Here is a 461,373-nt window from a genome sequence, read left to right on the forward strand (position 1 = left end):
TACTTTTTGGCGTTCTTCTTTTTCTTTAAGTGCGGGCGTCGCTTTTTCGGCTCCGCTTCCGTTTCCGTTTGCCCCGGCGCGTCGACGTGGATGAAGGTGACCAGTTCGCTGCGTTCGTTGTCGGCATCCGTCTTCGGGTCGTTTTGGACCATGATATCAACACTGTCGCGGTGCCGGTCGTTGATCCGCGCCTCGGCAACCGTTCCCAGCTGGAACTCGGTCTGCTGAGCCAGGAAGCCGCACTCCAGGCCGAAGGAGGTCTGCTCCTTGTCACGCTGGATCCGCTCGTTTACGATCGGCCCCGCTAGCCGCCATACCTGGCTGACCTTATCGTGGCGCTGCAGGGTCAGGTCACCCAGCCCCAACTGGTGAGTCAAAATGACCAGGTCGTCATGCGTTGCCACCGGATACTGGCGGGCGAGGTCCTTGCCAATCCAGTAAAGCATGTCGTCAGTCTCCTTGCCGAGGATGGCCGGCAGAATGACGTCGCGAAGGGTCCCGTTGACCAGGCCCTGGTGACTGTGCAGCAATTGATCATAGCGTTCTTGACTCATTTTATTTAATCGCTCCTCTTTGTAACAATCATTCTTATTATACTTAAAATTGCCAGATATAATAGTAAAAGTTTCTTAAAACTTGCAAATTTTGCCGGCGAAAACGATAATATAGTTTCAGGTATTTTTCTACGGAAATAAAGTTAAAGTTTTATGAGGTGAACGACATGGATAATCGTCCGATTGGTTTAATGGATTCAGGACTTGGGGGCCTATCGGTAATGCGGGTGCTTCACAAGCAGCTGCCCACGGAGTCACTAATCTTCGTCGGCGACCAGGGTCACTTTCCCTACGGCACGAAGAGTCAGGAAGAATTGCAGCGCTTGGTGATGAATATCGGCGACTTCCTCCTGGACCACGACGTCAAGATGATGATCGTGGCTTGCAACACGGCCACGGCGGCCGCCCTGCCGCTCCTGCAGGAAAAGCTGCCGATTCCGGTAATCGGGGTGATCGAACCGGGCGCCCAGGCGGCGGTCGCCCACCATCCCCAAACCGTGGGGGTGATCGGCACCGAGTCGACGATCAAGAAGGGGGCCTATGATCAGGCCCTGCACCGGTTGGACAAGCGGCTGACGGTATACAGCCATGCCGCCCAACCACTCGTCCCAATTGTCGAGCACGGTCAGACGGGGACCCCGGCAGCCCAGGCGGCGGTCGCCCGCGAACTGGCCTACTTCGACACTCATCCGGTCCAGGCTCTGATTCTGGGCTGTACCCACTTCCCGTTTTTGGCGCCGGAGATCCAGCAGAAGATGGGCCAAGACGTGCTGCTGATTGATCCGGCCTTTGAAACCATCAAGCAGGCGGCTGCCACGCTGACCAAGCAGAATTTGCTGGCTGACCAGGAAACGGGCACGATTAAACTCTATACCACTGGTGACCGGGCCGACCTGGTCGCCGGGGCTCAGCAGTGGCTGGCGGGTCAGTTCGATAGTTGCGAACACACGGATTTATAAGACGAAGGGATGATAGGATGACCACCTTAGTAATTGCCACCAAGAATGCCGGAAAGGCGCGCGAGTACCAGAAGATGCTGGCCCCGCACGGGATCGAGGTCAAGACGCTCGCGGATTTTCCGCCAATTTCGATCAACGAGAACGGGCGCAGCTTTGAAGAAAATGCGACCATCAAGGCCCAGACGGTGATGAAAGCCCTGAACCTGCCCGTGATGGCCGACGATTCCGGCCTGGTTGTCGATGCCTTAAACGGTGAGCCGGGGATTCACTCGGCTCGCTACGCCGGTGACCACGACGATGCCGCCAACAATGCCAAGCTCCTGGCCGCCCTAAAGGATATTCCGGATGAAGAGCGGACGGCTCACTTCCACACGACGATCGTGGCCCTCAAGCCGGACGGCGCCAAGCTGGTTGCCAACGGCCGGGTGGACGGTCAGATCCTGCGGGAACGCCGCGGGGAAAATGGCTTCGGCTACGACCCGCTTTTTTACCTCCCGTCTTATGAGAAGACGATGGCCCAGCTGACGGCGGACCAAAAGAACGCGGTCAGCCACCGCGGCCGGGCGCTGCGTGAATTCATGCAGGACTTTCCGGAATGGTGGCGAGCATAGTGAAGGCCTTAATCATCAGTGATAACCATCGGGAAGAAGACATCCTGACGCAAATCGGTCAGCGCTGGGCCAACCAGGTCGACGTCATGATCCACTGTGGCGATTCGGAACTGGCACCCACGCAGCCGGCCATGAAGCAGTTTGACCTGGCGGTAGCGGGCAATAATGACTGGGGCCTGGACTATCCAAATGACGGCTTGCTGATCGCAAACGGGGTGCGAATTTTTGCCACCCACGGGCACCGTTACGGAGTCAACTCCTCCTTGACCCGTTTGATGCTCAAGGGAGAGGAAGAACGGGCGGACATCGTCTGTTACGGCCACACCCACCAGTTGGCGGTGACTGTTGAAAAGGGGATGTTGATGATCAACCCCGGCAGCATTTCTCTGCCGCGGGGACAGTTTGCCCGAATCGGTGGCACCTTCGCCGTGGTGGACGCGCAGACGAATAAGTTTGTCGTGGACTACTACGATCGCCAGTCGCAACCGGTCGAGCAACTGCACTTTGAATTCAAGAGATAAGAATGAAAAATGAGCTCCGGACTTGGGGCTCATTTTTTGTCTCTTCACATAAACTTCTCGATTGCCTGGGCGATCCCGTCGTGGTTGTTGTCCGCGGTGATGTAGTCGGCCGCATCCAGCAGACCCTGCTCCGAATTGCCCATGGCGACCCCGACGCCGGCGTACTTAATCATTCCAATGTCGTTTAAGCCGTTGCCGAAGCTCATCACCTCGGCCGGCTTGAGGTTCAGGGCCGAGGTGAGGTGGGCCAGTGCCAGCTCCTTGGAGGCCTGCTTGGAGATGAATTCCAGGTAGTCGACCTCACTGCGCAGAATCGTGAAGCGGTCCTTGAAGTCTTCCGGCAGCTCCCGCTCGATTCGGTCGAGAATCGTCGGGGAATCCAGCATCATTCCCTTGACGACCACCAACTGATCCTTGAGACGCTCCAGTTCGTCCATGGTCCGGAACTTCAGCGGGATGTGGACCTTCCAGGACTCGTGAATCATCACGGGCGAGAGGTCCTCATTGGCGGTGTACATGCAGTCCGGGGTCGACAGGCAGATCCGGACGCCGTGCTTGCGGGCGAAGAGCTCCAGGTCCAGGTAGTCGTTGAAATCAAAGGATTCCTTCCTGAGGACCTGGCCGTTGGTGGTTTGGATCAGCGAGCCGTTGTAACAGATCACGTACTGGTCGTCCTGGTGGTTGACACCCAGCTGGTCGAGGTAGTTTTGGAAACCGCACAGGGGCCGGCCGGTGGTGATCACGACCTTGGCCCCTTGAGCACTGGCGCTTTTCAGTGCCGCAACCGTTTTCGGCGTGATCGCCAACTGGTCGTTTATCAGGGTGCCATCGATGTCGATTGCCAGTAATTTAATTCCCATGATAATCCCTCCTGTTTATCAAGTGACCGATTAATTGATGAATAATATTCAATAATAAGACATATTTTTCTGAATATTACATTTACTCCTCACTATTAATGGTACAATAAAAATATAGTAATAAATAGTCTTTTTATTGACAAAAGACTATAAGAAATTCGATATCGGACGTTTCTGACAAATTGTATTTTTATTCGCTGCCCATTTTAGCTTTCAGAAGGGAAGATGAGTCATATGTTAAGCTGGCTAAAACCTAGTCCGCCAGCTCAAGAGTTGGTGGCAGTTGAAGATCGTCCGCACCGTTATCACGTTTATCGGACGCGACTAATGTTTGCATCGATTTTTGCTTATTCTTCATACTACATTGTTCGGTCAAACTTTACCGTGGCCTCCCAGTACCTGACCCGTTACCGGGACTTTACAACTAATGACATCGGGCTGGTCTTATCGGCCCTGGCCATTTCCTACGGCTGTGCCAAGTTCTTCATGGGACTCTTGGCCGACCGGCTGAATCCCCGGTACTTTGTTGGGGTGGGGCTGATTATCTCGGCCCTCTTTAACCTCTGCTTTGGCTTTACCGCCAACAAGTGGGTCATGATGGCCCTGATGATTGGGGTCGGGGTGACCCAGGGGATCGGGGCGCCTTGTTGCCAGAAGATGCTGGCGGCCTGGTTTGACTCCCAGCACTTGGGGCTTGCAACCTCGACCTGGAACATTTCACACAACGTTGGGCCGGGGACCACGTCGCTGATCGTGGCGGCCACCGTGGCGGTCTTTGGGGCCAGCAACCTGAACAGCATTTTCCTGATCCCATCCTTGGTTTCAATCATCATGGCGATCATCGTGATGTGCCTCGGGGTGGAAGAGCCCCAGGTTGAGGGCCTGCCACCGGTTAACAAGTCCAAGAAGAAGAACATCCACCACAGTTCCGGCTGGGTGGCCTTCCGGGATAACATCCTGCACAACAAGCTGGTTTGGATTATCTGCATCATGAACGCCTTCGCCTACATCATTCGGTACGGGATTGAAAATTGGATTCCCGTCTACCTGTCCCAGGCACGGGGCTTCAGCAGCGTTTTGACCAACACCGGCTACTCGGTCTTCGAGTACACGGCGATCCCGGGGACGATCCTGCTCGGCTACATCTCCGATAAGTACCTGAAGGGTCGGCGGATGCCAATCATGGTCTGGACCTCGATTGCCATCTTCGTGATGGTTCCGATCTACGCGCTGTGCAAGCAGGTTGCGACCGTCTACATCATCCTGGCCCTGCTCGGTGTCTGCATCTTCGGCCAACAGGTCCTGATGGGGATCATCATCATGGACGCCCTGCCGGTAGAGAGTGTGGCCAGTGGGAGCGGCTTGGCCGGCTTCTTCGGCTATGCCTTCGGGCAGGTCATGGCGGCCTCCGGAATTGGTTACATCGTCGCCAAGACGAACTGGTACGCCAGCTTCGTCATCGTGGAGATTGCTGCCGTCATCTGCATTGCCTGCTTCGTTTACCTCAATAAAGTTTACAAGCACAAGATTTAAATATAAAAAAGCGAGCTCCGTGGCTAGATGCCGGGAGCTCGTTTTTTGCATTATTCTGATTTGCTTAGCGACTGTTTTTCAAAAGCTGTTCGATCGTCTTGAGGACGCCGTCGTGATTGTTGTCGAGTGCGGTGACGTGACCGGCCTGGAGCTTGATCACCGGATTGGCGTTTTGCATGGCGTAGCTCTGGGAAGTCATCGCCAGCATGCCGAGGTCGTTTTCATTATCGCCAAATGTAACGATCTCGTCGTCGAGCAGGCCAAACCGGTCCTGAAGACGGGCGAGGGCGTTGCGCTTGGTGGCCTTGGCATTGCCGATCTGGTCGGTGTTGAAGCCGGAATTTTCAATGATCAAAGACGGCGGCAGGTAGCCATCCATGACCGCAGCCACCTTGTTGAGGTCGATGTGGGGTGCAAAGTTGATCGAAATCTTGGTGAACTGCTCATCCGGAAATTGGCTGAAGACCCGGCGAATGTCGGGCACCCGGGTGACGTCCTCGTAGAAGATCTTAATGACGTTGAAATTGTGTTCGTCCATCTTTTGGTCGACGTAGGACTTAGTCGGCCCGGAGACCACCAGCTGGTTGATGTCTTCGGGTCCGTAGAAACGGTCCAGGATGTGCATAACCCGTTGGAGGGCCGTCACCTGGATGGGGTAGGCCTGGACAATTTCGTGTCCCCGGTGGATGACTGAGCCGTTTTGGGAGATGAAGTCCATCGAATCGACGTAGGGGGCAAACTCGCGGGCCAGGCGCGGAAAGCTGGAGCCACTGGCCGCCACGAAGCGGATTCCGCGACGCTGCAGCTGGCGAAAGACGCGCTTGAAGAGGTGCTGATTATAGGAATGGTCGTCGCGTAAAAAGGTGCCATCCATGTCGGTGGCGATTAGTTTAATGCTCATGGTGATTGGTTCCCTCCCAGGATAGTGGAATGTTTTTGGCATGCAGGGCCTGCAGGTAGGCGGCCAGAAACTGGCTGCTCAGGCGCGACTGGCTGCCGTTGGCGACGGTGATCGTCACCCGAAAGACCAGCTGGCTGCCGACCGTGACCGGGCCGACGATGACCGGATCTTCCCGCAGCTCCGGCGTCTTGGCGATCAGCTGCTTATTGACCTCCTCGACGACGGCGCGGACCTCGGACAAGACCGCGTTGGGTGCGATGTGAATGTCGACGTTAGCGACCATGTTGTTGCGTGAAAAGTTGCGGACAACGGTGATGTTGCGGTTGGGGATGTAGTTGAGGGTCCCGTCGGCACTGGTGATCTGGGTTGTCCGAATCCCCAGCGCGGTGACGGTTCCCTTGATCTGGTTGACCTCGACCACGTCCCCGACGTCCAGCTGCTGCTCTAGGAGGATGAAGAAGCCGTTAACCACGTCGCTGACGAAGCCCTGGGCCCCCAGCCCGAGGGCGATGCTGAAGATTCCGGCCCCGGCGATCAGGGTCCCAACCGGAACGCCGATTTCCGAAAGCAGGGCGTAGAGGAAGAAGAAGTAACAAGTGTAGCGATAGATGTTCAGGGTCAGGGCGCGGATCGTGGCGACCCGGTTGCTGCCCTTGAGGAATTTGTACTTATTCGATTCCTGAAAGAGGTGGTTGATGATCAGCCGCCCCAGCCACAGGATGAGGACGAAGAGCAGGGCGGTGATGACGATCAGCAGCAGCTTGTTTAAGAACTGCTGGAGGATCTGGTGCCAGGAAAGGTCGGTAAAGGCCCGGCGTACCTGTTCGATTTGTTTGTTGAGTTGGGCATTGCTTGCCGCGATGACCATGGGGATGCCTCCTTGATTAAATGCTGAATTAATTGTAACCACGAACCGCGGAAATTGTCGATAGGTCAATTGTTGTTTTCACCCAAACTGTGCTATCCTTGTTCTGAGTATAGATAAAATTAATCGTTAAAAGGAGGGAATCTTGATGACTTATGGACAATTAGCGGGCCTGATCGCGGCAATTGCCTTTTTGATTCTCGTTGTTTTTGCCTGCGTCGTACTGAATCAAGTAACCAAAACAATGAAGGAAACCAACAAGAGCATTACGACCCTGACCCGTGACGTAGATAACCTCAGCAAGGAAGTCGAGGACGTGCTCAGCAACACCAACGCGCTGTTGACTGACATTAATAAGAAGTCCAGCCAGCTCGATCCGGCCGTTAAGGCGGTCGCCGACGTCAGCCAAAGCGTGATCGACATTAACGACCACGTCCACGACCTGACGGCGAAGGTCAGCGCCGGGCGGGAGAAGAGTCAGTTCGGCCTGGGACTGTTGAAGACTGCCGGCAAGGCCGCGGTGGTCAATTCATTTACCAAGCTTAGAAAGCGGCGTGCAGAACGGAAAGGGGCAAGTGATTATGAGTAAAAAATTATTTTTCGGTGCACTGTTAGGGAGCGCAATGACGGGGGCGGCCTGGCTGTCACTGTCCGACAAGAAGAAGGAAGACTTGAAGAAGCAGCTCCGCCAGCGGACCAGCGCGGCCATGGATGCGGCCACCGACTACGCCTTGGACGCCTTGGACATTGTTGATGCCAAGCTGGCGGAGAGTGAGGTCGATGACAAGCTCAACCGCTTCACCGACGGGGCCAAGAAGGTCAAGAAGGCCGCAACGGAAACCGCCGGCAAGGTCGCCGATCACCTGACTAACGACGACTTCGATGAACAGACCGCCGACATTCGGGCCGAGCTGGCCGCCGCCAACCACCCGGACGACAACGATGATCCGGTGGTGGACGACGACATTGTCATCGACACCACTGATGACGATTCCGAAGATCAGCGTTCGGACGAAAAATAAACTAACTCAAAGTAAAACGAAAAATGGCAAAATGGCGTTCGACGCGATTTTGCCATTTTTTTAGCTGAAAACGTTTGCCATTTGACCCACGATCTGCTATATTAGTTAAGTTATGAAAACCAATGAAAACGGTCAATACCAAGAATGAAAGGGCTATCTTTATGGAAAAGCAATCAGTAACAATTTACACCGTTGCGCGTGAAGCACGGGTCTCGATGGCAACCGTTTCCCGGGTTGTCAACGGCAATCCCAACGTCAAGCCGGCAACCCGGCAGAAGGTCTTAGACGTTATCAAGCGCCTCAACTACCGTCCAAACGCGGTTGCCCGGGGCCTGGCCTCCAAGAAGACGACCACGGTCGGCGTGATCATCCCGCGGGTCACCAACCCCTACTTTGCCGACCTGGCACTGGGGATTGACGACATCGCTACGATGTACAAGTACAACATCATCTTGACGAACTCGGACAACGAGGACGACCGCATCCTGACGGTGGTCCGCAACCTCCTGGCCAAGCAGGTCGACGGGGTCATCTTCATGGGCTACAACCTGCCGGATGCCGTTAAGGACGAGCTGAAGGGGAGCAACACCCCAGTGGTCGTTGCCGGTTCCGTCGTTGAGGATCCCGAGATCGCCACGGTCCGGATCGACTACGAGGAAGCAGCCAAGGAAGCTACGGCCAAGCTGCTGGAGAGCGTCCACGACCACGTTGCCTTTGTCACTGGTCCCCTGGAATACGCCATCAACGGGACCACTCGGCTGGCGGGCTACCGGGCGGCATTAAAGGCTGCCGGCGTGGACTACGACAAGTCACTGGTCTTTGAAACTGACGGCAGCTACCAGGCCAGTTATGACCAGGCCAAGTCGCTGCTCGACAAGGGTGTCAAGGCGGCCTACGTCAGCGACGATACCCTGGCGGTCGGCCTGCTGAACGCCTTAACTGATGCCGGTGTCAAGGTGCCGGACGACTTTGCGATCATTTCGTCCAACGACACCACCTACACCAAGATTGCCCGGCCAACGATTTCGTCCATTACCCAGCCACTCTACGACCTCGGTGCCGTGGCCATGCGGCTGCTGACCAAGCTGATGGACGGCGAAGAGGCTCGGCCGGAAGAAAAGGACGTCATCTTAGAGCACGGCTTTGCCCAGCGTCAATCCACGAAGCAATAAGATGACCACCCGTAGTGAATTGCGGGCTCAGCAGCGGGCGGCGGAGGAAGAGGCTGCCCAGAAAAAGGAAGAAAAGCCGGTGGCCGCTCCCAAGCGGCGTCACCACTTCTTCAACTTCTGGAGCGTTATCTCGCTGGCGCTCCTGCTGCTCAGCCTGATCGTCAACGCAACCTTCTTGAACCGCAGCTTCATCCTTCATGAAATCAAGGGCTCGGTGGTCGAAACGACCATCACCGATCAGGTCAACGCCGGCCTGGAGCAGTACGGAATTTCCGGCTCGGTACTGACCGACAAGGAGACCGACCAGCTGCTCACCCAGGCGGTCGACCAGGTTTACGCCGGCAAAAAGATCAGCCTCGACCTGTCAAAGGTGACCGCCAAGGTGGGTTCCAGCGTCGACAGCGAATTGTCCCAGTACGGCTTGTCGGGCGTTGGCAGCACGGCCACGGCCGCAATCAGCCAGAACGTCAACGCGGCGGTTAATTCCCAAGTCAACAACTCCACGGTAGCCAAATTTACCCGGGGCGTTCAGGTGGCCCGGGCGGTAACCAACGCGATCATGATTGGTTCCGGCCTTGTCGTGGCGGCCCTGCTCGTCTTGGCCCTCCTGCGGCGTCACCTGCTGGAGAGCGCGAGCCATGCCTGCATCGGCGCGGCCGTCATTGACGGGCTGGTGGTGTGGGCCGTTGCCAAGCTGGGACCGCAGCTGGCGGCCGATTCACCAGACTACGTTTCCTTCGTGGCCCAGCTGGCGACGGACTTTAGCCACCGGGCATTTGGCATCTTGAGTTTGGCCCTGATCATCGGGCTCGGCCTCTTAGCGGTTCGAATCGTCAGGTGGGGTTGGGGAAGTCGGCGTTGACCTTGAATTAATCCCCAAACTTTGCTAAAATTTATCTGTTTATCACATTAATTAAGAAAAGAGGAGTCAGTAATGTCAGGACATTCAAAATGGCATAACATTCAAGGGCGGAAGAACGCCCAGGATGCTAAGCGTGGTAAGATTTTCCAAAAGATCTCACGTGATTTGTACCAAGCAGCTAAAGCAGGTGATCCTGATCCAGCGAACAACGCCCAATTACGTCTGGTAATTGACAAGGCGCACGCGGCGAACATGCCAAAGAAGAACATCGACCGTGCCATTGCTAAGGCTTCTGGTGCTGGCGGTGCCAAGTTCGAAGAAGTTACCTACGAAGGTTACGCACCAGGTGGTGTGGCCGTGATGGTCATGGCCCTGACTGATAACAAGAACCGGACCGCTTCTGCTGTTCGTTCTGCCTTCAGTCATTCCGGTGGTTCCCTGGGTGCCAGCGGTTCCGTTTCCTACATGTTTGATCGCAAGGGTCTGATCGAAATCCTGCGTGACGGTCTCGACAAGAGCGAAGACGACATGCTGATGGATGCGCTGGATGCCGGTGCCGATGATATGCAGGCCACCGACGAGAAGTTCCAGATCTTCACCGACCCAAGCAGCATGACGAGTGTTCGTGATGCACTGCAGGACAAGGGCTACGAGCTGGACACGGCTGAAGTTACCATGATCCCACAAAACCGGACCGCGGTTCCAGCCGACAAGGCTAAGCAATACCGTCACCTGATCGACGAATTGACTGCCAACGACGACGTTGCCGACATCTACGAAACCGGGATTCTGCCCGACGACGCTGATGACGACGAAGAATAATTAACCAAGAAAGTCACCGAGAAAAAATTCTCGGTGACTTTTTTAGTTTAAAATCGATTTTTTTACGTCTTATTTAAGTAGGGGGGATAAGCATGGAAAATTTTGAAAAGGAATTAGCCGTTGTAATCAATCGTCGGGTTGCCGACCTCTACATTCTGCCGTACAAACGCTATTACCGCCTGCTGGTGGCTGACCGGGGTCAATTAGAGCTCTTAAAGGAAATCTCCAAGGACTACGGGCAGCGTTTCATTGCCTACCTCAAGTACCGGGCCGACATGGCGGTCAGCGAGCACCGTCGTCCGCAGTTGGGAGCGATGAGCTGGCAGTTCGGTCCCGAGAAGATCAACCTGCGTCTGTCGAGTGTCGGTGACTACCAGGGGCGGGAGTCGCTCGTGGTCCGCTTCATCTATAAGCTGACCTCGGATAGTTATCACCTGCTCTTTCCACAGCAGTGGCAGGAGCTAAAGGATCTCTTGCACCGGCGCGGTCTGATTCTCTTTGCGGGGCCGATGGGGTCGGGGAAGACCACCACCATGTATCAGCTGGCCCGGGAGCTGGCCGATAAGCAGGTGGTGATGACCATCGAGGACCCGGTCGAAATTGAGGAGCCGCGATTTGTCCAGCTGCAGGTCAACACCCTGGCCGGGATGGACTACCAGCAGCTCTTGCGGCTCGGCCTGCGCCACCGCCCCAACGTCTTCATCGTCGGGGAGATTCGCGACCCGCAGACGGCCCAGATGACCGTTCAGGCGGCACTCTCTGGCCACCTCGTCTTGGGAACCGTTCACGCCAAAAACGTTTACGGGGTGATCGCTAGGTTAGAGCAGCTGGGGGTAGCACCCTACTACCTGGACCAGGTGCTGACGGGGATCTGTTACCAGCGCCTCTTGCTCCAGCTGAACAAGTCCCCGGCGGTCTTGTTCGACCTCTTAGGGGGAAAGAAGCTGCAAGACGAACTGGAAACACGAAGCGGGAGGGGAATGACGGATGAATGGCAGAATTACCTTAACCAAGCGGTTGCCGAAGGGCAAATCGAAACGCGGGTGGCGACGGCGGTCCAGGACGGCTAAGTTCTCGCTGACCCAACAGGCCCAGTGGTTTCTCCTGGTCCACGACCTGCTGGCGGTTGGCTTTTCGCTGCGCCACGCGATTCAGTTTACCGCGACCATGAAGCCCCGCCTCTCCCCGATCCTCAATCGGGTTGACAAGGAACTGGCGGCCGGGGAGAGCTTTTCCACCGGCTTGCGCCCCTTTATCAACGCCGACCTCTACTACCAGCTTTTACTGGCCGAACGCCACGGCAATTTGGGGACGACCCTAGGGGAGATCGGCACGCTTTTGACGGCCACGGAGGAACAGCGTCGCAAGCTGCGCGGCCTGCTGCGCTATCCCTTGCTCCTGCTTGGCCTCCTGGCGCTGGTGGTGGCCGGATTAGCAGCCTTTGTCTATCCGGAGCTAGCCACCTGGCAGGTCGGCCAGGAAGAGAGCGGGCTGAAGACGATTGGCATCGAACTGGCACTGTATCTGGCGGTGGCTATCCTGGTGGCGAGCGGCTTTCAGCTCTGGCACTGGCACCACCTGACGCCGCGTCAGCGCTTGATTGCCCGTTGTCACTGGCCGGTCGTCGGGCCCTGCTACAAGCTGTACTACCGCTACTATCTGACGTCAAACCTGGCGGTGATGCTCTGCCATGGCCTTTCGCTAAAGGAGATCATTGCCGTCACTAGGCGGTTCGATTCAAGTTCGCTGCTCTACCAGTTCAGTCAGGTTGCCGGGACGACATTGGCCCGCGGGGACCGACTGGAAAGCGTCGTTCGGGACTACCCCTTTATTCCCAGCGAGCTGGCGATCTTTATCAACAAGGGCGCCACCATGGCCACCCTCGGGGATGAGCTGGCCGCCTTTGCCAGGGTTCAGTTCAAACGGCTAACACGGCAGATCGAAGGACTCCTGGTCTGGGTCCAGCCACTGGCGTTTGGCCTGATCGCCCTGGTGATCGTGGCCCTGTACCTCAGTATATTATTGCCAATCTATCACTCGATGCAGGGGGTCGTATAATGAAAAAACTAATTAAGAAACGCAGGGGCTTCACCCTGCTGGAAATGTCCATTGTCCTCTTTATTATCAGTCTCTTGGTGCTGATCGTCCTGCCCAACCTGGCGCAGCAGCGCAAGAACGCCAACCGGATCCACCGGCACGCAATGGTGGCGGTGGTTCAAACCCAGGTCGATGCCTATGAAAACGAGACGGGCACCGACCGGGTCACCCTCGAGGGACTCAGGCGCCATGACTACCTGACCAGCGCCCAGGTTCAAAAGGCCAAGAAGGAGCACATTTCAATCGTCAACGGAAAGGCGGTTGCACCATGAGCCGGCGCCCGGCCTTCACGGTGATCGAGATGGTGGTCGTCCTCATCATGGTGACCCTGCTCTTTACCCTGATGATGCCGCAACTGAGTCCGACCAGGGCCCAGCTAGCCGAGCAGGAGTTTTGGCATTCAATGCGCCAAAACTGGCAGCGCGCCCAGGCGACGGCCCAGATCCAACACCGGGAGACAAACATTATCTACAAGCGGGATAATCAGCAGATCCTTTTTTTCACTTCCGGACGTACTACGATCGTCGATATTCCCGCCTCCATGCGGGTGGTCAAATTCGGCGATGTCAGGATGCATAGTGACGGCTACGTGCGGCCACGGACCTTTGTTATTGATTCGCCCAGTCGCCACCGTCGCTACCTGATGAAGATTCAGCTGGCCTGGGGAGGATATCATCTTGAAGAAGAGAAGCATTAGGGGCTTTGTTTTAGCCGATAGCCTGGTGGCCCTGCTGGTGGTCGCCCTGGGGATTGCGACGCTCTTGATGGGGCAAAAGCAGTTAGCCCATCAGGAGCGCCAGCACCGCATCCGTCTCTGTGCGGCCCGGCTAGCCAAGGAGGCGACCGATCAGCAGGTTGCCACCAAGCGCCCGGCTACCATTCGCCGGGGAGATTTTCGGGCATTGGCCCAGCGACGGCAGGTTACGGTCTGGTATCGACAGAAAATGGTGGTGACTTTGCGATGAAAAAGCAAGCAGGATTTACGATTGCGGAGAGCCTGGCGGCACTTTTGGTCACCGCCCTGGTGATGGTGCTGATCAATTTTGCCCTGACCGCGGTTCGGCAGGTCAACCGGCCAGGATTGGACAAGACAACGGACTGGTATATTTTCTTGCGGGAAATGGAGAGCCCGGACCACCACTTCGTCCTCGAGAAGATGGTCGGTCACCACATGCTGGTCGTCAGGGATGCCCAAAGCGGCCTGAAGTACCAGCTGCAGGGTCAAGACGCCTTCTACCTGACGGCGGTGGGGCGGGGTGGCTACCTGCGGGTGTTAGACGACATCAAGGGGGCAACCTATTCCTTTACCCGGCTGCCGGGATCACGGGTGCTGGTGGAGGTGGAACGAACGAATGGTGAACAAGATGCGGGAATTATCCAGTTTTATAAAGAGTAGCCGGGGTGGTTATGCCCTGCTGACGAGCATCCTTTTGCTGGGCCTGATCTGCCTGGCGGTGGTGTGGCAGTATCGCTACTATACCGCCCAGTGGCAGTTGGAGGACCAACTGGCCCGGGAATTTCTGCGGGCGGCGAGTCACAATTTGACAATTAAAAAATAAGTGTCTGGGGAAAGCGGATTCTTGAATTTATTCCGTATTATCGGTAAACTATGTAATGGAATGATTGTAATTTAATGGAGGTGACCAACACTGGCACAACAAACACCACAACAATTATTTCAATTGTTTGACCGCGGAACCGAGGTACTGCAAGCGGCCCTGCGCTCTTCCTACCTTGACGCGCTGTTGGAGAATATCGAAAACGTAATCAACCACGAGATCCAGGTTGAAGACGGGGTCCCGGACCAGGCAACGGTCGATCAGCTCTCGCAGCTGTATGACCAGCTGGACCTGGACCACGCCGACGCCGAGACGCTGCGGCAGCTTGTTCAGCTGAGCTTTTTGAAGGTGATTCGCAAGGACGCCATCCAGGCCAACCACCAGATGACGCCGGATACGATTGGCTTTTTGATGGCCTTTTTGATCGAAAAGGTCACCAAACTGAACCGGCCCTACACGATCTTTGATCCGGCGGTCGGGACCGCCAACCTTTTGACGACGGTGATCAACGCCCTGCAAAAGGTTAGCCAGGAACCGGTCCACGGTTACGGCATCGATAATGATCCATCAATGCTGGAGGTAGCGAGCGCGAGTGTTGCCTTGCAAAAACTGAACGTTGACCTTTATCATCAGGACGCCATTGATGCGCTGGACATCCCCCAGTGTGACTTGGCCGTATCGGATTTGCCGATTGGCTATTACCCGTTGGACCAGAATACGGGCAACTACCAAACCCGGGCCAAGAAGGGGCATTCCTACGTGCACCATCTGCTGATTGAGCAGTCAATGAACTATCTGCGGCCAGGTGGTTTCGGGGTCTTTTTGGTACCAAGCAATCTATTTCAGACTAAGGAGTCACAGTCATTCGTCAAGTGGATTCAGTCGGTTGCTTACTTACAGGGGTTGATCAACCTGCCCGCCGAGCTGTTTGCCAACCCGGCCGCGCAAAAGTCCATCTTGCTGCTGCAGCGGCACGGTGGCGACAGCAAGCAAGCGGTCAAGGTCCTGTTGGGAGAATTCCCGTCCTTTAAGAAAACCAAGGAATTCGCCGACTTTGTTGCAGAAATCGACCACTGGGTGGCCACGAATCTAAATCAATAAAAGGAGACAGTCAATAATGTCAAAAACTATTGCCGTTAATGCCGGTAGTTCAACGCTGAAGTTTAAGTTATTCGATATGCCAAGCGAAGACGTCGTCGCAGAAGGGACGATCGAGCGGATTGGTGAAAAGATGGGTCACGCCAAGATCAAGTACGGCGACGGCCAGAAGCACGAAGAAGAAATTCCGTTTGCCGATCACGGGGCAGCCGTTCAATACCTGCTGGACCAGTTGATCGACCTCGATATCGTTGACAGCTACGACGAAATTACTGCCGTTGGTCACCGGATCGTTGCCGGTGGTGAATTCTTCAAGGATTCTGCCATCATTGATGACGACGTAATCGACAAGATTGATAAGTTAGCCGAATATGCTCCACTGCACGACCCAGCCGAACTGGTTGGGATCAAGGCCTTCCGCAAGGTGCTGCCAAACGCCTTTGCGGTTGCCGTCTTTGACACCTCGTTCCACGTTGACATGCCAAAGATGAACGCCCTCTACAGTGTGCCTTACGAATGGTACCAGAAGTTTGGTGCGCGGAAGTACGGTGCCCACGGTACGAGCCACCGTTACGTTGCCGGCCGGGCTGCCAAGATGCTTGGCAAGCCGCTGGAAGACCTCAAGCTGATCACCATGCACATCGGTGCCGGTGCCTCCATCACGGCCATCAAGGGTGGCAAGTCCTACGATACGTCAATGGGCTTCTCCCCACTGGCCGGAATCACGATGGCAACCCGTTCTGGGGACGTGGACCCATCCTTAGTAGCCTTTGTCCAAGAAAAGCTGGGTGTCTCCTCCCAGGAAATGATTGACATCTTGAACCACAAGTCCGGTCTGCTGGGTATTTCCCAACTGTCACCAGACATGCGGGACATTCTGGCTGCCGCCGACAAGGGCAATGACCAGGCTCAGTTAGCCCTTGACATGTACGTCAACCGGATCGTTCGCTACATCGGTTCCTACATCGCCGAAATGGGCGGGGCTGACGCAATCGTCTTCACCGCTGGTGTTGGTGAGAACAGTGCGCCGGTTCGGAAGTTGGTTACCGACCAACTGGGCTACTTCGGCATCAAGATCGACCAGGAGAAGAACAAGTGCCACGGTGTTGAACGTGACCTGTCCGCTCCGGATGCCAAGATCAAGACCCTGTTGATTCCAACCAACGAAGAGCTGATGATCGTTCGGGACATTGAACGGTTGAAGAAGCAACAAGCTAACAAGTAATTTATTTTTAGCAGACTAAAGATAACCTAAGATTGGCCCGCGCTAGTCTTAGGTTATTTTGTATCATCAAATTTTACAGGAGGGTAAGTTATGCAATTTGTGACAGCTGATACCCATTTCTTTCACAGCGACCTGCTGGGAATTGATGACTTTGCACCCCGGCCCTTCCCGGACGTGGCGACGATGAATCAGACGATCATTGATAACTGGAATGCCAAGGTTGGCGAGGACGACCTGGTTTACCACTTGGGTGACATCGCCCTCTACTTTACGAAGCCGGCCCGTAAGTCCGACGAGGCCGTCTTGGAGGTCTTAAATCAGCTCCACGGTCACCTCGTCCTGGTGAAGGGCAACCATGACAGCCGGGCACTCTTCAAATACCTGGCGGCCCATAACTACGAGTTCAACGGCCGGCCGAAGTTTGAGTTTCACGACGTGGGCGTGCTGATGAAATACGATCACCGGCAATACTACCTGACCCATTACCCGCTGATGCTGGGGATTGCCCCGCAGATTATCAACCTCCACGGCCACATCCATCACTACGCGGTTCCGGTCAAGGAAAACATCAATGTCGGGGTCGACAGCCCGGAATTCGACTACCTGAGTGCCAAACCGGCCTTTGGGGCGCCGGTCAACTTCCACGAGGTTGAGGAGATGGTCGAGAAGAAGGCCGTCGATTTTGCCAAGCGGCACTAGAATTATGATATGATTTAAGAAAACCGCTAAAAGGGGGATGAAAATGAATCGGGCCAAGATCCAGGATTATATTGACCAACGAGAGGAACAGCGGGCCGATCTTTACCATTTCGAAGCGCGGGATGCCACCCACTTTACCCTCAACGGTCACCAGTACGAGTTAGTGGACGAGTACCGGGATGGCTTTGACGGGGAAGCGCTCGCCAAGCGCTACAGCAACATCCTCAGCAAGTACGACTATATCGTCGGCGACTGGGGCTACGACCAGCTGCGGCTGAGGGGCTTTTATGCCAGCGACAACCCGCTTTACAATCCGGAGCAGGGGGTAAAGACGATCGAGGACTACCTGTACGAGGACTGTAACTTTGGCTGTGCCTACTTCATCATTCACAACGAGGACGTCTGGACGCCTCGCCGTCGCCGTCGACACCGCACGAGCCCGGTGATCAAGGAGCGGCGAAAGAAGCTGCGTCAGCCGGACGTTCGTCATCGCCACCACCAGCGGGCGGAGCGGGTCAAGTCCGGCCATCATCAGCAGAAGTTCGTGATTCACAAGCGTAAACCGGAAGGAAAGGCAAAGAAGCAATGAAAGACTATCGGGGATACTTTATCGACTTAGATGGGACCACCTACAAGGGCAAGGAGCGGATTCCCGCCGCGGCCCGCTTTATCAAGCGCCTCCAGGAAGCGGACAAGGAAGTCCTCTTTGTCACCAACAACAGCACCCGGACCCCGGAGTTCGTGGCTAATAACCTGCGGGAGAACCACCAGATCAACGTGACGGCGGCCAATGTCTACACGACCGCCCTGGCGACGGCGGACTACCTCGACCACGTTGCCGGCGACCGGCGCCGCGTCTACGTGGTGGGGGAGAGCGGGCTAAAAACCGCCCTGCACGATCGCCATTTTGTTGAAACGGACCAGCAGCCGGACTACGTGGTGGTGGGCTTGGATACGGCGGTTACCTACGCCAAGCTGGAAACGGCGGTGCTCCTGATTCGCGCCGGGGCAACCTTTATCGGCACGAACGCCGACAGCAACCTGCCGAACGAACGGGGGATGACTCCCGGTGCCGGTTCCCTGGTAAAACTGGTTGAGTATGCGACCCAGCAAAAGCCGGTGATGATCGGCAAGCCGGAGTCGTTGATTATGAAGATGGCCTTGGAGCGGGTCCACCTGACCAAGGAGGAGGTCGTCATGGTTGGCGATAACTACCGGACCGATATTCAGGCGGCAATTAATACGGGGATGGACAGTCTCCTGGTCTACACGGGATTGTCGACGCCGGAGCAGGTTGCCAAGATGCCAATCCAGCCGACCCATACGGTGAAGAGCCTTGATGAATGGCAAGTTGATTAATAAGCAGTGGAGAGCGTACGTGGTGGTGCTGGTTTGCGGACTGGCGATCATCAGTACCGCTCTTTTTATTACCGTTAACCTTTCACCGTTGTTCGTCGACTACCCGCACCGACTGCTGATCCACTGGAGCCGGGGACAGCTGGCCGGTGACTACCGCCGCCTTCTGCTTTATCTTCAAGTACCCTGGGTGCGCCGGCTGCACCTGGCGGCCCTTCCCCTGCCAGCGGGGGCGCGCGCTCATTTCCAGGCGGTTCGCCACCTTTTGCTGTTGAACGAAGCCGTCCTGATGGTTGCTCTTCCATTAGCCTGGCGAATGGTGGGCAAACAAAAACGGCGCGGTCAACTCTGGCAGTTGATCGCGCCGCTGATGGTGCTTGGTCTTGTAGTTCTGATGCTTGCTTGGCTCCCACTGATTAATTTTCCGACGAGCTTCATCCGGCTGCACTACCTGCTCTTTACCGACCGGAATTGGATTTTTAATGCGCGGACTGCGCCGATCATCCTGATGATGCCGACCGCCTTTTTCGGCAAATTATTTGCACTCTTTTTGGGAATCTGCCTATTGCTGGGCAGCCTCTTCTTTATTTGGCTGCGCTGGCAATCAGGCCTTCTTAAACTTCGACTTCAGGAAACTGACGATGGCCGGAATTAAGGTAACCACGATAATGCCCAGGATGATTACCGAGAAGTGGGCCTGGACGAAGGGCAGGTTGCCGAAGAAGTAGCCGCAGCCACAGCAAAGGGCAACCCAGGAGACGCAGCCAATAATACTGTAGCGGATGAACCGCTGGTAGGGGAAACCCGACCCGGCTGCCGCGAAGGGAGCAAAGGTCCGGATGATGGGCATGTAACGGGCAAGAATGATCGCGGGCGCTCCGTGGCTTTCAAAGAAGAGTTCCGCTCGCGCTAGGCTCTCCTTATTGATGAGCTTACCGAAAAGGGAGTGGTTGGAAAGACTCTTCCCAATCCGGTGGCCAATCATGAAGTTAGTCGAGTCACCGGCCAGGCAGGCGAAGAGGAAGGCGAGGATGAACAACCAGATGTTGAGGTGGTAGCGCGGATCGGCGGCGAGGGCACTGGCTGCGAAGAGCAGTGAGTCCCCGGGAAGGAAGGGCATGATGACCGCCCCGGTTTCAATGAAGACAATTGCCAGCAGGATGAAGTAGGTGCTGCTGCCGAATTGATTGACGATCTGGATGAGGTGGACGTCAATGTGGAGGATGAAATCAATTAGTGTAGACAATCGTAATTCTCCTTTATTTATTTCTTATTTACCATTAGTTGAGTTTAGCAAGCTTGGCGGGCTTTGTGAACCGCCTGAATTGAGATTTAAGAAAACAATTAAGAAAAATCAAAAAACGGCGGTAGGGTGTTCGTTTGTTCTTTTGGTGATTTCATGGCTCTTGGAAGTATGCCAATAGGATTTTTGACGGCAAAGCGCAAACTTTTAAGATTGATTGAGCTGAAAAGTTCGCATAAACGAGTGGGCGGTGGCTTGGCTTGTGAAAAAAGCTTGTTGACATCAAAATGCAATCACGGTATAGTAGTTATCGTTGTCAGCGACGACAATTGCTGTTAGGTTCTTGCCTAACGGTTGTTAAAAATTTTTGTTGACAGCTAATTACTTACATGATATATTATTAAAGCTGCTTTGCTTGAGAAATAATTATCAAATCAAAATTTCTTCTTGACAAAGATTTAGCAAATGATATAATGTAAAAGTTGCTTCTGGCAACTTGGTAGACCTTTGAAAACTGAACAAAGTTTCGACGAATCAAATGTGTAGGGTCTTCAATCACTTCGGTGATTTGAAGCAAAACATTTGCGAAGTCAATTCGCTTAATAACTTTTAATTTGAGAGCTATCTCAAATTCTTATATTTTATATGAGAGTTTGATCCTGGCTCAGGATGAACGCCGGCGGTGTGCCTAATACATGCAAGTCGAGCGCACTGGCCCAACTGATCTGACGTGCTTGCACTGAAGTGACGATGGATTACCAGTGAGCGGCGGACGGGTGAGTAACACGTGGGCAACCTGCCCTGAAGCGGGGGATAACATTTGGAAACAGGTGCTAATACCGCATAACAACGAAAACCACATGGTTTTCGTTTCAAAGATGGTTTCGGCTATCACTTCAGGATGGGCCCGCGGTGCATTAGCTTGTTGGTAGGGTAACGGCCTACCAAGGCAATGATGCATAGCCGAGTTGAGAGACTGATCGGCCACAATGGAACTGAGACACGGTCCATACTCCTACGGGAGGCAGCAGTAGGGAATCTTCCACAATGGGCGCAAGCCTGATGGAGCGACACCGCGTGAGCGAAGAAGGGTTTCGGCTCGTAAAGCTCTGTTGTTGAAGAAGAACGTGCGTGAGAGTAACTGTTCACGCAGTGACGGTATTCAACCAGAAAGTCACGGCTAACTACGTGCCAGCAGCCGCGGTAATACGTAGGTGGCAAGCGTTATCCGGATTTATTGGGCGTAAAGCGAGCGCAGGCGGTTGCTTAAGTCTGATGTGAAAGCCTTCGGCTTAACCGAAGAAGTGCATCGGAAACTGAGCGACTTGAGTGCAGAAGAGGACAGTGGAACTCCATGTGTAGCGGTGGAATGCGTAGATATATGGAAGAACACCAGTGGCGAAGGCGGCTGTCTGGTCTGCAACTGACGCTGAGGCTCGAAAGCATGGGTAGCGAACAGGATTAGATACCCTGGTAGTCCATGCCGTAAACGATGAGTGCTAGGTGTTGGAGGGTTTCCGCCCTTCAGTGCCGCAGCTAACGCATTAAGCACTCCGCCTGGGGAGTACGACCGCAAGGTTGAAACTCAAAGGAATTGACGGGGGCCCGCACAAGCGGTGGAGCATGTGGTTTAATTCGAAGCTACGCGAAGAACCTTACCAGGTCTTGACATCTTGCGCTAACCTAAGAGATTAGGCGTTCCCTTCGGGGACGCAATGACAGGTGGTGCATGGTCGTCGTCAGCTCGTGTCGTGAGATGTTGGGTTAAGTCCCGCAACGAGCGCAACCCTTGTTACTAGTTGCCAGCATTCAGTTGGGCACTCTAGTGAGACTGCCGGTGACAAACCGGAGGAAGGTGGGGACGACGTCAGATCATCATGCCCCTTATGACCTGGGCTACACACGTGCTACAATGGTCGGTACAACGAGTCGCTAACCCGCGAGGGCAAGCTAATCTCTTAAAGCCGATCTCAGTTCGGACTGTAGGCTGCAACTCGCCTACACGAAGTCGGAATCGCTAGTAATCGCGGATCAGCATGCCGCGGTGAATACGTTCCCGGGCCTTGTACACACCGCCCGTCACACCATGGAAGTTTGTAACGCCCAAAGTCGGTGGCCTAACCATTTTGGAGGGAGCCGCCTAAGGCGGGATAGATGACTGGGGTGAAGTCGTAACAAGGTAGCCGTAGGAGAACCTGCGGCTGGATCACCTCCTTTCTAAGGAATAAAACGGAACCTGCACATTAGTTGAAACTTTGTTTAGTTTTGAGGGGTTTACCCTCAGAGCTTGTACTTTGAAAACTAAATAATATCTATTTTCTTATTTATTAACTTAAAACAATAAACCGAGAACACCGCGTTATTTGAGTTTTATTAACGAAATAATCGCTAACTCAATTAATCAAGGTGATCACGACGTGATCATCAAGGTTAAGTTATGAAGGGCGCATGGTGAATGCCTTGGTACTAGGAGCCGATGAAGGACGGGACAAACACCGATATGCTTCGGGGAGTGGTAAGTACACTTTGATCCGGAGATTTCCGAATGGGGAAACCCAAGCACCTTAGTCGGTGCTTGCTTGACCAGTGAATCTATAGCTGGCAAGCGGTAAACGCAGTGAACTGAAACATCTCAGTAGCTGCAGGAAGAGAAAGAAAATTCGATTCCCTGAGTAGCGGCGAGCGAAAGGGGAAGAGCCCAAACCAGTGAGCTTGCTCACTGGGGTTGTAGGACTGAACATTTGAGTTACCAAAGTGCGACGTAGTCGAAACAGTTGGGAAGCTGTGCCAGAGATGGTGAGAGCCCAGTAGACGAAACGTCACACCCTCAGTTCAGGATCCTGAGTACGGCGGGACACGTGAAACCCCGTCGGAAGCTGCGAGGACCATCTCGCAAGGCTAAATACTACCTAGTGACCGATAGTGAACCAGTACCGTGAGGGAAAGGTGAAAAGCACCCCGGAAGGGGAGTGAAATAGTTCCTGAAACCATGTGCCTACAAGCTGTCGGAGCCCGTTAATGGGTGACGGCGTGCCTCTTGCAGAATGAACCGGCGAGTTATGATTGCATGCAAGGTTAAGGTGGAAAAACCGGAGCCGCAGCGAAAGCGAGTCTTAAATGGGCGTATGAAGTATGTAGTTATAGACCCGAAACCAGGTGACCTACCCATGTCCAGGTTGAAGGTGCGGTAAAGCGCACTGGAGGACCGAACCCGTGTCAGTTGAAAATGGCTGGGATGAGGTGTGGGTAGCGGTGAAATTCCAAACGAACTTGGAGATAGCTGGTTCTCTCCGAAATCTCTTTAGGGGGAGCCTTGAGGTAAGAATCGTGGAGGTAGAGCTACTGTTTGGACAAGGGGCCCGTCATGGGTTACCAACTTCAGATAAACTCCGAATGCCATTGATTTATCCTCAGGAGTCAGACGATGAGTGATAAGATCCACCGTCGAAAGGGGAACAGCCCAGATCACCAGTTAAGGTCCCTAAATATATGCTAAGTGGAAAAGGATGTGGAGTTGCATAGACAACTAGGATGTTGGCTCAGAAGCAGCCATCATTTAAAGAGTGCGTAATAGCTCACTAGTCGAGTGATCCTGCGCCGAAAATGTACCGGGGCTAAGCATATTACCGAAACTGTGGATGTGCACTATGTGCACGTGGTAGGAGAGCGTTCTAAGGGCGGCGAAGTCAGACCGTGAGGACTGGTGGAGCGCTTAGAAGTGAGAATGCCGGTATGAGTAGCGAAAGACAGGTGAGAATCCTGTCCACCGAATGACTAAGGTTTCCTGGGGAAGGCTCGTCCTCCCAGGGTAAGTCGGGACCTAAGCCGAGGCCGAAAGGCGTAAGCGATGGATAACAGGTTGAGATTCCTGTACCAGTTAACTGCGTTTGAGCAATGGAGGGACGCAGGAGGCTAAGCGATCCGCACGATTGGAAGAGTGCGGTCAAGCAGTAAGTCAGGAGTTGAGTCAAATGCTTAACTTCGGGTTGACAAGCTGTGATGAGGAGTGAACTTTTAGTAACGAAGTCGCTGATGTCACACTGCCGAGAAAAGCTTCTAGCAAGTAGTTAACTGCCCGTACCGCAAACCGACACAGGTAGTCGAGGAGAGAATCCTAAGGTGAGCGAGAGAACTCTCGTTAAGGAACTCGGCAAAATGACCCCGTAACTTCGGAAGAAGGGGTGCTGGCCGCAAGGCCAGCCGCAGTGAATAGGCCCAGGCGACTGTTTATCAAAAACACAGGTTTCTGCAAAATCGTAAGATGAAGTATAGGGGCTGACGCCTGCCCGGTGCTGGAAGGTTAAAAGGAAGGGTTAGCTTCGGCGAAGCTCTGAATTGAAGCCCCAGTAAACGGCGGCCGTAACTATAACGGTCCTAAGGTAGCGAAATTCCTTGTCGGGTAAGTTCCGACCCGCACGAAAGGCGTAACGATCTGGGCACTGTCTCAACGAGAGACTCGGTGAAATTGAAATCCCTGTGAAGATGCAGGGTACCCGCGACAGGACGGAAAGACCCCATGGAGCTTTACTGTAGCTTGATATTGAGTGTTTGTACTGCTTGTACAGGATAGGTAGGAGCCGTAGAAAGCGGAACGCTAGTTTCGCTGGAGGCGTTGGTGGGATACTACCCTTGCATTATGACCACTCTAACCCGCAGCACTGAACGTGCTGGGAGACAGTGTCAGGTGGGCAGTTTGACTGGGGCGGTCGCCTCCCAAAAGGTAACGGAGGCGCCCAAAGGTTCGCTCAGAATGGTTGGAAATCATTCGCAGAGTGTAAAGGCACAAGCGAGCTTGACTGCGAGACAGACAGGTCGAGCAGGGACGAAAGTCGGGCTTAGTGATCCGGTGGTTCCGCATGGAAGGGCCATCGCTCAACGGATAAAAGCTACCCTGGGGATAACAGGCTTATCTCCCCCAAGAGTCCACATCGACGGGGAGGTTTGGCACCTCGATGTCGGCTCATCGCATCCTGGGGCTGTAGTCGGTCCCAAGGGTTGGGCTGTTCGCCCATTAAAGCGGTACGCGAGCTGGGTTCAGAACGTCGTGAGACAGTTCGGTCCCTATCCGTCGCGGGCGTAGGAAATTTGAGAGGACCTGTCCTTAGTACGAGAGGACCGGGATGGACATACCGCTGGTGTACCAGTTGTTCCGCCAGGAGCATCGCTGGGTAGCTATGTATGGACGAGATAAACGCTGAAAGCATCTAAGTGTGAAACTCGCCTCGAGATGAGATTTCCCATTCCCTTCGGGGAAGTAAGACCCCACAAAGATGATGTGGTAGATAGGATGGAAGTGGAAGTGCAGTGATGCATGGAGCGGACCATTACTAATCGGTCGAGGACTTAACCAAGAAGAGCGGTTAGGTTTATTGAAGAAATGGATATTGTTTAGTTTTGAGAGCATAAGCTCTCACCCGAGAGGGTAGTGTGGTGATGATGGCTTGAAGGATACACCTGTTCCCATGCCGAACACAGCAGTTAAGCTTCAACACGCCGAAAGTAGTTGGGGGATCGCTCCCTGCGAGGATAGGACGTTGCCACGCATTTTGGAGGATTAGCTCAGTTGGGAGAGCGTCTGCCTTACAAGCAGAGGGTCACAGGTTCGAGCCCTGTATCCTCCATTGGGCCTTAAAAGCTCATGAGCCGTTAGCTCAGTTGGTAGAGCATCTGACTTTTAATCAGAGGGTCGTGGGTTCGATCCCCACACGGCTCATTGCCAAACAGCTATCGGTTTGGTATAATAAGTGTGTTGTCCATGCCGACTTAGCTCAGTTGGCAGAGCATCTGTCTTGTAAACAGGGGGTCGGAGGTTCGAATCCTCTAGTCGGCACTTAGTATGCGGAAGTAGTTCAGTGGTAGAACATCACCTTGCCATGGTGGGGGTCGCGGGTTCGAATCCCGTCTTCCGCTTTGCCAATTCTATAATGCCGGGGTGGCGGAATTGGCAGACGCACGGGACTTAAAATCCCGCGGTTAGTGATAACCGTACCGGTTCGATCCCGGTCCTCGGCACTTATGCACCCATAGCGCAATTGGATAGAGTGTCTGACTACGAATCAGAAGGTTGAAGGTTCGACTCCTTCTGGGTGCACTTTTTCGGGAAATAGCTCAGCTTGGTAGAGCACCTGGTTTGGGACCAGGGGGTCGCAGGTTCGAATCCTGTTTTCCCGATTTACTAATAATAATTTAGTAACATTTTATTTTCGCGGTGTAGCTCAGCTGGCTAGAGCGTCCGGTTCATACCCGGGAGGTCGAGGGTTCGATCCCCCCCGCCGCGATTTAACCTGGCTGTTTTGGACCTTTAGCTCAGTTGGTTAGAGCAAGCGGCTCATAACCGCCCGGTCGTAGGTTCGAGTCCTACAAGGTCCATCAAAGCAATTTTTGGTGAATCAAACATCATGGAGGATTACCCAAGTGGCTGAAGGGGGCGGTCTTGAAAACCGCTAGGCCGTGAGAGCGACGCGAGGGTTCGAATCCCTCATCCTCCTCTTTTATTATCGCGGGGTAGAGCAGTCTGGTAGCTCGTCGGGCTCATAACCCGGAGGTCGTTGGTTCAAACCCAGCCCCCGCAATTTTTTTGGTCCGTTGGTCTAGTTGGTTTAGGACGCATCCCTGTCACGGATGAGATCACGAGTTCGAGTCTCGTACGGACCGTTGTTGGCTCGGTAGCTCAGTTGGTAGAGCAAGGGATTGAAGCTCCCTGTGTCGGCGGTTCGATTCCGTCCCGCGCCATTAGTTGAATAGAATGCGGGTATAGTTTAGTGGTAAAACCACAGCCTTCCAAGCTGTTGTCGCGAGTTCGATTCTCGTTACCCGCTTTATGGGCCTATAGCTCAGCTGGTTTAGAGCGCACGCCTGATAAGCGTGAGGTCGATGGTTCAAGTCCATTTAGGCCCATTTGTGGAGAATTACTCAAGTGGCTGAAGAGGCGCCCCTGCTAAGGGTGTAGGTCGGGAAACCGGCGCGAGAGTTCGAATCTCTCATTCTCCGCTTTTATGACCCGTTAGTCAAGTGGTTAAGACACCAGCCTTTCACGCTGGTATCGTGGGTTCAAATCCCGCACGGGTCACTTTTATTATCGCGGGGTAGAGCAGTCTGGTAGCTCGTCGGGCTCATAACCCGGAGGTCGTTGGTTCAAATCCAGCCCCCGCAATTTTGGTCCGTTGGTCTAGTTGGTTTAGGACGCATCCCTGTCACGGATGAGATCACGAGTTCGAGTCTCGTACGGACCGTCGTAGCAGATGAATACTTCATCTGCTTTTTGTTTACAAAAAAACCGTCAAGACATTGTGATCTTGGCGGTTTTTGCATTGGTAAATTTCTAGGCGATTGGACGGTAGATCTCGTCGTAGTAGTAATTGTCGGAGCCGACCGTCATGAAATTATCGAGGTCCTTGAAGGTGTCGCTCTCCCGCCATGCGGTCAGGTCCTCAAAATCGTTCCAGGCACTCAGCAGGACCAGCGTTGAGCTCTCGTTCCGGTTGGCAACGGACGTCATCAAAAAGCCGTTGGCAAATTCCGGGGCGTCGGTGACAATCTTGTCCAAAGTATTGTAGAGCAGCTGCTGCCGATCACCATTGACCTGGAATGACTGGTAGTAGAGGATGCCGTTGTGGTTGTCATTGAGTGATTCGTTTAAGACGGTTAAGGCAACTGGAGTCTTGAAAATCGTCTCCTTGCCGGAAAAGTCAAATAGTGCCAGCTTGTGACTGTGGGTGGAAGCTTGCATCAGTTTGAACTGCCGATCCGGATTCTTGTCGATAATGTCTTTCAAGATTTGGCGTGAACCAAAGGTAAAACTGATTTTAGTTAACACAGGTAATCCCTCCTCATAATAGAATGTCCCTTCATTCCTATTATAATACAGTTCCCCCGGAAAAATACACAAGTTGGCATAAATAGTTTAATAATTCACTTACAAAAAGTTAATAAAATTGGTCCGAACCCCTTTTATCACCCGCTAAAAAATAGTATAATACTAGGTGTATTGATGAATGTTGTTGTGAACGAAATCGAAGGAGGCTTTTTATTTAATGGTCACACTTTATACGTCTCCAAGTTGTACCTCTTGCCGCAAAGCGCGTGCTTGGTTGCAAGAACACAACATTCCATTCAAGGAACGGAACATTTTCTCTGATCCGTTATCGCTTGATGAAATTAAAAACATTTTACGAATGACCGAAGACGGAACCGAGGACATTATCTCCAAGCGATCCAAGGCTTACAAGCAGCTCCACGTTGACTTAAACGAGCTGCCGATGAAGAAGCTGTACGAATTGATCAGTGCTAATCCTGGTCTCTTGCGGCGGCCGATCATCATGGATGATAAGCGGCTCCAAGTTGGTTATAACGAAGATGAAATTCGGCGGTTCCTGCCACGGAAAGTCCGGGCTTACGAGCTGGCGGAGGCACAACGCAAAGCAGATTTAATCTAATTGTTTTGGGGAAGCGAGGTGCTTCTCCTTTTTATTTCCTTTACTTTTAAGTGAAAGGTTTTAGAATAGTAGTTAAGACTTCATTTCGAGCGAATCGAGGGGGTGCTGCCGATGGAAATGGAACACATCAATAAAAACACGATTCGCGTATTAATCGACAACGACGACCTCAGCGCACGGGGGATCACGATCCTCGACCTGCTGGGCAATCACCAGCAGATTGAGGATTTCTTTTATAGCATTCTGCGCGAGGTCGACACCGATCATCAGTTCCAAAATAACGACTCGGTGACTTTTCAGGTCATGCCGACCACGAACGGCCTGGAGCTCTTCATCAGCAAGAACGATCCCGATGAACCGGATGGCGGGCAGGCGGCCAACAATGAGCAGATTGCTCAGTACATTAAGCAGAACCTTGCTGCGCAACAGGCCACGGCCCAGCCGGCACCGGTGGAAGGAGGCAGTCAGCCAGAACCAATGATGCCAAATGACTCTCAATCACAGAGTACCGACCCCCACCAGCCCGCAACTTGGCGGGTGGTGGTCTTTGACCAGTTCGAGGACCTGGTCGACTTTGCCCACATCGCCGAGGACGACGACGTGGTGAGCGAGCTCTATAAGTACCAGGACAAGTACTTCCTGGCGATGAAGTACTATCAGCCCGTCGACAACGACAGCCTGGTCAAGGATAGCATGGCCCTGGCATACGAGTACGGCAGTCCGACCGTCGTGACGCCGATGTATCTGAGCGAGCACGGCAAGAAGCTGATGGCCGTCTCGGCCCTACACACGATTCGCCACTACTTTAATTAAGATTGCTATGTAACAACGAGGTTGGGTTAATTCTCAATCTCGCTTTTTTTATTTCTGAGAAATTGCCGATTCTTCCGTATTTAAACAGTAGGGGGGATCGTCATGTTAGTTGCACAAGGAAAAGCCGGCCTAGTCCTGGCAGCCGATGCCCGGGCCGGGGAATCGTATTGCTGCCCGGGCTGCCGGGAAACCGTCATCCTACGGCGGGGGCGATGCAAGATTGCCCACTTTGCTCACCGTCCCGGCAGCCATTGCCACCTGAGCGAGGGGGAGACCCCTGAACATTTGCTGGGCAAGACGCAGCTGCTGGAGTGGGCGCAGCGGCGTGGTTATCAGCCACGCCTGGAGGTCTACCTGCCGGCAATTGCCCAGCGCCCGGACCTGCTGCTGACGGTGGGAACGCGGTCGGTGGCCCTGGAATTCCAGTGCAGCCCACTCAGCCTGCGACGCCTGCGCGAGCGCAACGCCGGCTACCGGCAGCTGGGGATTCCGGTCCGCTGGCTTTTGGGCGCGCCCTACCGGCGAAACCTGCATTCGCAAAAGGTGGCCCAGTTCACCCAGCTGGTGGGTGGGGAAATGGGCCTGCTCTTTTGGAATACCACGAGGAGCTGCCCGGAGGTGGATCGGCACTTCGCCCGCTGCTCCCTCATTTCTGCTCAACGCCGTCGTCCCGAGGAGATCGTCCGTCTACAGATGAACCGGCTGGCCCGGCTGCAATACCAGCACCCAACGCCGGCAATTCAGGCACTGGCCTGTCGTTCCCCGGTCCTGCCGCTGGCAACCTGTCCGCTGATCTGTCATGATCTGGCACCAAGCTGGCCGCTGCTGGCAACGCCACCGATCCTGTGGCGGCTCGCCGTCGTCAAGGCGTTGATGGATTTATCGCCGTTTCACTTTTGGCCGCGGTCGGCCTGGTATGGCTGGCTGGAGCAGGCCGGTCCGCTGGAGTGGTTGGGTTACGGCTGCCTAAATGCTCGTCAGCTTCACGCCCGGTTCTTGCGCAATTTTACTGCCGAGCTCGTCGCCGCTGGAATCCTCGCTCCGGTCGCCACGGGCTGGGTTCTGCTGGCCCGCCCGCGGTGGTTTGCCAGCCCGGCAGAGAAGCTGGCAGTCGTTCGGCGGGGTGGGCTTTCGCCGCGTTTTGCATTAAAATAGAGCAAAAGGGGATGAGTATTAATGGAACACACCTGTACAACATTTTTAGCCGGCAAGAAGGCCACGATCGACGGCTCGACCATCGTCTGCCGGGAAGAGGACTACGGCAATGCCTTTGATCCGCAGCGCTTCGTCTTCGTCAAGCCAGCCGACCAGCCGCGCCACTACGAGAGCAAGACCACGGACTTCCAAATTGACCTGCCTGATGATCCGGTGGGCTACACCTCGACGCCCGATGCCGACAGCTCGGCCGGGGTCTTCGCGGCCGGCGGAATCAACCGGCACAACGTCTCGATGACCGGAACCGAGACGATCACCACTAACTCCCGAATCCTCGGGTTGGACCCGTACAACGACGAGAGCGGGATCGGCGAGGAGGACTTTGTGACCCTGGTCCTGCCGTACATCAAGACGGCGCGCCAGGGGGTCGAACGGCTCGGGGCCCTGCTGGAAAAGTACGGGACCTACGAGGCCAATGCCATCTCATTCGGTGACGCCGACGAGGTTTGGTACCTGGAGACAATCGGTGGTCACCACTGGGCAGCCGTCCGGATTCCCGACGACGCCTACGTGATCGCGCCTAACCGCCTGAACATCGCCGACTTTGACTTTGCCAGTGCGGATACGCTGAGCGACGCGGGCCTGCAGAGCTTTATTGACGACCACCAGCTGAACCCGTCGCTGGATGGGCACTACAACCTGCGGGAGATCTGCGGCAGCCAGACGGTCACCGATACCCGCTACAACAACCCGCGGGCCTGGTACGTTCAGCAGCAGCTGAGCGGGGACAGCGGTCACCAGCCGACCGACCAGGACTTGCCATTCATTTGTCACGCCCGGCACAAGCTGACGATCGAGGAGATCAAGGACCTGATGTCCTCGCACTTCCAAAACACCGCCTTTGATCCTTATGAGCAGGCGAGTGGGCACGGTCCTTACCGGTCAATCGCCCTCAACCGGAACCTGGAGCTGCACATCCTCCAGATCCGCAACGGGGTCGCACCCGAAGTGGCTGCCGTTCACTGGCTGGCCTTTGGACCCAACGCCTTCAACACGGTGGTGCCATTCTTTGCTAACGTCACCGACACGCCGGCACGCTGGCGGGACACGACGACCAAGTACTCGGTCGAGCAGATGTACTGGCTGTCGCACACGATTGCCGCCATCGGTGATCAGCACTACGACGCCGCCCGGGGCAAGGTTGAGCACTTTGCCCAGCAGGTGGTCGCAACCGGCCGGCACCTCCAGGCGGTTGCCGATCAGGAAGCCGGCAGTCAGCAGGACGTTGCTGCCTACCTGACCGGGATCAACCAGCAGATGGCCGACGCCGCCTACCAGGAGGCCGTGGCCCTGTTGGGGGACCTGGTCAAGATCGCCTTTGGCACGGCCAAGTTGCAATTCTAATTCAAGCAAAAAATAAAACGCCAGCGCGATGCTGACGTTTTACTTTTGGATAATTTTAAGTGCCGGACGGTGGAACTGGGCGGCGAACTGCTTGGCGCTCTGGCCCTTGTCCAGGCGGTTCTGTTCGTACATCTGGATCAGGGTCTCGTAGTCAAAGTGCGGGATCAAGAAGCCGTAGTCGGTCTGGTCGGTGTCGAACACGACCGCCGTGGCCGTCTCACTGACCCCCAGCTCGGCTGCCACCCGCTGGTCCTGCCGGAAGGCGTCGTGGGCCAGCTTGGACTGGCGGTCTTCGAGGAACATCTCCAGGTCCAGGCCAGAGCTCTCGGCGGCTTTTTTGACCAGTTCGAGTGAATAGTTGACGTCATGCTGGATGATGGCGGTTTGCAAATGGAGCAGGTAGCGCCGGCCACGCTTGCGTCCCTGGAAGAGGGCGGCCTTGTAGTCGAGGATTACCTGCAGGATGGTGTCGGCCACCTGTTGCCGGGCCTTCAGGCTATGCGGATCAAAGTCGTACAGGCGCAGTGTGTCGTCAATCGTGTTCATGTTGAATAACGGAACGAACTGGTAGTTAATTTTGGTATTCAATTCTCGATCAACCCTCAAGACGTCATTTTCGCAGCGGAAACAACGCATCCCAACGGGGTTAACAAATAAATGAATCTCAAGCATTAATTGCTCCTCCGATCAGTTTGAACTTCAAACTCATTTTGTAAACAGTATTATTGTGACAAAAATCCCGGGACTTGTAAAGTAAACCGCTTTGGCGACGACCAGCAGATTAAAGTATGCTAAAATAATATGCAGATTTAACAGGAGGCTTTGAAGAATGATTGAAAATTGGCAGCATTTCTTATTGCCATATCAACAGGCCGTCAACGAGTTAAAAGTTAAGCTGCGGGGGATGCGCAAGCAGTATCAGGAACAGGGCGAACACTCACCGATCGAGTTCGTCACCGGCCGGGTCAAGCCCGTCGACAGCATCAAGGAGAAGATGGTTCGCCGTCACGTGCAGGAGGACCGGCTGGAGCAGGACATGCAAGACATCGCCGGGCTGCGGATCATGTGCCAGTTCGTCGAGGACATCTACGTCGTGGTCGATCAGTTGCGCCAGCGCAGCGACATGACGATCCTGGAAGAGCGGGATTACGTCACCAACGTCAAGCCCAGCGGCTACCGCTCCTACCACATCGTGATCGAGTACCCGGTCCAGCTGGTGACGGGGGAGAAGAAGATCCTGGCCGAAATCCAGATCCGGACCCTGGCGATGAACTTCTGGGCCACGATTGAGCACTCGCTGAACTACAAGTACCAGGGGGCCTTTCCCCAGGAGCTGTCGGCCCGGCTGCAGCGTGCTGCCGAGGCGGCCTTTAAGCTCGATAACGAGATGTCAGAAATCAGGGAGGAGATCAAGGAGGCCCAGACGCTGTTCTCGCAGCGCACGCCAACGAGCCTGCCGACCGATTCCCAACACGAAGACCATACAAATGAGGAAGATTGATTAAATGAAGGTAGCAATTTATAACAACGAAACGGCGGAATCCCAGCGGGTTACCAAGCTGCTCAAGGCGGAGATGGACAAGGCTGGCTTAGTCTATGACGCCAAGCAGCCCGAGGTCGTCATCACCATCGGCGGCGACGGGACCCTCCTGTCGGCCTTCCACCACTACCAAGCCCAGCTGGACAAGATCCGCTTCGTCGGCATCCACACCGGTCACCTTGGTTTCTACACCGACTGGCGAAACTTCGAAATCGACGACCTGGTCGACAGCCTGGTCAAGGACAGCGGCCAGTCCGTCTCCTATCCACTGCTCGACATGAAGGCGGTCTACTCGGACGGCACGACCGACCACTTCATCGCCTTAAACGAATCGACCATCCGCAACATCACCAAGACGATGGTTTGCGATGTCTACATTAATAACCAGCTCTTTGAAAACTTCCGGGGGGATGGGCTCTGCATCTCCACGCCGACCGGCTCGACGGCCTACAACAAGTCGGTCGGTGGGGCGATCATGGACCCGCACAGCGTCGGCTTCCAGCTGGCGGAAATGGCGTCCTTGAACAACCGCGTCTTCCGGACCCTGGGCTCACCGATCATCTTCGGGGCGGACACCAAGCTGATGCTGCGGCTGCGCGACGTCAACGGCCACGTGATGACCTGTGACCGCGACCAATTGATGCTGAAGAACAAGCCGGGGCAGCGCTACTTGATGGAGCTGGCCTACCAGGTCTCCAAACAGCGGATCTACTTTGCCCGCTACCGGCACAACAACTTCTGGAACCGGGTCAAGGACTCCTTCATCGGGGAGACCAAGTAATGGAATTTTCCTGGACCTACCAAAAAGACGTGCCCCGCAAGCTGCGGTCGGCCCTGCGAATGGAAGGGGTGACCAGCACCCTGATGAAGGTGGCGATCTACCACGGCGGCAAGATGCTGATCAACGGCGAAGAGAAGTGGGCGGTCGACATGGTGCAGCCGGGCGACCGCTTCAGCCTGGTCCTGCCGGCCGAGGCGGGGAACCCCGCCGTGGAAGCCTACCCGGCACCAATCACGATCGTCTATGAGGACCGGGACTTTCTGGTGCTCAACAAGCCGGCCGGGGTGGCCACCGTTCCGGCCCACAACGTCGAAGTGGCCGATAGCCTGGTCAACCGGGTCAAGTACTACTACCAACAGCAAAACTACGAGAACCAGGTCATTCACGTGGCGACGCGGCTGGACAAGGACACCAGCGGCCTGGTCGTCTTTCCTAAGCACCGCTTCGCCCACGCCGTCCTCGACCGCCAGCTCAAACACCACGAGGTCAAGAAAAACTACCTGGCCCTGGTGAACGGGCGCGTGCGGACCGGTCACGGCTACATCGACGCGCCCATTCAGCGGGATCCCGAATCGTTCGTCCAGCGGATGGTCGGGCCCGCCGGCAAGGCCTCGGTGACCGAGTACTGGACCCAGTGGACGAGTGAGCGGGCCTCGCTGGTACGAGTGCGCCTCCATACCGGGCGGACCCACCAGATCCGGGTCCACTTCGCCTACCTGGGCCACCCGCTGCTCGGGGATGACATGTACGGACAGAACTCGCCGGTGATCGCCCGCCAGGCCCTGCATTGCTACTGGCTGCAATTCTACAGTCCATTTAAGCAGGACAATATCACCCTGGAGGCACCGCTGCCGGATGATTTTCGCGCGGCAATGAACCAATTACAATAGATACTGATCTAATGAAGCAAACAGCTCCAGTCTTCGGACGGGGCTGTTTTTTTGTTTCCGGATCATTTATTAAATGGTGAAACGTTTATCTGAATTTATTTTTCGGTAGATTATAGAATGAAGTTAGCCACCCAGTTGGTGGTAAATAAAAAACGCCATTCGGCGTGACATCAGGTATCATATTAAGTGAACCAAACCTATATGAAAGGATGTCCGTCAAATGACGCACTTAAATGATACCATGTCTACTATTTTATTGACTACTCATAAAAAGAATGCTCATCTTACTAAAGAAGAACGTGTGATGATTGCGACTTTAAAGTCGCAAGGACTTTCCAATCGCGCAATTGGTCGCCAATTAGGAGTTAATCATCAAACAATTAATAACGAGCTCAACCGTGGTACGGTCCGCCAACTTCGTCGTCAAAAATCTAATGGTAAGATTTACGAATATTCTTACTACATCTATAGTTATGAAGCTGGTCAGGCCACATATCTTGAACATCACCGCCATTCTGGTCGTCGTCGCTTATATTATTCTTCAAAGCAATTTTTACGATTAGCTGATCAGCTAATGCTTGGTGAGTTTGACGACCACCATTACTCCCCACAAGCGGTTATTTATAAGGCTCGAGATTTAATGAATGATGGCACCCTGATCCCAAAGTCGGTTGTAACTTTATATCAATGGATTAATGAGGGTGTGCTTCGTACGTCCAATTTAGACCTCTTTGAAAAACCTAAACGTAAGCATCATCAAACTCATCCGCAAGCTAAAAGGTGCTTAGGGCCTAATATTGCTCAACGACCTCAAACTGCGGACCAACGGTCCGAAATTGGCCATTGGGAACTGGATACAGTTCAGGGACAGAAAAACGGTAATGACAGTGTTGTACTAGTAATGACTGATCGCCTTTCACGAGTTAATATCACGAGTAAAATTGCTGGTAAAACTGCGCATGCAGTAAATCAGTTCTTTATAAATTTGCGCCAGAAAATGGGCACAGATGCTTACTATCGCATTTTTAAGACAATAACCTCTGACAACGGTTCAGAATTTAGTGAGTTAACACAAGTTCACGATCATGTTTTCTATGCTGATCCGTATTCCCCTTGGGAACGTGGATCCAATGAGATCAATAACCGGTTTCTCCGCAAGGAGATTACCAAAGGTGAAGCTATAAATAACTATAGTAGTGCTCAGATCATAGCGACTAATGATTGGATGAATCACTATCCACGAGCTATGTTTAATGGACATTCGTCAATGGATATCTATCGTAAGGCCTTCTACCAAGAGATATCACAGCTCCATCAACCAATAATCAATTGGTCAGTATTATTTATTTGAGTCCAGTGGCTAACTTATTCTTGAAATTTAGGGAATTTATTTTTCTATAAAAACGGCATTTTTTGCACAAAAAGATCAAAAGTTCTGAAAGCTATTAGGGTGATAAACTGAAAACCGTTTTCTTATTTATAAGAATTAAACCGATTAACGTATGTCGAAAAAAGCATAAATTATAATAAAAAAGTTTTTTTGCTTCAAAATTAATTTAACTATTGAAAAAATTATAGACTTGTGCTTGCTGTCATGAAACCAAATACTTATAACGACTCTAAAAAGGCGTTAAACCGGGGCTGAAATAAGCGGACCATTATTGAACTAGCTTCACAAAGTAGGCAATTTCAGTGAAAGTCACCCGAATAAAATAATCGAACGCCGCTCTTTTGTAACATAGTTGTCAAAAAGGTGTTTAATCATTATCGATAAGTGTTAGAATAGAACTGATTATAAAAAAATATATAAAGCAATTATTCAAAAACGACTTTCGCTTGGAGCCATTATTTATTTAGCTAACGATAATTGGGAGGCAGCATTATGTCAGAAGATCACGTTAAAGAACTAAATCAAGATAAGGATGAACAGAAGAAACTTCAACACCGTAACATCAAGCGGCTTGGCGTTGGAGCTGCTTCCGTTATTTTAGGGACGTCCTTCTACTTAGGGGGAACGGCAAACGCGGATACCAATGCCGACCAAGCAGCCAACACTAATAACCAGGATCCAGATACCAACCAAAACACTCAGGCAACGGCTGATCAGATGGATACCAACAAGGCCCTCCAAACTGGAACGACCACGGTTACTTTGAACCACAATCAAGCGCAAGAAACCGCACCGGTTGCCGATGATGCTTATCAGGTGACGAGCACGCCAACGGCAACGGTAACTGACGGGGCCCAGCCGAGTGATTCAGGGAACGTTCAGCTGCACGCCGATCTGTCACTGGATTCCAGCAAGATTAAGGCCGGCAACTACATCGACTTTAAGATGGGGGCACCAACGGCCGACGGCAAATACGCCAACTACAGTTCCGTGACGGCGGATGACATTCCGGTCACGATCAACAACGTTCAGGTTGGTGAGATTACCTCACAGGGTGACGGTGGCTACGCATACTACCGGCTGCAGTTCAACAACAACATCACCACGATCAAGAACCCGAAGATCAGCGTTAACCTGGTTTGGAAGAGTCTGATTCAGAAGGGCCTGACCCTTAACGCTTACAGTCACAACAAGTCACTGACGACCTACAAGCCGCAGGATGACATCGTAATTGGGAGCCACACTTACACCTCCGGGATTTCCATTCCAGTCACCTACGTTTCGCCAACTGGTTCTCAAGTGCAGGACCACGAGACGACTGAAGTAAAGGCCGGCAACGTTGGGACCTCCCACGTTTGGACGACCAACACCGACGGCAGCCAGTCACTGAGCGTGCGGGACATGACCACGGCCGTTGAGGTTGCTTTAGGTGATAAGCTTTCCAACAACGTTGACATCACGGTTGAAACTCCAGTTCAGACCGGGATCACCACTACTTGGAAGACCACCGATGAGGTCCGCCAACAGATTGTCGACATTCTAAAGAAGAGTCTGGAGAGCGCGAAGATCACCAACCTGCTCCGTGATGGTCAGGTCGGGATCAGCATCGAAACCACTAACCCGGATGTTCCCGAGGTTACGGTAACGTCAGCTGACCCGACGAAAACCAATGAACCGGGCACCTTGGTTAACAGCAAGACCTACCACATCGTGATCAACACCGACCAGCCAATCAAGTTGGGTGGCCAGACAATCGATCTGGCGGAGGTCACGGTCGACAAGAGCTACCTGACCCAGCCGAGTGACACCACCACCTACGACCAGGACATGGCAAACTACAAGGTTTACACCTCCGAGAATCAGGTTGGTGGCAACCAAACCGGAATCGTGTACCGGGGATGGCTGGCTAACGGTTCCTACCTGGGGACGAGCTTAGCAAACAAGGATATGCAGAATTACCTGACCAATCACTTCGCTGCCTGGGTTGCCATCAAGGATAATGGCAATACGGCTAATAACAACGGGGATGACGGCTACGTCAACCTCGGTGGCAGCACGCAGGATTGGGGGGACGTCAACTTCGTCATGCAGATCCGTTCCTACAATGCAAACAACGGATCCGATGCTAAGAACAGCAGTAACGGGAGTGGTGACCAAAACGTGACGACCTCAAAGATTACAGTTACTTATATTGATACGACGACCGGCAAGGTGCTCTCAACGGTCACCAAGGAAGGAAAAGAAAACGATGATTCTGGTTACAGCACCACCAACGATATCAATAACTTCAAGGCTCAGCACTACATCCTGATCAGCGATGACACGAACGGCAAGGAGCTGACCTTCCAGAATGAAGACAAGGCCTACACGGTTCACTTAGGACACGAAACCCAGACGGTCAACGATTCCAAGAAGGTCACGGAGACCATCCACTACGTCTTCACCGACGGAACCAGTGCCGCAACGGACTACCAAGCAACGCCGGTTAGCTTCAGCCGAACGGGCCAGAAGGACATGGTCACGAACGAGACCAATTGGAACGCCTGGGAACCAGATCAGGCAACCTTCCCAGCGGTAACCTCACCAACGGTTGATGGCTACACGCCAGACCAAGCTGAAGTAGCGGCCAAGACCGTCAATGCTACCGATGACACCAACCAGGTGCTGGTGGTTGTGAAGTACACAAAGAACGCGCAGACATCCGACCAGCCGACGAGTCAACCGACAAGCCAACCAACGAGTCAGCCTACCAGCCAGCCGACTAATCAGCCGACAAGCCAACCAACGAGTCAGCCTACTAGCCAGCCGACTAATCAGCCAACGAGTCAACCGACGAATCCGAACCAGCCGACGAGTGCTAGCGAGCCGGATCACAGCCTTAACACGGGTACGACGGTGATCGACCCGAGTCAGGTAATTGATCCGCGGAACCTCAACCACCGGACGACCACCACAACGAATGGTGGGGGCGCAACCTACAGTCAACCAGTTACGACGACCAGCACCAACACGCAGGGAGCTACGACTGGCAACTCCGCATCCGGCAGCTATCAATGGGTCACCGAAGCGGTTAAAGTACCGAACAGCTCCAGCAACCAGAATAGCGAATTGCCACAAACCGGGAACGCAAACAACAAGCAATCAAGGAACATCTTCTTAATTATCTTGGAAGCCTTCCTCGCATTATTGGGAATCTCACTTGGTGGGAAAAAGAAGCAAGATAATTAGTTCTATTTGTGGGGGGTAAATAGAGTATGCTGAGAAAAAATAATAAAAAAATAGCCAAGGAGGATGAAAGCAGCAAAGTTCGGCTTTATAAGACTCACCAAGGTTGGGTGAGTTCCTTAAGTCGTTACATGCGGCTGCTCCTGCTTGACAAGGATCGTCAGGTGACGACAGATGAAGTGCAAGCCGACCCGGATGCCTTAAGCAAACGGATGGACGACACAACTGGCTCCTACATGAAAGGACTGGCTGCCTTAACGACCATCCTGGGGGCCGGGGTGGCTGGAGTGCCCGTCGACGCGATGGCCGATGCCCAGACCCAGCAGACGATGCAGGGGGCACAGACCGGCAGCGAGATCGGGTCCACTTCGGTCAGCCAGAGCTATTCACCGGCAACTGCTAGTACCCAGAAGAGTACAACAATTGCTAATAGCCAGACGAGCATTAATTCACAAAATATTCAGTATTCAGCTTCGGCACGGCGTTACCAGCAACAAACGACTGTTTCCGTGCAGAGTACGCAGGTAGTTTCCTCGTACCAGCAAAACAGTCAGGTGGTTCCGTCAACGCGGAGCCAGGCGGTTGTCTCCAACCAGACTAACAGTCAGGCAAGCCAAAACACCGTTGCCTCAAACGAAAATAGTCAAGCAGCCGAGAACAACGTCAATACCTTTACTGTTAACAGCTTCGGTAGTGACGACGCGGCTGCCTTTAATGCGCAATTATTCACGATTCAGCAGGGCGAATTCAACGCCAACCTCTTCGGCAACATGTTATTTGCTGCTGGGACACCGGCTTACAACGCCAGCCTGAGTCAATCTTATTCAATCGCTCAAGAAGAGTCTGAACACACCATCTTCAGTAACTCCGCTGTCCACATCGGCAGTGGGGCTACCAGTGCTTCGACCAGTCAGACGAGTCAGTCAAGCCAGGCGTCCAACACGACCTCTGAGAGCACTGCCTCTAATACCCAATCTCAATCTACTACTCAGTCCACAACTACTAATGAGTCCCAAGCCATTAGTAGTTCTTTGAGCAACTCCTGGAGTGTTAGTCAGCAGACTTCTCAGGTCATCAGCCAGGCAATCAGCCAGGGTCAAAGTGAAGCTATGAGTACGGTTGCTAGTCAATCGACCAGTACCTCTACTTCCGGCTCCCAGAGCTTGAGTGGTTCCATCGCTGAATCCCAGAGCATCTCAATTAGTTTGAGTGGTTCCGAGTCCTTAAGCGTGGTTACCAGTATCAGCACGTCAATCAACGCTTCATACAGCACCTCCACGAGTGCTTCCTATAGCACGAGTGCATTGCTGAGCGACTCTTACTCGGCTTCTACCAGTAGTTCCTATAGCAATAGTTCAGTCCTGAGTGCTTCCTACAGCACGAGCCTGAGCACCAGCTACAGCTACAGCGGTTCCCTGAGCGGCTCCTACAGTGCTTCACTCAGCACTTCTTACAGCTTTAGCGGCTCACTGAGTTCATCATATTCAACTTCAACTAGCGCCTCTTACAGTGTAAGTGCCTCGATTAGTGCTTCGACTAATAGTTTAAGCGCTTCAATCAGTAGCTCTTACAGCACGAGTTTAAGTGCTAGCTACAGTGTAAGCGGCTCAGTTAGTGGATCTTACAGTGCATCACTCAGCCTTTCATACAGCCTGAGCGCATCATTGAGCGTTTCAACTAATAGTTTAAGTCTTTCGATTAGTGGATCTTACAGCACGAGCTTAAGTGCTAGTTACAGTTCCAGTGCATCACTCAGTTCCAGCTACAGCTTATCAACGAGCGCTTCACAGTCCGCTGCAAGCAACTCCCTGAGTTCTAGCTACAGTGCCAGCTCCAGTCTGAGTGCTTCCTACAGCGCATCAACGAGTGTTTCGCAGTCTGTCGCAAGCAACTCGCTGAGCAATAGTTACAGTGCTAGTTCCAGTCTGAGTGCTTCCTACAGCGCTTCGACCTCCGTTTCCTACAGTCAAAGTGCTTCGCTCAGCCAGTCCTTCAGCATGTCACTGGTTGGCTCTTATAGCCAGAGCGTATCACTCAGTCAATCATTCAGTATGTCCTTGGTTGGTTCCTACAGCCAAAGCGTTTCACTTAGTCAATCATTCAGCATGTCGCTGGTCGGCTCATACAGTCAAAGTGTATCTGTCAGCCAGTCCTTTAGCATGTCCTTGGTTGCTTCCTACAGTGCTAGTTCCTCAACCAGCCTGAGCACCAGCTACAGCTTCAGTGGTAGCCTGAGCAGCTCCTACAGCGCATCCAGCTCCCTGAGTTCTTCATACTCCCTGAGTGCCAGCGTGATGCTGAGTAACTCTTACAGCGCCAGCGCAGCCTGAGTGCTTCCTACAGTGCCAGTCTGAGTGGTTCTTACAGTGCATCCAGCTCCTTGAGCTCTTCATACTCCCTGAGTGCCAGCGAAATGCTGAGCAACTCCTACAGTTCAAGTGCTAGTCTGAGTGCATCTTACAGCTCCAGCCTGAGCGGTTCCTACAGTTCTAGCTTATCCGCGAGTGCTTCAGCTAACAGCCTGAGTGCTTCCATCAGCGGTTCTTACAGCGGATCCCTGAGTGCCTCCTACAGCACCAGTGGTTCTGTCAGCGGCAGCTACAGCGATTCCCTCAGCACCAGTTACAATGTTTCCAACTCACTCAGCTTCAGTGAATCACAGAGTTCCAGCTTCAGTCTGAGTGCATCTTACAGTGTTTCTGCTTCTAACAGTCTGAGCGAATCCGTCAGCGCTAGTGAACGGATGAGTGCCTCCTACAGTTCCAGTGACAGTCTGAGTGCATCTTACAGTGCAAGCCTCAGTCTTTCCTACGCAACGAGTGCCAGCCTGAGTGCTTCGGTCAACAGCGCTAGTGCAAGTCTGAGTGGTTCCTACAGTGCCAGCCTGAGCGCTTCTTACAGCGTTAGTGCATCAACGAGTGCTTCTTACAGTGCATCGACGAGCGTATCCTACAGCACTTCTACTTCCGTAAGCACTTCAGCTAGCTACAGCACCAGTGCATCATTCAGCACCAGCTACAGCTACAGTTCAAGTCTGAGCCAGAGTTACAGCACCAGCCTGAGTGCCAGCTACAGTGTCAGCGCATCGGTTAGCGCATCCTACAGCGCATCGACGAGCGTATCCTACAGTCAATCATCCAGTGCTAGCTACAGTACCTCTAGTGTTCTGAGTGCCTCCTACAGTGCTTCCTACAGCGCAAGTTACAGTACTTCCAGCGTTCTGAGTGCTTCCTACAGTTCTTCAACTTCCGCAAGCACTTCTGCTAGTTACAGTTCCAGTGCATCATTTAGCACGAGCTACAGCGCAAGTTCTAGTCTGAGTCAAAGCTACAGCGCAAGCCTGAGCACGAGCTACAGCCTGAGTTCTTCTATCTCTGCAAGCTACAGTGCATCAACGAGCCTGAGCTACGAAACCTCCAGTTCGCTGAGTGCCAGCTACAGTTCATCAACCAGCACGAGCTACATTGTTTCTAGCTCCGTATCAACGAGCATGAGCCAGAGCTACAGTTCAAGTCTGAGTCAGAGCTACAGCCAGAGTGTATCTGTTTCCGCTAGCTACAGTGCATCAACTAGTGCATCTTACAGTACCAGTACTTCTGTCAGTGCCAGCGCAAGTTACAGCTCCAGTGCATCGTTCAGCACGAGCTACAGCGCAAGTTCTAGCCTGAGTCAAAGCTATAGCGCAAGCCTGAGCACGAGCTACAGCCTGAGCGCAAGTTCATCCTATAGTTCATCCAGTTCACTGAGTGCCTCCTACAGTGCTTCCTACAGCGCAAGCTACAGCACTTCCAGCGTTCTGAGTGCTTCCTACAGTTCTTCAACTTCCGCAAGCACTTCTGCAAGCTACAGTTCAAGTGCATCATTCAGCACGAGCTACAGCGCAAGTTCTAGCCTGAGCCAGAGTTACAGTACTAGTCTGAGTACCAGCTACAGCATTAGTGCTTCTGTCAGTGCATCACTGAACAGTCAGAGTGCATCAATTAGTGCCTCCTACAGCACGAGCTTGAGCGCATCTTACAGTGCATCAACGAGCGCATCCTACAGTGCATCTAATTCACTGAGCGACTCCTACAGTACTTCAAGCTCTGTCAGTGCCAGTGCAAGCTACAGCGCAAGTGCATCATTCAGCACTAGTTACAGCGCAAGCACCAGTTTGAGCCAGAGCTACAGCACGAGCCTGAGCACCAGTTACTTTGTTTCTAACTCTGAATCAATTAGCCTGAGTCAAAGCTACAGTGCAAGCTTGAGTACCAGCTACAGCATTAGTGCTTCGGTATCCGCAAGCTACAGTGCATCAACGAGCACATCTTACAGCACCAGTACTTCTGTCAGCGCCAGCGCAAGCTACAGCTCCAGTGCATCGTTCAGCACCAGTTACAGCGCAAGCACGAGCCTGAGTCAGAGCTACAGCGCAAGCCTGAGTACCAGTTACAGTCAGAGTGCTAGTGCATCTTACAGTGTATCTAGCTCACTGAGTGCTTCTTACAGTACTTCAACTTCTGTCAGCGCCAGCGCAAGTTATAGCTCCAGTGCATCATTCAGCACGAGCTACAGTGCAAGTTCCAGCCTGAGTCAGAGTTACAGCACCAGCTTGAGTGCTTCTTACAGCACCAGTGCTTCTATCTCCACTAGCTACAGTCAATCAACGAGCCTGAGCTACGAAACCTCAAGTTCTGTCAGCGCAAGCTACAGTTCTTCAACCAGCACCAGCTACATTGTTTCTAGCTCCGTATCAACGAGCCTGAGCCAGAGCTACAGTGCAAGTCTGAGTCAGAGCTACAGTACTTCGACCTCTGTAAGTGCAAGTGAAAGCTACAGTTCCAGCGCATCATTCAGCACCAGCTACAGCGCAAGCTCCAGCCTGAGTCAAAGCTACAGCACGAGCCTGAGCACGAGTTACAGCATTAGTGCCTCCGTCAGTGCATCGCTGAACAGTCAGAGTGCATCAATTAGCGCATCGTACAGCACCAGCTTGAGCGGTTCCTACAGCACGTCAACTTCTGTAAGCACGTCCGCAAGTTACAGTGCCAGTGCATCGTTCAGCACCAGCTACAGCGCAAGCTCCAGCCTGAGCCAGAGTTACAGTACTAGCCTGAGCACGAGCTACAGCATCAGTGCTTCCGTCAGCGCATCGCTGAACAGTCAGAGTGCTTCAATCAGCGCATCCTACAGCACGAGCCTGAGTGCCTCCTATAGTGCAAGTTCTAGTGCAAGTTACAGCGCATCTAGTTCACTGAGTGGCTCTTACAGTGCCTCCTACAGTGCAAGCTACAGCACTTCCAGCGTTCTGAGCGCCTCCTACAGTACTTCAACTTCTGCAAGCACGTCGGCAAGCTACAGTGCAAGTGCATCGTTCAGCACGAGTTACAGCGCAAGTGCAAGTCTGAGTCAGAGCTACAGTACTTCACTGAGCACGAGCTACAGCATCAGTGCTTCTGTCAGTGCATCACTGAACAGTCAGAGTGCATCAATTAGCGCATCCTACAGCACCAGCTTGAGCGGTTCCTACAGCACGTCAACTTCTGTAAGCACGTCCGCAAGTTACAGTGCCAGTGCATCATTCAGTACCAGCTACAGTGCAAGCTCCAGCCTGAGTCAGAGCTACAGCACGAGTCTGAGTGCATCCTACAGCACCAGTGCTTCTATCTCCACGAGCTACAGTCAGTCAACGAGCTTAAGTTACGAAACCTCCAGTTCTGTCAGCGCAAGCTACAGTTCATCAACCAGCACGAGCTACATTGTTTCTAGCTCCGTATCAACGAGCTTGAGTCAAAGCTACAGCTCCAGCCTGAGTGGTTCTTACAGTGCAAGTGCCAGCGCATCCTACAGTGTATCTAGTTCACTGAGCGCATCTTACAGCACGTCAACTTCTGTAAGCACGTCGGCAAGCTACAGCGCAAGTGCATCGTTCAGCACCAGCTACAGTGCAAGCGCAAGCCTGAGCCAGAGCTACAGTACTTCGCTGAGCACGAGCTACAGCATCAGTGCTTCCGTCAGCGCATCGCTGAACAGCCAGAGTGCTTCAATCAGTGCTTCCTACAGCACCAGCTTGAGTGCATCCTACAGTACCAGTGCTTCTATCTCCACGAGCTACAGTCAATCAACGAGCCTGAGTTACGAAACCTCAAGTTCTGTCAGCGCAAGCTATAGTTCATCAACCAGCACGAGCTACATTGTTTCTAGCTCTGTATCAACGAGCATGAGTCAGAGCTCTAGTGCAAGCTTGAGCACGAGCTACAGCACCAGTTCTTCTGTCAGCGTCAGTGAAAGCTACAGCTCCAGTGCATCATTCAGCACCAGCTACAGTGCAAGCGCAAGTCTGAGCCAGAGCTACAGTACTTCACTGAGCACGAGCTACAGCATCAGCGCTTCCGTCAGCGCATCGCTGAACAGCCAGAGTGCTTCAATCAGTGCTTCCTACAGCACCAGCTTGAGTGCAAGTTATAGTACAAGTGCTTCCGTATCTACAAGCTACAGTCAATCAACGAGCCTGAGCTACGAAACGTCCAGCTCTGTCAGTGCAAGTTACAGTTCATCAACCAGCACGAGCTACATTGTTTCTAGCTCCGTATCAACTAGCTTGAGTCAAAGCTACAGCTCCAGCCTGAGTGGCAGCTACAGCGCAAGTGCCAGCGCATCATACAGTGTATCTAGTTCACTGAGCGCATCCTACAGCACGTCAACTTCCGTAAGCACGTCGGCAAGTTACAGCGCCAGCGCATCATTCAGCACGAGCTACAGCTACAGTGCAAGCCTGAGTCAGAGTTACAGCACCAGTCTTAGTGCAAGCTACAGCACCAGTGCTTCTATCTCCACGAGCTACAGTCAATCAACTAGCCTGAGTTACGAAACCTCCAGTTCTGTCAGCGCAAGCTACAGTTCATCAACCAGCACGAGCTACATTGTTTCTAGCTCCGAGTCACTTAGCCTGAGTCAGAGCTACAGTGCAAGCTTGAGCCAGAGTTACAGTACTTCAACCTCTGTCAGCGTCAGCGCAAGCTACAGTTCTAGTGCATCATTCAGCACCAGTTACTCTGCAAGCTCCAGCCTGAGCAGCTCCTACAGTGCAAGCCTGAGCCAGAGTTACAGTCAGAGCGCCAGCGCAAGTACCAGCGCTTCTAACTCCCTGAGTGGCAGCTACAGCGCATCACTGAGCGCAAGCAGTTCTGCCAGTGCTAGCGCCAGCGCCAGTGCAAGTGCTAGTGCAGTTGCTAGCCAGAGCCTGAGCCAGAGTTACAGCAGCAGCCTGAGCACGAGTTACAGCATCAGTGCTTCTGTATCCGCAAGCTACAGTGCATCCACGAGCACCAGCTACTCCGCAAGTTCTAGTGCAAGCTACAGCACCTCCAGTTCACTGAGTGCAAGCTACAGTACCAGTTCTTCCGTCAGTGTATCTGGTAGCTACAGTGCAAGTGCATCATTCAGCACGAGCTACAGCAACAGTGCAAGCCTGAGTCAGAGCTACAGCGCAAGCCTGAGCAGCAGTTACGCAGTATCTAGTTCAATCAGCGCAAGCTACAGCACGTCGATCAGCATCAGCTACATTGTTTCGACCTCTGTATCCTTGAGCCTGAGCTACAGCTACAGCGCAAGTCTGAGTCAGAGCTACAGCACCAGTTCTTCCATTAGTGCATCTGGCAGCACCAGCGCAAGTGCCTCCTACAGCACGAGCTACAGTGCCAGCGCAAGCCTGAGTCAGAGTTACAGCACAAGTCTGAGCACCTCTTACAGTCAGAGCGCATCCACGAGCGCAAGCTACAGTCAATCTAACAGCGCAAGTTACTCCGCAAGCTCCAGTGCAAGTTACAGCACTTCCAGTTCACTGAGTGCATCTTACAGTGCATCCAGCAGCGCAAGCTACAGTGCATCCGCAAGCTCCAGCACCAGCGCATCCACGAGCGCAGTTGCTAGTCAGAGCTTGAGTCAAAGCTACAGTGCAAGCCTGAGCACGAGCTACAGCATTAGCGCATCGATCAGTGCATCACTGAACAGCCAGAGTGCATCAATCAGTGGTTCCTACAGTGCTTCCTTGAGCACGAGTTACAGTGTCAGTGCTTCTGTATCTGCAAGCTACAGCGCATCCACGAGCACCAGCTACTCTGCAAGTTCTAGCGCAAGCTACAGTACTTCCAGCTCACTGAGCGCATCTTACAGTGGTTCTACCAGTGCAAGTTACAGCGCATCCGCAAGCTCCAGTGCTAGTGCATCAACGAGTGCAGTTGCCAGTCAAAGCCTGAGCCAGAGCTACAGTGCAAGTCTGAGCAGTTCTTACGCCCAAAGTGCATCGATTAGCGCATCACTGAACAGCCAGAGTGCATCAATCAGTGGTTCTTACAGTGCAAGCCTGAGCACCAGCTACAGTGTCAGTGCTTCTGTCTCCGCAAGTTACAGTGCATCAACCAGTCTGAGCTACAGCACTTCAACGTCTGTATCAATTTCCGCAAGCTACAGCACGAGTGCATCCTTCAGTACTAGTTACAGCACTTCAACCTCTGTATCTACCTCTGCAAGCATCAGTACCAGCACTTCATTCAGTACGAGCTACAGTGCAAGTGCAAGTCTGAGTGCAAGTTACAGTACTAGCCTGAGCACGAGTTACAGTGTCAGTGCTTCTGTATCTGCAAGCTACAGTGCATCGACCAGCGCAAGCTACAGTACCTCAACTTCTGTATCAACGAGCGTCAGTGCATCCGTCTCCGCAAGCTACAGCACGTCAGCAAGCGTCAGCGTATCTACTAGCTACGTTGCCAGTGCAAGCTTGAGTACGAGCTTCAGCTACAGTGCAAGTCTGAGCTCCAGCTACAGCACGAGCCTGAGCACCAGCTACGTTGCCAGTGCATCTGTATCCGCAAGCTACAGCACTTCGATCAGCACCAGCTATGTAACTTCAACTTCAGTCAGTGCAAGCTACAGCAGTTCAATTAGTACTAGTTACGTTGTTTCAACTTCTGTATCGTACAGCACCAGCTCCAGCAGCAGTGCAAGCCTGAGTGCAAGTTACAGCACTTCGACCAGCACGAGCGTATCGACTAGCTACGTAACCAGTGCAAGCTTGAGCACTAGCTACAGCTACAGCGCAAGTCTGAGTGCAAGCTACAGCACTAGTTTGAGCACCAGCTACAGCGTCAGCGCATCTGTCTCCGCAAGCTACAGTGCATCGACTAGTCTGAGCTACGTAACTTCAACTTCCGTATCTATTTCCGGAAGCTACAGCTTGAGTACTAGCGTTGCTCAAAGCACAAGCGCTAGCGCAAGCCTGAGTGCAAGTTACAGCACGAGCCTGAGCACGAGCTACATTGTCAGTGCATCTGTCTCCGCAAGCTACAGCACTTCGATCAGCACCAGCTATGTAACTTCAACTTCAGTCAGTGCAAGTTACAGCAGCTCAATTAGCACGAGCTACGTTGTTTCAACTTCTGTATCCTACAGCACCAGCTCCAGCAGCAGCGCAAGCCTGAGCAGCTCTTACAGTACTTCAACCAGCACGAGCGTATCTACTAGCTACGTTGCTAGTGCAAGCTTGAGTACGAGCTACAGCTACAGTTCAAGCCTGAGTACTAGTTACAGCACGAGCCTGAGCACGAGCTACAGTTACAGCGCAAGCTTGAGTGCAAGTTACAGTGCTTCTATTAGTACGAGTTACGTAACCAGCACATCCGTATCGGTAAGCTCCAGCACGTCTGCTTCTACATCGACGGTCGTAAGTCAGAGCATTAGTACGAGTCTGAGCGGCAGCTATAGTGCAAGCCTGAGCAGCTCTTACAGTACTTCAACTTCTGTATCTACTAGCGTCAGCGCATCGATCTCTGCAAGCTACAGCACGTCAGCAAGCGTCAGCGTATCGACTAGTTACGTTGCCAGCGCAAGCCTGAGCACGAGTTACAGCTACAGCGCAAGTCTTAGCCAGAGCTACAGTACCAGCTTGAGCACGAGCTACAGCATCAGCGCTTCGGTATCCGCAAGCTACAGTACTTCAACTAGTGTCAGCTACGTATCAAGTGCATCTGTATCAACGAGCACGAGTCAATCTGTCAGTGCAAGTTACAGTACGTCAACGTCTGTATCAATCTCCACTAGCTACAGCACGAGTACGAGCGCAGTTGTCAGTGGAAGTTACAGCACGAGCCTGAGTCAATCAACCAGTGCAAGTCTGAGTGCAAGCTACAGTACTTCACTGAGCACGAGCGTATCAACTAGCTACGTAACCAGTGCAAGCCTCAGCACGAGCTACAGCTACAGCGCAAGCCTGAGTGCAAGCTACAGCACGAGCCTGAGCACCAGCTACAGCATCAGCGCTTCGGTATCTGCAAGCTACAGTACTTCAACCAGCACGAGCTATGTAACTTCGACCTCAATCAGTACCAGCTACAGCAGTTCAATTAGCACTAGCTACATTGTTTCTGCATCTGAATCAACGAGCTTGAGTCAAAGCTACAGTTCAAGCCTGAGCAGCTCTTACAGCACTTCAACTTCCGTATCTACTAGCGTCAGTGCTTCCGTCAGTGCAAGTTACAGTACTTCAACGAGCACCAGCGTATCTACTAGCTATGTCGCAAGTGCAAGCATGAGTACGAGCTACAGCTACAGTGCAAGTCTGAGTGCAAGCTACAGCACGAGCTTGAGTACCAGCTACTCAGTAAGTGCATCTGTATCGGCAAGCTACAGTGCATCGACTAGTCTGAGCTACAGTACTTCAACATCTGTATCGATCTCTGCAAGCTACAGCACGAGTGCATCGTTCAGTACCAGTTACAGCACTTCAACGTCTGTATCGACGTCCGCAAGCTACAGCACCAGCACTTCATTCAGCACTAGCTACAGTGCAAGTGCAAGTCTGAGTGCAAGTTACAGCACGAGCCTGAGCACGAGCTACAGTATCAGCGCTTCTGTATCCGCAAGCTACAGTACTTCAACCAGCACGAGCTATGTAACTTCAGCCTCAATCAGCACGAGCTACAGCAGCTCAATCAGTACTAGCTACATTACTTCGACTTCTGTATCAACGAGCCTGAGTCAAAGCTACAGTTCAAGCCTGAGCACCAGTTACAGTACGAGCCTGAGCACGAGCTACAGCTACAGCGCATCAATCTCAGCAAGTTACAGCACGTCAGCAAGCGTCAGCGTATCTACTAGTTACGTAACCAGCGCAAGCTTGAGCACGAGCTACAGCTACAGCGCAAGTCTGAGCCAGAGTTACAGCACGAGCTTGAGCACTAGTTACAGCATCAGTGCTTCTGTAAGTGCAAGCTACAGTACATCAACCAGTGTCAGCTATGTTGCTAGCGCATCTGTATCAACCAGCACGAGTCAATCTGTCAGCGCAAGCTACAGTACTTCAACTTCTGTATCAATCTCCACTAGCTACAGCACCAGCACCAGCGCAGTTGTCAGTGCAAGTTACAGCACCAGCACGAGTCAGGTAGTAAGCTCTAGCTTGAGTGCAAGCTACAGCACTTCACTGAGCACGAGTGTATCTACAAGCTACGTAACCAGCGCAAGCTTGAGTACCAGCTACAGCTACAGCGCAAGTCTGAGCCAGAGTTACAGCACGAGCCTGAGCACGAGCTACAGCATCAGTGCTTCTGTATCGGCAAGCTACAGCACCTCGACTAGTGTCAGCTATGTTGCCAGTGCATCTGTATCAACGAGCACGAGTCAATCTGTCAGCGCAAGCTACAGCACTTCAACGAGTGCCAGTGTATCGACTAGTTACGTAACCAGCGCAAGCTTGAGCACCAGCTACAGCTACAGTTCAAGCCTGAGCGTAAGTTACAGTAGCAGCCTGAGCACGAGTTACATTGTCAGTGCTTCAGTAAGTGCAAGCTACAGCAGTTCAATCAGTACTAGCTATGTAACCAGCACTTCCGTATCCGTAAGCTCCAGTGAGTCGGCTTCTACATCGACGGTCGTAAGCCAGAGCATTAGCACGAGTGTAAGTGGCAGCTACAGTGCAAGTCTGAGCACTAGCTACAGCACCTCAACGAGTGTCAGCGTATCGACTAGCTATGTAACCAGCGCAAGCTTGAGTACCAGCTACAGCTACAGTGCAAGCTTGAGCGCAAGTTACAGCACGAGTCTGAGCACGAGTTACAGCATCAGTGCTTCTGTATCAGCAAGCTACAGCACCTCAACGAGTGTCAGCTATGTTGCTAGCGCATCTGTATCAACAAGCACGAGTCAATCTGTCAGCGCAAGCTACAGCACATCAACTTCTGTATCGATTTCCACTAGTTACAGCATCAGCACGAGCACGGTTGTCAGTGCAAGCTACAGCACCAGCACGAGTCAGGTAGTAAGCTCTAGTCTCAGTGCAAGTTACAGTACTTCACTGAGCACGAGCGTATCGACTAGCTACGTAACCAGCGCAAGCCTGAGCACGAGCTACAGCTACAGCGCAAGTCTGAGTGCAAGTTACAGCACGAGCCTCAGCACTAGTTACAGTGTCAGTGCCTCTGTCAGTGCAAGCTACAGTACGTCAACGAGTGTCAGCTATGTTGCCAGTGCATCTGTATCAACGAGCACGAGTCAATCTGTAAGTGCAAGCTACAGTACTTCAACTTCTGTATCAATCTCCACTAGTTACAGCATCAGCACGAGCACGGTAGTCAGTGCAAGCTACAGCTCCAGCACAAGTCAAGTAGTAAGTTCTAGTCTGAGTGCAAGTTACAGTACTTCACTGAGCACGAGCGTATCGACTAGCTACGTAACCAGTGCAAGCCTGAGCACGAGCTACAGCTACAGTGCAAGCTTGAGTGCAAGTTACAGCACGAGCCTCAGCACTAGTTACTCTGTCAGTGCATCTGTCAGTGCAAGTTACAGCACCTCAACGAGCACGAGCTACGTAACCAGCACTTCGGTATCTGCAAGCTACAGCACTTCAACCTCTGTATCAGCTGTTGCTAGCCAGAGCAGTAGCACGAGCCTGAGCCTGAGTTACAGCACCAGCTTGAGTACGAGCTACAGTGTCAGTGCTTCTGTATCAACTAGTTACAGTGCATCGACTAGTTTGAGCTACAGCACTTCAACTTCTGTATCACTTTCCACTAGCTACAGCATCAGCACGAGCACGGTAGTCAGTGCAAGTTACAGCACGAGCATGAGTCAGGTAGTAAGTTCGAGCCTGAGTGCAAGTTACAGTACTTCGTTGAGCACGAGCGTATCTACTAGTTACGTAACCAGCGCAAGCTTGAGCACGAGCTACAGTTACAGTGCAAGTCTGAGTGCAAGTTACAGCACAAGCCTCAGCACTAGTTACAGTGTCAGTGCCTCTGTCAGTGCAAGCTACAGTACTTCAACAAGTGTCAGCTATGTTGCCAGTGCATCTGTATCAACTAGCACGAGTCAATCTGTCAGCGCAAGCTACAGTACTTCAACTTCTGTATCACTTTCCACTAGCTACAGCATCAGCACGAGCACGGTTGTCAGTGCAAGTTACAGCACGAGCCTGAGTCAATCAACAAGTGCAAGTCTGAGTGCAAGCTACAGTACTTCACTGAGCACGAGCGTATCGACTAGCTACGTAACCAGCGCAAGCCTGAGCACGAGCTACAGCTACAGCGCAAGCTTAAGTGCAAGCTACAGCACGAGCCTGAGCACGAGTTACAGTTACAGCGCAAGCCTGAGCATGAGCTACAGCACTAGCTTGAGCACTAGTTACGTTCAGTCAACTTCTGTATCGACTAGTCAAAGCCTGAGCACGAGTCTCAGCACGAGCTTGAGTACTTCACTTAGCTCCAGCCTGAGCAATAGCTTGAGCGTATCGACAAGTTACGTAACGAGTTCTAGCTTGAGCACGAGCGTATCGATGAGCATCGTAGCAAGCACGAGTCTCAGCACGAGTTACAGCTACAGCTCCAGCCTGAGTGCAAGTTACAGTACTTCACTGAGCACGAGCTACAGTTACAGTGCAAGCTTGAGTAGCTCTTACAGCACTTCAATCAGTACGAGCTACGTAACTTCAACTTCCGTATCCGTAAGCTCCAGCATGTCAGCTTCTGTATCAACGGTTGTAAGTCAGAGCATTAGTACGAGTGTAAGTGGCAGCTACAGCGCAAGCTTGAGCACCAGCTACAGCACTTCAACTTCTGTATCTGCTAGCGTCAGTGCTTCCGTATCTGCAAGCTACAGTACTTCACTGAGCACGAGCGTATCGACGAGCTACGTAACGAGCTCCAGCCTGAGCACCAGCTACAGCTACAGTGCAAGTCTGAGTGCAAGTTACAGCACGAGCCTTTCAACTAGCTATAGTTACAGCGCATCCTTGAGCATGAGTTACAGCACTAGCTTGAGCACGAGCTACGTTCAGTCAACCTCTGTATCGACTAGTCAGAGCCTGAGCACGAGCCTCAGTTCTAGCTTGAGCACGTCACTGAGTACTTCACTCAGCACTTCGATCTCAACCTCAACTAGCTTGAGTCAGAGCCTGAGCACGAGCCTGAGTGTCAGTGTAAGTTCTAGCCTGAGTGCAAGCTACAGCTCCAGCACTTCAACCTCTGCATCGATGAGTATCGTAGCAAGCACGAGTCTCAGCACGAGCTACAGCTACAGCTCCAGCCTGAGTGCAAGTTACAGCACGTCATTGAGCACGAGTTACAGTTACAGCGCAAGCCTGAGCATGAGCTACAGCACCAGCTTGAGCGTAAGTTACAGTACTTCGACTAGCGTATCTACAAGTCAGAGCACGAGCATGAGTCTCAGCACTAGCCTGAGTACTTCATTGAGCACGAGCCTGAGTGCAAGCTTGAGCGTATCGACGAGTTACGTAACGAGTTCTAGCTTGAGCACGAGCGTATCGACGAGCATCGTGGCAAGCACGAGTCTCAGCACGAGCTACAGCTACAGTTCTAGTCTGAGTGCAAGTTACAGTACCAGCTTGAGTACTAGTTACAGCTACAGTGCATCGCTCAGCATGAGCTACAGCACGAGTTTGAGCACTAGTTACGTTCAGTCAACGTCCGTATCAACTAGTCAAAGCCTGAGCACGAGTCTCAGCACTAGCTTGAGTACTTCATTGAGCTCCAGCCTGAGTGCAAGCTTGAGCGTATCGACCAGCTACGTAACGAGTTCTAGCCTGAGCACGAGCGTATCGACGAGCATCGTAGCAAGCACGAGCCTCAGCACGAGCTACAGTTACAGCTCTAGCCTGAGCGCAAGTTACAGTACTAGCCTCAGCACGAGTTACAGCTACAGCGCATCACTCAGCCTGAGCTACAGTACGAGCCTGAGCGTAAGTTACAGCACTTCAACTTCAGTATCAACGAGCCAAAGCGCAAGCATGAGTCTCAGCACGAGCTTGAGTACTTCATTGAGCACGAGCCTGAGTGCAAGCTTGAGCGTATCGACGAGTTACGTAACGAGTTCTAGCTTGAGTACCAGCGTATCGACGAGCATCGTGGCAAGCACGAGTCTGAGCACCAGCTACAGCTACAGCTCAAGTCTCAGCGCAAGCTACAGCACTAGCTTGAGTACTAGCTACAGCTACAGTGCATCCGTATCGATGAGTTACAGCACGAGCCTAAGTGTCAGCTACAGTACTTCAACTAGCGTATCAACGAGTCAGAGTACCAGCATGAGTCTCAGCACGTCACTGAGCACGAGCCTGAGCAGTTCACTGAGCACGTCACTTTCAACCTCAACTAGTCTGAGTCAGAGCCTGAGCCTGAGCTTGAGCACTTCACTCAGTCAGAGCATTAGTACGAGCCTGAGCGCAAGTTACAGCGGCAGTACTTCAACTTCTGTATCGACAAGCATTGTTGCAAGCACGAGTCTTAGCACCAGTTACAGCTACAGCTCCAGCCTGAGTGCAAGTTACAGTACTTCACTGAGCACGAGCTACAGCTACAGCGCAAGTCTGAGCCTGAGCTACAGTACGAGCCTGAGCGTAAGTTACAGCACTTCAACTTCAGTATCGACTAGTCAGAGCGCAAGCATGAGTCTGAGCACGAGCTTGAGTACTTCATTGAGCACGAGCCTGAGTGCAAGCTTGAGCGTATCGACCAGCTACGTAACCAGCTCCAGCTTGAGCACGAGCGTATCTACAAGCATCGTGGCAAGCACGAGTCTGAGTACGAGTTACAGCTACAGTTCAAGCCTCAGCGCAAGCTACAGTACCAGCTTGAGTACGAGCTACAGCTACAGTGCAAGTCTGAGTGCAAGTTACAGCACGAGCCTAAGTGTCAGCTACAGTACTTCAACTAGCGTATCAACGAGTCAGAGTACCAGCATGAGCCTCAGCACTTCACTGAGCACGAGCCTGAGCAGTTCACTCAGCACTTCGATTTCGACATCGACTAGTCTGAGTCAGAGCCTGAGCTTGAGCTTGAGTACTTCACTCAGCCAGAGCATTAGTACGAGCCTGAGCGCAAGTTACAGTAGTAGTACCGTAACCTCTGTATCTATTAGTCAGGAAAAGAGTATGAGTCTCAGCACCAGCTACAGCTACAGTGCAAGTCTGAGCTCAAGCTACAGCACGAGCCTGAGCACTAGCTACAGTTATAGTGCATCTGTATCGATGAGCTACAGCCGGAGCTTGAGCGTAAGTTACAGCACTTCAACGTCTGTATCGACGAGTCAAAGCTTGAGCACCAGCTTGAGCACTTCACTCAGCGGTTCACTGAGCACGTCACTCTCTGTATCGACGAGCTACGTAACCAGTGCAAGTCTGAGTGCAAGCTACAGCTCATCAATCAGCACGAGCGTATCGACGAGCTATGTAACGAGCTCCAGTTTGAGCACGAGCGTATCGACGAGCTACGTCAAGAGCACGAGCCTGAGCACTAGTTACAGCTACAGTTCCAGCCTGAGCGCAAGTTACAGTACTAGCCTCAGCACGAGTTACAGCTACAGCGCATCACTCAGCCAGAGCTACAGCACGAGTCTGAGTGTCAGCTACAGCACTTCAACTTCTGTATCGACTAGTCAGAGCACCAGCATGAGTCTTAGCACGTCACTGAGCACAAGCCTCAGCAGCTCACTCAGCACTTCAATCTCGACTTCAACTAGTTTGAGTCAGAGCCTGAGCCTGAGTTTGAGCACTTCACTCAGTCAGAGCATTAGTACTAGCCTCAGCACAAGTTACAGTACCAGCACCGTAACCTCTGCATCACTGAGTACGGTTGCAAGCACGAGTCTCAGCACTAGCTACAGCTACAGTGCAAGTCTCAGCGCAAGCTACAGTACCAGCTTGAGTACGAGCTACAGCTACAGTGCTTCTGTATCGATGAGTTACAGCACGAGCCTGAGCGTAAGTTACAGTACTTCAACTTCTGTATCGACGAGTCAGAGTGTAAGCACGAGTCTCAGCACTTCACTGAGTACAAGCCTCAGCGCTTCAACTTCGGTATCGACTAGCTACGTAACGAGCTCCAGCCTCAGCCAGAGCTACAGCACTTCAGTTTCTGTATCGACTAGTCAAGTTGCAAGCCAGAGCCTGAGCTTAAGCCAGAGCGTATCAACTAGCTACGTCAAGAGCACAAGCTTGAGCACGAGCTACAGCTACAGCTCCAGCCTGAGTGCAAGCTACAGCACGAGCCTGAGCACAAGCTACAGTTACAGCGCAAGCCTGAGTGCAAGTTACAGCACGAGCTTGAGTGTCAGCTACAGTACTTCGACTTCGGTATCCACTAGCCAAGTTGTAAGCATGAGTCTCAGCACAAGCCTGAGTTCTAGCTTGAGCAGCAGCCTCAGCACATCACTGTCTATCTCAACTAGCTACGTAACGAGCTCTAGTTTGAGCACGAGTGTATCCACTAGTCAGGTCAAGAGCACGAGCCTGAGCACGAGCTACAGCTACAGTGCAAGTCTGAGCGCAAGTTACAGTACTTCACTGAGCACGAGCTACAGCTACAGTGCATCTGTATCGATGAGCTACAGTACGAGCCTGAGTGTCAGCTACAGTACTTCGACTTCGGTATCGACGAGTCAGAGTACAAGCACGAGTCTCAGCACCAGCTTGAGTACTTCACTGAGCACCAGCTTGAGCAATAGCTTGAGCGTATCGACGAGCTACGTAACGAGCTCCAGCCTGAGCACGAGTGTATCGACAAGCATTGTTGCAAGCACGAGTCTCAGCACCAGCTACAGCTATAGTTCAAGTCTGAGTGCAAGCTACAGCACGAGCTTGAGTACTAGCTACAGCTACAGCGCATCCGTATCGATGAGCTACAGCACGAGCCTGAGCGTCAGCTACAGTACTTCGACTTCGGTATCGACGAGTCAAAGCTTGAGCACCAGCTTGAGTACTTCACTCAGCGGTTCACTGAGCACGTCACTCTCTGTATCGACAAGCTACGTAACCAGTGCAAGTCTGAGTGCAAGCTACAGTACTTCGCTGTCGGTATCGACTAGTCAGATGATTAGTACTAGTCGGAGCATGAGCCTGAGCGTAAGCACGAGCTACAGCTACAGTGCATCCTTGAGCGCAAGCTACAGCACATCACTCAGCACCAGCATCTCGACTAGCTACGTAACGAGCTCCAGTCTGAGCACGAGTTACAGCTACAGCGCAAGCCTGAGTGCAAGTTACAGCACTAGCCTCAGCACGAGCTACAGCTACAGTGCATCTGTATCTATGAGCTACAGCACGAGCCTGAGCGTAAGTTACAGTACTTCGACTAGCGTATCGACGAGTCAGAGCTTGAGCACCAGCTTGAGCACTTCACTCAGCAGCTCACTGAGCACTTCAATCTCTGTATCGACGAGCTACGTAACCAGTGCAAGTCTGAGTGCAAGCTACAGTACTTCGCTGTCAGTATCCACGAGTCAGATGATTAGTACTAGTCGGAGCATGAGCCTGAGCGTAAGCACAAGCTACAGCTACAGCGCATCCTTGAGCGCAAGCTACAGCACATCACTTAGCACAAGCGTATCGACGAGCTACGTAACTAGCGCAAGCCTGAGCACGAGCTACAGTTACAGCTCCAGCCTGAGTGCAAGTTACAGCACGAGCTTGAGTACGAGCTACAGCTACAGTGCATCTGTATCTATGAGCTACAGCACGAGCCTGAGCGTAAGTTACAGTACTTCAACTAGCGTATCGACTAGTCAGAGTGTAAGCACGAGTCTCAGCACCAGCTTGAGTACTTCACTGAGCACCAGCTTGAGCAATAGCTTGAGCGTATCGACGAGCTACGTAACGAGCTCTAGCCTGAGCACGAGTGTATCGACAAGCATTGTTGCAAGCACGAGTCTCAGCACCAGCTACAGCTATAGTTCAAGTCTGAGTGCAAGTTACAGCACGAGCTTGAGTACTAGCTACAGTTACAGTGCATCTGTATCGATGAGTTACAGCACCAGCTTGAGTGTCAGCTACAGTACTTCAACATCTGTATCAACTAGTCAGAGCACCAGCATGAGCTACAGCTACAGTAACAGCCTGAGCATTAGCTACAGTACTTCGAGTTCTGTATCGACGAGTCAGGTTAAGAGTACGAGTCTGAGCATTAGTACTAGCCAGAGCTACAGCACGAGCCTGAGTGCAAGCTACAGCAACAGTCTCAGCGTCAGCTACAGTACTTCGCTGTCAGTATCGACTAGTCAGATGATTAGTACTAGCCGGAGCACGAGCTTGAGTATCAGTATTAGCCAGAGTACTAGCTCTGTTCTGAGTGCAAGCTACAGCAGCTCACTCAGCACTAGCATCTCGACTAGCTACGTTAAGAGCACGAGCTTGAGTACGAGTTACAGTTACAGTGCAAGTCTCAGCCAGAGCTACAGTACGAGTCTCAGCACGAGTTACAGCTACAGCGCATCTGTATCGATGAGTTACAGCACTTCGATTAGTACGAGCTACAGCTACAGCGCATCTGTATCAATGAGCTACAGCACGAGTCTGAGTGTTAGCTACAGTACTTCAACGTCTGTATCAACTAGTCAGAGCACCAGCATGAGCTACAGCTACAGCAACAGCCTGAGCATCAGCTACAGTACTTCGAGCTCTGTATCGACGAGTCAAGTAAAGAGCACGAGTCTCAGCATTAGTACTAGCCTGAGCTACAGCACGAGTCTGAGTTATAGCTACAGCCACAGCTTGAGCATTAGCTACAGTACTTCGAGTTCTGTATCGACGAGTCAAATCATTAGTACGAGCCGGAGCACGAGCCTGAGCCTCAGCATTAGCCAGAGTACTAGTTCTGTTCTGAGTACGAGTTACAGCTCTAGCACCAGCTTGAGTCAGAGCTACAGCACGAGCCTGAGCGTCAGCTACAGTTACAGTGCAAGCTTGAGTGCAAGTTACAGCACTTCGATCAGTACGAGCTACGTAACCAGCACGTCCGTATCGATGAGCTACAGCCGGAGCTTGAGTGCAAGTTACAGTACTTCAACGTCTGTATCAACTAGTCAGAGCACTAGCATGAGTTACAGCTACAGCCACAGCTTGAGCATCAGCTACAGTACTTCGAGCTCTGTATCGACGAGTCAAGTCAAGAGCACGAGTCTCAGCATTAGTACTAGCCAGAGCTACAGCGCAAGTTTGAGCACTAGCTACAGCACAAGCTTGAGTGTCAGCTACAGCACTTCAACGTCTGTATCGACGAGTCAAATGATTAGTACTAGCCGGAGCACCAGCTTGAGTATCAGTATTAGCCAGAGTACTAGCTCTGTTCTGAGTGCAAGCTACAGCACATCGCTCAGCCAGAGCATCTCGATGAGCTACGTCAAGAGCACGAGCTTGAGTACTAGCTACAGCTACAGTTCAAGCCTCAGCATGAGCTACAGCACAAGCCTGGCCACTAGTTACAGTTACAGCGCATCTGTATCGATGAGTTACAGTACTTCAATCAGTACGAGCTACGTAGCCAGTGCATCTGTATCCATGAGTTACAGTACGAGCCTGAGTGATAGCTACAGCACAAGCCTGAGTGTCAGCTACAGTACTTCGACTTCCGTATCGACGAGTCAGAGCCTGAGCACAGTTAAGAGCACGAGCCTGAGCATCAGTACAAGCCAGGTAGTAAGCCAGAACTTGAGCACTAGCTACAGCTCCAGCACGAGTCTCAGTCAAAGCTACAGCACGAGTCTGAGCGTCAGCTACAGTTACAGCGCAAGCTTGAGTGCAAGTTACAGCACTTCGATCAGTACGAGTTATGTAACCAGCACGTCCGTATCGATGAGCTACAGCCGGAGCTTGAGTCTTAGCTACAGCACTTCGACTTCTGTATCGACTAGTCAAAGCACGAGCATGAGCTACAGCTCCAGCAACAGTTTGAGCATCAGCTACAGTACTTCGAGTTCGGTATCGACGAGTCAAGTCAAGAGTACGAGTCTGAGTATTAGTACTAGCCAGAGCTACAGCACGAGTCTGAGTGCAAGCTACAGCACCAGCTTGAGCGTAAGCTACAGTACTTCTACTTCCGTATCGACGAGTCAAATCATCAGTACGAGCCAGAGCATTAGTACTAGCCAGAGCTACAGTACGAGCCTAAGTGCAAGCTACAGCACGAGCCTGAGTGTCAGCTACAGTACTTCAACGTCTGTATCGACGAGTCAGAGCCTGAGCACGGTTAAGAGCACGAGCTTGAGCATCAGTACAAGCCAGGTAGTAAGCCAGAACTTGAGCACGAGCTACAGCTACAGTGCAAGTCTGAGTTCAAGCTACAGCACGAGTCTCAGCACGAGTTACAGCTACAGCGCATCTGTATCGATGAGTTACAGCACTTCAATTAGTACAAGCTACAGCTACAGTGCATCTGTCTCCATGAGCTACAGTACAAGCCTGAGTGTCAGTTACAGTACTTCGTTGTCTGTATCGACGAGTCAGAGCACCAGCATGAGTTACAGCTCCAGCAACAGCTTGAGCATCAGCTACAGTACCTCAACGTCTGTATCGACGAGTCAGAGCCTGAGCACGGTTAAGAGCACCAGCCTGAGCATCAGCACAAGCCAGGTAGTAAGCCAGAGCCTGAGCACGAGCTACAGCTACAGTACAAGTCTGAGTGCAAGTTACAGCACGAGCTTGAGCGTCAGCTACAGCACTTCAACGGTAACGAGTATCTCAATTAGTCGGGTTCAAAGCACGAGCTTGAGCCAGAGCTACAGCCAGAGCTTATCTATCAGTTACGTCAAGAGCACGAGCCTGAGCATCAGCTACAGCAACTCGCTCTCACTCAGCTACGTACAAAGCGAATCTGCATCGACCTCGCTTGTTAACTCGATCGTCACTCGGCCTGTTGAATACGTGGATGTCGACAACGGCAACTCCATCATGACCAACCTGGCTGACTCCGTAAGTGGCAAGATTGGTACGAGTGTTTCCTACACTACCAAGTCCTTGCCAACGAACTACGAGCTGGTTGGCGACACTGTTCAGAGCATCACAATCAACGGTACTGATGCCTACGTTGTCAGCGTACGGCACAAGCGTCAGACTGATACTGAAACCTTCGTTCGGAATGCGGTACAACAATTCCTGAACTCTGAAGGCAACGTTGAGTCTACGCACAGCTTGTCACCACAAACCGTCACGATCGTACGGACTACCGACTTGGTAACTGGCACGTCGACTTACGACACGCCGGATAGCACGAAGGGTGAGAACACGATCGCTGAACGGATTGCTCCAGATGTACCTGGATACACCATCAGCGACTCTAAGAACAACGGTGCAATTACCATCACCTGGGATAACAGTAAGATCGGCCAGACGATCACTGAGCAGACTGCAACGTTCACTTACAAGCCAGGTCAGCACGAAGTAGTTGTTAACGCAAAAGATGCAGCTACTGGAGCGACACTGGCGAGTAGAACGATAACAGGGGTTACCAACCAAGTTATCGATCCAGTTGCCACCGCGAAGTCAATCGTCCCAAGTGGGTACATTGCGGCTTTGCAAGCTGATTACGCAGACGATTACCAGTTAAACACAGAATTCACTAGCCACTGGGCAAACGGCTATCGGTTGCTTGCTGAGGGGAACGCCACCGAGTTCAATTACTACGTCCAACAAGGGATGGTCAACAGTACTGAAACCAGGACGATCACGCGGACGATCAACGTCACGCTGCCTGGCAGCACCATGACCTCGACGGTTCAATCCGTCACCTTCACGCGGACGGTCACGGTTAACGCCGTCACTCACGAAAGCACATCAGCAACCAAATGGACGGCTACCAGCACGACCTGGCCAGCCTACACTGTCCAGACGGTCACCGGCTACACGCCATCGATTACTACTGATGGCGCAACCGCAACCGATGTTCCAGCAGTCGGCGTTACGCCTGAAACTAAGGACTCTGTCGTCGACATCACCTACGAGGCGAATGCTGAATCAGCAACCATTGAATATGTCGATGATGACAACAATGGCAGCTTAGTTGGATCAACCATTATCAGAGGGTCTTACAGCACCTCAGCAAGTACCGGGGTCACCACTTACGTTAGTGGCTTGACTGGATATAAGGGCTTGAAGGATGCTTGGAAACAAGTCGGTACGTCACCAAGCACCTACACCTTCACGGATGATGCTAACCAGACGATTACGGTTCACCTGAAGCACAATACTACCAGTCGGACTACTAGTGGGACGTACGTACGTCAATGGAGAGCTTATAAGGCGGATCAGAACGGTATTAAGGAAAGCAGCAACTCGATTGCTTCTGAATCGCAAAAAGCAATCATCACTGTTACTGGTAGCGTTGACCGGGTAACTGGGTCAGTAACTCACTCAACGACCATCGTTTACAATGGTCAGTCAGTTGACGAAATTCCATCATTGGGCAAGATAAGCACGAATAAGTCTCTTCAAGAAGCCTTAGGTGGGACTTTGAAGGAATACACGTACTCAGACGGTAGCAGCAACTCTATGACGACTACCGATGGTGACTACAACACATCTATTTCTTACGATTCATCATTCGATCAGGCAGTTACCCCGGATAACACTGTTCAGTACAAGACAGATGATGATTGGCGGGACCTTATCCTTGGCACTGATGGGTTGAACATGAATAACATTTTCTATGATGTAATTTGCAGACCACACCAATACAACAACACTGTGAAGATTGTTGATAAGAGCGGTAATGTCTTGGCAACAATTACTGACGACAACTTCTACAATACGAATGTTGCTGGAAATGTTAACTATGCAAACGATCCGAACCCGTACAACAAACACACAGCGGTTATTGTTAAAGGTAACGAGGAATTCCAAGACAAGAACGGTGTCACTGGTTTCTACAACCAGAATGTCAACCTTACGAATGCGCAAAGCGAGCTGACCAAGCTGCTTAACAGTGGCTGGAAGTTCGACCACGCCGACAATGGCATGACCGTCACGAACGGCACCATCCAGGCAATTACTCAGCCAAGTGGCGACCAGACGTGGACGATCACGCTGGACTCCAACCTGATGATTGGTTCTGAAAACAAGACCTACGAGCGGACGATCAACTACTTCACGCCACGTGAAGACGGGACGATTCCAACCTCGACTGCTCACACGGCAACGCAATACCAGTACTACACTCGGACTACTACTAAGAACGATGTCACTGGCAGCATGAGCTATGGTCCTTGGACTCTCAGATCTGGCTACACGAATGGCTGGATTGGCAAAGTTGACGGCGACGATCCAGTCTTGGCTGCTAACGCCGTTGAAGGGTACACTGAGTACGTTGATCCGAAGGTTGCTAATGAATGGTATGCAGACTTCTCGAAGCCAGTTCAGATTAACCCAGAGACGACGACGCAGACTGACTACACCGTCAATATCTACTACAAGGCCAAAAACTACACCGATACCGTCAAGTTCGTTGACGCAAATGGCAAGAGCCTGAACGATGACGTCACATTCAACGCCGATTACCGGACTGACATTAGCCAGACCGAGACGACGAATGCGGATGTCAAGGCGGCGATTACAGCCGTTAAGGCCAAGGGCTACGACATTTCCGTTGATCCATTCACGACCGGCTTGAAGCAGCCAGCTGGCAACCAGACCTATACGATTGTCTTCAAGGGTACTGACTCGCCAATCACTGACCTGACGAAGCTGCGGCAGACTGTCACCCGGACCATCAATACTACCAACCCTGATGGCACGACCAATAGTATGGTTCAGAGCGTTGTCTTCGGCCGGACCGGGACGCACAACCCGACGACTGGTGACACCTATACGCCATGGCACGTCTACACTGATGCCTCTGCTACTGGCACTGACACTGGTGAGACGACTGGTCGCTGGGATGCATATCCAGTTCCGCAACAGACCGGCTACACCTCTCAAGTCAAGACCGAGGGGACTTCCGGCGAAGCTTCGAATGCTACCAGCATTGATGCCAACAACAACGTCACGGCCGACACCGATAATGTCGTAGTCGACGTGACCTACGCGGCAAATGCTCAGACGGTTCAATACCAGTTCGAGGATGCCTTCAAGTACGATAACGACGCTCACAACGTCCACATCGACTACAGCACCAACCCGAAGAAGGTCGGCGATGCGATGACAGTCGCTGGTAAGACTGGTCAGACGGTCAACACTGGTCTGACGGTTCCAGCCGGCTACATCCTGGCTGATGGACAGACGCTGCCAACCACCTACACCTTCAAGGCCAGCGGCAACGATCCAATCGTGATCAAGCTGACCCACAATGTTGCCACCTCTAAGGATTCATCATCCTCTGTTCGGACGCTGAAGTTCTACAACGAAGACGGCACTCAGGCCTCCGCAGATGTTCACCAATTTGCCGGACAAGCAGTTACGAATGATCCACAACTCGTGAAGGAACAACATCCTGACAACACCAACGCAATCGGTTTCGACTACACTGGTGAGGACGACCTGACAACTGGCAAGATCCTGTGGCGTGACTACACGCCAGCCAGCGGGACTTGGGACTCATACGCTATTCCGCAAAAGGCCGGCTACATCACGGTTGACCTTGCACCTGCTGACGTTGCTTCCGCACTTGCCGGTGGCAACATCAAGCAGAACATTGTCACGAGCATTCCTGCAAAGACTGACGTCCAGCATGATGAGTCTGAATCCGACACGACTACGTACATCACTTACCTGAAGTATGAAAACAGTACGTCGACCAGCCAGATCACGCGGACGATCAACGTTCACAACCCAGTGGATGGCACGACTACAACCACGAACCAGAGTGTTCAGGTTCAAAAGAACGTTAAGGTCATTCAGCTGAAGGGTGGCGTCACGATTGATATTCCTGACGACGACTGGACACTGAGCGACTCCACGAAGAACAGCTGGGCAAGCTTCACGGCACCTGACTTCGACGGCTACAAGCCGAGTCAGGACACCGTTGCTAGCCAAGTCGTATATCCAAACGAGACGACTAACACGACGGTCGACATCACCTACACGGCGGATGCTGCTTACAACCAGTACACTGCCAACATCAAGTACGTTGATGACGACAACAACGAAGCCCAGGTTGGCAACGAAACAACCATCAAGGGCCGCGCTGGACAAACTATCCCAATTACCATCAAGGTTCCGGACAGTCGTTACGAACTGGCAACTAGTGAGACGAACCTGCCAACAAGCTACACCTTCGAGACGAGCGGCAATAAAGACATTACTATCCACTTGAAGCACAAGAAGATTAGTACTTCGACTGCTATCAACCTCAGTCGGGCCTTTGTTCCAGCAATCACCAAGACTGGTGAAACTGGCAATCTGAATGATGATGATATTAAGTGGAACATGCAATGGGATAAGCAAACCGATACGGCAACGCTCTACTATGACCAAGATATGGTAACCAGTCTGATTACTGGTACCGATGTTGATCTGAAGAGTGGGATCACGGCACTCAATCCAGATGATGTTCTCAGTGCTGCACCAACCATTGCTGGGTACGAGATCAACCCAGGCTATGGCACTGTCAAGGGATGGGCTCAGTCTGAACAAGACAACTACGCTAAGAACCCAACGCTTGATAACAACACTTTCTCTGCCTACACTAAGGCACAAGTGCTTGAAGCTATCAATAAGGAACACTTGACGTCGATGACAACAGACTTCACGTACACCAAGTTCGTTCCGTATGTTCCATACACGACGCAAGCAGATACCCATACGGCAACGCGGATGATTGAGCTGCACCTGCCATCTGGCAACACGACATATGTTCCACAAAAGGTTGAATTCACACGGAACATCAACGTTTTGTCTGGCACGACTCAAAAGCTGAATGATGGCAAGGAGACTGCATGGACGGTTGCTAGCGGTTCTGCTACTAACTGGCCAGAATACACGCCAGAAAACGTGGACGGCTACGCACCAAACCCGGCAACGGTGGCTAAACAAGATGTCACGGCTAATACCGATGACACGGTGGTTGATGTCTACTACAACCAGACGACCCAAAAGGCCACGGTCAGCTTCGTTGATGACGACAATAACGGCGCTACTGTAGGCAACTCATACAGCATCAAAGGAACTTACGGTGAGGTTAAGAGTACCAACATCAGCAGCAACATCCCGACTAACTACGTCCTGAGTTCGACGCAGCCGGATGCTAACTACGGCAACACCTGGACGGTCGGCAAGAGTGATGTTTCGATCACCGTTCACTTAAAGCACGCAACTCAGGTCATCAATAGTCAGACGAAGAACGTGGTTCGGTCGATCTACCGGCAGTTCAAGGATGCCAACGACAAGGCTGAAAAGCTCGTGAACACCCAGACGGTTACCTTCGTCCAGAACACGACGAAGGACCTGGTAACTGGCAAGACAACGACCAGTGACTGGAAGAGTGACAACCCAGTTTGGGATGCCCAAACTGCTACCGACATTCCGGGCTACACGCTGGAAACTGATCACAGTTCAGCTCCAAAGGTAACGGTTACTTCTGATACCGCAGATGCCAAGGTAGTCTTCATCTACGACAGCAACTCGGGCAAATTGCCAGTTCAGTTCGTGGATGACGACAACAACCAGGCAGTAGTTCTGCAGTACGACGTTCCTGTCAAGACTGGTCTGACGGTCAAGACTGGGAAGCCGGCAACTGACGGGGCAGAGCCAACGACCTACTACACTGACGAGATTCCAGCAGGCTACACGCTGGTACCAAACCAGAATCTGAACTCAACCTTCACCTGGAACGGGACTGACACGCTCAGCCCAATGGTTGTCCACCTGACTCATGGGACGGCGACGAACAGCACGACTGAGTCCTTCACGCGGTACATCTACATTCAGCTTGGGTCCAACCCGTCGACGGTGCTGACCAGTCAAACGGTCACCCTGACGAAGACGACCACGGCTGATGCTGCAACTGGGACAGTCAAGTCGACCACCTGGTCCACTGGCTACTTCGCTCCGGTAGATGCACCAACTGAAAAAGGCTACACGCTGGCTAGCGATAGTCCGAAGTCGGCTGCCTTCACTACGATTGGCGGCTCTTCCACAACGCCAACCAACCCAGCGGACGTCACCTTCAAGTACAATGCCAACGAGACCGTCAAGATTATCTATGTTGATACTGGTCTGATGAACGGTGCCATCATCTTGAGCGGCAGCAATAGCACCCTCAGCAGCACCTCCCTGAGTGGGGTTGCGGATGGGAAGAGTGTCGCTACCAGCATTCAGGCTCCGAGTGACAAGTACGTCATCAGCAGCGTTCAGCAAGACGGTAAGGACTTGACCAATTACGCTAACTACACCTTTAAGGACGGCACTAATGGCGACATTACTGTCTACCTGAAGCATGCGGTCAAAGATTTCAAGATGCCGGTTCAATTCAAGCGGGAACTCATTCCACAAACGCAGAAGCTTGAAAACAACCAGCTGAAAGATAATTACCAAGAAGATGATGCACTTTCGGAAACCGTCACAGGTTCTGCCAATATGGAGACTGACCTGACAAATAACAAGAACTACGTTGTCAATTTGGACTCCAGTACTTTCAAGAGCCTTGATGAGCTGACTGTAGACCAGATGCCAAAATACGATGGCTTTAGCTTGCCAGAAGGTCAGACATTAGCTCAGATTATCGATAGTCAGTTCCCAGTCAGAATACCCGGTGACGTTGAAAACAGTGCCTACACTGTTGCGTTAAGTGGTTCGCAGATTGAAAAGATTATAGAAGAGCTTGGTGTGACGCCGGGCAATGAGATCTCTAGTGATGTTATTAAGGGTTCGACGGACACCGGTCAGTATATCGGTGAGGAAATTGCCGCAACTATTAAGTACAACAACAAGACGTACCCTGAAACGTTCCAGTTCATCGATAGCACGACTAATAAGGAAATTACCGATGCCGTTTACACGGACGATAAGGGCAGTACCTCGACGCTGCCGGGTGAACAGTCAATGTCTGTTCAGTATCTGCACCCTTATGGCAGTTCTTCCGGTGCTTACGGCATCACTGATCTGATTCAGAAGTATCAATCGCTTGGCTACACGGTTGTCAAGAATGGCTATGCGGATAATGTCAACACTCGTCAGGATCTGAGCAGCCACACCTACCAGATCGTTCTGGTCAAGAGCAGCATGCAGGATAGTCATACCGCCACGCGGAAGATTACGGTCAACAATGTCGATGGTACGTCGACGGTAACGTCGCAAGTGGCCAAGGTCACGCGGAGCGCCGTCTGGAACCAGGCAACCCAGCAGTATGATTATGGCGATTGGAACACCGGCACTTGGGAATCCGTCACGCCAGCTGCTGTTACCGGCTACACGCCAGTGATCCTGGTCGATGGCAATAGTGCCAACAGCATTCAAACTGTCACGGTCACTAACAAGACGCAGGATTCCAACGTTGTAGTCAGCTACACGCCAACGGAGTACGATGACTCAGTGGTCATTGAAGATCAGGACGTCAAGGATGCCGATGGCAACAACAAGGTCTTAGACACGCTGACGATTCCTGGGACGTATAACAAGACGATCGATACGACGGATGTCAATACCCAGCTGAATAATTATGAGGTAGGAGGCTATGAGGTTGTCAGAAACGAATTAGCCAACCCAACTACTCAGCCGGCTGAAGCCCATACCTACACGATCATCTTGAAGCACAAGACCCTGGATGTTACTGACAGCGCAGCCCCAACACGGACGATCACGGTTAACACGCCTGTAACGGTTGATGGCTCAACTTCAATTTCAGCGTCAACAGTTACTCAAACAGTGAAATTCACCCGGACGGGGACTAAAGACTTAGTAACGAAGGACACTAATTGGAATGCTTGGTCGGTTGCTACCGATTCACCAGCTCAGAATTGGGCTGAATACGATGCACCAACTATTGAGGGCTACACGGCAAAGCCAGCAAGCGTAGGTGCATTGGTTGTCAAGGCCACAACGGCAAACGCAACTGCTACGATTGACTACACGGGCAATGATCAAAGCATCAACATTACTTACGTTGATGATGACGAAAATGGCGCTCAAGTTGGCAATGTCCAACCTTTGACTGGTAAAACTGGTGAGACTGTTCCGATGAACATTGCAACGCTGGATGACTACAACATCAGCAGTGTCCAGCAGGGGGACAAGACGTTGACCAGTTATGCAACGTACACGTTCCTGCCAAGCGGCAACCAGAATGTTACGGTTCACTTGACGCATAAAGTCCAGACCGTAGCGGTTTCACTGACGTACACTCGGGATTATGAGACCAATTTAATGAATCCAGACTTTAAGACTGTAAAGGAAGAGTCCGGAAATAAATATAGTGCTCAAAACTATACGGGGACAGCCCATGTGAAAGTTGATCAAGTTACTAAGACGAAGACACTGGTTGACTATGAGATCAATAATCAGCAATCAATTCCGGCTGTTGATACATCAAAATTCCCTAAGATCGATGGGTACTCAAATTCTGCTTGGATTCAGGGTCAACTTATCTCGGATGCAAAACAATCTGATTATAACAATATTCAGCTGATGGCCATCCCAGCATCGATGCTGAAAACAGCCCTAGAAAATCAAATTGCTTCTGCAAGTGATCTTACGGCAGGATTAGAGTTTAGTAATGACGCTCAGGTTCGCTACTATCCAACTCTGTATGCAGACACGATTACCTTCAATGATACTAGTGGCAACAGTTTGACCGGTTCCCTCAGTCTTGGAAAGACTTACAATTGGCAGGATCAAGAATATCATAGTCACGTCGAATCAGGCGGAATTGCCTACACCGATACAATTACCAGTGCTGACAAGAAGAGCGTCACCGACGAGATTGCTGCTCTGGAAGCGCAAGGCTACCAGCTTCAGCAGGACGACCAATACACGAAGTTCACTTCGCTGACGACGCAGCCAGCTGAAAAGGTAACGATCAACCTGACCTTTGCCAAGGTTTACAACGACACGGTTAACTTTGTTGATGCGGATGCTAACAACAAGTCAATCAATGATTCCGTAACGCTTTCAAACTTGAAGGCGGGGGATACCCTTGATTTGACGAACGTCAACACTATAATTGCTGCCTTAAAGGCAAAGCACTATGTATTGCAGACCAATGAGCTTGATGGTGTAACGACTCAGCCAGCCGCAAACAAGACCTACACGATCAGCTTCACTGAAGGCAGGGACTATGTGGCAGTGCCAGATAAGACCTTTACCTACAAGCTGGTACGGGTGCAGGAAAATGCTGATGGGACGACAACTTCCGAGACATTAGTCAACTCAACGGCTACGGTTTCCGGTAAGCAGTTTACCAACCTAATCACTGGCGAGACATTGGGCGATCCAATCTACACAACGACTAACCCGACTTCAATCGGCGGTGGAAACCTTGCCACGCGGTTAGCTGGCAAGACCACTGGTGATCAGGGTCAGTACCATGCACCAGCAGGTTGGGACTACGTAGACAAGGGTTCCATTAAGTCCTATGGTCTTGATGCGGACGGCAACGTCACTAAATGGTATGTTCCGGTACTGACTGAAAGCCAGATGACGGCTTTAGCTGACAAGGGTACCTTTAGCTACACTGATACGGTTTACTGCAAGCCATACTACACAAACAGTTATAACTTTGAGGATGCCGACACCGGCGCCAGCCTACATGCTTCGATGACGACGACGACCACCTACCAGGCGACCGTCAACTTGACCGACGTTAACCAGGTCATCTCCGATCTGGAGAGCCAAGGCTACACTGTTAAGAGCAATCCGCTGACGACGGGGATGACCCAGGTCGCAAATGGTAAGACCTACACGATCACCTTCCAGAAGGCTTCTGGCACGACCTACGTCAGCGTCGCCCGTGCGTTTGCTCCGTACAAGACGACTGACGGGACAATCCCAGAAAGCTTAAAGACGAGTGATCCGAGCTACCTTACCAGCCAGTCCTGGGGTGTCCAGCGGGCAACCGTCAAGGTTCAGTGGTCGCTGAATACCGCCACTGGCTCAAACTCCATCGTCAGTGTGGCCTGGGCTGACAGCGGCAACACGCTGAGCAGCCGGGACGCCAACACTGTTCTGTCCGAGGCACCGTCCATTGACGGCTACGTCATGATGCCTGGCGAAGCCCAGACGCTGCAAAGCAACTACGACACTGCAAAGGCTACGGCACCATCTGATGTCAATACCTATGCACAGGACGTCTTTGGTGACGTGCCACTGAACGAAGTGGAAGCCTTCCTGAAGTTCTACGGCTGGAAGACGACTGGAACCGCGGCTAGTCCGCAGGTAACGGACCCGATGATTACCGCTATTCCGTAGATCCCAACTAGCCATGTGGCAACGAAGACGGTACCAAGGAATGTTACCGAAACTATTAACTATCAGTATGAGGATGGCACCACGGCTTCTCCGTCAGTCACCAAGACAGTAACCTTCAATAAGACTATAACCTACGATCCAACGGTTACCGGCTCAGAGAAGGTTTGGTCGGAATCCGATTGGGACGCGGCAAGCAGGACGTTTGACGATGTAGCCTCGCCAGAGATTGCGGGTTACACTGCTGATCAGACGACGGTCACGGGTGCCACGGTTACACCAACGTCTACTAACATCACCAAGACGGTGACCTATAAGGCGAACGCGTGTAGCTTAACGTTAGAGATTGTCGACGCCGATGATAGCAACAAAGTTCTAGACTCGATGATCATTAACGGCAACACGAGCACGACCATGAGCAAGGAGAACCTGAACAACAACTATCAGACGACCCTGCAAAAGATTGCTCACTATGAGAATCTGAGCATTGACTCGGCTTCACAGACAGAGTTGGACAAAGGCTACACCTTTAGTGCCGATTCGAATCAAACTGTGAAGGTTCTTGTTCACCATAAGACGATGACTCAGCACCCAACACAGCAAGCAGCACGGCATGTGTTCAATTCGTTGGAGGGTCAATCCGGGTCGACGCTGCAAATCAACCAGCCGTATAAGTTCCATTATGATGAAACTTATGATCTATTTACCAACAAGCCCGTCAAGGATACCAACTTTATTTATGACACGAAGATCGATTCGGTTACGGCTAAGGCCTATGATGGCTATACGGTCACTAACCCTGATGCCGCCCCAGCACTCACCTTGGAGCAGCTGGTCACGGTTAAGGATGGTCTGGCGAATAACAAACAACCTGCCGATGTTACCTTCAAGTATGTGCTGAATTCCTACACGAACTCCTACAAGTTTGTGGATGCTGACGGAACGGCCATCCATGCCGAGCTGGCAGGGAAGCTGACTAAGTACACCCAGTCAGTTGATCTGACAGACGTCAACAAGGTGATTGATGATCTGGTAGCCAGTGGCTACAAGGTTACGTCCAATCCGTTGACGACTGGGATGGCCCAAGTGCTGAATGGTAAGACTTATACGATTAAGTTTGATCACCAGACTTCGACCAGTGTTGAAACTGCAACGGCGACCTTAAAGGTTCACTACACCGGTGCAGGAGATAAGACATTATTAGATAGCGTTGAGGATGTTAACATTTCCCGGACGCACACAATTGATGAAGTTACTAAGACAGATACCAGCACAGCATGGGTACCTGCCAAGAGCACCTATAATACGGTTTACAATCCGGTGGTTTCTGGCTATGTAATCACGAATGTTGACAATAACGGCAGCACGGACGGCGGCAAGACCGTTTCCGGCGTTGCCGTGGGCGATAAGAGCAAGACAATCACGGTCACCTACCAGGCGGTTGGTAAGTACGTGCCAGTGATGCAGCTTAATGGACTGCCGGTCTATGGTTACGAACAAGCCCAGGGACTTACTAGTGCAACTGATCATAGCTGGAGTTATACCAATGACCCGACTGATCCAACGAAGGTCACAGCTTCTCCAATTGCCCCAACGATTGATGGTTGGACGCAAGTGTCTGCGTTACCGACTACAATTACTAACCCAACTGAGGATACGAATGTTAGCTACAGCCAGAACACCATTAATGATAAGATTATCTACACGTTAAATGGTACCCAATTCAGTACTGCAAACGTTCCTGTGCAGTATCTTACACAACTCAAGGATCTTGCAAGCGACGCTAATGTTCAAAGTAATGCCCCATCGGGCTATGAGGTGGCTACTATTGATAAGTCAAACCTTCCTAGCGATGGGCTTCAGGGTACAAAGCCGTTGACCATTACTGCTACCCTTGTGCCAGTAAGTGGAACTGCTAGTTTTGTAGCATTAGCTTCCTCGACAAGAGCAACTACTAATCAAACCAACTCATCTGTTGATTAACAATCGCTTCAGATTGCGATAGCAAAAACGAAGGCGTGAATTATCGATTTCGATAGTTCACGTCTTTTCGTTTGCCCTGCGACGGGCGATGAAAATTGAATTGAAAACGGCGGCGGGCGGCAGTGAAAAATTTCCCGGGAAATTTTTCGTGAGTTTGGCGATTTCTTCCGTACTTATATATTAGGAGGTGCAATAACCTTCGAATATGAAGTGTAAGCACCCAATAACGATACGTATTGAAAAAGATAAGGCTTGAGCCACCAAAATCAGTGGCCCAAGCCTTTTTGCCTTAGATATGACACTCCTGTTGTACTGTAAGCACCCAATAACGACACGCATTGAAAAAATTAAGGCTTGAGCCACCAAAATTAGTGGCCCAAGCCTTTTTCCTTAGATATGACATTCCTGTTGTACTTGCTCTGCCCATGGTAAATAAGCCTCAATGGCTTCCCCATTGCGGTTAGGTAAATAATCGAACAGATACTGAAAGTATTTGTAGATGTTTAAATGATTTTGTTTCGCTGTGCTTACGATTGTGTAGTAAATTGCGCTTGCTTTGGCACCGCGAATGCTTTTCGCAAACAAGCTATTCTTGCGAATCAAGGTTGATGGTCGAATAGCTTGTTCAACCGGATTATTGGTTAGCGGTACTTCGCCATTTTCAAAAATTCGGTAAACTCGTGACCGCAAGTTGATGGCATTTTGGATGGCGTTCCGTAATTTTCCTATCGGGCTGATTACGTGACTGATATAGTCATAAAACTTATCCATCAGTGGCCGCATTTTCTCTTGACGCTGCTTCAGTTTTTCATCAGGGTTCTGATATTCAAGCTGATTTTCCGTATGGAAAATCGGTCGTAATAAATTTACTGCCTGTTGAGCTACTGAATGCTTAGCTTTCTTTAGTTCGAGCGTCTTAATGATATTAGTGAATTCCCGCCGGATATGAACCAAGCAAGTACCGAAGTTAGCGGTTGGGTAGAGCTTATCACTATAACCGCCATAGCCGTCACAGACGATTATTCCTTCGTAGTCACTTCCCATGATTTCGCCAATCGCTTTTCCAGAACGAGTATTAAAATAATCCTAAATTTCAAGAATAAGTTAGCCACTGGACTCAAATAAATAATACTGACCAATTGATTATTGGTTGATGGAGCTGTGATATCTCTTGGTAGAAGGCCTTACGATAGATATCCATTGACGAATGTCCATTAAACATAGCTCGTGGATAGTGATTCATCCAATCATTAGTCGCTATGATCTGAGCACTACTATAGTTATTTATAGCTTCACCTTTGGTAATCTCCTTGCGGAGAAACCGGTTATTGATCTCATTGGATCCACGTTCCCAAGGGGAATACGGATCAGCATAGAAAACATGATCGTGAACTTGTGTTAACTCACTAAATTCTGAACCGTTGTCAGAGGTTATTGTCTTAAAAATGCGATAGTAAGCATCTGTGCCCATTTTCTGGCGCAAATTTATAAAGAACTGATTTACTGCATGCGCAGTTTTACCAGCAATTTTACTCGTGATATTAACTCGTGAAAGGCGATCAGTCATTACTAGTACAACACTGTCATTACCGTTTTTCTGTCCCTGAACTGTATCCAGTTCCCAATGGCCAATTTCGGACCGTTGGTCCGCAGTTTGAGGTCGTTGAGCAATATTAGGCCCTAAGCACCTTTTAGCTTGCGGATGAGTTTGATGATGCTTACGTTTAGGTTTTTCAAAGAGGTCTAAATTGGACGTACGAAGCACACCCTCATTAATCCATTGATATAAAGTTACAACCGACTTTGGGATCAGGGTGCCATCATTCATTAAATCTCGAGCCTTATAAATAACCGCTTGTGGGGAGTAATGGTGGTCGTCAAACTCACCAAGCATTAGCTGATCAGCTAATCGTAAAAATTGCTTTGAAGAATAATATAAGCGACGACGACCAGAATGGCGGTGATGTTCAAGATATGTGGCCTGACCAGCTTCATAACTATAGATGTAGTAAGAATATTCGTAAATCTTACCATTAGATTTTTGACGACGAAGTTGGCGGACCGTACCACGGTTGAGCTCGTTATTAATTGTTTGATGATTAACTCCTAATTGGCGACCAATTGCGCGATTGGAAAGTCCTTGCGACTTTAAAGTCGCAATCATCACACGTTCTTCTTTAGTAAGATGAGCATTCTTTTTATGAGTAGTCAATAAAATAGTAGACATGGTATCATTTAAGTGCGTCATTTGACGGACATCCTTTCATATAGGTTTGGTTCACTTAATATGATACCTGATGTCACGCCGAATGGCGTTTTTTATTTACCACCAACTGGGTGGCTAACTTCATTCTATAATCTACCGTATTAAAATAATGGAAAACTGTCAGGTGATGGCGACTAAATTCCTTAACGGTGCGGGTCGCCCAAAAATAACAGTTAGTTTTATGCTCCTCCAGTACCGAAATCGGAGTTTCATCCATGTGAATAACCCTTTCGGTCCGCATTAATTCGATTAATTTTTCATAGAGTGGTTGTAAATAAACCTCACTGACTTTAATCACATTGTTCGCAATTAACTTATCGTCAACCGGGAACCCCAACTCAGTCCAAAGCTTCAACTGACGATGAAAGGGCAATGCTAAGTTAAATTTGAGCTCACACACTTTAGCCAGAATACTACTTGAAAAATAGCTATGTGGCAGAAGCGTTCGGGGAGCTTCACTATTAACCAAGACATCTTTGCCTTCTGGATGACATTGTAAACATTTGTATGTTTCCTGAAAAAGATTTCGACAATATAATTCCGCAGGCTTCAATGTTGCCTCACGACTATAAAGACGCTGACTGATCTTATGCATCTCTTTGTGGCAGTACGGACACCGTTTGTCCGCAAGCGGTAAGACTTCGTTTACTTGTGGTAAATTATCCAAAAAAGCGGCACGCTTCCCGCTAACCTTTGGTTTGCGGTGACGTACCACTTGCTTTCGGTCAACAGTAATAACCTCAGTAACGCTCTGACCTTGGCCTTGCATTGCTGAAAGCTGTTCTTCATTAAATAATGATTGCTGACCCTTCGTTATTGTTTCAAAAACTTCAGTTTTTTTCCCATATAATTGGTTTTGCTGCAGTTTGATGATTGCAGTCAATTTTGCAATCTTTTGATTGGCCGCTTGCAGTTGCTTCTCAAGCTCCGCAATCCGTTCATCAGCTGAAGTCGTCATAGTACGTCACCTCCTTTTGACCAATAATTCTTTATTATTATATCAAAAGAACAACGTTTTAAACAGTACTAATATAGGCTCCCCGGTTGAGCTTGATGGACACCCGGAGTTGGAAATGGATTAAGTCCTTTCAGTAATCGCCTTAGCTGTTTAGTGGAAAGTAATCGGGCTTCTGAGCTTACTCGTGGCCATTTCAAGCGACCATTTTCGAAACGCTTATAGAGCAGAATAAATCCTTCACCGTCCCAGAAGAGTGCTTTGAAACGATCATTACGTGAACCGCAAAATAGAAATAGGGAATTACTATAAAGTTCGATTCCATAATTTTCGGCAATCACCATTGCCAAGCCATCAATGCCTTTTCTTAAATCAGTTTTTCCGCAAACAATATAGACATGATCGGGATCATACCAATTAACGAGCATAACGGACAATCACTTTAGCTAGTTCCACCGCTAGGTTGGAACTGGCTCCCTTAAAGACAGTTAATTTAACACCATTGCTTTCAATCTGAGCTGCCAAACGTGTTCGAAAAGGGTGTGCTTGTGGGGAAGCAGTGGTTTTAGTAGTAAATTTTGGCGTTATGATTTCATGCTTTTCTTCCATAGATAAAGGACCTCCTTACTGAACAACTTCAGTATACGGGGTCCCAAAGACAAATTATAGGCGTGTGGTTATAGTATGCTTACTATGAAGTTGGGGGGACTGTCATGAGCAATCGAGAACAGGAGATGCAGGCCGCCGCGGCCAAATGGGAGCGGCTGACGCTGGCGGATGACCGGATGTTTGGGATGGTCATGGAGGACGAACAGATTTGCCTGGAAGTGCTGCAGCGGATTTCCCCGGAGCTGAAGATCAAGCAAGTTCAGCAAGTGGCGACGCAGAAACAGGTTAACACTTCGCTGGATGTCAAGTCGCCGCGCTTTGATGTCTTTGTGCGCGACGATCAGGGACGCATTTATATTCTGGAAATGCAGGTGAAGAATAATCATAACTTGCCTTTCCGGGTGCAGTACTATCTGGATCACGCGGATGTGCTTAAGCCAGGTGATGAATATGACGAGGAACACGTGAACCCGATTTATATAGTCTTCTTTTGTGATTTTGATTATTACGAAAGGGGGAAAATGTGTTATCGTTTTAGCTTGAAAGAAGATGATGAACCCGACTTATTAGCTGGGGTCGGTTTGCGGTTAGTGGTGTTTAACGCTAAGGCAAAAGACTTTCGTGGTAAAATAAAGCTAGCAGGATTCTTGCGGCTGATGCACAACGAGCGGACGCCGGAGGATGAATTAGCGGAACGGATTTACCAGAAGATGGAACGAATTAAGCACGATCCGGAAAGGCGGGAGAGCTTTATGAAATACGAATTGGATTTGATGGATGCGCGGAAAGAAGGCCGCGACGAAGGCCAAGCGATCGGCTTGAAGAATGGTGAGGCAATTGGCCTTAAGAAAGGAATTACTGGAACAACCAAAGTCCTAATCGGCCTCAAGCTAGATGACGAAACGGTTGTTCATAAATTGATGGATACGTACAATCTTTCTTCTAAGGAAGCATGGAATTATCTAGAGCAAGCACGATAGTATGGCGGGAGGCAGCTGTGAGACTTGATCTCATAGTTGCCTTTTCATTTTATAAAAGGCTTTCATGATAAAATGAGGTTAGCAGGATTCCTGCGGCTGATGCACAGCCAGGGCATCATTTAGGCAAAATAACGTGGTACTTACCATAATCGATATAGATAGTAAATTATTGAATTTTGTTGATAGTTATAGTACATTTTGTATGCAGGATAAGGTCACAGAACCTACCAAAACTGTTTTATATAAAGGTTAGGGAGCCTATCAAAACCCTTTTATATAGAGGCCACAGGACCTATCAAAACTGTATTACTGCAATATTGGCTTGGCTGGTGCAATTAACCAGCTTTTTTTATTTGCCTGTAAATTCGTAAAGATTCATTTTGCAGATATAAAGAGATATAAAAATTGAAAGAAGATATAAAAAGATATAAAATAGAATCAAAGATATAAAAAGGAGTGAGGATAATGGACAATCCTTTTAATCCGAGCTTTGGGATGCAACCGACCGTTCTTTTAAATCGTGACCAAATTTTAAGTAGTTTGGTTGAGGACATTAAGCGCCTTACCACCCCGTACCGAACGACGCTGATTTATGGAGCACGGGGAGTTGGAAAGACGGTCTTCATGAACGCAGTCGGCAGTCGGATTGACCAGGACCCACAGTGGACGACGGTTCATTTGATTATCGGTGAAAATATGGTTGGCCGGCTAACCGAAATGCTATATCAGCAGACCACTGGTAAATTGCAGAAGCTCTTTCGCGAGATTGCAGGGGTTAACCTCAACTTTGGCGGGGTGGGTGTTAAATTTGATATTAAGGATGCTCAAACGGCCAACTATCAGTATCTGCTAAGCCAGATGTTAAAAATCATGCAGCAACACCAGCAGAAGCTTCTAGTAATGATTGATGAGGCCCAGGATGTTCCGGGGATGGTGGAACTCGCTTCCGTGTATCAAGTCATGATTAGCCAGGGCTTGCCAATCTCGATCATCATGACCGGCCTGCCTAAAAACGTCCAAGAGCTGCAGAATAACCATGTGTTAACTTTTCTTTTGCGAAGTGGGCGCATTAATCTTTCACCTTTGGACTACTATGACATTCGTGCCCAGTATCAGCGGGAATTAAGCAAACGTGATCCCGAGATTGATCCGATGGTGGTGCGACGAATTGCGCAGTTAGCAGACGGGTATGCCTATGCCTTCCAGCTGCTCGGCTACTTAATTTGGCGAAGCCCTGACAAACGGATTACAGTGCAGACGATCAATGCGGTGCTGCCGGAGTATCAGGCGCAATTGAGCCGAAACGCTTATAGCAAAATGCTGGAGGAGCTGTCGCCGGTTGATCAGCAGTTTGTGATTGTAATGGCGAAGGCGCCAACAGACCCCGTTTCGGCTGCCTACCTCGGTGCTAAGCTCAACAAGAAGCCAGGCTACGTGGGGGTATACCGGCGGCGGTTAATTGACAGTCAAATCATCGTGCCGGCGGGCTATGGAATGGTTAAATTCGCTCTACCACTATTTAAGGAATTCCTGATTGATGATGGGCAATATTTGATATAATTTTTTCGTATAATTTTGTTTCTTTTCCGTATTTACTAGTCAGCAAATAAAAAGAGGTGATCTTGGTGGATGCATTTACTGTGGACAAAGAATTGGACCAGCTTAATAAGCGCTGGGCAAAGTGGGGAAGCGAACAAACAGAGTTTAAGCGAGTGGACGGCCATACAATTCAGGTTCTTACTCCATTTACGGACGCCTTTGACGATGGCATCTTGTTTGAGATTGTTTCCGATGATCACGGAACATATTCTGTTACTGACAAGGGCTATACTATTTGGAATCTCGAGACCAATGGGATCAACGTTTCCCGGCAGGAATCGAATCGTTACCAGCTTCTGAATTCAATTGTCAGAGCCCATCAATGTTCGATTACAGATACTAAAGAAATCAAAAGGGATGATTTGAAGTTAGCGGATTTACCCCAAGCAATCACGGATTTTATTCAAGTTTTGATTAATGTATCCGGCATTGCTTTCCTAAATAGCGGGGATCCCCAATCTGACCCCCGATAAATCCACAGATTTATCGGGTCCCAAATGCTATATTTTAAAAATCAAAACGGGTGTTCACGAGAATTTCTCATGAGCACCCGTTGCTTTTAACTTAAATGATTACTTCCACAGCTGAACGCAAACCGGCTCTGGGCAGGCAACGTCCTTTTGAAGCATGGTCAGCTTACCAGTGGCGCTGTCCCGCTTGTAGAGGGTCAGGTTGTCGCTGTTCTGGTTGGAGGCCAGCAGGTAGGCGTCGTCGTGGCTGAGGTTGAAGTCCCGTGGGAAGTCACCCTCAGTGGAGATCGATTGGATGTGCTTGACGGTGAAGTCCGGTTGAACTGCGAAGACGGCGATCGTGTTCTCGCCCCGGTTGGAGGTGTAGATGAACTTGCCGTCACGGGAGAAGCGGATGGCAGCAGCACCGTTGTGGGCGGTCCAGTCGGCCGGGATGGTCTTGATCGTCTGGACGTGGGTGAAGCTGGCATCGGCGGCGTTGTACTTCAGGACCTCGAGCTTGCTGCTGAGTTCACCCAGCACGTAGGCGTACTTGCCATTCGGGTGGAAGGCAATGTGACGGGTTCCGAAGCCGTCCTCGCACTTGTAGCGGGAAACGGCAGTCAGCTTGCCGTCAGCGGAAACGTCGTAAACCACCAGCAGGTCCATCCCCAGGTCGCAGACGACCAGGCGCTTGTCCGGCGTCAGGTCGGCGTAGTGAACGTGCGGTGCTTCCTGTTCCGGCCGCGGACCGGTGGCACCCTGGTGGGTTACGGAATCCGTCTGGGTCAGGGTCCCGTCGGCGTTGATCTTGAAGACGTCAACCTTGGCCGTGTGGTAGTTGGCACTGTAGAGCAGTTGGCGGTCACGGTCCAAGCCAACGTATGCCGGTGGGGCACCCGCTGCCAGGACCTTGGAGAGCATCTTGGCGTTGTCGTCCTTCAGTGAGTAGGAGGCCACGCCACCCTGGTCGTCGATCTGCTTGATGGCAAAGACAAGGTCATCATCACCAACCTGCAGGTAGGCCGGCTTCTGTGATGGGATCGCCAGCTTGACGTCGGTCAGCTTGCCGGCCGCATCGTCCAGGGTGACGGCGTAGACACCCTTGCTATCCTTTTTCGTATACGTTCCAATTAGAAATTTCTCTTCCACTATGGAATCCCCCTTTGAAAATGCTTACTTATATAATAGCAAAATTCTCGTTGTGGTAAACTATAAAATATTAAAACAAAGGAAGAATTAACGTGAAAAAAGTAGAAAAGAAACGGCAACTGGTCGCCGCCCACCGCGACCTCTATCGCTGCCCGGTCTGCCACCGGCTGATCCAGACAGTCGATCAATCCGGGATCGTCTGTGAAAACGGGCACCGGATTGATTTCAACAAACACGGCTACCTGCATTTCCTGAATGGGGCGGCCGACACCGAGTACGGGCGGGAAATGTTCGTTGCCCGCCGGCAATTATTGTCCGCGGGGCTTTTCTTGCCAATCGTCCGGGCGATGGCGGCCCACCTGCCGGCCCGCCCGCAGCGGATTCTGGACGTCGGCACGGGGGAGGGGACGCCCCTGCTTCAACTGGCCCAGCAGCGGCCGGGGCAGGATGACTGCCTGGTCGGCTTTGACATCTCTAAGGCCGGGATCACCCTGGCGACCCAGCTCGACCTGGCCGCCTTCTTCTGCGTGGCCGACCTGCGCCAGCTGCCCTTTAACGACGACAGCTTCGACGTGGTGATGGAGCTCTTCTCGCCGTCGGACTATGCCGAGTTCAACCGGGTCCTGGCCCCCGGTGGGACGCTGCTCAAGGTGATCCCCAACAGCGACTACCTGATTGAGCTGCGCCACCTTCTCTATGGCACCGCGGACAACCACTCCCACTACGACAATTCGCGGGTCCGGGAGCTCTTCTTCAAGCACTACCCGCAGGCGAGCCTGGAGCGGGTCCGCTACCAGTTCACAATCCCGGACGGTCTCCAGCAGGCCCTGGTGGAGATGACGCCCCTGCACTGGGGAAAGGGCGCTAAACGCCTGTCGGACGGGGACTTAGCCGCCCTGCATTCCGTGACGGTCGACGTCAGTTTGTTGGTTGCCCAAAAAAATTCGTAAAATTGTTTGCACAAACGACGAAATGGTGCTAAAGTACTATCAGAAATCGTTTAGCAATTGACATCGAACAGATTCGTTGGTAGTTGCTAAGGAGTACTTCATTAAAGCAGCGTTTCGCCGTGCCCACACCGAGACCCTGCTTTTTTTATTTGTGAGGAGAAATTGAGAATGACTAATCACATCGTACTATTTGAACCGCTCTTCCCAGCTAACACGGGCAACATCGCCCGGACCTGCGCGGGGACGAACACCGAGCTCCACCTGATCAAACCGCTGGGCTTTTCGACCGACGACAAGCACATGAAGCGGGCGGGACTGGACTACTGGGACAAGGTCAAGATCACCTACCACGACGACCTCCAGGAATTCGTGGCCAGCGTGCCGGACATCAATAAGCTCTACCTGGTCTCCAAGTTCGCCAGCCGCGACTACACCGACGTCGACTACACGACCCCGGGGGATCACTACTTCCTCTTTGGCAAGGAGACGACCGGCCTGCCGGAGCAGTTCATGCGGCGCTACCCGGACAACGCCATCCGAATCCCGCAAAACGATGACAACATCCGGGCACTGAACCTCTCCAACAGCGCGGCCATCGTGATCTACGAGGCCCTGCGGCAACAGAGCTTCCCCAACCTGGCCCGGGTTCACACCTACCATTTTGACAAGCTGAAGTAGGGGAGGGTGGTCTGCATGGCACAACGAAAACGTAAATCGAAACGGCGTCGGCAGACCAGCCGTTCGCCGAAGAGCCAGCACCGCCTGGTTGACAACCTGGTCGGGATCATCGTGGTCCTCCTGATGCTGGTCGGCCTCTGCAACCTGGGGGCCCTGGGTGCCGTCATCGCCGGGATCTTCAAGCTCCTGGTGGGGGCCAGCTACCCGATTTTGATGCTGATCGTCCTGCTCTACGGGGCCGGCTTTGCCCTCTACGCCCGCTGGCTGCACTTCAGCCCGCGGCGGATCGTCGGCGTCATCGTCGGCTACCTGGGCCTCTTGATCTGGCTGCACGTCCTCTTCGTCGACCAGCTCAACGTCCACGCTAAGATCCCGGTGGTGACCTGGAGCAACCTCAGCAAGGCCCTCTTGAACGGGGACACGACCCTGCCGATCGGTGGGGGGATGCTCGGGGCCTACCTCTTCTCGGCCTGCGACGCCCTGGTCGACCAGGTGGGGACCGCCGTCTTTGCCTGGATCCTGATGATCTGCGGGGTCATCATCTTCTTTGCCCTGCCGTGGCGCGACTTCCTGAAGCTCTGCGGTCGGCTCCTCCAGAAGCTGGGGATCATGAGCAAGGAGGCCGGTGAGCGGCTGAAGGAAAAGGCGGCCCAGCCCGGGGTGACAATGCCACCCCTGTCCAGCGCGGCGGCCCACGCGACTGCCGCGAAGAAGACGGTGACCGACTTCTTCGCGGGCCAGGACGAGGGTGACGATTCCGCCGCCGTCCAGTCCGAAGAACCGGCGCCACAGCCGGCACCAGCCCGGCCGGTGGAGCCGAAGATCACGGTGGCCTCCAACCACCACGAGGAACCGGCGGACGCGACCGAGCATGAGGACGAGCCGCCCCTGGCAATGACGGGTGGTTCCGCCAAGGCCGACGAAGACTACCAGCTGCCGCCCCTGGACCTGCTGAGTGAGGTCCAGGCCACCGACCAGCAGGCCGATCTGAAGAACATCAAGAAGAACACCAAGATTCTCCAAGAAACCCTTCAGTCCTTCAACGTCCAGGCGACGGTGGAGAACGTCAGCCTAGGGCCGTCAGTAACTAAGTACGAGTTGCGGCCCGCGGTGGGGGTCAAGGTGAGCCGGATCACCCACCTGGCGGACGACCTGGCATTGGCCCTGGCCGCCAAGGACATCCGGATCGAGGCCCCGATCCCCGGCAAGTCGCTGATCGGGATCGAAGTGCCGAACCAGCAGGTGGCCACGGTTGGCTTCCGTGACATGTTCGAGGCGGCGCCCAAGGACGACAACCCAATGGACGTGCCGCTTGGGCGGACGGTCACCGGGGATGTCGAGATGGCCGATCTGACGAAGATGCCCCACCTCCTGATTGCCGGGGCGACCGGAAGCGGGAAGTCGGTGGCAATCAACGTCATTCTGACCAGCATTCTCCTCAAGGCCAAGCCCCACCAGGTTAAGATGCTCCTGATCGACCCGAAGAAGGTCGAGCTCAGCGTCTACAACGACATTCCCCACCTGCTCAGCCCGGTCGTCTCGGAGCCGAAGAAGGCAGCCCGGGCGCTGGGCAAGGTGGTTGCGGAGATGGAGCGGCGCTATGAGCTCTTCGCCAAGTTTGGCGTCCGCAACCTCAAGGGCTATAACCAACTGGTGCAAAAGCAAAACGCGGCCCACCCGGACGACCAGCAGCCGGCCCTGCCGCTGGTCCTGGTCGTGGTCGACGAACTGGCCGACCTGATGATGACCGTCTCCAGCGACGTCGAGGACGCCATCGTGCGGATTGCCCAGATGGGGCGGGCCGCCGGGATCCACATGATCCTGGCTACCCAGCGGCCGTCGGTGGACGTCATCACCGGGCTGATCAAGGCCAACGTCCCGTCCCGGATTGCCTTCGCGGTTTCCAGCGGGGTCGATTCGCGGACGATCATCGACACGAACGGGGCGGAAAAGCTGCTCGGCCGCGGGGACATGCTCTTTGAACCGATCGACCAGAACAAGCCGGTCCGGGTCCAGGGGGCCTTCATCTCCGACCAGGATGTTGAAGCCGTGGTTTCCTTCATCAAGGATGAGCGGCAGCCCGAGTACGATTCACAGATGGTCGTGAGCGACGCCGAACTGGCCCAGGAAGAGGAGCAGGAGGACGAAGACGAGCTCTTCCCCCAGGCCCTCGAATTCGTGGCCCAGGAACAGCGGGCCTCGACCTCGATGATCCAGCGGCGCTTTCGGATTGGCTACAACCGGGCGGCGCGGATCATCGACGACCTGGAGCAGCGGGGCTACATCAGCCCGGCCAATGGCTCCAAGCCGCGCGAGGTCTACAAGAAGCCGGACCAACCATCGTCAGAAGAATAATAAAAGGGGACTGGCGAATTGCCAGTCCCCTTTTTGGATACAAAATAAACTTAAATCAGATTCAGTGATGCGACGGCACCGAAGATTAAAGACCCCAGCATGGCAATCAGCATCAGCCAAATTGCGACCATCGTAATTTTTTGGAAACGTGTTTTCTTTTTCCGTTGCATTAACTTAACCGCCTTTCACGATCATGAACTTCTAGTAGTGTAACGCATTTACTGGTTGTTTTTCAAACGTCAGGCCCAACTTATGGTAAAATTCTAGCAGGAAATGACTAGGCATAAAAGGGGTAGCGCGATGTTGATTGATTTTCGCCAATTATTAATTGAACTGTTAATTGTGATCATTTTGTGGGTGCTGACCGTCCTCTGGCGCCGCCTGTCCAGGCGTCGGCGCTGGCTGCGGGTGGTCTGGACGCTCGTGCTCTGGCTCCTAATCCTCTGGAACCTGGACGTTTACTGGGTGGCCTACCCGATCGCCCTCTGGATGATTTGGGCCCTGGCCCTGATCGCCCTCCAGTCGGTGCACAATCACGAGTTCCTTTATCGCCGTTACTGGCCGGTCTTCTGGCGCCTTTCCCTTTTTTACGCGCTGGTCGTTTTTGCCGGCTCGCTCTTTTGCAACGGCTTGCCGCTGGTGTGAGACGTTTATACCATTAATCGTCTAATAAATGAATTGACGGGTGGTCCCGAATTGTTTTGGGAACGCCCGTTTTTGTGTCTAAAAAAGTTTGGAAATACCGTGGTGAGAAGTGGGGGATTGTGGTAGACTGGTCCTATGAAGTGGCAAGGGGAGGCGTCAGCACTTGTTAATGGGGGAATTTCAACATTCACTGGATTCCAAGCGCCGACTGATTATCCCCGCCAAGTTTCGCGACCAGCTGGGTGCCGAGTTTGTTTTGACCCGGGGCCTGGATGGCTGTTTGTTTGGCTACCCGCAGGACGAGTGGGAGCGCCTCAACGAAAAGCTGCAGTCGCTGCCACTGACGAAGCGGGACGCGCGGGCCTTTGTCCGCTTCCTGTATTCGGCGGCCAGCGCCTGCTCCTTTGATCGCCAGGGCCGGGTCAACATCCCGGATCCCCTCTGCACCTACGCCCATTTGAGCAAGAAGTGCATGATCATCGGGGTGGCCAACCGCCTGGAAATTTGGGACGCCGACCGGTGGAACGAATACAACAGCGATACCGCCGCCAACTTTGACGAGATCGCCGAGGAGCTAAACATTGATTTTTAGGAAAAGGAGTGCAAGTCGATGGCAGAGTTTAACCACGTAACGGTACTGTTGAAGGAAGCCGTAGCGGGCTTAAATGTGCAACCAACTGGCACTTATGTCGATGCAACCCTGGGTGGTGGCGGTCATTCTGGTGAGATTTTGCAGCAGCTGACTAGCGGCCACCTTTATTCGTTTGACCAGGACCAGACCGCCATCAAGTACAATCAGGAGCACCTGCACGCTGCCCTGGAGGCGGGCAAATTAACCCTGGTCGAGGACAACTTCCGCCACCTAAAGACCGCCCTGGCGAACCAGGGGGTTAGAAAAATCGACGGGATCGTCTACGACCTCGGCGTTTCCTCGCCCCAGTTTGACGATGCGGCCCGGGGCTTTAGCTACAAGCTCGACGCCCCGTTGGACATGCGGATGAACCAGGATCAGGAACTGTCGGCCATGGAGGTCGTCAACGACTGGTCCTACGAGCAGCTGGTACGGATCCTCTACCGTTACGGTGAGGAGCACTTTGCCAAGCAGATCGCCCGCAAGATCGAGCAACGGCGCGCCCGGCGGCCAATTAGGACCACCTTCGAGCTGGTCGACGTCATCAAGGAGGCCATCCCGGCGGCGGCCCGTCGCCACGGTGGCCACCCCGCCAAGAAGAGCTTCCAGGCAATCCGGATCGCCGTCAATGACGAGCTGGGGGCCCTGGAGGAGTCACTCGAGCAGGCCTTTGAGCTCTTAAACGTCGGCGGCCGGATCAGCGTGATCACCTTCCAGTCCTTGGAAGACCGACTGGTGAAGACGATGTTTAAGGAACAGTCTTCCATCAGCGCCGACCTGCCCCAGGGGCTGCCGGTCATTCCGGCGGGGATGGAGCCCCACTTTAAGTTAATCAATAAGAAGCCAATTCTTCCTAGTGCTCAGGAATTAGCCAACAATCACCGGGCACACAGCGCTAAACTGCGCATCATCGAAAAAGTCAAGTAAGGAAAGAGTGAGTAAAGTGGTTTCAAACACTGCACGAGAGTTAAAAGAGCAACCGGAAATAAAGCAAACACCAGTCCAGCGGCCCGCGGCCAATCCCCGCGCGGTCGGCTGGTCGCCTTTTGAGCGGCTGCTCGTCACTGTCGGCGGGGTTGTGACCCTCTGCCTCGTGATCGCCTTGCTTTCGACCAAGGTTGCCATCAACAACCAGCAGCACCACTTGCAGGACCTGCAGAGCCAGATCAGCAAGGTCAAAAATGCGAATACGAGCTCACAACAAGAAATCGCAGAATTGACAAGCCAGTCGCACTTGAAGGCGGCCGCTCACAAATATGGCTTGTCGGATCGAAATTCAAACGTAAGGAACATTAATCAATAATGAATAAAGAGCCAGAGCGAGCGAGAAACAAGAGGAATAATAGGAACCAGGGAACCTTTGGTAAATGGCTGTTCCTGATCACGGTTAGCCTATTCGCCTTGTTTATCGTTCGTTTTGCGTATATTGCAATCAACAAGGATGTCCAGCACGTTAACCTGCGCTCCAAGGCCGAACAGACCTACACCCAGCGCCAGGTCATTCAGGCCCGCCGGGGGACGATCTACGACAGCGAGGGGAACAAGCTGGCGACCGACACCAGCCGTTATACGCTTTACGCCATCGTCGACCATCACCAGCGGTCCAACTCCGGGAAGCCGCTCTACGTCACCAACAAGAAGAAGACTGCCAGGATTCTGGCCCGCTACATTGACGAGCCGGCCAGCAAGATTAAAAAAACGCTGACGACCGATGGGCAGACCTACCAGGTTGAATTTGGCACGGCGGGGAGCAACCTGTCCGTGGCCACCATGCAGAAGATCAAGAGCTACCACCTCCCGGGGATCAACTTCGTGGCGACCCCGGCCCGGCAGTATCCGGAGGGCGAATTTGCCTCCCAGCTGATCGGGATGGCCAACCCAAAGACCGAGGATAACGGGACAACCAAGCTGGTGGGTCAGCTCGGCCTGGAGGGCTACTTCAACAAGCAATTGACCGGGACCAACGGGATTCGCCAGGATAAGCAGGACGTCTACGGCTACCGCCTGGCCAATTCCAAGGGAACGGTCAAGCCGGCGGTCAACGGTGACGACGTCCACACCACAATTGACCCCCAGACCCAGCACTTGATCGAGACCAAGGTCAACAAGGTCTTCAAGGCTTCCAAGGCCAACGCGATGACGGCGGTGGTCATGGAGGCCAAGACCGGGAAGATCATCGCGGCCACCCAACGGCCGACCCTGCGTTCCAAGAAGAACCCGGTCTGGCGAAACATGCTGGCTCAGGACGCCTACGAACCCGGCTCGACGATGAAGGTTCTGGCCCTGAGTGCGGCCATCGACTCCGGCCATTTCAACCCGAACGACACCTTTAACTCGGGGACCTGGTCGCTGGGCGGCGGCAAGATCACCGACTGGTCGTCCAGCGGTTGGGGTGCGATTACCTACAAGGACGCCTTTGACCTCTCCAGTAACGTCGGTTTTGCCCACGTCGAGCAGAACATGGGGGCCGACACCTGGTACAAGTACATCAAGCGCTTCGGCCTCCTCAAGAAGGTCAACGTCGACGGGATGGGCAGCGAGGTTAACGGCTACACCCAGTTCAAGGGAGCCCTGGAGCAGGCCAACACCGCCTTTGGTCAGGGGATTACCGTCAACGAACTGCAGATGATGCAGGCCTTTAGTGCCGTCGCCAATCGCGGTAAAATGATGAAGCCCTACTTCGTCTCCAAGGTTGTCAACAGCAAGGGCAAGACCGTGAAGAGCAACCACCCCAAGCAGGTCGGCAAGCCGATCAAGGCCAAGACGGCCAAACAGGTCCTCGGCTACATGGAGGGGGTTGTTTACGACGAAAAGGGCCTCGGCCACATGTACCAGATCAAGGGGCACCGGATCGCCGCCAAGACCGGGACCGCCCAGATCGGTGGGGCCAACGGTTACAGCAAGGGCGACACCAACTACCTCTACTCGATGGTGGGGATGGCGCCGGCCAAGCACCCACGCTACATCATCTACATCACCCTGCGCCAGCCGCAAAACATCAGCACGCCGGCCGCTAACCAAATCGCCGAGGTCTTCAACCCGACGATGAAGATGCTGCTCAACCGCCAGAGCACGACCAAGTCTGCCAAGCACAGCATGGTCAATGTGCCGAACCTGGTGGGCCAAAGCAGCCAGCAGGCGACGACCAAGCTGGGCCAAAAGCACCTGCAGGCCGTCGTACTCGGCAGCGGCAAGACGATTCGCAAGCAGTCGATTCCAGCCGGTCAGCAGGCCCTGATCAACCAACGGGTCATCCTGACGACCGGGGGGACCGTCCAGCTGCCGGACATGAGCGGCTGGAGCTCGGCGGACGTGGAGCAGCTAGCAGCCATGCTGCACCTGAAATTGAAAGAAGAGGGGAGCGGCTACCTGGTTTCCCAGAGCATTGCCGCCAACACCCAGGTGAAGGCCCAGACAACCTTGACCGTTAAATACAAACCAAAGGAGTAAGAGAATACCATGAACATATTGACCGCTATCTTGACGGTGATCAGTGCATTCCTGATCACCTTCCTGTTGATGCCATACTTGATTCGCTACTTTCGCGCCAAGAAAGAAGGCCAGCAGATCCGCAAGGAAGGACCGACCTGGCACGCCAAAAAGGCCGGGACGCCGACCATGGGGGGCTTGCTCTTCATCTTCTCAGCCGTCGTCACCATTCTCTGGGTGGCAGCCTGGCGGGGATTGATTTCCAACACCCTGTGGGCACTGCTCTTCATCCTGGTGGTCTACGGCCTGATCGGGATGTGGGATGACAGCATCAAGATCTTCCACCACCAAAACGAGGGTTTCAAGGCCTGGCAAAAGGCCCTGGCCCAGGTGATCGCGGCGATGGTCTTCACCGCCATCTACCAGCACGAGGGCTTCCAGATGGGCTTTGGGACCACTCAGGCCGGCTGGTGGTACGGCCTCTTCATCATCTTCTGGATGGTCGGTTTCTCCAACGCGGTAAACCTGACGGATGGTCTGGACGGCCTGGTCAGCGGTCTGTCAATCATTTCCTTTATCGCCTACCTGATCGTGGCCCTGGTGAACATCAGCCAGCCGGGCTACGCCGAGATCGCCCTCTTCTGTCTGGCAATGATCGGGACTCTGATCGGCTTTTTCCCTTACAACCACAAGCCGGCCAAGATCTTCATGGGGGACATGGGCTCGCTGGCCATCGGGGCATCGCTGGCGGCGGTTTCGCTCCTGCTCCACCACGAATGGTCGCTTTTAGTTGTCGGGATCGTCTACGTTTGCGAGACGGCCAGCGTCATCTTGCAGGTGGCCTCGTTTAAGCTGACCGGGAAGCGAATCTTCAAGATGACGCCGATTCACCACCACTTCGAAATGTGTGGCTGGAGCGAATGGAAGATCGACATTGTCTTCTGGATCGTCGGCCTGATCGGTGCCGTGATCGCCGTCAGTTGGATTTTGTTGGTTGGTTAAAAATCATAAAGTGAGGAAGCAAGAATTATGAAGCAGATTGATACGTACCAGGGCAAAAAGGCACTGGTGATTGGTTTCGGGATCAGCGGCCTGAACGCCGCCCATCTCCTGGTGAAGCTGGGGGCCCAGGTGACCGCCAACGATATGAAGACGCCAAAGGACCCGGCCGTCGTCCAGGACTTAGAGAACGATGGAATCAAGGTCATCACGGGTTCCAACCCGCTGAGCCTGGCCGACGAAGGCTTTGACGTCGTCGTCAAGAACCCGGGGATTCCCTACGATAACCCGCTGGTTGCCAAGTTTGTGGCCCAAAAGACGCCGATCATCACCGAAGCGGAACTGGGGGCCGAGATCTTTGACGGCCACCTGGTCAGCGTGACCGGGAGCAACGGCAAGACCACCACGACGACTTTGACCCAGCTGATGCTGGCCAAGGGGTCAACTCACCAGGTCAAGTACGCCGGCAACATCGGGGTGTCCTTCACCAAGGTTGCCGAGGGCCTCGGCGCCGATGATACCCTGGTGACCGAATTATCCAGCTTCCAGCTCCTGGGCTGCCCGACAATTCATCCTCACATTGCGATCATCACCAACATCTTCTCGAACCACCTGGACTACCACAAGACCCGGGAAAACTACATCAATGCCAAACTCAACATCACCCGCAACCAGACGCCGGATGATTACCTGATCATGAACTGGGACAAGGAGGAGTGGCAAGAGATCGCCCGGCGCTCCCGGGCCACGATCGTCCCGTTCTCCCGCCTGGGCAAGAGCCATGACGGGGCCTACGAGGAAGACGGCCAGATTTACTGGCGCGGTGAGCAGATCATGGCGGCTAAGGATATCCGCCTGATCGGCCCCCAGAACGTCGAAAACGCCCTGGCGGCCATCGCGGCGGCTAAGCTGAGCGGAGTGGACAATGACGCCATCGTCAGCGTCCTGACGACCTTCAGCGGGGTTCGTCACCGTCTGCAGTACGTCATGGACTACCAGGGGCGGCGTTTCTACAACGACTCGAAGTCGACCGACATCGAGGCGACCGAGGTGGCGTTGGCGGGCTTCACCCAGCCGGTAATCCTGCTGGCTGGGGGCCTGGACCGGGGCTACACCTTTGAGCGCCTGGTACCGTACTTCAAGAAGCACGTCAAGGCGATCATCGTCTTTGGCCAGTGCAAGGACAAGATGAAGGATGCGGCCCAGCAGGCCGGGATCCCGATGATCATCGAAAGTGAAAATGCCATTACGGCCGTTCCGGAGGCCTGGAAGGTCAGCGCGCCGGGGGACGTCATCCTCCTGTCGCCGGCCAACGCCAGCTGGGACCAATTCCCAAGCTTCGAGGTCCGGGGCGACAAGTTCATTGAAGCGGTTGAAAAGCTAACTGGACAAAAGGAAGGGAATTAAATGCGGTTATTAGTATCTGGTGGCGGTACCGGGGGACACATCTACCCGGCACTGGCCCTCATCGAACGACTCAAGCAGGTTGAACCGGACACCGAGGTTCTCTACGTCGGCACGACCCGGGGACTGGAAAACAAGATCGTGCCGGACGCCGGCATTAAATTAGAGACCATGCACATGCAGGGCTTTAAGCGTTCCCTGTCCCTGGACAATCTGAAGACGATCTACCTCTTCTTGAATTCGGTCCACCACGCCAAGAAGATTATCCGGGACTTCAAGCCGGATGTCGTCCTCGGTACCGGGGGCTATGTCTCCGGTGCGGTCCTGTACGCGGCGGCCAAGCACCACGTCCCAACGGTGATCCACGAACAGAACAGCGTGGTCGGGGTGACGAACAAGTTCTTAAGCCGCTACGTTGACCAAATTGCGATCGCCTTTGAGGCGGCCCGCAGCCAGTTTCCGGCCGAGAAGGTTACCATGGTTGGCAATCCGCGGGCCCAGCAGGTGGCGGCCCAGGCCAACAGTGATTTCTCCTGGACCAGCTACGGCCTGAAGGATGACGTGCCGACGATGATGATTTTCGGCGGCAGCCAGGGGGCACCGAAGATCAATAAGACGGTCGTTGACGCGATCCCCGAATTCAACAAGCGTCCCTACCAAGTCATCTTTGCGACCGGTCAGAAGCGTTACGCAGCGGTGCAAAAGCAGCTGAAAGGCGTCAAGATCGGTGCCAACGTGAAGGTGGTTCCGTACATCAAAGACATGCCCGCCAAGATGCCGCGGGTGGCGGCGCTGGTCTCCCGGGCCGGTGCCACCACGATCGCGGAGGTGACCGCGCTCGGGGTACCGACGATCCTGATCCCGAGTCCGTACGTGACGGCCAACCACCAGGTGAAGAACGCCCAGGCGCTGGTCAAGAACAACGCCGCGGCGATGATCACCGAGGATCAATTGGACGCCCGGTCGCTGCTCTTGCAGGCGGACCGGATCATGGAAAACGATGACCTGCGGGCCGAAATGTCGGCGGCCTCCAAGAAGATGGGCCGGCCGGACGCGGCGGATCGCTTGATCAAGGTGCTCCACAAGGCCATCGACGAACACCACTAAGCACGAGAAGGGGGCGAGAATGAATGGCGCGCGATCGCTACGTTTCAGAACATCAACAGTATGCCCAGCGCTTGGCTGACCTTGAGAAGCGTAGCGCCCAGGCCCGGCAGAAGGCCCAGAAGAGTGCGGCCGACCGGAGCCAGCACATCTCGCACCGCCTGCCTAAATTGCGTTGGCACCACTACAAGACCAACGGCGAGCGGGTTCTCAAGCTCGTGGCCTTTTTTGGGCTGGTGCTGCTATTGATGATCTACATTATTTCTCCCCTCAGCAAGGTCAAAACCGTCACCGTGACCGGCAACAAGCAGCTGCCGGTCTCCCAGGTCGAGCGCGCCACCAGCGTTCACCCCGGCCGCTTTATCTGGGGAGTCTGGCTGCACCAGCGCAGCATTTGTCGCACGGCCCGCTTCAAGCAGCCGCGGATCGCCAGCATTCGGATTAGGGTGACCGGTCCGCAGAGCGTTCGATTGACCATCAAGGAAAACGCCCTGCTGGGGACCACCACCCTGGGCAAGCAGCGTTACGCCGTCCTGGCCAACGGGCATCTTCAGGCAAGTGCCAACCCGGCTGGTGGGATCAGCTACCAGGGCTTTAACAAGCACCGGGCGCTGCTCAAGGAGGTCGCCCGCCAGACCGGCAAGCTGAAGCCGGCGGTGCGCGACGGGATCTCGACGGTCACCTACAGTCCGACGAAGCAGATGCCAAATCGGGTGGTGCTCTACATGCGCGACGGCAACACCGTTCTGGCAAACGCGCACACGGTTGGCAAGAAGATGGCCTACTATCCGGCCATCGTCGCCAACATGAAGAATAGTGGCGTGATTGATCTCCAAGTGGGCGCATACTCGTACGATTATGGCTCACAAGATAAATAATATTTTGCAAAAGCTTACAGGAACCCTTTTTCGAGGGTGTTTAACTGTGGTAAAATCTTTAAGAGGCAAATTTTCAATTACGAAAAAACTTATTTTAAATAGTTTTAGGAGGGTTCCGACCAGATGAATAATTCAGAAACTTATGTTGGATTAGATATTGGAACCACCTCGATCAAAGCAATGGTCTGTGAAAATGTAAAAGGGCAGTTGAAAGTCATTGGCGTAGGCGTTGTCTCCTCAGCCGGTTTAAGTCGTGGCATTATTGTTGATATTGACAAGACCGCTCGTGCGATTTCTCAAGCTGTCAAGCGTGCCGAGGAAAAGTCCAATATCGATATTAAAGATGTGATCGTTGGCCTGCCAGCCAACTATCTCCAGATGCAGCGCGTCCACGGCTCCGTGACGATTGCGTCGCAGAACCAGTCCCGCGAGATTACCGACCGAGACGTGATCGACGTTGCCAGGGAGACCCTGACCCAGAACATCGCTCCGGAGCGTGAGATCATGGACCTCGTGCCGACCGAATTTACCGTTGATGGCTTCAACGGCATCAAGGATCCGCGGGGGATGGTCGGGGTGCGTCTCGAGATGAAGGGGACCCTTTACACCGGACCTAAGACTATTATTCACAATACCAAAAAGGCCGTTTCTCAGGCGGGCTATGGCATTCGCGACCTCGTGATTGCCCCGATCGCCACCGACTTTAACCTCTTAAACGACGGCGAGCAGGACTTCGGGACCGTGGTAATTGACCTCGGTGGTGGCCAGACGACGACCAGCATCGTCCACGACCACCAGTTGAAGTACACCTTCGTCGATCCCGAGGGTGGCCAGTTCGTGACCCGCGACATCTCGACGGTCCTAAACACCTCACTGAAGAACGCCGAGCAGCTGAAGCTTGACCACGGCTATGCCATGAGCTCACTCGCCCATGCGGACGCCCAGGTTGATGTTCCCGTCGTTGGCAAGAACACACCGGTTCAGTTTGCCGAAACCTACCTGGCCGAGATCATCGAAGCCCGGATGCGGCAGATCTTCCAGCGCAGTCGCGATCGGCTGCGGGCCATCCACGCGCCCAAACTGCCGGGTGGGGTCGTCCTGATCGGTGGGACGGCCGCCCTGCCAGGGGTAGCGGAGCTCGCGGGCCAGTACTTCAGTGGCAACGTCAAGGTGAACTACTCTAATCAGATGGGGGTTCGCCACCCGAGCTACTCGCTGGCAATCGCCCTGGCCACCTACGAGAGCCGCCTGACGGACGTTGACCGGCTCGTCAAGCAGACCCTGCAGCAGACCGACATCATCAGCCGGCCACAGGAAAGCCAGCAGGCCAGCAGTCAGCCACGGGTCACCCAGTGGAGCCAGCCGGAACAGCGGGAGACCAAGAGCCGCCCGGCACCGGCCAAGCGCTCACGGCCTAAGAAGACCAGTGAACACTCAATCGGCAATCGCTTCAGAAGCATGCTGAATAATTTATTCGACTAATTTTCACGGAGGAACAGCTGTATGGACAATGAAACACAAACAATGGAAAATGAATTCGCTGGCGCGCGCATCAAGGTAATCGGCGTCGGTGGCGGTGGTGGCAACGCCGTCAACCGGATGATTACCGAGAAGGTGCAGGGGGTTGACTTTATCGTTGCCAACACCGACCTCCAGGCACTGAACGCTTCCCAGGCACCAACGAAGATTCAATTAGGCCCTAAGCTGACCAAGGGACTGGGCGCGGGTTCCAATCCGGAAGTCGGCAACAAGGCGGCCGAAGAAAGCGAAGAGCAGATCCAAAAGGCCTTAGAGGGTGCGGACATGGTCTTCATCACCGCCGGCATGGGTGGTGGTACCGGGACCGGTGCCGCTCCGGTAATTGCCAAGATTGCCAAGGATAGCGGTGCCCTGACCGTCGGTGTCGTTACCCGGCCGTTCTCCTTTGAGGGTCCCCGGCGTTCCAAGTACGCCACCGAGGGTCTGGACAACCTGAAGGCCAACGTGGACACCTTGATCATCGTTGCCAACAACCGCCTGCTGGAAATGATTGACAAGAAGACGCCGATGATGGAAGCCTTCAAGGAGGCCGACAACGTTCTGCGCCAGGGTGTTCAGGGGATTTCCGACCTGATCGTGACCCCAGGTTACATCAACCTGGACTTTGCCGACATCAAGACCCTGATGTCCAACCAGGGTGCCGCCCTGATGGGTGTCGGTTCCGCTACCGGCGAAAACCGGGCCACGGAGGCCACCAAGAAGGCCATCTCCTCACCACTGCTGGAAGTTTCCATTAACGGGGCTCAGCACGTTCTGATGGACATCACCGGTGGCAAGGACCTGTCGATGTTTGAAGCCCAGGAGGCCTCGGACGTTATTCGTCAGGCTGCCGGCACGGACGTCGACATTGCCTTTGGGATGTCTCTGAACGAGAAGATGGGTGACGGCGTTCGGGTTACCGTAATCGCCACCGGAATCGACAAGACCAAGGCCAACAACCCGGCCCCAGCCCGGCAGGCTGCACCTCAGGCCCAACAGACCCAGCCAGCAGCTCAACCATCGGCCGCTGAATCACAAAAGCCAGCGGATCCGTTTGACGGCTGGAACGACCCGACTGCTGACACCACGGACGACAAGGCCGGTGCGGCAGATCACAACCAATTTTCACACGTCGACAAGCCGGAATTTAACGTCTTCAACGATGATACGGCTAATTCCGACGACGGTGATGATGACACGAACCTGTCAACGCCACCGTTCTTCAAGAACCGGCGTAAATAATGAAATCGTGGGGCGGTTTAATGGATGTTAAACGACGCCCTTTTTCGTATATTTTGCAGTAGAAGGAGGAATCATAATGGCAGGTATTTTTAAGAGCCTCTTCGGTGACGACACCGCCGCCGACGAGTACTACCAAGAGGACCAGGCAAGTGAACCGAGTCGTGACGACAACGTGGTTTCCTTTAGCCAGGCCAAGCGGGCTCGGGGCGACCGGATGAGCCGGATCGCCCTCTATGAACCGCGTCTCTATGCCGACGTCAAGCAGATTGCCACCCAGCTTTTGAAGGGCCAGGCGGTCATCGTCAACTTTACCCAGATGGACGACCGCAACGCCAAGCGGGTGGTGGACTTCTTGAACGGGGCCACCTTCGCAATCGACGGGGACATCAAGCGGATCGGCAAGGAGATTTTCCTGTGCACGCCGAAGAATTACGAGGTGTCTGGTGATCTCAGTGCCGGGCTGAAGATGGACGGCACGAGCCTGACCAACAACTAGGGGGATCGCGATGCTTGGATACATTATCTGGTGCCTGGACTGGCTGATCAACGCCTACATCATGGTGATCGTCGTCTGGTGCCTCTTATCATGGTTCCCCAATGCCCGGGGGACCCGGCTGGGCGAAATTGTTGACCGCCTGGTAGAACCCTACATGCGCTGGTTTGACTTCATTCCACCGCTGGGCGGGATCAGCTTTTCACCCGTTGTTGCAATTATCGTTTTATATTTGGTTCAGGACGGCCTGACCTTCTTGAGCCGTCTCTTGTAAGCGAGTAATGACTATGGATGATCAAAACATTAAACAGCATTTCCGGCCGGATGAGGCGCCGCTGATTGACCAGATCAACGACTGGATTGCCACGGCGACGGCCCAGTACCGGCCGGTCTTAACGTCATTTTTGAATCCCCGGCAACGCTACATTGCCCAGACCCTGGCCAACCGGTCGGATGAGATCAAGGCTGCCAGTGACGGGGGCTGGCCGGGAGCCGAGATGCAGCGGCTGCTCTTTTATCCCAACTACTACCAACCCCAGCCGGCGGACTTTGACCTGCAGGTGCTAGCGGTTGACTACCCGACCAAGTTTGCCGAACTCCACCACCGGCAGATCATGGGGACCCTCTTGGGCGAAGGAATGGCCCGGGAGGCCTTTGGCGATATTTTAACCGACGGCACGCACTGGCAGGTGGTGGTGACCAGCGAGATGGCCCGCTTCCTGCATCAGAACGTCAACCACGTCGGTAAGGTCAAGGTCAAGTGGCTGGCGGTTGATCAGGCACTGACCCCGGTCGAGGACTGGGAGGAGCTGACGACGACCGTGACGTCAATGCGCCTCGACAGCGTGGTGGCGGCCGGCTTCAACTATTCACGCAACCGGGCCAAGCAGTTGATCGAACGTGGTCTGGTACGGCTGAATTGGGAAGAAACGACCCGGCCGGACTACCCGATTGTCGAACACGACCTGCTCTCGGTCCGGCACGCCGGTAGATTGCGGATCGACGCGGTTGGTGGCAAAACGCGCAAACAGAAAAACATGGTGAAGATGTCCGTCGTGCGGGCATAGGATTTAATTGGAGGAAGACACAATGGGATTAACAATCGAGCAAATCAATAATCAGGAATTCTCAACGAAGATGCGGGGCTACAATCAGGACGAGGTCCGCAAGTTCATCCAGGAGGTTTCCCAGACCGTTCAGGAACTGACTGAGGAAAACCACGCCCTGAAGGAAAACATCAAGGCCGACGAGGGCAAGCTGAAGTACTTCACCGAGCTGAAGGACTCCTTGAACAAGTCCATCCTGGTAGCCCAGGAGGCCGCCGACAAGGTCAAGACCAACGCCAAGCGCGAGGCCGACATCATGATCCGCGAGGCCCAGAAGCAGGCCACCGACATCGTCTCCGAGGCCAACGAGAAGTCCAACCAGGTGATCGAAACGAGCGCCGAGGACACCCGGAAGCTGACCACCGAGACCAACGACCTGAAGAAGCAGACCCGGATCTTCCGTCAGCGCCTGCAAGTGATGCTCGAATCCCAGCTGGAAGTTGTCAAGAGTGACGAATGGGACAAGCTGCTGGCCACCGACAGCAGCGACAAGTACGACGAAATCCAAAAGATCCTGGGAGCAAGGGTTGACAACCATTCGAATGACAGTGTAGAATCATCATCAATCACTTCAGATGGTGACTTCAGTGCTGCGGCCCAGAATGCCGCTGGTCCCGACCAGCCGGCAGTCGAGATGCCCGCTTCGGAGCCGGCTGATTCCACGACGCCAGGCTCCGTGGAACCGGCAGTGGATCCGTCCAACGCCGACTCCGGGCAGACGGTCGTTGTCTTCCCAGACGACGATTCCAACAACAACTAAGTCCAGATCTGAACTATAGTGCTCTAATAAAACGTTGAGGAGAATTGAGAAGGTCCTAATGATTCAGCGAGCCGGCAGGTGGTGTGAGGCCGGCATTCAGGGATCTTCTCTGATCGGCTCCGAGTGACCAGCTTAAATTCAGTAGGCTGGTTCGGTTCATTACCGTTAACCAATGCCTGAGGAGGTCTTTTGGACCTTGAATTTGGGTGGTACCACGAATAGCTTCGTCCCATGCGGGATGGGGCTTTTTTTATTGGAGCAAGTAGATGCATAACTGAAAGGGGTAATTGTGATGCGGGTTAAAGACACGCTTAACATCGGTCGGACCAAGTTCCCCATGCGTGGGAAGCTGCCGGTCACCGAGGCCCAACGCGAACAGCTTTGGGAAGAAAACAAGGTTTATCAACTGCGACAAAAATTAAATGAGGGCAAGCCAACCTTCGTGCTCCACGATGGCCCTCCGTACGCCAACGGGAACATTCACATTGGCCACGCCATGAACAAGATTTCCAAGGACTTCATCGTCCGCTACAAGTCGATGACCGGCTACCGGGCACCGTACGTTCCGGGCTGGGATACCCATGGTCTGCCGATTGAACACCAGCTGACCAAGGCCGGCTACGACCGCAAGAAGATGTCGACCAGTGAGTTCCGTGACCTCTGCCGCAAGTACGCCTTGGAACAGGTTGACAAGCAGCGGACCGACTTCAAGCGCCTTGGGGTCAGCGGTGACTGGGACCACCCGTACCTGACGCTGGCCAAGGAATTTGAAGCCGCCCAGATCCGAGTCTTCGGCGAATTTGCCAAGAAGGGGCTGCTCTACCAGGCCAAGAAGCCAGTTTACTGGTCATGGTCCTCCGAATCCGCCCTGGCCGAAGCCGAGGTTGAATACCACGACGTCGTTGCCAAGACGGCCTTCTTCGCCGAACAGATCAAGGACGGCAAGGGGATCTTGGACGACAACACCTACCTGGTTGCCTGGACCACCACCCCATGGACCGTTCCGGCTTCCGAGGCCGTGGCGGTCAACGCCAAGTTTGATTACTCCGTGGTCAAGCCAGCCGGTGATGACCGGAAGTTTGTCCTGGCAACCGACCTGCTCGAATCCGTTGCCGAAAAGTTCGGCTGGGAAGACTACGAGGTTGTTTCCCACCTGAGCGGGGCCGACATGGAAGGCATGACCACCAAGCACCCGTACCTGGACCGCGACATCCTCGTCGGGACGGCCGACTACGTTACTGCCGATGCCGGTACCGGGATGGTCCACACCGCCCCGGGCTATGGTGACGACGACTACCACTTTGGGATCAAGTACCACCTGCCAATCTTGGCACCAATTACCGCCCAGGGGGTCCTGACCAAGGAAAACGGCCCCGACTTCGATGGCGTCTTCTACCAGGATGCCGATGACATCTCCTTGAAGAAGCTGGAAGAATCCGGTGCGCTCCTCCTGCAGGAACCGCTGAAGCACTCCTATCCATTTGACTGGCGGACCAAGAAGCCGATCATCTTCCGGGCCACCGACCAGTGGTTCGTTTCCATCGAAAAGATGCGCCAGGACATCCTGGACGCCCTGGAAAAGGTTGAATACCACCCATCATGGGGGAAGGTTCGCCTGCGCAACATGATCAAGGACCGTGGCGACTGGGTTATCTCCCGTCAGCGGGTCTGGGGCGTGCCGCTGCCGATCTTCTACGCCGAAGATGGCACCCCGATCATGGAGGAAGAAACGATCAACCACGTCGCCGATCTCTTCGCCAAGTACGGCTCCAACGTCTGGTTCGACCGTGACGCTAAGGATCTCCTGCCGGAAGGCTACACCAACGAGCATTCACCTCACGGCAAGTTCACCAAGGAAACCGACATCATGGACGTCTGGTTCGACTCCGGTTCTTCCCACCAGGGTGTCTTAGCCGAGCGGGACTACCTGACCTACCCGGCCGACATGTACCTGGAAGGGTCCGACCAGTACCGTGGCTGGTTCAACTCCAGTCTGATCACCAGCGTGGTCTGCTCCGGCCAGGCTCCTTACAAGGCCGTCATTTCCCAAGGATTTACCCTGGATAAGCACGGCAAGAAGATGAGTAAGTCGATGGGGAACGTCATCGACCCGAACAAGGTGGTTAAGCAGATGGGGGCCGAAATCATTCGGCTCTGGGTCATGAGTGCCGACACCTCCGCCGACGTCCGTGTTTCGATGGGGACCTTCCAGCAGATCTCCGAGGCCTACCGGAAGCTGCGGAACACCTTCCGCTTCCTGCTGGCCAACACCAGCGACTTCAACGCCGCTGAGGACACCGTTTCCTACGAGAAGCTCGAGGCCGTCGACCAGTACATGCTGGTCAACTTCAACCGCTTCTTGAAGCAGATGCGGACGGACTTCGACCAGTACGACTTCCTGGACGCTTACAAGCTCCTGATCAACTTCGTCAACAACGACCTGTCCGCCTTCTACATGAACGTGGCCAAGGACGTCCTCTACATCGAACCGGCCGACTCCCACGTTCGCCGCTCGATGCAGACGGTCTTCTACCAGATCCTGGTCAGCCTGGTTAAGCTCCTGACGCCAATTCTGCCGCACACGACGGAAGAGGTTTGGGGCTACATGAATGAACCAGAAGAATTCGTTCAGCTGACCGACATTCCGGAGGCCCGCGACTACGATGGGGCCGCCGACCTGCTCGACAAGTGGACGGGCTTCATGGAAGTTCGCTCCCACGTCCTGAAGGGCTTGGAAGAGGCCCGGAACGCCAAGCTGCTCAGCAAGGCTTCCCAGGCCCAGATCGACCTCTACTTAAACGACGCTCAGACCCGGCTGCTTGACAGCCTGGACGCAGACATCGCCCTGTTGCTCGGCGTTCCCGCCCTGCACATTCACCCGTTGGACGAAGCACCGGACAGTGCCGACAAGTACGACGATGGCGTTGCCGTAACCGTTACGGCCGCACCGGGCGAGACCTGTGCACGGTGCCGGATGGTCAAGGAAGACGTCGGCAGCGACTCGGCATACTCAACCCTGTGTGCGCGTTGTGCCCAGATCGTGCGGACTAACTTCCCGGAGACGGTTGCCGAAGGTCTTGAAAAATAGTTAAGAAGACGCCGGGGATGAGTCATTTCATGACAATTGATCCCTAGCGGTGTAAAATGTGGCTGGAAGAAAACTTTTGTTTTCTCCCAGCCACTTTCGCATTCTTAAATATTAATTAAAAAGATAACGTGGAAAATAACCGTGGGGCTAGTGTCTAGCTACGGACGAAAGCCGACGCCTCCAGCGCCGACTCCCGCCCTAGGCTAGCCATACGCCCCACTTTGCTGGTTATTTCCCACTCACAAATAAGTAGGTGAACACATGCTAACAGGCAAAGTAAAAAGTTTTGATGAACAGAAGGGCTGGGGCTTTATCCAGGTGCCCAACGAGGGTGAGATCTTCGTCCACTACCACGGAATCGAAGGAACCCACCGGCGGGTGCTGACGGCCGGTCAGGACGTTTCCCTGGTGATTGTGCAGGGTAAGCGGGGACCCCAGGCCGCCCATGTCCGGGTCCTAGATTAAGGAGGCGCGCTGATGGAATTTGAAGAAAAACCGCTGGAAAGCAAGACCGTCTTTCACGGTCATTTGATCGATGTTGAGGTCCAACAGGTCAAGACGCCGACTGGGATCGTCGCCCAGCGTGAAATCGTCCACCATGCCCCGGCCATCGCCATCTTGGCCTTGACCGCTGACAACAAAATGATCCTGGAAAAGCAGTGGCGGGCCCCGATCGCCAAGACCACCCTGGAGATTCCGGCCGGCAAGCTCGACAGCCGGGACCAGGACGACGCCGTTCACGCCGCCAAGCGGGAACTCAACGAGGAAACCCGCTACCAGGCACGGGAATTAAAGAAGCTCTCGTCCTTCTACACCTCGGTGGGCTGTATGGACGAGTACATGACCCTCTACCTGGCGACCGGGCTGACTCCGGTGGAGAACGCTCTGCCCCAGGACGCCGACGAACAGCTGGCCCTGATGACGGTCAGCCTCGACCAGGCCCTGGCGATGATCGAGCGCGGTGAGATCGAGGACGCCAAGACCGTCATGGCGATCTACTACTGGCGGGGGATGCAGAACAATGGCTGAGCAATCGACCACGCCTCGTCATGACGACGGGGGGCAGCCAAGCGAATTCGTCTCGCGCCAGCAGTATCGTCAGCAGCAGGCTGCCGCGGCCAAAGCGGCCAAGCAGCAGGAGGCCCAGCGCCGGCGGGCGGCCGCTGAAAATGAACCGGAAGCGGACCCGGCGGATGAGGCCACGATGCGCCGCCACGACTGGGCCGCGGATGTGAAGGAACAGGATCAAGAAGAAAAAACGCAACGCCTGAAGAAGCGGTTGAATATCGCGATCGTGGCCCTAATTGCGGCCATCATCGTCGTGTATTTGATCCTCTTTTACGTTGGATAGGAGAAATTACAATTATGAAATTTGGGATTATTTGTGCAATGCCGGAAGAAATCAAGGAGCTGACCGCCAGTCTGTCCGACAAGCAGGTCGAAACGGTCGGTGGCAAGGACTACCTGTCCGGTAAGATTTCTGACCAGGACGTCGTCTTAGTGGAGTCCGGAATCGGTAAGGTTGAGGCCGGAATTACGGCGGAACACCTGATTACCGACTTCCAGGTGGACGTGGTGATCAACTCCGGTTCCGCCGGGGGAATCGGCCAGGGCCTGCACGTCGGGGATGTCGTCATCTCCAGTGAGACGGCCTACCACGACGTCGATGCCCGGGCCTTTGACTACGTTTACGGTCAATTGCCGGGCAAGCAGCCGCGCTTTAAGGCCTCCGAGAAGTGGGGGAAGGCCTTGGAAGCTGCCGGTGAGAAGACCGGCTTGAACATCAAGCGCGGCCTGATCGTCTCCGGGGACCAGTTCATTGCCAGTCAAGAGGCGATCGACCGGATTCTCCACTACTTCCCGGACGCCCTCTCCAGTGAAATGGAAGGGGCCGCGGTGGGTCAAGTGGCAACCGACCACGACGTCCCGTACGTGGTGGTTCGGGCCATGTCCGACACCGGAAACGAAGACGCCGGGGTCAGCTTTGACGAGTTCATTATCGACGCCGGGAAGCGTTCCGCCAAGATGCTGCTGCAGCTCTTTGCGGACCTGAATAACTAATTGGAAGGAAGAATATTCGTGAGTGAGATTTATTTAGACAACGCGGCCACCACGCCGATGGCCCCCGAGGTACTAGAGACGATGACCCGGGAGATGAAGGATTCCTGGGGTAATGCCTCGACGGGTTATTCCTATGGACGGCATTCCAAGCTGGTGATGGAAAACAGCCGGCACGTGATCGCCCAGAGCATCAACGCCGATGACAACGAGATCATCTTTACCAGCGGGGGCACGGAGAGCGACAACACCGCCATCATCCAGACGGCCCTGACCCGGCAAAATCTCGGCAAGCACATCATCACCACGGCCATCGAGCACGAGGCGGTCTTAAAGCCGCTTCACTTCCTGGAGGAGCGGGGCTTTGAGGTTACCTACCTGCCGGTCAACGAGTACGGTGAAATCTCCCTCGATGACTTTAAGAAAGCTTTGCGTGACGACACGATCCTGGTCACGATCATGATGGGCAACAACGAGGTCGGCAGCCGGATGCCGATCCACGAGATTGGTGAAATCTTAAAGGACCACCAGGCCTGGTTCCACACCGATGCCGTCCAAACCTATGGCCTGCTGCCGATCGACGTCAAGCGCGACCACATCGACATGCTGTCGACCTCGGCCCACAAGCTCAACGGACCGAAGATGATGGGCTTCTTGTACCGGCGTGATGGGATCAGCTTCCCGAGCTTCATCAAGGGCGGCGACCAGGAGACCAAGCGCCGGGCCGGGACCGAAAACGTGCCGGCAATCGCGGCCTTTGCCAAGGCAGTCGAATTGGACAGCCCGGAGGAAAAGCAGCGCCGGCAGGAACGCTACTACCACTTCAAGCAGAAGATCGTGACCGCCCTGCGCGATCACGGGGTCGACTTTGAGGTCAACGGCCGGATTGATCCAAACGGGCTCAACCACGTCCTCAGCCTCTGGTTCAAGGGAATTTCGACCTACGTCATGCAGACCGACCTCGACCTGGCCGGGATTGCCGTCTCCGGTGGGTCGGCATGTACCGCCGGCAGCATCGAGCCGTCCCACGTTCTGACTGCCATGTACGGCGCTGACAGCCCCCGGATCAGCGAGTCGATCCGGATCAGCTTCGGGGCGATGAACACCGAAGAGGACATCGACAAGCTGATCGCTGCCATGATCAAGATCGTCGACAAGCTGAAGACAATTGATCAGCAAAAGGAGGACTAAGGATGGAATTTGCAAAGAGCGTCCGGATTCCTGGCGACACGGTGACCTATTCGATCAGCCCGGACATCAAGAAGTACGCCCTCTTGGATCTGGGCTTTGAGGAGACCAAGCGGGGCAACTTTGAATACAAGGGCAGCCTGGATACCGACAACCCCTTTAAGCCGGTGGCCCGGCTGCGGATCCTGATTAATGCCGACCTGACCGGTTTTAAGATGGAGACGATTTCGGGCAACGGGATGCGCAAGGTCAACATCTTCAAGCACGCCCGCGCCAAGGAATTCGTTGAGCAGTACCACTACATCCTGGCCGACATGCTCAAGCGCCAGGTTTTGACGGCGCCAAATTAATTCTGTGCAGGCGGCCTGATCCTTTGGTACAATGGTTGATACTGGATGCATGCGACCTTCAATCGTAGATTATTCCAGAATCTATTGGAAATGATGGTGATGTATAAAATGACTGATCACAGTCACACACGTGTTGTTGTCGGGATGAGCGGCGGGGTTGACTCCTCCGTGACCGCCCTGCTTTTGAAGCGCCAGGGCTATGACGTTGTCGGCGTCTTCATGAAGAACTGGGACGATACCGACGAAAACGGCGTCTGTACCGCGACGGAGGACTACAAGGACGTCGCGAAGGTAGCCGCCAAGATCGGGATTCCTTACTACTCGGTCAACTTTGAAAAGGAGTACTGGGACCGGGTTTTCAAGTACTTCATTGCCGAGTACAAGAAGGGGCGGACGCCAAACCCGGACGTCATCTGCAACAAGGAAATTAAGTTCAAGGCCTTCATCGACTACGCCAACCAATTGGGGGCCGATTACGTGGCCACGGGTCACTATGCCGACCTGAAGCGCGACGCGGACGGCCGGATGCACCTGATGCGGGCCCGTGACCAGCACAAGGACCAGACCTACTTCCTGAGCCAGCTCGACTACCAGCAGCTGGACCGGGTGATGTTCCCACTGGCCAACTACACCAAGCCGGAGATTCGCCAGCTTGCCAAGGAGGCGGGACTCGCCACCGCTGACAAGAAGGACTCAGTCGGCATCTGCTTCATCGGTGAGGACGGTCACTTCCGCGAGTTCCTCAGCCAGTACATCCCCGCTCAGCCGGGCAAGATGGAGACGGTTGACGGCAAGGTTGTCGGCCAGCACATGGGGCTGATGTACTACACGATCGGTCAGCGCCGGGGCCTCGGCCTGGGCGGCAACAAGGAGAGCAATGAGCCCTGGTTCGTCATCGGCAAGGACATCAAGAAGAACGTCCTCTACGTTGGCCAGGGCTACCACAATGAGCACCTGTATGCGACCCACCTGGAGGCCAGTGACATTCACTGGGTCGACGACGTGGTGAGCCGCTACGGTCATGACTTCCACTGTACGGCCAAGTTCCGTTACCGCCAGAAGGACGTCGGCGTGACCGTCCACCTGGCAGAGGACGGCCAGCAGGTCACGGTCGAATTCGACGATCCGGCCCGCGCGATCACGCCGGGCCAGGCGGTCGTCTTCTACGACGGTGAGGAGTGCCTGGGGAGCGCGATCATCGACCGGGCTTACAACCAGGACCGCCAGCTGCAGTATGTTTAATTAAAATTAAAGGTTGAGGGAGTTCCTCAGCCTTTTTTGTATATCGGATGAACATTCACCGTTTAATTTGGTAGAATATTAGTAAATTAGAAAAAAGGTCTGCGATAGAAATTGACAAAAGTATATTTGATTCGTCATGGAAAAACCGAATGGAACCTTCAGTCCCGCTACCAGGGTGCTCACGGGGACTCACCGCTGCTGGAATCCAGCTACCACGAGATTGAACAACTTGCCGAATCCCTGCGGCCGGTGCCGATTGCCCACGTCTACGCCAGCCCGTTGAAGCGGGCACGGGTGACGGCCCAGCGCCTGATCGACAACATCAACAGGCCGATCCCGCTGACGCTCGATAGCCGCCTGGCGGAGTTTAACCTCGGCAAGATGGAGGGGATGCACTTCGACGAGGTGGCGGCAAAGTGGCCGGCAGCGCTGGACAATTTCCGTCACCATCCCGACAAGTACGACGCCCAGCTGATCGAGAGCGAGAGCTTCCAGGAGGTCATCGCCCGGGTGGGCACGGCGATCAAGGAATTTTGCCGGAACCACTCGAACGACAACATCGTGGTGGTATCCCACGGGGCGGCCCTGAATGCGACCATCAATGCGCTGATTGGGACTCCACTGGCGCATTTGAAGGACCGCGGGGGATTATCCAACACTTCCACCACGATTCTTCAAACCAGTGATGCCGAGCATTTTGAACTCGAAAAGTGGAACGACACGTCCTACCTTCACAAGACGAAGGTTGATCCAACCGACACGATTTAAGAGGTGAATGAGATGACAGAAAAGAAGGATTTTCGCGACAGCGAGAAGAAACAAACTGAAAAGCTGGTTCACAAGCTGATCCAGGCGATCGACGAGCACCCGGACAAGGTCAACAATTACTACGACCTGGGTTCACTGCTGACCCGGCTGAATGACTATCAGCAGGCCGAGGAGCTCTTCATGAAGGCCCTCGGGATCTTCGAGGCCAAGAACGACCAGGAGGCCCAGGATCTGCTGAACTACGGCCTCGGCAACCTCTACTACGAGGTGGGCAAGGTCGATCGGGCCATCGAGCTCTACAACAAGATCAAGGATGACAAGCGCAAGGCCGATTCCTACCTGATGCTGGCCCAGAGCTACATGAAGAAGGGGCAGCACAAGCAGGCGGTCGCTTACGGCCTGACCGCCCACGAGTTGCGCCAGGAGGACCCGGCCATCAACCAGGTCATCGGTGACTCGCTCCTCGCCCTGGGTGAATTTAAGCAGGCCAAGCAATACTACGACGCGATCTTGAAGCGCCACCCCGGCCGGGCCGACACCCAGTTCAACCGGGGACTGGTCGCCATGGTCTTAGGCGAGCCCTACCAGGACTACCTGACCCAGGCCAAGCAGCTGGACCCAGTTTACTATCAAAAGAGCGAACAGCGGTTGAACGACATTGAAAAGACCCTGCGGACGACCCAGGGTGATTAACATTAACCAGACACGAAAGGATGACTTCAATGGCTGATGAAATCGACTTATTTAAGACGCCCACGGAGCCGTCTTTTTTTATTGGCCAGGTGCAGTCGGAGATCTTCACCAGCCCCGATTCCTTCTACAAGGTGCTGATCGTCTCGGTGGAGGACGCCAACTTTGATTGGAACGAGACCGAGATCACGGTTACCGGGAGCTTCGGGGAGCTCAGCGACGACCAGACCTACCGCTTTGAGGGTCAGCTGGTCGACCATCCCCGCTACGGTCGCCAGTTTCAGGCCCAGTCCTACCACGTCAACCGGCCGACCAGCCGGGAGGGGCTGATCGAATTCCTCGCTAGCAAGCAGTTCAGCGGAATTGGCAAGAAGACGGCCGAAAAGATCGTCGATACCCTGGGGACCAACGCCATCGAAAAGATCACCAACGATCCCCACGTCCTGGACGCCCTGAACCTGCGCCACGGCATCAAGCAGACCCTGGTGGAGAACCTCAACGCCAGCCAGGGGATGGACCAGATCATCATTGGCTTAAACGACCTGGGCTTTGGCAGTAACCTCAGCAGCGCCATCTTTGACAAGTACGGCGACGAGACCCTCCACATCATCCACGAGAACCCATACCGCTTGGCGACGGATATTGACGGGATCAGCTTTAAGCGGGCCGATCAGGTGGCAGCCCACCTGAAACTGCCGGCCGACGATCCGCGGCGGATTGGTGCGGCCATTTTTCAGAGTCTCGACGACCTGACGATGGAAACCGGCGACACCTACACGACCACCCAGCCGCTCCTCCAACAGGCCGTTTCCCTGCTGAACGCGGACGAGCGGGGGATGGTGAGCGTCGATGCGGTGGCCGATCAGATCGTGGCCCTTGAGAAGCATAATGCCATCAGCTACGAGGAGCAGCGGATCTACCCGGCGGCACTTTTTAAGGCGGAATGGCAGATTGCCGAAAACCTCCACCGGATTTTTACCGCCCCTGGCGAACGGGTTGACCCGGATACCGTCGACCAGGTGGTGGCCAAGACGAGCACCCAGGCCGGCATCAAGTACGATCCGGTCCAGACTAAGGCGATCAAGCAAGCCCTCACGCACAAGGTCCTCCTGCTGACGGGGGGACCCGGAACGGGCAAGACGACCATCATTAAGGGAATTGTGGCGGCCTACGCCGAACTGCACCAGATTTCTTTAGACCTCGGCGAATACAAGGACAACGCCTTCCCAGTCCTGCTGGCGGCACCGACGGGACGGGCGGCTAAGCGGATGAGTGAGGCGACCGACTTGCCGGCCAGCACCATTCACCGGATGCTGGGCCTCAATGGCCGGGAGGTGCCGACGGACATGAACGCCCGTGACATCAAGGGGTCGCTCTTGATCATTGACGAGATGTCGATGGTCGACACCTTCCTCTTTAAGACCCTGGTTCAGGCGATTCCGACCTCGATGCACGTCGTCTTAGTTGGTGATAAGGACCAGCTGCCCTCAGTCAGCCCCGGCCAGGTTTTCCACGACCTCTTGGCCTTTGGTGACCTGCCCCAGGTGGAACTGACCAATATTCACCGCCAGTCGGCCGACTCAACGATTATCCCGCTGGCCCACGCCATCAAGGAGGGCCACGTGCCCGCCAACCTCACCAACCGGATGGCTGACCGGTCCTTCATCAAGTGCCACGCTCCCCAGGTGCCAAGCATCGTCCACCAGATCATTGATCTCGCGGCCAAACGGGGATATTCGGCCGACGATGTCCAAATCCTGGCACCGATGTACCGGGGCCAGGCCGGGGTCGACAACCTCAACCAGCTGGCCCAGGCGGCCTACAATCCGCCGACCAAGGACAAGCAGGAGATCGAGTTCCGCGGCCAGACCTTCCGGGTGGGGGACAAGGTCCTGCAGCTGGTCAACAGCCCGGAGAACAACGTCTTTAACGGTGACATCGGGCGGATCACTGCAATTGAGGCCCGGGGAAAGAAGGGGACCAAGAGGACGGCCACGATCACGATCGACTTCGACGGCAACGAGGTCACTTACGGTCGTCAGGAATGGAACCAGATCCGCCTGGCCTACTGCATCTCGATTCACAAGTCCCAGGGAAGCCAGTTTAAGATGGTGCTTCTGCCCCTGGTGGCCCAGTTTAACCGGATGCTGCAGCGCAACCTGGTCTACACGGCGATCACCCGGGCGGCTGAGAAGCTGGTGCTGATTGGTGAACCGGCGGCCCTGGTGACGGCCACCCGCAACACGGGGGTCAACCGGCAGACAACTCTCCGGCAGCGATTGCAGACCGTTTGGCAGCGCCATGACGACCTGAAGTCACCGCTGGATTCACCGGCCAACGAGGGAGCGGGTGTTGCCAAGTCATCGCCTTCAGCAACCCAGCCTCAGCAAACAACGGTCCCTGACCCGGCGCCAATTGATCCGGCCGCGCCGCACGTTCTGACGGCCCAGCTGATCGACCAGGAGGCGGTCGATCCCCTGATCGGGATGAACGGCATTCGGCCCCAGGACTGTTAGGCGAGATTTTGACTTGATTGCCCGCGGATTTGTTGCGATAATGAAAGTGAATTTTTTGCATAGAACAAAAGGAGCACAAAGATGACCCAGATTAAGAATGCTAAGAACGTCCGCCTGTTTGCCTTAAACTCGAACCGGCCACTAGCCGAGGCCATTGCTGAACGGATTGGTTTACCGCTGAGCAAGGCCTCGATCAGCCACTTCGCCGATGGGGAGATTAAGATTACCATCGACGAGAGCGTGCGGGGCTGCGAGGTTTACGTGGTTCAGTCCGTTTCCGACCCGGTCAACACCAACCTGATGGAATTATTGATCATGGTCGATGCCCTGCGGCGGGCGAGTGCTGCTAAGATCAACGTCGTGATGCCTTACTACGGGTACGCACGGCAGGATCGGAAGGCCCGCAGCCGGGAACCAATCACCGCTAAGCTGATTGCCAACCTGCTGGAGATGGACCAGATCGACCGCCTGGTAACGATTGATCTCCACGCTGCCCAGGTTCAGGGCTTCTTTGACATTCCGGTGGACCACCTCCAGGCCACCAGCCTGCTGGCCAAGTACTGTGAACAGCAGGGCCTGACCGGCGACAACGCCGTGGTGGTTTCGCCCGACCATGCCGGGGTCAGCCTGGCGCGGAAGTTTGCGGAACGAATCAAGGCCCCAATCGCGATTGTCGACAACCGGGCAGATGAGGTTCGGGAGCGGGACAACCAGGAGGTGCCTGAATACGTCATCGGGGACGTCAAGGACCGCAACGCCATCATCGTCGACGACATCGTAGACACCGGCGTGCGGATGAAACTGTCGGCGGCGGCATTGCAGAAGTTCGGCGCCAAGAAGATCTACGGGGTGGCTACCCACGCCGTCCTGTCCGGGGATGCGGTCAACACCCTGGAAGGCTCCGGCCTGGAGGAAATGATCGTGACCGACACGATCAACCTGCCGGAGGAGAAGTGCTTTAAGAAGCTGGTTCGGTTGTCGGTTGCCGACCTGCTGGCCGAGGCGCTCGTCCGGATCCACAACCACCAGTCTATCGACACGCTCTTCAATCACAATTAAAAAATAAAGTGTTGGACCACGTAAAACCGGTTCAACACTTTTTTGCATTTTGAAAAGGGGAAGGAAAATTGCTGCAGCTGCTTTCGTTAATCTTAATTGGCTTTCTCGTCGGAATCTTTGTGATCTCGCTCGGCGGGGGTGGGGGAGCGATCTACCTCGGCGTCTTGACCGGGATCTTTCGCCTCGCTCCTGCCGCGGCGGCAGCGACCTCAATTGTGACGGCGCTACCGGCCCTGGTGATCGGTGCCTGGTCCTACTACCGGAAGGGCCTGATCGATTTTAAACTGGGGAGTCGGATGATGTTGGCAGCCATCCCAAGCATTTTCGTCGGCTTTTTCATCTCGCCCCTCATCCCACAGCAGATCTATAAGGTCGTGATCGGGCTGATCCTGGTCGCTCTGGGCCTGCAGATCATTTATCAGCTCTACCACAACCGTCCCAGCAAGCACCGTCACCTGTCGCCAAGGCTGGCCAGCGTCCTCTATGGGATCCTCGGTGGCCTGATGGTCGGCATCGCGGGCCTGAGCGGCGGGGGACCAATCACGGCCGGGCTGCTGATCCTTGGCGTGCCGATGAAGAACGCCTCGGCGACCTCGTCCTACGTGCTGGTCGGCATGTCGATCGTCGGCGCCCTGCTGCACCTCACCGGGGGCAACGTTGACTGGCAGGCGGCCGGTGGGCTGATTGCGGGTTCCCTGGCCGGGGCCGTGCTCGCCCCAACCGTGATCATCTGGCTGACCAACAAGCCGTCCCGGGCCTTTCTGGTCAAGCTCTTCATGGGGATCTTCGTTGCTACCATGGGGATAGTTTCAATGCGATAAATTAATAAAGCCACCGAAACACGCAAAATGCGGTTTCGATGACTTTTTGAATACCATTGAGATTGATGAAGAACTAATCGACCAGGTCAAAGTGGGGGAGCTGGTTGACGAAATTCTGGTAGGCGGCCTGTTCACCGGTGCTTTCGATCTGGACCTGTGCTGGCTTGACGTTTGCCTGGTGCAAGCTGGCCTCGTCCACCGTGATCCTTTCCGTGAAGGTGGCGTTGCCGATCAGCTCGATCCAGTAGTGCTGATCTTCGTAGTGGATGATGGTGCGGACCTTGCCGCCCGGATTGAAGACGTCGATCGGCTGGTCGAAGCTGGCCTGGTCGGGATGAAGGAGGACGAAGGCCAGGCTGGTGGCCGACATCCCGGTCCCGCAGGCGTTGGTAAAGCCGACGCCCCGTTCATAGGTCCGGACGAATAATTGGTTCTGCCCCAGGATGTGGGCAAAGTTGACGTTGACCCCGTCGGTGAAGTAGGGGTTCGTCCCGTTGAGCCGTTTCCCAATCACGCCGAGAACGTCATCCTGCAGGGCGGGCCGGTCGACAAAGGAGATCAGGTGCGGGTTCGGCACCGCGATGGCGGAGAAGGTCAGCTGGGGCCAGATTTCGGGAACCGGGGTGCCAAGCAGGCGGTCGTGACCAAGCTTTTCATACGGCAGGGCCTCCCGGTTGAAGCGGACCGGCGAGATCTCGACGGCAAAGGCGGGCACGCCGGTGGCCAGGTCGGGCTGGCGGCGCACCTGGAGACTGGCGTCCAGGGTGTCGACGGCAAAGTGCTCCAGGCCGTCCCGTTCCGCCACGTAACGGGCCACGGTCCGCAGTCCGTTCCCGCACATCGTGGCCTCGCTCCCGTCGGCGTTGATGACCCGCATCTGGGCCTGTGAACCGGGGCGGGTCGGCTTATTGACGACCAGCAGCCCATCGGCACCGCCGAGGAGGCCCTCCTGGGGATCGGTGAGCTGCTGTGCCAGGGCGGCGAGCTCGGCGTCGGTCAGGGGCTGTTTTAAGGTGGTTTGGTCGAGGATGAAGAATTGGTTGGCTGAACCATGGACTTTCAATAGGGTTGGCATAGAAAATTCCTCCTTAGTTGGCGAAGAAACGGTGGTAGATGGCGCGGACGGCGTTATCGGCGTCCTTGTCGAAGGTCCCGATCATGATTGAGATCCGGGAGGCCCCCTGGTTGATCATCGGCACGGCGATGTGGTTCTTGGCCAGCGGCTCCAGAATATCATTGATGACCCCGACCCGGTTGCGCATGCCCTCGCCGACGACCATCGTGATCGCGTAGTTGTCGATCCATTCGAGGTGGTCGGGGTTGACGGTTTCCTGGATCTCGTTGCTGACTTCGTCGATCAGCTGATCATTGATTTGGTCACGGTCGAGGATGATCGTGATGTCATCGATCCCGGACGGCATGTGTTCGTAGGAGATGCCGTGCTTGGCCAGGATTTGTAGGATCCGCAGGGTGAAACCGATCTGCTTGTTCAACAGGTACTTGTGCAGGTAAAGGGCGGCGAAGTGCTTGCCGCTGACGATCCCGGTGACGATGTCGCGGGGTTGGAAGTTCTTGTCCGGCACGATCAGCGTTCCCGGCTTTTCCGGGTGCTGGGTGTTCTTGACGTTGATCGGCACGTTGCCTTGAATGGCTGGAATCAGGGCCTCGTCGTGGAAGACGGAGAAGCCTGCGTAGGAGAGCTCCCGCATCTCACGGTAGGTCATCTTGGCGATCGGCTCAGGGTCGTCGATGACGTTTGGGTTGGCCGAGTAGATGGCGTCGACGTCAGTGAAGTTTTCGTAGAGGTCGGCGTGGAGCCCGCGGGCCAGGATTGCCCCGGTGATGTCGGAGCCGCCGCGGGAGAAGGTGGCGATGTGTCCGGCCAGGGTGATCCCGTAGAAGCCGGGGAAGACGAGCAGTTCGCTTTGCTTGGCCGTGAAGTGGTCCAGCAGGCTGTAGGTTTCGGGGATGACGTTGGCGTTATTGGGCGTCCCGGTAACCCGGATCCCGGCCTCGGTCGGCGTCACGAAGCGGGCCTCGTAGCCAAGGTGGTTCAAGACGGCCGCCATCAGCATGGCGTTGGACCGCTCCCCATGGGCCTTGAAGGCGGCCATCAGGTAGTGGTTGTTCGGGTACTTGCCGGCGGGTAGGTCGTGGAGGCGTTGGATCAGGTCGGCTAGTTTTTCAGTGGGCAGGTTGAAATACTTGGCGATCGCCTGATAACGGCTGATGATTTGGGTGAGAACGTCGTCGTAGGGCTGCTTGTTGATGACCCGGTGGGCGTATTCGATCAGCAGGTCGGTCACCTTGATGTCATCGGGGGTCCGCTTGCCGGGGGCGGAGGTGACGATCACCCGTCGTTCGGGATCGGCCGTGATGATTTTGATTGCCTGGGCAAAGGTCTCCCCGTCGGCCAGGGAGCTGCCACCGAATTTTACTACTTTCATTGCTAAGGACTCCTTGCGAGCGATAATTAGACTTACTAATTATTGCTAAATTATTTTAACCGAATTTTAACATGGAACTTAAAATAAGCAAGCCGTTTTATTTCATCAACCCGATAGAATAACGTTTTACTTCATATAAGCAACTCATTTAATTTGTGAAAAATTAATTTACCCGCTTGACTTTCTCATTATTTGGTATAAGCTATAAACATAAATCGAAGAGGCGCAGCCAACACTAGTAAGCAATCGGAGCCAGCCACGCAAGGATGATTGCCGAACAGGGCGGCTGCCGAAGCGCTTAGTCTGGCAGGGCTAGGTTGGCTGGGGCGTGGCCTAATAAGTCACGGACTGTCGCAGGACACATAATCAGCCTGCGTTGCGCTATCGACAAATTAAATGGATAATTAACAATCCACTGTTTGTTTGCGCAGACAGTGGATCTTTTTTTACAGTCGATTCCCCACGCAAAGCAATGGAGGGAATAGCAGATGAATGAGCAGATTAGTGAGCAAGAGATTAATGCGGCCGGGCATCTGACGGTCGGGGGCTGTGACACGATTGAGTTGGCTAAGCAATATGGGACGCCGCTGGTGGTCTACGATGTTGCCAAGATTCGTGATCAGATCCGCCGTTTCCGCAAGGTCTTTGAAAAAAATGATGTTGACTACGCGGTCAGCTACGCCAGCAAGGCCTTCGCGGCGGTCGCCATCTACCAGGTGGCGGCAGCAGAGGGCGCCCACGTGGACGTCGTTTCGGCCGGGGAACTCTACACGGCGATCAAGGCCGGCTTCCCGATGGAGCGGGTCAGCTTCCACGGCAATAACAAGTCGAGAGAAGAGCTTGCGATGGCGATCCGCCACCATGTCGGTGTGATCATGCTGGACAATTTCCACGAGATCGACCTGCTGGCGGACCTCCTGGAAGAGGCGGACGCCAAGATCAAGGTGATGTTGCGGATCACGCCCGGAATTTCCGCCCACACGAACAAGTACATCCAGACCGGTCAGGTGGACAGCAAGTTTGGCTTTGACCTCGCATCAGGCCAAGCCGACCTGGCCCTGGAAAAGGTGCTGGCCAACCCGCGGATGGAAATGGAAGGGCTCCATGCCCACATCGGTTCGCAGATCTTTGAACTGGCCGGCTTTGAAGGGGTGGCCAACAAGCTGGTCGAAGTTGCCAGCCACTGGCAAGAAAAGTATGGTTATCAAGCGCGGGTAATCAATGTCGGCGGGGGCTTCGGGATCCGCTACGTCAGCGGCGATCACCCACTGATGCCGGAAGACTTCGTGGACGCGATCATCAAGGCCATCAAGCAGGCGATTGCTTCGACCGACCTGGCGATGCCGGCCATCTGGATTGAACCGGGTCGCTCGATCGTCGGCCCGGCCGGCTACAACCTCTACACGGTTGGTTCCCGCAAGGACGTGCCGGGGCTCAAGCCGTACGTGACCGTTGACGGTGGGATGGGCGACAACATTCGTCCCGCCCTCTACCAGGCCGAGTACGAAACGGTCCTCGCCAGCGATCCCCACGCCCCGATCAAGGAGCACGTTCGCCTGGCCGGCAAGTACTGCGAATCCGGCGACATCCTGAGTCAGGATCAGGGCCTGCCGGCAACCAAGCCCGGGGATGTCCTGGCAATGCTCGACACCGGGGCCTACGGTTATTCAATGGCCTCCAACTACAATCGCAATCCGCGGCCGGCGGTGGTCTTTGCCGAAAACGGTCAATCCCAGGTTGTGATCGAACGGGAAAGCCTGGATGACCTGGTTCACCTCGACCGTCCCTATCGCGCCCAGTAATTTGTAATCCTATTAATATGTAGAAAGAAGTTTTGATTATGGCAGAATTAGACGCACAAGCAATTATCAACTACATCGGCAACGCCCCGAAGAAGACCCCGGTTAAGGTTTACCTGAAGGGGGACTTGGCAGGTCTGACCTTCCCGGATCAAATCGATGACTTTACCGAAGCACACAGCGGGGTCATCTTTGGCGACTGGGCGGACGTCAAGCCCTTCCTCGACCAGCACCAGGACGTGATTGACAACTACCGGATTGAAAACAGCGCCCGCAATTCTGCCGTGCCATTGCTTGATCTGAAGGGGATTAATGCCCGGATCGAACCTGGCGCCATCATCCGTGACAAGGTTCTGATCGGTGACAATGCCGTCATCATGATGGGGGCGACGATCAACATTGGTGCCGAGATCGGTGCGGACTCGATGATCGACATGGGCGCCATCCTCGGTGGCCGGGCAATCGTCGGCAAGCACTGTCACATCGGTGCCGGAACCGTCCTGGCCGGGGTGGTAGAACCCGCTTCCGCTCAGCCGGTCCGGATTGACGACAACGTCCTGATCGGGGCCAACGCGGTCGTGATCGAGGGCGTCCACGTCGGCGAGGGTGCCGTCGTGGCGGCCGGGGCAATCGTCACCCAGGACGTCGCTCCCCACACGATGGTGGCCGGGGTTCCCGCCAAGTTCATCAAGAACGTCGACGATCAGACCAAGAGCAAGACCGGCCTGGAAGATGACCTGCGCAAGCTCTAAGGAGGGACGGTCATGCTGACTGAAGAACAACTAATCCAGGTCCGGCGCCACCTGCACGAGATTCCCGAGCTGGCCCTGCATGAGTTTCAAACCCATGACTACCTATTAAAAGTTATTCACGGATTTAATCAGGACCGCCTGGAAATCCTGGTGCCGGAAAAGCTGCCAACCGCGATCCTGGTCCTGGTTCACGGGAGCGCCCCGCAACGAACGATCGGCTACCGGACCGACATCGATGCCCTGCCGGTGGAGGAACAGACCGGGCTGCCCTATGCCTCTCACCATCCGGGCGTCATGCACGCCTGTGGGCACGACATCCACATGACCGTCGCCCTGGGGGTGCTGAGCTACTTTAGCGACCACCAGCCCAAGGACAACCTGCTCTTCTTCTTCCAGCCGGCGGAGGAGAGCGACTACGGCGGCAAGCGGGCCTATGAGGACGGCGTCTTTACCGGCAAGTGGCGCCCGGACGAATTCTACGGCCTGCACGATAACCCCGACTTGCCAGCCGGAGCGATCGGCTGCCGAATGGGAACGCTCTTTGCCGGGACTACCGAGGTCAACATCGACCTCGAGGGGAAGGGCGGGCACGCCGCCTACCCGCAGGACGCCAACGATACGGTGGTGGCGGCCGCCAGCCTGATCATGCAGGTCCAAACCGTCATCTCGCGGAGTATTGACCCGATCCAGAGCGGGGTGATCACCCTCGGCAAGATCCAGGGTGGCAGCATTCGCAACGTCATTGCCGGCCACACCCGGATTGAGGGGACGATCCGCGGGCTGACCCAGACGATGATTCAAAAAATTGACCACCGCTTAGAGGAGATCTGTAAGGGGATCGGCGCCAGCTTTAACATGGAGGTCAAACTAGAGCTCAATCAGGGTGGCTACTGGCCGGTGGAAAACAACCCGGCCCTGACGAAGAACTTCATTGACTACATGCAGCAGGCTCCGGACGTGAACTTTATTGAGACCGCGTCGGCGATGACCGGTGAGGACTTCGGCTTCCTGTTGGCCCAGTTCCCGGGGACGATGTTCTGGCTGGGGGTTGACGACGACTCCCAGTTGCACTCCGCCACCTTGACGCCCAAGGAGAGTGCCATTCAGAAGGGCGTCGACGCCATCACCGGCTTTTTGACCCATCGGATGCAAGAGAATTAATTGGAGGAATTAAATTATGACAAGCTTACAAAATGCTGATTTACTGACCGCAATCGTGACCCCATTTAATGACCAGAACGAACTCGACTTCGCCAGCCTGGAGAAGCTGACCAACCACCTGATCGCCCAGGGGAGCAACGGTTTCGTCATCGGTGGGACCACCGGTGAGACGCCAACTTTGTCCCACGACGAAAAGCTGGAACTCTACCGTCACTTCGGCCAGATCATTGACGGCCGCTTCCCGGTGATTGCCGGGACCGGGAGCAACAACACCCAGGAGACGATCGATTTCACCAACGAGGTGGCTCAGATTGACGGGGTGGACTACGCCCTGGTCGTTGTGCCGCCATACAACAAGCCGAACCAGCGGGGGATGATCGCCCACTTCACCGCCGTTGCCGACCAGGTCAACATCCCAATTATCATCTATAACATCCCGGGCCGGACCGGGGTCAAGATGGATGCCGCAACCGTGGTCGAATTGTCACACAACCCAAACATCGCCGGGGTTAAGCAGTGTGCCTCCCTGGAGGAAATGGAATACATCATTGAACACGCCGCCGATGATTTCGCCATCTTCAGTGGTGAGGATGCTCAGGCTCTGACCGCCCGGGTTCTCGGTGCCAACGGGGTCATCTCCGTGGCCTCCCACTGCTACGCCCAGGAAATGCGCCAGATGTACGACCAACTGTACTCCGGCAACTACCAGAAGGCGGCCCAGCTGCAGCGCCTGCTGACGCCAAAGATGGCGGCTCTCTTCATGTATCCGTCACCGTCACCAGTCAAGGCGGTCCTGAATGCCCAGGGCTACGCGGTTGGTGGCTGCCGGCTGCCAATCCTGTCCTTAAACGATGAGGAAAAGGGCGCCCTGGAGACGGCCCTGGAGCTGCCGACTGGTTCGCTGAATGCCCAGGACCTGCCGGACAACCTGTAAGGAGGCCAGCAAGATGCAAAAAGTATTAATTGCCGGTGCGGCCGGTGCGATGGGGCAAAAGGCGGTGGCCCTGGTCAACTCACTGGCCGACTTCGAGCTCACCGCCGTCCTGGCCCCCCACCTGGCGGACGAAGAAAAGCAACAGTATCAGCTGGGTGCGGCGGTCAAGGTCTACCACCAGCTGGCTGAGATTGAGGACGGCGTGGCCGACATCTGGGTGGACTTCACCCTGCCGGATGCCGTTTACCCGAACGTCAAGTTTGCCCTCCAGCACGGCTTTGCCCCGATCGTCGGCACGACCGGCCTGACCGACGTCCAGGAGGCCGAGCTGATTCAGCTGAGCAAGGAGAAGCAGCTTGGCGGCTTGATCGCCCCGAACTTTGGGATGTCAGCGGTCCTCTTGATGAAGTTTGCCAAGGAAGCCGCGGCCTACTTCCCGGATGTCGAGGTGATCGAAATGCACCACGCCGACAAGAAGGATGCACCATCGGGCACGGCGCTGAGTACGGCCAAGCTGATTGCTGAAGTGCGGGAAGATCACGAGACTAATCCGGATGAAACGGAGAGCCTGGATGGCGTGCGCGGTGGTGACTACCACGGGATCAAGATCCATTCCGTCCGCCTGCCGGGCTACATCGCCCACGAGCAGGTGCTCTTCGGGGGTGCTGGGGAGGCGCTGACGATTCGTCAGGACTCCTTTGACCGTCAGTCCTTCATGAGCGGGGTCAAGGTGGCTCTGGAAAAGGTTGGCAACCTGAACGAATTAGTGGTTGGCTTGGAAAATATTCTTTAACAATCAACAAAAAAGCGGGAAGTCCGGCGTCAGTGCCATGAATTTCCCGCTTATTTGTTAGCAAAAACCATACGTTCGCTATACTAGTTTATTAAAAAATGGTAAAGTTAATACTGTATACTTAACTATTGATGTAATTGATGTATAAGAATTTTAATTTTGAAGGGAAGTCTTGCGGATGGTTAAACGTGTGCACCATCGATCTGTGGCCCGTCATCTTCTGGCGGGAACGTTAGGGACAGTGGGGGCGCTAGCCGTTTCAACCCAGATCGCCAGTGCCAACAGTGTCCTCGTGAAGGCGGGCGACACTGTTTGGAAGATCGCTCAGGAGAATAAGACAACCGTTAAGGCAGTGGAAGATGCCAACGGTGGAGCAATTAAGAAGGCCAGCAACAGTGTTGACCTGATCTATGCGGGTCAGCGCCTGCAGCTGCCGGGCAATGATTCGACCGCCTCGACGATGGCTGATGCGGATGCCAGCGGCTACTACACCGTTGCGCCGGGCGACACCCTCAGCAAGATTGCCGAACACTTTAACATTTCCGTCAGCACGCTGAAGGCATTGAATGGCCTGACGAGCGACCAGCTCTACATCGGTCAGCGGCTGCTGGTTGATGGTTCCCAGGCGACGGCCGTTCTGACAACGCCAAGCGCCCAGCAGGCAACGACGACCACCCCAACGAGCACGGTTAGCCAGCCGGTCGAAACCGCGCCGGTGACCAGCACGACGCAGACAGCGGTTTCCAGTGCTCCCGTCAACAGTGCCACGCCTTCTTCTGATCCAAGCACCCAGATGAGCACCGCTGCCGCCGTTAACACCACCGCTACGGTCAATGCACCGAGCGCCAACAACGTGACAACGAGCAGCGTGTCTACCGTTGCCAGCCAGGCTAGTTCGAGCGCCGTCGCAACGAGCACGCAGCCAAGCCAGACCAGTGCGGCTGCATCAACCGCCCAGCCACAAAGCGCCGCCTACCAGTCCCAGACTGCACAAGTTTCCGCGGTCGCTTCTACGGCAAACGTGACGACCAATTACCAGGGAACGAGCGCTGCTACGGCTAACGGCGCGGTGGCTGCCTCATCTAGTCAGCAACAGACGGCCGCTGCCAATAGCCAGACGCAGTCAAACCAAGCTAGCGGTCAGGCACAGACGAGCACCACAAGTCAGGCTCAATCCCAAGCACCAGCAACGACGAACGCTAGCCAGACGCAGAGTACGACGAACAGCAATCTGCAATCTGGTTCAGTGGTTAGCCTGGCCACGAAGATTGCCAACAGCAACAGCGTTCCGTACGTCTGGGGTGGATCCTCACTGAGCGGGATGGATTGCTCCGGCTTGGTCGATTATGTCTACAAGAACGCCGAAGGCAAGCAGCTGCCGCACAACACGGTGGCACTGGAGAGCTGCGTTAACCAGCACTCCGTCAGCCAGGCCCAGGCCGGGGACATTCTCTTCTGGGGCCAGCATGGTGCTACCTACCACTCCGCAATTTACATTGGCAATAATCAATACGTTGCGGCTGCTAAGCCAGGGACGAACGTTTCGACCTACACGATCAGCAGCTACTTCATGCCAAGCTTTGCCGGTACGGTTAAATAAATTAAAGACCTAAATTTCAAGAATAAGTTAGCCACTGGACTCAAATAAATAATACTGACCAATTGATTATTGGTTGATGGAGCTGTGATATCTCTTGGTAGAAGGCCTTACGATAGATATCCATTGACGAATGTCCATTAAACATAGCTCGTGGATAGTGATTCATCCAATCATTAGTCGCTATGATCTGAGCACTACTATAGTTATTTATAGCTTCACCTTTGGTAATCTCCTTGCGGAGAAACCGGTTATTGATCTCATTGGATCCACGTTCCCAAGGGGAATACGGATCAGCATAGAAAACATGATCGTGAACTTGTGTTAACTCACTAAATTCTGAACCGTTGTCAGAGGTTATTGTCTTAAAAATGCGATAGTAAGCATCTGTGCCCATTTTCTGGCGCAAATTTATAAAGAACTGATTTACTGCATGCGCAGTTTTACCAGCAATTTTACTCGTGATATTAACTCGTGAAAGGCGATCAGTCATTACTAGTACAACACTGTCATTACCGTTTTTCTGTCCCTGAACTGTATCCAGTTCCCAATGGCCAATTTCGGACCGTTGGTCCGCAGTTTGAGGTCGTTGAGCAATATTAGGCCCTAAGCACCTTTTAGCTTGCGGATGAGTTTGATGATGCTTACGTTTAGGTTTTTCAAAGAGGTCTAAATTGGACGTACGAAGCACACCCTCATTAATCCATTGATATAAAGTTACAACCGACTTTGGGATCAGGGTGCCATCATTCATTAAATCTCGAGCCTTATAAATAACCGCTTGTGGGGAGTAATGGTGGTCGTCAAACTCACCAAGCATTAGCTGATCAGCTAATCGTAAAAATTGCTTTGAAGAATAATATAAGCGACGACGACCAGAATGGCGGTGATGTTCAAGATATGTGGCCTGACCAGCTTCATAACTATAGATGTAGTAAGAATATTCGTAAATCTTACCATTAGATTTTTGACGACGAAGTTGGCGGACCGTACCACGGTTGAGCTCGTTATTAATTGTTTGATGATTAACTCCTAATTGGCGACCAATTGCGCGATTGGAAAGTCCTTGCGACTTTAAAGTCGCAATCATCACACGTTCTTCTTTAGTAAGATGAGCATTCTTTTTATGAGTAGTCAATAAAATAGTAGACATGGTATCATTTAAGTGCGTCATTTGACGGACATCCTTTCATATAGGTTTGGTTCACTTAATATGATACCTGATGTCACGCCGAATGGCGTTTTTTATTTACCACCAACTGGGTGGCTAACTTCATTCTATAATCTACCAAATAAATTAAAGATTGAAAATCAAAAAAGACTGATGAACGAAATGCTCATCAGTCTTTTTGATTTTCAGTTAGTGATTGCTGGCGGAAGGGGTAGGTGGCCGTTGACATGGTGAGGTCCATGAACTGGTTGCCCATCTCCTCGCCGTCGACCTGGCCAAACTCGAGCGAGGTGGTCGTCACGTGGAAGCGACGGCCGTGGTAGTGATTGGCCAGGCGCGAGTCCATCAATTTCCCGTGCGCGAGCTGGATCAGTTGCCAGAAGGTGGTTGGCCAGCTGCGGCGCTCGGCGATCACGAGGTCGAGGCCGTCCTGATCGAGGCTGGCAGTGGGAGCAATTTGAAAGCCGCCACCGATGTAGGGATGGTTGGTGACCACAGCGATGTAGGCCTTCTCGAAGAACTCCCGGCCGTGCTCACCCTGGGCCATCAAGGAGAAGGGGGCCTGGTTGTAGAGTACCGCCAGGGCCTGGGAGGCATAGGCAAAGTGGCCCAGCTGGTGATGGCGGTTTAGCTTCCGCTTGGCCTTAGAAGAATTGGTCCGACTGACGATGGCGGCATCGAAGCCGATCCCAACGTTGTTCAGGAAGTAATGATCCGTCTTCTTGATGGCGTCGCGGTAGTGGCCGATGTTGATGGTCCGCGTCTGGTCGGCATCCATAATTTGACGCAGGGCCGTGCGCGGGTCCAGGGAGATCCCGTAGGCGCGGGCAAAGTCGTTGCCGGTGCCAGCCGGGATGTAGGCGAGGGGCAGCGGCCGGTTCGGTGCTCCCTTGATCAGGCCGTTTAGGACCTCGTGGAGGGTGCCATCACCACCCATGGCGATCACGACCGTTGTTTCCTGAGACATTTGGGATTGGGCCAGCTTGGTGGCGAGGTAGGTAGCGTGGCCGGCGTACTTGGTAAATTGGTGGTGGTAGTCCACCTGAGAACTGTCGAGCTCATGTTGAATGGCCGGCCAAGCCTCCTTGGCATAGCCGTTTCCCGCGGTTGGATTAATGATTATTGAATAATGCATCGTTATTCTTCCTTTGGTAAATAAGCGAAGGGGGAGTGGGACAGAACTCGCTTGCGAGTTCGTCTTCCCACCCCCGTGAGGCCGGTTAAGTGTTCCGGGCGTTGATTTATCAACGCCCGGAACACTTAACCGGCTACCGCGCTGTAGCATTTATAGCTATATAACAACAAAGAGGCCGGGTCAATTCCCAGCCTCCTAAACCAACATTATTACTTCTCGTCAAATGTTGTCATCTTAAAATTAGGATTTTGCTTTTCGTAAGCGAGGGCCTTGTCGTCCAACTGTTCAACGTACTCGATCATGTAATCGGTGTTGTGCTCAACCATCAGAAGTGCCTCGGCTTCAGAGTCGGCTTCGATGAATAATGATTGAGTGTTTTCACGGACGGGCCGCTTGGTTTTGTCCGGTTGGTAGTATACCTTAAAAGTCATACTGTTCAAAACTCCTTATTGTCGAAATTAATTACTCTACCTATTCTAGCACAACTAATCAATGCTGTCTTAGAATTTCCTAACATGGTATCATTAAAACAGATATTATACCAAATGAGGTGGAGAAAATGCGACTATTTTGGATATGTGTAGTGGCAATCCTAATCGTCCTGGCGTTGTACGTGGCAATTCACCGGATTCTGATTAACCGGGCGACCTTGATGCTGCGCAACCGGGCCCAGCACGTCACCGATGCGGCGGTCAACCACAGCTTGCAGAAGCTGCTGGGCTGGGACCGGCAGCTGACTTCTGAACTGGTGGCTGACGTTTGGGGCAAGGGTGTCCTGGCCTTTGAATATCATTTCGACTACCGCCAGCTGGGGCAAACCCTTGATAAGGACCAACTGACAAGCGAACTGGCCGACTACGCCAAGCAAGAGGGACTGACCGCTTTCAAGCCGGAGCGACCGGTCTTCGTAGTAACCGACTGGTGGGAATACGAGGGAGTTTTGCACATCGACGTGGCCTACCTGCTGAACGAGTCAACGGTGGAATACGTCAGTGACCTGAAGCGCCTGAACCGGCATAGTAAATAAACAATGAAGCTGGAGAAAATTTGGATTTTCTCCAGCTTCACTTGTTTTCGAATATTAAAAAGATAACGTGGGAAATAACCGTGGGGCTAGTGTCTAGCTACGGACGAAAGCCGACGCCTTCAGCGCCGACTCCCGTCCTAGGCTAGCCATACGCCCCACTTGATGGTTATTTCCCACTCACTTTATTTAGCTAATCATAATCGTATCTTCAGGCGCCTCAAATGGGTGCTCCTTATTGATGTGGTCGTAGAAGAGCATTCCGTGGAGATGGTCAATCTCGTGTTGGCAGACGATTGCCGGATAGTTCTTCAACCGAATCTGGTGGGTTTCGCCATTAACGTCCTGGTAGCGCAGGGTAATCCGGTCGTGGCGGGGAACGTAGCCCGGAACGTCCTTATCAACGGACAGGCAGCCCTCGCCCTCGGTCAGTGCCGCGTACTGAACAGATTCACTGACGATGACCGGATTGATAATAACGTCCTTAAAGAGCGGCTTGCCATCGCTCTTGTCATCGCCTTCCAATGGTGGAACTAAGACGGCGGCCATCTGCTTGGAAACCCCCACTTGAGGGGCGGCCAGGCCAACGCCGGCCCGCAGCTTGTACTTTTCACAGAGCTCGGGATCCTGGCTTACTTCCAGGTACTTCATCATGTTCTTGGCCAGGTCCTGGTCTTCCTTTGACAGGGGAAATTCAACCTTGGCCGCGCGTTTCCGTAAAACGGGGTTACCGTCACGGGTAATATCCTTCATCAGATACAAGAATATTCGCCTCCAAATTTACTCTATCTAAACATTCTATCATATTAAAGTTAAATTGCTGACTAAAATCGCTCTTTTTCGTAAAAACCTACGGAAAGTTTTAAAATAACCTTTTCACAAACACTTTTTAGGCAAAATTTGCTAAAAAAGTCTATGAAAGCGCTTGTTTTATATCGAAAAGCGGCTATACTAGAAACTGTAAGTAGGCAATCGCTTACATGATGTTAATTGGATTTGGAAAGGGATGTTTTATAATGGCCAATGCTGTTGACTTTGCAAAGATTAAAGCCGATGAAGGCGCTGCATACGCAAAGCCTGTTCAAATTCTTGATAATGATGGAAACGTTGTTAACAAGGACTTAATGGCTAATTTCACTGATGACCAAATTGTAGACTTAATGAAGAAAATGGTTTGGGAACGTGCCCTGCACGAACAAACGATGAGCTTCTCACAACAAGGACGGTTAGGGTTCTATGCTCCAACCTGGGGTGAGGAAGCTTCTGAAATGGGTACTGCATCAGCATTCCAAAAGCAAGACTTTCTTTGCCCAGCCTACCGTGACTTACCACAATTAATTCAACACGGTGCTACTGTTGCTCAAATGTATCTCTGGTCTAAGGGTCACATCAAGGGGAACCTCTTTGATGCACGTGCTCTTCGTCCACAAATCATCATTGGTGCTCAGATGGTTGAAATGGCCGGTGCTGCCCTTGGTATTAAGAAGAACGGCGAAAAGGATGCCGTTGCTTATGCCTACACTGGTGAAGGTGGTTCTTCACAGGGTGACACCTACGAAGGGATGAACTTTGCTGGTGCCTTCCAAGCACCTGCCGTATTCATCATCCAGAACAACGGATGGGCTATTTCTTACCCACGGAAGCTTCAAACTAAGGCTCAAACCATTGCTCAAAAGGGTGTTGCTGCTGGTATCCCAGGCGTTCAAGTCGACGGGATGGATGTACTGGCATGTTACGAAGTTGCCAAGGAAGCACGTGAATTCGCTGCTGCTGGCAACGGCCCAGTTCTGATTGAAACCTTGACTTACCGGTTTGGTGCCCACAGTTCTGCCGGTGACGATCCTAGTCGGTACCGTACCAAGGAAGAAGAAAAGCCTTGGTTCGACAAGGACCCACTGATTCGGCTTCGGAAGTACTTAACCAAGAAGGGTCTCTGGTCTGAAGAAGAAGAGAAGAAGTACGCTGATGAATGCAAGGAAGACTTCAAGAAGCAAATGAAGGAAGCCGACTCTGTTGAACCAGAAAAGGTTTCTGACATGTTGAAGCGGACCTTCGAAGTACCAACCCCAGATATCAAGGAACAAATTAAAGAGTACGAAGCAAAGGAGTCGAAGTAATCATGGCTAAAAAGACATATATCAAAGCTATTACTGAAGGTATTGACATTGCTTTGGCTGAAGATCCAAAGACGCTGGTCTTCGGTGAAGATGTTGGTAAGAACGGTGGTGTCTTCCGTGCCACCAATGGCTTACAAGACAAGTACGGTCAAGATCGTGTATTCAGTACTCCACTGGCTGAATCAGGGATCCTGGGCATGTCAATTGGTTTAGCTGCTACTGGCTGGCGTCCAGTTCCAGAAATTCAGTTCATGGGCTTCACTTTTGAAGCAATGGACTCCATTGCCGGACAGATGTCACGTGTTCGTTTCCAATACAATGGTACCAAGAACATGCCAATCACCATTCGGACTCCTTACGGTGGTGGTACTCACACTGCTGAACTCCACGGGGATGACCTTGAAAACTTCTTCGTTGGTATCCCAGGTCTGCGGGTAGTTACCCCAAGTTCTGCTTACGATGCTAAGGGTCTGGTAATTTCCGCTATTGAAAACAACGACCCAGTTCTGTTCCTTGAAAACCTTCGTCTTTACCGTTCTGTTAAGGGTGAAGTTCCTGACGACAAGTACACTGTTCCGTTGGACAAGGCTAACGTTGTTCAGGAAGGTAATGACGTTACGATCGTTACCTACGGTGGTATGGTTCCAGAAGCTGTCAAGGCTGCTAAGAAGCTGGCTAAGGACAACATTTCTGCCGAAGTTATTGACCTTCGTTCACTCTACCCACTTGACACTGACACTATCTTTGAATCCATCAAGAAGACTCACCACGTTGTAATTGTTCAGGAATCTCAAAAGATGGCCGGTGTTGGTGCCCAGGTTGCTTCCGCAATTTCTGAAGGTGCCATCATGTACCTGGATGCTCCTATCTCCCGTGTAGCTGCACCTAACTCTGTCTACCCATTCCCAATGGCAGAAGATGTATGGCTTCCACGTGCCAAGGAAGTTGAAGAAGCAGCTCGTCAAGTAGTTAACTATTAATCACGGCTTTGCCTACTGATTAATTAGAAAGGAAGTTAAATTAATATGGCTTACAAATTCAGACTACCTGAAATGGGTGAAGGCCTTACTGAAGGTGACGTTGCTTCATTCCTGGTTAAGGAAGGCGACGCTATCAAGGCTGACGATCCATTAGTAGAAATTCAAACCGATAAGTCCACCACCCAACTGGTATCTCCAGTTGACGGGACCGTTACCAAGCTGGATGCTAAGGAAGACGATCACGTTGAAAAGGGTGACGACCTGGTTGAAATCGACGATGGCAAGGACGGCGTAAGCACTAACGTCGAAGGCGACGACGAAGGTGGCAGTGACGCTGATGAAGCACCTGCTGAAGAAGAATCCGAAGCTCCAGCAGAATCCACTGCTCCTGCTGCTCCAGCCGCACCTGCTAAGGGTGGCGTTGCTCCACTTGCTGAGCCAAACAAGCTGGTTATGGCAATGCCTTCCGTTCGTCAGTATGCCCGTGACAAGGGTGTTGACATCTCCTTAGTACAACCAAGTGGTAACCATGGTCAAGTACTGAAGGAAGATATTGACAACTTCAACGGTGCTGCTGCCGCTGCTCCAGCTGCCGGTGCTGCTACTGCTGCTGCACCTGTTGCTAAGGCTGGTAACACCATCAAGCCTTACACTGGCGCTGGTGAAGATGCCGAGACTCGTGAACCACTGTCCAACATGCGGAAGATCATTGCTAAGAACATGCGTGAATCTGCCGACATCAGTCCAATGGTTACTGTCTTCGCTAATGCCGAAGTATCTAAGATGATGGCAAACCGGAAGAAGTACAAGGCTGTTGCTGCTGACGAAGGTATTCACCTGACCTTCCTGCCTTACGTTGTTAAGGCCATCATCGCTATGATGAAGAAGTACCCAGAATTCAATGCTTCCATTGATGACAGTACTCAAGAATTAGTTCAGAAGCACTACTACAACATTGGTATTGCTACCAGCACTGACCATGGTCTGTACAACCCGAACATCAAGAACGCTGATTCCAAGAGCATGTTTGAAATTGCTAAGGAAATCTCCGCTAACGCTCAGGCTGCTGAAGACAACAAGCTGAGTCCAGAAAGCATGGCTCACGGCTCCATCACGATTTCCAACATTGGTTCCATGCGTGGTGGCTGGTTCACTCCAATCATCAACCAACCAGAAGTTGCTATCCTCGGGATGGGTACGATTGCTACTGAACCAGTTGTTAACGACGAAGGCGAAATCGTTGTTGGTCACAACATGAAGCTGTCGCTGACTGTTGATCACCGTCTGATTGATGGTGCATTAGCTACTGAAGCTCTGAACTACCTGAAGAAGCTTCTGGAAGATCCTGAATTGTTAATGATGGAGGGCTAATAAGTATGGCTGACGTTGAAAAGAAAGATACGGTTATTGTTGGTGGGGGCCCCGGTGGCTACGTTGCCGCTATTCGGGCTTCCGAATTAGGCCAGAAGGTTACCCTGATTGAAAAGGGTGACCCAGGTCTGGGTGGTGTCTGCCTGAACATTGGTTGTGTCCCATCAAAGGCTTTGATTGCCGCTGGTCACCGTCTTCAAGAAACATTGGATTCCAGCACCTATGGTGTTTCCAAGACCAATGCTACGATTGATTTCAAGAAGACCCAGGACTGGAAGCAGAAGAAGGTCGTTGACCGGATGACCCGTGGGGTTAAGATGCTGCTCAAGAAGCACAAGGTTGAAATCATTGATGGTGTTGCCATCATGGACAACGACCACCAACTTCGGGTTCTGAAGTCTGGTCCAAAGCAATTCATGGACTCTGACGGCGGTCGGAAGATCGAATGGAACAACCTGATTTTGGCTACTGGTTCTCGTCCAGTGGAAATTCCGAACTTCAAGTTTGAAGGCCGGGTTATCGACTCTACTGGTGGCTTGAACCTGCCTGAGATCCCTAAGGAATTTGTTGTTATCGGTGGTGGTTACATCGGTACTGAACTGGCTGGTGCATATGCCGACCTTGGTTCTCACGTAACGATCATTGAAGGTACTGACAGCATCCTTGGTGGCTTCGACAAGGACATGGTTAAGGTTGTTGTTAAGAACCTGAAGAAGAAGGGCATTGACATCATTACTGGTGCCATGGCCAAGAACTCGACGCAGGATGACTCCAGTGTTACGGTAACCTACGAAGTTGACGGTAAGGAAAGCAGCATTAAGGCTGACTACTGCATGGTTTCTGTTGGTCGGAAGCCAAACACCGACAACTTTGGCCTTGACATGACGAGTGTCAAGATGGACGACCACGGCAAGGTTATCGTTGACAAGCAGGGTAAGACCAATGTCGACCATATCTACGCTGTTGGTGACATGGTTCCCGGCCCAGCATTGGCTCACAAGGCATTCTTCGAAGGTAAGACTGCCGCTGGAGCGATTGCCGGTAAGAACACTGCTAATGACTGGGTAGGGGTACCTGCCGTTTGCTTCGCTGACCCAGAACTTGCCCAAGTCGGCATGACTGCTAGTGAAGCTAAGGACAAGGGCATTGAAGTTGCCACTGCACAGTTCCCATTTGCTGGGAATGCACGGGCGGTTTCACTTGACCAACCAGACGGCTTTGTTCGCTTCGTTTACACGAAGGAGAAGAAGAACGTCGTTGGTGCCCAGGTTGTTGGTCCAGAAGCAAGTACGCTTGCTGGTGAACTTTCATTAATCGTTAACTGTGGTATGAACGTTGAAGACGTTGCTTTGACGATTCACCCACACCCAACCCTTAACGAACCAATCCAAGAAGCTGCTGATGTTGCTCTGGGTCTGCCAACCCACATCTAATCATCAACACCTGATCAAATCCAAAACGCGTTGTCAGAAATGGCAACGCGTTTTTGGCTTTTAAATGAAAAAGCGGTTTCTTCGTTAAGAAGTCTGCCAATCGCTTGTGCGGGATTGTATAATAGAATAAACAAACTGAGGGGGTTCTGTAATGCAGAGCAAGAGTTATTCCTACCCATTAAATCCAGATTGGTCGACGCAGGAGATGGAGACCGTCATTGCAATGCTGCGGGCGGTGGAAGATGCCTATGAAGTTGGCATCAAACGCGAGGAAGTACTGAAACGCTACCGGGCGTTTAAGCAAATCGTAACTTCCAAGGCGGAAGAGAAGCAGATTGGCCGCGAGTTTGAAAAGGAGTCGGGCTATGTCCTGTATCAAGTGGTCAAGCAGGCGCAGACTTCTTCGGCCAAGACAATCAAGATGGCTGGCGATTAACGTGTTAGAAGAGATTGATTCAAGAGTTCAAAAGCTGTTGCACCAGATTAACCAGGCGACCCTGGCCCAATTGAATAGCACCTACCAGGTTGCCACGAAGAGCGACTATAGCGATTTGGTGACCAGCATTGATCGGCAAAACGAGCGAACCATCAACGAGCAGCTACGGGAGATTGATCCGGCGGCCCGGATTCTCAGCGAGGAGGGGATTGGTGACGACGAGGTGACCAATCTTGCTGGGCACGTTTGGATCGTGGACCCCCTGGATGGGACCCTAAACTTTGTTAAGCAGCACGATAACTTTGGTATCATGCTGGCCCTCTACATTGACGGGCGCCCGGTTTTGGGCTACATCATGGATTCGGTCAACGGGGACCTTTATCACGGTGGCAATCACTGGGGTGTTTTCAAAAACGAGCAACGGCTTGTACCACCGACCGACACCACATTGCGTCAAAGCCTAATCGCGGTCAGCAGCTCGCTGATTCTGCGAAACGTCGCTAATCTACCGGCCGTGGCCCAGGCGGCGAGCGGCCTGCGGATGTACGGCAGCGCCGCCAAGGAAATGATTGGCGTCCTGACCGGAGAACTTGGGGCCTACGTTTCCTGGCTGAAGCCCTGGGATCTGGCGGCCGGTCGGGTCCTGGCCGAAGAATTGGGATTGAGTGTGAAATCAATTGACGGTGATGGAATAAATGTGCTATCATCTAATCTTGTATTAGTAGCAACGAACGGGGTCGCGCGCGACATTCTCGCCCGGACCAAGTAGTTGTGGGGGCTGTGACGGCTTTGTCACAGTTTTTTTATGAAATCAGTCTCAATCCAGTGTATACTAGTTAAGATGAAATAGGTTGATATGAAAGGAAGAATTACGCTTTGAAATCTCGTGATGATATTCGTAATATTGCGATTATTGCCCACGTTGACCACGGTAAGACGACGCTGGTCAACGAAATGCTGAAGCAGTCTGACACCCTGCCGGAGCACTTCAGTATCCAGGACCGGGCCATGGACACGAACGCCATTGAACGTGAACGTGGGATCACCATCCTGTCCAAGAACACGGCCGTTAAGTACGGCAAGTACCAGATCAACATCCTGGACACCCCAGGTCACGCCGACTTCGGTGGTGAAGTTGAACGGGTGATGAAGATGGTCGACGGGGTTCTGCTGGTTGTCGATGCCTTTGAAGGGACCATGCCACAGACCCGCTTCGTTCTGAAGAAGGCCTTGGAACAACACCTGACCCCAATCGTGGTCATCAACAAGGTTGACCGGAAGGGTGCTCGTCCGGAAGAAGTTGTCGACGAAGTCCTGGACCTCTTCATTGAACTGGGTGCCGACGAAGACCAGCTGGACTTCCCAGTGGTTTACACTTCTGCCATGAACGGTACTTCGAGCTACGACTCTGACATTTCCACGCAGAAGCACACGATGAAGCCACTGTTCGACACGATCATCAAGACGATCCCGGCGCCAATTGACAACTCCGACGAACCACTGCAGTTCCAAGTTGCCATCCTGGATTACAATGACTTCGTTGGTCGGATTGGGATCGGCCGGATTTTCCGTGGGAAGATCAAGGTCGGCGACAACGTTACCCTGATGAAGCTGGACGGAACCAAGAAGAACTTCCGGGTTACCAAGCTCTTCGGGTTCTTCGGTCTGAAGCGGTTGGAAATCAAGGAAGCCGAAGCCGGTGACCTGATTGCCGTTTCCGGGATGGAAGACATCAACGTCGGTGAAACGGTAACCGACCCGAACCACCCAGAAGCACTGAAGCCACTGCGGATTGATCCACCGACGCTGCGGATGACTTTCCGGACCAACGATTCACCATTTGCTGGTCGGGAAGGTAAGTTTGTCACTGCCCGTCAGCTGGAAGACCGGCTGAAGCGGGAAATGCAGACTGACGTTTCCCTGAAGGTTGACGACACCGACGATCCAGGTGCCTGGACCGTTTCCGGTCGTGGTGAGCTCCACCTGTCCATCCTGATCGAAACCCTGCGGCGGGAAGGCTACGAACTGTCCGTTTCCCGTCCAGAAGTTATCTACCGGGAAATCGACGGGACGATGTGCGAACCATTTGAAGAGGTTCAAATCGATACCCCTGACGAGTACACCGGTGCCGTAATCGACAGCCTTTCCAAGCGCAAGGGTGAGATGCAGAACATGGAACCAGGCGAGAACGGCCAGACCCGGCTGATCTTCCTGGCACCATCACGTGGGCTGATCGGTTACTCCACGGAATTCATGACCCTGACTCGTGGTTACGGGATCATGAGCCACACCTTCGAGAAGTACGCTCCGGTAATCAAGAACTGGAACCCTGGCCGTCAGAAGGGAACCCTGGTTTCAATGAACGCCGGCAAGGCAACCACCTACGCCATGATGGGGATCGAAAGTCGTGGTCAACTGCTGATCGATCCAGGGACGGAAGTCTACGAAGGGATGATTGTTGGTGAAAACAGCCGTGAAAACGACATCACCGTTAACATCACCAAGGGGAAGAACCTGACCAACGTTCGTGCCGCTGGTTCCGATGAAATGGCCCACATCAAGACGCCAACCCACTTCTCACTGGAAGAATCACTCGAGTTCCTGAACGAGGATGAATACTGTGAGGTTACTCCAGAGAACATTCGGCTGCGCAAGAAGATCTTGAACACGAATGCCCGGGAGAAGGAAGCTAAGCGCCGTCGTGCTGCTTCCCGGAAGTAATCAAACGCCTAAGATTTAATAAAACCCGAAAAGCGAAACGATGCTTTTCGGGTTTTAGTCTATTCTAATGCTATAATAGACAAGATAATTTATTTTGAGCAGGTGTGCTTAGTGAAAAAACTAAAAATCAAGCGACCACACTTTGCCTGGTCGCAGTTAAAACAGAATTGGCGTTCCTGGGACTACTACCTGATGGTGCCCTACCTGATCCTTTGCGTCACGGGGATTATCATGGTCTACTCGTCCAGCGCCGGGATTGAGATGCAAAACGGGGGGACGCCCCAGGCCTACCTGGTGAAACAGACGCTCTACGTGATCCTCGGCCTGGGAGTGATGTTCTTTTTCGCCAACTTTTCCCTCGAACATTTTCGGCAGCGCAAGTTCTTGGAGTATTCAACCTTGATCATGGGCTTCCTCTTGATTGCGGTCCTGATCCTCGGGCGGGCCGTCAACGGTGCCCGGGGTTGGATCAACCTGGGTCCCGTTAACATTCAGCCGGTGGAGTTTTGTAAGCTCTACTTCATTCTCTACCTGGCTGACCGAATGGCCCGGGCCCGGCAGCACGGTCGCCACTTCCTGGAGACTAAGTCGTCGGTCGGCCCGCTTTTGATTGCATTGATTTACCTAATTTTGATCTTGGTTCAACCCGATACTGGGGGCTTCGCAATTAACTTTGTGATCATTGCGGTGATGATCCTGGCCTGCGACATGCGCTGGGCCTTCGGGGTCTCGATGATCATTGGGGTGCCACTGGCCCTGTACATCGGCCTCCAGCAGGCGATCATCAACGGCTGGATTCATGGCGGCTACCGGGCACAGCGGTTTATCGCCTTCATGAACCCCTTCGGCAACGCCAGTGGTTCCGGGAGCCAGCTCGTTAATTCCTACTACGCCATTAGCAACGGTGGGATCTTCGGGGTCGGCCTGGGGAACAGCGTGCAGAAGATGGGCTACTTGCCCGAGCCCAACACCGACTTCATTATGTCAATTACTAGTGAGGAACTGGGCCTGGTCGGTGTGACCGCGATCCTGATCCTCCTGCTGATTTTGATTTGCCGGATGATCCAGCTAGGCGTACGGAGTAATTCCCTCTACGTGACGCTGATCTGCTACGGAACGGCGACCTTCTTTAGCGTCGAAACCCTCTTCAACATCGGTGGGGTCCTGGGCCTGCTGCCGATTACCGGGGTGACCTTCCCCTTCATCTCCTACGGGGGTTCCAGTATGCTGGTCCTGTCCGCGGCGGTCGGGATTATCATGAACATCAGCATTCAGCAAAACAAACGGCGCTTGGAAATGGGCTCCCCGTTTCTGACGACTAAGTAAGGATATGGTATTATGTTTAAGTTGACACCCCGGCGGGCCCTGGTGGTTTACATCAACGGGAACCGCGTCATCAAGACGCTGCGGCACTACGGCATTGTGCGCTACGTATCGCGGCGGATGCATTACGTGATCCTGTACGTTGATCAGGACCAGGTTGCGCCGGTAAAGGAAAAGGTTCAAAAGCTGCGGGCGGTGCGTTCGGTTGAGGAATCCTACCGTCCGGATCTTGATCCAACCCTGACCGATCTGGAAATGACCGGTCTCTATAAATTACACGATGAGGATGACAAAAAATGAGAGTAGTAGCAGGTGATTTCCGGGGCCGCAAATTAAACGCGGTTCCCGGAATGGCCACCCGGCCGACTACCGACAAGGTCAAAGAAGCGCTCTTCAACATCATCGGCCCCTATTTTGACGGGGGCCAGAGCCTGGACCTGTTTGCCGGCAGCGGGGGACTGAGTATTGAAGGAGTGTCGCGCGGGATCGCCAGTGCCACCTTGGTTGATCGCCAGTACCAGGCGATCAAGACCATTCAGCACAACATCAGCGTGACCAAGCAAGCTGACAAGTTTACGGTTTACAAGATGGATGCCAGAAAGGCCCTGGGAATGCTTGGTCATCAGGGTGCGCGCTTCGACCTGGTCTACCTCGATCCGCCCTATGCCAAGCAGCAGATCTTAAAGGACCTGGCTAAGATGGTGGAACTGGATCTGCTCAACGATGGGGCGACCATCGTGGCCGAGACCAATCAGGAAGCCGACCTGCCGACAGAGGATCTCGAACACTTTGCCTTTGTGCGGCGGCAGACATACGGCATCACGGTACTGACGATTTATCGTTTTCGAAAGGAGTAAATGAAGATGAAAGTAGCTGTATTTCCGGGAAGTTTTGACCCACTGACCTTAGGACACCTGGATCTGATCAAGCGGGGGAGTGCCCTCTTTGACCAGCTGGCGGTGGCCGTGATGACCAACACCAGCAAGAAGCCGCTGTTCACGGTGGAAGAGCGGGTGGCCCAGGTCAAGGAAGCCGTTGCCGGGCTGGACAACGTTTCGGTCATCACCGCTACTGGCCTGACGGTAGACCTGATGAACCGAATCGGGGCCGACTACCTGATGCGGGGACTGCGTAACAACACCGACTTCCAGTACGAGCGCGACATCGCAGCGATGAACAACTTCTTGGATGATCAGTGCGAGACCATTTTCTTCCTGGCCAAGCCGGAATACCAACACCTCTCGAGCAGCCTGCTGAAGGAAGTGACGTCTAACGGGGGTGACATTTCCGCCTACCTGCCGGCGAACATCAATGCGGCACTGAAGAAGCGGTTAGAAGAACGGCAACTGATGCGGGTAAAGGCACACAATGAAAAAGCAAGATAACCGAATATTACGCTGGATTGCGATCACGCTGGGGATCGTCCTCTTCTTGGGCTGGTTCCTCCTGTGGCCGCTTAATTCATACATTGAAGCTCCGGGGAGTGCCACCAACCTGCGCTCCTTCGTCAGCGTGAAGGGCCATCCCGATCCGGGCAAGGGCAGCTTCATGATCACCTCGGTCGCCCTGCAGCAGGCCCGCCCGGCCACCTATCTGCTGGCCAAGGCGGTTCCGTACATGTCGATTGAAAAGGCTTCGGATGTGACCGGGGGCCAGAGCGGGGCAACCTTTGATCGAGTTCAGGATTTCTACATGAAGAGCTCAATCAACGAGGCGATTGCGGTGGCCTATAAGGCGGCCCACCAGCAGGTGACGAAGAAGTACCTGGGAATCTACGTCCTGCAGGTCCAATCGAACTCGAAGTTCAAGCACGCCATCAAGGTCGGGGACACCATCACCAAGGTCAACGGTCGCCACTACAACACGGCCCAGGGCTTCCAAAAGTACATTGGTAAGCAGAAGGTGGGTTCGCCGCTGACGGTCACCTACGTGCGCAACGGTCACACCCATCAGACGACCCACAAGCTGGTCAGACTGACGAGTACCCGGTCCGGGATCGGCATCATCCTGACCAACAACATGAAGGTCAAGACGAAGATCCCGGTCAAGGTGAACCCGGGACAGCTGGGGGGCCCGTCCGGCGGGCTGATGTTCACGCTGCAGATCTACGAACAGATCAGTGGCCACGACCTTCAACGGGGCCGCAAGATTGCCGGAACGGGGACGATTAGCTCCGACGGAACGGTTGGCGAGATTGGCGGAATCGACAAGAAAGTGATTGCCGCCCACCGTGCCGGGGCCACGATTTTCCTGGCACCCTACGTCAAGCCGACAAAGCTCCTGCTGAAGTACGAAGAGGGTCACCAGACCAACTATCAAATGGCCAAGAAGACGGCTAAGCGGTACGCGCCGGGGATGAAGGTCGTGCCGGTCAGCTCGTTTAAGCAGGCGGTTCACTACCTCGAAAAATAACAATTAATTTTCAAACTGGAAAAAGACAAAACTTTTTCCAGTTTTTTTCGTACAAAATGGAATAACTTACGTATTTATATATATGGGAGGGGTGTTAAATGGAAAGACTACGTGAACTCTGGACAAGCTATCGCAGCCAAATCTTGATTCTGGTGGCCCTGGTAATCCTGGTGGCCGGCTGGTACTTCAAGTCGCCGCAGCAAAGTCAGGCGGTCGAAACCTTTTCCAGCAGCCAGCAGTCGCTTGCCAGTCAGGCAACGAGCAACGTCTCGGCAACGGCCGGTCCCGTTTGCGTTGACGTCAAGGGAGCAGTCAAGCACCCGGGCGTCTACAAGCTGCGGGCCGGTGCGCGTGTGGACGAGGCGATTGAAGCGGCCGGTGGCGTCCTGGCGACGGCGGACATGAAGCAGGTCAATCGTGCCAAGCAGCTGACTGACCAGCAGGTTGTCTACATCCCGCTTCCCGGGGAGAGCATTCCAGGTACCGCGGGCGGGGAGGCAACCGCGACGGAAGCGAGCGGGAGCAGCGACCAGCCGATCGTCAACCTTAACACCGCGACCAAGGAGCAGCTCTGCCAGATCACCGGGATCGGCGATAAAAAGGCCGACTTGATCATCCAGTACCGTCAGGAACACGGTCAGTTCAAATCGGTGGACGATTTGAAGCAGGTCAGTGGCTTTGGCGACAAGAGCGTTGACAAGATTCGAAGCCAGTTGGCCGTCTAATTTTTGGTTTGGGTGAATTGTTTGCTATAATATTCCAGATAAAGGAGTTGACAACTATGGTAAAAAAGCGAATTGATTGGGACCAGTATTTTATGATTCAGGCGGCCTTATTGGCGTCGCGCAGCACCTGCACGCGGCTCTCGGTGGGGGCCGTCCTGGTGCGGGACAAGCGAATCATCGCGGGGGGCTACAACGGTTCGGTGGCCGGTGACGAGCACTGTATCGACGCCGGCTGCTACCTGCGCGATGGTCACTGTGTTCGGACGATTCACGCGGAGATGAACGCCATCCTGCAGTGCGCCAAGTTCGGCATTTCGACCGACGGGGCCAGCCTGTACGTGACCGATTTCCCGTGCCTGCAGTGCACCAAGAGCCTTCTGCAGGCCGGCATTCGGGAGATTAACTATATTCGCAACTACCACAACGATGACTACGCAATGAAGCTCATCCACTTAAAGAACATTCAACTTCACCAAATCAAATTAGACGACAACATCTTAGACGAGGTTCACTTGGGCCAGTACATCCGGCCTGAGCAACAGGGCTAATTCGTCACTACTGGACCTTTCCGGCGCTAATGGCCGGATTGGTCACGGTCGCCATCCTGCGACCGTCTGGCTGGTTTTGGATTTTAGCACTCTACTTACTGGTGCGGATAAGCTTCTTAAAGCGCCCGCAAGTGCTGGTTGCTTGCCTGCTTACGCTTTTGATAACGGTAATAGTTTGTCAGGGCTATCGGCAGCGAATGACGCAAATGATGGCTAAAGGGCAGACGCCGGTGACCCAGACGCTGCTGGTGCTGCCCGACGAGGTGAAGGTTTCTGGCGACCTGATTACCCTTTTGGCAAAGGATCAGCGGACGGGACAGCGGGAAACGGCGACGCTGATCAGCCGTGACCGGGAGCAGCGCCGGGCGATCAAGAGCCTGGCCGAACCCCAGTACTGGCAGGTCACCGGTGATCTGCAGCCGGTCATGCCAGCAACCAATGAAAATGAGTTTGACCTGCGGCGCTACTTCCGCCAGCGTGGCGTTGCCAACCAGCTGCGTATTTCCCGGCTGGTAGCGATGCAACCAGTTTTAAGGCCGAGCCTGCGGATGCGCTGCCATCTTTGGCGCTACCGGCTGGGACGTTACTTTCGGGGGATGCCCCAGCCGCTGGCGGGTTACTGCCAGCAGCTGCTGATTGGCCAAAACGACCCGCAAAACGCGGACCTGATAGAAAACGTCAAGCGCCTGGGAGTGATCCATCTCTTCTGTATTTCCGGGATGCACGTGGTTTTACTGATCAGCCTGCTGCGCTGGGCGGGCATTTACCTCTGGCTTGACCGGGAACTGGTCGATGGGATTCTAATCTGTCTTTTGCCCCTCTACCTGGTCATTGCCGGGGGTGCGGTCAGCCTGGTGCGGGCGGTAATCGTCGCGGAAGCGGGCTTGCTCCAGAGGTTTCTGAAAATGGACGGCCTGGACTGCTGGGCGCTGAGCCTGCTTGGCGGCCTGTTTTACGAACCGGAGCTATTGCTCAGCCTGGGCGGCCAGCTGACCTATTTGCTGTCCTTCATGCTGCACGTCCTGGATCGGCGGCAGTCGGGGCTGCAGAAGAGCGTCTTTCTGGGCCTAATCAGTCTACCAGCCATCCTGGCCTACGTGTTTGAGTTTCACTGGCTGAGCCTGCTGATCAGCTACCCACTGATCCCGTTCTTTTCCCTGGTTCTCTTTCCCCTGGTGATCGTGGCGGCGACGACGTACTGGCTGCTGCCAGTTTTGGGAGTGCTGGTAAACCAGCTCCTGGTCCTGTTTCAACGGCTGATTGCGCTGGCGGCCAGTGTGCCCGGTGAGGTTCACTTTGGCAAGCCCCCGCTGCTCTTTGCCTTAGTCCTGTTTGGCCTGACCCTGTGGTGCCTGACCGACTGGACGCGGTTACGCCGCTGGGGAATATTAGTGCTGGCTTACCTGGCCTGCCTGCTGGTGATTCACTTTCCGCTGCAGGGCGAGGTTGCTTTTGTCGACATCGGTCAGGGCGACTGCATCATCATCCGCGAGCCGCTGAATCGCCGGGTGATGATGATTGACACCGGTGGCAAGCTTAACTTTGGTCACTTCAAAGTCCAAACGCGGCGCAACGTGGCAACGCGGACCAGTATCAATTACCTGAAGAGCCGGGGGATCAGCCGGATCGATACCATTTATTTAACCCACCGGGATACCGATCACATTGGTTATTTGCCGACCGTGATTGCCAACATGCACGTTACTCGGGTGGTAGTGCCGGCGGGGATGGAACGGCAGCCGGTACTGCAAAATAAGCTGACGGCTAGGCAGCGACCGGCAATCATTCCGGTGACCGACCAGCATCCCAACGTTGATCCGGAACTCAAAATCCTGCATCCCTTCCAACCGGGAGAGGCGCAAAACCAGGATTCTTTGGTGTTAACCGGCCAGTTTGGCGGTCAGCGCTTTGTCTTTACCGGTGATTTAGACCGGGCAGGGGAACGGGCGGTGATTGCCCGCTATCCCGAGCTGCGGGCCGCGGTTCTCAAGTTGGGACACCACGGCAGTCGGACGGCCAGTGACGAGCAGTTTCTCCGTCAGCTCCAGCCGCACCTGGCGATCATCTCGGCGGGCCGCTTCAACCGCTACCACCACCCCAATGACGAGGTGGTCGCAACACTCAAAGAACTGCGGATCAACTACCTTTCCACCCAGCAGTACGGGATGATCAGATACGTATTTCAAGGAAACAACGGTCACTGGACGACCACACTACGAGGAGACGAACTGAAATGGACCTTACCGAATTGTCTAAACAACTGAAGAACAAGCAACCGGCACCGGTTTACCTGGTGCTGGGGACCCAGCAGGCCTTAATCGAGCAGGCCCTTGACCAATTCCTCCAGCTGATTCCAGAGGAGGAACGGGTGATGAACGTGGGTCGCTACGATATGGAGACGACCCCCGTTGCCGTCGCCCTCGATGACGCGATGGCGGCCCCGTTTTTTGGCGAGCGGCGGCTGGTGGTGATCAACAAGCCTTACTTCTTGACGGGGGAGAAGAAGCGGGGGAAGATCGACCATGACGTCGACGGGCTGAAGGACTACCTGAGCCATCCCGAAATGAGTACGATCTTCGTCATCCTGGCCCCCTACGAAAAGCTCGATGGCCGCAAGGGAGTCGTGAAGGCCCTGAAGAAGACGGCGGTAACGGTCAGTGCGGCCCCGCTCAATGAGCAGCAGGCCCGCCAGGCAATTGTCGGCCAGCTGATGGCGGCCAATTTTCAAATTGACCAGGACGCGGTGGATGAACTGGTGCAGCGGACCAATGCTGACTACGGTCTGATGGAAGCCAACTTGGCCAAGCTCAAGATTCTGGCCTATCAGGATCAGCACATCACCCGGCAGATGGTCGCAGAGCTGGTTCCCCAGTCCCTTGACGAAAACGTCTTCGACCTGGTGACGGCCGTCCTCAAGCACGATCAGGTGCGGGCGCTGGATCTTTATCGCCAGCTCTTGGCTGGTCAGCAGCAGCCCCTGCGGATCAATGCCGTGCTGGTCGGGCAGTTCCGGCTCTTGCTCCAGCTTAAGGTTCTCAACCAACGGGGCCTGAGCCAGGGGAGCCTGGCCAAGGAACTGAATGTTCATCCGTACCGGGTCAAATTAGGGCTGCGGACGGTTCGCAACTTCTCGACGCTGAGCCTGGAGAATGCCTACCTGGGTTTAATCAGAATCGAGCAGGCACTGAAGACGACCCAGCGCGATCCGGCCCTACTCTTTCAATTGTTCATGCTCCAGTACGCTCATCAGGCACGGCTGGCTAACTAAAATAGCGCACCAATCATCACCGGACGATTGGTGCGCTATTCAGTTTAAAATAAAAAAAGAGCCAGCGTTTGCTGACCCTTTAATCTCACATTACTTGTTGTAACGTGCGGCTAAGCGTGACTTGTCACGAGCAGCCTTGTTGGCCTTGATGAGACCCTTGGAGTGCGCCCGATCAATTGCGGAAAGAGCATCCTTGTACAGTGCGTCAAGGTTGTCTTCACCAGCAAGCTTGGCCTTGTCGAACTTCTTGATAGCAGTCCGCATGTGGCTTAATTGGGAAGCGTTCTTTGCTTCGGCCTTGGCACTAGTTTTAACACGTTTGATTGCTGACTTGATAATTGGCATGAGTTTCACCTCCATTACCCGGTTATTCAGTTGACCAGAATTTTCAACGTTTTTCATTATACAAAAGACTGGCGGCTAATGCAATAGTTTCAACTGATCAAGCGGGGATTTTGTTGCAAAGCTTGCAAGAAGGCCGGCAATCGGTTATAGTATTAAAGGTTAATTTAATGACCAACTTGCCTCTTCTCAGTTTGGCGATCCTCACCGACGTCGTACTTAGAACTAGGCGCACTATTAATTGAAAGGTGGGAAAATAGCATGGCTATTTCAAAGGAACGTAAAGATCAAATCATCAAGCAATTCGCAACGCACGAGGGCGACACTGGTTCAACCCAGGTTCAGGTTGCTGTCTTAACTGCTGACATCAACGAACTGAACGATCACCTTCGTACTCACAAGCACGACTACCACTCACAACGTGGTCTGATGAAGAAGATTGGTCACCGTCGTAACCTTCTGGCTTACCTGCGGCGCACCGACCTGCCTGCTTACCGTGAACTGATCAAGGCTCTTGGTCTTCGTCGGTAATCTTGGTCTTCTGGCACTCCAGCACTTGCTGGGGTGCTTTTTTTGTCTCCGGGGCTAGATTAGTTCCAATGATAACTTTGATTGTGGTAAGATATGAATAGCTAATCGTGAACGAAATTAAAAATCCCATCATTATAATTTGTGGTGGGGCAGTTCAAAACTAAATCAAAGGAGATTACTCGATGAGTAACAGTATTAAGATTATTCCATTCGGGGGCGTTCGTGAAAACGGTAAGAACATGTACGCCGTCGAAGTGGAGAACCAGATTTTTATTCTCGATGCCGGCCTAAAGTACCCGGAAAACGAACTGATGGGGATTGACGTCGTGATTCCTGATTGGGAATACCTGCGTCAGCACAAGGACAAGATCGTTGGGGTTTTCCTGACCCACGGCCACGCCGATTCGATCGGGGCCCTGCCGTACTTCTTGATGGACTTCAACGTGCCGGTCTTTGGTTCCGAGATGACGATTGCCCTGGCTAAGCTGGCGGTCAAGAGTCATAAGGAGGTCAAAAAGTTCAATGATTTCCACGTTGTTGACGCCACCACGGCAATTGATTTTAACGACGTGACCGTCTCCTTCTTCCAGACGACCCACACCATCCCGGAGACCCTTGGGGTGGTCATCGAGACCAGCGAGGGCAACATCGTCTACACCGGCGACTTCAAGTTTGACCAGACGGCTGCCAAGGGCTACCAGACCGACCTGGCCCGCCTGGCGGAGATTGGCTCCCAGGGTGTTCTGGCGCTGCTGAGTGATTCCGCAGGGGCGGGGATCAGCGGCACCTCCGCCCGGGAAAAGGACATTGGCGAATACGTCAAGGAGACCTTCAAGCACCAGGATGGGCGGATCATCGTTGCCAGCGTTGCCTCCAACATCATGCGGATCCAACAGATCATTGATGCCGCCGTGGCCGCTGACCGCAAGATCGTGCTGTCCGGCAAGGACCTAGAGCAGATCGTCAACACCGCCATGAGCCTAGGCAAATTGAAGCTGCCAAAGGACCTGCTGATCAGCATGAAGGAAGCAGACCAGTTGGATCCTTCGCAGGTCGTTGTCCTGGAGACGGGGAAGATGGGCGAACCAATCAAGTCGCTTCAGCAGATTGCCAGTGGGGACAACCCGAAGCTGCACATGACCGATAACGATCTGGTCTTCGTTACCACCACGCCATCCTATGCCCAGGAGACCGAGGTCCAGAAGACCAAGGATATGATTTACCGGACCGGGGCCGAGGTCAAGTTCATTTCCGATGACCTGAACCCATCTGGCCACGCCAACCAAAACGACGAACAGCTGATGCTGAACTTCATGAAGCCGAAGTACTTTATCCCAATCCAGGGCGAGTACCGCCTGCTGAACAAGCACGCCCAGCTGGCCGAAGAGGTAGGCATCCCGGCCGACCGCATCTTCATTACCGCCAAGGGTGACGTCTTAACCTACAAGAACGGCGAATTCCACCTTGGTGATCACATCGATGTTGGCAACACGATGATTGATGGGACCGGGATCGGTGACATCGGGAACATCGTCCTGCGTGACCGGCGCGTGCTGTCCGAGGACGGGATCTTCGTGGTAGTTGCCACCATTGACCGCAAGAAGAAAAAAATTGTGGCCCGGCCGCAGATCACTTCGCGGGGCTTTGTCTTCGTGAAGACCAACCACCAGCTGATGAAGCAAAGTGCCGACCTGGTTGAGAAGGTGGTCCAGGAAAATCTGGATCAAAAGGAATTCGACTGGAGCCACCTCAAGCAGGATGTTCGCGAGAAGCTCAATCGCTTCCTCTTCGACCAGACCAAGCGACACCCGGTAATTCTGCCGGTGATCATGGAAATCAACCAGCACGCTAAGCGCAAGGGCAAGAAGAACAACGATGAGGCTAAGAAGGATAACTCTTCTAATAAGGAAAAGAAGTCCAACAATGGTCATCACCGTGGCCGTGGTCGGGGCCGCAAGCATGATAAACAAGGCCAGAACAAGAAAAATAATAATAAAAACTAGTCGAAATTGAGGAGCCAGTCGAAGGGATTGGCTCCTTCTTTCGTGTTGTGAGGTGAAAAGATGGATGAACAACAAAAGCGCGAATTGCGGCGAGCATTGGTTTTGATCAAACAGGAAAAGTGGAAAGCGGCCAGTGAGATTCTCGGCGGGCTGCTGGCCGACACCACTAGCCCGGTTCTGGTTTTTAACCAGGTGCTGGCGCTCTACCATGACCACCAGTACGTCCAGGCCTTGAGTCTGGTCGTAGAAGAGCCAACTCTTTTCCTAAAGACACGGTCGGACGCCGAACTGGCGGTGCGGGTGCTCCTGGCCAACCGGCGCTACATCAAGTGTCGATTGTTGATTGCCGGGACGGATCCGGCTTGGCGGGAGAAATTGTTGGGCCTAGTTGTCGACAGTGAGCAGGCGGCGGAGGTCAAGTATCAGGCAACCATTCAGCAGACGCTTCGCCAGTTTTATCACCTGGGGGATGGGACGATTCTGGAGCAGCGCGAACGCCTGAATGAGGCCTACGAGTTGCCGCTGAACGAGTTCTTGCTGGGGAGTCGCTTCGTGCTGCGCGATCCCTTTGTTCAGCCCCTGATCAAAAGCGACATCATCGAAACCCTTCGCTGCATTCACCTGGACGCCCAGCTGACCTACCTCTGGCTGGACAACCAGGAATACCAGGTAAATCCAGCCCAACTGGTGGGAAGCGATGAACTCCCGGCGGTGAAAAAGGTTCGCCAGTTGATTTTCGACCGCTTGGCCAATCAGGACGCCATGCGCTACCAGCTGGCCAACCAGCAGTTTGACCTGCAGCTGATGTTTTTGATGCCCCGGGTTAAAGAGGTGATTGACGACCCCGCTTCCTGGGCCGAGGAACTGTTGGTGACGATTGACGGCGGAAAAAGCACCGCTGATTCATCCGCGGCACGCTGGCAAAAGCTAATCAGGACGCGGATTAGCGAGCTTGCCCAGGGTAATTAATAAGGATTTTCTAATTTAGGCGAAAAACATCGCTAAATTTATTTACAAACGCGAGGATAGTTGATATTATATTTAAGAATTCTTCTTCAAGCCGTTGATATAAAGCTTTCAATTGGCGAAAAGAAGTAGTACAATATCCCTAAGGGTGTGTCAGTCATTTCTTTGAAACGACTGACATTATACTTGTAAATTAACAGGAGGTTTTCATTAATGGCTGAAAAAGAACATTATGAACGTACAAAGCCCCATGTAAACATTGGTACTATTGGCCACGTTGACCATGGGAAGACTACTTTAACTGCTGCTATCACCAAGGTACTGGCAGCTAAGGGTCTGGCAAAGGAAGAAGATTACGCTGATATCGATGCCGCTCCAGAAGAAAAGGAACGTGGTATCACTATCAACACTGCCCACGTTGAATACGAAACTGAAAAGCGTCACTACGCACACATCGATGCGCCAGGTCACGCCGACTACGTTAAGAACATGATCACCGGTGCCGCACAAATGGATGGTGCTATCCTGGTTGTTGCCGCTACTGATGGTCCTATGCCACAGACTCGTGAACACATTCTTCTTGCTCGTCAGGTTGGTGTTGAATACATCGTTGTATTCCTGAACAAGACTGACCTGGTTGACGATGACGAACTGGTTGACTTGGTTGAAATGGAAGTTCGTGACCTTCTGAACGAATACGATTTCCCTGGTGACGATGTTCCAGTTATCCGTGGTTCTGCTCTGAAGGCTCTTCAGGGTGACCCAGAACAAGAAAAGGTTGTTCTGCACCTGATGGATGTTATCGATGACTACATCCCAACTCCAAAGCGTCCTACTGATAAGCCATTCATGATGCCTATCGAAGACGTCTTCACTATCACTGGTCGTGGTACTGTTGTTTCCGGTCGTATCGACCGTGGTACTGTTAAGATCGGTGACGAAGTTGAAATCGTTGGTCTGTCCGACAAGGTTCTGAAGTCCACTGTTACTGGTCTGGAAATGTTCCACAAGACGCTTGACCTTGGTGAAGCCGGGGACAACGTTGGTGTTCTGCTTCGTGGTATTTCCCACGACCAAGTTGAACGTGGTCAAGTTCTGGCAGCCCCAGGCTCCATCCAGACTCACAAGAACTTCAAGGGTGAAGTTTATGTTATGACCAAGGAAGAAGGGGGCCGTCACACTCCATTCTTCTCCAACTACCGTCCACAGTTCTACTTCCACACTACTGATGTTACTGGTACGATTGAACTGCCAGATGGCGTAGAAATGGTTATGCCTGGTGATAACGTTACGTTCACTGTTAACCTGCAAAAGCCAGTTGCCCTTGAAAAGGGTCTGAAGTTCACCATCCGTGAAGGTGGACACACTGTTGGTGCCGGTGTGGTATCCGAAGTGCTGGACTAATTTTCAATTAGGCAAAAACATGAAGGAATTCGGTCTTGCCGAATTCCTTTTTTGCTTTAAAATTGCGTTGCGATGTCGGGCAATTGGTTGCAATTGCCTGACAGCTACGGTAAACTAATAAAGTATGTACAGACCAGCGCGCAGTAAGCGCCTGGTCAAATTGAAATGTTATTGGAGGAAATAAAATGTCAGCAAAATGGGAACGCGATAGCGATGCCAGCAAAGGGACATTGACATTCACGATTGATGTCGACACGATTAAGAAGGGCCTTGACGAAGCCTTCGTTGAAACCCGCAAGAAGATCACCGTTCCGGGATTCCGGAAGGGCCGTGTTCCTCGCCAGATTTTCAACCAAATGTACGGCGAAGAATCACTTTACCAGGATGCCTTAAACAAGGTGCTGCCTGATGCTTACAGCGCAGCGGTTGAAGAAACCAAGATCCAGCCAGTTGCTCAACCTGAAATTGATATTAAGAGCATGGAAAAGGGTCAACCATGGACTCTGACTGCTACGGTTGACGTAATGCCAGAAGTTAAGCTGGGTGACTACAAGGGAATGGAAGTTCCTGAACAGGACACCACTGTTTCCGACGACGACGTTAACGCCGAACTGGAAAAGAAGCGTCAACAACAGGCTGAACTGGTTCTGAAGGAAGACAAGCCAGCCGAAAACGGCGACACGGTTGTCATCGACTACGAGGGTAGCGTTGACGGTGAGAAGTTCGACGGCGGTTCCGCTGACAACTACTCCCTTGAACTGGGTTCCGGCTCCTTTATCCCTGGCTTTGAAGACCAACTGGTTGGCCACAAGTCCGGCGATGACGTTGACGTTAAGGTAACCTTCCCAGAAGATTACCACGCAAAGAACCTGGCCGGCAAGGACGCCATCTTCAAGGTTAAGGTTCACGAAATCAAGGAAAAGCAACTGCCAGAACTTGACGATGACTTTGCCAAGGACGTTGACGAAGACGTTGACACCTTAGACGAACTGAAGGACAAGACCAAGAAGCAGCTGCAAGAAGACAAGGACAACCAAGCTAAGGCTGCCATCGAAGACGCTGCCATTGAAAAGGCCGTTGCCAATGCCGAAATCCAAGACATTCCACAATCAATGCTGGATGACGACACGAACCGCCAGATGCAACAATACCTGGCCGGGATGCAACAGCAGGGGATCAGTCCACAAATGTACTTCCAGATCACTGGTACTAAGGAAGAAGACCTGAAGAAGCAGTTCGCTAGCGATGCTGAACAACGGGTTAAGACTAACCTGGTTCTGGAAGCCATCGTTGACGATGCTAAGCTGGAAGCCAGCGACGACGAAATGAAGAAGGAAGTTGCTGACCTGGCTAAGCAATACGGCATGAAGGAAGACGCCGTTGAAAAGGCACTGTCCAAGGACATGCTGGCTCACGACATCAAGATCAAGAAGGCCGTTGACCTGGTTGCTGACTCAGCAAAGCAGGTTGCTAGTGACGACAAGAAGTCTGACAAGTAATTTTCACTTGCCCATGACGGAAGAGGCTGGGAATTAACCCAGCCTCTTTGCTGTTATATAGCTTATAAATGCTGCAGCGCGGTAGCTGGCTGGATCCTGAACGTTGATAAATCAACGCCCAGGACACCTAGCCAGCCTCGCGGGGGTGGGAAGACGAACTCGCAAGCGAGTTCTTTCCCACTCCCTTTTCTTTTGAATCTGGATCACATCATTCGAAATTGGCCCTCAATTTTGTTATGATGTTCTCAGTACTTTAGAGGAGGAAACCAAATGTTTGAAGATACCAAGGGAATGGATTCTATTCACTGCTCCTTCTGTGGCAAGTCCCAGAGCGAAGTGAAAAAGATTGTTGCCGGTCCCGGTGTATACATTTGTAATGAATGCGTGGACCTGTGCAAGCAGATCATTGATCAGGAACTGGCTGACGATCAGGCTACCACGAACTTCCGGGTTCCGACGCCACAAGAAATCGTCAATGAACTGAATGATTACGTAATCGGTCAGGATGAAGCCAAGAAGACACTGGCGGTGGCGGTTTATAACCACTACAAGCGGGTCAACGCCATGATGAACGGCGATAATAACGACACCGAACTGCAGAAGAGCAACATCGCGGTGATCGGTCCCACGGGTTCCGGGAAGACCTACCTGGCCCAGTCGCTGGCCCGAATCTTAAACGTTCCGTTTGCGATTGCCGATGCCACGACCCTGACCGAGGCCGGTTACGTTGGTGAGGACGTGGAAAACATCATCCTGAAGCTGCTGCAGGCAGCCAACTTTGATGTTGACCGGGCCGAAAAGGGAATTATCTACATCGATGAAATCGATAAGATTGCCAAGAAGAGTGAGAACGTCTCAATCACCCGGGACGTTTCCGGTGAAGGGGTTCAACAGGCCCTCTTGAAGATCCTGGAAGGGACGATTGCCAACGTTCCGCCGCAGGGTGGCCGGAAGCATCCGCAGCAGGAATTTATCCAGGTTGATACCAAGAACATCCTCTTCATCGTCGGTGGAGCCTTCGACGGTATTGAGACGATCGTCAAGGAACGACTGGGCGAAAAGACGATTGGGTTCGGCACCGACACGAACGCCGACGAAAAGGGCAGCATCACCGAAAAGAACATTCTGCAGCACGTCATTCCAGAGGACCTGCTGAAGTTTGGCCTGATTCCAGAATTCATCGGGCGGCTGCCAGTGATGACCGCTTTAGAGAAGCTGGACGAACATGATCTGGTGCGGATCCTGACCGAACCAAAGAACGCTCTGGTCAAGCAGTACCAGGAGCTGATTCGCCTCGACGGCAGCAAGCTGTCATTTACCGATGGCGCCCTCAAGGCCATGGCCCAGTTGGCCATCAAGCGGAATACTGGTGCCCGGGGGCTGCGGTCGATCATTGAAGACGTCATGCGGGACGTCATGTTTGACCTGCCAAGTCGGAAGGACGTCGCGGAAGTCGTGATTGACAAGCGCTGTGTGACCCACCATACGGAACCGCGCTACGTCATGAAGAAGCAGGCCCAGGCTAAGTAAGGAGAATCGCGATGGAAGTACATAACGTTGACCTGACGATCAGTGCGGTTCGGGCCGATCAGTATCCCAAGACGGACTACCCGGAGATTGCCCTGGTTGGCCGTTCTAACGTCGGTAAATCGTCACTAACCAATACACTGATTAATCGGCAGAACTTCGCCCACACCTCGAGTCAGCCGGGAAAGACCCAGACGCTGAACTTCTACAACGTGGAGGACCAGCTCTACTTCGTTGACGTGCCGGGCTACGGCTACGCCAAAGTTTCCAAAAAGGAGCGGGAACGCTTTGGCCAGATGATTGAACAGTACCTGACCCAGCGCGAACAATTGCGCGGGGTCATCATGCTGGTTGATGCTCGTCACGAGCCGACTGCCGATGACGTTTCAATGTACCAGTGGCTGGACTACTACAACCTGCCGACCCTGGTCGTGGGAACCAAGAGCGACAAGGTCAAGTCCAACGTCTGGAACCGGCAGGAGAGCCAGATCAGAAAGCGATTGACGATGAAGCGTGACGCGCCACTGGTCCTTTTCTCGGCGGTGACGAAGCGGGGCAAGGATCAGGTATGGCAATGGATTGAACAACAGACGGGGATGAACTAAGTGGATTTCAACGAGTACCAAAAGGCGGCTAAACGAACGCTCTATGGCAATGAACAGGTGTTAACCAACTGTGCCCTGGGGCTCGCCGGTGAGTCAGGCCAGGTGGTGGACCTGGTGAAGAACTATACCTTTAAGAGCAAGCAGCTCAACCGGGCTGAGCTGATGCACGAGATGGGGGATGTCCTCTGGTATCTGTCCCAGATTGCCGAGTGGGCGGACATCCCATTCGACGAGGTTGCTAAGGCAAACATTGCGGAATTAAACCGCCGCTACCCTGGTGGCTTTAAGAAGCAAAAATAAAGTGAACGGCAAATAAGAAGAGGCTGGTGAGAAATTGATGTTCTCACCAGCCTCTTGTAGTTTAACGGCTATTTTTGCTTGTCGGAATTTTCCTTATCAGTGTCCTTCTTATCTGCCTTATCCTTGTCCACTGGCTTGCGCTTCTTTGGGTCAACGGCCAACTGGTCGAAAAGCTTGTCGATTTGCAGGCTCCGCCGAGTAACGAGTCCCATTTTGATCGCTCCTTTAATCTCTTTTAAGAAGAATGCTAGCACATTTACCAGCAATTCGACAAGTCATCTGGCTTGCACTTTCTTTGCCTTTTAGGCGGGGAATCACTTATAATATTTAGTTAGTAATTTTATCGGAGGGTTATGATGGCGAGCGAATACCTAGAACATAAGTTAGCATTACTGCCGGATAAGCCCGGCTGTTATTTAATGAAAAACATTAACGGTCAGATTATTTACGTGGGGAAGGCCAAGAACCTGAAGAACCGGGTACGGTCGTACTTTAAGAGCAGCCACACCGGGAAGGTTGCCAAGATGGTGTCGGAGGTGGCGGATTTTGAAACCATCATTACCGGCACTAACAAGGAATCCTTCCTCCTGGAAATTACCCTGATCCAAAAGCACCAGCCCTATTTCAACATCAAGCTGAAGCGGGGGACCGGCTATCCTTACATCAAAATCACCAATGAGCGTGATCCACAGACCATGATCACCGGTCAGGTCAAAAAAGACGGGGCCTACTACTTCGGTCCCTACCCGAACGTGTACGCGGCCGAGGAGACCCTTCACTTTATCCAAAAGGTTTATCCGCTGCGGCGCTGTCATGGCTACCAGGGCCGGCCATGCCTGTACTATCACATGGGTCAGTGCCTGGGGGCCTGCTTTAAGGAGGTTCCGCCAGCGGAATACGAGGCCCAGATCAAGCGGATCAAGTCGTTTTTAAACGGCAACACAGCTGCGGTAAAACGAGAGTTGACGGCCCGAATGAATAAGGCGGCCGCGGACCTGGAGTACGAGCGGGCCGCCGAGATCCGTGACCAACTGCACTACATTGAGGTGACCGTTGAAAAACAGAAGATCATCTCCAATGACAAGACGCCGCGGGACCTCTTTAACTTTTACATGGACAAGGGCTGGCTTTCGATCCAGGTCTTCTTTATCCGCCAGGCGCGGCTGATGAAGCGGGAGAAGCGGCTCTTCCCAATCGTTAACACAGCGGTTGAAGAAATGACCAGCTTCATTCTTCAGTTCTACCACCGGCGCAACAACATCCTGCCCAAGGAAATCCTGTTGCCAGCGGGACTGCCAAATAAGGAGATTAGCGAAATCCTGGGCGTGCCAGTTCGGACACCGGAACGGGGTGAAAAGCGCGACCTGATGGACATGGCGGCCGAGAACGCCCGCCTGACCTTAAACGAGAAGTTCCGCTTGCTGGAGATGGATCAGAGCAAGACGACCGGAGCGATGAAGGAGATCACCGACGCCCTGGGGCTGCCGGCGGGCCACAAGATTGAGGCCTTTGACCACTCCCACATCCAGGGGGCCGACCCGGTCAGTGCCATGGTGGTCTTCGTCGACGGTGAGCCGGCCAAGAAGCTTTACCGTAAGTACAAGCTCAAGACGGTGATCGACCACGCCGATGAGGCCGCCAGCACCCGCGAGGTGATCCGGCGGCGCTATTCCCGACTCCTAAAAGAAAATAAGCCGATGCCGGACATGATCTTCATGGATGGTGGCGAGATTCAGATGGACGCCGTCAAGGATGTCCTGGAAAACGAACTGGGGCTTGATATCCCGGTGGTCGGGATGGTCAAGAATGACAAGCACAAGACCGCCGATCTGCTCTTTGGTGATCACGATCAGCATGTTCACCTCGACCCGCGCAGCCAGGGCTTCTATTTGGTTCAGCGGATTCAGGATGAGGTGCACCGCTTTGCGATCACCTTCCACCGCCGGGTCCACACCAAGCATTCGCTCAGCTCCCGGCTGGACGAAATCAAGGGCGTTGGCCCACGGACCCGAACCAAGCTGTTGAAGCAGTACGGGTCGATTAGCAAGATCGCCGCGGCCTCGGTGGACGATATTCAGGCTTTAGGGATCAACCGGCCCACGGCCCAGCTGATTAAAGTTTCCCTGCAGAAAAACGCGGCGGTGGCCAAGGGCAGCAGTCACGATTGATTTTGACGCTGTCCGCTTTTTCCAATATACTTAGTAGTAACTAAACAGAACGGAGAATAATCCAAATGAATACATTTGTCGATCAAATTAAAATTGAGGTCCACGCCGGAAAGGGTGGCGACGGAATGGTCGCTTTCCGGCGTGAAAAATACGTGCCCAACGGTGGTCCCGCCGGTGGTGATGGTGGCCGTGGCGGCAGCATTATACTGAAGGTGGACGAGGGTTTGCGGACCCTGATGGATTTTCGCTACCACCGAATTTTTAAAGCCAAGAACGGTGGCAACGGGATGAACAAGCAGATGACCGGCCCTAGTGCCGAGGATACCGTGATCGCGGTTCCCCAGGGGACGACGGTGCGTGACCTCGACACCGGCCAGATCATCGGTGACCTGGTTGAACAGGGACAGGAACTGGTTGTGGCTCGCGGTGGCCGTGGCGGTCGCGGCAACATTCACTTTGCCAGCGCCAAGAACCCCGCTCCAGAAATCGCGGAAAACGGGGAACCCGGCGAGGACCACTACCTGGAGCTCGAACTAAAGATGCTGGCCGACGTCGGCCTGATCGGTTTCCCATCGGTCGGGAAGTCAACGCTCCTGTCGGTCGTGACCGGCGCCAAGCCGAAGATCGCGGCCTACGAGTTTACGACCCTGGTGCCAAACCTGGGGATGGTGATGCTGCCAGACGGCCGGGACTTTGCGATGGCCGACATGCCCGGACTGATTGAGGGCGCTTCCAAGGGGATCGGCCTGGGGCTGAAGTTCCTGCGACACATTGAGCGGACGCGGGTCTTGCTCCACCTGGTCGACATGAGCAGCGAGGATCCGGAACAGGCAATCCAGCGTTACCGCCAAATTAACCGCGAACTGGCCAACTACGACCCCGAATTGCTGAAGCGGCCGCAAATCGTGGTTGCTACCAAGATGGACCTGCCGAATGCGCAGGACAACCTGGACCACTTCAAGGCGGAACTGCAGGAGGATACGACGCTGCCGAATGTGCCGAAGATCTTCCCAATCTCCGCCGTTACCCACCAGGGTGTCCAGCAGCTGATGCAGCTGACGGCTGACCTGCTGGATCAGACACCGGCCTTTGATAGCGAAAGCCACGACGAGCAGCTGGTGGCCGAGTACAAGGCCGCCGCACCGGAGAAGGAGACCGCCGACTTCACGATCACCAAGGATGAGGATGGAACCTGGGTTCTTGGCGGGGCCAAGTTGCTTCGGCTCTTCGACATGACCGACTTGACTCACGAACAGAGTCAACTGCGCTTTGCCCGGCAGCTGCGCCAGATGGGCGTTGATGATGCCTTGCGAGCAAAGGGCATTCAGGACGGTGATCTGGTACGGATCAAGAAGTTTGTCTTTGAATTTGTTCAATAAGCACGATTGAGAAGGTAGGAACAGACACTATGCAACTAGAATTTTTAGGCACCGGTGCGGGCTCGCCCAGCAAGCAGCGCAACGTTACCAGCGTCGCCCTGCGCTTGTTAGAGGAGCGTAACGCCATCTGGCTCTTCGATGTCGGGGAAGCAACGCAGCACCAGATCCTTTACACGACGATTCGGCCGCGCAAGATCGAAAAAATCTTCATCACCCACCTTCATGGTGACCACATTTTTGGCCTCCCAGGCCTACTGAGTTCCCGGTCCTTTCAGGGGGGCAACGAGCCGCTGACGATTTACGGACCGGTGGGAATCAAGAAGTTTGTGCTGACCGCCCTGCAGGTGAGCGAATCGCGGTTGAGCTACCCCCTCCACTTTGTTGAAATCCAGCAAGAGGGTAAGATCTTCGAAGACCAAGGCTTCACGGTTTACGCTAAGAAGCTGGACCATAAGATCACCTGCTATGGCTACCGGGTGGTGGAACACGATCATCCTGGCGAACTGCTGGCGGATAAGCTGCGGGCGGCCAAGGTGCCGTCCGGGCCGATCTACGGACAATTAAAGGCCGGCAAGACCGTCGAATTACCCGACGGCCGGGTGCTGGACGGCCACGACTTCATCGGGCAGCCACAGCCGGGCCGGGTGGTTGCCATCCTGGGCGATACCCGGGCAACGAAGAATGCACTCTGGTTGGCCAAGGATGCGGACGCCCTGGTTCACGAAAGTACCTTTGGCAAGGACGAGGCCCAGCTGGCTCACAACTATTACCACTCGACCAGCAAACAGGCCGCAGAGATTGCGAAGAAGGCGGGTGTCAAGCGACTCTTTTTGACCCACATTTCCGCTCGCTATGCCGGCAAGGCGGCCTACCAGCTGGCCTACCAGGTTCGAAACATTTTTCCAGAGACCCGGGTCGTAAATGACCTGGACGTGTTCGATATTCCGTTTAAAAAATAAGAAAAGGGATGGTAGACAATGTTAAGACGGGTAAAAACACTGCGCTTTTTACGAAATGAAGTCGTGCTGATCACCGGTGGCTCGAGTGGCATCGGCAAGCAGCTCGCCCTGGAGGCGGCACGGCGGGGGGCAATCGTGGTGGTGGCCGCCCGCAACCAGGAAAAGCTCCAAAAGGTGGCAAAGAAGTGCTTAATTTTGTCGGGCCGGCCGGCATTTGCCTACCAGCTTGACGTGACCGATCCGGATGCGATCGATCAAGTGCTGGACAAGATCCAGCACGAGGTTGGCAGCATTGATGTCCTGATTAATTCGGCTGGCCTGGGCGATTTTACTGAGGTCGCTGACCAGCACTATTCCTCCATGGCGAAAATGGTCCACGTGAACCTCCTGGCACTGATGTACATCAGTCGGTGCGTGGCCAAGCAGATGATGGATCAGGGCTACGGGGCAATCATCAACATTGCCTCACTGGCTGGCAAGATCCCGACGCCGAGCAGCGCGGTCTACTCGGCAACCAAGGCCGGAGTCATCCAGTTTGATAACGTCTTGCGGATGGAGGTTGCCGACTACGGTGTTCAGGTACTGACGGTCAACCCCGGCCCGATCTCCACGAAGTTCTGGGCGAAGGGCGATCCTAACAACACCTACCAAGCCCACCTGCCAAAGTGGATGTTCATTGAACCAGACGAACTAGCCCGGCGGATCTGGGACAACGTTGGCTACCAGACGCGGGAGATCAACGTTCCAACCTACGTGGCCTGCCTTGGCTGGGCCTACCGGGTCATCCCGGGTCTCAGTGACTGGGCAATTAAAAAGTTCTTTGATTTTCAACAGGACAAGGATAAGCTGTAAGTTAAATTGTTAGAATGGCTGTGACCTGCGTGTTGCAGCCTTCCTTATTTTTCGGAAATTGTTAGGAAAGTGCATGGTGAAGAGAATGAATGACTCACGGTTTAAATGGGAACTGGCAAAAGATGCGGACCCTGCAGCGGTGGCGGCCCTGACGAAGGCGGGACTGAGCCCGGTGCTGGCAGACCTCCTGGTGAAACGGGGCTTAAAGACATCGGAAGCCGCTCAGCAGTTCTTGCAGCCTGATCCCAACCTGATTCATGATCCTCATCAGCTGCACGACATGGACAAGGCCGTTGATCGCATTCAACAGGCAATCGAGCGGGGAGAGCAGATCACGATTTATGGTGACTATGACGCGGACGGAATTACCAGCACGGCGGTCATGTACGAGACGCTCCAGGAAATCGGGGCGAACGTTAATTACTACATCCCCAACCGCTTCAACGATGGTTACGGCCCCAACGCCGCGGCCTATCAGCGGTTGATTGAAGAGGGAACCCAGCTGATCGTGACCGTCGACAACGGGGTCAGCGGCAAGACCGTCATCGACCCGGTAATGAAGCAGGGCGTGGACGTGGTTGTGACCGACCACCACGAACTGCCCGCAGAATTGCCGAATGCCGTCGCGGTGGTTCACCCCCAGTATCCCGGGACGGACTATCCCTTCGCCGGCCTCTCGGGGGTCGGGGTGGCCTTCAAACTGGCCTGGGCGCTGACGGACGAATTTCCTCAGGAGCTGCTGGACCTGGTCGCAATCGGTGAGATCGCCGACGTAGTGAGTGTTGCCGATGAGAACCGGGTGTTGATTTCCCTGGGCCTGCAGGTCTTGCGCCAGGGGATGCGGCCGGGGCTCCACGAACTAGTGAAGTTGGCGGGGCTCAATGAAGCCCGGTTGACGGACCAGGACATCGGCTTTGGGATTGCACCGCGGTTGAACGCACTTGGGCGGGTTGCGGATGCCGGGCTTGGGGTCCAGTTGCTGACTACCTTTGACGAAGGGGAGGGCCAGGAGTTGGCCAAACAGGTCGAGGCTGCCAACCAGCAGCGTCGTCAGCTGGTGGACACGATCATGCAGCCGGCACTGGCCCAGGCTAGCTCGGCCAAGAATCAAGAGCATGCGGTCCTGATCTTGCTGGGGCATGACTGGCACCAGGGAGTCCTTGGAATCGTTGCCAGCCGGGTCCGTGAGCAGACCGGCAAGCCGACCATTGTTGCCAGTGTGGACAGTGGGCAGGAGGTTGCCAAGGCATCGGGTCGCAGCGACGAGCGCTTTAACCTCTTTGCTGCCTTGGATCCGCACCGTGAGCTGCTGACGACCTTTGGTGGCCATCCGGCGGCCTGTGGGCTTTCTTTTGCGGTGGACAAGCTGGATCAGCTACAGGCGGCATTGGACGCGGAGGCAGTGCGGCAGGGTTTTGATTGGGAAAAGCCGTTGCCGTTGAAACTAGCGGCCAAGCTCAGCCCGGACCAGGTCAACGAGGAACTCTACAATGACCTCCAGAAGTTGGCCCCCTTTGGTCCGGACAATGAGGAACCGGTATTTGAACTGGCCAACATTCACACGGCTGGGGTCCGGACGATGGGAAAGGACAACAGCCACCTGAAGTTCGGCCTGCGCGGGCAGCAGAAACTAGCCGTGATTGCCTTTGGTCATGGTCAGGATGCGCCGCTCTTTCAGGCGCCGGGCAACCAGGTTGATATTGCGGCGACAATTGGCATCAATGAATGGCAGGGCCAGCGAACGGTCCAACTGATGCTGGTGGATGCGCACGTGTATGGTCCCCTGGTCCTGGATGAGCGGACGACCCACTTACGTCCGGAGCATTTCAAGGCGGACGGTGAGTACATCGTTTACGATGACCGGCTTCGCGCTAACATTGCTCCCCACGTTGGGGCGGATCATGCGCTGAGCCCGGCCGCTGCACAGGGGATGGACCTTAGTCACAGGCGAGTCACGCTGGTGGACCTCCCCGACAGCCTGGATGCGCTCAGGAAGCTTTTCCAAAACGATAAGGGGGCACCGGCGCAAATTCGCTTGCTGCTGATGGATCGCCAGAATGTCTACCTAGCGGGCTTACCGGATCGGCAAAGCTTTGCTGGTGTATACGGTTTTCTGCGTGCCAACCCACGCCTCCAGTGGCCGCAACAGGCCCCGGCCGTCAGCCAGTACCTGAAAATTAATCCCACCCGATTAAATTTGATAATTCAAGTGTTTTCTGAAGCGGGATTTGTTACAATAAGTAATGGTGTTTTAAATCTGCAGCCGGTCAGCGGCAAGACGGATTTGAAGCAAACGACACAGTATCAAAAACAGCTTGCTCGTTATCAAGCTGAAAAAGTCCTTTTATATGGTGACGCCACGAGCGTTGCCCAGTGGATACTACAGTGCCTTAAAAAGGATTAGATGAATTAAAGGAGAAATTTTTCCAATGACTTTAGACCTTTACAAATACGTCGCTAGTATTCCCGACTACCCGGAAAAGGGAATTATCTTTCGTGATATCTTACCGCTGATGGCGGATGGTGAGGCTTACAAGCAGGCGACGGACGAATTGGCTGCTTACGCCCGTGACAAGCAGGTGGACATGGTTGTCGGTCCCGAAGCCCGGGGCTTTATCGTCGGCTGCCCAATTGCACGTGAACTGGGCGTTGGTTTCGCACCGGCTCGGAAGAAGGGCAAGCTGCCACGCAAGGCCATCAGCGCCACCTACAACCTTGAATACGGGACGGCAACCCTGCAGATGGAATACGATTCGATCAAGCCCGGTCAGCGTGTGCTGGTTGTCGATGACCTGCTGGCAACCGGTGGTACCATCTCGGCCACGATTGAAATGGTGGAAAAGATGGGCGGCATTGTCGTTGGCTGTGCCTTCTTGATCGAGCTGAAGGCCCTGCATGGTCGGGACAAGATCGAGAAATACGATATGAAGGCATTAATGGAGTTCTAAGGCCAGGATGTGCTGGCAGCAGCACATCTTTTGCTGACGATGAGCGGAAACGCAAAAGGGGATATTAATTCATGATCTTTCTTGTTATTTTTGGTGGCTTAATGTTGATTCTGGGTGGCTTTTACCTCGCCAATTCCTGGATGCACTATCGGGAGTGGAAGACCGGGACAATCATTGTTGTTCTGAGTTTGGCGGCCGTCATTTATGGCGGTATCAACTTGCCTTATTTCCATCACAACCAGCAGACGCGGACTGAACAGAGTTCCTCTTCGTCCCAGACAACCCAGGCCCAGAGCAGCAGTGCTTTCTCCAACAAGATGGGGAGTGTTGACGGCAGCGCAAATAACCAGGCGACCCAGGAAAACAAGGAGATGGCGGTCCTTCGTCAGCTCCAGAAGGGTTATTCCAAGCTAGGAACGGTTAGTTTCGATGAGGATTCCAAGACCTTTACGATCAAGCCGACCGACGATAACACTGTCAAGGCAATGGAAGCACTGGTTCAGGATCCAAGCCAGGCCGAACAGATTGGCTGGCCAAATCTGACCAAGTCCATCAAGGCCAACTCCAAGCAGATCTCCAAGATTCTGGGATCGGACTATTCCCTGAGTATTGTTAATCCGGACAACACCAAGCAGTCCCTCTACACCGCAAAGGGTGGGCAAACCACGCACGATATTGCGGATCAGAGTAGTAGCAGTAGTAACTAAATGTTTTGTACGATTGATTACGAACTGATAGCTGGCGTCTAATAAACGCCTTTTTTTATTACTAAGGGGTGGTCAGAAGTGTTAACCAATAATTTTGCTTTAGCCCATGTCATAGCATCGATTGGGAGCTTGAATGGCTATGGCAGTTCGATTGCACAAACCCAAAAAGCACTTGATACCGGTAATACAAAGTACCTGAAGCAAGAAAATGAAGATGTTAACATTTTCAAGGATATTGTTGCTGGTATTGCTGCTGCAAAAGAATATGGTTTTAATGTAGAGGGAATGATTGCCATTAATAAGGCTTTTACGCACAGCGAAGTCGAAGATCCTATTATTCCAGGGCACTTAAGGAACGCTTTATATAATTCGGATGATAATATTGCGATCACTGTTGACGAGCATAGTCAGAAGGCATATATTCCGCCAGAAGTTGTTTCTAAAGATTACCTTCAAGGAATCGTTGATGATTTCGAGAATTCTGATCAATCGAGATTTGAAGCGTGGAAAGTATTTGCTAGATTGTCCAAACTACAGCCTTTTCAAGACGGAAATAAAAGGACGGCTTTAATTGCTGCCAACTCAGCAATGAACGTGTGGAGGAATGAGGACTATCTGGTACTGCCATTTAATGATTTAGATAAGGCAGAATTTTCTATTAATTTGATGCGGTTCTATGATGCTTCTGATAGTAAAGCTGAACTGGCGGCCCTAAAAAAGATGGTTGCCTTGGTACCATCACAAAATGAACTGGTATATCATCAAACGCAAGCAACGGAGAAGGGTAGCCTTGACCTCAGCAAGGTAAAAACAAAGCCACTTTTCAGGAAGCCAAAAGATGGCAAGCAGTAGATAATTCACTAAAATTAGGTCAGCCTAGAGCCGGCCTTTTTTAGATTGTGGGACTATTGAGGGAAATTTGAGGTGATACTTTTCCGCAGTTTTCCGCAAATCAAAATAAAAAAGCCGCCCAAAATAGGCAGCAGCACGCCAGGGGCATGTGATTATTTTGTCGCAGTTTTGTCGCAAAAGTTAAAATAAATACGTTTTTCACCGTTTTCACAAAAATAGAAATGCCTTCATATCAACGTTTTGCGATGGTATGAAGGCACTGAAAATACTAAAAAAGGAGAGTACAGGTAATATATAATAACCCTGCTTTTTTCCCTTTATAATAGGCCTTTAGCAAGCCCCTTGCAATATTAATAACCTACTTTTGAGAACTTTTTGAGAACATTAACTTCCCGAAGCTATCTGCTACCTTATGATTAGGACGTTTATCATTATTGACATAAATTCTCAAAGTCGTTTCCATTGACGAGTGGCCTAACCGTTCTGAAACTGACTTAACGTTGGTATCATTCTCAACCAGCAAGGTAGCGTGGGTATGCCGCAAGCCGTGAAACGTTACGTGTTTCATGCCGTGCTTGCTGGTTAGCTGATTGATATACTTGTCAGCCGTTGGTTCCGGTAGTGCTTTATTGGCCCTGTACGTTGAAAAGACCAATTGCCCCTTCGTCTTATAGGTGTCAAAGTTAAAATACTTCAAAATACTATGCTGCTGCTTCTTCCACCGTTGTAAATAATTGGCCGTTGTTTCATCAATAGCAATTGTTCTGATGGAAGAATGATTCTTTGGCGAACCAAGATAAGCGTGTGTAGACCGTTTCAATGAGCGCTTGATATTAATGGTGTGATTCTTCAAGTCAACACAGTTCCATTCTAAGCCAAGCACTTCGCCCCGTCTCATTCCTGTGGCAGCCGCTAACCATAACATCATAAAAGCACGGGGATTATCATCTTCATAATCTGCTCTTAGATATTTGAGAAAGTCCGTAAACTCATCTTGACTGAAAAAGTTATTGGTGGAAGCACGGGCTTTTTTCTTTGGCTTGATTACACTGTCCATAGGGTTTACATGAATATAGCCTAACTGAACCGCCCGGCGTAATACCAGGTTGGTGTAAAGCTGGCAATCATTCTTCACTAAAATCTGGTTCCAGTGATTAACCAGACGTTGCAAGATTGAAACGTTAATGTCGTTAATTCGATAGTTGCCCAGGGCTGGTAAGATATGATTCTTAAATATCTGTTTAGTCTTATGAGCGGTGGTATCGACCACACTCTTCTCATAGGCAGGCCACCATTTATTGTAGACTTCTTCAAATGTGATTCTAACATTCAGTGCCTTGCCGTAATGGTCAACATCAACTTGATATTCACGGTACCACTTTTGAGCGGCTGACTTCGTTTTGAAGCCACGTTTAGTAGATAGCTTACCATTGGCTTTGCGATACTTTACATACCATAATATCTGTTCTTTAGTGTTTCTGTATTTATAATATGAAGCCATTCTATATTTTCCCTCTCTTTCGTGCGATTCATTGACACGGGGGATATGTTAAGAGGTGAAAAATATATAATAAGCAAAACAAAACTCTACATCTCTACATAGTACCCTAACCCCTTGGGAGAGTAAGGATTAACCGTGTAGAGGTTTATGTAGAATGTAGACTACATTTTCTCTACATAAAAGACGGTATCATAATCAATTCCGGATAAAAGTGGTACCTATTCCTTCTTGTTCTCTTCTTTTATTGGAAAGCTAGACAGCAATTTATCAATGTTAGGGAGAAGATCGTTTTTATCGTACTTTATTTTACCAGCTGCTATTTGCCAAATCATGTTGATTAAAACATCAAAGGACCTGTTTTGGTCATCTGAACCATGACGTCTAATCAAATTAAGTAAAGACAGAAAATCACCATATGTCTTTAAATCTAATATAGAAAGCGGGTGCTTGGTAATAATAGCTTGCTCTTTCTTAATTTTGTTCTGTGCTTCTGTTTGCGTAATAGCAGTTATTTTACTGAGGGAAGAAAAAAATCCTAGTTGAGAAGCGTCGAGCCGTTGATAATCCTTTTTATTTAACGGAGTATTTAGAGCTTTATCTACTAGGTCCAAAAAATCATTAACGTTTAACTTAACACCATTAATAAGGTACTCAACTGAAACCCCACCAAGATCAGCTATTTTTTGTAGACGCTTCGATGTGGGAAGAGTTTTACCGCTTTCCCATCGAGAAACAGAGGCTTTATTAACAGGCGGGTCAAACAAAGAGCCAAAGTCCTCTTGGCTTTTCCCGTTTTTTAATCTAACTTGTTTTATTCTACTACCAATATCTGGATTGCTTTTCAAATTATCACCTTCTTTCAGGCAAAAAATAGTTGCATTTAAGTTGCATTATGGCATTGACATTATTTTATCACCGTTGTATATTAAAGACAATCAGTTACATATAAGTTGCGTGTGAACTGATTTTTATTTTGATTTTGTGTTACATATAGGTTGCATATAAAAGGTGGTGAAGAAAATGGAACAGTTAAAAGTTGAATTACCAAAGGAAGTTACCGATGCTATTAAAATCGAGGTGCTTAACGCTTTTAAGGAAGCGAAGAATGACGTTTACCAAGATAAATTCCCTTTGTACCTATCAAAGAAACAAACTTGCGAATACCTCGGTATTGCGAACCGGACACTCAATGAATGGATTGCCACCGGTGATATTCCTTATAAGCACATTGGTAAGACTTACCGCTTTAATCGCAACGACTTAGACAAGTTCATGGCTACTAAGTAATCAACCTGGCACGGGGGATATGTTAGGAGGTGATTCAATGATAGCTAAGATTGACCAGGCCATACTAGACTTCTGGTTCACTAACCCGGACGAACGGGCGTGGGCCTACCTGGCAACACTACTTCCATTATTAGCTTTAATTGCTTCAATCATTAACTACTTATAGAAAGGACAATTGAGAATGACTAAGTTAGACGATAAAATTTTCGCCCTTCAAGATAAAATTACTGACGCTGGCGATTACATTGCCGCAGTTTGCGAGGGTATTACTAACGAAGGAATGATTAGGCTTGATAATAATTCAATTATTGATGACCCAATTAAGATGGCAGACGACGTTATTAAGACGGCCCACGAAGTCAAAGAAATGACTATTCAATACCAGGCTCTAACTGAATTGGATAATAAAAAAGCCACTAACGGTGCTAAGTTTGGCGACACGGCTCCCGTTAATGACTAACTAATTATAGGGTAAAGAATATTTGTGAAACAAAAAAAGTCCTTGAGCTGACGGGCTTTGAGGACGTGAAACATAAATATCTTTACCCTTTCATTTTAACACAGATGAAAGGATTTGGAAGAATGAATTTTGATGATATTTTAGCAAAGTTATACCAGACTACTAATCTACTCCAAGCCCTAGATGATGAACTAAGCCTAACACTAGATCACGTTGGAACGAAAAGCCTTACCACAGAAGAAGCACGGGCAATTGCATATGAAATTCAACGTGGCCAAGACACTATCGAAACATTACTAACGGTAGCCATGAGCAGTGTAAATGATTCAACTAAACAGCTTAGTGCATATAACGAAGTGGAAGGCGGTGGCATGAATGACCTACGCTGAAAAGCTCTCAATCATGCTTACCAAGGACCAACTCAAAAACATTATTGATAACGATAGCTCAAGAGCCGTAAACCAATATGCTAAAAAGCAAGCGGAAGAAGCTTTTCAATATTGGAACACCGATGCTAACACACTTTATAGATTGCTTTATAGCAAAAGCGGTGACAAGTTCAAGCAGCTATTCACCAACGATCAAATGGTATTCGATTACTTAGAGAAATACCACAATATCAAATATTCACTAGGTGCCTTAGTTATGATGATTTTAAGAGGTACTAAATACAATAAGCGACAAACCAATAGAATTTTGCATAGAAGCCCCACTTTCAAATTCTGGAGCAAACCAGAAGTTTCCCCTGCTGGCCAAAACTCAATCTTTGTTAATTGGGACCAAGTTTATATGACAACCAACTTTGACCCCGACCAGGTAAAAACACATGGGGAACTATACCTGGACGATTTGATTATGAAAATGAAATAAATGAAGGGGGAGCCAATCTATATGAGTAATAATTTAGATGCTTTAATGAACGGCAATGTTCACAGTAACACTTCCGATAATGATTCACCATACAAACTTTTGTACGAGATGCTAGACGCAATTCGTAACCAATATCATTGGGACAGCGAGGAAGAACTACGCTCATCGTGTATTAGAGCAGCAAACAAACAAAAAGAAATATTTAAAGAAAAAGATTCTGAACAAGACAAACAATTACCTGCTTGGGCCATTGCACAATTGTTTGAAGGTGCATTCCACTACTACCTTTTCGATAAAAGTGAAGACGCCCGAATTGCTTTCTACAACCCGGTTAGTGGTATTTATACTCGCAACTTACGTGAGCTTTACCGCTTTTTGAGTTTTTTTGATATTGTTATGACTGAAGAAAAGGCTAAAAAAATAGTCTTTCAATTAACGAATAAAGCTAAGTACAATCACCATCGTGATGATGGTAAATATATTGCGGTGAACAACGGTCTATTCAACTTAGAAACAAAAAAGTTAGAAGGCTTTACCCCACTACACCCGGTATTTACCAAGGTTGCCACCAATTATAATCCAGACGCTAAGTCGCCTAATATTGATGGCTGGACAGTTGATAAGATGTTCGATCAGCTTGCCTGTGGTGATAAAAACGAGGTTCAACTATTCTGGCAGATTATCAATGATGCACTAAATGGTAATCGTTCACGGGGCAAGGCTTTCTTCTTAGTAGGAAACATTCACGGGAACAATGGAAAAGGAACATTTCAAACTCTGATTGAAAACTTAGTTGGTGAAGATAACTACGGTAATCTTAAAATCAATGAGTTTGAACAACGATTCGCACTTAGTGTGTTAGACGGTAAAACAGTTTGCATTGGTGATGATATTCAAACCGACTACATCAAAAGTAGTTCAAGCTTCAATAGCATTGTCACAGGTGATCCCGTCAATATTGAAATTAAGAACAAGCCAATTTACAAGACCGCTCTACATTGCACAATCATTCAATCATGCAATACGATGCCAATGTTTGCTAAAAAAGGTGGCACGATGCGCCGCCTAATTCTGGTTCCGTTTGAAGCTCAATTCACCGATAAGACCGATAACAAGGCAATCAAAGAACAATACTTAAAGCGGAAAGATGTGCTTGAGTATGTTCTCAAAAAGGCACTTACCTTGCCAGACTTTGACAAATTTATTGAACCAGCACGCTCAAAGGCAATGAAAGAAGAATTTGAAGCAGATAACAATTCTGCTGTAGGTTTCTTAAAAGAAGTCTTTGAGCCAGGACAGTTTGAACGAATTCCAGTGTCCCTACTCTATCAATGGTACGTAAATTATTGTAGTAAGAATGGATTCACACCGATTAGAAAACCCAAACGCTTTACTAAGTATTTCTTAGAGCTGCTAGGGAATAGCTACGATAAAGGCACAGCACGTATTACAGAAGAACAGCGAAAGCACATTCTCGAATTTAATGAACAATGCAAAGACAACAATCAAGGGGCTTTCTATGTTGAGAACCCGTTCAAGAACCCTGTTCCGATGTGTATTCGCAAGGTTGATGTAGAGAAACGTTAGTCTACATTCTACATTTTTCTCTACACCTACAAACGTTGATACAACAGCGTTTCAAGGGCAATGTAGAGATGTAGAGATTCATAACAGTTATTTTATGTATTCTGGAGGAATGGACAGTATGGATAAACATAAAAAGTGTAGCAGCAAGCCTACCGCTTTCTTAAAAGTAAAGATGGTCAATGGTTCCAGTATTGTTACTAGCCTACGACAAATAAACACAATAGCCGAAAGTAAAAGCTTGATCGCACTAGATAGGTATACAGAAGTAGACCTAGGTACTTTTAAGGAAATAGAGCCTGCTGCTATTAACCCCGATTATGTTGTTGTAGCAACACGTATTGATGGTAATTTGATTGAAGGAGACAAGTAAAATGCAAACTAAGATTTTCAGCAAAAGCAGTACGAGACTTATAGAGAATGAGATTAACGCCTGGTTAACTCAAAACAGCGATAAGAAAATCATTGATATTAAGTTTAATAGCCATTCAAGTGTTACTGGTAGTTCCGAATGGTTTAGCGGAGACGACACTTATTCAGCCATGATTATTTACAAGGACGGTGAGTAATGATGCTTAACTATGACATCAGTAGAATGAAGCACCGGGTTGAGTTTGGAACGTATAGCTATGTTCCAGACGACACACTAGAAGGCGGACACGAGGAATTCAAGCCGTCAGAAGAAGTATGGTGCGGAGAATATAGCACTACTCAATCACGGACGTTTGATAATCTTGGGTTACACGTTGATGCGGATATCGTCCTGGCAATCAGACACAACCCCAACGTTAATAAGAAGCTAAGCGCAAAGTACAAAGGCCATGAATACAAGATTATTGCTATCAACAGCGATGACCGTATCAACGCATTTGACCTAGTTACTCTACAAGTGAAAAACGGTCTAGGCAATCAATAATAAACAAAGGGTGTCTAATTCAGGCACCCTTTTAATATGGAGATGATAACGTGAGTAAACCAACACACTTATGCAATCACCCTGGTTGTATGAAGTTAATACCATATGACCAGCGCTACTGCAGCAAACATGAATACCGTAAACCAATTGACCAGGCAGATAAGCAGGAACGACACCAGATTAATAAAGCTATCTATCATAAGCGAATTACTAGCAAGCATGAAGGTAAGTACCAACGTTTCTATCGTTCGACAGCATGGAAGAAGCTAAGCCACCGTTGGTTAATGATGCACCCGTTGTGTGTTAGCTGTGAAGCACGTGGTATCTATCGTAAAGGTGATTTAGTAGACCATATTGTTGAGCTACGAGACGATTGGACCAAGCGACTAGACCCAGACAATCTCGAAACCATGTGTATTTCCTGTCATAATAAAAAGAGTGCAATTGAAAGGCGGAAGCGACATGAAAGAACGATGGAATAAATTCAAGGACAGCAAGTGGATAGCACCTGTATTCTTTGCGATTGTGTTTGGAATAGCTGGACTAATTGCCTATATGATCGTGTTCCAGGTGCATTTAGGACTGTTAATCGTGTTTATCGTGGCAATATGGCTCATTGCCAAGGTGGTTGTGGCAATCCTACGATGGCTCATCTGAAAAATTTTCAGAAAAGATTTCAAAAATTTTGCTCAACATTTTTGTGTTGAGCTTTTTTATTTTTTACCGGGGGGCCGTGCTGCCGCCGAAAAGAGCGGCACATCCACATTACTTTTTGTAAAAACCCATTTTTTATAGTTTTTTCTCGTCATATACGAACAATATAACTATATAATTAATTATTGTTCGTGTTTTTTAGAATTTTGTAATTGCCGATTATTAGTCTTAAATTTAAGTGGCAATGTTCGTAAATACGCTAACAATGCGTTGCCCTTTTTGCCGAAAAGAGGTATAATGTTCGTATAATAAAGATTACTGGGTATAAATAGCCATTAGATGTTCGTCTATTGGCTATTTTTGCTATGTTAAGGTGGTGAATGTATGGCTGGAGCAAAAATTAAACCAGTAGAAAAGTTAAGAGGCCACTGGACGAAAGATCAGTTAGCAGATCGTGAAGAAGTCCAGAATAACCTTAAAGAAAACTATGAACCAATTGATGAAACAGTGCCCGAAGAGTTACACGGTTACGCCCGTAAGGAATGGCAAAAGATCGTACCCCTACTCAAAAAGGAAACACCTGCAAGCAACCTAGACCGTAGCCAATTAATTAATTACTGTGTCCTCGCTCAAACTGTTCACACTTGCCAGAAGTATATCCTTCAAGATGGCCTGTGTGTTATGACTTCGCAAGGCACTAAGAAGATCAATCCATACTTCAATATGCAAGACAAGGCCATTAAGAATATGCGAGCAATTGCCAGTGACTTTGGCTTGAATATCAGTAGCCGGGCCAAGTTAGAGAACCAGAAGGTAAAGCAACAAGACCCCGAAGACCCGTTTGTTGCCTTCTTAGAAGATGATGCCGGGTGATTAGATACGTTGATGATGTATTGTCTGGTAAGATCGTAGCTGGGAAGAAGATACGCCTTGCCTGTGAGCGTTATAAGCGTGATTTAGAGCGTTCAAAGAGTGACGACTTCCCCTTCTACTATGATGAGAAGATGGCCCGTAAAGCCTGCCAGTTTGTCCAGATGCTGCCATTAACCGATGGTGGTAAGTTTCACCTAGCCGAATACCAGGAATGGATAGTAAGCGAGTTATACGGCTGGCGAGTAAAGGAAACAGGCGAGCGGCGTTATACACAGGGTATGGTATCAATGGCCCGTAAGTCTGGTAAAACTTACCTAGCTGCTTCCCTAGCCGCTATTGGCTTGATGATGGAAAACAAACCAGCTAAGAACCGCCAAGTCCTGTTCGTCTCAAACGCACTGAAACAAGCTAAACTGGGCTATGATATGCTTTCAAGCAGTCTAAGACAGGTGCAAAAGACCAGTAGATTGATTCGCCACCGAGTTAAGGTGCAAAAAGAACGGATTACCGATCTGCCGACCGATAGTTTCGCCACTGCCCTTGCTAGTGACACCAACACCCTTGATGGTTATGCTGGCACCACCATTATTTTAGATGAGTACGCGGCTGCTAAGGATCGTAAGGTATATGATGTTTTGAAGTCTGGACAAGCCCAGGAGCCTAACAGTCTGCTATTGATTATTTCAACCAGTGGCCTAGATTTGAATGTTCCTATGTATGCTGAATATAAGATGTTAAGCGATGTGTTAGCTGGTAAGAAGCAAGCAGATCGCTATTTTATTGCCATTTGGGAATTGGACGACCGTAAAGAAGTCACTAAGCCTAAGACGTGGATTAAAGCTAATCCTATTTTTGAAATACCAGCAATTAAGAAGCGTATGCAACCTAAAATCCAAGACGATGTGGATTTGGGGATTGCTCAAGATGATTTAATTCCCGTTCTCACTAAAAACTTTAATATGTGGCTTCAAGCTGCCGATAATTCCTATATTAGTGTGGACGACTGGGATAAAACCGAAATAGACACCCCCGACACCACCGGACGTGACGTCTATGTTGGCGTGGATATGAGTAAGACCAACGACTTAACAGCGGTTAGTTGGATAGTTCCAATTGATGGCCGTTTTTACGTGGATTCTCATTCCTGGGTAGGCACTAAGTACGGATTAGATCGCAAGATTAAGTTAGACGGCTTCAATTACCGGGCTGGTGAGAAACGTGGTGAGTGTTCTATCACTACCCTAGAAAGTGGCGTAATTGATACCGATGATGTGTTCAGTTACCTAGTTAATCTAAGCAATAAGAACCACTGGAAACCGATTATCTGTTATGACCCCTATAACTTCAATGATATTTTAACCAAGATTGAAAAACAGATGCCTAACTGGGATATGCGAGCCGTAAGACAAGGTAGTTTGACGCTCAATGTTCCTACCCGTGATTTTAGAGACAAGCTGTTTCAAAAGAAGATCATTCATGGCAATAACAAATTGCTTCGCTACTCAATGATTAATGCCCGGATTAAAGAAGATAACAACGGCTGGCAACTACAAAAGAAAAGCCGTAACTCTAACAGTCGGATTGACCCGGCGGCGGCTCTAATGAATGCTTATGTTTTTGCCCGTTCTTACTTTGATGACCAGGAAAAGAGTAAGACGCTCAATGACTTCTATTCCAGTCCAGAGTTTATGCAATGAAAGGTGGTGAGATTAATTAATGAGTTTATTTAATAACTGGTTCAGTAAAAAGACAACGGCAACTGGTGGTGATCCAGTTCTTGATGCACTTGTAAGCATTTCGAGCGATGATCCTTATGCTTATGTGTCACCAAGTAATCTAAGAAATAGCGATGTCTTTACAGCAATTAATGTAATTGCTAGTGATATAGCTTCTAATCCGGTGTTGTGTGATACCGATGTAATTAACAAGATGATTAACTCCAGTCCTAACGAAACAATGGACGGCTTTCATTTCAAGTATGCACTAGCAGCTAATATGTTATTAAATGGTAATTCTTTCGCTGAAATTCTTCCGAACCATAATTTGAGATTCATTCCTAACAATCAGATGGTGGTTAGTCAAGATACCATTACCGGCAAGCTGAAATATACCTACTCACCTAACGGGAGCGTTAAACAGGTGATTCCACCTAGCAAGGTACTTCATTTCAAGTATTTCACGATTGACGGTGTAGCTGGATTAAGCCCTTTGTATGCTTTGAAAGATGAGTTAGGCGTACAGAATGCTGGTAACAAGCTGTTACTCAATTTCTTTAATAACGGGATTCATGGAACCACTGTGGTTAAAGTCAATCAAGCTGATCTTAATCCTAATAGTATTAATAACATTCGTAAGAAGTTTGATGATGCTAATAGTGGTGCTAATTCAATGAAGACAGTAGTTGTTGACGATTCAATGGACGTAAGCAGCTTGTCACTCAACACAGATGTATTAAAGTTAGTTAACTCTAATGACTGGACTACCCGTCAAATTGCCAAGGTATTTGGCCTTCCGGTTGAAAAATTAGGCCTGGAAAATGAACACAGTAACCAGCAACAAAGTAACCTGCAATATCTGCAAAGCACTTTACAGCACTACTTTGATTGTTTCACTAGCGAACTATCTAAGAAGTTTGGTAAGGACTTTACTTTTAATACCGACAAGCTGCTAAGCCTTGATCCTGCTACCATTCAACAGCAAGCAATTGACGGCTATAATAACGGCTTGCTAACCAGAAATGAAGCCCGTAGCAAGTTAGGGTTGCCACCGACTAGCGATGGTGACAGCTTTAACGATGATTCAGAGAAAGGAATGAATGAAAATAATGGAAGATCGCCGATTAACGATTAACGCTGAATTGCGAGCAGCAGAACCGGCCCCACAGCCGACTGCACAGCCTGCTAACAGCGATAAGCAGGATAAGACGGATAATTCACCACAACCTGCTAAAACGGCCCAGAACAGCCCGAAGAAGCTCTCTGGTTATGCGATTGTTTGGAATACTCCCAGTAAGGATTTAGGGGGCTTCAAAGAAGTTGTATCACCGGACGCTCTTAAAGGCGTTGACCTGTCTAATGTATTGATGCTCAACGACCATGACTACACACAAGTTCTGGCAAGTGTGAAGGCTGGTACTTTGAAGTTAACCCCAGACGACAAGGGGCTTCACTTTGAAGCAACTTTACCAGATACCACAACCGCTAACGATGTATTCGCCAATGTTCAAGCTGGCAATCTGGATAGTTGTTCATTTAGTTTTGACGTTGACGATGGTTCCGACGAATGGAACAAGGACGACCAGGGAAACATTACACGGACTATTAATCAGATTAAAGATTTGTTTGATGTTTCTGTGGTTGCCGTACCTGCTTACGATTCAACTAATGTAAATGTAGACACCCGTTCATATGAACAATTTATTAAGGGGGAAAAGGAAAAAATGACTGAAAAGACTATTATTAACAATGATGAAAAGACCGAAACCCGTAGTTTTGAAGACTTTATTCGCTCTCATGGCGAAATGCGTGACGGCTTGACCACTTCCGGTGCCACCGCCGTGATTCCAGAAGAAGTCGTTACTCCTGTTCTGGAATTAAAGAACAGCAAGTATAACTTAGCTCAATACGCCACTGTAAAGACTGTTAGCGCTGGTTCAGGCCACTACCCTATTGCCAAGCGTAACAACACGGCTGTGTTAGCTACTAAGGAAGAATTAGCAGACATTGCGGACGTTGATGCTAATATGTTTGAAGACGTTCAATTTGACGTTAAGACCCGTGCTGGTAAGATTGCCCTATCCAATGAAGTAGTTGATGATTCTGCTGTTGATATTGTGGCCGAAGTTAAGAACCAACTTCAAAAGCTGGTTGATAACACTGATAACCAAAACATTATGAAGGTGCTGACTAGCGACACGTTCAAGAAGGAAAAGGCCACAACTACCGACGACTTAAAGAAGATTTTCAATGTTGAACTTGATCCAGCCTTAAACAAGATGTGGTTAGTTAATCAATCTGGTTTCAACTACCTTGATACTTTGAAGGATAATGAAGGACGTTACCTGTTACAACCTAACCCTACTGCCGCTAGTGGTTTCTCACTGTTTGGTGCCCCTGTGGTTATGATCAGTGATACCGTTATGCCTAACAATTCCGATGGTTCATTCCCATTAATCGTTGGTGACATGGCCGAAGCCGTTGCCGTATTCCGCCGTAACCAAGTAACCGCTCAATGGGATAAGTTCGACCAATTCGCCCAAGGCTTATCTGTGATCGTACGTAATGACTACAAGCCTATTTCAAGCGATGCGGCAATTAACATTTCTCTTTCTGCTGGCACGGCAAGTAAGTAATTAAACAACCTAGTAACCGTAGAGCCTACCTATTCGCAATGAGTAGGTAGGCTATTTTTTGGTTAGGAGTGATATAAAATGACAGAAACAAGTAATAATCCGATTGGAATTACAGTAGACACCATTAAAGATGCCTTACGAATTGATGGAAGCAATGACGATGCCTTGATTCAAGGGTATATCGACACTGCCAAAGACTATGTATCGAATGCTGTAGGTGAAAGTGTACCAATGAATGGTGACACCAAGTACAATTTAGCAGTAATTCTGCTAGTTCAATTCTGGTATAGCAACCGTACTATTGACATGAAACAAACACCATACCAAGTTCGTTCACTGATTCAACAATTGCGTGGCGAATACTGGCAATAGCATAGACCAGAACGCATGTTTGGTGTACAATATAGGTGTGCCAGAAATGGCACAAAATAAACGTTTTTTGTAATGTGATCATTTAAAAGTGAATTGGCACATGATGATAGCAAGCGTCTATTTAATTCATTTCCTAATAAAATAGCTGAAGTTACAGAGCTTTGCTCACCAGGCAACTGGCAGAGTTGTACGTAACTATTAAAGCGTCGTTAATTGCGACGCTTTTCTTATATACCCAGTAATCACAGTAAAGGTGGTTACAATTATGCGAAAAGATATTAAAGAAATTCGCCAAGTGCTAAAAGATTATTCAAGAATTAAGCATGATTTGAAACAGGCAAACTTTTTACCTAGTCCCCGTTTTGATGCGGTAAGCTCTCACAGCAACTCAAACCATACTGAAAGTAAATTCATCTACCATGCTGATTTGAGCTGGCAATTGCACCGGGTAGAAGAAGCAATCAACAATATTAAAGATTCTAAGTACCGGTTCATTATTAACAAGTACATAGTCAATAAGAAGTACAACCGTAAAGAATTATGTGACCGATACAATATTGGTTTACGTAGCTTTAACACCATGAAGAACCGGGCGTTAGTTGAATTTGCCAAAAACTATGGTATGGATTCGCTCTTAAACGAAATGGAAAAGCCCCAGGTGTATGATTAACCGTCTCACGTTGTCTGAAAGCCGTATAAAGTTAGGTGGATTAAGGTGTGTATGGACGAAATAAAAATAATAAGGCAATGGTTCAAGGATTATCACAAATGGAAAATAAAGGCCGCCCGTTTGAAGCCCCGTCAACGTGCTATACAAATTACCGGACTACCTAAAAGCAAGCCTACCGACCCCGACAGTAAAATGGTCCAATACACTAACGCCACTAATGAATGCCAGCAACGCCTAGACCTATTGAAAATGATGGTTGACACAGAAGAAAAAGGTAAATTATATGCTGACATTATCGAAAAGCGGTATTTACGAAGGTGGACAGTTGTTAAAACAATGGGCTACCTAGAAGAACATTACAACCTATATTTAAGTAGCCGTGCTTTAATACGTTATGAGCGTGAAGGACTACAATTGGCGCTGGATTTAGTGAAATAAAAAAAGACCACCAATTAAGGTGGCCACCGTGCCAATGAAACGTGAGAATTGATACTATTTTGAGAACATTTTGAGAACGTTTATTTACTTGTCTTTGCATTCTAAGTAAATAAAAAATCCCTCAAATGCTGATTTAACAACGCTTGGGGAACTTCCTAAAAGTCTATGAAATGTAGTTAAGGAGAGTACAGGATTTGAACCTGCGCGCCCGCTCTACACGGGTTCGCCGGATTTCGAGTCCGGTGCATTACCACTCTGCCAACTCTCCATATTCAACTTTTACATTGTACCAAATATCTCGAAATTCGTAAAGCCTGAATAGGAATGCTTTTTGCGGGTGTTCTCAGAAAAATTAGAGAAGCTTTCCATCTTATTTCACACTTGCCGGCTATAATTCTCCCAAGACTAAATCGGCAAAGGTGGACTATAGATATGAAGAAGGGCCAACGCCTCAAACTGATCCTCAAAAATAACTATGCATGTCTTCTGATCATTTTAACGGCCGGGGGACTGCTTTTTAGCCAAACGATTACTAATCATCCCATTGTTGGGGCCGATAGCGTTTTTCACTACAACCGCTTTTACGAGACCTATTCGCAGCTGCGGAAGCACAAATTCAGCTGGTTTCAGTCAATTTACAGTTTTAATCAGAGCGGTCGAATCGTTAATGCCGTTTATGGACCATTATTTGCTTATTTTAACGGCTTGCTGCTGTTCGTGGTTCATAGTTGGTACCAGTACCAGCTTCTGGCAAGTCTGATCATTTACTTGATTGCCGGCTATGGGATGTATCGACTGGCCCGCCAATTTAATCTTCAGCAGTTTATTGCTGCCTTAACGGCCAGCATCTACCTGACGATTGGTTGGGCCTCCCGTTGGCAAACGGGGAACAACGCCACCGCACTTGGCGCAATGCTGGCCCCGTACCTATTGCAGGTTGCTTATTGGATGGTCACGGATCCACAGCACCCGGTTCACTGGAAAAGTCTGGCGCTCCTGATGAGCATCACGATTGAAATTCACTTGCTTAGTGCCATCCTGTTTATGCTGCTGTTGATTCCCACCTGGCTCTACGCATTGAAAATCGCGGTGGCCAAGCGGCAACTGTTAATTCAAACGAGCAAGGCGGTCAGCGTGTCATTGGTTTTGACGGCCAATACCTTGGGGCCATTAATCTTTTTGAGCCTGACCAACCACCTGGTCATGCCCGCGGACTTTGATGTCATCAAGAATACGTTGCGCCTCGATCCATTTTCCAACATCCGGACCTCGATCACCGTCTTTTTCCTCAGTGTCCTTTTTTGCCAACTCCTCTTTGCCGTCGTTACCTGGCGAAAGAACCACTTGAATCTGATAGTTACAGTCACGGGGTTTGTCTTTTTATGGGGCAGTTCGCACTTTTTCCCGTGGGCTTGCTTGGTTAAAGCCTTCCCAAGCATTAGCTCTTATCTCCAGTTTCCGGTACGCCTGACAATTTTGGCCTACCCTCTGTTGATGCTTGGAATCGGCTTCTCCTTTGACCTAATTGTACATCAGCGTGGTACAAAATTTACTCAATGCATCGGCGGTGCTGCCTTAGTATTGATTTGGCTAGTTTGCTTGGGCCAGGCCGGCCGGGTAATCAATCATCGTGCCCAGGTTGGCTTCATGCCGCGGGTTTTGGAAAGCAAGACGACCTCCGTGGGGAAAAGCAACAGCGCTAAGGATCGGCAGCAGGTTTTGCGGGCGACCCGCAAAAGGGGCTATCGCAAGTTCTTAACGGAGTTGCAAAAGCGGATTCCTGATTATCTGACTTCCACTAAAACGAATACTCCGGCAATGGTGGCTGCCGAAAGCTATGCTCATTCGGTGGTGGACCGAGTCTCCAACGTTCAAATTCAGGCAGCTAGCAGGGGACGCTTGAAACTGACCTGGACTGCGACAAAGAGGGGCACCAAGCAATTGCCGGTCGTCACCTACCGGCAATCTCAGCTGACTGTGAACGGTCACCGGGTTAACCACTTTGCGCGGTCATTGGTCGGCTCGCCGACGGTTAAACAGCAAAAAGGGCACAACGTTGCCTACTTGACCTATGCTCCACCAACGTGGCTTAATGCGTTGGTTGCCGTTTCGCTATTGGCTTGGCTATTATGGGCAGGCAGGGCGCTTCTTATCCTGATAATAAGGAGAGTTAACCGTGAAATTGGCAGAGCCCCGCAATAGTGTATAATGGAACGGTGATGAGAAAGGATTGGGATCAATGACAAGAAAGTACTATGCGGTCAAACGGGGCCGAACGCCCGGAATCTATACCACCTGGGCGGAATGTCAGCGCCAGGTGAGTGGTTTTTCCGGCGCGGTCTACAAGAGCTTTGCCAGTCGCCAACAAGCCCTGGCCTGGCTGCAGCAGACCCAGCCAAGGCAACACCGTCCACAGCAGCTGCAGCTAACGCTGGATGACCAGGCTCGCCCAACACAGCCGGCAGCGATCAAACTGTATACCGACGGGGGCTCCCGCAACCATGGCAATAAGCGGGGCCAGCACGTCAAGGCAAACGACAAGGCGGCCTGGGCCTACCTGATCGAGTACCGGGGCGCTCAACAAACTGGGACGGGCGGCGAATATGGTGCCACCAACAACAAGATGGAAGTCCTGGCCCTGATAAATGCTTTGCAGTTTCTGCTGGACCACCGGCTTAATAATGAGACGATCGCGGCCACCTTGGATTCGCACTATGTCTTGGATCCGATCACAAAGGGCTGGCTTTACGGCTGGCAGCGCCGGGGCTGGCGAACCGCTTCCGGCTCACCGGTGGCCAACGCTGAGCAGTGGCAGCAGCTGCTGCGCCTCTTGCCACGATTTGCCCACTTGTCCTTTCAATGGACGAAGGGGCACGCGGATAACCAGGGAAACAATGTCGTGGACGGCCTGCTAAATCAAACAATGGACAAAATGTAAAATGGGGATGAAAAAAATGAAGATTGGAATCGATGAGATGGCCTTTGCGACCACGGATCAGTACATTGATCTGCGTGAGCTAGCGAAAAGACGCGGTGACGAGCCCGATAAGTACACAATCGGCATCGGCCAGGATCAGCAGGCGGTGGTTCCACCCACTCAGGACATCGTCACCCTGGGGGCAGCAGCGGCCGAAAAGCTGTTGAATCCCACCAACATAAAAAATATTTCGACGATCATTGTGGCCACCGAATCCGGGATCGATAATTCAAAGGCTAGCGCGATCTACATTAAACATCTGCTGGGTTTGAACGATTTTGTGCGGACCGTGGAACTCAAGGAAGCCTGTTATTCCGGGACCGCGGCCATTCAGTTTGCTCGCGGACTGGTGGCGCTAAACCCACAGGAAACGGTGCTGGTTATCGCGGCCGACATTGCTCGCTATGGCCTGAATACCCCTGGGGAAGTGACACAGGGGGCCGGGGCCGTGGCCATGCTGATCGGTGCCAACCCGCACGTTTTGGCGATTGAGCCGACGGCGGTTTCCTATAGCAAGGACATCATGGATTTCTGGCGGCCACTCTACGCCACCGAGGCAATGGTGGACGGGAAATACTCGACCAACGTCTACATCGACTTCTTCTTGCAGACCTTTACCCGCTACCAGCAGCTGACCGGTCGAAAGCTGGAGGACTTCGCCGGCCTGGCCTTCCACCTGCCGTTCACCAAAATGGGGAAGAAGGCGCTGGAGGCACTGCTGGGGCAACGGACCGACCCGACTGCTCAGCGGATGCGGAAGCAGTTGACCGCCGAGCAGGCCTACTGTCGGCAGGTCGGCAACCTCTACACCGGTTCACTTTACCTGGGCTTGATGTCGATGCTGCAAAACGGCCGGATTCAAGCCGGCGATCGGCTGGGGCTATTTAGCTATGGTTCCGGGGCCGAGGGCGAATTCTATACTGGAATTGTCCAGGCCGGCTTTGCCACTTACCTGAATGATATCCAAGCCGATCTGGACGCGCGCCACCAGGTTTCAATTGATGAATACGAACGACTTTTCAACGCCCAGCTGGGGATGAATTCTGCAGACCAGCAGTTTGATCTGGCAGGCGATCAGCTGCCATTCGTGCTGGCGGGGCAAAGGGATCACCAGCGAATCTACCAACGCAACCAATAAAAAAATCGGCAGTGCACGTTTGGATGCACTGCCGATTTTGGCTTTGGCAATTAAAAGATATGATCACGGAAGAGTCCGACGACCTTGCCGAGGATTTTAACGTTTTGCAGGAAAATCGGTGCCATGGTGTCGTTCTCCGGTTGAAGGCGGAAGCGGGTCTTTTCTTTGAAGAACCGCTTGCAGGTGGCTTCGTTGTCGTCGTTCATCGCGATTACGATGTCACCATTCTTTGCCGTGGATTGCTTGCGAACGATTACCTGATCGCCATTCAGAATCCCGGCCTTGATCATACTAGTTCCACGAATTGTCAGCATGAAGAGGTCATTGTTGTCCTGAATCGAAGGCGGGATTGGGAAGAAGTCCGTGGCGTCTTGGACCGCCAAGATTGGCTGCCCGGCGGTAACAACCCCCAGGACGGGAATCTTGGTCTGCAGTGGCTTAACACCGAGCAGGTCCAGCCCCTTAGGCGTGATCTCGAGCGCCCGGGGCTTCGCTGAATCCTTGCGTAAAAAGCCCTTGTCAATTAGGCGGGTAATGTGTCCGTGGACGGTTGATGTCGATGATAGGCCCACCGCACTGCAGATCTCCCGAACCGTCGGCGGATAGCCGTGTTCGGTGACTTGCTTGTGGATGTAGCTTAAGACCGCCATTTGTTTGTTTTTAGCAGCTCTTGGCATACTTACACCTCATTATTACTTATTATGTAAAGGATACCATAGCAGAAATTATATTTCAAACGTACGTTCGTCGCCTTTTTACGTATACGGATAATTTGCAATTAAGGATCAAATTCGGTAAAATCTAAGCCGTTAGAACAGGAAAGGAAGGGTCCGTGGATGACTGAATCAAAGGAACAGGATGAGCTGTTAAAGCGCATCAATGAATTGGCCCACAAGAACAAGACGGAGGGGCTGACTGAACCGGAAACCCGGGAACGGGAACGGCTGCGGCGCGAATACATTAAGAATTTCCGTAAAGCAATGCGGAGCAACATCGAAATGATGCGGATCTTTGACAAGAACGGCAAGGAAGTTACTCCCGAAAAGGTTCGTCAGATTCAACGCAAAAAAGGCCTGCGCGACGATTAAGTCCAGATTTTGCCTTTTCAAGCGTCCCGCGATCGTGTAAGATGGAAAGGTAACTAACCAAAGGAGGAATTAGTCGTGGGTATGACAATTTTATGGACCATCCTGGGATTACTGGTTGGCCTGGTTGTCGGTTTCTTCGGCGCCCGTAAGTACATGGAAAATTACCTTCGTAATAATCCACCAATTTCTGAAGAAATGCTGCGGACAATGATGCTTCAGATGGGACAGAAGCCTTCGAGCCGGAAGCTTCACCAGATGATGCAGACCATGAAGACACAAGCGCGGAAAGCAAACCGCAAGTAAAAAATAAAAGGGATGCGTTTCGGCATCCCTTTTATTTTTAGAAATTATCATCCTTAGGCTTGGGTGGCATGATGTAATGAAAATCAGGGTTGATTTGTGCATCGAGCTGGTCAAAGGCATCCTGCATTTCCCGTTCGATCTTGGCCTGATTCTCGTCTGTCAGCCGCAGCTTGCGATCGATGTAGATCGGCTTGCCAAAGGCAATGTTGCGGGGCTTGCGACTGAAAAGTTGCCCAAATTTCAGCGGTCCCTGGTAAACCACGGGTACGAGGGGGACGCCAGCCATCTTGGCAATCACAACCGCACCGCCCTTGAGCTTGGCTGAGTAGCGTGAGCCAGTTGGGAAAATGATCGTTGACAGGTCAGTCTTGCGCAGCATTTTGACTGGTGTCTTGATCACCGACGGCCCCGGATTCTTCCGGTCGACCGGGAAGGCGTTGAGGGCCCGGAGAAATTTATTGGCGAGCGGGTTTTCAAACAGTTCCTTCTTGGCCATGAAACTGAATTTCTTCGGCCAGATCGCCAGGGCAATCAGGACCGGATCCATCCAGGTGCGGTGGGGAGCGACGACCACGTAGTTCCCCTCCGGCAGGTTCTCACGATTATAAATCTTTGCCCGACCGTTGATCAGGTTGAGCAGCGGATTGACAATTTTTACTAGAAAATTATAAAGCATCTTTTTTCTTCCAATCAAAATCAAATTACTTATCTAGCCCCTAAGTATGACGAAAAAACTTAGAAGATGCAAGCGGAAAAGAAAGGAAAGAAGCAAATGGAACCATCATCACTATTAAAGGACGATGAGCGCATCGACCAACTCTACAGCCAGGACGTCCAGATCATTCAGAGCCCGAGCTGCTTTGCCTTTTCACTGGATGCGGTTCTGCTCGCCGACTTTGTGCGGGAAAATCATCGTCACAAGCTGAAGACGGTCGATCTTTGTGCCGGCAACGGGGCGATTGGTCTCTTCCTGCATAATAAGCTTGGCGGAACCTTTACCGAGGTCGAGCTGCAGCCGCGAATCGCGGACATGGCCAAGCGCAGCATTGAGCTCAACGGCCTGGGTGATCGCTACCGGGTGCTGAACATGGACATCAAGGACGTCTTCACCCAGGTTCCTAAGGATTCGGCCGACGTGGTGCTGTGCAACCCGCCCTACTTCTCGGTGACGGCCAAAAGTCAGAAAAACCCGAATCGCTACCTGGCCCTGGCCCGTCATGAGATCGCAACTAACCTGCAAACGGTGGCCCAGCAGATGAGCGGCCTGTTAAAGATGAACGGTCACGGGTACCTGGTTCACCGGCCGGACCGGTTGACCGAAATCCTGACGACGATGCAAGAATGGCGGCTAGTTCCCAAACGATTACGCCTGATTCATCCCAAGGCTCAGCGCGACGCCAACATGCTTCTCCTGGAGGTCATTAAGGACGGCAAGCCGGGTGGATTAAAGGTCGTGCCGCCACTGGTTGTCAGCGGGGACGATGGGGAGTATTTGCCGGAGGTGCAAAAACTGCTTTATGGCCAGCAGTAAGTACTACATTTACGTTTTATACTGCGCCGACGACACGCTCTATTGTGGTTTTACCAATGACGTTGCCCGGCGCTTTGCCACCCACCAATCCTACCGCGGCGCCAAGTACACCCGCGTGCACCGGCGGCATCCGCTGCGCCTGATTTACCAGGAGGAGTTTGCCAGCAAGCACGCTGCCATGAGTGCCGAGTATCATTTTAAACACCTGCCTCGCGCCTCCAAGGTTCGCTACCTTAAAGAACACGGGGTGAGCGTCAGCAAATACTACCGAATCAACCACCATCAGCCAATTTAATGATCAAAAAGCTTGTCATTGGACAAGCTTTTTTGTATACTATTAAACGGTGTTTAACAACATATAACACACCTATGGTGATAATTCGGGACGTGCTTTTCGCCTGAAAAGTTCCCGCAATTAACTGAGCCATGGGGAGGAAAAAACATTTTGGAGGTTTATTTATGTCTGTTGTTACTATGAAGCAATTGCTTGAAGCCGGTGTCCACTTCGGTCACCAGACTCGTCGTTGGAACCCAAAGATGGAAGAATACATCTTCACTGAACGGAACGGTATCTACATCATTGACCTGCAGAAGACGGTCAAGATGATCGACACTGCTTACAACTACGTGAAGGACGTTGCTGCTAAGGGCGGCGTTGTTCTCTTTGTTGGTACCAAGAAGCAGGCTCAGGATTCCATCGAAGAAGAAGCTACCCGTGCCGGCCAGTACTACGTTAACCACCGTTGGTTAGGTGGTACCCTGACCAACTGGAAGACCATCCAGTCCCGGATTGCTCGTCTGAAGGAACTCAAGAAGATGAGCGAAGACGGTACCTTTGACGTTCTGCCAAAGAAGGAAGTTGCTGTTCTGACTAAGCAACGCGAAAAGCTGGAACGGTTCCTGGGCGGGATCGAAGACATGCCACGGATCCCAGATGTAATGTACATCGTTGACCCACACAAGGAACAAATCGCCGTTCACGAAGCACAAAAGCTGCACATCCCGATCGTTGCCATGGTCGACACCAACACTGACCCAGATGACATCGACTACGTAATTCCATCAAACGATGATGCTATTCGTGCCGTTCGTCTGATCACTTCAAAGATGGCTGATGCCGTTGTTGAAGGTAAGCAGGGTCAAGACGACACGCAACAAGCAAGCGACGAAGCTGCTGAAGACAACGCCGAAGACACGACTGTTAGCGAAGATTCTCTGCAGAACCTGAAGAACAGTGTCGAAGGTAAGGACTAAAATTAGTTATTAAATACTTGGGCTGTTTTGTGTTATGGACCATTGTGGCCCTAAGTACAAACAGCCCATTTTTTATTAAATCCAGGATTATCAAAGGAGAGATCTAGTCATGGCTGAAATTAAAGCTGCTCAAGTTATGGAATTACGGAAGAAGTCCGGTGCCGGAATCATGGATGCCAAGAAGGCATTGGTTGCCAGCGACGGCGACATGGACAAGGCAATGGACTACCTGCGTGAAAAGGGGATTGCCAAGGCTGCTAAGAAGAGCAGTCGGGTTGCTGCGGAAGGTCTGGCTGACATCGCGGTTAACGGCAACACTGCTGCCATCGTTGAACTGAACTCCGAAACGGACTTCGTGGCTGCTAGTGAACCATTCAAGGCCCTGCTGAAGGAAGTTACCAAGCTGATCAGCGAAAACAAGCCTGCCAACGTTGAAGAAGCACTGGCCATCAAGACGGCCAACGGGACGCTGAACGACGACATCATCAGCACCACCCAAAAGACCGGTGAAAAGGTTAGCCTGCGGCGGTTTACTGTCGTTGAAAAGAACGACGGCGACAGCTTCGGTGCTTACCTGCACCAGGGTGGCCAAATTGCAGCCTTAGTTGTTCTGGAAGGTGCTAATGAAGCCACTGCCAAGGACGTTGCAATGCACGTTGCTGCCATTAACCCTGAATTCATGACTCGTGAAGAAGTTTCTCAAGACCGGCTGGACCACGAACGTGCCGTCTTCAAGGAAGAAACGCTGAACGAAGGCAAGCCTGAAAAGATCGTTGACAAGATTGTCGAAGGTCGGCTCAACAAGTTCCTGTCCCAGATCTGCCTGGCCGACCAGGACTTTGTTAAGAACCCAGACCAAACGGTTGCTGAATACGTTGCTGCCAATGACGGTAAGCTGAAGTCCTTCATCCGTTACGAAGTCGGTGAAGGGATTGAAAAGAAGCAGGATGACTTCGCTCAAGAAGTTAAGGACCAAATGAACTAAGGTTCGATTGGCGAAAGGACGTACTCGCTGCAGTGCGTCCTTTTTTACAATAGTTACTTAACAAATTCCTAGGAGGAAACTATGGCTAATATTAAGTATAATCGTGTAATCCTTAAGCTTAGCGGCGAAGCACTGGCCGGTGAAAAGGGCTTCGGCATTAATCCACCCGTCTTAAAGGACGTTGCCAAGGAATTGAAGGCAGTTCACGACCTCGGCGTTCAGATTGCCATCGTTGTCGGTGGTGGTAACATGTGGCGGGGCGTGACCGGTGAACAGCTGGGGATGGAACGGGCCCAGGCCGATTACATCGGGATGCTGGCCACTATTATGAACGGTCTTTCCCTGCAGGATGCCCTGGAATCAATCGACGTGCCAACCCGGGTTCAGACCTCGATTGAAATGCGGCAGATTGCCGAACCATATATCCGGCGCAAGGCCATCCGGCACCTGGAAAAGAACCGGATCGTGATCTTTGCCGGTGGCACGGGGAGCCCATACTTTTCTACTGACACCACGGCAGCATTGCGGGCCGCTGAAATCAACGCCGATGCAATCCTGATGGGAAAGAACGGCGTCGACGGCGTTTACTCTGCCGACCCGAACAAGGATCCCGAAGCCGCTAAGTTTGACCACCTGACCCACATGGATCTGATTGAAAAGAACCTGCACGTGATGGATACGACTGCTAGTTCGCTGTCGATGGACAACCACATTCCGTTGGTCGTCTTCAATCTCAACACGCCAGGAAACATTATGAAGGTCGTTACCGGCCAGCACGTCGGCACGACCATTGAGGGGGACTAAATTATGGCTAATGGTAATGAAATTTTAAAGAGTGCTAAGGACAAGATGAAAAAGTCCGGGGAAGCTCTGCAGCGGACTCTGGCAGACATTCGGGCTGGCCAAGCCAACGCGAGCCTGTTGAACTCCATCAAGGTTGAATATTACGGGGCCCCGACGCCGCTGAACCAGGTGGCATCGATCACGATTCCGGAAGCCCGGCAATTGCTGATCACTCCGTACGACGGGAGCATCCTTGAAGAAATCGAACGGGCAATCTACGCTTCTAACCTGGGCCTGACGCCGCAAAACGACGGGACCGCCATCCGGCTGATCATCCCACAACTGACGGAGGACCGCCGGAAGGAACTGGTTAAGCAGGTCAAGGCTGAAATGGAAAAGTCCAAGGTGGCTGTTCGAAACGTCCGGCGTGAAGCCATGGACGACCTGAAGAAGGGGAACAAGGATGGCGACTTCAACGATGACGTCTTCCACGACCTCGAAAAGAAGGTTCAAGACGAAACCGATGCCGGCATTAAGAACCTGGAAGACATTGCTGCTGCCAAGGAAAAAGAACTGCTGGAAGGCTAATTGAATCTGAACGCAATCGACGAGGGTGGGGCACACCATCCCCGTCTTTTTGCTTTTCTATCAAGTAGCTTTTTGATCCGAGCAGCTTTATAATTAATGAGTGAAAAATTTGACAAATCCAACGGAGGCGAAATACTTGTTTTCCAGTAAGAAAGATGTCGACCAAGCGCAGGCGCTGGATATGAATCGCATCCCGGCTCACATTGCGATCATCATGGATGGTAACGGCCGGTGGGCGCAAAAACGGCACCTTCCCCGGGTGGCCGGCCATAAGCAGGGGATGCAGACCGTTAAGACGGTCACCATGGCCGCCAGTGACTTGGGCGTCAAGGTCCTGTCGCTTTACGCTTTTTCAACCGAAAATTGGAAGCGGCCCAGTTCCGAGGTTAACTACCTGATGCAGCTGCCGATCCGCTTTTTCTCTACCTTTGTTCCCGATCTGGTTAAGCACAACGTTCGGGTGATGGTGATGGGGGACACGACACGGTTACCCGAAGCAACGCAAAAAGCGGTCAACGACGCCATCAAGGATACGGCCGATTGTGATGGGATGGTGCTGAACTTTGCCCTCAACTACGGAAGTCGGGATGAAATTACCCGGGCGGTCAAGCAGATCGCGGGCGAAGTTCAAAACGGCCAGCTAGCCCCAGAAGACATTACGGAGCAAACAATCAGCGATCACTTGATGTCGGCACCGCTTGGTGAGCTGGCCGATCCAGACCTCTTGATTCGAACCAGTGGTGAGGAGCGGATCAGCAACTTCATGCTCTGGCAGATCGGTTACAGTGAGTTAGAATTTGTCGATGAGCACTGGCCGGACTTCGATGGTGATTCACTGAAGCGAGCCATCATCGACTTTCAGGGCCGTCACCGGCGTTTCGGTGGGCTCGTCAATCAATAAGGAGGACACAAAATAAATGAGAACACGGATAATTACCGCGGTAGTTGCCCTGGCGATCTTTATTCCACTGATCGTCTACGGCCACTGGCCGCTAACGATTGCAGCCGTTGCGCTGGGGATCATTGCCATGTCGGAAATCTTGGTCATGAAGAAGATGTTTTTAATTTCCTTTGAGGCGATTGTCAGTTACCTCGGGGTGGCACTCTTGATCCTGCCCGATAGCTGGCTGGACTTCCTGCCGAGCGTGGCGACCCGTTGGTTTGGCTTTTACGTCCTGGTAGTACTGCTGCTCTTGCACACGGTATTGCGCAAGCAGCGGTTCACCTTTGACGATGCCGGTGTCCTGACGCTGGCAATGCTCTACATCGGGCTGGGCTTCCACTACTTTGTGGCTGCCCGGGCGGTGAACTTCATCACTCTCTTGTACGGGATGCTGATTGTTTGGCTGACCGACAGTGGCGCCTACCTGATTGGGCGCAAAATCGGGAAAAATAAGTTGGCACCAAAGATCAGCCCGAACAAGACCTGGGAAGGCTCGATCGGTGGGACCGTTTCTGCCAGCATCATCCTGGCGATCTATCTCTACTTCCTGCCAGTTGGTGGTGCTTGGCTGCCGATGGTCCTTTTGACGATTGTTCTGTCGATCATGGGTCAATTTGGTGACCTGATCGAATCGTCTTTGAAGCGTTTCTACGGGGTGAAGGATTCTGGAAAGATCTTGCCGGGTCACGGTGGAATCCTCGACCGGTTTGACAGCATGCTGATTGTAATGCCGATGTTGCACCTGCTCGGCATTATTTAGCGGCAACGTAAAGAAGTGATTTTGTGATAGTAACAATTATTACCTTTATCCTGGTCTTCGGGATCCTGGTCCTGGTGCACGAATACGGTCACTACTTTTTTGCCAAACGTGCCGGTATTCTAGTTCGGGAATTTTCCATCGGGATGGGGCCGAAGATCTGGTGGAGACGTAAAAATGGCACTACCTATACGGTCCGGATTCTGCCGATCGGGGGCTATGTCCGCCTGGCCGGGAATGACGATGAGGACCAAGATGAGCTGCGTCCCGGGACCCCGGTGACGATCCAGCTTAACGAGCAGAACCAGGTCGTCACGATCAACGCCAGCTCCAAGGGATCACTCTTTCAGGGAATTCCTTTGCAGCTGGTTGATTGCGACCTGACGGATGAACTGTGGATCAAGGGCTACGTCAACGGTGACGAGACCGAGCTAAAGAATTACCCCGTTAACCATGACGCGGTGATTATCGAACGCGACGGGACCCACGTGCAGATTGCGCCTAAGGACGTTCAATTCCGGTCGGCCAGTCTGCCTGCCCGGATGATGACCAACTTTGCCGGGCCGATGAACAATTTCATCCTTTCACTGGTTGTCTTCATCATCCTCGGCTTTACCCTGGGTGGGGTGCCAACCAACAGCAATAAGATTGGCCAGGTCAATTCCCATTCCGTGGCTTCCCGGGCCGGTTTAGTGGCTGGGGACCGCATTACCAAGGTGGGAACAACCAAGGTCAGCAACTGGAGCGAGTTGGCAACCAGCATTTCGAATAAGTCTGGCAAAACGGTGCAACTGACCTATGTTCGTGACCATCATCAGCACACGGTGAAGGTCAAACCCAAGGCGGTTCACCAGGGAAAGCAGGTCGTTGGTCAAATCGGAATCCTGGAAGAGGAAAACACCAGCGTCAAGGCCCGGCTAAGCTTTGGCTGGCAACGGTTCGTTCAGGCCGGCACCTTGATTTTTAGCGTGTTGGGGAGTATGTTTACACATGGCTTTAGCTTAAACGATCTCGGCGGTCCGGTGGCAATCTATGCCGGAACGTCCCAGGCAACGGCCCTCGGTTTTAATGGGGTTCTTAACTTCCTGGCGTTACTGTCGATTAACCTGGGAATTGTCAACTTGTTGCCAATCCCGGCCCTCGACGGTGGGAAGCTGTTATTAAATATTATCGAAGCGATCATTCGTCGGCCAATCCCCGAAAAGGCAGAGGGGATCGTGACGATGATCGGTTTCATGTTACTGATGCTATTGATGATTTTGGTGACCTGGAACGACATCCAGCGTTACTTTATTCGTTAAACGAGTTTGGAGGAATAGTTTTTTATGCGACAATCAAAGGTTTTGATTCCAACCAAGAAAGAGGCACCAAGCGATGCCGAAGCCTTGAGCCATCAGATGATGATTCGGGCCGGCTACATCTACCAGGTTTCCGCCGGGGTTTGGTCCTACCTGCCACTGGCTTACCGGGTGATTCGCAAGGTTGAAAACATCATTCGTGAGGAGATGGACCGGGCGGATGCCGTTGAGATGATGATGCCGGGTCTCTTGCCTGCCGACCTGTGGAAGGAATCAGGCCGTTACGAGACTTATGGTGACAACCTCTTCAAGCTAAAGGACCGGCGTGACCGGGACTTCATCCTGGGCCCAACCCACGAGGAAACCTTTACGGAAGTGATTCGTGACAGCATCAAGTCCTACAAGAAGCTGCCTCTGGTTGTTTACCAGCTGCAGGACAAGTTCCGGGACGAGGATCGGCCGCGTTACGGGATCCTGCGGGGCAAGGAATTTGAAATGCTGGATGCCTACTCCTTCTCCGCGGACCAAGCGGGACTGGATGAAGCTTACGACAAGCAGGCTCGGGCCTACCGGAACATCTTTGATCGGGTCGGCTTGAACTACAAGGTCATCCTGGCCGATTCCGGGACGATGGGGGGCAAGAACTCCCAAGAATTCTCCGCACCCGCAAAGGTCGGTGAGGACATCATTGCCTACACCGACGGGACTTACGCCGCCAACATCGAGAAGGCCACCAGCAAGTTTACCGGGGTTCAACAGACTGCTGAGCCGGCCGAACTGACCAAGAAAGCAACACCGGGCGCCCACTCCGTCGATGAGGCAGCCGAAAGTCTGGGCGTTCCTGCTGACCAGATCCTGAAGGCAATGTTCTTCATGGCTAAGATGAGCGAGGACGAGTACCAGCCGGTCATGGTTCTGATGCGGGGCAACGACGAGGTAAACGAGGCCAAGGTCAAGAATGCCCTGGACTGCGAAGACCTGACGCTTGCCGATGAAGAGGATGCCGTTAAGTACCTCGGCGCTCATCCGGGTTCCCTGGGTCCGGTTGGCGTTGGCGAAGACGTTAAGATCCTGGCCGACAACTACGTCAAGGTTCTGGTCAACATGGCCTGTGGTGCTAACGACGATGGCCACCACTACATCAACGCCAACATTGACCGCGACTTCCGGGTGGACCAATTCGGTGACTTCCGGAACGTCAAGGAGGGCGAAATTGCCCCTGACGGTCAGCCGCTGAAATTCACGCCGGGGATCGAAGTCGGTCACATCTTCAAGCTGGGAACCCACTATTCTGAAAAGCTCGGTGCCCAGGTGCTTGATAACAATGGTCGCCTGGTCGATGTAATCATGGGTTCATACGGAATCGGGGTTACCCGGCTGCTCTCCGCGGTTGCCGAACAAAATGCGGACGAAAACGGTCTGGTTTGGCCGGACAGCATTGCACCATTTGACGTTCACGTCATTCCGGTCAACGCGAAGAAGGATGACCAAATGGCCATGGCCGACGAGTTGGACAAACAGCTGACCGCTGCCGGCTACGAAGTGCTGGTCGACGACCGGAAGGAACGGGCCGGGGTTAAGTTTGCCGACTCCGATCTGATTGGTCTGCCAATCCGGATCACGGTTGGTAAGAAGGCGGCCGATGGAATCGTGGAAGTCAAGATCCGCAAGACCGGTGAAACCATTGAGGTCAAGCAGGAAGAAGTTGTCAACACGGTTGGCATCCTGCTGAAGCAATTGAATGGCGAAGCTAAGTAAAACAGGTTAAAATAAACGCAGGAAAAAATGTGGTTGCAAAGCTAATCAAAGATTTGCACCACATTTTTAGATAGGAGGATACTAGCTTGGGTTTGAATCGACACGAACTGTTTGGCAAATTAATGGAACAGATTCACTTCCCGGAAAAGGACAACGCCGCCTTTCAAAGTGCTGCCATCCAATCGGTGGTGGTTCACAAGAATTCGCGGGTGTGGGAATTTCACCTGCTCTTTCGTCAGGCACTGCCCTTTGGCCTGTTTCAGGAATTAATGGCGGCCCTGACCCGGGGCTTTAGCGATATTGCCGGGGTGCGGGTCCAGATTAGCAGCCCGATGACCGAATTGGACCAGCAGAAGATTGGTGACTACTGGGAATACATCGTCGATGAAACGGCCCAGGATTCGGCGATGCTGCGCCAGGCCTGCATGCAGACCAGTCCCGAGGTCAAGGACGGCCGAGTCACCCTGGTGGTGGAAAACGAGGTGGTCAAGGATCTCCTGGTACAAAAGCTTCTGAGCCGGGTTGAGCAGCGCTACCAGGAACTGGGCTTTCCCAAGTTCCGGATTCACCCCTTCGTAGACGAGTCGGCCTCCCAGGCGATGATCAAGGAACTCAAGGCGAAGCATGAGGCGGCCGACGCGGCCCTGGCGGCCAAGGCGATGGCCCAGATCAAGAAGAACAGTGCCAAGGCCAAGAGCCGGGCCAAGCATGATGCGCCCGCACCAGCCGATGGTCCGGCCCAGCTTGGGCGGGTGATCAATGACCAGCAGCCGGTGGTCCAGATGAAGGATATTCAGGGGGAAGAGCGCAACGTGGTCGTCGAGGGCTACGTTTTTAACTCCGAAGTGCGCGAACTGCGCTCCGGCCGTCAGCTGTTGACCTTTGAAATTACCGACTACACCTCTTCTTTTGCGGTCAAGAAGTTCTCCCGCAACGCCGACGACGAGGCTCAGTTTGCCAACATCAAGGCGGGAATGTGGCTGAAGGTCCGGGGACCGGTGCAGGAAGACACCTGGATGCATGACCTGGTAATCAACGCCTACGACATCAACCAAATTCAGCATGCCCAGCGCCAGGACAAGGCCCCGGCAGACGACAAGCGAATCGAACTCCACGCTCACACCGAGATGAGCCAGATGGACGCTACCAATTCGATTACCGAACTGGCCCAGCGCGCCCACGAGTGGGGCCAGCCAGCAATTGCCGTGACTGACCACGGAAACGTTCAAGCCTTTCCGGAAGCCTTCAAGGCCAGTAAGAAGTTCAACTTAAAGATGATCTACGGGATGGAGGCCAACGTGGTCGACGACGGGATCCCGCTGGTTTATAACGAAAATCACGCGACCCTAAAGGGCAATACCTACGTGATCTTCGACGTGGAAACGACCGGGCTGTCCGCCATCTACGATAAGGTGATCGAACTATCCGCCGTTAAGATGCAGGATGGCAATGTTTTGGAGCGTTTCGACGAATTCATTGACCCCGGCTTCCCGCTGTCGGAGCAGACGACCAACCTGACCAGCATCACGGATGAGATGGTGCACGGCTCGAAGACCGAAGAAGAAGTCTTCAAGATGTTCAAGGCTTTCTGCGACGGTTGCATCATTGCCGGGCACAACGTTTCCTTCGACATGGGCTTTATGGACACCGGTTACCGGCGCCACGGAATGGAAGAGATTACCGAACCAGTTATCGATACCCTGCCGCTGGCCCGGTTCCTTTATCCAGAAATGCGGGGTTACCGGCTGAACACCCTAAGTAAGAAGTTCAAGGTTTCGCTGGAACACCACCACCGGGCCAACTACGATGCGGAGGCCACGGGACACCTGCTCTACAAGTTCCTCAAGGACGCCGAAAAGCGCTACGAGATTCGTTACGTGGACGACCTTAACAAGCACATGGCCGATAACGATGCCTACAAGCACGGGCGGCCATACCACGTGACCCTGCTGGCTCAAACCCAAGTCGGATTGAAGAACCTCTTTAAGCTGGTCTCCTTTGCCAACGTCAAGTACTTCCACCGGGTACCGCGGATTCCGCGGACGGTGCTGGAGAAGTACCGCAAGGGAATTCTGCTGGGGACCGCCTGCTCATCCGGCGAGGTCTTCACGGCAATGATGGAAAAGGGATACCCGGTTGCGCTGCGCAAGGCCCAGGACTATGATTTCATCGAGGTCCAGCCCAAGCCAAACTACGCGCCACTCTTGGAGCAGCACGTGATCGCTGACGATGCCCACCTGGAAGACATTCTCAAGAACATGGTCAAGCTGGGGACGGAACTCAAGAAGCCGGTGGTGGCGACCGGTGACGTTCACTACCTGGATCCCCACGACGGCATCTACCGCAAGATTCTGATCAATTCCCAGGGGGGCGCCAACCCACTGAACCGGACCCAGCGGCCCGACGTTCACTTCCGGACGACCGATGAGATGCTCAACGAGTTCAGCTTCCTGGGGGCGGACAAAGCTCACGAGATCGTCGTTGACAACACCCACCAGGTGGCCGATATGATCGATGACGATATTCGACCGGTCAAGGACCGCCTTTACACGCCGCACATGAAGGGGGCCGAACAGGAAATTCAGGACCGGACCTGGAATACCGCCAAGGCCTGGTACGGGGATCCACTGCCAAAGATTGTTCAGGACCGGGTGCGCCTGGAATTAAATAGTATCGTCAAGAACGGGTTCTCGGTCATTTACCTGATTGCCCAGCGGCTGGTTGCCAAGTCCAACAAGGACGGCTACCTGGTTGGGTCCCGGGGTTCCGTTGGTTCCAGTGTGGTGGCCACTTTGTCAGGGATCACCGAGGTTAACCCGTTGCCACCGCATTATCGTTGCCCGAAGTGTCAGTACTGTCACTTCTATACCAAGGGTGAGTACAGCTCGGGCTTTGACCTTCCCGAGCGCAAGTGCCCGAAGTGTGGCACCCTCCTGGTCAAGGATGGGCACGATATTCCATTCCAGACCTTCTTAGGGTTCAAGGGGAATAAGGTGCCGGATATCGATTTGAACTTCTCCGGTGACTACCAGCCAATTGCCCACAACTACATGAAGGTCCTCTTCGGTGAGAAGAACGTGTTCCGGGCCGGGACGATCGGAACGGTGGCCGACAAGACCGCCTACGGATATGTCAAGGCCTACGAGCGGGACAAGGATGTTCAGTTCCGCGGGGCCGAGGAAGATCGGCTGGCTAAGGGCGCAACCGGCGTCAAGCGGACGACCGGGCAGCACCCGGCCGGGATCATCATTGTTCCCGATGATATGGACATTTACGACTTTACGCCGGTTCAATACCCGGCCGATGACCAAAACGCCGCCTGGGAAACGACCCACTTTGATTTCCACTCGATCCACGATAACATCCTGAAGATGGATATACTGGGCCACGATGACCCGACGATGATCCGTGCCCTTCAGGACCTTTCCGGGATCAACCCGCGGACGATTCCAATGAATGATCCGGGGGTCATGTCGCTCTTCTCCAGTCCAAAGCAACTCGGCGTGACCGAGGAACAGATCCAGAGTAAGACCGGGACGCTGGGGCTGCCGGAATTCGGGACCCGCTTCGTCCGGGGGATGTTAAACGATACCCACCCGAAGAACTACTCGCAGCTGCTGCAGATTTCCGGCCTCTCGCACGGGACCGGGGTGTGGCTGGACAACGCCCAGGAGCTGATCAAGGAGGGGACGGCCACGATTGCCAACGTGATTGGTTGTCGTGACAACATCATGACCGACCTGATTCACTACGGGTTGGACTCCGAAACCTCCTTCCAGGTGATGGAATCCGTTCGGCACGGCCGGGGGATCCCGGACGAATGGCAGGAAAAGATGCGCAAGGCTAACGTCCCGCAATGGTACATGGATTCTTGTCTTAAGATCAAGTACATGTTCCCGCGGGCCCACGCCGCCGCCTACGTCCTGATGGCGCTGCGGATTGCCTACTTTAAGGTCTACTTCCCGCTGGTCTACTACTGTGCCTACTTCTCCGTGCGGGCCGATGACTTTGATGTTGTTGCCATGGCCCACGGTAAGGATGCCGTTAAGCACCGGATGGCGGAAATCAACCAGCAGGGGAACGACGCCTCCGCCAAGGACAAGAGCCTGCTGACGATCCTGGAACTGGCCAACGAAATGCTGGAGCGGGGCTTTAAGTTCAAGATGGTGGACCTGAACCGTTCCGATGCCTCGAACTGGCTGATCGACGGCGACAGCCTGATCGCGCCGTTCCGGGCCGTTCCGGGCTTGGGTCTCAACGTTGCTAAGCAGATTGTGGCCGCCAGAGAGGAAAAGCCCTTCCTGTCGAAGGAGGACCTGGCCGAGCGGGGCAAGGTTTCACAGACGCTCATTGACTTCTTGACGACCAATCACGTCTTAGACGATCTGCCGGACGAGAATCAACTGAGCCTGTTCTAAAATCAAAGCTAACTGAAAACTACGTCAGCCCTGACGAACTTTGTCAACGGCTGGCGTTTTAGTTTGTCTTTGCGGTCCTTTTATGCTAAACTAAATCATGGTAAATAACTCGTGGGAGTGAGCAGTGATGCTCGCTCTTTTTATTGCAAACGATGGAGGTGACAAAATATGAGTACTGTTGTCGAAACCGTCAAAGGACTGGTTGAACCGATCCTGGCAGAACACGACTTCTACCTTTACGATATTGAATTCGTCAAGGAAGGGAAGAGTTGGTACCTGCGGGTCTACATTGATAAGGACGGCGGGATCACCCTGGAGGACTGCGCGACGGTCAGTGACCAGCTGAGCGAGGCCCTGGACAACGTCGAGCCCGACCCGATTCCCCAGGCCTACTTCCTGGAGGTGTCATCACCGGGTGCCGAGCGGCCGCTGAAGAACGAACAGGATTACCAGCGGGCGGTTAATGATTACATCCACGTTTCCCTCTACCAGCAAATTGATGGCAAGAAGGTCTACGAGGGAACCCTGACCAAGCTGTCGGATAAGGAATTAACGTTGGATTACATGGACAAGACCCGTCATCGCCAGGTCGTCATCGACCGGAGTAAAATTGCCCAAGCACGGTTGGCAATCAAGTTTTAATTAAAGGAGTGTCTCAAGTGAGCAAGTCAAGAGTCAATGAGGAAATGATTGGCGCCCTGAACTACCTGGAAAAGGAAAAGGAGATCAAGAAGGAAGTTATTATTGACGCCCTCGAGCAAGCGCTCGAAACGGCCTACAAACAAAACTACGGTGAGAAAAACGTCGAGGTTGAATTCAATTCCCTGACCGGTAACATCAAGGTATACGCGGTCAAGACGATTACCGATGACGAAGAGGCCGTGGAAAATGACCCGAACGAATTCATGAGCCTGGAAGACGCCCGGAAGCTGCCTCACGGCCAGGGCTACGATGTTGGCGATGAAATTCGTGAAGAGGTGACGCCACGCAACTTCGGCCGGATTGCCGCCCAAACTGCCAAACAGGTCGTCATGCAACGGCTGCGTGAAGAAGAGCGGAAAATCATTTACAATAAGTACAAGACCTACGAAAACGAAATCGTCACCGGTGAGGTTTCCCGGGAGGACAAACGCTTTACCTACGTTGACCTTGGCGACGGTGTCGAGGGGGCAATGGGCTTCCGGGACAAGATGCCAAACGAGCATTACCACGTTCACGACCGGATTCAGGTTTACGTTTCCCGGGTCAACGATGACAAGCGGGGGCCGCAGATTTACGTCAGTCGGACTGCCCCAGAACTGTTGAAGCGGCTCTTTGAACGGGAAGTTCCTGAAATCAAGGACGGGACCGTTCTGATTGAAAACATCGCTCGTGAAGCCGGCGACCGGGCCAAGGTCGCGGTTTACTCCAACGATCCAAACGTCGACCCAGTCGGCACCTGCGTTGGTCCGCGGGGCTCCCGGGTTCAAGCAATTGTCAACGAATTGGATGGCGAAAACATGGACATCGTCGAATACGTCAAGGATCCGGCCCAGTTCATCGCTAACGCCCTCAATCCGGCCGACGTTCAGGACGTAATTTTCAACGAACCGGAAGAACAACCAGCACCGGAAACTGAAGACACGGACCAGCCAGCAGAAGATCAGGTGGACACTGACACGGACGCACCGGAGACGGAAGAAACCACTGCAAGCGAAGCGCCGGCGCCAAAGGAAGTCGAGCGTTCCTGCACGGTCGTGGTTCCAGATAACCAGCTGTCACTGGCCATCGGGAAGCGGGGGCAAAACGCCCGCTTGGCTGCCCGGCTGACGAAGTACAAGATCGACATCAAGTCCGTTTCCGAAATGGAAGAACTGGAAAAGCAGGAAGCCATGGCTGATGAGGACGCACCGGTAGACACCGATGACGCACCTGCAGCAGGCGATGATCAACCAACGGACGCTGAATAGCAGCAGAATTAATAATTGAGCAACGGGGTGAAAATAATGAAAAAGAGAAAAGTACCGATGCGCAAGGATATTGTAACGGGCGAAATGATGCCCAAGCGGCAATTGATCCGGGTCGTTAAGAACAAGGATGGCGAGGTTTCCCTCGACCCAACCGGCAAGAAAGCCGGCCGGGGAGCTTACATCGCCGTTGACGTTGCCATTGCCAAACGGGCCAAGGCGGAACGGACCTTTGAGAAGGCCTTTCACGTGGATTTAGATGACTCATTTTACGATGAGCTGATCCAGTACACTGACCACCTGCAGGCCCGGCAGGAACTCTTTGGCAAAGATGCAAAAAACTAATCAAGAAGCGATCTTAAATCTGCTGGGGCTTGCCCGTCGCGCGGGTCAGCTGACCAGTGGTGAGGGAATCGTCTTAAAAAACATTCAAACGAATAAGGCAAAGTTTGTCTTCCTCGCAAGTGATGCGGGTGCGGCGAGCGTGAAAAAGTTTACCGATAAGTGTAAGTTTTATCACGTCCCGTGCGACCAGCACTTTACGCGGGAACAACTCAGTCAGGCAACGGGCCAGGCAAGAACCGTTTTTGGTGTGATGCAATCTGGATTTGCAAGAAAGTTTGAGGAATTAACTACAATGGAATAAGGAGCGTGAGCGTATGGCCAAGGAACGAATTTATGAACTAGCAAAAGAGCTCAAGATGCCAAGCAAGAACTTGGTGAAGGTGGCAAAGCAGCAGGGCATGGCGATTAAGAGCCACATGTCTTCGGTAACCCCCGAAGAAGCCAACAAGCTGCGCAGCGTTGTGAAGAACGGTAGCGCTAATAGTAAGGGCAATAAGCCGCAGGCAAAGGCCAAGCCGGCTGCCCAGCAAAAGGCCAAGCCTGCCAAGCATCAAGCAGCTAAGCATCAGGAGAACCACTCCCATAAGAGCCAGCAAAAGGCTAGTCAACAACAGCATGAGGAACGTCACGAACACAAGGCCAACCATGCCGAAGCCCAGACCCGGCGTGAAAATAACGAGAATAATAACCACCAGCGCCATAATGGTGGGGGCCGGTTCGGCGGCAGCTTAAACAATAATAACAACAACCGCCACAATAAGAAGCGCAACAAGCGCAATAAGCATAACAAGAACCGCCGTCTCCGCGAGGTTGAGCATAAGCAGCCAACCCAGCGGAAGGATAAGCCGTTGCCGGACGTTCTGGAATACACCGAAGGGATGAACGCCCAGGACCTGGCCAAGCTCTTGCACCGGTCACCAGCTGAAATCATCAAGAAGCTGTTCATGCTGGGGGTAATGATCAACCAGAACCAGTCACTGGACAAGGACACGATTGAACTGCTGGCAGCTGATTACGGCATCGAAGCCAAGGAAAAGGTTGAAGTGGACGTTTCCGATATCGACAAGATCTTTGAGGAAGAGGAAGAAAACACCACTCACCTCGTTTCACGGCCACCAGTTGTTACGGTAATGGGTCACGTTGACCACGGGAAGACGACCCTGCTGGATAAGCTGCGTCACTCCCACATTACCGAGCACGAAGCCGGTGGGATCACCCAGGAAATCGGTGCCTACCAGGTTCACTACAATGACCAGCTGATTACCTTCCTGGATACGCCAGGGCACGCGGCCTTCACCGAAATGCGTGCGCGGGGTGCCGACATCACCGATATCACCGTTCTGGTGGTTGCGGCCGATGACGGGGTCATGCCACAGACGGTCGAGGCCATTCACCACGCCCAGGCAGCGAAGACACCAATCATCGTTGCTATCAACAAGATTGATAAGCCGGGTGCTAACCCCGACCGGGTCACTGAAGAGCTGGCCAAGTACAACCTGATTCCTGAAGACTGGGGTGGGGACACGATCTTCGTCAACATCTCAGCCAAGTTCGGCAAGAACATCGACGAGCTGCTGGACATGATCCTGCTCCAGGCCGAAATGATGGAACTGAAGGCCAACCCAGACCAAAACGGTGCCGGTTCCGTTGTCGAAGCACGGCTTGACCAGGGTAAAGGTCCAGTTGCGACCGTCCTGATTCAACAGGGGACCCTTCACGTTGGGGACCCGGTCGTTGTCGGCAATACCTTTGGTCGGATTCGGACGATGACCAACGAAAACGGTCGTCGGATCAAGTCCGCTACACCAGCCACGCCAGTCGAAATCACCGGGTTAAACGATGTGCCAGAAGCCGGGGACCGGTTCGTGGCCTTCGACGATGAAAAGACGGCGCGAGCAGCCGGTGAAGCCCGGGCAAAGCAGGCCCAGGAGAAGGAACGGCAACGGACTTCTCACGTTACCCTGGACAACCTCTTCGCCACGATGCAGAAGGGGAAGATGAAGACCCTGCCGCTGATCATCAAGGCCGATGTGCAGGGTTCCGTTGAGGCCCTGAGCCAGAGTCTGCAGAAGATCAAGGTTGATGGCGTCCGGGTGGACATCATTCACCAGGCCGTTGGTGCCATCAGCCAGAGCGACGTTACCCTGGCCGAGGCTTCCAACGCCGTTATCATTGGTTTCAACGTTCGGCCAACACCGGTTGCTAAGTCGCTGGCTGATTCCAACAACATCGATATTCGGCTTCACCGGGTCATTTACAAGGCCATCGAGGAAGTTGAAGACGCCATGAAGGGGATGCTGGAACCAGTCTACAAGGAAGAGACGATTGGTGAAGTTGAAGTTCGTCAATTGTACAAGGCTTCCAAGATTGGGACGATTGCCGGTGGGATGGTTACTTCCGGTAAGATTACCCGGGATTCCAAGGTTCGTCTGGTTCGTGACGGCGTGGTCGTTTACGAAGGTGAACTGGGGAGTCTGAAGCGGTTCAAGGACGACGTTAAGGAAGTCAAGGCCGGCTTTGAATGCGGGCTGACGATTGCCAACTACAACGACATCAAGGAAAATGATGTGATCGAAGCTTACCAAATGAAGGAAGTTCCGGTTAAGTAGAACTGAAGGAGAATTTTATGCCAAGCAAACAATTTCGGGTTGACCGCCTGGCTGGGGAAATCCAGCGGGAGGTTGATGATATCCTGTTAAAACGGGTGCGTGATCCCCGGGTGAAGGGCATTACGATTACCGGCGTTGACGTGACCGGTGATCTTCAGCAGGCCACCATTTACTACAGTCTGCTGTCCGATTTGGCTTCCGACGGTGAGAAGGCCCAGGCCGGCCTTGACAAGGCAACCGGCCTGATCCGGAGCGAACTGGGGGCCCGCTTGAACATCTTCAAGACCCCGGCCATCAAGTTCGAACGGGATAAGTCAATCGCCTATGGCAGCCGGATTGATCAATTAATCAACCAGCTGCACCAACAGGAAAAGAACTAACAAGAGCGGGGCGGATTACCCCGCTTTTTATTTTTGTGGAGGAATGATGGAATGGATGGAATTATTCCCTTATACAAAGAACGCGGCATGACGAGCTTTGACTGCGTTAGTCGCTTACGCAGGATCCTGCAAACCAAAAAGATTGGCCACTCGGGGACCCTCGATCCGGCCGTCGACGGGGTCCTGCCAATCTGTGTCGGCAGTGCCACCAAGGTCGTCGATTACCTGATGCAGTCGGGAAAACAGTACCAGGGTGAACTCCTCATTGGTGAGGCCACCACGACCGAGGACCTGGAGGGGGAGATCATTGCGGCTCAGCCGGTAACCGCAGCGATTCCCGCCGAAAGGATCCAGGAAGAAATGGATAAAATGACCGGGGAAATCACCCAAATCCCCCCGATGTATTCGGCCGTCAAGGTCAAGGGCAAGCGGCTTTACGAGTATGCCCGGGCCGGAGAGACCGTTGAGCGTCCGGTTCGCCACGTCACCATCGAGCGCTTTGCCCTACTAGGAACCGACTATGATGACCAGACCAAGCAGCAGCGGGTCAGGTTCAAGGTTGACTGCACGAAGGGGACCTACGTCCGGACCCTGGTGGTGGATCTCGCCAAAAACCTGGGGTATCCGGGAACAATGAGCTGGCTGACCCGGCTGAAGAGCGGGGGGTTCACCCTTGACCAAACGCTGAGCCTGAGCGACATTCAGGACGCCGTCGCGACGGGAACGATTCAGCACTACTTCTACCCACTCGACTACGCCCTCAAGGACTATCCGGCCATGGAGCTGAGTGCCGACCAGTGGAAGGCAGTGCAAAACGGTGGTTGGCTGAAAAGCGATGAGGTCAAGCCGGCCGGCGATTCAATCGTCTTGAAGTATCAACAGGCCGTAAAAGCCCTGTATCACCGTGACCACCAGTACTACAAGCCAACTAAGATGTTTTCGGTTAAATAGGGGGGAATGAGTCGTGCAAGTAATTAAAATTCATCATCCCCTGGATTCCAAGCTGATTCCGGCGGGTCCCGTCGTGCTTGCGATGGGCTTCTTCGATGGAGTCCACCGGGGACACCAGGCGGTCATTCGGCGGGCCAAGGAGATTGCCCAGCAACGGGACTTGCCTTTAGCAGTGCTCACCTATAGCCACGCTCCTGGCGTCGTTTACCGGCAATACCCGGGCGGCTTCAAGTACCTTTCGACGACCGAACGCAAGCTGGCTTTGCTGGAGCAGCTGGGTGTTGACCGCGTCTACCTCGTTAGCTTTACCTCCCAGTTTGCCGCGCTGGCGCCCCAAGACTTTGTCGACCAGTACCTGGCGGACGGTTTTCACAGTCAGGTGGTAGTGGCGGGCTTTGACCACACCTATGGCCCAGCTGAAACTGCCTCGATGGCTAAGCTGCCCGCCTATGCCCGCGGCCGTTTTGAGGTTGTCACGGTGCCGAAATTTACGGAGGACGGTAACGAAAAGGTGGGGTCCCGCCTGATCCGTCAGCTGATCGATGCCGGCCAGATCCAGGAGGCAAACGCGGAGCTCGGTTACTACTACACCACCACCGGCCTAATTGTTCACGGCCTGGCCCGGGGGCGGACGTTGGGCTTCCCAACCATCAATGTTGAGACGCCAACGCCGGAGCGCCTTCCCGGGATCGGCGTGTACGCCACCGACGTTTTGATCGGTGGCCACTGGTACGGGGGAATGGCGAGTGTTGGTCGTAACATTACCTTTGGCGACGACAACCAACTGACCCTCGAGATTAACCTCTTTGACTTCTCCCAGATGGTTTATGGCGAAGAGGTCAAGGTGCGCTGGTACCAGTACCTGCGCGGTGAGGAGAAGTTTGCCGGGGCCGATGAGCTCGTTGCCCAGATGAAGCGCGACGAACAGGCAGCCCGCCAGGTGGTTGCCCACCGTCCCGTACTCGAAGACCAAATTTTATCCTAAAGGAAAAGGCCAAGCACTGTTGCGGTGCTTGACCTTTTTATGTTGAAAATAAAATTTTCTCTTGCCTCGGGTAACCGGAGCGGGCGTATGATCGTTCTAATCAAAGAAAAGGAGCGATTGAAATGAACGTTTTAGTGATTGAGGCCACGAGTCCGCTGGGGCAAGAAATTTGCGCGCGTTTGGAGCAAAGCAGTCACCACCTGCGGGCCATGACCCGTTCGGCGGCTAAGTTAGCTAACGCAAATTATGAAGTTGTTGAGGCCGATCCGCGGGCGGTAGTGGATCTGATTGACCAGGGCTCGGATAAATATGCCAACGCTAGCATCAGCATTACCAATAAATAATAATAAAAACGAGCTCACCTTGAGGCGGCTCGTTTTTATTAATGCCGACTAGCACGGTGGCCGCCGGTTTGGTGAATGCGGTGCACGTGGCGCTTGAACTTTGGCCCGTCGTCGACCGCCAGTTGGAAGTGCCGCATCTTGCCGTAGAAGGGGTGGCCGGTCAATTTGAGGTTGGTCCAGGACCGCATGATGTCGGTCATCTGGTCAATCTCCTTGAGACGTTCCGGATTGCCTTCCTTCTTGGCCGCTTCTTTGATGTCCGACTGCAGGCGGTAGATCAGGTTGTTGTGATAGGCCAGCAGCTCGTTGGTCAGTGGCGCGTTGCGGTACTTATTGAAGAGGCGCTGGATGATCTCCATTGCCTCCTGTGCACTGTGCGGCTGGAGGTAGCGTTGCTGATTATTATCCATTAAAAAATCTCCTCAAAACTGTTTGACATTTCTTGACTTTTAGCGTGGTGGTTGGTATATTATACAGTGTGCTTAGCACTTAACCCTAAAGAGTGCTAAAAGGGGAAGTGATTAATATGCTAACACAGCGTCAAAACAAGATCCTGCAAGCGATTGTACGTCAATACACGTCAACTGGTCAACCCGTGGGTTCCAAGCACCTGGCTGAAAAGCTGCCGTTTAAGGTCAGCCCGGCGACGGTGCGCAACGAGATGGCGGTTCTGGAAAAACAGGGCCTGATCGCTAAGGAACACTCGTCTTCGGGGCGGGTGCCTTCCAAGGACGGTTACCGTTATTACATTGATCACCTGCTTAATCCGCGGGCGGTCACCGATAACGACCTGATCGTTATTCAGAACTCACTGGGGACCAGTTTCCAGAAGATTGATGAAATCATCTCGCACTCGGCTGATATTTTATCAAACCTGACGTCATACACCGCCGTGACCCTGAAGCCAGAGCAAGAAGACGTTCGCTTGAGCGGCTTCCGTCTGGTCCCACTGGGCAACCAAAAGGTGATTGCCATCCTGGTTACCGACAGCGGGGACGTGGAGAGCCAAGCCTTCACCCTGTCACGGGACGTTGACCCGGAGGCCCTGCAAGCGGTCATTCGAATGATCAATGACCAACTGGTGGGCCTGCCACTGTCAACCGTCTTGAAGCGGCTGAATGACGATATCCCATTGCGCGTCATGCACTACATGCACAGCGCCGATGGCTTCCTGGATCTTTTTGATAATGTCGTTTCCAAGGCTGCCCGGGAGCAATTCTTCATTGGCGGCCGACTGAACCTTTTGAATTTCTCGAACAACAAGGATCCGCAGTCGCTGCAGACGATGTACCAGCTGCTCGACCACAATGATCAGCTTTCCCACCTGCTTGACGCCGATCTCAACGACCAGGGCGTCAACGTGCGGATTGGTTCCGAGATTTCCAAGGATAAGGTACTCGACAACTACAGTCTGATTACGGCGACCTACGATGTTGACCAATATGGCAAGGGCATCATCGCCGTGCTCGGGCCGACCAGAATGCCGTACTCACGGACAATTGGTCTGGTGAATGCCTTCCGGCAGGAGCTGGCCAAGCGTCTGTTAGGTTTCTATCGACATTACTACGATTCATAGGAGGCGAGTTAATTGGCAGACAAGGAAGAACAGCAAGCCAAGAAACAAGCGGCCTCATCTAAAGCAAATGAAGCAAAGGATGAGCAAAAGCAGGCAAAGCAGGCTGACAAAGCCGCTAAGCCAAGCCGTGAAGAAGAGCTTGAAGCACAGATCAAGGATTTGAAGCAACAACTCGATGACAAGGACGACAAGTACCTGCGGGCTGAGGCGGAGATTCAAAACATGACGAACCGCTTCAACAAGGAACGGGCCCAGATCTTAAAGTATGATGGTCAGGACCTCGCCAAGTCCGTCCTGCCGGTGCTGGACAACCTGAAGCGCGCCCTGACGATTGAAGTCACGGACGAAAACGGTAAGCAGCTCAAGCACGGGATCCAGATGGTTCACGACCACCTGATTGCTGCCCTAAAGGATCACGGAATTACCGAGATCGAGGCTTTGGACAAGCCCTTTGATCCGACCCTGCACCAGGCGGTTCAAACCGTTCCGGTTCAGGATGATCAAAAACCAGACACCGTGGTCCAGGTTCTGCAGGCTGGCTACCAGCTGAAGGACCGGGTCCTGCGCCCAGCAATGGTTGTTGTTGCACAATAATTAATGATAATTAAATATTAAAAAGAGGGAATTAAACAATGGCAAGTAACAAGATTATTGGTATTGATTTAGGTACTACTAACTCCGCCGTTGCCGTGATGGAAGGTAACGAACCAAAGATTATTACTAACCCGGAAGGTAGTCGGACGACGCCATCCGTTGTTTCATTCAAGAATGGCGAAACACAAGTCGGTGAAGTTGCCAAGCGGCAAGCAATCACCAACCCGAACACGATTTCATCCATCAAGAGTCACATGGGTGAAGCCGGCTACACGGTTGAAGTTGATGGCAAGAAGTACACGCCACAAGAAATTTCTGCCATGATTCTGCAGTACCTGAAGAAGTACGCCGAAGACTACATCGGTGACACGGTTGACAAGGCCGTTATCACCGTGCCAGCCTACTTCAACGATGCTCAGCGTCAGGCAACCAAGGATGCCGGAAAGATTGCCGGCCTGGATGTTAAGCGGATTATCAACGAACCAACTGCTTCCTCACTGGCTTACGGCCTGGACAAGCAGGATAAGGACGAAAAGATCCTGGTTTACGACCTTGGTGGTGGGACCTTCGATGTTTCCATCCTGGAACTCGGTGACGGGGTCTTCCAAGTACTCTCCACGAACGGTGACACGCACCTGGGTGGGGATGACTTCGACCAAAAGATCATGGATTGGTTGATCGATGGCTTCAAGGAAGAACACGGCGTTGACCTGTCCACCGACAAGATGGCCCTGCAACGGCTGAAGGATGCCGCTGAAAAGGCCAAGAAGGACCTTTCCGGTGTTCAAGAAGCCCAAATCAGCCTGCCATTCATTTCCGCTGGTGAAAACGGTCCACTGCACCTGGAAAAGACGCTGAGCCGTGCCCAATTCAACCAACTGACTAATGATCTGGTTGAACGGACTAAGCAACCAGTTCTGAATGCTTTGAAGGATGCTGACCTGTCATTTGATGACATTGACGAAGTGATCTTAAACGGTGGTTCTACCCGGATCCCAGCCGTTCAGGAAATGGTTAAGGACCTGACTGGCAAGGAACCAAACCACTCCATCAACCCTGACGAAGCCGTTGCCCTCGGTGCTGCCATTCAGGGTGGTGTGCTGACCGGTGACGTTAAGGATGTTGTGCTGCTTGATGTTACGCCACTGTCCCTGGGGATTGAAACCATGGGTGGGGTCTTCACCAAGCTGATTGATCGGAACACGACCATTCCAACTTCCAAGAGTCAGATCTTCTCCACGGCTGCTGATAACCAGTCTGCCGTTGACATCCACGTCCTGCAGGGTGAACGGCCAATGGCTGCCGACAACAAGACCCTGGGGAACTTCCAGCTGACTGACATTCCAGCTGCTCCCCGTGGTGTTCCACAAATCAAGGTTACCTTCGACATCGACAAGAACGGGATCGTAAACGTTTCTGCCGAAGACCAGGGGACCCACAAGAAGCAAAACATCACGATCAAGTCCAACTCCGGCCTGTCCGATGAAGAAATTGAACGGATGAAGAAGGATGCCGAAGAGCACGCCGCTGCCGACAAGAAGAAGAAGGAAGAGGTTGACCTCAAGAACGAAGTTGACCAGGAGCTCTTCCAAGTCGACAAGACCTTGAAGGAAGTCAAGGGCAAGGTTCCTGAAGACGACATCAAGAAGGCTGAAAGCGCTCGTGACGACCTGAAGAAGGCCAAGGAGAGCGGCAACTTGGACGACATGAAGGCCAAGAAGGACGCCTTGAACAAGGTTATCCAGGACCTGAGTGTCAAGCTTTACCAACAGGCGCAGGGCCAACAAGGCAACGCCCAAGGTGGCGCAAACCCGAATAACGGTGGTGCCAACAACGGTAACAACGGCCAAAATGGCGATGATGGCAATACTGTTAACGGCGACTTCAAGGACGTTACGCCAGACGACAAGAAGTAATCAGACAAAAATGTAAGTAAAAAGCCAAAGGCCATCGTTTGACAGGACTTTGGCTTTTACTTTGCTTTGCGAAGTGTGGTATAACTAAACAAGCAATTAAGTTGTGAGGGATATAAATGGCAGAAGAAAGTTACTATGATATTTTAGGTGTTTCTAAGGACGCCTCAGACTCAGACATTAACCATGCTTACCGGCGCCTGGCTGCTAAGTACCACCCTGACGTCAACCACGAACCGGGAGCGGAAGAAAAGTTTAAGAAGATCAACGAGGCCTACGAGGTCCTGCATGACAAGAATAAGCGGGCCCAGTACGACCAATTCGGGACCACGGCTGACCAGGCCGGTGCCGGCCAGGGCGGCTTTGGTGGTTTCGGCGGCCAGGGCTTTGGTGGTCAAGGCTTCGGCGGTGCTGGCGGTTTTGACGACATCTTTAGCCAGTTCTTTGGTGGCGGCCGCTCGCGGCAGCAGGACCCAACGGCACCACGTCCGGGACGGGACCTTCAGTATGCCATGACCCTGGACTTTATGGATGCCGTCTTTGGGAAGACCACGACCATCAAGTACGACCGGGATGAGCAGTGCAAGACCTGTCACGGCACCGGTGCTAAGCCGGGCAAATCCGCTTCGACCTGTCAGCGCTGTGGCGGTCGGGGCTTCATCGTGACCGTTCGGCAGACGCCGCTGGGCAACATCCAGTCCCAGACGACCTGCCCAGAATGTAACGGGACCGGTCAGGTGATCAAGCCTGAAAATCGTTGTACCACCTGCCACGGGAGCGGGCACGTTCACGAGCGCCACGAACTGGAAGTCAAGGTTCCAGCCGGGGTTGACGACGGCCAGCAGATGCGCCTCCAGGGCCAGGGTGACGCCGGTGAAAACGGTGGCCCAGCCGGGGATCTCTACATCGTCTTCCGGGTAACGCCAAGCCGCGAATTCCGGCGTGACGGATCAACCATCAATGTTGACCGTGATATCTCCTTTGCCCAGGCGGCACTGGGGGATGAGGTCCAGGTCAAGACCGTCCACGGGGATGTCAGCCTGAAGATTCCAGCCGGGACCCAGTCCGAGACCAACTTCCGCCTGCGTGGCAAGGGGGTTCCGCACCTCAACGGCAAGGGGAACGGTGACGAATTCGTGACGATTCACGTTAAGACCCCGAAGAGCCTGAACAAGCGTCAAAAAGAGGCCATGATGGCCTTTGCCGCAGCCAGTGGCGAAGAGGTCAAGGGCGTCAAGAAGTCCGTTTTGGACAAGCTCAAGGATGCCTTTGAGGATCATAACTAATATTATTACAAAAGGCGATCAGCTGGGCTGGTCGTCTTTTGTACTATCACTGGTCATTTTTCGGCAGAGTTTGTTATACTAGGAATAGTATTTGCGTAGAAAGTAGTGAAGATAGAAATGACAATGAGTCTAGATGAAATGAAAGAGCGGCAAAAGCACATCCGGAATTTCTCGATCGTGGCCCACATCGATCACGGGAAATCGACCCTGGCCGATCGGATTCTGGAGCTGACCGACTCGATTAGCAAGCGGGAAATGAAAAATCAGGTCCTGGATGATATGCCTCTGGAACGGGAACGGGGCATCACCATCAAGCTGAACGCGGTAGCCCTGACCTACCACGCCAAGGACGGGCAGGACTACATCTTCCACCTGATTGACACTCCCGGGCATGTCGACTTCTCCTATGAGGTTTCGCGGTCTCTGGCGGCCTGTGAAGGGGCCCTGCTGGTCGTCGATGCCACCCAGGGGGTCGAGGCCCAGACGCTGGCCAACACCTATCTGGCATTGGATAACGACCTGGAAATCCTGCCGGTGATCAACAAGATCGACCTGCCATCTGCCGACCCAGACGGCACGAAGGCCCAGATTGAGGACGAAATTGGTCTAGATACTAGTGAGGCGGTGGACGTCAGTGCCAAGACCGGCTTGGGCGTTGACAAGGTCTTAGAGAAAATCGTCAAGGATGTCCCGGCCCCGACCGGTGATCTGACGGCGCCGCTTAAGGCCCTGATCTTCGACTCCAAGTACGATGACTACCGCGGGGTGGTTCTGTCCGTGCGGATCTTTGAAGGAACGGTCAAGAAGGGCGACCGGATTCGGCTGATGAACAGCGGCACCGAGTACGAGGTGGCCGAGGTCGGCATCAACTCCCCGAAGCCACTGGCCAGAGACGTGCTGATGGCCGGGGACGTTGGTTACATTACCGCCGCCATCAAGGACATCAAGGATACCCGGGTCGGTGATACGGTTACCAATGCCGACAACCCGACGGATAAGCCACTGGAAGGCTACCGGCGGATGACGCCGATGGTTTATGCCGGGTTGTACCCAACCGACAACGCCAAGTTTAACGACCTGCGGGATGCGCTGGAAAAGCTGCAGTTGAACGATGCTGCCCTGACCTTTGAGCCCGAATCGTCACAGGCCCTGGGCTTCGGGTTCCGTTGTGGTTTCTTGGGCCTGCTCCACATGGACGTGGTGCAGGAACGGCTGGAGCGGGAGTTCGGCCTGGACCTGATCACGACCGCCCCGTCGGTTACCTACCACGTTGACCTGGCGGACGGTTCGATGAAGGAGGTCGAAAACCCGGCCGAGATGCCGGATGCTTCCTCAATTAAGGACATCAAGGAACCATTCGTGCGCGCCTCGATCATGGTGCCAAACGATTACGTTGGTCCGGTGATGGAGCTCTGTCAGCGCAAGCGGGGCGTTTTCGACACGATGGAATACCTGAGCGACACCCGGGTAAACGTCATTTACCACATCCCGCTATCGGAAATCATCTTTGACTTCTTCGACAAGTTGAAGAGTTCGACCCGGGGCTATGCTTCCCTGGACTACGAGATCGACGACTACCGGCCAAGCAAGCTGGTCAAGATCGACATCCTGCTCAACGGGGACAAGGTCGATGCCCTGAGCTTTATTGCTCACAAGGACTTTGCGGCGGCACGTGGTCGTGACATCACCGCCAAGCTGAAGAAGATCATCCCACGGCAGAACTTCGAAATTCCAATCCAGGCGGCGATCGGTTCAAAGATCATCGCCCGGACTAACATCAAGGCCTACCGGAAGGACGTTACCGCCCGGATCCACACGGGGGACCCGGACCGGCGTGCCAAGCTGCTGGAAAAGCAGAAGCGTGGGAAAAAGCGGATGAAGGCTGTTGGGAAGGTTGATATCCCTCAGGAAGCCTTCATGGCCGTTTTAAAGACCGATGAGCAAGTTAATGATGACTAAATGCTGATGTATCAGCATTTGCTACTTGCTGAAATTCACAAACTAGACCAAAATTAGACCAATATAAGGTACTTTGCCCACCATTTGCCCCCATGAAGTACCTTCGTGGGCAAGACGAAAGATACTTTGAGGGCAAATGGTGGGCAAAGAATTTACCTCTTAGCAATTTGATCGAATAAGTTAGCTGTCTGATGCTTCTTTTTATTGCTGAGGTGGACATAGGTATCTAGGGTGGTTGAAATTCTGCTGTGGCCAAGACGTACTTGAACCTCTTTGGCAGAAGCCCCTGCCTCTAGTAGCATAGTCGCGTGGGTATGACGCAGACTATGAAAATTGAATGGGAAGCCTAGCTGCTCAGTGACGGTACTAGCATAGTACTTGATCGAATTGGGAGTGACTGGCTTCCCATTTTCTTTTGTACATACAAAATTGGATTCATAATAGTATTTGCCATAACGTAGTCGATTCTCATTTTGTAAGCGGCGTTGGAGCTGCAATGCCTTGATTAATTGATCACCGATGGCAATAGTTCGATAGCTTGCGGGTGTTTTTAATTTACCCAGCCGGACGTCCGTCTTGGAGTACTGCTTCATTTGATGAACCACGTTAATCTCTGCGTCGGTGAGGCTAACATTGTCCCACTCAAGACCTGCTACCTCGCCACGACGCATTCCGGTATAGAAGCTAATGAGCAGGGGCAGATGGAAAGGGTGTCCAACGGGGAAAAGCTCCAAGATTTGATTGAACTGCTGCAAAGTAATGATCTTTAAGTCCTCACGCGTTGTCTGGGGATGATTATATTTCGGCTGACGAACATACTCAGCAGGCGATTGAGTTAGGATGTGCCAGGGGTGTACAGCCTGGCGGAAGGCTTCTTTGATCACCATTAGGATGATCTCCACGGTATGTCCATTTAGCTTCTTGTGATCCGGCTTGTACTCAGTGGAATCGGCAATTTTGTTGATGGTTTTCTGGATTAATTCAGGGGTGACCTTCTTCAATTCGTATATGCCGAGGGTTGGCTGAACGTACTTGTCAAGGACATGACGATAATTGAGCTGAGTATTCTTAGATAGGTTAGTTAAAACATGGTTGTTATACCAGAACTCAAAGTAGTCATGAGTTGAGATCTTGTCGGCATTAGTCACCGCACCAGTATTTTCGTAAAGCTCCAACGCAACTCGCAAGCGGTGCATTGCTTCTTTATATGAATCACCTCCGACTCGTTCATATTGCCGCCGCTTACCGTCTTTGTCAGCAATATCGAAACGGTAGTACCATTTTTTACCACGCTTTCTAACATTACCATTCATAGTAAAACTCCTTTCTGCTATAATAAAAACGTACTGAGGGTGCACTCCACCCCTGGTATTGCAATGCTTGCCTCAATGATCAGCCGGCCAAAGTTGGATCATTGAGGTTTTTTAATGTTTTAAATGGTTCTTTTCAAGGGATGGACTAAAATGATATACTTCCTATAAGGGGGTGGGCTATATGCAAAAGGTAAGACTCTTTCTAGCAAAGCTTACAGGTTATATTGCTATTTTGAGTTGGCTCACCCTACTAACATTTATATTTTTATATCTAATCTTAAATAAATTCCTAAATTTCAAGAATAAGTTAGCCACTGGACTCAAATAAATAATACTGACCAATTGATTATTGGTTGATGGAGCTGTGATATCTCTTGGTAGAAGGCCTTACGATAGATATCCATTGACGAATGTCCATTAAACATAGCTCGTGGATAGTGATTCATCCAATCATTAGTCGCTATGATCTGAGCACTACTATAGTTATTTATAGCTTCACCTTTGGTAATCTCCTTGCGGAGAAACCGGTTATTGATCTCATTGGATCCACGTTCCCAAGGGGAATACGGATCAGCATAGAAAACATGATCGTGAACTTGTGTTAACTCACTAAATTCTGAACCGTTGTCAGAGGTTATTGTCTTAAAAATGCGATAGTAAGCATCTGTGCCCATTTTCTGGCGCAAATTTATAAAGAACTGATTTACTGCATGCGCAGTTTTACCAGCAATTTTACTCGTGATATTAACTCGTGAAAGGCGATCAGTCATTACTAGTACAACACTGTCATTACCGTTTTTCTGTCCCTGAACTGTATCCAGTTCCCAATGGCCAATTTCGGACCGTTGGTCCGCAGTTTGAGGTCGTTGAGCAATATTAGGCCCTAAGCACCTTTTAGCTTGCGGATGAGTTTGATGATGCTTACGTTTAGGTTTTTCAAAGAGGTCTAAATTGGACGTACGAAGCACACCCTCATTAATCCATTGATATAAAGTTACAACCGACTTTGGGATCAGGGTGCCATCATTCATTAAATCTCGAGCCTTATAAATAACCGCTTGTGGGGAGTAATGGTGGTCGTCAAACTCACCAAGCATTAGCTGATCAGCTAATCGTAAAAATTGCTTTGAAGAATAATATAAGCGACGACGACCAGAATGGCGGTGATGTTCAAGATATGTGGCCTGACCAGCTTCATAACTATAGATGTAGTAAGAATATTCGTAAATCTTACCATTAGATTTTTGACGACGAAGTTGGCGGACCGTACCACGGTTGAGCTCGTTATTAATTGTTTGATGATTAACTCCTAATTGGCGACCAATTGCGCGATTGGAAAGTCCTTGCGACTTTAAAGTCGCAATCATCACACGTTCTTCTTTAGTAAGATGAGCATTCTTTTTATGAGTAGTCAATAAAATAGTAGACATGGTATCATTTAAGTGCGTCATTTGACGGACATCCTTTCATATAGGTTTGGTTCACTTAATATGATACCTGATGTCACGCCGAATGGCGTTTTTTATTTACCACCAACTGGGTGGCTAACTTCATTCTATAATCTACCTATTTGTTTGAAGATAATCGGAATTAACAAATGTAATGTAATCATCAAATGAGATGTCATAGATTCCATCCTTATAATTTTTGGGATCGAATCCAGTATTATGATAGGCATTTGCTTGAACGTTGCTTTTAAGTATCTCTTCATCAGTTCCATAAGTTAATAGCCAATCGTCATAATTATTAGATAGCATATGGTAGCCAATGACCTGATTGGACACTTTATATTTCACTTTATTGCTAATATTTTTTACGGCAAGTCTATAAGCAATATTACTACAAGGGTTGAAAATTCCTATATATTTAATTTTATGATAGTAATCAGCGGAAGAATGCATTCCTAGTATATAGTAAACTAAGACCTGTAAGGCCCATACAGGTGAGAGTCGTTGACTATAACATTTAAGATCCCAAAGAGTATTATCGGCAATAAGGTCACCATCTCCCTTTGCTATGACCTGTGTAAATGCAGTCAAATCGAAATTTAATTCAGTAATTATATTTCTAGAACCCTTAAAGAATGTTAGAGATCGTTTCAGAAGCTTGATTACGTTTTCGGTTACAAAATCAGATGGCTTTGGGAAGGGTGATTCTATATAAAAATCATAGGTTTGCCCTATTACGTCTGACAGCCAGATAGGTTTAGCGATACCAGTACGATATACTGAATCGAACTGAACCAAATTAAACGCTGCATTAATTGTGTCCTGATCTGCAACTTCAGGATTAAGCCTCTTACACTGGGCTTTGGCAAATGTATATGGATCTTGATTATTATCAGGATTAAGTTTTCCTTCTAGTAATGCTCCCTTTAGAGAAATAGAGAATGCCTTTTCTGGCGTTGCGCCTAGATAAAACCTGGTTAAATAATCAACTACCAAACCATATGAACTGTTAGACTTTAATTTGTCCGTTGGATAAAATTTTTCCTTTGAAAACTGTTTTATTGTAATATATTGCCCTGGACAGCGTACTTTTCTACAACGACTAGTTACGGTATCCATCATCATCATCTTCTTGTAGGAAATAATAGGTAACTGCCAAAATTTTTAATCTTTAATTATATTTTACACATCTTACTCGGTTATTGATAATGAATGATACTAGGAAAATCTTAGTGGCCATTTCAAAGACAGATGAAGAGGTTGCCGAGAAGTAAACATTGATATGAGAGCTTGACAACCAAAAATTAAAATGTTTTAATAATTGCAACCAAAACGAAGGAGGGAAAGCGATGACCATGAATTCACTAACCAAGTTGACCAACTCCTTTGCTGGCTTTGCGTATTTCAACTGAGGCCCGGCCGAATGGTGCGGGCTGCGGTTCGCACCATGGCAAAGCTTGTTTAGTGAGTTCTTTGCTAGGTGTTTAATCTAGCAAGGGCTAATTCCTCATCCAAATAGAAATGAAGCCAACTAGATTAACTACCGCTAAGTTAAACTAGTTGGCTTTTTGTTATTGCAGAAAGGAGGAACGCCACGATGATCATTCATACATTGGGACCTGAGCAGACCGATAGCTATGCCGCAGCGCTAGTTTACCAGCACCAGCATTCCGTCGCCGACTGCCAGATCGTTCTCCATCCCAGTTTCGACGCGCTCTACCACCACCTGGCCGATTATCCGAGCGATTATCTCCTGGTCCCCGCGGCCTATCGCAGCCGGGCAGGGCTGAGTTGGGGCGACCTGCACTACCGTTATCTTAACCAGCTCACTCTGGTCGATAGCCTCATTACCCAGCTTGATCCGCTGGTCCTCGTTCAGGATCCGCAGCGCGCGCGGGCCGTGGTCTATACCCACGCCGCCACCGCCGACCTGGCCCGTCAGCATCTTCCGGGCAACGTCCGCCTGGAGCTGGCGCCAAGCAAATACCTGGCCTACCAGGCATTCCGGCGCTACGGCGGCTATGCTCTGGTGAGCCAAAAGCTGGTGGACCCGACTGCCGGCGTCCGAATCCTGCAGCACTTCCCGGCGCGGATGCTCTGGAGCGTGTATTTAATCGAAAAGCAAAATTAACAAACCATCACATTTTCTTGAGGAGGAAAAAACTATGACAACCGTCTTTATCAGCGGCCTAGGTCTGATCGGCAGCTCCCTGGCCCGGGCAATCAAGGAAGAACACCCCGCGGTCCGCATCATCGCCCGCGACACCAACGAAGAATCGCTGCGCTACGCCGTCAGCCACCAGATCATTGACCAGACCGCCGACAGCTTGGCCGCCGCAGACCAGGCCGACCTGATCATCCTGGCCAGCCCTGTTTCACAGATTGTCCGTGACCTGGAACAGCTGAGCCAGCTTCAGCTCAAGCCGGGCGCGATCGTCACCGACGTCGGCAGCACCAAGCAGACGATCATGAAGGCCGCCCAGCGCCTGATCGACAAGGGAGTTACCTTCATCGGCGGGCACCCGATGGCGGGATCCCACAAGTCGGGGGTTCGGGCCGGGCGCGCCGACCTGATCGAGAATGCCTTCTACTTCCTGATCCCCGGCCAAGACGATCCGGCCGCCGTTCAGCACCTGACCGACCTGCTCAGCGGGACGCACGCCAAGTGGCTCACCGTTCAGCCGCACCAGCACGACAAGATCGTGGCCCAGATCAGCCATGTGCCCCACGTTATTGCGGCGGAACTGGTCAATCAGACCCAGCAGACCCTTGAAAACGAGCCGATCGGGATGCGGGTGGCTGCCGGGGGCTTTAAGTCCGTGACCCGGATCGCCGCCTCCGACCCAACGATGTGGAGTGCGATCCTCCTCAACAACCAGGAGCTGATCACCCATCAGCTGGACGAATACATCCGGGGACTGCAGGAGGTCAACCAGCAGATCAAAGCCGGGGACCGGGATCAGCTCTTCGACTTCTTTGCCCGGGCGAAGGCGAGTCGGGAGAGCCTCAATCACCCGGCCAAGAAGCCGTTCTACGACCTCTTCGTCAACATCCCCGACCACACCGGTGAGCTGGGGCGGGTGACCACCATGCTCGGCACGGCAGGAATCTCGATCATCAACTTGCAGATCCTGGAAGTGCGGGAAGACGTCAACGGGATTCTCCAGCTGACCTTTGCCTCCCAGAAGGATCGCGAACAAGCGGCAGCGGTCCTTAAGCCCCACTACGAGATCGTGACCCGCTGAGAGGAAAATTAATAAAATTAAATTTAGATTAGAGGTTGACAACCGATTCCTCATAATATATACTTTAGCCAACGTCAAGGAAGAAAAGAAAAAGGAGTTTTGAATCATGACAATGATTAACTGGTATGCGTTTTATTATCGAGTGCACTAGGGTTCACACCACACGGGTTGCGGGCTCTAGCCTTTGACAGCCTGTGTGGTCGATAATAAGCCATGATTACCGATTACACAGTAAATTCCAAACACTGTGTGGTCGGGAAAACTCCACTAGCATTTACATAATGCTCATTATCCTCACAGTGTTTTCACACCGTGAGGATATTTTTTTACCAAGAATTTGAGAAGGGATGATTGAGATGATTATTGTACTCCACGAAGAACAAGCCACCGAAATGATTAAGCAGCTGCAGGAACGCTTTAGCGATCACCATCAGGTCTTTGTCCACGGCAATCGGGTGGCCGTGCAGGGGATCGCACCCGCCGACCTGACAATGGAACAGCGGGAAGCCGCTACGGAATTAATCACCAACGTTCCCAAGGCGGTCCAGGCTTCCCGGCTCTTCCACCCAGAGGACACGGTGATCAAAACCGCCCATTCAATCATCGGCGGCGGCCACTTCGCCCTGATGGCCGGGCCGTGCTCGGTTGAATCAGCCGACCACGTGATGAAGATGGCGGCGGTTGTCAAGGAATCCGGGGCCACCGTTCTCCGGGGCGGTGCCTTCAAGCCACGGACCTCACCATACTCCTTCCAGGGGCTGGGAAAAGAGGGGCTGGTTGCTCTGCGGAAGGCGGCCGATCACTTTGGTCTCGACGTCATCACCGAGGTTATGGACGACGAACACGTTCCATTGGTTGAGGAATTTACCGACATCTTCCAAATCGGGGCGCGGAACATGCAGAACTTCTCCCTCCTCAAGGCGGTCGGCAAGACCAACAAGCCGGTGATGCTAAAGCGGGGGATGTCCGCCACCGTTGATGACATCCTAAACGCCAGCGAGTACATCGCCGCGGGGGGCAATCACCAGATCATGATTGCCGAGCGGGGGATCCGGACCTTCGACAACAAGTACACCCGGAACACCTTTGACGTCGGCGTCGTGCCGGTCCTGCAGAAGCTGACCCACTACCCGGTAATCGTCGACCCGAGCCACGCGGCCGGTCACACCGAATTCGTGACGCCGCTGGCCCTGGCCGGGGTCGCCGCCGGGGCGGATGGCCTGATCGTCGAAATCCACGATGATCCCGCCCACGCCCTCTCCGATGGTCCCCAGGCACTGAAGCCGGACCAATTCCAGGAAATGGTCAAGAAGGTCAACGTAGTGCGGACGGCCCTCACTGCGGCAGAGTAAGGGGATGAGCGAATGAAGAAGATTACGGTTAAACTGAGCACTAAGCAATACGATGTCCTGATTGAAAAAGGTTTGCTGAAACAGGCGGGCAGCCTGGTGGCCGGTGTCTGGTCGCCACGCAAGGTCGCCATCGTCAGCGACAGCAACGTTGCCCCGCTCTACCAAGCGCAACTGGCTGCCGAGCTGAAGAAGAGCGGCTTCACGGTTCACTGCTACCAATTCCCGGCGGGGGAGGCCTCCAAATCTCTTCCGCAGCTGCAGGAGCTGACCGAGCAATTGGTGGCCGACAACTTCAATCGGGACGACGGGGTGATTGCCCTGGGCGGCGGGGTGACCGGCGACCTGGCCGGCTTCCTGGCCGCCACCTACATGCGGGGCATCGCTTTAATTCAAATTCCGACTTCGCTGCTAGCCCAGGTTGACAGTTCGGTCGGCGGCAAGACCGCCGTTGACCTCGGGACCACCAAGAACATTGTCGGGGCCTTTTACGAACCCGACCTGGTGATCATCGACCCGACAACGTTAACCACCTTGGAACAGCGGGATCTGGTCGAAGGTTACGGCGAAATCGTCAAGGTCGCGGCGATGACCGGCGGGGACTTCTGGAAACTAATTACCGAAATTCAAACCCCAGCCGACATTTTCCAGCACGCGACCGAGCTGAGCGAGGGGGCCATCCAATTCAAGGCCGACATCGTCATGGCGGACGAAAAGGAAGGTGGCCAACGTCAACTACTGAACTTTGGTCACACGATCGGGCACGCCGTTGAAGCCCTAGCGGCCGGCGAGCTGCGCCACGGTGAAGCCGTCAGCATCGGCACCGTCGCTATCTGCCAAGCATTTGAAGCCGCCGGTAAAACCGCGCCGGGGGTGACCGAACAGATTCGCGATCGTTTCGCCACCGTCGGCCTGCCGGTGGACTCACCCTTATTAAAGTCGCCAGCGATGCTCGACAAGATTAAACACGACAAGAAAAATCATAACGGCCACTTAAACCTGGTTTACGTTCACACGATCGGTGAACCGGCCATCCTGACCGTTCCTGAAAAAGAAATTGCTGCCACACTGCAACTACCACGAAAATAAGGAGCGATAAATATGATCATCGAAGAACTCAACACCAACGGAATCGTCGTTAAGAATAATGCCGGCCAAGAGGAACACATCTCCGACCTGGCCTGGGTCGAGGGGAGCACGAACTCCGTGGCGGCCAACCAGCAGATTAAGCTGGCCCTGGCCAACCAGCGCCCGGTCTTCTTCCACCTCGATGAGGGTGGTCAGCGGCTCACCCCATTCGAATTCGCCGAGCGTATTGACGCCCAGATCAGTGCTTGCCTGGCTGGGATTCGTGCTAGCCTGGTGGCCGAGATTAACTTCGTTTACCAGCCACTTCACCAATTAAGCCAGCAGGAACAAGCCATCATCAATCGTCGCATCCACGACGTTTTGACCGACTTGTTCGGTGCCAACATTGCTACCGCACAAGTCATCATTGAACAAGCCGCCTAGGAAGGGAGGGGATACTATGAATAAGGAACAAGAACTGATGCGCCAAGCCAGCGAACAGGAACTGAAGTTAGTTGCGGAAGACCTCGAAGACAACCTGGAAGGGAGAGATTAGGATGGTGCAGATCGACGGCCACACCGGCCTGCTGGGAATCTTTGCGACCCCGATTGGCCACACCCTTTCGCCCCGTATGCACAACTACTCCTTTCGGCGGCTAGGCCTTAACTACGTCTACCTCGCCTTTGAGGTTGGCAACGAGGAACTAGCCAGTGCCGTTCAGTCGATCCGCACGCTCAACATGCGGGGTGTCAACGTCTCAATGCCCAATAAACAGGCCATCGTTCCCCTCCTGGACCGGCTCTCACCGGCGGCCCGGCTGACGGGGACGGTCAACACGGTCGTCAACGATCACGGCGTCTTGACGGGCCATATTACCGACGGGATTGGCTTCATGCGAGCACTCCAGGATGAGGGACTCGACATCACGGGCCGCAAGATGGTGCTTGCCGGTGCCGGGGGCGCGGGGACGGCCGTGGCGGTCCAGGCCGCCCTTGACGGTGTCGGCGAGATTGCGCTCTTCAACCGCCAGCACGGTACCAAGTGGGCCCAGGCGCAGAAAATCGTGGCACTGATTAATGCACAGACGAACTGCCAAGCCAGCTTGCATGCCTTGGAGAATCAGGACGAATTACAAGCCGCACTGAAGGAGGCCGATATTTACGCCGACACGACCAGCCTGGGGATGAAACCGCACGAAAACGAGGCGGTCGTTAATGACCCGACTTGGTTTCACCCGGACATGATCGTCTTCGATGCCGTTTACGCCCCGCGGGAAACCAAGTTGCTGAAGGTGGCCCGCCAGGCGGGAGTTCAGCACTGTCTGAATGGCATTGGGATGATTATTGAACAGGGGGCGGCGGCCTTTGAGCTCTGGACTGGCAAGCAGATGCCGGTCAACGAGGTTCGCCACCTGCTCTTTGAGGAGGATCAACATGACTAAAGAAACACTAACGATTAAGGAAACGGTATTCGGGGCTGGTCGCCCGAAGATTGCCGTTCCGGTGACCGCTGATACGATGGCGGCGGCAGTTGTCCAGGCACAGCAGTCCGCCCTGCCAGCGGTGGACGTAATTGAATGGCGAATCGACTTCCTGAAGGGAACAGTGGATCCGCAAGCAATCGCCAAGACGGCGCGACGAATTCAAGCAGTGATTTCGCCGCGCCTTTTGCTCGTGACGCTGCGGACCAAGGAGGAGGGCGGCCAGGTCCAGGTCACTGACGAGCGCTACCAGGAGCTGTACCGCCCCCTGTTGGCGACGGGAAGCACGGATCTGGTCGACCTGGAGCTGTTGGCCAACTCCAGCGCGTGCCTTACTGCGCTGACTGCTTTGGCCCATGAGCACCAGGTCAAGGTAATCATGAGCAGCCACGACTTTGCCAAGACACCGCGTCCAGCAATTCTTAAGCAACGGCTTAACCAGATGGAAGTGGCGGGGGCGGACATTGCCAAGCTCGCGGTGATGCCACACAGCCCCACCGACGTCCTGGAGGTGCTGGAGCTGACCCAGGACTACCACCTTCATGGTCAGCTGCCCCTGATCACCATGGCGATGGGCGACCTGGGAAAGATCACCCGGGTCAGCGGTGAGCTGTTTGGTTCCTGTCTGACCTTTGCCAGCGTGGGGCGGGCATCGGCGCCCGGCCAGATCGCCGTGGAGGAGCTGGATCGGATTCTAAATGACCTCAGAATATAATTGAGCACAATAAAAGCAGGTTTCGGGAAAAATCTCGAAATCTGCTTTTCGTTAGCTAGTCTTCAATAAGGCCAATGATCTGATCAACAATCTCCTGTGGTGTCCGGCCGTCCGTGTCGATAGTGAAGTCAGCACACTCGTCGTAGCGGGCCTGGCGCTTGGCTAGCAGTGCCGCTAACCCAGCTGTGTCAAGCGTATCGGCCAGTGGACGTTCGCCATCGTGCTGGATTCGCCGTGCCGTTTCTTCCGGGCTGGCGTGCAGCAGAATGACGGGGGCGGGATCCGCCGTCAGTGCCCGGCGGTTGTCAGCCCGCAATGGGGTGCCGCCGCCCGTGGCGAGGATCCCGTCGCGCCTCTGGAGGACCATGGTCAGGGTCTGGTGTTCGACCGTCCGGAAGCCCTCCTCACCGCTCTCTTGAAAGATCTGCGGAATTGATTTCCCGCTGGACTGTTCGATCGCCCGGTCCAGGTCGGTGACGGGAAGGTGGAGTTGGTCGGCCAGCAAGGTGCTGACGGTGGTCTTCCCGCTCCCCATGAAGCCAATTAAAATAATTCGCATAGAAATGCACCTCAGTTTCTGTTGGAATTAGTCCTGACCAAGCAACTTGGTGAGGTCGTCGAAGAAGGTCGGGTAGGACACCGCCACCGCCGCCGCATTCTGCAGCTGCAGGGGCTGCGGGCTCTTCAGGGCGGCAATCGCGTCCATCATCCCCAGCCGGTGGTCGCCGTAGCTGTCCAGGTGCGAATCCTGGATATCCCAGTCCGGCCGGCCGTCGATCACCATGCCATCCGGCAGTTCGGTTACCGCGACGCCGAGCTTGCGGAGCTCCGCCACCACCGTCTTGATCCGGTCGGTTTCCTTGACCCGCAGCTCCTGGGCCCCGGTAATCCGGGACCGTCCGTTTGCGCAGGCGGCAAGCAGGGCTACCAGCGGCAGTTCATCAATAACAGCGGGAACGTCTTCGGCCCCAAGCTCGATTGGCTTGAGTGTGCTGGTCGCAATGGTGATGTCGCCCTGGGGTTCGCCGGGGCCGTCAAGCGGGGTGATTTCCAGCTGGGCACCCATCTTCTTGAGCACAGTCAGAATGCCTGTCCGGGTGGGGTTCAGGTTTACCCCGGTCAGCGTGACCTTGGAGTGGGGAACGATTGCCGCGGCAACCAGGAAGAAGGCAGCGGAGGATATGTCCCCGGGTACCGTAATTTCCTGCCCCACAAGCGGTGCCCCGGGAGTCACCGTGATGGTCTTCCCACTGGTCTGAATGTCCGCGCCAAACTGACGCAGCATGATCTCGGTATGGTCACGGGTCGGCAGCTTTTCAACGATGGTTGACGGCTCCGTGGCCTGGAGGGCGGCGAAGATGAGGGCGCTCTTCACCTGGGCGGAGGCGACCTTCATCTGGTAGTGGGTCCCGTGGAGCGGGTGGCCGATAATCGTTGCCGGCAGGGTTCCCTCAGGACTGAGCCGGACCTCGCCCCCGAAGCTCTTCAAGGGTTCGCTGACCCGCTTCATCGGCCGGGACTCCAACGATTGGTCACCGGTGAGGGTGGTTGAGAAATTGCTGCCCGCGAGAATGCCCATCATCAGGCGGGTCGTCGTTCCCGAATTGCCCATGTCCAAGGGGTGCGTTGGTGCCTGGAGCCTGTCAAAGCCGGTACCGTGAACCACGATGTCTTCACCCGTCGCGTCGATCCTGACGCCGAGGTCACGGAAGGCCTGGAGGGTGGAAAGGCAGTCATTGCCCTTTAGAAAATGGTGGATGGTGGTGGTGCCCTGACTGACGGCACCGATCATGATGGCCCGGTGGGAGATGCTCTTGTCCCCGGGAACAGCCAGGCTGCCATGTAGCCCGGTCGAATGTGCGCTTGGTAAATTCTTCATTGAAAGGTGCCTCCCTAAATAACTAGAAGTTTGCGAGTTGGTGGCGGTATTCTGCGATCCCCGCCTGCAGCCGCGTCAGGCTGGCGGCCTCGAAGGTATCGGTGATCGCCTTGGCCAGTTCGATTGCGACCACGTTTTCGACCACGAGCGAGGCCGGCACGATGGCGGTGACGTCGGATCGTTCCACGTTGGCCTTCAGCTTTTCCTTGGTGTTGATGTCGACGGTCTGCAGTGGCTTGTAGAGGGTCGGGATGGGTTTCATCGCCGCGTTGATGATGATCGGCATTCCGTTGGTCATTCCGCCCTCGAAGCCGCCGAGGTGGTCGGACAGGCGAGAAAAGCCCTGACCGACTTGGTAGTCGATCTCGTCCATGACCTGGCTGCCGGGAGCCTTGGCAACATCGAAGCCGTCCCCGAAGCTGACGCCCTTGATTGCGTTGACGCCCATGACCGCCCCGGCAAGTTTAGCATCGAGCTTGGTGTCCCAGCTGATGTAGGAACCCAGCCCGGCCGGCACGTTTTGGGCCACTACCCGGATCAGCCCCCCCAGGGAATCCCCGGCGCGCTTCGTCGAGTCGATTAGCTGGTGAATTGATTCGACCTGGTCCTGGTTGAGGATTCGCAGGTCGTTTTGCTGAATCTTTTGCTGAATCTGGGCAACGTCCAACAGCGGCTCGGCCTCGACGTGGATCGAGCCAACCTGCTGGACAAAGCCGACCAGGCGGATGTCTAAAGCGGCAAGCAATTGTTCACAGACGTTGCCGATGGCGACCCGCATGGCGGTTTCCCGGGCGGACGAACGCTCTAGGACGTTCCGCAGGTCGCGGTGGTTGTACTTCATCCCCCCAACCAGGTCGGCGTGGCCCGGCCGCGGGTGTTCGACCTTACGGACCGTGTTGGCAGGTGTGGCCGGGCTGATCGGGTCCATGATCCGGGACCAGTTGGCGTGATCGCGGTTCTGGATAACCAGGGCGATCGGTGAGCCCAGGGTGACGCCGTGGCGGACACCCCCGACGATTTGGACCTGGTCGTGCTCGATCTTCTGACGGTTGCCCCGACCGTAGCCACCTTGGCGGGCGGCCAAGGCCGCGTTGATTTGGTCGACGTCAAGGTGCAGTCCGGCGGGAATTCCTTCAATGATTCCCGTCAGCTGTGGGCCGTGTGATTCTCCGGCAGTAATAAAGTTCATTTTATTCATCCTTTCGTAATGCTTCTTCGTAAGCGCGTGATTGGTGCATGATCTCTTGGAAAACGGCGGCGATAAAAGGTGCCTTTTGGGGATCGGCAACTGCCGCTTCGACCTGCTTTAGGACGGCGGTTTCCCGCTGGGGGTCCAGGACGGGCAGGTGGTGTTCTTCCTTATAATAGTTGACCTGAGTCACCGCGGTGAAACGTTCTTCCAATAGCTTGACGAGCGCGGCGTTGAGCTGGTTGATCGACTGACGTGCTTGGTCTAGTTCGTTCATAGCAATTATCTCCTTTACCTCTATTATGCGCGCTTTTGGCCCTTTTGTAAGCAGGCCAGGGCGATCATTAAGAGTGTCCCGACGATGCCGACGAAAATGTCGCCGCCAAAGGTGAGGGTGATGCTGCTGGTGGAGAGGACCCCAGTGATCAGCGGCACGGTGAATGAGGCGATCGAGCCGAAGAAGTAGAAGATCCCGGTGATCATGCCCCGGTGCTGGGGAAACATGTTCATGAAGACGGTCAGGCCGGTCTGCATGACCCCCGAAGCGGCGGAAAGCCCGAAGACGAAGGCGGCCGCGTTGGCTACGAGGACGTTTTGGCCGGCCAGCAGGATGACGGCCAGGGCGCAGACGGCAGTCAGGTTCAAGCCCACCAGCAGGATCAATTCGTTAGCGTTGTGCTTGAGCAGGAAGAAGAGGGCGATTACGCCGGCCATCGAACCAATGCTGTAGCAGGAGAGGACGGTGTGGGCGGCCAGGTTGCCGAAGTGAAAGGCCCGTTGGGTGAAGAGGGTGATCCACTGGGTGAACCAGATCATCAGGGCCATTGAGGTGTAGCCGTATGCCAAGAGAATAATGGTTGAGAGAACCTTCTTGGCCTTGCCCTGCCGCAGCTGGGGCTGGTGCAGCTTAACGTGTTCGGCTTTCTTGATGGTTGGAAAACGCAGGGTTGCCATGTTGACAATGTTGATGATCAGGAGGGCGGCCATGATGATGAAGGACCAGCCGAACCAGAGGTTGTTAGCGTTGAGGCTGGCAACGATCAGGGGCAGGATGAATTCACCGATCGACATGAAGCCCTTGATCAGGATGGTGTCGTAGCCATTGCCATCATTCATTTCGACCAAGGTGGTGTAGGTCCCGGCATCCAGGGCCGAGTTGGCAATTCCGGCAAGAATTGCCAGGCAGTATGCGACCGGGACGCTGTGGGTCATGACCATGCCCAGGGCAAAGATGAGGTAGGAGAACATCCCGATATTGACCAGGAGCTTACGGCTCAGGAGGTCGGCGAGGCTCCCGGTGATCAGGTAGGAGATCAGCCGGCCGATGCCGACGCCGGAGATGACGAAGGAAACGGTCTTGACCGGGACGGCCCACGCCCCACCCAACGCAACCATGTTTTGGGCGAGGATGATCAGACCGAAGCCGTGAACCAGGTAATTGAGGTAGAGGCTGGCGGTCAGGCGTTTTCGATTAACTTGTGAATTTGTACTTACTGTTGCTTGCATTTGGATCGACTCCCTTGATTAAAAACGAAAAGGACCAGCTAGTTGAGACGTTGCTCAATCTAGCTGGTCCTTCAGGCTTTGTTGACAAGTAGCCGGGTGAAAGATGAATGAACTCTGCTAGATTGCTGTCCCCAGCAGAGCGTCATTAATGAGACTATGCTGAGGTACGAACGTCCCGTCCGCACCTCCAAGCGCGGACATTAATTCATGTCAGCATAGCTATAAAACTTCGTCAGCATTAATGACTTATGATTCATCGTTACTCTTCCTTTCGTTTGATGTTGATATTATTAAAACATTCTCATTTTATTTTGTCAACCGCTAATTTCAATTTAATTTTTCACTTGTTGATCGATGGTGGGGCGCTATAATGGTTATTAATACGACGAGGGGGAGAATAATGGCAAAAAAGGAATCCGTTTTTACGAAGGATGTCGTCTTAGTAATGATGGCGTCGTTCTTCTTTATTTTTTCAAATATGTACTGCAACCCGCTGATCAACGGCTACGCTAAGGAGCTGGGGGCCTCCAGCGCTTTTGCCGGCGTTATCGTCGGCATGATGAGCATCGTCGCCATGTTCTTGCGGCCGATCGTCGGGAACTTGACGGACCGCTTTTCCAAGTACCGCTTGGCGCTCTGGGGCGGCCTGCTTTCGTTCATCGGGGTCGCCGGCTACGTCTTGACGCCCAACAGCGGCTTGCTGATCGTCTTCCGGCTGATCAACGGGACCGGCTATGTTCTCTGCACGGTCTGCATGACGACCTGGCTGTCCTATCTGGTGCCACTGGCGCACGTGGGTGAGGCGATGAGCTTTTACGGGATCATGAACGCCCTGGCGATGGCCTGTGCCCCGGCCGTTTCGATTAACCTCTATCACGTCATCGGTTACCGGCCGGCAATCATCATTTCAGCGTTTTCGGCATTGATGGTGGTGGTAACGGTCCAGTTCGTTTCCGACCGGGCCCAGCCGAGTCCCAAACAGGTGGCGGCGGCCAAGGCTGGGCACCTGAAGCTGATTCAAAAGGACTGCATCCCGATTGCCTTGATCGTGGCTCTGATTGCGATGCCCTATTTTACCACCCAGGCGGACATCGTGACCTACACCGAGCAGGCTCACATCCCGGTGGCGGTCGGCTTCTACTTCCTGATCTACGCGGCGGTCTTGGTCCTCAGTCGGATCTTTTTGCGCAACCAGTTTGACACGGTTCGCTTTGGCGTCTGGCTCTACGTCAGCGTGATCGCCACCGTTTTTTACCTGTTGATGCTGATTTTTATGCAAAACAACTGGCAGATGGCCCTGGCCGCGATCGGGATGGCCGTCGCCTACGGGTTGCTGTATTCGGTTTGTCAGTCGACTGCGATGATGCTAGCGCCGTCGAGCGAGCGGGGACTGGCCTCAGCGACCTTCTTCCTCGGCCTGGACGTTGGGATGTCGTTTGGCCCGATCATCGCCGGCCTGGTCGATACCTACCTGCCGATCAGGGCCTTCTACCTCGTCTGGTTAATCACGGTGCCGCTGATTCTCATAATCTACTGGGCCAACCGGAAGAAACTAAACTCCGCGGTTTCGCGACACTAATAAAAAGCGAGTGTGACCAAAAATGATTGATCACATTCGCTTTTTATGGTTGAGCAGACTTCGCGGGCTGACTGGATTCAGCCGGGTGAGTGGTTATCGGTTTGGCCGCTGCCGGTGCCTTGAGTCGGGCGTTTTCCTTTTGCAGGCGGTCGATTTGCTGACGAAGCTTGGCGACCTCCTTTGGTGAGACCTTGGATTCACGCAAGGCCTTGAGTTCCTTGGTGACCTTGAGGTGGTTGGTCCAGGAGAGGAGGTAGATGATCAGTGCCCCGATCAGCATGCAGATCAAGATCAGGAGAACCAGTGGCGTCTTGACCGTGCCAAAGAGCAGGTTGACTTTGACGGTGGCCGTGTTGAGGAGGGCAAAGATGACGAAGACGATTAAAAGAATGATCGAAACGATCAGGGTTGATTGCTTTTTCACAAGAAAACTTCCTAACTTTAATAAACTAGCCTTAGTATAGCATTTCTAATAGATCAGCGGTGCAATTGCTTGCTGGAACCATTGGTGGGCGCCTGGGGATGTGGGGTCGACAACCGGGGCGCGCCGGACTAATTCGTCGGCGACGTTAAAAAGGCCCAATTGTCCCTTAACGGGGAGGGGCTGAATCCAGTAGGAGCCGCCGGGACCAAAGGGGGCGAGCTGCCAGCCGCAATCACGATTGCCGTACTGAATAACATCGACTAAGCGAACGACACAGATCGCGTGGCCGGGGACGCCACCATGAACTTTTTTGGCGGTTCCACAGATTAATAAATCGCCACGGTAATTGGTTGACCAGGTTCGGTACTCGATGGTTTTGGTACCGCGGAAAATCTCCATTGCATAATCGGCACGAATCGAAAGAGCCTTCATTTAAATTATTCCTCCTCAGCAATAAAAAAGGGAGTGGAACAGAACTCGCTTGCGAGTTCGTCTTTCCACCCCCGCGAGGCTGGCTAGGCGTCCTGGACGTTGATTTATCAACGTTCAGGATCCAGCCAGCTACCGCGCTGTAGCATTTATAGCTGTATAACAGCAAAAAGGCTGGGTTAGGTCCCAGCCTTTTTTAGGTTAAGCAAGTACAGCTAATGAATTAGTTGTTGCCTTCCAGCTTTGCCCAACCATTCTTAGCAACTTCGGCCAGTGCAGAAGCAGAAGCATCCATTGCCTTTTGTTCACGTTCGTCAAGTGGAACTTCGATGATCTTAGCAATCCCGTTAGCGTTGATAACGGCAGGAGTACCAAGGTAGATTGGTTCGTTGACGCCGTATTGACCGTCCATTGGGGCACCAACAGGCAGAACAGCGTTTTCGTCCCGCAGGATGGCACGAGAAATCCGCATCAGGCAGGTAGCAACACCGTAGTAGGTAGCACCCTTCCGGTTAATGATTTCGTAAGCCTTGTTACGAACGTCGTCTTCGATCTTCAGCAGTTGGTCCATGGAAACGTTGTGTTCCTTGGCAATTTCCAGTAATGGCTTGCCACCGATCGTAGCGCTGGAGTAAGCAGCAAATTCGGAATCACCGTGTTCAGCCATGATGTTTGCCATTACGTCGCGTGGGTCAACATCGAACAGGTTGGCCAGGGCAATCCGCAGACGTGAGGAGTCCAGTGAAGTACCGGAGCTGATAACCTTGTTCTTTGGGAAGCCAGAAAGCTTTTGAACAGCGTAAGTCAGGATGTCAACTGGGTTGGCAGCAACCAGGAAGATTCCTTGGAAGCCGGACTTAACGATTGGTTCAACAACGGACTTCATGATCTTGAGGTTCTTGTCAACCAGTTCTAGACGGGTTTCACCAGGCTTTTGTGCGGCACCAGCAGTGATAACTACCAAGTCAGCATCTGCGCAGGTGTCGTAGTCGGCAGCGTAAACCTTCTTAGGAGCAGTGAAGACAGTTGCATCTTCAAGGTCCAGCTTGTCACCTTCAGCGTGCTTCTTGTTGATATCAACAAGGGCTAATTCTTCAGCCAGGCCTTGTTGTACCATAGCGTAAGCGTAACTGGAACCAACGGCACCGTCACCAACGAGAACAACTTTTTGATGATTCTTAGACATAATAGACAGTCTCCCTTTCATCCGATATATGCATTTTGAGAATTTCCTCTCGTATTCGATTATAGCATTCCTTGTGAAAAATGCTATAACTTTGTGAAATAAGTTTCATTTTTGTCGCGAAAGCGTGTTAATTATTACGATAATTTAGTTAAATGCGCCGTAGCCGGCGACCAGTAGGGCCAGGATAACCACCGGCCACAACAAAACGTGGACCAGTGCTCCAATCAATAGGAGGACAAAGATGATTCCCAGAACCTTCAGGGTAAAGATTCCCAGCTTCCAGAGAATCCACAGTCCTAAGATTAACAATAAAATACTCATTATATTTGTTCACCTCAAGTTAAAAATCTGAAGCTTGTGGACAGAAGTATAGCACCACCCAACGGAGCGTGGTATAGTAAGGAGAAAACTTTGGCACTTTCTTAACCATGTGATAAAATATAGATATCTGAATGGCTGATTATACGACAATTAGCTACGAATATACGCTGGAGGAGGTGGTTACCATTCTGAATCGAACCAAGCACTTTATGCGCGAAAATGATTTGATGTATAAAAAAGAGTACATTCGTCCAATGATGACGCCACAGCACGTCTACGTCTTTCGGTTTGGTAAACACAGACTAAACAATCGGGTAATCATTCGGTATTCCCATACGTGGACTGGTCGTCTGCGCATCAACGAAATTGATGTCCGACTTCATCATCAGCATCACCCGCGGATTTTTCTGACGGAAGCCGATTTGATCGACTACTTAAAGCATCACATGGAAAAAGAGAAGCGTCGGGAGCAAGAACGATCACGTACCGATGATGACGATGATGCGGAATAAGTGATCGGGTAATTGATCGTGACCATTAAGTGGCCACGATTTTGTCATTTAAAGGAGGAAAACAAATGGACTGGACAGCAATCACGGTCGTGACCTCAAGCGAGGCCGTCGAAGCCGTTAGCTACATTCTCACCAACGAGGGAGCGCAGGGGGTCCAAATCGATGACGCCGCCGACTTTGCCAAGCTCAAGCCGGGGCGGTATGGCGATCACGGCGAGATCATTGATCCCCAAGAAATTCCCCACCGCAAGTCCGGCGCGGCGGTCACCGGCTACTTCCCGGCTAAGACCTTTGTGCCGGAACTTTTACCGACGATTCGCCAGCGGGTGGCCAAGCTCAAGGATTACGGGCTCAATCCGGGTGAAAATGATGTTACTTCCGCAGTGGTCGATAATCAGCAGTGGTCGACGGTTTGGCAAAAGTACTACCACCCGCTGCGGGTCACCAACGAACTGACCATCGTGCCCGAGTGGGAGGACTACCAACCCCAGCAACCACAAGAAAAGCTTCTGATCCTGGATCCGGGGATGGCCTTTGGGACCGGAACTCACCCGACGACCGAACTGATGCTCCAGGCACTGGAGAAGGTCATTCGTGGTGGCGAATCTGTCTTGGACGTCGGCACCGGTTCCGGCGTCCTCAGCATTGCGGCCAAGCAACTGGGGGCCGGGGACGTGACCGCCTACGACATTGATTCGGTCGCCGTTCGCTCTGCCAAGAAGAACCTGGCGCTCAACCCGGTTGCTGCCGACGTCAAGGTGGGCGTCAACAGCCTCCTGGACGGCATTCACACCCAGGTCGATGTGGTAGTGGCTAACATTTTGGCCGAGATCATCGTGCCCCTGGTTCCCCAGGCCTTCGAAAACCTCAAGCCCGGTGGCTACTTCTTGACCTCGGGAATCATTGATGACAAGGCTGACCTGGTCCGGAAGACGATCAAGGACCAAGGGATGATTATTGACAGTGAGACGAAGATGAAGGATTGGCACGGGATCATTGCCCACAAGCCGAGCGGGGATGAAGACTGATGCAACGCTACTTTTTAAATGCGACGGCTGACCAGGGGACCCTGGAGCTGCCCAAGGAGATTGCCCACCACCTGGTGACGGTCCTGCGCGCCCAGCCGGGAGACCAAGTTGAATTGGCACTGGCCGATCGACAGGTTTACCTGGCTAGCGTTGTGAATACTAAGCCAGCCCGGGTGGAGATTATCAAAAACCTGCACCGGAATAGTGAGCTGCCCATCCACGTCACCTTGCTGTGCGGCCTGCCTAAGACCAAGGAAAAGCCGGAGTTGATTGTGCAAAAGGCGACTGAGCTCGGGGCCGAGCAAATTGTCTTCTTTGAATCAACCCGGTCCGTCAGCCACTGGAACGCCAGCAAGCAGGACAAAAAACTTGCTCGCCTGCAAAAGATTGCCGACGGAGCGGCCGAACAGTCGCACCGCAACCTGCAGCCGACGGTGGCCTATTGTCCGAACCTGACTCAGGCACTGGCGACTTATCAGGCCGATGCGCGGGTCGTTGCCTGGGAGGAGTCGGCCAAGCAGGGTGAGACTAGTGCCCTTCACCAGGTGCTTTCCCAGCTAACGGCGGGTCAGTCGATTGTGGCAATCTTTGGGCCCGAGGGTGGTTTGACGGAGCAGGAGATCGATCAGATGACGGCGGCCGGTGTCGTTCCGGTTGGCCTGGGTCCCCGGATTCTGCGTACGGAAACGGCGCCGCTTTATTTCATGGCCGCCGTGTCCTACGCCAGTGAATTAGCACTTCAGCGACGTTAAGGCCGGGCGAACTGTGATACAATAAAGCAAATTAATAATAGATAATAAGGTGTTGAAGAGAATGGCAAGAATTAAGATTGGACGGTTGAGTTTTGACAAGTGGTTATGGGGATTGGGCATAGTCTTTGGGATGCTGATCCCGGTGCTGACGCATAAGCTCCCGTTTTTACCCCGGGTGCAATGGGTGGAGATTGTCCTGCTGCTAATCAACGGGATCTATAGCATCTGGCTGGGCCGTTACCTGGCTCGCAAGGAAATGTCGACCTGGCTGCTGCTGGTCTTCCCCGGGTTGTTCCTGATCGCGGCGTACTTCTTCCTGCCACGCTACACGTACTTTTTGGCACCGGCCTACTGGGCAATTAGCTACCTGGCGTGTGCAATGCGTCGGGAATAATGATAATAGGGGGGACTGGGAATGTCACAGACGAAGGAATTAACGCACGACGATGTCCAAAAAATCGTCTCTTCATATATGAATGATGACCACGTGGCACTGGTTGAGAAGGCCTACCGGTTTGCGTCCATTTGCCATCGGGACCAGCGGCGCAAGTCGGGTGAGCCCTACATTATTCACCCGATCCAGGTGGCGGGGATCCTTGCCAACCTCCACATGGACCCGGAAACGGTGTGTGCGGGTTACCTGCACGACATTGTTGAGGATACCGGGGCTACCCTGGGTGACATCAAGGAGCTCTTTGGCCCAACGATTGCCCTGATTGTCGACGGTGACACCAAGCTGGGCAAGATTCACTATAAGTCCAACCGGGAACAGATGGCAGCGACCCACCGGAAGCTCCTGCTGGCGATGTCAAAGGACATTCGGGTGATGATTGTTAAGCTGGCCGACCGGCTGCACAACATGCGGACCTTGCAGCATCTGCGGCCCGACAAGCAGCGCCGGATTTCCAACGAAACGCTGGAGATCTACGCCCCGATTGCCGACCGACTGGGGATCAGCACGATCAAATGGGAGCTAGAGGACCTCTCTCTGCGCTACCTGAATCCGCAACAGTACTACCGGATTGTGCACCTGATGAACTCACGGCGAGACCAGCGAGTGGCTTACATCAACCACGCCATTGAGCTGATCAAGGATTCGCTCAAGGACCTTAAGCTGGGGCCGAATGTCGAAATCTACGGACGCCCGAAGCACATCTACTCGGTCTACCGCAAGATGGTGACCCAGCACAAGCAGTTCAGCCAGATCTATGACCTCCTGGCGATCCGGGTCGTGGTCGATACGATCAAGGACTGCTATGCCGTGCTGGGGGCCATTCACACGAGCTGGAAGCCGATGCCGGGACGGTTCAAGGACTACATCGCGATGCCGAAGACCAACGGCTACCAATCTCTGCATACCACGGTGATTGGGCCGGAAGGACGGCCGCTGGAAGTCCAGATCCGGACCCACCACATGCACGAGGTGGCCGAATACGGGGTTGCTGCTCACTGGGCTTACAAGGAAGGCAAGACCAACGGCGTTCAACAGACCCTCGACAGCCGCAAGCTCAACGTGGTTAAGGAAATCCTGGAGCTGCGGAAGGAAAGCAACGGGACCGACGAGTTCATGCAGGGCATCCAGAGCGACGTCTTTGCCGACAAGGTTTACGCCTTTACGCCGAAGGGTGACGTAATCGAAATGCCGGTGGGCTCTGGACCCCTGGACATGGCCTACCAGATCCACACCGAGGTCGGCAATCACACCACCGGGGCCAAGGTTAACGGCCGGATCGTTCCCCTGGATTACGAAATCAAGAACGGGGACATCGTTGACATCCTGACCTCTTCCTCCTCAGCGGGGCCGAGTCAGGACTGGCTCGACCTGGTCAAAACACGGCGGGCACGGAACAAGATTCGGCAGTTCTTCCGGGCCCACAACCGGGACGAGAACATCGAGACGGGTAAGCAGATGATCGCCACCCAACTCCATGATGCCGGCTATGATCCGCTGGCCCTGATGACCGAGGAGAAGAGCGTCCAGGTTGCCCAGGCAATGCACTACAACACAGCTGACGACATGTTCGCGGCGGTTGGCTTCGGCGACCTGGCACCGGTGGGCGTGCGGAATCGTTTCACTGCCGACATCCGGCAAAAGGAACGATCCGATCGCCAGGCGGCCGCCCAAAAGGCCCTCCTGGAGGATCACGAGACCCTGGAGAAGCCGAGCGAAAAGACCAAGGTCAAGCAGGCCAAGGCCTCCAGCGAAGGGGTCGTGGTCGAGGGCGTCGACAACATGCTGGTCCGGCTCAGCCATTGCTGCGACCCGGTTCCGGGTGATTCGATCGTCGGCTACATCACCAAGGGCCGCGGGGTTTCCATCCACCGGGCGGACTGCCCAAACATTGCCAATGCTGAGAAGAGTGGGCAGCGGCTGGTGACCGTCTACTGGGCCAACCCGAATGGCGATAAGACCAACTACGACGCCGACATCGAGGTTCAAGGCTACAACCGCAACGGGATGCTCAATGATATCCTGCGCTCGATCAATAACAGCACCCGCTTCTTGAACTCGGTCAACGGGAAGGTCGATCACAATAAGATGGTGACGATCAGCCTGACGATTGGGGTCCGCAACCTCCAGCAGCTGGAACTGATCATGAACGCCCTCAAGAACATCAAGGACGTTTACGTGGTCAAGCGGGTTATTCACTAGAAAGGAATTAAAAAGATGCGAATTGTATTGCAAAAGGTGAGTCACGCCCAGGTTAGCATTGACGGCACGGTCGTCGGCAAGATCGGCCCGGGCTACATGCTTTTGGTTGGCTTTGCTCCAGACGACACCGACGAACAACTCGACTACCTGGTTCATAAGGTGGTCAACCTGCGGGTCTTCGAGGACGAAAACGGTAAGATGAACAAGGGGCTCAAGGATGTCAACGGTGAAATCCTGTCGATCTCCCAGTTCACCCTCTATGCCGATACCCGTCACGGGAACCGGCCGGGCTTCACCGACGCCGCCAGACCAGAGATCGCCGAACCACTCTATGACCGCTTCAACGAGAAGCTGGCGGCAACCGGGGTTCACGTCGAAACCGGACGCTTCGGTGCTGACATGCAGGTCGATCTGGAAAACGACGGGCCGATCACGATTATCTATGAAAAATAACGTTAAAAGGAGTTCCGCACCAAAACGGAACTCCTTTTCTATTAGTTAATATTGGCTAAGAATCCGGTCGACAGCATCACCGTAGCTTTCGCCGAAGAGGACCAAGTGCATGCAGAGGTAGTAGAACCGGTACCAGGGTAGGCGGTCATTGATGCCTGGGGTAAAGGGGTACTGGGCGGCGTAGGCCTGGTAGAATTCCTGGTCGAAGCCCCCGAAGACGGTCGTCATTGCCAGGTCGAATTCGCGATCCCCGTAAACGGCGTCGGGATCAATCAGGTAGGGCTCGTCGTTTGCAAACATGAAGTTGCCGGCCCAGAGATCCCCGTGCAGGAGACTGGGCTTAACGGTGTGCTCCTGGTAGTAGGCGGTGAACTGCTTGACAAGCTGGTCAAAGTGCTCCTGACGCCAGCGGTTCCAGCGGCCGCGCTCTGCGGCGACCTTGACCTCGGGCAAGAGGCGCTGGTTGACGTAAAAGTCCGCCCAGCTCCGGTTCCAGGAATTATCCTTCACCAGGGCCTTGGTGCGGTGGTTGTCGACAAAGCCAAACTGGCCGTTGGCACTCTCCTGCTGGTGCATGGTGGCCACCGCCCGACCGAGCGCGGCCTGGCTGCCGGCGCTCTCGTCCAGCCAGTTGAGGACCAGGTAGGCGTTGCCGTCAATCACGCCATTGTGCAGCGGTGTCGGAGTGTTGGTGACCTTGCCGATCGCCTTTAAGCCGTTGATTTCGTGTTGAAAGTAGGTCGCCGGCTGGTTGGGCTGGATCTTGATGAAGTAGGAATGCCCATCGGCCTCGATGCGGTAGGATTCGTTGATGTCCCCGCCGCTGACCGGTTGGAAGCTGTCCAGCTTTTTGAAGGGCAGCTGTGCAAACCAGGCTTGATTTAACTTACTCATAAAAACCACTTCCTTTCCTCTAATCCTAAGGTTAATCGGGGGAAAAGCAAGGCAGCGTATTGACTTTCGGAGGGGAGACGAGTAAGGTAAAAACTGAAAATTTGATATTCGTGACCGATAATAAAAGAATGCTCGACCACTAGGAAAGACAGCGAGCGGGGTTGGTGTAAGCCCGTATGACGAGTGCTCGATTGACGCTTTTTAGGTTTGGGACGTGTCCCCGTCAGAGTCTGACGTTATCATGAGTAGATACCAAGGTGGTACCGTGCATTTGCACCCTTGCAGTCGGCAGGGGCGCTTTTTTATTATTTTCATGGATAAAAAGGAGCAGAACAAGAGAATGAAGCGAACTAATTACGCTGGGGACACCAGCGAACAACAAGTTGGTCAAGAAGTCGTCCTCAAGGGTTGGGTGGCCAAGCGCCGGAATCTCGGTGGCCTGATCTTCATCGACCTGTGGGACCGCGAAGGCATCGTTCAGCTGGTCTTCAACGAAAAAGAAAATCCGGAGGCCTTCAAGGTGGCTAACGCGGTGCGGAACCAATACGTCCTGGAGGTCCAGGGGAAGGTTCAATTGCGGGCCGAAAAGGAAATCAACCCCGACATGAAGACTGGGAAGGTCGAAGTTGCCGTTGAGACGATCAAGGTCCTGGCCCAATCCGAAACGACGCCGTTCGACATTACCGACGGCGTGGACGCTTCCGAGGATCTGCGGATGAAATACCGCTACCTCGACCTGCGGCGGCCGGAAATGATGAAGAAGCTGATGCTGCGGTCCAAGGTGACCCACGTCGTTCACCGTTACTTTGAAAAGAACGGCTTCCTGGACGTGGAAACCCCTGACCTGACCCGGTCCACGCCAGAAGGGGCCCGGGACTACATCGTGCCTTCCCGGGTTTATCCTGGTCACTTCTATGCCCTGCCGCAGTCACCCCAGCTTTTCAAGCAATTGCTGATGGCCGCTGGGGTCGACAAGTACTACCAGATCGCCAAGTGTTTCCGGGACGAGGACCTGCGTGGTGACCGTCAGCCGGAATTCACCCAGATCGATACCGAAATGAGCTTTGCGACGCCGGAAGAGATCCAGGACATGACGGAAGGTCTGATCAAGGACGTCATGAAGGAAGTTCTCGGCATCGACGTTAAATTACCGTTCCCACGGATGGAATGGCAGGACGCCATGGACAAGTACGGGACTGACAAGCCAGACACCCGCTTTGGCATGCTGATCCACGACTTAAACGACATCGTCAAGGACTCCTCCTTCAAGGTCTTCTCCGGCACGGTTGCTGCGGGCAACTACGTCCGGGCAATCGCCGTTCCGGGTGGGGCCGACAAGTACTCCCGCAAGGACATCTCCAAGCAGGAAGACTACATCAAACGTTACGGCGCCAAGGGCCTGGCCTGGGTCAAGGTCACCGCGGACGGTTACAGCGGTCCGGTTGCCAAGTTCCTGGGTGACCAGGCTGACGCCATCAATGCCGAGTTGGGCGCCAAGACCGGTGACCTGATCCTCTTTGTTGCCGGCAGCTTCCACGTGGTTTGTGACTCCCTGGGCTACCTGCGGCGTCACTTTGGCGAAGAACTGGGGCTGACCAACCCGAACCAGTGGAACTACGTCTGGGTTGTCAACTGGCCAATGTTTGAATACGACGAAGGCTTCGGTAAGTGGATCGCGGCTCACCACCCGTTCACGATGCTCAACCCCGAAGACCTGCACTACTTAGAAGACGGCGAGGACCCGCACAAGGCCCACGCCCAGAGTTACGACATCGTCTTGAACGGTCAGGAAATTGGTGGGGGTTCCATCCGTATCCACGATCCAAAGGTCCAGGAGAAGGTTTTGAAGGCCCTCGGCTACACCAAGGAACGTGCCGAGGCCCGCTTCGGCTTTCTGCTTAAAGCCCTGACGCTGGGGATGCCGCCCGAGGGTGGTCTGGCCATTGGTTTGGACCGCTGGGTAATGTTCTTGGCCCAGGCCGACAACATTCGGGACGTCATCGCCTTCCCGAAGAACTCCAAGGCGGTCGAACCGCTGACGGCTGCACCTGGCAAGGTCAGTGCTCAGCAACTTGACGACCTGAAGATCGAGTTCGGTGACAAGGTTGACTACAAGTTGGATTAAAATGAAGAGCATCCTGGCGATGGCCGGGGTGCTTTTTTACTAAAAAGGGGACGACAAACTTGAAATTTGTGATTGCACCGGATTCGTTTAAAGGAAGCCTGACCGCCAAGGAGACGGCCCAGGCGATTGCCGACGGGTTGCGGCGGATCTTCCCGACTGCCGACTATAAGCTGGTCCCGATGGCTGATGGTGGGGAAGGCACCGTCCAGGCCCTGGTCGACGCCACGGCGGGCCGATTCATCGAAAGAAAGGTCACCGGACCCCTGGGCAAACCGGTTCGGGCCCAGTATGGCCTGCTGGGGGATGGACAGACAGCCGTGATTGAAATGGCCGCGGCCAGCGGGATCCAGTACGTCGATGAGCAGACCCATAACCCGCTGGTAACGACGACCTATGGCACCGGTGAACTGATCCAGGACGCGGCTCACCGCGGCGCTCGCCAGATCATCATCGGCCTGGGCGGCAGCGCGACAACCGATGGCGGCGCCGGGATGGCCCAGGCCCTCGGCGTCCACCTGCTGGATCAAGCCGGTCAGGAGTTGCCGGCCGGCGGGGGTGCACTGGATTGCCTTGCCAGAATTGACACCGGGGACCGCGATCCGGCGCTTGCCAGGGTCAAAATCAAGCTGGCCGCCGACGTCACCAACCCGCTGACTGGACCCCAGGGGGCGGCGGCCGTCTTCGGCCCGCAAAAGGGTGCCACCCCGGCGATGGTCCAAACGCTGGATGCCAACCTCCACCACTTTGCCCGTGTCGTTTGCCGGGACCTGGACGTAGATCTTGAGAAAACTGCTGGTGCCGGTGCCGCCGGGGGCCTGGGTTTTGGCCTGCTGGCCTTTACCAATGCCGAGATGCATCACGGGGTGGATCTGGTGATGGCCTGCAACCACCTGGCTGACCAGTTAGCGGGTGCCGACTATGTGTTTACCGGCGAGGGGAGTCTTGACTTTCAAACCCAGTTCGGCAAGGCGCCGTTCGGGGTCGCCCGGTTAGCGAGCCGGGTCGCTCCCGAAGCACCGGTGATTGGCCTGGCCGGTCGCCTGGGTCCGGGTGCCGCCAAATTATACGACTGTGGCTTCACGGCGCTCTTTGCTAGCCCGACCGGGGCGAAGAGCCTTCAAGCGGCCTGTGCAAGTGCGGTGGATGACCTAACGACGACGGCGGAAAACATTGCAAGGCTGATCAAAGTGCGTTGCCCATAAAGATGGCGGGATGTCAATGATGACATTCCGTCATCTTTTTTTGTGAAAAAATATTTATACGGATGACCACCGGTTGCGGGCGCTTTTAACGAATAAGACGAACGATAAATAGAATTTTGCCTTCAATAAAGAATATTTATTAAATCCTTTTACCTTAAGCTATATTGACAGTTATAACGTTTTACTTTAGAATGCAAAACGTGCTGATAAATAAAGTTGAGGAGTAAATTGGAATGAGAAAAATTGGGAAGTTAACTGCTTTCCTGGTTGTCTCGGCGTGCTTCTTAGCTAGTTTTGCATTTTTAACAAAAACTGTTCACGCGGCCGATAATAGTTCGGTAACGCAAGCACAAACAACGGCAGCAGTGCCGACTACTAATCCGCCAACCGGCAGTGCAGTAGAAAATAGTGAACAGGGGACCGCGGGTTCAAACGCAGCGTCGACACCAGCACAGGCGACGCAGCAAGAATCAAATGCGGCCCCTGCTCCCGCACCTTCACAAGTGAATAATTCGACAACTCAGAGTCGGGATGTTAGCAATCGTATTACTAGCATTGACGTCACGAGTTTGGACACTGGTAAGGCTGAGGCTACCTATAATGATGGTGCTCGTTTGAAGGTGAAGGGTATGTTCAGTGATGCTGCTGGTAAGATTCATGAAAATGATTTTATCAAGATCACTTGGCCCTTAGATACGAGTGCCAAAGCATATATTCAAGGCTTTAATGGTGGTAAGGATGTTGCAATTGATGGGATCAATGTTGGTCGCTATCAAGTTAGCGAAACTGGTGCCATTTTAACGTTTAACAAGAACATCGAAAACTTTACAGAAGATGTTCATGGGGACTTTTCCTTTGAAGTTCAAGCCCGTAACCTTGATACTGAAGATCATAATCTGACCTTTTCCTCTGGTAACGAGGTAAAGGTCATCACTGAAAAAGGACAAAGCAATACACCACAGGAAGGACCAGGCCATAAAGCTTGGCAGGGATCTAAGGTCGGTGATATTCGTACGAAGGATGATGGCACGCGTTACATTATGTGGGGTGTTTATCTCAATAGTGACGCCGCTTACCTGGATGATGATATTGTAATGACTGATCCAATTGGTGATGGGATGAAGCTTGATACTTCTGATCCTTCATCGATTTACTTCTACATTGACGGTAAATCATACAACTTGAAGGAGTTCAAGCAGGCATTCCCAACGGTTCGTCTGACTACTGATGACAATGTCTTAAAGCTGACACTAGATCGTAATTACTTTAGCGGTCGGTCAGTAATGGTTGGTTACAAGACCATCTTAACTAACACGTCACTGCCTAATTACGACAACACCGCGACGGTAACTTACCGTTTGAGTGGCGAAAAGCAACCGACGACGGTTCACTGGTCAAAGACTGTTAAAAATATCGCCTTCGATGCTCATGTTTACGGGACGAATCCTCGCGAACTGAAAATCATCAAGCAGTATCAAGATGATGATGGTTCAACTAAGACGGCCCAAGGGGTAGTTTTTGAAATCACATACCCTGATGGCAAGACGGTAAAGAAAACGACTGATGCAAAGGGGATTATCGATCTGACGGACCTGGATGCTGGTACTTACATGATTAAGGAAATTTCAGCACCAAGTTACTTGGAAGTGAGCGATCAGACTTGGAAATACGTGGTTTCTGCGAAGGAAAAAGGCCAGGGATTGATAGTTACTGATAAGAAGAAATTTTCGATGCCGTGGAAGCCGTTAACTCCAGCGAAGAAGCCGGCAACGGATTACAGTAACACGCATGCATGGTATCCGCTGACACCAGCAACAAAGCCAGCAACGGATTACAGCAACACACATGCATGGTACCCGTTAACTCCAGCGAAGAAGCCGGCAACGGATTACAGTAACACACATGCATGGTACCCGTTAACTCCAGCGAAGAAGCCGGCAACGGATTACAGCAACACGCATGCATGGTATCCGTTAACTCCAGCGAAGAAGCCGGCAACGGATTACAGTAACACACATGCATGGTACCCGTTAACTCCAGCAACGAAGCCATCCACTGAAACATCAATTCCGTGGACGCCACTGACTCCAGCGAAGGAAGTTAAGCCATGGACACCGCTGACCCCGTCAACGAAGGTAATTCCGTGGACAGACTACAGTAACAACAAGTCTCAAACTGTAATCCCATGGACAGATTACAGTAATAATAAGTCCAAGACGGTAATTCCGTGGACGCCACTGGTTCCGCAGGACGTTCCAAGCCTGGAACCGGGTAAACGTGCTCAGGATTCGGCCACGCCGACTACCGAGGACGTAATTCCGTGGACGTCGCTGACGCCTTCTACGCCGGCAACGTCAAATGAAAATCAGCCAACGACTGATGATTCAACGATGCCAAGCGCCACGACGACGAGTGAAACTGACCTGGCAGTGCCAGAGGATGTTCCTACTTCGTCCACGCCACAGCAACCAGTTGTCGAAAATACTTCACAGCCGGTGTTGGCAACGACGGATCGGGTTCTGCCCGCTTCAACAATCAAGACTGACACTCAAGAAAATGTTGTTCGTGGCAATCAATTGCCGCAAACTGGAAATAATAAAAATGCACAACTAGCAATCTTTATGCTGGGTGGCCTCCTGCTGGTCGCCAGCCTGGCAGTTGCACCGAAGAGAAACTAGGACAGCAAAAAAAGCTATGCAGATAGTCGCATCTGCATGGCTTTTTTTCGTCCATTGGTTATTTCAAAATCTTCTGCAAAAATTCCTTGGCCCGCTCACTGGTCGGGTGGGTAAAGAATTCTTCCGGTTTGCCGCTTTCTTGGATGTAGCCATCGGCCATGAACCAAATCTGGTCGGCAACTTCCCTGGCAAAGCCCATTTCGTGGGTGACGACGACCATCGTCATCCCAGAAGCGGCCAGATCCCGCATAACCTTGAGTACTTCCTCGACCATCTCCGGGTCCAGGGCGCTGGTCGGTTCGTCGAAGAGCATCACCTCGGGATCCATTGCTAGAGCCCGCGCGATGGCCACCCGCTGCTTTTGCCCCCCGGAGAGCTGGTCAGGATACTGGTCAGCCTTGTCTTCCAGGCCGACCTGCTTGAGGAGCTTCAGGGCCGTTTGCTTGGCCTGGTCTTCGTCGATTCCCTTGACCTTTACCGGGGCAATCATGATGTTCTTCAGGACGTTCATGTTTGGGAAGAGGTTGAACCCCTGGAAAACCATGCCCATCTTTTCCCGAATCTGGTCGAGCTGCTTATCGGTCATTCCGGTCAGGTCCTGGCCTTCAAACAGTACCTGGCCGCCGGTGGGCTGCTCCAGGGCGTTCAGGCAGCGCAGGAAGGTACTCTTCCCGGCCCCGGACGGTCCGATCACGCAGATCACCTGGCCTTTGTCGACCTCCTCGGAGATATCCTTCAGGACGATGTTGTCCTTGTACTTCTTCTGCAAATTTTTAACTTCAATCATTTTAGTGGGCATGTTTCATTCTCCCTTCAAAGTAAAGCAGTACCCGTGAAAGGGTAAAGGTCATGACAAAGTAGATCATCATTGTAATGAACAATGGCAGGACCCCTTTATAAGTATCCGCCTGAACCAGCTGGGTTTCAAACATTAACTCCCCAACCCCGATGGTGGAAACCAGGGAACTGTCCTTTAAGAGGGTGATTAATTCATTCCCCAGCGCCGGCCAGATGTTCTTGAGGGCTTGCGGCATGATGACGTAGTGGAATGAAGTGCTCTTGCTCATTCCGAGGCTCCGGGCGGCTTCGGTCTGGCCGAGCGGGATGGATTGGATCCCGGAACGGATGATTTCGGCCACGTAGGCACCGGAGTTTAATGAGACGGCGATAATCCCGGCGAGCAGGGCGGGCATCGAACGAATTACGGCACCAATCCCGAAGTAGACGAACATAATCTGAACCATCATTGGAGTTCCCCGCAGGAATTCAATGTAGCAAACGGAAATTGCGTGCAGAAGCTTGTTCTTGGATAGCCGCATCAGGGCAAAGAGGGTCCCGAGGATGAAACCAAAGAATACTGAGACGACCGTGATGATCAGGGTGTACTCAACCCCCTTGGCGAAGTAGCGCCAGTAGGAAAGCACGGTGTTTTGTTTTTTGTAGCTCCGCATATATTTGGAAGCTTCTGGCAGCCATTTTTTATTAATCACATTTTCCTTATTAACTTCATCGATCGTCTTATTAGCCGCAGCCACTAGTGCGGTTGAACCTTTAGGAAAGGCAATTGCCATATCGCCAGCAGTACTTGGCAGCTTGGAATTAAAGGCAACAAAGTTATCATTATTGGCAGCATAGGCTTTTGCCGTAGCTTCATCCATTAAGACAGCATCTACCTTGTGAGATTGTAAGGCAATTACCAAGTTAGAAAGTTTTGCGAGGCCCTTATTCGTGGCATATGGCATACTTTTCTTGATCATTGATGACTGCGTGGTCCCGTTCTGAGCACCAACCGTCTTGCCCTTAAAGTCTTTTGCAGTTTTGTAGCGGCTCCGATCGTTTTTATTGATTAAGAAGTAACTATTCCCGGAGTAGTAAGTGTGGGAAAAATCAACACTCTTTTTCCGTTCGTTGGTAACGTTCAGTGCACCAACAACAGCATCGATTTTGCCCGTTTCCAAGGCGACCATAAGCGAATCAAAGTCCATGTTTTTAATAACCAGTTTGACGCCGAGATCTTTTGCCAAACGCTTATCCAGTTGAATTTCAAAACCAACATATTTGGTTTTACCATTGATCTTAGTAGTGAATTCGTACGGTGGATAGTCGGCGCTGGTCCCAACAACTAACGTTCCCTTTTGTTTGATCTTTTGCAGCGAATCATCGGTTGAACTGCTCGACGAAGAGCTGCTGGAGACGGCGCTGGATGAACTGGCGCTGGTCGAACTGGTTGAACTACTCGAGCTGCTGGAGGTCGCGGCCAGAACCGTGCTTGGCATGACCAGCGACCACAGCAGAATGAATAGCATGAATAATTGCTTGAGGTGTTTCATAGTGGTGACTCCTTTGTCTGAATTAATGATTGTTAGCAATATACACCTTTATTTTTATTTATGCAATATAAAACAGAAAAATAGTATAAATATGCAACGAGCTGAATGGGTTTTCATTCCCGTGCCGAGGGGATCGGGTAAGAAAAAATAAATTTTCCAGGGTGATTAACGCACGGTTTACGTTAATACGGAAAAAATAGAGTTTCTACTTAAATTTGTGTCAGCATAAATGTAAGATTTTTTAACAAAACATTGACAGTCAAGATGGGATTAGGTACAATACCATTTGTAGTGAAAAGGCGCATTTCGTAGCCTTGTTACGTAACTTTAAGCTCGGAGGGAGGGAATCAACATGTCAAAAACAGTCGTTCGTAAGAATGAATCTTTAGACGACGCTCTTCGACGCTTTAAACGTTCAGTTTCACGTAACGGAACTCTGCAAGAATACCGCAAGCGTGAATTCTACGAAAAGCCTAGTGTACGACGGAAGTTAAAATCTGAAGCGGCACGGAAGCGCAAGAACAAGCGTGGTCGTCGTTACTAAAATGTTTGCTCCTACCTTTTGATGGTGGGGGCTTTTTTCGTCAAGAGGAGGAAATATAATGAGTTTATTAAAACAGCTGCAAGCCGACATGATTAGTGCAATGAAGAACCGTGACAAGGACACCCTGGCCGTGGTCCGGATGTTAAAGGCCGCCGTCCAAAATGCCCAGATTGAGGCCGGCCACGACCTGACGAGCGACGAAGAGATTGCCGTTATGGCCCGCGAATACAAACAACGCAAGGAATCCCTGGCCGAATTTGAAAAGGGTGGCCGGGATGACCTGGTCGAAGCCACCAAGAAGGAAATGGCTGTGGTCGAGAAGTACATGCCAAAGCAGCTCTCCGCTGACGACGTTAAGAAGATCGTCACCGAGACCGTCCAAGCCGTCGGTGCTTCCAGCATGAAGGACTTCGGGAAGGTCATGGGTGCCGTGATGCCAAAGGTCAAGGGCCAAGCCGATGGTAAGCTGGTCAACCAGACCGTCAAGGAAACCCTGAGCAACTTATAAAAGAGAAAATTAAATTGTAATCTGCCCGTCACAATCGGCCGCAAATGGCATTGTGACGGGCTTTTTCTTTGTCATTATTATGCAATAATTCTGTATATTTTACGAAAATAAAAGAAATTTGCGAATAATTGTTGATTTTTATTCAGTCGAAGCGTATATTAGTCACCAATCACAAATCAAGTAATTGGAGGACGAGAATTATGGCAAAAGAAAAAATCGTATTAGCATACTCTGGTGGTTTAGACACGTCAGTCGCAATTGCGTGGCTGAAGAATAAGGGTTATGACGTGATCGCATGTTGTATTGACGTCGGTGAAGGGCTCGATCTGGAAGCCATCCAAAAGAAGGGTGAGTCAATCGGCGCCTGGAAGTCCGTGGTGATCGATGCTAAGCGCGACTTCGCCGAACAATTCGTACTGCCAGCCCTGCAGGCCCACGCCATGTATGAACAAAAATACCCACTGGTATCTGCCCTGTCTCGTCCACTGATCGTGCAGAAATTAGTTGCCGTTGCTAACCAGTACGGGGCGACCGCGATCGCCCATGGTTGCACCGGGAAGGGGAACGACCAAGTTCGTTTTGAAGCCGGCATCCACGCCCTGGCACCCGACATGAAGATCGAGGATCCGATTCGTGACTGGCACTGGTCACGGGAAGAAGAAATTCAATACGCTAAGGACAACGGGATTCTGGTCCCGATCACCAAGGCCAGCCCGTACTCAATCGATGAAAACCTCTGGGGTCGGGCCAATGAATGTGGGATCCTCGAAGATCCATGGGTTGCTGCTCCAGCTGACGCTTACGCCCGGACCAAGGCCATCGAGGATACGCCGGACATGCCAACCACCTTGGAGATTAGCTTCAAAGAAGGGGTCCCAACCGCCATTAACGGCGAAGAATTGTCGCTGGATCAACTGATCATGAAGCTCGACAAGCTCGCTGGCGACAACGGAATTGGCCGGATTGACCACGTCGAAAACCGGCTGGTCGGCATCAAGTCCCGGGAAATCTACGAATGCCCGGCGGCCACGGTCTTACTGGCGGCGCACAAGGACCTCGAAGACCTGACCCAGGAGCGGGAAGTCGCCCACTTCAAGCCGATCGTCGAACAAAAGATGAGCGAGATCATCTACAACGGTCTCTGGTACTCACCATTAATGAAGGCGATGGTTGCCTTCATCGATCAGACCCAGCAGGTTGTGAACGGGGTTGTGCGGGTCAAGCTCTTCAAGGGCAACGTGGTCTGCGAAGGCCGGAAGTCACCAAACTCCCTCTACGACAAGAACCTGGCAACCTACACCTCTGCCGACGAGTTCGACCAGGAAGCTGCGACCGGCTTCATCAAGCTGTGGGAGCTACCGGATAAGGTCTACGCCCAGGTTCAGAACAAGAGCAAGCAGAACCAGGCAAAGGGGGTTCACGATGCCGATTAAACGGATGTGGGGCGGCCGGTTCGAGCAGGCGGGAGACGCCCTGGTTGACCAGTTCGGCGCCTCCATTTCCTTTGACCAGGAGATGGCTAAGGAGGATATCATGGGGTCACTGGCCCACGTGAAGATGCTCAAGGCCACCAAAATTCTTTCGGCCGGGGATGCCGACCAGATCATCGCCGGCTTGGAGAAGCTGGCCAAGCGGCTCGAACAGGACGGCCTGCCCTTTACGGTTGAAAATGAAGATATTCATATGAACATCGAGGCCCTCTTGACCAAGGAAATCGGGCCGGTCGCCGGCAAGCTTCACACAGGGCGGAGTCGGAATGACCAGGTGGCTACCGACTTCCATCTCTATGTTAAGGAGCGTCTGCCCAAGATCGTGGATGCGCTGCAGGACTTGCAGCGGGCCCTGGTCAAGCGGGCGGCGGAGAACGTCGAGACGGTCATGCCGGGCTACACCCACATGCAGCACGCCCAGCCGATCTCCTACGGCCACTATCTAATGGCCTACTTCCAGATGTTCCAGCGGGACGTCGAGCGTTTCCAGTTCAACATGCAGCACACCGACCTATCGCCGCTGGGGGCGGCCGCCCTGGCCGGGACGACCTTCCCAATTGACCGGAAGCTGAGCGCGGACTACCTGGGCTTTGCGGCGCCCTACGCCAATTCCTTAGACGCCGTGTCCGACCGGGACTTTGCCCTAGAGTTCTTGAGCAACGCCAGCATCCTGATGGTCCACCTGTCACGGCTGTGCGAGGAGATCATCTACTGGTGCTCCTACGAGTTCGGCTACATCGAGCTGGCCGACTCCTATTCGACGGGGAGCTCGATCATGCCGCAGAAGAAGAATCCAGACATGGCGGAACTGATCCGGGGCAAGTCCGGCCGGGTCTTCGGTGACCTGATGGGGCTCTTAACGGTGATGAAGGGCCTGCCGCTGGCCTACAATAAGGACATGCAGGAGGACAAGGAAGGGGTCTTCGATGCGGTCAAGACGATCCTGCCGAGCCTGAAGGTGATGACGGGGATGATCGAAACCCTGACGGTCAAGAAGGACAAGATGGCCCACGCTACCCACAACGACTTCTCCAACGCCACCGAGCTGGCCGACTACCTGGCTACTAAGGGAATCCCGTTCCGGCAGGCGCACGAGATCGTCGGGGAACTGGTGCTAAAGGGGATCAAGACCGGCACCAACCTCGCCGATATTTCATTGGAAGACTTTCAAAAGATCGATCCGCGGATTGAAAAGGACGTTTACACGGTCCTCAAGCCGCGGGTGGCCGTTCAACGGCGGAATTCATACGGCGGGACCGGCTTTGACCAGGTCCGGGCCCAGATTGCGGCGGCCAAGCAGCTGCTCGCCCAAGAAAAAGCAAATTAGTATGCCAAAAGAGGCTGGGAATTAACCTAGCCTCTTTGCTGTTATATAGCTTATAAATGCTGCAGCGCGGTAGCTGGCTGGATCCTGAACGTTGATAAATCAACACCCACCAGATAGGCTAGCTTCGCGTCGGGACGCCTAGCCAGCCTCCCAAATAGGCTTGCTCCGCGTCGACGGGGGTGGGAAGACGAACTCGCAAGCGAGTTCTGTCCCACTCCCTTTACGCAACAATTGAATAATTGATCATATTGGACCGAAGAGCTTGGCAGTTTTGGCTTGCCAGGTGGGTCAGAGCGATCGCCAGCAGGGCGCTTGACGGCGCGCTTTGGCAGAAAAAGGCAAGGTTTCACGCTGATTTTATTATAAATTTAGTGATGGAAAATCTTGCTTTTTTTCCTAAATTTCAAGAATAAGTTAGCCACTGGACTCAAATAAATAATACTGACCAATTGATTATTGGTTGATGGAGCTGTGATATCTCTTGGTAGAAGGCCTTACGATAGATATCCATTGACGAATGTCCATTAAACATAGCTCGTGGATAGTGATTCATCCAATCATTAGTCGCTATGATCTGAGCACTACTATAGTTATTTATAGCTTCACCTTTGGTAATCTCCTTGCGGAGAAACCGGTTATTGATCTCATTGGATCCACGTTCCCAAGGGGAATACGGATCAGCATAGAAAACATGATCGTGAACTTGTGTTAACTCACTAAATTCTGAACCGTTGTCAGAGGTTATTGTCTTAAAAATGCGATAGTAAGCATCTGTGCCCATTTTCTGGCGCAAATTTATAAAGAACTGATTTACTGCATGCGCAGTTTTACCAGCAATTTTACTCGTGATATTAACTCGTGAAAGGCGATCAGTCATTACTAGTACAACACTGTCATTACCGTTTTTCTGTCCCTGAACTGTATCCAGTTCCCAATGGCCAATTTCGGACCGTTGGTCCGCAGTTTGAGGTCGTTGAGCAATATTAGGCCCTAAGCACCTTTTAGCTTGCGGATGAGTTTGATGATGCTTACGTTTAGGTTTTTCAAAGAGGTCTAAATTGGACGTACGAAGCACACCCTCATTAATCCATTGATATAAAGTTACAACCGACTTTGGGATCAGGGTGCCATCATTCATTAAATCTCGAGCCTTATAAATAACCGCTTGTGGGGAGTAATGGTGGTCGTCAAACTCACCAAGCATTAGCTGATCAGCTAATCGTAAAAATTGCTTTGAAGAATAATATAAGCGACGACGACCAGAATGGCGGTGATGTTCAAGATATGTGGCCTGACCAGCTTCATAACTATAGATGTAGTAAGAATATTCGTAAATCTTACCATTAGATTTTTGACGACGAAGTTGGCGGACCGTACCACGGTTGAGCTCGTTATTAATTGTTTGATGATTAACTCCTAATTGGCGACCAATTGCGCGATTGGAAAGTCCTTGCGACTTTAAAGTCGCAATCATCATACGTTCTTCTTTAGTAAGATGAGCATTCTTTTTATGAGTAGTCAATAAAATAGTAGACATGGTATCATTTAAGTGCGTCATTTGACGGACATCCTTTCATATAGGTTTGGTTCACTTAATATGATACCTGATGTCACGCCGAATGGCGTTTTTTATTTACCACCAACTGGGTGGCTAACTTCATTCTATAATCTACCATTTTTTTTATTTTTAAATCAATGGTACAGCAAGTAACAAAAAACGGTAAAGATAAGAAATTATCTTATCCTTACCGAATATCATAGAACCGAAAGACCGAACTCTGGACCGCTTACTTTGTTTTTAATTGTAATTACTTAGTAGTTCCACCTTCATTATCGGCTTCACCACTTGCCCACACCTTGGTTGCGTATGAGGAGTTGAACAGCAAGGCTGCTTGTAAGGCAATTTGCGATAGGTCGCCACCAAAAGTTCCAATGTGGACACCCATCTTGTACCGAATTGCCAAAATAATCCAATAAATGATATTAGCAGTATTTACCCAGATCCACAGTGACCAGTTTTCCTGGTACTTCAAAACGTAAAGCAACTGGGCAATAAAGCTAACAACGAGGTTAAATGAATCGAAGTACGGTAACTGACCATTAAAGAGGCCAATTACATACCAACCAACAAAGTATGCAACGACGACGCCAGCGAAAACATACTTCCGTACTTTCGGGCTAAAACGCTTCGTGGCGTCATCATTTCCCCACATAAACCAGCCAATCGGTTGTGAAATCACATAAATAATGTCCATTACGAATGTTCCCCAAGTATGACTTTGCCAGGCAACATAAGTCATGGCAATACACTGAATGAAGCCGAAGATAAACGTAATCTTCCGTCCCTTCATCCCGTAAACTAAGGCTAACGTTCCGAAGACACCAGACAACATCCCGACCCAGCTGTCAGGAGCAATCAGGTAAACCCCAATTTGTAGCACTAACAGGATTGTTACATAAATTACCTCGAATTTCTTCCACTTTATAAATAGCTGGTTAAATAGCCAGCCGTGTTCTGTATTTGTCATTTGAAGTGAACCCCCATAGTTGGACGAAAGATTCATTAAACCAGCGTCGCACCCAGTGAATTTTTAAAATGGTCAAGCGCCCACTCCTGACCATGCTTGGTAAAGGTGGCGACCCCCTTAACCGGAATCGTAATCTGGTAGTTCAAATTATAGGCGGCAATTGCGGTGTGCAGGACACAGATATCGGTGCAAACGCCTGCAATCCACAAGTTATCAATTTTTCGTTCCCGCAGGTAGTTATCAAGATTAGTATTTTGAAATGATGAATAGCGGTTCTTATTAAACTGGTAAACCCGGTCACTGGCCTGATGTTGTTCAAACCAGTCATTAACCTTGCCGTATAGCTGTTGACCAGGCGTACCGACCATGTTATGTGGCGGGAAGAGTTTAGCTTCTGGACTAAACCGGTCCCCACAATGGGCATCAGTCGGGAAAATTACGTAGTCGTCATTTTGGTAAAAACGGTTGGCCAGCTGAACCAAATAATCTTCTAATTCCTGCGCTGGCTTGCCACAAGTAAGCGCACCATTGTCAGCGACAAAATCGTTTGTATAATCAATAATTAATAATGCTTTAGTCATTGCTAACTCCTTATTTTTGTGCCTCATCAACCAGCTTTTGTTGCAAGTCAGCTAACCGCTTGGTTAAATAAACCGGGAAGCGGTCCGGATTAAGCAACCGCTTAGTAGCCGCCGGCAGCTGTGCTAATTCGGTCTGCGCAAAATGCTGGATGGCAAAAGTGTCGGTTTCAATTGGCGCCGCTTTTTCCAGTGTCAAAACTTGCTTAAGCAGTGGCTTAGCAATGAAGTCGGTTAAAATCACTTTATTCCGGGTGACGTGAACGTCAGCATTGATTGCCGCAATTTCGGTTCCAATCTGCTCGTCAGCCAGGGCAATTACATCGGCAACAGCGTGTTGGGGATCATGCTTATCGTAGAGCCGGTAAACCTGCTTATTCCCAGGGAGCGTAATCTTTTCGCGACTATTACTAATCTTGATCTTTGGCACCCATTTGCCATCATTTTCTAGTGCCGACATTTTATAAACACCGCTTAATACTGGACTGGATGAACTGGTAATTAGTCGATCACCGATCCCAAAGTTATCCAGTGGTGCCCCTTCATCAAGCAATGACTTAACAATGTGGGCATCAAGGGCGTTTGAAGCAGTAATCTTAGCGTTGGTAAAACCAGCCTCGTCCATCATCTTCCGGGCCTTGGTTGCCAACTGGGCAATATCACCAGAATCGATGCGGATACCAACCGGTTCGTGGCCAGCTGCCCGCAATTCCTTAAAGACTTTAATTGCGTTCGGTACCCCAGAGTTAACCACATCGTAGGTATCAACTAACAGGGCAGCATTGTCAGGGTAAATTTTTGCCCAGGCACGAAAGGCCGTTAATTCATCAGGAAAGCTTTCAATCCAGGCGTGGGCCATCGTCCCCGCCGCCGGAAGGTTAAACCGCTTGGCAGCTAGCACATTGGAGGTACTACTGCACCCACCAATAATGGCAGCCCGCGCACCATATATTGCGGCATCAGGCCCCTGCGCCCGTCGTGCACCAAATTCCATTACTGGGCGTCCGCCAGTAACGCTGGTGATCTGCCATGCCTTCGTTGCAATCAATGATTGGTGGTTAATGATGTTTAAGATCAGGGTTTCGAGAAGTTGGACATCAATTAGTGGGCCACTAATACTAAGGATTGGTTCCTGTGGGAAGACTGGCGTGCCTTCTGGGATTGCCTTAATTGAGCAGCGGTTGTGAGCTGCCGTCAGGTAAAAGAGAAAGTCGTCACTAAAGTGGTTAAGGGACCGCAGATAAGCAATGTCATCAGTTGAAAAGTGCCAGTTCTTAACTTCATCAATTACTTGCATCAATCCAGCACTAATCACAAAACTGCCATCATCGGGCGCCTTACGGTAAAAGACGTCGAAGCGCGCCTGCTTATCGTGGGGAAGTGTTTGATAATAACCGTTGGCCATTGAAAACTCATACAGGTCGGTTAATAATTCATGCTTCATTATTAAACAACTCCTAACAAATTTAGGTAAAAAATACTTTAACTACTGCAAAAAATAAAAGTATATTGAACTTCTATTATCACTAATTGTAGCACTTTTATTTTTAGACGTAAGGTAGTACCAGTTTAAATAACTTTGGTGGCCGGCCTGACCGCTTTGTTGCGGCGGTACCAACTTCCTTAAACAGTTTTTGGTGGGTCTTTTTAAAATTAGAATTATCAATTTGATCGACCGTTGTTTGGCGGAAAGTAGCATAAACTTCGCGGGCTTGCCGAAGGGTAAAAGTTGGTCCTAAGATCTGTAAAATGGTTGGCTGGTAGTCCAGTTTATTTTTAATTCGTACAATGGCCGTATTAATAATTTGGTGGTGGTCAAATGCTAGCGCCGACCCTGTAGCCAAACTCAAAACTAAGTCACCATTTTGCAAGATAAACTTCCCGTGGTCAAAGTTAAGACTAAACCACCCGACTTCGGTTGCTCCGTACCCGGCCCTCAGTTGCGGCATTGTCGGTAAGAAAGTCATGTAGGCAATCGCCAAGGCCCGCTCACCGCTTACCCGGTCGGGATCGGTGAAGGTTGCCAACTGTTCGGTAGCACTGTTTGATAGACGAACACCAATTTTATCCTTAATCAGGCGGATACAGGCAGCGTCAGCACTTTCATCCCGCCGCAATAGGGTTTCTGGTAAAGCCCAGTGGCCCTCAAATGGCGGATAAGCCCGTTTGACCAGCAGGACTTGTGGTAAATGGGTCAGGGGATTAAAACTCCAAATAATATTTGCAATCGTAATTAGCGGACGCGCAACAACTTTGTCAGCCATCTCTTTCACCTCACAAAATATTATAGCGCAATCAAGAATCACAATAATAAAGCTAAGTGCGTCATACCAAAATCCAGCTGAAATATTATTATAAATTTGTAAATTAACAGGCACATTTTTTCTTGGTGGTAGATTATAGAATGAAGTTAGCCACCCAGTTGGTGGTAAATAAAAAACGCCATTCGGCGTGACATCAGGTATCATATTAAGTGAACCAAACCTATATGAAAGGATGTCCGTCAAATGACGCACTTAAATGATACCATGTCTACTATTTTATTGACTACTCATAAAAAGAATGCTCATCTTACTAAAGAAGAACGTATGATGATTGCGACTTTAAAGTCGCAAGGACTTTCCAATCGCGCAATTGGTCGCCAATTAGGAGTTAATCATCAAACAATTAATAACGAGCTCAACCGTGGTACGGTCCGCCAACTTCGTCGTCAAAAATCTAATGGTAAGATTTACGAATATTCTTACTACATCTATAGTTATGAAGCTGGTCAGGCCACATATCTTGAACATCACCGCCATTCTGGTCGTCGTCGCTTATATTATTCTTCAAAGCAATTTTTACGATTAGCTGATCAGCTAATGCTTGGTGAGTTTGACGACCACCATTACTCCCCACAAGCGGTTATTTATAAGGCTCGAGATTTAATGAATGATGGCACCCTGATCCCAAAGTCGGTTGTAACTTTATATCAATGGATTAATGAGGGTGTGCTTCGTACGTCCAATTTAGACCTCTTTGAAAAACCTAAACGTAAGCATCATCAAACTCATCCGCAAGCTAAAAGGTGCTTAGGGCCTAATATTGCTCAACGACCTCAAACTGCGGACCAACGGTCCGAAATTGGCCATTGGGAACTGGATACAGTTCAGGGACAGAAAAACGGTAATGACAGTGTTGTACTAGTAATGACTGATCGCCTTTCACGAGTTAATATCACGAGTAAAATTGCTGGTAAAACTGCGCATGCAGTAAATCAGTTCTTTATAAATTTGCGCCAGAAAATGGGCACAGATGCTTACTATCGCATTTTTAAGACAATAACCTCTGACAACGGTTCAGAATTTAGTGAGTTAACACAAGTTCACGATCATGTTTTCTATGCTGATCCGTATTCCCCTTGGGAACGTGGATCCAATGAGATCAATAACCGGTTTCTCCGCAAGGAGATTACCAAAGGTGAAGCTATAAATAACTATAGTAGTGCTCAGATCATAGCGACTAATGATTGGATGAATCACTATCCACGAGCTATGTTTAATGGACATTCGTCAATGGATATCTATCGTAAGGCCTTCTACCAAGAGATATCACAGCTCCATCAACCAATAATCAATTGGTCAGTATTATTTATTTGAGTCCAGTGGCTAACTTATTCTTGAAATTTAGGAAAATAAAAAAATTAAAAAAGACAACTATCTTAAGTTATCCCCATAACCACTCAGTTGTCTTAGAAAGGATATATTCCTCATGACTAATGATATCAATTTTTGAACTGGAATCAAGGATCCTTACTTAATTGCCTACACTGTTATTCCCGACGTAACTTCCAATATCACTGGTTATCCAATCAAGATGTCGTCGAACGGCTGCTCGATTTCTCTCCAGATCTAAGGGCTGCCTACGAATACTATCAAGACTTAATAGCTACGATTAGTGACCGCAGTCAGACTTTGTTAGATCAGCTAATTAAGCGGAATAATCTACCAAACGTTATGAGACGAGTTAAGCGAACCCTCGCCAAGCACCGCCAGGAGATTATTGCCAGCTTTTACACCCGACTAACCACCGGTCCGATCGAAGGTACCAACAATAAAATTAAAGTCATCAAGCGAACTGCATATGGCTATCGCAACTTCTTCCATTTTCGGATTAGGATTCTTATTTCGTTGAAGACTTCTAATCTCGTGATTCGTGAATTATCAAAAAAGAGAACTAGACCAATAGCCAAGGTGGCTTAGTCTAGTTCTCCAAATTCTCTTTATCCTTACCGATTGACAAAGAGCCCTTTTAATCGTAACAATTAAGTACACCCAAACGTTACGGTCAGAGTTATACTAATATCAATGATAGAAGTGTAACAATTGAGTGTAACAAATAGGAGACAAATATGGCATTAGTTTTTTACGCAAGAGTGAGCTCAAAAGGTCAGAATCTGGATCGTCAACTAGCAAGAGCAAAGGAAGTAAAGGCTGATAAAGTTTTCACCGATAAGTTAAGTGGGAAGAATACTGATAGGCCAAGTTTGGAACAAATGTTCGATTATATTCGTGAAGGCGATATTGTTGAGGTGATCAGTCTTGATCGTTTAAGTCGTAATTACGATGATATTCAGCACCTTGTTCAGCGATTAAAGGACAAAAAAGTTAAATTGGTTGTTGATGATCTGCCGCAAACTAATACAGGCAATGAGCTTGTGGATCAGTTTATGCTGGACATGATGGTCAATCTTATGGGGTTTGTCGCTCAAAATGAACGTGAAAAAATACATGAACGGCAGCGTCAGGGCATCTCTGAGGCAAAACGAAAAGGGGTTTATAAGGGTAGACCAAAAAAATATGCGTCTGAGAGCAAAAATAGGGAGGGCAGATTGGTATATGAGAAGGTTTATGAAGCTATCACCTCTGGTAATTACAAAAGCAAGGCTCAACTAGCACGTGAAGTTGGACTCTCACGCCAACAATTGTATCGGATCATTAGATCTATTAACGATCAGAGTAAGTAAAAAGCATTAATACAGGCATGTAATGAGACTGTCGCTAATATTCCTAAATCATTGTTAAAAATGACAAGCAATGATATGAAGACGCTAGAGACAAGCTCTGATGTAGTCTTTGATAGTGATGAGGCAAAGGCTAAGCAAATGCTGCACTACTATTATGAAGACAGTGGTTCTTCACTACAGGGACGCACAAAATCATTTGTTTTACTTTACGGATTTAATTATCAGAACCCAGACAATAGTGATGAAGCAATTACGATGCAAGCCTTAAATAAGGATGGAACACCAGTTACAGATATTCAAAAGTCTACGGCGACTGTTTCACCACGTCCAGATAAGGCTAAAACCTCGCAATTATTGTTCTATTACTGCAATGTTGATACTGGACAAATGGTAACCAATGCACCGTTAGTTGTTAATCAGAGTAAAAATTCACAGAGCCAAAATGTAATGGACGTAACGGTAACGCCAAAGAGCCATTATCATTTGGTAACTCCTACATATAAAATACTAAGAATGATATCCAAACCTATGAAAAGCAAGGTTATCAACTGGTTTCTGACCCAACGAAGGGTGCGGCACTGACGTTCGATGGGCAGACGTACGTTATTCATCTTAGCCATGGCACTAAGGCGACAACGCAAACGGTTAAGGTAACGCGGAAGATCAATTACGTAGATCAAAACAAACAGCAGCTGAGTCAGCCGGTTACGGAGGAAACCACCTTAACAGGGACCGGGACCATTGACCTGGTTAGCGGCCAACTGGTAAAGCCATTAGTTTGGACTGGCAACACTAGTTTAGCTGCGCAAACTTCTCCGGTAATCAATGGCTACCACTTAGTCAGTGTTGACCGGGACAGCAAGGATAACCGGAACGTCGATGCAGTCACGGTTAACCACGAAACCGACTCCTATGATGTTTACGTGATTTACGCTGCCAACGGCAAGATTATTCCGGTTACGCCGGACGGCAATCCAATTGCTGGAGCGGAGCAACCGCAATATTCAACTGATCCTAAGAATCCGGCTGGAGTAACGCCGAATGAAAAGGTTCCGACGATTCCGGGCTATACCCCATCAACGTCAACGGTCACGCCGACTGATCCGGGGCAGAATACGAATGTTGTTTACAACCAGCAACAGGTTGCTGAAATAGTTTACCTTGACCAGGATGATAATAATGCCCAATTGGCAACTTCGGGTCAGCTTTCTGGTGCAGCTGGCAGTGTCATCGACTATGCTCAGCAGAACCAGGCGGAAATTACAAAGCTGGAAAACAAGGGTTACAAGCTGATCAATAATGGCTTCCCAACTGGTGCTGTTTATGATAATAATGGCAAGACGGTTCAGCGCTTTGAAGTCATTATGGGCCACGCTACGATGACGGTCACGCCGACTAATCCTGGCAAACCGGGCACGCCAATTAATCCGAATGATCCAACCGGCCCGAAGTATCCGGCTGGGACGGATCCAGATGGTTTAACGGCAACCAGTACTCAGACGGTTGAATATATCGGTGCTGGTGACCAGACGCCAGATGAGATAACAAAGACGCTCACCTTTACCCGGACGAAGACGATCGATAAGGTAACGGGCCAGGTTGTTGACAGCACGGAATGGACACCAAGCACCCAGAACTTCCCGGTTATTGGCACGCCGCAGATCAAGGGTTACACCCCGGATTACCAATACGTCGGTGGTGATTCCGTTGGTCCAAACTCAACTAAGAAGTACACCGTTACCTACACTAAGGACACGATGCCAACGGTCAACGACCAGCACGCCCAGGTTCGGTACTTGGATCAGGACAATGGTAATAGTGAAATTGCCAATACTAATTCTGGTGACTTAACGGGTAAGCCGGGCACGGCCATCAATTATAGTACTGGGAGTACGCTAACTAAGCTGATCAATCAAGGCTATGTCTTGGTAAACAATGGCTTTGATTACGGTGGACAGGTCGAATACTTTGACAACAATGACAGCACCAACCAAGTCTTTATTGTAACTTTGAAGCACGGGACGAAGGACATTACGCCAACGACGCCTGGTGATCCGGGTCAGCCAATCAATCCGAATGATCCGCAAAGCCCGAAGTACCCAAGCGGCACTGATAAACAGAGCTTAATTGCTCACGGCACTCAGACGGTTCACTACGTTGGGGCCGGTGATCAAACGCCAAAGGACAGCGTTACGACAGTCGACTTTGGCCACAACTTAGTTCTTGATAAAGTTACCGGTCAAATCGTTCGCGATAACGGCTGGCAACCACTGACCCAACACTATCAAGTTATTGATACGCCAGCGATTGCCGGTTACACGCCAGATCGTCAGTATGTCGGTGGCGACACAGTTTCCATTGATAATCCAAACCGGGTTTACACGGTTACCTATGTAAAGAACAATCAAGGTAGCCAGACGAGCCAAGGTTCACAGAGTCAAGGCAGCCAAACTAGCCAGGGCTCACAGAGCCAAGGTAGTCAGACCAGCCAAGGTTCGCAAAGCCAGGGCAGCCAGACGAGCCAAGGTTCACAGAGCCAGGGCAGCCAAACTAGCCAAGGCTCACAGAGTCAAGGTAGTCAGACGAGTCAAGGTTCGCAGAGCCAGGGCAGTCAGACGAGCCAAGGTTCACAGAGTCAAGGTAGTCAGACAAGTCAAGGCTCACAGAGTCAAGGCAGTCAAACTAGTCAGGGCTCACAAAGCCAAGGTAGTGAGACAAGTCAGGGCTCGCAGAGCCAAGGCAGCCAGACGAGCCAAGGCTCGCAGAGTCAAGGCAGTGAAACGAGTCAAGGCTCGCAGAGTCAAGGTTCGCAGAGTCAAGGTAGCCAGACTAGTCAAGGCTCACAGAGTCAGGGCAGTCAAACGAGTCAAGGCTCACAGAGCCAAGGCAGTCAGACGAGTCAAGGTTCGCAGAGTCAAGGCAGCCAGACGAGCCAGGGCTCACAGAGTCAAGGTAGTCAGACGAGTCAAGGTTCGCAGAGCCAGGGTAGTCAAACTAGCCAGGGTTCACAGAGTCAAGGCAGTCAAACTAGCCAGGGTTCACAGAGTCAAGGCAGTGAAACGAGTCAAGGCTCGCAGAGCCAGGGCAGTGAAACGAGTCAGGGTTCACAGAGTCAAGGTAGTCAGACAAGTCAAGGCTCACAGAGTCAAGGCAGTGAAACGAGTCAAGGCAGCCAAACTAGCCAAGGTTCGCAGAGTCAAGGTAGCCAAACGAGTCAAAGTTCGCAAAGTCAAGGCAGTCAGACAAGTCAGGGCTCAGAAAGTCAAGGCAGTCAAACTAGCCAAGGTTCGCAAAGTCAAGGCAGCCAGACAAGTCAAAGCTCGCAGAGTCAAGGTAGTCAAACTAGCCAGGGCTCCGAGAGTCAAGGCAGCCAAACTAGCCAGGGCTCACAGAGTCAAGGTAGCCAGACGAGTCAAGGTTCACAGAGCCAGGGCAGTGAGACGAGCCAAGAATCGCAGAGTCAAGGTAGTCAGACTAGTCAAGGCTCACAGAGTCAGGGTAGCCAGACCAGCCAGGGATCGCAAAGCCAAGGCAGTGAGACAAGTCAAGGTTCAGAAAGTCAAGGTAGCCAGACCAGTCAGGGTTCGGAAAGTCAAGGCAGCCAGACAAGCCAAGGTTCGCAGAGCCAAGGCAGCCAGACAAGCCAAGGTTCGCAGAGCCAAGGCAGCCAGACAAGCCAAGGTTCGCAGAGCCAAGGCAGTGAAACCAGTCAAGGCTCACAGAGTCAGGGTAGCCAGACTAGCCAGGGTTCGCAGAGCCAAGGCAGTGAAACCAGTCAGGGCTCCGAGAGTCAAGGCAGTCAGACAAGTCAAGGTTCAGAAAGTCAAGGTAGCCAGACCAGTCAGGGTTCACAGAGCCAAGGCAGTGAAACCAGCCAAGGATCGCAGAGTCAAGGTAGTCAGACTAGCCAAGGCTCCGAGAGTCAAGGCAGCCAGACCAGTCAAGGTTCACAGAGCCAAGGTAGTCAGACCAGCCAGGGCTCGCAGAGTCAAGGTAGTCAAACGAGCCAAGGCAGTCAGACTAGTCAGGGTTCCGAGAGCCAGGGCAGCCAGACCAGCCAAAGCTCACAAAGCCAAGGTAGTCAGACCAGTCAAGGTTCCCAGAGTCAAGGCAGTCAGACCAGCTAAAGCTCGCAAACTCCAACCACTGACACTGAGAAAGTGACTATCACGTACGTTGACCCAGACGGCAACCCAATCACAACTGACACGGTTACTGGCAAGGGCGGACAGCCAATTAACTACGACCAAACCAAGACGATCACCGAGCTGGAGAACAAGGGTTACGATGTTACGAACATTACTAACCCAACGACCGGTCAAAACTTCGACAATAACCCATCCGTCGATCAAACCTACACCGTTACGGTTAAACACGGCACAGCCCAGCTTGGTCCAAACGACCAGCATGAGCCAGGTACACCAATTAACCCGAACGATCCAAACGGTCCTAAGTGGCCTGCCAAGGATACCTACAGCAAGGACTACACTTACACGGTTCACTTCGTCGGACCAAACGGCGAAACCTTAACCGGCGATAATGTTCAAACCTCAACTTGGACGCGGACTGTCACCGTTGATAAGGTCACTGGCAAAGTCATCAGTGGCACGGACTGGACGCCAAGTCAGAAGAAGTACAGCGATGTCCAAGTGCCAGTTGTCGATGGTTACTACACCACCCAAAAGACAATCACTGGACAACCGGCCGTTCAGAAGAATATTTCGACGACCGTTTCCTACCAGAAGCTGGGTCAAATTATTCCGGTTGATCAGAACGGCAAGCAGATTGGTACTGGTCAGACCTACCAGAATGATCCAAACGATCCGACTAAGATCGCTGAAAACCAGACTGTGCCATCCGTCAACGGCTACACGCCAACGAACAACACAGTCACGCCAACCGCTCCGGGCGAGAACACGACGGTCACCTATACGAAGAACGGTGATAATGGTTCAACGATTAATGGCGGTAACACCAATACTGGCCAGAACAACAATGGCACCACGAATGGTTCGTCGACGACCAACGGCGGCCAGAATACTAGTGGCACTACCAATGGTTCATCATCTACTAATAGTGATCAAACCACCAACGGTAATACGAGTTCTAATCAGAACACTACTGCGGAGCAAGGTACTAATAGCGGTACTTTCAATGGTAATGGCACTTACAATGGCAATACTGCTGGCAACGGTCAGACTGGTAACGGTGGTGGTTACGCCGGAACAGTTGCTAATGGATTGCAAGGCCAAGCCGCAAACACGGTCAGCGGCACTAGCAACGCTACTTCCGATGGTGGCAACAACATCACATTGCCACAGACGGGCAACGATGCCGACACTAGCGCCATCCTGGCTGCCGCCGGAATTGAGTTAGCAGGTGCGCTCGGCCTAGCTGGACTCGCTGCTAAAAAGAAGCGTGAAAACTAAATATCCATTGCTCGTAGCAGAGTCTGCTCAAGAGTAAATAACCTCCCCAAATTTATTTACTTGATTCGAAACCAGGTGGATGGCTGCGGGCAATGAAAAGACCTCAGGAACTCATTCGAGTTGCCGAGGCCTTTTTGTTCGTTTAGGAGCGAAAAAATTAAAAAAAGTTTCGTGCAATTGGGCAATTCTTACGTCTTTATATATTAGGGGGATAAATCATCCGCCGAATAGATAAATGGAGGGTCTGCAATGGTACAATCAACGAGTTGGGAAGCGCAACTCCAAGCCGCTTCGACCAAATGGGAGCACCTCACCCTAGCCGATGACCGGATGTTTGGGATGGTGATGGAGGACAATCAGATCTGTCTGGAAGTGTTGCGACGGATTTTCCCGCAGCTAAATATCCAACACGTCCAACAGGTTGAGACGCAAAAGCAAGTTAATACTATGCTGGGGGTGAAGGCGCCGCGTTTTGATGTTTATGTTCGTGATGATCAGAAGCGGACTTATATTTTAGAAATGCAGGTGAAAAACAATCACAACCTGGTCAGCCGGGCGCGGCATTACCTGGACCAGGCTGATTTTGAGCTCCTCAAACCGGGCGACGACTACAAGCAATTTAACGACTTGCCGGTCTACGTGGTTTTCTTCTGTGATTTTGATTACTATGGCCTGGATTTTCCAGATTATTCCTTTGACGAGCGCTGCTTGCGGCAACTGTCGCTGTCGTCGGCGCCGGGGCGCTACAAGCTCTTCTTTAACGCCAAAACATCTGATTTTCGTGATAAGATAGGGCTAAAGGGATTCCTCCAGCTGATGTACAATGAGCGGACGCCGGGAGATGAGTTAGCGGAACGAATTTACGAAAAAATGGAGCGGATCAAGCGCGATCCAGAAAGGCGGCGGATTTTTATGAAGTACGAAATGGATTTAATGGATGCTAAAGATGAAGGTGTGGCAATTGGCCTTAAAAATGGTGAAGCGATCGGGCTGAAGAAAGGTCGTAAACAAGGCCGCAAACAAGGAATCGCTCAAGGTCGCAATGAGCAGCAAGCCAAGGACATTCTTCTGATGATTAAGGTGTTGAAAAACAAGCATTTTAGTAATGAGACAATTGAGCATGATTTGATGAGCAGCTATGGCTTGTCACGGCAAGAAGCACAAAAATACATGCAATAAATTTTGGTAGGGGCAGCCATGAGACAAATATTGTTTTGCGGCTGCCTTGCTCTTTTGTGACTAAATAAGGCTAAAGCAGTTCCTTCAGTTGATGTAACGAGCGGACGCCGGGAGATGAATTAGCGGAACGAATTTACGAGAAAATGGAGCGGATCAAGCGCGATCCAGAAAGGCGGCGGATTTTTATGAAGTACGAGATGGATTTAATCGATGCTAAAGATGAAGGCGTGGCAATTGGACTCAAGAATGGTGAGACGATCGGCTTGAAGAAGGGCCGCAAACAAGGAATCAAAGAGGGACGTAAACAAGCAATCAGTTCAGCAACTAAAATGTTAATTAGTCTGAAATTAGATAATGAGACGATTGTCCACCAATTGATGGATACTTATCAACTATCTTATGATGAGGCTCGGCATTATGTAGACCAAGCACGATAAGAAAATGAAGCGGTCATGAAGCATTTTTTCTTCATGGCTGCTTTGTTCTTTTATGCTCTGTTAATTTTAGCAGGACGGGTCAGGCGCGATCCAGAAAGGCGGCTGTGAGACAGAGATTGTTTCATGGCTGCCCTTTTTGCTTGCGCTTTGGCCAGGTCCTGCCCATTTTGGCGCAGAATGTCTGTTAAATTGCGATATAATAACAGTGGGGAGGCATTTAAAGGGGGATTAGCATGACGGTTTACAATATTAACTTGGGAATTGGCTGGGCCAATAGCGGAATCGAATACGCCCAAGCCTACCGAGTGAAGCTTTTGGAGCGATTGAAGGTTCCGGTGAAGGTGGTCTTTTCCAACATGTTGCTTGCCAACAATCTGGAAGAACTGACCAGCAACCTCGGCTTACACGATGACCAGATCATCTGGCTCTATAATTTTTTTACGGACGTCAAAATTGCACCGACGACCTACCAACTTGCCGCTTTTGAGCAGGGACTAGCGCCGGGCTTTCAAAAGAAGGGCTTGCCGGATGGCAAACAGGTCCAATACGACTATCGCCAAGCAGGCAAGCAGCTTCTGATCACGGCCCGACTCGATGACCCACAGCAGCAGACCATCGACCAGGTCTCATACTCATTAAATGGTCGGCTCTTGCAGCGGGATTTCTATTCCTACGTCAAGTACGCTAGTGAATATTACCAGGGGACGGCGGGGAAAAATTACGTTGTGGCCCGTGACTTCTACAATGAAGATGGTCAGCCAGCCTATCACCAATACTATGATCAGGGGCACGAACTCTACCAATTCGCGGACGGGCGCGTGCTTGCAAACAAGGACGCCCTCTACCGGGCAATGCTGCAGCAGCTCGATTTTCAGGCCAATGACGTGATCATCATGGACCGGCTGGATGAAGATAAAGAGTTGGCCAATGGTGAGCTGTTCTTGGAGAATCACGGTTCCGCCAAACTGGTGGTCCCGATTCATGCCGAACACTACAGCAAGGTGGGGACGACCAGTGAGCATATCCTCTGGAATAATTTCTATGACTATCAGTTTAATCATCCCCAGCAGATTGATGCCTATTTATTCGCAACCCCGCAGGAGCGCGATTTATTTGTGCGCCAGCAGACCCAGTATGGTCACTCACCCGTCCAGGCGGCCGCGATTCCGGTTGGCAGCCTGAGCAAGCTCCACTACTCGAATGGTCAGCGCAAAAAGCACGCGCTCATCACCGCCTCGCGTCTGGCGCCGGAAAAGCACTTAGATTGGCTGGTTCAGGCGGTGGCCCTCGCCCGTCACGATATTTCCGACGTGACGCTGGATATTTACGGCCAGGGGCCTGAATGGGAAAAATTGCAAAAGCTGATTGAACAGCTGGACGCGACCGATTACATCCGCCTGATGGGGCAGCATGATTTGACCACGACTTACACCCGGTATGCGGCCTACGCCTCCGCTTCGACGAGCGAGGGCTTCGGGTTGAGCCTACTGGAGGCGGTCGGCTCCGGTTTGCCGATCGTGGGCTTCGACGTTCCTTATGGCAATCCGACCTTCATTCAAAACGGGCAAACCGGCTACCTGATCCCGTATGATGAAAACGCTGCCGCGCAGGAGAAGTGGCAAAACCTGGCGGCGGGGATCGTCAAGCTTTTTAACCACCCGACCTTGGCAACTTTCCACCAGCAGGCCTATTTGGCAGCTGTGCCGTACTTGGACGCCAATGTTGTTGATAAGTGGCAGAACTTTTTGAGGGGGCTGGAAGATGCTAAACTTAATTGAAAAATTTGATCCGGCTTCCCGTCATTTCTGGGAATCCCAACGCCGTGCCGGCTTGACGATTCCGACAGTGGTCATGCACGATAACGGCTTCTTGCCGGATGAGGTCGATTCACCGATCAAGTTTTTCGGCCGTTATGATTCCCAGCGGCCGCCATTGTACTTTGACCGGTTGCCAGTGCCGGCATACTGGCGGGTCGTCGGTGATCAGCAGGCGGCGGCCATCTACCAGCTCAGCGAGAAGCGGGCAGACATCGTCTATTGGCAGCCAGAGAACCGTCAGCGGACCGTCCAGCTGGTGCAGTGGCGGGGGCGCGGCGGCGATATCTTATGGGTCGACCACTACAACCGCCACAGTTATCGCTTCGCCCGGACGGTTTACGACCATCAGCAGCCGACCCTGCGCCAGTACTTCGCTGCTGACGGGTCGACCTTTTTGACCATCAATCTCCTCACTGGCACCGTTGCGCTGATCTATCAGCAGCATCGACACTTCTTCAATGACTACGTTGAATTCGTGCGCTTCTATCTTGAGCTGCGTGGCTACCCGTTGGACCAGATCCTCTACAATACGCTCAACGAATCCTACCGACTGGCGCTGAGCCTCTCGGCGGCCGGTCAGGACACCCTCTTTTGGCACGAGCCGGTTAAGGGGGAGCTACCCGGCAATATGGTCAATTTAATGCAGAATCAAACGCGGACTCGACACATCGTCTTTCAGCGTTACCGCGACTGGCAGCGGTATCGGGCACAGCTAACGAGCTCCCAGGTTGATTTTCATTATTTGGGAATGGTCTATCCTGTCAAACGACAGAATCAGGACCGGCCCCGGGCCCTGATCGCCACCAATTCGGACCAGCTTGAGCAGCTAACGACTCTTGTTCAAGAACTGCCGGAGGTTCATTTTGACATCATGGCGGTGACCGAAATGTCGGCCAAGCTACTGGCCTTTCGGAAATTCGCCAACGTCAGCCTCTATCCAAATGTTACGGACCAACAGGCGGCGCGGCTCTGGCAGGCAGCCGACTTCTTCTTAGACATCAATCACGGTGCCGAGATTCTCCAGGCCCTGCGGCGCGCCTTTGAAGAGAACCAGCTGATCCTGGGCTTTGATTCGACGCTCCACGCCCCGCAGCTGGTATCACCGGCCAACGTTTTTGCGCCAAAGGATGCGGCCAAGCTGGCACAGCAGATTCGCGTGGCCCTAGCTTCGCCAACCCGTTTACAGGAACTCTTGACTGAGCAGCGACAGTTGGCGAGTGCCGTGACGGCAGAAGATTACCAGCAGCTTTTTAACATTTTATAAATCACAGCAGGCCGGTGAGCAACAAGACGTTCTCACTGGCCTTTTTGCGCGCCAGAAAATTCGGGCGCATTCGGCCAAGTTGATAGGGCCGGCGGGGAAGCTGTGATATAATCAAAAAGGAATTAACTACTAAAGGGGTTTTACTTAGATTGGTAGAAAAAAACGATGAAATTGAACAGGAATTCCGGATTGACAGCCCGGAAATTGAAGTGGGGATTCTTGGCCCCCAGGACAAGTTTGTTAGCCTGATTGAGCAGGGGATGGACGTTACCATCAACCCGTTTGGCGATAATCTGAAGGTCAAGGGGCAAGAGGAGGACGTCAAATTAACTGTCGACGTCTTTCACGCCCTGATCGACCTGCTGAATCAGGGAATTCGGATTCACAGTACCGACATTGTCAGCGCCATGAAGATGGCCCACCGCGGGACCCTCGAATACTTCGCCGACCTGTACAGCGAGACGATCATCAAGGACCGGCGCGGCCGGGCAATTCGGGTGAAGAACTTCGGTCAGCGCCAATACGTCAACGCGATGAAGCACAACGACATTACCTTTGGGATCGGACCGGCCGGAACCGGGAAGACCTACCTAGCCGTCGCCATGGCGGTGGCCGCCCTCAAACGCGGGGAGGTCGAACGGATTATCATCACCCGGCCGGCGGTTGAGGCCGGGGAGAGCCTTGGTTTCCTGCCGGGGGACCTCCAGGAAAAGGTCGACCCCTACCTGCGGCCAATCTACGACGCCTTAAACGACATCTTTGGTGCCGATCACACCCAGCGCCTGATGGAACGGGGCGTGATCGAAATTGCACCGCTTGCCTACATGCGGGGCCGGACGCTCGACGGGGCCTTCATCATCCTCGACGAAGCCCAGAACACGACCAACGCCCAGATGAAGATGTTCCTGACCCGGTTTGGCTTTGGCTCCAAGATGGTGGTCAACGGGGACATCTCCCAGATTGACCTCAAGCACGGCGTCCGCAGCGGACTGGTGGCGGCCCAGCGAATTCTGCAGAACGTCCGCTCAATTAAGTTCGTGACCTTCAGCGCCGAGGATGTCGTCCGGCACCCAGTCGTTGCCAGGATCATCGACGCCTACGAGGAAGCGACGACCAAGCAGCAGGCAGCAAAGAAGAAGGCAAGGGAGGACCAGACCAATGGATCTGACGATTTACGATCAAACGACTGACGGGATCAGCGAGGAACAGCGTGAATTAATTAACAAGCTGCTCCAGTTTGCGGCGAACAAACTCGGCCTGGCGGACAGCACCGAGATGTCCGTGACCCTGATGAATAACCCGGCCATCAAGAAACTGAACGCCGAATACCGTAACGTTGACCGCGCTACCGACGTGCTGAGCTTTGCGGCCGAAGAAAACGGCGACGAGACACCGATCATCATGGACCCGGAGCTGGCGGCCGAATTGTCAGTCAACCTCGGTGATCTTTTCATTTCCGTTGACAAGGTGGCCGAACAGGCGAAGTTCCTCGGCCACTCCACCGAGCGGGAACTTGGCTTTTTAGTGGTCCACGGTTTCCTGCACCTGAACGGCTACGATCACGTTCAACCGGAAGACGAAAAGAAGATGTTTAGCCTGCAGCGGGAGATTCTCGATGAGTATGGACTCCAACGATAAGCACCAGGTTACGAAGAACCGCCACCTGCTTCAGGCGATGGGGCACGCCTTTGACGGTATTGTCGCCATGCTGCGGGACGAACGCAACATGCGTTTCCACGTCCTGGCGGCGGTCTTGGCCGTGATGGTCGGCTGGTGGCTGAAGATTAGTACGGAAGACTGGCTCTGGATCTTGTTGGTGATTTTCCTGGTTCTGGCCGCCGAATTTTTGAACACGGTCACCGAGGCGATCACCGACCTGCTCGTGGGCCATCATTACGATATTAACGTTAAAAAGGCCAAGGACGTGGCCGCCGGCGGAGTTCTGCTGGCGGCACTCTTTGCCGTGGCGGTCGGGGCAATCATTTTTGTTCCCCGACTGCTTGTACTTATAAGATAGGAAGAAAATATGGATAATCCAAACTACAAATCGGGCTTTGTGGCCCTCATCGGCCGGCCAAACGTCGGCAAATCAACCCTTTTGAATTACATCGTCGGCCAAAAGGTGGCGATCATGAGCAACGTTGCCCAGACGACACGCAACAAGATTCAAGGAATCTACACCAGCAAAGACGCCCAGATCGTCTTCATTGACACCCCGGGGGTTCATAAGCCGGCCACCAAGCTCGGCGACTTCATGGAGCGGTCCACGATGTCGGCTCTAGACGAAGTCGACGCCGTCCTCTTCGTGGTCAGCGCAACCGAAAAGCGGGGCGCCGGTGACGACTTTATCATTAACCACCTCAAGCAGGTCAAGCAGCCGATCTACCTGGTCATCAACAAGATCGACCAGGTCAGTCCCAACGATCTGCCGGACATCGTTGACCAGTACAAGGACGCCCTGCCCTTTAAGGCGGTCGTTCCCGTTTCGGCCCTCCAGGGGAATAACGTTAACGGCCTGATTAACCAATTGGTGGACGGCTTGCCACATGGGCCACAGTACTATCCCGAAGATCAGATTTCCGATCACCCGGAGCGCTTCGTCGTGGCCGAGATGATCCGGGAGAAGATCTTCATGCTGACGCGTGACGAGGTGCCGCATTCCGTGGCCGTCGACGTCACCTCCATCAAGCGTGAGGACGAACAGCACGTTCATATCTCCGCCAACATCGTCGTGGAGCGTCCCGGCCAAAAGGGAATCATCATCGGCAAGAAGGGTCAGATGCTCAAGAAAATCGGGACCATGGCCCGGCAAGACATTGAACGCTTGCTTGGCGACAAGGTATTCCTCCAGCTCTGGGTCAAGGTTGTTCCCGGCTGGCGGGACAAGTCGGCAATGCTGAAGGATTACGGCTACCGCAACAAGGACTACTAAAGCAAAGGGGGCTTGGCAGTGGCCCGGGAGATAACTGACTTTCGCGGAATCATCATCTCGCGCCAGGACTACCGTGAACGCGATCTTCTGGTGAAAATCCTGACCGACAAGATCGGCCCGGCAATGTTCTTCGTCCGCGGGGCCAAGAAGCGGGGAAACCGGCTGGCGGCCGACATCCTGCCCTTTACCCACGGGACCTACATTGGCGCCCTGGCCGATGACGGGCTGAGCTTTATCAATACTGCCAGCGAGACCCACCAGTACCGGCACATCGCCGACGATCTGGCCCGCAACGCCTACGCAACCTATATTCTGTCCCTAGTCGACCACGCCTTTCCCGACCACCGGAGAATCGGTGGTTGGTTTGACCAGGTGGCCGCCGCTCTGGAACGGATCGATCAGGGGGTTGACCCCCAGGCGGTAGCCAACGTGATCGCCATTCAATTGCTGGCGATGTTCGGGGTGGCACCGAACTGGGACCAGTGCGTCATCTGCGGGCGCAACCAGTGGCCGCTGGATTTCTCCGAGCAGTACGGGGGGATGCTTTGCAGTCAGCATTGGCACCTCGATCCGCGCCGGCTTCACCTGGACCGCCGCACGATCTACTTTTTGCAACGCCTGGCCCATGCCAACCTGCAAAAAATCCAAACGATCAAGATCAATCCGGTCACGATGCGCCATATCCAGGCGGTCGTCGATACGCTCTATGACGACCAGGTCGGTCTCCGCTTGAAGAGCAAGCACTTTATCGACCAGATGAACCGCCTGGAACAAAAGATGGGGAAAATCTCTTCAAACGATTGACAATCAGGGGGACATTCTCTATTATTAGGTACGTATTAATTTGAATACCGGCAATGACGGAGAAAAATGATGATTGACACCGCCACAGCGAGCGAGGATGGGTGCAAGCCCCGCGCGGTGGATCATCAGCAGGCCCTCCAGCAGCCGACTGAACTAAGCTGTTTTGCAGAGATGCAAAAAAGCAGGGTGGAACCGCGAAGTTAACCTCGTCCCTGCAGTTACTGGATCATAGTAGCTGCCGGGGCGTTTTATTTTGAGAAGGGAAGAATGACGATGACAACGAAAAAGCTAAGTGTCCAAGACATCATCTTTACGCTTGAACAATACTGGGCTAAGCAGGGCTGCATGCTGATGCAGGCCTACGATACCGAAAAGGGTGCCGGGACGATGAGCCCTTACACCTTCCTGCGTGCGATTGGACCAGAGCCGTGGAGCGCGGCCTATGTTGAACCATCCCGCCGGCCAGCTGATGGTCGTTACGGCCAGAACCCGAACCGGTTGTACCAGCACCACCAGTTCCAGGTGATCATGAAGCCATCACCGGACAACATCCAGGACCTCTACCTGGGCAGTCTGAAGGAACTGGGGATCGATCCGCTGGAACACGATATTCGGTTCGTGGAAGATAACTGGGAGAACCCGTCAATGGGCTGTGCCGGTGTTGGTTGGGAAATCTGGCTGGACGGGATGGAAGTCACCCAGTTCACCTACTTCCAAGTCGTCGGTGAATTGCAGATGCACCCGGTTGCTTCCGAAGTTACCTACGGGCTGGAACGGCTGGCCGAATACATCCAAAACGTTGATTCCGTCTACGACCTCGAATGGGCCGACGGGGTGCTCTACGGTGATATCTTCAAGGAACCGGAATACGAACACTCCAAGTACTCCTTTGAAGAAAGCAACCAGGAGATGCTGTTGAAGTTCTTCAATGATTATGAAGCCGAAGCCAAGCGGCTGATCAAGCTCGGCCTGGTTCACCCGGCCTACGACTACGTTTTGAAGTGCAGCCACACCTTTAACCTGCTGGACGCCCGGGGCGCGGTTTCCGTCACCGAGCGGGCTGGCTACCTGCACCGGATCCGGATCATGGCCAAGACGATCGCCAAGGCCTTTGTTGAGGAACGGCGCAAGCGTGGTTTCCCATTGATTCACGATGAAAAGTTACGGCAAAAGACCTTAGACGAATATACCAAGCGGGCTGAAAAAGCCAAGCAGCGGGCCGCAAAGCAAGCGGCTAAAAAGACCAAGCAAGCGCAAAAGGGGGACAAGTAAGATGGCTAACTCATATTTACTCGAAGTCGGCGTTGAAGAAATGCCTGCCCACGTGGTGACGCCAAGCATTAAGCAGCTGCACCAACGGGTTGCCGACTATCTGAAGGAAGAACGAATTTCCTTCGACTCAATTAAGGAATTTGCAACGCCACGGCGGATGGCACTCTTGATCTCGGGACTGGGTGACAAGCAGCCCGACATTGACGAATCCGTCAAGGGCCCGGCCAAGAAGATTGCCCAGGATCAGGATGGCAACTGGACCAAGGCGGCCATCGGATTTACCCGTGGTCAGGGGGCCACGGTCGACGACATCGAGTTCAAGGAAGTCAAGGGCGTTGAATACGTCTTCGTTGAAAAGCACATTGCCGGCAAGTCGGTTGCCGAAGTGCTCCAGGGACTGCCGGATGTCATCACGGCCATGAACTTCCCAACCCTGATGCGCTGGGGGTACAACAACCTGCAATTTATCCGGCCGATCCGCTGGCTGGTCTCCCTGCTCAACGACCAGGTAGTGCCGTTTAAGATCCTGGACGTGGAAGCCGGCCGGACCACCCGCGGCCACCGTTTCCTGGGTCACGATGTTGAACTCAAGCAGGCCACCGATTACGAGGACGCTCTGCAGGCCGACTTTGTCATTGCCGACCAGGCTAAGCGCAAGCAAATCATCACCGACCAGATCGACGCGATTGTTAAGAAGAACGATTGGGTAATCAACAAGGACGCCGACCTCTTAGAAGAGGTTAATAACCTGGTTGAATGGCCAACTGCCTTTGCCGGTTCCTTTGACCCGAAGTACCTGGCCCTGCCTGATCCGGTCCTGATTACCTCAATGAAGGACAACCAGCGCTTCTTCTATCTGCGTGATCATGACGGCAAGCTCCTGCCACACTTCATCGCTGTTCGCAACGGGAACAGTGACTACCTGGACAACGTTATCAAGGGGAACGAACGGGTGCTGGTTCCACGGCTAGAAGATGCCAAGTTCTTCTACGATGAAGACCAGAAGATCACGATCGACGAGTATGTTGAACGCCTCAAGCGGGTCAGCTTCCACGACAAGATCAGCTCGATGTATGACAAGATGCAGCGGGTTGCTGTGATCGCCCAGCTGTTGGGGAACCACCTCGGCCTGAGTGATGAAGAACTGGCCGACCTTGACCGGGCCGCTCACATCTACAAGTTCGACCTGACGACGCAGATGGTCGGTGAATTCGCCGAGCTGCAGGGGATCATGGGTGAAATCTACGCCCAGCTCTTCGGCGAAAAGGATGACGTGGCCGTGGCCATCCGGGAACACTACATGCCGATTTCCGCTGAGGGTGCCCTGCCGGAGACGAAGATCGGGGCTGTTCTGGCAATTGCCGACAAGCTCGACAGCATCATCTCCTTCTTTGCCGTCGGGATGATCCCGAGCGGCTCCAACGACCCATACGCTCTGCGGCGCCAGGCCTTTGGGATCGTGCGGATCATCAACGCCCGCAACTGGCACCTGCCGCTGATGGGCATCCAACCGGAACTGGCGGCCGCCTTCAAGCAGGCCGGCATCGAACTGCCGTACGCACTGGACGAAAACAAGGGCCAGGTCCGTGCCTTCTTCCTCGACCGCTTGAAGCAGCTCTTCAGTGGTGAAAAGCTGCGTCACGATATCACCGACGCGGTTACCGATACTAAGGCCGACGACATTGCCAACGTGATCGAGGCCGCTCAGGCAATCGATGCCCACAAGGACGACGCCGACTTCAAGGAAACGATCGAGGCCCTGACGCGGGTTCTGCGGATCGCCAAGAAGGGGAAGTTCGGTGCGGAGATCACGGTTGATCCGGCACTCTTCGTCAACCCGTCCGAAAAGAAGCTCTATGACGCCGTGGCTGCCGTTCAAGCAGCCGCAGCCGGCCGGACTGTCGCTGAAAACTTCGCCGCCCTGCGTTCACTGGCACCGGTGATCAGTGAATACTTCGACGAAAACATGATCATGGACAAGGACGAGGCGGTTCGGCGCAACCGGCTGGCCCAGCTGACCATCCTGGCCCGGCTGGCAGCACTGGTTGGGAACCTGGACGACCTGATTGTGAAGTAATCCGAGTCCTTTTGGTTGTAATCCGTGCAACTTGTGGTATCATATAAATTAAGTGAATTATGGTTAAATGATTGATTGGAGGGTCGCATTCCGTTGGGTTGCGGCCTTTCGTTACTGTTCGCGAACTAATCAAGTGGGGTGATTCAATGGCCAGAATACCACGTGAGATGATTGATCAAATACGTAATTCCGTTGATATTAGTGACGTGATCGGCCAGTACGTTCAGTTGCGCCGGGCGGGCAAGAACCTGACCGGCCTCTGCCCCTTTCACGAGGAGCAGACCCCGTCGTTTTCGGTCAGCGTGGAGAAGCAGTTTTACCACTGCTTTGGTTGCGGCCGCAGCGGGAATGTCTTCCAGTTCCTAATGGATTACAAGCACATTGGTTTTGTCGAAGCCGTCCAAGAGGTAGCCAAGCTCGGTAATGTCCAGCTGCCAAGTCAGTATGCTGAGCTGGAGTCGCACCAAGAAGCCAGCGCACCGGCAAATAGTGAGGCCGGAAAGCTCTTGGACCTCCACGAGAAGGCCATGCAGCTCTACCATCACATTTTGCTCAACACGCCCGCTGGGGAACCGGCTCGCAACTACTTGCAAAAGCGGGGGATGAGTGCGGAGCTGATTGAACGCTTCGGGATCGGCTTTGCACCGGCCCAGCGGATCCTGACGCCCTTTTGCCAGCAACAAAAACTGGACTACCAGCTGATGCGCAAGTCGGGCCTGTTCACTGAGAATCACGAGGGCCAGCTGCAGGATCGCTTCGTGGAGCGAGTGATGTTTCCGATCCGCAATCGCCAGGGCAAGGTGATCGCCTTTTCCGGCCGACTCTTAAACACTCAGCAGACCGACCTGCCAAAGTACCTCAATAGCCCGGAGACGCCGATCTTTAACAAACGCCGGACCCTGTTCAACCTGGACCTCGCCAAGAAGGCGGCCCGCCAGGATGGTCGACTCTACCTTTTTGAGGGATTCATGGACGTGATTTCGGCCTTTGGCGCTGGCGTTGAGAACGGCATTGCCTCGATGGGAACCAGCTTTACCGAGGAGCAGGTTCAGATTATCAACCGGACGACGGGTCAGCTCGACATCTGCTACGACGGGGATTCCGCCGGGCAAAACGCCATCGATCGGGCAATCAGCCTGGTCAACGACCACCAGGATGGCCGCCTGCAGGTGCGGGTTGTCCAGCTGCCGGCCGGAATTGATCCGGATGAATTCGTCCAGCAGCGGGGTGCTGAACGCTTCCGGGCCTACGTTAAGGAACAGGAGGAGACCACCACTGACTTCTACCTGCGATTCCTGCGCAACGGCAAGAATCTGAATAACCAGCAGGAGTTGTTCCGCTACCTGGAGGGGGCTCTCAAGGAAATTGCCCATCTCAAGACGCCCCTGGAACAGGATATGTACCTGGGCCGGCTGGCGGATGAGTTTAAGCTCGACAAGGCGGCCCTGTTAAGTCAGTTGCACCAGCTGCAGGGGACTATGCGGCAGCGACCGGCAGCTCCGGCCGAGGCCTATCGGCAGCAGGCAGCGGTCAGCTACGCGCCACCGGTTCAGGAAAAGACGGCAACGGTTGACCGGACGGAATTAGCGGAGCAGATCCTATTGCGCTACATGCTCCACGACTCCAATGTCTGGAGCCATGTTCGGGCACGCGATGGTTTTCACTTTGTTCACGAAAAGTACGAGTCGCTCTACATGGTGGCGACGAGCTACTTTTCCGAATATGGCGATTACAATCCGGCCCGCTTTCTGGACTACCTCGCCGATTATCCGGAATTGCGGACGGCGCTGAGCCAGCTTGAGCAGCTAAACGTCAACCCAGCCCCCGAGATGCAACTGATCGATGATTGCCTGCAGATCATTACCGAGCAGACGCCGCTCCGGGAGCAGATCAAGAAAGTAAAGTCCCAGTTAAAGGAAGCCAGCACGCTAAACAATACTGAACTAACGACCCAGCTCACGATTGAGCTCGTTAAGTTATTAAAGAAGCAACAACAGTACAAAGCGGAGGAGACTAAATAAGTATGGCAAAGAGTAAGAAGAAAGACCTTGTGATTTCCAATAGCGAAAACTTCAACCAACAAGAATACGATACCGCTGTCGGGAAGCTGATTCGTCAATACAAGAAGCAAAAAGAGGTTAAGTATGACGAATTAAACGACCAGATTGCCCAACCATTCGAACTGAACGCAGCCGGAATCGACAACCTCCTGCAAAACGTTGAAGACGCCGGAATCAGCGTGGTCGACAACCACGGTGATCCGGATCCACGGGCGCTGAAAGCCACCGAAAAGCTGTCCCAAAAGGCCATGAAGGACACCTCTGCCCCAACCGGGGTTAAGATCAATGACCCGGTTCGGATGTACCTGAAGGAAATTGGCCGGGTTAACCTGCTGACGGCGGACGAAGAAGTGCAATTGGCCCTGCGGATTGAACAGGGGGACGAGGAAGCCAAGCAGGAACTGGCCGAGGCCAACTTGCGGCTGGTTGTTTCCATCGCCAAGCGCTACGTCGGCCGGGGGATGCAGTTCCTGGACCTGATCCAAGAAGGGAACATGGGACTGATGAAGGCCGTCGAGAAGTTCGATTACCGGCGGGGCTTCAAGTTCTCCACCTACGCTACCTGGTGGATTCGGCAGGCCATCACCCGGGCGATTGCTGATCAGGCCCGGACGATCCGGATTCCGGTCCACATGGTTGAGACGATCAACAAGCTGATCCGGATCCAGCGGCAATTGCTCCAGGACCTGGGACGGGAACCGCTACCGGAAGAAATCGGTGCCGAGATGGATATGCCAACCGAAAAGGTCCGCAATATCTTGAAGATCGCCCAGGAACCAGTTTCACTGGAAACCCCAATCGGTGAAGAGGACGACTCCCATCTTGGGGACTTCATCGAGGATCAGGACGCCACCAGTCCGGCTGACCACGCGGCCTACGAGATGATGAAGAAGCAGCTCGAAAACGTGCTGGACACCCTGACCGATCGGGAAGAAAATGTTCTGCGGCTGCGGTTCGGCCTGGATGACGGGCGGACCCGGACCCTGGAAGAAGTCGGCAAGGTCTTCGGGGTAACCCGGGAACGGATCCGGCAGATCGAAGCCAAGGCCCTGCGGAAGCTGCGCCACCCATCACGGTCCAAGCAGCTCAAGGACTTCTTGGAATAAATTGAAATTAGCTTTACTAAAGTCGCTCTGGCGCGTCAACGCCAGGGCGACTTTTCTTTTTGAATTAAGATTAAAGCACAATTAAACTAAAATTAAAAGTTGCTTGACCATCCTTAAGATTAATAATAGAATTAAAGTAATTTCATGAATAGAGAGGGAATGAAGTTATGCCTGAATTAGCAACTGATTTACAAGCAACAATTAATCACAAGCTGAGTGCTCTGAACCCATCCGGAATCCGGGCCTTCGATAATGAGGTTTCCAAGATTCCTGGAATCATTAAGCTGACCCTGGGTGAACCGGATATGAACGTGCCGGAACACGTCAAGCAAGCAGCCATCAAGAGCATCCAAGATAACGATTCACACTATGCGCCTCAGGCCGGGAAGCCCGAACTCCTGAAGGCAATCAGTGGCTACATCAAGGATACCCGTGGAGTTGAATACGATCCGGACAGCGAAATCGTAGCAACGGTTGGTGCAACCGAGGCCCTGGTCGCAGCGCTCTTCTCCCTGCTGAACACGGGTGACAAGGTGATCATCCCGACGCCGGTCTTCTCCCTGTACTTCCCACTGGTTGCCATGACCGGTGCCACGGGGATCCAGGTTGATACTTCCGCCGATGGTTTCGTCCTGACGCCGGAACACCTGGAAGAAGTCCTGGAACAAAACAAGGGGGTCAAGGCGGTTCTCTTGAACTACCCAACCAACCCAACCGGCCGTGAATATCCAGAGGAAACCATCAAGGGCCTGGCCAAGGTCATTGCAAAGCACCACCTTTACGTCATTACCGACGAGATTTACAGTGACCTGGTTTACGGCGTTAAGCACTACTCCATTGCTTCGCTGATCCCAGAACGGACCCTGTTCATCTCTGGCCTGTCCAAGTCCCATGCTATGACCGGTTACCGGCTCGGCTACATTGCTGGCCCGGCAGCGATCATGTCCAGCATTCGGAAGATGCACGCCTACCTGGTAACGACCGTCACGGATAACGTTCAGGCAGCCGCGACCGAGGCGCTGAACAACGGTCGTCAGGATCCGGTTGAATTCCGCAAGATTTACCAGCACCGGCGTGACCTGATCGTCGACGGCCTGAAGAAGATCGGCTTCGAACTGTCGACGCCGGAAGGGGCCTTCTACGTCTTTGCGAAGATTCCAGCCCAGTTCGGTGACGACGACGTCAAGTTCGCCAAGGCACTGGCCAAGGACGCCAAGGTCGGCGTGACCCCAGGGAGTGCCTTTGGTGCCGGTGGTGCCGGCTACGTTCGGCTTTCCTACGCTTCATCTGACGAAGACCTCAAGGAATGCCTGAAGCGGATCGGCGAATTTGTGAAGAACCTCGACTAATAATTTACTAAAGAAGTGCTCCTGGCTGCGCGGCCGGGGGCACTTTTTTGGTATACTTAAGTTAATTAAGCAATGAAGAGGGATGTTAATTTGGACGAGAAACACTTATCGCGACGCCTTGCCACGGTGGCGAGCTTCGTTCCGGAGGGCGCGCGAATGGCGGACATCGGCTCCGACCATGCCTACCTGCCGGCGGCTCTGGCCCTGGAGAAGAAGATCAGCTATGCCGTGGCCGGCGAGGTGGTCCGGGGGCCATACGAAAACGCGGTCCACGAGATCAAGAGTCACGGCCTGGACGCTGTGATCAAGCCCCGGCTGGCGGACGGCCTGGCGGCAATTACGCCCGCCGATAAAATTGACACGGTAGTTGTGGCCGGAATGGGGGGCACCCTGATTGCCAAGATCTTGGATGAGGGCGTGGCCAAGCTTGCCGGTGTGACCCGCCTCATCCTCCAGCCTAACGTTGGCGAGTACCGGCTGCGGCGCTGGCTGATGGATCATCGTTACCAGATCATGGCCGAGCGGATTGTTGCAGAGGACGACCATATCTACGAAATTATCGTGGCCGAGCCGTCCGTCGTGCCCTTCCGGTACAGTGATTACGAGTTGACCTTTGGCCCGCTCCTCCTGGAAAAGAAGGGGCCGGTCTTTGTGGCCAAGTGGCGGGAATATTGTCAACGCCAGGCCACGGTGCTGCACCAGATGGCGGGGGCCAAGAAGGTGCCCGTTGCACGAATCAACGAACTGAAAGATGAATTGGCAATGGTAAAGGAGGCCCTGGATGATGACCACGGGGAATGAACTGATTGAACGTTTTGAAAAGTTTGCTAGCCCGGCCCTAGCCGAAAGCTGGGACCACGTTGGCCTCCAGGTCGGCAATCCGGACCGGCCGATCAAGCGCCTGATGACGACTTTGGACGTGCGCCCGGAGATCGTGCAGGAGGCGATTGATAACCAGGTGGACTTCATCTTTGCCCACCACCCGATCATGTTTCACCCGGCCCGTGACCTGGACACCCGCAACCCGCAGAACGCGATGTACGCTCAGCTGCTGGCCCACCAGATCACGGTTTACGCGGCCCACACCAACCTTGACACGGCTAACGGCGGGATGAACGATTGGCTGGCCAAGCAGTTGGGGTTGACTAATTGCCAGCCCCTGGTGCCAGCCGGCACGGACCCAGTTTCGGGTGAACCGGTTGGAATGGGTCGGATCGGTGACTTTGCTGGTTCGATGAATGCGGCCGCCTTTGCTCGTTACTGCATGCGGATCTTTAAAGTACCCGGGCTGCGCCTGATCACGAATCCCGCCGACTCAACGCGGCAGATTCACCGGGTGGCCGTTCTGGGCGGCGCCGGGCAGGACTTTTACGACCGGGCGGTGAATCTGGGTGCCGACGCCTACGTTACCGGTGACGTCAGCTACCACTTTGCCCACGACATGATCGCTAACCACCTGACCGTCGTGGATCCCGGCCACCACATCGAGGCGGTGAGTGAACACGGCTTGGCGGAATTAATCCGCGGCTGGCAGAAGGATTACGGTTGGGACTTCGATCTGATCGAGAATCGGATCAATACCGACCCGTTTACCTTCGTCACCGCGCAGAACTGATTTTATAGAGCTGAAGAGGAGGAAATTTGGAAATGGCAATAGAAAAATATGAGGGCTTACTGCCACGCTTTTTGAAGTACGTAAAAGTGGAGACGCGTTCCAACCCGGCGTCGACGACGATTCCGTCCGACCCCAAGGAAACGGCCTTCTTAAATGACCTGGCGGACGAACTGAAGCAGATCGGTCTGGAAAATGTCCACATTAACCAGCAGAGTTCCTATTTGATGGCGACGATTCCGTCCAACCTGGACTATGCAGTCCCGGTATTGGGCCTGATCGCTCACATTGACACGGCGGACTTCAACGCCCACAACGTCAACCCGCAGATCGTTGAGGACTACGACGGCCATTCAGACATTCAACTGGATCAGGATGGTCAATATAAACTGACTGTAGATGCCTTCCCGTCCCTTCAAAAGTACGCCGGCAATACCCTGATCACGACCGACGGTTCCACGCTGCTGGGTGCCGATGACAAGTCCGGGGTGGCCGAGATCGTAACGATGGCCGACTATTTGATGAAGCATCCCGAGGTCAAGCACGGCCAGATCCAGATTGGCCTGGGCCCCGACGAGGAAATTGGGACCGGTGCCGACCACTTTGACGTCCAGGACTTTGGCGCCGACTTTGCCTACACCGTCGACGGGGGTCCGCTGGGTGAGCTCGAATACGAGACCTTTAACGCCGCCCAGGCTGAAATCGAGATTGCGGGGAACGACGTCCATACCGGGGTGGCAAAGGGAACGATGGTCAACGCCATCCAGGTGGCCATCGACCTCCACGACAGTCTGCCAACCCACGACCGGGCAGAACGGACTGACGGTCGGCAGGGCTTCTACCACCTCTACAAGTTCAACGGGACCGTTGACCACGCCTCGATGGTTTACCTGATCCGGGACCACGACAAGCAGATCTTCGAAGAGCGCAAGCACCTGCTCGAACGGATCGTCGCCGGCTTGAACGATGAGCTCGGCAGCGACCGGGTCCAGATGAAGCTCTACGACCAGTACTACAACTTAAAGGATGCCTTGAAGGACCACATGGACGTGGTAGAGATCGCCAAGCACGCCATGGAAAACCTGGGGATCAAGCCGGACATCTACCCGGTCCGGGGTGGCACGGATGGCTCAACCATTTCCTACATGGGCCTGCCGACGCCAAACCTCTTCGCTGGTGGGGAGAACATGCACAGTCGCTTCGAGTATGTTTCCCTGCAGACGATGGAGAAGGCCCTCGACACCCTGCTGGAGATTAACCGGCTCAACGTTGAGGAAAACAAGTAAATAAAAAACGTGCACCGAAAGTTCGATGCACGTTTTTTATTTGTTTAAGTTGAATTGCTTACTTCTTTTCAGCCTTGTCCTTTGCTGGGTCAGCGCTGCCAGTGATTGCATTGATTGCGTTAACGGAGATCAGGCAGAAGACAACGGCGAGGATCCCAACCATAGTGTAGTCGGGCGTCATGCCTTCGAGCTGACTGGTGATGTAAGCTAACACTTCACCGAGAATCAAGGCCCAAAAAGCGGCCACGATGTTCCGTGATAAAAAGTTCATGTTAAGTCATCCCCTCTTTAACTACCTTATTTTAGCACAATTAATCCGCGATGGGGAAGGGGCAAAGTCAGATGAGTGTTTCAGGACAGCGGGGCAGCGAAATTTGGTATAATCGAATGGAAATGAAGGGAGGGCGCGATTGTGACGCCACTTGATGTGCAAACTTGTTTTAGTCTTTTGAAGAGTCCCACGCGGATCACGGACCTGGTTGCCGCGGCCAAGCAACGGGGCTACCGGTCCCTGGCGCTGACCGATGAAAACGTGCTTTACGGGGCCGTTGATTTTTATAACGCCGCCCGCAAGGCCAAACTCAAGCCGCTCTTGGGTATGAAGATGCATTTGGCCCTCAATGCGGCCGACGGCAACACCCTGACTTTGAACCTGATTGCCAAGAACCAGCGGGGCTACCAGCACCTGATGGACCTGTCGACCCGCCATCAAACCACCGCCGTCAAGGAACTGCCGCTGACGGTGGATGCGGTTGCCGACTTGCTCGGTGGCCTCTTCGTGATTGCCCTGCCCGAAACCAGCCTGCTCTCCGTGATTGCCCAAAACGATCCGGTGATTGCGACCCTGCAAGGTGCCGTTGATCCATCCAGCCTGCTGGTGGGGATCAACCCGGAGCTTGATGCCGTGACCCGGCAGACCCTGACCTCCTTTAGCCAGCAGAACGGTCTGCCCCTGGTTGCCAGTCGGCCGGTCGAGTACCTTGATCCCGGTGACCACTTTGCCGGCAGCGTTCTCCAGGCAATCGGGGCTGGGACCAGTCTGGACAACGTGACGACCCTTGCGCATACCGAGGGGCGCCACTACCTGCGGACGGCCCAACAGGCCCAACAGGAATACCAGGCAGCGGGGCTGGCGGACGCCGTGGCCCAGGCCGACCGGGTGGCCGCCGAATGCCAGGTGGAACTGACCTTCAAGTCACCGGTGCTGCCGCACTTTGCGACCCCCGCCCGGACGGATTCGGCCGCTTACCTGCGCCAGCTTTGTGAGGCGGGGCTTGCCAAGCGGCCGCTGGCGGCGGGCTTTACGGCCGCGGACTACCACAAGCGCCTCGACCACGAGCTGACCGTGATTCACCAGATGGGCTTCGACGATTATTTCCTGATCGTCTGGGACGTCATGAACTTTGCTCACCGCTCCCACATCGCCACCGATCCGGGCCGGGGATCGGCGGCCGGGTCGCTGGTTGCCTACGCCCTGGCAATCACCGAGGTGGATCCGCTGGAGTACCACCTGCTCTTTGAACGGTTCTTAAACCCGGAACGGGCCCAGATGCCCGACATCGACCTGGATATTCCCGACAACCGCCGGGATGAGGTCCTCGAATACGTCCACCAGAAATATGGCCACCAGCACGTCGCCCAGATCATCACCTTTGGGACCTTGGGAGCCAAGCAGGTGCTGCGGGACGTCAGCCGGGTCTTTAACTGGCCTAAGTACGACGTCAACACGCTGATGGGAACCCTGCCCAACAGCCATAACCTGACCCTGGCCAGCGCCCTCAAGGATTCCCAGCGTCTTCGCAACTTCTTGGACGACCATCAGCAGGCCCAACTGCTGATGACGGTGGCCCGGCGGCTGGAAGGCCTGCCGCGTCACTACTCGACCCACGCGGCCGGGGTTGTTCTGTCCGAACAGCCGCTGCACGAGATTGTGCCCCTCCAGGACGGTGGGGAAGGGCTCTTGATGACCCAATTTACCAAGGGAACCGTCGAGGCGCTCGGGTTGCTGAAAATGGACTTCCTGGGGCTGAAGAACCTGTCGATTTTGGCCCATACCCTCGAACTGGTCCATCAAGAGCACCCGGACTTTGATCTTCGCCAGATTTCCTATGAGGACCCGACCACCCTCCAGCTTTTCCAGCGGGGGATGACGGACGGCGTCTTTCAGTTTGAATCGAGCGGGATCCGCAACGTCCTCGTCAGTCTTCACCCGGATCGCTTTGAGGACATCATTGCCGTCAACGCCCTCTACCGGCCGGGCCCGCTGGAAAACATCAGCCACTTCATCGCCCGCAAGCACGGGCAGGAGCAGTACCAGATCCCGGATGCCGCCCTGCAGGGGATCCTTGGGCCGACCTATGGCGTCTTGGTTTACCAGGAACAGGTCATGCAGGTGGCCGTTGCCATGGCGGGCTTCACCTTGGGCGAGGCCGACCTGTTGCGGCGGGCAATGAGCAAGAAGATCGGGACCGTGATGGAGAATATGCGGGCCAAGTTCATGCAGGGAGCCGTCGCCAACGGCTTTACCGAAGAGCGAGCCGCCCAGGTCTTCAACTATATCGACCAGTTTGCCAATTACGGTTTCAACCGGTCCCACGCGGTCGCCTATTCGATGCTGGCCTTTCAGCTCGCTTACCTGAAGTGCCACTACCCGACTGCCTTTTATACCGCCCTGATGAGTGCCGAAAGCAACCTGACCAAGCTGCGCCAGCACGTTGAAAATGCACGCAAGCTCGGGGTCAAGATCAACGGGCCGCGGATCAACATCAGCGGTGCCGACTTTACATTGGACCAGGGGCAAATTTATTTTGGCCTCGCCGACATCAAAGGGGTGCGGCGCGACTTTATTGGCGAGTTGAAGGAAGAACAAGCGGCTCACGGCCCCTTTAAGGACTTCCGCGACTTCATCAACCGCTTGCCGCAGCGTTGGCGCAAGACAGAATTGGTTGAGCCGCTGATTTATTCGGGGGCCTTAGACCAGCTGGGCTACAACCGGGCGGAGATGATCAACGCCTTGCCGGACCTGCTCTCCGGGATCGACCAGTTGCTGAGCAGCTTCCAGGATGACCCCAGCCTGCAGTCATCGATTGAGCGGTGCCAAGAGTACCCGCTGACCACCCGGCTGCTCAAGGAAAACGAGTACCTGGGCGTCTACCTCTCCGGCCACCCGGTCAGTCAATTCCAGCGCCTGGGCCAGCGGATCGGTGCCCGGACGGTCAGTCAGCTCCAACCGGGGCAAAATGTCAACCTCCTGCTCTTTATCAACCACGTCAAGACCGTCCATACCAAACGGGACCACCGGCCAATGGCCTTCTTATCCGGCTCGGATCAGACCGGGACTTTGGACGTGACCGTCTTTCCCAAGCAGTACCAGCGCTTTGCCAACCTTTTAGAAGATAACCAGGTGCTGGCGATCGCCGGCCGGGTTGAAGTTCGGGAGGGGCGGGGGACCCAGTTGATTGCTTCGCGGCTCCAGTCCGCCGCCAAGCTCCAGCAGGAACTCCTGCCAAACCAGCGCTGGGTGATCCGCGTCTATCCAGAGAAAGCCACCCGGGAGACGATGACCCAGCTAAATGATTTGATGGCCGCCCACCACGGGAACACCCCGGTTCTCCTTTATTATCCCCAGACCAAGGCCCGCCACCTCCAGCACCGCCGCAAGTGGCTGGACAATCAGGCGGCGACTAAGGCGACACTGGAGGAGCTCTTCGGGGCGGAAAATGTCGTCCTGCAGCAGCTGAAAAATTAGAGGATTCTAAGAAAAAATCATAAATTTAATTTGGCAGCGTTTTCTTGAGAATTTATGAACAAAAATGGGCGACACCCATTTTGAAAAGTGCTATTATACAAGTGTGCAAATGAGGGATGCAATTGGCAGACCGCAGTTGATGCATAAATGTAAAGGAGAGATTCATTTATGAAGAAAACCAAGATTGTAAGTACTCTTGGTCCTGCAAGTACTGATGTTGACACGATCGTTAAGTTGATCCAAGCAGGAGCAAATATTTTCCGTTTCAACTTCTCACACGGTGACCACCCAGAACACCTGGGCCGGATGCAAAACGTTAAGAAGGCCGAAGAAATCACCGGCAAGCACGTTGGTCTCATGCTTGATACCAAGGGTGCCGAAATTCGGACGACTGTTGAAAAGGAAGGTAAGATCGAATTCAACATTGGCGACAAGGTTCGCATTTCCATGGATGCTTCATTAGAAGGTACCCATGACAAGATCGCTGTTACCTACCCAGGCCTGTACGACGACACTCATGTTGGTGGCCACGTTCTGTTTGACGATGGTCTGATCGACATGCTGATCGACGAAAAGGATGAAGAACACCGTGAACTGGTTTGCCACGTGCTGAACCACGGTATTCTTGGTTCCCGGAAGGGTGTTAACGCTCCTGGCGTTTCCATCAACCTGCCTGGGATCACTGAAAAGGACAGCTCCGACATTCGCTTCGGTCTGGACAACAAGATCAACTACATCTCCGCTTCCTTCGTTCGGAAGGCCCAGGATGTTCTTGACATTCGTGAACTGCTCAAGGAAAAGAACATGGAAGACGTTCAGATCTTCCCAAAGATCGAATCTCAAGAAGGGATCGACAACTTTGAAGAAATCATCGACGTTGCCGATGGTCTGATGGTTCCTCGTGGTGACATGGGTGTTGAAATTCCTGCTGAAAATGTGCCAATCGTTCAGAAGCACATGATCAAGCGGTGCAACGAACTTGGTAAGCCAGTTATCACTGCTACCCAGATGCTGGACTCCATGCAAGAAAACCCACGGCCAACCCGTGCCGAAGTTTCTGACGTTGCCAACGCCGTCTTTGATGGTACTGACGCAACCATGCTGTCTGGTGAAAGTGCCAACGGTGACTACCCAGTAGAATCCGTTGCCATGATGAACGCCATCGACATCAAGGCTGAAAAGCACCTTTGGGAATTCGGTACTGAAACCTTTGATTGGGACAAGTCCGACGTTACCGAAACGATCGGTTCTGCCGTTGCCAACGCTGCTAAGGACTTAGACATCCACACCATTGTTGCCTACACTGCTTCAGGCTACACTGCTAAGATGATCTCTAAGTACCGTCCAAACGCCGACATCGTTGCCCTGACTCCAAACGAGCGGGTAGAACGAGGCCTGATGATCAACTGGGGTGTTCAACCTTACGTTGTTAACGAAGCTACCGACACTGATAAGATGTTCGACCTGGCTGCTGAAAAGGCAGTTGAGCTGGGCTTTGCTAAGAAGGGTGACAAGATCATCGTTCTGGCCGGTGTTCCAGTTGGTGTACCAGGAACGACCAACCTGATGCGGGTTATGACGATTGCTTAATCGTTAATCCAACTAAATCGAAAAGAGTGCGACAGTTGCCGCGCTCTTTTTTTGTGGTGCACAGGGCGCTGGTCAAAGCCGGGTGAGCCGTGTAAAATGGTTCTAGAATATCACTAGTAAATAAATGGGGTCGAAAAATTATGAACTCTGCATTAGGAAAAGTTGTATCGGCGGTCATGGTGGATGAAAACGAGGACTACTACTTCGTTCAACCCGACCGCAACGGACAGACATACCGTCTGCCCAAAGACGAGAGCCCCCAGGTCCTCCACATTGGGGGGCAGGTCCGGGGCTTTGTCTACGAAAATGAGGACCACCAGCTGCAGATGACTTGCCAGCATATCCCGACAGTCCAGGTGGATCATTACGATTTCGGGACGGTGGTGGCTGTCCGGCGGGACCTCGGTGTCTTCGTCGACATCGGTCTTCCCAATAAGGACATCGTGGTTTCTTTAGATGATCTGCCGGAATTAAAGCACCTCTGGCCGCAACCCGGCGACCAATTAATGATTGCCCTCAAGGTTGACGATAAGGACCGAATCTGGGGTCAACTGGCCGACGACGCGATCTTCAATGCGATCGCCCTGGCACCGTCACCACGCCTGCAAAATCGCGACACGGAGGCAATTGTCTACCGCCTGAAGTTGAACGGGACCCATGTGCTGACGGCGGACTATCACCTTGGCTTTATCCATCCTAGCGAACGCGATCAGGAACCGCGCCTAGGTCAGCGGGTTCATGCCCGGGTGATTGGCATCTCGTCACACAATAGCTTGAATCTCTCCCTCAAGCCGCGGGCCTACCAGGCGATCGGCGAGGATGCCCAGATGTTGATGGCGATGCTTGAGCATGATCGCAACCACCGCCTGCCTTACACTGACAAGTCGTCACCGGCGGCAATCCGGACCGCCTTTGGCATCAGCAAGGGCCAATTTAAGCGGGCGGTTGGTCACCTGCTCAAGGCCGGCCTGGTCAAAGAAGAAGCCGGCCAGCTGATCCTCCTCAAACAGGACGCGCAATAATGCAGGATGAGATTGGGGCCCTGGTGGATTACTTGCGGGATTCGCGCGGCCTGGCGCAAAATACATTGGCTTCCTACCAGCGTGACCTGGGCAAGGCGGCCCGCTATTTTGAGGAGCAGGGGATCACAGAATGGACGGCCGTGGACCGGTACGCCGTCTTAAACCTATTGGCGAGTGAGCGCGACCAGGGGCGGTCGACGGCGACGATCAACCGTCTGATCTCAAGCTTGCGGCAGCTGTTTAAGTTCTTGATTCGTCAGGGCCGGTTGCAGATCAACCCGATGGAGACCATCGATCACCAGCCCGCTCACCCGAGCAGTACGCCGCCGGTTCTTCTGACCGAGGAGGAGGTTGAACAGCTTATGGCCGTGCCGGACACGACGACGGCACTTGGTATTCGCGACCGGGCCATCCTGGAGGTGCTGGACGCCACCGGGATGCGGGTCAACGAATTGGTCACCCTGCACATGGCGGCCCTCCACTTGGATGTCCGCTTCGTCCAGCTGCAGGGCAACGACCAGCATGAACGGATGGTGCCCTTGAGCCGGCCGGCCGTGTCCTGGCTGCGCCGCTACCTGGACGAGGCCCGGCCGCACTTGGCTTGCGAGCCAGCGTCCACGGTTGTCTTTTTGAATGCCCATGGTCGCCCTTTGACCCGGCAGGGCGTTTGGAAGAACTTCAAAAAATGGGTTCGCAATGCTGGAATTAGCAAGAACGTCACCCCGCAGACCTTTCGCTACTCGCTGGCCGTCCAGCTCCTGTCGCAGGGCGCCAGCGGCCAGGTGGTCCAGGAGATGCTGGGCTATACCGAACTGCGAATGCTGCGGCCCTACCTGAAGGTGACCCCGCAGCAGCTGGCGGCGACCTACGACAAGTACCACCCCCGTGCATAGGAAGGATGCAGCAATGTTAGTACGCTATCGAAAAGATTATCAAAAAATTGCTTTGGGACTGCTCTCACTGATTCCCGAGCTGCGGGACAACCACCGCTTCCGGGATGAATTAGACTGGGCCCTAGCGGAGGGGCGGGTTGTCTACCTCTGGAAGGATCAAGAGGACAACCACTTTATCGCCGTGGCAATTCTGGACGTTGGGGACGACTATGTTCTGGTGCGCCGGCTCTCCTTTACGCCGAGTGAACGCTCCGGGCACAATGTTTACGCACTCTTGACCGCCATTAAGGATGAGTATCCAGGCTGTCGCCTGATGGGGACCATGGCGACGCAACCGCTGATCACTGCTTGGGGGAAGGCCAATGAATAATGAAGAACCAGCACTGAAGCGAGCCGCCCAACCGACGCTGAAACTGGGCTCGTTTGAGGGACCACTGGATCTGCTCCTCCACCTGATCCGTGAAGCCAAGATGGATATTTACGATATTAAGATTGCGACGATCACCAGTCAGTACATGGACTACCTCCACCGGATGAAGGCTCACCGGTTAGAGATAGCGGGGGAGTACTTCGTGATGGCGGCAACCCTAATGCGGATCAAGAGTCAGCTGCTGCTTCCCCAAGCGCCAGCATTGGAAGAGGAGAGCGAAGAGCCGCCGGTCGACCCACGCCAGGAACTGGTCGACCAGCTCTTGGAATATCAGCGCTACCAGAAGGCGGCCGATCACCTGAAGGATAAGGAAGGAATCCGTCAGCAGGAATACACCCGTCCAGCCATGCGGGTGCCCGCGGGGCTGGTGACCAATAAGGTTGCTCCCGGGGTCACCTTGGACCAGCTGCAGGCGGCCTTTAACCAGGTTCTGCGGCGCCACCGCTATAACCGCCCGGTCGTTGAAACCGTCGCGGCCGAAAAAGTCAGTGTGGCAGAAGAAATGACGGCCGTCATGAAGAAGGTCCGGACCGCCCCGACCAGGTTTGTTGACCTCCTGGATAGTGCCCCGACCAAGGACCGGCTGGTCACGACCTTCTTGGCGATCCTGGAATTGGCCAAGCATCAGGCAATTCACATTGACCAGGCGGGCCTGTTTGCCCCAATTATTTTAACGGAGGGAATCAAGAGTGAAGAGTACCGAACCAACGAACATCGCCCAGATTGAGGGCCTGCTGTTTATCAGTGGGGATGAAGGCATCACTACCGGGGACCTAGCACGGATCACCGGATTTATGAAGCCGGCGGTCACCACTATGCTGGAGCGGCTGGCAAAACGCTACGCGGCGGATTCGGATAGCGCCCTCGTCCTCCTGCACAGCGGCCAAACCTACCGTCTGGCCACCAAGCAGGAGTTAGCGCCAGTGATCAAGCACTACTTTGAGATTCCGCTGGCAACCCCGCTGACCCGGGCACTGCTGGAGGTGCTGGCCATCATCGCCTACCGCCAGCCGATTACCCGCCTGGAGATTGACGACATCCGAGGAGTTCAGAGCTCGGGCTCACTTCAAAAGCTGATGGCGCGGGGCCTGGTGGACACCCATGGCCGTCTGGATGCCCCGGGCCGGCCGTTTCGTTACGTCACTACCGAGGCCTTTCTGGACTACTTTGGCCTGACCAGTCTCGAGGATCTGCCACCACTGCCGGCTGAGGCGGATTTGGACACGGCGGATTTGAACGGTGACCTGTTCTTAAATGCATTTCAATCACGGAAGAGGGATAACAACTGATGGAAAGATTACAAAAGGTAATGGCTGAGGCCGGAGTTGCCTCCCGGCGCGCTTCGGAAAAGCTGATTCAAACCGGCCACGTTCAGGTCAACGGCCAGACGGTCACGACCCTGGGAACCAAGGTTGGCCGCCACGACGACGTTCAGGTCGATGGTGTCCCGATTCACCGGGAACAGCACGTCTACTACCTGCTCAATAAGCCGCGGGGAGTCATTTCCAGCGCCCACGACGAGAAGGGGCGGAAGACGGTTGTCGACCTGCTCCACGAAGACGAGGAGGTCACCGAGCGAATCTATCCGGTTGGTCGGCTGGATTATGACACCACCGGGATCCTTTTGCTGACCAACGACGGGGACCTGGCCAACCGGCTGATGCACCCGAAGTTTGAGGTGGCCAAGACCTACGTTGCGAAGGTGAAGGGGATTGTCACCAACGATGACTTAAAGCGCCTGCGCCTGGGAGTGCGGATCGACGGGCGCAAGACCAAGCCGGCCAAGACTCGCCTGAAGGAAACTGATCGTCACAAGCAGACCAGCCTGGTGCAATTAACGATTCACGAGGGCCGTTATCACCAGGTGAAGCGGATGCTGGAGGCAGTGGGACACCCGGTGATCAAGCTGCACCGGGAGACCTATGGCTTCCTCAACCTCCAGGGCCTGCAATCCGGAGAATTCCGGGAGCTGCGCCCGGAAGAGGTCACCAAGCTGAAGCAGCAGACCCGGTAATGTTTGACAGGGCAAAGCGGCCTTAGTATACTGAAATTGTAAAATTTTTAGAAAAATTGTCTTCAAGGCGGGGTGAAATTCCCGACCGGCGGTACAAGCCCGCAACCCACCGTGGTGGTTGATCCAGTTGAATTCTGGAGCCGACAGTAAAGTCTGGTATATAGAAGATTTTCTACGTACATTAACCCTAATCGTTTAGGCGCTGCTGACATCGTGTTGGTAGCGCTTTATTAGTTGGGGCCAGTGAAGGCAATCTCAATGGAGGTTGTTAAACTATGACAGTATCACATTCAAGAATTCAGCGCCTGGTCGGGATCGCCTGCCTGAGCGCATTGGCTTTTATCCTGATGCTCTTTGAATTTCCGGTCATCCCGGTGGCCTCTTACCTCAAAATCGACTTTTCCGACGTCCCGGTCTTGCTGGGCGGCTATATGTATGGACCGCTGGGCGGGGTGCTGATTGCCCTTTTGAAATGCCTGATTCACGGAATGGTCAATGGCTTTTCGGTCGGCGAACTGATCGGGATTTTGAGTGACTTTATCTCCTCATTGGCTCTGCTTTTACCATTCTGCCTAATTTGGCAAAAGACTCAGTGGTCGACCAAAAAGCAGCTGACGGTCGGGGTCATTAGCGCTACCGTGGTCTTGACCGTCGTTATGTCGCTGCTCAATCTCTGGGTACTGACGCCACTGTACATGGCCGTCTGGAACTGGAAGTCGACGCTGCCGGTTTCCCAGCTGGTGGCAATCGGTGTTCTGCCGTTTAACATCATCAAGGGTCTGCTGGTGACGATTGTCTTTGCCATCATTGCGTCCCGGATGCGGGATTGGCTAGCGGCCCACCGCTTTGAATAGCTGAATTTAGCGATCATTTGTTCAAGAAATTGGGACAAATGATCTTTTTTTTCGTTAAAAATTACTTTGTTGCCGTCTATTATAAGTGAGAGAATAATAAACGAGGTTTTGGCAATGAATAATTATTTCTTACGTTTTTTTGCATACCAGCAGCCACGCCGAATTCGGGTGATTGAGAACCTGCTGACCAGTCGGCGGACCGTCGCCAATCTCTTCTGGGGGCAGCAATATCATCTTCTGCACTGGCTGGGCGCCGCGCGGGGGCTGACGCGCCATGACTATGATGAGGCCTTGGCCGCCCTGGCCCAAGCTGGCCTTCTCGAGTTAGATGAGCAGACCGCCGAACTGACTCCTGCCGGGGTGGCTGCCCGGGAAGCGCTGGAGTACCAGCCGACCTTTCTGGACTGGTACTGGCTGACCAATACCAACCAGCTCACCCAGCGCTTTACCTTGGGAATGCAGGTGGTGGCCGAACTGGCCTATCATAATTCGCGCTACGCCCCGGTCAACGTTTCCTACAAGCACCTGATGGCCGTCAAACGGTGGTTTCGCTACGAACACGCGCGCCAGGGCGATCTCGTTGCGGCGGTTTACCATGATCTGGAACGGCTTGGCGCCGGGTTGGCCAGTGTTGACCCACGACTGGCGGCGGCAATGACGCTGACGATGGTGGGGCACCAGCTGCCGGCCCTGACGGCCGATCAGTTGACGACGACACTCAAGCTTAATCCAGCGGATACCCCGGTCCTGGTTCACGACCTGCACCTGGGGATTGCGGCATACAGCAGCCACACGAATGGCCCTTTGCACGACCTCCTAGCGCCGCTGCTTGCTTCTGGGCCGCTTTCCCGGAGCGCGGAGAACACCCTGCGCTGCTACCAGGGCGGTCAATCCTTGGAGCTTATCGCCAAGCGCCGGCACCTGAAACTAAGCACGGTGCGCGAACACCTGCTCGAGGTGGCGATCCTGTGCCCGGACCAGCTCGATTGGGAGCAATTGTTGCCGTCAAAAAAAGAAGTGGCCTTGAGAAAGCAATATCCGGGCGCAGACGTTACTAACTGGCACTTTCAGGCTGATTCTGAAGACGACGGGGCGGCATTTTTTGAATATCGCTTGTTTCAAATCAAACGGGGGCGGGGAAATAATGATCAAGACTGACAAAATCTACCAGGTGCTGCACCAGCGCTTTGGCTACCAGGACTTTCGGGATGGTCAGCTGGAGACAATCAGTGCGCTTTTGTCCGGCCACGATACGCTCGCAATTCTGCCGACCGGGGCGGGAAAGTCCCTTCTTTACCAGCTGCCGGCCTATTTATTGCCGACGGGGGTGGTGATCGTCTCGCCCCTGATTTCCTTGATGCAGGACCAGGTTGACCGCCTACGTCAACAGGGGGAGCGGCGGGTAATCATGCTGACCGGTCAGCTCCAGGGACGTGACCGGCGAGCGGTGCTGGATTCGCTGGGCCAGTACCGCTTCATCTTCGCCTCCCCGGAAATGCTGACTAATTCCCAGGTACTCCAGGCCCTGCGTAGAGTGCGGCCAAGCCTGCTGGTGGTCGACGAGGCCCACTGTATCTCGCAATGGGGGCCCGACTTTCGCCCGGAGTACCTGCTACTAAAGCAGCTCCGCATCCAGTTGGGTGGGGTGGTAACCCTGATGCTGACGGCGACCGCTACACCCCGGGTGCGGCAGGATATCATCAAGAAGCTCGGCCTTGATTTTGACCACGTCCGTCAGGTGATTCGGTCGGTCAACCGGCCCAACATCTTCCTGGCGGTCGACCAGGTTGAAAGTGCCGACGCCAAGCAGGCGGAATTGGTGCGCCTGGTGAAGACCTTGCCCGGGCCGGGAATCATTTATTTTGCCAGCCGCAAATTGGCGACCCAGCAGGCAATTATCCTAGCGCAGGAGACCGGCCTGGCGGTGGCACCCTACCACGCCGGTATGCCGGCCCTGGAGCGCTTCAACATTCAACAGCAGTTTATGGCCAACCAGCTGCAACTGATTTGCGCCACCAGCGCCTTTGGCATGGGGGTCGACAAAAACGACCTGCGCTATATCATCCACTACCACCTGCCAGCCAATTTGGCTTCCTACATGCAGGAGATCGGCCGGGCCGGTCGGGATGGCCAGCAGAGCGTGGCCGTTCTTCTTTACGCGCCGGGGGATGAAGGACTGCAGAGTCAGTTGACGACGATTGATTTACCGAGCGAAGCGCTTCTGACCCAGGTTCAACAGGGAAAACTGCAACCGGCTGTTCTGGGAGAGCAGGCGGACCTGTTTGCCTTTTATTTGCACCAGGGCTACACGCCCCAGCAAATTAGGCGGGCCTTTCACCAGCGCCAACACCAGCTTACCTTTAATCTCCAAAAAATGCGGGATTACGTCGGCCTCAAGCGGTGCCGCCGCAACTACCTGCTAAATTATTTTGGTGAAGGGGAAATAAGGCAGGATCAGTGCTGCGACAATGACCAGCCGGACTGGGCGGCGCAACTAAAGTTTCCATCGTCGCCTGCGCCGGTGCAACCAGCAGCTGCGGACTGGCGGGCTCGCCTGGCGAAGCTGTTTAATGTCAAATCTCGGCTAGACAAAGGGTAAATTCGTGCGCTACAATCGTAAGGATAAGTTTTTAGAAAAGGAGGGTTGTGCTAAATGAGTGAACACCGTGAAGAATCCCGGCGTGAGCGTGATGAGCTCTGGGACAAGACCTTTGATGACAACGAGGACCTCGATAGTGAGGGGCACTTGTCACGGACGGAACACCGGCGCCAGCGCTCACATAACTCGACGATTACGACGGTCCTGATCGTCCTCATCATTATTTTGGCGGCGGCCCCGGTTATTTACTGGGTCAACAATCGCCAATCGTTCAACCATCCCGTTCGAACGGAGCAGCGGGCGGCATCGAAGTCGGTGAGTAGTAAAAAAAAACAACGTTCCCGGACCTCTGCTAAAAAACGGCAAGATGCCAGTTCAACTGTAACGAGTCGCTCCCAAAGCAGTTCAACCAGTGTTGCCAGCAGTCAAAGTCAGGCCACCGTCTCAAGCAGCAGCGCCACGCGGACATATTCATCCAGCATGAGCAGCAGCCGGACGACCGGTACGCGCTCCGGCTACGTAACCGTCCAGCGCGGTGAAAGCATCGACAAGGTCGCGGCCCGCAATGGCCTGACGCCGCAAGAACTAGCACGACTAAATAATATGACGGTCAGATCAACGATTCATCCTGGCCAGCAGTTACGAGTAAAGTAGGAGGAAAAATGACAAAGGGAATTCAAGTAGCCATCGACGGCCCCGCATCGGCCGGCAAAAGTACGGTGGCCAAGTTAGTTGCTAAACGTTTCAACTATGTTTATTGCGATACCGGAGCGATGTACCGGGTGGTGACCCTGGCGGCTTTTCGGGCCCGGTTGACGATGGATCAGACGGAAAAAATTGCCGAGCTGGCCAAGCGGATCAAGATCGGTTTTCAGCCGGGGGAACCGGAGCAGCGGGTTTTCTTAAACGATGATGAGGTGACCCAGGATATTCGGACGGCCCAGATCGACAACAACGTTTCCGCCGTTGCCGCTATTCCCGCGGTTCGCGCGGAAATGACCAACCAGCAGCGTCAGATCGCCGCGAATGGTGGGATTGTAATGGATGGCCGGGACATCGGCACGACGGTTTTGCCAAATGCTCCCGTTAAGATCTTCATGGTGGCCACGGCCCATGAACGGGCTCGCCGTCGCTACGTTGAAAACAAGGCCAAGGGGATTGCCACGGCTTCACTGGAAGACCTGCAAAAGGAAATTGAGTTGCGGGACCAAAAGGATTCGACCCGCAAGGTTTCGCCACTGACCCAGGCCCCCGATGCCATTCGGTTGGACACGACCAAGCTTTCAATCGATGAGGTTGTGGACGCCATCAGTGAAATAATTGAAAAAACTCAGGAACAATTGTAGTAAAGACTGGAAATGAGAAAAGTTTTTTAGTAGAATAGTTTCTAGAGTTGATTGTTGCAAGGAGGATTTTTTTTAATGGCTGAAAACAATGAAAAGAACAACGATATGTTAAAGGCGCTTGACAGCATCAAGACCGTTAAGGTGGGCGATGTTGTTAAGGGTAAGGTATTGGCAATCGATGATGATCGCCAAGCTATCGTTGGTATTGAAGATGCAGGGGTTGAAGGTGTCGTCCCTGCTAAGGAATTATCAACCAAGCCAGTTGAAGACATCAATGATGCAGTTAAAGTAGGTGACGAATTAGACTTAGTTGTCATCTCTAAGATTGGTAACGATAAGGAAAATGGTAGTTACTTACTTTCTCACCGTCGTCTTGAAGCCCGGAAGGTCTGGGATGACATTCAAAAGAAGTTCGATGATGGTGAAACCATCACTGCCAAGGTTACGCAGGCAGTTAAGGGTGGTTTAGTTGTTGATGCCGGAGTACGTGGTTTCGTCCCTGCTTCAATGATCACTGATCACTACGTTGAAGATCTGAACCAATTCAAGGGCCAAGAACTTGAATTCAAGATCATCGAAATCGAACCAAGCGAAAACCGCCTGATCCTTTCCCACAAGGAAATTGTTAAGGCTCAGCACGAAGCAGCTGCTCAGAAGGTCTTCGCTGAATTACAACCAGGTGACGTTGTCGAAGGTAAGGTTGCCCGGATGACGAACTTCGGTGCCTTCATCGACCTCGGTGGCGTTGACGGCTTAGTTCACGTTTCCGAAATTTCCTACGACCACGTTGACAAGCCTTCTGATGTTCTGAAGGCCGGTCAGACGGTTAAGGTTAAGGTATTGAACGTTGACCCAGACCGCGAGCGGATTTCCCTGTCCATCAAGCAGACCCTGCCTGGACCATGGGATGACATCGAAGAAAAGGCTCCTGCTGGCTCAGTTCTGACTGGGACTGTTAAGCGCCTGACGAGCTTCGGTGCATTCGTTGAAGTCTTCCCTGGTGTTGAAGGTTTGGTTCACATTTCCCAAATCTCCCACAAGCACATTGCCACGCCAGCTGATGTGCTGAAGCCAGGTCAAGAAGTCAAGGTTAAGGTATTGAACGTTGACCCAGAACGGCAACGTTTAGGCCTGTCCATGAAGGCTCTGGAAGAACGTCCGAAGGGTGAAGACAACGACAACCGCGGTGGCCGTCGTCGTCCACGTCGGAACAACAACCGGAACGTCATGAACAACGCACCGGAAGAAGAAAGTGGTTTCTCAATGGGTGATCTGATTGGTGATCAATTGAAGAACCTGCGGAACTAATTTCCAATTAAGTTAAATCTTAGGGAGGCTGGGAAGAATGGTTTTCTTCCTGGCCTTTTATTTTGTAAAAAGGGGTGAAGAAGGATGGCAAATCCTGTTGTTGCAGTAGTGGGCCGACCGAACGTTGGGAAGTCGACCCTGTTTAACCGCATTGCCGGCGAACGAATCGCAATCGTGGAGGACACGCCGGGGGTCACCCGGGACCGGATCTACTCCCACGGTGAATGGTTGGGCAAGCATTTCAACCTGATCGATACCGGGGGAATTGAGATTTCCGACCAGCCACTGTTGACCCAGATTCGCCAGCAAGCGGAGGTGGCGATTGACGAAGCGGACGTCATCATCATGGTCGTGGACATTGAAAACGGGGTGACGGACGCCGATGAGCAGGTCGCTCGGATTCTCTACCGGTCCGACAAGCCGGTTGTCTTGGCGGTCAATAAGGTTGATAATCCAGAACGCCGCACCGATATCTATGACTTCTACTCCCTCGGCTTGGGCGAGCCCTACCCGGTTTCCAGTGTTCACGGGGTCGGTATGGGGGACCTGCTTGATGCCGTGATCAAGAAGTTCCCGGAGAACGCGGCCAATGACGATGATTCCAGTATCCACTTCAGCTTCATCGGCCGGCCAAACGTTGGGAAGTCATCGCTAGTGAACGCCATCTTGGGTCAAAACCGGGTGATTGTCTCGAACGTTGCCGGGACAACCCGGGACGCGATCAACACCACCTTCAAGGATGAGACGGGCCAGGAGTTCACGATGGTTGACACTGCCGGAATCCGCAAGAAGGGCAAGATCTATGAGAACACCGAGCGCTACGCCTTGATGCGGGCGATGCGGGCCATTGACGACAGCGACGTGGTCTGCGTGGTCCTAAACGCCGAGGAGGGTATCCGGGAGATTGACAAGCACATCGCCGGGTACGCCCACGAGGCCGGTTGCGGGGTGATCATCGTCGTCAACAAGTGGGACACCTTAAAGGATCGTGACCAGCGAACGATGACCGACTTTACCAACCTGATCCGGGCTGAATTCCAGTACCTGAGCTATGCACCGATCATTTTCGTTTCCGCCAAGACCAAGCAGCGTTTGAACAAGCTGCCCGGGATGGTCAAGGCCGTTGACGAGCACCACAAGCGGCGGATCCAGTCCTCAGTCTTAAACACGGTCTTGATGGACGCGATCGCCGCCAACCCGACGCCGACCCAGAACGGCAAGCGGCTGCGGGTTTACTATGGTACCCAGGTGGCCACCGAGCCGCCGACCTTTGTAATCTTCGTCAACGATCCGGAATTGATGCATTTTTCCTACCAGCGGTACCTAGAGAACCAGATTCGTTCGGCTTTTGACTTTTCTGGAACGCCAATTCACCTGATTAAGCGACGCCGGCAGTAAGGGAAAAATCCCGAGGTTAAGAAATGATGAAAATTGCCGTGAAAGTTGCGAAAAGCGCTTGCCAGTAGGGTTTCACTATGCTAACCTTAACATTGAAATGATACGAACTCCTCGTAATTATTTCGTTAATTTTGGACCACTCAAAATTAACATCCAGGAGTGCCGGACAACCGGTGCTGATGTGGGAGGTGAAATCAAATGGCAAACAAAGCAGAATTAGTAAGCAACGTTGCTGCTGCAACTGGTCTGACTAAGAAGGACGCTACGGCTGCTGTTGACGCTGTCTTCAGTTCAATCCAAGCTTCCTTAGCTAAGGGTGAAAAGGTTCAACTGATCGGCTTCGGTAACTTCGAAGTACGTCAACGTGCTGCACGGAAGGGCCGTAACCCACAAACTGGGAAAGAAATCCAAATTCCTGCAAGCAAGGTACCAGCATTCAAGCCTGGTAAAGCTTTAAAGGATGCTGTTAAGTAATTTAACAGTCTTAAGATAGAAAACGAGAAGGAAACTGATCCTTCTCGTTTTCTTTTTGGCTCAATCTCTGTTATCCTAACATTCGAAACATCATCGTACAGGGGGACGAAATTAGTGACCTATTCTGAAAAAATGCTTGATCAATTGCAAAAGGGCGACCTGGACGCGGCCCGCCACACCTTCCGGGCAGCCCTCGACCACGACAGCGACGACATGCTCTTTAGCCTGGGCGAGGAATTGTATGGTCTGGGTTTCTTGCGCCAGTCCCGGCGGGTCTACCTGAAACTGTTGGAACGCTATCCAGACGAGGACGAGCTGCGGACGAATCTGGCGACGATTGCCATTGACGAGGGGCACAACGACGAGGCCCTTTCCTACTTGGCCCAGGTTAAGCCCGGCTCGCCGGCCTACCTGGAGGCCCTGCTGGTGGCCGCCGATCTCTACCAGACCGAGGGCGAGCTGGAGGTTACCGAAGCCAAGCTTAAGGAGGCCGCTGGGCTGGCCCCAGACGAACCGGCCGTTCAATTTGCCCTGGCCGAGTTCTACTTCTTGGTGGGCCGGTTCGATGAAGCAATCGATTACTACTTCCAGTTGATCCGCAACGGCTACACCGCCTTTGCCAAGGTCGACATTGCGGGTCGGCTGGGGATGTGCTATGCCCAAAGCGGCCAGTTTAAGCAGGCCCTGGGCTACCTCCAACAGGTCAAGCCGGAGTACCGAACCAGTGATATCCGCTTCCAGACCGGTCTGACCCAGCTCCACCTCGGCCAGGTCGAGGACGCCATCACGACCTTGCGGGACCTGATCCACGATGACGACCAGTATGCTTCTGCCTACCCAGCCTTGGCCGACGCCTACTCCGCCCAGCGCAACTACCCACAGGCCCTGCGCGCGATCCAGGAGGGGCTCGGGGTCGACCAGTATAACGAGCGCTTCTACTCCCAGGCGGCGGAAATCGTCAGCCACCTAGGCGACCAGCAATTGATGGAAAAGTACCTGAAACGCGCCCACGAGCTGGATCCGGACAACCTGACGATCATTTTGCAGTACAGCAACTTCCTCCTTCACCAGCACAACGACAGTGCCAACATTAAGCTCTTGGCGCCGCTGATTAAGGAGGACGAGGTCGATCCGCAGGTTTACTGGAACCTGGCCCGTTCCTACCAGCGGACTGACCAGTTGGAACTGGCTGACAAGTACTACCATGCCGCGGCTAACAACTATCAGGATAATCCGACCTTCCTAAAGGAACTGATCGGCTTTGATCGTGAAATGGGGAAGACCAGTGAAATGCTGGCCGAGCTGCATCGCTACCTGGCGCTGGTCCCGACCGATGCCGAGATGCAGGATCTTTTGGACGAATACGAGGAATATTAAAAGGTTGTTTCCCACGTTATCTTTCTAATGTTTAAAAACAAAGGGAGGCTAAGAGAAAGTATTATTCTCTTAGTCCCCTTTTTACTTGAGCTGAAGGAGCAGGCGCTGGTAGTAGAGCAGTGAGGACGGGTCGAGCTTCAAGGCATCCATCAACTGGCGGTCGCTCCAGTCCTGGTGGGCGGCCAGCTGGGTGAGAATATAGCTCTGGTGGAGATACTTGGGCGCCAGGTGGAAGCCCAGGTAGGCCTCGTCCTGCTTGAGGTACTTGTGAAGGCCGGCATTGGTCAGGCGGGGATTATCCGGCTGGTAGCGCTGCTTCAAGAAGAGATCGGTGGAATTCTGCCGGGCTTGGAGCGGGTGGATGAATTCCTGGTAGCGCTGGTAAAAGGTGCGCTCGGCCGGACTGGACAATTCGACCTGGTCAAAGACCCGGGCAAATCCCGGTCGCAAGAACTCGCCGACGGTAAAGCCGTGCTTGCTGACCAGCAGCACCATCCGAGTGTAGTAGGTCAACTGGTCGTCGGCGAGAATGTCGTCCAGCTTGCCCAGCCACTTGGTATTGACCCGCTGGTTGGGATCGACCGCCCGGCCGTGCAGGGTCAGCGTCGGGTAGGTCGTGATCAGCTGGTGGGTAAAGAGGTAGCGAAAGTAGCGGTTGAGGTGGGAAAGAATCTTGTTATAGGTGCTGAGGGTGATCTTTTGCTGGGTGCGCAACGTATTGAAATAGTCCCGCACGTCGCTTTCGGTCAGGTTAGCCAGCCGCGGATCCCGCGCGAAGGCCGGACGATTAGCCCGCAGGTAGGCAAAAAAATTAGTCAGGCTGGTGTCATAGGTGTTGACCGTCAGCGGGGCCAGGTGTTGCGAATCGCGCAAAAAGTGCTGGAATTGTTTTTGGTAGGGATAGTCCATTCAGTTCACACCTTTCAAGCATTTATTTACTATAACTATATCACAAAAGAAGATTCGCCGAGGCAAAGACGATTTGCTATAATCGATTAGGAGATAATTAAAAGGACATGATCAAATGATACTAGAACACTTACCCGCAATCTTTACGCCGGCCCGACCGGTGCTGCAGCGGATTGAAGAGGCGGGCTTTGAAGCCTACTTTGTCGGGGGCTGCGTACGGGATACGATTCTTGGCGATCCGATTCACGACATCGACATTGCCACCAGCGCCTACCCAAGCGAGATCAAGGCGATCTTTAAACGAACCGTCGACACCGGGATCGAACACGGCACCGTGATGATTTTGGACCACGGGAATGGCTACGAGACGACCACTTTTCGGACTGAATCCGGCTATCAGGATTATCGCCGGCCAGATTCGGTAACCTTCGTTCGTTCCCTAGCCGAGGACCTGAAGCGGCGCGACTTTACGATTAACGCCCTGGCCCTGCGTGAAAACGGTCAGGTAATCGACCTCTTCCACGGCCTGCAGGATCTTGATAACCACCTGATTCGCGCGGTTGGGGACCCCAATGAACGTTTTCACGAGGATGCCCTGCGGATGATGCGGGCGGTCCGGTTCGCCGCCAAGCTCGACTTTAGAATTGACCAGCCGACACTTGCCGGGATCGAGCAAAACGCACCCCTGCTCAGCAAGATCGCGGTCGAACGGATCCAGGTTGAATTTGAAAAGCTGCTCCTGGGACAGAACCCGGTTGCCGGGCTGACGGACTTCCTGACGACGGGCCTCTACAAGTACTGTCCGGGACTCCAGAATGCCGGTGATGACCTGTCCGGCTTGCTGAAGCTTCGCGGCTGGAACCTGGAGAATTCCGCCCAGGCCTGGAGCTTGCTCTGCCTGCAGCTCGGCCTATCCGGAAAGGCGATCGCGGCCTTCCTCAAGCAGTGGAAGAATTCCAACGACCTGATTCGCCAGGTCAAAAAGATCCTGCCGGTGGTGGCGGCAATGCGTGACCACCAGCTGACACCCCTGGTCCTCTATCAGGCCGGCTGGGCCAGCGTCCACGATGCCAACCAGGTCGCGAAACTCTACGGCTGGGCCGTCCCGGATGCGGAGCTTAAAGCAGCCTATGAACAGTTGCCGATCAAGGATCATCAAGAACTGGCCGTCGACGGGCGAACGCTGATTCAGTCCGGCATCAAGCCGGGGCCGCGCCTGGGGAAGATTCTGCAGCGGATCACCCAAGCCGTCGTGATGGGCCAGGCTGTAAATGATCGCGCGGCCCTGTTACGGCTGGCACAGAAGTACAGTGAGAAAGAGGAATAGTTAATGCAAACAATGCGTGCGGAGGGCCTCACCAGTACCTACGGGGAGAAGACCCTCTTTGAAAATGTCAATTTTATTATTAATGAAAACGACCGAATCGGCCTGATCGGGGTCAACGGGAGCGGGAAGACCAGCCTGCTGAACGTGATTGCCGACCTGACCAGTCCAGAGGCGGGGTCGATCACCAAGCCTAACGACTATACGATCGGCTACCTCAAGCAGCAGCCGGACCTAGATCAGAATAAGACGATCATGGAAGCCATCTTTGAGGGGCAGCAGCCGGTCTTTAAGACCATCCGCGCCTACGAGGATGCCCTGGCAAAATTCAGTGCCCACCCGGAAGATCCGCAGGCCGTCGATCGCTACACCAAGATGCAAGCGAAGATGGACCAGGAAGACGCCTGGGAGGCCGATAGCCAGGTGAAGACGATCCTGACCCAGTTGAAGATCAAGGACACCAGCCAGCAAATCGCCAACCTCTCCGGGGGCCAGCAAAAACGGGTCGGCCTGGCCCAGGTACTGATTGAGCAACCCGACCTCTTGCTCCTAGACGAACCAACCAACCACCTCGACCTGGACTCGGTTGTCTGGCTCCAGGACTTCCTGAAGTCGTACAAGGGTGCCGTTCTTCTGGTGACCCACGACCGTTACTTCCTCGACCAAGTCACCAACCACATTTGGGAGCTCTCCTTTGGTCATCTTTACCACTACGAGGGGAACTATCAGGACTTTGTGGCTAAGAAGGCGGAACGGGTCGAACTGGCCCAGGAGACCGAGAAAAAGAACCAGCAGCTCTATAAAAAGGAGCTGGCTTGGATGCGGACGGGTGCCAAGGCCCGCAGCACCAAGCAGAAGGGGCGGATCAATCGTTTCCACGAGCTGGAAGGCAAGGTCGGTAAGCTGAAGACGGACGAGGACGTTTCGATCAACCTCGGCTCCCAGCGCCTGGGGAAGGACGTCATCGAATTTAAGAATGCCAATCTCACCCTCGGCGACCACCAGATCCTGCACGACTTCAACTGGCTGGTGACGGCCGGGGACCGGATCGGGATCACCGGGGAAAACGGGGCCGGCAAGACCAGCCTGCTGAACGTGATTGCCCAGCGGGTGCCCCTGGACAGCGGGGTATTAAAGATCGGCGAGACCGTCAAGCTCGGTTACTACACCCAGCAGACCGAGGGGGTCGACGACAACAAACGGATGGTTGAGTTTTTGACCGAGATTGCCGACAACGTCACCGAAAAGGACGGCAACAAGATCAGCGTCACCCAGCTCCTGGAGCGCTTCCTCTTCCCGCGGTTCATGCATGGCACCCTGATTCGCAAGCTCTCCGGGGGAGAAAAGCGGCGCCTCTACCTGCTCAAGATCCTGATGCAACAGCCAAACGTCCTGCTGCTGGACGAACCGACCAACGACCTCGACATCGGCACGCTGACCGTTCTCGAAGATTACCTGGATCACTTTGCCGGCACGGTGATCACGGTTTCCCACGACCGTTACTTCCTGGACAAGGTGGCCGATAACCTGCTGATCTTCCACGGCAACGGCGACATCCAACGCTACACCGGCTTCTTTACCGACTACCTTAAGGAGGCCCAGCAGGCTCAAGCAGCCAGTCAGGCGGCGAAGACCACTGCCAAAAAGGCCACCAAGAAGGAATCGGCCAGCCAGGCGGCCAAGCCGAAGAAGAAGACCAAGCTGACCTACGCCGAAAAGCTGGAATGGGATCACATCGATGAGGATCTCGACCAGCTCGACACCCAGCAAAAGGAGATTGAGCAGCAGATGGCGGCCGCGGCCAGTGACTACACCAAGCTAGCTGACCTCCAAAAGCAGCTCGATGCCGTCAAAAAGCAGGTGGACGAGAAAACCGCCCGCTGGGAGTACTTAAGTAATTTCATCGACGACTAAAACGCATTAAAGCAGCAATTAAAGCACCATCACTAACCCCAAGAGCAAGTGACGATGCTTTTTTCTTGGCCAATTGTGCGATAAGATATCAACGGAAAACAAATTAAAGGAGTTTTTGGTAATGGCAGAAAATGCAAACGAACAGCAATACCTCGACCTGGCGCGCTACGTCCTGGAGCACGGCCACGAAAAGAGCGACCGGACGGGGACGGGAACGCGGTCGGTCTTCGGCTACCAGATGCGCTTTGACCTCAGCAAGGGCTTCCCGATCCTGACGACCAAGAAGGTGCCCTTTGGCCTGATTAAGAGCGAACTGCTCTGGTTCCTGCGTGGTGACACCAACATCCGCTTCCTCCTCCAGCACCACAACCATATTTGGGACGAATGGGCCTTCAAGAAGTGGGTCGAAAGCCCCGAGTATCAGGGACCGGACATGACCGACTTTGGCCACCGCTGGCTCAAGGATCCGGAATTTAAGAAGCAGTACCTGGCCGAGAAGAAGGCCTTCTGCCAACGGGTTTTGGATGATGAAGAATTTGCCAAGAAGTATGGCGACCTCGGCCTGGTTTACGGCAGCCAGTGGCGGCACTGGAAGACCAGCCAGGGGGGAACGATTGACCAAATCGCCAACGTCATTCACCAAATCAAAACGACGCCGGATTCGCGGCGGATGATCGTTTCGGCCTGGAATCCCGAGGACGTGCCGTCGATGGCCCTGCCACCGTGCCACACGATGTTCCAGTTCTACGTCAACGAAGGGAAGCTCTCCTGCCAGCTCTACCAGCGCAGTGCGGACATTTTCCTGGGCGTGCCGTTCAACATCGCTAGCTATGCCCTGTTGACCCACATGATTGCCCACCAGTGCGGCCTGCAGGTTGGGGACTTTGTTCATACCCTTGGGGATGCCCACATCTACCTCAACCACCTCGATCAGATCAAGACCCAGCTGGCCCGGACGCCCCACACGGCACCGCAGCTGATCCTGCCGGCGGAACCGAAGCCGATCGACCAGTACCAGATGGATGACATCAAGTTGGAGGGCTACACCCACGAACCGGCCATCAAGGCCCCGGTTGCCGTCTGAGGTGGTGCCGATGACGAAAGTAAGCTTTGTTTGGGCGGAGGACTTGGACGGCTGGATCGGTAAGGACAATGCCCTGCCCTGGCACCTGTCAGCCGACATGCGCCATTTCAAGGCGGTCACGATGGGCCACCCGATTGTGATGGGGCGGGCAACCTTTGAGTCGATTGGCCGACCGCTGCCCCACCGACCCAACATTGTCCTGACCCACAACGATTTGAATGTTTCGGGCCTGACCGTGGTCCACGACCTCACCCAGCTGCGGGCGCTGATTGATCAGCAGGCGGCGACAACGGAAGTCTGCATCATCGGTGGGGCCGGCGTTTTTGCGGCCACCCTGCCGCTGGTGAACACCCTGCACCGGACAATCATCAACGGCCACTATCACGGGGACGTAAAAATGCCACCGGTCGATTACTCCCGGTGGCAGCGTTTGAGTCGGCGCCCGGTGGTCGAAAATGACCAACCGGTCTGCTGGTTTGAAGAATGGGTCCTAGACGAAAAACAGGATTGAGAAGTACATGAAGCCGGTTCCCACCAGGACGAAGACGTGCCAGATCAGGTGGGTGTAACGTGTCGGCCGGCTGTAGAGCAGGGCGCCCAGGGTGAAGGTAATTCCGCCGGCGAGCAGGAGCCCGAAGCCAACCGGACCGAGGGCTTCCCAGAGCGGCACGAAGGCAAAGAGACACAGCCAGCCCATCAGGACGTAGATCAGGGTTGACCACTTGCTCTTGTGCTTGAGCCAGATGCTCTTGTAGACCACCCCGAGGACAGCCAGTCCCCAGATGATTCCAAAGAGGGTCCAGCCCGCCCAGCCCCGGATGCTGACTAGGCAGTAGGGGGTGTAGGTCCCGGCGATCAGCAGGTAGATCATTGAATGATCAAAGATCCGAAAAAGGTGCCGGGCCCGGGTGAAATAGAGGGCGTGAAAGAGCGTCGACGAGAGATAAAAAAGGGTGAGGATACTGCCATAAATTGTGAAGGTGACGATCCGCATTGGACTGCCGGTGTGGACGGCCCGGATGATTAAAAAGACCAGGCCGGCGACGGCGAGGCCGAAGCCGACCCCATGGGTGATTGCGTTACCAATCTCAATAAGGATTTCCTGTCGGTTCTGCGGACGATACGATGGACGTGCTGCCAATCTGATTACCCCTTTCTGTGCGATCAGCGATGAATTCTGTGGTGATTTTTGCTATACTAATGGTTGATTAGCAATAAATTTAATCAACCGATTCTAAGAAAAGTGTGTATAATAGTTTTATAAACTTTGCATCTAGTTTCGAAGACTAGATTAATTATAACATAAACATACATGCAGGGAGAGTGGATTTTTCCATGGCAAAAGTAAAAATTGTTTGTGATTCTTCCGCCGGCTTGACCGAGGAAGACATTCAAAAATATAACATTACAATTATTCCCCTGACCGTGATGATTGATGGAACGGTCTATACTGAGCGGGAGACGATCACTAACGATCAATTCCCGGAGATGATGAAGAACGCTAAGAGCCTGCCGAAGACGTCTCAGCCGCCGATCGGTAAGTTTGTCGATGCCTTCGACAAGCTCGGTGAGGACGGCAGCGAGGTCCTGTGCGTGACCATGATGGCCTCCATTTCCGGGACGGTTCATGCGGCCGAGCAGGCGGCGGAACTGTCCAAGACCAAGGTAACGGTCTACGACTCACAGACGACCGACCAGGGGATGGCCTTCCAAATCGTCGAGGCGGCCCAGGTATTGGAGAACGGCGGGACGGTGGAAGACGCCGTCGCCAAGATGAAGGATGTCCTGGCCAAGAGCAAGCTTTACCTCGCCATTGACAACCTGAAAAACCTGGTTGCCGGCGGTCGGATCAGCAAGTTTGCCGGGGCGCTATCCAGCCTTTTGAACATCAAGGTGATGCTCCAAGTCTACGACGGTGAGATCCACGTCATCATGAAGGGCCGGGGTACCAAGGCGATCCACAAGGAATGGGACCAGATCCTGGATGAAATGGCCAAGGGGCCGAAAGTCAAGGCAATTGGGATTTCCCACGTCCAGGCGGACAAGGAGGTTAACCGGCTCAAGGAGGGCCTGGCCAAGATTTATCCGGATGCTAAGATCATCGTGCGTGAAACCGTGCCGATCATTGCCACTCATACCGGCCTGGGCGCTTGCTGCCTGTTGTACTACACTGAATAAAATAATCCAAAACGAAATGCGGTCAGCGAATAACACGGCCGCATTTTATGTTAGGGGGCTAAAAGAGGGATGAAGAAGAAATGGTGGCTAGTGGTGATCCTGATTGTGGTGCTGGCCCTTGGCGGTGGCTGGTTCTATTTCAATCGGGCAACGCCAAGCGCTAAAGAAGACCAGGTTCAAACGCCGCAATACGTGGAGAAAAAGCACGTCAAACTGGTGGCGCTGGGTGATTCCCTGACGCACGGCCAGGGGGATGAAACCAACAATGGTGGCTACGTCGGCGTCATCAAGAAAAAGATTGAGCACCATTACCAACAGACGACGGTAACAACGGTTAACTACGGGGTCAGTGGTGACCGCTCCGACCAGATTCTGGACCGGCTCAATTCGCAAAAGCAGATCCGCTCCGACCTGGCCGATGCCGACGTGATCACGATGACCGTCGGCGGCAACGACCTGATGCAGCACCTGGAGGCCGACGCCTTGGAGTCACCGAAGAAGATTTCAACCGATGTCGACAGCGCGGAGAGCAGTTACCGGAAGAAACTGCACGCGCTCTTTAGTGCCGTGCGTAAGCAGAATCCGGACGCGCCAATCTTTGTGATGAGCATCTACAACCCCTTCTACACCTACTTCCCGGACGTCACGACGATCAGCGATGCCGTTGCCAAGTGGAATCAGACGACCACCAGCGTGATGGGAGATTATCAGCAGATGTACTTTGTTGACATCAACCACCTGATGTCGTACGGTCAGTACAAGACGGCCGCTTCCCGCCAACACCTGGTGGCGGCGGAAAAGAAGGCCAATGGCGGCAAGGTGAGTCAGGGCAAGGTTGCCGACGTGATGAATGAAAAGGATCACAACATCAACGATTATATTTCAACCGACGACAATTTCCACCCTAACCACCGCGGCTACGAACAGATCGCCAAGAAGCTGTTTACGGCGATGAAGGAACATAATTCTTGGGAATACACAAAGAGGTAAGCAAGCAATGAAAGAACAGAAAAAGACGATCAATTACTGGAAGTGGGCCTTCTTCGTCCTCCTGGCTGCAATCCTGATTAGCGGTGGGGTCGTCATCTCCAAGGCCACGGCGCCCAGTCCGCGACCCGAGATGACCCAAACGGTGGCTGCCAAGGACACTTCCGTGACGGTCGAATTAAACCGTAAGCAGGTCAACGCCCTTTCCGCCAACTATCTGAACCAGTTTTTGAAAGGCCAAAAGATCAAGTATCACTTCCTGGTCGGCAAGCAATACGCGACCCTGGTGGGCGACACTAAGTTCATGGGGGTCAAGATTCGGTTTGCCATTAACTTTGTTCCGGAGAGGACGGCCGCGGGCAACGTCCTCCTGCGGGCGAAGGGACTGGCGGTTGGCCGACTCAACATCCCGATCAAGTTTGTGATGGGCTACATTGCCAAGAACTACAACATTCCCAACTGGGTCTCCATCGATGCCAAGCACAAGACAATCCTGCTTGACCTGAACCGTTACAGCAAGCACCATTCACTGAAGTACTCGGCCCAGGAGATTAATATGGAGACCGGGCGCTTCAAGTTCCTGATTACGGTGCCAACCAATAATAACTAGGGGGAATCAAGATGCGCGAAAGCTTTTATCGTTACCTAATGACCCAGCGCAACCCAAATGGGGCCGATGAGGTGCAGCAATTTGCCAACAACGCCTTTTTGGACAGCGCCTTTCCCAAGCAGTCAACAGACTTTGACGAACTTTCTAAGTACCTGGAAGAGAACGCTGACTACCTGCCGTCGATGACCATCTTCGACACGGCCTGGCAGCGTTACCTGGATGCAATGAACTAAAGGAGGAAGAAATTTGGCAGTAATTCAATGGTTCCCCGGACACATGGCCAAGGCCCTGCGGCAGATCCGCGAGCAGATGCCGCTGGTCGACATCGTCTTTGAACTGGTCGACGCCCGGGTACCGTACTCATCGCAAAATCCGGAAGTCGCCCTTGCCGCCGGCGACAAGCCGCGGCTTTTGATCATGACCAAGACCGACCTGGCCGATGCTGACCGGCTCAAGGAGTGGCTGGACTACTTTGCACAAAAGGGACAACCGGTCCTGGCCCTGGACTCCCGCCGGCAGAACGTGGCCAAGCTGGTGACCGCCAAGAGCAAGGAAATCCTGCACGATAAGCTGGCCGAGGAGGCGGCCAAGGGAATGAAGAAGCGGCCGATCCGGGCGATGTGCGTGGGGGTACCAAACGTCGGTAAGTCGACCCTCCTGAATCACCTGGTGAAGAAAAACGTCGCCGCCACCGGCAACCGGCCGGGGGTAACGACCGGCCAGCAGTGGCTTCGTTCCTCGGCTGAATTGGAACTGCTCGACACGCCCGGGGTTCTCTGGCACAAGTTTGCCAGCCAAAAGCAGGGGCAGATGCTGGCCCTAAGCGGGGCAATCAAGGATAGCCTCTACCCAAAGGATGACGTGGCCCTCTTTGCCCTCAAGTACCTGCGGGCTCACCAGCCGGAGATGCTGAAGAAACGCTACCGGCTGACGGACGCCGACCTGGACGAGGCGGTTACTGATCCCGATCTCCTGCTTACAATTACCCAGAAGCTGGGGATGCGCGACGACTACGACCGAGCCAGTGAACGGCTGATCTTTGACCTGCGGAAGGGCAAGCTCGGCCCGATCACGATGGAGGTTCCGGCCGACCTGAATGAGGATGGGATCAATGAGTGAGACGATTCGCCAAATCAAGGACCGCCTGGCGGCCATCACCAACCCGGCCGACCCCTATGTTATTGCCTTGCGTGACGATCCGCGCAAGGGGGTCCAGCAAGCCCTTGCCCAGCACCAGCGCAGGTTGGAACGACAAGCCGCGGCACTAGCGGCCTTCCACCAGCGCTTTAGGTACGAGCAAGCCCTTTGGCAGCGGGGCTGTACCTACGTTGCCGGAATGGACGAGGTCGGGCGAGGCCCCTTGGCCGGCCCGGTGGTTACCTGCGCCGTCATTCTCAAGCCGTCCTTTGACCTGGTCGGGGTGACCGACTCCAAGCAGCTGACCAAGCATGAGCGTGAGCAGCTCTACCTGCAGATCGTCAACGAGGCCGTCGAGGTCAGCATCGCGGTCAACGATCGGGAGGCGATCGACCGGTTGAACATCTACGCGGCAACCCAGGACGCAATGATCCGGGCGGTCAACAACCTTCATCACCGGCCCCAGCACCTGATTGTCGACGCGGTGCCCCTCAAAATCCCGATCCCGCAGACGACCCTGATCAAGGGGGACCAGAAGAGCATCAGCGTCGCGGCGGCCAGCATTGTCGCCAAGGAATACCGGGACCACCTGATGCGCGATTACGACCGGGTCTACCCCGGCTACGGCTTTGCAGAAAACATGGGCTACGGAACCAAGGAGCATCTGGCTGGCCTCGCCAAGTACGGGGTAACGCCGATCCACCGCCATTCCTTTAGCCCGGTTAAAAAATATTTAAATTAATAAAGTATAATTTGCCAAAAGTCCCGTACTTAATAAGTAGGAGGCTTTTTTTATGTTATCAAAACGCGAATTCTTATTACGACTGAGTCTGTGCCGCGGCCTGGGACGGGTCAGCAAGTACCATCTCTGGCAGGCTGCACAACAGCACCAGTCTTTTACCCAAATGGACCACTTGGTCAACGAAGTATCACTCAGCATCCGCGCTCGGACGGCCCTGGAGAACAATTGGGCCAGTCAGGCGCTCGACCAGGCAGTGGCCGCCAACCAAACGCAGCCTTTCATTACCCTGGTTGACGATGCCTACCCGAGTCAGCTCAAGGAAACCTATTGCCCGCCGCTGGTGCTCTTCTATGCGGGCAATCTTAAACTATTGCAGTCCCCGATGCTGGGCGTCGTGGGGGCCCGTGACGCCTCATCCTATGGGGTCAGCGTGCTCCGCGGCTTTTTACCCGAAATCGTCAAGCACCGGCTGGTCGTGGTCAGCGGCCTGGCCCGGGGAATCGACGGGCTCAGCCACCAGGTGACGCTCGACTGTGGCGGCATGACGGTCGGGGTGATCGGCTGCGGGCTCAACCGGTGCTACCCGGCCGAAAACCGCGGGCTCCAGTCCCGGGTCGCCAAAGAGGGCTTGGTGCTGACCGAATACGGTCTGGGCGAACCCCCACTGGCCTTCCATTTTCCAGAGAGGAACCGGATCATTGCGGGCCTCTCCCAGACGCTTTTGGTGGTCGAGGCCAAGCGGCGCAGCGGCAGCCTGATCACGGCCAACATCGCCCTGGACGAAAATCGCAACGTCTGTGCGGTCCCGGGACGGATCGATACGATTCGCTCTTTGGGCACAAACGAGCTGATCGCTGCCGGGGCCAAACCAATTTTGCGGGCCCAGGATCTGCTCGATGAATTTGCCTAGGACAAGATATTTTTGGAAAAAGGCTTTTCGGATTTGACAGACAATGGTTAAATGGGCTAATAATAGATAGAAGAAAATCATCATAAAACGTGAGGAGCCTACTTTATGGCAACCAAAACAACAGCAAGTAAAACAAGCAAGAAGACGACGAAGAAGCGCACCACCCGGCGGGCCAAGCCCAAAAAGAAATTGGTGATCGTCGAATCGCCGTCGAAGGCGAAGACGATCGGCCGCTTTTTGGGCCGGTCCTACAAGGTGGTCGCCAGCCTCGGCCACGTCCGCGACCTGCCCAAGAGCCGGATGGGGGTCGACGTTGAAAACAACTACCAACCGGACTACATCTCAATCCGGGGCAAGGGGGACGTCATCAAGGAACTGCGCAAGGACGCCAAAAACGCCAAGGCGGTCTACCTGGCATCGGACCCCGACCGGGAAGGAGAGGCCATTGCCTGGCACGTTTCCAACATTCTCAAGCTGGACGACAAGGACAAAAACCGGGTAACCTTCAACGAAATCACTAAGGACGCGGTCAAGGAGGCCTTTAAAGAACCCCGGACGATCAACATGGACCTGGTCGATGCCCAGCAGGCACGGCGGGTCCTCGACCGGCTGGTGGGGTATTCCATCAGCCCGATCCTCTGGAAGAAAGTTAAGAAGGGGCTCAGTGCCGGCCGGGTCCAGTCCGTGGCCCTCAACTTGATCATCAAGCGGGAAAACGAGATTAAAAACTTCCAACCGGAAGAGTACTGGACGATCGATGCTGAATTCCAGCACGGCCGGGATAAGTTTAGTGCCAGCTTCTACGGCGAAAACGGTAAGAAGCTGCCCCTTCACAACAACGCGGCTGTTCAGGCGGTCTTAGGCAAGCTCGACCGGCGCAAGAACTTTACGATTACCAAGGTGACCCGGCGCGAACGCAAGCGACTGCCGCAACCGCCTTACACGACCTCGACCATGCAGCAGGATGCCAACCGGCGCCTGAATTTCCGGACCCGGAAGACGATGATGGCGGCCCAGATGCTTTACGAAGGGATCGATATCAAGGAAGGGGCCCCGGTTGGACTGATTACCTACATGCGGACGGACTCAACCCGGATTGCCTCAATCGCCAAGCATGAGGCCTCCCAGTTTATCCATGAGCAGTACGGTGGCGACTTTGCGGCCGTCAAGCCGGTCAAGGGCAAGCTGCCGGAGGGGGCCCAGGACGCCCACGAGGCGATCCGGCCGACCTCGGTCTACCGGACCCCGGCCAAGATGAAGCCCTACCTGACGAACGACCAGTACAAGCTCTACAGCCTGATCTGGTCCCGTTTCGTAGCCAGTCAGATGACCGCCCAGGTGGTGGACACGATGACGGTTGACCTGGAGCAAAACAAGGTCGATTTCCGGGCCACCGGTTCTAAGGTTAAGTTCCCCGGCTTTACCAAGGTTTACAAGCGGGGGGAGGAAAAGGATAACCTCCTGCCGGACTTAAACGAAGGCGACGCGGCCAAGATGGTCAGCGACAACCCGGCCCAGCACTTTACCCAGCCACCAGCCCGCTATACCGAAGCGGCCCTGATCAAGACCCTGGAGCAAAATGGGGTGGGCCGGCCGTCAACCTACGCGCCGACCCTGGACACGATCCAGCGGCGGTACTATGTGCGGCTGGTTTCCCGGCACTTTGAACCGACGGAACTCGGCGAGATCGTCAACCAGATCATTGAAAAGCAGTTCCCAGAGATCGTCAACGCCAAGTTTACCGCTGACGTCGAAGGGGAATTGGACCAGGTTGAAGCCGGCAAGCGCAACTGGGTCAAGGTGGTCGACGGCTTCTACCAGCCCTTCTCCAAGGAGGTCAAGGACGCCGAGGACCAGGTCGCCAAGATCCAGATGCGTGACGAGCTGGCGGGGATGGACTGTGAGATCTGCGGGGCCCCAATGGTGGTCAAAATGGGGCGCTACGGCAAGTTCTATGCCTGCTCGCGCTTCCCGAAGTGTCGCAACACCAGGGCAATCGTCAAGGATACCGGCGTGACCTGCCCGAAGTGTCACCAGGGGACCGTCGTCGAGCGCAAGTCCAAGAAGAACCGGGTCTTTTACGGCTGCTCTCGTTATCCGGACTGCGACTTCGTTTCCTGGGACAAGCCAATCGGCCGGGACTGCCCAAAGGATGGGCACTTCCTGGTTGAAAAGAAGGTCAAGGGTGGCAAGCAGGTTGTCTGCCCGAATGGAGACTACAAGGAAGAAATTCAGAAGTGAAAACTTTTACGTAAAAATTTACTATTTTACCAGTAAAGATTGATTGAAAAGGCTTTCCTAATCTGCTATCGTGCACTTAGGAGCTTTTTTAGCATTATGATGATAAACGCTTAGCAATGGAGGATGATCGTAATGATTTCTTTGCACAATGATCAGTTGACGGTGGAAATTAATGAGCTGGGTGCCCAGCTGCACAGCATCAAGCGCCAGGGGGAGGCAACCGAGTACCTCTGGCAGGGGGATGCGGCCAGTTGGGGACGGCAGGCGCCGATCCTCTTTCCCTTTGTTGGTCGTCTAAAGGATGATCAGTACGTCTTTGAGGGACAAACCTACCACCAGACCCAGCATGGCTTTGCCCGGGACCGGCGTTTCGCCGTAGTGGAGCAGGAAAGCGACCGGGTAGTCTTCGAACAGCACGACGACGAGCAGACGCGGGCGGCCTTTCCCTTCGCCTTTCGTCTGTTCGTCACCGTGGAATTAGTATGGGATTCCGTTCACGTTGACTACCGGGTCGAAAATCCGGATGGTCAGCGCACCCTGGTGTACGCGATCGGTGCCCATCCGGGATTTAACATGCCGCTGACGGCTGGGCAAGACTTTGATCAGATTCAGCTGAGCGTCGACCCGGCCGGGGAATACTCCCGGATCGTTCTAGATGGCCCTTACAATGATTCCAACCATCCGCAATTCATCGACATGACCAAGCCACTGACGCTGAACCACGAGCTCTTTGCCCATGACGCCGTGATCTTCAAGACCGCGGGCAGCAACTTCACCGCTACCTTGCACGACCCGGCCGGTCAGCACGGGGTCAGCGTCACCACCCGTGGGACCCAGTACGTCGGCGTTTGGTCCGCCTACCCAGCCAAGGCGAACTTTGTCTGTGTTGAACCCTGGTGGGGGATCGCTGACAACGTCAACGCCGATGGCCAGCTGCTCCATAAACAGGACATGCACCGGCTGGCACCGGGACAGACGGCCGACTACCGCTTTAGCATCCGGCCGTTCTAACTTGAGAAAAATAAAAAGCCTTGATCGCTATTGCAGCGATCAAGGTTTCTTTATTTCTGGTGATGTTCACGCAGGTAGTGGCCCAGCCCGAAGCCAACCATCGACTCCGTTCCGGCAAAGATGCGTTTAATGTTGCTGCGGTGGCGATTGAGAACCACCAGGGTCAAAAAGCCGGACACCAGGGTCAGGATCCAGTCCTGTTCACACAGGGCAATCACGAAGACGGCACTGATGCCGATGATGCTGGCACAACTGGCCATGCTGGTGAGCAGCAGGGTGGTGATGAAAATCAGGCAGGCGATCCCGAAAAGCGGCGGGTTGTAGGCCAGCAGGATCCCGGCACTGGTTGCCACCGCCTTGCCCCCGTGGAAGTGGTCAAAGACCGAGGCGGTGTGACCCAGCGAAGCGAAAAGCCCGATCAAGAGGGGGTTGACGGTTGCACTAACGCCCCAGAAGTAGGGCTGACAGGCGGCCAGGGTTCCCTTGAGCACGTCCATGAAGAGGACGACGGTTCCCGCCTTGGGCCCGAGGGTTCTAAAGGTGTTGGTGGTCCCAATGTTGCCGCTGCCGAGTTTACGGATATCCTTGTGATAAAAGATTTGGCCGATCCACAGCCCCGAGGGGATCGACCCCAGCAGGTAGGCCACGACGACCATGATGATAATTTTGAATGTCATTTAAATTTGCTCCTCACTGATAATTGCATGGGTGCCCATCAAGAATAGCATGAAAGCGGCCGTTGTGCTACCGCATTTTCGAAGGCAGTTTGCGAAATTGGCTAGTTTTGCGTATTATTTAAGATGTTGCTTTCGCAGGTTGGAAAGAATTTGCGTTCGCTAAATAGCAATGCTAAAATATTTTTATCGAACATATGTTTATGTCCAACAAACAATGTGATAAATGGGAGGTCATTTTGTGACCACGAAGAAAGTAAAATATGATGATTCCTCCATTCAGGTCTTAAAGGGCTTGGAAGCAGTTCGCAAGCGGCCGGGGATGTACATTGGCTCGACCGACGCCCGGGGGCTTCATCACTTGGTATATGAAATTGTCGATAACGCGGTAGACGAGGCCCTTTCCGGCTACGGAAAGGAGATCAGCGTCACGATTGAGGCCGACAACGCGATTACGGTTCAGGACCATGGGCGGGGGATGCCCGTGGGGATGCACGCCTCCGGGAAACCAACGCCGGAAGTCATCATGACCGTCCTGCACGCCGGCGGGAAGTTTGGCCAATCCGATGGCTATAAGACCTCGGGGGGCCTGCACGGTGTTGGGGCCTCGGTCGTCAATGCCCTGTCGACCCACCTGACGCTGACGATCGTCCGGGATCACCAGCGCTACCGGGAAATCTTTAAAGACGGGGGCCAGCCAGTCGGGACCCTCAAGAAATTAGGCAAGACCACGGCCGGCAACGGGACGACGGTCTCCTTCAAACCGGACCCGAAGATTTTTACGACGACGGTCTACGATTACAACACCCTGGCCAACCGGCTGCGCGAATCAGCCTTCCTGCTCAAGGGGATCAAAATTATCCTGACCGATAAGCGGCCGGGACAGGAAAAACAGGACGTCTTCCAGTACGAGGATGGAATCCAGGAGTTCGTGTCCTACCTCAACGAGGGCAAGGACACCCTGGGGAAGGTCCTCTACTTTGATGGCAAGCAGGATGGCGTCGAGGTTGAGGTGGCGGCCCAGTACAACGATGGCTATTCCGAAAACCTGCTGTCCTTTGTCAACAACGTCCGGACGCCGGACGGGGGGACTCACGAGGCTGGCTTCCGCAGCGCCTGGACCAAGACCTTCAACGAATACGCCAAGAAGGTCGGCCTGCTGAAGGCCAATGGTAAGAATCTGGAGGGGAGCGACGTCCGCGAAGGGCTAACGGCCGTGGTTTCCGTCCGGATTCCGGAACGCCTGCTCCAGTTTGAAGGCCAGACCAAGGACAAGCTGGGGACTCCGGAGGCCCGCAAGATCGTTGACTCAATCGTCAGTGAGCAGCTGAACTACGCCCTGATGGAGAACGGCGATTTTGCCCAGATGCTGATCAAAAAGTCGCTCAAGGCCCGCGAAGCCCGTGAGGCCGCCCGTAAGGCCCGTAACCAGGCCCGGGGTGGCAAGCGGCGCAGCAAGAAGGAACGAAACCTTTCCGGCAAGCTGACACCGGCCCAGTCGAAGAACGCCAAGAAAAACGAGCTCTTCCTAGTCGAAGGGGACTCGGCCGGCGGTTCCGCCAAGCAGGGCCGTGACCGCAAGTACCAGGCAATCCTGCCGTTGCGGGGCAAGGTTCTCAACACCGAAAAGGCCAAGCTCGACGACGTTTTGAAAAACGAGGAGCTCAACACCATCATCTACACGGTGGGTGCCGGGGCCGGCTCCGAATTCAACGTCGAGGACTCCAACTACGACAAGATCATCATCATGACCGATGCCGATGACGACGGGGCCCACATTCAAATCTTGCTGCTGACCTTCTTCTACAAGTACATGCGGCCGATGATCGAGGCGGGCAAGGTCTACATCGCCCTGCCGCCGCTCTACCGCCTGCAGCAGGGCCGGGGGGCCAAGACGAAGATCACCTACGCCTGGACCAACGATGAACTGACGGCCCTTACCAAGTCAATGGGGAAGACCGCTTCCCTGCAGCGCTTCAAGGGGCTCGGTGAGATGAACGCCGACCAGCTCTGGGAGACGACCATGAATCCGGAAACGCGGACCCTGATTCGGGTACGGATCGAGGATGCCGAGCTGGCCGAGCGCCGGGTCACGACACTGATGGGCAATAAGGTTGAACCGCGGCGGGAATGGATCGAGGATCACGTCCAGTTCACCCTCAGCGACGACCAGGAGTCGGACCAGCTGGTGGAGAGCAAGGGGCAATTAAACCCGAACAAGTAATAATCCAGAGACTGAAGGAGATTCAGCCTCTTAATTTTTGAAGACACAAGAGAAAGGATGCGTTTTTTGTGAAAAGCGCGAAGATTGAGACCATGTCACTCGAGCAGATCATGGGTGATCGTTTTGGTCGGTATTCGAAATCAATTATTCAGGAGCGGGCCCTGCCAGACATTCGGGACGGCTTAAAGCCGGTGCAGCGGCGGATTCTTTTTGCCATGAACAAGGATGGCAATACCTACAATAAGGGTTTCCGGAAGTCTGCCAAGTCGGTTGGGAACGTCATGGGGAACTTCCACCCCCACGGCGACAGCTCGATTTACGAGGCCCTGGTGCGGCTCAGTCAGGATTGGAAACTGCGCGAGCCCCTAGTCGAAATGCACGGCAACAACGGGTCGATGGACGGTGACCCGGCCGCGGCGATGCGGTATACCGAGGCCCGGCTGAGCAAGATCGCCGGTCTGATGCTGCAGGACATCGACAAGGACACGGTCGAAATGACCCTGAACTTCGACGACACGGAAAAGGAACCAACCGTTCTGCCGGGGCGGATCCCGAACCTCCTGGTCAACGGGGCCACCGGGATTTCTGCCGGTTACGCGACCGAAATTCCGACCCATAACCTGGCTGAGGTCCTGGATGCCCTGATTTACCTGGTTGACCACCCCACGGCCGACCTGGACAAGCTGATGGAATTTATCCCCGGTCCGGATTTCCCAACCGGGGGCATCATTCAGGGTATCGATGGCATTAAAAAGGCCTACCAGACCGGTCGTGGCCGGATCGTGGTCCGGGCCAAGACGGAAATCGAAACCCTGCGCGGCGGACGGCAGCAGATCAACGTCACGGAGATTCCCTATGAGGTCAACAAAGCCCAGCTGGTCAAGCGGATCAATGACCTGCGGCTGGCCCGGAAGGTGGAGGGAATTGCCGAGGCCCGTGACGAAACCGACCGCTCCGGCTTGCGGATTGCGATCGAACTCAAGCGGGGCGCCGATGCCACCGGGGTTCTCAACTACCTGCTGAAGAATACCGATCTGCAGATCAATTACAACTTCAACATGGTGGCCATTGACGACCAGCGCCCGATGCGGGTGGGCTTAAAACACATCCTGACCTCTTACCTGGCCTTTCAAAAGCAGGTCGTTCGCCGGCGGACCCAGTTTAACCTGAACAAGGCCCAGCACCGCCTCCACATCGTTGAGGGGCTGATCAAGGCCCTTTCGATCCTGGATCAGGTCATCAAGACGATCCGGGCCAGCAAGAACCGTCAGGACGCTAAGCGCAACCTGGTCAACCAGTACAGCTTTACGCCGGAACAGGCCGAGGCTATCGTGACCCTCCAGCTGTACCGGCTAACCAATACCGACGTCACCGAGCTTGAGGATGAGCAGGCAAAGCTGAATCAGGAAATCAAGGAATACCAGCTGATCCTAGACGACGAGCACGAACTGGCCAAGGTTCTCAAGCAGGAAATGCGGGCAATTAAGAAGGAGTTCGGCAACCCGCGGCGGACCAAGATTGAGGACCAGGTCGAGAAACTAGAGATCGACACCACGGTCACCGTGGCCAACGAGGACGTCGTGGTCCTGGTCTCCCATGCCGGCTACATCAAGCGCAGCAGCCTGCGGTCCTTTAAGGCCTCTGCCATCGACGAAAACGGCCTGCGTGAGGATGATTACCCACTGCTAATCCAGCAGACCAATACGCTGGCCCACCTCTTCATGTTCACTAACCTCGGTCACGTGATTTACCGGCCGGTCCACGAGATTGCCGATGCCCGCTGGAAGGACACCGGGGAGCACATCTCACAGACAATTGGCCTGGCCGATGACGAGGAGATTGTTAAGGCAATGCTCTTCGATAAGCTGGACCTGCCGGGAACCCTGATCATGGGGACCAGCGACGGCCAGGTTAAGCAGTCGGCCTTTGCGGACTACCAGCCGGGCTCACGCTACAAGAGTCACGCCAGCGTGGCAATCAAGCTCAAGGACAAGGATGCCCGCCTGGTGAGCGTGGATTACTATGAACCAGAAGCAGCGAGCCGCTCCCTTCTGGCTATCAGCCGGGAAGGCTACGCGGTCCGCTTCGACGTGGCCGATGTCCCGGTTACCGGCGTGCGGACGGCCGGCGTGCGGGCCATTAACTTGAAGGCTGGTGACGTTATGACAAACCTGGCCCTGGCCACTGCCGGTCAGCGGGTCGCAACAATCACCCAGCGGGGGGCCTTTAAGGTCATGCCACTTGATGAGATTGAGATTGGGGCCCGTGCACGGCGGGGTGAGCTTGTCCTGCGTCGTCTCAAGAGTCATCCCCACCAGATTGCCGACTTTCTGACCTACGACGCTGACTTTGCCGGCACCCTGGAGGTTATTACCGACCGGCCACAGTTCCAGGACGTCGCGGTTAGCGATCACCACCTGGGTTCAATCAAATCCAACGGCACCTTTGTGATCGATACCGATACCCAGGGCACGCCGGTCGCAATCCGCCTTAAGCAAACGGCGGTCTTAAGTGAGGATCAGCCGGAGCAAACCGTCGATTGACGCTCCCTGATGCTGGTCGTGATAATGTTTTCGAAATGAGGAATTGAGATGGGAAGAACGGAACAGAATCCAGTGGCAATGGATCTGCACCTGCCACGCTACGCCGACCTGCCCAGACTGGGGCTTTACCTTGAGCAGGCGGTTGAGTATGTCAACGGGTGCCTGGTGGCCCTGGGCGACGTGCGGCTGACCAGCGCAATGGCCAGTAGTTACGTCAAGCATCACCTGCTTGGTCATCCCCAAAAGCGGCAGTACGGGCGCGACCACCTGGCCCGCCTGATCTTTATTGCAGCAGCCAAGAACGTCCTGCCCCTGGCCTCGCTGCGGGTGGCCGTGGAGATCCAGCAGGGGAGCCGGGACAGCTTTGCCAGTGCCTACGACAGTTTTTGCACTGAGCTGGAGAACGCCACCCGCTTGGCCACGGGACAGCAAGGCTCAGGTGAGGTGGTTGACGCCGAAACGGACCAGCAGCAAATGCTCCACAACCTGGCCCTGGCGATTGCCTACCGGTCCGTGGTAGACCGCTATTTCCACGCCATCAGTGCCGATCTTTAAGGAGGAGTTGCAATGGCTTATATCAAGGAAGTTCGTCAGCTGGTCGGACACCGGCCACTGATTTTGACGAGTGCATCTGGCGCCCTGGTCAACGATGCTGGGGAGGCCCTGCTTCAGGAGCGGGCTGACACCGGTGACTGGAGTTTCCCGGGTGGCTACATGGAATTTGGCGAGAGCTTCACCCAGACCCTTGTTCGCGAGTTTAAGGAGGATGCTGGGCTTGACGTTGCCCCGGTGCGGCTGATCGGGATGTTTGACCACGACTTTTACACTTACCCGAATGGGGACCGGGTGCAGCCGGTCAACGCCTTTTACCTGGTTCGGCAGGTGAATAGTGCGACTGCTATGCCGAAGCCCAGCGAGACGGTGCGTCTGGAGTACTTTGCTCTGGATCAACCGGCACCCCGCTTCTTTAACCAGCAGCACGCCGAACAGTGGGCGGCACTGCGGAAAATGGTTAGGCAGGGCGAAGATTGAACAAAGTCCTGCACGAGCGAAACGATTCATGCTAAAATGATTAATAGCGATTGGTTCACGCACGGAACTGATTGGTGCAAAATGTGAACAAACAGGAGGAATCATTTATGGATAAAGAATTAGTCTTCGGACACCAGAAGCCAGATACCGATGCCATCACGGCGGCAATGGCCTTCTCATACTTCCAAAACCAACTGGGTTATGAAACGGAAGCGGTCGCACTTGGCGAACCAAACGACGAAACCAAGTACGCTTTAAACAAGTTTGGCATGGAGGCCCCACGGGTAGTGACGACCGTTGCCAACGAGGTCGACAAGGTCATGCTGGTTGACCACAACGAACCGCAACAGAGCGTTAGTGACATCGACAAGGTTACCGTTACCCACCTGGTTGACCACCACCGGCTGGCAAACTTTAACACTGCTCAGCCACTGTGGGCAACCCTGCGCCCATACGGCTGTGTCAGCACGATCCTGACCGAAATGTTCCAGCAAAAGAACATCAACATTCCTGCTAACCTGGCTGGGATGATGCTCTCCGCCATCATTTCTGACACGCTGCTGCTCAACTCACCAACGACGACCGACCACGACCGTGAAGCTGTTAAGTACCTTGCCAAGGTTGCCGGCGTTGACGACTACGAGAAATACGGGGTTGAAATGCTGAAGGCTGGTGCCAACGTTGATGCCAAGTCCGACGCCGACATCGTTGATGGTGATGCCAAGACCTTCGAACTGGGTGGCACCAAGATGCGGATTGGTCAGGTTAACGCCGTTGAACTGGACGACGTCTTCAAGCGTCAGGCAGACCTGGAAAACAAGATGCACGAACTGATGGACCAAAACGGCTACCAGCTCTTTATCCTGATTGCGACGAACATCTTAAACAGCGATTCCGAACTGCTGGTTGTCGGTGACCAAACCGACAAGGTTGAAGAAGCGTTCGGTCACCAGCTGGGCGACAACAACCGGATGAACCTGCCAGGGGTTGTTTCCCGGAAGAAGCAGGTTGTTCCACCATTGACCAAGGCCTTTGAAGGCTAAATTCAACCATCTAACGGCAACGCCAGACAGATGACGCTGCCGTTTTATTTTTTAAAAATTTGGTGACCAGTCGGCACAAGTGTGTCATACTTAAATTGAAACTGGAATAATTGATTACCGAGCAGAGTATGTACTCGAGGAGGAAAAATATGCGCAAGCCTTTTATCGTTGCCAACTGGAAGATGCACAAGACGGTTGACGAATCGGTCAAGTTTGTCAAAGCAATCCGGGACCAGCTGCCGGATCCGCAGGAGGTCGAAGTCGGGATCGCGGCCCAGGCCTTTTCGCTGTATCCAATGGCCCAGGTGGTAGGCAAGTCCGGGCTGCAGATCATTGCCCAGAATGCGGCGGCCGAATATTCGGGACCGTACACCGGTGAGATCAGTCTTCGGGGCCTGCACGATCTCGGCTCCCGCTACGCCATGCTGGGTCACATCGAGCGGCGGCGGCTCTTCGGCGAAAACAACGCGGCCGTCAGTCAGAAGGTCAAGGCGGCCCTGCAAATCGGGGTCACCCCAATCATCTGTACTGACGAGACGATGGTCCAAAAGGAAGTCAACGGTGAGATTCACTACGTCTTCCAGCAGCTGATGAGCGTGCTGCACGGCGTCTCCCTGGATCAGATCAGGCGGGTCGTTATTTCCTACGAACCGAGCTGGGCGGTCGGGGTCGGTCAGCACGCCAACGCTGCCCTGGCCGAAGAAGGCTGCCGGATGATTCGGCGGACGATCGCGGACAACTATACCTACGAGATTGCCGACAAGATTCGGATCCTCTATGGGGGAAGCGTTAACCCGGACAACATCAAGGAGATCATGGCCAAGCCGGACATCGACGGGGCTCTGATTGGTCGGGCCAGTCTGGACGTCGATAATTTCCTCAAGATGGTCAATTATGCCAAAAATGAGGAGGCGCAGCTTGCAAAGCAGGCGCCTGCAAAGAAGAAATAGGGTGAAAGAATGCAACTGAAGAAAGCAGGAATGGCCGATCTCGAGTCGGTCTTGACAATTCTGCGTGACGGCCGGGATCAGCTGGCCGAACGCGGGGTCGACCAGTGGCAGGGGGACTACCCAAATGCCACTCATATCAAGCAGGACATTGAGGCCGGTAACGCCTACCTGATCCAATCCGACGATGATCAGACGGTCGGGACGGTGGCAATCGTGGGCGCCCCGGACCCGGTCTACGACGACCTAAATGGTCACTGGCTGACCCAGACGGATAAGTACGTGGTGATTCACCGGGTGGCCATTCATTCCGACCATGCCGGCAAGGGCTATGCCTCGGCGCTCTTTGTCCACCTGCTGGACTACCTGGCCGAGCAAACGGACATTCAATCGGTCCGGGCCAGCACCAACCAAAACAACCAGGTCATGCAGCACCTGCTGACCAAGCACGGTTTTACCAAGGTGGGGACGCTCAAGGGGGCTTACCGCCCGCAGGAGCTGTCCTACGTTTATGAGCGGCTTGTAAAGGAATAAGAAATGCGGATCGCAGTCTGATGAGGGGCTGCGATTCTTTTTATTAGCTTGGTTGAATGTGCTTATTTACTTTAACAAAATCCAAAACAAAAAAAGCACGCAAAAAATGCATGCTTTTAAGTTTACGAAAGGGCACGCTCACAAATTAGCGCACGCTATTTACCCATCGGATGAGGTGTGACATATAAAGTCTTCTGCCCGCGGAAAGTCACGAAACCAGGTTTGGCACCGCTGGGTTTGTGAAGCCGCTTGACCGGCAGGTAATCGACGGGGACGTTGTCCGAGTCACGGCCTTTGGAGAAGTAGGCGGCTAGCTGGGCGGCCTCGAGGATTGTTTGATCGCTGGGATTAGTCGAGCGGATCACAACGTGGGAACCGGGGATGTCCTTGACGTGGAGCCAGATCTCGTTCTTATTGGCGATCTTAAAGCTCAACCGGTCGTTTTGCATGTTGTTCTTACCGACCAGGACCAATGTGCCGTCGCTAGCGTGGAATTGTTCGGGCTTGCTTGCGCGAACCTTGCGCTGCTTCTTGCTCTTCTGGTGCTTGGCCTTGATGTAGCCCTGGTGCTGAAGCTCCAGCCGAATTTCCTGGATGTCAGCCGGGGAGGCGAGATCGATCTGGTTTTGGATGTTTTCAAAGTAGGCGATCTCGTCTTCGGTCAGCTTCATCTGCTCATTGACGTGGGCAACCGAGGCCTTGAGCTTATCGTACTTGGTAAAGTATTTTTGCGCATTGCGTGACGGCGACAATTCCGGTGCCAGGGCAATCTTTAGTGGCTTGTTGTCATCATAGAAGTTTGGCAGGGTGATTTCCTTCATCCCCGGCTTGAGCTTGCCGAGGTAAGTGGTTAGGATCTCGCCGCGAATCCGGTAGCGATCGGCCGCATCGGCATCGGCCAGCTGCTGGTGGAACTTCTTGACCTTGCGTCGGTCCTTCTTCAATTCGTTTTTGATCACCTTGATGACCTGGCCAGCCAGTTCCTTTGAGCGGTCCTGCTGCGCCTTTTGGGCATAGTAGTTGTCCAGTAGCTCCGAAAGGGTCGTAAAGTGCTGAAGCGAGTCTTCAACGCTGTCCAATGGTGGAAAAGCCATGAAGGACTTTTTCTTGCCGTCAATGATCACTGGATCTGGTGAATCAAAGTGCTGGATGAACTGTTGGTAGGTGGTTGGCAGGTGTTCGCTGTCCAACAAGCGCTTGGCCAGGTCGCGGGCGGTGTCGGTGCCCAGCCCCTCGTAGCCAACTTGGAGCTGGTGGGCGAGTTCGCGGGGATCCGAATACTGGCGTGTTAAGTCGGAATAGAGTTGGTTTGGCAGGTAAGGGTTGCGTTTTTCCTGCTTGGGCGGCATCACGAAGGTAGCACCCGGCAGGAGAAGGCGGACCCGGTTTTGGTCGGAGCCGACGTGCTTAATCGTGTCGATAATCTTGCCCGTCTTCTGGTTGACCAGGGAAATATTGCTGTGGCGGGCCATGATTTCGCTGATCAGGACCAGCTGCTGGCTGTCGCCGAGCTCGTCGCGGGTATCAAAGGTCAGCTTGATGATCCGGTCATTACCGACCTGCTCAATCGAGCTGAGGATGGCGCCCTCTAAGTACTTGCGGAGGGTCATCGTAAAGTTGGTTGGCACCGCCGGGTTGCTGTAGGGGATCGTCGTGATTTGAATCCGGGGATAGGTGGGATTAGCCGAAAGCAGCAGGGCGTGGTTGTGCCGGTGGGCGCGGATTGTGATGATCAGCTCGGCCGGGTAGGGCTGGCTGATTCTGGCCACACGTCCGGTGGTCAGGGTTTGGTCTAATTCATGCACCATTGCATGGGTGAAAAAACCATCAAAGGACATGGATAGCGCTCCTTTCCTGTATAAATACGCGTAAAATCGTGCGGTATTTATTATACCGTTTTTGTCCCATTCTAAACAAGTTTCAGCCCTTGTGTCGGCAAAGAAGGTTGGTTTATTCTAGAGGGTGTGGTATGCTTCTTGTATTATGCGAGTATTCTATACTGATTAATTTGCACTTATCTTGATAATTATCAAAATTGAAATTGGAGGACGATATAATGAAAATTGCTGTTGTGACCGACAGCACGGCCTACCTGACTCCTGAAGAGGCGGCCGCCAATCACATCCACGTTGTACCGATCCCGTTTGTGGTGGACGGCAAGAGTTATCGTGAGGGTGTTGATATTACGACCGCGGAATTTTATCACCTGCTGAAAACGTCAAGCACCTTTCCAAGCACTTCCCAGCCGTCGATCGGTGAAATGATGGAGCTCTACCAAGGCCTGGCCGACCAGGGCTACGATGCCGTCATCAGCATTCACCTGACCAGCTCAATTTCTGGCTTTTTGAACTCGATCAGCCAGCTTGCCGAAGAGATGAAGGACACGATTAAGATCGTGCCGTTTGATAGCCACATCACCGTCAAGCTGATGGGCTACCTGGCCCTGGAGGCCTCCAAGATGGTTCAAAACGGTGACGACCTGGACACGATTGTAACGAAGCTGACCCAGCTGCGGGACACGATTAATGAAGTTTTCGTGGTCGATGACCTGCAAAACCTGGTCCGGGGTGGCCGGCTTTCCAACGCCTCGGCTTTCGTGGGTTCCATTTTGAAGATCAAGCCGCTCCTGACCTTCCATAACGAGCACCACGCCATCGAGGCCTTTGAGAAGGTCCGTTCAATGAAGAAGGCCAAGCTGCGGTGTGAGGAGATCTTCAAAGAGGACTTGGCCAAGATCGACTATCCAGTTCGGGGACTGGTCTTCCACGCTAACGCACCGGAAGCCGGGCAAAAGTGGCTGGACAAGCTTCAAGCCGAGTATCCAGATATTAACTTTGAACTGACCTACTTCGGGCCGGTTGTCGGGACGCACCTCGGTCAGGGTGCCCTGGCCCTGGCCTGGATGCAGGACACCACGAAGAAGCCCTTAGAATGAGAACATCGGTAAAAAATGGGGTCATCGTGATCATCGCGGTGGCCTTAATGCTTTTAGTTGCTGCCATCAGTCCCCGGGTGGTCCTGCCGACGGGGAGCCTCGTTGCACCACTGGCCGGGATCATTGGCATCAGTGCCTTGCTGACGGTGGGCTTTTCTCTGGCACTTTTGATTATGATGCTGGGCTTGGTCGGAATGTATTTGCTGGGGGCCGCTGATGAGATCGTGATCATAGCCGTCGTGGTGACCTTTATTGTGGTTGCCCTTCTGCGTAACCGGCAGACGAGGCCGGTCAGTCACCAGCAATTAATCCTGTTTGGCCTGGTGGCTGGGATATTAATGTTTGTCCTCATCGAGCTTGGCCTCCTGGTCCGCGGCTGGCTGTTTGACGGTCAGTGGTCGACTGCCCTGGCTTTTGGGCAACTGGGCCTTTCGCTGGGAACCCTGACCGCCCTGCTCTATGCTGCCCTGGTGGCGCCGGTTACGATCGGCTGGCGCAAGGCGCTGGGCCGGTGGAACGAAAATGGATTGTAAAAATAAAAGAGGCTGAGGATTAACTCAGTCTCTTTGCTGTTATATAGTTGTAAATGCTACAGCGCGGTAGCTGGCTGGATTCCAGACGTTGATAAATCAACGCCCGGAACGCCTAGCCAGCCTCGCGGGGGTGGAAAGACGAACTCGCAAGCGAGTTCTGTTCCACTCCCTTTTTATTTTAGCGTTCTGCGTTCCATTCGGCCTTGAATTCATTTAGGAAGTCATACATCACCTGTTGACGGTGCTCGGCAATTTCCCGCGCGGTCTTAGTCTGCAGCATGTCTTTTAACTTGAACAGCTTTTCGTAGAAGTGGTTGATGATCGTTTCATCTGCTAAATTCCGGTATTCCTCCCGGCTCATGTTTTCCCGCGGCTTGGTAGCGGGGTCGTAGATTCGTTCACGGTGCCGGCCGCCGTAGTAGACGGCCCGGGTGATGCCGATCGCGCCGATGGCATCCAGCCAGTCGGCGTCCCGGACGATCTTGGCGACGAGGGAGAGGTGGATTGGCTCACCGTCCAGGGTGTGGGCAAAGGAAATGTTGGAGATGACGTTCATAATGGTGGTGACTTGCTCAGCAGAAAAATCCTGATCTAAAAGATAGGCTTTCAGCTCGGCCTTGGCACCGTCCACACTGTCGACCAGTTTTTCGTCAATCGTGTCGTGCAGGTAGGCGGCCACCACCGGCAGGAAGGGATCGATGCCCTCGCCAATGGACAAGCGACGGGCCATTCTGACAACCCGGTTGATGTGATCCATGCCGTGGCCGGACTTGTCAGCCCCCAATTTACTGATGGTGTAGTTCTTGACCGCGACAATTTGTTTTTCTTGCTCCATAGTGAACCTCCGTTACCAAAATTGAATGCGAGCCACCCGCGAAGCTTGTTATAATTAGGCAGAAGAATGAGGGGAGACGCGCAATGAATTTATTATTTTCAATTGATGACCATTATACTACACAGCTTGAAACGGTGCTGCTGTCGATTCGGCTGAACACCCGGCCGACGAAGATTAACGTTTACGTGATTCAAAAGCAGCCCCTCAAGCAGGCGGCTGAGCTGAAACGGGTCTGCGCTCACCTGGGGATGACCTACCACCCGGTGATGGTCGAAGATGGGATGTTTGCCACCGCGCCGGTGACCGATCGCTACCCGACGACGATCTATTATCGTTTGCTGGCCCATCAGCTGCTGCCAAAAAGCTTACATAAGATTCTCTACCTGGACGCCGACGTGCTCTGCATTAACGATTTGACCAGCCTCTACGACCTTGACCTCAGCGGTTACCTTTACGCCTCGGCCATCCACACCGGGCTGACCAACACCACCGAGGTAATCAACAAGATTCGCCTGCAAAACTTCGATGCCGATGGCTACTACAATTCCGGGGTCCTCCTGATGAATCTGGACGAGATCCGGCGGCGGGTGCGGGCTGAGGACATCTTTAGCTATATTCGCAAGCACGTCCTTCTTTTGCCTGACCAGGACGTCCTCAACGCCCTTTACGGCAAATACATCAAGTCGGTGCCGGACGAGCTCTATAACTTCGACACCCGTAACGGGCGCATCTACGAGACGATCTCTTTTGGTGAGTGGACCCTCGACTGGGCGGTCAAGCACACCGTGATCCTCCATTACTGCGGTCGGGAAAAGCCGTGGCTAACTACCAAAAATAGTGGACGCTACACGGCCCTGTACAAGCACTACTGGCGCTTGGCAGAACGAGTGGCGGACGATAAATTAAGACTCAATTAAAAGCGCGTCACGGGGCCGAAAATGGCTCACGTGACGCGCTTATTTTAGGCGGAGTTGATCGCCGGCAAGAAAACTGTCGTCGAATTTGGTCAGGGGATGAAAATAACGTTTGCCGAACTCATCGATCAGGCCGTGGAAGTCCTGGGCCATGGCGGCAGTGAAGTCGGCCGGCAGGGTAACCCGGTTGGCCAGCTGCTGGTAGGACGTCAGACCCGTGGCCCCCAGGCAGGTAAAAAGGGTCCGGGCATACTTGTCACTGATAAAGGTGGGAACCTCAAAAACGTATGTGAGCAGCACGTCGGCGGTCTCCGGGCCAATCCCGTGCAACTTGAGCAGTTGCGTGCGGAGTCCCTTCCCGTATTTTTGCCGGATCGCTGGGTAGTCGTAGTCAAACTGCCGCAGCCAGGAAAAGACGCTGACCAGGGCCCGACTCTGCAGCCAGGAAAAGACGCTGACCAGGGCCCGACTCTTATTGCGGTAGAAACCGGCGGGCCGAACCAGATCGTGGAGCTTGTCGGGCGTTAGTGCCAATAGTTGGTTGGGATTCAGGCTGGTTTCCTTGCGCAGCAGGGCCAGGGCCTGGTCGGCGTTGCGCCAGTTAGTGTTTTGGATCAGGATCGCGCCGATGATGATCTCTTCCTTGGAGTCGGCCGGCCACCAGCCGGACGGGCCCATCTGGCGGCGCATCTTTTGGTAAAGCGTGATGAGGGTAATCTGCATGTCATCAGTCCTTTCCAAACTATTTTTAACGAAAAAAAGAGAACGGGAGTGGGACAGAACTCGCTTGCGAGTTCGTCTTCTCACCCCCGCGAGGCTGGCTAGGCGTTCCGACGCGAAGCTAGCCTATCCTGGTGGACGTTGATTTATCAACGTTCGGAATCCAGCCAGCTACCGCGCTGTAGCATTTATAGCTATAAAATAGCAAAGAAACTGGATTAATGCCTAACCTCGTTCTTTTGATAGTAGGTTTTACTTGCCCCAGAAGAATTTGATCAGGATTTGATTGACCTGCGGGTTGTGGTGGAGCAGTTCGTGCTTGACATTGGTCCCGGTGAGCCGGATTTCGCGATACGAACGCGGCCGGTTGTTCAAGAGGTAGCGGAAGGATTTACTCGACAGGTTGCTGACCTGGCTGTCGTCACCAGTGCCGAGGTCCCCGTAGACGTTTAATACCCGAACCTGGCGCGGGTAGGAGTGGCGCAAGGGTAGCAGCTTGCGGTAGGAGCCATTCATCGCGGATGGCTTGCCGGTCTTGGCATTGACGGATTTCAGATCACTTGGCTGGTTCCAGCCCATGGCACCATCAAAGGGACCGCCCAGGGCGACTTCCTTTTGCAGCTGGGGCAGCTTTTTATTGTGGGCGTTGGCCAGGAGGTAGTACATCACCGCCAAGTTGCCCATCGAATGGGCCTCGATGTTGATCTTCTTGAAGTGGTAGGTGTTTGCGAGCTTAACGATGACGTTTTTAGCCCACTTGCCCTGCTCGCTGTAATTGGTGTTCTGGTTGTTTTCAAAATTGACCTCGACGAGCGGGTTGACGGCATTGTGGGGGATTGTGCCCTCCAGAGTGACCTGACCAGACCCACTGACGTCGGCGACAATCGCCGTCTTGCTGACGCCGACGGCCATGATTCCGTCAACCATGTACTGTTCTGACTTGGTTGAGCCCCCGAAGCCGTGGAAAAAAAGGGTCGGGGTGGTGGAATGGACATAGTGATCGGCCAACTGTTGGGCGTGGCCGCTGCTGGTCGGTAGGAGAAGGATAACCAGGGCCACTATGAGGCTGCTCAATATTACAAAACGCTGTTTCATGAAAATTTAGCCTTCTTTGATGTAATTTAAGGCTATCATAGCATCATCTGCTGGCGATGGAATGCTCGAATCCTTAATTGCCGGTTTTCTTTAGGGAATTAAGGAAGGCGGGACTGCTGGTAATCTTGGCGGCATAGTCGACCATTTCATCAATCCCCGGTTCCATCCCCCGCTTAAACCACTCGATCACCAGATTATAGGCAATCCCGTTCCAGGCGGCGTGAATGATGTAGTCCTCTTGGCCTGGCAAAATTTCCTGGTTCAGCAATGCAAGAATTTCTGCTTCCAAACCGGCATTGATGATGATCGTCAGCTTTTTTCGCTGCTCGTAAACAGCATTGAAAGTGTAGCGCCAGCCCTCTTGCAGGCCGGGGAAGAAACTATTAAAGCAGTTGGTGGTGACGCTTTGGATTAATTCTTCTAAAATGTCATTTTTGGACTTGTAATTGTTGTAAAAAGCGGAGCGCGAAACGCCGGCCACCTTGATTAATTCAGTAATCGTAATTTTGGCGAAATCTTTTTTCCGCATCAAAATGAAGAGGCCTTCCTGAATCGACTCCCGGACGATCTGACGCGATTCGTGGTTGGCCTTTTTTAGTGCGGCAATTTGTTTGGCAGTTTTAGTCATGTGAAGTGATCCTTTCTGTGAATACAAATTTGTGCTTCTGTCCACGCGGTTCCTTAAACCATTGTCATCCCCCTTATTATAAAGTAAACTACGGATAAAACAACTGTATTACCGGAAAGGAGAACGACATGATTAAGGTTTCGATCAGAGGAAAAGAATTCACCGAGACGGATATTAAGGAATGGGAAGCCTGGCGAGTAGGAGTCTCAAAGAAATTCTTTGAAAAGAAATTAAACAAGCAGCTCGACATTAAGAATGCGGATGAGCTTGCCGCATTTAAAGCAACGATTCCCCAAGCGGAGATGCGCCGCCTGATGCAAAAACAGGTCGACTTTACGGCCACTGGCAGCAATGTCGTCGTTCGAATGTCCAGGGGAAAGCGCAAGATCAGCGTGACGGAGATGGATGTTGACTTTTGTGATTCAAAGACGCTGCGCAAGATGTACGATGACATGATGCTCAATAACACGGAAGCCAATCGCCGGGCATGCCTGCGGGCCAACCCGGATCATTACCTGCTGCAGGGTCTGAATGAGACCGATCAAGAGGTGATTGAGCTGACGGGTGGTTTGCCATGGGCCAGCCGGTTCGTCATTCGTTACGGTGACTTTGCCGGTTTACAATCGAAAAAGGATCCGGACTACCCTTACCAAGCAGCTGGGGTCTCGTACCTGCCGAGTGGCCTGGCCATCGGTGCCGTTCGTCACCAGATGAAGGATACCGCGACGGGGTGCCACATCAAGCTAATGGTTGAATTTCCAATCTTGATGCCGGATAAGAACATTCGCGCCCACGAGTACCATTTAGCGTGCGAATTCTACAATTGGTTTAGCGAAATCGAAAGAAGAATTAAGGAGGGTGAATAGGATGGAAGCTGAAGTATACTTTAGCGGCAAAAAGGTGGCGCCAAAAGAAATTGAAGATTGGGAGAAACGGCATTCGGTCGCAATGGCCAAGCGCTTGCAGAAGTTTTATCACATCGATGTCAGCCCATTCTTTGTGCGGAGCATTCCCGAAACCGACGTCTTGACCGTTCGCAAGAAGCTCGTCGATTACAAAATGCAGCTAAGCAATGAAGAAATTCGCGGGAAACTAAAGCACGTCTTTCAGCTGACTAACACTGCCGAGGACCTGATGGCGACTTTAGGGCGGCACAAGCGCAAGTCCAGCGTTGTGGAAATTGTCGTTAAAAACGTGCCCGCTAATTTTGACCTGAAGAAGTTTGTTGATGAGATCCAGGCCCTGATGACCTCGACCTCCGCAAAGGACCGCCGGATTGGTTTGGCAGCTAGTCCAGACCACCTGCTTCTCGAAGGGCGGCCACACAATTCCCAGGAAATCGTTGAGATTACTGGTGGGGCCCCGATGGAAGCCCACTTTATCAACTATTACGGTGTTGAAGCGGGGATCAATTATCCACGGGATCCGGAATACCCCTACCAAATGGTCGGCATTAGCATGATGACGAATAACACCATTGCGGGGGACATTCGCCATCAGTACAAGGAGGAGGGGACGGGCTTTCGGGCCAAGTTGGCAGACGAATTCCCCGTTTTCTTCACCAGCTCCATGATCCGCGAGCACCAGTTCCACTTGGCCAACGAATTCTTAGTGTGGTACAAGTATCTGCTGGATAATTGGAAACAATCGCCCCAGCAAGTCAAAAACAGGAAGTAGGTAATTGGAATGAAGATTATGGTAATTGGCGCCTTTGGTCGGGTTGGACAGAAGGTCGTTCGACTGGCCCAGGCACAGGGCATGCAGGTCACCGCTGTTGGCCACCATGACCATCCGGAAGTTGATCTTGGTCAGGCAACCGTCTTAATCAAAGACGTTAAGGAACTGACGCAAAAAGAGATCACTGGTTATGACGCTATTTTGGACGCAACGGCCGGCTGGGATGAGGATAGCGCGGCTAATGTCTACCTCGGACTATGGCACTTGGCCCAACTATTGAGCAGCTTTAAGAACCAGACGCGCCTGCTGAAGGTTGGCGGCACGAATACGCTCTTCATTAATCCTGAACACACACTAACCCTCCAGAGCCTATCCAGCTATTACCCAGCAAAGTATAAGTTCATGTGTGACGCCCATCAGGAAGCACTCGACATTCTGCGGCGCTATTCCAACCTCCTGTGGACCTATGTTACCCCGGCATATAATTTTGACTCTCAGGGAGTGGCCACCCACTCCTATCACGTTGCGGGGGAGGAGTTTACTCCTGTTCCGGGCGGCGATGATGGCAAGGACGACTACATTAGCTATACGGACTTTGCCCAGGGAATTGTCGACCTGATCGCCAACCACCAATTCATTCGCCAGCGGATTACCCTCAGCCATGGCGATAAGCCCGTTGAGTAAGCAAAACAAGCAAAAAAGCAGAGCTTCAATCCGACTCTGCTTTTTTGTTGCAATGTCCTTTCTCAAACCAAAAATTAGCCCTTATTGCTTGTCAGGAAAACGCAAAGTGTGATACATTATTATGGTTCTAATTATCAGATGAGCGGTTTTGATAAGAAAAAATAATGAAGGGATGATCAATACATGCAAATCAAGCAAGCAACGATGGACAACCTCGACCAAATTCTTGAAATCCTGCGGGACGGCCGTGACCAGCTGGCCTCCCAGGGGATTGACCAGTGGCAGGGAGACTATCCCAACGTTGAACACGTTAAGGAAGATATTAATCACGGTTGGGCTTACCTGGTCCAGTCCGACGATGATGAAACGGTCGGCGCCCTGTCAATCGTGGAAGCACCGGATCATTCCTACGATGAGCTCGACGGTGACTGGCTCATCGATACCGACAAGTACGTGGTGATCCACCGGGTCGCCATCCACTCTAACCACGCCGGTAAGGGTTATGCTTCGGCCCTCTTCACCAACGTGATCGACTACATCAAGACGAACCGGAAGGACATCAAGACGATTCGAATCGACACCCACGAGGACAACAAGATCATGCAGCACCTGATTACTAAGACCGGCTTTACTGAGGTCGGGATGCTCCATGGTGTTTACCGCCCGGAGGAAAATTCAATCGTTTACGCCATGCTGACTGGCAACTAATATACTAATGCGGCGTCTCCTAAACGGGAGGCGCCTTTTTCGGATGGTCATGATCCCATTGATCTGTTAAAATAAAACGTATTACGGATTTGGGAAGTGATGATCGGTGAAAAATGAACGACAGCAAAATAATTTCCGCTTTGCCCTCCAGACCTCGAGCCCGGTGTTCTTTGGCTACGTGATCCTGGGAATTGGCTACGGACTATACATGCACAATCTCGGTTTCTCGTTTTGGTATCCGACCCTGATGGCGCTGACCATCTATGGGGGCTCGGTCGAGTTTGTGATTGCTAACCTTCTGCTGCAGCATTTTAACCCGCTCAATGTCTTCCTGATCACTGCCGTGGTGGGCTTTCGCCAGTTCTTCTACGGGATTTCGATGCTGACGAAGTATCCGCACCGGGGTTGGCGGAAGTGGTTTTTGCTCTTCGGGCTGACGGACGAGACCTTCGTCATCAACTACAACCTGTCCCACGTGCCGGACAACTGTGATCTGCGCACGGTCCAGCTCTGGATTACGGCCCTCGACTACTTCTACTGGGTGTTGGGCGCCTTTTTAGGGGGCTTTCTGGGCAGTGCGATGAACATCCAGATCAAAGGGCTGGACTTCGTGATGACAGCCCTTTTCATCGTCCTGGCCCTTGAACAGTTCCTCAAGGAAGAGAGCCACGTCAGCTCGATCAGCGGGCTCGTGATCACCGTTGCCTGCCTGCTGCTCTTTGGCAAGACCTACTTCCTGATTGCAACCCTATTGATTTTGGTCGGCGAATACTATTACTTTTACCGCCGACGCGTTCGGGGAGGTGAGGGCCAATGATGTTTTGGCAACGAGTGGTGACGATTGGCATCGCGGCGGTCACCAATTTTTTGACCCGCTACTTGCCGTTTCGCCTTTTTACCTCCAGCAAGGACGAGGAGGACGAACTCTCACCCTTCATCAAGGGGCTCGGGGAGTTCCTACCGGCGGCAATCATGAGCATGCTGGTCGTCTACTGCTACCGCAACATTAATCTGTTGGGCGGCAATCATGGCCTGCCGGATCTAATCGCCGGTTTGATCACCGTCCTGGTGCATCTCTGGCGGCGAAGCATGTTTCTCTCACTGATCGTCGGGACGGTTTCCTACATTCTGCTAATTAACTTTGTTTTCTAAGCAAAAAAGCGTCGGTCGCAAATTAATGCGAGCGGCGCTTTTTAGTTGCTGTGATCGGCGACGAACTGCAGGAAGGCTTCGGCAGCCGGCGAAAGGGTACGATTCTTCTTCCATACCAGGACGTGGCCGGTCGAAGTCGCAGGACTGAAGGGGACGAAGGCTAGCGAGGGATCGTGGTAGAGGTTAAGAATCCCGCCGATGGCCAGGCCATAGTATTGGCCGGAGCGGATTAGCTCCATGGCGTTGTTCGGCAGGTTGTTGCTGACCTTGGCGTTGAGCTTGCGGAGGTCTAGTTTGAGAATATCGCTGACCTGGTCCCTGACGATGTTGCGGTGGGGGATGATCAACGGCAGCTTGGAAAGGTCGTCCTTGGTGAAGGACTTGCGCTGGGCCAGCGGATCATCGGCGCGGAGGATAATTCCCCATTGCTCGTGGACGGGAAGAACCAAATAATTGTATTTGGCGGCCTCAACCGGTTCGATCAGGCAGGCTAGCTCGGTTTCGGCCTCGTCGATCTGGCGGCGGAGGACGTCGCCGTCACCATCGAAAAGGTTGAAGAAAACGTCGGGATGCTGGTGCTGAAACTGATTGACGAGTTGCATCAAAAACGCTGAGGCACTAGAAACGACGCAGCCGAGGCTGACGGTCCCGGTGAGGGCATCCCCTTTTTGGTGCAGTTCCTCTTCGGTCTGGTCGAGGAGCTGGAGGATGGTTGTTGCCCGCCGCTGAAAAAGCACGCCGGCACGGGTTAGTTGCATCCGCCGCTGGTTGCGGTCGAAGAGGGTGGCATTCAGCTCGTGCTCTAGGTCCATGATCTGGCGGGAGAGGGTTGGCTGGGTGACGTGCAGCTGTTTGGCGGCCTTTGTGATATTATTAGTTTGAGCAACGGTTAAAAAGTATTTCAAAACGCGGGTATCCACAAATGTACCTCCTAAATTAGGTTAATAAATTAATTATAGCGCAAAGGGGACCTTCACATGGCAAAACAAGCACTGATTCTGTATTATTCCCAATTTGACACTACGGCCAAGGTGGCCAGCCAGATCCATCGGCTGACTGGGGCCGACATTCTGCGGGTCCGAGTGGCACCTGGGACCTTTCCGGACGACATGAATGCCACCGACAAGGTTTACCGCCAGCAGCGGGCCAGTGGCGACCTGCCAACGCTGGCCACCAAGCTCCCGGACCTCAGCTACTACGACACGATCCTCGTCGGGGGCCCGGTTTGGGATGGCCAAATCTCGTCGCCGGTCATGCGGCTGCTGGGGATGCTCCAGGGCTACCATGGCACGGTGGCACCCTTTAGCACCGGTTGGAGCGATACCGGCAACTACCAGCAGGACTTTGTTGCCCACGCTGGCAAGCTGCGGGTCGGGCCCGGCTACCATGTCCTGACCCACGCCAACCCGCGCTTTGATCCTGCGAGCCTAGCATCCTGGCTTCGTAAACTATAATTCATATTTTGAATAGATGCATACTTGCAATAAGCATTTCACATTATGTGACTTTTCTTTTATAGTATAGACAACAAAACAAAAGGGGATAATCATAATGGCAAAAAACGAACAAGAAGTTAAAAACGACATGTTTGGTTTCGGCGAAAAGAATGTCGCCTTCGCCAAGTACTTCATCGGCACCAGCTACCTGAACGGCCTGGTTGCCCCAGACGACAACATCGACGTCAACATTTCCAACGTCAACTTTGAACCCGGCTGCCGCAACGACTGGCACATTCACCACAACGGCTTTCAGATTCTCCTGGTAACCGCCGGCGAAGGCTGGTACCAAGAAGAAGGTAAGCCGGCACGGCTCCTTAAGCCTGGTGACGTTCAAGTAATCCACGAAGGCGTTAAGCACTGGCATGGTGCCACCAAGGACTCCTGGTTCTCCCACATCGCCATCACCAAGGGAACCAGCGAATGGCTGGAAAAGGTTGACGACGCTTACTACGACAAGCTGAGCAAGTAATTAAGATTGAAGGGAGCTTGATTCAAATGGCAAAGAAACAAACTGCAGGTCGCGACCAACTCGGTGATTTTGCCCCGAAGTTCGCGGAATTAAACGATGACGTCCTTTTTGGCCAGGTGTGGTCACGGGAGAAGGAGCTCAGTCCACGTGATCGGAGCTTCCTGACCGTCACCGCCCTGATCACTAAGGGAGCCTTTGAACAGCTGCCTTACCACATGCAGACGGCGAAGAAGAACGGGATCACCAAGCAAGAGATTGCCGAAATGATTACCCAGTTGGCGTTCTACGTTGGCTGGCCGAATGCCTGGAGTGCTTTCGCCGTTGCCAAAAAGGTTTGGGACGACTAATCAAAATGCTCGCGGATGTTGTTATAGCAACGTTTACGGGCATTTTTGTTTTTAAATATGTTTGTCGAATTTTATGACATGAGTGTGATACTTTATAACGAAACAACGTCAGATAACGACTTTTAATAACATTTGCGGGCATAGTGTGGGCATATAAAAATCCTGTGGGATAGTATAAATTGAGCAGACCCGAAAGAGGACGCTCTTTTTGCTTGCAGCAAAAGAAAACCCCGGCCAAAATCAGGTCGGGGTTCTTTTAGTGTTTAGTTACCAAGCCAATGGCCATTATTGTCGAAACTGTAGGTGCGTCCGTTGATCTGCACGCTGCCAGTCTCCATTTTACCGTTGGCATCGAAGTAGTACCATTGACCGTTGATGTACTGCCAGCCAGTGTCGGCCCAGGTATTAGTCGGATCGAAGTAGTACCAGTCGCCGGCCATAGTTTGGAACCAACCCTTTGCTGCCCAAGCATTGTTGTTGTCGAAGTAATACCAGCGATTGTTAATCTTCTGCCAACCGGTATCGGCCCAAGCATTCGTCGGGTCGAAGTAATACCAATTGCCAGCTCCAGATTGGAACCAGCCGGTGTCAGCCCAGGCATTTACAGGATCGAAGTAATACCAGCGGTTATTGATCTTTTGCCAGCCCCGCAGTGCCCAAGCATTATTGTTGTCGAAATAGTACCAATGGTTGTTAATCTTTTGCCAACCGGTATCGGCCCAGGCGTTCGTTGGGTCAAAGTAGTACCAGTTACCGGCTCCGGACTGGAACCAACCGGTGTCAGCCCAAGCATTGGTCGGATCGAAGTAATACCAGCGGTTGTTAATCTTTTGCCAGCTGGTCAGCGCCCAAGCATTGCTGTTATCAAAGTAGTACCAACGGCCATTAATCTTCTGCCAGTTGGTAGCTGCCTGGGCTGTCTCCGGTTCAAAGTAATACCAGTTGCCAGCCCCGGACTTATACCAGCCGGTTTGTGCTGTGCCGTTATTAAAGTAGTACCAATGACCATTGATCTTCTGCCAGCCGGTGGTCGTACCGCCTGTGGTAGGGATGGATGGCTGGGTTGGCTGGCCAGTCAATCTGTCATATTCAGCTTGTGCATTCTTTAGATTTTCTTGTGCCTGCTCAAGCGTTGCATTTGCTGTAGAAAGTGCAGCGTTTGCTTCATCTAATACTCTCTGGCCGGCTGATTGCTTTTCTTGGCTTATCTTCAAATCCTTTTGTAATTGAACGATTTGGGTATTAACGTTAGCCAAATCAGCTTGCTCTTGTCTTAGTTGGCTCTCAAGTTGAGACAAGTTTGCTTGTGCTTTTTGATCAGCATCAACTTTAGCTTGTGCCTCTTTAAGCTCATTTTGTGCTTGGGTAAGCTTAGCTTGTGCTTGGTCTAATGCACTATTAGCATCATTGAGCTTAGCTTGTGCGGCTTGGTTAGTCTGCGACTTTTCAGCAACAGCCTGTTTAGCAGCATTGATCTCAGCTTGATGGTCGTTGACTGAAGGAATAGCAATTTGTTCCCGATTTTCCGGTTGGTTAAACTTGGTGTTAGGGTCCAAGAGTCCTACTCCGACATACCCGGAACCTAATGTCTTGACATAAGAGCTGTCCGGGTCACCTTCAGAGTTAAAGTGGAAACCACCTTCGTAAAGGTTCTTCTGGCCGTACCAGTTAGTGACCTTGCCAGTGTTGGTGTAAGTGTAATCGACACCTAAGTAGATAGAACCAGCATCAATGAAGTAAGTAGAATCAGTTGGGTTAGCATAATCGGCTGGATAACGAGTACCTAAGATGTCAGTTGTATGGCCGCATCCCTGATCACAGTCATTGAAGAGCAGATCGAGCAATGCATTGTAGATTCCTCGTTGGAGGTCGTTACGAGTTAGGCTGTCATAATGAGAAGTCCAGACACCGGTGCTGTCATCATAGGTTGCGTTGGCAAAAGATAAGTCGCCAGCCCAGGATTCCCCAACATAGGTACCCCAGTCATTCCCAACGTCAGTTAAGCCAGCGTTGTCATGGGCTTGGATCCAAGGATTCCATTGGTCATTTTGATAGCGATCGGCAACGTCCTCGGCAATTTTGATGGAACCTTGGCTAATCTTATACAACGGTGTACCAATTTGGGCACGGAGCGGGTTAATTAACTGTGCCGTATATTGGGTTGCATAAACAACATCATCATGAGATAAAGTACCATTAGCATTCATATGAACCGGAATAGCCTTAGCTGCTTCATCTTCTTGATACTGATTAAGCTTCAAGCTGGCCGCACAAGCTTTAACTAGAGCATCCCAGTCAAGGCCTTGAGTGTCTTTGCCGATGGTGAAGGTATTACCTCTTGCATTCCTCATTTGAGTGATAAAATCAGACGTAGCATTAATCGTGTTAACCACGCCAAAGCTCTTTTCAAGATTACTTAAATTGTTTTGAGCATCTTGGAGAGCTTGACTAGCCGTGTTAGCTGCTGATTGTGCCTGACTTTGAACTGAAGCAGCACTATTAACATCGTTTTGAGCGGGAGCTTCAACAGCTTTTGCGCTAGACAAGGCAGCTTGGTCTTGGGCTAAATTGTTAATAGCAGACTTGGCCTGATCAATAGCCGTTGAATCGGCAGGAATTTGTTGGTTGAGCTGGGTCTGTTTAGCGGTGGCACTAGCTAGTGCGGAACTTTGACTGGCAACCGTGTTGTTAAGATCATTTTGAGTACTCTGTGCTGCTGCTTGGCTAGTTGCTGCCTGGTTGACAGCGTCACTAGCTTTTTGAACAGCAGCGCTGGCACTACTTACAGCAGTTTGTGCTGAAGTAACGGCCGCGTTGTCAGTTGCAGCAACCCGCATTTGAGCAACAGGCTGAGTATCAGCGTGAACGGCAGGCTGGGATACAGCTGCGAATCCAGCAAGAGCTGCAACGGCAATCAACGATGAAACCCATAATTTTCCAGATTTGTACAATTTAATATGTTCTTTCATGAAAATACTTCCTTCCCAATACAAACACACAAATACCGTGTACATTTTTATTTTAGTTCTTTACGAGTACTTCGGAATGCATTAAATATAATTTTTACGTATGTGGAATATTATGTCACTTCATTGAAAATAAGCCTTTGAAGTTTTCGTTCGTTCTTTTTGGTCCCAACCATGCTAAAATTAGAGAATAATTTTTAAGAGTGGGGGAACGATGATGAATGACGATCTTAAGCTAGTTGGTGGGCACCTGTCGCTTGACCAGTTGAACGCAATCTTTACAACCATTCCGCAAGAGTTTGATGTCCTTGACGAAAACGATGTGGTTGTCTGGTCTTCAATGAACAAGGACCGAATCTTCCCACGGACCGAGAAGGATGTTGGCAAGACGGTCTTTGAGGTTCACCCGGGTCATTCGCAAGAACGGGTCAAGGCCGTCCTGAATCAGATGCATGATGGCAAGCGCGGTCACCTGTCCTTAATCATCACTAAGGATAATCAGCCCATCAATATTTCGTTCTACAGTTTGCACGACGATTCCGGGCACTATATTGGCTGCGTTGAGGTGACCCAACCGATTAAGGACTACCAGGTGAAAGGAAGTAAGTGGCGCAACATTCTCAACATTTTGAAGAAAAAATAGAATTGAACGACACGATTTAAAATAGACTCCCGGCCAGTGATCAGTCGGGAGTCTATTAGTTTAGAAGATTGTAAGAATAATCAAGATGCTTTATGCTGATTTCATAAACGACTTTAGAAAAGGGTGAGATAACAAATTGGCCACAATTTATGATGTCGCGAAGGCGGTCGGCTGTGCCCCCTCGACCGTCTCCAAATACCTGACCAAGAATGGTTATGTGAGTGCCCAGCTCGGTGAGCGGATCGCAAAGGCAATGCAGGAGTTGGATTACCATTACAACGGCATGGCCGTCAACCTGAGCAAGAACATTAATGACCGGATTGGCGTGCTGGTGCCGCTTCTCGATCACCCGTACTTTCAGGAGTTGACCAGCGCCATCAGCATTGCCGCCGCCAAGCAGGGCAAAGAGGTTGTTCTCATGCCGACGAACTACCAGACTGCACGTGAACAGCGTTTCTTAGACGAGCTTGAGCACCGTCTGGTTGGCTCGCTGATCGTTACATCACACCAGTTGCCCTACCAGAAAATCTCACAATATCAACGATTCGGCAGTCTGGTGTTCTGCGAAGATCTTGCCGATGATGATCTGAAGACGGTTCGCACCAATCGCCTGGCCGTTTTCAAACAACTATTTGAACGCCTAAAAAAAGAGGGCGACCGTAAAATTGGCTTTTTGATGATTCGTCCAGCCGACCAGAGCCGCAGTACGCGAGAAGCCTTCCAGGCGTACCGAGCCGTTTTCGGTCGCCAACCAAATTCTGATTATGTCCGCTATTCCTGTCGAACGCTTGCCGACGGACGACGGAGGATGCATGAACTTTTGCCGGTTAACCTAGATGCCGTCCTCACTGAAGGTGATGCGACTGCGGCCGGTGCCTTTCAGGAGCTGCGCCGGGCTGGCCAGCAAACAGTGGTGATTGGCCAGGGTAACCAGCTGCCCAGCCAGCTCTTAGGGTTCACCTCAATTGATCAGTGCTTTCGTCAGATGGGCCAGGCAGCCGTTGATTTGGCGCTCCATAAGCAGGATCAGATAAGCCGAGAAATAAAGTTTAAAATTATTTGGCGTTAGGTCTTGACAGGAAACCGGTTTCCGAACCGATAATTTAACCGTAATCAAGAAGGCGCTTTCAACACCATAGGAGGCTTTTATTATGATTAAAGAGTTTGGTTCACCATCATCATACGTTCAGGGCAAGGGTGTCTTATTCAAGAGTGACCCATATCTGAAGGGCTTTGGTAAGAAGCCAATGCTGCTGACGGACAAGGACGTTTACCAGATCGTCGGCGAAAAGCTGGAATCCTACCTCAAAGACAACGGGTACGACGTGACGACCGTGATGTTCGGTGGGGAATCGTCAACCAACGAGATTGACCGGGTCACCAAGATTGGTCAGGACAAGCAGGTTACCGTTATCTATGGCCTCGGCGGTGGGAAGACCAGTGATTCCGCCAAGGCGATTGCCGACAACCTTGGTCTGCCAGTGGTTATCATGCCGACCCTGGCATCAACTGATGCGCCGTGTTCACGGCTGTCGGTAATTTACACCGATGACGGCAGTTTTGACCACTACCGCTTTTATAGCCACAACCCGGACCTGGTCTTGGTCGACAGCCAAGTGATCGCTAATGCGCCGGCCGGCCTGCTGATTTCCGGGATTGCCGATGCCCTGGCTACTAACGTTGAAGCCCAGGCAGTTGCCCAGGCGGGGGCCGACACGATGCTGAATGAAAAGCAGACACTGGTTGGGAACGCCATCGCCCAAAAGTGTGAGGACACCCTGTTCAAGTACGCACACCTGGCCGTTGCCGACGTGAAGAAGCACGTGGTCACCAGTGCCCTGGAAAAGATTATCGAAGCCAACACGCTGATGAGTGGCCTGGGCTTTGAAAGTGGTGGTCTGTCCGGTGCCCACGCCATTCATGATGGCCTGACCACCCTGGAAGAGACGCACGCCCTGAGCCATGGTCAAAAGGTTGCGTACGGGACTCTGACCCAGTTGATGCTTGAGGGGGCTAGCCAGGAACGTTACAACAAGTACTTCAAACTGATCCTGTCCCTGGGCCTGCCAACGACGCTGGAGGACCTGCACCTCGATCAGGCTTCCGATGAGGAATTGCTGAAGGCAGCCAAGGCAGCCTGCTCCGAAAATGACACCATTGATCGGCTGCCGTTTGCCGTTGAACCGGACGACGTCGCCCAGGCATTCCGGGCCGTTGATTCCTACACGAAGCAGTACCTGGAAACTAAATAGCTGAATTATATGAAGCTTAGTGAGCATCTTGTTGAGCAGATAGATTAAATTAATTGCTTTTAGGCAGTCTAATGTCGTTGATATCTTTATCGACATTGGACTGCCTTTTTATTTTTAATAGACATTTGTCGATCTTGCAACATTGTACTCACTTGATGATAATAGTAATAAACAGTCGATGCTAACTTAAAAGATTGATTTGCAGGAGGATCGTCATGCAACAAAAGGAAAACCAACGGGTGAAATTAACCAAACGTCTTTTAAAAGAAAGCTTGCTTAGTTTAATGGAAAACGAGCAGATTGAAGATATTTCTGTTTGTGAGTTGTGTTCTACTGCAGGGATCAATCGGTCAACTTTTTATAAGCATTATGGAAAACCATACGATGTTCTGGCCGACATGGAACAGGATATGATCAATGATCTATCGATAATCTGGAAAGAAAAAGTTTCTGGTCAGTGGACATTTAGTAAGGGAATTGAACTAGTCAGCACATACTTAAAAGAACATGAACGATTTACTAAATTGTTGCTTCGTGATACGAAAACTGATTTAGAATTTGCTGGTAAGTTAACTGGTTCTGATCACGTTAAAAAAATGTATGATCGTTTGCTAGCGGACGTTAAAGACCCGGAAAGTCGGCGTTTGATCATGACTTTTTCGACGACGGGATCTTACCAAATGATCCGTCAATGGCTGTTAGATGATAGTACAAAATCACCGAAAGAAATGGGAGAATTAGCAGGGCAAATGGTTTCAATTGTTATTAAAGATCAACGAAATCGGCACTCAATTTTGTGAACAAGTATACAATTCCTCAGGCTTTGTTGCCTTCACATCATTTTGCTAACAACTGTTTGTTGCTAAGATGACAATTGTCGCTTATATTGAAAATAAGGTGTGCACATCCAACTAAACCGAGGAGGAACTATTATGAATTCTCATTATCATGCGCTGTTCCAACGTGGAAAAATTGGAAATGTTGAACTAAAGAACCGGATTTTTAAGCCAGCAGCGGAAGACAGTTGTTCAGACGACGGTTTCGTTCCCGACTATCTTTGGCAGTTCTATGCTGAAGAAGCAAAGGGTGGTGCTGGATTGATCATCTGTGGGCTTTACATTGCTACCACACTAGAAAAGTCTGGTCTGGACCGGCACCCAGTTATTACAGACGATTCGAAAATACCAGGATTCAGTAAGATTGCCCAGGCTATCAAGGATAATGGTGCTAAGGCTTGCTGTCAGCTAGGTCACCTTGGCTCCCATGGTGAGCCGTCTGTGCCAGGGGAACACCGGTGTGTATCTTACGGACCGCTTGAAGTTCCGGGTGCAGAAGAATGGTTTACGATTTTCAATGTTGCTTATTGGCACATGAAACCACCATACCCATACAAGGAATACACAATTGATGAGATTCATAAGATTATCAATGATTATGGCGATGCGGCTGTGCGGGCAAAAAAGGCCGGTTTTGATATGGTTGAAGTTCATGGTGGGCATCGGCACGGTTTAGGATGCTTCCTGTCACCGCTGACTAATTGGCGAAATGACGAATATGGTGGCTCGGTTGATAAGCGGGCTCGTATTTTGTATGAAATCATTGACAATATTCAGCAAAAGTGTGGGAAAGATTTCCCAATTCTTGTGCGTCTTAATGGTCGTGATGGTGGTGGAGCACTACATTACCAAGATGGTATTAAGAAAGGGCAACAGATTGAAGACACTATTCAAATTGCAAAACATTTGGAGAAACAAGGTGTGGCTGCCTTAAACATCTCAATTCAGGACACCAATGTCCCAATGCAGCATATTTCTTATGGGGTTGCAGTTGACGGGGCTAGTCAGGTACGAAAAGCAGTCAACATTCCAGTTTTGACTGCTGGTTCGGTTCAAGCACCTGAATTTGCTGAAAAGGTAATTGAAAACGGTGATGCAGATTTCGTTGGAACCGCTCGTCAAATGTATGCTGACCCGGCATGGCCAAAGAAAGCGATGCGCGGATTACGGGATGACATTAAGCCATGTATTCGGTGTATGGAGTGCTGCAACCAGGACCGGCACTCTTGGTATGGACCGTTAGGCTGCACAGTTAATCCGGCTGTTGGTAAGCCGGGAATGGAAATCAAGCCTGCTAAGGTTCAACGCAATGTTGCAGTTGTTGGTGGTGGACCAGCTGGGATGGAAGCTGCCCGGGTTCTCGCTTTGCGGGGCCACAAAGTTACGCTTTTCGAAAAACGCAAACTTGGGGGCATGTTATACGAAGCCGCTACACCTGACTTTAAGCAGGACATTCGAAAATTAATTGAATATTATGACCGGCAGATGAATAAGCTGGCGATTGACTGTCGTCATCAGGAAGCAACCATTGATGACTTAAGAGGATACGATGCAATTGTTGTTGCTACGGGTTCAAAACCAGTGAACGTTCCTGTTCCTGGCGCCGATGGCGATAATGTTTACTCCGCTGTTGAGCTTCTGGCGGATTGCTCCGTAAAGAAGACCGGCCTGCCGGACATCGGTGAACGCGTAACGATTATTGGAGGTGGTTCTGTCGGTGTTGAAACGGCAATTTGGCTTGCTCAGCAAGGCAAGAAGCCAACCGTTATTGAAATGCGTGACAAGAGGCAGATGAGATGTAAATCACCCTTGCCGAAGATTTTGGCTTAATTAAGAAATACGGCATTGAGATTTTAACTAACCGGAAGCTAAAGAGTATTCAAACGGATTCAGTCACCATTACCAATGCAGAGGGTAATGATCAGGTATTAGATGCCGATTCTGTAGTAATGGCTGCTGGTTTACGAGCAAATGATTCGCTGAAGGAACAGCTTGACAAGGACTTAGTTGATGTTGAAGTTTATCCCGTTGGTGATTGCGAAGGCCCACGAAAGATTTACGATGCCATTCATGAAGGCTACCATGCAGCTCTAGAAATTTAATTACGAGAGATCTATTCATAAATTATTAGTCTCACATAAAAACAGCTAAATATTAAATAATGTCCCCCAAAGGCTTGACTATCATGAAATGGTAGCTAAGCCTTTTTGCATACATGATAGCTTATAAATATACTCATTATCCTTAACTATAGTATATTTATTCTTGCAATCTAAAAGCTAGATGTTATAATTCTAATTAACTTTTAATCTAAGGAGGTCAAACGATGGATAGTTCATTCTTAAGCCAAGCCTATCAGCACCCGGCACCTAATATTCTGGCGGATGTCTGCGAACAGGCGGCCACAATGGATAACGTAATCGACTTATCGGTCGGCGATCCGAACTTTACGACGCCAGAACCGATCATCGATGCGGCAATGAAGGCGGCCAAGGCGGGCCATACTCACTACACCGCCGCAATGGGGATGCCAGAACTGCGACGCGCCGTCAGTGAGGATTACAACCAGCGTTTTGGCCTCAAGTATAAGCCGGAGCAGGCGATGATCACGGTGGGGGCTGAGCACGCCCTCTTCATCGCGCTGAAGGCGGTACTGGATCCTGGCGACGAGGTGATCGTGCCCGAACCCTGCTTCTCTCCCTATATCGAGCAGGTTGAGATGTGTGGTGCCAAACCCGTAGTGGTCGCTACTAAGCCGGAGGACGGCTTTGCAATCACGGCCGCGGCGGTCGCCAAGGCGGTGACAAAGAAGACGAAGGGGATCATCATCAATTCGCCAAATAACCCAACAGGGATGGTGATGACCTCGGGCCAACTGAAAGATCTTGCCCAGGTGGCAATCGAGAATAACCTGCTGATCTTTAGCGACGAGATCTATTATGATTATGTCCTGCCGGGCCACGAATTCGTGCCGATGGCCAAGTTCGCCCCCGAGAACACGGTGACGATCAACGGCTTTTCCAAGAGCTTTGCCATGACCGGCTGGCGACTGGGCTATATCTTAGCGCCGCAGTGGCTAACCGATGCGGCGGGGATGGTTAATGACGGCGTCACCTTCTCGGCACCGACCCCATCCCAGTATGCCGCACTCTATGCCATTCAGCACCACGACGAGCTGGCCAAGCCGATAACGGCGGCTTTCGCTCAGCGCCTGCACTATCTGGAAACGGTCCTCAATCAACTCGATTGGCTGCATGTCAGTCCGGTTGGTGGCAGCATCTACGCCTTTGTCGACATCCGACCGACCGGACTGAATTCGGTTGACTTTGCTGACGCCCTGCTGAAGAAAGCAGGGATCCTGGTGGTACCGGGATTGGCGTTTGGGGCTGCCGGTGAGGGCTTTGAACGAATCGCGGCCACTCAGCCGCTGGATGTGCTGGAAGAAGCGGTCGCGAAGATGAAAGAGCTGAAGTGGGAGGCATGAAAATGAAAATTATCATGTACGCCGTCCTGGACGTCGAGCGCCCCTTTATTAAAGCGTGGGCAGAAAAACACAACGTTGAAATTAAGTGCGTCACCGAGCGACTGACGCCGGAAACCGTCAAGTGGGCAGACGGTTACGACGGCATCGATTTTCAACAGACGCACATGCTGGACGATTCGATTTATCCAACCCTCAAGGCGATGGGCTTTAAGCAGCTGACTGCCCGAATGGTGGGCTTGGACATGGTCAACGTTCCGCTGGCCAAGCAAAATGGCCTGATCGTTACCAACGTGCCAGCCTATTCCCCGCGGGCAATTGCCGAGATGGGGCTAACCCAGGCATTGCGTTTGGTCCGTAAGCTCGGCTATTACGACCAGCGAATGGACAAGCTGGACTTCCGTTGGACCGGCCTGGAGAGCACCGAGATCTACAACTTAACCGTGGGGATCATCGGTGCCGGCAACATTGGTGGGGCGACCGCCCGAATCTACTCGGCCCTCGGTGCCAACGTGATTGCGACCGACCCGGTCCACCATGCCGAACTCGAGGCCTACTTGAAATACACCGACCTGGAGACGGTTCTGACCCAGTCGGACATCGTGACCATCCACACGCCGCTGGACGACACCACGGCCAACATGCTGGATGCGGCGGCCTTTAAGAAGATGAAACCGACCGCCTACCTGATCAACATGGCCCGGGGTGGCCTGGTCAAGACGCCGGACCTGATTGCTGCCTTGCAAAATCACGAGATTGCGGGGGCCGCACTGGATACTCTGGCCGACGAGGTCCAATTCTTTGAAAAACAAGCCGAACCGGATGAGATTCCGGAAGACTACAAGACCTTGCGGGCGATGCCGAACGTCTTGATATCCCCGCACAGCGCCTTTTACACTAACACGGCGATGAAGAATATCGTCGAAATGGGCTTGGATGACGTTCTAGCAGTGCTGGAGGGTCGTCATCCCCAATATGAAGTACTCTACTAATAAAACGCAAATAAACGGAAAGCGAGCGTGATGAACTTGGGACGTGCCAACATCTAATTGCAAAGCTGCTTGAATCCTACCGACGAGCCCTGGCAACCGATCAGACTGTCGTGGTGCTAACGGACTTTAGAAAGTAGGAATGAGTATGACAAGCTTAAAAGAATACACAATGGGCGACTTTTGGAACCGGATCATGTCGGCGGTTGCGATGGCAATCGTGGTGGCGGTGACGCCAAGCGCAATCGTCGGGCCGCTTTTCCAGGCTTTAGCAACACATGGCGCCTTCTGGTCGGCTCTTAATACTGCCTGCAACATGGCTACTTATGCCGTTCCGGTGCTCTGTGGGGCGCTAGCGGCCGGGCAATTCAACTTTACGATGATTGGAGCGGGCCAGCGTTGCCCTGGCAACCCTGCTTGGTTCAGGAGCGGTCAACTACTCGGCTAAGGGTGGGGGTACCTTCACCCTGGTCGGGATGGGGGACCTGATCAACACGATCATCGTCACCGCCCTGGCCGTCTTCGCCATCTTTTTGATCCGGGACTACGTTGGCTCATTTGCCATCATCTGGGATCCGATCGTGGCGACCTGCATCGTTGGTGGGATCGGGATGTTTATTTATCCCTACGTTCACCTGGTATCGACGACCGTCGGGGGAATCCTGAATTCCTTCACTAATTTACAGCCGGTTCTGATGTGCACCCTGTTGGGGATGGCCTTTGCCGTCATCATCGCGACGCCGCTGTCGACGGTTGGTCTGGCCTACGCCTTTGGCATCACCGGAATTGCTGGCGGGGCCTCCTCTGTTGGGGTCAGCGCCTGTTTTCTTGCCGTTGCCTATGCCTGTTCCAAGGTCAACGGCAAGGGGGTCGTGGTGGCAATGGTCTTTGGTTCGGTCAAGATGATGCTGGCCAATTTCCTCAAGCACCCGCAAATGCTAATCCCGTTGGCAATTACCGGTGCCCTGACCGGCTTCACCGATTCCTTCATCCAAGTCAAGAACGTGGCCGCGGATGCGGGGTTCGGGATTCCAGTCGGCCCGATCAATGCCTACACGTTAATGTCTGGCAGCGTGGGCACGAAGCTTTTGACGATTGCAATGATCTACTTTGTTTTGCCGACCATCTACGGGATCCTGGCTTACTACCTGTGTACGCACGTCTTTCATTTCATCAAGGATGAATATTGGAAAGTAGATTTGGATAAATAGAAACAAAAAACGGGGCCGTTTGAGCCTCGTTTTTTCAATAAGTGCTTAATCAATATGTTGGCCGGCGTCAAAGCCCATGCGGTTGGCGGAGGCAATGTTGCGGACCATGAAGGCGTCCCCAATTACTTGGTAGGGGATTTCGAGTTCATCTAGTGAATCTTGAAGGTCGGTAACCGGATGCTGGCCAAGGGCGAGGACAATCTGTTCACCGGGTACAAAGCCATTGCGGCCGGAGTGCTTGGCAACGTAGTGGATGCCGTCGTCCGTGATCTTGGTGGCGACGGCGTTCAGGACGGACTTGACGCCTTCCTTTTTCAGATTGCGCAGGAATTCACCCCGTGAAACCCGCTCGCGCTTCATTGTTAACTCGGGCAGCATGTCCATGATCGTCACCTGGTGTCCCTCTTGGGCAAGCAGATCCGCAACTTCGGACCCGGTCTCGCCGCCACCGAGGACAATCACGTTTTTGGCGGTGACTTCGGCCGTGCCCTTAAGCAGGTCCCAAGAGCTGATGGTCTTTTCGATGCCATCGATCGGTGGTACGGAAGGAACGGACCCGGTGGCTAAAATCACGGCGTCGGGCTTGAAACTTTCGATCAGGGCCTTGTCAACCTTAATACCCGTTTTAACGGTGACGTGGCAACGCTTCATTTCGCCAGCTTGCCATTTACCGACTTCTTTGACGATTTCCTTGTGTGGCGGTACAGCGGCAATGTTCATCTGACCACCCAGCTTGTCGTCCTGTTCGTATAAGGTAACGTGGTGGCCACGCTTAGCAGCGGAGTAAGCGGCCGTCATTCCGGCAGGACCACCACCAATGACCATGACCTTCTTCGGCTCCGTGGTCTTAAAGAGGTGCTTGTATTCCGATTCATAACCAACCAGTGGATTGACAGTGCACCGCATTCCAAGGCCGGGGTGGATGGTGTCGCCCTGACAGTGAAGACAATTGATGCACCGCCGGATTTGGTCCGCGTGACCGAGCCGGGCCTTATTCGGCCAGTCCGGATCGGCAATTAACGTCCGACCAAGGGCGACCAGGTCAGCTTGTCCCTTTTCCAAAATACTTTCCGCCACGTCCGGGGTCCGAATGTTGCCGACGGTGATGACTGGAATGTTGACAACTTTTTTAACCGCCTCAGCCAAGTATACTTTATCAGCTTGTGGGAAGGTCTGGGTCTCAAAGGTTCGTTCCATGGAACCGTAATAGCCACCGCTGACGTGGAGCATGTCAACTCCGGCTTCTTCAAGAACTTTGCACATCTTGACGCCTTCTTCAAGGTGGTAGCCGGGGTCGGTGAATTCGTCGACGGAAATTCGGAAGTCAATTGGGAAGTCGTAGCCAACTTCCCGCCGAACCGCCTTAACAATCTCCAGCGGGAAGCGCATCCGATTTTCAAAGCTGCCGCCGAATTCGTCGTGACGGAAGTTGGTGGCTGGGGACATGAATTGCTCGATTAGATAGCCGTGGCCACCAAAGATTTCAATTCCGTCAAAACCGGCCACTTTGACCCAGTGAGCGGCTTTAGCGAATTTGTTAATCATTTCCCAGACTTCGGCGTTAGACATTACCCGTGGCTGGGTCTTGCAGACGGGGGAAGGGACACCGGATGGGGATACAAGCGGCACGCCCTCGCTGTGCTCCATGGTGGTTTGGTTCCCGCCCTGGTGAATCTGACAGAAGATTTTGGCGTCGTAAGCATGGACCCGTTCCACCAGGTTATTCAGGCCGGCACAGTATTTCATGTCATCAACCCGCAATTGGTTAGCCACGTCCTTGCCGCGTGGATAGTCAACTGAGCAATTACCAGTATAGATTAGGCCGGCACCGCCCTTGGCCCGGGCTTCGAAGTAGTCGAGCAGCTCGGGGGTGACAAAACCGTCCTGACCCAGGTTGGTGGCTAATGGGGGCATGACGATCCGGTTCTTTAACTGAACGTGACCGATGTGGAAAGGTGAGAAAAGTTTAGGATAGTGTTTATTTTGCATAGGATTTCCTCCATGACTGGCGTCAACCACACCGCAATTAGTGGGTTGGCTGGTTGTACTGCAATTTAGGATGAAATCGATTTCTTGTTTGGATCCGCCATTATTGTATCCCTGTTCAACAATGAATGTCAATTCAATCTTGAATCATAATTTAATAATGCGAACATGGTATACTAGGTAAAAGTAATTAGTAAAGCGGGGAAAATCATATGGTGATGTCAGCTGAGAACCGAAAAAAGGTGACGGCCAAGCGGCGAAAGGCCATTCTGGAGGCGGCCATTGCACTCTTTGATGAGCAGGGCTATGAGAATACCAAAATCACCGATATTGCGGAAAAAGCCGCGGTTTCGGCAGGGCTGATCTACCACTATTTCGGATCCAAGGCGGCGATTTTGAAGTCCTACGGGCCGATGATTGAAGAGTGCCAAAACTATGTGCTGAGCTTGCCCACCCCGCGGGATTCCATCGCAACCTTTTGCCGACGGGTGATTTTTCCCTATCGGCAAACGAATTATCATTCGCCGATTAGAATTCTGGTTTCTTGCTACGCCAATGGTTCACTGGCAGATGACAACGAGGTGTTCCCGTTTAGCAGCTATGGACGAGACTTCTTGGGAAAGATCATTCGGCGGGGACAAGAAGCGGGGCAGTTTCGTGATGGTGACCCGGAAGCAATGGGCGACATTCTTTGGCATACCGTGATTGGCTACATCGTCCATCGTCTGAACTATAGCAACGGCAAGGAGATCTTTTTGCCATCGGTCGATGAGCTGGTAGCAACAATTGAAAAATAAAAGGTGATCATCGAGGACTTCCTCAATGATCACCTTTTACTTATGCGTGTTTTTTTCTAGCCAGGCGTTTTACCTCACAGTCATACGAGCAGGCAGCACACCGGCCGGATTTTTTGCTGCGGCGAAAGTTGTTGATGATGATGCCAACTGCCAGGGCGGCAATCCCGGCGATAATCAAAACGTTAATCAATACTTGCACTTTTAATAATTCCTCCTAGACGATCAGTAGGGCAATGTGGTAGGTCAGAAAGGCGACCAGGTAGGCGATGCCAAGGCTGGAGAGCATCGAGTAGATCATCCACCAGGTCGAGCCGGTCTCCTGCTTAATGGTGGCCATCGTCGCGAAGCACGGGGCGTAAAGCAGAATGAAGACCAGCAGGGCGTAGGCACCGGCCGGGGACATGAAGGGCCCGAGGGCGGCGATCAGAAAGGCCTTGCTGCTGGTATGGAACATCACCATCATGCTGGAGGTGATGACTTCCTTGGCCAGGATCCCGGTGAAGAGGGCGGAAATGACCTGCCAGTGGGCAAAACCAACGGGACGGAAGAGTGGCATCAGCCACCGGCCCAGGTCTGCCGCAAAGCTGCGGGTCGAGTCGGTTACAAATCCGCTGGTGCCGAAACTGGATAAGAACCAGATCAAAACGGTTCCGGCAAAGATGATCGTACCGGCCTTGTGGATGAAGCCCTTGCCCTTGTCCCAGGTGCCGTGCCAGATGATGTCCGGGCGGGGCAGGTGGTATTCGGGCAATTCAATTACGAAGACCGACCCCTGCCGGACGTGAAAGGCGACCTGGTAGCACTTAGCCACCAGGAGAGCCACCGCAATTCCTAAGAAGTAGACCGATAAAACGATCAGGGCTTGGTGGCGTGGGAAGAAGGCGGCGACGACTAGGCTGTAGATGGGCAGCCGGGCGGAACAGCTCATGAAGGGCATGATCAGGGTGGTGATCAACCGTTCCTTGGGCTGCTCGATCGTCCGGGCCGCCATGATCCCGGTGACGTTGCAGCCAAAACCGATGATCAGCGGGATGAAGGCCTTGCCGTTGAGACCAATCAGCTGCATTAGCCGGTCGGTCACCAGCGCTGCCCGGGCCATGTAGCCCGAGTCCTCCAGAATCGAGATACAGGCGAAGAGCATGAAAATCTGCGGGATGAAGGCGAGCACCCCGCCAACCCCCGCGATGATCCCGTTGACCACGAGGGAGCGCAGGGCGGGCAGGGCCCCGGCCTGAATCAGGAGGTGGTTGGCGGTCGTCGAGACGGGCCCCGAGAGAAAGCCATCGAGCAGGTCGGAAAGTGGGGTGCCGACCCAGTCGAAGGAGAGCTTAAACATGATAAAGAAGATCAGGGCAAAGATCAGCGGCCCCCAGACGGGGTGGGTTACCACCCGATCGACCCGGCTGGTGAGGTGATGGTCGTGACTGTTACCCACCGGCTTCCGGGCCGCCTTGATGGTTTCCTCGATAAAGTCCTGACGGGCGGCAAAGATCCGATCGGCGAATCCCTGCTGGTCGTAGTAGCGCTGCTGATTGAGCAGTGGTTGGAGATCCTTGTCGGCCGCGTACTTGCGGATCACTTTGTTTTGGTTGATGAACTGAATCGCCAGCCAGTGAGCGGTGGTTGCAGAATAGTGATAATCGGCTGCCAGAGCTTCTTCGGCCTGGCGAATTGCCTGTTCAATCATTGGCGGATAGTTGATCGCCAGCCGCTTAGTGGGCCGTTGCCGGTACTCAATTGCCGCCTTGCGAACATCCGCCACGCCTTCCTTGCTGCGGGCATTGGTTTCAATGACCGCACAGCCAAGGCGCTGCCGAAGAATTGCCAGGTCGTAGTCGTACCCGGTCCGGCGCAAATCATCGATCATGTTCAAGACGAGGACGGTCGGCCGGGCGAGCTCTAAGGCCTCAATCGTCAGCAAGAGATTGCGCTGGAGCTGGCTGGCATTAGTGATGTTGAGGATTAGGTCCGGCTGGTTCTGCATCAGGTAGGTGGCGACCACGGATTCGTCCTTGGTAAGGGGATCCAGCGAGTAGACCCCCGGCAGGTCGACGAGGGTGACGTCCGCATCCTTAAGTTGCCCCTGCTTCTTTTCAACGGTTACCCCGGCCCAGTTACCGACGTACTCATACTTATTAGTGAGCGAATTGAAAAGGGTCGTCTTCCCCGTGTTTGGATTGCCAATTAGTGCAACGGTCGCCATGCTTATTCCTCCGCAAGCAATCGGGCAAAGACCCGGTAGCGCAGGCCAATTCGCTGATGGTGGGCCTCAATAATTACTGGTCCGTGGAAGGGGTAGCGCTGAACAACTTGCATCCGACAGCCGATACAGAGGCCGAGGTTGTGAAGACGGATGACGGTGGGCTTATTGACCCCCTCAAAGGACTGGAGAATGTATTCTTGTTGCATGCTAGCACCCCTTCATTAATTGTTCATATGAAACAATATTCCAAAAATATATAAAATAATAATGCTATATTGTATTATACGCGTGAACTTGCCCGTGCGAAAGCGGTTTTAAGAATTTTGTCGAAACTATTTTAATCTTCAAAGCGTTTGCTATAATATAAAATAGCTGATTTTACTAATTTCCAATAAGAATATTTGGAATGACTATTATGCCAGGAGGAATATCGATGGCAACGCTAGAAGTTAAAGATTTACACGTTTCAGTTCAGGACGAAGAAAAGAAGCAGGAAAAGGAGATCCTCAAGGGGGTCAACCTGAAGATGAGCACGGGTGAGATCCACGCCATCATGGGTCCAAACGGTACCGGTAAGTCGACTCTTTCTCAGACGATCATGGGTCAACCGAGTTACCACGTCACTCAGGGGGACATCCTGCTCAATGGTGAGAGCATTCTGGACATGCCAGTGGATGAACGGGCGCGCAAGGGACTCTTCCTTGCCATGCAGTACCCGGCAGAAATTCAAGGGGTAACCAACGCCGAATTCCTGCGGGCCGCCATCAATGCCCGCCGGCCGGAAGACGACCAGATTTCGGTGATGGACTTCCTCAAGAAGCTGGACAAGAATCTTAAACTGCTGGACATGAGCGAATCGATGACCGAGCGTTACCTCAACGAGGGCTTCTCCGGTGGTGAAAAGAAGCGTAACGAAATCCTCCAGCTGCTGATGATCGAGCCAAGCTTTGCCCTCTTGGACGAAATTGATTCCGGTCTGGACATTGATGCCCTGAAGGTTGTTGCCAAGGGGGTTAACTCGATGCGCGGTGACAATTTCGGTTCCCTGATCATCACCCACTACCAACGGCTGCTGAACTACATCGTGCCGGACACCGTACACGTCATGATGGATGGCCGGATCGTCAAGACCGGGGGTCCCGAACTGGCCAAGAAACTGGAAGACGAGGGTTATGCCGGCCTGCGGGATGAACTCGGCCTGAACATTAAGCTCGTGGACGATGAAGACTAGGGGGCACTTTCATGACTGAATTAGAACAAGCGCGGGCCCAATTAGAAGCGGCCAGCCGGGAAAATCAGGAGCCAGCCACGCTCACCCAGCGCCGGCTTGTGGCTCGGGATTTGATGGAGAAACTTCGCCTGCCACGGATGCAGCGCTTTAAGTATCAGGATTGGCCATTAATCAGTGACCAGCCGCTGGCCTGGCTGCGATCCGATGAAAAGCAAGTACCAGCTACTAGCAAGGATGATGAAGTGATCAAAGTGACCCAGTTTGGGCAGACCACCATTCACTTGCACATCCCCGACCAACTGCGTGAAAAAGGGGTGATCCTAACTGACATTTTCACGGCTGCCCGGGAGCACGCCGATCTTTTTGATCGCTCCTTCATGTCCGCCATCAAACCGGAAGAAAATCTTTTGACAGCCTATCATGCCGCCTACCTCAACGCCGGGCTCTTCCTTTACGTGCCCAAGGGAGTGGTGATCGATAAGCCGATCGAGGCAGAACTGATCCAGGATAACACCCAAACCGCGCCACTGCTTTCCCACATTCTGGTGATCGCGGACCGCGACAGCAAGGTCAAGTTCATTCAGCACCTGTCCGCGGTTGGTGAAGTCGACAACGCCGCCAACATGATGATCGAACTGATTGCCAAGGAAAACAGTGAAATTGACTTCTCCTCATTGGACGAGTTGAACGAGCATTCCCATACCTACTTCAAGCGTCGCGCGGACATCGGCAGAGATGCCCACGTCGAATGGGCGGTCGGCATCATGAACGATGGCGACACGGTTGGCGACATGGATTCCGAATTGCTCGGTGAGGGCGGCTACGCTAATTCCAAGATGATTGCCGTCACCACCGGCGAGCAAAAGGTTGGGATCAACAACCGGGTTACCAACCGGGGTAAGCACACCACCGGCCTGATTAACCAGCGGGGCGTTATTTTGGAAGATTCCGAACTGATCTTCAATGGGATTGGTCAAATCATCCACGGTGCCCACGGCTCTAAGGCCGACCAACAAAACCGGGTGCTGATCATGTCCCCACAGGCCCGTGGGGATGCAAACCCGATCCTGCTGATTGACGAAAATGACGTTGAGGCTGGACACGCCGCCAGCGTTGGTCCCGTTGATCCCCACCAGATGTACTACCTGATGAGCCGGGGAATCCCGCGCCCGCAGGCCCAACGGATGGTTATCCGGGGCTTCTTGGGCGCCGTGCTCAACGCCATCCCATCCAAGGATGTTCGTAACCAGATGATTGATATTCTAGAAAGGAAGCTTGCTAATGGCCAACAGTATCAATAAGGCGCGGGCCGACTTCCCAATTCTCGACCAGCGGGTCAACGACGAGCGCTTGGTCTACCTGGATAATGCCGCGACCGTTCAGCGGCCAACTCCGGTGCTGCAGAAGCTAATGGACTTCTACCAGCATGACAATGCCAACGTTCATCGTGGGGTTCATACCCTGGCGGAACGAGCAACAAAGGACTATGAGCAGGCACGGGTAAAGGTTCAACACTTCATCAACGCCCAGTCTTCGGACGAGATTATTTTCACCAAGGGCTGCACCGACGGGTTAAACCTGGTGGCATCGACCTATGGTGAGCAGAACGTCCACGCCGGGGATGAGATCGTGATTTCGATCATGGAGCACCACAGCAACCTGATCCCCTGGCAGCAGCTGGCCATCAAGAAGGGGGCGACCCTGAAGTACATCGGGCTGACTCCTGACGGCGAGCTCGACATGAATGATGCTAAACGTCAGATTACCGACAAGACCAAGATCGTGGCGGTGGCCCACGCTAGCAACGTTCTCGGTGTGGTGAACCCGTTGCGGGAGCTAGCCGAATTAGCTCATTCCCACGGTGCCGTCCTTGTTGGCGACGGTGCCCAGGCCGTACCGCACATGCCAGTCGATGTGAGCGCTTTGGACGTTGATTTCTACGCCTTCTCCGGCCACAAGATGATGAGCCCAATGGGAATCGGGGTGCTTTACGGCAAGGCCGATCTCCTGCGAGCAATGCCACCGTATCAGTACGGGGGCGAAATGATTGGTGACGTTCACCGGCAGGAAAGTACCTGGGCGGACATCCCGTTTAAATTCGAGGCCGGCACCCAAAATATTGCTGGCGCCGTTGGCCTGGGTGCCGCGGTTGATTACCTGGATGAACTGGGAATGGAAAATATCCAGCAAGCTGAGCAAGACCTGGTCGACTACGTTCTGCCCCAATTGGAAGAGCTGCCCTATGTGACCGTCTACGGACCCCAGGATCCTAGCCACCATACCGGGGTGATCGCCTTTAACCTCAACGGCCTGCACCCGCATGACGTGGCCACCGCCCTGGACATGGACGGGGTGGCCGTACGAGCAGGTCACCACTGCGCCCAGCCATTAATGGAAGAGCTGGGACTGACGGCTACCGCCCGGGCCAGCTTCTACTTCTACAACACCAAGCAGGATGCCGACCAATTAATCAAAGCAATCAAGGAAACAAAGGAGTTCTTTAACGGTGGGACTTTCTAAATTAAATGGATTATACCGAGAAGTGATTCTGGATCATGCCAACCATCCTCACAACAAGGGGAAGCTGCCAACGGCGACCAACGCTATGACCCTCCATAACCCGACCTGCGGCGACACGATTAACCTGCAGGTGGACGTGGCCGATGGCAAGATCAGAGACATCGCCTACACCGGGGAAGGCTGCACCATCAGCCAGGCCTCTGCCAGCATGATGACCGAGGCCGTTAAGGGAAAGACGGTTGACCAGGCGCTCAGCATGGCCAAGACCTTTTCCGATATGGCGATCGGCAAGCAGCATTCGGATGCTGATCTCCAGCAGCTGGGGGATGCACAAATCCTGACCAGCATCATGGAGTTCCCGGCCCGGATCAAGTGTGCAACCCTGTCCTGGTGGGCGCTGCAGCGGGCACTGCTTAAGCAAGGTAACGAGGAGGAAGATTAATGAGTAAGGAAACAGCAGCCAGCATTGTTGGCGACGAAAATTACGAGTACGGCTTCCACGACGACGTTAAGCCGGTCTACTCCACGGGGCGAGGCCTCACGGAGGAAGTCGTCCGCAAAATCTCGGCCGAAAAGCACGAGCCGGAGTGGATGCTTGATTACCGGTTGAAGTCATACCGGATCTACAAGAAACTGCCAATGCCGAAGTTTGGCCCGGACCTGTCGGGGTTGGACCTCGATCACATGCTCTACTACCAGAAGATGACCGACAAGAAGTTCCGCGACTGGAATGACGTGCCCGAAGACCTGAAAAAGACTTTTGACCGGCTCGGGGTTCCCCAGGCGGAGCGGAAGTACCTGGCCGGGGCTTCTGCCCAGTACGAGTCCGAAGTGGTGTACCACAACATGAAGAACCAGTTTGAAAAACTCGGCATCATCTTCACCGATACCGATACGGCACTGAAGAAGTACCCGGACCTCTTTAAGAAGTGGTTCGGCAAGCTGGTTCAACCGGCCGATAACAAGTTTGCGGCTCTGAACGGTGCGGTTTGGTCCGGTGGCTCCTTCATCTACGTGCCAAAGGGCGTTAAGGTGAAGACACCGATTCAATCCTACTTCCGGTTGAACGCCGAAAACACCGGGCAATTTGAACGGACCCTGATCATTGTCGATGAGGGCGCCAGCGTGGACTATGTGGAAGGGTGCACGGCACCAAACTACTCCTCCGACAGCCTCCACGCGGCCGTTGTTGAGGTCAACGTGGCCAAGGACGCCTACTGCCGCTACACGACGATCCAGAACTGGTCGGACAACGTCTACAGTCTAGAAACTAAGCGGGCCGCCGCCGCGGAAAACGCCACGATGGAGTGGGTCGACGGTAACCTTGGTTCCAAGGTGACGATGAAGTACCCAAGCGTCTACCTGAATGGTGAGGGCGCCCGGGGGACGATGCTCTCAATTGCCGTGGCCAGCAACGGAATTCACCAGGACTCCGGTGCCCGGATGATCCACAATGCCCCGAACACCTCCAGTTCAATCGTTTCCAAATCGATTGCCAAGACCGGGGGTTCAACCGACTACCGGGGGACCGTCCGCTTTACCAAGCATTCTGACGGCTCCAAGGGGCACGTCGAATGTGATACAATCATCATGGATGACCAGTCGTCTTCGGACACGATCCCGTACAACGAGATTGACAACGCCCACGTGGCGATGGAACACGAAGCCAAGGTTTCCAAGATCTCGGAGGAACAGCTTTACTACCTGATGAGTCGGGGGATTTCCGAGGCCAAGGCCACCGAGATGATCATCATGGGCTTTGTTGAGCCCTTTACGAAGCAATTACCGATGGAATACGCGGTTGAACTGAACCGGTTGATCAGTTTTGAAATGGAAGGCTCGATCGGTTAATAGCGAATGGAGGAATCAGAATGGCAGAAGGACAGGACCAGCCTTACTCGGCAATCGAAAACCAGGTCATGGACGCACTAGAGAAGGTCATTGACCCCGAACTGGGCATCGACCTGGTCAACCTCGGCCTGATCTATGATGTCCGCGTCGACGATCAGGGGACCTGTACGGTGACGATGACCCTGACCACGATGGGCTGTCCACTGGGCGACATTTTAAACCGGGACATTACGTCTGCCGTGCTGTCGGTCGACGGGGTGGACGACTGCAAGATCAACCTGGTCTGGGAACCAGCCTGGGACATTTCCCGGATGAGCCGTTTTGCCAAGATTGCCCTGGGCATTCACGGCTAGGAAGTGCGCCATGGATATTCAAAAGTTTGTGCGGCAGCGCAAGAGCCTGGGTTATTCCCAGGTTGAGCTCAGTCGGGGAATCTGTACCCAATCGACCCTCAGTAAATTTGAGAACAGCGGGAAGGTTCCGTCGCTTTCAATCCTGGAACAGCTTTGCCGCCGGTTGGGGTTGACTATCGACGAGCTGAATCAAGACGATGCCTCTTCGCTGCGCTATCTGCGGCGCCTGATGGACACGGCGGAGCAGCATCTGATGCTGGAACGCTTTCCCCAGGCCATTGGTCTGCTGAAAAAGGTGGCTCCAGAAAACCTAGCGGCCCCGCAGGACCAGATGCAATACTACTACCTGCAGGGGATGATTGGCGCCCTGACTAGTGGTCAGCTTTCCGCCACGCTCTTCAACTTTACAAAAATCCTTGATGAGCTGGACGAGGAACACCAGACGATCTTTTCGCAGCTGGCCTACCTGGGTTCGGGGATCCTTTACGCGCGACAGGGCTCGATGGACCACGCTGACTTCTTTTTCGCCAAGGTGATCACCTATCTGCAGGAAAATGCCAGCGATGACTGGTCAAAAGCGGAGCGGTTGCGCTATTTGCGGACAATCATGATGACCTACTACGCGGCCGAGTACCACGCCCTCAATCACCGTCTGCCGATCTCCAATAAGGTTTTGGACCAGGCGATCGGGATGTGTGCGGCCCAGCACGTGACCTATTTTCTGCCACGGATCAAGTTGCTGCAGGCCAACAATGCAATTGAGGCCGGGGGTTCGATCGACTCTGTTCGCCGCTTGTTGACCGAAGCAATGGTCTTTGCCCGCTTCAATCACAGTGAGGTGGTTGAAGTTCAGGTTGCAACGATCAGGAAAAACTTCGAAAACGAAATTGTCAATAATGACTAAAAACGCACCACGGCAGGTGAGAAATTTAATTCTCTCACCTGCCGTGGTGTCTTTTTAAACTGTAATTAAGTGGTGACGAATGGCGAAGCGAATCAGGTCCGCCTGATTGTGGAGGTCAAGTTTATGCATGATCTTCGCTTTGTGGGCCTCGACCGTTTTCGTCGAGATGAAGAGACGGCTCGCGATCTCCTTATTCGAATAGCCGAGCGCGATGAAGGGGAAAAGCTCCCGTTCCCGCTTGGAGAGTTCACGAAAAGACGCCAATTCAGGCCTAGCGGTGGTTGCTTGAATTTTTTGCCGATCCTTGCCCGTAATCATGATGTTGTTGTCGAGGTAGAGTTCGCCCCTGGCCAGGCTGGTCAGGCCGGCAATGATTTCACTGGTTGGGGAGCTCTTGAAGATGTAAGACAGGGCGCCGTTGTGAATCGCCCGGTTGACGATCTCCTGCTCCTCGTGGTGGGAAAGGATCATTACCCGGACAGCGGGGAAGAGGTCGTGAATTCGTTGAATGGTGACAAGACCGTTTTCTCCCGGCGGCAGCGTCAGTCCCATGATTGCAATGTCGATATCACCCTGGCCCAGTCGCATGCATGCGTCGGCGCTGTCAGCCACCTGGTCCGCCAGTTGGAAGTCGGCCAACCCGTCGATTAATGTTGTTAATCCCAGGCGAACGATCGGCTGCTCGTCCGCAATCAGCACGTTTTTCAAACAAATCACCTTACCACTTTTTTCTTTATTATAACGTATTGTCCGTAGTAGCCAAATGGTTAAATTAGTGGAATATTCCAATTTTATATTGAATATTATTGTTGATAATAATAAGTGAGCGTGGACACCGAGGGAGTTCCCTAATTCCCATGTAAGCGGTTAAACTGTATTATTAATATTGTAGTAAGTGATATTAATCACAAAAATGTCGTTGACATGATCCGTAATCTGAAGGAGGAAGTCCACATGACCTCAGAATATACTAAGGAACCTAAGGGCTACACGATGTCCACGGTGATGCAGGAGGCGGCACGCTGCCTGCTTTGTGAAGATGCACCGTGTTCGAAGGCTTGTCCGGCGCACACCAACCCTGCTAAATTTATCCGCAGCGTTCGCTTCCGCAACGTCAAGGGAGCGGCAGAGACCATCCGGGAAAACAACGCCCTCGGTGCAATTTGTGCCCGTGTTTGCCCGACGGAACGCTACTGTGAGAGTGCCTGCACGCGGGCCAAGATCGATGGGCCGATTGACATCGGCGGAATCCAGCGCTACGTCACTGATATGGAGCGCAAGGAGAACATGCAGATCCTGCATCCCGGTAAGGATAACGGGATGAGCGTGGCGATCATCGGTAGTGGCCCGGCCGGACTGCAGGCCGCCACGACCCTGCGGCAAAAGGGCTACGCAGTTGACATCTACGAAAAGCAGGCCAAGGCCGGTGGCTATTTGACCTATGGGATCCCGGAGTACCGTCTGCCGGAAGCAATCGTTGACTACGAAGTTCAGCGAATCGTCAACCTTGGTGCCAAGATTCACTACAATGTTGCGGTCGGCACGGATATTACAATGGACCAGCTGAAGCAGGAGCACGACGCCGTCATCGTGGCCATTGGTGCCAGTGCCGCCAAGACGATTCCAATGTTTGAACACAACATCTGCACCGAATCTGCTATTTCCTTCCTGTCACGAGCAAAGGAAAACCAGGGCAAGATTGACGTGCCCGACAACGTCCTGGTCATCGGTGGCGGGGACGTGGCCATGGACGTGGTTACAACGCTGAAGAAATTGGGCGTACCTCATGTCACCGACGTGGTTTACGAAGAATTTGCCGAATTTAAAGCTTCTAAAAAGGAACTGGCCGGGGCCCAGGCGGCTGGCGTGACGATCATCGATGGCTATGCACCACAGGAAGTGCACCAAAACCGGGTCACCTTCAAGCACCGGAAGATTGACGGTGAGCTGACGATTACCACCGACAAGATTATTTTGGCGGTTGGTCAAAAGGTTGACGCCACCGGGCTGGACATCGACATCCAGCACAATGAGATTCCATTCAGAGACGCGCGCTACCACACCAAGGACCCACAAGTCTTCGCCGCCGGGGACATCGTTGATGGTGATAAGACCGTGGTGTTCGCCGTTCAGAAGGGGAAGGAAGTCGCTGAAGAAATCGATCGTGTATTAGGGGGCCAGAATAATGATTAATAAAGACCTATCCGTTGACTTTTTAGGGGTTCATTTTGAGAACCCGTTCTGCCTGTCGTCGTCACCCGTCGGCAACTGTTACGAGATGTGTGCCCGGGCCTTTGACGCCGGCTGGGGTGGGATTGTCTACAAGACGATCTCGACCGATCGTTTCGTCATCGATGAGGTTTCGCCGCGGTTTGACGAGCTGACCAAGGAGGATACGCCGTTCGTGGCCTTCAAGAACATGGAGCAGCTGTCTGAGCACACCCTGGCGCAGGACCTGGCGGACATGAAACGGCTGAAGACTGAGTACCCAAACAAGGTTCTGATTGCCTCAATCATGGGTGAGAATGATGAGGAATGGACCTACCTGGCCAAAAAGGTTGAGGAGGCCGGCGCGGACATGATCGAGATGAACCTTTCCTGTCCGCAGATGACCTCGCACAAGATGGGTTCGGACGTTGGGACTAACCCTGAGCTATGCAAGCAGGACTGCATCGCTGTCAAGAAGGGCAGCAGTTTGCCACTGATGGCCAAGATGACGCCAAACATAACTACGATGGTGCCGGTCGTCAAGGCCTGTCTCGAGGGTGGTGCCGACGGTTTCTCACTGATCAACACCGTGAAGTCGGTGGCTAACGTGGACCTCGATAAGCACGTCGGTCTGCCGAATATCGATGGCAAGTCCTCCGTCTCCGGCCTGTCCGGGAAGGGCGTCAAGCCGATTGCCCTCCGCTTCCTCCAGCAGTTGCGTTCCGCGTCCGGGCTGGAGCAGCTGCCAATCTCCGGGATCGGGGGCATTGAGACCTGGGAAGATGCCGCCGAGTTTATCCTGATGGGAGCAACGACGCTCCAGGTTACGACTGCGATCATGCAATACGGTTACCGAATCGTTGAGGATATGAAGAACGGCCTGATGCACTACATGGAAGAACAGGGGGTCGACCACCTATCCGATCTGGTTGGGCTGGCTAACAAGAACATCGTCGCAACGAATAAGCTCAACCGGAACTACAAGGTTTACCCAGAGATTGATTGGGACAAGTGCATTGGATGTGGACGGTGCTTCATTTCCTGTCAGGATGGGGCTCACCAGGCACTTGGCTGGGATGATGAGAAGCGTCTGCCGACTTTTGACAAGAGCAAGTGCGTCGGCTGTCAACTCTGTGCTCTGGTCTGCCCGGTTGGTGCAATCAAGCTGGGCATCGTGGAGATGAAACCGGGCCGGGAAGGCAATCCGGACGAAATCGATGTCGGCTCACAACGGCTGCACACCTACCATCCGGCACAATCAAATTAAGCAGGAATCGTATGAGGACTAGTCAGTTTTGGCTGGTCCTTTTTGAATTTAAAAAATACAAATGGGGAGATTTAACGTATATAATTAGTGAGAGCAAAAATAGAGGGGTAATGTGTCATGACTAATCGTCCATTAGAAGTATTGCAGGAGCATTTTGGCTTTAAGAACTTTCGCCCGGGGCAGGAGCAGGTAATTGATCAGGTGCTGGCAGGGCAGAACACCCTGGCGGTAATGCCGACCGGGGGTGGGAAGTCACTCTGCTACCAGATACCGGCCCTGATTAGCCCCGGGGTGACGATCGTAGTGTCGCCGTTGATTTCGCTAATGAAGGATCAGGTAGACGCCTTACGTCAAAATGGCATCCGCGCCGGTGCCCTCAATAGCGCGACCCCGCGTGAAGAGGTCAATCCGCTCCTGCGCAGCGCTTATAACGGCGAGACCAAGCTTCTCTACGTGACGCCCGAGCGGCTGGCGATGGATTATTTCCAGTACCAGCTGAGTTTTATCAACGTCAGCCTGGTGGCAATTGACGAGGCCCACTGTATTTCCCAGTGGGGACACGATTTTCGACCGGCTTACAGACAGTTAAACGCAGCGGTGACTAAGCTGCCGTCACACCCAGTGGTACTCGCCTTAACAGCGACCGCCACGCCCCGGGTACAGGAAGACATCGGTGACCAGCTCAGTATCTCCCAGAAGAATTTTGTGATTACCAGCTTTACTCGGCCCAACATTAGCTTCCGGGTTGTTCATCCCCGGACCAGTACTCGGCAGTTGCTTGCGGCCTACTTAAAGGATCACCAGGGTGAAGCCGGAATCATTTACGCCAACACCCGCAAGCGGGTCGAGTCACTGACCAACTACCTAACCGATCGCGGCTTTAATGTCGCAATGTATCATGCGGGAATGAGCAATGAAGACCGGGCACGAGTCCAGGACGATTTTCAGTACGACCGGGTCCCAGTGATCGTGGCTACCAATGCCTTTGGGATGGGGATTGACAAGAGCAACGTTCGTTTCGTTCTCCACGCCACCAGCGCGAAAAACCTGGAATCATATTACCAGGAAGCGGGCCGGGCCGGACGAGACGGCCTGCCGAGCGAGGCGATCATGTACTATCACGCCAACGACATCCAGCAGTACCGTCGCTTCATCGACCAGTCGACTGCTGATGACGAATACCGTGAGGTGCAATACAAGAAGCTGCAGGCGGTGACGGCCTATGCCAACACGCCACAGTGCCTGCAGCAACAAATTGTCGAGTACTTTGGCCAGGAGTGTGAGCCCTGCGGCCACTGCAGCAATTGTACCGACTCACGGGAGATGGAGGACGTGACGGCAGCTGCCAAGGTATTGATCGCGGTAGTCGACGAGCTCCACGGCCGTTTTGGTAAGTCGCTAGTGGTCAAGGTCGCGACGGGCTCTCATGACCAGCGGATTGAGCAGCTCGGTGCCGACGAATTAGAGTACTATGATGGCTTGGAAAAATACTCCCAGGCCGCGGCCGGCAGTCTGCTGGATTACCTGGTCGCCACCGGCTTCTTGGCAATGGAGGGCGGTCAGTACCCGATCGTTAAGGTCAGTCAAAAGGGTCGCCAAGTGTTGGCGGGTGCCGCCCGGGTTAGCCGGCGGGTTGAACCACGGCCGCAAAAGAAGGCCACCCAGGTCGCGGAGACTCCAGAAGAAGCCGAATTGTTCCAAATGCTGCGCCTGAAGCGACGCGAACTGGCGGACGAACAGGAGGTACCGCCGTTCGTTGTCTTTTCCGACCGGACCCTTCACGACATGGCTCGGCAGAAACCCCAGACGGCAGTTGACTTCCTAGAGGTCAACGGTGTTGGGCAAGCAAAGTTGAAACGCTATGGAGACGTGATGATGAAGGTAATCGCGGATTATTTGGCTGAAAAGCAGAACTAGTGAAGAGATGGATGGAAAGAAACTTTCCGCAAACCGATACATGCCGAGAAGGATACTGTCAATTCGTTCCTGCAAGTGGTAGAATATATTTACGAATGTAAACGATAGAGAGGAGGATCCCGATGGAAGAAACGGCATTGGAAATCACACCGGCCGAATGGCAGGTGATGCGAATCGTCTGGACCCTGGGGGAAACCACCAGCAGTCAGTTAACCACGATCCTGCAACGGAAGGTCGATTGGAAAGCGGCAACGGTGAAGACACTCCTGCGACGGCTAGTCGCCAAGGGAGCCCTGGCGACGACCAAGCAGGGACGGGGATTTATCTATCATCCCCTGGTAGCTGAGCAATCAACGATGGACGAGGTGGCTGACGGGCTCTTCTCCAGCATCTGTGAGCGTCGGGTGGGGACGACCCTGGAGCACGTTATTAATCATGCGACGCTGAGCAAGGCCGATGTTGCCAAGCTTCAGGAGGCTCTCAAAAACAAGGCCGCAACCGCCCCGGATGAGGTTGAATGCAACTGTGTTCCGGGAATGAAAATGAAATGCTAATAAGGTTCAGGGCAAGCATTTGCCCTGAGCTTTTTTCGTTAACTAGAGGTTAAGCCCCCTTGAAAAACCGTTAATTTACAAAGAAGCATTGTGACTTTATGATCAAGATGTTGAATGAAAACGTTACCGGAGAAAGGAAGGACAAAGATGTCAATTCAAAATGTTTTCGTTGCGGGCGGGGGCGTCCTAGGAAGTCAGATTGCCTATCAAGCGGCCTACACAGGCTTTAAAGTGACTAGTTATGATTTGCATCCCGAAAAAGTGCAAAAGCGGATAGAAACCCTGCGTGCTGGCTATAAACAGGACTTAAAGACGACCGATCAGCAGTTTGATAATGGGCTTGCCAACCTAAGCTACATTTCTCAACTGCCGGAGAAGATTGATGCAGACCTGATCATTGAAGCCCTGCCGGAAGTGCTTGATCTCAAAAAGAGCTTCTTAAAAGAGATTAGCCAGGAGGTTTCTACAAAGACGATCATTGCCAGCAACTCCTCGACCTTTACGCCGAGTCAACTTAAGGACAGTGTTACTGATCCCGCTCGTTTCTTGAACATGCACTTTGCCAACCGAATCCGGTTATACAATAGTGCCGAAATCATGGGCCATCCGGGCACGGACCCAGCGGTTATTGAACAGGTAATTGCCTTTGCCAGGAAGATGAAAATGGTCCCGGTTCATATCAAAAAGGAAAAGGCCGGTTACATCGGCAACACGCTTTTAACGCCATGGTTCAATGCCGCCCTGGACCTTTGGGCAAATGATTATGCAACGCCACAGGACATTGACCGGGAATGGATTATTTCACAGGGGGCATCGGTTGGCCCGTTCATGCTCTTTGACATGGTGGGCCTGCGGACGGCCTACCAGATTACCACCAACGAGCTGCAGGCGGAACCGGACAATCAAACCTATCAACGGGCCGCCAAGCGCCTTAAGCAGATGCTTGATGCTGGCAAACTGGGACAAGAGTCCGGTGAGGGCTTTTACCACTATCCGAACCCGGAGTTCGAACAGGACGATTTTTTGACTAAGTAAGGTGATAATGATGAGTTTCTATAGCGAAGAGGTTGTTTCAAAGATAAAATACGGCCAGTCAAATATTCTAATCAATACAATTACTAATCTGGCTGACACACCCTATGCCAATGTCATCATTAGTCATGGCTTGGGAGAATACGCACAACGCTATGACACGCTGACGAGTTTTCTTTTAAGCCATAATTATAATGTCTTCCGCTACGATCAAATTGGTCATGGTGAAACGACCGGTGAGCATGGTTACATGAAATCTGCAGAAGACCTCTGGAAGCCACTTCAAATGCTGGTAAAGCACGTTCGCAATGCTTATCCGGACTTGCCAACCTACTTAATTGGCCACAGCATGGGCGGAGAAGCTTGCCTCTTGTATGGAACCAAATTTCCAAACACGGTTGATGGGATAATCGCGAGCTCGCCAGTTTCTCTTTCCAAGCGGTCAAAGGGGCTTCCCCTCCCCATGAAGGGAGAAGAGCATGCGACTTTTCCAAATGTTGATACGGGTGGTATTAATCGCGATCAGCGGGTTGTTGACCATTTTCTGACTAACAAGCGGACCCTCAAGGAAGCAACGGTTGGTATAATGAATAATGCTCTCTGGAACGGTGCCCTGGACCTCAGAAAAAATTTAAATAAACTTGTTGACCCAATACTGTTCCTGCAAGGTGTAGCTGACGCAGAGGTTAATTACCAGGATAGTTTTGAAGCCTTTGACATGATATCTTCATCCGATAAAGAAATGCATGTTTACCCATTTGTAATGCATGAAGTCCTGAATGATTCTAAAATCAAATGGAAAGTCTTTAAAGAGATTGATGAGTGGATGACGGAACGAAAATACTAACTTAAAAAAGATAGCTCCTAGGCAGTTAAATTTGCTTAGGGGCTATCTTTATGATTTTATTTTTCTTCCTTATCTTGATTATCCTCGTCCGTTGCCGGCTTTTTCTTCTTTGGCCGGATGTAGATGACCTTGAACTTGTTTACGTAGGCGTTCTGCAGGTCCAACGGGATGAAGGAGAAGTTGTCGACTCTGATTGGCTGACCAACCTTGAGATCATACTGCCGCTCAAGGAAGAAGCCGGTCAAGGTCGTCACTTCGGAATTTTCGAACTGCTCGATCTTCGTGTGGAAGAAGCGCTCGAAGTCATCCAACGGCATCTTGCCAGAAATCTCGTAGGTTGGGTTTCCCTTGGAGTCCGGCCCCTTCTTTTCAATCATGTCCGAGGTGGCGTGGTCAATTTCTTCACCAACCGTGCCGAAGAGCTCTTCGTAGATATCCTTGTCGGTGATGATCCCTGAGGTCCCACCGTACTCGTCTTGGACAACAACAATTGGCACCTGCTTCTTAATCATCGTCTGCAGGACCTTGGTGATCCGTTCGTTCTCGTAGACGATTGGGATCTTCCGCATGATTGTCCGGATTGACTGGTCAGGGTTGATCTGGTTTTGCCGCATCACGTCATAGGAGAAGATGTAGCCAAGAATGTGGTCCTTGTCGTTATTGGCAACGACCGGGAACCGGGTGAACTTCTTTTCAAAGTACAGCTGAGCGGCGTCGGCCACCTTAGCCTTGATATCGATGACCGAAAGCTGGGTCCGGTCGATCATGATGTCCTCAGCGACCTTGTCGTTCATCTCAAAGGCCCGCTGCATGAAGACGACATCTTCCTTGTCCATTTCACCGGCCTTTTCTGATTGGCGGGATAGGGTCACAATTTCGTTTTGTGAGTAGGTATCCTCTTCCGGTTGGACGTTGTAACCCAGCATCTTGGTGATCTGCGCCGCCACGACGGCAAAGAGCCAGACGAACGGGTAGAAGATCGTGTGGAAGAATTGGACGATGTGGACGATCGACAGCAGAATTGGCACCGGCCGGTCGATGGCCATGTTCTTTGGCACCAGGTCGGTGAAGACGGCGTGGAAGAAGGTGAAGATCAGCACACCCAGGATTGGGGAGATGACTTCCCGAACGCTGGCCGGGACAATCGTGATCTTCATCAAGAGATCGGTAATGAACTGGTCACCAATCCACCCTAAGATCAGAGAGGTCATCGTGACCCCGACCTGGGCGGTGGACAGGTACTCGTTTAAGTTGGCGACCATGTGCTCGGCCCGCTTAACTTTCCGGGTCTGCTTCAATTCCTTTAATTCACTCGGCCGGACCTTGACGACTGAGTATTCCAGCAGGGTAAAGAGCGCTGCCAGCAACAGAATTAAAATGATAACAATTAGCTTAAACCAATATGAAGACCATAATTCACTCATATTTGATAGATTCTCCTAGTCTTTCGTTTGATATTTCAACCTCTATTGTAGCAAGTTCCGCTCCCGGTGACTACATATTTGTGGCGAAGCGCGGCCGATTCTGCGGTAAAATGAAAGGTGAATCAAACGCGATAAAGGATGAGGGAAAATGACCAGCGAAACCAACGATATTAATAAGAGCCAGCGGCTGCGGGAGATCATGGCGATTATGCGTCGCCACCACTTTCTCAGCAACTTCTACCACCAGACTAATCCCGGAGAGGTCTGTGCGGCCCTTCAGGAACTCGGTCCGACCTTTATTAAGCTTGGTCAGATTCTTTCGACCCGTTCGGACCTGGTCTCACCGGCTTACATTAAGGAGCTGCGCCGACTCCAGGATCAGGTCAAGGCCGACCCCTTCGAAAGCGTTCAGCAGACTTTTGAGAATCAAACTGGCAAGAAGCTTACCGATGTCTTTTCGCACTTTGACCACGAGTCCTTTGCCTCGGCTTCCATCGGCCAGGTCCACCACGCAATTTTAAAGGACGGGACGCCGGTGGTCGTTAAGATTCAACATCCGGCGGTGAGCCAACTGGTTAACACCGACATTGCTCTGATGCGGCGGGCGGTGAAGCTGTTGCGCTACGTGCCTACCGACGTCACCGTCGTCGACCTCAATAAGGTTCTGGACGAATTGAGCACCTCCCTACTCAGCGAGGTCAACACCATGAACGAGGTGCACAACGGTCAGCGCTTTTACGAACTGAATAACGGGGACGACATCATCACGGTGCCGCGGGTCTATGCCAAATACTGTGCGCCCCAGATTCTGGTCAACGAGGAGATGAAGGGAGAGAGCGTTCGGGTGCTCTGCGATGCGACCAAGGATCCGGCCGATCAGAAGGAAGCTCTTCAGGCAAAGCGCAAGTACATTGCCAACGTCTTAGTCAAGAACTTCCTCAAGCAGGTCTTTGTCGATCACTTCTTTCACGCCGATCCCCATCCTGGCAATATCCTGATTCGGGAGGTGGCGGATCAGTCGGTGATGAAGACAACCCATAATCATCAGGCAACGGTCGGCCCGGCCACCATCCAGTACACCCAGGAGGAACCGTTGCCGAACTATCGAATCGTCTATCTGGATTTTGGGATGATGGGCACCCTGACGCCGACAATGGCCGACGGGATTGCCAATGTGGTGCTGGCGATCACCACGAAGAATACCCGGCGGATCGGCCAGGCGGTCCTGGCAATCTGTAACAAGACCGGTTCGGTGGACGAACCACAATTCTTAAAGGAACTGGGCAGCTTCATTCATCCCTACCTGTCGATGGGCCTTGGCGAGATTGATTTCACGACGATGCTCTACCAGATTGTCCAGCTTTGTCAAAAGAATCACCTCCAGATGAAGCCCGAGGTGACGCTTTTGATCAAGGCCTTTGGCGTTCTGGAGAGCACGGTGGCCAAGCTGGATCCAGACATCTCGATGATGAAGGTGGCCCGGCCGTTCGGGCTGCAGTACTTAAAACGCAAGTTCAACTGGCGCGACACACTGGATGACGGCCTGATCAGCCTCTATTCGGCAGCCAGCGAGACGACCAAGCTGCCGGATAAGCTCAGTGCGACCCTGGAGACGATTGCCAACGGGGACGCTCAGGTCAACTTCAGCTACCGCGGGCAGGATCGGCTGGTCAAGCAGGTGGAGCGGATCACCAACCGGCTGCTGATTGTGATCATCCTGGCAGCGGTCATCCTGGGGTCATCGATTCTTGTCGAGGGCAGCAATGGCCATCCCCACATTTTCCACCTGGGGGTCGTGGGCTATTCGATCGCCCTGATTGTCATCTGTGCCCTGGTAATCAGTGAGTTTTATCATCGCTGGAAGAACTGGCGAAACCGGAATAAATAAGAAAAGCGACACCCGATAAATTCACAGATTTATCGGGCGTCGCTTTTCATTTACTTGTTCTTATAAACCGCGATCTCGATTAAATTCTGGTCGGGATCATGGACGTAGATTGAGGTCATCTCACCCTCGGAGCCGTATTTTTGGACTGGCCCCTCGACCACGTCAACATAATAGCTGCGCAGGTGGTGAAGGATATCGTCGACTTGGTCACCGGCAACCAGGCAGAGGTCGGCGGCACCAGTTGTCGGGTGCGGGGCCTTCAGCGCAGTATCACGATCGGCCTTTTGAAGCCGGATCAGCTGGTGACCACACCGCAACGTAATCACATCGGTGGTGGTCTGCTGCTCAATGACCGGCATGTCGAAGACCTCGTGGTAGAAGCGCATTGATTCCTCCAGGTCGCTGACGGTCAGGACGACGTGGTCAATTCGGCGCATTTTCATGTTAAAACCCTCTTCTTCTAAAATAGTCTGCCTTGATTATACTGATTTTGCTGCCGACTTGGCAATGGGCGGCGATAAATGTACAATTAAAAGGCTGTTTTCAGATAGGAGTGAGTGTTTTGAAATTAAAAAACATGCTGAGTGTTGCTGCCTTTGCCTTTCTCGGGGGCATTGGCCGTGATCTGCTCAGCGAGTACTTTTCTAGTGCTGGTATTTTAGTTGCCAACCTGTTGGGCTGCTTCCTGCTGGCCTTTTTGACCTACTACGTCATCGACCGCGACTTGCTGGCCGGCTGGCTGGATGCCGGCCTGGGCACCGGGCTGATTGGCGCCTTTACGACCTTTTCGTCCTTTGCAACAGCAACCGTCAAGCTGGGACAGGGAAGTGTTCTTATCGCCGGCGCTTACTTCTTAGCAAGTGCTCTCGGCGGGTTGGCTATGGCCTGGCTGGGCTTTGTTCTTGCCAAACGCTTGGCGGAAAGGGCGGTGACGACCGATGATTAACGTTGGCTGCGGGGCGGCGCTCGGTGCCGTCTTGCGTTACCTGCTGACGACCCTTTGGAAGCGGCAGCGGATTGATTGGCCGCTAGCGACCCTGGTGATTAACCTCAGTGGTGCCTTTGCCCTTGGAATTCTGACCGGCCACCTAACACCGGGTTCGGCCGCGATGACCTTCTGGGGTGTTGGTGTGCTGGGTGGCTACACGACCTTTTCGACCTTCAATACCGAGTTGGTGGCGATGATCGATGAACGCCGCTGGACCGCCCTCGCTGCCTATCTGCTGCTTTCTTACGGTGGCGGACTAGCCCTTGCCTGGCTGGGGATGCAGCTGTAGCCGTTTTTACTTGACTGTCCCGCCGGTGGATGGTTTATGCTGGGGATAGCAATTTTGTGAAATGGGATGATTTTTTGACGGAAGCAAAGCAAAAACTACCGATGAAGATTGAAGTCCGTGGTGCCCGGGTGCATAACCTTAAGAATATCGACATTGACATTCCACTCCATCAGTTCGTGGCGATCTCCGGCCTGTCGGGATCGGGCAAGAGCTCACTAGCGATGGGTATTCTCTACGAAGAGGGCTCGCGACGCTACCTTGAGGCCCTTTCGACCTACACCCGGCGGCGAATCAAGCTGGGTGCCCAAGCCGATGTCACCAGCGTTAAGCACATCCCGTCGGCCCTGGCGCTCAAGCAGCGGCCAGCGATCCCGTCCGAGCGAGCCACCGTCGGGACGATGAGTGAAACCTTCAACGTCATTCGGCTAATTTTCTCCCGGCTCGGGTCGCCGGTCTGTCCGAATGGCCACCGGTTGCAGCCGAGCCTGGCAATTGCCCAGGCGATGAGCAAGGGCGACGACGCGATGGGGCAGCTGACCTGTCCAACCTGCGGCGTGACCTTTTCTGCCTTCAGTGCCGAGGATTTTGCCTTTAATTCCGCCGGCGCCTGCGAACGCTGTCAGGGGACCGGTCGGGTGCGGGAACTGGATGAAGCCAAGCTGATCGGTGACCCCAACCTCAGCCTGGCAGATGGGGCCGTGGCCTCCTGGCATTTGCCAGGTCGGAATTTCATGCCAAGCGTGGCCCAACAGGCTGGAGTCCGGATCCACGTTCCCTATAAAGACCTGACGGATAAGGAAAAGGATTTTGTTTTAAACGGACCGAAGAAGAAGTTTCGGATGGACTTTCGCTCCGGGACCGGCCGGGTCTTTCACGACTTCAACGCCCTCTATGAGAACGCTCACGAAGCCGTCTTGGAATCCGCGCGGACCAGCAAGAGTGAGCGGGCTCAGAAGCGGATTAGCGAATTCTTCCACTATTCGACCTGCCCGGTCTGTCACGGGACCCGACTCAAGCCGGAGTTGCTGAATCAAGTGGCTGGTGGGCTAAACATCGCGCAGGTCAGTGACCTAACCTTGGGCGAGCTGCCAGACTGGAAGAAAAAGGTTCAGGCCAGCCTGCCTGCTAATATGAAGAAGATGGCCGATTCGCTCTTTAAGGAGTTCGACGACAACTTGCGACCGCTCCTTGAACTGGGGCTAGACTACCTGACCCTGTCACGGAACGGTAATAGTCTGTCGACCGGGGAACTGCAGCGAATCCAGCTGGCGCGGACGCTACGGACGGCGACAACCGGCGTACTCTACATCCTCGATGAGCCGTCGATTGGTCTTCACCCCGACAACGTCAGCGGCCTGCTGAACGTCTTCCGCGAGTTGGTCGACCAGGGCAACTCCCTGGTGGTCGTTGATCACAATGTCGACATCATCAAGGCGGCGGACTGGATCATTGAGATCGGCCCCGGTTCCGGCGAACAGGGCGGGCGAATCCTAACCGAGGGGACACCTGCTCAGGTAGCGGATGACCCGGCGTCAAAGATCGGCCCCTACCTTAATGGCCAGGCAAAATTACTGGCCCGACCGCTCGAAAGCGCGGCGGCCAAGGACCAAATTAAGTTCCGCGTTGCGAATTACTACAACCTAAAGGATGTTCAGGGACAGTTGCCGCTCAATCGGCTGACGGCGATCACCGGCTTTTCTGGGGCGGGGAAGACTAGTCTGATTCTCGATAGCCTCGTTCCAGCAATCAAGGCCCAGGCCGCGGGGCTCGGCCTGCCACGGCAGGTCAAGGAGCTGGAGACGCCGGTTAAAGAGGTTGTCAGTGTGGACGCCGCACCGATTGGCAAGACGATGCGGTCGACCGTTGCCACCTACACCAGCATCATGGACAACCTTCGCCGGCTTTTTGCCGACCAGCCCCTTGCAAAGCAAAAGCACTACACGCCAAGCTGGTTTTCCTACAATAACAAACAAGGAGCCTGCCCGAATTGTGGGGGCAGCGGGGTTGTGACGCTGGACATCCAATTTTTGCCGGATATGCAGCAAACCTGTCCCGTCTGCCACGGTGATCGCTACAACAAGGCTGTCCAGGAGGTCAAGTGGCACGGCTACTCGATCGTCGACTTGTTGAAACTCGACGTGGCCGCAGCCCTGCCGGTGTTCAAGCGGGCGCCGAAGATTGAACGGGAATTGAAGCTGCTTCAAGAAGTTGGCCTCGACTACCTTCACCTGGGCGAAAGCACACCAAGCCTGTCCGGTGGTGAGGCCCAGCGGCTCAAGCTAGTCAAGCACCTCAATCGTGACCAGGGGGAGACGCTCTTCGTCTTTGATGAACCGACGATCGGCCTCCATCCCCTCGACGTCAAGACCCTGCTCGGTGTCATGCAACAGCTGCTTGACCGGGGTGCGTCGATCGTGACGATTACCCACGACCTAAACCTGATTGTCAACGCCGACTACCTGCTCGATCTGGGGCCCCGTGGTGGCATCAATGGTGGTCGAATCGTTGCCCAGGGACGGCCACTTGACTTGGTTCAAAAGCCAACCAGTCTGACGACGCGTTACCTGGCGGAGTACTGGGGACGGTTTAACTAAAAATGGATTTGCAATCCCGCATGATAGTTGCGAGAGCGCAAATCCATTTTATTTTCTAGGCTGCCTGTCGTTTCGTCTTGCTGCTCTTAATCATCTTTTTCACCAGGAAGTAGCAGAGCAGGACGATCACGATGGCAATTACAGCTGCAATGATTCGCTTGCTATCGCCCTTGAAGATCGCGTCCCCACCAAAGGCGTAGATAAAGGAGGTTGGCGCCATACCAATGGCCACCATCGGCAAGAACTGTTTGCGGCTGACCTTCAGTCGGGTGCAGGCGAAGTTGACCAGGACGCTGGGGATGATCGGGATCATGTAGCCAATCGTCAGCCCAATCAACGGGTGCTTTTGGTTCAGCAGGTAGCCGAGCAGCTTCGACTTCTTGGCCCGCTTGGACAGGTCGATCTTAGCAATCAGGTTTTTGACTGCACAGTTGCCGAGAACATTGCCGCACCAGTTGATCAAAAAACCAACGGCGGGGCCGTAACAGAGGCCGGCAAAGATGCAGACGACCGAATTGGACATCCCCGGAATGGCATTGAAGATGGCAATCAGGATCAGCAACAGGAGCATATCCCAGGCCCCGTGGCTACGGATCAGTTTGAGCAGAATCTGTTGGTTGTGGTGGGTCGGGTTGAGCAGCAATGCAATTTCCGGCCGGTAGTCCCGGTAAATCAGGAAGAGGATGAGCAGTGCGGCGACGATACCGGCACCAATCAGGGTGGGTTTGTTAAGGTATTTTTTCATGCGGGTTATTCCTCCTTGGGCAGGTGAAAGCCGGCCTGGGTAAACAGTTGCGACAGTGTTTGGCGAAGCAGTGGGTCGTGGGCATAAAGGTAGGTTCCGTAGACGCCCCGTTTGAAGAGGACGTTGAGTGAATTCATAATCATCCGCTTTTCGAGCCGCTCAATTTGTGCCGGGTCGGTCAGGTCGGCCCTTTTCTTGAAAGCTTCGGTGTCCGTGTACTTGTCAAGGTTGACTTGAAGCCTCCTGGTGCCTGGCGTTTGGCTGATCGGCGGGCCAAGAATGATTCCGGTGTAGTTGAGATCAAAGCCCTGGCAGGTGTAGATCGAACCGACCTCGTTGATTGTCTGGGGCAACTCCGCCCAGGGGGTTACCGTGTAGTTGTACTGATCCCATGGCATCTTGAATTTGCCTTCCTGGATGTAGTGTTTGCCGCCGTCAAGGGTCGACGGGTAGCCCGAGGTGGAGAGAATCCGCGAGAGACCGATCTCCTTGTTGCGTTGAACAATCGCCTGGCGCATTTGCTCGGCGTCCGAATAGATCCGGAAATCGTAGTGATCGCGGGCACTAGCCGGCAGGGGCGTTAGCCGGTAATCATTGGTAAAGGTGTTGAACCAGTCAACCAGGTCCTGGCTGGCGTTCATTCGAAACATCTTGGTCAGGTGATATTCCTTATGCGGGTACCGATTAGTGATTTGGTGGAGGCGCTCCGGGGTCCAGAGACTCTTCATCCGGAGAACCTGGTACTGGTCGAAGACGATCACGACCACTTTGGCCCGCTTGATAATCTCAACCAGCTGGTTGTCGTGGTAGAAATTATTATAATGATCGGGCTTAGAAAGCAAAAGGTGGGCTTCGTCAATGATGGCGACGTCGATGGTCTCTTGACGCTTATCCAGCTGGTTGATCAGCGAGGTCGGCCGGGCGAAGTCTTTCTTGTAGAGTTCCGGCAGACCGCCAGCAATCTCCCGGTAGACCTTTAAGATCTCGGGGTGGTTGACTAAAAAGTAATTGGTAGTGTGGTAAAAGGGCGAGCTGGGGTCCTTCCTGGCGGCCGTTTGCAGGCGGTCGAAAAGTTGGGAGAGGACGACGCTCTTGCCTGTTCCAGCGTCCCCGATGATTGTGTAGATCGCCGGCCAATCGCCCTGGAGGTGACTGGCCGTGAAGGACAAGATATCCTCAACGAGGCGGGCTTGCTCAGGGGTTAATTTTTTGAAGGGTGAGAGTTTCTCAATTGCAGCATTGCTAATCTGTGTCATTTCCGAATCGTTCTTTCGTCTAGTAGAATCACTCTAATGGTATCTTAAACCGGCGCAAGACGTCAATTTCCAACGGTAGATAATTTCCCGATAAGTAAAGAAAGTGATAAAATACTAATTAAGGTATCGGAGAAAATAAGTAATTGTGAAATAAACACTAATTAAAGGAGTGGGCTTCTGATGAATCTGCATCCAGATTATTTATTAAACGAAGTAAACGAACCGGCAGATATTAAGAAGATGTCGCTGGATGAGCTGAAAGAACTGGCAACCGAGATGCGCCAACTAGTCCTGGAACGGGATGCTGCAATCGGTGGTCACGTGGGTCCTAATCTGGGGGTGATGGAACTCACGATTGCTTACCACTACGTTTTCAATTCTCCTCACGACAAGGTTGTTTGGGACGTTTCCCACCAGTCCTACGCCCATAAGATGCTGACGGGCCGGAAGCTGGGCTTCTTGGATCCCGATCACTACGAGGACGTGACGGGCTACACGTCGCCCGAGGAGAGTGTCCACGATTTCTTTGAGATTGGGCACACCTCGACCTCCATTTCCCTGGCAATTGGGTTGGCACAGGCGCGCGACCTGATGAAGCCGCAGTCGAAGAACAACATTGTGGCCGTGATCGGGGATGGCTCGCTGAGCGGTGGTCTGGCCTTTGAGGGCCTAAACAACGCTGCCAAGCTGCACTCCAACCTGATCATTGTGGTCAACGACAACCAGATGGCCATTGACAAGGACCAGGGCGGGCTCTACCAAGGCCTTAAGGAGCTGCGAGACACCAACGGCCAATCCGCCAACAACATCTTTAAGTTCATGGGATTAGACTACAAGTACGTGGCGGACGGCAACGACCTGCAGACGATGATTGACGCCTTCCGCAGCGTCAAAGACACCGACCACCCAATCGTTCTCCACGTCAACACCGAGAAGGGAAAGGGTTACGCGCCGGCCGAGGAACACAAGATGGAGTATCACTGGCGCGATCCGTTCGACCTGAAGACCGGTAAGGACAAGCACCCGGTTGTTAACGGCTATAGCGAGGCCATCCTGGATGAATTGGACAAGCAGGTGGAAGCCGGTGTACCAGTGGTGGCCATCAATGCCGCCATTCCGGGCGTCTTCGACCTAAAACGATTCCAAAAGGCCCACCCAGATCGCTACTTTGACGTCGGCATTGCCGAACAGGACTCGATCACGACGGCGACGGCAATGGCAACGGCTGGTGCCCGGCCGGTAGTCTTCCAGAACAGTACCTTTCTTCAGCGGGCCTATGACCAGCTGATTCATGACATGGCATTGAATGATTCGCCGGTGGTTATGATCGTCCGGGGTGGAACGATCGCCTCGGGTTCGGCCACTCATCAGGGAAGTTTTGACATTTCAATGATCAGTACTCTGCCAAACATTGAATACTTGGCACCAACCAACGTTGAGGAAATGATTTCAATGCTGCGCTGGGCTCTGAAACAGACCGAGCAACCGGTCGTGATCCGTCAACCGGAAAAGGAGTTGTTGCACGGGACGCCGAGCCAGGATGACTACTCGCGGATCAACTACGACGTGGCTCACCAGGGCAGTGAAGTGGCGATCATGGCGGTTGGCGACTTCTGGAAGCTGGGCGAGGAGGTTTGCGACCAGTTAAAGAAGAAGCTCAATATTGACGCCACCCTGATCAATCCAAAGTCGGTTACCGGGATTGATCAGCACGACCTTCACCACCTGGCCGAGAACCATGACGTGGTGGTCACGTTGGAGGACGGCAACCTGAGCGGTGGCTTCGGCGAAACGATTGCTCGCTACTACGGTCCAACCGACATGAAGGTTTTGAATTTCGGTGCGCCGCGCGAATTTGCGGATAACATTCCACTGGAAGTCATGGATGAGTGGTACCACCTGACACCCAAGCAGATCGTCGATGATATCGAAGGTGTTATTCATTCACTATAAATAAAAAAGTCCGTCAGAAAAATGGCGGATTTTTTTTATTGCCAGGATTCCCAGTCTGGCGGCATTTTAGGGTGCCGGACAAAAAAAGTTGAATTTAAAAAGTGATTTTTGGCCATTTTCTCCGTATTTATTAAGTGAGCGATAAAAAAGAGGAGGAATGGAAAATGCAACACAACAAATTCTACCACCGCTCAATGGTAAGCCTGCTTTCGGCAACTGCGCTGCTTGGCCTGGCAACGATGCCGGTCCTGGCTGAACAAAATGATGGGGATGCGAGCGCACCACCCGTTGCGACCCCGGCGGTTACATCGCCAGACAACACCGGTGAGCAGAGTGTGGCCCGAACTCAAAAGGTGACTCGAACTATCGAATATACTAACCCAATCACTGGTGAGCGGAAAGAGGCCGTTCAAACGGCAGTTCTGAAGTATGACCAGGATGGCAACCAGATTGATGCCGATGATGCTATTTGGCCCGAATTTTTTATGCCAAGTTTTGATGGCTATTTATGTGAATACTCGGTTGTGAGGGCACAAAAAATTACTAAGGACGATGTTCGGAGCTTGAAGTATTATCTAATTTATGCGAAGGAACATACAACTCCAGCTCAGAGTATCCTAAAACTAGTTGATATCAATCGACAAAATGTTGTCCCTGACATTAAAGTCAATTTTGCAGCAGATGAGATGGAAAAAATGATTGATCTACCAACTCCGCCAGCGGGATGGGAATACGTAAACGATTTACCCGCCAAGGTTCCCATTAGCCGTTATACTGCGCCCGTCGAATTAATGGTTCGCAAGAGTGCGCCGGCAGCAAGTCACCAGGAGACCAAGGAGCTGACCCGGCGGATTATTGTTCACCTGCCGAGTGGGGATAAGACCATTACCCAAAAGGTAACCGCTACCCGAACGGTTCAGACTGACCACGGTAAAACAACGACCGGTGAATGGCAGATTCCCGCTTTTGCGGAGTACAAGGCCCCGTCAGTTGATGGCTACGTGGCCGATCAACTGACGATTCCGGCCCAGCAGCTGGACCCAAATCAATTAACTGATCAGCTCGCTCCGGTGGAGATTCATTATCAAAAAGAGGAACCTGCTAAAGGCGATACCACCGGTGAACAACCAGACAAAACGGGAGATGACCAGTCGACCACTACTGACCCCGGTGACAAACAAACGGACCCGGAAACCAAGGATGAAGGGGTTGGCGACGACACCATAGACCCTGGTGATCAGCAGAAACCGGCTATCAAAGATGAAGGTGTCGGTGATGACACGATTGATTCAGGTGACATAAAACAGCCGGAGACCAAGGACGAAGGCAGCCAAACGGACCCAGACCCATCAACGAAGGACGAAGGTGTCGGCGATGATACTATTGATCCTGGCGAAACGGAACGACCTGGAACCAAGGATGAGGGTAGCCAGACAGATCCAACCCCGTCAACGAAGGACGAGGGTGTCGGCGACGATACCATTGATCCCGATGAAACGGCGCAGCCTGGAACCAAGGACGAGGGTAGCCAAACGGACCCAACGCCATCAACGAAGGACGAAGGTGTCGGCGACGATACTATTGATCCTGGCGAAACAGAACGACCTGAAACCAAGGATGAGGGCAGTCAGACGGATCCGACCCCGTCAACGAAGGACGAGGGTGCCAGTGATGACACCATTGATCCTGATGAAATGAAACAGCCGGAGACGAAAGATGAGGGCAGTCAAACGGATCCGGTCGCCCCTCCGTCAACTACCGATGGAAGCAGCGATGACGCAGCTGCACCTGATGATAAACGGCCAACGGGAACTACAGACACTGGTAGTCAGACGGATCCAGTACCAACTACCAAGGACGAAGGTACCGAGACAGAGCCAGTTCCAAGCGTCGATCAGGGAACCCAGACTGATGATGCTGCAATTACGGATCGGGGAGCTTCGACCAGCAAAGGCAATCAGGAAAGTCAGACTGATGAACCTTCAAGTACAATTCAGAAGAAGGTTGGCGAACAGTCAAAACCAAATGTTATGGATCAACAACCACAATCGGAAAACGATGGCCAAAATCAATCGATGACAGCGAGCCAATCAAATGACGAGGTAGACCCGTTGGCCTTCCATGATCGCCTGAGCCAGCTGCAGGAGCCACTGACTGACTTGACGAAGGCAACGCCAAATCAAGACAAGCAGGGGCAAGATCAGCTGCCGCAGACCGGTAACCACCGTCAGCCGGCAACGTTGCAAGCACTGGTAGCCGCCGTTTGTGGACTGCTATTTGCCTGGTGGCCATTACGAAAGAAGGGACAATAAAAAACAAGCCGCGGTAACGACCTGTTCGTCTCTTAAATAATAATTACCAACCCTCGTGAATTAGTTCTTCCGGTAATTCAATCCGATCATGCTCAAGGTCGTTGAAGACCTCATCAAGTATTTCGAAGGCCTGGTCAAGCAGCTGGCGACTAATTGTCAGTGGTGGTTGGAAACGCAGCACGTTTCCATGGAGCTTTACCATGATAACGCCCTTTTGAAATGCCCGGTAGATCACCTTAGCAGCCGCCGCAGGATCCGGTTCCTTAGTCTTGCGATCCTTCACTAACTCAATACCTCCATTTAATCCAAGGACCCGGATGTCCCCGATGCAGTGGTATTTATCGGCCAGCTTTTCAAACTGTTGCCTAGCGTATTCACCATCGACCGCTGACTTGTGAACCAAGTCTTCGTCATCAATCACGTCCAACGTGGCAAGGGCCGCTGCGGCAACGACGGGATTTCCACCGGCAGTGAAAACATAGGCCGAGGTTTTCAGCGAATCCATGATTTCCGCGCTGCCTAAAACGGCACTCATTGGCAGGGCGCAGGCAAGTGACTTGCCCGTAGCCAAAAGGTCTGGAGTGATGCCAAAATGCTGGTAGGACCAGAATGTTCCGGTCCGGCCCAGGCCTTGGTTGATTTCGTCGACGGCAAACATGATGCCGTGGTCGTGACAGAAATTGTAGACTAGCTGAACGTACTCCTTCGGCGGGATGATGATCCCGGAATCGCCTTGAATTGGCTCCATGATGACTCCCGCGGTTTCCTCAACTGGCAGGTAGGTTTCAAAGGGGCGCTTGAAAGCTTCAAAGTAACGAGCGGCCACGTCATGCTCGCTTTCACCGGGACGCCGCCGGTAGAGGTTCGGGTAGGGAACGTGGACAACGTTAGGCAAGAGTGGCCCAATTTTGCGAATCATGTCAACGTCGCAAGCACCAGCAGTCAAGGCCCCGTAGGTTGAACCATGATAGGCGCCTTCATATGAAACAATGTAGGAGCGGCCGGTTGCGGCCCGGGAAAATTTAATCAACGCCTCGGTGGCATCCGATCCCGAAGTCCCATAAGCAACTTTCCCACGTCCATTTCCCGGGGCCAATGCGGCCAGCCGTGCGCCGAGTTTAACGCTGACGGGGTTCGTGAAGTAGCCAGCGTCGTAACCAATGAAGTTGTCGATCTGCTTCTTCATTGCCTCGACGACCTTGGGATGATTATGACCGATGTTCATGGCCGAATCACTGCCCAGGAGATCGATGTACTTTTTACCCTCGACATCGGTAACGATTGAACCCCGCGCCGACTTAATGACGAGGTTAAAGTATTGGATCAGCTGCGTTTCCGCAATGTTTTGGTGGTTTTCGTGTACTAATTGATCCCCAAGTGTGTTTTCCCATGCCATTGCTCATTCCTCCAATTTATGTGAAAACGATGATAAAAAGATTTGAAAACACTGTAGCACACCTCATTAAAAAATACAATTCTACTCATTCCAGTAGTATGGGCAAGTTAATAAATTAAAAAAATCAAGCAAATTTCCAAATTCATCTTGCATTCTTAATTTTCTCATAGTATTCTAATAGCAACGATACGAAAAGGGAATTGGAGGAATCAATCATGCAATTACACAACCAATCAATTATTCATCAACTAACCTCCACCTCAACCACAACAACATTCACCGTGGTTGAGCACCTTTAAGGTATTTTCAAAGATATGCTAATGAATGGCTATCCAAAGCGTCTCAACCACTGATCCACTTCGGCACTGGTTGACGGACGCATTGGGTAGCTTTTTTCGTACCAAGAAATGGGGTTATAGAGATGGATAATTCAGAAAATGTCAAGTTAAGGCGGACGATGACTCCCGGTCAGATGGAAATGATTGCCATTGGGGGAACGATCGGGAGTGGGCTCTTTATGGGGGCAACCTCAACGATTAAGTGGACCGGCCCATCCGTATTACTCGCTTATGCCTTCGTCGGCCTGGTGCTGTATGGGGTCATGCGGGCGCTGGGTGAAATGATCTACATTAGCCCAGGCACCGGCTCCTTTGCCGACTATGGTTCCAAGTACATTCACCCAATGGCCGGCTACCTGACGAAGTGGAGCAACGTCTTCCAGTTCATCATCGTCGGAATCTCGGACATTATTGCCATGAGTCAGTACCTGAACTACTGGTGGCCGAACCTGCCGGACTGGATTTCTGGCCTGGTGATGATCACGATTCTGACCCTCGCCAACCTGGCCTCGGCCAAAGCCTATGGGCGGCTCGAATTCTGGTTTGCCATGATCAAGGTGGTTACGATCATCACCATGATCATCCTGGGGCTGCTGGTCATCGTCCTCGGGCTCGGGAACAACTGGCACCCCGTTGGAATTTCTAACCTATGGAAGCACGGTGGCTTCTTTACTGGCGGTTTCATGGGCTTCATGTTCTCGCTGTCCGTGATTGCCGGTTCCTACCAGGGGATCGAGCTGCTGGGGATTACCGCTGGTGAAGCGGCTTCCCCACGTCACGCGATCATTAAGTCCGTTAAGTCCGTTATCTGGCGGATCCTGATCTTCTACATCGGTGCGATCTTCGTCATCGTTTCGATTTACCCGTGGAACCAGCTGAGTGCCGTGGGTTCACCATTCGTTGAAACCTTTACCAAGGTCGGGATCACCGGTGCGGCTGGAATCATTAACTTCGTTGTGCTGACGGCGGCACTGTCCGGTGCCAACTCCGGGATCTACAGTGCCAGCCGGATGCTGTTCAAGCTGTCAATCGACGGCGAAGTGCCAAAGATCTTCTCGAAGCTGTCCAAGCGGGTCGTGCCAAACGTGGCCATCCTGACGATTTCATTCTGGATCTTCCTCGGCTTTGCAGTGAACATGCTGTTGAACGCCTTCAGTCCTAGTGCCAAGAACATCTTCGTGATTGTCTACAGTTCCAGTGTTCTGCCCGGGATGGTGCCATGGTTCATTATCCTGCTGTCCGAATTAAACTTCCGGAAGCAGCACCCAGAAAAGCTGGAGAATCACCCATTCAAGATGCCACTCTACCCGGCCTACAACTACTTCAGCCTGGCTGCCTTGACGATCATCTTGATCTTCATGTTCTTCAACCCAGATACCCGGGTTTCCGTATCCGTCGGGGTTATCTTCCTGATTATCATGAGTCTGATCTACAAGTTCCACACCTCAAAGAAACTTGCCAGTGTTAATGACTAAGAGCAAAAAAATCGTCCAGAATTGTCTGGGCGATTTTTATCGATTCTGACCATTTGTTCGCCTTTTATAGTAAAATAGGGATGAACTTTTACTTTAGCTAAGAGGGGAACGAAGATGTTTCGATTAAAAAATAAAATTTGGAAGCTAGTAGCGGCCCTGGTCGTGATCTTTGGCCTCGGCGGCTTCCTGCAGCGGCCAGCGAACGGTAACGCGGCCCTGACCCAGGGTGTCCAGCGTTTCATGGCCTGGGGTAAGAATAATTCAGCCCAGTCCAAGGGCAGCACCACCAGTCAGGGCGAGAATACCCCGCCGACCAAGCAAGAAGCGTCGGTGGTTTTGACCCCGGAAGTGCGCCAGCAGCTGGGTAATAACATTGTCTGGAACGGGCACGGGGCGTTCATCATCAATAATAACCATTCCGGCTTGAACGCCAACATTTCGAGTGCGCCCTACGCGGTCAATCAGGTGGACAGCCGGGGACGCGCTTGGCGGGGGGATGCCTGGTTGAATAAGACCACCCGGCAGTACCAGAACCGCTCCACTACCGGTAACGGTGCCACTAACTGGAAACCCGCGGGCTTCTTGCAGGCCTATAATTTGACCGGGGGCTATAGCCATGCCTACGATCGCGGACATTTGCTTGGTTACGCCCTAGTCGGTGGTATTAAGGGCTTCGATGCTTCCGAATCCAACCCCAAAAACATTGCCACCCAGACAGCCTGGGCGAATGAGGCCCGCAGCAGTACTTCGACTGGACAAAACTACTACGAAGGGATCGTCCGCCAAGCCCTTGACCAGGGCAAGCAGGTCCGTTACCGGGTCACTGATATTTATAGCGGGACCAGCATCGTACCAGCCGGGGCGCATATTCAGGCCCAGTCTAAGGATGGCAGCGTCGACTTTAACGTATTTGTCCCAAATGTCCAAAACAATATCGAGATTAATTATGCAACCGGTGCGGTTAAGCAAATCGAACATTAGCATTACAGCCACAAGGGTATATCCTTTGCGGCTTTTATTTTTGCCAAAACCAAAAATGTATAAATATTCATATTTTATTTAAAAATAGTGTCAAATAACGTCAAATATTGTCCTATGAGGGGAAAATGAGGGGAGAAAAAGCGGGTCGTTAAACCCGCTTTGGAAGCTTTTCAAGTTCCTCCATTACCTTCTTATCACTGCGCTTTTTCTGCTCGTCAATCAAAATATTCATAGGTATTAAGAGTGATATCAAACCTGGTATGACCAAGACAACGGGAAACCGTGTAGATGACAACCCTGGAATTTAGTAGTAAAGCGACGTGGCTATGACGCAAGATATGAAAACGGGGCCCGGGTGTGCCAATTTTAACTTCATCTAGGCTCTTATGTAGGGTATAGCCAAGCGTTGACGCCTGCAAGGGGTAGTTCTGTTTGCTATAAAACACGAATTCATCCCCATGTCCCGAATAGCTTTTATTTCATCTAAGAACTGTTCAGGCACCGGTATGGCTCGCTAACTTGCTTTAGTATTTAACGGTGAGAAATCGCGCTTGTTTTTTTCCGGAACGGATATCTCATTGACGGTCGATTGTGATCGCTTTATTTTTTAAAATCGACGTGGTTCCTCGGAACGCACCGAAAAAAGCCCCGTAACCAAAAGCGGTTACGGGGTGAAAAGCAATTGTTAATTAAGCGTGCTTTTTAATGGTAATTAAGCCGAACATCGTAGCAAGTGAAGTACCAGCCAATGCAAGTACGCCGGCTTTGTTGTCGTTACCGGTTTGTGGTAACTGGGCAGCTTGGCTGTTGTTCTTGTTGTTAGCTGTTGGTGCAGCAACGTTAACGCCGTTAGCGGCAGTGCTTAACTTAATGACGTTGCCATCCTTGTCAACGGTGTAGCCAGGAATGATGTTGCCGTTAGCGTCAACAACGTGGCCATTGACGATCTTCCAGCCAGCTGGCAAACCAGCAATGGCAGCCGAAACGTGGAGCTCGATTTGTTTAGTAACTGTGGAGCCGTCTGGGAAGGTGACAAGGACGTCTTCAACGTAGTCGCCAGGTACTTGACTGTCGCGGGTCGCCTTGGCAGGATCGGCAAAAGCAACCGTGGTGCCAGTTGGAATCGTGTCGCCAGGCAGTTCAGCTAAGCTCATGAAGGCACTAGCGGCCATGCTTTGCGTTGGGTCGTCAGCCATGGCATTCTTAATCGAAAGCGTTGGCAGAGCTTGCTTAGCGTGCATGGAAGCGTCGTTAACTTCTACGATGTCGCCGTAGACTTTAGCATCGGTAATAAGGTTGGCCTTAGCGGTTGCTAAATCGGTGTTAGCTTTGTCTAAGGCCGCCTTTAAGTCGGCAATCTTGGCTTGAGCAGCCTTGGCAGCTGGCGTCAGCTTGTCGAGGCTGGCTTGGTCGGCCTTCACTTGGGCTTCAGCCATATCAAGGTTGTGCTGAGCATCCTTGACCGCCTTCATGGCATTGAGCAAGGCTTCGTGGCCCTTAGCTAACGTGTTGAGCTGGTCTGTTGCAGATTTGAGGTTAGCGTTGGCTTGAGTAAGCTTTGACTGAGCTTGGTCGTTAGCGGCCTTGGCAGCAGTCAAGGTAGCCTTAGTAGAATCAACCTTAGCCTGAGCTTGGGCGACCAGTTGGTTAGCCTTCGTTTGCAGCTCTTGGGCCTTCGCGAGGTTGGACTTAGCCGTGGCCAAGTTCTTTTGCAGGGTTGCTGGGTCCTTAGCGCCGTTAGTCAGTTGTGAGTAAGTAGCTTGAGCCTTAGCGAGGGCCATTTCGGCTTGTTGGGCGGCTGACTTCGCAGAAGCAAGGTCTTGTTGTGCTGAACCAAGCGCTTGCTTATCATGCGCAATTGCGGATTGCAAAGCGGTTGTGTCAGTAGATGGCTTGGTTGGGGTGAACATGAATACGTAGATGTTGCCATCTTGCCCGACTTGAACAGCAATGGACTTAGCTTTGCTTTGAAGAAGGAAGTTGGCATCGCCAATGAGTCCGTCATCCTGGCCTTTAGCTTCATTTTGGGCGTATTCAAAAAGGGCTCGATGGAGATTATCAACACTCAACCAGCCTTTATCAGGAAGTGTATTCTCATCAACTTCAGGGCCTTGACCGAGTTGATGCCCGTGTAAAAACCAACCTTCATTGCCACTATCTGTGTCATAGTCGGTAAATCCGTACTTCTGTGCAATTTTTTGTTCTTGATTGTAATGATTTTCCAGAGCAGACTGACTGTTTTCCCCCCAATTTAGTGCTGGTAAATTAACCATTTCTTTTACTGCTTCGGCGCCCTTATTAATGGCATTCATGTCAGTAGTCAGTGGTGCTAAGCCCCGGGATTGGCGAATTGGGTTGATTAGTTCCAGTACATAATTGGTGGCATTGATTGAAGCGCTGCTTGATAAGCCACGATTAACGCCGGAGTAACCCAATACTTTTTTCCAGGGAGCGTGTAGGTTATTTGGATCAGTTGGCTCGTACGTGTAATAATCAGGATAGCCAACTTTGACTAATAAGCGTCGTAAGTCAGGATCAGATTGATAAGAATCATTGAGGTTCGTTAAGGTGTGGCTAGCGGGAATCTTGTCATTATCATTTAGATATTGATTCTTGGCATTCTGCGGGTTCCATTTGTGCATAAAGTTTAATATTGCTGCATCCAGTTCATTTTCAATTCGACCCTGTTCTTCTCCCTGGTTGTTTTCGATGGCTTGCTTGAGTCGGTCTTGATAACTGTTGTACATATTATTGTACTGGTCATCAAGTCGGAAATTCCCATTAGATGAGTCATCACCGTTACTTGGTACGGTTTGGGTCGCCGCATCCAACTTAGCTTGATCTTGCTTCAGTTGGTTTTCAGCCGTGTTTACAATTCCCTGCTTGCTCTTAACGTCATTGTCGGCGTTGTTCTTGGCCGTTTGGGCATCGCTGACCTTCTGAGCGGCGTTCTTGATGGCTGCGCCTTGGTTGGTGATGGCATTAACATTGGATTGAGCGGTATTGACGTTGTTTTGCGCGTCGGTGACGGTTTGGTTGGCCTTCGTTTGCGCCTGTTTGGCGTTGGTTAAGTCCGTGTTAGCTTGATCGGCGTTCTTTTGGGCGTTGGACAAGGCAGCAGCGGTGCTGGCTGCGTTAGCTGAAGCCGTGTCAGCCGTCTTTTGGGCCGCGTCAGCCGTGGAGTGAGCCGCGGAGATTGAGTTGACGTCAAACCCGTTGGCTGAAGCGGCAGATTGAGCCTTAGCTAGCAGTTCGTTGTTCTGGTCTAAGTTAGCTTGAGCTTGACTTTGCGGATCCTGGTCAGAGACTAACTTGGCTTGAGCATCGCTTTGAGCTTGAATCGCGTTCGATGCTTGATTGTAGTTAGCTTGCGCGCTGGATTGAGCACTGGAAGCTTGAGCATAAGCTTGCCGCGAGGCTTTTTGAGCAGCCTTTAAGTCGCTTAAGGATGACGTGGCTTGAGTCGTTGCTGACTGTTGGTTAGCATCCGGAACTGCGTCGGCATGTGCATTCGTGGTTGCCATTGCACCGGCAGTAATAGCGACCCCAGCAGCGGCAGTAGTTGTCAAAATCTTCTTTATCTTGTGATTTTCAATAGTTCCTAAATTTCAAGAATAAGTTAGCCACTGGACTCAAATAAATAATACTGACCAATTGATTATTGGTTGATGGAGCTGTGATATCTCTTGGTAGAAGGCCTTACGATAGATATCCATTGACGAATGTCCATTAAACATAGCTCGTGGATAGTGATTCATCCAATCATTAGTCGCTATGATCTGAGCACTACTATAGTTATTTATAGCTTCACCTTTGGTAATCTCCTTGCGGAGAAACCGGTTATTGATCTCATTGGATCCACGTTCCCAAGGGGAATACGGATCAGCATAGAAAACATGATCGTGAACTTGTGTTAACTCACTAAATTCTGAACCGTTGTCAGAGGTTATTGTCTTAAAAATGCGATAGTAAGCATCTGTGCCCATTTTCTGGCGCAAATTTATAAAGAACTGATTTACTGCATGCGCAGTTTTACCAGCAATTTTACTCGTGATATTAACTCGTGAAAGGCGATCAGTCATTACTAGTACAACACTGTCATTACCGTTTTTCTGTCCCTGAACTGTATCCAGTTCCCAATGGCCAATTTCGGACCGTTGGTCCGCAGTTTGAGGTCGTTGAGCAATATTAGGCCCTAAGCACCTTTTAGCTTGCGGATGAGTTTGATGATGCTTACGTTTAGGTTTTTCAAAGAGGTCTAAATTGGACGTACGAAGCACACCCTCATTAATCCATTGATATAAAGTTACAACCGACTTTGGGATCAGGGTGCCATCATTCATTAAATCTCGAGCCTTATAAATAACCGCTTGTGGGGAGTAATGGTGGTCGTCAAACTCACCAAGCATTAGCTGATCAGCTAATCGTAAAAATTGCTTTGAAGAATAATATAAGCGACGACGACCAGAATGGCGGTGATGTTCAAGATATGTGGCCTGACCAGCTTCATAACTATAGATGTAGTAAGAATATTCGTAAATCTTACCATTAGATTTTTGACGACGAAGTTGGCGGACCGTACCACGGTTGAGCTCGTTATTAATTGTTTGATGATTAACTCCTAATTGGCGACCAATTGCGCGATTGGAAAGTCCTTGCGACTTTAAAGTCGCAATCATCACACGTTCTTCTTTAGTAAGATGAGCATTCTTTTTATGAGTAGTCAATAAAATAGTAGACATGGTATCATTTAAGTGCGTCATTTGACGGACATCCTTTCATATAGGTTTGGTTCACTTAATATGATACCTGATGTCACGCCGAATGGCGTTTTTTATTTACCACCAACTGGGTGGCTAACTTCATTCTATAATCTACCGATTTTCAATAGTTTTAGTATTAGACATAATTACGTCCTCCCTTTGTTCATATATAATAGCTATTATTGATACGAACATATCAACATATTTATTATACCTCTTATTGATTCTATTGAATCACTATAGTATAAAAATTGATTAAATTAGACGTCGAAAGTTAATAACGTTTTTTTCTATGCTTATTGAAAAAGGGCGGTTCACATGAGCATAGGCGAAAATATTTCTAAACATCGACGACGTCAAAAATTAACGCAGGAACAGCTAGCCGATATGAGCGGGTTAACACCTAACTACCTCTCAAAGATTGAGCGGGGCGTTGCTGATAAGTTCAGCGCGGTTAACTTGGTTCATATCGCGCAAGCGTTAAATGTTAGCGTTGACGATCTCACAAATAACGACGTCAAGACGTTGGCAAACCGCCCACACCAACAAGAATTAAACGATTTATTAAACGATCTTGATACCCAGACCAGCGAGCACCTTAGCTCTCTGCTTGTTGAATTATTGAAAACAGCTAATAATAAATAGGAATAGATAGGCAGAATTGCAATCTTTTCTAATTTAACAAATTGCTTTTCAAAATTTTGACGAATTGACGGTAAATGATGTCAAAAGGGCTTAAACGATGATCGATGGTTTTTGTGGCAATTGGTCGAATTTTGACAAAAGCGGAAACGCTGCTAATAAATAACGATCGTGACGTCAACTTCTACCTAATTAATGAGAAATAAACGACGGGTGTCCATTTTGTGATCACTGCCGATTTCTCTTATGTTCTTTCCGCGGCGTGTATCGTCATCGAAGACGATCCGAAAATCGTATGCAAAATTACGGTAAAAAAATAGATCCCGTAACCGATTCTTGGGTTACGGGATCTATTTTTATGTCGGAGTCGCGCCCGAGCGAACTGGCTTTCGTAGCGATACTCGCAATGGTGGGTGTCCTCGTTGTAGATGCCGATTATAGGATGCGCCGGCTTTTTTCCACTGCAGAAGGCATCCAATAACGTTAAAATTTGATCTCTGTGTCATTTTTGTGTTTGCTCTGGACCACATTAGGCATTAATCATATAAACAAAAAAGGGCAGGCAGTTAATGATCAGCCGAAGTGCTTGCCCCTGCCTTAACAACAAACCGATGCACCAGCCAGGTCAGCACCATTACCACCAGGATGGTCGGCACGGTGCTGCCACAGGGCAGGTTAAGGTTGATCAGGATCCGGTAGAGGATAAAGCCAACCGCCCAGAGCAGCAGGTTTGGCCAGGAAAATTCTTGGTGCCGATGATCCGCGTGGACAAGAAAGTAATCGGTCAGCTGAACTGCGATCATTGGGGCGAAGACAGAACCAATCAAATAGAGAAAGTTGGAAAAATTATCCATCGGCAGGGTAATTGCGCCGATCACTCCGATGATGGTAGCGACAATAGCAGTTAGGGTGCCCGACCAACTGCTAAAAATCGCCTTGGCGGAAATCCCTGCGGAGTAGGCATCCATGAAGGTGGTAGTGACGGTTGAGAAGACGACGATGATTAAGCCGGCGCTTCCCAGCCCAGCCCGCAGAATAATGGTGGCGATGTTGGTATCCTTGGTTAGCAGGGCCGCGCCAAGGCCAATAAAGGCCATCCAGCAAGAAGTAAGGCCGTAGACAATGGCGCTGACTGCACTGGCGCCAACCGGTTGCTGAGCGGCGGAGGTGTAGTCACTGATCAGCGGGAGCCAGGAAAGGGGCATCGCAATAACCAATTCCATTCCCTGGGCCCATGAAAGCTGACCGCCAGCCGGCAAGACCTGATGATGGGTGAAGATAACGCCACATAGGATGGCCGTCAAAATGACCAGGACCGTAATGGCGACGATGTTAAAGCCTCGCAGGTGCCGAATCCCGATCCGCAACCAGAGAATAATCAGGAGCCCGATTAAAAGTGCCCAGAGCCACTGGCCAAAGTGCCAAATGCCGTTCGCGGCGACGGCACCATCGTAGATCATGATTCCAGTCCAACCGACCAACTGGAGAACATTGAGCAGGGCAAAGAGGTAGGCGCCGTGTCGACCAAACGATAGCTTGGTGGCATTCATGGCGCTGAGCCGTTGCTGCCCACCAATCACGCCCGACAAGAAGAGCAGGAGGCAACCGATCAAATGACCAATCAGGATTACTAAGAGTCCCTGCCACATGCCGAGCGGGGCGAGGTAGGTTCCGGTTAGAATTTCCGCAATCGAAATTCCGGCACCGCACCAGATTAGTCCATTCTCTGTTAAACTTGTTCTTCTTTCCACAGTAAGCACCGTCCTTCTAATATTGTGCTCGGACAGTGTCCCCAAGAAAAAACGACCAGGGAAATTCGCCTGGTCGCCACTTTTGATCCCTTCGCTGGCATTATCCGAATCAGGTTCAATGGGTCGAGACGCGCAGTCTCCTCTCAGCCTGTTTGCAAGCTCCCCGTTATTTATTTCACTTTTAACATAGCAGATCTAAGTAATTTGTCAACCACAGTTAGTCATTGAGATGTTAGCAGCAATTTACTTTAACTAAATTCAAAACTAAAACAATAAAAAAGAACAGCCAAAACTTGAAAAATCGCGCTAAATCAACGAAAATAATGATAAATACACCAGAAAAGTAAAGGATAACATTTATGACTAATGATCCAAGCTTAAATAAAATTCATATCGTTTTCAACGGCCAAGAAACACCACCGATGAAGGTGAGCCAGCTCTTTGATGCCCACCGCTTTAACCGTTTAACTGCGGTCACGGGAGCAGTGACGGCCGATTTCATCAACGATTACCTGAGCAAATTCATTCAAGTCGAGATCGCTCTGAAAACGCCAGTAACTGCTGATGCTAATACTGCTGAGGACGAGATCACCAAAGAAGCGTTAGCCAACGCTCTCTTAGCAATGGCCAATAAGCAGCCGGCTAAGCTTTTCGAAGGCTTGACTAGTGCCAACCAGGCAAACGTGCTGAATGGCCTGTTTAGCGTTGAAATCTCACCGGCGCAGGCCTTGCATTCCCAATTCTACCTGCTCAGCAATTCGGAAACGCACGATACGCGGGTAATCCTCGGGAGCATCAATCTTGATCAGAAAGACTTTGATAAGGGCCAAAATCGCTTTGAGGAAATTCTGGTCTTTGATAGCGATATTCGGCTGTTCCAAAACCTTAGCGAACATTTTAAGAAGGATATTAAACCCGTTCTGCGGCCATATTTCACGGCTAACCTCCTGAAGGCCGCGCAAGCACAGCTGGACGAGGGGGCCAAGGACAAGCAGACCACCACCGGCAATCAGGTGGTGATCCTTGATAACGAGACAACTGATCAGATTGCCGCGGCGGACATGACCGACATCATCAGTCACGACGTTCAACAGCTCTTGGATAAGAAACTGATTCCAGAAGCGACCACGCTTGCGATGCGTGAGGTGACAACCAACCGTTCGCAGACAAAGGAAGCAATTGAGCGGGACGTCAAGCAGCATGACACGATCTACACCCTGCAGAAGGGGTCGGTTTCACCACGGGCAGCCAAGCCAAAGATCAAGACTCGTGAAAAAATCTACCAGCAGGTTCAGCAGGCCCTGATCAGTGGCATGACGCCACAGCAGCGCAAGGCTGAAAAGAAATACACGACCTTCCTTTACGATCGACCAATGGAGCGGAACCTATTGGCCAATAATAGTGGCCTTTACGTGCCGAACGATGCCGGAACCCACCCAATTCCCTTTGGCAAGCTAGCAACAATCAGCCAGATTCGCGATGGCCTGAAGAGCATCAATGCCGTCTTGGATGGCTACCGGAAGTACGTGGTAGACTACGACGACGATTACGGGAAACGATTCTACGAAGCAATCCTTTACGCCTTTACCGCACCCTTCCTGTGGGAAATTCGTCAGAAGGCCAGCCTGAACCCCGAGGACGGGAATGATGTGCCGAACTTCCTGGTGTTGGGAGCAACGGCCGGTTCCGGGAAGTCAACACTTTTGCGGATCATTAATCAGCTGACTTGGAACACCGACCGCTCACTGATCGACTTTGGGACGATTTACCCAAGTGATACCGCCCAAAAGAAAACCAAGACGGTCGAAGCTATTGAGCACTACATGAAGCAGGGAAGCTCCTATCCGGTTCTGCTGGATGAGATTGAACCGTACTTCTTCCAGCAGGATCAGTACAGTCGGCACCTGGTAGTGGATACGATGAACGAGTTGATCAACAATCCCCACCCAATCGCACCCTTAATTGGGACGACCAACTACGATTCCGGATTTACGATGCTTCGTGAAACCGCACGACGAACCTACTACCTGCAGATGGATAAGGTGATCGACGACCGGCAAAAGGGCGAGGCTAACAAGTACATCTACAACGTTCGCCAGACCCTCAACAACACGCTCTTCAAGGACTTCGTAATGCGGATGGCTAACCTGCTTGAGGACGATGAGACCCCATGGCGGGACTTCAACACCGCTAACGGCCAGCTTGACTTCCTGTCAAACACCCGGCAGATCTTCCGGGACTACTACAAGATGGCCGGAATGGAAGTGCCAGCCTACTTTGCGGATCAGATCTGCGATGACTTCCAGGAGAGCTCCCGGAATAGCTGGGCGAAATTGTATGTCACCCAGGCCGACGACTTCAAGTATCGCGAGGCCGACGACAGTCTCTTGTTTGACATCTCCAAGCTCAATACCTTTAACGGTTTCTCGGCCGATAGCATCGAGAAGTACCGGAACGCCCTGCCGATCGAACTCTGCGTCGACGGCATTAACGGTAAGCGGGGGAAGTTCGTGGAGATCAAGGCCCCGGACTTCTTCAAGTGGATTGGAGAGCGCAACCCATATGCTAAGAATTCCGAGACGAGCTCTGAAACATCATCCCCAGAGACAAATGATGACCAACAAACTGTCTCGCAAGAAGAAAAGCCAGTTAAAAAGAAGGGCTTTTGGGCCCGGTTATTCGGTTAAGGCCAAAACGTGGCAAAGCAATTATCCGCTTTGTCACGTTTTGTTTTAAATTTAATTGATTTTATTCACCAACCGGGCGAACTTGCGCGATAATAATGATAGACGAAATGGTGAAAAGAGCTGATTAGATGCAACGTCTCCATAAAATTGGCAAATTTATTGGCTACGGGCTGGGGGGATTATGCCTCGTCCTCGTGTTAACCCAGGCCTTCCTTCTGCGGGGGACTGCCGGGCAGACACTCAATTCGCATGCCTATCGGGATGATACTCATTATTCCCGGGTACCAACGCTGCTCATCCCCGGCTGGGGTGGCAACACGGTTACCTACAACCGGCTGATTAAGACCTATCAGCGGCAAAACGTCGCCCAGAAAGTGATGACCGTTTGGGTTTCACCGCGTAATCACATCCGGGTCAGCGGGAGTTGGCACGGGCAAAAGAACGCCCTGATCCAGGTGCTGTTTGACTGGAACTATAGCGGAACATACCATCCCCAGGTTACCCAGCTGCGTCACGTCCTAATTTATTTGCGGACCCACTACGGAATTAAGCGGACCAACGTCATTGCCCATTCGTATGGCGGGACCGAATTCATCCACGCTTACATGGGTTCCAAGTGGCTTCAGCACCACCTCCAGCTGCACAAACTGGTCTTCCTCGGGGTTCCGGTGGAGGAAAGTCTGCCGGAGCGGCTGTCCTACCACTACCCGCTCATTCACCATTCCAAAGATCAGAACTTCCAGCGGCTTTACCACCAGATGAAGAATTGGCAGGTCAACTATCCGGTGATTATCTATAACCTGATGGGCACAAAGGAGGGGAGCCGGGTTACGGATGGTTCCGTTCCCCATATCCAGTCGGAGATGCTGAAGGCACTGATCCAGTCACACCCAACAATTGAATACCACCAGAAAAACTACCGGAACACGTCCCACACGCAGCTGCACGATCGACCCCTGATCCTGCGGCAGATCCGGCAGATTCTCTGGGGAAAGGAGCAGTAGGTATGCAAAAAGAACACGGTCAGGTGACCGGCTTAATCTGGCGCGGTCCGGATGACCTGGCGACTTACCAGTTACTCAAGAACTATGCCGATCAGCATCAACTGACGGTCCCAGCGGCAGCAAAACAGCTGCTCGCCGAAGCCCTGCGGAAGCATTAGGTAAAATTTATCAAGTGTAAACATTTTACTTTAGGAGCCCTTCTTACTAAAATATAGTCATAATTTTAAAACGCGAAAGAGGGACTTTTAGCGATGAAGCAAATTGTTGATCAGTATTTTGATGGGGAGCGACCACTCTTTGGGGCGCACGACCTCCAATTGATTCGAACGACCTTTGGAGAAGGGGAGCCCCCGTTGAAGAATGGTCACGACTTAGAGCTCGACGGGGTGGTTTTCCAGTGGAAATACCCACTTTGGTATGACAAACACGTCAAAGTCGACAATACTATTTGGGAGACTATGTCGCGCTCCGGGATCTGGTACACTGATGACATCACAGTGACCAACAGCGCAATCCAGGCCCCTAAGCAGTTTCGGCGCTGCGACGGGGTGAACCTGAAGAACGTTCACTTCGGGGATGCCGCAGAAACGCTCTGGTCCTGTAAGAACATTCGCATGGAAAATGTCCAGGCCACTGGCGACTACTTCGGCATGAACAGCGAGAACGTCTACGCCGATCACCTGAACCTGATCGGGAACTACGGTTTTGACGGGGCCAAGAACGTTGAGGTTCATAACTCAACGATGGTCACCAAGGACAATTTCTGGAACTGCGAAAACGTGGTTGTCTACGACTCGGTCTTAAACGGTGAATACCTCGCCTGGAATACCAACCACATTACATTGATTAACTGCACGATCATCAGTGATCAGGGGCTCTGTTACACTAAGAACTTGACGATGAAGAATTGCCGCTTGCTGCGGACGGATTTAGCCTTTGAATACTGTGAGAACATTGATGCCGAAATCGATTCCGCGATCATGAGCGTTAAGAACCCGATCAGCGGACGGATTAAGGCCCGCCACATCGATGAAATCATCATGGATCCCAACGAGATCGACCCCAGCAAGACGACCATCGTGACTGACGATGATTCCGACCAGCACATCAAGCAACACTAGAAGGGAAGCATGGATAATGAAATATGATTTTGACACGATCCTTGACCGGCGCGCTACCAATTCCGAAAAGTGGCATATCAAGGAGGGCGAGCTGCCGCTGACCATCGCCGACATGGACTTCAAGACGGCCACCGAAATCACGGATGCCATGAAGAAAAAGATCGACCAGGGGGCATTTGGCTACGAGTACCCAACCAAGGAATACTATGAGGCCGTTGCCTACTGGTACCAAAGCGAACACCACGCCCATGCCGAGACCGATTGGATGCGTTTCACGACCGGGGTCATTCCGGCCCTGACGGCCAGCGTTCACCACTTCAGCCACGAGGGCGACAACGTCCTGCTGATGGAGCCGGTCTACAACACCTTCTATAACTCGATCATCAACAGCGGCCGGCACGTCATTGCCAGCCAGCAGCTCTACGACAACGAAACTCACACCTACCAGGTTGATTGGTACGACCTGGAGGACAAGCTGGCCAACCCGTTGACCACCTTGATGATCCTTTGCAACCCTCACAACCCGACCGGCTACGTCTGGACCAGGGATGAACTGGAACGCATCTTGTCCCTTGCCAAGCGTCACGGGGTGATCGTGATTTCCGATGAAATTCACGGCGATCTGGTACTGGAAGGGGCGGATTACACCCCGGCCTTCTCGCTGCCAACCGATTTGACGACCAACCTGATTACCCTGGTTTCGACCAGTAAGACCTTCAACCTGGCGGCCCTGCACTCGGCCACCGGGATCGTGCCGAATCCAATCCTGCGGGAGCGCTTCGACCGGGCCATCAACAAGTATGAGGTGGCCGAGCCAAACCTGCTAGCCATCCCGACGACCATTGCAGCCTACCGTCACGGTGCGGATTGGCTTCACCAACTGAAGGATTATGTGCGTGGCAACAAGGAATACGTTGCCGAATTCATCAAGCAGAATCTGCCGGAACTGCACCTGGTTCCGGGGACGGCCACCTACCTGCTCTGGATTGACACCAGTGCCCTGAGCGATGATAGCCAGCAGCTGGCTGACTTTATCCGTGAAGATACGGGTCTGATCATCAATCCGGGGACTTACTACCACGGTAATGGTGGCGACTTTATCCGAATCAATATCGCCTATCCGCGCAAGCAGATCGAGGATGGGATGAAGCGGCTTGCCAAGGCAATTACCGATTTTCCGGATGCTAAGTAGCCGGTTTAAACTACTAACGCCAGCTCTCGAACTAGTAATTTGCTCGTGGGCTGGCGTTGTTTTATTTAATCAGATAATCATGGCAAATTTGGCCGATGCGCTCGGCCGCGTGGCCATCACCGTAAGGATTCTTGGCTTCTGCCATTTGCTTGTATTCCTGAGGATCATCGAGCAAATGTTCCATCGCCGCCTTAACCCGATGGTAGTCAGTACCGACGACTTTCAGCGTGCCGGCGGTAACCCCCTCGGGCCGCTCGGTAGCATCGCGGAGAACCAAAACCGGTTTGTTTAAGGATGGGGCCTCTTCCTGAACACCACCGGAATCGGTCATGATAAAGTAGCTTCGGGCCGCCAGATTATGAAAGTCGAGGACGTCAAGCGGGTCGATCAGGTGAACGTTCGCCACGCCATCAAAGATCCGGTGCGCCGTTTCCTGGACCCGGGGACTGAGGTGAACCGGGTAAACCACGTCGATCTGGGGCCGCTGGCTGGCAACATCCCGGACAGCTCTGAAGACTTCTTCCATCGGTGATCCCTGATTTTCCCGCCGGTGCATAGTCAACAAAATAATGCGGTGATCATCCGGAATCTTGCTTAAGATCTCATGATGGTAGTCCTGACTGACCGTGTAGTGAAGGGCATCAATCGCCGTGTTTCCGGTGACAAAGATCTGTTTGGCTGGGTGGTTCTCCTTGAGCAGGTTTTCCCGACTGAGTGGGGTGGGAGCAAAGTAGAGCGTGGTGAGGTCGTCGGTTAGTTGGCGATTGGCCTCCTCCGGGAACGGTGCGGCCAGGTTCCACGTCCGCAGTCCCGCCTCAACGTGCCCGATCGGAACATGGTGATAGAAGGCACTGAGGCTGGCGGCCATGGTGGTCGTGGTGTCCCCGTGAACCAATAGGAGATCTGGCTTTTCTTGGTTAAGGATTTCATCCAGTCCGGACAGCACCTTGTTGGTTATCATTGTGAGAGTTTGGCTTTGATGCATAATTTTGAGGTCGTAGTCCGGTTGGAGCTTGAAAACGTCGAGCACCTGCTGAAGCATTTCCCGGTGTTGGCCGGTTACCACGACGATTGGCGTCAGGTCCGGTTCCTTTTCCAACTGCTTGACGACCGGCGCCATCTTAATGGCCTCCGGACGGGTGCCGAAGACAAGCATTATCTTTTTCAATTATCTCATTCCTTTCAGCGCGGCAATTGTCGTAAGCGTTGCGTCATAATAGTTGTGTTTCGTCAGTGGCTTGGCGAAGATGTGCTTCTGGCTTTCAAAGAGGTTGTCATAGCCGCGGCCCCGGTTGGCGCTGACGGCATAGAAGATTGGGGCGCTGAAGCTGTCGGATTGGTAGTGGTTCAGCTGTTTGCTGTTTAGTCGGTAGCCAGCGGTGACGTACTGGCGATGGGCAAAGAACTTCATCATCTTCGTCAGCACCTTCTGGGCCCGCGGATCCTTGCAGTCCGCTAGCATCATCGGTACCCGGCAGGCGTTAGCAGAGTAGTTGCCATCGTTTTTGCCGGCAACCGCGTTTGGTCGGACCGGCTTGGCCGAATGCCTGCCAACCCAGGCAAAGTCCGGGACGAGACCGGTCTTGTGCTGCTTACTGAGGGTCAGCAGGTGGTCCAGCATGCCGTTCTTAACGGTTCGCCACCGCCGATCGTGGGAAAGTTGGTAGAACTGGTCGAAAAAGCTTGGGGCAACGTCGGAGGTCCGCATTAGGCGGTAATATTTGGAATCGGCCGTTGCCCAGTCACCAACCGTTAGCGACCGGGTTTGTGGATTGTATTCGTAGTGGAGGATATCGGCGCACACTTTTTGCTCCAGCTGACGGTAGTAACTGGCGTGCTGTGGCCAAACCTTCGCCGCGGATCGGAGGGAGGCGGCGATGAAGAGGTCCCCATCGGTTGCGCTGTTGGCCTGGCTAGTCCACTTGCCTTTCTTAGATGCTTGTCGCCAGGCCATCAAATGGTTCCGGTGCGATTTGACCGTATCACGATGGGCAAGGTAGTAATTAAGCAGGTGGCGGTAATCTTTTTCTTGCGCCCACCCCTTCTCACCGGCCCAGGCCGTGATGCAGAGGCCGTACCCCTGACCTTCAGAAAGGGCGACGGGCTTGCGGCGATTATTGCTGGTATTAACGAAGGCTCGCTCCTTGGTCTGGTTGATGACATAGGCCTCTTGCCAGCGGGTATAGGTGGTTTTCTGAATGGATTTGGGATTTTCGAGCCGAATGGTTACCAGGGTTGCGGTATAAATCAGGGTGATGATCCCCAGCAGAATCCATAAATATCTTGAATGTTTCATGTTTTCTTCCTTAATCATTAAAACGTTTCGTTTTGACCCAGACGTTGCCGTTACGGTGGAAGAGAGCGTCCATCGTTACCGAGCAGATGGCATGAATCGAAACCACGATGAAGAGCTGCGAGTAGGTGAAGTAGGAGGCCAGGGCGAGCCAAACCTGGCTGGTCGTTGCCTGTCCATACTGGGTTGCCATGGCAATCGAAATCTGCAAGATGTAGAGAATGATCATTAGCAACCAGTTCAATAACAGCAGCTGCATCATTAGAATATTACTCTCTCCGAAGGTAAAGGGGAGCGTCAATCCGGGGATGAAGAGTCGGGCGATCAGGGTGATCACGTTGGCAATAAAGATGATATCAGACAAAACGATGGCAGCATTGAACCAAAAGAAGGTACAGGAATAGTAGAAGGTTTCCAGCTTGACCCGCCAGTTGCTGTGATCAAAGAGATGGCGGAAGTTATGGATCACAACCTGGTAGTTTCCCTTTGCCCAGCGCAGGCGCTGAAAGTAATAGTCGTGCAATCGTTCCGGTTCCTGCTGAAAGGCCTCGGAATTATAGGCCAGGGCAATCAGTTTGCCACTCTGCATGATCTTAAATGAGATATCCGTGTCCTCGGTCAGGGCCCCGTTACGCCAGCCGCCGATCGACTTGACAAATTCCCGTTTAATGATGAAATTGGTGCCAGGAATCCGGCCAATCTTAAACATGAACCAGATGGCACAGTGCTGAATGCGTTGCGTGACCACGATTTCCTGGTTAATGCACCGGGTCAGAAAATTCTGCTGAGCATTCCGTGTCTTGTTGCGACCAAAGACAGCCATGTAACGATCGGGATTTTCGAGGGCTTTTTTCACCAGGAAGTAGAGGGCATTTTGCTCCGGCATGGCGTCCGCATCGTAAACGCCAATGAATTCGCCCTGAGCCATTTCCAGCGCTTCGTTGAGGACCCCAGCCTTTCCGCCGGTCCCGGTCCGCTCGATCACCCGGGCATTGCGGCTCCTGTATTGGGGAAGGGCAAGTACTCGCCGCATTTCCTGTGCGGTGTGATCGGCGCAATTATCCGCGAAAAGCAGCAGCTCTACTCGATCGGCCGGGTAGTGGAGGTCAAGGATCGCCTTGGTTGTCTGGGCGATCACGACCTCCTCATTGTGGGCGGGAACGACAATCGTGATCAGGGGGTAACGGGAAAGGGGAGTAATCTTCACCAGCTTGGTGCTGTGCTTGAGCCAAAAGACCGTTGCCCCACCCAGTGTCGTGGTGGACATTAGAAGAGAGAACCAGATGGAAACCAAGGTGATAATCATTAATATTTCTTCAACCATCAGTTTCGCTCCTCCTTTTTCTGCTGAAAATGATCATAGCGCAGCATTGTCTTCTCCACGCGGGTGTAGATCACCCACTGACAGACAAAGAGCACTAGAACCAGGATAAAAAAGATCGCGGTGATGACCGTTGCTACCCAAAAGAAGATGCTCGTCATTTTAGTCATCCTCCTTTAAGTACTCAACTACCAGATCGGTTTCCATATCACGACCGATGTGGCGCATGACGTCATGCAACTCTGGGAAGGCGGCTGCCGACTTTCGATCGACCCGCTTGGCACCCCACTTAAACTGCGGGGTCGAACCCATGATTTTGAGATCGGCAAGATGATCACGAGTCAGGTGATTTTGGTAGTCATAGGCCTCTCGAGAAAAGTTATAGGAGATAATCAAAAAGGTGGCATTCCCCATGTAGAACAGGGCCTCTGACGGTCGCCGATACTTCTTAAGAACCGCAGCAATTTCCTTAACGGTGCGGTCGTACTCGTGGGCATGGAACTGGCGCAGTTGGTTTCCATGGGCAAGGTGAATGGCAGTCACGTACATCGACAGGTTCCCCTGGGGGTCATCTTTAATAAACTTGATTTCCTTTGCGTAGCGCTTGGCAGCGTTATACTTGGTCAACAGTTTGGTGACCGGATCGTAGTGTTCGACGTAGCTTTCGACGGCTTGGCGGTCGCGGTCAATCCAAAGCCAGCGTGCAAGGCGGTGCCGGCTGATAACATCAAAGCTGGCGCAGATCGGGAAGGCCAGTAGCAGCGCAAGCTTAAGTGAGAATGGCATCACGACGTAACCAAAAAGCAAGATGGCGCAGCCGATGGTGGTTAGGCCAATGATCAGCCAAGTAACTAGGATGCTGGGAATCAACAGGCCGGTGGCCATCCCCAGGATCATCATCACGAGAATGGCAGTAGAGGCATTGACGGAGTATAGGCCGGCCCACCACATCATGACCGCAATCAACGTTCCCATTAGGAAAAGAATAAAAAGGTCGAATTCAAGAGCGTGTCGCTGTTTCAAAGTAGACTCTCCTCCAAAATAAATAATTTTTGCACAAACTATATTATTATAGTCATTTTTTCGCTAAAATAGAAATGAAGAGTGACGTTATATAAGTAATTTTGTAGTGTGAAGTTAAATGAATGGGCTTTCACTAGATGAGCGCAGAATGTGCAAAATTTATATAAATGGTCGCTAATTCATTCATATTATGTGGAGGAGATCCTTATGCAAAAAGCAAAGACAGTTTACTTCTGTGCCGGCTGGTTCACGGACAAGCAAAACAAGGCCTACAAGCAAGCAATGGCAGCTATTCAGGAAAATTCAACGATTGATGTTGAGAATTCTTACATTCCATTGCAGCACCAGTACAAGAATTTGCGGGTTGACGAACACCCGGAATTGCTTGAAGATAAGGAATGGGCGACGGCAACTTACAACGGTGATCGGGTCGGCGTTTCCACATCCGACATGGTCCTGGCCGTTTACATCCCCGAGGAAGAAGACGTTGGAATGGGGGTTGAGCTAGGCATGGCCAGCGCCCTCGGCAAGTACATCACGGTGGTTATTCCAGACGAGGACTTCGGTAAGCCCATCAACCTGATGAGCTGGGGCATTGCGGATAACTTTATTAAGATGTCCGAACTGTCATCATATAATTTTAACCGGCCCGGCTTTGACTTCTACGACGGGGCCGTCTACTAATGTTAAAGGCATTCTTGCAAGAGCGCAGGAATGCCTTTTGATGTTGATATGAAGTTTTAGTTTACATAATATCGGTGCATTATTTTAGCTGAAAAAGCTGTTCGATTTCTCGCAACAGGCCATCGTGGTTGTTGTCATACTGGGTGGTGCGATCGGCGAGCTCGAGCAGGTCGGGGGTGGCGTTCTTCATGGCGTAACCACAACCGGCTTCAGCAATCATCTCCTGATCATTGGAAGTGTCACCAAAGGCAACTAACTCATGCATTTCTCCACCGGTAGAGTGAATTAGTTGGGTGAGGCTGACGGCCTTGTCGACGCCGGCCGGGAGAATGTCAATGCCCCAGGCGCCGCTATAGGTAGCGTGCACTTTGGGGAAATGGCGATTGATTTGACGAACGAGATTGTGAATCCACGCTAACGGGGGATGATGGAGGTACCAATTAAGGTTAAGATTATAGATTGGCTCATTAACGTCGGCAAGCCGTGAAAAATAAGCATGGTGCGGGTAGTAGGGGACCGGGACGTCGCGGAAGCGTTCGGCAATGAAAGTTTGCCGTGCCCCAGAAAGAGAGAGGAGGTCCGGTTGAGGAACAATTCCATTCACGTAGTCGAGCAGGTTGGCGATGGTTTTGCGTTCGTGGGGCTGGCTGAAGCTTTCCTTGCCGTTGACGATAATTCTACCCCCGTTTTCGGCCACAAAATTTTGGACAGCCGGGCAGGGATGAAAAATTGTCTGCAGGGCATCATAGCTGTTACCGCTGGCAACGATAAACATCACCCCTCGAGTAGCCAATTGCTGAACATCGCGATTAAGTCGGTCAGCAGCGAAGTGGTCTTGATCATCGAGCAGTGTCCCGTCGACGTCAATCGCCACGTAGCGCCATTTGGTCATTGTAAGTGCTCCTTTCGTTTTTTCTTCCTATATTACAGTCAGAAGTAGTGGATTGAAAGCTAATCTTTAGTGAGTCCAATATTATGATTACGATTTAATACACAAAATAAGTTTACATAATGTTTGATGCGTAATTTCAATTTAATCTTTCAGAATAATCATTATCCTGAATAGACGTTTATTAAATCTCACTTCTTTTAAATTGGTCTACCGGATCCAGCGAAAAGGAGCTTAAATATGAATAAGATCTTTGTTGAGGATCAATGGACGTCCTTGATTATCTCTGTTATGCTTAAGGAAACGATTACAATATTTATGTATATTCTAGAGCAAAATTTCAGCTATGATTATACGGATCTGATCGATGGTTTGAATATTGTATTCGAATAGCATTTAGAAGGCAGATAGCTCAATTTACGTTGAGCATGACAAGCTATGTAAACGCAATTAATGGTCTTAGAATGATTGGAAAAGATAAATGTGTCAAAATTTATAAAAGAAATGTCTGACATGAATCGGGCCATATAAAAAGAAGGGAATATTATGGGACGGCGATTCGGCAGCAAAAATGGAATGAGAACTAAAACTCCTTATGTTTATAAAGGACGTCATGTAGGGCCCAGCTCTTCTTCTCACTTTAATTTTAGGGGACCTGGACGGCCGCGGCGAAACATGACTCCCCGTGAAGCAGCTTGGGCAATCGTGATGATAATAGTTGCCTGTATTGCTGTCGCCTTTATTGGCCTCAAGATAGGTACGAGCAATAGTCAGTCTCAAAATGCTTCAACTTTGTCCAGGAGTGTAAGTAAGCAATCGAGCTCGGCCGAAAGTAAAGATTCTAAAGCTAAGCAAAAGAAAAGAAAAAGTAGCGAAATAAGTGATCGTACAAATAGTGCTGCAAACAGCAATGAAAACAAAGGCCCAAATGGTTCACGGAATTCGAATGTTCAAGCTAGCTCTGCTTCAACTTTGTCTAACCGTGAAGTTGATGATCGCCTCGCTCAAGAGCTAGCTGAAATTAAAGCGGCTGCCAATCAATATCATCAAAACAATAATGGACAGGAGTTTGATGAGCGCTTGGACACAATAGAGAACAAAAATGAACAGCTGGCAAACCAAACAACAGATGAACAAACGCGCGATGCACTTGAAAGTGTCAATAATGCGGTCAACCAGATTCGTCAGGATCCAAATAATGCTGAGAATGTAGTGAATGACCTGAAAAATCAGGATGGCTTCGCGGAAATATGGGATAACATGAATGGAATGACCCATGCTTGGATGAGTGGCAATTAAAACGAAAAATTGTCTATTCAAGTATTGAGTCTAGGTAAAGGCATGCTTAAGTATGACGGATCTTAATTGCGCACCACAGATGTGAAGTTCCTTCAATGACAAAATGATTGACCAGCTCGGCAACTAATATTACAAATATGTATATATTTCAAACAGCGGCATTTTCTTGTTGAGAGAATGTCGCTATGTTATATAAATAACGTTTATAAAAAGTCTTCAAAAATGCGTCCCCCGGGAATCGAACCCGGATCATGAGGACCGAAATCTCATGTGCTATCCTTTACACTAAGGACGCTGTTCAATTATCATTATAGTCTTCTTTTATCAAAATGGCAGAAGAATTATTGTAATTACCAATTGTATTTTCGAAAAGCAAAATTTGCCGCTCAGACGAAACGAAATTAGTTAAGACGGGTAGTTGATCGTCTCATTTCGCCTGAGCGGCATTTCTCGTTTTTGGCCTCAATCTAGCCAAAACGGCGCCGAAAACAGGTGTTATTTGTATATAATAACACTTCAAAAACGCTGATTTATCGGCATGAATTCGAACAGGAAAATGCAGAAGTGTTATTTCTACATAAATCTGAATAATAACATCTACAAATTACGCCACTTTTAATGACTATTTTAACCGCAAAATTAACACCAAACGGTCCATTTTTATTTTAATCGTCACGACATATATTATGTAAACTAAATTATAGATGATAACCGTCAGCAATTAATTTCTCCAGTTCTATGGCAACTCCATCAGCTTCATTAGAGCCCGTGACCCTGGTGGCAATTTTTTTGACCGCCGGCAAGGCATTTCCCATCGCAACCGAAGTACCAACTGCTTCTAATAGTGGGAGATCATTTTCACCATCGCCAAACGCCATTGTTTCATTTTTAAGAAGTCCTTCTCGTTCTTGAATAAAATGGACACCCTTATCTTTGGTTGCTGCCCGTGCTGTCACCTCATAGTAAGCAGCACCGGTTGATTTAGCAACGATATTATTCAACCCCAGGTTTTTGACGGCCTGGCGAATTCTTGATTTAATGGCTGGCCGAGCTTCAATAATCATAATCTTAAATACTGCTTGCTGATGGGCTGGGGTATCGACAACCTGTGGCGGGAATCCCGTCAATGAATATTCATATTTAATCCCTGCATCAATTTTGTACGTAAACCAACCATCCTGACTGTACCAGCTTAATGACGTATCAGGAAATTGTGAATGAACTGTGGCAATTATTTTGCTGACATCACTATTTGAAATTGGCTGCCGATAAAGATACTCAATCTGGCCACTTACGTTTTCAAAGATGAGGCCACCATTAAAGGCAATCTGCGGACCGGTTAACTTTAACTGCTCAATTGCGTTGAGCATCTCATGAGGTGCCCGGGCAGAAACGCAGGTAAAAGGAATTGTCAAGTCTTTGATTGTCTCGATTGTTGCTGGGGTTAACTGCCCAGCCTCGTTTAAGAGAGTATGGTCCATATCGGAGAAAATGTGTTTAATCATTCTCAATTGCTCCTTTCCGGGTATCGAACGGTCAGCCCCGAGCCAAACCAGTTTTGATAATCTTTTCTTACTGGTTGATCCGTAACTAAAATATCGATTTGATCAGGTTTGAGGATGCGGTGCGGCGATGAATTGGCTGCAGCAAATTTATGCTTTTCTGCAACTAGCAAACGCGATTGTGCCTGCTGAGCTGCTTTGCGGTTCGTGGCGGCATCGGTACCATTCACGACAAAAGCACCCTGGTCGGTTAGCCGCGAGGTGCCGAATAGCGCCATGTCAAAATTATAATTGTCCAACTGATTGATCGTTTCTGGAGAATAGGTGTAGTGGTTTTCCTTATTCAACGCCCCGCCAAGCAAAATGACCTGTGGGTAGTCACTGGTCAGCATTTGAACGGCATTGTCAATCGAATTAGTTACGATCGTAATATTCATTCCCTGACATAGCTGGCAAAACTGCAAGAGGGTCGTGGAGCTGCTAACGAAATAGCAACCATTGGAACGAATGAATTCCAGTGCTAGTTTGGCTAACTGCTTTTTCAGGGGCGACTGGATTTGGCGACGAGCGCTGAACCCAGGCACATTATCATGCTCGAGTTTCATCAAGCCACCGTGAAAACGAACTGCCCGTCCGGTATTCGTCAGCCGAATGATATCTCGTCGAGCAGTGTCAAATGAAATGCCAAACTCTTTCATGATCTCACGGGTCGTCAACTGATTTTTTTGCTCAAGGATTTGAATAATCTCTTTCAGACGTTTTTCCTGACTGGTCATTTGATTTGCCCCCTTCACCCATAGGGTATCAACAATATTCCGACTATGGAACAGTCAAATCAGTATTTCTAAAGGAAGATCAGTATTTATCTGCATTTACTGATTTATCCGCTTAGTTTACATAACAAATAAGCCGTAAAGTTTTGGCTTCACGGCTGTTAATAATTATTTCATTTTACCCGTGTGTAGTGACGAGGGCTGCTTGCGGTCGGTCGAACGTAGTGATCGATCACTTTCAATGAACCGTTATCCATTGAACGGGTGCTTTCATCCCCGGATTCATCCAGTGATTCGACGGGCACTGGAATTTTCATCTGCGAATCACTAGTGGAAGATCCATTTTGGTAGTCAATGCGGGTTCCCGGTTCGACATTATACAGGAAGACGTTAAAATCCAAGCTGCCATCCGTTGAAATAGCCTGGAGATTGATTCCCCGTGCCATCAGTTCCTTCCCACGAAAAATCGGGGTGGCCTGGTAAACGACGTGTTTGCCCTGGATAAGTGTTCGTCGTACCCGCGCTTCGTAAATTGTTTGAAGCATCTGGTTGGTAAAATCGGTTTCGGTGAAAAGGTTGCGGGGGTTATCCTGGTCACCGACGGGATTGGACCGATATCTCCCAGTGCTTTGATCAATCCCCGCCGTCAGTGAATAGGCAATTAGGTGACCACGGTTATAGATCAGATTTCCATTCTGATTTGCGTGCCAGCCACTTGGCTCAATTGTCTGCCGCGTTCGGAGGCTTGTATTAGCCTGATTGTGCCAATTGAGGAAGGCGGTGTTGGAACTCGCCGTTCGGTGCAAGCTGTCGAGCTGCTGGTAGATGACCTTATTGCTACGCCACGACTTTGGGTTGAGTGTTGATCGACCATGATTAACTTGAACCACCGGATTGGCACCCGACTGATAATTAAGCTGTGCCAGTTTCCGATACTGCTTGCCCGGTAGGCCACCGATCTCACTAGCTGGACGATGGTCACGTTGGGCAAAATGAAGTCGTTCCAGTTGTGCTTGATGAAAATCATGATAACTAGCCCAGCCGGTGCCAATCAATAGGCCGACTATAAATAGGAAGATAAATTGGAAAATTTGCTTTGGCTTTTGCAGAATCGCAGCCCTCTTTCAACTCTTAATGTCTTCATTTTAATTGGATTGGCACTCAGGTCAAGGCTAGGTGTCAAACTATGTGTTATAGTTAAATAAATAACACGTGATCGAGGCAAACAAAGATGCGACAATTAGTACTACCAATCAAGGACTCCAATGTTCTCGCCGAAGTTCAGGACACCTTGCTGAATAACTTCAAGGCCGGGCGACGCAATTATACAATCTTTCAAGTGGGGAAGGCCACCCTCCTGCGGGTCAGCGATGTCTTGCGTCTTAAGCAGTCCGATGTATTCGACGATTATGGCGCGGTCCGTCAGCACGCCTTCATCAAAGATAAGAAAACCGGTAAGCCCAATACTCTCTACCTGCGACCGGTCACTAATGATTTGGCGATTTACCAGCAGTGGCTGAAGCGCAACCGGTACGAGGGAACGACCGAATGGCTTTTCCCATCGACGTCCCGTCCAGACAAACATATCGACGAGCGGCAATTTTACAATGTCATGCACCGGGTAGGGGAGCTGCTGGACATTAATTACCTGGGTACCCACACGATGCGCAAAACCGGAGCCTACCGGGTCTACGTCCAGAGCAACTACAATATTGGGCTAGTAATGCGGCTGCTCAACCATTCCAGTGAGGCGATGACCTTGGCTTATCTCGGCCTCGACCAGGTCAGTCGTGAGCACATGTTGGATAAAATTGATTTTGGCTAAAGCAAAACGGCAGTGAAATTCTTCGCTGCCGTTTATTTTAATGAACATAGGCTGTAATAAAGGTCAGAAGGCCGAAGATGATTCCTGGGAAGTTGGCGATGATGACCGGCCAATCCTTTTCAGGCTTGACCCAACCGTAGGCCACCCAGAGCGTTGCGTTGATCGCTGCACAGACTGGTTGGACAGGCGAAACCGGGTGACCGGAAAGATTGGAAATAATCTGCCCGATGTAAGAGGTATACATCACGAGGCAGGCAATGGTGGCGGTGTTGCCAAAAATTTTTGCTTTGTGGAGGCGCTTGACAAATTCTTCCTTATTCACGATATCATCATCCTTTTCTATCAAAATTAAAAGCCAAATTCCAAAGGCTTTTCTCAATCCGAATTTTCCAACTAAATAAGATAGCGCATCGTACCAAAGTAATCAAGCCACCTGAAGGAATTTTTCAAATTTTGTCAAACGCTTGGCACACAAGCTTTCTTATTCACAATAATAACTAGTTCTACAAATGATAAAGGGTGATTTCCAAATGGCAGATTCTTGCTGCGCAATATTCGCCGCTAATGTTTTTCAATTTTTCTATGTCAACCGGTTGACATAGAAAGCAAAAACAAGTATTATAAAAGCGTCGAAAGAGAAAGAATTCACAAACTCACTCAAGGAGATGGCTTTCAATGGCATTTAATAAGAGCTTGGCCGGTTACTTTGACGACCTGGCACACGTTGGGATTCCAACTGATGATATGGACAAAACAATTCGTTTTTGGGAAAAACTGGGCTTCAAGAAGCAGGGCCAGTTCGACACCGATGACCAGGGACACCAGGTGACCTTCATGAAGGCCGCCCACCTGATGCTGGAAATCTGGGATAGTGATGGTGCCGTTCACCAAACCGGTGCAATCAACCACATTTCACTGAACGTTGAGGATGCCGACAACGCCTTCAAGGCCGCTAAGGCAGAGGGCTTTGCTGTCAAGGAAGCCGAAGTTCAACACCTCGATTTCTGGAAGCACGGGATTAAGTTCTTCAACATCACCGGTCCCAACGATGAAACCATCGAATTTTGTGAAATTGTTAAGGATTAATTAGGAGGATTTACTAATGAAGGCATTAGTTTTAACTGGATTAAAGCAGCTCGAAGTTCAAGATTACGATAAGCCAGCAGTTAAGCCGAACGAAGTGCTGATTCACACTGCTTGGGCTGGTATCTGTGGTACCGACAAGGCCCTGTACGGTGGCCTGCCGGGTTCTGCCGACGCTGTTCCACCGATTGTTTTAGGCCACGAAAACTCCGGGGTCGTTACCGAAGTCGGCAGTGCCGTTGAAAACTTTAAGGTGGGCGACCGGGTTAGCGTTGACCCGAACGTTTACTGCCACAAGTGCAAGTTCTGCCGGTCATCCCGCCCAGAACTGTGTGAACACCTGGATGCCGTTGGTGTTACCCGTGACGGTGGTTTTGAAGAATACTTCACCGCTCCCGAAGAAGTTGTTTACCACATTCCGGACAACGTTTCCCTGGAAGCTGCTGCCGTAATCGAACCAATCTCCTGTGCTGAACACGGGGTTGACCTTTTGGAAACTCACCCATACCAGAACGCCATCGTTATCGGTGATGGTTTCGAAGGCCAACTGATCGCCCAGATTCTGAAGTCCCGTGGTGTTCACGAAGTTACCCTGGCTGGTTCCAACGAAGAAAAGCTGGAAAACAACAAGAAGCACTTTGGCTTCAAGACCATCAACAACGTTAAGCACCCCGAAGAAGTCAAGGCCGACTCCTACGACATCGTGGTTGAAGCCGTTGGTCTGCCAAAAACGCAGGAACAAGCCGTTGAAGCCGCTGCCCGTGGTGGCCAAGTCCTGATGTTCGGTGTTGGTAACCCTGACTCAACTTTCAAGGTTAACACCTACAAGGTCTTCCAAAAGCAGCTGAAGATCCAAGGAACCTTCATCAACCCATACACCTTTGAAGACTCCATTGCCCTGCTGCAATCCGGTGCCGTTGATCCGCTGCCACTGATTTCCCATGTCCTCGACTTTGACCATGTCGAAGACTTCGTTAGTGGCAAGCTGACCGGTGTTTCCAAGGCAATCGTCAAGGTTGCTGGTGAAGAAGCCTAACGCCTATTAATTCATCCTCAAAAGGGTCGTTATCAAATTCGATAGCGGCCCTTTTTATAGTTGCTGGAGCAAGATTGCCCCGAGGATTAAGTTGGCGTTACGCTGGGGATCGTCGAAGTGATAGTCCCACTGGTCCATGATCCGGTTGAGGCGATAGAGAACGGTATTGTGGTGAAGATGAAGCTGGTGGGCGGTTCGGCTGACGCTGCCATTGTTCAACAGGTAGGTGACCAGGGTCTGGAAAAAGGCAGTCTGATGTTTTTCATCGTCCGTCTTGAGCTTGCGCAGGGCGGGATTGATGAAACCCAGCTGATGGTTGTCACGGAGATAACCAGCTAAGATCACCGGCGTAGCATCTTCAAACAAAAGGAAGGCTTGATGGCGCTCGCTTGCGACCTGTACCGCGAGTCGGGCTTGATCGTAGGCCTGGAAGAATTCCGCCAGGATGGTGAAGGTACTGCTGACGCCAACGATAACGCGGTCGGGGTCACCGATTTGCTTGAGCTGCATAAGCTCAGGCGGACAGAGCTGCTCAGTAGGTGCGAGGTTGGTTAGCAGGATGATATCCCGGTCAAAGAAACAGTAAATTCCCTGGGGGATCAGTCGATTAAGCCGGCCGAGAAGGTTACGAAGAAAGATTTCATTGAATTGCTGCTCTAGGCGGATGTCAATTAAGTACTTGGCACCTGGCCGTGCTAAGAAGGGTTGAAGGTCCGACCGTCGAGCCGGGCTATCAAAGGTTCGATCACTGATTGCTAATTCCAGGCTGCTGGAATAATTGAGTCGATTAGACTGGGATCGCTTCTCAGTTGTTGTAATTACGTTGATTGTAAACTCCAAGTAGTAGCTAATAACCAGGCGGATGAGCAGTGAAGGAAGTCGACCATTGCTGACGACGATGATCCGACCGATTCGCTTTTCATGATTGAATAGTTGATAAATGCCAACCGGGTATCTTCCCAATTGACGATGGCAAAACGGATCGTTCATCTGGTCACCAAGCTGATTTGCCTGAGTAATTAATTTTTTGTCAAAGCGGGGAGGGAAGAGTTGGTCGATAATCTGCTTGTTCGTGGCTGTGAGAATGGTTCCGGAAGGATTAATGAGAAAAATTGCACAATTGGTTTGCTTGCTGAGCGTGTTGAGGGCAACATTTAGGTCGTCGGAGCGAAGATACTGCGGGACACTGTTATTAAAAATCTGCAGGGCACGGTAATCGTCCTCAATAAGTGCTTTGATTTGTTGAGGGGTCGGTTGGGCCTTCAGTTCGTCCCAGCCTAGCCGCTTTCCATTGTCTAACGTTACTCCTGCCATTGATACGTTGACAACTGAGCAATTTAAAATACCTGTAATCAATGAATTTGTTGTGTGAATATCCAAGGCGTATAATGCCTGATTTAATTTCATTTCTGCCTCCGTTTAACTTCACGAGAGTTTGTTATGTCCTATTGTATCAAAAATCTTTGTGAAAACACATAAAGACGCTGAAACCGATTCCACATACAATGTACCCGTAAAGTTAATTAATACACAAACGGAGGGATAATCATGGCTGACGAAAAAGTTGCCTTAATTACGGGTGCTAGTTCAGGAATTGGTTACGGAATCACGGAAGTTTTCGCAGCTAACGGTGTCAACGTTGCAATGGTTGCGCTCGGGGCTGAGACGCTAAATGAAAAGACTCAAGAGATTCGGGATCAATACCACGTCGAAGCCTTACCAATTGTTGCGAACATTGCAAATGAAGATGAAGTTAATCACGCGGTTCAAGAGACAATTGAAAAGTTTGGTCACCTTGACTACGCGGTTAATGATGCAGGAATCAGTGGAACATTCAAGGCCTTTCATGAACTGACCAGTGCCGATTTCGATAAGACGATGGGGGTTGACCTCCGCGGGACCTTCCTGTCAATGAGCGCCGAAATTAAGCAGTTCGTTAAGCAGGGCTACGGTTCGGTTGTCAACATTACCGCCCTCGGCACCGAGGTTGCGGCACCATCAATGTCGCTCTACATTGCTGCTAAGGCCGGCATCGTTGGCTTTACCCATGCCGTAGCAATGGACTACGCCGACAAGGGCATTCGGGTTAACGCTGTTTCACCTGGTGCGGTCCGGACCAACATGACCAAGGCCGTTCTCGACGACACCAGCGAGGGCAGCTTCGGTCAATTGCTGCTGAACGGAATTCCAAATAAGCGTGCCGCGGATCCAAAGGAAATTGGTGAAGCTGTTTACTTTGTTGCTTCCGAAAAGGCCTCTTACATGACCGGCCAGAACGTCTGTGTCGATGGTGGGGCTTCAACTGGTAATAACTAAATTTCTCCTTAATGGTATTTGAATCAACATCAACATTGGGCTGTGATCCGGTAGTGGACCACGGTCTTTTAGTTTAATCTGCACCAACCCAGGCATCTTGTCGATTTGGCAATTGACTGAGCTTATTAGTTAAAGATGAAAAGCAAAACTGCAGCAAAATTTGTCAAATGGTCTTGCTATTTTAGCTGATTCTTGGTAAGATATTATCTGTTGTCATGAGGAATGACATTTGGAGGATTAGCTCAGTTGGGAGAGCGTCTGCCTTACAAGCAGAGGGTCACAGGTTCGAGCCCTGTATCCTCCATTGCGGCTTTACCGCAAACATAATATTGGGCTATAGCCAAGCGGTAAGGCAACGGTTTTTGGTACCGTCATGCGCTGGTTCGAATCCAGCTAGCCCAATATTTGGTCCGTTGGTCTAGTTGGTTTAGGACGCATCCCTGTCACGGATGAGATCACGAGTTCGAGTCTCGTACGGACCGTTAGCGAAAGCATCTGGTTTCTACCGGATGCTTTTTCTTTTACTCTTTAGTAAAAATCAGTAAAAAAAGTTAATTGTCATCCGTTTGACAGAGTTGTAAACGATTTCACAATATAGTATAATAAAGTTGTTGTCGAAGGAGATTGGGATAGAGTTATTATATTAAGAATAAATGTAAATGTCGGTTCAATATTTTTGGGGTAAAAGATCGTTTAATATAGGGAGCAATTATTTCTTAAGCTACTAATTTCGGCAACCTGAAGCGGGCGGGAACGGGATCTAGATCTCGTCTCCGCCCTTATTTGTTTAAATGTTAGGATAAAAGTAGAAACGGTCTTAACCAGAACTAGACAGTAATGCATTAGAGAAAGCGGGCTTGATATCAATGGCCAAGGTTGATTTTATGCAAGAAACGGTCCAGACCATGCTCAGCAAAAATGTGCCGTCATATGTTGATGAAAATGCCTTTTTGCGAGCGCAGGGGACACAGGAGCAGTTAAGTGCCAGCCAATTTAGAAAAATCTTCGTTGAATCAGGGGAGTTGCTTCCCTTACAGTCGCAAAGCTTGGATGATTGCAGTGAATACATCATCTCGATGGCCTTAGTGCATCATCCAGGGAGCGACCTGCCACTTTATCATCTGGTGGCCACGGAACTGACTGAGCATCCCCTTAGCCTGATTGGTGATCGCTATTATTATCAAGCGACTACTGGCGATACTTTACGTCAGACAATTGACCAGCTCGATCGTATTCGGTCGACCATTGATTGATTTTCTTCTGTGGTAAAATAAAAGTAGATACTAAACTAACTGGGACGAATCTGCGAAGGGGATGTTAGGATGTTCAAGAAAACAGCACACCAACCAGCCAAGCAAAACAAGTTTATGCGGGCCATTCTCGTCACTGCGGCCGCACTGCAGGTGGTTAATGCAGTGACAACGCTCAGACATGCCTTACGGAAGTAGACGAAATTAAACAAGTGTCTTACAATGCAATTATAATTGGGAATCGTCATGGGGCGGTTCCCTTTTTCGTGTTATGATAGAAGTGTATAGTAACCGCTTTCATTATAGACAGGAGTGATCTACATGCATAAGATTGGAATTATTGGACTTGGTCACGTTGGGACCACCGTTGCTCACATCTTATTGATGAAGGGACTGGCCGATGAGCTGGTACTGATTGATCAGGACGAAAAGAAAGTTGCGGCAGAGTACAATGACTTTGGGGACTCGTTCCCGCGGACCAATCATTCCGCGGTGATCAAACAGAATGACTATGGTGAACTGGCCGATGCTGACATTGTGATCACGGCATTTGGGGACATTGAAGCCACGAACCGGACTGGTGACCGGTTCGCCGAACTGCCAATCAACAAGAAAAATGCCCGCGAGGTTGGTGCAAAGATCAAGGAAAGCGGTTTTAACGGCATCCTGATCAACATTTCTAATCCGTGTGACGCGGTACTGGGTGTTCTCCAGGAAGCAACCGGTCTGCCGTATGAGCGGATCTTCGGAACTGGGACTTCGCTGGACACGGCCCGGATGCAGCGGGCGGTTGGAACGACCTTCAACGAGGCACCGCAAAACGTTGATGGTTACGTCCTTGGTGAGCACGGGAACACCCAGTTTACTGCTTGGTCAACGATTCACCTGGACGGGATCCCGGTAACCAAGCTGGCCGATGAGGGCAAGGTTGACCTTGATGGCCTGGCCACCACGATTCGGAACGGGGCCTTCACGATCATGGCTGGTAAGGGCTACACCTGCTTTGGCGTTGCTACCTGCGCAGCACTGCTGGTTGAGGCGGTCTTCACCAACAAGCACCTCTTCGGACCGGTTTCCGTTTACATGGAGAAGTACGGTTGCTACGTCGGCTACCCAGCTGTTGTTGGTGCCCACGGGATTGAGGACATCCATGAGATTAAATTGACGGCCGAAGAAGAAGAGTTGCTGGCAAAGTCCGCTGAGACAATTAAGGATAAGATGAAGGATTAGTTTTACGAATCGGCGATCAGGTTGTCTGACCTGGTCGCCGATTTTTGTTTGTGAAAATATTTCATTTTAGGATAACAAAGGCTTGGTTATTACCATAAATCAAGTATAATTAAAGGTAAAGAGAAGGGGGATATCGATATGTCATTAATGAAAGATACAGCAGAAATCAGCAAGACCGATAGTCAAGTTTACCTGGTCACCATGGTTCGGCAGAGTACCGACATGCCAATGTACATTGACCACATGGTTTACCAAACGGCCGCTGGCGGTCAAAAGTTCATGACTAAGCTGGTGTCAGCATTTGCCCACGCCGACTACCGCGAAAAGAAAGTGGATGCCGACCACTACGAATTGAGCAACGGCTTGGACAAAATCAGCCTGACTGGTCAGCTGGAAGACGTTTACGAGGACTAACTTTCCAGAAAAGTCTCCTCGCCCGCTTGGGTGGGGAGACTTTTTTTGCCCACTGTCTTGCTGGTTAACAGTTGTAACAAATTGAATGGTGAAGTACTTTCTAAACAACGGTTAGACTTAAGTTAAGAAAGTATTCGGAATAGAAAGGATTCTTGATTAACTTGAGAAATAAAGTAAAACTGTCCTGGCCACTCCTGATCTATGGGCTACTGGTGTTGCTGGCATTTTGGGGTACCGTCCTTCACTGGCAAACCGGCTTGCTGCAGGCCGGGAGTATTGGGGGCCTCGCCGGTTGGGAACTACTGAAGGTGCTAGGCGGAACCAGCGCCATCATCATTCCCATGCTGGTCGGGTATTATCAGGGGCCGATCCACCGTCGTTGGCCGCTGGCCTTGGGCTATGGTCTGGTGGGGGCGGTAACATTTTCACTTGCCCACTGGCTGCCTAGTGGTGGCGGCACTACCGAACGCTATCTAGTCCAGCAGATCTTCATCACATGGTTGGGCACTCTCTTGCTGTGGATGGCCGCACCGGTGCTTCACCGAATTCTGCATCGTTGGCAAGCCAAGCAGCGACGAACAGTTATCCTTGCCCTCATCGGTGTCTTCTTGGTGCTGGAAATTCTGGGTTGGCAGATGCTGCTCGGTTTTGCCGGGGGCCGCAGCCTGGTCTGGTTGGCATTTCTGTTTACGATCGGCGACTGGCTGGCCACCGATCGTGCCTGGTGGCAGCGCTTCTCTCGCTGGTTCTACTTAGTGCTCGGCTTGATTTCCTGGCTGCTGACCGCGCTGACAATCTGGCTGCACAACAGTCGGGTTGATTATAATCCGCATCGCGGCCTGCTGGTGGATCATCTGCACCAACTGATCGGAATCGCTCCCTGTCAGCCGCTCCTGCTGATCACCAGCGTCCTGCTGCTGATGGCGGTTGGCTACCATCACTTGGCAATTAGTTTGGCCGATCTGGGACGGGGAATCCTGACCCTTAACTTGCTGGGCATCCCGCTGGCCTTTGCTCCGGTAGCTTCGAAGATCCCTTGGCTGCTCTGCTGGATCGTTTTGACGGCCGCCATCATCACTGGCCTGCCGCTATTGTTTGAGCGACTATTCGCCGACGTATCCTGGACGATCAGTGGGGCGGCAATTCGACGGTGGGCCGGTCGGGTTATTCGATTTGGCTGGCCGCTGCTTTTGACCTATCTGATATTGTGGCTGCTGACGGTGGCATCGTTCGCCCTCCTGTGGAACAACGACTGGACGATGGTCACCTGGGCAGTAACTAAGCGGGCGGCAATCATCAACATCAATACCCTGATGATCTTTGCCATCTGCCTGGTCCTGATGGCCATCACCAATCGCTGGTGGCTGAGCAGCGGAATCACGATTGCCTTCTATATTGGCTGGATCGTTGCCAGTCAGCTAAAGATTGCGGCACGGGAGGAACCAATCCTGCCGACCGACATGTCAACCCTGACCGCCCCAAAGGAAATGCTGGGGATGGTCGATAGTAAGACCATCGTCGCCGTGGTTGGTGGAGCCATCCTGCTTTTAGGGGTCTGTGCCTGGTTGGAACACCGCTATGGGCATCCCCGCCTGCGCTGGTGGGGTCGCCTCGGGGTTGCACTGGTGGCCGTGCTGTTCCTGGGATCATTCACCCGGGCCAACCACAGTAATTCGCTGACCTTTAAACAGTTGCAGAAGTACCACGACATTCCGTACTTCTACAAGCAGATCCGTGGTGCCCAAATGAATGGTACGCTGCTCCAGTTTGCCAACAACATCGACGTCCACGTCATGACCAAGCCGGTGGGGTATTCGGCGGCCCGGATGCACCAGATCGAGCAGCGCTACACGACTGTTGGCGCCAAGATCAATCAGGATCGCCAGCACGGCACGGTTGGCCGGCAGAACCTGGTCTTCGTGCTTAGCGAGAGTTTTGCTGATCCATCCCGGGTTCCGGGGATGAAGGTCCACGGTGGCGACCCGCTGCCGTTCCTTCACCAGCTTGAAAAGCACACCACCAGCGGTCTGATGCTCAGTTCCGGTTACGGCGGGGGAACCGCCAACATGGAATACCAGGCGCTGACCGGGCTGGCGGTCGCCAGTTTCTCGCCGACGATGCCGACACCGTATTCTCAGTTAGTGCCGTACCAAAAGCGAGCCTGGTCGATCAACCAGCTCTTCAATTATAGTATTGGGATCCATCCCTTCACGGCCAATCTATATAGCCGTAAGACCGTCTACCACAAGTTCGGCTTCGCGAAGTTCTACCACTTCGGCAGTGCCGACAAGCTGACCTACACGAAAAAAATCTACCATAATCCAAAGGTCAGCGACGATTCGACCTATAAGGAAATCACGTTGAATCTGCGTCGTCAGCCCCATGGCAAGTTCGTTCAGGTGGCGACGATGCAGAATCACATGCCCTACCAAAACTACTACAGGCATAATCATTATTCGATCAGTGGTGACAACTTCAGTGAGGGCCAAGAAAATTCGATTGAAACCTACATCCAGGGAATTCACTATACCGACACCGCGCTTAAAAGCTGGATCCACCAGCTGGACGAGCTCGACCAGCCAACCACGGTGGTTTGGTACGGTGACCACTTGCCGGGAATCTACAACAAGGTCTCAATGAGCAAGTATGGGGTCCCGCTGCACGAGACCGACTACTTCATCTATAGCAACAAGGCTGCTCGGCGCCTTAATCATGACCGAATTGTCAACCAGCACCAACTGGTCAGCCCGAACGTCTTTGGGGCGCTGGCCCTGGCGAAGATGGACATGAAGGTTTCCCCGTACTACGCGCTCCTGACCAAGGTGTCAGAAGAGATCCCGGCGACCTCGCTGCCGCTGGATGGGTCTTCCAAGAACAACACTGCGCACCAGGGCGGGATCAGCTTTGTCGACCAGCACGGTAAGGAGGTTAAGCTGAACGCTAAGCAGCGACAACTTTACCATGACTACCAGCTGGTTCAATACGACCTGACAGCGGGACACGGCTACTTGATGAAGGACCGCTTCCTGAAGAGCGTTGCTAAGTAACAATTTAAGATCATCGACGGAATCCGTTACTGCCAAGGAGCAGGACGGATTCTTTTTGTTTAAGACATTTCAGGTAAACCGATTCGCGCTCAGGTTGGCGTGGCATTACAAGGAATATTATAATGATAATAGGGAAGTATTAGACACAAACGTGCTGAAATGGGGGAATAGCCGATGAGTGCGAAATTTTATCAAGAGAGTACCCAGGACGTCATCAAGCAACTGCGGGGAACGCCCCAGGGACTGACGACCAGCGAGGCCCAGACGAGGCTAAAGGAGGACGGGCCCAATGCCCTGCCAGCGGGGGAACACCTGTCCTTATTGCAAAAGTTCATCGCCCAGTTCAAGGACCTGATGATTCTGATCCTGATCGTGGCAGCAGTTGTGGCTGCCATTGCTGGCGAAATTTCTGATGCCATCATCATTCTAGTCGTCGTTATCCTGAACGCGGCCTTCGGAGTTTTCCAGGAGACCAAGGCGGAGAACGCGATTGACGCCTTGCAAAAGATGAGTACACCAACGACCAATGTGCTGCGGGATGGGCACGTCAAACAAATTTCCAGTAAGGACTTGGTGACGGGCGATGTGATCCTGCTGGAAGCCGGGGACATCATCCCGGCTGACGTTCGTTTTCTCAAGACGCAGAATCTCAAGGTCGAGGAGGCAGCCCTGACCGGTGAGTCGGTTCCGGTTGACAAAAACAGTGAAACGATCACTGACGATTCTACCGTTCTCGGCGACCAGCACAACATGGGCTTCATGAACACCAACGTAACGGCTGGGACGGCCGAGGGGATTGTGACGGCAACCGGGCTTCAGACCGAAGTGGGAAAGATCGCCGACATGCTCAATAATGCCAAGCCGACGACCACGCCTCTGCAGAAGAACATTACCCACCTGAGCAAGGTCCTCTCCGTGCTGGTTCTGGTGATGGCCGTTGCGATTTTCCTGATTGGGATGCTGACCCATCGGGAATCGACATTGGACATGCTGCTGACGGCAATTTCACTGGCGGTGGCTGCAATTCCAGAAGGGCTGCCAGCGATCGTCACGATTACTCTGGCCCTGGGAACCCAGGCGATGGTCAAGCGCAACGCCCTGATCCGGAAGCTGCCGGCAGTTGAAACGCTGGGCGCCACGGAGATCATCGCCTCAGACAAGACCGGGACGCTGACGAAGAATCAGATGACGGTCGAACAGGTGATGATCGATGGCCAGCTAGTTGCCAGCAAGGACTTCGACAAAGCAGACAGTGCTCCGCTGGAAAAGGCGATGATTTTGGCTAACGACGCCCAGGAAGGTGATAAGCAGGAGCTGCTTGGTGATCCGACTGAGACGGCCCTGTGGCAATTCTATATCAACAAGGGCGTCAGCATCGCGGATTTCAAGGCTAAGTACCCGCGGATTAACTCCCTGCCATTCGACTCCGAGCGGAAGCTGATGTCGGCGGTAGTCAAAGAAAATTCGCAGCCGGTTCTGTACACCAAGGGGGCCGTGGACGAACTGCTGGCCCGGACCAATCGCATCCTTGATCACGGGCAGGTACGGCCAATTACGGATGCCGACCGGGAAACTATTCTAAAGTTTAACAACGACCTGGCCAAGCAGGCGCTCCGGGTCCTGGCCTACGCCTACCGGCCGCTGGCGGCGGATGAAGCCCACAGTTCGGACTCCAGCCGGGTTGAGCAATCGTTGATTTTTATTGGTTTGACGGGGATGATCGATCCACCGCGTCCCGAGGTCAAGGCAGCCATCAAGGAGGCCAAGCAGGCTGGTATTCGGCCGCTGATGATCACCGGGGATCACAAGGTGACGGCGCGGACAATTGCCGAACGACTCGGCATTATCGAACCGGGCGACGAGGATGGCGCAATTACCGGGGCTGAATTAAACGAGCTGAGTGACGCGGAGCTCAAGGACAATGTCGAGAAGTACCACGTTTACGCCCGGGTGGCTCCCGAGCACAAGGTTCGGATCGTCAAGGCTTGGCAGGCCCACGATAAAGTAGTGGCCATGACCGGTGACGGGGTCAATGATGCCCCGGCACTGAAGGCAGCCGACATCGGGGTCGGCATGGGGATCACCGGGACCGAGGTTTCCAAGAACGCGGCCGACGTGGTTCTGGCCGATGACAACTTTGCGACGATCATTGCGGCAGTCAAGGAGGGGCGGAAGGTTTTCGCCAACATTCAAAAGGCGATTCAGTACCTGCTCTCCGCCAACCTGGGTGAGATGTTGACCCTTTTCCTGATGACGATCCTGAACTGGGCAATCTTGACCCCGGTCCAAATTCTCTGGATCAACCTGGTCACCGACACCTTCCCGGCGATCGCCCTTGGGGTTGAACCGGCGGAAGGGGACGTCATGAAGCAGCAGCCGCGGGGATTGCACTCCAGTTTCCTGTCGAACGGCACCGGATCCAACATCATCTATCAGGGCCTCTTGGAGGGAGCGTTGACCCTCGGGGTATACTGTCTGGGGATCACCTTCCCAGTTCACCAGAGTGCGGCCCTGGTCCACGCCGATGCTCTGACGATGGCCTACATCACGCTGGGACTGATCCAGCTGGCCCACGCCTTCAACTGTAAGTCATTGCACGGCACGATTTTTAAGAGTGGAACCTTTGCCAACCACTACTTCAACTGGGCAATCATCGTTTCGACCATTGCACTGGTAGTCACGGTCTTCGTTCCGCAGTTGAATCCAATCTTCCACACCACCGAGTTAAACAGGATGCAGTGGGGAATTGTCCTGCTGGCCGGGATCCTGATGGTGGCCGTGGTTGAAATCGTGAAGTTCTTCCAGCGGCAATCAAATAAGTAAGCAAAAAGACTTCCAAGCGGAAGCCTTTTTATTTGTTAATACATTATTTATTAGCAGCTTTTCCCTGTTCCTGTTCAAAGACAGCAAAGGCACGAACCGGGAATCCGGGGGCCTTTTCCGGCTTGGCAACCGAAACAAAGATCTCTGCCCCAGTGGCGGGAACCCGATCAAGGTTATCCAGCAGTTCGACCTGGTAGTGGCCGTGTGACAGAACATAGTACTCGCCGACTAGCCCATCCTGCTGTTCCTTTGCCGTATCGGTATCAAAAGTTTCGTGACCATTGGCAGCGGCGTGGCGCGTTTCGTAAATGTACTTCAGCGCGTCCAGTGACCAACCCGGGTAGTGATTTTGTCCCTTGTCGTCCTTGTTTTCAAACTTAGCTTGGGATGGCCAACGCTTGCCCCAATCGGTACGCAGGGCAACGAATGAACCCGCGGGGATTTCACCATGTTTCTTTTCCCACGCCTTGATATCCTTAACCGTTAGACTGCGGTCGGGATCCTGCTCGGCCTGCTTGTGGAAGTCGATTACCACCAGTGGCAAAACCAGGTCTTTGAGCTTGAGGTCCTCGACGTAGCGATCGTCGTCCTTATAAAAGTGAACGGGTGGATCAATGTGCGTTCCGTATTGACCAGGAAAGGTGTATTGCTTGACGAAAAAACCGTCGCTGTGCGTGAAGATGGTCTCAAACTTAGCGGGCTTAAATTCCGGGAAGCGGGGACTGTCCGGCCCAAAGGTATGGGTTAAGTCGACCCATTCTTTGCTTTTGAGCGTGGCAACTAATGATTGAACTGAATTTTGATTTGCTGACATGATAAGAGCTCCTTTCAATGCGGGGTCACTAGCCCCAAACTTCATCGGCAATTGACTTGATTAGCTTGAGCTTATTCCATTGCTGTTCTTCGGTGAGAATGTTTCCCTCTTCGGTCGAGGCAAAGCCACACTGCGGGCTGAGACAGAGGTTTGCCAATGGGACGTGCTCGGCCGCTTCGTGGATCCGGGCAATGACTTTTTGCCGGTCCTCCAATTTCCCGGACTTCGAGGTAATAAGACCCAGGACGATCCGGACATCCTGGCGGTTATTCCAAATGGTGGCCAGCGGTGAGAAGTCGCCGGCACGATCACTGTCGTACTCGAGGAAGAAGCCGTCGTAATTCAGCTGGGCGAGGTACTTGGCAACCGGCGTGTAGCCACCAGAGAAGAGGAAGGTGGACTTGAAGTTTCCCCGACAGATGTGGGTAGTAACGGTTAGATCGTCAGGCAGGCCATCCAAGGCACCATTGATTACCGTGACCGCATCCTCAGCCAGGCCGACGTACTTGGCATGCTCTTCCGGTTGCCCCTTGGTTTCGTTTAGCTTGCTGATAAGGAATGCCCAGGTGGTGTCATCGATCTGCAGGTAACGGCAGCCGAGGTCATAGAAGTGCTGGATGGTCTTATGATAGGCGGTCGACAAGTCAGCTAGGTAGTCGGCGCGCTGGTCATAGAATTCGGGCCAGTTATCGGAACGGTTATCACGGAAGAGCATCGTCGGGGAGGGAATCGTTTGCTTGGCAATCGCGTCATCTCCTGCAACCTGTTGGGTGAACTTAAAGGCGGCGAAGAAGGGGTGCTCGGGATTGTAGGCAACCTTGCCGGCAAGTTCGGCGTTGTCCGTTCGAGTCTTGGCCCCGTGGAATTTGTAACTTTCCTTGTAATCATACTTGGCCACGCCCTTCAGTCCCCAGAGAAAGTCGAGGTGCCACCAGCTGCGGCGAAACTCGCCGTCCGTCACGGCATGCAGGCCCACCGCCTTTTCCTTTTGAATCAGATCGGTGATGAACTGATCCTCGACTTCAGTTAGTTCTTCCCGGCTAAGGTCACCCTTGGCAAATTTAGCCCGAGCCTCCTTTAAGCCTTGTGGACGCAGGAAGCTGCCGACGATGTCATAACGAAATGGGGCTTTGAATGTTGATTGAGTCATAGATAATCGATCCTTTCTCTGCTTGTCAGGAGGGATGGGCGCGGCATTGGAACAAAAAAACGTCCCTAGAAAAAGCATTCACTTCTTCTAGGGACGTTGGAAACGTGTTACCACCCTAATTTAACCAGGCTTTACAACCTGATCCTCTGTAAGTACACCCGCAGGTAAACCTAGGCGAGGTAACGATCGCCAGTCGGGAACCACTTACCATTGCTCGCGGTTCTTGATTTGCTCCAAGACCATCTTCGTGCTTCTCTGTAGTACCAGTTCTCAGCTCGTCCGGCTCTCTGTAAATACGCTGAAGCATTACTCATCTTTTCTCAGCATTTTCTAATTGAATTGTCATTATCATATGCGCCTTTGGTTGAAAAGTCAACACCATTATTGCGGAATTTTGACTAAAATCATCCTCCTTATTCCTCAATCTTGTTGCCTGCCGGGATCCGTATTATCATTAATTTATAAAGATTGATATTCGGTACAAAGCAGGTGAATTTTATGAACTACGATCAAACATTAGAGTTGCTAAAAAACTTTCGTGATCAAAGGGGATGGGCCAAGTTTCATAATTTAAAGGATCTGGCAATCTCCGTTAATCTTGAGGCCAGCGAAATTCTCGAAATCTTTCAATGGCAACCCGCTGACCAGTCATTAAGCCCAGAAGAGAGGAAGCATCTTCAGGATGAAATGGCGGATACAATGATCTATCTGATCTACATGTTTGATAAATTAGATGTTGATCCCGGACAGGCGATTCGTGAGAAGGTTGAGTACAACCATTCTCGTAAATGGCCGAAGATTGACCAAAAGTAGGTGAGCTTGGTGGCTAAAAAGTACATTCTCAAGGAATTTAAGATTGATCGACTTTCTAAAGAGCCACGACCAATCAAGGGCGAACGGATTGGAATCAAAGATCGGCAACGCCTCGAGAAGGGTGACTCTATTTATATCTATTTTGGCCGAAGCCACAGTTATGTTGGGCAAACCAAGCAATTCTTGACTCGCTATAAGCAGCATTATGACCTCCAGTCTAAGTTTGATATTCATAACTATAACTGTGTTGTCATGTCGTTTGGCCAATTGATCAATAGAAATTCGCTTGACGATATCGAAAATCAGCTGATTTCCTATATTGCTGCCGATGGGAAGCACAACGAGGTCCTCAGCGATAACTCAACCGGTGGTAATTCCGTCGTTGGGTATCCGCAACAAAACCTGGTTAAAAGTGACTTCATCATTCCGTTCTGGCACGATCTCTATACACGTAATTACGTTCAAACGCCAAATCTGGACGTTGTTCAAAATTCCCTCCTTTTCAAATATTCGCCCTTTCACCAACTTTCCGACGTTCAGGCCGGCATTATCCAGGAAATTGTCGACGATCCTGATCATAGCTTCGTCATTAATGGCATGGCCGGTACTGGGAAAACCGTGATGCTAACTAACCTCGCCGCAACTTTAAGACATAAAATGCCGACTAAGACCGTCGCAGTAATCGTCAAGACAAACTGGGTCAAGACGGCGAAGAAGATCTTCAAAACTTATGGTGATAAAGACATCCATGTTTTTACCGCTGTTCAGTTTATCAATTCTGGTAAACATTACGACTACCTGATCGTTGATGAAGCACATCGCTTGCGCCGCTACTACTCAAAGAGCAATAACGTGTTAAACGTGATTTTTAAGTACCCAGAAAAAGTGGCGGAGGAAAAGGGAACCAATTATGACCCCAACGGAAATGAATTATTAAAAATCGTCAAGCAATGCAAACAGCTAGTTTTGATGTATGATCCAAGCCAACAAATCAGGCCAGGAGACATTACCGCCACCCAGTTCCAACACGTTATTCAAAATGGCAATTTCAGACAGTTTAATCTGCCAACTGAATATCGAATTAACATTGAACCCACTCAAAAGGGCTACCAAAGGGCTTTCTCCGGTGACAACTTTATTAATGGAATCAAAGCTTTCCTCGGGATTGGTGGACCTAACACCAAATTCTATAAGGAATTGTTTACGAATTATCTGGTTAACGGCGAGGATGCCTACTTCGGAATTTGCAATTCGATTCAAGAGCTATTTGACTACCTTAACGATATGCGAAACTATGATCCGACGTCCCAGAATCGGGTTGTTGCTGGTTATTGCCGAAAATGGGTCAGTCGTAAGAATGGTAAACCTGATTGGGTTGAGGGAGAGCATCACTGGAACTGGAATTCACGTTTGGAAGACTGGCTGGACGCACCCGATTCTGAAAACGAAATTGGTTCCATTCATGCTGTTCAAGGAATTGACTTAAACTATGTTGGAGTTATTGTTGGTAAAGATCTGACGGTTGACGACAACGGACACTTGGTCGCAAATCCCCAATTCTACTACGATAGCTATGGTAAGTTTAAGAAGGATGATCCTCATCCCGTCGAATTTGATCGCTTCGTCAAGAATATCTACTATGTCTTGCTAACAAGGGGAATTAACGGCATCCGTGTTTACTTTGAAGATCCAAAAGTAGAGCGATTGTTTAAGAGGTTTATGGGGATCGAGAAGTAAATTAACAAACAGAATAAGTTTTACACGCAGTGCTTATCTAAATTTAGGTAAACACTGTTTTACGTATTGCATTTAAGACTAAAAAAACACTGACACTTTTTACCATAACTGGTTCAACCAGTTACCAATCCAACATTTGTCCTCAATTGCCGCGCCGAAAGTCCCCAAGCTATTTAACCGGTTTCATTTAATTGCTAACCTAAGGGTGAACAATCAAATGAAAGGGTGAGCATTATGCCAATTCAAAACGTTGTCGTTGCCGGTGGGGGTGTCCTCGGCAGCCAAATCGCCTATCAGACCGCATTGCATGATTTCAAGGTGACCCTCTACGACCTCAGCAGTGAATCTCTTCAGCAGGCTCAGGAAAGAATCAAGGTCCTCTTCCCGGACTACCATCACGACCTCGGGCTTTCGCAAGCGGACTTTGACCGCCATCTCGCCAATCTCTCTTACACCACCGGCCTAGAGACAGCGGTGGCCGATGCGGACCTGGTCATCGAGGCCATCCCCGAAAAGCTGACGATCAAGGAGGCCTTTTACCAACAGCTGTCTAAGCTTGCACCTGAAAAGACGATTTTCGCCAGCAACTCCTCCTCGCTTCTGCCATCCCAGCTGGTGGGTTACACTGACCGGCCGGATCGCTACCTGCACCTGCACTTTGCCAACCACATCTGGAGCCGCAATACTGCCGAGGTCATGGGCACCAAGGATACGGATCCGAAGATCTTCGCCGAGATCGTAAATTTTGCCAGTGCGATCGGGATGATCCCGGTTCCACTGCACAAGGAACAGCCCGGTTACGTTCTCAACGCCATGCTGATTCCGTGGCTGAACAGTGCACTGATCCTGTGGGCAAAGGGCGTTACCGATCCGCTGACCATTGATCGGACCTGGATGAAGGACCTCGAAGCACCGGTGGGCCCGTTCGGCATCCTTGACATCATTGGTCTGCGTACCCACTACAACATTGTCAAAAACATGGCCGACAAGACCGACAATGCGGATCTCCAGCTGGCCGCTGCCAAAATGAAGGAGCGAATCGACGCTAACAAGTTAGGCCCGAGCACCGGCGAAGGTTTCTACCATTGGCCGAACCCCGCTTTCCTGTCACCTGATTTCCTGAAGTAACAACTAAATACTGAGAAAAAAGCACTTCGAATTGATCAAAAATCAGTCCGAAGTGCTTTCACTATCTTTATTCTTAATCGAGGTGGGGAACCGGGTTTAGCAGCTTAAACTGGCGCTGCTCCTCAAACAGCCTGGCAACCTGCAGGAGGAGGTCTTCACGCCCCTTGTTAGCGATGAACTGAATCCCCATTGGCGTTCCCTGCTTGCTCATGCCAGTCGGCAGGGAGATGGCGGGCTCGCCGGTCATGTTGGCCTGCTCCGTAAACGGTGATTGGATGGTCGCAGGCAAACATTGGTCGTAGATAAGCTGCCGCTGCTCTCCTGGCGTCAATTCATCCATGTGCTTCATCTGCTCGACATATTCCGGCCGATCCTGGTAATCGACCCGTGGTGCTGGCTGAGCATTCGTCGGGGTTAGGAAGAGTGGGAAGAATTCATGCATTTGGACGTGCTGGTAAGCCGTCTGGTCCCAGAGTGCGAGGGTTCGGCTGTAATCAGCCGCCGAGACGTTCTTGCCCATCTGCCACAGCGCCCAGGTGTACAGCTCCATGTCGTTTTTAGTCAGCGGTCGCTTCATCCCCGCCTGAACGTTTTGGAACATCGCCGCGGTCTCGGCGCCATTCATCAGGTAGTAGGACCGCATCAGCTTGGCGCCGTCCACCGGATCGTACATCTTTTGAACCCGGAAGCCCCGTTCCCGCAGGAAGTCGACCGCGGACAACACGGCGGCCTTGGCCTCTGGGCTGACGGGCGTGCCCAGCGGGGACTTAGTCGTATAGCCGATCGTGATCTTCGGCAACGGCGTGTTTAACGCATTAGCAAAGCCCGGCTCGTACTTTGGCGTCTGGAAAACAGCTGCCGGTTGAACGGTTTGCAGCTGGTCCAACAGCATTGCTGTGTCCTTGACGGTGCGGGTCAGGGCAAAGTTAATTGAGGCACCCTGCCAGGACCGCCAGCTATCTGGCCCGGTTGGTACCCGGCCACGTGTGGGTTTCAAGCCGATCAGGCCGGTCCAGGCAGCCGGAATCCGGATGGAACCGCCACCGTCATTGCCGGCCGCAATTGGCACCCAGCCATCCGCCAGGGCCGCCGCGGAACCACCGGAAGAACCACCCGGTGTATATTTCTTGGCCCACGGGTTGTGAACTGGTCCGTAGAGCTGGTCATCCGAGCGGTTTTTAAAACCAAACTCGGGAAAGTTGGTCTGGCCAACGATGATAAAGCCGGCCTCCTGCAGGGCCCGGACAAAGTTGCTCGTCGTTTCCGCCTTGTGGTCTTTGAATAATTTGTTGCCGTTGGTGTCGGGTTCACCGGCGAGGGCTTGGCCCAACCCCTTGAGGAGGATTGGCACCCCGAGGAAGGGCTGGCCGGTGTCTTTTAACTGGCGCGCCTCTTTCAAGGCGGCCTCCTCACGCAGGGAGATCACGGCGTTTAACTTTGGATTGCGCTTCTTAATTCGGGCGATCGCGGCGGACACCAGTTCCGCGCTCGTGACCTGCCCAGTCCGCACGAGCTGGGCCAGCTGGTAGGCGGGCAGCGTCAGCAGCATTGTGTTAATGTTCATGGAATCATCCTCTCAATGCTAATTTACATTACTTTACTACCTGTATTATAAGCCGACATATATCGCTTGTAAAAACGTTTCCAGCGTCCTATACTTTAGCTAACAATTTACAAGGAGATGATGTCTTTTGGGTTGGGCCAAGTACCTGTCGATCCCCGGATTCTTTGATGCGCCCTTAGCCTTTCAATCCCTGCCGACGATCCTATCTGGTTTGCCGCTGTCACTGCTATTATTGCTCATTTGTTTCACTACGGCGAACATCGTTGGTATTCTGGTAATGTTTTGCCGGATCAGCAAGTCAAAGGCCTTATCATGGGTAGCACGTTTCTATATCTCATTCTTCCGTGGGGTACCGATGCTGGTGGTCCTGTTCTTGACCTACTTTGGTTTTAATCTTGATGCCATGCCAGCCGCGATCTTGTCATTCACGCTGGTGCCGAGCGCCTTCCTTGCCGAGTATTATCGTTCGGCCTTGAAGGGGGTCGGCAACTCGCAGTATGACTCCGCCCGCGCGTTAGGGATGTCATACACGACCATGATGCGTTACGTCATCATGCCACAGGCGTTTCGGATCGTGTTGCCATCCCTCGGGAATGTGATGCTGGATATGTTCAAGGGAACGTCACTGGCGGCGATGATTACGGTCTCCGAAATGTTTATGAAGGCCAAGATTGTTGCGGGGGCCAGTCAGGACTATATGACCATCTATATTGAAATTGCGGTTATTTACTGGTTAGTCTGCTGCGTGCTCGGCTGGATTGAACACCGGTCCGAACGCCATTTTGAACACGGAGCTGTGAAGGAATAGTTTGCTTAGTTTGTTGAAGGAGAATCTTTTATGCGTCGCAAAAAATTAATTTTTCTACTGTCAATGGTTGCACTGGTCGTCGTGGGCCTGTCAGCCTGTGGACGGAAGAGTGCTGCCGACAAGGATACTTGGACGGTTGCCACTTCCGGGACCCTGTACCCAACGTCCTACCATGATTCCAAGACGAAGAAGCTGACAGGTTATGACGTCGAGGTTATTCGGGCCGTCGCCAAGGGCCTGCACAAGAAGGTTAAGTTCAAGGAATACAATGTTGACGGGATGCTGACGGCGGTCAAGTCCGGCAAGGCCGACATGGCCGTGGACGACTTCGCTATTTCACCAACCCGGACGAAGTCATACCGGATGTCCACCCCAATCAAGCACTCGTTCAACGCCCTGATCGTGCGGAAGAGTGATAACTCCGGGATCAACTCCTGGAAGGACATCAAGGGCAAGAAGGCCGCCGGTGAAGCCGGGACCGGCTACCAGCGGCTGTCACAGCAGCTCGGTGCCAAGCTGGTCAACTACGACAACGTTTCCAACGATGTCTACATGCGGGACGTTGCCTCTGGGAAGACCGACTTTATCATGAACGACTACTACCTGCAGAAGTTGGCCCTGGCGGCTGCACCAAACAGCGGTCTGAAGATTAAGAAGAACATGTACTTCACCACCAACGAAGACGGCAAGGGTGAGGGAATTGTCATGAACAAGAAGGACGCCAAGCTGCAGCAACAGGTCAACGGCGAACTGAAGAAGCTCCGCAAGAACGGTACGCTTTCAAAGATTGCCAAGAAGTACTACGGCACGGATGTCACCAAGAAGCCAAAGGTTCACATCTCCAAGCACTTCACCATTCAAAAGAAGTATGACGGACGATAAAATGAACAAAATAAAGGGATGACGAAAGCAAAAATCGTCATCCCTTATTTTAGTTAAAAATTCAAATTCTTAATCCAGGCATCGATGGCGGCAGGGGAGTTCAAAACAGCGCCCTGGCCGACTTCAACATCGTAGCCGTTCTCCTTGACGGCCCGCTCGATGTTGCTTTGTGACCGGTCATAGGAGGTTCCACCAGACGTGGCAAAGAGGGCCAACTTCTTGCCATTGAGGCCTAGGTGATCGATGACCGTCGTGATGAAGCGCGGCGGAATCGCCCACCAGATCGGGTGACCAATGACAATGTTGTCGTAGCCACTGATGTCAGACAGGTCATCCTTGATTGCGACCCGGGTATCGTGAGTGTGCTGTTCAATCGAGGTCCGGGACTGGGAATCGTGCCAGTTCAGGTCCGCACTCGTGTAAGGCTGGGCGGGATGAATCTCCGCAATGTCCGCATTCAACCGTTGGGCGATTTGTTCGGCAACCTTCTTGGTGGTGTTAGTTGCCGAGTAGTAAAGTACAAGTGTTTTTGCCATATTCAGCACTTCCTTTCTGTAAGTAAATATAGCATGTTCGGCAGCCGGTGTAAAATACCTAATCTTAGCGCTTAACCATGCTGTTAGTGTATACAAGAAGAATGGCCAAGCTAAAATAGTGGACATTCGAACTTCAGCTGTCTAGAATAAGTTGAAACCGTTTGCGAAGGAAGGATCATAATGTCTGAGAAAATTCTGTACCATACCGTTGTCGAAAACAGTGATGGCATCCACGGGGTTGCTAAGGTAATTAGCGGCGGCAACCTGCAAGTCACTACCGCCAACCCAGTTTCTGAAGACCCGGGGACGAACCCCGAACAGCTGGTTGGCCTGGCCCTGGCCACCTGCCTGAACGCGACGATCGAGGCCGAGGAGAAGCGCCGCGGCTTGAAGCACGCCAGCGTTGTCCGCGTTGGGGTCAAGATGGGCTTTGATAACCCGGGCTTCCAGTTTTGGCTGGACTGCCAAGTCAAGATTCCAGAGGTTGATCGGGAAACGGCCCAGGCAATCCTCGGCAAGGCCGAGACGCGCTGCCCGGTTGACAAGCTCCTGAAGGGGAGCGGCAATCTGACCGTTCACCTGGTTGACGATTTTAATTTTGACGAAGAAGAGGCATAGAAGAAGAAGAGGCATAGAAAATGAAGTATCTTGTAACCGACAGCACCGATATTCGCTATAACCTGGCCCTCGAGACCTACCTGATGGAGCACGCCGAACTGGACGAGCCGATCCTGTATTTCTACATCAACTCCCCATGCATCATCCTGGGCCGCTACCAGGATGCCTATGAGGAGGTTAACCTCGATTACGTCAAGCAGCACCAGATCATCGTGACCCGCCGGACGTCTGGTGGTGGCGCGGTCTACGACGACCTCGGCAACGTCAGCTTTAGCTTCATCACCAAGGACGATGGCGACTCGATCGGCAACTTCCGTAAGTTCACCGAGCCCGTCCTGGAGGCCCTCCACGAGATGGGCGCCAAGGATGCCGAGCTGGCCGGGCGCAACGACCTCCAAATCAACGGCAAGAAGTTTTCCGGCAACGCCATGAAGACGGAGAAAGGGCGGATGTTCTCCCATGGTACCCTGATGTACGACGTTGACTTGGACGTGATCGGCAAGGCCTTGAACGTTCCTGCGGACAAGATTGCTTCCAAGGGGATCAAGTCCGTTCACAGTCGGGTCACTAACCTGAAGCCGTACTTCGCACCAGAATACCAAAACCTGACGATTGAGCAGTTCAGGGACACCCTGGCGAAGAAGATTCTCGGGGTCAGCGACCTTTCCCGGGCCAAGGAATACGTGCTGGACGACGCCACCAAGCAGGCGGTCGAGAAGTTCAATCAGGATGTTTATCGTAACTGGGACTGGATTTACGGCAAGTCACCGGCTTCGGCTATTCAGCACCGCCAACATTTTGCCCAGGGGACCGTGGACTTTCGCCTGCAGATCGAAAACGGGCGGATTAAGTACCTCAAAACTTATGGGGACTTCTTCGGCCAAAAGTCGATTGACGAATTCGAGCAGCAACTGCTCGGCACCCGTTATGATCGGGCCGCGGTGACCGAGGTACTGAGCAAGCTGAATCTGGCGGACTACTTTGGCGCCATCCCACAAAAAGAAATCATCGACCTGCTGATGCGGCAGGAATAAATTATAAGTTAACCAAGGGGCTTCTTTGATTGAAAGACAGTCATAGTAAAAGGGCAATTTGCTAATGAAATTTAATAGCAAATTGCCCTTAATTGTAAATCTAATTAGTTGTTTCTAAGCAGCTTGTTATGAGAACCTATTCTCACAGCAACTAACACCAGGTCCTGCTCTTTAATTTTGTAAATAACAACAACGTCATTAAGTTCAGTCGGTTGCTCTTTTTCTGGTGTGTCCCGGAGATGGAATTCTCGATACCCAGCGTATTTGCGTTTTAAGCCGTGATCTTTATATTCTTTAGGAAGGCGATCCCCGTCCAAAAGAATATTGATTGCTGCCCGAGTTTCGTCGATAATTGATGGGTCAATTTGGGATAGTAGTCTCAAATCATTGCTAAAGGTCTTTCGGGGGTTAAATTGGTACTGAGCCATCTTTACTTATCCTCTGTGACCTTAAAGCTATTCCAATAACTATCATTGGACTCCACAACCGGATCATCCGGAAGAATATGCATTTCAATTAACTTGTCACGGGCAATTGCATAGTCAAGGGAATCTTCCTTTGCATTGACTGCATCTAACAGTGCATTCAGTTGCTCCTGTGAAATAATTGCGGCAGTTCTTTGATTTGAACGGGCAATTAAAACGGTTTGCCCGTCATCATTTACTTGATCAAGATAACTCTTAATGTGTTTTCTAAAGTCGCTTTGTGTTGCTGCGATTGGCATTTGAATCACGCTCCTTAAAATGCAAACCTTCTTGTACTTAATATTGTACTCAATTGAGTAATATTTTTCCAATCAAATGCTCAAAGGCTAAAATTCTTCTGTGCGCATTGGCAAATTGCTCCCACTTGCTTATGATAGAAGGCAAGAACGAAGAGGGGATGGATGATACAATGACCTACGAGGAATTGAACGCAAAAATCATGGAATGGGCGCACGAACGGCAGATTGACTCGGCCGATCCGCGGGTTGAGTTTATGAAGATGGCCGAAGAGCTGGGTGAACTGTCCGCCGCCTACAATAAGGAAAAGCGTGCCAAGCTAATTGACAGCATCGGTGATCTCCAGGTTGCCCTGCTAATCTTTAGCAAGCTGGTCGGCGTCGATCACAAGGCGGCACTGACGGCGGCTTACAACGAGATCTCTGGCCGCCACGGCAAGACAACTGCGGACGGTGTCTTCATCAAGCAAAGTGACCTCAATGACTAAGAAAAAGAAAGGGCACCTGACCAAGCGCCAGGCACTGGTCTATGGTGCCTATTTATTACCGATGAACGTTTTCTTCAAGCTCTACCTAGCCGATCAAGAGAAGGCAGCACGAATTCGAAACATGCAAAAAAGACATGAGAAACCATCAAGATAAAATATTTCTCTTTTAGCTCGGCCCTTACTATAATTATGTAAGAGACAATTAAAGGGGGATCAGCACATGAAGAAAATTGTTGTATTGACCGGGAGTCCCCACCATCCGGGAACATCAGAGCAGTTGGCCGATGCCTTCGTTGCCGGGGCCAAGGCGGCCGGCAACGAGGTTTATCGCTTTGACGCGGGGCGGCGGATCAAGGACTTTTCACTGATTCAGTTGGAAGATAACCACGCCGGCGCAGAAGTCGAAATTGAACCAAACGATGTCATTAAAAATGAAGTCATGCCCAAGCTCCTGGACGCGGACATCGTCGTTTTGGTCAGCTCATTGTACTACTACGGGATTAATTCCGCGCTGAAGGCCGTCATCGACCGTTTCTACAGTTATAATCATGAACTGCACGGCGGTAAGCAGGCAATTACCCTGGTCAGTGGCTATGGTCAGGAGGATGCCTTTGCTTCACTTAACCTGTACTTCAAGCAGTTGCTGAAGTACATGCGTTGGGATCTGTTCGGCGCAGTCCTGGCTGCCGACTCTTGGAACAACCAGAAGCTCCAGCAGCACGTTCAGGAAGCACGTAAGCTAGGTGAAAGTATTCATTAGCGTAAAGAAAAGTCCGCTTTTCGGCGGGCCTTTTTAGTTATCCAATGCAATTTCATTTATAAATAACGAAAAATTATTGTAGTCGATAGATCAAACATTATGGCAGTTCGTCCCGATGTGCCAGAATGTAGTCGATGAATTGCTGGCTGGCGATCGGCATCAGGGTTGGATCCCGCTGAACAATCCCAATTTGTCGCTGCAGATTTGGGTGGAGTGGAACCGCCTTGATCTGGTAACTCTGTTTTTGCAAAACCAACTCTGCAAGGATGCTGAAGCCCAGACCGGCCTCGACCATTGACATGATCGTGAAGTCGTCATGGATTCGGGTAACAATATTCGGTTCGATTCCTGCCGTACGAAAAGCCGCCAGGGGTTCGCTGTACAGGCCCTCTTCTAGCATTAAGTAGGGCTCTTGTGCGAGGTCCTGAAGGGTCAGGAATTTCCGGTGGGCGAGGGGATGATCTGCAGGAAGGATCGCCCGTAAATCACCGCTTTTGATGTAGCGGACGTCGAGATCGGGACGCGCAAGGGGATTACAAAAACCAAAATCGACCTCGTTGTCCGCCACCCACTGGGGAATCGTAGTGTAGTCTCCCTGAAGCATCACGAATTGAACGGTCGGGTGGAGCTGACGAAAACCACGAATTAAGCGCGGTAGCCAGTGGGCGGAGATGCTCTCGATTGTTCCGATTCGGACCACAGCGGACTTGAGACCGCGGATTTCTGCGGCCCGTTCCAGGGTTGTCTGCCAATCCTTGCTTGCCTGGCGAATCAGGGGGAGCAGCTGCTTGCCGGCAGGCGTCAGTTGAACGTGGTGCTGAGAGCGGGCCAAAAGTTTAACGCCCAGTTCTTCCTCCAGGGCATTAATCATCTGGCTGACGGCAGATTGGGTGTAGCCAAGTTCCTTGGCGGCGGCGGTAAAAGAGCCGGTTTTGATAATCGCCAAAAAGGCTAAAAGACGATTCATGATAAGCGCTCCTTATTGTAAGATAAGAATTATTTGTTTCACTTATTAAGCTTAGCAGATTAGAATGTGAATTAACAATTAATAAGGGGGATTCAATTATGAAAATGTACCACGTCGATGCCTTTACCGATCAACTATTTGCGGGCAATCCCGCCGATGTCTGCCTGATGGACCATTTCCCGAGCGATGAGGTCCTGCAGAACATAGCTAAGGAAAACATGCTGTCCGAAACTGCCTACCTGGTTAAGGACGGAACGGACAAGTATCAATTGCGCTGGTTCACGCCAGGCGGTGAAATTGACCTGTGTGGCCACGCAACGCTGGCCACTGGCTTTGTGGTTTTCCAATACTGCCAGCCAACGTCCAACCTAGTGCGTTTTGAGACCAAGAGCGGCGAGCTGACGGTGGCTTACGTTGACGGCCACTACCAAATGAATTTCCCAAGCTATCCGCTTAATCAAATTCCGGTGACGGACGAAATGACCGCGACGTTTGGGGTGCGGCCGCTGGCGGCTTACTTGGCCCGCGATCTGATGTGTGTATTGCCGAGTGCAGCGGACGTGCGTAATTACCAACTAGATGCTGCTCAGTTAGCAAAGTTACCGGGCTTACTGCAAAATATCACCGCAGCAAGCGACGAACCCAAGTATGATTCGGTTTCCCGTTGTTTTGCTCCTAAGTTAGACGTACTAGAAGATCCGGTGACGGGTAGCTCGCATTGCCAAATTGTTCCTTATTGGGCCCAGCAGCTTGGCAAGCAGCAAATCACGGCATTCCAAGCCTCGCCGCGGACCGGTGTTTTGTACTGTGAGAATCAGGGCGACCGCGTTTCGCTGTCTGGAGATGTAGTCCTGTACTCAGTTGACGAACTGAAAATTGAAGAGTAGTTTTAATAAAATACACAATTTTTATAACTGCGATGTGATACTATGTCCCAAAATACTCAAGCCACTAAGAATAAAGAAAATATTAATGCAGTCTTCAAGCCCGTCAAAGATCAGCTTGCTATCGATAAAGAAACGCTAGCAATGATTGATCAACTTTTTGACGAGAACATAGACCTAATGAAACATTTGAAGGATAAGTAATTTTTCAGTTACCAGTATCATTTAAAAATAAAAGCAGCAATTAGCAATATCTCTAGTTAAGAGGGAATTGTTAATTGCTACTTTCTCTATTTAGCAACCTGTCATTAAAATTATAGTTTTAATGAAACGGAAGTGAGGATTAATCTACGCTTTAAAAAGCCCTTGGATTTTCATAACAATCTTTCCAACTTTTCTTTAATGCATATAGTTGTCATCCACGTGACCATTGCTTTCTACTTGGAAATAGCAATCACTGCTTAAAAGCCAATTATCCGAGGATGGCAGCGTAAAGCCTTGAACAACACCATTACCATCAATATAGTATGTCTTGCCATTTAACTTTACGGAGCGGTTCGTCAGCAAATGGCCATCATTATCAAAGTCATAGAACTTATTTTGTGACTTCATGTAATACAGCCCATCGGAAACGATATTATGGACATCATTACTGTCAACAAAATAATACCAGTAATTGCCAATCTGATGCCAACCAACATATAAGCTGCCATCGGATCCTGCGTAAATCCAGTTGCCTTTATATTGATACCAACCGTTTGTCGCTAATGAACCGTCACCAAATTGCAGGTAGTAATCATGACCACCGTCGCTCAGAATTCCATAATTAATATCGCCGTCTTTGTCAAAGTAGTACCACTTATTGTTGATCTTTGCCCAACCGGAATTGGCATATGTCCCGTCAGCCTTTTTGAACTTCCAATAGACGATGTCACCATCTTGACCATGATTTTCCCAGGTCCCGGTAAGACCATCATTTTGCTTGCTTGAATTCCAGGCACCCGATGGCTCAAAGTAATAACTCTTGCCATTAATTGTCTGCCAGCCGGTATCCATCCAAGCATTCGTTGGGTCAAAGTAGTACCAGGTATTATTAATCTTCTGCCAGCCGGTCAGCGCCCAGGCGTTATTCCAGTCGAAATAATACCAGTTGCCGGCACCGGATTGGAACCAGCCCCGGTCGGCCCAGGCGTTCGTTGGGTCAAAATAGTACCAATTGTTGTTGATCTTCTGCCAACCAGTCAGCGCCCAGGCATTTTGATTATCAAAGTAGAACCAGTTGCCAGCACCACTCTTAAACCAACCAGTTTGAGCGTAGCCGGCATTGTTGAAGTAGTACCAATTATTATTAATGTGTTGCCACTGGTTATAAACCCAATTCCCCTGACTGTCGGTGTAAGACCAGCCCTGATCATAGTGAACCCACTGATTGCTTGCATTAGCCTTGGCCTGCGAAACCGTTACTTCGCTATGATCGGTAGTATTGGTAGATGTTGCTTGATCCTCTGTAACAGCGTTTGCGTTTTCATCTGTAGTAGCCTGATTGTTATCATTATTGGTTACCGCTTTATTGGTTACCGCTTTGCTTTGCTGTTCTACTTGTACCGAAGCATTTTGCTGCGATTGAGTTGATTCTGTTTGTACTGTTGCATTGGCAGTGGCATCAGCATGAACGCCGGTTGTTGTTATCCCACCCAAAAAGGTAATGGCAGCAACCGTAATGATTGCCGTTAGCCACTTTTTGCCAGCCTTATACATTTTCTTATGTTCGTTCAGCAATGAGATCTCCTCCCCATTATTTGATAGTTTCATCTTAACACCTTTAAAGGAAAGTGGGTCTTTAATTTCCAATCGCCATAATGTTGCTTATCAACATGCGGCTTTTAATCGCCATCCCCTCCGCTCAATCACCGTAATTAACCAGCTGCTTACATTTTTTAGCGCCATCAATAAATTGCCGATTCTTCCGCAACGCTGCCGTATGCTCAGACAGGAAGAAACCGGCCCACTTCATCTTGCCGCGATCGCGATAGTAGTGCTTGAAAAAACTGTCGGCCACCATTTCGGCTTCAGCATCGTTGTAAATTTTGATCATCATTTTTAATCGACTTCCTCATGTAAAATTCGGCGCTGTTCTCTGGTGAAATGAACATATTCAAAAGTAAAGTTGTATTTTGTTCGCACGCCGGCTAAGACCGCAAGCAACTGTTCAAAACTGCTGTCCTTCAATTGGGCAATTGGCCATGACCGTTGGTAAGCTCGCTTTCGTTGGCAGTTAAAGAATAGATTATAGCCATTTATTTGTTTGCAAGCGTTCACTAAAATCCAATAGCGTGTGTCCGGAACGTTTGCAAACAAGTGGTTGAGACGACTAATAATCTTTTGCGCCTGCTGCCTACTCCAGACTCTGTCCGCCACTGTGGCCGCCCACCAATCCGGCTCGTTCAATGAAGGTGCCACCTTTCTTTAAGCTGTTTGCCCGCATAATTGCTGTTTTACCGAACCTCTTTCGAATACGATCCATTGCATCCTCAAGTTTGATCGCATTCGGATTAGGAACATTAAAGAGATTGAGTTGTTCGCCATAGCGTTGGGCAAGTCTAGTGCAGGAAACCGCTATGTGCCTTACTGGTGCAAGACCATCCCAATACTTTTCAAAAATAAAAATTAAACTGCGATTGATTGTACTCGTCTCGGCAGTTGAGCATGCTAGCTTCTGTGAATGGGCAAAACCAGTCTCACCGTTAGTGTCCACCACACCAATTGAGTAGCCAATCCAAAGGTGGACACCACCACACTGCTTATTGTGGGCACGAAGACGGGCGGCAACCTGGGCACCGATCTCTTTAATCACTACTTCGATCTCATCTTTTTCCCGGTAATCTCTCGGCAACACTTGAGAATTACCAAGCGATCGATCATTGTGCAGAATGGTCTCCTGAAGGCTGGTTCGATCGATTCCCCAAGCCGTCGCGTATAACTGAGTTCCCATTATTCCAAGCTGACTTCTGAGCATGAACGGGTCACAGTGGGCCAGTTCCCACATATTATGGATTCCTAGTCGTTCCAGTCTAGCCTGCGTGCGGTTATTGATTCCCCAAACATCGGTAAGCCTTGGGATCGTCCAGATCTTTTGTCGGACCGTTGCGTTCGTGATCACCCCGATGAACTCTCGATTGTGCTTAGCATAGACGTCCAAAGCAATTTTAGCCTGCAGAGGGTTATTACCAAGGCCAACGGTGGTCACCAGTCCCAATTCATTTCGAACCTGAGATTGGATCTTACGAATCACTTGAAGAATATTGTTGCCAAATAAACGCCAGGAATGAGTCAGATCGAGGATCGACTCGTCGATCGAGTATGGCAACAAATCCTCATCAGCACAATATTCGTTAAAGATCCGGTTGACCGCCAGATTCATCTCGATATATAGGTTCATCCGGGGTGGAACGACAATCAAGCGCTCATCATTTGGCAGGTCCCGTCTCCGATTAACGTTGGAAATGTGAAAAAGCTGTTTGGCCATTGGGGATGAGGCCAAGACCAGACCGCCTCCCGTATTGGCCGCCTCGGACATCACCACTAGTGGCGTCGTCAACGGGTCCAGGCCCCGCATTGAGCACTCAACGGTAGCGTAAAATGATTTATTATCAATTAGTAAAAATACACCAGCAGGTTCTTGCGAATAATCCAACTTTATCATCCCAAACATTTGTTCCCTTAATTAAAATCATACTACGGGAACATCTGTTCGTAAAGAAGGAAAATAAAAACTCGCTGTAAACTACAACGAGTCACTTTAATCTTGATTAAGCCGCTTCAATTCTGTTCGACAATAATAGCACCGCAAGCTGCCACGCTTTTTAAGGCTCTTCGCCCTGCTATGGCTGAACTCATAATGTTCATGGCAATTCGGACAGAAGAAGTATTCCTTCTTTGTCAGTAATTTTAATATTGAAACCATCGTTCCCCCATGTCCCCCAGTAACATCAAACAATACCATCATACAATACTTAGTGCTTGATTGCTATCCCGTAATCGTTTTCAATGCTAGAATGAAGATAAATCCGCTCGGGAGGTAATTACTATGCAAACCGTTAAAATTGGTGAAACAAGCTTGCCAGCAATTGGCATCGGTACCTGGCACATGGGCGACCATGCAAGCCAGGCTAATGAGGAGGTCCGCGCCATCCAGGCTGCCCTCGACCATGGCGTCCAAGTCATCGATACCGCCGAAATGTACGGTAACGGCCGCGCTGAGCAGATCGTCGGGCGTGCCATTCAGGGACAAAAGCGGGAGCAACTGTACATCATTGATAAGGTCCTGCCGAACAATGCCAGCCATGGCCGTCTGGAGCAGAGCCTCGATCGTAGTCTTCGTACAGTTGGTACCGACTACTTCGACCTTTACCTGCTTCACTGGCGCGGTGGGGTGCCCCTGGCCGAAACAGTCACCGAACTAGAACGAATGGTCAACAAGGGCAAGATCCGGGCATGGGGAGTTTCTAACTTCGACGTTGCTGACCTAGAGGAACTCTGGCAACTGCCTCACGGCACCAATTGCGTTGCCAACGAGGATCTTTATAATCTCGACGAACGTGGCATCGAATACGACCTCTTGCCACTGATGCGAAAACACCATCTCCCACTGATTGCTTATTCGCCCCTTTCACAGGCGGACACGATCTCCGGCAAGCTCACGACCAATCCGCTCTTAAAAGATCTGGCTGCTAGCCACCACGTCAGCGTCTATCAAATCATGCTGGCCTGGACCCTGCGCAATGGCAACACACTGAGCATCCCCAAAGCCGGCACAGTTCAGCACGCCCTAGATAACATGCAAGCCCTTGAGATTACGTTTAGTACCGATGAGCTGGAAGCACTGACGAAACAATTCCCGCGTCCAACCAGTAAGCAGCCTTTAGCCGTCCTATAATATTCTAATTTTAAAAGGAGCTGCCCCTGACATGAGGCAGCTCCTTTTAAACTACTTTTGCTGATCGTCTTTTAATTGCTTCAGCAGCTTCTGATCCCGATTAGCAACCATTTGCTGACCGGCATCTCCCTGCCAGTCGAAGAAGCCGTGGCCGGTCTTCAAGCCCAGCTCACTAGCTTCGACTTTCTTGGCAAGGGTTGGATCGGTCCCCGTCTCGTTAGCCAGGTCAGCGTAGAGGTAGGAGCTGATGTTCTTGAAAACATCCAGCCCCCCGAGGTCGGCACTGGCAATCGGGCCGACGAGATTCCAGCGGCGCCCGAGACTGTACTTGACGATGTCGTCCACGGCCTCCGGGCTAGCAATCCCCTCGTCAACGATGTGAAAGGCTTCCCGCAGGACGGCCAGCTGAATCCGGTTGCCGACAAAGCCCAGTGCTTCCTTCTTCAGTGGAACCGCGTGCTTGCCAATCTTATTCATCAGTTCAACCGTCAGCTGAACCGTTGCCGAATCAGTATTCTGACCGGGAACAACCTCGACCAGCGGCATCAGTTGGGCCGGGTTCCAAAAATGGGCGACAACAAAGCGCTCTGGGTGTTTCAAGACGCTCTGCAGAGCAGTCGGACTCAGCCCAGACGTGTTGGTAGCCAGCACCGTTGTAGGCCGGACAGACTGCTCAATCTCCTGCCAGACCGTTTGTTTGATTTGTTGATTCTCAACGATGGATTCAATCACGAAGTCAGTCGCCGAGACCGCGTCCGCTAAATCGGTCGTGTAGTTAATTCGTTGCAGAACTGTTGCCGGATCCTCATCGAGCATCCCTGCCTGCTGGAAGGTCGCCAGGTCGTGCTCAATAAGCTTTTTGCCCCGCGCTAAGCCGTCCTCGTCACGATCATACAGGTTGACGGGATAGCCATGCATGGCAAATTGCAGAGCCGTCGCGTGCCCCATCGTTCCTGCTCCGATGTTGGCAATTCTCTTGATATCCGTTACTTTCATTTTGTCCACCCCTTTGTGCAGTGATTAACTTAATTATAGCACCTCAATTCGCCCTACTTGTGAAAGAGCCGGGAGAACAGCCCCTTCTTTTCATTGGCCTGCTTTTGATCCGCCAACTGTTTTAAGACCGTCTGCATCTCTTGGTCGCGCTGCGCCTCCCGCTTTTCCCGTTCGGCGTCGCGCTTGGCCTGAGCTTTCAAGTAGGCGGTCATGCTATCCTGCTGGTGCTCGCTCTGGTGGACCCGGTTGTAATAATTGCGAATTAGCGGCTCGCCAATGAAGTGATCGAACTTGTCGATGCTGAGAAGCATCCCGTTATCGTACTGATAAATTGCAATCCCGAGTTCCCGCGGGAACATGTTGAAATAGTTATCGAGGGTCTGGTTGATGTTTTCGTAGGTGCTTCCCTTGATATTATTAAAGATTGCCTTGGAGACGGTAAAGCGCTGATCATCCCCGGGTGCAAAGTCGACGTGTTTGAAGCCGTCATCGCGAATCAGCATCTTCCAGGTGATTCGATTGCGGTCGACCTTGTAGTCGTAATTGTCATGGATGATGTCGGCAAGCTCATTGCCCAAGCCGAACTTTTCAAGCAGCTGTTCAACAATCTCCTTGGTCAGGCTCAGGTAGTCGTCGATTAGCCGCGACTCATCCATGCCGGTGAGGTTGTTCAAGCGTTGATTAAGCTTCCCAACCACGTAGCGATAGAGATGATCATTGATGTTGTTCATCAAGATGTTGTAATCGTAGCGCTGCTGATCCATCCCCAGCCAGCCGGCCTCAAAGGAGAGGTAGTAGACCCGCTTGGTAATCTCCTCCAGGTTATTGATGGCGTGGCCCCCGGCATTATGATTCATCGCAAAGATGTTGACATTGTGAATGCCTTCAATCGTGTTGGACCACTGCTTGATAGCGTTGGTGGCAACCTTGCTCTGCAGGAAATTATCGTTCAATTCGTCAATAATCATCGGCGAGATAAACCGCTTGGACCGCAAGTAGTTGCCTAAAAAGCTGACTGCCTTGTTGGTATGTGATCCAGTGCCACCGTTAATTTCCGCGTATTGGACGCTACGAGAATGGTCACCGATAAAGGGTTTGAAGTAGTCCCGTACCAGCAAAGTCTTCCCCGTCGTTCCGCGACCAATCAGCACCATCGAGACCGGCACTTGATCGGCACTGCGCGCGTAGTTCGACTGGCGGTAAATTTGCCGAATCTTCCAAATCAGCGGTGCCGTCATCAGGTACATGAAGGCTGACAAGGCTTGGTGGCTTTCATCCCGCAGCTTGTTGTACTTGAAGCTTTTGATAATGTCGACAAAATTGACGACGTCCGCCTTAGTTACCAGGTCATCGGCAGGTGCAAGCGGCTGGAACTGCCCCTGAGTGTTCTTTACCAGAATCTGATCGCCTTCGTAAATCCACATTGGCTGCGGGTACAGCGAACTCGCGCTGACCGTTTCGTCCTGCGGGTCAGAAAAGCTTTGGTAGGTGATCTGCTTGATCTTATCGCGCACTGCTTCCTGGTTACGACGCTTGTTTCCCTTCGGCGTGTAGATCGCCCTAACGACCTCGGCGGCGGGCGACGGGATCAGCTCGTAGCGCTCCTTTGTCCACTTTGCCGTGTCAGCGATCTGAACGATATCTTCGGGATGCACCTTCAGCTGGTCATCCTGCAATTGCGTGAGCGCGGCGTTGGCAAGAACCGCCGTGATCTCCTTCTTTGTCTTGCCCCGAACCTGTTCGATGATCTTGCGGTTCAAGTAGTCGGTGCTATCGGTCGTAAAGTTCTGGTGAAAAAGCTGCCGGTGAGCTTGCCAGATTGCTTGATCGGCTGGCGAAGACTTGCTGCCCGCATACATCCACAGCATCTCATGGTTTTCACTGAGTGCTTTTTTAGTCAAATTCATGGAACCGTTGAAGATGATAAAGCTCGTCTCATTATCGACGATGAAATACTTGCTATGAAAAAGCGCGTCCTTGGTAAAACGCAGCTGGAGCGTCCCGTCCTCAATTCGGTTCAAAAACTCGTCGCTCGCCCCGGCGATTTCTTTTACCTTGCGTGAGAGGTTGAAGAACTGATTCAGGTTTTGGCCGGTTCGTTGATCCTCAAGGCCAAGGATCAGTTCGATTTGGCTAAAACGTGGCAAGAGCTGCTTTTCAATGATCTTAAAACTCCCCACAAATGAAACGCCGGCAAAATGATCGTAGCCTTTGATTAGCTCAAAAAAGTCCGGTTGGTACAGCATCTGCTGTTTTTTCAGGTCATAAATTGTTAACATAATGGCCCCTCCCTTATCTCCTTTATTGTACTAAATTTGCCAGTGCTATCATAGAAATTAGGAGGGTGATTAAATGAAACGCGACTTGAAGTTTATCAGCAAAAAGATGTCCTACGCCCTGCGCCACAATCCGGACAAATACAACATTAAGCTCGACAAGTATGGCTACACCGATCTGCCGGCCTTTATCGCAGCACTCAACCGGGTTCACCACCTGCACCTTACCAGGGATGATATTGACGCGGTGATCGCCAATTCCAATAAGCAGCGCTTTGAGATTAAAAACAATCGCATCTGTGCGCTCTATGGGCACTCGATCCCTGGCATTATTAAGCACCAGGAGGCCACCCCACCGGCAATCCTCTACCACGGGACGGCCCGCCGCTTCTTGCCAAGTATTAATGAGCTGGGCCTGCTTCCGATGCAGCGCCAGTTTGTCCATCTGTCGACCGACATCCCCACTGCCCAGCAAGTCGGGGCACGTCACGATAGCAAGCCCGTGATCCTAAAGATTGACACTCAGGCAGCCCAGGCGGCCGGAGTTAAGTTTTACGTTGGCAACGACCAGGTCTGGCTGGCCGATGAGATTCCCGCTAAGTTCCTTCAGCCGCTCAATTGAATGTAGCCATCTCTTTCAAAAAATACGTTACATTATTGCAAATAGTGTCAATAAACAGGCACCAGGCCGCCGATTGTCCCTTGAGTTACCTCGATACATCAGTTATTTTAAAAGCGTAACAACTGTCAACAAACAAGCCGATGTAAATTTAAGGAGGCAACAGCCATGGCACAAGCAAGACTGATGAAAACGGCGGCCGATTATCAGCGCCTCGGCCTGAAAAAAGGACAAGTCGAACTGTGGGAAGATGGCAAACGGGATGACGTCCGGAAAGGGGGTGTCGAATGGTGGTATTTCGACGCCATTTTCGACGATGGCAGCAAGATTGCGGCTGCTTACTCCACCAAGGTGCAACCGCTGGTCAACGCCACGGGTACCCATCCCTGCTTAAGATTTGATATAACGACGCCGGACGGTGAAAAGCTCTCCCGCCGGATCACCAAATTCCCCAAAGATTCCGTTCGCTTTTCCAAGGATAAATGCGATCTCCAGTGGGGTGAGAGCTGCTTTACTGGTAACCTGCACGACTACCATATCAAGGCGCAAGAAACGGACGGCCTTGGCTTTGACATTCAATTGCACAGCATCTCTTCTCCCTGGCGGGGAGAAACCGGCTACTTAGGCTTTGAAGAAAACGATCAAAAATACTTCACCTGGCTCTGCGTCGTCCCGCGCGGAACCGTTACTGGCACACTGACAATTAACGGCAAGACAACCAAAGTGACGGGCTTTGGTTATCACGATCACCAGTGGGGCAACATCATCCACTTTGATTTCCTGAATCACTGGTTTTGGTCAAGACAGTCGACGGCAAAGCACAGCCTGGTTGTCTTCGACTTCGTCATGAATCAGCACTACGAATACGAACGGATCCCGTTGGTATTTTTAGAGGATAATGACGGCAAGGTGATCTTTGAAAGTACCGACAACGTCGAATGCAGCGTTAGCGAGGAACTTCTCCAAAAAGCTTCTGATACTAAGTTTCCAAAAGTGATTCATTATAAATTCCGCAACGGAACCAAAACGGTCCACTACGATGTGACCGTTAAACAGGAGCTGGATGCTCGTTATATCTGGAAAGAAACGCCATTCTTCATGCGCCGGCTGTTTCACGGGACCAAGCCGCGCTATGGTCGTTACCTGGCCGCTGGCGTAATTACTTTTGAAGACAGTGCCCATCCGGACCAAAACTTCAAAGAGCAATCGGATTTCATCTATGAGTTCTCGTATGTCGGCCCCCACTACAAGGAGCAGATGGAAACTAAGCAAGCGAAGGCGGGTGAATAAAATGGGCAAGATCAATTTTAAGTTTCTAATCAACAACACGGAATGGCAAGCTCCCCACCTGCAGCGGATGGAATATGAGCGCAACCTGCATGTCTTGCACAACCTAAGACAGCATGGCATTGAGGTCAAAGATGGCATCAAGACACTCGATGATGACGATATCGACTACCTGACAGCTAAGGATGCGTGGCGGGTGTCCGTGGACACTCGTGCCGGCCTGAATAGCGAAACAGTCGAGCAGCATTATCGTCAATCCTTTCAACGCTCAAATGCCTTCTGGAAGGACCATCCCTTTAGTCAAGATTTGCCAATGCGCAAGTCCACTTGTCAGATGCTTGTTGAGGGAATTTCGCTCCAGAAGTATATGCAAACGGTCGCTGAAATGACTCACGATGCCAGGCTGCTTCTCCATGGGCACCCCGAGCACATGAATGCGATCGAGACCCCGGAGAAAATTATTGGGATCGAGCCCTTTGGAACCTATGGAACGCCGACCCTCTGCATCGTCAAGCATACGGAGGTCGCCGAGATGGGGCCACAGATTCAAAACGATGCTGACCCACTGTTCCCGATCAAGACGGCTGGAAAGGCCTATCTGCTGGACGGGACAACGGAGATTAACAGCCCCTTCCACCAATACCGACCGACAGAAAATGGTCTAGAAGCTAAGCTGGCAGTTTATTGGCCGGCAACTGTTCCAGATGAAATCGTGACCGGTCACAGTCTCCACCTGGCAATGGAATTTTATGAAAGTCTCGTTTATGCTGAAACACAGCTTAAGTAAACAACCTAGCACAAACAAAATACGGACATTGGTTTGAAAAATCCAAATCAATGTCCGTATTTGCGTATTTAAGCTGTTATACCAGTGCTGGAGTCTTCTTATGGGTGGCCAGAACAGTTAGGATTGCCTTGGCCGTATCCAGCGAGGTGATTACGGCAAGGTTATGGGCAATCGCGTGTTGACGAATCTTGAAGCCCAGCGAATCTTTGGCCGTGTCGTGGTTCATCGTATTGATAACGATGTTAACCTTTTCGGCACCAATTAGATCAGGGACGTCCTCAGCGGTGACTGGAATAACATTCTCGTCCAGTTGGTCCGCAAACTTGTCCGGAGCGTAAACCTGATAGCCGGCAGCGATAAATCCTGCCGCCAATCCTAATACCTCATCAATCGTGCTCTCGCCAGGAGTCAGCAGGACCGCGCCGCTTGTCGGCAACGGGTGGGTCAGCTGACCAGTAAAGGCCTTGGCCAGCGCCTTCTCATATGTTGGCGCTGACCCCATCACCTCACCAGTGGACTTCATCTCTGGGCCGAGGTAGCAGTCGACGTCGTTCAGCTTGGTAAAGGAGAAGACGGGAGCTTTGACGTGGACCTGATCTGGTTCCGGATAGAGATCCTGCGTAAAGCCCTGGTCCTCAAGGGATGTCCCCAGAATAACCTTGGTAGCCACTTGAGCCATCTCAACTCCCGTCACCTTGCTCAAAAATGGCACCGTCCGGCTGGCCCGTGGGTTAACCTCCAGTACGTAGACCTGGGCGTGGTGGACAATGAATTGGACGTTCATGATCCCGACACAGTGCAGGGCGAGGGCCAATTGTTTAGTGATCGCCACCATCTGGTCCTTGATCTCAGGAGTAAAGTGCTGGGCTGGGTAGATCGCCATTGAATCGCCGGAGTGGACCCCCGCGTGCTCAACCTGCTCCATGATCCCCGGAATAAGGATGTTGTGCCCATCGCAAATCGCGTCCACTTCGCCCTCGTAGCCGGCCAGGTAGGCATCGACCAGGATCGGGTGATCGCTGGTAACGAGAGCGTTGGCCTTCAAGTAGGCCACCAGCTCCTCCTCATTGTTCACGATCTCCATCGCCCGGCCACCGAGCACGTAGCTTGGCCGAACCAGCACCGGATAGCCGATCTCCGCAGCGGCCGCCAGAACCGCCTGGTGGGTCGTCGCCGTTTTACCGACCGGCTGCTTCAAGCCCAGCTGCTTGATAATCTGATCGAAGCTTTCCCGGTCTTCCGCGGCATCCAAGTCTTGAACCTGGGTTCCCAGGATCTTCACCCCGTGCGCTGCTAGGCCCGCTGCCAGGTTAATAGCCGTTTGCCCACCAAACTGGATGATTACCCCAGTCGGCTGCTCCAGGTCAATGACGTTTAAGACATCCTCGAGGGTCAGCGGCTCAAAGTAGAGTTTGTCGGAGATTGAAAAGTCAGTCGAAACCGTCTCGGGATTTGAGTTCATGACGATTGCCGCGTAACCGGCCGCCTGAATTGCCTTGACGCAGTGGACGGTTGCGTAATCGAATTCGACCCCCTGCCCGATCCGAATCGGGCCGGAACCAATGACCAGGATTGACTGCTGCTTCAGAGGGTGACTCTCGTTTTCCTGATCGTAGCAGCTGTAAAAGTAAGGTGTTTGGGAGGCAAACTCGCCCGCACAGGTGTCAACCATCTTGTAAACCGGTGTGAGCTGGTTGGCTTTCCGCAGTGTCCGGATCGCGTCTGGGGTTTGATGCCAAAGTGTGGCAATCGTCTGGTCAGAATAGCCGCATTCCTTTGCTTCCTTAAGCAGGGAAAGCTTCCCAGGATTGTCCTTTAGTGCCGTTTCCAGTTCTACCAAGTGGGCCACGATGTCGAGGAAGTACTCACTGATTCCCGTCAGTTCGTGGATTGCCTGAAGGCTTTGCCCACGCCGGAATGCCTCGGCAATGTAGAACAGCCGGTTGTCCTGGGGATGCTGGAGCTGGTCTTTAATCTCAGCGTCCGTGGCGGCCATTACCGGGGAAACAAGCAGGTCGTGGTAGTCAAGTTCCAGCGAACGAATAGCTTTGTAGAAAGCCTCCTCCAGGCTGCGCCCGAGGGCCATCACCTCACCGGTCGCCTTCATCTGTGTCCCCAGGTGCCGATCGGCTTGCGCAAACTTGTCAAACGGCCACCGCGGGATCTTGACAACGACATAGTCAAGGGCGGGCTCGAACTGGGCAAAGGTGGTCTTGGTGACCGGATTCTTGATCTCATCCAAGTTTAACCCCACGGCAATCTTAGCGGCAAGCTTGGCAATCGGGTAGCCAGTCGCCTTTGAGGCCAGGGCTGAGGAACGCGAGACCCGCGGGTTGACCTCGATCACGTAGTAGTTAAAGCTTTGTGGATCCAGGGCCAGCTGTACGTTGCAGCCACCCTCGATCTTCAGTGCCCGGATGATCTTGAGCGAGCAGTCACGTAGCATTTGATACTCGTCATCCGTCAGGGTCTGGGCGGGGGTCACGACGATTGAATCACCGGTGTGGATTCCCACCGGGTCGAAGTTCTCCATGCAGCAGACGACCATCGCATTGTTGGCGGCGTCCCGCATCACCTCAAACTCGATTTCCTTGTAACCCGCAATTGATTTTTCAATCAGGCATTGGGTCGCCGGTGAAAGCTCAAGGCCATTTGCACAAACCGTCGCCAGCTCTGCAGGGGTTTGACAAATTCCGCCGCCAGTACCGCCCATCGTAAAGGCCGGCCGCACGATGACAGGATAGCCGATGGACTGGGCGAAGGAAAGCGCCGCTTCAACCGTCTGGACCGTTGTCGAAGGTGGGACGGGTTCGCCGAGATTCTTCATCAACTCCTTAAACCGTTCCCGGTCCTCCGCCTGGTCAATGGCGTCGAGTTTGGTGCCGAGGAGCTGGACGCCATACTTGTCCAGCACACCCGCTTGCGACAGAGCGACCGCCAGATTTAGGCCAACCTGACCGCCAAGAGTTGGCAAAAGCGCATCCGGGGTCTCCTTTTGGATAATGCTGGTGACTGACTCAACCGTCAGCGGCTCGATATAGACCTCATCGGCAATTGTCGTGTCGGTCATGATCGTTGCCGGATTAGAATTAACCAGCACCACTTCATAGCCCTCTTCACGCAGGGACAGACAGGCCTGGGTTCCAGAATAGTCAAACTCAGCGGCCTGACCGATGATGATCGGGCCCGAGCCGATAACCATGATTTTATGAATATTAGTTTGCTTAGGCATTGGCGACTCCTTTCTGCTGGCCCATCAGCTGAATGAACTGGTCAAAGAGCTGATCGGCATCGTGCGGACCTGGTGCGGCGTCGGGGTGGAACTGAACGGAAAAGGCAGGATGATTTTTGATTGCGATCCCTTCAATTGTTCCATCGTTGATCTCCTGGTAAGTAACCATGATCTGGTTGGGATCAATGGACGCGGCATCGATTACGTAACCATGATTCTGTGAGGTGAAAAACGTCTGCTTGGTTTGAAGATTGCGGACGGGATGGTTAAAGCCCCGGTGACCGAAGCGCATCTTCACCGTTTTGGCCCCGTTAGCCAGCGCCAGAACCTGGTGGCCGAGACAAATTCCGAAGAGCGGGTAGCGTTCCTGAATTTGCTTAACCATCGCAATTACCCCCGTCAGGCTCGCCGGATCGCCGGGACCGTTTGAGAGTAGGACGCCATCCGGGTGAATTTGGTTGATCTCCCCTGGCGTCACGTTTGCCGGCACCACAATCACGTTGCATCCCCGCTCCACCAGCGCTCGCACAATGCTCTCCTTGGCTCCCAGATCAACCAGGACGACGGTGTGCCCATTGCCTGGCACCAGGTACCTCTTCTTCGTCGTGACCTGGTAGGCCAGTTGGGTCTGGGTGGGCGTACTTTGTAATTCTTTGACAACTGCCTCAACGTCAGGCTCTTCATCCGCATCAACAACCTTGCCCTTAAGGGTGCCGTGTTCCCGCAGCAGCTTGGTCAGCGCCCGGGTATCGACGCCCGTCATTCCAGGAATCGCCCATTTCTTCAAAAAGTCCGGAAGGGTGGCTGATTGTCGCCAATTATTGCTTACTCGCGCAACGCGGTGGCAAATCACCCCCGCGCAAGCTGGCTGCAGTGCTTCCATGTTATTTAGGTTGACACCGTAATTACCGATTAACGGGTTGGTAAATACCAGGATTTGATTAGCATAAGACTGATCGGTGATGGCCTGTTGGTAACCGGTCATCCCGGTGGTGAAGACTACTTCGCCACTGCAGGCTCCCAGACCGCCAAAGCCAGTCCCGGCAAAAACCGCCCCGTTTTCAAGAATAAGCAATTTTTTCATCAGCGTACCCTCCTTTTATATAAAAATACAGAATATATGCATGTGAGCTAGTTTGTTTCTCATGCATTGCGTAAAAATATAAGCTTTATTCTGCTGAATGTCAACATCAAATACATAATTAATGCATTTTTATTCATTTAATAATCGTCCACGGGAGCACTTATCCGCTTTCAAACGGGCTGTAACTTAAAAATAATAAAAAAAGGCCTTTACGAATCAGCACTTTCTTGATAATATAATATTCGTTCGCTGCGAGCGGATGAATGACTTCGGGAAATAGCTCAGCTTGGTAGAGCACCTGGTTTGGGACCAGGGGGTCGCAGGTTCGAATCCTGTTTTCCCGATTTTTTTATTTTAAAAAATAAGGCGCCGCTGATGGTAACTCGTTCATCAGCGACGCTTGTTTTATTTCACGCTCCGGTAATAAGAAATAAAAATAATGACGGCAAAAATTGTCAACAGGATAAAGGCATGCTGTGTTCCGATTGCCGTAGCCGTTGCGCGGCTGAGGTGCGAATTGGCCTGGCTGGCTGCCACGATCGTCGCGGCCACCGAGGTCCCCATCGCCCCGGCAAACTGTTGCAGGGTGTTCATGATGGCATTCCCCTGGGCACTGTCCTTGGGGCCAACCTCCTTTAAGGCGCTGGTCATGACACAGCCCATGCCCATCCCCATGCCGGCCATGTAGAAGATGTAAACAAAGGAGATCAGGCCGTTTGACATCTGTCGGCTCATCAGAGTAAAGGTCACCAGCGAAAGAATGCAGAGTCCCATTCCGATCAGGATGGGCCGCCGGGCGCCAAATCGGTCCAAAATCCGTCCGCCCAACGGTGCAAAGATCGCTCCGGCAAAGCCCGCCGGCAGGACCACCAATCCCGCGACCATTGAGGTATTGCCGTTAACCAGTTGAATATAGTTTGGCAGCAGGAAAGCAAAGCCGAGGGAAACGATCTGGGTCAAGAAGAAGCCAAGAACGTGGCCAGCAAAGGCGTGGTTGCCGAGCAACGAGAGCTTAAGCACCGGCTGCTCAATTGTCAGTGACCGCCAGATAAGGCCGACCATCCCCACCAGGCCAACCAAAAGCGAGCCACCCACGCTCAGGCTCATGAAAGGGCGACTGCTGAGGTTGCTAAAGCCGTTGACCAGGCCGGCAAAGAGGGCCACGATCATTACCATGCTAAAGAGGTCAATTCGCTCACGGCGCAGTGCCGACTTTTGCGTAATTCCCCATTGGCCGAGCACGAAGGACAGGACCAAAAACGGCATCAAGATGTAGAAGACCCACCGCCAGTTCAACTGGTTAGCGATGATTCCCCCAAAGGTCGGGCCAATCGCCGGTGCAATCCCGGTAATCAGGTTGGCAATTCCCATCATCACGCCCAGCTTGCTTTGGGGCACCTGCTCCATGATGATGTTGAACATCAACGGTAAAGCAATCCCCGTTCCGATCCCCTGGACGGCCCGACCGAGCAGCAAGAAAGTAAAAGAGGGTGCCAGGGCGTCAATGACCACCCCAGTGATGAAGAGCAGGTTGGCAACCGTAAAGAGGGTCCGGGTCTTAAAGGAGCTCTTGAGAACCGCCGAAAGCGGGACGATGATCGCCACGATCAACAGGTAGATCGAGGTCATCCACTGGACCGTATCGGTAGTAACGTTGAACTCCCGCATCAAGATCGGGAAGGTTACGTTCATCGACGTCTCCACGATCACCCCACAAAATGACATTAGGCCGGTCGCCACGATCGCCGCGACCACTTTTTTCGGAATTTTTTCTTCAGTCATGCTCTGCCTCCTCTTTAATCATCACTAAAATTCGGCGAAACGCCTGGATCTCGGTCGGATTCAGATTTTCCAACAGCTGCTGGTCCTTTTCCTGGATAAAGGAGTGAACCGGCATAATAAGCCCCTGTCCCTTGGCAGTTAGGGTAACAACCTTCTTTCGACCGTCCGTTGCACTGGGATGCTGGTCCAGTAGTCCCTTGGCTGCCATTCGCTGCAGCATCACCGTGGTGGTCGAGCGTTTGATGTTGAATTCGTGCTCGACCTGTTGCTGGCTGCAGGTTAAGTTGGGTTGGCGGCTCATAAAATCAATCAGACTCATTTGGTTGCCCGTTAAGCCATACGGGGCCGCAAACCGGTCAATGGACTGGTTGAGCGCCCGGGCAGCCTCCTTCAACAGCTGACCAATGTTCTTTTCCATCTATCTCCCTCCAAAGTTTGTTAGCTATCTAGCAAACTATCTTAGCTGATTCTGCCATGAAAAGCAAGGCACGAAAAAAAGCCCCGCCAGTCGACGGAGCTTACTTGCTTATAATAAATGCTTTTTCAAGTGCGGAACCAGCCACATCGCGACCAGGACACCGATCGCTCCTTGAAGGAGGTTGCCACCGATTCCCAGGATGCCGACCATCCAAGAATGGTACAGGATGGAATCACTGAAGAAGTAGCAGACCACCATGATAACTGCACCGAGGATCAGTGCTAGCCACTGGTAGCCGCGCCGTTCACCCGCCTTCTGGTAGAAGTAACCAGCAGACAGGCCCTCGAGACCGTGGGAAACCAGTGAAAAGAACGCGTACTGGGGATAGCCGGAGATCAAATCGAGGAACATTCCCCCGAAACCGCCGACCGCAGTCCCATACGCCGGTCCCAAAAGCATCGATGCAATCAAGATTCCAGCATCACACAGGTTTAAGTTCCCGTGCGTCCAGGGAATTGGAATCAGAAAGAACCGCCCTAAAACAACGGAAAGCGCCATTAGGAGCGCCGCCAGGGTGAGACGGCGCAAGCGCTGATTTCTCTTACTCACTATGCCATTTTCCTCTCTTATTGCTGATCAAAGGGGTCCCAACTATACTTTGCCCGGGGACCACCAACGTACTTCGGCCGGGACCGCAGATAGGTCGTGTGGGCGTGCCCGATAGTATCAATTGAGGTCCGAACCGGCACCTGGACGAAGCGCACCTGCATGCCAATAAAGGTGTCACCAATGTCCATTCCGGCATGGGCCTGGATGTGTTCGACCTCGATTGGGTCCTCAAAATCCTCGAAGGCCGCAATTTGACCGGCACCCCCGGCATGAATCTGCGGGTAGACCAGGACCTGCTCAAGACCGTATTGTTCGGCAACGGCCCTTTCGACTACCAGTGCCCGGTTCAGGTGTTGGCAACCCTGAACCGCTAGATGGATTCCCAAGGGCTTCAACACGTCGATGATCGTCTTGACAATGGCTCGGCCGACTTCGATGCTGGAGTCCTCACCAATCGTTCCGCCCTGAACCTCGCTAGTACTGAGGCCCAGCACGAACAGGTCCCCCTTCTTTAGCTTGGCCTGATCGAGCAGTTCGGTAAGCCCCTGCTTGGTTTGTTGCTTAATTTGTGCCAAATCTACCATTCGTTAATCACGTCCTCCCGCTGTCGCAGCAATTTAATCAAATTCTCATTTGGTGTTAATTTCATTCTAGCACGACCGGGAAAAGTCGTCAGCAATTTACTTTCGATGAGAGCGCTTAAAGTTTAATCATTCGGTTTTTGCCGGAGTATTTCCGTGACGTAAAGGTCGGATCAGCGTCTTTTAACCACTAATACGGTATAATATAGAAACAGGAAAAACGATGGAGTGAGAAATTTGGAAGCAGATAAGTACTTAAAATTGATTCAAGAGGAGCTGACCAGGCTCCCCGACTACGTCAATGAATATTACCTTGGCACCAATCATGCCGTCACAACGACTTACCAGTACCTGACGGAGATCCGGCGCTTTTTCGACTGGCTGCGGGTCAGTGGCTTGGTCAAGGCCAAGGATAACCGGGCAATTCAAACGGCTGATTTGGCCAAGCTGCGTCGTGGTGATATCATGCTCTACATTGATCA

General features: G+C 52.3%; 412 protein-coding genes, 25 tRNA genes, 3 rRNA genes, 4 pseudogenes, 3 riboswitches and 2 other annotated features (1 of these 449 only partly in view). Of the genes and pseudogenes, 339 read left to right on the forward strand and 105 right to left on the reverse strand.

All coding sequences use genetic code 11. The features are described from left to right. A partial coding sequence (locus LKE23_RS00005) for a YslB family protein (protein ID WP_291977416.1) occupies positions 1–554 on the reverse strand: 554 nt, incomplete at its 3' end. A 167-nt stretch (positions 555–721) separates the two neighbouring features. Between LKE23_RS00005 and murI the strand changes: the two genes are divergently transcribed. From murI to LKE23_RS00020, 3 genes are read left to right on the forward strand one after another with little or no spacing between them, the layout of a single operon-like run. Further along, the gene (gene murI / locus LKE23_RS00010) at positions 722–1,513 is read left to right on the forward strand and encodes a glutamate racemase (protein WP_291977417.1); all 792 of its coding nucleotides are present in this window, start codon (positions 722–724) and stop codon (positions 1,511–1,513) included. Positions 1,514–1,530: 17 nt separating this feature from the next. After that, positions 1,531–2,124: an XTP/dITP diphosphatase gene (locus LKE23_RS00015; RefSeq protein WP_291977418.1), complete on the forward strand. Its 594-nt coding sequence runs from the start codon at positions 1,531–1,533 to the stop codon at positions 2,122–2,124. Then, the gene (locus LKE23_RS00020; RefSeq protein WP_291977419.1) at positions 2,124–2,645 is read left to right on the forward strand and encodes a metallophosphoesterase family protein; all 522 of its coding nucleotides are present in this window, start codon (positions 2,124–2,126) and stop codon (positions 2,643–2,645) included. Before LKE23_RS00015 ends, LKE23_RS00020 begins: the two co-directional genes overlap by 1 nt. A 44-nt stretch (positions 2,646–2,689) precedes the next feature. Here LKE23_RS00020 and LKE23_RS00025 read toward each other — a convergent pair whose 3' ends face one another. Further along, positions 2,690–3,505 (reverse strand): Cof-type HAD-IIB family hydrolase, encoded by an 816-nt coding sequence (locus tag LKE23_RS00025; protein WP_291977421.1) that lies wholly within the window; start codon positions 3,503–3,505, stop codon positions 2,690–2,692. Positions 3,506–3,832: 327 nt separating this feature from the next. Here LKE23_RS00025 and LKE23_RS00030 point away from each other — a divergent pair, with 327 nt between their 5' ends. Continuing rightward, complete coding sequence (locus tag LKE23_RS00030; protein ID WP_291977422.1) at positions 3,833–5,038, forward strand: MFS transporter; 1,206 nt, start codon at positions 3,833–3,835, stop codon at positions 5,036–5,038. A 64-nt stretch (positions 5,039–5,102) separates the two neighbouring features. Here LKE23_RS00030 and LKE23_RS00035 read toward each other — a convergent pair whose 3' ends face one another. Both LKE23_RS00035 and LKE23_RS00040 read right to left on the reverse strand, forming a co-directional pair. Then, positions 5,103–5,939, reverse strand: coding sequence for an HAD-IIB family hydrolase (locus tag LKE23_RS00035; RefSeq protein ID WP_291977423.1), 837 nt, complete (start codon positions 5,937–5,939; stop codon positions 5,103–5,105). Further along, positions 5,929–6,807 (reverse strand): mechanosensitive ion channel family protein, encoded by an 879-nt coding sequence (locus tag LKE23_RS00040; protein WP_291977424.1) that lies wholly within the window; start codon positions 6,805–6,807, stop codon positions 5,929–5,931. Before LKE23_RS00040 ends, LKE23_RS00035 begins: the two co-directional genes overlap by 11 nt. 145 nt (positions 6,808–6,952) lie before the next feature. On the opposite strand from LKE23_RS00040, the gene LKE23_RS00045 reads away from it, so the two are divergent. The 18 genes from LKE23_RS00045 (at position 6,953) to LKE23_RS00130 (ending at position 19,371) form a co-directional block, all read left to right on the forward strand. Next, positions 6,953–7,393 carry a DUF948 domain-containing protein gene (locus LKE23_RS00045; RefSeq protein ID WP_291977425.1) on the forward strand — a complete coding sequence of 147 codons (441 nt, stop codon included), beginning with the start codon at positions 6,953–6,955 and terminating at the stop codon, positions 7,391–7,393. Then, positions 7,386–7,826, forward strand: coding sequence for a hypothetical protein (locus tag LKE23_RS00050; protein WP_291977426.1), 441 nt, complete (start codon positions 7,386–7,388; stop codon positions 7,824–7,826). Before LKE23_RS00045 ends, LKE23_RS00050 begins: the two co-directional genes overlap by 8 nt. Positions 7,827–7,987: 161 nt before the next feature. Then, entirely contained in the window at positions 7,988–8,998 is a 1,011-nt protein-coding gene (ccpA, locus tag LKE23_RS00055; RefSeq protein ID WP_291977428.1) for a catabolite control protein A, read from the forward strand. Position 8,999: 1 nt separating this feature from the next. Next, positions 9,000–9,860 carry a hypothetical protein gene (locus tag LKE23_RS00060; RefSeq protein ID WP_291977429.1) on the forward strand — a complete coding sequence of 287 codons (861 nt, stop codon included), beginning with the start codon at positions 9,000–9,002 and terminating at the stop codon, positions 9,858–9,860. Positions 9,861–9,932: 72 nt separating this feature from the next. After that, positions 9,933–10,682 carry a YebC/PmpR family DNA-binding transcriptional regulator gene (locus tag LKE23_RS00065; RefSeq protein ID WP_267200894.1) on the forward strand — a complete coding sequence of 250 codons (750 nt, stop codon included), beginning with the start codon at positions 9,933–9,935 and terminating at the stop codon, positions 10,680–10,682. Positions 10,683–10,774: 92 nt separating this feature from the next. Continuing rightward, positions 10,775–11,752, forward strand: a complete 978-nt coding sequence (comGA, locus tag LKE23_RS00070) for a competence type IV pilus ATPase ComGA (RefSeq protein WP_291977431.1) — start codon at positions 10,775–10,777, stop codon at positions 11,750–11,752. Next, positions 11,670–12,740 (forward strand): type II secretion system F family protein, encoded by a 1,071-nt coding sequence (locus LKE23_RS00075; RefSeq protein WP_291977432.1) that lies wholly within the window; start codon positions 11,670–11,672, stop codon positions 12,738–12,740. Before comGA ends, LKE23_RS00075 begins: the two co-directional genes overlap by 83 nt. After that, entirely contained in the window at positions 12,740–13,051 is a 312-nt protein-coding gene (comGC, locus tag LKE23_RS00080) for a competence type IV pilus major pilin ComGC (RefSeq protein ID WP_291977433.1), read from the forward strand. The genes LKE23_RS00075 and comGC overlap by 1 nt, the downstream gene beginning before the upstream one ends. Beyond that, the gene (locus LKE23_RS00085) at positions 13,048–13,476 is read left to right on the forward strand and encodes a type II secretion system protein (protein ID WP_291977434.1); all 429 of its coding nucleotides are present in this window, start codon (positions 13,048–13,050) and stop codon (positions 13,474–13,476) included. Before comGC ends, LKE23_RS00085 begins: the two co-directional genes overlap by 4 nt. Continuing rightward, positions 13,457–13,744: a hypothetical protein gene (locus LKE23_RS00090; RefSeq protein ID WP_291977435.1), complete on the forward strand. Its 288-nt coding sequence runs from the start codon at positions 13,457–13,459 to the stop codon at positions 13,742–13,744. The genes LKE23_RS00085 and LKE23_RS00090 overlap by 20 nt, the downstream gene beginning before the upstream one ends. After that, positions 13,741–14,175 carry a type IV pilus minor pilin ComGF family protein gene (locus LKE23_RS00095; protein WP_291977436.1) on the forward strand — a complete coding sequence of 145 codons (435 nt, stop codon included), beginning with the start codon at positions 13,741–13,743 and terminating at the stop codon, positions 14,173–14,175. Before LKE23_RS00090 ends, LKE23_RS00095 begins: the two co-directional genes overlap by 4 nt. After that, a complete protein-coding gene (locus LKE23_RS00100) occupies positions 14,132–14,338 on the forward strand; it encodes a hypothetical protein (protein ID WP_291977437.1) in 207 nt (68 codons plus the stop codon). The genes LKE23_RS00095 and LKE23_RS00100 overlap by 44 nt, the downstream gene beginning before the upstream one ends. A 123-nt stretch (positions 14,339–14,461) precedes the next feature. After that, the gene (locus tag LKE23_RS00105; protein WP_366512165.1) at positions 14,462–15,439 is read left to right on the forward strand and encodes a class I SAM-dependent methyltransferase; all 978 of its coding nucleotides are present in this window, start codon (positions 14,462–14,464) and stop codon (positions 15,437–15,439) included. A 16-nt stretch (positions 15,440–15,455) separates the two neighbouring features. After that, entirely contained in the window at positions 15,456–16,661 is a 1,206-nt protein-coding gene (locus LKE23_RS00110) for an acetate/propionate family kinase (RefSeq protein ID WP_291977438.1), read from the forward strand. Positions 16,662–16,751: 90 nt separating this feature from the next. Further along, positions 16,752–17,360, forward strand: coding sequence for a metallophosphoesterase (locus tag LKE23_RS00115; RefSeq protein WP_291977439.1), 609 nt, complete (start codon positions 16,752–16,754; stop codon positions 17,358–17,360). Between the two features lie 43 nt (positions 17,361–17,403). Further along, on the forward strand, positions 17,404–17,949 hold the full coding sequence (locus LKE23_RS00120; protein WP_291978297.1) for a YutD family protein: 546 nt from the start codon (positions 17,404–17,406) through the stop codon (positions 17,947–17,949). Further along, the gene (locus tag LKE23_RS00125; protein WP_291977440.1) at positions 17,946–18,719 is read left to right on the forward strand and encodes a TIGR01457 family HAD-type hydrolase; all 774 of its coding nucleotides are present in this window, start codon (positions 17,946–17,948) and stop codon (positions 18,717–18,719) included. Before LKE23_RS00120 ends, LKE23_RS00125 begins: the two co-directional genes overlap by 4 nt. Then, positions 18,700–19,371 (forward strand): TIGR01906 family membrane protein, encoded by a 672-nt coding sequence (locus LKE23_RS00130; protein WP_291977441.1) that lies wholly within the window; start codon positions 18,700–18,702, stop codon positions 19,369–19,371. Before LKE23_RS00125 ends, LKE23_RS00130 begins: the two co-directional genes overlap by 20 nt. Here LKE23_RS00130 and LKE23_RS00135 read toward each other — a convergent pair. Further along, positions 19,321–19,962 (reverse strand): VTT domain-containing protein, encoded by a 642-nt coding sequence (locus LKE23_RS00135; protein ID WP_291977442.1) that lies wholly within the window; start codon positions 19,960–19,962, stop codon positions 19,321–19,323. The two genes, LKE23_RS00130 and LKE23_RS00135, sit on opposite strands and share 51 nt — an antisense overlap. Before the next feature lie 638 nt (positions 19,963–20,600). Between LKE23_RS00135 and LKE23_RS00140 the strand changes: the two genes are divergently transcribed. The 22 genes from LKE23_RS00140 (at position 20,601) to LKE23_RS00245 (ending at position 27,191) form a co-directional block, all read left to right on the forward strand. After that, positions 20,601–22,176: ribosomal RNA gene (locus LKE23_RS00140) — 16S ribosomal RNA — on the forward strand. 211 nt (positions 22,177–22,387) lie between these two features. Continuing rightward, positions 22,388–25,310: ribosomal RNA gene (locus LKE23_RS00145) — 23S ribosomal RNA — on the forward strand. A 75-nt stretch (positions 25,311–25,385) separates the two neighbouring features. After that, positions 25,386–25,502, forward strand: a 5S ribosomal RNA gene (rrf, locus tag LKE23_RS00150). The 16S, 23S and 5S rRNA genes sit together here with 19 tRNA genes alongside, the layout of an rRNA operon. A gap of 5 nt (positions 25,503–25,507) precedes the next feature. Next, a tRNA-Val gene (locus LKE23_RS00155) sits at positions 25,508–25,580 on the forward strand. Between the two features lie 19 nt (positions 25,581–25,599). Further along, positions 25,600–25,672: transfer RNA gene (locus LKE23_RS00160), tRNA-Lys, on the forward strand. Between the two features lie 44 nt (positions 25,673–25,716). After that, positions 25,717–25,789: transfer RNA gene (locus LKE23_RS00165), tRNA-Thr, on the forward strand. 8 nt (positions 25,790–25,797) lie between these two features. Next, positions 25,798–25,869: transfer RNA gene (locus LKE23_RS00170), tRNA-Gly, on the forward strand. A 16-nt stretch (positions 25,870–25,885) separates the two neighbouring features. Beyond that, a tRNA-Leu gene (locus LKE23_RS00175) sits at positions 25,886–25,971 on the forward strand. Between the two features lie 5 nt (positions 25,972–25,976). Continuing rightward, positions 25,977–26,050, forward strand: a tRNA-Arg gene (locus tag LKE23_RS00180). A gap of 6 nt (positions 26,051–26,056) precedes the next feature. Next, a tRNA-Pro gene (locus tag LKE23_RS00185) sits at positions 26,057–26,130 on the forward strand. A gap of 33 nt (positions 26,131–26,163) precedes the next feature. Continuing rightward, a tRNA-Met gene (locus LKE23_RS00190) sits at positions 26,164–26,237 on the forward strand. 17 nt (positions 26,238–26,254) lie between these two features. Beyond that, positions 26,255–26,328, forward strand: a tRNA-Ile gene (locus tag LKE23_RS00195). Between the two features lie 31 nt (positions 26,329–26,359). Then, positions 26,360–26,447 (forward strand) — tRNA-Ser (locus tag LKE23_RS00200). Between the two features lie 10 nt (positions 26,448–26,457). Next, positions 26,458–26,531 (forward strand) — tRNA-Met (locus LKE23_RS00205). 7 nt (positions 26,532–26,538) lie between these two features. Beyond that, positions 26,539–26,613 (forward strand) — tRNA-Asp (locus tag LKE23_RS00210). 5 nt (positions 26,614–26,618) lie between these two features. After that, a tRNA-Phe gene (locus tag LKE23_RS00215) sits at positions 26,619–26,691 on the forward strand. A 15-nt stretch (positions 26,692–26,706) separates the two neighbouring features. Beyond that, positions 26,707–26,777: transfer RNA gene (locus LKE23_RS00220), tRNA-Gly, on the forward strand. 4 nt (positions 26,778–26,781) lie between these two features. Further along, positions 26,782–26,856 (forward strand) — tRNA-Ile (locus LKE23_RS00225). A 5-nt stretch (positions 26,857–26,861) separates the two neighbouring features. Further along, a tRNA-Ser gene (locus LKE23_RS00230) sits at positions 26,862–26,949 on the forward strand. Positions 26,950–26,956: 7 nt separating this feature from the next. Further along, positions 26,957–27,028: transfer RNA gene (locus LKE23_RS00235), tRNA-Glu, on the forward strand. Positions 27,029–27,038: 10 nt separating this feature from the next. Then, positions 27,039–27,112 (forward strand) — tRNA-Met (locus LKE23_RS00240). 4 nt (positions 27,113–27,116) lie between these two features. Further along, positions 27,117–27,191, forward strand: a tRNA-Asp gene (locus LKE23_RS00245). 89 nt (positions 27,192–27,280) lie between these two features. Here the strand turns inward: LKE23_RS00245 and LKE23_RS00250 are convergent. After that, a complete protein-coding gene (locus tag LKE23_RS00250; RefSeq protein ID WP_291977443.1) occupies positions 27,281–27,775 on the reverse strand; it encodes an antibiotic biosynthesis monooxygenase in 495 nt (164 codons plus the stop codon). Between the two features lie 217 nt (positions 27,776–27,992). Here LKE23_RS00250 and spxA point away from each other — a divergent pair, with 217 nt between their 5' ends. The 4 genes from spxA (at position 27,993) to LKE23_RS00270 (ending at position 31,766) form a co-directional block, all read left to right on the forward strand. After that, positions 27,993–28,394 carry a transcriptional regulator SpxA gene (spxA, locus tag LKE23_RS00255; RefSeq protein ID WP_267202570.1) on the forward strand — a complete coding sequence of 134 codons (402 nt, stop codon included), beginning with the start codon at positions 27,993–27,995 and terminating at the stop codon, positions 28,392–28,394. A 111-nt stretch (positions 28,395–28,505) separates the two neighbouring features. Beyond that, positions 28,506–29,207 carry an adaptor protein MecA gene (locus LKE23_RS00260; protein ID WP_291977444.1) on the forward strand — a complete coding sequence of 234 codons (702 nt, stop codon included), beginning with the start codon at positions 28,506–28,508 and terminating at the stop codon, positions 29,205–29,207. Positions 29,208–29,309: 102 nt separating this feature from the next. Continuing rightward, positions 29,310–30,362, forward strand: a complete 1,053-nt coding sequence (locus LKE23_RS00265) for a competence protein CoiA (protein ID WP_291977445.1) — start codon at positions 29,310–29,312, stop codon at positions 30,360–30,362. A gap of 21 nt (positions 30,363–30,383) precedes the next feature. Further along, positions 30,384–31,766 carry a C69 family dipeptidase gene (locus tag LKE23_RS00270; protein WP_291977446.1) on the forward strand — a complete coding sequence of 461 codons (1,383 nt, stop codon included), beginning with the start codon at positions 30,384–30,386 and terminating at the stop codon, positions 31,764–31,766. A gap of 39 nt (positions 31,767–31,805) precedes the next feature. Here LKE23_RS00270 and LKE23_RS00275 read toward each other — a convergent pair whose 3' ends face one another. Next, positions 31,806–32,438 carry a DsbA family protein gene (locus tag LKE23_RS00275; protein WP_291977447.1) on the reverse strand — a complete coding sequence of 211 codons (633 nt, stop codon included), beginning with the start codon at positions 32,436–32,438 and terminating at the stop codon, positions 31,806–31,808. A 157-nt stretch (positions 32,439–32,595) separates the two neighbouring features. Between LKE23_RS00275 and LKE23_RS00280 the strand changes: the two genes are divergently transcribed. The 8 genes from LKE23_RS00280 to LKE23_RS00315 all read left to right on the forward strand — a co-directional run bounded on the left by LKE23_RS00280 (position 32,596) and on the right by LKE23_RS00315 (position 74,213). Further along, entirely contained in the window at positions 32,596–33,267 is a 672-nt protein-coding gene (locus LKE23_RS00280) for a GTP pyrophosphokinase (RefSeq protein ID WP_291977448.1), read from the forward strand. Between the two features lie 4 nt (positions 33,268–33,271). Beyond that, positions 33,272–34,087: an NAD kinase gene (locus LKE23_RS00285; protein ID WP_291977450.1), complete on the forward strand. Its 816-nt coding sequence runs from the start codon at positions 33,272–33,274 to the stop codon at positions 34,085–34,087. Continuing rightward, entirely contained in the window at positions 34,087–34,977 is an 891-nt protein-coding gene (locus LKE23_RS00290; protein WP_291977451.1) for an RluA family pseudouridine synthase, read from the forward strand. Before LKE23_RS00285 ends, LKE23_RS00290 begins: the two co-directional genes overlap by 1 nt. A gap of 220 nt (positions 34,978–35,197) precedes the next feature. Next, positions 35,198–36,328, forward strand: coding sequence for an IS30 family transposase (locus LKE23_RS00295; protein WP_291976173.1), 1,131 nt, complete (start codon positions 35,198–35,200; stop codon positions 36,326–36,328). Positions 36,329–36,859: 531 nt separating this feature from the next. Beyond that, entirely contained in the window at positions 36,860–39,595 is a 2,736-nt protein-coding gene (locus LKE23_RS00300; RefSeq protein ID WP_291977452.1) for a mucin-binding protein, read from the forward strand. Between the two features lie 26 nt (positions 39,596–39,621). Beyond that, positions 39,622–41,922, forward strand: coding sequence for a serine-rich glycoprotein adhesin (locus LKE23_RS00305; protein WP_291977454.1), 2,301 nt, complete (start codon positions 39,622–39,624; stop codon positions 41,920–41,922). 50 nt (positions 41,923–41,972) lie between these two features. Further along, positions 41,973–72,233, forward strand: a complete 30,261-nt coding sequence (locus LKE23_RS00310; protein WP_291977456.1) for a mucin-binding protein — start codon at positions 41,973–41,975, stop codon at positions 72,231–72,233. A 15-nt stretch (positions 72,234–72,248) separates the two neighbouring features. Next, entirely contained in the window at positions 72,249–74,213 is a 1,965-nt protein-coding gene (locus LKE23_RS00315; protein WP_291977457.1) for a mucin-binding protein, read from the forward strand. A 390-nt stretch (positions 74,214–74,603) separates the two neighbouring features. Here the strand turns inward: LKE23_RS00315 and LKE23_RS00325 are convergent. From LKE23_RS00325 to LKE23_RS00345, 5 genes and pseudogenes are all read right to left on the reverse strand, one after another. Beyond that, a pseudogene (locus LKE23_RS00325) lies at positions 74,604–75,296 on the reverse strand (IS66 family transposase); the annotation flags it as partial. A 34-nt stretch (positions 75,297–75,330) separates the two neighbouring features. After that, complete coding sequence (locus LKE23_RS00330; RefSeq protein ID WP_291976173.1) at positions 75,331–76,461, reverse strand: IS30 family transposase; 1,131 nt, start codon at positions 76,459–76,461, stop codon at positions 75,331–75,333. Positions 76,462–76,513: 52 nt separating this feature from the next. Then, positions 76,514–77,437, reverse strand: a complete 924-nt coding sequence (locus tag LKE23_RS00335) for an IS66 family transposase (protein WP_291977458.1) — start codon at positions 77,435–77,437, stop codon at positions 76,514–76,516. 68 nt (positions 77,438–77,505) lie between these two features. Beyond that, complete coding sequence (gene tnpB, locus LKE23_RS00340; protein WP_291977459.1) at positions 77,506–77,862, reverse strand: IS66 family insertion sequence element accessory protein TnpB; 357 nt, start codon at positions 77,860–77,862, stop codon at positions 77,506–77,508. After that, positions 77,852–78,043: a hypothetical protein gene (locus LKE23_RS00345; protein WP_291977460.1), complete on the reverse strand. Its 192-nt coding sequence runs from the start codon at positions 78,041–78,043 to the stop codon at positions 77,852–77,854. Before LKE23_RS00345 ends, tnpB begins: the two co-directional genes overlap by 11 nt. Before the next feature lie 104 nt (positions 78,044–78,147). Between LKE23_RS00345 and LKE23_RS00350 the strand changes: the two genes are divergently transcribed. The 3 genes from LKE23_RS00350 (at position 78,148) to LKE23_RS00360 (ending at position 81,095) form a co-directional block, all read left to right on the forward strand. Continuing rightward, complete coding sequence (locus LKE23_RS00350) at positions 78,148–79,023, forward strand: Rpn family recombination-promoting nuclease/putative transposase (RefSeq protein WP_291977461.1); 876 nt, start codon at positions 78,148–78,150, stop codon at positions 79,021–79,023. Between the two features lie 465 nt (positions 79,024–79,488). Further along, a complete protein-coding gene (locus LKE23_RS00355) occupies positions 79,489–80,583 on the forward strand; it encodes an AAA family ATPase (protein WP_291977462.1) in 1,095 nt (364 codons plus the stop codon). Between the two features lie 65 nt (positions 80,584–80,648). Then, positions 80,649–81,095, forward strand: coding sequence for a DUF1828 domain-containing protein (locus tag LKE23_RS00360; RefSeq protein WP_291978324.1), 447 nt, complete (start codon positions 80,649–80,651; stop codon positions 81,093–81,095). A 99-nt stretch (positions 81,096–81,194) separates the two neighbouring features. On the opposite strand, the gene LKE23_RS00365 is transcribed toward LKE23_RS00360, so the two are convergent. Continuing rightward, positions 81,195–82,223 (reverse strand): lactonase family protein, encoded by a 1,029-nt coding sequence (locus LKE23_RS00365; protein WP_291977464.1) that lies wholly within the window; start codon positions 82,221–82,223, stop codon positions 81,195–81,197. A gap of 92 nt (positions 82,224–82,315) precedes the next feature. On the opposite strand from LKE23_RS00365, the gene LKE23_RS00370 reads away from it, so the two are divergent. From LKE23_RS00370 to LKE23_RS00380, 3 genes are all read left to right on the forward strand, one after another. Next, positions 82,316–83,173 (forward strand): methyltransferase domain-containing protein, encoded by an 858-nt coding sequence (locus tag LKE23_RS00370; RefSeq protein WP_291977465.1) that lies wholly within the window; start codon positions 82,316–82,318, stop codon positions 83,171–83,173. Positions 83,174–83,341: 168 nt separating this feature from the next. Beyond that, positions 83,342–83,851, forward strand: a complete 510-nt coding sequence (gene trmL / locus LKE23_RS00375; RefSeq protein WP_291977466.1) for a tRNA (uridine(34)/cytosine(34)/5-carboxymethylaminomethyluridine(34)-2'-O)-methyltransferase TrmL — start codon at positions 83,342–83,344, stop codon at positions 83,849–83,851. A 15-nt stretch (positions 83,852–83,866) separates the two neighbouring features. Continuing rightward, positions 83,867–86,206: an FtsK/SpoIIIE family DNA translocase gene (locus LKE23_RS00380; protein ID WP_291977467.1), complete on the forward strand. Its 2,340-nt coding sequence runs from the start codon at positions 83,867–83,869 to the stop codon at positions 86,204–86,206. Between the two features lie 50 nt (positions 86,207–86,256). On the opposite strand, the gene LKE23_RS00385 is transcribed toward LKE23_RS00380, so the two are convergent. Next, positions 86,257–86,376: a DUF4044 domain-containing protein gene (locus LKE23_RS00385; protein WP_003666746.1), complete on the reverse strand. Its 120-nt coding sequence runs from the start codon at positions 86,374–86,376 to the stop codon at positions 86,257–86,259. A 130-nt stretch (positions 86,377–86,506) separates the two neighbouring features. On the opposite strand from LKE23_RS00385, the gene LKE23_RS00390 reads away from it, so the two are divergent. The 28 genes from LKE23_RS00390 to LKE23_RS00525 all read left to right on the forward strand — a co-directional run bounded on the left by LKE23_RS00390 (position 86,507) and on the right by LKE23_RS00525 (position 114,195). Continuing rightward, entirely contained in the window at positions 86,507–86,851 is a 345-nt protein-coding gene (locus LKE23_RS00390; protein ID WP_291977472.1) for a hypothetical protein, read from the forward strand. A 163-nt stretch (positions 86,852–87,014) separates the two neighbouring features. After that, positions 87,015–87,443: a division/cell wall cluster transcriptional repressor MraZ gene (gene mraZ / locus LKE23_RS00395; protein ID WP_291977474.1), complete on the forward strand. Its 429-nt coding sequence runs from the start codon at positions 87,015–87,017 to the stop codon at positions 87,441–87,443. Between the two features lie 18 nt (positions 87,444–87,461). Then, the gene (gene rsmH / locus LKE23_RS00400; RefSeq protein ID WP_291977475.1) at positions 87,462–88,409 is read left to right on the forward strand and encodes a 16S rRNA (cytosine(1402)-N(4))-methyltransferase RsmH; all 948 of its coding nucleotides are present in this window, start codon (positions 87,462–87,464) and stop codon (positions 88,407–88,409) included. Between the two features lie 7 nt (positions 88,410–88,416). Beyond that, positions 88,417–88,785, forward strand: a complete 369-nt coding sequence (gene ftsL2, locus LKE23_RS00405) for a cell division protein FtsL (protein ID WP_291978325.1) — start codon at positions 88,417–88,419, stop codon at positions 88,783–88,785. After that, the gene (locus tag LKE23_RS00410; protein ID WP_291977477.1) at positions 88,785–90,932 is read left to right on the forward strand and encodes a penicillin-binding transpeptidase domain-containing protein; all 2,148 of its coding nucleotides are present in this window, start codon (positions 88,785–88,787) and stop codon (positions 90,930–90,932) included. Before ftsL2 ends, LKE23_RS00410 begins: the two co-directional genes overlap by 1 nt. Before the next feature lie 9 nt (positions 90,933–90,941). Continuing rightward, the gene (mraY, locus tag LKE23_RS00415) at positions 90,942–91,913 is read left to right on the forward strand and encodes a phospho-N-acetylmuramoyl-pentapeptide-transferase (RefSeq protein WP_291977478.1); all 972 of its coding nucleotides are present in this window, start codon (positions 90,942–90,944) and stop codon (positions 91,911–91,913) included. Positions 91,914–91,940: 27 nt separating this feature from the next. Continuing rightward, positions 91,941–93,317, forward strand: coding sequence for a UDP-N-acetylmuramoyl-L-alanine--D-glutamate ligase (gene murD, locus LKE23_RS00420; protein WP_291977479.1), 1,377 nt, complete (start codon positions 91,941–91,943; stop codon positions 93,315–93,317). Next, a complete protein-coding gene (gene murG, locus LKE23_RS00425; protein ID WP_291977480.1) occupies positions 93,318–94,421 on the forward strand; it encodes an undecaprenyldiphospho-muramoylpentapeptide beta-N-acetylglucosaminyltransferase in 1,104 nt (367 codons plus the stop codon). Positions 94,422–94,444: 23 nt separating this feature from the next. Beyond that, positions 94,445–95,296 carry a cell division protein FtsQ/DivIB gene (locus LKE23_RS00430; RefSeq protein WP_291977482.1) on the forward strand — a complete coding sequence of 284 codons (852 nt, stop codon included), beginning with the start codon at positions 94,445–94,447 and terminating at the stop codon, positions 95,294–95,296. Between the two features lie 123 nt (positions 95,297–95,419). Further along, positions 95,420–96,778 (forward strand): cell division protein FtsA, encoded by a 1,359-nt coding sequence (gene ftsA, locus LKE23_RS00435; RefSeq protein ID WP_291977483.1) that lies wholly within the window; start codon positions 95,420–95,422, stop codon positions 96,776–96,778. 21 nt (positions 96,779–96,799) lie between these two features. Beyond that, positions 96,800–98,056 (forward strand): cell division protein FtsZ, encoded by a 1,257-nt coding sequence (ftsZ, locus tag LKE23_RS00440; protein WP_291977485.1) that lies wholly within the window; start codon positions 96,800–96,802, stop codon positions 98,054–98,056. A gap of 73 nt (positions 98,057–98,129) precedes the next feature. Next, positions 98,130–98,552: a cell division protein SepF gene (locus tag LKE23_RS00445; protein ID WP_434737619.1), complete on the forward strand. Its 423-nt coding sequence runs from the start codon at positions 98,130–98,132 to the stop codon at positions 98,550–98,552. A 10-nt stretch (positions 98,553–98,562) separates the two neighbouring features. After that, complete coding sequence (locus tag LKE23_RS00450) at positions 98,563–98,823, forward strand: YggT family protein (RefSeq protein ID WP_291977488.1); 261 nt, start codon at positions 98,563–98,565, stop codon at positions 98,821–98,823. A gap of 13 nt (positions 98,824–98,836) precedes the next feature. After that, entirely contained in the window at positions 98,837–99,616 is a 780-nt protein-coding gene (locus tag LKE23_RS00455; RefSeq protein ID WP_291977490.1) for a YlmH family RNA-binding protein, read from the forward strand. A 22-nt stretch (positions 99,617–99,638) separates the two neighbouring features. Continuing rightward, complete coding sequence (locus LKE23_RS00460; protein ID WP_291977492.1) at positions 99,639–100,415, forward strand: DivIVA domain-containing protein; 777 nt, start codon at positions 99,639–99,641, stop codon at positions 100,413–100,415. Between the two features lie 25 nt (positions 100,416–100,440). Next, positions 100,441–100,650, forward strand: a binding site (T-box leader). A gap of 57 nt (positions 100,651–100,707) precedes the next feature. Further along, complete coding sequence (ileS, locus tag LKE23_RS00465) at positions 100,708–103,503, forward strand: isoleucine--tRNA ligase (RefSeq protein WP_291977494.1); 2,796 nt, start codon at positions 100,708–100,710, stop codon at positions 103,501–103,503. A gap of 261 nt (positions 103,504–103,764) precedes the next feature. Further along, a complete protein-coding gene (locus LKE23_RS00470) occupies positions 103,765–103,968 on the forward strand; it encodes a cold-shock protein (protein WP_291977496.1) in 204 nt (67 codons plus the stop codon). A gap of 12 nt (positions 103,969–103,980) precedes the next feature. Then, on the forward strand, positions 103,981–104,532 hold the full coding sequence (locus LKE23_RS00475) for an NUDIX hydrolase (RefSeq protein WP_291977499.1): 552 nt from the start codon (positions 103,981–103,983) through the stop codon (positions 104,530–104,532). Then, a complete protein-coding gene (locus LKE23_RS00480; protein ID WP_291977501.1) occupies positions 104,525–104,854 on the forward strand; it encodes a hypothetical protein in 330 nt (109 codons plus the stop codon). Before LKE23_RS00475 ends, LKE23_RS00480 begins: the two co-directional genes overlap by 8 nt. A 14-nt stretch (positions 104,855–104,868) precedes the next feature. After that, positions 104,869–105,564 (forward strand): 5'-methylthioadenosine/adenosylhomocysteine nucleosidase, encoded by a 696-nt coding sequence (locus LKE23_RS00485; RefSeq protein WP_291977502.1) that lies wholly within the window; start codon positions 104,869–104,871, stop codon positions 105,562–105,564. Between the two features lie 18 nt (positions 105,565–105,582). Continuing rightward, the gene (locus LKE23_RS00490; protein WP_291977504.1) at positions 105,583–106,752 is read left to right on the forward strand and encodes a cysteine desulfurase family protein; all 1,170 of its coding nucleotides are present in this window, start codon (positions 105,583–105,585) and stop codon (positions 106,750–106,752) included. Between the two features lie 2 nt (positions 106,753–106,754). Further along, entirely contained in the window at positions 106,755–107,099 is a 345-nt protein-coding gene (locus tag LKE23_RS00495) for a DUF1831 domain-containing protein (protein ID WP_291977506.1), read from the forward strand. A gap of 99 nt (positions 107,100–107,198) precedes the next feature. Beyond that, positions 107,199–108,341, forward strand: coding sequence for a tRNA 2-thiouridine(34) synthase MnmA (gene mnmA, locus LKE23_RS00500; RefSeq protein ID WP_366512166.1), 1,143 nt, complete (start codon positions 107,199–107,201; stop codon positions 108,339–108,341). Between the two features lie 111 nt (positions 108,342–108,452). After that, positions 108,453–109,109, forward strand: a complete 657-nt coding sequence (locus LKE23_RS00505) for a histidine phosphatase family protein (protein WP_291977510.1) — start codon at positions 108,453–108,455, stop codon at positions 109,107–109,109. A 12-nt stretch (positions 109,110–109,121) separates the two neighbouring features. Further along, a complete protein-coding gene (locus LKE23_RS00510; protein WP_291977512.1) occupies positions 109,122–109,802 on the forward strand; it encodes a tetratricopeptide repeat protein in 681 nt (226 codons plus the stop codon). A 29-nt stretch (positions 109,803–109,831) separates the two neighbouring features. After that, positions 109,832–112,315 carry an SF1B family DNA helicase RecD2 gene (gene recD2, locus LKE23_RS00515; protein WP_291977514.1) on the forward strand — a complete coding sequence of 828 codons (2,484 nt, stop codon included), beginning with the start codon at positions 109,832–109,834 and terminating at the stop codon, positions 112,313–112,315. Between the two features lie 81 nt (positions 112,316–112,396). Further along, a complete protein-coding gene (locus LKE23_RS00520) occupies positions 112,397–113,374 on the forward strand; it encodes a ribose-phosphate diphosphokinase (RefSeq protein WP_291977517.1) in 978 nt (325 codons plus the stop codon). Positions 113,375–113,442: 68 nt separating this feature from the next. Next, entirely contained in the window at positions 113,443–114,195 is a 753-nt protein-coding gene (locus tag LKE23_RS00525; RefSeq protein ID WP_291977519.1) for a sulfite exporter TauE/SafE family protein, read from the forward strand. Positions 114,196–114,268: 73 nt separating this feature from the next. On the opposite strand, the gene dapF is transcribed toward LKE23_RS00525, so the two are convergent. Continuing rightward, positions 114,269–115,270 carry a diaminopimelate epimerase gene (gene dapF, locus LKE23_RS00530; protein WP_291977521.1) on the reverse strand — a complete coding sequence of 334 codons (1,002 nt, stop codon included), beginning with the start codon at positions 115,268–115,270 and terminating at the stop codon, positions 114,269–114,271. Positions 115,271–115,283: 13 nt separating this feature from the next. Next, a complete protein-coding gene (locus tag LKE23_RS00535) occupies positions 115,284–116,642 on the reverse strand; it encodes an aspartate kinase (protein WP_291977523.1) in 1,359 nt (452 codons plus the stop codon). Positions 116,643–116,852: 210 nt separating this feature from the next. Next, a riboswitch (Lysine riboswitch) is annotated at positions 116,853–117,035 on the forward strand. Between the two features lie 95 nt (positions 117,036–117,130). On the opposite strand from LKE23_RS00535, the gene lysA reads away from it, so the two are divergent. The 6 genes from lysA (at position 117,131) to LKE23_RS00565 (ending at position 123,681) form a co-directional block, all read left to right on the forward strand. Further along, on the forward strand, positions 117,131–118,444 hold the full coding sequence (lysA, locus tag LKE23_RS00540; RefSeq protein WP_291977525.1) for a diaminopimelate decarboxylase: 1,314 nt from the start codon (positions 117,131–117,133) through the stop codon (positions 118,442–118,444). 38 nt (positions 118,445–118,482) lie between these two features. Next, positions 118,483–119,193, forward strand: a complete 711-nt coding sequence (dapD, locus tag LKE23_RS00545; protein ID WP_291977526.1) for a 2,3,4,5-tetrahydropyridine-2,6-dicarboxylate N-acetyltransferase — start codon at positions 118,483–118,485, stop codon at positions 119,191–119,193. A gap of 12 nt (positions 119,194–119,205) precedes the next feature. Further along, complete coding sequence (locus tag LKE23_RS00550) at positions 119,206–120,354, forward strand: N-acetyldiaminopimelate deacetylase (RefSeq protein ID WP_291977528.1); 1,149 nt, start codon at positions 119,206–119,208, stop codon at positions 120,352–120,354. Between the two features lie 16 nt (positions 120,355–120,370). Further along, the gene (dapA, locus tag LKE23_RS00555) at positions 120,371–121,288 is read left to right on the forward strand and encodes a 4-hydroxy-tetrahydrodipicolinate synthase (RefSeq protein WP_291977530.1); all 918 of its coding nucleotides are present in this window, start codon (positions 120,371–120,373) and stop codon (positions 121,286–121,288) included. A 13-nt stretch (positions 121,289–121,301) separates the two neighbouring features. Beyond that, on the forward strand, positions 121,302–122,081 hold the full coding sequence (dapB, locus tag LKE23_RS00560) for a 4-hydroxy-tetrahydrodipicolinate reductase (protein ID WP_291977532.1): 780 nt from the start codon (positions 121,302–121,304) through the stop codon (positions 122,079–122,081). A 178-nt stretch (positions 122,082–122,259) separates the two neighbouring features. Continuing rightward, positions 122,260–123,681 (forward strand): C40 family peptidase, encoded by a 1,422-nt coding sequence (locus LKE23_RS00565; protein WP_291977534.1) that lies wholly within the window; start codon positions 122,260–122,262, stop codon positions 123,679–123,681. A 40-nt stretch (positions 123,682–123,721) separates the two neighbouring features. Here LKE23_RS00565 and LKE23_RS00570 read toward each other — a convergent pair whose 3' ends face one another. The 3 genes from LKE23_RS00570 to LKE23_RS00580 form a co-directional block, all read right to left on the reverse strand. Next, a complete protein-coding gene (locus tag LKE23_RS00570) occupies positions 123,722–124,852 on the reverse strand; it encodes an IS30 family transposase (RefSeq protein ID WP_291976173.1) in 1,131 nt (376 codons plus the stop codon). Positions 124,853–125,018: 166 nt separating this feature from the next. Beyond that, positions 125,019–125,984: a diacylglycerol/lipid kinase family protein gene (locus LKE23_RS00575; RefSeq protein ID WP_291977536.1), complete on the reverse strand. Its 966-nt coding sequence runs from the start codon at positions 125,982–125,984 to the stop codon at positions 125,019–125,021. A 209-nt stretch (positions 125,985–126,193) separates the two neighbouring features. Then, positions 126,194–126,415, reverse strand: coding sequence for a DNA-directed RNA polymerase subunit epsilon (locus LKE23_RS00580; RefSeq protein ID WP_267201379.1), 222 nt, complete (start codon positions 126,413–126,415; stop codon positions 126,194–126,196). A 128-nt stretch (positions 126,416–126,543) separates the two neighbouring features. Between LKE23_RS00580 and LKE23_RS00585 the strand changes: the two genes are divergently transcribed. Beyond that, on the forward strand, positions 126,544–127,011 hold the full coding sequence (locus tag LKE23_RS00585) for a hypothetical protein (RefSeq protein WP_291977541.1): 468 nt from the start codon (positions 126,544–126,546) through the stop codon (positions 127,009–127,011). Positions 127,012–127,197: 186 nt separating this feature from the next. Here the strand turns inward: LKE23_RS00585 and def are convergent, their stop codons facing one another. After that, positions 127,198–127,770: a peptide deformylase gene (def, locus tag LKE23_RS00590; protein WP_291977543.1), complete on the reverse strand. Its 573-nt coding sequence runs from the start codon at positions 127,768–127,770 to the stop codon at positions 127,198–127,200. 254 nt (positions 127,771–128,024) lie between these two features. Between def and pdhA the strand changes: the two genes are divergently transcribed. The 16 genes from pdhA (at position 128,025) to holA (ending at position 144,342) form a co-directional block, all read left to right on the forward strand. Continuing rightward, on the forward strand, positions 128,025–129,125 hold the full coding sequence (gene pdhA / locus LKE23_RS00595) for a pyruvate dehydrogenase (acetyl-transferring) E1 component subunit alpha (protein ID WP_267201375.1): 1,101 nt from the start codon (positions 128,025–128,027) through the stop codon (positions 129,123–129,125). Between the two features lie 2 nt (positions 129,126–129,127). Further along, positions 129,128–130,105, forward strand: a complete 978-nt coding sequence (locus LKE23_RS00600; RefSeq protein WP_291977546.1) for an alpha-ketoacid dehydrogenase subunit beta — start codon at positions 129,128–129,130, stop codon at positions 130,103–130,105. A gap of 45 nt (positions 130,106–130,150) precedes the next feature. Then, positions 130,151–131,476, forward strand: coding sequence for a 2-oxo acid dehydrogenase subunit E2 (locus tag LKE23_RS00605; RefSeq protein WP_291977547.1), 1,326 nt, complete (start codon positions 130,151–130,153; stop codon positions 131,474–131,476). Positions 131,477–131,481: 5 nt separating this feature from the next. Beyond that, positions 131,482–132,909: a dihydrolipoyl dehydrogenase gene (lpdA, locus tag LKE23_RS00610; protein WP_291977548.1), complete on the forward strand. Its 1,428-nt coding sequence runs from the start codon at positions 131,482–131,484 to the stop codon at positions 132,907–132,909. A gap of 151 nt (positions 132,910–133,060) precedes the next feature. After that, positions 133,061–133,345 carry a UPF0223 family protein gene (locus LKE23_RS00615; RefSeq protein ID WP_291977550.1) on the forward strand — a complete coding sequence of 95 codons (285 nt, stop codon included), beginning with the start codon at positions 133,061–133,063 and terminating at the stop codon, positions 133,343–133,345. Position 133,346: 1 nt separating this feature from the next. Beyond that, entirely contained in the window at positions 133,347–134,114 is a 768-nt protein-coding gene (locus tag LKE23_RS00620; RefSeq protein WP_434737601.1) for an inositol monophosphatase family protein, read from the forward strand. A gap of 107 nt (positions 134,115–134,221) precedes the next feature. Further along, positions 134,222–136,066: a translational GTPase TypA gene (gene typA / locus LKE23_RS00625; protein ID WP_267201370.1), complete on the forward strand. Its 1,845-nt coding sequence runs from the start codon at positions 134,222–134,224 to the stop codon at positions 136,064–136,066. A 111-nt stretch (positions 136,067–136,177) separates the two neighbouring features. Further along, complete coding sequence (locus LKE23_RS00630) at positions 136,178–137,392, forward strand: FtsW/RodA/SpoVE family cell cycle protein (protein ID WP_434737602.1); 1,215 nt, start codon at positions 136,178–136,180, stop codon at positions 137,390–137,392. Positions 137,393–137,404: 12 nt separating this feature from the next. Beyond that, positions 137,405–137,689 carry a YlbG family protein gene (locus LKE23_RS00635; protein WP_291977551.1) on the forward strand — a complete coding sequence of 95 codons (285 nt, stop codon included), beginning with the start codon at positions 137,405–137,407 and terminating at the stop codon, positions 137,687–137,689. Next, complete coding sequence (gene rsmD / locus LKE23_RS00640) at positions 137,686–138,246, forward strand: 16S rRNA (guanine(966)-N(2))-methyltransferase RsmD (RefSeq protein WP_291977552.1); 561 nt, start codon at positions 137,686–137,688, stop codon at positions 138,244–138,246. Before LKE23_RS00635 ends, rsmD begins: the two co-directional genes overlap by 4 nt. A 6-nt stretch (positions 138,247–138,252) precedes the next feature. Next, a complete protein-coding gene (gene coaD, locus LKE23_RS00645) occupies positions 138,253–138,774 on the forward strand; it encodes a pantetheine-phosphate adenylyltransferase (RefSeq protein ID WP_291977553.1) in 522 nt (173 codons plus the stop codon). Further along, the gene (locus tag LKE23_RS00650) at positions 138,758–139,801 is read left to right on the forward strand and encodes a SepM family pheromone-processing serine protease (RefSeq protein ID WP_291977554.1); all 1,044 of its coding nucleotides are present in this window, start codon (positions 138,758–138,760) and stop codon (positions 139,799–139,801) included. Before coaD ends, LKE23_RS00650 begins: the two co-directional genes overlap by 17 nt. Before the next feature lie 98 nt (positions 139,802–139,899). After that, positions 139,900–140,526, forward strand: coding sequence for a helix-hairpin-helix domain-containing protein (locus LKE23_RS00655; protein WP_291977555.1), 627 nt, complete (start codon positions 139,900–139,902; stop codon positions 140,524–140,526). 56 nt (positions 140,527–140,582) lie between these two features. Further along, positions 140,583–141,074, forward strand: a complete 492-nt coding sequence (locus tag LKE23_RS00660) for a ComE operon protein 2 (protein ID WP_291977556.1) — start codon at positions 140,583–140,585, stop codon at positions 141,072–141,074. Between the two features lie 29 nt (positions 141,075–141,103). Continuing rightward, the gene (locus LKE23_RS00665) at positions 141,104–143,338 is read left to right on the forward strand and encodes a DNA internalization-related competence protein ComEC/Rec2 (protein WP_366512167.1); all 2,235 of its coding nucleotides are present in this window, start codon (positions 141,104–141,106) and stop codon (positions 143,336–143,338) included. Next, the gene (gene holA / locus LKE23_RS00670; RefSeq protein WP_291977558.1) at positions 143,308–144,342 is read left to right on the forward strand and encodes a DNA polymerase III subunit delta; all 1,035 of its coding nucleotides are present in this window, start codon (positions 143,308–143,310) and stop codon (positions 144,340–144,342) included. Before LKE23_RS00665 ends, holA begins: the two co-directional genes overlap by 31 nt. Before the next feature lie 90 nt (positions 144,343–144,432). Here holA and rpsT read toward each other — a convergent pair whose 3' ends face one another. Then, the gene (gene rpsT, locus LKE23_RS00675; protein ID WP_267201361.1) at positions 144,433–144,687 is read right to left on the reverse strand and encodes a 30S ribosomal protein S20; all 255 of its coding nucleotides are present in this window, start codon (positions 144,685–144,687) and stop codon (positions 144,433–144,435) included. A gap of 258 nt (positions 144,688–144,945) precedes the next feature. On the opposite strand from rpsT, the gene rpsO reads away from it, so the two are divergent. From rpsO to LKE23_RS00715, 8 genes are all read left to right on the forward strand, one after another. Continuing rightward, positions 144,946–145,215: a 30S ribosomal protein S15 gene (rpsO, locus tag LKE23_RS00680; RefSeq protein ID WP_267201360.1), complete on the forward strand. Its 270-nt coding sequence runs from the start codon at positions 144,946–144,948 to the stop codon at positions 145,213–145,215. 182 nt (positions 145,216–145,397) lie between these two features. Next, entirely contained in the window at positions 145,398–147,218 is a 1,821-nt protein-coding gene (locus tag LKE23_RS00685; protein WP_291977560.1) for a ribonuclease J, read from the forward strand. 60 nt (positions 147,219–147,278) lie between these two features. Further along, on the forward strand, positions 147,279–148,187 hold the full coding sequence (locus tag LKE23_RS00690) for a hypothetical protein (protein ID WP_291977561.1): 909 nt from the start codon (positions 147,279–147,281) through the stop codon (positions 148,185–148,187). Positions 148,188–148,397: 210 nt separating this feature from the next. Beyond that, a complete protein-coding gene (gene tuf / locus LKE23_RS00695) occupies positions 148,398–149,588 on the forward strand; it encodes an elongation factor Tu (protein WP_267201357.1) in 1,191 nt (396 codons plus the stop codon). 185 nt (positions 149,589–149,773) lie between these two features. After that, positions 149,774–151,087, forward strand: coding sequence for a trigger factor (gene tig / locus LKE23_RS00700; protein WP_291977562.1), 1,314 nt, complete (start codon positions 149,774–149,776; stop codon positions 151,085–151,087). Positions 151,088–151,357: 270 nt separating this feature from the next. Continuing rightward, entirely contained in the window at positions 151,358–152,617 is a 1,260-nt protein-coding gene (gene clpX, locus LKE23_RS00705) for an ATP-dependent Clp protease ATP-binding subunit ClpX (RefSeq protein WP_291977563.1), read from the forward strand. Between the two features lie 11 nt (positions 152,618–152,628). Beyond that, positions 152,629–153,219, forward strand: coding sequence for a ribosome biogenesis GTP-binding protein YihA/YsxC (yihA, locus tag LKE23_RS00710; protein ID WP_291977564.1), 591 nt, complete (start codon positions 152,629–152,631; stop codon positions 153,217–153,219). After that, positions 153,220–153,519: a nucleoside triphosphate pyrophosphohydrolase family protein gene (locus LKE23_RS00715; protein ID WP_291977565.1), complete on the forward strand. Its 300-nt coding sequence runs from the start codon at positions 153,220–153,222 to the stop codon at positions 153,517–153,519. Between the two features lie 68 nt (positions 153,520–153,587). Here LKE23_RS00715 and LKE23_RS00720 read toward each other — a convergent pair whose 3' ends face one another. Then, positions 153,588–153,731: an SPJ_0845 family protein gene (locus LKE23_RS00720; RefSeq protein ID WP_291977566.1), complete on the reverse strand. Its 144-nt coding sequence runs from the start codon at positions 153,729–153,731 to the stop codon at positions 153,588–153,590. Positions 153,732–153,875: 144 nt separating this feature from the next. Between LKE23_RS00720 and uvrC the strand changes: the two genes are divergently transcribed. From uvrC to LKE23_RS00760, 8 genes are all read left to right on the forward strand, one after another. Further along, on the forward strand, positions 153,876–155,687 hold the full coding sequence (uvrC, locus tag LKE23_RS00725; RefSeq protein ID WP_291977567.1) for an excinuclease ABC subunit UvrC: 1,812 nt from the start codon (positions 153,876–153,878) through the stop codon (positions 155,685–155,687). A gap of 65 nt (positions 155,688–155,752) precedes the next feature. Then, the gene (gene obgE, locus LKE23_RS00730; protein ID WP_291977568.1) at positions 155,753–157,066 is read left to right on the forward strand and encodes a GTPase ObgE; all 1,314 of its coding nucleotides are present in this window, start codon (positions 155,753–155,755) and stop codon (positions 157,064–157,066) included. A gap of 29 nt (positions 157,067–157,095) precedes the next feature. Beyond that, the gene (gene rnz / locus LKE23_RS00735; RefSeq protein WP_291977569.1) at positions 157,096–158,025 is read left to right on the forward strand and encodes a ribonuclease Z; all 930 of its coding nucleotides are present in this window, start codon (positions 157,096–157,098) and stop codon (positions 158,023–158,025) included. An 18-nt stretch (positions 158,026–158,043) separates the two neighbouring features. Further along, complete coding sequence (locus tag LKE23_RS00740; RefSeq protein ID WP_291977570.1) at positions 158,044–158,877, forward strand: SDR family NAD(P)-dependent oxidoreductase; 834 nt, start codon at positions 158,044–158,046, stop codon at positions 158,875–158,877. 85 nt (positions 158,878–158,962) lie between these two features. Continuing rightward, positions 158,963–161,281, forward strand: coding sequence for a single-stranded-DNA-specific exonuclease RecJ (recJ, locus tag LKE23_RS00745; RefSeq protein WP_291978301.1), 2,319 nt, complete (start codon positions 158,963–158,965; stop codon positions 161,279–161,281). Positions 161,282–161,306: 25 nt separating this feature from the next. Further along, entirely contained in the window at positions 161,307–161,825 is a 519-nt protein-coding gene (locus LKE23_RS00750) for an adenine phosphoribosyltransferase (RefSeq protein ID WP_267201346.1), read from the forward strand. Between the two features lie 71 nt (positions 161,826–161,896). Continuing rightward, positions 161,897–162,532, forward strand: a complete 636-nt coding sequence (locus tag LKE23_RS00755) for a DUF308 domain-containing protein (protein WP_291977572.1) — start codon at positions 161,897–161,899, stop codon at positions 162,530–162,532. A gap of 78 nt (positions 162,533–162,610) precedes the next feature. Beyond that, positions 162,611–163,384, forward strand: coding sequence for a Fic family protein (locus LKE23_RS00760; RefSeq protein ID WP_291977573.1), 774 nt, complete (start codon positions 162,611–162,613; stop codon positions 163,382–163,384). Between the two features lie 358 nt (positions 163,385–163,742). On the opposite strand, the gene LKE23_RS00765 is transcribed toward LKE23_RS00760, so the two are convergent. Further along, a complete protein-coding gene (locus LKE23_RS00765; RefSeq protein ID WP_291977574.1) occupies positions 163,743–164,885 on the reverse strand; it encodes a tyrosine-type recombinase/integrase in 1,143 nt (380 codons plus the stop codon). Positions 164,886–165,103: 218 nt separating this feature from the next. Further along, positions 165,104–165,730, reverse strand: coding sequence for a helix-turn-helix domain-containing protein (locus LKE23_RS00770; RefSeq protein ID WP_291977576.1), 627 nt, complete (start codon positions 165,728–165,730; stop codon positions 165,104–165,106). A 175-nt stretch (positions 165,731–165,905) separates the two neighbouring features. Here LKE23_RS00770 and LKE23_RS00775 point away from each other — a divergent pair, with 175 nt between their 5' ends. The 18 genes from LKE23_RS00775 (at position 165,906) to LKE23_RS00860 (ending at position 177,360) form a co-directional block, all read left to right on the forward strand. Next, positions 165,906–166,172 (forward strand): helix-turn-helix domain-containing protein, encoded by a 267-nt coding sequence (locus LKE23_RS00775; protein ID WP_291977577.1) that lies wholly within the window; start codon positions 165,906–165,908, stop codon positions 166,170–166,172. A gap of 37 nt (positions 166,173–166,209) precedes the next feature. Continuing rightward, positions 166,210–166,338, forward strand: coding sequence for a hypothetical protein (locus LKE23_RS00780; RefSeq protein ID WP_291977578.1), 129 nt, complete (start codon positions 166,210–166,212; stop codon positions 166,336–166,338). A 15-nt stretch (positions 166,339–166,353) separates the two neighbouring features. Next, the gene (locus LKE23_RS00785; protein ID WP_291977579.1) at positions 166,354–166,632 is read left to right on the forward strand and encodes a hypothetical protein; all 279 of its coding nucleotides are present in this window, start codon (positions 166,354–166,356) and stop codon (positions 166,630–166,632) included. Between the two features lie 122 nt (positions 166,633–166,754). Next, complete coding sequence (locus tag LKE23_RS00790; RefSeq protein WP_291977580.1) at positions 166,755–167,021, forward strand: hypothetical protein; 267 nt, start codon at positions 166,755–166,757, stop codon at positions 167,019–167,021. Further along, a complete protein-coding gene (locus LKE23_RS00795) occupies positions 167,008–167,502 on the forward strand; it encodes a hypothetical protein (protein WP_291977581.1) in 495 nt (164 codons plus the stop codon). The genes LKE23_RS00790 and LKE23_RS00795 overlap by 14 nt, the downstream gene beginning before the upstream one ends. Before the next feature lie 21 nt (positions 167,503–167,523). Continuing rightward, positions 167,524–169,089: a DNA primase family protein gene (locus LKE23_RS00800; protein WP_291977583.1), complete on the forward strand. Its 1,566-nt coding sequence runs from the start codon at positions 167,524–167,526 to the stop codon at positions 169,087–169,089. A 118-nt stretch (positions 169,090–169,207) separates the two neighbouring features. Next, the gene (locus tag LKE23_RS00805) at positions 169,208–169,459 is read left to right on the forward strand and encodes a hypothetical protein (RefSeq protein WP_291977584.1); all 252 of its coding nucleotides are present in this window, start codon (positions 169,208–169,210) and stop codon (positions 169,457–169,459) included. 1 nt (position 169,460) lies between these two features. After that, positions 169,461–169,655: a sporulation protein Cse60 gene (locus LKE23_RS00810; RefSeq protein ID WP_291977585.1), complete on the forward strand. Its 195-nt coding sequence runs from the start codon at positions 169,461–169,463 to the stop codon at positions 169,653–169,655. Then, positions 169,655–170,002, forward strand: a complete 348-nt coding sequence (locus LKE23_RS00815; RefSeq protein WP_291977586.1) for a phage head closure protein — start codon at positions 169,655–169,657, stop codon at positions 170,000–170,002. Before LKE23_RS00810 ends, LKE23_RS00815 begins: the two co-directional genes overlap by 1 nt. A gap of 50 nt (positions 170,003–170,052) precedes the next feature. Continuing rightward, positions 170,053–170,484 carry an HNH endonuclease gene (locus tag LKE23_RS00820; RefSeq protein WP_291977587.1) on the forward strand — a complete coding sequence of 144 codons (432 nt, stop codon included), beginning with the start codon at positions 170,053–170,055 and terminating at the stop codon, positions 170,482–170,484. Then, positions 170,465–170,659 (forward strand): hypothetical protein, encoded by a 195-nt coding sequence (locus LKE23_RS00825; RefSeq protein WP_291978326.1) that lies wholly within the window; start codon positions 170,465–170,467, stop codon positions 170,657–170,659. The genes LKE23_RS00820 and LKE23_RS00825 overlap by 20 nt, the downstream gene beginning before the upstream one ends. 381 nt (positions 170,660–171,040) lie before the next feature. Beyond that, positions 171,041–171,529, forward strand: a complete 489-nt coding sequence (locus LKE23_RS00830; RefSeq protein ID WP_291977588.1) for a phage terminase small subunit P27 family — start codon at positions 171,041–171,043, stop codon at positions 171,527–171,529. Next, positions 171,526–173,226 (forward strand): terminase large subunit, encoded by a 1,701-nt coding sequence (locus tag LKE23_RS00835; protein ID WP_291977589.1) that lies wholly within the window; start codon positions 171,526–171,528, stop codon positions 173,224–173,226. The genes LKE23_RS00830 and LKE23_RS00835 overlap by 4 nt, the downstream gene beginning before the upstream one ends. Before the next feature lie 19 nt (positions 173,227–173,245). Continuing rightward, positions 173,246–174,379, forward strand: a complete 1,134-nt coding sequence (locus tag LKE23_RS00840; protein ID WP_291977590.1) for a phage portal protein — start codon at positions 173,246–173,248, stop codon at positions 174,377–174,379. Continuing rightward, on the forward strand, positions 174,354–175,880 hold the full coding sequence (locus LKE23_RS00845) for a phage major capsid protein (protein ID WP_434737603.1): 1,527 nt from the start codon (positions 174,354–174,356) through the stop codon (positions 175,878–175,880). Before LKE23_RS00840 ends, LKE23_RS00845 begins: the two co-directional genes overlap by 26 nt. A gap of 78 nt (positions 175,881–175,958) precedes the next feature. Further along, positions 175,959–176,252 (forward strand): head-tail connector protein, encoded by a 294-nt coding sequence (locus LKE23_RS00850; protein ID WP_291977591.1) that lies wholly within the window; start codon positions 175,959–175,961, stop codon positions 176,250–176,252. Positions 176,253–176,517: 265 nt separating this feature from the next. Then, on the forward strand, positions 176,518–176,922 hold the full coding sequence (locus LKE23_RS00855; protein ID WP_291977592.1) for a hypothetical protein: 405 nt from the start codon (positions 176,518–176,520) through the stop codon (positions 176,920–176,922). 51 nt (positions 176,923–176,973) lie between these two features. Beyond that, complete coding sequence (locus tag LKE23_RS00860; protein ID WP_291977593.1) at positions 176,974–177,360, forward strand: hypothetical protein; 387 nt, start codon at positions 176,974–176,976, stop codon at positions 177,358–177,360. Positions 177,361–177,539: 179 nt separating this feature from the next. Here LKE23_RS00860 and LKE23_RS00865 read toward each other — a convergent pair. After that, positions 177,540–177,628, reverse strand: a tRNA-Ser gene (locus LKE23_RS00865). Between the two features lie 164 nt (positions 177,629–177,792). Between LKE23_RS00865 and LKE23_RS00870 the strand changes: the two genes are divergently transcribed. Genes LKE23_RS00870 through LKE23_RS00880 form a run of 3 tightly spaced genes read left to right on the forward strand, consistent with a single transcriptional unit; the run spans position 177,793 to position 181,475 of the window. Continuing rightward, entirely contained in the window at positions 177,793–179,562 is a 1,770-nt protein-coding gene (locus LKE23_RS00870) for a hypothetical protein (protein WP_291977594.1), read from the forward strand. A gap of 37 nt (positions 179,563–179,599) precedes the next feature. Next, positions 179,600–180,298, forward strand: coding sequence for a ribonuclease H family protein (locus LKE23_RS00875; RefSeq protein ID WP_291977596.1), 699 nt, complete (start codon positions 179,600–179,602; stop codon positions 180,296–180,298). 16 nt (positions 180,299–180,314) lie between these two features. Then, positions 180,315–181,475, forward strand: a complete 1,161-nt coding sequence (locus LKE23_RS00880) for a hydroxymethylglutaryl-CoA synthase (protein ID WP_291977597.1) — start codon at positions 180,315–180,317, stop codon at positions 181,473–181,475. 50 nt (positions 181,476–181,525) lie between these two features. Here LKE23_RS00880 and lexA read toward each other — a convergent pair whose 3' ends face one another. Further along, the gene (gene lexA, locus LKE23_RS00885) at positions 181,526–182,152 is read right to left on the reverse strand and encodes a transcriptional repressor LexA (RefSeq protein WP_291977598.1); all 627 of its coding nucleotides are present in this window, start codon (positions 182,150–182,152) and stop codon (positions 181,526–181,528) included. A gap of 159 nt (positions 182,153–182,311) precedes the next feature. Here lexA and LKE23_RS00890 point away from each other — a divergent pair, with 159 nt between their 5' ends. Continuing rightward, on the forward strand, positions 182,312–182,563 hold the full coding sequence (locus tag LKE23_RS00890) for a DUF896 domain-containing protein (protein WP_267201807.1): 252 nt from the start codon (positions 182,312–182,314) through the stop codon (positions 182,561–182,563). A gap of 81 nt (positions 182,564–182,644) precedes the next feature. Further along, complete coding sequence (locus LKE23_RS00895) at positions 182,645–182,866, forward strand: YneF family protein (protein WP_305069090.1); 222 nt, start codon at positions 182,645–182,647, stop codon at positions 182,864–182,866. A gap of 37 nt (positions 182,867–182,903) precedes the next feature. On the opposite strand, the gene LKE23_RS00900 is transcribed toward LKE23_RS00895, so the two are convergent. Then, on the reverse strand, positions 182,904–183,542 hold the full coding sequence (locus LKE23_RS00900) for a lysophospholipid acyltransferase family protein (protein WP_291977600.1): 639 nt from the start codon (positions 183,540–183,542) through the stop codon (positions 182,904–182,906). A 96-nt stretch (positions 183,543–183,638) separates the two neighbouring features. On the opposite strand from LKE23_RS00900, the gene LKE23_RS00905 reads away from it, so the two are divergent. The 20 genes from LKE23_RS00905 (at position 183,639) to LKE23_RS01000 (ending at position 204,741) form a co-directional block, all read left to right on the forward strand. Next, entirely contained in the window at positions 183,639–184,397 is a 759-nt protein-coding gene (locus tag LKE23_RS00905) for a tRNA1(Val) (adenine(37)-N6)-methyltransferase (protein ID WP_291977601.1), read from the forward strand. Continuing rightward, positions 184,384–184,692 carry a GIY-YIG nuclease family protein gene (locus LKE23_RS00910; RefSeq protein ID WP_291977602.1) on the forward strand — a complete coding sequence of 103 codons (309 nt, stop codon included), beginning with the start codon at positions 184,384–184,386 and terminating at the stop codon, positions 184,690–184,692. The genes LKE23_RS00905 and LKE23_RS00910 overlap by 14 nt, the downstream gene beginning before the upstream one ends. 164 nt (positions 184,693–184,856) lie before the next feature. After that, positions 184,857–185,651, forward strand: coding sequence for a 30S ribosomal protein S2 (gene rpsB, locus LKE23_RS00915; RefSeq protein WP_267201812.1), 795 nt, complete (start codon positions 184,857–184,859; stop codon positions 185,649–185,651). Positions 185,652–185,760: 109 nt separating this feature from the next. Continuing rightward, complete coding sequence (tsf, locus tag LKE23_RS00920) at positions 185,761–186,636, forward strand: translation elongation factor Ts (RefSeq protein ID WP_267201813.1); 876 nt, start codon at positions 185,761–185,763, stop codon at positions 186,634–186,636. Positions 186,637–186,717: 81 nt separating this feature from the next. Then, entirely contained in the window at positions 186,718–187,440 is a 723-nt protein-coding gene (gene pyrH / locus LKE23_RS00925; protein WP_267201814.1) for a UMP kinase, read from the forward strand. Between the two features lie 3 nt (positions 187,441–187,443). Then, positions 187,444–188,007 carry a ribosome recycling factor gene (gene frr, locus LKE23_RS00930; RefSeq protein WP_267201815.1) on the forward strand — a complete coding sequence of 188 codons (564 nt, stop codon included), beginning with the start codon at positions 187,444–187,446 and terminating at the stop codon, positions 188,005–188,007. A gap of 136 nt (positions 188,008–188,143) precedes the next feature. Next, positions 188,144–188,908, forward strand: a complete 765-nt coding sequence (locus tag LKE23_RS00935) for an isoprenyl transferase (RefSeq protein ID WP_291977604.1) — start codon at positions 188,144–188,146, stop codon at positions 188,906–188,908. A 16-nt stretch (positions 188,909–188,924) separates the two neighbouring features. After that, complete coding sequence (locus tag LKE23_RS00940) at positions 188,925–189,710, forward strand: phosphatidate cytidylyltransferase (RefSeq protein WP_291977605.1); 786 nt, start codon at positions 188,925–188,927, stop codon at positions 189,708–189,710. 23 nt (positions 189,711–189,733) lie between these two features. Further along, a complete protein-coding gene (rseP, locus tag LKE23_RS00945; RefSeq protein WP_291977606.1) occupies positions 189,734–191,008 on the forward strand; it encodes an RIP metalloprotease RseP in 1,275 nt (424 codons plus the stop codon). 24 nt (positions 191,009–191,032) lie between these two features. Next, entirely contained in the window at positions 191,033–192,763 is a 1,731-nt protein-coding gene (locus LKE23_RS00950; RefSeq protein ID WP_291977607.1) for a proline--tRNA ligase, read from the forward strand. Between the two features lie 86 nt (positions 192,764–192,849). After that, a complete protein-coding gene (locus LKE23_RS00955; RefSeq protein WP_291977609.1) occupies positions 192,850–197,181 on the forward strand; it encodes a PolC-type DNA polymerase III in 4,332 nt (1,443 codons plus the stop codon). Positions 197,182–197,349: 168 nt separating this feature from the next. Next, positions 197,350–197,823 carry a ribosome maturation factor RimP gene (rimP, locus tag LKE23_RS00960; protein ID WP_267201821.1) on the forward strand — a complete coding sequence of 158 codons (474 nt, stop codon included), beginning with the start codon at positions 197,350–197,352 and terminating at the stop codon, positions 197,821–197,823. A gap of 17 nt (positions 197,824–197,840) precedes the next feature. Then, a complete protein-coding gene (nusA, locus tag LKE23_RS00965) occupies positions 197,841–199,130 on the forward strand; it encodes a transcription termination factor NusA (protein ID WP_291977611.1) in 1,290 nt (429 codons plus the stop codon). A 36-nt stretch (positions 199,131–199,166) separates the two neighbouring features. Next, complete coding sequence (rnpM, locus tag LKE23_RS00970) at positions 199,167–199,472, forward strand: RNase P modulator RnpM (protein WP_291977613.1); 306 nt, start codon at positions 199,167–199,169, stop codon at positions 199,470–199,472. After that, a complete protein-coding gene (locus LKE23_RS00975) occupies positions 199,459–199,773 on the forward strand; it encodes a L7Ae/L30e/S12e/Gadd45 family ribosomal protein (protein WP_267201834.1) in 315 nt (104 codons plus the stop codon). The genes rnpM and LKE23_RS00975 overlap by 14 nt, the downstream gene beginning before the upstream one ends. Before the next feature lie 13 nt (positions 199,774–199,786). Next, positions 199,787–202,081 carry a translation initiation factor IF-2 gene (gene infB, locus LKE23_RS00980; RefSeq protein ID WP_291977615.1) on the forward strand — a complete coding sequence of 765 codons (2,295 nt, stop codon included), beginning with the start codon at positions 199,787–199,789 and terminating at the stop codon, positions 202,079–202,081. Positions 202,082–202,098: 17 nt separating this feature from the next. Then, complete coding sequence (gene rbfA / locus LKE23_RS00985) at positions 202,099–202,461, forward strand: 30S ribosome-binding factor RbfA (protein ID WP_267201825.1); 363 nt, start codon at positions 202,099–202,101, stop codon at positions 202,459–202,461. Between the two features lie 51 nt (positions 202,462–202,512). Continuing rightward, a complete protein-coding gene (gene truB / locus LKE23_RS00990; RefSeq protein ID WP_291977617.1) occupies positions 202,513–203,412 on the forward strand; it encodes a tRNA pseudouridine(55) synthase TruB in 900 nt (299 codons plus the stop codon). A gap of 13 nt (positions 203,413–203,425) precedes the next feature. Next, a complete protein-coding gene (gene ribF, locus LKE23_RS00995) occupies positions 203,426–204,397 on the forward strand; it encodes a riboflavin biosynthesis protein RibF (protein WP_291977618.1) in 972 nt (323 codons plus the stop codon). A gap of 122 nt (positions 204,398–204,519) precedes the next feature. Next, a complete protein-coding gene (locus LKE23_RS01000) occupies positions 204,520–204,741 on the forward strand; it encodes a hypothetical protein (protein WP_291977619.1) in 222 nt (73 codons plus the stop codon). A 38-nt stretch (positions 204,742–204,779) separates the two neighbouring features. Here LKE23_RS01000 and LKE23_RS01005 read toward each other — a convergent pair whose 3' ends face one another. Continuing rightward, positions 204,780–205,151: a hypothetical protein gene (locus LKE23_RS01005; protein ID WP_291977620.1), complete on the reverse strand. Its 372-nt coding sequence runs from the start codon at positions 205,149–205,151 to the stop codon at positions 204,780–204,782. Between the two features lie 116 nt (positions 205,152–205,267). Here LKE23_RS01005 and hrcA point away from each other — a divergent pair, with 116 nt between their 5' ends. The 5 genes from hrcA (at position 205,268) to lepA (ending at position 212,069) form a co-directional block, all read left to right on the forward strand. Then, positions 205,268–206,317 (forward strand): heat-inducible transcriptional repressor HrcA, encoded by a 1,050-nt coding sequence (gene hrcA / locus LKE23_RS01010; protein ID WP_267201830.1) that lies wholly within the window; start codon positions 205,268–205,270, stop codon positions 206,315–206,317. A gap of 12 nt (positions 206,318–206,329) precedes the next feature. Next, positions 206,330–206,911 (forward strand): nucleotide exchange factor GrpE, encoded by a 582-nt coding sequence (gene grpE / locus LKE23_RS01015; RefSeq protein ID WP_291977621.1) that lies wholly within the window; start codon positions 206,330–206,332, stop codon positions 206,909–206,911. Between the two features lie 38 nt (positions 206,912–206,949). Next, positions 206,950–208,827, forward strand: coding sequence for a molecular chaperone DnaK (gene dnaK / locus LKE23_RS01020; RefSeq protein ID WP_267201832.1), 1,878 nt, complete (start codon positions 206,950–206,952; stop codon positions 208,825–208,827). Between the two features lie 116 nt (positions 208,828–208,943). Beyond that, on the forward strand, positions 208,944–210,110 hold the full coding sequence (dnaJ, locus tag LKE23_RS01025; RefSeq protein WP_291977622.1) for a molecular chaperone DnaJ: 1,167 nt from the start codon (positions 208,944–208,946) through the stop codon (positions 210,108–210,110). 123 nt (positions 210,111–210,233) lie between these two features. Beyond that, entirely contained in the window at positions 210,234–212,069 is a 1,836-nt protein-coding gene (gene lepA, locus LKE23_RS01030) for a translation elongation factor 4 (RefSeq protein ID WP_291977624.1), read from the forward strand. Between the two features lie 152 nt (positions 212,070–212,221). On the opposite strand, the gene LKE23_RS01035 is transcribed toward lepA, so the two are convergent. The 3 genes from LKE23_RS01035 to LKE23_RS01045 form a co-directional block, all read right to left on the reverse strand. Continuing rightward, positions 212,222–213,382 (reverse strand): site-specific integrase, encoded by a 1,161-nt coding sequence (locus LKE23_RS01035; protein ID WP_291977625.1) that lies wholly within the window; start codon positions 213,380–213,382, stop codon positions 212,222–212,224. Between the two features lie 320 nt (positions 213,383–213,702). Continuing rightward, positions 213,703–214,833: an IS30 family transposase gene (locus LKE23_RS01040; RefSeq protein ID WP_291976173.1), complete on the reverse strand. Its 1,131-nt coding sequence runs from the start codon at positions 214,831–214,833 to the stop codon at positions 213,703–213,705. A gap of 111 nt (positions 214,834–214,944) precedes the next feature. Further along, positions 214,945–215,949, reverse strand: coding sequence for a hypothetical protein (locus LKE23_RS01045; RefSeq protein ID WP_291977627.1), 1,005 nt, complete (start codon positions 215,947–215,949; stop codon positions 214,945–214,947). Positions 215,950–216,427: 478 nt separating this feature from the next. Between LKE23_RS01045 and LKE23_RS01050 the strand changes: the two genes are divergently transcribed. The 7 genes from LKE23_RS01050 to aroD all read left to right on the forward strand — a co-directional run bounded on the left by LKE23_RS01050 (position 216,428) and on the right by aroD (position 222,688). Further along, complete coding sequence (locus LKE23_RS01050; RefSeq protein ID WP_291977628.1) at positions 216,428–216,961, forward strand: amino acid biosynthesis protein; 534 nt, start codon at positions 216,428–216,430, stop codon at positions 216,959–216,961. Between the two features lie 34 nt (positions 216,962–216,995). Then, positions 216,996–218,075, forward strand: coding sequence for a prephenate dehydrogenase (locus tag LKE23_RS01055; RefSeq protein ID WP_291977629.1), 1,080 nt, complete (start codon positions 216,996–216,998; stop codon positions 218,073–218,075). 356 nt (positions 218,076–218,431) lie between these two features. Next, positions 218,432–219,427 carry a 3-deoxy-7-phosphoheptulonate synthase gene (aroF, locus tag LKE23_RS01060; RefSeq protein ID WP_291977630.1) on the forward strand — a complete coding sequence of 332 codons (996 nt, stop codon included), beginning with the start codon at positions 218,432–218,434 and terminating at the stop codon, positions 219,425–219,427. A 12-nt stretch (positions 219,428–219,439) separates the two neighbouring features. Next, a complete protein-coding gene (gene aroB / locus LKE23_RS01065) occupies positions 219,440–220,513 on the forward strand; it encodes a 3-dehydroquinate synthase (RefSeq protein WP_291977631.1) in 1,074 nt (357 codons plus the stop codon). 12 nt (positions 220,514–220,525) lie between these two features. Further along, the gene (locus LKE23_RS01070; RefSeq protein WP_267201677.1) at positions 220,526–220,936 is read left to right on the forward strand and encodes a hypothetical protein; all 411 of its coding nucleotides are present in this window, start codon (positions 220,526–220,528) and stop codon (positions 220,934–220,936) included. A gap of 113 nt (positions 220,937–221,049) precedes the next feature. Then, complete coding sequence (locus tag LKE23_RS01075; RefSeq protein WP_291977633.1) at positions 221,050–221,934, forward strand: shikimate dehydrogenase; 885 nt, start codon at positions 221,050–221,052, stop codon at positions 221,932–221,934. Next, positions 221,927–222,688 carry a type I 3-dehydroquinate dehydratase gene (aroD, locus tag LKE23_RS01080; protein ID WP_291977634.1) on the forward strand — a complete coding sequence of 254 codons (762 nt, stop codon included), beginning with the start codon at positions 221,927–221,929 and terminating at the stop codon, positions 222,686–222,688. The genes LKE23_RS01075 and aroD overlap by 8 nt, the downstream gene beginning before the upstream one ends. A gap of 55 nt (positions 222,689–222,743) precedes the next feature. On the opposite strand, the gene LKE23_RS01085 is transcribed toward aroD, so the two are convergent. From LKE23_RS01085 to LKE23_RS01105, 5 genes are read right to left on the reverse strand one after another with little or no spacing between them, the layout of a single operon-like run. Then, positions 222,744–223,247, reverse strand: coding sequence for a shikimate kinase (locus LKE23_RS01085; protein WP_291977635.1), 504 nt, complete (start codon positions 223,245–223,247; stop codon positions 222,744–222,746). Positions 223,248–223,274: 27 nt separating this feature from the next. Beyond that, positions 223,275–224,567, reverse strand: coding sequence for a 3-phosphoshikimate 1-carboxyvinyltransferase (gene aroA, locus LKE23_RS01090; RefSeq protein WP_291977636.1), 1,293 nt, complete (start codon positions 224,565–224,567; stop codon positions 223,275–223,277). Positions 224,568–224,589: 22 nt separating this feature from the next. Continuing rightward, positions 224,590–225,756: a chorismate synthase gene (gene aroC / locus LKE23_RS01095; RefSeq protein WP_291977637.1), complete on the reverse strand. Its 1,167-nt coding sequence runs from the start codon at positions 225,754–225,756 to the stop codon at positions 224,590–224,592. A gap of 1 nt (position 225,757) precedes the next feature. Then, a complete protein-coding gene (locus LKE23_RS01100) occupies positions 225,758–226,033 on the reverse strand; it encodes a chorismate mutase (protein WP_291977638.1) in 276 nt (91 codons plus the stop codon). A gap of 23 nt (positions 226,034–226,056) precedes the next feature. Further along, positions 226,057–227,262, reverse strand: coding sequence for an MFS transporter (locus LKE23_RS01105; RefSeq protein ID WP_291977640.1), 1,206 nt, complete (start codon positions 227,260–227,262; stop codon positions 226,057–226,059). Between the two features lie 400 nt (positions 227,263–227,662). Here LKE23_RS01105 and LKE23_RS01110 point away from each other — a divergent pair, with 400 nt between their 5' ends. After that, a complete protein-coding gene (locus tag LKE23_RS01110) occupies positions 227,663–228,841 on the forward strand; it encodes an MFS transporter (RefSeq protein WP_291977641.1) in 1,179 nt (392 codons plus the stop codon). A 43-nt stretch (positions 228,842–228,884) separates the two neighbouring features. Here LKE23_RS01110 and LKE23_RS01115 read toward each other — a convergent pair whose 3' ends face one another. From LKE23_RS01115 to LKE23_RS01130, 4 genes are all read right to left on the reverse strand, one after another. Continuing rightward, on the reverse strand, positions 228,885–229,265 hold the full coding sequence (locus LKE23_RS01115) for a LapA family protein (protein ID WP_291977642.1): 381 nt from the start codon (positions 229,263–229,265) through the stop codon (positions 228,885–228,887). A 45-nt stretch (positions 229,266–229,310) separates the two neighbouring features. Then, the gene (locus LKE23_RS01120; protein ID WP_291977643.1) at positions 229,311–229,697 is read right to left on the reverse strand and encodes an ASCH domain-containing protein; all 387 of its coding nucleotides are present in this window, start codon (positions 229,695–229,697) and stop codon (positions 229,311–229,313) included. A gap of 220 nt (positions 229,698–229,917) precedes the next feature. Continuing rightward, positions 229,918–230,880: an L-lactate dehydrogenase gene (locus LKE23_RS01125; protein WP_291977644.1), complete on the reverse strand. Its 963-nt coding sequence runs from the start codon at positions 230,878–230,880 to the stop codon at positions 229,918–229,920. Between the two features lie 144 nt (positions 230,881–231,024). Then, positions 231,025–231,201: a hypothetical protein gene (locus tag LKE23_RS01130; protein ID WP_291977645.1), complete on the reverse strand. Its 177-nt coding sequence runs from the start codon at positions 231,199–231,201 to the stop codon at positions 231,025–231,027. Between the two features lie 209 nt (positions 231,202–231,410). Here LKE23_RS01130 and LKE23_RS01135 point away from each other — a divergent pair, with 209 nt between their 5' ends. From LKE23_RS01135 to dtd, 6 genes are all read left to right on the forward strand, one after another. Continuing rightward, positions 231,411–231,713 (forward strand): hypothetical protein, encoded by a 303-nt coding sequence (locus LKE23_RS01135; protein WP_291978303.1) that lies wholly within the window; start codon positions 231,411–231,413, stop codon positions 231,711–231,713. Between the two features lie 65 nt (positions 231,714–231,778). After that, on the forward strand, positions 231,779–232,741 hold the full coding sequence (gene prmA / locus LKE23_RS01140; protein WP_291977646.1) for a 50S ribosomal protein L11 methyltransferase: 963 nt from the start codon (positions 231,779–231,781) through the stop codon (positions 232,739–232,741). Further along, positions 232,741–233,493, forward strand: a complete 753-nt coding sequence (locus LKE23_RS01145) for a 16S rRNA (uracil(1498)-N(3))-methyltransferase (RefSeq protein ID WP_291977647.1) — start codon at positions 232,741–232,743, stop codon at positions 233,491–233,493. Before prmA ends, LKE23_RS01145 begins: the two co-directional genes overlap by 1 nt. Before the next feature lie 61 nt (positions 233,494–233,554). Further along, positions 233,555–233,887, forward strand: coding sequence for a hypothetical protein (locus tag LKE23_RS01150; protein ID WP_291977648.1), 333 nt, complete (start codon positions 233,555–233,557; stop codon positions 233,885–233,887). A 21-nt stretch (positions 233,888–233,908) separates the two neighbouring features. Beyond that, positions 233,909–236,146, forward strand: a complete 2,238-nt coding sequence (locus tag LKE23_RS01155) for a RelA/SpoT family protein (RefSeq protein WP_291977649.1) — start codon at positions 233,909–233,911, stop codon at positions 236,144–236,146. Between the two features lie 15 nt (positions 236,147–236,161). Continuing rightward, entirely contained in the window at positions 236,162–236,599 is a 438-nt protein-coding gene (dtd, locus tag LKE23_RS01160) for a D-aminoacyl-tRNA deacylase (RefSeq protein WP_291977650.1), read from the forward strand. 45 nt (positions 236,600–236,644) lie between these two features. Here the strand turns inward: dtd and LKE23_RS01165 are convergent, their stop codons facing one another. Further along, the gene (locus LKE23_RS01165) at positions 236,645–237,493 is read right to left on the reverse strand and encodes a fructosamine kinase family protein (RefSeq protein ID WP_291977651.1); all 849 of its coding nucleotides are present in this window, start codon (positions 237,491–237,493) and stop codon (positions 236,645–236,647) included. 340 nt (positions 237,494–237,833) lie between these two features. On the opposite strand from LKE23_RS01165, the gene aspS reads away from it, so the two are divergent. From aspS to LKE23_RS01180, 3 genes are all read left to right on the forward strand, one after another. Beyond that, positions 237,834–239,618 (forward strand): aspartate--tRNA ligase, encoded by a 1,785-nt coding sequence (aspS, locus tag LKE23_RS01170; RefSeq protein WP_291977653.1) that lies wholly within the window; start codon positions 237,834–237,836, stop codon positions 239,616–239,618. Between the two features lie 59 nt (positions 239,619–239,677). Beyond that, positions 239,678–240,820 carry a glycerate kinase gene (locus LKE23_RS01175; protein WP_291977655.1) on the forward strand — a complete coding sequence of 381 codons (1,143 nt, stop codon included), beginning with the start codon at positions 239,678–239,680 and terminating at the stop codon, positions 240,818–240,820. 233 nt (positions 240,821–241,053) lie between these two features. Then, a complete protein-coding gene (locus LKE23_RS01180) occupies positions 241,054–243,498 on the forward strand; it encodes a SpaA isopeptide-forming pilin-related protein (protein WP_291977656.1) in 2,445 nt (814 codons plus the stop codon). A gap of 58 nt (positions 243,499–243,556) precedes the next feature. On the opposite strand, the gene LKE23_RS01185 is transcribed toward LKE23_RS01180, so the two are convergent. Next, entirely contained in the window at positions 243,557–244,297 is a 741-nt protein-coding gene (locus tag LKE23_RS01185; RefSeq protein WP_291977657.1) for an amino acid ABC transporter ATP-binding protein, read from the reverse strand. Further along, entirely contained in the window at positions 244,287–245,828 is a 1,542-nt protein-coding gene (locus LKE23_RS01190) for an ABC transporter substrate-binding protein/permease (protein WP_291977659.1), read from the reverse strand. Before LKE23_RS01190 ends, LKE23_RS01185 begins: the two co-directional genes overlap by 11 nt. A 352-nt stretch (positions 245,829–246,180) precedes the next feature. Between LKE23_RS01190 and rpsU the strand changes: the two genes are divergently transcribed. From rpsU to argH, 4 genes are all read left to right on the forward strand, one after another. Then, on the forward strand, positions 246,181–246,372 hold the full coding sequence (gene rpsU, locus LKE23_RS01195) for a 30S ribosomal protein S21 (protein WP_047770440.1): 192 nt from the start codon (positions 246,181–246,183) through the stop codon (positions 246,370–246,372). Positions 246,373–246,430: 58 nt separating this feature from the next. Next, positions 246,431–246,880, forward strand: a complete 450-nt coding sequence (locus LKE23_RS01200) for a GatB/YqeY domain-containing protein (protein WP_267201651.1) — start codon at positions 246,431–246,433, stop codon at positions 246,878–246,880. Between the two features lie 200 nt (positions 246,881–247,080). Beyond that, positions 247,081–248,313: an argininosuccinate synthase gene (locus tag LKE23_RS01205; protein WP_291977667.1), complete on the forward strand. Its 1,233-nt coding sequence runs from the start codon at positions 247,081–247,083 to the stop codon at positions 248,311–248,313. Continuing rightward, on the forward strand, positions 248,303–249,697 hold the full coding sequence (gene argH, locus LKE23_RS01210; RefSeq protein ID WP_267201649.1) for an argininosuccinate lyase: 1,395 nt from the start codon (positions 248,303–248,305) through the stop codon (positions 249,695–249,697). The genes LKE23_RS01205 and argH overlap by 11 nt, the downstream gene beginning before the upstream one ends. 427 nt (positions 249,698–250,124) lie before the next feature. Here the strand turns inward: argH and LKE23_RS01215 are convergent, their stop codons facing one another. The 5 genes from LKE23_RS01215 to LKE23_RS01235 all read right to left on the reverse strand — a co-directional run bounded on the left by LKE23_RS01215 (position 250,125) and on the right by LKE23_RS01235 (position 255,067). Beyond that, positions 250,125–251,255, reverse strand: coding sequence for an IS30 family transposase (locus LKE23_RS01215; protein WP_291977669.1), 1,131 nt, complete (start codon positions 251,253–251,255; stop codon positions 250,125–250,127). A 250-nt stretch (positions 251,256–251,505) separates the two neighbouring features. Next, positions 251,506–252,225 carry a nicotinamide riboside transporter PnuC gene (gene pnuC, locus LKE23_RS01220; RefSeq protein ID WP_291977671.1) on the reverse strand — a complete coding sequence of 240 codons (720 nt, stop codon included), beginning with the start codon at positions 252,223–252,225 and terminating at the stop codon, positions 251,506–251,508. A 35-nt stretch (positions 252,226–252,260) separates the two neighbouring features. Further along, positions 252,261–252,806, reverse strand: a complete 546-nt coding sequence (locus LKE23_RS01225; protein ID WP_291977672.1) for a cysteine hydrolase family protein — start codon at positions 252,804–252,806, stop codon at positions 252,261–252,263. Between the two features lie 10 nt (positions 252,807–252,816). After that, on the reverse strand, positions 252,817–254,247 hold the full coding sequence (locus LKE23_RS01230) for a nicotinate phosphoribosyltransferase (protein ID WP_291977673.1): 1,431 nt from the start codon (positions 254,245–254,247) through the stop codon (positions 252,817–252,819). A gap of 103 nt (positions 254,248–254,350) precedes the next feature. Beyond that, complete coding sequence (locus LKE23_RS01235; RefSeq protein WP_267201210.1) at positions 254,351–255,067, reverse strand: NUDIX hydrolase; 717 nt, start codon at positions 255,065–255,067, stop codon at positions 254,351–254,353. A gap of 243 nt (positions 255,068–255,310) precedes the next feature. Here LKE23_RS01235 and LKE23_RS01240 point away from each other — a divergent pair, with 243 nt between their 5' ends. The 23 genes from LKE23_RS01240 to pepT all read left to right on the forward strand — a co-directional run bounded on the left by LKE23_RS01240 (position 255,311) and on the right by pepT (position 282,432). Beyond that, positions 255,311–256,441: an IS30 family transposase gene (locus LKE23_RS01240; RefSeq protein WP_291977669.1), complete on the forward strand. Its 1,131-nt coding sequence runs from the start codon at positions 255,311–255,313 to the stop codon at positions 256,439–256,441. 132 nt (positions 256,442–256,573) lie between these two features. After that, positions 256,574–257,044, forward strand: coding sequence for a transposase (locus LKE23_RS11075; RefSeq protein WP_366512169.1), 471 nt, complete (start codon positions 256,574–256,576; stop codon positions 257,042–257,044). A 149-nt stretch (positions 257,045–257,193) separates the two neighbouring features. Further along, positions 257,194–257,808, forward strand: a complete 615-nt coding sequence (locus LKE23_RS01245) for a recombinase family protein (protein WP_291977674.1) — start codon at positions 257,194–257,196, stop codon at positions 257,806–257,808. Between the two features lie 60 nt (positions 257,809–257,868). Beyond that, complete coding sequence (locus tag LKE23_RS01250; protein ID WP_291978327.1) at positions 257,869–258,390, forward strand: hypothetical protein; 522 nt, start codon at positions 257,869–257,871, stop codon at positions 258,388–258,390. Positions 258,391–258,413: 23 nt separating this feature from the next. After that, complete coding sequence (locus LKE23_RS01255) at positions 258,414–261,935, forward strand: mucin-binding protein (RefSeq protein ID WP_434737620.1); 3,522 nt, start codon at positions 258,414–258,416, stop codon at positions 261,933–261,935. 33 nt (positions 261,936–261,968) lie between these two features. Continuing rightward, positions 261,969–263,237 carry a mucin-binding protein gene (locus LKE23_RS01260; RefSeq protein WP_291977678.1) on the forward strand — a complete coding sequence of 423 codons (1,269 nt, stop codon included), beginning with the start codon at positions 261,969–261,971 and terminating at the stop codon, positions 263,235–263,237. Between the two features lie 249 nt (positions 263,238–263,486). After that, entirely contained in the window at positions 263,487–264,416 is a 930-nt protein-coding gene (locus tag LKE23_RS01265; RefSeq protein ID WP_291977679.1) for an Rpn family recombination-promoting nuclease/putative transposase, read from the forward strand. A 185-nt stretch (positions 264,417–264,601) separates the two neighbouring features. Beyond that, complete coding sequence (locus tag LKE23_RS01270; RefSeq protein ID WP_267202191.1) at positions 264,602–264,853, forward strand: hypothetical protein; 252 nt, start codon at positions 264,602–264,604, stop codon at positions 264,851–264,853. A gap of 233 nt (positions 264,854–265,086) precedes the next feature. Beyond that, positions 265,087–266,631, forward strand: a complete 1,545-nt coding sequence (gene gtfA, locus LKE23_RS01275) for an accessory Sec system glycosyltransferase GtfA (RefSeq protein WP_291977681.1) — start codon at positions 265,087–265,089, stop codon at positions 266,629–266,631. Further along, entirely contained in the window at positions 266,615–267,934 is a 1,320-nt protein-coding gene (gtfB, locus tag LKE23_RS01280) for an accessory Sec system glycosylation chaperone GtfB (RefSeq protein WP_291977682.1), read from the forward strand. Before gtfA ends, gtfB begins: the two co-directional genes overlap by 17 nt. A gap of 149 nt (positions 267,935–268,083) precedes the next feature. Beyond that, positions 268,084–269,124, forward strand: coding sequence for a PhoH family protein (locus LKE23_RS01285; protein WP_291977683.1), 1,041 nt, complete (start codon positions 268,084–268,086; stop codon positions 269,122–269,124). Then, complete coding sequence (gene ybeY / locus LKE23_RS01290) at positions 269,093–269,572, forward strand: rRNA maturation RNase YbeY (RefSeq protein ID WP_291977684.1); 480 nt, start codon at positions 269,093–269,095, stop codon at positions 269,570–269,572. Before LKE23_RS01285 ends, ybeY begins: the two co-directional genes overlap by 32 nt. Next, positions 269,556–269,951: a diacylglycerol kinase family protein gene (locus LKE23_RS01295; RefSeq protein WP_291978304.1), complete on the forward strand. Its 396-nt coding sequence runs from the start codon at positions 269,556–269,558 to the stop codon at positions 269,949–269,951. Before ybeY ends, LKE23_RS01295 begins: the two co-directional genes overlap by 17 nt. A 9-nt stretch (positions 269,952–269,960) precedes the next feature. Continuing rightward, a complete protein-coding gene (gene era, locus LKE23_RS01300; RefSeq protein WP_291977686.1) occupies positions 269,961–270,866 on the forward strand; it encodes a GTPase Era in 906 nt (301 codons plus the stop codon). Between the two features lie 18 nt (positions 270,867–270,884). Further along, the gene (recO, locus tag LKE23_RS01305; RefSeq protein WP_291977688.1) at positions 270,885–271,670 is read left to right on the forward strand and encodes a DNA repair protein RecO; all 786 of its coding nucleotides are present in this window, start codon (positions 270,885–270,887) and stop codon (positions 271,668–271,670) included. A gap of 273 nt (positions 271,671–271,943) precedes the next feature. Next, positions 271,944–272,942 carry a glycine--tRNA ligase subunit alpha gene (glyQ, locus tag LKE23_RS01310; protein ID WP_291977689.1) on the forward strand — a complete coding sequence of 333 codons (999 nt, stop codon included), beginning with the start codon at positions 271,944–271,946 and terminating at the stop codon, positions 272,940–272,942. A gap of 1 nt (position 272,943) precedes the next feature. Further along, positions 272,944–275,019, forward strand: a complete 2,076-nt coding sequence (gene glyS, locus LKE23_RS01315) for a glycine--tRNA ligase subunit beta (protein WP_291977690.1) — start codon at positions 272,944–272,946, stop codon at positions 275,017–275,019. Between the two features lie 146 nt (positions 275,020–275,165). Beyond that, on the forward strand, positions 275,166–277,040 hold the full coding sequence (dnaG, locus tag LKE23_RS01320; RefSeq protein WP_291977691.1) for a DNA primase: 1,875 nt from the start codon (positions 275,166–275,168) through the stop codon (positions 277,038–277,040). Positions 277,041–277,042: 2 nt separating this feature from the next. After that, positions 277,043–278,185, forward strand: a complete 1,143-nt coding sequence (rpoD, locus tag LKE23_RS01325; protein WP_291977692.1) for an RNA polymerase sigma factor RpoD — start codon at positions 277,043–277,045, stop codon at positions 278,183–278,185. Between the two features lie 167 nt (positions 278,186–278,352). Then, positions 278,353–279,534 carry an aminotransferase class I/II-fold pyridoxal phosphate-dependent enzyme gene (locus tag LKE23_RS01330; protein ID WP_291977693.1) on the forward strand — a complete coding sequence of 394 codons (1,182 nt, stop codon included), beginning with the start codon at positions 278,353–278,355 and terminating at the stop codon, positions 279,532–279,534. Between the two features lie 90 nt (positions 279,535–279,624). Continuing rightward, positions 279,625–280,335 (forward strand): tRNA (adenine(22)-N(1))-methyltransferase, encoded by a 711-nt coding sequence (locus LKE23_RS01335; RefSeq protein WP_291977694.1) that lies wholly within the window; start codon positions 279,625–279,627, stop codon positions 280,333–280,335. Continuing rightward, a complete protein-coding gene (locus tag LKE23_RS01340) occupies positions 280,319–281,149 on the forward strand; it encodes a Nif3-like dinuclear metal center hexameric protein (protein WP_291977696.1) in 831 nt (276 codons plus the stop codon). The genes LKE23_RS01335 and LKE23_RS01340 overlap by 17 nt, the downstream gene beginning before the upstream one ends. 32 nt (positions 281,150–281,181) lie before the next feature. Then, entirely contained in the window at positions 281,182–282,432 is a 1,251-nt protein-coding gene (pepT, locus tag LKE23_RS01345) for a peptidase T (RefSeq protein ID WP_291977698.1), read from the forward strand. A gap of 58 nt (positions 282,433–282,490) precedes the next feature. On the opposite strand, the gene LKE23_RS01350 is transcribed toward pepT, so the two are convergent. Further along, positions 282,491–282,703, reverse strand: a complete 213-nt coding sequence (locus tag LKE23_RS01350; protein ID WP_291977700.1) for a YjzD family protein — start codon at positions 282,701–282,703, stop codon at positions 282,491–282,493. A gap of 141 nt (positions 282,704–282,844) precedes the next feature. Between LKE23_RS01350 and dnaE the strand changes: the two genes are divergently transcribed. The 17 genes from dnaE to LKE23_RS01435 all read left to right on the forward strand — a co-directional run bounded on the left by dnaE (position 282,845) and on the right by LKE23_RS01435 (position 301,485). Next, positions 282,845–286,180: a DNA polymerase III subunit alpha gene (gene dnaE, locus LKE23_RS01355; RefSeq protein ID WP_291977702.1), complete on the forward strand. Its 3,336-nt coding sequence runs from the start codon at positions 282,845–282,847 to the stop codon at positions 286,178–286,180. Between the two features lie 168 nt (positions 286,181–286,348). Continuing rightward, positions 286,349–287,770, forward strand: coding sequence for a pyruvate kinase (pyk, locus tag LKE23_RS01360; RefSeq protein ID WP_291977704.1), 1,422 nt, complete (start codon positions 286,349–286,351; stop codon positions 287,768–287,770). A 140-nt stretch (positions 287,771–287,910) separates the two neighbouring features. Then, the gene (locus tag LKE23_RS01365; protein WP_291977706.1) at positions 287,911–288,792 is read left to right on the forward strand and encodes a CvfB family protein; all 882 of its coding nucleotides are present in this window, start codon (positions 287,911–287,913) and stop codon (positions 288,790–288,792) included. Continuing rightward, the gene (locus LKE23_RS01370) at positions 288,792–289,685 is read left to right on the forward strand and encodes a tyrosine-type recombinase/integrase (RefSeq protein WP_291977708.1); all 894 of its coding nucleotides are present in this window, start codon (positions 288,792–288,794) and stop codon (positions 289,683–289,685) included. The genes LKE23_RS01365 and LKE23_RS01370 overlap by 1 nt, the downstream gene beginning before the upstream one ends. Before the next feature lie 13 nt (positions 289,686–289,698). After that, complete coding sequence (locus LKE23_RS01375) at positions 289,699–290,055, forward strand: reductase (protein WP_291977709.1); 357 nt, start codon at positions 289,699–289,701, stop codon at positions 290,053–290,055. Next, the gene (locus tag LKE23_RS01380) at positions 290,048–290,842 is read left to right on the forward strand and encodes a segregation and condensation protein A (protein ID WP_291977710.1); all 795 of its coding nucleotides are present in this window, start codon (positions 290,048–290,050) and stop codon (positions 290,840–290,842) included. The genes LKE23_RS01375 and LKE23_RS01380 overlap by 8 nt, the downstream gene beginning before the upstream one ends. Beyond that, positions 290,805–291,404 (forward strand): SMC-Scp complex subunit ScpB, encoded by a 600-nt coding sequence (scpB, locus tag LKE23_RS01385; RefSeq protein ID WP_291977712.1) that lies wholly within the window; start codon positions 290,805–290,807, stop codon positions 291,402–291,404. The genes LKE23_RS01380 and scpB overlap by 38 nt, the downstream gene beginning before the upstream one ends. Beyond that, positions 291,404–292,129, forward strand: a complete 726-nt coding sequence (locus tag LKE23_RS01390) for a pseudouridine synthase (protein ID WP_291977714.1) — start codon at positions 291,404–291,406, stop codon at positions 292,127–292,129. Before scpB ends, LKE23_RS01390 begins: the two co-directional genes overlap by 1 nt. Positions 292,130–292,183: 54 nt before the next feature. Next, a riboswitch (FMN riboswitch) is annotated at positions 292,184–292,302 on the forward strand. 102 nt (positions 292,303–292,404) lie between these two features. Further along, positions 292,405–292,983: an ECF transporter S component gene (locus LKE23_RS01395; RefSeq protein WP_291977716.1), complete on the forward strand. Its 579-nt coding sequence runs from the start codon at positions 292,405–292,407 to the stop codon at positions 292,981–292,983. A 114-nt stretch (positions 292,984–293,097) separates the two neighbouring features. Next, a complete protein-coding gene (locus tag LKE23_RS01400) occupies positions 293,098–294,141 on the forward strand; it encodes a helix-turn-helix domain-containing protein (protein WP_291977719.1) in 1,044 nt (347 codons plus the stop codon). Further along, positions 294,128–295,582, forward strand: a complete 1,455-nt coding sequence (locus LKE23_RS01405) for a RecQ family ATP-dependent DNA helicase (protein WP_291977720.1) — start codon at positions 294,128–294,130, stop codon at positions 295,580–295,582. The genes LKE23_RS01400 and LKE23_RS01405 overlap by 14 nt, the downstream gene beginning before the upstream one ends. 54 nt (positions 295,583–295,636) lie before the next feature. Beyond that, entirely contained in the window at positions 295,637–296,236 is a 600-nt protein-coding gene (locus LKE23_RS01410) for a LysM peptidoglycan-binding domain-containing protein (RefSeq protein ID WP_291977722.1), read from the forward strand. Between the two features lie 8 nt (positions 296,237–296,244). Then, on the forward strand, positions 296,245–296,928 hold the full coding sequence (cmk, locus tag LKE23_RS01415) for a (d)CMP kinase (protein ID WP_291977725.1): 684 nt from the start codon (positions 296,245–296,247) through the stop codon (positions 296,926–296,928). 75 nt (positions 296,929–297,003) lie between these two features. Then, entirely contained in the window at positions 297,004–298,236 is a 1,233-nt protein-coding gene (gene rpsA / locus LKE23_RS01420; RefSeq protein WP_291977727.1) for a 30S ribosomal protein S1, read from the forward strand. Between the two features lie 84 nt (positions 298,237–298,320). After that, positions 298,321–299,634 (forward strand): ribosome biogenesis GTPase Der, encoded by a 1,314-nt coding sequence (gene der / locus LKE23_RS01425; RefSeq protein ID WP_291977729.1) that lies wholly within the window; start codon positions 298,321–298,323, stop codon positions 299,632–299,634. A 198-nt stretch (positions 299,635–299,832) separates the two neighbouring features. Continuing rightward, a complete protein-coding gene (locus LKE23_RS01430) occupies positions 299,833–300,108 on the forward strand; it encodes an HU family DNA-binding protein (protein WP_057808260.1) in 276 nt (91 codons plus the stop codon). Positions 300,109–300,222: 114 nt separating this feature from the next. Then, on the forward strand, positions 300,223–301,485 hold the full coding sequence (locus LKE23_RS01435) for a tetratricopeptide repeat protein (RefSeq protein ID WP_291977735.1): 1,263 nt from the start codon (positions 300,223–300,225) through the stop codon (positions 301,483–301,485). Between the two features lie 81 nt (positions 301,486–301,566). Here the strand turns inward: LKE23_RS01435 and LKE23_RS01440 are convergent, their stop codons facing one another. Then, positions 301,567–302,394 (reverse strand): site-specific integrase, encoded by an 828-nt coding sequence (locus LKE23_RS01440; RefSeq protein ID WP_291977737.1) that lies wholly within the window; start codon positions 302,392–302,394, stop codon positions 301,567–301,569. Between the two features lie 115 nt (positions 302,395–302,509). Between LKE23_RS01440 and LKE23_RS01445 the strand changes: the two genes are divergently transcribed. From LKE23_RS01445 to LKE23_RS01460, 4 genes are all read left to right on the forward strand, one after another. Next, positions 302,510–303,721: a CCA tRNA nucleotidyltransferase gene (locus LKE23_RS01445; protein ID WP_291977739.1), complete on the forward strand. Its 1,212-nt coding sequence runs from the start codon at positions 302,510–302,512 to the stop codon at positions 303,719–303,721. 3 nt (positions 303,722–303,724) lie between these two features. Then, entirely contained in the window at positions 303,725–305,632 is a 1,908-nt protein-coding gene (locus LKE23_RS01450; protein ID WP_291977740.1) for an ABC-F family ATP-binding cassette domain-containing protein, read from the forward strand. 121 nt (positions 305,633–305,753) lie between these two features. Continuing rightward, positions 305,754–306,716, forward strand: coding sequence for a thymidylate synthase (locus tag LKE23_RS01455; protein ID WP_291977743.1), 963 nt, complete (start codon positions 305,754–305,756; stop codon positions 306,714–306,716). 10 nt (positions 306,717–306,726) lie between these two features. Continuing rightward, entirely contained in the window at positions 306,727–307,227 is a 501-nt protein-coding gene (locus tag LKE23_RS01460; RefSeq protein ID WP_291977745.1) for a dihydrofolate reductase, read from the forward strand. Here LKE23_RS01460 and trhA read toward each other — a convergent pair. Continuing rightward, positions 307,207–307,857, reverse strand: a complete 651-nt coding sequence (gene trhA, locus LKE23_RS01465; protein ID WP_291977746.1) for a PAQR family membrane homeostasis protein TrhA — start codon at positions 307,855–307,857, stop codon at positions 307,207–307,209. The genes LKE23_RS01460 and trhA overlap by 21 nt on opposite strands. A gap of 194 nt (positions 307,858–308,051) precedes the next feature. On the opposite strand from trhA, the gene LKE23_RS01470 reads away from it, so the two are divergent. The 9 genes from LKE23_RS01470 (at position 308,052) to LKE23_RS01510 (ending at position 316,532) form a co-directional block, all read left to right on the forward strand. Next, on the forward strand, positions 308,052–308,894 hold the full coding sequence (locus tag LKE23_RS01470; RefSeq protein ID WP_267201843.1) for a DegV family protein: 843 nt from the start codon (positions 308,052–308,054) through the stop codon (positions 308,892–308,894). A 69-nt stretch (positions 308,895–308,963) separates the two neighbouring features. Continuing rightward, positions 308,964–309,884 (forward strand): SGNH/GDSL hydrolase family protein, encoded by a 921-nt coding sequence (locus tag LKE23_RS01475; RefSeq protein WP_291977747.1) that lies wholly within the window; start codon positions 308,964–308,966, stop codon positions 309,882–309,884. Positions 309,885–309,891: 7 nt separating this feature from the next. Then, complete coding sequence (locus tag LKE23_RS01480; protein WP_291977748.1) at positions 309,892–310,491, forward strand: YpmS family protein; 600 nt, start codon at positions 309,892–309,894, stop codon at positions 310,489–310,491. Positions 310,492–310,502: 11 nt separating this feature from the next. Next, positions 310,503–310,724 (forward strand): YozE family protein, encoded by a 222-nt coding sequence (locus LKE23_RS01485; RefSeq protein ID WP_267201840.1) that lies wholly within the window; start codon positions 310,503–310,505, stop codon positions 310,722–310,724. A gap of 13 nt (positions 310,725–310,737) precedes the next feature. Then, on the forward strand, positions 310,738–311,610 hold the full coding sequence (ylqF, locus tag LKE23_RS01490) for a ribosome biogenesis GTPase YlqF (RefSeq protein ID WP_291977749.1): 873 nt from the start codon (positions 310,738–310,740) through the stop codon (positions 311,608–311,610). Next, positions 311,603–312,370: a ribonuclease HII gene (locus tag LKE23_RS01495; RefSeq protein WP_434737604.1), complete on the forward strand. Its 768-nt coding sequence runs from the start codon at positions 311,603–311,605 to the stop codon at positions 312,368–312,370. Before ylqF ends, LKE23_RS01495 begins: the two co-directional genes overlap by 8 nt. A 52-nt stretch (positions 312,371–312,422) precedes the next feature. Continuing rightward, positions 312,423–313,280: a DNA-processing protein DprA gene (dprA, locus tag LKE23_RS01500; RefSeq protein ID WP_291977751.1), complete on the forward strand. Its 858-nt coding sequence runs from the start codon at positions 312,423–312,425 to the stop codon at positions 313,278–313,280. A gap of 105 nt (positions 313,281–313,385) precedes the next feature. After that, a complete protein-coding gene (topA, locus tag LKE23_RS01505; RefSeq protein ID WP_291977752.1) occupies positions 313,386–315,521 on the forward strand; it encodes a type I DNA topoisomerase in 2,136 nt (711 codons plus the stop codon). A gap of 132 nt (positions 315,522–315,653) precedes the next feature. Next, positions 315,654–316,532, forward strand: coding sequence for an aldose 1-epimerase family protein (locus LKE23_RS01510; RefSeq protein WP_291977753.1), 879 nt, complete (start codon positions 315,654–315,656; stop codon positions 316,530–316,532). Positions 316,533–316,582: 50 nt separating this feature from the next. Here the strand turns inward: LKE23_RS01510 and plsY are convergent, their stop codons facing one another. Further along, positions 316,583–317,209 (reverse strand): glycerol-3-phosphate 1-O-acyltransferase PlsY, encoded by a 627-nt coding sequence (gene plsY, locus LKE23_RS01515; protein ID WP_291977754.1) that lies wholly within the window; start codon positions 317,207–317,209, stop codon positions 316,583–316,585. 223 nt (positions 317,210–317,432) lie between these two features. On the opposite strand from plsY, the gene parE reads away from it, so the two are divergent. The 7 genes from parE (at position 317,433) to LKE23_RS01550 (ending at position 325,529) form a co-directional block, all read left to right on the forward strand. After that, the gene (parE, locus tag LKE23_RS01520; RefSeq protein WP_291977755.1) at positions 317,433–319,430 is read left to right on the forward strand and encodes a DNA topoisomerase IV subunit B; all 1,998 of its coding nucleotides are present in this window, start codon (positions 317,433–317,435) and stop codon (positions 319,428–319,430) included. 68 nt (positions 319,431–319,498) lie between these two features. After that, a complete protein-coding gene (gene parC, locus LKE23_RS01525; RefSeq protein ID WP_291977756.1) occupies positions 319,499–321,973 on the forward strand; it encodes a DNA topoisomerase IV subunit A in 2,475 nt (824 codons plus the stop codon). Positions 321,974–322,021: 48 nt separating this feature from the next. After that, positions 322,022–322,528, forward strand: coding sequence for a DUF1836 domain-containing protein (locus tag LKE23_RS01530; protein WP_291977757.1), 507 nt, complete (start codon positions 322,022–322,024; stop codon positions 322,526–322,528). Positions 322,529–322,540: 12 nt separating this feature from the next. Next, entirely contained in the window at positions 322,541–323,005 is a 465-nt protein-coding gene (locus tag LKE23_RS01535) for an NUDIX hydrolase (protein WP_291977758.1), read from the forward strand. 107 nt (positions 323,006–323,112) lie between these two features. After that, positions 323,113–324,048, forward strand: coding sequence for a manganese-dependent inorganic pyrophosphatase (locus LKE23_RS01540; protein WP_291977759.1), 936 nt, complete (start codon positions 323,113–323,115; stop codon positions 324,046–324,048). A 149-nt stretch (positions 324,049–324,197) separates the two neighbouring features. Beyond that, a complete protein-coding gene (tpiA, locus tag LKE23_RS01545; protein ID WP_291977760.1) occupies positions 324,198–324,998 on the forward strand; it encodes a triose-phosphate isomerase in 801 nt (266 codons plus the stop codon). Positions 324,999–325,007: 9 nt separating this feature from the next. Then, on the forward strand, positions 325,008–325,529 hold the full coding sequence (locus tag LKE23_RS01550; RefSeq protein ID WP_291977761.1) for a GNAT family N-acetyltransferase: 522 nt from the start codon (positions 325,008–325,010) through the stop codon (positions 325,527–325,529). Positions 325,530–325,684: 155 nt separating this feature from the next. On the opposite strand, the gene LKE23_RS01555 is transcribed toward LKE23_RS01550, so the two are convergent. Beyond that, positions 325,685–327,367 (reverse strand): NFACT RNA binding domain-containing protein, encoded by a 1,683-nt coding sequence (locus tag LKE23_RS01555; RefSeq protein WP_291977762.1) that lies wholly within the window; start codon positions 327,365–327,367, stop codon positions 325,685–325,687. A 218-nt stretch (positions 327,368–327,585) separates the two neighbouring features. On the opposite strand from LKE23_RS01555, the gene LKE23_RS01560 reads away from it, so the two are divergent. Together LKE23_RS01560 and LKE23_RS01565 are read left to right on the forward strand one after the other, a co-directional pair. Then, positions 327,586–328,464, forward strand: a complete 879-nt coding sequence (locus tag LKE23_RS01560; RefSeq protein ID WP_291977763.1) for a DegV family protein — start codon at positions 327,586–327,588, stop codon at positions 328,462–328,464. Continuing rightward, complete coding sequence (locus tag LKE23_RS01565; protein ID WP_291977764.1) at positions 328,461–328,997, forward strand: hypothetical protein; 537 nt, start codon at positions 328,461–328,463, stop codon at positions 328,995–328,997. Before LKE23_RS01560 ends, LKE23_RS01565 begins: the two co-directional genes overlap by 4 nt. A gap of 178 nt (positions 328,998–329,175) precedes the next feature. Here the strand turns inward: LKE23_RS01565 and LKE23_RS01570 are convergent, their stop codons facing one another. Continuing rightward, the gene (locus LKE23_RS01570) at positions 329,176–329,832 is read right to left on the reverse strand and encodes an HD domain-containing protein (protein WP_291977765.1); all 657 of its coding nucleotides are present in this window, start codon (positions 329,830–329,832) and stop codon (positions 329,176–329,178) included. 83 nt (positions 329,833–329,915) lie between these two features. On the opposite strand from LKE23_RS01570, the gene LKE23_RS01575 reads away from it, so the two are divergent. Then, complete coding sequence (locus LKE23_RS01575) at positions 329,916–330,749, forward strand: glycosyltransferase family 8 protein (RefSeq protein ID WP_291977766.1); 834 nt, start codon at positions 329,916–329,918, stop codon at positions 330,747–330,749. A gap of 39 nt (positions 330,750–330,788) precedes the next feature. Here LKE23_RS01575 and LKE23_RS01580 read toward each other — a convergent pair whose 3' ends face one another. From LKE23_RS01580 to LKE23_RS01590, 3 genes are all read right to left on the reverse strand, one after another. Further along, the gene (locus LKE23_RS01580; protein ID WP_291977767.1) at positions 330,789–331,469 is read right to left on the reverse strand and encodes an endonuclease III domain-containing protein; all 681 of its coding nucleotides are present in this window, start codon (positions 331,467–331,469) and stop codon (positions 330,789–330,791) included. A 249-nt stretch (positions 331,470–331,718) separates the two neighbouring features. Then, positions 331,719–332,561 carry an alpha/beta hydrolase gene (locus LKE23_RS01585; RefSeq protein ID WP_291977768.1) on the reverse strand — a complete coding sequence of 281 codons (843 nt, stop codon included), beginning with the start codon at positions 332,559–332,561 and terminating at the stop codon, positions 331,719–331,721. Between the two features lie 73 nt (positions 332,562–332,634). Further along, positions 332,635–333,189 carry a TetR/AcrR family transcriptional regulator gene (locus LKE23_RS01590; protein WP_291977769.1) on the reverse strand — a complete coding sequence of 185 codons (555 nt, stop codon included), beginning with the start codon at positions 333,187–333,189 and terminating at the stop codon, positions 332,635–332,637. Positions 333,190–333,317: 128 nt separating this feature from the next. Here LKE23_RS01590 and LKE23_RS01595 point away from each other — a divergent pair, with 128 nt between their 5' ends. The 6 genes from LKE23_RS01595 to LKE23_RS01620 all read left to right on the forward strand — a co-directional run bounded on the left by LKE23_RS01595 (position 333,318) and on the right by LKE23_RS01620 (position 337,410). After that, positions 333,318–334,055: a hypothetical protein gene (locus tag LKE23_RS01595; RefSeq protein ID WP_291977770.1), complete on the forward strand. Its 738-nt coding sequence runs from the start codon at positions 333,318–333,320 to the stop codon at positions 334,053–334,055. 1 nt (position 334,056) lies between these two features. Continuing rightward, positions 334,057–334,866, forward strand: a complete 810-nt coding sequence (locus LKE23_RS01600) for a hypothetical protein (RefSeq protein WP_291977771.1) — start codon at positions 334,057–334,059, stop codon at positions 334,864–334,866. A 9-nt stretch (positions 334,867–334,875) separates the two neighbouring features. Then, positions 334,876–335,550 (forward strand): NAD(P)-dependent oxidoreductase, encoded by a 675-nt coding sequence (locus LKE23_RS01605; protein ID WP_291977772.1) that lies wholly within the window; start codon positions 334,876–334,878, stop codon positions 335,548–335,550. Positions 335,551–335,733: 183 nt separating this feature from the next. After that, positions 335,734–336,258 carry a GNAT family N-acetyltransferase gene (locus LKE23_RS01610; protein WP_291977773.1) on the forward strand — a complete coding sequence of 175 codons (525 nt, stop codon included), beginning with the start codon at positions 335,734–335,736 and terminating at the stop codon, positions 336,256–336,258. A gap of 106 nt (positions 336,259–336,364) precedes the next feature. Further along, the gene (locus LKE23_RS01615; protein WP_291977774.1) at positions 336,365–337,075 is read left to right on the forward strand and encodes an AzlC family ABC transporter permease; all 711 of its coding nucleotides are present in this window, start codon (positions 336,365–336,367) and stop codon (positions 337,073–337,075) included. Next, positions 337,072–337,410 (forward strand): branched-chain amino acid transporter permease, encoded by a 339-nt coding sequence (locus tag LKE23_RS01620; RefSeq protein ID WP_291977775.1) that lies wholly within the window; start codon positions 337,072–337,074, stop codon positions 337,408–337,410. The genes LKE23_RS01615 and LKE23_RS01620 overlap by 4 nt, the downstream gene beginning before the upstream one ends. 41 nt (positions 337,411–337,451) lie before the next feature. Here the strand turns inward: LKE23_RS01620 and LKE23_RS01625 are convergent, their stop codons facing one another. After that, entirely contained in the window at positions 337,452–338,330 is an 879-nt protein-coding gene (locus tag LKE23_RS01625) for a LysR family transcriptional regulator (RefSeq protein ID WP_291977776.1), read from the reverse strand. 57 nt (positions 338,331–338,387) lie between these two features. On the opposite strand from LKE23_RS01625, the gene LKE23_RS01630 reads away from it, so the two are divergent. The 3 genes from LKE23_RS01630 to LKE23_RS01640 all read left to right on the forward strand — a co-directional run bounded on the left by LKE23_RS01630 (position 338,388) and on the right by LKE23_RS01640 (position 339,725). Beyond that, on the forward strand, positions 338,388–338,864 hold the full coding sequence (locus LKE23_RS01630; RefSeq protein WP_291977777.1) for a flavodoxin: 477 nt from the start codon (positions 338,388–338,390) through the stop codon (positions 338,862–338,864). 97 nt (positions 338,865–338,961) lie between these two features. Further along, complete coding sequence (locus tag LKE23_RS01635) at positions 338,962–339,378, forward strand: cupin domain-containing protein (RefSeq protein WP_291977778.1); 417 nt, start codon at positions 338,962–338,964, stop codon at positions 339,376–339,378. A 26-nt stretch (positions 339,379–339,404) separates the two neighbouring features. After that, positions 339,405–339,725, forward strand: a complete 321-nt coding sequence (locus tag LKE23_RS01640; RefSeq protein ID WP_267201427.1) for a carboxymuconolactone decarboxylase family protein — start codon at positions 339,405–339,407, stop codon at positions 339,723–339,725. A 263-nt stretch (positions 339,726–339,988) separates the two neighbouring features. Here the strand turns inward: LKE23_RS01640 and LKE23_RS01645 are convergent, their stop codons facing one another. Together LKE23_RS01645 and LKE23_RS11085 are read right to left on the reverse strand one after the other, a co-directional pair. Further along, positions 339,989–342,562: an SEC10/PgrA surface exclusion domain-containing protein gene (locus LKE23_RS01645; protein WP_291978329.1), complete on the reverse strand. Its 2,574-nt coding sequence runs from the start codon at positions 342,560–342,562 to the stop codon at positions 339,989–339,991. Positions 342,563–342,589: 27 nt separating this feature from the next. After that, positions 342,590–342,739: pseudogene (locus LKE23_RS11085) on the reverse strand (KxYKxGKxW signal peptide domain-containing protein); the annotation flags it as partial. Positions 342,740–342,908: 169 nt separating this feature from the next. Between LKE23_RS11085 and LKE23_RS01650 the strand changes: the two are divergent. From LKE23_RS01650 to LKE23_RS01695, 10 genes are all read left to right on the forward strand, one after another. Further along, on the forward strand, positions 342,909–343,334 hold the full coding sequence (locus LKE23_RS01650) for a PAS domain-containing protein (RefSeq protein ID WP_291977780.1): 426 nt from the start codon (positions 342,909–342,911) through the stop codon (positions 343,332–343,334). A gap of 136 nt (positions 343,335–343,470) precedes the next feature. Continuing rightward, positions 343,471–344,403 (forward strand): LacI family DNA-binding transcriptional regulator, encoded by a 933-nt coding sequence (locus tag LKE23_RS01655; RefSeq protein WP_291977781.1) that lies wholly within the window; start codon positions 343,471–343,473, stop codon positions 344,401–344,403. Positions 344,404–344,485: 82 nt separating this feature from the next. After that, on the forward strand, positions 344,486–345,586 hold the full coding sequence (locus LKE23_RS01660) for a glycerol dehydrogenase (RefSeq protein ID WP_291977782.1): 1,101 nt from the start codon (positions 344,486–344,488) through the stop codon (positions 345,584–345,586). A gap of 215 nt (positions 345,587–345,801) precedes the next feature. Continuing rightward, the gene (locus LKE23_RS01665) at positions 345,802–346,386 is read left to right on the forward strand and encodes a TetR/AcrR family transcriptional regulator (protein WP_291977783.1); all 585 of its coding nucleotides are present in this window, start codon (positions 345,802–345,804) and stop codon (positions 346,384–346,386) included. A gap of 132 nt (positions 346,387–346,518) precedes the next feature. Beyond that, positions 346,519–348,252 (forward strand): oxidoreductase, encoded by a 1,734-nt coding sequence (locus LKE23_RS01670; protein WP_291977784.1) that lies wholly within the window; start codon positions 346,519–346,521, stop codon positions 348,250–348,252. 14 nt (positions 348,253–348,266) lie between these two features. After that, a complete protein-coding gene (locus LKE23_RS01675; RefSeq protein ID WP_291978305.1) occupies positions 348,267–348,524 on the forward strand; it encodes a hypothetical protein in 258 nt (85 codons plus the stop codon). A 224-nt stretch (positions 348,525–348,748) separates the two neighbouring features. Continuing rightward, positions 348,749–349,906, forward strand: coding sequence for an aminotransferase class I/II-fold pyridoxal phosphate-dependent enzyme (locus LKE23_RS01680; RefSeq protein ID WP_291977785.1), 1,158 nt, complete (start codon positions 348,749–348,751; stop codon positions 349,904–349,906). A gap of 2 nt (positions 349,907–349,908) precedes the next feature. Beyond that, positions 349,909–350,895 carry a D-2-hydroxyacid dehydrogenase gene (locus LKE23_RS01685; RefSeq protein WP_291977786.1) on the forward strand — a complete coding sequence of 329 codons (987 nt, stop codon included), beginning with the start codon at positions 349,909–349,911 and terminating at the stop codon, positions 350,893–350,895. A gap of 145 nt (positions 350,896–351,040) precedes the next feature. Then, positions 351,041–351,340: a hypothetical protein gene (locus LKE23_RS01690; RefSeq protein WP_291977787.1), complete on the forward strand. Its 300-nt coding sequence runs from the start codon at positions 351,041–351,043 to the stop codon at positions 351,338–351,340. Beyond that, the gene (locus LKE23_RS01695; protein WP_291977788.1) at positions 351,276–352,103 is read left to right on the forward strand and encodes a PTS sugar transporter subunit IIC; all 828 of its coding nucleotides are present in this window, start codon (positions 351,276–351,278) and stop codon (positions 352,101–352,103) included. The genes LKE23_RS01690 and LKE23_RS01695 overlap by 65 nt, the downstream gene beginning before the upstream one ends. A 45-nt stretch (positions 352,104–352,148) precedes the next feature. Here the strand turns inward: LKE23_RS01695 and LKE23_RS01700 are convergent, their stop codons facing one another. Continuing rightward, positions 352,149–354,092, reverse strand: a complete 1,944-nt coding sequence (locus tag LKE23_RS01700) for an FAD-dependent oxidoreductase (protein ID WP_291977789.1) — start codon at positions 354,090–354,092, stop codon at positions 352,149–352,151. A 215-nt stretch (positions 354,093–354,307) separates the two neighbouring features. Here LKE23_RS01700 and LKE23_RS01705 point away from each other — a divergent pair, with 215 nt between their 5' ends. Next, positions 354,308–354,886 (forward strand): TetR/AcrR family transcriptional regulator, encoded by a 579-nt coding sequence (locus tag LKE23_RS01705; RefSeq protein WP_291977790.1) that lies wholly within the window; start codon positions 354,308–354,310, stop codon positions 354,884–354,886. Between the two features lie 40 nt (positions 354,887–354,926). Here the strand turns inward: LKE23_RS01705 and LKE23_RS01710 are convergent, their stop codons facing one another. Genes LKE23_RS01710 through LKE23_RS01720 form a run of 3 tightly spaced genes read right to left on the reverse strand, consistent with a single transcriptional unit; the run spans position 354,927 to position 357,295 of the window. Then, on the reverse strand, positions 354,927–355,085 hold the full coding sequence (locus LKE23_RS01710; RefSeq protein WP_291977791.1) for a FeoB-associated Cys-rich membrane protein: 159 nt from the start codon (positions 355,083–355,085) through the stop codon (positions 354,927–354,929). A gap of 15 nt (positions 355,086–355,100) precedes the next feature. Further along, positions 355,101–357,089, reverse strand: coding sequence for a ferrous iron transport protein B (gene feoB / locus LKE23_RS01715; protein WP_291977792.1), 1,989 nt, complete (start codon positions 357,087–357,089; stop codon positions 355,101–355,103). Positions 357,090–357,091: 2 nt separating this feature from the next. After that, positions 357,092–357,295 carry a FeoA family protein gene (locus LKE23_RS01720; RefSeq protein WP_291977793.1) on the reverse strand — a complete coding sequence of 68 codons (204 nt, stop codon included), beginning with the start codon at positions 357,293–357,295 and terminating at the stop codon, positions 357,092–357,094. 227 nt (positions 357,296–357,522) lie between these two features. Here LKE23_RS01720 and sufC point away from each other — a divergent pair, with 227 nt between their 5' ends. The 7 genes from sufC to LKE23_RS01755 are packed head-to-tail and all read left to right on the forward strand — an operon-like array spanning position 357,523 to position 363,948. After that, complete coding sequence (sufC, locus tag LKE23_RS01725) at positions 357,523–358,320, forward strand: Fe-S cluster assembly ATPase SufC (protein ID WP_267201437.1); 798 nt, start codon at positions 357,523–357,525, stop codon at positions 358,318–358,320. Positions 358,321–358,331: 11 nt separating this feature from the next. Further along, positions 358,332–359,621 carry a Fe-S cluster assembly protein SufD gene (sufD, locus tag LKE23_RS01730; protein ID WP_291977794.1) on the forward strand — a complete coding sequence of 430 codons (1,290 nt, stop codon included), beginning with the start codon at positions 358,332–358,334 and terminating at the stop codon, positions 359,619–359,621. Further along, entirely contained in the window at positions 359,602–360,840 is a 1,239-nt protein-coding gene (locus LKE23_RS01735) for an aminotransferase class V-fold PLP-dependent enzyme (protein WP_291977795.1), read from the forward strand. The genes sufD and LKE23_RS01735 overlap by 20 nt, the downstream gene beginning before the upstream one ends. After that, entirely contained in the window at positions 360,827–361,282 is a 456-nt protein-coding gene (sufU, locus tag LKE23_RS01740; RefSeq protein WP_291977796.1) for a Fe-S cluster assembly sulfur transfer protein SufU, read from the forward strand. The genes LKE23_RS01735 and sufU overlap by 14 nt, the downstream gene beginning before the upstream one ends. Continuing rightward, positions 361,282–362,691 carry a Fe-S cluster assembly protein SufB gene (sufB, locus tag LKE23_RS01745; RefSeq protein ID WP_291977797.1) on the forward strand — a complete coding sequence of 470 codons (1,410 nt, stop codon included), beginning with the start codon at positions 361,282–361,284 and terminating at the stop codon, positions 362,689–362,691. Before sufU ends, sufB begins: the two co-directional genes overlap by 1 nt. Before the next feature lie 20 nt (positions 362,692–362,711). Beyond that, entirely contained in the window at positions 362,712–363,044 is a 333-nt protein-coding gene (locus LKE23_RS01750; RefSeq protein WP_267201442.1) for a metal-sulfur cluster assembly factor, read from the forward strand. Positions 363,045–363,054: 10 nt separating this feature from the next. Beyond that, positions 363,055–363,948, forward strand: coding sequence for a helix-turn-helix domain-containing protein (locus LKE23_RS01755; RefSeq protein WP_291977798.1), 894 nt, complete (start codon positions 363,055–363,057; stop codon positions 363,946–363,948). 54 nt (positions 363,949–364,002) lie between these two features. Here LKE23_RS01755 and LKE23_RS01760 read toward each other — a convergent pair whose 3' ends face one another. Next, on the reverse strand, positions 364,003–364,656 hold the full coding sequence (locus LKE23_RS01760) for a LuxR C-terminal-related transcriptional regulator (RefSeq protein WP_291977799.1): 654 nt from the start codon (positions 364,654–364,656) through the stop codon (positions 364,003–364,005). Positions 364,657–364,902: 246 nt separating this feature from the next. Here LKE23_RS01760 and LKE23_RS01765 point away from each other — a divergent pair, with 246 nt between their 5' ends. The 6 genes from LKE23_RS01765 (at position 364,903) to LKE23_RS01790 (ending at position 371,773) form a co-directional block, all read left to right on the forward strand. After that, positions 364,903–366,141 carry an FAD-dependent oxidoreductase gene (locus LKE23_RS01765; protein WP_291977800.1) on the forward strand — a complete coding sequence of 413 codons (1,239 nt, stop codon included), beginning with the start codon at positions 364,903–364,905 and terminating at the stop codon, positions 366,139–366,141. Further along, a complete protein-coding gene (gene preA, locus LKE23_RS01770; protein ID WP_291977801.1) occupies positions 366,134–367,423 on the forward strand; it encodes an NAD-dependent dihydropyrimidine dehydrogenase subunit PreA in 1,290 nt (429 codons plus the stop codon). Before LKE23_RS01765 ends, preA begins: the two co-directional genes overlap by 8 nt. Before the next feature lie 117 nt (positions 367,424–367,540). After that, positions 367,541–369,340: a DNA helicase RecQ gene (gene recQ / locus LKE23_RS01775; protein ID WP_291977802.1), complete on the forward strand. Its 1,800-nt coding sequence runs from the start codon at positions 367,541–367,543 to the stop codon at positions 369,338–369,340. A 122-nt stretch (positions 369,341–369,462) separates the two neighbouring features. Then, complete coding sequence (locus LKE23_RS01780) at positions 369,463–369,894, forward strand: CopY/TcrY family copper transport repressor (RefSeq protein WP_291977803.1); 432 nt, start codon at positions 369,463–369,465, stop codon at positions 369,892–369,894. Between the two features lie 147 nt (positions 369,895–370,041). Continuing rightward, positions 370,042–370,929, forward strand: a complete 888-nt coding sequence (locus LKE23_RS01785) for a 3-hydroxyacyl-CoA dehydrogenase (RefSeq protein WP_291977804.1) — start codon at positions 370,042–370,044, stop codon at positions 370,927–370,929. Between the two features lie 10 nt (positions 370,930–370,939). After that, a complete protein-coding gene (locus LKE23_RS01790; RefSeq protein ID WP_291977805.1) occupies positions 370,940–371,773 on the forward strand; it encodes an alpha/beta fold hydrolase in 834 nt (277 codons plus the stop codon). A 56-nt stretch (positions 371,774–371,829) separates the two neighbouring features. On the opposite strand, the gene LKE23_RS01795 is transcribed toward LKE23_RS01790, so the two are convergent. Then, positions 371,830–373,197, reverse strand: coding sequence for a hemolysin family protein (locus LKE23_RS01795; protein ID WP_291977806.1), 1,368 nt, complete (start codon positions 373,195–373,197; stop codon positions 371,830–371,832). Between the two features lie 148 nt (positions 373,198–373,345). Here LKE23_RS01795 and LKE23_RS01800 point away from each other — a divergent pair, with 148 nt between their 5' ends. Continuing rightward, positions 373,346–375,085: an ABC1 kinase family protein gene (locus LKE23_RS01800; RefSeq protein ID WP_291977807.1), complete on the forward strand. Its 1,740-nt coding sequence runs from the start codon at positions 373,346–373,348 to the stop codon at positions 375,083–375,085. A gap of 50 nt (positions 375,086–375,135) precedes the next feature. Here LKE23_RS01800 and LKE23_RS01805 read toward each other — a convergent pair whose 3' ends face one another. Beyond that, positions 375,136–375,528 (reverse strand): VOC family protein, encoded by a 393-nt coding sequence (locus LKE23_RS01805; protein ID WP_291977808.1) that lies wholly within the window; start codon positions 375,526–375,528, stop codon positions 375,136–375,138. A gap of 119 nt (positions 375,529–375,647) precedes the next feature. On the opposite strand from LKE23_RS01805, the gene LKE23_RS01810 reads away from it, so the two are divergent. From LKE23_RS01810 to LKE23_RS01820, 3 genes are all read left to right on the forward strand, one after another. Continuing rightward, positions 375,648–376,031: a fluoride efflux transporter FluC gene (locus LKE23_RS01810; RefSeq protein WP_291977809.1), complete on the forward strand. Its 384-nt coding sequence runs from the start codon at positions 375,648–375,650 to the stop codon at positions 376,029–376,031. Then, positions 376,024–376,362: a fluoride efflux transporter FluC gene (locus tag LKE23_RS01815; protein WP_291977810.1), complete on the forward strand. Its 339-nt coding sequence runs from the start codon at positions 376,024–376,026 to the stop codon at positions 376,360–376,362. Before LKE23_RS01810 ends, LKE23_RS01815 begins: the two co-directional genes overlap by 8 nt. Positions 376,363–376,463: 101 nt before the next feature. Continuing rightward, positions 376,464–378,956 (forward strand): excinuclease ABC subunit UvrA, encoded by a 2,493-nt coding sequence (locus LKE23_RS01820; RefSeq protein ID WP_291978306.1) that lies wholly within the window; start codon positions 376,464–376,466, stop codon positions 378,954–378,956. 55 nt (positions 378,957–379,011) lie between these two features. On the opposite strand, the gene LKE23_RS01825 is transcribed toward LKE23_RS01820, so the two are convergent. Both LKE23_RS01825 and LKE23_RS01830 read right to left on the reverse strand, forming a co-directional pair. After that, positions 379,012–379,701, reverse strand: a complete 690-nt coding sequence (locus tag LKE23_RS01825; protein WP_291977811.1) for a TVP38/TMEM64 family protein — start codon at positions 379,699–379,701, stop codon at positions 379,012–379,014. Positions 379,702–379,706: 5 nt separating this feature from the next. Then, positions 379,707–380,957, reverse strand: coding sequence for a DUF2075 domain-containing protein (locus LKE23_RS01830; RefSeq protein WP_291977812.1), 1,251 nt, complete (start codon positions 380,955–380,957; stop codon positions 379,707–379,709). Between the two features lie 180 nt (positions 380,958–381,137). Between LKE23_RS01830 and LKE23_RS01835 the strand changes: the two genes are divergently transcribed. Together LKE23_RS01835 and LKE23_RS01840 are read left to right on the forward strand one after the other, a co-directional pair. After that, the gene (locus LKE23_RS01835; RefSeq protein ID WP_291977813.1) at positions 381,138–382,910 is read left to right on the forward strand and encodes a 1-deoxy-D-xylulose-5-phosphate synthase; all 1,773 of its coding nucleotides are present in this window, start codon (positions 381,138–381,140) and stop codon (positions 382,908–382,910) included. 164 nt (positions 382,911–383,074) lie between these two features. Then, a complete protein-coding gene (locus LKE23_RS01840; protein ID WP_291977814.1) occupies positions 383,075–385,222 on the forward strand; it encodes a mucin-binding protein in 2,148 nt (715 codons plus the stop codon). Between the two features lie 43 nt (positions 385,223–385,265). On the opposite strand, the gene LKE23_RS01845 is transcribed toward LKE23_RS01840, so the two are convergent. After that, the gene (locus LKE23_RS01845; protein WP_291977815.1) at positions 385,266–386,618 is read right to left on the reverse strand and encodes an aspartate aminotransferase family protein; all 1,353 of its coding nucleotides are present in this window, start codon (positions 386,616–386,618) and stop codon (positions 385,266–385,268) included. Between the two features lie 421 nt (positions 386,619–387,039). On the opposite strand from LKE23_RS01845, the gene LKE23_RS01850 reads away from it, so the two are divergent. Beyond that, entirely contained in the window at positions 387,040–388,431 is a 1,392-nt protein-coding gene (locus tag LKE23_RS01850; protein WP_291977816.1) for an amino acid permease, read from the forward strand. A gap of 114 nt (positions 388,432–388,545) precedes the next feature. Next, positions 388,546–389,412, forward strand: coding sequence for a DNA/RNA non-specific endonuclease (locus LKE23_RS01855; protein ID WP_291977817.1), 867 nt, complete (start codon positions 388,546–388,548; stop codon positions 389,410–389,412). A gap of 215 nt (positions 389,413–389,627) precedes the next feature. Here the strand turns inward: LKE23_RS01855 and LKE23_RS11090 are convergent. The 3 genes and pseudogenes from LKE23_RS11090 to LKE23_RS01865 form a co-directional block, all read right to left on the reverse strand. After that, positions 389,628–389,864: pseudogene (locus LKE23_RS11090) on the reverse strand (tyrosine-type recombinase/integrase); the annotation flags it as partial. A gap of 237 nt (positions 389,865–390,101) precedes the next feature. Beyond that, on the reverse strand, positions 390,102–392,981 hold the full coding sequence (locus tag LKE23_RS01860) for an LPXTG cell wall anchor domain-containing protein (protein WP_291977818.1): 2,880 nt from the start codon (positions 392,979–392,981) through the stop codon (positions 390,102–390,104). A 63-nt stretch (positions 392,982–393,044) separates the two neighbouring features. After that, positions 393,045–394,175 carry an IS30 family transposase gene (locus tag LKE23_RS01865; RefSeq protein ID WP_291976173.1) on the reverse strand — a complete coding sequence of 377 codons (1,131 nt, stop codon included), beginning with the start codon at positions 394,173–394,175 and terminating at the stop codon, positions 393,045–393,047. A 318-nt stretch (positions 394,176–394,493) separates the two neighbouring features. On the opposite strand from LKE23_RS01865, the gene LKE23_RS01870 reads away from it, so the two are divergent. Then, positions 394,494–394,820, forward strand: coding sequence for a helix-turn-helix domain-containing protein (locus LKE23_RS01870; RefSeq protein ID WP_291977819.1), 327 nt, complete (start codon positions 394,494–394,496; stop codon positions 394,818–394,820). Positions 394,821–395,383: 563 nt separating this feature from the next. On the opposite strand, the gene cytX is transcribed toward LKE23_RS01870, so the two are convergent. After that, entirely contained in the window at positions 395,384–396,568 is a 1,185-nt protein-coding gene (gene cytX, locus LKE23_RS01875) for a putative hydroxymethylpyrimidine transporter CytX (RefSeq protein ID WP_291977820.1), read from the reverse strand. Between the two features lie 69 nt (positions 396,569–396,637). After that, positions 396,638–396,744, reverse strand: a riboswitch (TPP riboswitch). A 183-nt stretch (positions 396,745–396,927) separates the two neighbouring features. On the opposite strand from cytX, the gene LKE23_RS01880 reads away from it, so the two are divergent. The 5 genes from LKE23_RS01880 (at position 396,928) to LKE23_RS01900 (ending at position 402,572) form a co-directional block, all read left to right on the forward strand. Continuing rightward, complete coding sequence (locus LKE23_RS01880) at positions 396,928–399,255, forward strand: ATP-binding protein (protein WP_291977821.1); 2,328 nt, start codon at positions 396,928–396,930, stop codon at positions 399,253–399,255. Positions 399,256–399,383: 128 nt separating this feature from the next. Next, complete coding sequence (locus tag LKE23_RS01885; RefSeq protein WP_291977822.1) at positions 399,384–400,259, forward strand: alpha/beta hydrolase; 876 nt, start codon at positions 399,384–399,386, stop codon at positions 400,257–400,259. Positions 400,260–400,261: 2 nt separating this feature from the next. Next, positions 400,262–400,417, forward strand: coding sequence for a hypothetical protein (locus LKE23_RS01890; RefSeq protein ID WP_291977823.1), 156 nt, complete (start codon positions 400,262–400,264; stop codon positions 400,415–400,417). Positions 400,418–400,510: 93 nt separating this feature from the next. Continuing rightward, on the forward strand, positions 400,511–401,380 hold the full coding sequence (locus LKE23_RS01895; protein WP_291977824.1) for a DUF3737 family protein: 870 nt from the start codon (positions 400,511–400,513) through the stop codon (positions 401,378–401,380). Positions 401,381–401,396: 16 nt separating this feature from the next. Further along, positions 401,397–402,572, forward strand: coding sequence for a MalY/PatB family protein (locus LKE23_RS01900; protein ID WP_291977825.1), 1,176 nt, complete (start codon positions 401,397–401,399; stop codon positions 402,570–402,572). Between the two features lie 61 nt (positions 402,573–402,633). Here LKE23_RS01900 and wecB read toward each other — a convergent pair whose 3' ends face one another. Genes wecB through LKE23_RS01925 form a run of 5 tightly spaced genes read right to left on the reverse strand, consistent with a single transcriptional unit; the run spans position 402,634 to position 407,209 of the window. After that, the gene (gene wecB, locus LKE23_RS01905) at positions 402,634–403,728 is read right to left on the reverse strand and encodes a non-hydrolyzing UDP-N-acetylglucosamine 2-epimerase (protein WP_434737621.1); all 1,095 of its coding nucleotides are present in this window, start codon (positions 403,726–403,728) and stop codon (positions 402,634–402,636) included. Positions 403,729–403,740: 12 nt separating this feature from the next. After that, complete coding sequence (locus LKE23_RS01910) at positions 403,741–404,868, reverse strand: glycosyl hydrolase family 8 (protein ID WP_291977827.1); 1,128 nt, start codon at positions 404,866–404,868, stop codon at positions 403,741–403,743. A gap of 10 nt (positions 404,869–404,878) precedes the next feature. Beyond that, positions 404,879–406,189, reverse strand: a complete 1,311-nt coding sequence (locus LKE23_RS01915) for a glycosyltransferase family 2 protein (protein ID WP_291977828.1) — start codon at positions 406,187–406,189, stop codon at positions 404,879–404,881. Next, the gene (locus tag LKE23_RS01920; protein WP_291977829.1) at positions 406,189–406,347 is read right to left on the reverse strand and encodes a hypothetical protein; all 159 of its coding nucleotides are present in this window, start codon (positions 406,345–406,347) and stop codon (positions 406,189–406,191) included. The genes LKE23_RS01915 and LKE23_RS01920 overlap by 1 nt, the downstream gene beginning before the upstream one ends. A 1-nt stretch (position 406,348) precedes the next feature. Continuing rightward, positions 406,349–407,209, reverse strand: coding sequence for a hypothetical protein (locus LKE23_RS01925; protein ID WP_291977830.1), 861 nt, complete (start codon positions 407,207–407,209; stop codon positions 406,349–406,351). 207 nt (positions 407,210–407,416) lie between these two features. Here LKE23_RS01925 and LKE23_RS01930 point away from each other — a divergent pair, with 207 nt between their 5' ends. Beyond that, positions 407,417–407,893 carry a nucleoside 2-deoxyribosyltransferase gene (locus LKE23_RS01930; RefSeq protein WP_291977831.1) on the forward strand — a complete coding sequence of 159 codons (477 nt, stop codon included), beginning with the start codon at positions 407,417–407,419 and terminating at the stop codon, positions 407,891–407,893. Positions 407,894–407,972: 79 nt separating this feature from the next. On the opposite strand, the gene LKE23_RS01935 is transcribed toward LKE23_RS01930, so the two are convergent. Beyond that, positions 407,973–408,785 carry an HAD-IIB family hydrolase gene (locus LKE23_RS01935; RefSeq protein WP_291977832.1) on the reverse strand — a complete coding sequence of 271 codons (813 nt, stop codon included), beginning with the start codon at positions 408,783–408,785 and terminating at the stop codon, positions 407,973–407,975. Between the two features lie 543 nt (positions 408,786–409,328). Here LKE23_RS01935 and LKE23_RS01940 point away from each other — a divergent pair. Further along, the gene (locus tag LKE23_RS01940) at positions 409,329–410,081 is read left to right on the forward strand and encodes a hypothetical protein (RefSeq protein ID WP_291977833.1); all 753 of its coding nucleotides are present in this window, start codon (positions 409,329–409,331) and stop codon (positions 410,079–410,081) included. Positions 410,082–410,304: 223 nt separating this feature from the next. Here the strand turns inward: LKE23_RS01940 and LKE23_RS01945 are convergent. The 4 genes and pseudogenes from LKE23_RS01945 to LKE23_RS01960 all read right to left on the reverse strand — a co-directional run. Next, positions 410,305–410,376, reverse strand: a tRNA-Arg gene (locus LKE23_RS01945). A 403-nt stretch (positions 410,377–410,779) separates the two neighbouring features. Beyond that, positions 410,780–411,586, reverse strand: a complete 807-nt coding sequence (locus LKE23_RS01950; protein WP_291977834.1) for an HAD family hydrolase — start codon at positions 411,584–411,586, stop codon at positions 410,780–410,782. A gap of 2 nt (positions 411,587–411,588) precedes the next feature. Next, a complete protein-coding gene (locus tag LKE23_RS01955; protein ID WP_291977835.1) occupies positions 411,589–412,359 on the reverse strand; it encodes a DeoR/GlpR family DNA-binding transcription regulator in 771 nt (256 codons plus the stop codon). Positions 412,360–412,664: 305 nt separating this feature from the next. Further along, positions 412,665–413,468: pseudogene (locus tag LKE23_RS01960) on the reverse strand (DNA/RNA non-specific endonuclease); the annotation flags it as partial. Positions 413,469–413,587: 119 nt separating this feature from the next. On the opposite strand from LKE23_RS01960, the gene LKE23_RS01965 reads away from it, so the two are divergent. Further along, positions 413,588–414,181 carry a site-specific integrase gene (locus LKE23_RS01965; RefSeq protein ID WP_291977837.1) on the forward strand — a complete coding sequence of 198 codons (594 nt, stop codon included), beginning with the start codon at positions 413,588–413,590 and terminating at the stop codon, positions 414,179–414,181. Between the two features lie 37 nt (positions 414,182–414,218). Here LKE23_RS01965 and LKE23_RS01970 read toward each other — a convergent pair whose 3' ends face one another. Next, entirely contained in the window at positions 414,219–414,506 is a 288-nt protein-coding gene (locus LKE23_RS01970; protein ID WP_291978307.1) for a SemiSWEET family transporter, read from the reverse strand. 350 nt (positions 414,507–414,856) lie between these two features. On the opposite strand from LKE23_RS01970, the gene LKE23_RS01975 reads away from it, so the two are divergent. Together LKE23_RS01975 and LKE23_RS01980 are read left to right on the forward strand one after the other, a co-directional pair. Further along, a complete protein-coding gene (locus tag LKE23_RS01975; RefSeq protein ID WP_291977838.1) occupies positions 414,857–415,267 on the forward strand; it encodes a VOC family protein in 411 nt (136 codons plus the stop codon). 16 nt (positions 415,268–415,283) lie between these two features. Beyond that, positions 415,284–416,300, forward strand: coding sequence for a zinc-dependent alcohol dehydrogenase family protein (locus LKE23_RS01980; protein ID WP_267202425.1), 1,017 nt, complete (start codon positions 415,284–415,286; stop codon positions 416,298–416,300). A gap of 54 nt (positions 416,301–416,354) precedes the next feature. Here the strand turns inward: LKE23_RS01980 and LKE23_RS01985 are convergent, their stop codons facing one another. Then, entirely contained in the window at positions 416,355–417,614 is a 1,260-nt protein-coding gene (locus LKE23_RS01985) for a helix-turn-helix domain-containing protein (RefSeq protein ID WP_291977839.1), read from the reverse strand. A gap of 234 nt (positions 417,615–417,848) precedes the next feature. Between LKE23_RS01985 and LKE23_RS01990 the strand changes: the two genes are divergently transcribed. The 9 genes from LKE23_RS01990 to LKE23_RS02030 all read left to right on the forward strand — a co-directional run bounded on the left by LKE23_RS01990 (position 417,849) and on the right by LKE23_RS02030 (position 427,380). Continuing rightward, positions 417,849–418,616 carry an SDR family NAD(P)-dependent oxidoreductase gene (locus LKE23_RS01990; protein ID WP_291977840.1) on the forward strand — a complete coding sequence of 256 codons (768 nt, stop codon included), beginning with the start codon at positions 417,849–417,851 and terminating at the stop codon, positions 418,614–418,616. Between the two features lie 231 nt (positions 418,617–418,847). Beyond that, a tRNA-Val gene (locus LKE23_RS01995) sits at positions 418,848–418,920 on the forward strand. A gap of 26 nt (positions 418,921–418,946) precedes the next feature. Next, a tRNA-Gln gene (locus LKE23_RS02000) sits at positions 418,947–419,018 on the forward strand. A 5-nt stretch (positions 419,019–419,023) separates the two neighbouring features. Further along, positions 419,024–419,098 (forward strand) — tRNA-Asp (locus LKE23_RS02005). A 384-nt stretch (positions 419,099–419,482) separates the two neighbouring features. Beyond that, positions 419,483–419,869 carry a hypothetical protein gene (locus tag LKE23_RS02010; RefSeq protein WP_291977841.1) on the forward strand — a complete coding sequence of 129 codons (387 nt, stop codon included), beginning with the start codon at positions 419,483–419,485 and terminating at the stop codon, positions 419,867–419,869. Between the two features lie 318 nt (positions 419,870–420,187). Further along, positions 420,188–421,096 (forward strand): L-lactate dehydrogenase, encoded by a 909-nt coding sequence (locus tag LKE23_RS02015; RefSeq protein ID WP_291977842.1) that lies wholly within the window; start codon positions 420,188–420,190, stop codon positions 421,094–421,096. Positions 421,097–421,234: 138 nt separating this feature from the next. After that, complete coding sequence (locus LKE23_RS02020) at positions 421,235–421,510, forward strand: hypothetical protein (protein WP_291977843.1); 276 nt, start codon at positions 421,235–421,237, stop codon at positions 421,508–421,510. A gap of 161 nt (positions 421,511–421,671) precedes the next feature. Further along, complete coding sequence (locus tag LKE23_RS02025) at positions 421,672–424,557, forward strand: LTA synthase family protein (protein ID WP_291977844.1); 2,886 nt, start codon at positions 421,672–421,674, stop codon at positions 424,555–424,557. Positions 424,558–424,731: 174 nt separating this feature from the next. Further along, a complete protein-coding gene (locus LKE23_RS02030; protein WP_291977845.1) occupies positions 424,732–427,380 on the forward strand; it encodes a cation-translocating P-type ATPase in 2,649 nt (882 codons plus the stop codon). A 43-nt stretch (positions 427,381–427,423) separates the two neighbouring features. On the opposite strand, the gene LKE23_RS02035 is transcribed toward LKE23_RS02030, so the two are convergent. Further along, a complete protein-coding gene (locus LKE23_RS02035) occupies positions 427,424–428,194 on the reverse strand; it encodes a cyclase family protein (RefSeq protein ID WP_291977846.1) in 771 nt (256 codons plus the stop codon). A gap of 28 nt (positions 428,195–428,222) precedes the next feature. Further along, positions 428,223–429,344, reverse strand: a complete 1,122-nt coding sequence (locus LKE23_RS02040) for a vitamin B12 independent methionine synthase (protein WP_291977847.1) — start codon at positions 429,342–429,344, stop codon at positions 428,223–428,225. 86 nt (positions 429,345–429,430) lie between these two features. Beyond that, positions 429,431–429,675, reverse strand: a binding site (T-box leader). Between the two features lie 167 nt (positions 429,676–429,842). Between LKE23_RS02040 and LKE23_RS02045 the strand changes: the two genes are divergently transcribed. The 3 genes from LKE23_RS02045 to LKE23_RS02055 all read left to right on the forward strand — a co-directional run bounded on the left by LKE23_RS02045 (position 429,843) and on the right by LKE23_RS02055 (position 433,022). Further along, on the forward strand, positions 429,843–430,157 hold the full coding sequence (locus tag LKE23_RS02045) for a nucleotide pyrophosphohydrolase (RefSeq protein WP_291977848.1): 315 nt from the start codon (positions 429,843–429,845) through the stop codon (positions 430,155–430,157). 9 nt (positions 430,158–430,166) lie between these two features. Next, a complete protein-coding gene (locus LKE23_RS02050) occupies positions 430,167–431,894 on the forward strand; it encodes a DNA/RNA helicase domain-containing protein (RefSeq protein WP_291977849.1) in 1,728 nt (575 codons plus the stop codon). Positions 431,895–432,128: 234 nt separating this feature from the next. Next, complete coding sequence (locus LKE23_RS02055) at positions 432,129–433,022, forward strand: 3-hydroxyacyl-CoA dehydrogenase (RefSeq protein ID WP_291977850.1); 894 nt, start codon at positions 432,129–432,131, stop codon at positions 433,020–433,022. 73 nt (positions 433,023–433,095) lie between these two features. On the opposite strand, the gene LKE23_RS02060 is transcribed toward LKE23_RS02055, so the two are convergent. Further along, positions 433,096–434,586, reverse strand: a complete 1,491-nt coding sequence (locus LKE23_RS02060) for an amidase (protein WP_291977851.1) — start codon at positions 434,584–434,586, stop codon at positions 433,096–433,098. A gap of 127 nt (positions 434,587–434,713) precedes the next feature. Between LKE23_RS02060 and LKE23_RS02065 the strand changes: the two genes are divergently transcribed. Further along, the gene (locus LKE23_RS02065; RefSeq protein WP_291977852.1) at positions 434,714–435,394 is read left to right on the forward strand and encodes an amino acid ABC transporter permease; all 681 of its coding nucleotides are present in this window, start codon (positions 434,714–434,716) and stop codon (positions 435,392–435,394) included. A 30-nt stretch (positions 435,395–435,424) separates the two neighbouring features. Then, positions 435,425–436,276 carry a transporter substrate-binding domain-containing protein gene (locus LKE23_RS02070; RefSeq protein ID WP_291977853.1) on the forward strand — a complete coding sequence of 284 codons (852 nt, stop codon included), beginning with the start codon at positions 435,425–435,427 and terminating at the stop codon, positions 436,274–436,276. A 53-nt stretch (positions 436,277–436,329) separates the two neighbouring features. Here the strand turns inward: LKE23_RS02070 and LKE23_RS02075 are convergent, their stop codons facing one another. Next, positions 436,330–436,812 carry a flavodoxin gene (locus LKE23_RS02075; RefSeq protein WP_291977854.1) on the reverse strand — a complete coding sequence of 161 codons (483 nt, stop codon included), beginning with the start codon at positions 436,810–436,812 and terminating at the stop codon, positions 436,330–436,332. A 180-nt stretch (positions 436,813–436,992) separates the two neighbouring features. On the opposite strand from LKE23_RS02075, the gene LKE23_RS02080 reads away from it, so the two are divergent. After that, positions 436,993–437,430: an OsmC family protein gene (locus LKE23_RS02080; RefSeq protein WP_291977855.1), complete on the forward strand. Its 438-nt coding sequence runs from the start codon at positions 436,993–436,995 to the stop codon at positions 437,428–437,430. 20 nt (positions 437,431–437,450) lie between these two features. Further along, positions 437,451–438,464 (forward strand): lipoate--protein ligase, encoded by a 1,014-nt coding sequence (locus tag LKE23_RS02085; RefSeq protein ID WP_291977856.1) that lies wholly within the window; start codon positions 437,451–437,453, stop codon positions 438,462–438,464. Between the two features lie 104 nt (positions 438,465–438,568). Here LKE23_RS02085 and LKE23_RS02090 read toward each other — a convergent pair whose 3' ends face one another. Both LKE23_RS02090 and LKE23_RS02095 read right to left on the reverse strand, forming a co-directional pair. Further along, on the reverse strand, positions 438,569–438,892 hold the full coding sequence (locus tag LKE23_RS02090) for a type II toxin-antitoxin system YafQ family toxin (RefSeq protein WP_291977857.1): 324 nt from the start codon (positions 438,890–438,892) through the stop codon (positions 438,569–438,571). A gap of 2 nt (positions 438,893–438,894) precedes the next feature. Continuing rightward, the gene (locus tag LKE23_RS02095; protein WP_291977858.1) at positions 438,895–439,188 is read right to left on the reverse strand and encodes a type II toxin-antitoxin system Phd/YefM family antitoxin; all 294 of its coding nucleotides are present in this window, start codon (positions 439,186–439,188) and stop codon (positions 438,895–438,897) included. A 170-nt stretch (positions 439,189–439,358) separates the two neighbouring features. On the opposite strand from LKE23_RS02095, the gene LKE23_RS02100 reads away from it, so the two are divergent. The 3 genes from LKE23_RS02100 to LKE23_RS02110 all read left to right on the forward strand — a co-directional run bounded on the left by LKE23_RS02100 (position 439,359) and on the right by LKE23_RS02110 (position 440,433). Continuing rightward, positions 439,359–439,673 (forward strand): MazG-like family protein, encoded by a 315-nt coding sequence (locus LKE23_RS02100; protein ID WP_267202604.1) that lies wholly within the window; start codon positions 439,359–439,361, stop codon positions 439,671–439,673. Further along, entirely contained in the window at positions 439,666–439,827 is a 162-nt protein-coding gene (locus LKE23_RS02105; protein WP_291977859.1) for a hypothetical protein, read from the forward strand. Before LKE23_RS02100 ends, LKE23_RS02105 begins: the two co-directional genes overlap by 8 nt. A 66-nt stretch (positions 439,828–439,893) precedes the next feature. Further along, positions 439,894–440,433 (forward strand): flavodoxin family protein, encoded by a 540-nt coding sequence (locus LKE23_RS02110; RefSeq protein ID WP_291977860.1) that lies wholly within the window; start codon positions 439,894–439,896, stop codon positions 440,431–440,433. A gap of 97 nt (positions 440,434–440,530) precedes the next feature. Here the strand turns inward: LKE23_RS02110 and LKE23_RS02115 are convergent, their stop codons facing one another. Next, positions 440,531–441,400: a LysR family transcriptional regulator gene (locus LKE23_RS02115; protein WP_291977861.1), complete on the reverse strand. Its 870-nt coding sequence runs from the start codon at positions 441,398–441,400 to the stop codon at positions 440,531–440,533. Between the two features lie 98 nt (positions 441,401–441,498). On the opposite strand from LKE23_RS02115, the gene LKE23_RS02120 reads away from it, so the two are divergent. Further along, positions 441,499–442,287 carry a PhzF family phenazine biosynthesis protein gene (locus tag LKE23_RS02120; RefSeq protein WP_291977862.1) on the forward strand — a complete coding sequence of 263 codons (789 nt, stop codon included), beginning with the start codon at positions 441,499–441,501 and terminating at the stop codon, positions 442,285–442,287. 396 nt (positions 442,288–442,683) lie between these two features. Here LKE23_RS02120 and LKE23_RS02125 read toward each other — a convergent pair whose 3' ends face one another. The 4 genes from LKE23_RS02125 to LKE23_RS02140 form a co-directional block, all read right to left on the reverse strand. Next, positions 442,684–444,063: a KxYKxGKxW signal peptide domain-containing protein gene (locus tag LKE23_RS02125; RefSeq protein WP_291977863.1), complete on the reverse strand. Its 1,380-nt coding sequence runs from the start codon at positions 444,061–444,063 to the stop codon at positions 442,684–442,686. A gap of 124 nt (positions 444,064–444,187) precedes the next feature. Next, positions 444,188–444,382, reverse strand: coding sequence for a hypothetical protein (locus tag LKE23_RS02130; RefSeq protein ID WP_291977864.1), 195 nt, complete (start codon positions 444,380–444,382; stop codon positions 444,188–444,190). Between the two features lie 2 nt (positions 444,383–444,384). Next, entirely contained in the window at positions 444,385–444,732 is a 348-nt protein-coding gene (locus tag LKE23_RS02135) for a hypothetical protein (protein WP_291977865.1), read from the reverse strand. Further along, positions 444,680–445,984, reverse strand: coding sequence for a Y-family DNA polymerase (locus LKE23_RS02140; RefSeq protein WP_434737622.1), 1,305 nt, complete (start codon positions 445,982–445,984; stop codon positions 444,680–444,682). The genes LKE23_RS02135 and LKE23_RS02140 overlap by 53 nt, the downstream gene beginning before the upstream one ends. Before the next feature lie 387 nt (positions 445,985–446,371). Here LKE23_RS02140 and LKE23_RS02145 point away from each other — a divergent pair, with 387 nt between their 5' ends. After that, entirely contained in the window at positions 446,372–447,220 is an 849-nt protein-coding gene (locus tag LKE23_RS02145; protein WP_291977867.1) for an aldo/keto reductase, read from the forward strand. Between the two features lie 51 nt (positions 447,221–447,271). On the opposite strand, the gene LKE23_RS02150 is transcribed toward LKE23_RS02145, so the two are convergent. Both LKE23_RS02150 and LKE23_RS02155 read right to left on the reverse strand, forming a co-directional pair. Continuing rightward, positions 447,272–448,216, reverse strand: coding sequence for a 3-hydroxyacyl-CoA dehydrogenase family protein (locus LKE23_RS02150; RefSeq protein WP_291977868.1), 945 nt, complete (start codon positions 448,214–448,216; stop codon positions 447,272–447,274). Between the two features lie 53 nt (positions 448,217–448,269). Further along, positions 448,270–450,495, reverse strand: a complete 2,226-nt coding sequence (locus LKE23_RS02155; protein WP_291977869.1) for a phospholipase D family protein — start codon at positions 450,493–450,495, stop codon at positions 448,270–448,272. A gap of 73 nt (positions 450,496–450,568) precedes the next feature. Here LKE23_RS02155 and LKE23_RS02160 point away from each other — a divergent pair, with 73 nt between their 5' ends. The 3 genes from LKE23_RS02160 (at position 450,569) to LKE23_RS02170 (ending at position 453,185) form a co-directional block, all read left to right on the forward strand. Then, the gene (locus LKE23_RS02160) at positions 450,569–451,114 is read left to right on the forward strand and encodes an RNA 2'-phosphotransferase (RefSeq protein ID WP_291977870.1); all 546 of its coding nucleotides are present in this window, start codon (positions 450,569–450,571) and stop codon (positions 451,112–451,114) included. Between the two features lie 165 nt (positions 451,115–451,279). Beyond that, entirely contained in the window at positions 451,280–452,401 is a 1,122-nt protein-coding gene (locus LKE23_RS02165; protein ID WP_291977871.1) for a lipocalin-like domain-containing protein, read from the forward strand. Then, positions 452,394–453,185, forward strand: coding sequence for a hypothetical protein (locus LKE23_RS02170; RefSeq protein ID WP_291977872.1), 792 nt, complete (start codon positions 452,394–452,396; stop codon positions 453,183–453,185). The genes LKE23_RS02165 and LKE23_RS02170 overlap by 8 nt, the downstream gene beginning before the upstream one ends. 76 nt (positions 453,186–453,261) lie before the next feature. Here LKE23_RS02170 and carB read toward each other — a convergent pair whose 3' ends face one another. Both carB and LKE23_RS02180 read right to left on the reverse strand, forming a co-directional pair. Continuing rightward, on the reverse strand, positions 453,262–456,417 hold the full coding sequence (gene carB, locus LKE23_RS02175) for a carbamoyl-phosphate synthase large subunit (protein ID WP_291977873.1): 3,156 nt from the start codon (positions 456,415–456,417) through the stop codon (positions 453,262–453,264). Continuing rightward, positions 456,410–457,501, reverse strand: coding sequence for a carbamoyl phosphate synthase small subunit (locus LKE23_RS02180; RefSeq protein ID WP_291977874.1), 1,092 nt, complete (start codon positions 457,499–457,501; stop codon positions 456,410–456,412). The genes carB and LKE23_RS02180 overlap by 8 nt, the downstream gene beginning before the upstream one ends. 270 nt (positions 457,502–457,771) lie before the next feature. On the opposite strand from LKE23_RS02180, the gene LKE23_RS02185 reads away from it, so the two are divergent. Then, a tRNA-Pro gene (locus LKE23_RS02185) sits at positions 457,772–457,845 on the forward strand. A gap of 61 nt (positions 457,846–457,906) precedes the next feature. Here the strand turns inward: LKE23_RS02185 and LKE23_RS02190 are convergent. The 4 genes from LKE23_RS02190 to LKE23_RS02205 form a co-directional block, all read right to left on the reverse strand. Then, a complete protein-coding gene (locus LKE23_RS02190; RefSeq protein WP_291977875.1) occupies positions 457,907–459,283 on the reverse strand; it encodes an MFS transporter in 1,377 nt (458 codons plus the stop codon). Further along, positions 459,276–459,701, reverse strand: a complete 426-nt coding sequence (locus tag LKE23_RS02195; protein ID WP_291977876.1) for a MarR family winged helix-turn-helix transcriptional regulator — start codon at positions 459,699–459,701, stop codon at positions 459,276–459,278. Before LKE23_RS02195 ends, LKE23_RS02190 begins: the two co-directional genes overlap by 8 nt. A gap of 108 nt (positions 459,702–459,809) precedes the next feature. Continuing rightward, positions 459,810–460,313 carry an ECF transporter S component gene (locus LKE23_RS02200; RefSeq protein ID WP_434737623.1) on the reverse strand — a complete coding sequence of 168 codons (504 nt, stop codon included), beginning with the start codon at positions 460,311–460,313 and terminating at the stop codon, positions 459,810–459,812. Between the two features lie 14 nt (positions 460,314–460,327). Beyond that, complete coding sequence (locus tag LKE23_RS02205; RefSeq protein ID WP_291977878.1) at positions 460,328–460,894, reverse strand: TIGR01440 family protein; 567 nt, start codon at positions 460,892–460,894, stop codon at positions 460,328–460,330. Positions 460,895–461,128: 234 nt separating this feature from the next. Between LKE23_RS02205 and xerS the strand changes: the two genes are divergently transcribed. Beyond that, positions 461,129–461,373: the 5' portion of a tyrosine recombinase XerS gene (gene xerS / locus LKE23_RS02210; protein WP_291977879.1), read on the forward strand. It continues 823 nt past the right edge of the window; the window shows 245 of its 1,068 coding nt (coding positions 1–245); the start codon lies at positions 461,129–461,131; the stop codon falls past the right edge of the window.

The sequence above is a fragment of the Limosilactobacillus sp. genome (assembly GCF_022482365.1).
GTDB lineage: Bacteria > Bacillota > Bacilli > Lactobacillales > Lactobacillaceae > Limosilactobacillus.

Bases quoted from the DNA above. Each gene is read 5' to 3' on its own strand.
- murI (WP_291977417.1), top strand. From the start codon at position 722: ATGGATAATCGTCCGATTGGTTTAATGGATTCAGGACTTGGGGGCCTA.
- LKE23_RS00015 (WP_291977418.1), top strand. From the start codon at position 1,531: ATGACCACCTTAGTAATTGCCACCAAGAATGCCGGAAAGGCGCGCGAG.
- LKE23_RS00025 (WP_291977421.1), bottom strand. From the start codon at position 3,505: ATGGGAATTAAATTACTGGCAATCGACATCGATGGCACCCTGATAAAC.
- LKE23_RS00030 (WP_291977422.1), top strand. From the start codon at position 3,833: ATGTTTGCATCGATTTTTGCTTATTCTTCATACTACATTGTTCGGTCA.
- LKE23_RS00035 (WP_291977423.1), bottom strand. From the start codon at position 5,939: ATGAGCATTAAACTAATCGCCACCGACATGGATGGCACCTTTTTACGC.
- LKE23_RS00040 (WP_291977424.1), bottom strand. From the start codon at position 6,807: ATGGTCATCGCGGCAAGCAATGCCCAACTCAACAAACAAATCGAACAG.
- LKE23_RS00045 (WP_291977425.1), top strand. From the start codon at position 6,953: ATGACTTATGGACAATTAGCGGGCCTGATCGCGGCAATTGCCTTTTTG.
- LKE23_RS00050 (WP_291977426.1), top strand. From the start codon at position 7,386: ATGAGTAAAAAATTATTTTTCGGTGCACTGTTAGGGAGCGCAATGACG.
- ccpA (WP_291977428.1), top strand. From the start codon at position 7,988: ATGGAAAAGCAATCAGTAACAATTTACACCGTTGCGCGTGAAGCACGG.
- LKE23_RS00060 (WP_291977429.1), top strand. From the start codon at position 9,000: ATGACCACCCGTAGTGAATTGCGGGCTCAGCAGCGGGCGGCGGAGGAA.
- LKE23_RS00065 (WP_267200894.1), top strand. From the start codon at position 9,933: ATGTCAGGACATTCAAAATGGCATAACATTCAAGGGCGGAAGAACGCC.
- comGA (WP_291977431.1), top strand. From the start codon at position 10,775: ATGGAAAATTTTGAAAAGGAATTAGCCGTTGTAATCAATCGTCGGGTT.
- LKE23_RS00075 (WP_291977432.1), top strand. From the start codon at position 11,670: ATGAATGGCAGAATTACCTTAACCAAGCGGTTGCCGAAGGGCAAATCG.
- comGC (WP_291977433.1), top strand. From the start codon at position 12,740: ATGAAAAAACTAATTAAGAAACGCAGGGGCTTCACCCTGCTGGAAATG.
- LKE23_RS00085 (WP_291977434.1), top strand. From the start codon at position 13,048: ATGAGCCGGCGCCCGGCCTTCACGGTGATCGAGATGGTGGTCGTCCTC.
- LKE23_RS00095 (WP_291977436.1), top strand. From the start codon at position 13,741: ATGAAAAAGCAAGCAGGATTTACGATTGCGGAGAGCCTGGCGGCACTT.
- LKE23_RS00100 (WP_291977437.1), top strand. From the start codon at position 14,132: ATGGTGAACAAGATGCGGGAATTATCCAGTTTTATAAAGAGTAGCCGG.
- LKE23_RS00110 (WP_291977438.1), top strand. From the start codon at position 15,456: ATGTCAAAAACTATTGCCGTTAATGCCGGTAGTTCAACGCTGAAGTTT.
- LKE23_RS00115 (WP_291977439.1), top strand. From the start codon at position 16,752: ATGCAATTTGTGACAGCTGATACCCATTTCTTTCACAGCGACCTGCTG.
- LKE23_RS00120 (WP_291978297.1), top strand. From the start codon at position 17,404: ATGAATCGGGCCAAGATCCAGGATTATATTGACCAACGAGAGGAACAG.
- LKE23_RS00125 (WP_291977440.1), top strand. From the start codon at position 17,946: ATGAAAGACTATCGGGGATACTTTATCGACTTAGATGGGACCACCTAC.
- LKE23_RS00130 (WP_291977441.1), top strand. From the start codon at position 18,700: ATGAATGGCAAGTTGATTAATAAGCAGTGGAGAGCGTACGTGGTGGTG.
- spxA (WP_267202570.1), top strand. From the start codon at position 27,993: ATGGTCACACTTTATACGTCTCCAAGTTGTACCTCTTGCCGCAAAGCG.
- LKE23_RS00260 (WP_291977444.1), top strand. From the start codon at position 28,506: ATGGAAATGGAACACATCAATAAAAACACGATTCGCGTATTAATCGAC.
- LKE23_RS00265 (WP_291977445.1), top strand. From the start codon at position 29,310: ATGTTAGTTGCACAAGGAAAAGCCGGCCTAGTCCTGGCAGCCGATGCC.
- LKE23_RS00270 (WP_291977446.1), top strand. From the start codon at position 30,384: ATGGAACACACCTGTACAACATTTTTAGCCGGCAAGAAGGCCACGATC.
- LKE23_RS00275 (WP_291977447.1), bottom strand. From the start codon at position 32,438: ATGCTTGAGATTCATTTATTTGTTAACCCCGTTGGGATGCGTTGTTTC.
- LKE23_RS00280 (WP_291977448.1), top strand. From the start codon at position 32,596: ATGATTGAAAATTGGCAGCATTTCTTATTGCCATATCAACAGGCCGTC.
- LKE23_RS00285 (WP_291977450.1), top strand. From the start codon at position 33,272: ATGAAGGTAGCAATTTATAACAACGAAACGGCGGAATCCCAGCGGGTT.
- LKE23_RS00290 (WP_291977451.1), top strand. From the start codon at position 34,087: ATGGAATTTTCCTGGACCTACCAAAAAGACGTGCCCCGCAAGCTGCGG.
- LKE23_RS00295 (WP_291976173.1), top strand. From the start codon at position 35,198: ATGACGCACTTAAATGATACCATGTCTACTATTTTATTGACTACTCAT.
- LKE23_RS00300 (WP_291977452.1), top strand. From the start codon at position 36,860: ATGTCAGAAGATCACGTTAAAGAACTAAATCAAGATAAGGATGAACAG.
- LKE23_RS00305 (WP_291977454.1), top strand. From the start codon at position 39,622: ATGCTGAGAAAAAATAATAAAAAAATAGCCAAGGAGGATGAAAGCAGC.
- LKE23_RS00330 (WP_291976173.1), bottom strand. From the start codon at position 76,461: ATGACGCACTTAAATGATACCATGTCTACTATTTTATTGACTACTCAT.
- LKE23_RS00335 (WP_291977458.1), bottom strand. From the start codon at position 77,437: ATGACGACTTCAGCTGATGAACGGATTGCGGAGCTTGAGAAGCAACTG.
- tnpB (WP_291977459.1), bottom strand. From the start codon at position 77,862: ATGCTCGTTAATTGGTATGATCCCGATCATGTCTATATTGTTTGCGGA.
- LKE23_RS00345 (WP_291977460.1), bottom strand. From the start codon at position 78,043: ATGGAAGAAAAGCATGAAATCATAACGCCAAAATTTACTACTAAAACC.
- LKE23_RS00350 (WP_291977461.1), top strand. From the start codon at position 78,148: ATGAGCAATCGAGAACAGGAGATGCAGGCCGCCGCGGCCAAATGGGAG.
- LKE23_RS00355 (WP_291977462.1), top strand. From the start codon at position 79,489: ATGGACAATCCTTTTAATCCGAGCTTTGGGATGCAACCGACCGTTCTT.
- trmL (WP_291977466.1), top strand. From the start codon at position 83,342: ATGACTAATCACATCGTACTATTTGAACCGCTCTTCCCAGCTAACACG.
- LKE23_RS00380 (WP_291977467.1), top strand. From the start codon at position 83,867: ATGGCACAACGAAAACGTAAATCGAAACGGCGTCGGCAGACCAGCCGT.
- LKE23_RS00385 (WP_003666746.1), bottom strand. From the start codon at position 86,376: ATGCAACGGAAAAAGAAAACACGTTTCCAAAAAATTACGATGGTCGCA.
- LKE23_RS00390 (WP_291977472.1), top strand. From the start codon at position 86,507: ATGTTGATTGATTTTCGCCAATTATTAATTGAACTGTTAATTGTGATC.
- rsmH (WP_291977475.1), top strand. From the start codon at position 87,462: ATGGCAGAGTTTAACCACGTAACGGTACTGTTGAAGGAAGCCGTAGCG.
- LKE23_RS00410 (WP_291977477.1), top strand. From the start codon at position 88,785: ATGAATAAAGAGCCAGAGCGAGCGAGAAACAAGAGGAATAATAGGAAC.
- mraY (WP_291977478.1), top strand. From the start codon at position 90,942: ATGAACATATTGACCGCTATCTTGACGGTGATCAGTGCATTCCTGATC.
- murD (WP_291977479.1), top strand. From the start codon at position 91,941: ATGAAGCAGATTGATACGTACCAGGGCAAAAAGGCACTGGTGATTGGT.
- murG (WP_291977480.1), top strand. From the start codon at position 93,318: ATGCGGTTATTAGTATCTGGTGGCGGTACCGGGGGACACATCTACCCG.
- LKE23_RS00430 (WP_291977482.1), top strand. From the start codon at position 94,445: ATGGCGCGCGATCGCTACGTTTCAGAACATCAACAGTATGCCCAGCGC.
- ftsA (WP_291977483.1), top strand. From the start codon at position 95,420: ATGAATAATTCAGAAACTTATGTTGGATTAGATATTGGAACCACCTCG.
- ftsZ (WP_291977485.1), top strand. From the start codon at position 96,800: ATGGACAATGAAACACAAACAATGGAAAATGAATTCGCTGGCGCGCGC.
- LKE23_RS00450 (WP_291977488.1), top strand. From the start codon at position 98,563: ATGCTTGGATACATTATCTGGTGCCTGGACTGGCTGATCAACGCCTAC.
- LKE23_RS00455 (WP_291977490.1), top strand. From the start codon at position 98,837: ATGGATGATCAAAACATTAAACAGCATTTCCGGCCGGATGAGGCGCCG.
- LKE23_RS00460 (WP_291977492.1), top strand. From the start codon at position 99,639: ATGGGATTAACAATCGAGCAAATCAATAATCAGGAATTCTCAACGAAG.
- ileS (WP_291977494.1), top strand. From the start codon at position 100,708: ATGCGGGTTAAAGACACGCTTAACATCGGTCGGACCAAGTTCCCCATG.
- LKE23_RS00470 (WP_291977496.1), top strand. From the start codon at position 103,765: ATGCTAACAGGCAAAGTAAAAAGTTTTGATGAACAGAAGGGCTGGGGC.
- LKE23_RS00475 (WP_291977499.1), top strand. From the start codon at position 103,981: ATGGAATTTGAAGAAAAACCGCTGGAAAGCAAGACCGTCTTTCACGGT.
- LKE23_RS00480 (WP_291977501.1), top strand. From the start codon at position 104,525: ATGGCTGAGCAATCGACCACGCCTCGTCATGACGACGGGGGGCAGCCA.
- LKE23_RS00485 (WP_291977502.1), top strand. From the start codon at position 104,869: ATGAAATTTGGGATTATTTGTGCAATGCCGGAAGAAATCAAGGAGCTG.
- LKE23_RS00495 (WP_291977506.1), top strand. From the start codon at position 106,755: ATGGAATTTGCAAAGAGCGTCCGGATTCCTGGCGACACGGTGACCTAT.
- mnmA (WP_366512166.1), top strand. From the start codon at position 107,199: ATGTATAAAATGACTGATCACAGTCACACACGTGTTGTTGTCGGGATG.
- LKE23_RS00510 (WP_291977512.1), top strand. From the start codon at position 109,122: ATGACAGAAAAGAAGGATTTTCGCGACAGCGAGAAGAAACAAACTGAA.
- recD2 (WP_291977514.1), top strand. From the start codon at position 109,832: ATGGCTGATGAAATCGACTTATTTAAGACGCCCACGGAGCCGTCTTTT.
- LKE23_RS00520 (WP_291977517.1), top strand. From the start codon at position 112,397: ATGACCCAGATTAAGAATGCTAAGAACGTCCGCCTGTTTGCCTTAAAC.
- dapF (WP_291977521.1), bottom strand. From the start codon at position 115,270: ATGCCAACCCTATTGAAAGTCCATGGTTCAGCCAACCAATTCTTCATC.
- LKE23_RS00535 (WP_291977523.1), bottom strand. From the start codon at position 116,642: ATGAAAGTAGTAAAATTCGGTGGCAGCTCCCTGGCCGACGGGGAGACC.
- lysA (WP_291977525.1), top strand. From the start codon at position 117,131: ATGAATGAGCAGATTAGTGAGCAAGAGATTAATGCGGCCGGGCATCTG.
- dapD (WP_291977526.1), top strand. From the start codon at position 118,483: ATGGCAGAATTAGACGCACAAGCAATTATCAACTACATCGGCAACGCC.
- LKE23_RS00550 (WP_291977528.1), top strand. From the start codon at position 119,206: ATGCTGACTGAAGAACAACTAATCCAGGTCCGGCGCCACCTGCACGAG.
- dapA (WP_291977530.1), top strand. From the start codon at position 120,371: ATGACAAGCTTACAAAATGCTGATTTACTGACCGCAATCGTGACCCCA.
- dapB (WP_291977532.1), top strand. From the start codon at position 121,302: ATGCAAAAAGTATTAATTGCCGGTGCGGCCGGTGCGATGGGGCAAAAG.
- LKE23_RS00565 (WP_291977534.1), top strand. From the start codon at position 122,260: ATGGTTAAACGTGTGCACCATCGATCTGTGGCCCGTCATCTTCTGGCG.
- LKE23_RS00570 (WP_291976173.1), bottom strand. From the start codon at position 124,852: ATGACGCACTTAAATGATACCATGTCTACTATTTTATTGACTACTCAT.
- LKE23_RS00575 (WP_291977536.1), bottom strand. From the start codon at position 125,984: ATGCATTATTCAATAATCATTAATCCAACCGCGGGAAACGGCTATGCC.
- LKE23_RS00580 (WP_267201379.1), bottom strand. From the start codon at position 126,415: ATGACTTTTAAGGTATACTACCAACCGGACAAAACCAAGCGGCCCGTC.
- LKE23_RS00585 (WP_291977541.1), top strand. From the start codon at position 126,544: ATGCGACTATTTTGGATATGTGTAGTGGCAATCCTAATCGTCCTGGCG.
- pdhA (WP_267201375.1), top strand. From the start codon at position 128,025: ATGGCCAATGCTGTTGACTTTGCAAAGATTAAAGCCGATGAAGGCGCT.
- LKE23_RS00600 (WP_291977546.1), top strand. From the start codon at position 129,128: ATGGCTAAAAAGACATATATCAAAGCTATTACTGAAGGTATTGACATT.
- LKE23_RS00605 (WP_291977547.1), top strand. From the start codon at position 130,151: ATGGCTTACAAATTCAGACTACCTGAAATGGGTGAAGGCCTTACTGAA.
- lpdA (WP_291977548.1), top strand. From the start codon at position 131,482: ATGGCTGACGTTGAAAAGAAAGATACGGTTATTGTTGGTGGGGGCCCC.
- LKE23_RS00615 (WP_291977550.1), top strand. From the start codon at position 133,061: ATGCAGAGCAAGAGTTATTCCTACCCATTAAATCCAGATTGGTCGACG.
- LKE23_RS00635 (WP_291977551.1), top strand. From the start codon at position 137,405: ATGTTTAAGTTGACACCCCGGCGGGCCCTGGTGGTTTACATCAACGGG.
- rsmD (WP_291977552.1), top strand. From the start codon at position 137,686: ATGAGAGTAGTAGCAGGTGATTTCCGGGGCCGCAAATTAAACGCGGTT.
- coaD (WP_291977553.1), top strand. From the start codon at position 138,253: ATGAAAGTAGCTGTATTTCCGGGAAGTTTTGACCCACTGACCTTAGGA.
- LKE23_RS00650 (WP_291977554.1), top strand. From the start codon at position 138,758: ATGAAAAAGCAAGATAACCGAATATTACGCTGGATTGCGATCACGCTG.
- LKE23_RS00655 (WP_291977555.1), top strand. From the start codon at position 139,900: ATGGAAAGACTACGTGAACTCTGGACAAGCTATCGCAGCCAAATCTTG.
- LKE23_RS00660 (WP_291977556.1), top strand. From the start codon at position 140,583: ATGGTAAAAAAGCGAATTGATTGGGACCAGTATTTTATGATTCAGGCG.
- LKE23_RS00665 (WP_366512167.1), top strand. From the start codon at position 141,104: ATGGCCGGATTGGTCACGGTCGCCATCCTGCGACCGTCTGGCTGGTTT.
- holA (WP_291977558.1), top strand. From the start codon at position 143,308: ATGGACCTTACCGAATTGTCTAAACAACTGAAGAACAAGCAACCGGCA.
- rpsT (WP_267201361.1), bottom strand. From the start codon at position 144,687: ATGCCAATTATCAAGTCAGCAATCAAACGTGTTAAAACTAGTGCCAAG.
- rpsO (WP_267201360.1), top strand. From the start codon at position 144,946: ATGGCTATTTCAAAGGAACGTAAAGATCAAATCATCAAGCAATTCGCA.
- LKE23_RS00685 (WP_291977560.1), top strand. From the start codon at position 145,398: ATGAGTAACAGTATTAAGATTATTCCATTCGGGGGCGTTCGTGAAAAC.
- LKE23_RS00690 (WP_291977561.1), top strand. From the start codon at position 147,279: ATGGATGAACAACAAAAGCGCGAATTGCGGCGAGCATTGGTTTTGATC.
- tuf (WP_267201357.1), top strand. From the start codon at position 148,398: ATGGCTGAAAAAGAACATTATGAACGTACAAAGCCCCATGTAAACATT.
- tig (WP_291977562.1), top strand. From the start codon at position 149,774: ATGTCAGCAAAATGGGAACGCGATAGCGATGCCAGCAAAGGGACATTG.
- clpX (WP_291977563.1), top strand. From the start codon at position 151,358: ATGTTTGAAGATACCAAGGGAATGGATTCTATTCACTGCTCCTTCTGT.
- yihA (WP_291977564.1), top strand. From the start codon at position 152,629: ATGGAAGTACATAACGTTGACCTGACGATCAGTGCGGTTCGGGCCGAT.
- LKE23_RS00720 (WP_291977566.1), bottom strand. From the start codon at position 153,731: ATGGGACTCGTTACTCGGCGGAGCCTGCAAATCGACAAGCTTTTCGAC.
- uvrC (WP_291977567.1), top strand. From the start codon at position 153,876: ATGGCGAGCGAATACCTAGAACATAAGTTAGCATTACTGCCGGATAAG.
- obgE (WP_291977568.1), top strand. From the start codon at position 155,753: ATGAATACATTTGTCGATCAAATTAAAATTGAGGTCCACGCCGGAAAG.
- rnz (WP_291977569.1), top strand. From the start codon at position 157,096: ATGCAACTAGAATTTTTAGGCACCGGTGCGGGCTCGCCCAGCAAGCAG.
- LKE23_RS00740 (WP_291977570.1), top strand. From the start codon at position 158,044: ATGTTAAGACGGGTAAAAACACTGCGCTTTTTACGAAATGAAGTCGTG.
- recJ (WP_291978301.1), top strand. From the start codon at position 158,963: ATGAATGACTCACGGTTTAAATGGGAACTGGCAAAAGATGCGGACCCT.
- LKE23_RS00750 (WP_267201346.1), top strand. From the start codon at position 161,307: ATGACTTTAGACCTTTACAAATACGTCGCTAGTATTCCCGACTACCCG.
- LKE23_RS00755 (WP_291977572.1), top strand. From the start codon at position 161,897: ATGATCTTTCTTGTTATTTTTGGTGGCTTAATGTTGATTCTGGGTGGC.
- LKE23_RS00765 (WP_291977574.1), bottom strand. From the start codon at position 164,885: ATGGCTTCATATTATAAATACAGAAACACTAAAGAACAGATATTATGG.
- LKE23_RS00775 (WP_291977577.1), top strand. From the start codon at position 165,906: ATGGAACAGTTAAAAGTTGAATTACCAAAGGAAGTTACCGATGCTATT.
- LKE23_RS00780 (WP_291977578.1), top strand. From the start codon at position 166,210: ATGATAGCTAAGATTGACCAGGCCATACTAGACTTCTGGTTCACTAAC.
- LKE23_RS00785 (WP_291977579.1), top strand. From the start codon at position 166,354: ATGACTAAGTTAGACGATAAAATTTTCGCCCTTCAAGATAAAATTACT.
- LKE23_RS00790 (WP_291977580.1), top strand. From the start codon at position 166,755: ATGAATTTTGATGATATTTTAGCAAAGTTATACCAGACTACTAATCTA.
- LKE23_RS00795 (WP_291977581.1), top strand. From the start codon at position 167,008: ATGACCTACGCTGAAAAGCTCTCAATCATGCTTACCAAGGACCAACTC.
- LKE23_RS00800 (WP_291977583.1), top strand. From the start codon at position 167,524: ATGAGTAATAATTTAGATGCTTTAATGAACGGCAATGTTCACAGTAAC.
- LKE23_RS00805 (WP_291977584.1), top strand. From the start codon at position 169,208: ATGGATAAACATAAAAAGTGTAGCAGCAAGCCTACCGCTTTCTTAAAA.
- LKE23_RS00810 (WP_291977585.1), top strand. From the start codon at position 169,461: ATGCAAACTAAGATTTTCAGCAAAAGCAGTACGAGACTTATAGAGAAT.
- LKE23_RS00815 (WP_291977586.1), top strand. From the start codon at position 169,655: ATGATGCTTAACTATGACATCAGTAGAATGAAGCACCGGGTTGAGTTT.
- LKE23_RS00825 (WP_291978326.1), top strand. From the start codon at position 170,465: ATGAAAGAACGATGGAATAAATTCAAGGACAGCAAGTGGATAGCACCT.
- LKE23_RS00830 (WP_291977588.1), top strand. From the start codon at position 171,041: ATGGCTGGAGCAAAAATTAAACCAGTAGAAAAGTTAAGAGGCCACTGG.
- LKE23_RS00840 (WP_291977590.1), top strand. From the start codon at position 173,246: ATGAGTTTATTTAATAACTGGTTCAGTAAAAAGACAACGGCAACTGGT.
- LKE23_RS00845 (WP_434737603.1), top strand. From the start codon at position 174,354: ATGGAAGATCGCCGATTAACGATTAACGCTGAATTGCGAGCAGCAGAA.
- LKE23_RS00850 (WP_291977591.1), top strand. From the start codon at position 175,959: ATGACAGAAACAAGTAATAATCCGATTGGAATTACAGTAGACACCATT.
- LKE23_RS00855 (WP_291977592.1), top strand. From the start codon at position 176,518: ATGCGAAAAGATATTAAAGAAATTCGCCAAGTGCTAAAAGATTATTCA.
- LKE23_RS00860 (WP_291977593.1), top strand. From the start codon at position 176,974: ATGGACGAAATAAAAATAATAAGGCAATGGTTCAAGGATTATCACAAA.
- LKE23_RS00870 (WP_291977594.1), top strand. From the start codon at position 177,793: ATGAAGAAGGGCCAACGCCTCAAACTGATCCTCAAAAATAACTATGCA.
- LKE23_RS00875 (WP_291977596.1), top strand. From the start codon at position 179,600: ATGACAAGAAAGTACTATGCGGTCAAACGGGGCCGAACGCCCGGAATC.
- LKE23_RS00880 (WP_291977597.1), top strand. From the start codon at position 180,315: ATGAAGATTGGAATCGATGAGATGGCCTTTGCGACCACGGATCAGTAC.
- lexA (WP_291977598.1), bottom strand. From the start codon at position 182,152: ATGCCAAGAGCTGCTAAAAACAAACAAATGGCGGTCTTAAGCTACATC.
- LKE23_RS00890 (WP_267201807.1), top strand. From the start codon at position 182,312: ATGACTGAATCAAAGGAACAGGATGAGCTGTTAAAGCGCATCAATGAA.
- LKE23_RS00895 (WP_305069090.1), top strand. From the start codon at position 182,645: ATGACAATTTTATGGACCATCCTGGGATTACTGGTTGGCCTGGTTGTC.
- LKE23_RS00900 (WP_291977600.1), bottom strand. From the start codon at position 183,542: ATGCTTTATAATTTTCTAGTAAAAATTGTCAATCCGCTGCTCAACCTG.
- LKE23_RS00905 (WP_291977601.1), top strand. From the start codon at position 183,639: ATGGAACCATCATCACTATTAAAGGACGATGAGCGCATCGACCAACTC.
- LKE23_RS00910 (WP_291977602.1), top strand. From the start codon at position 184,384: ATGGCCAGCAGTAAGTACTACATTTACGTTTTATACTGCGCCGACGAC.
- rpsB (WP_267201812.1), top strand. From the start codon at position 184,857: ATGTCTGTTGTTACTATGAAGCAATTGCTTGAAGCCGGTGTCCACTTC.
- tsf (WP_267201813.1), top strand. From the start codon at position 185,761: ATGGCTGAAATTAAAGCTGCTCAAGTTATGGAATTACGGAAGAAGTCC.
- pyrH (WP_267201814.1), top strand. From the start codon at position 186,718: ATGGCTAATATTAAGTATAATCGTGTAATCCTTAAGCTTAGCGGCGAA.
- frr (WP_267201815.1), top strand. From the start codon at position 187,444: ATGGCTAATGGTAATGAAATTTTAAAGAGTGCTAAGGACAAGATGAAA.
- LKE23_RS00940 (WP_291977605.1), top strand. From the start codon at position 188,925: ATGAGAACACGGATAATTACCGCGGTAGTTGCCCTGGCGATCTTTATT.
- LKE23_RS00950 (WP_291977607.1), top strand. From the start codon at position 191,033: ATGCGACAATCAAAGGTTTTGATTCCAACCAAGAAAGAGGCACCAAGC.
- rimP (WP_267201821.1), top strand. From the start codon at position 197,350: ATGAGTACTGTTGTCGAAACCGTCAAAGGACTGGTTGAACCGATCCTG.
- rnpM (WP_291977613.1), top strand. From the start codon at position 199,167: ATGAAAAAGAGAAAAGTACCGATGCGCAAGGATATTGTAACGGGCGAA.
- LKE23_RS00975 (WP_267201834.1), top strand. From the start codon at position 199,459: ATGCAAAAAACTAATCAAGAAGCGATCTTAAATCTGCTGGGGCTTGCC.
- infB (WP_291977615.1), top strand. From the start codon at position 199,787: ATGGCCAAGGAACGAATTTATGAACTAGCAAAAGAGCTCAAGATGCCA.
- rbfA (WP_267201825.1), top strand. From the start codon at position 202,099: ATGCCAAGCAAACAATTTCGGGTTGACCGCCTGGCTGGGGAAATCCAG.
- truB (WP_291977617.1), top strand. From the start codon at position 202,513: ATGGATGGAATTATTCCCTTATACAAAGAACGCGGCATGACGAGCTTT.
- LKE23_RS01000 (WP_291977619.1), top strand. From the start codon at position 204,520: ATGAACGTTTTAGTGATTGAGGCCACGAGTCCGCTGGGGCAAGAAATT.
- LKE23_RS01005 (WP_291977620.1), bottom strand. From the start codon at position 205,151: ATGGATAATAATCAGCAACGCTACCTCCAGCCGCACAGTGCACAGGAG.
- hrcA (WP_267201830.1), top strand. From the start codon at position 205,268: ATGCTAACACAGCGTCAAAACAAGATCCTGCAAGCGATTGTACGTCAA.
- dnaK (WP_267201832.1), top strand. From the start codon at position 206,950: ATGGCAAGTAACAAGATTATTGGTATTGATTTAGGTACTACTAACTCC.
- dnaJ (WP_291977622.1), top strand. From the start codon at position 208,944: ATGGCAGAAGAAAGTTACTATGATATTTTAGGTGTTTCTAAGGACGCC.
- lepA (WP_291977624.1), top strand. From the start codon at position 210,234: ATGAGTCTAGATGAAATGAAAGAGCGGCAAAAGCACATCCGGAATTTC.
- LKE23_RS01035 (WP_291977625.1), bottom strand. From the start codon at position 213,382: ATGAATGGTAATGTTAGAAAGCGTGGTAAAAAATGGTACTACCGTTTC.
- LKE23_RS01040 (WP_291976173.1), bottom strand. From the start codon at position 214,833: ATGACGCACTTAAATGATACCATGTCTACTATTTTATTGACTACTCAT.
- LKE23_RS01045 (WP_291977627.1), bottom strand. From the start codon at position 215,949: ATGGATACCGTAACTAGTCGTTGTAGAAAAGTACGCTGTCCAGGGCAA.
- LKE23_RS01050 (WP_291977628.1), top strand. From the start codon at position 216,428: ATGATCATTCATACATTGGGACCTGAGCAGACCGATAGCTATGCCGCA.
- LKE23_RS01055 (WP_291977629.1), top strand. From the start codon at position 216,996: ATGACAACCGTCTTTATCAGCGGCCTAGGTCTGATCGGCAGCTCCCTG.
- aroF (WP_291977630.1), top strand. From the start codon at position 218,432: ATGATTATTGTACTCCACGAAGAACAAGCCACCGAAATGATTAAGCAG.
- aroB (WP_291977631.1), top strand. From the start codon at position 219,440: ATGAAGAAGATTACGGTTAAACTGAGCACTAAGCAATACGATGTCCTG.
- LKE23_RS01070 (WP_267201677.1), top strand. From the start codon at position 220,526: ATGATCATCGAAGAACTCAACACCAACGGAATCGTCGTTAAGAATAAT.
- LKE23_RS01075 (WP_291977633.1), top strand. From the start codon at position 221,050: ATGGTGCAGATCGACGGCCACACCGGCCTGCTGGGAATCTTTGCGACC.
- aroD (WP_291977634.1), top strand. From the start codon at position 221,927: ATGACTAAAGAAACACTAACGATTAAGGAAACGGTATTCGGGGCTGGT.
- LKE23_RS01085 (WP_291977635.1), bottom strand. From the start codon at position 223,247: ATGCGAATTATTTTAATTGGCTTCATGGGGAGCGGGAAGACCACCGTC.
- aroA (WP_291977636.1), bottom strand. From the start codon at position 224,567: ATGAAGAATTTACCAAGCGCACATTCGACCGGGCTACATGGCAGCCTG.
- aroC (WP_291977637.1), bottom strand. From the start codon at position 225,756: ATGAACTTTATTACTGCCGGAGAATCACACGGCCCACAGCTGACGGGA.
- LKE23_RS01100 (WP_291977638.1), bottom strand. From the start codon at position 226,033: ATGAACGAACTAGACCAAGCACGTCAGTCGATCAACCAGCTCAACGCC.
- LKE23_RS01105 (WP_291977640.1), bottom strand. From the start codon at position 227,262: ATGCAAGCAACAGTAAGTACAAATTCACAAGTTAATCGAAAACGCCTG.
- LKE23_RS01110 (WP_291977641.1), top strand. From the start codon at position 227,663: ATGGCAAAAAAGGAATCCGTTTTTACGAAGGATGTCGTCTTAGTAATG.
- LKE23_RS01120 (WP_291977643.1), bottom strand. From the start codon at position 229,697: ATGAAGGCTCTTTCGATTCGTGCCGATTATGCAATGGAGATTTTCCGC.
- LKE23_RS01125 (WP_291977644.1), bottom strand. From the start codon at position 230,880: ATGTCTAAGAATCATCAAAAAGTTGTTCTCGTTGGTGACGGTGCCGTT.
- LKE23_RS01130 (WP_291977645.1), bottom strand. From the start codon at position 231,201: ATGAGTATTTTATTGTTAATCTTAGGACTGTGGATTCTCTGGAAGCTG.
- LKE23_RS01135 (WP_291978303.1), top strand. From the start codon at position 231,411: ATGCGCGAAAATGATTTGATGTATAAAAAAGAGTACATTCGTCCAATG.
- prmA (WP_291977646.1), top strand. From the start codon at position 231,779: ATGGACTGGACAGCAATCACGGTCGTGACCTCAAGCGAGGCCGTCGAA.
- LKE23_RS01145 (WP_291977647.1), top strand. From the start codon at position 232,741: ATGCAACGCTACTTTTTAAATGCGACGGCTGACCAGGGGACCCTGGAG.
- LKE23_RS01150 (WP_291977648.1), top strand. From the start codon at position 233,555: ATGGCAAGAATTAAGATTGGACGGTTGAGTTTTGACAAGTGGTTATGG.
- LKE23_RS01155 (WP_291977649.1), top strand. From the start codon at position 233,909: ATGTCACAGACGAAGGAATTAACGCACGACGATGTCCAAAAAATCGTC.
- dtd (WP_291977650.1), top strand. From the start codon at position 236,162: ATGCGAATTGTATTGCAAAAGGTGAGTCACGCCCAGGTTAGCATTGAC.
- LKE23_RS01165 (WP_291977651.1), bottom strand. From the start codon at position 237,493: ATGAGTAAGTTAAATCAAGCCTGGTTTGCACAGCTGCCCTTCAAAAAG.
- aspS (WP_291977653.1), top strand. From the start codon at position 237,834: ATGAAGCGAACTAATTACGCTGGGGACACCAGCGAACAACAAGTTGGT.
- LKE23_RS01180 (WP_291977656.1), top strand. From the start codon at position 241,054: ATGAGAAAAATTGGGAAGTTAACTGCTTTCCTGGTTGTCTCGGCGTGC.
- LKE23_RS01185 (WP_291977657.1), bottom strand. From the start codon at position 244,297: ATGCCCACTAAAATGATTGAAGTTAAAAATTTGCAGAAGAAGTACAAG.
- LKE23_RS01190 (WP_291977659.1), bottom strand. From the start codon at position 245,828: ATGAAACACCTCAAGCAATTATTCATGCTATTCATTCTGCTGTGGTCG.
- rpsU (WP_047770440.1), top strand. From the start codon at position 246,181: ATGTCAAAAACAGTCGTTCGTAAGAATGAATCTTTAGACGACGCTCTT.
- LKE23_RS01200 (WP_267201651.1), top strand. From the start codon at position 246,431: ATGAGTTTATTAAAACAGCTGCAAGCCGACATGATTAGTGCAATGAAG.
- LKE23_RS01205 (WP_291977667.1), top strand. From the start codon at position 247,081: ATGGCAAAAGAAAAAATCGTATTAGCATACTCTGGTGGTTTAGACACG.
- argH (WP_267201649.1), top strand. From the start codon at position 248,303: ATGCCGATTAAACGGATGTGGGGCGGCCGGTTCGAGCAGGCGGGAGAC.
- LKE23_RS01215 (WP_291977669.1), bottom strand. From the start codon at position 251,255: ATGACGCACTTAAATGATACCATGTCTACTATTTTATTGACTACTCAT.
- pnuC (WP_291977671.1), bottom strand. From the start codon at position 252,225: ATGACAAATACAGAACACGGCTGGCTATTTAACCAGCTATTTATAAAG.
- LKE23_RS01225 (WP_291977672.1), bottom strand. From the start codon at position 252,806: ATGACTAAAGCATTATTAATTATTGATTATACAAACGATTTTGTCGCT.
- LKE23_RS01230 (WP_291977673.1), bottom strand. From the start codon at position 254,247: ATGAAGCATGAATTATTAACCGACCTGTATGAGTTTTCAATGGCCAAC.
- LKE23_RS01235 (WP_267201210.1), bottom strand. From the start codon at position 255,067: ATGGCTGACAAAGTTGTTGCGCGTCCGCTAATTACGATTGCAAATATT.
- LKE23_RS01240 (WP_291977669.1), top strand. From the start codon at position 255,311: ATGACGCACTTAAATGATACCATGTCTACTATTTTATTGACTACTCAT.
- LKE23_RS01245 (WP_291977674.1), top strand. From the start codon at position 257,194: ATGGCATTAGTTTTTTACGCAAGAGTGAGCTCAAAAGGTCAGAATCTG.
- LKE23_RS01250 (WP_291978327.1), top strand. From the start codon at position 257,869: ATGACAAGCAATGATATGAAGACGCTAGAGACAAGCTCTGATGTAGTC.
- LKE23_RS01265 (WP_291977679.1), top strand. From the start codon at position 263,487: ATGGTACAATCAACGAGTTGGGAAGCGCAACTCCAAGCCGCTTCGACC.
- LKE23_RS01270 (WP_267202191.1), top strand. From the start codon at position 264,602: ATGAAGTACGAGATGGATTTAATCGATGCTAAAGATGAAGGCGTGGCA.
- gtfA (WP_291977681.1), top strand. From the start codon at position 265,087: ATGACGGTTTACAATATTAACTTGGGAATTGGCTGGGCCAATAGCGGA.
- gtfB (WP_291977682.1), top strand. From the start codon at position 266,615: ATGCTAAACTTAATTGAAAAATTTGATCCGGCTTCCCGTCATTTCTGG.
- ybeY (WP_291977684.1), top strand. From the start codon at position 269,093: ATGGATCTGACGATTTACGATCAAACGACTGACGGGATCAGCGAGGAA.
- LKE23_RS01295 (WP_291978304.1), top strand. From the start codon at position 269,556: ATGGACTCCAACGATAAGCACCAGGTTACGAAGAACCGCCACCTGCTT.
- era (WP_291977686.1), top strand. From the start codon at position 269,961: ATGGATAATCCAAACTACAAATCGGGCTTTGTGGCCCTCATCGGCCGG.
- glyQ (WP_291977689.1), top strand. From the start codon at position 271,944: ATGACAACGAAAAAGCTAAGTGTCCAAGACATCATCTTTACGCTTGAA.
- glyS (WP_291977690.1), top strand. From the start codon at position 272,944: ATGGCTAACTCATATTTACTCGAAGTCGGCGTTGAAGAAATGCCTGCC.
- dnaG (WP_291977691.1), top strand. From the start codon at position 275,166: ATGGCCAGAATACCACGTGAGATGATTGATCAAATACGTAATTCCGTT.
- rpoD (WP_291977692.1), top strand. From the start codon at position 277,043: ATGGCAAAGAGTAAGAAGAAAGACCTTGTGATTTCCAATAGCGAAAAC.
- LKE23_RS01330 (WP_291977693.1), top strand. From the start codon at position 278,353: ATGCCTGAATTAGCAACTGATTTACAAGCAACAATTAATCACAAGCTG.
- LKE23_RS01340 (WP_291977696.1), top strand. From the start codon at position 280,319: ATGACCACGGGGAATGAACTGATTGAACGTTTTGAAAAGTTTGCTAGC.
- pepT (WP_291977698.1), top strand. From the start codon at position 281,182: ATGGCAATAGAAAAATATGAGGGCTTACTGCCACGCTTTTTGAAGTAC.
- LKE23_RS01350 (WP_291977700.1), bottom strand. From the start codon at position 282,703: ATGAACTTTTTATCACGGAACATCGTGGCCGCTTTTTGGGCCTTGATT.
- pyk (WP_291977704.1), top strand. From the start codon at position 286,349: ATGAAGAAAACCAAGATTGTAAGTACTCTTGGTCCTGCAAGTACTGAT.
- LKE23_RS01365 (WP_291977706.1), top strand. From the start codon at position 287,911: ATGAACTCTGCATTAGGAAAAGTTGTATCGGCGGTCATGGTGGATGAA.
- LKE23_RS01370 (WP_291977708.1), top strand. From the start codon at position 288,792: ATGCAGGATGAGATTGGGGCCCTGGTGGATTACTTGCGGGATTCGCGC.
- LKE23_RS01375 (WP_291977709.1), top strand. From the start codon at position 289,699: ATGTTAGTACGCTATCGAAAAGATTATCAAAAAATTGCTTTGGGACTG.
- LKE23_RS01380 (WP_291977710.1), top strand. From the start codon at position 290,048: ATGAATAATGAAGAACCAGCACTGAAGCGAGCCGCCCAACCGACGCTG.
- LKE23_RS01390 (WP_291977714.1), top strand. From the start codon at position 291,404: ATGGAAAGATTACAAAAGGTAATGGCTGAGGCCGGAGTTGCCTCCCGG.
- LKE23_RS01395 (WP_291977716.1), top strand. From the start codon at position 292,405: ATGACAGTATCACATTCAAGAATTCAGCGCCTGGTCGGGATCGCCTGC.
- LKE23_RS01400 (WP_291977719.1), top strand. From the start codon at position 293,098: ATGAATAATTATTTCTTACGTTTTTTTGCATACCAGCAGCCACGCCGA.
- LKE23_RS01405 (WP_291977720.1), top strand. From the start codon at position 294,128: ATGATCAAGACTGACAAAATCTACCAGGTGCTGCACCAGCGCTTTGGC.
- LKE23_RS01410 (WP_291977722.1), top strand. From the start codon at position 295,637: ATGAGTGAACACCGTGAAGAATCCCGGCGTGAGCGTGATGAGCTCTGG.
- cmk (WP_291977725.1), top strand. From the start codon at position 296,245: ATGACAAAGGGAATTCAAGTAGCCATCGACGGCCCCGCATCGGCCGGC.
- rpsA (WP_291977727.1), top strand. From the start codon at position 297,004: ATGGCTGAAAACAATGAAAAGAACAACGATATGTTAAAGGCGCTTGAC.
- der (WP_291977729.1), top strand. From the start codon at position 298,321: ATGGCAAATCCTGTTGTTGCAGTAGTGGGCCGACCGAACGTTGGGAAG.
- LKE23_RS01430 (WP_057808260.1), top strand. From the start codon at position 299,833: ATGGCAAACAAAGCAGAATTAGTAAGCAACGTTGCTGCTGCAACTGGT.
- LKE23_RS01440 (WP_291977737.1), bottom strand. From the start codon at position 302,394: ATGGACTATCCCTACCAAAAACAATTCCAGCACTTTTTGCGCGATTCG.
- LKE23_RS01445 (WP_291977739.1), top strand. From the start codon at position 302,510: ATGATACTAGAACACTTACCCGCAATCTTTACGCCGGCCCGACCGGTG.
- LKE23_RS01450 (WP_291977740.1), top strand. From the start codon at position 303,725: ATGCAAACAATGCGTGCGGAGGGCCTCACCAGTACCTACGGGGAGAAG.
- LKE23_RS01455 (WP_291977743.1), top strand. From the start codon at position 305,754: ATGGCAGAAAATGCAAACGAACAGCAATACCTCGACCTGGCGCGCTAC.
- LKE23_RS01460 (WP_291977745.1), top strand. From the start codon at position 306,727: ATGACGAAAGTAAGCTTTGTTTGGGCGGAGGACTTGGACGGCTGGATC.
- LKE23_RS01470 (WP_267201843.1), top strand. From the start codon at position 308,052: ATGGCAAAAGTAAAAATTGTTTGTGATTCTTCCGCCGGCTTGACCGAG.
- LKE23_RS01475 (WP_291977747.1), top strand. From the start codon at position 308,964: ATGAAGAAGAAATGGTGGCTAGTGGTGATCCTGATTGTGGTGCTGGCC.
- LKE23_RS01480 (WP_291977748.1), top strand. From the start codon at position 309,892: ATGAAAGAACAGAAAAAGACGATCAATTACTGGAAGTGGGCCTTCTTC.
- LKE23_RS01485 (WP_267201840.1), top strand. From the start codon at position 310,503: ATGCGCGAAAGCTTTTATCGTTACCTAATGACCCAGCGCAACCCAAAT.
- LKE23_RS01495 (WP_434737604.1), top strand. From the start codon at position 311,603: ATGAGTGAGACGATTCGCCAAATCAAGGACCGCCTGGCGGCCATCACC.
- dprA (WP_291977751.1), top strand. From the start codon at position 312,423: ATGTTATCAAAACGCGAATTCTTATTACGACTGAGTCTGTGCCGCGGC.
- topA (WP_291977752.1), top strand. From the start codon at position 313,386: ATGGCAACCAAAACAACAGCAAGTAAAACAAGCAAGAAGACGACGAAG.
- LKE23_RS01510 (WP_291977753.1), top strand. From the start codon at position 315,654: ATGATTTCTTTGCACAATGATCAGTTGACGGTGGAAATTAATGAGCTG.
- plsY (WP_291977754.1), bottom strand. From the start codon at position 317,209: ATGACATTCAAAATTATCATCATGGTCGTCGTGGCCTACCTGCTGGGG.
- parE (WP_291977755.1), top strand. From the start codon at position 317,433: ATGGGAGGTCATTTTGTGACCACGAAGAAAGTAAAATATGATGATTCC.
- LKE23_RS01530 (WP_291977757.1), top strand. From the start codon at position 322,022: ATGGGAAGAACGGAACAGAATCCAGTGGCAATGGATCTGCACCTGCCA.
- LKE23_RS01535 (WP_291977758.1), top strand. From the start codon at position 322,541: ATGGCTTATATCAAGGAAGTTCGTCAGCTGGTCGGACACCGGCCACTG.
- LKE23_RS01540 (WP_291977759.1), top strand. From the start codon at position 323,113: ATGGATAAAGAATTAGTCTTCGGACACCAGAAGCCAGATACCGATGCC.
- tpiA (WP_291977760.1), top strand. From the start codon at position 324,198: ATGCGCAAGCCTTTTATCGTTGCCAACTGGAAGATGCACAAGACGGTT.
- LKE23_RS01550 (WP_291977761.1), top strand. From the start codon at position 325,008: ATGCAACTGAAGAAAGCAGGAATGGCCGATCTCGAGTCGGTCTTGACA.
- LKE23_RS01555 (WP_291977762.1), bottom strand. From the start codon at position 327,367: ATGTCCTTTGATGGTTTTTTCACCCATGCAATGGTGCATGAATTAGAC.
- LKE23_RS01560 (WP_291977763.1), top strand. From the start codon at position 327,586: ATGAAAATTGCTGTTGTGACCGACAGCACGGCCTACCTGACTCCTGAA.
- LKE23_RS01565 (WP_291977764.1), top strand. From the start codon at position 328,461: ATGAGAACATCGGTAAAAAATGGGGTCATCGTGATCATCGCGGTGGCC.
- LKE23_RS01570 (WP_291977765.1), bottom strand. From the start codon at position 329,832: ATGGAGCAAGAAAAACAAATTGTCGCGGTCAAGAACTACACCATCAGT.
- LKE23_RS01575 (WP_291977766.1), top strand. From the start codon at position 329,916: ATGAATTTATTATTTTCAATTGATGACCATTATACTACACAGCTTGAA.
- LKE23_RS01580 (WP_291977767.1), bottom strand. From the start codon at position 331,469: ATGCAGATTACCCTCATCACGCTTTACCAAAAGATGCGCCGCCAGATG.
- LKE23_RS01585 (WP_291977768.1), bottom strand. From the start codon at position 332,561: ATGAAACAGCGTTTTGTAATATTGAGCAGCCTCATAGTGGCCCTGGTT.
- LKE23_RS01590 (WP_291977769.1), bottom strand. From the start codon at position 333,189: ATGACTAAAACTGCCAAACAAATTGCCGCACTAAAAAAGGCCAACCAC.
- LKE23_RS01595 (WP_291977770.1), top strand. From the start codon at position 333,318: ATGATTAAGGTTTCGATCAGAGGAAAAGAATTCACCGAGACGGATATT.
- LKE23_RS01600 (WP_291977771.1), top strand. From the start codon at position 334,057: ATGGAAGCTGAAGTATACTTTAGCGGCAAAAAGGTGGCGCCAAAAGAA.
- LKE23_RS01605 (WP_291977772.1), top strand. From the start codon at position 334,876: ATGAAGATTATGGTAATTGGCGCCTTTGGTCGGGTTGGACAGAAGGTC.
- LKE23_RS01610 (WP_291977773.1), top strand. From the start codon at position 335,734: ATGCAAATCAAGCAAGCAACGATGGACAACCTCGACCAAATTCTTGAA.
- LKE23_RS01620 (WP_291977775.1), top strand. From the start codon at position 337,072: ATGATGTTTTGGCAACGAGTGGTGACGATTGGCATCGCGGCGGTCACC.
- LKE23_RS01630 (WP_291977777.1), top strand. From the start codon at position 338,388: ATGGCAAAACAAGCACTGATTCTGTATTATTCCCAATTTGACACTACG.
- LKE23_RS01635 (WP_291977778.1), top strand. From the start codon at position 338,962: ATGGCAAAAAACGAACAAGAAGTTAAAAACGACATGTTTGGTTTCGGC.
- LKE23_RS01640 (WP_267201427.1), top strand. From the start codon at position 339,405: ATGGCAAAGAAACAAACTGCAGGTCGCGACCAACTCGGTGATTTTGCC.
- LKE23_RS01645 (WP_291978329.1), bottom strand. From the start codon at position 342,562: ATGCGGGTTGCTGCAACTGACAACGCGGCCGTTACTTCAGCACAAACT.
- LKE23_RS01650 (WP_291977780.1), top strand. From the start codon at position 342,909: ATGAATGACGATCTTAAGCTAGTTGGTGGGCACCTGTCGCTTGACCAG.
- LKE23_RS01660 (WP_291977782.1), top strand. From the start codon at position 344,486: ATGATTAAAGAGTTTGGTTCACCATCATCATACGTTCAGGGCAAGGGT.
- LKE23_RS01665 (WP_291977783.1), top strand. From the start codon at position 345,802: ATGCAACAAAAGGAAAACCAACGGGTGAAATTAACCAAACGTCTTTTA.
- LKE23_RS01670 (WP_291977784.1), top strand. From the start codon at position 346,519: ATGAATTCTCATTATCATGCGCTGTTCCAACGTGGAAAAATTGGAAAT.
- LKE23_RS01680 (WP_291977785.1), top strand. From the start codon at position 348,749: ATGGATAGTTCATTCTTAAGCCAAGCCTATCAGCACCCGGCACCTAAT.
- LKE23_RS01685 (WP_291977786.1), top strand. From the start codon at position 349,909: ATGAAAATTATCATGTACGCCGTCCTGGACGTCGAGCGCCCCTTTATT.
- LKE23_RS01690 (WP_291977787.1), top strand. From the start codon at position 351,041: ATGACAAGCTTAAAAGAATACACAATGGGCGACTTTTGGAACCGGATC.
- LKE23_RS01700 (WP_291977789.1), bottom strand. From the start codon at position 354,092: ATGCAAAATAAACACTATCCTAAACTTTTCTCACCTTTCCACATCGGT.
- LKE23_RS01705 (WP_291977790.1), top strand. From the start codon at position 354,308: ATGTCAGCTGAGAACCGAAAAAAGGTGACGGCCAAGCGGCGAAAGGCC.
- feoB (WP_291977792.1), bottom strand. From the start codon at position 357,089: ATGGCGACCGTTGCACTAATTGGCAATCCAAACACGGGGAAGACGACC.
- LKE23_RS01720 (WP_291977793.1), bottom strand. From the start codon at position 357,295: ATGCAACAAGAATACATTCTCCAGTCCTTTGAGGGGGTCAATAAGCCC.
- sufC (WP_267201437.1), top strand. From the start codon at position 357,523: ATGGCAACGCTAGAAGTTAAAGATTTACACGTTTCAGTTCAGGACGAA.
- sufD (WP_291977794.1), top strand. From the start codon at position 358,332: ATGACTGAATTAGAACAAGCGCGGGCCCAATTAGAAGCGGCCAGCCGG.
- LKE23_RS01735 (WP_291977795.1), top strand. From the start codon at position 359,602: ATGGCCAACAGTATCAATAAGGCGCGGGCCGACTTCCCAATTCTCGAC.
- sufB (WP_291977797.1), top strand. From the start codon at position 361,282: ATGAGTAAGGAAACAGCAGCCAGCATTGTTGGCGACGAAAATTACGAG.
- LKE23_RS01750 (WP_267201442.1), top strand. From the start codon at position 362,712: ATGGCAGAAGGACAGGACCAGCCTTACTCGGCAATCGAAAACCAGGTC.
- LKE23_RS01755 (WP_291977798.1), top strand. From the start codon at position 363,055: ATGGATATTCAAAAGTTTGTGCGGCAGCGCAAGAGCCTGGGTTATTCC.
- LKE23_RS01765 (WP_291977800.1), top strand. From the start codon at position 364,903: ATGACCTCAGAATATACTAAGGAACCTAAGGGCTACACGATGTCCACG.
- preA (WP_291977801.1), top strand. From the start codon at position 366,134: ATGATTAATAAAGACCTATCCGTTGACTTTTTAGGGGTTCATTTTGAG.
- recQ (WP_291977802.1), top strand. From the start codon at position 367,541: ATGACTAATCGTCCATTAGAAGTATTGCAGGAGCATTTTGGCTTTAAG.
- LKE23_RS01780 (WP_291977803.1), top strand. From the start codon at position 369,463: ATGGAAGAAACGGCATTGGAAATCACACCGGCCGAATGGCAGGTGATG.
- LKE23_RS01785 (WP_291977804.1), top strand. From the start codon at position 370,042: ATGTCAATTCAAAATGTTTTCGTTGCGGGCGGGGGCGTCCTAGGAAGT.
- LKE23_RS01790 (WP_291977805.1), top strand. From the start codon at position 370,940: ATGAGTTTCTATAGCGAAGAGGTTGTTTCAAAGATAAAATACGGCCAG.
- LKE23_RS01795 (WP_291977806.1), bottom strand. From the start codon at position 373,197: ATGAGTGAATTATGGTCTTCATATTGGTTTAAGCTAATTGTTATCATT.
- LKE23_RS01800 (WP_291977807.1), top strand. From the start codon at position 373,346: ATGACCAGCGAAACCAACGATATTAATAAGAGCCAGCGGCTGCGGGAG.
- LKE23_RS01805 (WP_291977808.1), bottom strand. From the start codon at position 375,528: ATGAAAATGCGCCGAATTGACCACGTCGTCCTGACCGTCAGCGACCTG.
- LKE23_RS01815 (WP_291977810.1), top strand. From the start codon at position 376,024: ATGATTAACGTTGGCTGCGGGGCGGCGCTCGGTGCCGTCTTGCGTTAC.
- LKE23_RS01820 (WP_291978306.1), top strand. From the start codon at position 376,464: ATGAAGATTGAAGTCCGTGGTGCCCGGGTGCATAACCTTAAGAATATC.
- LKE23_RS01825 (WP_291977811.1), bottom strand. From the start codon at position 379,701: ATGAAAAAATACCTTAACAAACCCACCCTGATTGGTGCCGGTATCGTC.
- LKE23_RS01830 (WP_291977812.1), bottom strand. From the start codon at position 380,957: ATGACACAGATTAGCAATGCTGCAATTGAGAAACTCTCACCCTTCAAA.
- LKE23_RS01835 (WP_291977813.1), top strand. From the start codon at position 381,138: ATGAATCTGCATCCAGATTATTTATTAAACGAAGTAAACGAACCGGCA.
- LKE23_RS01840 (WP_291977814.1), top strand. From the start codon at position 383,075: ATGCAACACAACAAATTCTACCACCGCTCAATGGTAAGCCTGCTTTCG.
- LKE23_RS01845 (WP_291977815.1), bottom strand. From the start codon at position 386,618: ATGGCATGGGAAAACACACTTGGGGATCAATTAGTACACGAAAACCAC.
- LKE23_RS01850 (WP_291977816.1), top strand. From the start codon at position 387,040: ATGGATAATTCAGAAAATGTCAAGTTAAGGCGGACGATGACTCCCGGT.
- LKE23_RS01855 (WP_291977817.1), top strand. From the start codon at position 388,546: ATGTTTCGATTAAAAAATAAAATTTGGAAGCTAGTAGCGGCCCTGGTC.
- LKE23_RS01865 (WP_291976173.1), bottom strand. From the start codon at position 394,175: ATGACGCACTTAAATGATACCATGTCTACTATTTTATTGACTACTCAT.
- LKE23_RS01870 (WP_291977819.1), top strand. From the start codon at position 394,494: ATGAGCATAGGCGAAAATATTTCTAAACATCGACGACGTCAAAAATTA.
- LKE23_RS01880 (WP_291977821.1), top strand. From the start codon at position 396,928: ATGACTAATGATCCAAGCTTAAATAAAATTCATATCGTTTTCAACGGC.
- LKE23_RS01885 (WP_291977822.1), top strand. From the start codon at position 399,384: ATGCAACGTCTCCATAAAATTGGCAAATTTATTGGCTACGGGCTGGGG.
- LKE23_RS01890 (WP_291977823.1), top strand. From the start codon at position 400,262: ATGCAAAAAGAACACGGTCAGGTGACCGGCTTAATCTGGCGCGGTCCG.
- LKE23_RS01895 (WP_291977824.1), top strand. From the start codon at position 400,511: ATGAAGCAAATTGTTGATCAGTATTTTGATGGGGAGCGACCACTCTTT.
- LKE23_RS01900 (WP_291977825.1), top strand. From the start codon at position 401,397: ATGAAATATGATTTTGACACGATCCTTGACCGGCGCGCTACCAATTCC.
- wecB (WP_434737621.1), bottom strand. From the start codon at position 403,728: ATGCTTGTCTTCGGCACCCGTCCGGAGGCCATTAAGATGGCGCCGGTC.
- LKE23_RS01910 (WP_291977827.1), bottom strand. From the start codon at position 404,868: ATGAAACATTCAAGATATTTATGGATTCTGCTGGGGATCATCACCCTG.
- LKE23_RS01915 (WP_291977828.1), bottom strand. From the start codon at position 406,189: ATGGTTGAAGAAATATTAATGATTATCACCTTGGTTTCCATCTGGTTC.
- LKE23_RS01920 (WP_291977829.1), bottom strand. From the start codon at position 406,347: ATGACGAGCATCTTCTTTTGGGTAGCAACGGTCATCACCGCGATCTTT.
- LKE23_RS01930 (WP_291977831.1), top strand. From the start codon at position 407,417: ATGCAAAAAGCAAAGACAGTTTACTTCTGTGCCGGCTGGTTCACGGAC.
- LKE23_RS01935 (WP_291977832.1), bottom strand. From the start codon at position 408,785: ATGACCAAATGGCGCTACGTGGCGATTGACGTCGACGGGACACTGCTC.
- LKE23_RS01940 (WP_291977833.1), top strand. From the start codon at position 409,329: ATGGGACGGCGATTCGGCAGCAAAAATGGAATGAGAACTAAAACTCCT.
- LKE23_RS01950 (WP_291977834.1), bottom strand. From the start codon at position 411,586: ATGATTAAACACATTTTCTCCGATATGGACCATACTCTCTTAAACGAG.
- LKE23_RS01955 (WP_291977835.1), bottom strand. From the start codon at position 412,359: ATGACCAGTCAGGAAAAACGTCTGAAAGAGATTATTCAAATCCTTGAG.
- LKE23_RS01965 (WP_291977837.1), top strand. From the start codon at position 413,588: ATGCGACAATTAGTACTACCAATCAAGGACTCCAATGTTCTCGCCGAA.
- LKE23_RS01975 (WP_291977838.1), top strand. From the start codon at position 414,857: ATGGCATTTAATAAGAGCTTGGCCGGTTACTTTGACGACCTGGCACAC.
- LKE23_RS01980 (WP_267202425.1), top strand. From the start codon at position 415,284: ATGAAGGCATTAGTTTTAACTGGATTAAAGCAGCTCGAAGTTCAAGAT.
- LKE23_RS01985 (WP_291977839.1), bottom strand. From the start codon at position 417,614: ATGGCAGGAGTAACGTTAGACAATGGAAAGCGGCTAGGCTGGGACGAA.
- LKE23_RS01990 (WP_291977840.1), top strand. From the start codon at position 417,849: ATGGCTGACGAAAAAGTTGCCTTAATTACGGGTGCTAGTTCAGGAATT.
- LKE23_RS02010 (WP_291977841.1), top strand. From the start codon at position 419,483: ATGGCCAAGGTTGATTTTATGCAAGAAACGGTCCAGACCATGCTCAGC.
- LKE23_RS02015 (WP_291977842.1), top strand. From the start codon at position 420,188: ATGCATAAGATTGGAATTATTGGACTTGGTCACGTTGGGACCACCGTT.
- LKE23_RS02020 (WP_291977843.1), top strand. From the start codon at position 421,235: ATGTCATTAATGAAAGATACAGCAGAAATCAGCAAGACCGATAGTCAA.
- LKE23_RS02030 (WP_291977845.1), top strand. From the start codon at position 424,732: ATGAGTGCGAAATTTTATCAAGAGAGTACCCAGGACGTCATCAAGCAA.
- LKE23_RS02035 (WP_291977846.1), bottom strand. From the start codon at position 428,194: ATGTCAGCAAATCAAAATTCAGTTCAATCATTAGTTGCCACGCTCAAA.
- LKE23_RS02040 (WP_291977847.1), bottom strand. From the start codon at position 429,344: ATGACTCAATCAACATTCAAAGCCCCATTTCGTTATGACATCGTCGGC.
- LKE23_RS02045 (WP_291977848.1), top strand. From the start codon at position 429,843: ATGAACTACGATCAAACATTAGAGTTGCTAAAAAACTTTCGTGATCAA.
- LKE23_RS02055 (WP_291977850.1), top strand. From the start codon at position 432,129: ATGCCAATTCAAAACGTTGTCGTTGCCGGTGGGGGTGTCCTCGGCAGC.
- LKE23_RS02060 (WP_291977851.1), bottom strand. From the start codon at position 434,586: ATGAACATTAACACAATGCTGCTGACGCTGCCCGCCTACCAGCTGGCC.
- LKE23_RS02070 (WP_291977853.1), top strand. From the start codon at position 435,425: ATGCGTCGCAAAAAATTAATTTTTCTACTGTCAATGGTTGCACTGGTC.
- LKE23_RS02075 (WP_291977854.1), bottom strand. From the start codon at position 436,812: ATGGCAAAAACACTTGTACTTTACTACTCGGCAACTAACACCACCAAG.
- LKE23_RS02080 (WP_291977855.1), top strand. From the start codon at position 436,993: ATGTCTGAGAAAATTCTGTACCATACCGTTGTCGAAAACAGTGATGGC.
- LKE23_RS02085 (WP_291977856.1), top strand. From the start codon at position 437,451: ATGAAGTATCTTGTAACCGACAGCACCGATATTCGCTATAACCTGGCC.
- LKE23_RS02090 (WP_291977857.1), bottom strand. From the start codon at position 438,892: ATGGCTCAGTACCAATTTAACCCCCGAAAGACCTTTAGCAATGATTTG.
- LKE23_RS02095 (WP_291977858.1), bottom strand. From the start codon at position 439,188: ATGCCAATCGCAGCAACACAAAGCGACTTTAGAAAACACATTAAGAGT.
- LKE23_RS02100 (WP_267202604.1), top strand. From the start codon at position 439,359: ATGACCTACGAGGAATTGAACGCAAAAATCATGGAATGGGCGCACGAA.
- LKE23_RS02105 (WP_291977859.1), top strand. From the start codon at position 439,666: ATGACTAAGAAAAAGAAAGGGCACCTGACCAAGCGCCAGGCACTGGTC.
- LKE23_RS02110 (WP_291977860.1), top strand. From the start codon at position 439,894: ATGAAGAAAATTGTTGTATTGACCGGGAGTCCCCACCATCCGGGAACA.
- LKE23_RS02115 (WP_291977861.1), bottom strand. From the start codon at position 441,400: ATGAATCGTCTTTTAGCCTTTTTGGCGATTATCAAAACCGGCTCTTTT.
- LKE23_RS02120 (WP_291977862.1), top strand. From the start codon at position 441,499: ATGAAAATGTACCACGTCGATGCCTTTACCGATCAACTATTTGCGGGC.
- LKE23_RS02130 (WP_291977864.1), bottom strand. From the start codon at position 444,382: ATGATGATCAAAATTTACAACGATGCTGAAGCCGAAATGGTGGCCGAC.
- LKE23_RS02145 (WP_291977867.1), top strand. From the start codon at position 446,372: ATGCAAACCGTTAAAATTGGTGAAACAAGCTTGCCAGCAATTGGCATC.
- LKE23_RS02150 (WP_291977868.1), bottom strand. From the start codon at position 448,216: ATGAAAGTAACGGATATCAAGAGAATTGCCAACATCGGAGCAGGAACG.
- LKE23_RS02155 (WP_291977869.1), bottom strand. From the start codon at position 450,495: ATGTTAACAATTTATGACCTGAAAAAACAGCAGATGCTGTACCAACCG.
- LKE23_RS02160 (WP_291977870.1), top strand. From the start codon at position 450,569: ATGAAACGCGACTTGAAGTTTATCAGCAAAAAGATGTCCTACGCCCTG.
- LKE23_RS02165 (WP_291977871.1), top strand. From the start codon at position 451,280: ATGGCACAAGCAAGACTGATGAAAACGGCGGCCGATTATCAGCGCCTC.
- carB (WP_291977873.1), bottom strand. From the start codon at position 456,417: ATGCCTAAGCAAACTAATATTCATAAAATCATGGTTATCGGCTCGGGC.
- LKE23_RS02180 (WP_291977874.1), bottom strand. From the start codon at position 457,501: ATGAAAAAATTGCTTATTCTTGAAAACGGGGCGGTTTTTGCCGGGACT.
- LKE23_RS02190 (WP_291977875.1), bottom strand. From the start codon at position 459,283: ATGACTGAAGAAAAAATTCCGAAAAAAGTGGTCGCGGCGATCGTGGCG.
- LKE23_RS02195 (WP_291977876.1), bottom strand. From the start codon at position 459,701: ATGGAAAAGAACATTGGTCAGCTGTTGAAGGAGGCTGCCCGGGCGCTC.
- LKE23_RS02205 (WP_291977878.1), bottom strand. From the start codon at position 460,894: ATGGTAGATTTGGCACAAATTAAGCAACAAACCAAGCAGGGGCTTACC.